Origin of the sequence: Leifsonia sp. NPDC014704 (assembly GCF_043083605.1) — a bacterium.
Taxonomy (GTDB): domain Bacteria; phylum Actinomycetota; class Actinomycetes; order Actinomycetales; family Microbacteriaceae; genus Leifsonia.
On sequence record NZ_JBIBYW010000001.1, the window covers coordinates 1634529 to 2088569 of the forward strand.

A 454041-nucleotide genomic window follows, 5' to 3' on the forward strand; every position below is an offset into this window, starting at 1 on the left:
GGAGCTCGGGATGGGCCTGCGTGCCGACGTAGAACGGGTGCACGTCCCGCGGCAGCTCGACATACTCGACCAGGTGGCCGTCCGGCGACGTGCCCGAGAACCAGAGGCCCGCGTCGGCGATCTGCTCGCGGTAGTTGTTGTTCACCTCGTAGCGGTGGCGGTGACGCTCCGACGCCTCGTTCGAGCCGTACAGCTCGGAGACCAGGGAGCCCTCGGCGAGGTTCGCCGGGTACAGGCCCAGGCGCATCGTGCCGCCGAGGTCGCCGCCGGCGATGATGTCCACCTGCTCGGCCATGGTGGCGATCACCGGGAACTCGGTGTCCGGGTCGAACTCCGACGACGACGCGCCTCCGAGACCGGCCTCGTGCCGGGCGTACTCGATGACCATGCACTGGAGGCCGAGGCACAGGCCGAGGGCGGGGATGCCGTTCTCACGCGCGAACCGGAGCGCGCCGACCTTGCCCTCGATGCCGCGGACGCCGAAGCCGCCGGGCACGCAGATGGCGTCGACGTCCGACAGCTGCGCCGCGGCGCCCTCGGGCGTCTGGCACTCGTCGGAGGCGATCCACTTGAGCTTCACCTTGGTGCGGTGGGCGAACCCGCCGGCCCGAAGGGCCTCGGTGACCGAGAGGTAGGCGTCGGGCAGGTCGATGTACTTGCCGACCAGGCCGATGGTGACCTCGTGCTTGGGGTCGTGGACCGACTCCAGCAGGCGCGCCCAGCCGTCCCAGTCGACGTCGGCGGCCTTGTCGAGGCCGAGCTGGTCGATGATGTACGCGTCGAGGCCCTGCTCGTGCAGCATGGTCGGGATGTCGTAGATGCTCGGGACGTCGACCGCGTTGACGACGGCCTGCTCATCCACGTCGCACATCAGCGCGATCTTGCGCTTGTTGCTGTCGGATACCGGGCGGTCGCTGCGCAGAACGAGCGCGTCCGGCTGGATGCCGATGGAGCGGAGGGCTGCGACCGAGTGCTGCGTCGGCTTGGTCTTCTGCTCGCCGGACGCGTTCATGAACGGGACGAGGGAGACGTGCACGAAGAAGCAGTTCTTGCGGCCGAGCTCGTGGCGCACCTGGCGGGCGGACTCGATGAACGGCTGCGACTCGATGTCGCCGACCGTTCCGCCGATCTCGGTGATGATGACGTCGGGCGCGGGCTCGCCGTCCGGCCCCGGCTGTGCCTGCAGACGCATCCGACGCTTGATCTCGTCGGTGATGTGCGGGATGACCTGGACGGTGTCGCCGAGGTACTCGCCGCGGCGCTCCTTCGCGATGACGTTGGAGTAGATCTGCCCGGTGGTGACGTTGGCCGACTGCCCGAGGTTGATGTCGAGGAAGCGCTCGTAGTGCCCGATGTCGAGGTCCGTCTCCGCACCGTCGTCGGTGACGAAGACCTCACCGTGCTGGAACGGGTTCATCGTGCCCGGGTCCACGTTGAGATAGGGGTCGAGCTTCTGCATGACCACGCGGAGACCGCGGGCCGTCAGAAGGTTGCCGAGGGAGGCTGCCGTAAGGCCCTTCCCCAACGAAGAAACGACACCACCTGTCACGAAGATGTGCTTGGTAGTGCCGTTCGATGTGCCCGCGTCTGAATAATCCACCACGGGCTTATAGCCTATCACCCGCCGCGGCTCCGGCTGACCGTCAACGCCGCGCGGCCGACGCCATGTCGACCAGCTCGCGGGCGTGGGCGAGGCCGCTCTCGGAGTCGGGAAGGCCGGAGAGCAGGCGGGCCATCTCGGCGATGCGCTCGTCGCCGTCGAGGCGCCGCACGGACGACTCCGTCACGGCGCCGTCGCTTCCCTTGACCACGGTGAGGTGGTTGGTGGCGAACGCGGCGACCTGGGCCAGGTGCGTGACGACGATGACCTGCGCGGTCTCCGCGAGTCGCGCGAGCCGGCGGCCGATCTCGATCGCGGAGGCGCCGCCGACGCCGGCGTCGACCTCGTCGAAGATGAAGGTGGGCACCGGATCGCTGCCCGCGATGACGACCTCGATCGCCAGCATCACGCGCGACAGCTCGCCGCCCGATGCACCTTTGCCGAGCGGGCGGGGCTCGGCGCCGGGATGCGGCTGAAGCAGGATGGCGACCTGGTCGCGGCCGCTCGCGGTGTAGGCCTGCGGGTCTGCGTCGTCGCGCTGCGTCACCTCGACGACGATGCGCGCGTCGGGCATGGCCAGCGCGGACAGCTCCTCCGTGACGGCTTCGGACAAGCGCGCGGCGGCGGCCGTGCGCTCGGCGCTCAGGCCGGCCGCGAGGTCCGCGACCAGCGCGGCGTCCGCCTCGACCTCCTGCGTCAGCTCTCCGATGCGGTCGGCGTCGCCGTCGAGCTCCAGCAGGCGCAGGCTGCCCGTCTCGAGCGTGCGGATGACGTCGTCGAGGGTCGGGCCGTACTTGCGGACCAGGATCGCGAGCTCCGAACGGCGATCCTGCACGGCCTCCAGCTCGTTCGCCCCGTCGGCGTCGAGCGTCGCGAGGTAGGTCGACAGCTGCGCCGCGATGTCGGAGATCAGGTAGTTCGCTTCTGCGACCGACTCGGCCAGCGGCTGAAGGGCGCTGTCGTGCGGTGCGACGCGTTCCAGCTGGCGGCGTGCGTTGTCGAGCAGGCCCAGGGCATCCGTGCCCTCGGACTCCTCGGCACTCAGCAGCTCCCGGGCGGCGCCCGCGGCGAGCCGGAGGTCTTCGAGGTTGGTGAGCCGCTCGGCGCGTTCGCCCAGCTCGTCGTCTTCGCCGGGCTGCGGCGCGACGGACTCGATCTCGGCCATCGCCACCCGTAGGTCCTCCGCCTCGCGCGCGCGGCGATCCTGGTCGGCGATCAGTTCGTCGAGTTCGGCACGGTTGTCGCGCCAGCGGTGGAAGACCTGCTCGTACGTGGCCAGCTGCTCCGCGAACTGCGGACCGGCGAACCGGTCGAGCGCGGCCCGCTGGGCGATCGCCGAACGCAACCGGATCTGGTCGGACTGCCCGTGGACGACAACGAGCTGCTCGCCGAGCTCGGTCAGCACCGAGACGGGCGCACTGCGCCCGCCGACGACGGCGCGCGAGCGGCCCTCGGCCGAGACGGAACGACTCAGGACGAGCTCCGCCTCCGCGGTGTCGATCGGGTCGACGTCGCCGCCGGCGTCGCGGACGCGCGCGACGACCTCACCAGACAACGGCACACGCCAACGGCCCTCCACCCAGGCCTGCGGGCTGCCGAGGCGGACCGCGCCGGTGTCGGCACGCTCGCCGAGCAGCAGGCCGAGCGCCGACACCACCATGGTCTTGCCTGCGCCGGTCTCGCCGGTGATGGCCGTGAATCCCGCGCCGAGCGGGAGGGAGGCGTCGGCGATGACGCCCAGGTCTTTGATCGAGATCTCCTCGATGCCTCCGCGCGCCTCAGTCACGACCGACCGGCCCCCTCCAACCCGTCACGGGAAGGTCGAACTTGTGCACCAGACGGTCGGTGAAGGGCCCGGGGTGGAGCCGCGCGAGCCGCACCGGGATGGGCGAGCGCCGCACGACGACACGAGCCCCCGGCGGAAGGTCGAACGGACGGCGGCCGTCGCACCAGAGGATTCCGGCGCCGCCGGCGCGGTCGAGCAGCTCGACCGCGAGGGAGGAGTCCGCATCCACCACCAGGGGGCGCGAGAACAGGGCGTGGGCGCTCAACGGCACGAGCAGCAGCGCGGCGACGCCGGGCCAGACCACCGGGCCGCCGGCCGAGAACGAATATGCCGTCGACCCGGTCGGCGTCGACATGACGACGCCGTCGCAGCCGAAGCTCGACATGGGCCGGCCGTCGACCTCGATCACGACCTCGAGCATCCGCTCGCGGCTGGCCTTCTCGACCGTTGCCTCGTTGAGGGCCCAGCTCTCGTAGACGACCTCGCGGCCGACCTTCACGCGGGCCGACAGCGTCATGCGCTCCTCGACCTCGTAGTCCTTCTCGAGACCGCGGGCGACCGCGGTCTCGAGGTCGTCGCGCTCGCTCTCGGCGAGGAAGCCGACGTGACCGAGATTCACGCCGAGAAGCGGAGCCGAGCAGCCGCGGACCAGTTCGGCCGCACGCAGGATGGTGCCGTCGCCCCCGAGGACGATGACCAGCTCCAGTTCGCTCGGCGCCACGTCGTCGCCGAGCACGGCGACCGCGTCGAGCGACGGATCGGCCTCCAGCAGATCTCGTCGCTCGTCGGCGCTCAGCACCGGGACGACGCCCGCGTCGAGCAGCTGCCGGGACACCCGGACACCCGCCTCGAGGGAGTCCTGACGACCGGTGTGCGCGACGACGAGGATGTACCGCGTCGCTGCACCCATCAGTGTCACGTTCCCTCCTGTCGAAAGCCGTCCTCCCATTCTGTCTGTTTTCACGCGGAGGGCGAGGCCACGCGGCCAGGTTTGTGGAGAACGTTCACCTAGCGCGAAAGCCGGACGACCTCGTCTCGCAGCCCGGACGGGTCCGGCGCCCCCGCGCGCAACCAGACCAGGAACTCGTGGTTGCCGTGCCCTCCGGCGATCGGCGACGGGATGAGGCCCGCGGTTCCGAGGCCCGCATCGTGGGCGGCCCACAGCACGTCCGAGATCGCGTCGGCCCGGAGGCCCGCGTCACGGACCACACCCTCGCGGATGCCCTGCCGCCCGACCTCGAACTGCGGCTTGACGAGCAGCAGGAAGTCGGCGCCGCGGACGGCGGTGGCCACGAGCGCGGGAAGCACCTGCGTCAGCGAGATGAACGACAGGTCGGCCACCACGAGGTCGGGGCGCACGTCGTCGCCGGTCAGGCCGGCGAGCACGTCGGGCGAGAGCGAGCGGACGTTGACGCCCTCGTACGATTCCAGCCGCCCCTCCCCCGCCAGCACGGGAGACAGCTGGCCGTGACCGACGTCGACGGCTATCACGCGTGCGGCACCGCGCTCCAGGAGCACTTGGGTGAAGCCGCCGGTGGATGCGCCGGCGTCCAGCGCGACCCGGCCCGCCGGGTCGACTCCGAAGCCGTCGAGCGCGGCGATCAGCTTGTGGGCGCCGCGGCTGACGTAGTGGTCGGCTCCGGCGATCCGCAGCTCCTGCCCGTCGCCGACCTTCGCCGACGCGCGGACCACCGCCTGCCCATCGACCGTGACCAGCCCCTCCGCGATCAGAGCGGCCGCGTGCGACCGCGAGCGGGCGAGGCCGCGCTCGGCCAGGGCGACGTCGAGACGCCGCTCAGTTCCGGCCATGGTCGTCGTCGCCCTCCAGGGTGTGACGGAGCTGCTCGTGGAGCTGCGCGTACGCGTCGGCCCGCGCCGCCAGCGGCTGCTCCTCGATCACATCCAGCCGGTCGACGAGGCCGCCCTCGTCGGCCGATCCCTGCGGTTCATCGGACATGGCTCAACCGTACGTCAGCGTCTCACGCGACGAAGACACCCGCGAGGGTCTTCTTTCCGCGTCGCAGCACGACCATGTCGCCCGGCAGCACCGAGGAGCCGACAGGCTGCTCCGCATCCTCGACCTTCGCGTTGTTGACGTAGACGCCGCCCTGGGCGACCGCGCGCCGCGCCTCCCCGAGGCTGGATGTCAGCCCCGTGTCGACGAGGGCCTGCGCGACCGTGGTGGACGGCTCGGTCGTGGTCGTGCTGGGAAGCTCGCGGAGGGCCGCCTCGAGCGTCGGCGCGTCGAGGTCGGCGAGGTCGCCCTGGCCGAAGAGGGCCTGGGAGGCCGCGATGGCCGCCTCGGTCGCCGCCACACCGTGCACGAGCGACGTCACCTCGAACGCCAGCCGACGCTGCGCCTCGCGCTTGAACGGCTCGTCGGCCACCTTCTGCGCCAGCTCGTCGATCTCGGCCCTGGTCAGGAAGGTGAAGATCTTGAGCCGGTCGATCACGTCGGCGTCGTCGGTGTTCAGCCAGAACTGGTACATCGCGTACGGCGTCGTCAGCGTCGGGTCGAGCCAGACGGCGTTGCCCTCGCTCTTGCCGAACTTGGTGCCGTCGCTGTTGGTGATCAGCGGTGTCCCGATGGCGTGCACATGCGCGCCCTCGACCTTGCGGATGAGCTCGGTGCCGCTGGTCAGGTTGCCCCACTGGTCGCTTCCGCCGGTCTGGAGCACGCAGCCGTACTGCCGGTAGAGCTCGAGGAAGTCCATCCCCTGCAGGATCTGGTAGCTGAACTCGGTGTACGAGATGCCCTCGTCGGAGTTGAGGCGCGCGGCCACAGCGTCCTTCTTGAGCATCGTGCCGACCCGGAAGTGCTTCCCGATCTCGCGCAGGAAGTCGATCGCCGACATCGGCGCCGTCCAGTCGAGGTTGTTCACGAGCCGGACGGCGTTGTCGCCCTCGTCGGACAGGAAGCGGGTGACCTGTGCCTGCAGGTAGCCGACCCACTCCGCGACGGTCTCCTTCGTGTTGAGGGTGCGCTCCGCCGTCGGACGGGGGTCGCCGATCAGCCCGGTGGATCCGCCGACCAGTCCGAGCGGCCGGTGGCCGGCGAGCTGGAGGCGCCGCATGGTGAGCAGCTGCACCAGGTTGCCGAGGTGCAGGCTCGGCGCGGTCGGGTCGAAGCCGCAGTAGTACGTGATCGGGCCGCCGGCCAGGAGCTCCTTGAGGGCGGTCTCATCCGTCGACACATGGATGAGACCGCGCCACTTCAGCTCGTCCCAGACGTCGTCGAACGACGCGTCGTTGGCCTGTGCGGCGAAGCCGTGCGCGCGGACGCTGTCTGCGCTGCTGCTCGGGTCGCGGGAGAGGGCGGTTTCTGACACGCGTTCAGGTTATCAGCGGGTGTTCGGGCGCACCTGGCGTGGTGGATGTCCCTCGATCAGGGCAGCAGACCTGATGCATTGGTCATCAGGCTCAGAGACCTGATACAATCATCATCAGGCTCATGGCCCTGATGAAGGAGGTACGGGATGTTCGTGATCACCGCCGACCAGGTCGACAGCCGACGGCGCCCCGACATCGTCGCCCCCACGCTCGAGACGATCCGCGAGCGCTTCGGCGAGCGCCTCGCCCTGCCGCCGGACCGCAATGCCGGAGACGAGCTGCAGGCGCTGACGGCGGATCCCGCCACGGCCCTCGATCTCGTCCTCCAGCTCACCCGTGACGACGCCTGGAGCGTGGGGCTCGGCCTGGGCGACGTGCGCCTCCCCCTGCCGGAGAACACCCGGGAGGCGACCGGGGATGCGTTCATCGCGGCGCGCGCGGCGGTCACCCGTGCGAAGCGGGCCCCCGCCCGCTTCGCCGTCGAGGCCGTCGCCGAGCAGGAGCCCGCAGCCGATGCGGAAGCGCTCCTCACCCTGCTGCTGACCCTCCGCGAAGGGCGCACCGCCGCCGGCTGGGAGCTCTACGACCTCGTCTCGTCCGGACTCACCCAGGCCGAGGCGGGCGCCCGCCTCGGAATCACGCCGCAGTCGGCGAGCGATCGCGCACGGGCCGGGGCGCTCCGTGTCGAACTGGCGGCCATCCCGGCGCTGACTAGGCTGTTGGCACGTGCCGACGCGGCCCAGGCCGATCGGCGGACACCCGAGGAGGACGCATGACCACGTGGCCGCCGGTGCCGGTGCTGCTGAACCAGGTGGCGCCCCATGCGCTCTGGGTGCTCGCCCTCCTCCTTCTGCTCGCCGCGCTCGGCTGCATCGTGGCCACGCTGCGGACACCGCGCCGGCCGCTGGTCTACTGCGCGACCGCTTTGCTGGCCGCTTCCCTCGTGATCGTGCTCATCCCGGCGCAGCACGCCCCCTTCGTGCTCCGGCTGCTGATCGGCGCGGCCGCCCTCGCCCTGGCGGTGCTCGGCGGCTGGCCCGTCTCGCAACTGGTCCTCGCGCTGGCCACACGGAGCACGACCGAGCCGAGCGCCCACGGCGGCATCCTGGTGAGAGCGGTCACGCCGGAGGGCGCGACGACGACGCGCGAGGTACTCCGCGGCGGCACCACCATCGGCCTGCTGGAGCGGCTGGCCGCGGCCGGTACGATCATGGCCGGCTTCCCCGAAGGGCTGGCCGTGCTGGTCGCCATCAAGGGCGTCGGCCGGTTCACGGAACTCGAGGAGGCCGAGGCGCGCGAGCGCTTCATCATCGGCACCCTGACCAGCATCATCTGGGCGTGCGTCTGCGCAGGGGTCTTCCGTATCGTGGCCGGCTGAACAGCGCCGCCACGGCATCCCGTCAGTCGTCGGACTTGGGATGCCGCTTGTACGGCGAAACGGTCGGGTCGCCGGTCAGCCAGTAGCGCCACGGGTACGCGAGGCCGCCGCCCGCCCCGGAGACTCCCGTCCGCGGCCCGGTCGAGTACTCGGCCTGCTCGGTCGGCAGCAGCAGCTCGAACGGCGGGACGAAGAGGTCGGCGCCGTCGTTGGCGAGACTCATCCCTGCGGCGACGACGAGCCGCGCGGGGCCTCGCGCGAGGTCGCGGTGCGGGATGCGGCGGCCGCTGCCGCCGACCCGCCGCGATTCGGCCAGATCCTCCCCCTCGATGACCTCCGCAGCCCGCAGCAGCACCGCAGACGCCTCGCCCTCCGGCGAGCACACGACGTTGGCGCAGACGTGCATCCCGTACGTGAAGTAGGCGTACAGGTGCCCGGGCGGCCCGTACATGACGGCGTTCCGGCGGGTGCGACCGCGGAACGCGTGCGACCCGGGGTCGAGGCCGTCGCCGATGTACGCCTCCACCTCGGTGATCCGCAGTCCCACCGTTCCCTCCGGCGTCTCGTGCCGCAGCACGGCGCCGAGCAGTTGCGGCGCGACCTCCAGCGACGACGCCAGGAAGACGTCGCGCTCGGGCCGGTACAACGTCACGTCAGAAGATCCGGCCGCCCGCGGCCACGGCGACGACCAGTCCGATCACGATGACCGCGACGGCCAGCACCACGACGGCGGGGATGATCCAGGGTCGCTTCCGTTCCGGTTCGAAGCGCGCCATCAGACCAGGTCCCTTCTGGATGCGCGGAGGGCCAGCGCGGCCTTCCTCACGTGCTCGGTGAGCGCGGCCAGCTGCTCCGCGACGCGGTCCGGCGCGGTGCCACCGACGCCGTCGCGGCTCGCCACCGATCCCTCCACCGAGAGCACCGTGCGGACCTCGGGGGTCAGCAGGGGCGAGATCGCCGCCAGCTGCTCGTCGTCCACCTCGTGCAGCTCCAGGCCGTTCTCTTCCGCGAAGCGCACCAGGCTGCCGCTCAGTTCGTGGGCCGTGCGGAACGGGACGTGCTGCTTGACCAGCCACTCGGCGACGTCGGTCGCGAGCGAGAAGCCCTGCGGCGCGAGCTCCGCCATCCGCTCGGTGTGGAAGCGCAGTGTCGCGACCATTCCGGTGAACGCCGGCAGCACCGTCTCGAGCGTCCGCACCGAGTCGAACACCGGCTCCTTGTCCTCCTGCAGGTCGCGGTTGTACGCGAGCGGCAGGCCCTTGAGGGTGGTGAGGAGGCCGGTGGCGTTGCCGATCAGACGACCGGCCTTGCCGCGGGCGAGCTCCGCGATGTCCGGGTTCTTCTTCTGCGGCATGATCGACGAGCCCGTCGAGTAGCCGTCGTCGAGGGTGACGAATCCGAACTCGCGCGTGTTCCAGAGGATGATCTCCTCGGCGAACCGCGACAGGTCGACGCCGATCTGGGCGGCGACGAACGCGAACTCGGCCACCACATCCCGTGCCGCCGTGCCGTCGATCGAGTTCTCGGAGCTGCGGGCGAAGCCCAGTTCGCGAGCGACGAGCAGGGGGTCGAGTCCGAGGGTCGAGCCGGCGAGCGCACCGGAGCCGTACGGCGAGACGTCGGCCCGGCGGTCCCAGTCGGCGAGACGCTCCAGGTCGCGCACCAGCGGCCAGCAGTGCGCGAGCAGGTGGTGGGCCAGCAGCACCGGCTGGGCGTGCTGGAGGTGCGTGCGCCCCGGCAGAATGGCGGCGGGATGCGCGTCCGCCTGCGAGGCGATGGCGTCGATCAGCGCGATGAGCTGCTCGGCGATGACGCCGGCGTGATCCCGCAGGTACATCCGGACGAGCGTGGCGATCTGGTCGTTGCGGCTGCGACCGGCACGCAGCTTGCCGCCGATCTCCGCCCCCGCCCGCTCGATCAGGCCGCGTTCGAGGGCGCCGTGCACGTCCTCGTCGCTCTCGGCCGCGACGAAGGCGCCGGATGCGACATCGCGGTCGAGCTTGTCGAGGGCGGCCAGCATGCCGTCGAGCTCCTCGGAGGTCAGGTATCCCGCCGCCGCGAGCGCGCGGGCGTGCGCGCGGGAGCCCGCGATGTCGTACGCGGCGAGCTGCCAGTCGAAGTGGGTCGACTTGCTCAGCGCCGCCAGCTCGGGCGACGGACCGCCGGCGAAGCGGCCGCCCCAGAGGGAGCCTTCGCCGGTGCGGCCGACGCCGCCCGTCTCGCCGGACTCGCCCGTGTCGGTCATGCTGCGGCCTCCTCGTTCTTGGCGAGCAACTCGTTCTTCGCGAGCAGCCAGGCGAGAAGCGCCTTCTGCGCGTGGAGGCGGTTCTCCGCCTCGTCCCAGATGACGGACTGCGGGCCGTCGAGCACCTCCGCGCTCACCTCGTAGCCGCGGTAGGCGGGCAGGCAGTGCAGGAAGACGGCGTCCGAGGCAGCGAGCCCCATCAGTCGCTCGTCGACGGTGTAGTCGCCGAAGACGGCGACGCGCTCGGCCTTCTCGCCCTCCTTGCCCATGGAAACCCACGTGTCGGTGACCATGACATCCGCACCGGCCGCGGCTTCGGCCGGATCGGTCAGCACCGTCACCGAGCCGCCCGTGCGCTCGGCGATGGCGCGCGCATCCGCGACGATCGCCGCGGCGGGCGCAAAGTCGGCCGGGGCAGCGATGCGGACATGCATGCCGGCGGTCGCACCGCCCAGCAGGTACGAGTGCGCCATGTTGTTCGCGCCGTCACCGAAGTAGCTCATGACGAGCCCTTCGGTGCGGCCCTTGTGCTCCCGAACCGTCAGCAGGTCGGCGAGGATCTGGCACGGGTGGAAGTCGTCCGACAGCGCGTTGATGACCGGGACGCGCGTCCCCTCGGCCATCTCCTCCAGCCCCGCCTGCGCGTAGGTGCGCCAGACGATCGCCGCGACCATGCGCTCCAGCACCCGGGCGGTGTCGGCCAGCGACTCCTTGCCGCCGAGCTGGCTCTCGCCGCTCTGGATGATCAGCGGGCTGCCGCCCAGGTCGGCGATGCCGACGGAGAACGAGACGCGGGTGCGTGTCGACGTCTTGTCGAAGATCACCGCGACGGTCTGCGGGCCGGCGAGCGGCTTCGCCGAGAAGCGGTCGCGCTTCAGTCCGGCCGCGAGGTCCAGGACCTCCGCCTGCTCGGCGGGCGTGAGGTCGTCGTCACGGAGGAAGTGGCGGGTCATGCTGGCCCTTTCGTGGATGGGGATGGTCGGCGAGGGATCACAGGGTGGCGAGCGCCCGCGAGAAGCGGTCGCGGAACTCCGCGAGCTCAGCATCGCCGACGATGAGCGGCGGAGCCAGGCGGATGCTCGACTCGTTGGGCGCGTTGATGATGAGGCCGTTGGCGAGGGCGGCGTCCGAGAGGCGGTGCGCCTCGCCGTCCGTCAGCCCGATGCCGATGAGCAGGCCGTGGCCGCGCACATCGCCGATCAGCGGCGACTCGAGCGACCGGATGATCGCCTTCAGCTCCTCGCCGCGCCGGGCGGCGTTGCCGACGAGGTCGGAGCGCTCGATCTCTGCGAGCACGGCGTTGCCCGCCGCCGTCGCGAGCGGGTTGCCGCCGAAAGTCGAGCCATGCTGGCCCTGCGTGAACAGGTCGGACGCCCAGCCGAACGTCACCAGGGCGCCGATCGGCACGCCGCCGGCCATGCCCTTCGCGACGGTGACGGCATCCGGCAGGATGCCCTCGTGCTGATAGGCGAACCAGGCGCCGGTGCGGCCTACCCCGGTCTGGATCTCGTCCATGATGAGCAGCGCGCCGTGCTGCTCCGTGAGCTCGCGTGCGCGCTTCAGGAAGCCGGTCGGCAGGTCGAGCACCCCGGCCTCACCCTTGATCGGCTCGACGAAGAGCGCGGCGACGTGATCATCGATGGCCGCTTCGAGCGCCGCGATCGTGGAGTCGATGTGCTGCACTCCGCCCGGCAGCGGCTCGAACGCCTCCCGCATGGGCGGCTTGCCGGTGAGCGCGAGCGAGCCCATGGTGCGGCCGTGGAACGCATTATGGAGGGCCAGCACCCGGGTCTTCCGACCGTGGGGGCCGCGGTTCAGTCGGGCCAGCTTGAATGCAGCCTCGTTGGCCTCCGCCCCGGAGTTGCCGAACAGCACCCGGCCGCGGTCACCGGCTCCCGTGATGGTCCGCAGGCGCCCGGCGAGCTCCAGCTGCGGAGCGGTCGAGAAGTAGTTGGACACATGCGCGAGCGTTGCGACCTGGCGGCTGACCGCATCCACCAGGGCGGGATGCGCGTGCCCCAGCGAGTTGACCGCGATCCCGGCGAGGAAGTCGAGGTACTCGTTGCCGTCGACGTCCCACACCCGGCAGCCCTGGCCGTGCGACAGCATCACCTTGGGCGTCGCCAGCGTGCGCATGATCGTCTCGCCGAACGGTGCGCGCCAGGCGCCGTCCCGCCACTGCGCTCCGGGCGCCGGGCTCTCGGGCTCTTCCGTCATGGTCCTGTTCCATTCCTGGTCCTCGCTCACGCGGGCACCACCTCCGTCCCGATGCCGGACTGCGTGAACACCTCGAGAAGGATCGAGTGCGGCACGCGCCCGTCGATGATCGCCGCCTTCTCCACTCCGCCGTCGACCGCGTCGAGACACGCAGCCATCTTCGGGATCATGCCCGACTCCAGCGACGGCAGCAGCTCACGCAGCTCGCCCGCGCCGATCTTCGACAGCAGCGAGTCGCGGTTCGGCCAGTCGCTGTACAGCCCGGCGACGTCCGTCAGGATCACCAGCTTGGCGGCCCCCAGCGCGACCGCGAGCGCCGCCGCCGCCGCATCCGCGTTGACGTTGAGCGCCTGGGCCGCGTCGTCGATGTCCGGCGCGATCGACGAAACGACGGGGATGCGTCCGGCGGCCAACTGCGCGAGCACGGCCTCGGGATCCACGGCGACGACGTCTCCGACGAGGCCGAGGTCGACCTCTTCGCCGTCGATGATCGCCGCGCGGCGCCGCCCCTGGAAGAGCCCGGCGTCTTCGCCCGACAGTCCCGCTGCGAGCGGACCGTGCTTGTTGATGTTGCCGACGATGTCGCGATTGATCTGCCCTGTCAGCACCATCCGGACGACATCCATGGCCTCCGGGGTCGTCACGCGGTAGCCGCCGCGGAACTCCGAGTCGATCCCGAGCCGGTCGAGCATGGCAGAGATCTGCGGGCCGCCGCCGTGCACGACGACCGGGCGGAGACCGGCGTAGCGCAGATAGACCATGTCCTCGGCGAAGGTGCGCTGCAGCTCCTCGTTCACCATGGCGTTGCCGCCGAACTTCACGACGATGATGCGGTCGTGGAAGGTCTTGAGCCACGGCAGCGACTCGATGAGGGTCTCGGCCTTCGCCGCCGCGGCCGCGTGGTCGCGTTCGGCGGCGTCCGCAGCCAGGTCTCTCGCGTTCCGATCGGTGTCCATGTCGTCCGTCGCGGTCATCAGCTGGCGTACGCGCTGTTCTCGTGCACGTAGTCGTGTGTGAGGTCGTTGGTCAGGATGGTCGCCGTCTCCTCGCCCGCGTGCAGGTCGATGAGGATGTGGACGGCGCGCGGCGTCAGGTCCACCAGCTCGCGGGGCTGGTCGGGCTCCCCCGCCGTGCACACCTGGACGCCGTTGATCGCGACGTCGATCCCGTACGGGTCGAAAGCGGCGTCGGTCGTGCCGACGGCGGCGAGCACCCGGCCCCAGTTGGGGTCGTTGCCGAAGATCGCGGCCTTGAACAGGTTGCTGCGCGAGACCGCCCGGCCGACGACGACCGCGTCGTCCTCGCTGGCGGCGTTCACGACCTCGATCGCGATGTCGTGGGACGCGCCCTCCGCATCGGCCTGCAGCTGCTCGGCGAGATCGCGGCAGACGTCCGTGAGCGCCCGCGCGAACTCGTCGTCGCCCGGCTCGACACCGCTCGCTCCGGAGGCGAGGAGCGCGACGGTGTCGTTGGTCGACATGCAGCCGTCCGAGTCGAGGCGGTCGAACGTGACGCGCGTCGCCCGGCGGAGGGCCGCATCCAGCTGCTCGGAGGTCCGCACGGCATCGGTGGTGATGACGACGAGCATGGTGGCGAGACCCGGCGCGAGCATCCCGGCGCCCTTCGCCATGCCGCCGACGGTCCAGCCGTTCGGCGAGCGGAACTGCGCCTCCTTGGCCCGGGTGTCGGTGGTCATGATGGCCTCCGCCGCGCCGAGGCCGGCATCGCGGGCGAGCGCGGTGGCGGCCGTCGAGACGCCGGCGACCAGCTTGTCCAGCGGCAGCTGCTCGCCGATCAGGCCGGTCGAGCAGACGAGGACGTCACCGGCCGAGACGCCCAGTTCGGTGGCGACGGCCTCGGCGGTCGCGTGCGTCACCTGGAACCCCTGCGAGCCGGTGTAGCAGTTGGCCCCGCCCGAGTTGAGGACGATGGCGGAGACCACGCCGTCCTGGATGACCTGCTCGCTCCAGAGCACCGGGTTCGCCTTGCACCGGTTGGTGGTGAAGACCGCCGCCGCGGCGTTCAGCGGGCCGAGGTTCTTCACGAGGGCGAGGTCGCGCCGCCCGCTGGCCTTGAGGCCGGAGACGACGCCCGACGCGGCGAACCCGGAGGCTGCGGTGACGCTCACGACCGTGCTCCCGTCGCCATCGGTGCAGGGGTGGTCGTTGGCGTCACGGTGCGACTCCGTTCACGGTCAGGCCCGCGGTCTCATCGAGTCCGAGGGCGATGTTGACGGATTGGATGGCCGCTCCGGCCGTCCCCTTGTACAGATTGTCGATCGCGAGCACCGTCACGACCCGTCCCGCCGCGGCATCCAGTGCCACTCCGATCAGCACGGTGTTCGCTCCGAGCACGTCGGCGGTGCGCGGGACCGCGCCCGCCGGCAGCACCTGCACGAACGGCTCCCCCGCGTACGCCGCCTCCCACGCGGCCTGGACCTGGGCGGCGGTCACGCCGGGCTTCACCCGCGCGGTCGAGGTCGCGAGGATGCCGCGTGACATCGGCACCAGCACCGGCGTGAACGACAGGGTCGGCGATCCCGCGCCCGCCTTCCGCAGGTTCTGCTGGATCTCGGGGATGTGCCGGTGGGTCCCCCCCACCGCGTACGGATTCGCCGAGCCCAGGATCTCGCTGGCCAGGTACATCGTCTTCAGCGACTTGCCCGCGCCGGACGGGCCGACCGCGAGCACCGCCACGATGTCCTCGTCGTCGATCAGCCCGGCCTGGATGCCGGGAGCGAGCGCGAGAGAGACCGCGCTCGCGTTGCAGCCGGGAGCGGCGATCCGCCGTGCGCCGACGAGGTGATCGCGCTGCTTGCCGAAGCCGCCGGCGGCATCGGCGACAGGCAGCTCCGGTACGCCGTACGCCCAGGCGCCGAAGTGCTCGCCGCCGTAGAACGCCGCCCAGTCGGCCGGGTCCTCCAGCCGGTGGTCGGCGCCGCAGTCGACGACGATCGTGTCGTCCGGCAGCTGTGCGGCGATCTCGCCGGACGTGCCGTGCGGGAGCGCGAGGAAGACGACGTCGTGCCCGCTCAGCGTCTCGACGCTGGTCTCCTGCAGGGTGAGGTGAGCGAGCGAGCGCAGGTGCGGCTGGTGGGCGATCAGCGGATGGCCCGCGTTCTGGTGCGCGGTGGCGGTGCGGACCTCGAAATCGGGGTGCCCGGCGAGGATGCGCAGCAGTTCACCGCCCGCGTAGCCGGAAGCGCCTGCGACGGCGACCGAGAAAGTCATGCTTGTTCCTTGTTCGAGTGGACGACGGTTGTCTCGGCGACGGCGGCGCCCACGTCGATCCACTGGTCAGGACCGCCCGGAACGCCGCCTAGCTTCGGCGGTCGCGCAGGCGTCGGCGCATGGCGCGGGCGGCGAGAGCCGCACGCGTCGAAGCGGTGCACCGGACGGAAAGCATGGGACAACCCTAGCGCTCCTGCCCCGGCGGTCACCAAATCCGGGCCGGGATGCACGCGACCGGTCCCGGTCCGCTGCGGGATGTGTCTCGCAGCGGTCCGAGACCGGTCGGGGGTGTCGCGTCGGGGTCGCGTGACGGCTACTCGCGGATCGTCGCGCCGAACAGCTCGCTGGCGCGCGCGGCTCCGGCCAGCTTGGCCTCGCTCGCCTCGGCGGCGGTGAGGGTGCGGTCGTCCGCGCGGAAGCGCAGCGCGAAGGTCAGGCTCTTGTGCGCCTCCGGGAGCCCCGGGCCGCGGTAGTCGTCGACCAGCCGGATGTCTTCGAGCAGCTCACCGGCGCCCTCACGGACGGCACGAAGCAGCTCTCCCGCCGGGACGTCCTCGCGCACGACGAGCGAGAGATCCTGCGTCGCGGCCGGGAAGCCCGCGATCACACCGGCGACGATGTCGACCGGTGCGACGGCGATCAGCGCGTCGAGGTCGAGTTCGAAGACGGCGACGACGCGGGGCAGGTCGAGGTCGTGGGCCAGAGCCGGAAGCAGTTCTCCGGCGTAGCCGACCGGGACCTCGGCGCCATCGGCGCCTCGGGCGACCAGGCGCGCCGTGCGTCCCGGGTGAAGCGCCCGGTGCGACGACTGCACGAGGTCGAGCGTCACGCCGGCGGCCGCGGCGGTCTGCCGCACCATGTCGAGCGCATCCACCAGCCCGGCCGGCACGGCGGCCAGGCCCGGCTGCTTCTCGACGGCGTTGCCGACCACGAGGCCCGCGAGGTGGCGCGGCTGCGCGGGGATGCCGGCGTTCAGCCCGGCGAGGATGTCGGCTCCGGGAAGCGCGGCGCCCGGCGGGAGCGTCTCGCTGCCGATCGACCCCTCCGAGGGGCGGAAGACAGTCCCCAGCTCGTAGACCTTCAGGTCGACGAGGCCACGCGCGAGGTTGCGCTTGGCGGCATCGAGCAGGCCGGGCAGCAGCGACGTGCGCAGGTACGGCGCGGTCGCGTCGAGGGCGTTCGCCAGGCGGACGGCGAGGACCCCGCCGGCCTCGGCCGACCCGAAGAGGTCGTTCTGCGCCTCGCTCACGAACGGGAAGGACAGCACCTCGGTCGCGCCGTTGTCGGCGAGCGTCTGCGCAACAGCGCGACGCAGGCGCTGCTCGCGGGTGAGCCCCCGGCCGGGAGGCGCGACCGGCAGCACCGACGGGATGCGGTCGTAGCCGACGATGCGCGCGACCTCCTCCGCCAGGTCCGACTTGTCGCGCAGGTCCGGTCGCCAGGTGGGCGGGGCGACCAGCAGGTCGTCGGACGACTCGGTGACGGTTCCGCCGATCTCGGCGAGCGCTCCGCGCACCTCGTCGTCGGTGAACTCGACGCCGATGAGCGAGGCGATGTAGCCCTTCGGGAGGCGGATGGCCTCGGCGGTCTCGGACGCATCCAGCAGCGAGCCCAGCTCATCCGCGCGGCCGCCGGCGAGCTGCTCGAGCAGCTGGACGACACGTGCAGCGGCCGCCACGGCGACCTGCGGGTCGACCCCGCGCTCGAAGCGCTTGGACGCCTCGCTGGGCAGCTTGTGACGGCGAGCCGTCCGCGCGATCGACACCGGGTCGAAGTTGGCTGCCTCGATGAGCACGTTGCGGGTGCCGTCGCCGATCTCGGTGGAGGCGCCGCCCATGACGCCCGCCAGGCCGATCGCGCCGGAGCCGTCGGAGATGACGAGGTCTTCCGGGTCGAGGGTGCGGGTCTGGTCGTCGAGGGTGACGAGCTTCTCCCCCGGCGTCGCGCGTCGCACGACGATGCCGCCGGACAGCTTGTCGAGGTCGTACCCGTGGATCGGCTGGCCGAGCTCGAGCATGACGTAGTTCGTGATGTCGACGATCAGCGAGATCGACCGGATGCCGGCGAGCTTGAGGCGCGCGATCATCCACGGCGGGGTCGGGCGTGACCCGTCGACGTCGCGGACGACGCGGGTCACGAAGACGCTCGCGCCGACACGGCCGCGGATGGGCGCGGTGTCGTCGACCGTCACGCTGAAGCCGCTCGGGTGGTCGGCCGCGGAGCCGACGGGCACCGCATCGGCCGGGTCGCGGAAGGCCGCGCCGGTCGCGTGCGAGTACTCGCGGGCGATGCCGCGGATCGAGAACGCGTACCCGCGGTCGGGCGTGACGTTGACCTCCACGGCGGCGTCGTCCAGCCCGAGGAGCGCGACCGCGTCGGTTCCGACCTCCGGGTCGAGACCGAGCGTCGCCAGGCGGAGGATGCCGTCGTGGTCCTCACCGAGGCCGAGCTCACGGGCCGACGCGATCATCCCGTCGGAGACGTGCCCGTAGGTCTTGCGGGCGGCGATCGGGAAGGGACCGGGCAGCACGGCGCCGGGCAGCGTCACGACGACCTTGTCGCCCTCGAAGAAGTTGCGGGCGCCGCAGACGATGCCGCGCACGTCGGCACCGCCGTCGGCGGCGCTCTGCCCCTCGGGGGCGACGCGCACCTGGCACCAGCGGATGGTCTTGCCGTTGCTCTGCGGCTCCTCGACGAACTCGAGCACCTGGCCGACGACGATCGGACCGCTCAGCTCGAAGGTGTGGATGTCCTCCTCCTCGAGTCCGACGGACACGAGGGCGGCATGCACCTCCTCCGGCGTGGTGCCGGGCTCCAGGTCGACGAACTCGCCGAGCCAACTCAGGGGGACGCGCATCAGACCACCATTCCGAACTGCTGGGAGAACCGGACATCGCCCTCGGCCATGTCGCGCATGTCCTTGACGTCGTTGCGGAACATCAGGGCGCGCTCCACGCCCATCCCGAACGCGAAGCCGGAGTAGACGTCCGGGTCGATGCCGGCGGAGCGCAGGACGTTGGGGTTGACCATGCCGCAGCCGCCCCATTCGATCCAGCGGGCACCGCCCTTGAAGGTGGGATGCCACAGGTCGAGCTCGGCGCTCGGCTCGGTGAACGGGAAGTAGTTGGGGCGCAGGCGCACGCGCGCCTCGTCGCCGAACAGCGTCTTGACGAAGTGGTCGAGAGTTCCGCGCAGGTGCGCCATGGTGAGGCCCTTGTCGACGGCGATGCCCTCGGTCTGGTGGAACACCGGGAGGTGTGTCGCGTCGAACTCGTCGGTGCGGAAGACCCGGCCGGGGGCGATCCGGTACACCGGCAGGTCGTCGCCGAGCAGGGCGCGCAGCTGCACCGGCGAGGTGTGCGTGCGCATCACGAGGTGGGCGTCCGTCGGCTCGACGAAGAAGGTGTCCTGCATCGCGCGCGCCGGGTGGTCGGCGTCGAAGTTGAGGGCGTCGAAGTTGTACCACTCGCTCTCGAGCTCCGGGCCCTCCGCGACCTCCCAGCCCATACCGACGAAGACGTCGGCGATGCGCTCCTGGAGCAGGCTCAGCGGGTGCCGGGCACCGGGCGTCCACCGCGACGGGAGCGCCGTGACGTCGACGGTCTCAGCGGTGAGCTGAGCCGCCTCCTCCGCCGCGGCGATCTCAGCCTCTTTGGCGGTGAAGGCCTGGTTGACGCGCGCGCGTGCGCCGCCGACGAGCTTGCCCGCCGCCGCCTTCTGGTCGCCCGGGAGCGAGCGGATGCTCGCGTTCAGCCGGGCGAGCGGCGAACCCTCGGCCGTGTGGTCGTGGCGCACCGTCTTCAGGGCCGCCGAGTCGTGTGCGGCGTCGATCGCGGCGAGCGCCGCACTGACCGCCGACTCGACCGCGGATTCGGTGATCTCCGTGGAATCTGACACGGTCACCCAGTCTAGTCGGCGCGAGCCCGGCCTCTCGGCGCGGCGACCGGCCTGTGGATGACGCCCGACTGTGGACGAAACGCGCTCAGGAGCGCTGGGCGAACGCCGACTCGTAGAGGCAGACGGAGGCGGCCGTCGCCAGGTTCATCGACTCGGCCTTGCCGTAGATCGGGACGGTGACGACCCGATCCACGAGGCCGAGAAGTTCGTCGGCGAGCCCGTGCGCCTCGTTGCCGAACACCCACGCGGTCGGCCGCGCGAGCTCGCCGTCGCGGCGCGCGGAGAGCAGGTCCTCCCCCTTGATGTCGGCGGCGAGCACCTGCAGGCCCGCGGTGTGAGCCCGTCCGACAACATCGCCCAGGTCGGCGCCCACAGCGACCGGAAGGTGGAACAGCGAACCGGTCGTCGAGCGCACCACCTTGGGGTTGTAGAGGTCGACCGTGCGGCCGCTCAGGACCACCGCATCCGCCCCGGCCGAGTCGGCGGCGCGGATGATCGTTCCCGCGTTTCCGGGATCCCTCACCTCCTCCAGCACCGCGACGAGCCGCGGCGAGCCGGCGAAGATGTCGCGGACCGAGGTCGGGAACTGCCTGGCCACGGCGACGAAACCCTGCGGCGTCACCGTGTCGGCCATCGCATCCAGCACGTGCTCGGAGACGAACTCGACCTCGACCCCGGCGTCGGACGCCGCGCGGGCGATCTCCGGATACCGCTCGAGCGCCGTCGGGGTCGCGAACAGGTCGACGACGAGCTCCGGACGGAAGGCGAGGGCCTCCTCGACGGCCTGCGGCCCTTCCAGGAGGAACAGCCCGGTCTCGGCACGGGCGGGGCGCTTGGCGAGCTTGGCGACGGCCCTGACGCGCGGCGAGCGCGGGTTGTCCAGCATGGCACCAGCTTAGGGGCCGACGCCCCCGCGTCTGTGGGTCGCAACACGCCGTTACGGCCGGCCCAGAACGGCGTGTTGCGACCCACCGGCGCGGAGGGCACGCAGAACGGCCCGGTCGACATGCGTCGACCGGGCCGTTCGTGGATGCGCGTGTTACGCCGCGGCGTCCGCCTTCGGGGCCGACGTGTCGGCCGGCAGAGCTTTCTTGGCGGTCTCGACGAGGGCCGCGAAGGTCGCGGGCTCGGTGACGGCCAGGTCGGCGAGGATGCGACGGTCCACCTCGACACCCGCCAGGCCCAGGCCCTGGATGAAGCGGTTGTAGGTGAGGCCGTTGGCGCGGCTCGCCGCGTTGATCCGCTGGATCCACAGACGACGGAAGTCGCCCTTGCGCTTGCGGCGGTCGTTGTAGGAGTAGACCAGGGAGTGGGTGACCTGCTCCTTGGCCTTGCGGTACAGGCGCGACCGCTGACCGCGATAGCCCTCGGCGCGCTCGAGGATGACCCGACGCTTCTTGTGGGCGTTGACCGCCCTCTTCACTCTTGCCATTAGTCGATTTCCTTAGTGCTGATAAAAGATCTGAGCGGGCGAGTCGTTACTTGCCGAGCATCCGGCGGATGACCTTGGCGTCCACCTCGGGGACGACCTGCTCCTGGTTCAGCCGGCGGGTGCGACGGCTGGACTTGAGCTCCAGGTTGTGGCGCATGCCGGACTGCTGCTTCATGACCTTGCCGCTGCCGGTGATCTTGAAGCGCTTCTTGGCGCCGGAGTGGGTCTTCTGCTTGGGCATTACTTCTCCTCGTTCGTCGCCTGGGCGGGCGAACTCTCGTCGGACTGAGCAGCGTCGGCTGTCTCAGCAACCGCGTCCTGGTCGCGCCCCTGGGCGCGCGCCTTGGTAGCGGCACGTACTGCGTTGGCCTCGGCCTTGGCCTCGGACTTGTTCTTCACCGGGCTGATGATCATCACCATGTTGCGCCCGTCGATCGTGGGGTTGGACTCCACCGTGCCGAGCTCGGCGACGTCCTCCGCGAAGCGCTGCAGCAGACGCACGCCCTGCTCCGGACGCGACTGCTCGCGGCCCCGGAAGAGGATCATGGCCTTCACCTTGTCGCCGGACTTCAGGAAGCCTTCGGCGCGCTTGCGCTTGGTCTCATAGTCGTGCTTGTCGATCTTGAGGCGGAAACGGACCTCTTTGAGGATCGTGTTCGCCTGGTTGCGCCGGGCCTCCTTGGCCTTCTGCGCAGCCTCGTACTTGAACTTGCCGTAGTCCATGATCTTGGCGACCGGCGGCTTGGAGTTGGGCGCGACTTCGACCAGGTCGAGGTCGGCCTCCTGCGCGAGTCGCAATGCGACCTCGATCTTGACGACACCGACCTGCTCTCCGCTGGGGCCGACAAGTCGTACTTCGGGGACGCGGATACGGTCATTCGTACGGGGTTCGCTGATGTCTGTCTCCTCTGATCAAGCGATTCTTCGCGAGCCACGGGCCGTCGGTGACGGTCCGGCGAAAGAGGAGGTTCCACGCACCAGCACGGCCTGCGATCTGACGATCACAGGCCTGGTACAGCACCCTGACTACCCTCGCGTTCGCACGCGATGGCGGAGTGCAACGACCCGGTAACCTATAAAACGGTCAAGCGCGGGTGGGAGGAATCTCCACTTTCGTACCGGGACAGAAGTCCCGGAGCCCGAACGATTCTAACAGAGGAATGCAGTGAGCGACACATCCTTCACCTTCGACGACTCCGGCCACGACGAGGACGGCGTGGCCGAGGCCACCCGCGACATCGCCGAGGTGCCCGCCGTCGAGGTGATCACCACCACCGCAGTGCACCTGATGAGCGCCGCCGCCGTCAAGTGCGGGCTGGCGGACGACCCGGAGCACCAGACGGATCTGGATGAGGCGCGCAAGCTGATCGACGCCCTCGCCGGCCTCGTCACGGCGAGCGCGCCGCATGTCGGCGACCAGCACGCCAGGAGCCTCCGCGACGGACTCCGGTCGCTGCAGCTGGCGTTCCGCGAGGCGTCCGCGATCCCCGACGAGATCGGCAAGGGTCCCGGCGAGAAGTACACCGGCCCGGTCAGCTGACCATGGCGTTCACGCCGCCTCCCGCGTTCACGACGCGCCCCACTCTGCAGGGGACGTTCGGCATGAGCGCCTCGACGCACTGGCTCGCCACGGCGTCGGCGCAGGCGGTGCTGGAGCGCGGCGGCAACGCGTTCGATGCGGCCGCGGCCGCCGCCTTCGTGCTGCACATCGTCGAACCGCACCTGAACGGTCCGGGCGGCGACCTCGTCGCGCTCTTCGCCACGGCGGAGGATCCCACACCGGTCGTCCTCTCCGGTCAGGGCCCCGCGCCCGCCGGGGCGACCCGTGAGCACTACCTCGCCGAGGGTCTGGAGCTGGTGCCCGGCTCCGGCGCGCTCGCTGCGGCCGTCCCCGGTGCCGTGGATGCCTGGCTCTTGTTGCTGAAGGAGCACGGCACCTGGGAGCTCGCGGACGTGCTCGCGTTCGCCATCGGCTACGCGGAGGGCGGGCATCCCGTGCTCGAGCGGGTGTGCGCAACGATCGAACGCGTCGCACCCCTGTTCGCCGAGCACTGGCCGACGTCGGCCGAGCGCTGGATGCCCGGCGGCCGCATCCCGGAACCCGGTGAGCTGATCGTCGACCCGGCGTACGCGCGGGTGCTGCGCGGCCTCGTCGCCGCGGGCGACGGTGCAGCGACCCGGGAGGAGCGCATCGAGGCGGCCCGCACGGAGTGGGCGACGGGATGGGTCGCGCAGGCCGTCGACGCGTTCGTGCGCACGCCGCACCGCCACTCCGACGGCGGGGATCATGCCGGCGTCATCGCCGCGTCCGACTTCGCCGGGTACCGGGCGTCGTACGAACCGGCGGTGACCCTCGAGTTCCGCGGCCACACCATCGCGAAGACAGCCGCGTGGAGCCAGGGACCGGCGCTTCTCGCGACCCTCGCCATCCTGGACGGCTTCGACGACGACCGCCTCGATCCCTCCACCGAGCTCGGTGCCCACACGGTGCTGGAGGCGCAGAAGCTCGCCTACGCCGACCGCGACGCCTACTTCGGCGACGACGACGTGCCCCTCGGGACGCTGCTCTCGCCCGCCTACGCGGCTGGGCGTCGCGCGCTGATCGGCGACCGGGCGTCCGCCGAGTTCCGTCCGGGGGTGCTCCCCGGCCGCGAGCCCTTCACGCCACCGCTGCGCACCGCTTACACCCCGCCGTCCGGCGTCGCGACGGAGGGCGTCGGCGAGCCGACCGTGTCGCGGACCGGCGAGACGCGCGGAGACACCTGCCACATCGACGTCGTGGACCGCTGGGGCAACATCGTCTCGGCGACGCCGTCCGGCGGCTGGCTGCAGTCGTCCCCGACCATCCCGGAGCTGGGCTTCTGCCTCGGCACCCGCCTGCAGATGACCTGGCTGGAGGAGGGCTCCGCGTCGACTCTCACTCCCGGCCGCCGGCCCCGCACGACGTTGACGCCGACCGTGGTGCTGCGCGACGGAGTGCCGGTGACCGCACTCGGCTCCCCCGGCGGCGACCAGCAGGACCAGTGGCAGCTGCTGTACCTGCTGCGCACGATCGTCGGCGGCTACTCTCCTCAGCAGGCCATCGATGCGCCGGCGCTGCACACCACCTCCATCGCGGAGTCGTTCTGGCCGCGCACCTGGGTTCCCGCCGGCGCGGTCGTCGAGAACCGCCTCGGCGACGACGTCATCGCAGGTCTGGAGGCGCGCGGCCACCGGGTCACCCGCGCCGGCGACTGGACGCTGGGCCGCTTGTCGTCCGTCGGTCGCGATCCGCGGACGGGCGTGCTGAGCGCCGCCGCCAACCCGCGCGGCCAGCAGGGCTACGCCGCCGGGCGCTGACGGCGCGTCAGGCCACGGCCTCGACCGCGCGACGGACGGCCGCGACCGTGCGGGCCGCCTCCTCCGCGTCGGTCAGCCAGTTGCTCACGGAGAAGCGCAGCACGGCCCGGCCCTGCCAGGTGGACGGGGACGCGAGCGCGGCACCATCGGCGAGGAGCGCCGCCCCGACCGCACGGGTGCGGTCATCGCTGCCGAAGGACGCGCAGACCTGGGTGTAGACGACCTCGTTGAGCACCTCCGCACCGGGTAGGCCGCGGATGCCGTCGGCGATCACCGTCGCCGCATCCGCCAGCTGCTGGACCAGGTCGGCCACGCCGGCGCGGCCGAGTTGCGCGAGCGTCGCGTACGTGGTCAGCCCGCGGGCGCGGCGGGAGAGCTCCGGGACGCGATCGCTCGGGTCGGCCACGTCGGCGGAGGAGGCGAGGTAGGCCGCGTGCTGCGCCATGGCGCCGTGCAGGGCGGCAGCGTCCGCGACGACGGCGATGCCGCAGTCGTAGGGGACGCTGAGCGTCTTGTGCGCATCCGTCGCCCACGAGTCGGCGCCTCCGATGCCGTTCGTCAGGGCACGCAGGCCGGGGGCGGCGGCTGCCCAGAGCCCGAAGGCGCCGTCCACGTGCACCCAGGCGCCGGCGTCGTGCGCGATCTCGATCAGCTCGCCGAACGGGTCGAACGCGCCCGAGTGGATGTTGCCCGCCTGCAGCACGACCAGCGCCGGGCCGTCGCCGTCCGCCAACGCCTCGCGCAGGGCGTCCGGCAGCATCCGCCCCTGAGCGTCCGCCGCCACGACCGTTCCACGCCCGAGGCCGGCGAGGTGAGCGGCGCTGTCGACCGACCCGTGCCGCTCGGCTCCGACCAGCACGCGGATGCGCGGTGACCCGGCCAGTCCGTCGCCGGGATCCCATCCCGCCCGTCGCAGCAGCTCGTCGCGGCCGCAGATCAACCCGACGACGTTCGCGACGGTCGCTCCCGTGACGAACCCCACTTCCGCGGTCTTGGGCAAGGCGAGCAGGTCGAGGAGCCACTCGGCCGCGAGCTCCTCGGCTCCGGCGACCCCGGGCGTGACGGAGCGGAGGCCGTTGTTCTGGTCCCACGCCGACGTCAGCCAGTCGGCGGCCAGCGCGACCGGTTGCGCCCCTCCCATGACCCAGCCATGGAACCGGGGCGAGTGGATGCGCATGAGCCCGGGCTCGATCGCCGCCGACATCCGGCGGATCACCTCGGCGGGCGCGGGGCCGCGGTCAGGCAGCGTCCGGCCCAGCGCATCCTTCACCTGCTCCACGTCGGTCTCAGGCGGGATGCGCCCGTCGCGGATGCCGTCGAGCCAGCGCTCCGCCGACGCCACCGCTTGGTCGAGCGGCTCGCGAAATCCCTCCGGATCTGTCACACGCGCATGCTAGTGCGCGCCGAGGCGCTCGTTGCTGCTCTTTTCGAAGGCGGAAGGCAGCACCCTCGAGCCTCTCGTCACCAGACGGGCGGCCGGCGGTCCGCCCAGCGAAGGCGGCGCTCCAGCTGCGCGGCGATCGAGAGCAGCGTCCGCTCGCCGCCGGGACGGCCGATGAGCTGGACGCCCATCGGCAGCCCGTCGGCCGTCTGCGACACCGGGAGGACGATCGCCGGGAGACCGGTGACGTTGAGCATCGACGTGAACGGCGTGTACTGCACCTGCTGCTCGAAGTTGCGCTCCCCGTCCTTCTGGTCGTACCAGCCGACCGGGCGCGGGGTGAGCGCCATCGCGGGCGTCAGCACGGCGTCGAAGGACGACAGCTGGCGGATGAAGGAGCGCTCGTACGCGGTGAGCGCCGAGAGCGCCTCGCTGAGCTCGCGGGCGCTGAGCGAACGCCCGCGCTCCACCAGCCACGCCGTCAGCGGCTCGAGCAGCGCGAGGGTCTCCCCTTCGGCTGGGATACGCGCCGCGCCTGCCTGCCAGATCGTGCGGAACGCCGGGGCGTACGTGTCGTCCGGCTCGAGCGCCGTCTCCTCGACCCCGTGCCCGAGCGACGACACGGCGTCGACGGCCACGGCGAGCGCCTCGCGCGCCTCCGGCGAGATGTGGATGTCGTAGGCGCCGTCCCAGGCGGAGGTCGTCATCACGCCGAGCTGGAATCTGCCCTCCCCGCGCACGGCGGCCCCCAGGAACGGACCATCGTCGTCGTACGGAGCGCGCAGCGTGTAATGGTGGTCGATCCGGCCGTTGCGCTTCGCGATGATCCCGTCGAGCAGCAGCGCCGCGTCCGCCGTGGTGCGTGCGATCGGCCCGTCGACGACGAGCCCCGCAAGCGAGTCGATCCCGCTGCCCGCGGGGACCAGCCCGCGCGAGGGCTTCAGTCCGACGAGTCCGCACGCGGCGGCGGGGATGCGGATGCTGCCACCTCCATCGGACCCCGGGGCGAAGGGCAGCATCCCGGCCGCCACGGCGACTGCGGCCCCTCCGCTCGACCCGCCGGCGCCGAGCTCCGGGTTCCAGGGGTTGCGCGCGGGCGGCGCGGCGAGCGATTCCGTGTAGGCGGGGAGCCCGAACTCGGGCGCGTTCGTCTTCCCGAGGCTCACGGCGCCCGCGGCATCGAGCGTCTCGACGATCTCGTCGCTGGCGTCGGGAACGAAGCCGGCCATCGCGCGGGAGCCGAACCCTGTCGGCACGCCGGCACGCATCCACAGGTCTTTGTCGCCGGAGGGCAGCCCCCACAGCGGCGCGGTCTTCGGCACCCGCTCGGCCACCTCGTCGGCCCGCTCGAGAGCCCGCTCCCGGGTGACGGTGACGAAGGCTCCCAGCTCGGGGTTCAGGCGTTCGATGCGGTCCAGATAGTGGGCGGCGAGCTCCCGGGGCGGCACCCGCCCGGACTGGAGTTCCTGCCAGAGTGCGAGCGCCGTCAGCTCGTGGAGGTCGGCCATGGGGCCAGGCTAGCCGACCGCGCCGTCCTCCCGGGCCGGCTGCAGGAACTCGATCACGGCGGCGTTGAACGCCGCGGGGTCGACGTTGTACTCCCACGTGTGCTCGGCCGGAGGGAGCTCCACGAGCCGGACCAGGCGGGGGTTGGCCATGGCGAACAGCAGGGACGACGACAGCGGCACCTCGCGGTCGCCGTCGGAGTGCAATACGAGCGTCGGGACGGTGAGCCTCCCCGGTCGCGACCAGTCGAGCAGGTCGAAGTCGATCGGTTCGGGCAGGCCCGCCTTCCCGGCCGTGACCGGATCGGCGAGCGCCCGGATCGCCAGCGCCCCCACCCACCCCGGAAGTCCGCGCTCGGCGGCCACGTTGCGGATCGCCGCGCGCCAGTCGGTGACCGGCGCGACGAGCACGAGCCGGTCGATGGCAGCCCGCTGCGCGCTCCGCTCGGAGAGCTGCAGCGCGAGCGCTCCCCCGAGCGACCAGCCGACGAGCACCACCCGCTCGGCGCCGTGCGCGAGCGCGAACGCGATCGCCGCATCCACGTCCTCCCATTCGCGCTGCCCGAGCTGGGAGGCACCGCCCGGCACGGACGGTCCCTCCCCGTCGCCGCGGAACGAGACCACCAGCGACGTCATGCCCAGGGCGTCCGTCGCCGGCACGGAGCGGAGGGCCGTCACGCGGGTGCTGTTATGCCCGTGGATGTGGATGGCCCACGTCACCGGATGCCCGGCCTCCTCCGGCACGACGACCCAGGCCGGTGCCGCGCCGCCCGGTACCGGGAGCCGCACCTCCCCATATCGCCGCCGGAGCGCGGCCGGGTCGGGATGGAGGTGCCCCGTCCACACGCCCTCGGCCGCCGCCGACAGATCGCCGGTGACTTCCAGCAGTTCGCGGGACACGGTGCCGGTTTCGCGGTCATACGCGATGGCGTGACCCACGACAGCGTGGCCGCCGTCGCCGAACCAGAGGCCGAACTGCCCGCGGTGAAGCGTCCGGCGGTCGGCCTCCAGCGTGACGGTCGTGTCGGTGCTCGCGTGGATGCGCGTCTGCGGCCGCGGGGCGGGCGCGACGATCGCGCGGGCGAGCGCGATCGCGGCGCGACGGACGCACCACAGCACGCCGGCCCACAACAGGCCGGCCGCTCCGATGGTCACGAGAATCCACCCCATACCCGGAGGACGAGCCGAGGTGGCGCTTCGTGACGCGAGAACCGGCTCTTGACAGCGGCGACAAAGCCTGGTTGGTTAGTTACATGAGTAATGAACCGGTGAAGCTCGCGTGATCGACGAAGGCAAGCCGATCTTCGTCCAGATCGCCGAACAGATCGAAGACGACATCATCGACGGGGTCTACCCCGCTGAGACCCAGGTGCCGTCCACGAACGAGTTCGCCGCCTTCTACCGGATCAACCCGGCGACGGCGGGCAAGGGCGTGAACCTCCTGGTCGACGACGGAATCCTCTACAAGAAACGAGGCATCGGAATGTTCGTCTCCGACGGCGCCCGCGAGCGGCTCGTCGCCAAGCGCCGCGACGCGTTCAGCGACGAGTACCTCCGCCCGCTCCTCGCCGAGGCCGCGAAGCTCGGCATCGGCGCAGAGCAGCTGACCCGCATGATCCAGACGGCCGCCGATGAGCGGCCGGCCACCCCGCACACCCAGACGACGCCCACGGCGTCCCCTTCGAAAGGAGTGAGCGCATGAGCGCCGCCCCCGCCCCGACCTCCATCGCTCCGGCGGTGCAGGTGTCGGGCCTGACCAAACGGTTCGGATCGTTCACCGCGATCGACGACGTGTCCGTCACCATCAAGCCGGGCCGCATCCACGGCCTCCTCGGCCGCAACGGCGCAGGGAAGACGACGCTGATGCAGCTCATCACCGGGCAGGACTTCGCCACGCAGGGCGACATCCACGTCTTCGGCGAGAAGCCGACCGAGAACCCGCGCGTGCTGCAGAACATCTGCTTCATCAAGGAGAGCCAGCGGTACCCCGAGGACTTCCAGCCGAAGCACGTCCTGCGCAGTGCGCCCTGGTTCTTCGAGAACTGGGACGCCGAGTACGCGGAGCAGCTCGTCGACGAATTCCGCCTCCCGCTCAATCGGCGCATCAAGAAGCTCTCCCGCGGACAGCTCTCGGCGATCGGGGTGATCGTCGGACTGGCGTCGCGCGCGCCGCTGACGTTCTTCGACGAGCCCTACCTGGGACTGGACGCCGTCGCACGCCAGCTCTTCTACGATCGCCTGCTCGAGGACTTCTCCGAGCATCCACGGACCGTGGTGCTCTCGACGCACCTGATCGACGAGGTGGCGAACCTCCTCGAGCACGTCATCGTCATCGACCAGGGCCGCATCCTGATGGATGAGGACGCCGAGACCCTGCGCACCTCCGCCACCACCGTGGTCGGCCCGCGCGGAGCCGTCGACGAGTTCGTCCGGGCTCGCGAGGTGCTGCATCGCGACGGTGTCGGCGGCCTCGCCTCCGTGACCGTCGCCGGCCTCAGCGCCTCCGAGCGTTCCCAGGCAGCGGCGGCGGGCCTGGAGCTCGCGCCGGTGTCGCTCCAGCAGTTGATCGTCCGCAGGACCGACGTCCGTGACACAGGAATCGAGCAGACCGCATGACCACCGCGAACCCGGCCCCCGCGCTGATCGCCGCACCCCCGCTGGGGCACCGCGTCTGGCGCGTCGTGCGCCTCAATCTCGTCAACAAGTGGACCGCGATCTGGATCCCGGTCATGATCATGTTCTTCATCTGGCTGGTGAACTGGCTGATCTGGTGGATCATCTGGGCGGCGACCGCTCCGGCCGACCGCGCCGACGCGATGGACGGGACGCAGTGGAGCGGCGGCGGGTTCTACATCTTCGTCTACATGCTGATCGTGGGCATCCAGGTCATCACGGCGACGTTCCCGTTCGCGCTCGGCTACAGCACCACCCGGCGCGACTTCGCCCTCGGCTCCGGGCTGACCTTCCTGATGCTCGCCGCCGGGTACGCCGTCGGGTTCACCCTGCTCTCGGCCATCGAGGAGTGGACGAACGGCTGGGGCCTCGGCGGCCACCTGTTCACGTCGGTCTACTTCGACGGGGAGCGCCTCGGCGGCCGCCTGTTCACCGTGTTCGCCGCCATGCTGTTCTTCTTCGCCGTCGGAGCGTTCTCCGCCGCGCTCTTCATGCGCTGGCGGATGAACGGCATCCTCGTGGCCGGCGCGGTCTTCGCCCTGCTGGTGGTCGGCGTCATCGCCCTGATCACCTTCACGGGGAGCTGGCCAGCTGTCGGCGACTGGTTCGTCGCGAACGGCCCGATCGGTATCACGGCGTGGCTGCTGCTGCCGACCGCGCTGGCGGCGGTCGCGGGGTACGCGGTGCTCGGCCGGGCGACCCCGCGCAGCTGAGCGATCGTGCGCGACCGGCACAGGCCGGGCATGGACGTGGCCGGGAGATCTCGCGCTCCCGGCCACGGTTTCATGCCATCGGCCTCACTCGGCCGGCGCGTTCTCACGCCGTCCGACGATGTCGGCGTCGTCAGGCTAAACCGCTGCGGCGACGCGCGACAGAACGTGCGGTGAACTCATAGCGGGATGCGAGGAGCGACCCACGGTTCGCTAGCGTGTCTTCCGTGCTGGGCTACCTGTTTCTCGCCGTCGCCATCGCGACCGAGGTCGTCGCGACGACCTTCCTGAAGTTCACCTCCGGTGACAACCCGAAGTGGTGGGCCTTCGTCATCGTCGTCGTCGGCTACGTCGCGTCGTTCTTCGCACTGTCGCTGGCGCTCGGCCGCGGCGTCCCCCTCGGAATCGCGTACGCGATCTGGTCGGCCGTCGGTGTCGCGGCGATCGCGATCATCTCCTGGGTGTTCTTCAAGGAGTCGCTCACCTGGGTGCAGATCGCCGGGCTCGTTCTCGTGATCGGCGGCGTCGGCCTGCTCGAACTGGGCGCGAAGCACCCCGCCGCCTAGCGGTCGGTCAGGCCGAGCCGACGAATGCTCCGAGCGCCTCGTCCAGCGTCCGTGCGGGAGCGATGTACTCGTAGCGGGCACCGTCGCCGGCCGGGACGTACTCCCCCTCGGGCGTGACGGTCACCGCACCGAGCAGACGGCCGCGGCCGAGCTCCGCATCCTCGTCCGGGAACGAGTGGTCGTAGACGTCGTAACGGTCACCGTCCTCGTAGACGGTCAGGTCTTCCAGCAGCGGCATCAGAACCTCCTCGTGAACGGCAGCGGTTTGCGCATCCGGATGAGCAGCAGCAACGGCACCAGTACGTACGGCCCGTTGTAGAGCAGGAAGACGACCGGGTTGGGCGTCCGCTGCCCCACCGGTCCGAAGAACTCGACGCCGAAGATCGGGATGGCCGTGAGGCTGATGATCATCGTCGCGTAGATCACGGCGAACAGCTGGATCCAGTTGAACCCCTTCACCAGGCAGACGATCAGCAGCACGTAGAACGGCAGGTAGACGAACGCGCTCGTGCCGGTGATGAACCGCAGCCACAGCGGCTCCTGCATGTAGAGCGGGTCGTACTGCGACGAGTACGTGTAGTTCCACTGCGCCAGGATGTTCGTCGTCGTCGCCGTCTGCGGGATCCCGAGCGTGGGGATCGCGTCGCTGATGATGCAGGTCACGATGAACAGCGAGAACATCACGATGAAGAAGATGTCGACGGGACGCTTGCGCAGGGGCAGGTTGGCGGGCGTCACCGGTGCGGTGGCGACTCCGCTCGTCGCGGTCCCAGGGGTCACGGTGCTCACGCGGTGAGCCTAGCGCTCGTCCGCCGCTGCCGCGTCGGCGAAGCGCTACTTCAGCGACTTCTGCATCAGCACCGTGCCGAGCCAGCGCTCGAACTTGTAGCCGACGCGGCCCATCCGGCCGATCTCGGTGAATCCGAAGTTCTCGTGCATCCGGATGGACGCCTCTGCGCCCTTGTCGGCGATCACCGCGATGATCTCCTTGAGGCCCGCCGCCTTCGATCGGTCGATCAGCTCCTGCATCAGCACCGGACCGAGGCCCTTGCCGGTGGATGCCGCACCCAGGTAGATCGAGTTCTCGACCGTGAACCGGTATGCGCGCTTCTGCTTCCACGGCTGCACCAAGGCGTAGCCGAGGATCTGGCCGTTCGGAGACTCGGCGACGATGAACGGCATCCCGAGCTTCTTGAGGTAGGCGTACTTGCTCTTCCACTCGCGCAGCGTCATCGCATCCTCGTCGAAGGTGACGGTGCTGTTGGCCACGTAGTGGTTGTAGATCTCACGGACGTGCGGGAGGTCCTCCGGGCGCGCCTCGCGGATCGAGTACTCGAACGGCGTCTCCGCGGGCGCAGGCTTGCGCAGGTGCCGCGGCAGCACCCGACGTTCCTGGTATTCCTCTTCCAGCACCCGTCAAGCCTACGTCGCCCGTATTGCGGGCGGGTTACGGTTCGAGCGACCAGTCGACCGGTTTCTCGCCCAGTTTCGTCAGCAGGGCGTTGGCGCGAGAGAAGGGTTTCGATCCGAAGAAGCCGCGTGACGCCGACAGCGGGCTGGGGTGCGCCGACTCGATCACCGGGTTGCCGTCGAGCAGCGGCCTGAGCGTTGCGGCATCCCTCCCCCACAGGATGGACACGAACGGCCGGCCGCGGGCCACGAGCGAGCGGATGGCGTGCTCGGTCACGGCCTCCCATCCCTTCCCGCGGTGCGAGGCCGGCTCCCCCGGCCGGACCGTCAGCACGCGGTTGAGCAGCATGATCCCGTGGTCGGACCAGGCGCCGAGGTCGCCGTGGGGCGGCGGCGTCACGCCCAGATCGTCGCGAAGCTCGCGGTAGATGTTCTGAAGGCTGCGCGGCAGCGGGCGCACGTGGCGCTCCACGGCGAACGAGAGCCCGATGGGGTGCCCCGGCGTGGGGTACGGGTCTTGGCCGACGATCAGCACGCGGACGTCGGCGAGCGGCGCCCGGAAGGCTCGGAGGACGGCGTCACCGGCGGGCAGGTAGTGCCGCCCGGCGGCCACCTCGGCGCGGAGGAACTCGCCCATCGCCGCGATGCGGTCGGCGACCGGCTCGAGGGCGGCCGCCCATCCCGGGTCCATCGAACCGTCGGCGGCCAGCTCCGCCAGCGTCTTCGGCATGGTCCCGCTCAGTGGGTCGCGGCCGTCACCGGCGGGAGGGCGGACCACGGGAAGGTGATCCAGCGGTCGGTGCGGCGCCAGACGAAGTCGGGTTCGAGCACCGTGCGCGGCTTGGAGTAGAGGCACACCGTACGGACGTCAGCGCCGGAGGCCGCGATCAGATCGACCACCATCGCGAGCGTCCGGCCGGAGTCGGACACGTCGTCGACGAGCAGGACCCGCTTCGACTGGAGGGCCGCGGAGTCGAGCATCGGCGGGAGGACGACGGGCTCGGGGAGGCGGGTGTCGACGCCCGTGTAGAACTCGACGTTCAGCGCGCCGCACGCCTTGATGCCGAGCGCATACGAGATGGCGCCGGCGAGAAGCAGGCCGCCGCGGGCGATCGCGACGACCATGTCCGGCTCGAATCCGGATTCCACGACCTCACCGGCCAGGTGACGCGACGCCTCGCCGAACTCCAACCAGCCGAGGACCTCCCGTTCCGCCTCCTGGAGGACGTCTGCACCGGAATCGTCGAGTTCGCTGGCCATTGCTCTACCGTACCGGGGCCGCCCGGGTGTTAGCATCCGCGCATGACCTCGGAGAAGACGTCAGCCCAGCGCCGGGCGGCGGTCGTGATCGGCACCACGGCGGGCCTCATCGGCTGGCTGGCACTGGTGGAGCTGACCAGCGGCATCCTGCAGGGGTACTACGTCCCGCTCATCTCCGACATCGTGAAGCACCTCGGCATCCACGACGCCGACTACAACTGGTTCGAGGCCGCCCAGCTGCTCGTCTCCGCCCTGGTCGTGCCCGTGCTGGCGAAGCTCGGCGACATGTTCGGGCACAAGCGCATCCTGCTGGTCGCCACCGCCGTGACCGCCCTCTCGTCCTGGTGGCTCGCCTTCGCCGGCGACTTCACGACCTACCTGCTGGCGTTCGCGCTGCAGGGCTTCTACGTCGTCTGGCTTCCGCTGGAGGTCGCGCTGATCTTCGACCGCGGACGCCGCACGGGGACGGCCGCATCGGGCACGCGACGCGCGGCCGGTCTGCTGGTCGTCGCGCTGGAGGCCGGGGCGATCGTCGGCGCGGTGGGCGCCGGCCTGCTCTTCGAGGCGCTCGGCGGGGATGTGATGCTCACCCTGCTGGTGCCGGCGGTGGCGGTCACGCTCGTGTTCTTCGCGATCCTCTTCGGCGTTCCGGAGTCGGAGCCCGTGCCCGGGCGCAGCCTCGACGCCGTCGGGTTCACCCTGCTGGCGCTGGGGCTCCTGCTCATCACGTCCGGGCTCACCTTCCTGCGCCTCAACGGCGTCGGCACATGGTGGGTGTGGGCGCTGATCGCGATCGGCGTGCTCGCGTTCCTGCCGTTCGGTCGCTGGGAGCTGCGCCAGGCCGATCCCGCCATCGACCTGCGCGTGCTCCGCCGCCCGACCATGTGGCCGGTGCAGCTCACCGCCGGACTGATCGGGATCAGCCTGCTCGGCGCGCAGGCGCCGCTCAGCACGTACGCGGGCACGGACCCCGCGAACGGCTACGGGCTCGGACTCTCGGCCGGCCAGCGCAGCATCCTGATCGGCGCTTACCTCATCTCGATGATCGTCGGCGCGGTGCTGTTCCCGCTCGTGTCGTCGTGGCTGACGCCGCGGGTGACACTGATCGGCGCGGCCTTCCTCGTCGCGATCGGGTACCTGATGTTCCTGCCGTTCCACCTCCAGACGTGGGAGGTGTTCACCAACATGGCGATCGCCGGGGTCGGCTCCGGTGCGCTCGTCGGCGCGCTGCCCGCAGCAGCGGCGGCCGCCGCACCGCGCGGGCAGACCGGGGTCGCCACAGCCCTCACCAACACGACCAAGACCATCGGCGGGTCGTTCGCGTCCGCCGTGTTCGGCGTCGTGCTGCTCGCCGGCGCAGCCACCGTCACGGCCACCGCCGCCAGCCTCGTCGGCTACATGCTCGTCTGGACCATCTGCGGTCTGGGCGCGCTCGTCGCCGCGGTGCTCCTCTTCTTCGTGCCGCGGCTCGCGTTCGCGGATTCCGAACCCGCCCTGGAGTGACCATGTCCGAGCAGCAGCTCCCGCCCACCGTCGCCGACGCCCTGACCGCGTTCCTCCTGGAACAGAGACGCGTCGCCCCCGGACTCGTCAGCCGTGCGATCGTCACCGGATCGGCGGTCGTCGGTGACTGGCATCCCGGCGTCAGCGACATCGACGTGGTGTTCGTCGTCACCCGCGACCCGGTCGACGATCTGCCCGCCCTCGCGGAGCTGCACGCCGCCTCCCAGCCCCACGTCGACGGCGTCTACCTGACCGAGTCGGAGATCGCCCGCGGACCGGACGTCGTGCAGACCGCCCCGCAGGTCGTCGAGGGCGTGCTGGTCTCGGCTCTCGCGGGTGCCCAGCTCAGCTGGATCACCTGGCGGGAGCTCGAATCCGGCGTGCAGGGCATTGTCGACGGCGGCGACGTCATCTGGTCGCCGGTCTCCGACCGCCACCCGCAGACCGCCGAAGGGGTCGTCGCGTTCTCGCGCGACAATCTGCTCGATTACTGGCAGCGGATCGGCGACGGACTGGAGGCGGAGCTCGCCGACCGACCGGACGACGGCCCCGTGCGCGCGGAGACCGTGCGCTGGGTGGCGCTCGGGCCCATCCGGCTGGTCGCCACGATCGAGACGGGCGACGTGCTCTCGAAGACCGCCGCCGCCGCGTTCGCCGCCGAGCGCTGGCCGGAGCACGCCGAGCTTCTGGAGCGCGCGGTGCGCGACCGGACAGGCGACCGCCAGGAGTTCACGGTGCGGGACGCGCGCCAGGCGCTCCGGCTGCTGCGGGCGTGTGTGGCCGTCGCCGACGGCTGACCCGGTCCGGCCGCAGCGTCAGGTCGGGGCGTCGTTCTCCTCTTCCGGAGCGGGATGCGCGTCTCGTGGCCTCGGCTCGTGGTGGCGCAGGTGCTGCGTCCGGTCGTTGAGGTAGCTGACGATCGTCGCGCTCGCTGTTCCGACGATCGCGACGCCGCCGATCATGAGGACGACCGCGAGGACCCGGCCCGGGATGGTGACCGGGTAATAGTCCCCGTAGCCGACCGTCGCCATGGTCACGCACGCCCACCACACGGCGTCGCCGAAGGAACGGATGTTCGACCCGGGCGCGTAGCGCTCGGCCTGGAACTCGGCGAGCGCGATGACGTAGATGAACATGACGATGAAGCTCGACGCGATGATGACGATGCGACGCCGCAGGTGCGACCCGCTGTTGCCCTGCAGCCCGTTCAGATGGCGGAGCCCCGTCAGCAGGCGGAAGGGTCGCGCCATCGGGATGAACACCGACAGCAGATCCACCGGATTCCGTCGGATGAATTCCCGCTTGTGCCGGGCGAGCAGCAGGCGCATCACGTAGTCGATGAAGAAGAACAGCCACACCGCCACGAGCACCACCAGCAGCGTCACGTGCACTGCGGTCGATTGGGACTCGTCCAGGATGTTCCACGAGTAGGCGACGAGGAAGAGCGCACTGGCGGCGATTCCGGGCCAGGCGGTCGCGCGCTCCCAGCGGAGCCGCTTCGCGTCGTCCTCGTCGACCATGTCAGCCGCGGACCGTCAGCTCGCCCTTGTGCAGCCGGTACGGCGCCGCCTGCGCGACCGGCTTGACCACGATCAGGTCGAGGTCGACGTGGCGGGGGCGGGTGAGCGCGTGGACGATCGTGTCGGCGACATCCTCGGCCGAGAGCGGCTCGGGCACATCCTCGTAGACGGCGTCCCTCCTGGCCTTGTCGCCGCCGAACCGGACGAGGGAGAACTCCTCCGTCGCGACCATCCCCGGAGCGATCTCGACGACGCGGATCGGCTCGCCGTTCAGCTCCAGCCGCAGCACCTCAGTGAGGGCGTGCTCGGCGAACTTCGCGGCGTTGTACCCGCCTCCGCCCACGTACGCGGTGAGACCGGCGATCGAGGTGACGACGGCGATGTCCGCGTGCCCCGTCTCGGTCGCGCCCACCCGCAGCAGCGGCAGGAGGGCGGAGATGACGCGCTTCGTTCCGATGACGTTGATCTCGTACATCCACACCCCGTCGTCGACGCTGGAGGCCTCAACGGAGTCGAGCCCGTGCGCGCCTCCCGCGTTGTTGACGAGCGCGTGGATGCCGCCGGTCGACGCCAGGTGGTCGTGGAGCGCCTCCACGTCATCCTGCTTCGTCAGGTCGGCGACGACGAACTCGGCGCCGGTCTCGTCGGCCAGCGCGCGCAGGCGGTCCTCCCGGCGGGCCACCGCCACCACGTCCCAGCCCTCGCCCCGGAAGGCGCGGACCGTCGCCGCACCGATGCCCGAACTCGCTCCCGTCACGACCACACGTCTGCTCATGCCCTCATTGTCGCGGGTTACGGCGTGTTTCGGATACGTTGCCCGCGTGCGGCGGCGCGTCTAGCCTGCTGACAACGGCGGTGGCCGACCGCTCGCAGACCCGCGCATCATGCGCTCACAGACCCGAAGGAGAGACGCCATGACCGACGCCGCTGACTGGCAGTTCGAAACCAAGCAGATCCACTCCGGCGCTGCTCCCGACCCGGTGACCAACGCCCGCGCGACCCCGATCTACCAGACCACGTCGTACGTGTTCAACAACGCGGAGCACGCGAAGAACCTGTTCGCCCTCGCCGAGTTCGGCAACATCTACACGCGCATCCAGAACCCGACCCAGGCGGTCGTCGAGGAGCGCGTCGCCGCGCTCGAAGGGGGCACCGGCGCCCTCCTCGTCGCCTCCGGTCAGGCGGCCGAGACCTTCGCCGTGCTGAACATCGCGCAGGCCGGCGACCACATCGTCTCCTCCAGCTCGATCTACGGCGGCACGTACAACCTGTTCAAGTACACGCTCGCGAAGCTCGGCATCGAGACCACCTTCGTCGAGAACCAGGACGACGCCGACGAGTGGCGCCGCGCGGTCCGCCCGAACACCAAGCTGTTCTTCGCGGAGACCATCGGCAACCCGAAGATCAACATCCTCGACATCGCCCTCGTCGCCGAGGTGGCGCACGAGGCGGGCGTCCCGCTCATCGTCGACAACACGATCGCGACGCCGTACCTCATCCGTCCGTTCGAGCACGGCGCCGACATCGTCGTCCACTCGGCCACCAAGTTCCTCGGCGGCCACGGCACGGTCATCGGCGGCATCATCGTCGACGGCGGCTCGTTCGAGTGGTCGAAGAACGTCGAGAAGTTCCCGGGCCTCACCGAGCCGGACCCGTCGTACCACGGCGCGAGCTACACCGCAGCGGTCGGAGACGCCCTCGCCTACATCATCAAGGCGCGTGTGCAGCTGCTCCGCGACCTCGGCTCGGCCATCGCCCCGGCGAGCGCCTGGCAGCTCATCCAGGGCATCGAGACCCTGTCGCTCCGCGTCGAGCGTCACACGCAGAACGCGCAGGAGATCGCCGAGTTCCTCGAGGCGCACCCCGACGTCGCGTCGGTCAACTACTCGGGTCTGCCGACCAGCCCGTGGTACGCGACCGCCAACAAGTACGCCCCGAAGGGCGTCGGCGCGGTGCTCTCGTTCGAGCTGAAGGGCGGTGTGGATGCGGGCGCGGCCCTCGTCGACAACCTCTCGCTGTTCAGCCACCTGGCGAACATCGGCGACGTCCGCAGCCTCGTCATCCACCCGGCGTCGACCACGCACTCGCAGCTCACGCCCGAGCAGCAGCTGACCGCCGGCGTCACGCCGGGCCTCGTCCGCCTCTCGGTGGGCCTCGAGAACATCGACGACCTGAAGGCGGACCTCTCCGCGGGCCTCGCCGCTGCGCGCTCCGTCGCCGAGGCCGCCCGCGCGTAACCCTCCGCCCCTCCGCTCCGCGCCCCGCCGTCGAGTACACGAAAACTGCACGCGAAGCTCCGGTTTCGCGTGCAGTTTTCGTGTACTCGACGGTGTGCGGGGGTGCGCGGCGTAACAGAGCGAGGGCGGGGCGCGGCGTCCGGGAGAATGAGCGATATGGAGTGGCAGACATCCGCCGACACGGCGCCGTCGAGTTTCATCACGGAGGCGCAGGCGAGGACGCTGCTCGGGAAGCCGCCGGCGAGCGGCGCCTGGAAGGAGTCCGATCCGGTCGGCGACCGGCAGTTCGCCGGGATCGGCGCGTTCTCCTTCGAGAGCGGCGAGACCCTCCCGTTCGTCCGGGTCGCCTACGAGACGTGGGGCACGTTGTCGCCGGAGCGTGACAACGCCGTCCTGGTGCTGCACGCGCTGACGGGTGACTCGCACGCGGTCGGACCTGCCGGCCGCGGCCACAGGACGCCCGGCTGGTGGCAGGGCATCATCGGTCCCGGCAAGGCGATCGACACCGACCGCTGGTTCGTCGTCGCGCCGAACATGCTGGGCGGATGCCAGGGCACGACGGGTCCCGCCTCTCTTGCGCCCGACGGCGCGGAGTGGGGCGCCCGCTTCCCGTTCACGACCATCCGCGACCAGGTCGCCGCGCAGGCCGCTCTCGCCGACGCCATCGGGCTCGACCGCTGGGCTGCCGTGATCGGCGGCTCGATGGGCGGGATGCAGGCGCTGGAGTGGGCGGTCATGTTCCCCGAGCGGGTCGAGCGGCTCGCGGTGATCGCCGCTCCCCCCTATTCGACCGCCGACCAGATCGCCCTCAACTCGGTCCAGATCGAGGCGGTCCGCACCGACCCGCTGTTCCGCGGCGGCCAGTACTACGACGCGGAGGACGGCGACGGCCCGCACCGCGGCCTCGCGCTCGCCCGGCGGATGGCCCTGCTGAACTACCGCAGCCCGTCCGAGCTGAACGAGCGCTTCCAGCGGGCGTGGCAGAGCGAGATCAGCCCGCTCGGCGGCGGCGGACGGTTCGCCGTCGAGTCGTACCTCGACTTCCACGGCAACAAGTTCACGCGCCGCTTCGACGCGAACAGCTACATCACGCTGGTGGAGGCGATGAACTCCCACGATGTCGGGCGCGGCCGTGGAGGTCTCGCCGCAGCACTGTCACGGGTGACGGCGCGCACCCTCGTCGTCGGCATCGACAGCGACCGCCTGTTCCCCGTCGAGGGACAGGAGCAGATCGCCTACCATGTTCCGGCCACGCTGGACGGTAGAGTTCCAGTGGTGATCCGGTCGGACTTCGGCCACGACGGGTTCCTGATCGAGGACGACGCCGTCAGCGCCCAGCTGAGGCGGCTGCTCGACGTGTGACGGAGGACGGAGGGGCATGTCGCGCATCCAGAAGGAGCGTGATCGACTCCTCGCTGCGACGGCCCGCACCGTCGGGCTGACGGCCACGGTCACGGCGCTCTTCTGCCTGAGCATCCCGGGCTCGCTCCCGCTCCCCCTGTACCTGGCGTCGCTCGTGCTCATCGTGTGCCTCGGCTACGCGCAGTGGCAGCTGGCGGGCTTACTGCGACTGACCCTCTGGATGTGGGTCATCGTGGTCGCGGGCGTCGCGCTCATCCTCATCCACCTGCTGCCGGGAACCGCCCTCGGGCCGTCCGCGATCAGCGCCGTCAGTGTGATCGGCGCCGCGTCGGTCGCGTGCGTGTGCGTCGTCGGCGTGAGTTCGCGCAGCAGGCTCGTGCTGCTGGTGGCCGCCGCCGCGGCGACGGTGACCGCGCAGGGCGTCACGCTCGGGATGACCCACTCCCGCATGGTCGAGGCCCTCGTCTTCACGATGACCGGCTGGATCGCCCTGACCGCCACCGGCGTCTGGCTGTCCCGCACGGTTCCCCGCACGCTGAAGCGCATCTCGACGATGAGCCGCGCCTACCGGGTGGAGCGCCAGGCGAGCGAGACGGAGGCCCGCCGCCGCCAGAGCGCGCGGCTGCTCCACGACACGGTGCTGGCGACCCTCACGCTGCTCGCCCACTCCGGGGTCGGCGTCAGTCACGGGGCGCTCCGCGAGCAGGCCGCCGAGGATGCAGCGCTCCTCCGGCAGCTGCGGCTCGGCTTCACTCCCGACCCGGCCCGCTCCGGCGACTACAAGCTCAAGCCGGTCGAGGAGTCCACGCTGGGTAACACGCTCGAGTCGGTGAAGCAGCGCTTCCGCCGCATGGGGCTCGAGGTGAACTGGCACGGCGCGGGTCAGGTGCTGCTCCCCAGCGACGTGCTCGACGCGTTCCTCCTCGCCCTCGGCGAATGCCTGGAGAACGTGCGCAGGCATTCGGGCGTTCTCGAGGCGCACGTGACGATCACGGACGACGAGACGAATGTTCGCGCCATGGTGACGGACGCCGGCAAGGGCTTCGATGTCGCCTCCATCGACACCGGGAGGCTGGGCTTCACCGAGTCGATCGTGGCACGCCTGCGCGATGTGGGCGGCAACGCCCGCCTGTTCTCGTCGCCCGGAAGCGGGACGACCGTCGTGCTGGAGGTGCCCAAGTGACCCGGGTCGACGAGCGGACCCTCCCGCGCAGCCCGTTGGCGCGCGGCGCCGCCGGGGACGAGCGGGATGCGCTGAGCCGCGCGCGGCTCGACCTCGGCTTCAACGTGGCCACGGTCGCCTTCGTCGCCTTCCTGCTCACGCTGTTCGGGCTGAACATCGCCGAGTACCCGCTGCTGGGGCTGACCGTTTCGGCGTGGGTGCTCGTCGCGGTGACCCTCGTGGCCGCTCTCGTGCTGCGTTTCCGGCTCCCCGACGAGTTGCCGTCGTGGCTCTTCCTCGGTGCTCTGGGAGTCTGGGCGGCCGCCGTCGCGCTCGACATCGCCGGCACGTGGCCGATCGACGGCGCCATCGTGCCGCTGACGGCGGCCGCCGCGGTCGGCCCGGCGCTGCTGCTCTGCGTCCCGGTGCGCCCGGCGCGCGACATCGTCCTCGCCACGGCGGTGCTGGGCGTCGTGCTCGCCGTCGTCGAGATCTGGCGGTCGCTACCGAACCTGCAGCTGCTCGGCCCCGGTCTCGTCACGGTCGCCATCGCCGTGGCCCCTCCGCTCGTCGGTGTTCAGATCGTGCGGTCGCTCCGTACACTCGTCCAGTTGGAGCTCGACCTCGTCCAGGTGCAGAGCACCGTGGTCTCCCCCGGCTACGCCATCGGGATGCTGGCCTCGGAGGAACTCGCCCGTCTCGACCTCGCCGCCGAACGGCTGCTGGACGGCGTGGCCACGGGCCGCACAGCGCTGCCGCTCGACGAGGACACCGCCGACGCCGCGGCCTCGATCGCGACGGAGCTGCGCCTCCATCTCATCCAGGGCCGCCGGGAGACGTGGCTGTACCACGCCGTGACCGAATCCGCCCTGCTCGGGCCGTCGGTGACGCTGACCGACCCGGACGGTCTCGCCGCCGGCCTCAACCGCGACCAGCGCGACGGACTGCTCACCGCGGTCTGGCTGCTCATCAGCGACCCGGTCCGCAGCGGCGCCGGACAGCCCCGCACGCTGACCCTCGATCTGACGCGGCCGGTGGGCACCTACCCGCGGACGGCGAATCCGGGGGCCACAATGGCTATCGTGATCGCCACCAGCGGTGTGCCGCGAAACGGGGTAGACCCCGCGGCATGGCAAGCTATCCGTAAAGTGGGCCGCTACGTCGAGTCGTTCTCGGGTTCGACCCTGCGCATCGAGATCACCACGGTGAGCGACACATCAGCCGAGCTGGCCTGATCCAGCTGGTTCGATACAGAGAGAGGCACCCCATGGGCGAGGAACCCCCGATCCGGATCGCGATCGTCGACGACCACAAGATGCTGCTGGGAGCACTGACCGAGTGGATCCGCAGCGCTGCGGACGACATCCGGATGGTCGCGGCCGTCGCGAGCTGGCCGGAGCTGCTGACGCATCCCGAGTTCCCGGTGGACGTCGTCCTCCTGGACCTCGATCTGAAGGACAACATCCCGATCTCACTGAAGCTGTCGACGCTCAAGACGACCGGCGTCGCCACGGTGCTGATGAGCACCTACTCGGAGCCCGCAGTGGTCCGCGAGGCGCTGGCCGCCGGAGCGATGGGCTACCTGGTGAAGAGCGAGGATGCGGAGATGATCGTCGAGGCGATCCGCGCCGCCCGCAAGGGCGAGTCGTTCATCTCGGCCGAGCTCGACCTGGCGCTCAACGCCGGCGAGGTCGGCGGCGCTCCCAAGTTGAGCGCGCAGGAGCGCCGGGTCATGGCGCTGTACGGCGCCGGCGAGCCGGTCAAGGCCGTCGCTTTCCAGCTGGGCATCTCGGACGAGACCGCCAAGAGCTACCTCAAGCGCATCCGCGAGAAGTACCGCGTCGCCGGCTATGACGTCGGCACGAAGGTGGCCCTGCGCAAGCGCGCCATCCAGGACGGCATCCTGCTGCAGAACGACTGACGGGTCCGCGTCCGTCAGTCGACGGGCGCGGAGACCGGGGTCCGCTCCGCAGGTCGCTGAGCCGCGACCGATCCGGTGGCGACGCCGCGGCGGATGCGCGATCGGTCGATGCCGAAGGAGATCAGGGCCAGGGCGATGCCGCCGAGCGCGAGCAGTCCGCCGACGACGACCGGCGAGAGGTAACCGAGGCCGGCGGCGATCGTCAGGCCGCCGAAGAACGCGCCGGCGGCGTTCGCGATGTTGAGCGCCGAGTGGTTGAGGGCCGCGGCGATCGACTGGCTGTCGCGCGCCACATCCATCAGCCGGGTCTGGATGGTCGGCGAGAGCGCCGAGCACGCTCCGGACACGACGAACACCGAGATCAGCAGGCCGGGGATGGTGGACGCGGTCAGCCAGAGGGCCGCGAGGCCGACCAGCAGGATCGCGAAGAACAGCAGCATGCTGCGCGGGACACTGTGGTCCGCCGCACGCCCGCCGAGGATGTTGCCGACCGTCATTCCGAGGCCCGCGAGCACGAGGACCAGCGGAACGGTCGACTCGGGCATCCCGGTGATCGTCGTCACGATGGGCGCGATGTACGTGTACACGGCGAAAAAGCCGCCGAAGCCGACGGCGCCGATGAGCAGCGCTAGCCACACCTGCAGCCGGGTGAACGCCCGCAGCTCGTTCTTCATGGTCGCCTTCGCGTCGCCCGCCTGCCACGGAACCAGCAGCGCGACCGCGACGAACGTCAGCGCGAAGATCGCGGCGACGACCAGGTAGGCGATACGCCAGCCGCTGTGCTGGCCGATCCAGGTGATGGTCGGAACGCCGATCACGTTGGCGATCGTCAGGCCCGACAGCACGAAGGCGACCCCGCGCCCGCGCTTGCCCGGCCCCATCAGCGAGGCCGCGACGAGGGAGGCGATGCCGAAGTACGCGCCGTGCGGCAGCGCGGAGACGAAGCGCGCGAGCATCACGAGCTGGAAGGTCGGGGCGACCGCCGAGGCGAGCGTGCCGACGGTGAACGCCACGAGGAGCCAGAGCAGCAGCTTCTTGCGCGGCCAACGAGCCGCGACCGCCGCGATCGTCGGGGCGCCGACGACCACGCCGAGCGCGTACGCCGAGATGATCCAGCCGGCCTGCGCGTTGGCGTCGGTCGGCGAGGCGGCGTACAGCTGCGGCAGCAGGTCGTGCGCGATGTTGGGCAGCAGGCCCATCGCGACGAATTCGGTCGATCCGATGCCGAATCCACCGAGGGCGAGCGCCAGCAGCGCAAGACGGATACGGGCCGACGACAGCTTCGTCGGCCCGTCGATAAGCGGGGTCACCGCACCAGCCTATATCGAATCGTTTCGACCCGCGGCGGCCGCCCTCGCACATTCGGCACGAAAGTGCGGAATGCGCGGCGCAAAGCGCACATTCGGCACGAATCTCGCGACCGCGGGAGAGGAGGAAGCGGAGGAGGCGGCGGAGGAGGGGCTAGGCGCGGCGGTCGCCGGCGGCGGCCGCGGCGGTCTGCTCCTCGAAGAACTGGGTGACGTCGACATCGCGGGTCTCGTCGGGCTTCGACATCCCGGTCCGCACGGCGCCGACGATGGCGACGACGACACAGCCGAGCAGGACGCCGCCCACCAGCACCGCGACGATGATCAGGAAGGGGCCGAACTGCACGAAGAGGCCGAAGAGCAGGAGCAGGAGGGTGTCGACATCCACGTCAGTCGCCCCGCTCCAGCGCGGCCTCGAGCCGCTGGACCTTGCCGTCGAGCTCGCCGGAGTACCCCGGGCGGATGTCCGCCTTCAGCACGAGGGAGACCCGCGACCCGTACTGCCCGACGGCCTCGGTGGCGCGGCGGACGACGTCGAAGACCTCGTCCCACTCTCCCTCGATCGTCGTGAACATCGCGTCCGTACGGTTCGGGAGGCCCGACTCGCGCACCACGCGCACCGCCGCGGCGACCGCGTCGTGCACCGAGGCATCCGCCCCTTCACCGCCGCTCGGCGCGACCGAGAATGCCACAAGCATGTCTTTCTCCTTCTCTCAGCGTGCGCTTCCACCGACCGGCTCCGGGTGGACACCCGGCGCCGACCGGAACGGCCACGCGTGGGCCGGGACCAGGTCGCCGGCCGCCTCCCGGCGGTGACGCCGGCGCCAGAGCGCCGCAACGGTCCACCCCAGTATCACGAAGTACATGACGTTGCGCACGGTGAGCACGGCGACCATGGCCGGTTCCGGCACGAGCAGCCAGTCGTACAGGAATGGGTAGAAGACCTGGGTGAGACCCGCGGTCACCAGCACCAGCAGCGCCGGGATGCGGAAACCCCGGCCCTGATAGACCAACCCGATGACGACCGGCGCGGCCAGCCACACGACGTACTGCGGCGAGCCGACCTTGTTGAATGCGATGAATGCGGTCACCAACGCGAGCGAGAGCTCCGGGAGGATCCGCGTGTACGGGGTGCCCCGCCGGTACGCCCGGACGCCGATCAGCAGCACGACGATCGCGGTCACCGCGAAGAGCGGGTTCATCAGCGCGCCGGCCGCCGCTGTTCCCTGGCCGCTGACCTGGAACGTGAGCAGCTGCCGGTCGTAATAGACCTCCGCACCCGGCACGTGGAACGCGGCCTGCCACATCCAGAACGTGCTCACCGGCGCCTCGATCTGCAGGCCACGATCGGTCTGCATGGTGATGAAGCTCAGGATGTGCCACCCTGCGCCGAAGATCAGCGGCACCGCCGCGATCACGAGTGAGGTGGTCACGGCGACGAGCACGATGTGCCAGCGGGAGCGCAGAGCGACGACGGCCGCGAGCAGGATGGCGGCCGGCCAGACCTTGATCCACGTCGCCGCCGTCAGCACCACGACCGCGGCGCGCTCGTGCAGCGTCAGCCAGAGCAGCCCGACGATCGCCAGCGACGCCGAGACCGAGTCCAGACGGCCGACCGCGATCGGCCCCAGTAGCAGCAGGAAGGCCAGCCACCACCAGGCCGCGATCAGCCGGCGCGGCTCACGGCCGACGATCAGCACCGCGAACGCGGCGGCGTTCAGCAGCAGCACCATGTTGAGCCAGGCCCAGACGTAGCCGTCCGCGCCGAACAGCAGCGGCAGCATGATCGGCACGATCGCGCCGAAGGGATACACCCAGTCGGAGTCGACGCCGACGATCTGCGTGCCCTGCGCGGCGAGCTGCGCCCACGGCTTGTAGACGAGGAAGACGTCGCCGAGGCCCTTGCCCTGGTCGAGCGCGAGACCGCTGATGATCAGGTGGACGGCGAGGAACGCGATCCACAGCGACAGCGGGCTGAAGGCCACCCGCTGCAGCAGTCCGGGCTGTGCCCGAGGGGTCGGCGCGGCGCTCAGCGGCACCGCATCCATCCCCATAGCGCCACATCCTAGGGGATGCGATGGGCGCCTTCCTGAACCGGGCTGCGCGGTCTCTCAGCCCGCCGCGCGCACCAGCTCGCGCACCACCCCCGGGAGCTCGCCGACGATGTCGAGGGCGACGATCGGCCCGCCGTCGGACGCCCGCTCCCCCGCCCGACCGTGCACCCAGGCGGCGGTGGCGGCGAGCGCGGCGAGCGCCGCGTGGCCGTCCTCGTCGATCTCGCGGGCATGCGTCGCCACGAGGGCGCCCAGCACCCCGCCCAGCACGTCGCCGCTCCCGGCCGTCGCCAGCCACGCAGGACCGGCGGTGACGGCGTAGCGCGGTCCGCCGGGCGCCGCGACGTACGTCGTGTGGCCCTTGAGCAGGACGGTCACGCCCAGACTCTCGGCGGCACGGACGGCCCAGCCGGCCGGGTCGGCCGCGATGTCGTCGGCGGTCACCGCGTCGGAGTCGTCGTCGGCACCTGCGGCGAGCACCGTCGCCAGCTCGCGGAAGTGCGGCGTGACGACGACCGGCGCGGAGGCGCGACCGACGAGGTCGAGGGCTCCTGCGTCGATCACGAGCGGCGTCCCGTCTCGCAGGGCAGAGCGCAGGCGCTGGGCGTCGTCGGCCGGGCGGCTGGCCGCATCCATGCCGGATCCGATCAGCCAGCCCTGCACGCGGCCGGGAGCCGTCACGACTTCCGGCCGCCGGCGCATCACCTGCTCGGCCGGGCGATCGGCGCCGAGGTAGCGGATCATCCCGACGCCGGTCCGCGACGCACCCTCCACCCCGAGCACGGCGGCGCCGGGGTAACGGTCGGATCCGGTCACCACCCCGAGGACTCCGCGCGAATACTTGTCGCTCGACTCCTGCGGCACGGCGATCCATGCCGCGGCATCCCGCTCGTCCCAGCTCTGCCAGTCGGTCACCGGCGCCTCCCGTCGTCGCCCCTGTCGTCCGCACACCGCGGCCCAGGCCCATCGAACCCCTACCGACCTCACGATAGGTTGTGAGCATGGCGATCAGCATCCCCGGAAAGGTGATCGTGTTCGACTACGGCGAGGTCATCTCGGTGACCCCGTCCGACGAGGACCGCGCCGCCCTGACCGAACTCGCGGGCGGCGACCCGCACGTGTTCTGGCCGGCCTACTGGCGTCATCGGGATGCGCTCGACCAGGGCACGCTGAGCATCCAGTCGTACTGGCGCGGCATCGAGCGAGAGCTCGGCGAGACCTGGGGCGACGCGAAGATCCACCGGCTGTGGCTCGCCGACTTCCGGAGCTGGCTGACGATCGACCACGACACCCTCCAGGTCCTCCTCGACCTCAAGGAGGGCGGCACGCGGATGGCGCTGCTCTCGAACGCGGGACGCGACTTCGGCTCCTACTTTCGTCACGGGACCCTCGGCGACCTGTTCGAGAAGGTGTTCGTCAGCGGCGAGCTGGGCACGATCAAGCCCAGCCCGGAGATCTTCGAGCACGTGCTGTCCGAGCTCGGTGTGACTCCGGAGCAGACGGTGTTCATCGACAACAAGGAGGCGAATGTCCGTGGTGCCGAAGCGCTCGGCATCGCCGGGCACGTCTTCGTCTCGCCGAGCGGGCTCCGGGCATATCTGGAAGGCCTCGGGTCTTAGATAGGGGTATGCCCTCTCTCTTCGATCCCCTGACCCTGCGCGGCGTCACCGCCCGCAACCGCATCTGGACCTCGCCTATGTGCCAGTACTCGGTGCTCGACCAGTCGGGCGTCCCCGGAACGTGGCACCTGATCCACCTCGGATCGTTCGCGACCGGCGGCAGCGGGATCGTGTTCAGCGAGGCGACAGCGGTCAGCCCGGAGGGGCGGATCAGTCCGCGCGACACCGGCATCTGGACGGACGAGCAGCGGGACGCCTGGAAGCCGATCACCGCGTTCATCGAGAGCCAGGGGGCCGTTCCCGGCATCCAGCTCGGGCACGCAGGCCGGAAGGCGTCGTCGTGGCCGGCCTGGGGATTCGACGGACGCACCGGCTCCGTCCCCGAAGCGGAGGGCGGCTGGCGGACGGTCGCCCCGTCGCCCATCGCGTTCGACGGCCTCGACACGCCCATCGAGCTGGATGCGGCCGGTCTCGACGCGATCGTGGACGACTTCCGCTCCGCCGCGCGTCGGTCGATCGAGGCGGGCTTCCGGGTGATCGAACTGCACGCGGCCCACGGCTACCTGCTGCACCAGTTCCTCTCCCCGATCTCGAACCGGCGGACCGACGAGTACGGCGGATCGCTGGAGAACCGGGCCCGGCTGCTGCTGCGCATCATCGCGGCCGTCCGCGAGGAGGCGCCCGACGCGCCCCTCTTCGTCCGCTTCTCCGCGAGCGACTGGACCGAGGGCGGCTGGGACGAGGACCAGACCGCGACCGTGGCCGCGTGGGCCGAAGAGGCGGGAGCCGACTTCTTCGACATCTCCAGCGGCGGCATCCAGGCCGGCATCCGCATCCCGCTCGGTCCCGGCTACCAGGTGCCCTTCGCGCATCACGTGCGCAGCACGTCCGAGGTGGATGTGAGCGCGGTCGGCCTCATCACCACGCCGCAGCAGGCGGCCGAGATCGTCGAGAGCGGCCAGGCGGACGCGGTCATGCTGGCGCGCGAGCTCCTGCGCGACCCGCACTTCCCCCTGCGGGCCGCGCACGAGCTCGGCGTCGAGATCGGCTACTGGCCGCCGCAGTACCTCCGCGCGCGCTGGCGCTGAGCTGCGCGCCCGGCGTCGGGCCGGTCGTCGGGCCGATCGTCCGGCCTGCGGTCAGGCCGGTTGAGTGAGGCAGAGGTAGTTGCCCTCGCTGTCCTGGAACCACGCCGACCGGCCCATCTCGTCCGTCGCGATCCCGTTCTCGGTGTGCAGACCGGGGAAGTCATAGTCCGCGAACGTGACTCCCCGCTCTCTCAGGTGGGCCATCGTCGCCTCGATGTCCGGCGTCAGCCAGCACATCGCCGTGTTCTGTGCTGTACCGGCGTTCCCGGTCTCATACACATAGATCTTCGCCGCGGATCCGGTGCCGTACAGCACACCGCCCTCGGTCGTCCGCTCCGGTTCGAGCTCCAGCTTGTCGCGGTACCACTCGGTGGCCCGCTGCAGGTCGGAAGCAGGAAGGACGGAGTACGTCACATACGACTCCAACATGGGGATCCTCCTTCATCCAGGCGGCACCATACGCGCGTGAGCGACGATCGGGGCCACTGGAATCGCGGGTCTACGCCGCCTGGGAATCCGCCCCGGAAACCCCGGCTCCAGCGCTCTGCGCCTCGATATACTGGCGGGCAAATGGACGACCCTCCCTCTGCCAGCCCGTTGCCCGTCTCGAGCCCGCTGGGATCCGAGCGAGGTGACCACCGTGCTCTATGAGTGGATCATGCTCGCCGTCGGCCTGCTGCTGACGGTCGGCACCGGGCTCTTCGTCGCCAGCGAGTTCGCCCTCGTGAACCTCGATCGTGGCGACCTCGAGGCACGTCGTGAGCGGGGCGAGTCGCGCCTCAGCATGACCATCGCTGCGCTGAAGATCACCTCGACGCACCTGTCGAGCGCGCAGCTCGGCATCACCCTGACCACGCTGCTCACCGGTTACACGATGGAGCCGGCCATCAGCTCGCTGCTGCGCGGACCGCTCACGGCGACCGGGCTGCCGGAGGGTGCCGTCACGCCGATCGCGTCGGTCGTGGCGATCGCCCTAGCGACCCTGCTATCGATGATCCTCGGCGAACTCGTCCCCAAAAACTTCGCCCTCGCTCTCCCGCTCGCGACGGCCAAGCTGGTGATCCCGTTCCAGACGGTGTTCACGACGGTGTTCCGGCCGTTCGTCGCTCTGTTGAACGGCACGGCGAACGGAATCCTTCGTCTGCTCGGCATCGAGCCGAAGGAGGAGCTGTCCGGTGCGCGCACCGCCGACGAGCTGTCGTCGCTGGTGCGCCGGTCGGCGAGCGCCGGAGTCCTGGAGGAGGACACCGCGACCCTGCTCAGCCGCACGCTCGCCTTCTCCAGCCGCACCGCCTCGGATGTGATGACACCCCGGCCGCGTATCGAAGCGGTGCAGCGCACCGACCCGGCCCAGGCCGTCAGTGAGCTGGCCAGGACGACCGGTTACTCGCGGTTCCCGGTGATCGGCGACGACATCGACGACGTGCTCGGCGTCGTCCACGTCAAGCAGGCCGTCGCCGTCCCCCGGCAGCGGCGCTCGCGTGTGCCCGCTTCCGCCCTGATGACCGACCCGTTGCGTGTTCCGGAGACGATGGGCCTCGACACCCTGCTCGGCGAGTTGCGCGCCCGCGGCTACCAGCTCGCGGTCGTCGTCGACGAGTACGGCGGCACCTCGGGCATCGCGACGCTCGAAGACCTCGTCGAGGAGATCGTCGGCGAGGTGGCGGACGAGCACGACCGCACGCGCGCCGGCGTCATCCGCGGGCGCGACTCGATCACCTTCCCCGGCATCCTGCGCCCCGACGAACTGGAGGAGCGCGCCGGCGTCACCGTCCCCGAGGAGGGTCCGTACGAGACCGTCGCCGGCTTCGTCATGAACGAGCTCGGCCGGCTGCCGAAGGTCGGCGACGAGGTCGTGATCGACGGCGGCACCCTGCGCGTCGAGCGCCTGGACGGCCGCCGGGTGGACCGCATCCGCTACACGCCCGATCCGGTGCCCGTCACAGAAGGCATCAACGGAGAGGGGGCCGCTCATGAGTGACTGGGCCGGAATCGCCTGGCTGGTCGTGCTGCTCGCGGTCAACGCCTTCTTCGTCGGCGCCGAGTTCGCCGTCATCTCGGCACGCCGCTCGCAGATCGAGCCCCTGGCGGAGCGCGGGAAGCGCAGCGCCAAGACCGCTCTGTACGCCATGGAGCACGCGACGCTGATGCTCGCCACGACGCAGCTGGGCATCACGGTGTGCTCGCTGCTGATCCTGAACGTCTCGGAGCCGGCGATCCACCACCTGATGGAGGTGCCGCTGCACGCGACCGGCTGGTCCGAGGAGGTCATCGGCACGATCGCCTTCATCGTCGCGCTGGTCGTCGTGTCGTTCCTGCACGTCGTCTTCGGCGAGATGGTACCGAAGAACATCTCGTTCTCGATGCCCGACAAGGCCGCGCTGCTGCTGGCTCCGCCGCTCGTCGGCATCGGCCGTGCCGTCCGCCCGATCATCGTCGCCCTGAACGCGACGGCGAACGCGGTGCTGCGCCTGTTCCGGGTGGAGCCGAAGGACGAGGCGGCCAGCACCTTCACCCTCGACGAGGTCGCGACGATCGTGTCGCAGTCGACCCGTGAGGGCGTGCTGACGGACCGCACCGGCGCCCTGACGGCGGCATTCGAGTTCACCGAGAAGAAGGTTCGGGATGTGGCTGTCGCGCTCGACGCACTCGTGACCCTTCCGTCCGCCCCGACTCCCGCCGACGTGGAGAAGGCCGTCGCCAAGCACGGCTTCTCGCGCTACGTCGTGCCGGACGCCGACGGCGAGCCGACCGGCTACCTGCACCTCAAGGACGTGCTCGACTTGGAGGAGACCGGCTTCGAGCTCCCCGTGCCGGCCAAGCGCATCCGTCGCCTGGTGACCGTCTTCGCCGGCAGCGACCTGGAGGACGCCCTGGCCACCATGCGCCGGTCCGGCAGCCACCTGGCCCGGGTCGTCGACGCGGAGGGCGCGACGGCCGGAGTGCTGTTCCTGGAGGACATCATCGAGGAGCTCGTCGGCGAGGTCCAGGACGCGACCCGGCGCACCTGAGCCGGCTCTCCCCCACAAACATCTTGACCTCTCTGCAAGAGTGAGTGTACAGTCACTCACATGGCACGAACACTCTCCACCGCAGATGACCGCCGCGAGGCGGTGCTCGACAGCGCCATCGCCGTCTTCGCCGTCGGCGGCTACCTCGGCACCCCCATCGCGGCGGTCGCCAAGGACGCGGACATCTCCCCGGCCTACGTCTTCAAGCTCTTCCCGAGCAAGGAGGGTCTGTTCGTGGCCGCGCTGGAGCGCTGCTTCGAGCGGATCGAGCAGGCGCTGGAATCCGGCGCGCGCAGCGCCGACGGCGAGACGCCGACGGTGATCCTCGACCGGATGGGCGACGCGTACGCGGAACTCATCGGAGACCGCTCGCTCCTGATGCTGCAGGTGCACGCCCAGTCCGCCTCGGACGTACCGGAGATCCGGGAGGCCCTCCGGCGCGGACTCGCCCGGATCACCCGCTTCGCCACGATCCGATCGGGCGCAGAGCCGGACGCCGTCCAGCGCTTCATCGCTTACGGGCAGCTGTGCCACCTGGTGGTCACGGCCGGCCTCGAGGACGTGCCCGAGGAATGGGCACGAACGCTCACGAACGGCATCCAGCACCCCTGATCCCCCTCCCGCCCCATCGCCATCACCCTGGCTCCCGAGAGTGATTGATCGATCACTCACAACGAAAGGACAGTCCCATGGAAACATCTCTCGCCACCGCAGCGGCACCTGCCGCCGCGACCACTCCCCGCAGCACGCACCGCTGGTGGGCGCTCAGCGTGCTCGCCCTCGCACAGTTCCTGGTGGTGCTGGACGCATCCATCGTCAACATCGCACTGCCGACCGTCGGCACCGCCCTCGGTCTCGACACCGCAGCGCTCGCCTGGGTGGTGACCGCCTACGTCCTGCCCTTCGGCGGTCTCCTCCTGCTCGGCGGACGGCTCGCCGACCGGTTCGGCCACCGCCGGGTCTTCCTCATCGGCGTCGCCGGCTTCGCACTGGCGTCGCTCGCGGCCGGTCTCGCGGTGAACGGCACCATGCTCCTGGGGGCACGAGCCGTTCAGGGCGCGTTCGCCGCCCTGCTGGCGCCCGCATCCCTCGCTCTCCTCACGCAGCTCTTCCCCGACGCCGAGGCGCGCGGGAAGGCCCTGGGCCTGTGGGGTGCGGTGGCCGGGATGGGCAGCGCGGCCGGCGTCCTGCTCGGCGGTGTGCTCACCGCCGCCTTCGGCTGGTCCGCCGTCTTCTTCGTGAACGTGCCCGTCGGCATCCTCGTGCTCGCGGTCATCCCGTTCCTCATCGGCCGCGACCCGGCCGGCGATGCCGAGCGGATGGATGCGGCGGGAGCCGCGACCGCGACCCTCGGACTCGCGGCGGCCGTCACCGCCCTCAGCGAGGGCGGCGAGCTCGGCTGGACGACCCCGATCGTCCTGGGGCCCGCTGCCGCCGCGGTGGTCCTTCTCACTGCGTTCGTACTGATCGAACGCCGCACCGCCCACCCCCTGCTGCCGTTCTCCTTCTTCCGCAATCGCGACGCCCTCGCCGGCGACATCGTGATGCTGCTGGTCGGCGGCGCTACGGTCGCGCTGTTCTTCGCGCTCTCGGTCTACCTGCAGGAGGTGCTCCACCTGGATGCGCTGTCGGCCGGACTCAGCCAGTTGCCCCTCGCCATCGCACTCGTCGCGATCGCCGGTGTGATCCCGGCCGTCGTCGCCCGGGCGGGCCTGCGCACGACGCTCGCCGGTGCGCTCGTCGTGCTCGCCGCCGGGGTCGTGTGGTTCGCCCTCGCCGGGAGCGCCGGATTCGTCGCCGGGTTCATCCTGCCGAGCATCGTGATCGGTCTCGGTCTGGGCGCTTCCTTCGTCACTGTCACCCAGCTCGCCGTCCGTGGTGTGCCGGAGTCGGAGTCCGGCCTCGCCAGCGGTCTGGTCAACACCGCGCAGCAGATCGGCGGCGCGCTCGGCCTCGCCGTCCTCGGCGGCATCGCCTCCGCCCGCACCTCCGCACTGCTGGACGCGGGAAGCAGCGGGGCCGACGCCGCCGCCGGCGGATTCCTCCTGCTGTTCCTCGGCGTCGCCGTACTCGCGGTCATCGGCGCGGCGATCACGGCACTGGTCCGCTCCCGCTCCAACTGACCCTCCGTCCCTCCGTCGACTACGCACAAACTGCACGCGGATCGCATGATCCGCGTGCAGTTTGTGCGTACTCGACGGGGGGGCTACCAGCTGACGGGGAGCGCCTTGCCCTCCTCGTAGCCTGCGGCGGACTGGATGCCGACCAGCGCGCGCTCGTGGAACTGCGCGAGGGTGCGTGCGCCTGCGTACGTGAACGAGCTGCGCACGCCGGTCGTGATCATGTCCAGCAGGTCCTCGACGGACGGCCGCAGCGGGTCCAGGTAGATGCGCGAGCTCGAGATGCCCTCGGCGAAGAGCTCCTTGCGGGCGAGCTCGTAGGCGTCGAGCCGCTCGAACCGGCCCTTCACCGCCTTCGTGGACGCCATGCCCCAGCTCTCCTTGTAGAGGCCGCCGTTCGCATCCCTGTCGAGCATGCCGGGCGCCTCGATCGTCCCGGCGAACCAGGAGCCGATCATGACGGATGCACCGCCCGCGGCGAGCGCGAGCGCGACGTCGCGCGGGTAGCGCACGCCGCCGTCCGCCCAGACGTGCGCACCGAGCTCCCGCGCGGCGGCGCTGGTCTCGAGCACCGCGGAGAACTGCGGGCGGCCGACGGCGGTCATCATGCGCGTCGTGCACATGGCTCCTGGGCCGACGCCGACTTTGAGGATGTCCGCGCCCGCCGCGACCAGGTCGCGTACGGCCTGCTCCGTGACGACGTTGCCCGCGACGGTCGGCAGCCCGAGGTTCAGCTCCTTGACGATGCGGATGGCGCGGATCATGCCGTCCTGGTCGCCGTGCGCCGTGTCGATGACGAGCACGTCGACGCCCGCGGCAGCGAGCGCCTTCGCCTTGCCCGCGACGTCGCCGTTGATGCCGACCGCCGCAGCGACGCGGAGACGGCCGTGCGCATCCAGCGCCGGCGTGTAGATCGTCGAGCGGAGGGCGCTGCGCTTCGACAGCGTTCCGACGACGCGGCCGTGGTCGAGGACCGGAGCGAAGTCGATGCCGGCCGCATCCATCACCTGGAACGCCGCGCGCCCGTCGGAGAGGTCCTCCGCTTCGAGCGAGGTCAGGGCGCCGTGCAGCAGGTCGCCGACCCGCGCGTCGGCGAGCGCCGACCCGAGCTGGACGGCCGCGAGGCAGCCGAGGTACGCGCCGTCCTCGCCGGTGACGACGATGCCGTGCCCCTCGACGGCCGGGATGCGGCGGAGCACGTCGGCGACGCTCTCATCCGGGTGCGCCTCGTACGGGGTGTCGAACATCACCGGCTGGGCCTTCACCCAGCGGATCGCCTCGTCGAGGTCCTGCAGGTGCATGTCCTGCGGGAGGACGCCGAGACCGCCGCGGCGCGCGAGGGTCGCGGCGAGCCGCTTCCCGGTGACCGAGTTCATGTTCGCGGACACGATCGGGATGGTCGCACCGGTGCCGTCGTTGGGGGCGAGGGACACGTCGAGACGGCTCGTGACGTTCGACCGCGACGGCACGAGGAACACATCCGAGTAGGTGAGATCGTGGCGCGGCGATGTTCCATAGAACTGCATGGGAATAACGCTATCCCGCTCGGCTGAGCGCCCGCACCGGAGTACCGATGGGATTAGGCTTGAGGATCGGATGGAAGCGGGCGGTGACAGGCCGCCCGGTCACGACGAATCGATGGAGAGAGTGGGCGATCGGCTGTGTCGAGCCAATTGACCGGAGTAGGGACCGAAGACGGCGCCGCAGGCGAATTCGGAGCCAACGAATGGCTGGTGGACGAGCTGTACGAGCAGTTCGTGCACGACAAGAACTCGGTCGACAGGTCGTGGTGGCCCATCCTCGAGAACTACCACCCGGCGGTGAAGGACGAATCGATCCCGTCGCCCGGTGAGACCCCGACGGAGACTCCGTCGGAGCCCACCATCCCGGCCCCCTCGGAGCCGACGGCCCCGAGCCCTGCAGAGCCCACCGTCCCGACCCCCTCGGAGCCGACAGCACCCGGCCCGTCCGAGCCGTCGACACCGGCTCCCCCGGCGGGCGGCGCCCCGGCGCCGCACCCCAACGAGCCGAAGCCCGTCACCACGCCCATCCCGGTGATCGGACAGCAGCCCGTCGCCCGCACGACGTCGGTGGCCCCCAAGCCGCAGCCCGTTCCCGCCGACGCCCCGGTGACCGCTCCGAACGCGACCGTCGAGGCCGCCGAGGAGGACAAGGTCACCCCGCTGCGCGGCATGTCCAAGACGCTCGCCACCAACATGGATGCGTCGCTCACGGTCCCGACCGCGACCAGCGTCCGCACCATCCCGGCGAAGCTGATGATCGACAACCGCATCGTCATCAACAACCACCTGAAGCGTGCCCGCGGCGGCAAGGTCTCCTTCACCCACCTCATCGGCTGGGCGCTCATCCAGGCGCTCAAGGAGTTCCCGAGCCAGAACGTCTACTACGACGAGGTCGACGGGAAGCCCTCCGTGGTGGCCCCGGCCCACATCAATCTCGGCATCGCGATCGACATCCCGAAGCCCGACGGCACGCGCGCCCTGCTCGTCCCGAGCATCAAGCGCGCCGACACCATGCGCTTCGGCGAGTACCTCGCCGCGTACGAGGAGCTCGTCAGCAAGGCCCGCAACAACAAGCTCGCCGCCGGCGACTTCGCAGGCACCACGCTCTCGCTCACCAACCCGGGCGGTATCGGCACCGTCCACTCCGTCCCGCGTCTCATGAAGGGCCAGGGCTGCATCATCGGCGCCGGCGCCCTCGAGTACCCGGCCGAGTTCCAGGGCTCCAGCGAGAAAACACTCGCCGGCCTCGCGATCGGCAAGACGATCACGCTGACCAGCACCTACGACCACCGCGTCATCCAGGGCGCCGGCTCTGGCGAGTTCCTCAAGATCGTGCACGAGATGCTGATCGGGAAGCGCAACTTCTACGAGGACATCTTCGCCGAGCTGCGCATCCCCTACATGCCGATCCACTGGAACCCGGACATCAGCGTCGACCTGGCCAGCGCCGTCGACAAGACGGCCCGCGTCCAGGAGCTGATCAACTCGTTCCGCGTGCGCGGCCACCTGATGGCCGACATCGACCCGCTCGAGTACAAGCAGCGGTCGCACCCCGACCTCGAGATCGAGAGCCACGGCCTCACGTTCTGGGACCTCGACCGCGAGTTCGTCACGGGCCAGTTCGGCGGCGACAAGCGCAAGATGAAGCTGCGCGACATCCTCGGCGTGCTGCGCGACTCCTACTGCCGCACCGTCGGCATCGAGTACATGCACATCCAGGACCCGGCTCAGCGCAAGTGGTTCCAGGACAAGCTGGAGCGGCCGTACGAGAAGCCGACCCACGACGAGCAGCTGCGCATCCTCGGCAAGCTCAACGAGGCCGAGGCGTTCGAGACCTTCCTGCAGACCAAGTACGTCGGCCAGAAGCGCTTCAGCCTCGAGGGCGGCGAGTCCACGATCGCGCTGCTCGACTCGATCCTGCAGGGCGCTGCGGAGGCCGGGATGGACGAGGTCGCCATCGGGATGGCGCACCGCGGCCGCCTCAACGTCCTCACCAACATCGCGGGCAAGACCTACGGTCAGATCTTCCGCGAGTTCGAGGGGACGCAAGACCCGCGGACCGTCCAGGGCTCCGGCGACGTCAAGTACCACCTGGGCACCGAGGGCACCTTCAAGGGCGCGGGCGGCGAGGAGATCCCGGTCTACCTGGCCGCGAACCCCTCGCACCTGGAGGCCGTCGACGGCGTCCTGGAGGGCATCGTCCGCGCCAAGCAGGACCGCCGCCCGGCGGGCACGTTCCTCACGCTGCCGATCCTCATCCACGGCGATGCGGCGATGGCCGGTCAGGGTGTCGTGGTCGAGACCATGCAGATGTCGCAACTGCGGGCGTACCGCACCGGCGGCACCATCCACGTCAACATCAACAACCAGGTCGGCTTCACGACCCCTCCCGGCGAGGCCCGCAGCTCGGTGTACTCGACGGATGTGGCCAAGACCATCCAGGCGCCCATCTTCCACGTGAACGGCGACGACCCCGAGGCCGTCGTCCGCGTCGCGGAGCTCGCGTTCGCCTACCGGCAGGAGTTCAAGCGCGATGTCGTCATCGACCTCGTCTGCTACCGCCGCCGTGGCCACAACGAGGGCGACGACCCCTCGATGACCCAGCCGCTGATGTACAGCCTCATCGAGGCGAAGCGCTCCGTCCGCCGCCTCTACACCGAGGCGCTCGTCGGCCGCGGCGACATCACCGAGGAGGAGTACGAGCAGGCTCACCGCGACTTCCAGGACCGCCTCGAGCGCGCGTTCATGGAGACGCACGCGGCTCAGACGAACTCCACGCCGGTGCTGAACGGCGACGAGTCCGCCGACCTGGAGAAGCCGGCACAGTCGGACGCCAACGACAACGTCGGCGAGCCGGAGACGACGGCGGTCAGCGAGCAGGTCATCCGCATGATCGGCGACGCGTTCAACAACCCGCCCGCCGGATTCACCGTCCACCCGAAGCTGCAGCAGCTGCTGAACAAGCGCAGCGAGATGAGCCGCAACGGCGGCATCGACTGGGGCTTCGGCGAGTTGCTGGCCCTGGGCTCGCTGCTGGTGGAGGGCACCCCGGTGCGCCTGGCCGGTCAGGATGCGCGCCGCGGCACCTTCGTGCAGCGCCACGCGGTGCTGCACGACCGGGTCAACGGCCAGGAGTGGCTGCCGCTCGCGAACCTCAGCGACAACCAGGCGAAGTTCTGGATCTACGACTCGCTCCTCAGCGAGTACGCCGCGATGGGCTTCGAGTACGGCTACTCGGTCGAGCGCGCGGACGCCCTCGTGCTCTGGGAAGCACAGTTCGGCGACTTCGCCAACGGCGCCCAGACGATCATCGACGAGTTCATCTCGTCCGCCGAGCAGAAGTGGGGCCAGCGCTCGTCGCTGGTGCTGCTCCTCCCCCACGGCTACGAGGGTCAGGGACCGGACCACTCCAGCGCCCGCATCGAGCGCTACCTCCAGATGTGCGCCGAGAACAACATGACCGTCGCGCGTCCGTCGACTCCGGCGTCGTACTTCCACCTGCTGCGCCGCCAGGCCTACGCCCGCCCGCGGCGTCCGCTCGTCGTCTTCACCCCGAAGGCCATGCTGCGGCTGCGCGGTGCGGCGAGCAACGTCGAGGACTTCACCAATGGCCGTTTCGAGCCGGTGATCGACGATGCCCGCATCAGCGACAAGGGCTCCGTGAAGCGGGTCCTGCTGATGGCCGGGAAGCTCTACTACGACCTCCTCAACGAGCTCGAGAAGAACCCCAACCCGGAGATCGCGCTGGTGCGCGTGGAGCAGTTCTACCCGCTCCCCGCCGCCGAGCTGAAGGCGGTCGTCGACTCGTACCCGAACGCCGAACTGGTGTGGGTGCAGGACGAGCCCGAGAACCAGGGCGCCTGGCCGTTCATGATCCTCGAGACGTCGAAGCTCGGGCCGCGCCCGCTCGGTGTGGTCTCGCGTCCGCCGTCGGCGTCGCCCGCCGCGGGATCGGCGAAGCGTCACGCACAGGAGCAGCAGGTGCTGATCCAGCGCGCGCTCACGCTGTAGTCCGCACACGCGTCGCGGGAGCCCCGGTCCGAGAAGGACCGGGGCTCCCGTCGTTTCGCTTCGGAGGTCAGAGATCGGCGGCGCAGCGGAACCCGATATGGGTGGTCGCCGTGTCCTCCGCCTGCGGCGACCGCGCCGCAGGACGGAACCGGAGGCAGTACTCCGGGCTGCACAGGTAGGAGCCGCCCTTCAGCACCCGACGAGGGATGTCCGAACCGGGTTCCGCGCTGCTCGCCCCGAGCAGGTTCAGCCGTCCGCCGGTGTCCGGCGCGCTCTGGCCGGGGACGACGTGCCGCGGCGTGTAGTAGTCGCTCGTCCACTCCCACACGTTCCCGATCAGGTCGTGCACCCCGTAGCCGTTCGCCGGGTACGACCCGACGGGTGCGGGGGTGGCCCCGAAACGGCCGCGGTTGTCGTAAGGGAAGCGCCCGATCCACGAGTTCGCCTGCGCCTGTCCGCCCGGGTAGGCATCGTCGCCCCACGCGAAGCGGGCTCCGTCCACGCCGCCCCGGGCGGCGTACTCGTACTCCGCTTCGGTCGGGAGCCGCTTACCCGTCCATCCGGCGTAGTTCACTGCGTCCTCGTAGGCGACCTGCACGACCGGCCGGTCCATCCGTTCGTCGATGCCGGACGCCGGACCCTCGGGATGCCGCCAGTCGGCTCCCGGCTCCCACCGCCACCACTGCCGCCAGTCGGAGAGGTCGACCGGTCCCTCCGTCGCCGTGAACACCAGGGCGCCGGGAACGAGGTCGTCGTCGGCCAGTTCCGGAAACTCCGCCGCGTCGAGGGGACGCTCGGCGACGGTGACGTAGCCCGTGTCCGCGACGAACGCGGAGAAGTCGGCGTTCGTCACCTCGAACCGGTCGATGCGGAAGGCCGCGACGGAGCGCTCGTGGACGGGCTGCTCATCCGGGTAGAACTCGGCGGAGCCCATCCGGAACCGTCCGCCCGGCAGGGGAACCATGTCGTCCATGGCGTCACGCTATCGACCCTGGGGGCTCGCGGACAGACCGCCGTCACCGCTGGCCGGTCCCGCGGGCCGCGGCGTATGGTGAGCGCATGACCGTCGTCACCACCCACCGCCTCGGCGAGCCCTGCTGGGTCGACTACACCAGCTCCGACGTCCCCCGCGCGACCGAGTTCTACACGAGCCTGTTCGGCTGGACCGCCGAGACCGCCGGCGAGGAGTACGGAGGCTACGTGACGTTCCTGCGCGACGGCCGCCGGGTCGCCGGCCTCGGCCCGACCATGGGTGACGCGCAGGCGAACACCTGGCTCACCTACCTGCTCGTGGAGGATGCGGATACGGCTGAGAGGGCGGCGCTGGACGCCGGAGCCCAGGTGATCGCTCCGACGATGACGGTCGGCGATCAGGGCAGGCTCGCGGTCATCGCCGACCCGGGTGGGGCGGTCGTCGGGCTGTGGGACCCCGATCAGCATCGTGGTTTCGAACTGGTCGCCGAGGTCGGCGGCCTCGCCTGGCACGAGCTGTACGCGCGCAACTACGCCGCGCAGGTCGATTTCTACACCCGGGTCTTCGGCTGGAGGACGCAGGTGCTCGGCGACACCGCCGACTTCCGGTACGTCACCTTCGGCGACCCGGATGCTCCCGCCGGCGGCGTCTACGACGCGGACGGCATGCTGCCGGAGGGAGTTCCCTCCCACTGGGTCGTCTACTTCGGCGTCGCCGACGCGGCGGCCGCCTCACAGCGTGTGATCGACCTGGGCGGCACGGTCATCCGCGACCCGTGGGACAGCGAGTTCGGCCGCTTCGCGCAGGTCACCGACCCGCTGGGCGGCTTGTTCTTCCTGCACGAGGTGGGGACGGGCGGCGCCGCCTGACCTCAACGCCTGTCGCTGCCGCACATCAACCCCGAAACGTCAGCCGACTCTGCTACGCTCGATTCATCACGACCGGTTCCGCCTATTCGTAGGTCCAGGGCCGGTCTTCACTGTTAAGGAGCACTCGTGGCCTCAGTGAAGCTGTTCCACACGTTCGACCAGCAGCTGGCTCTTCTCGCCTCTCGTGGCATGGACATCGGCGACCATGATCTCGCGATCGAGCACCTCTCGAACGTCAATTACTACCGGCTCAGCGGCTATTGGTACCCGTTCCGACGTCTCGTCGACGGTCGCCGTGGGGACGACTTCTATCCGGGAACCACGTTGAGTGATGTCATCAGGCTCTACCACTTTGACGCCGCCTTGAGGACGATGGCGTTCGCCTCACTCGCGACAATCGAGCTCACCGTCCGCGCGGCACTTGGTCATGCCTTGGGAGATGTCGGCCAGTGCATCCACCTCGAACCGGATCACCTCAACGCGCGCGCACGGGCAGGAGAGCAGTACGCTCGCTGGCGTCGACGGTACGAACGCGAACTCGACGAATCTCGCGAGGACTTCGTGGTGCACCATCGCGAAAAGTACTCAGGAGTGCTCCCGGTATGGGCGGCCGTCGAAGTTCTCGACTGGGGGTCGTTGACGAGGCTCTACGGGTTCGCACCCCGGGAGGTGCAAGAGGCGGTAGCCGCGGAATTCGGCTTGAGGGGTCCACAGCTGGAGTCGTGGATGAAGTCGCTCAATATCGTCCGGAACGTCTGCGCGCATCACGGGTGCCTCTTCAATCGGGTCTTCGCGCTCGTTCCGAAGCTTCCCCAGGCCGGCCGCTACCCCGAGTTGGATCGCGCCGCACCCTTCTCGCGGACCTTCGGCCAGCTCACGCTGATCCAATTCCTCTTGAAGCAGCGGAGCCTCAAGAGGTCCGGCCTTCCCGCGGTCCTCGGCACATTCCCGTCGATGCGGCTGCTACCGAGCCGCAGCATCGGTGCGCCGGACGACTGGGCCGCCTCGCCACTCTGGCACTGAGGCGCTACGGCTCAGTGCACGCTCGCCTGGAACGAGCGGATGCGCAGCAGCACCTCGGTGCGCAGCGTCTCGGGCGCGGTCTCCTTGCACGCCCGCTGCACCACTTCGGTGAGCACCACGTTCAGGTGCGCCTCGTCGGAGCACCCGGTGCAGTTCGCCAGGTGCTCGCGCACGTCGGCAGCATCCTCGCTGCACAGTTCGTTGCGCAGGTACTCTTCGAGTTCGGCCTTGGCCTTCTCACAACCGCAGTCGGTCATCTCTTGCTCCTGGGGGTCTGCACGGCCCGGTCCCCCTGGACGGCGGAGAGACCGCGCTCGTGCGCGTAGTCGGTCAGAAGCTCCCGGAGCATCCGGCGGCCGCGGTGGAGGCGGCTCATCACGGTGCCGATCGGGGTCTTCATGATGTCGGCGATCTCCTGGTAGGAGAATCCCTCGACATCGGCGAGGTACACGGCCAGCCGGAAGTCCTCCGGGATGGCCTGCAGCGCGTCCTTGACGGCGCTGTCCGGCAGGTGGTCGATCGCCTCGGCCTCGGCCGAGCGGCTGGACGACGAGGACATGGATTCCGCGCCGCCGAGCTGCCAGTCTTCGAGCTCGTCGATCGTCCCCTGGTAGGGCTCACGCTGCTTCTTGCGGTACGTGTTGATGAACGTGTTGGTGAGGATGCGGTACAGCCATGCCTTCAGGTTCGTGCCCTGCTGGAACTGGCCGAACGCCGCGTAGGCCTTCACGAACGTCTCCTGCACGAGGTCCTGCGCGTCGGACGGATTGCGTGTCATGCGCAGGGCAGCCGCGTACAGCTGGTCCATGAAAGGCAGGGCCTGATCCTCGAAGAGGTGGCCCAGATCCTCGGTCTCGGTGCTCATCACCGGCCAGTCTAGTTGCGACGCCAGGGATGCGCTGAGAAGGCCTTCGGGGTCGACGAGGTCGTGCGATGCGACGCGAGGGGCGTCGAGCACGGCGGTGGCGGCCACGGGCGGATCCTTCCTCATACCGGGAACACGGATAATCTGGACAACAATGCTGATCTCGAAATATTCCGCCCCCGACTTCGACCCGTACGGCGACAACCGCGTCGAGGAGCCGAACACGCTGTGGCCCGCGCCGGTGGCCGGCGGTCCGGTCACCGCGACCGTGTCCCTGCCCGGCTCGAAGTCGCTGACGGCGCGGGAGCTGGTGCTCGCTGCCCTCGCCGACGGACCGTCCCTGCTGCGGGCCCCGCTGCACTCGCGTGACAGCGCCAACATGGTGGAGGCCCTCCGCGCCCTGGGCGTGTCCATCGAGGAGAAGCCGGGCGACGGCGAGTTCGGAGCCGACCTGCTCGTCACGCCGGCGGAGGAGCTACTCGGCAGCACGACGATCGACTGCGGTCAGGCGGGCACCGTGATGCGGTTCGTCCCGCCGATCGCCGGGCTGGCTCTCGGCCCCACCATGTTCGATGCCGACGACTCGGCCCGTGGCCGTCCGATGGGCGCGATCATCGCGGCTCTGCGCGCTCTCGGCGTCGACGTCAACGACGACGGCCGCGGCTCCCTGCCGTTCACCGTGCACGGCACCGGCCGGGTCGCCGGCGGCGCGGTCGAGGTGGATGCGTCCAGCTCCAGCCAGTTCGTCAGCGCGCTCCTTCTGTCGGCCAGCCGCTTCGACGACGGTCTCGATCTGACGCACGCCGGGGAGCGGCTCCCCAGCCTGCCCCACATCGAGATGACGATCGCGGCCCTCGCCGCCCGCGGGGTGACCGTCGAGTCGCCCGAGGTCGGCCGCTGGGTCGTCTCCCACGGCACGATCGCCGCCCGCGACGTCGACATCGAACCGGACCTCTCCAACGCGGCGCCGTTCCTCGCCGCGGCCGTCGTGACGGGCGGGACGGTGACCATCACGGGATGGCCCGAGTCCACCACCCAGGTGGGTGCGGACCTCGCCGACCTGCTGCCGCTCTTCGGGGCGACGGTCACGCGCGAGGGCGACCGTCTCACCGTCAGCGGCCCCGAGCGTCCCACCGGCATCACGCTCGACCTGACGACGGGCGGCGAGCTCGCGCCCGCCCTCGTGGCGATCGCCGCACTCGCGGACGGCCCGAGCGAGATCACGGGCATCGGCCATATCCGCCACCACGAGACGGACCGCCTCGCGGCCCTCGCCGCCGAGATCAACGGCCTCGGCGGCGCCGTCACAGAGCTGGAGGACGGCCTGCGCATCGACCCCCGCCCGCTCCACGGGGGCGTCTGGCGCAGCTACGAGGACCACCGGATGGCGACGGCCGGCGCGATCGTCGGGCTCGTGGTTCCGGGCGTCGAGATCGAGAACGTCGCAACCACCGCCAAGACGCTGCCCCAGTTCACCCAGCTGTGGAGCCGGATGCTGCAGAAGGGCGTCGACGTCGCGTGACGGACAACAGCGGCTCCTGGTGGGCGGACGACGACGAGGATGAGGACGAGCTCGACCTCTACGACGAGTCCAGCATCCGAAGCCGTCCGAACCCGAAGGGCAACCGCCCTCGGACGAAGACGCGTCCCGAGCACGCCGACGCGCAGATCGCCCGGGTGCTGGGGGTCGACCGCGGCCGCTACACGGTGCTGCTCGACGAGGACACCCCGGAGGAGCGGCAGGTCACCGCGGCCCGCGCGAGCGAACTGCGGCGGAATCCGATCGTGACCGGCGACCGCGTCGCCGTCGTCGGAGACACCACCGGCGAGGAGGGCACTCTCGCCCGCATCGTCCGTGTGGAACCACGCGCCACCCTGCTCCGGCGAAGTGCGGACGACACCGACGAGGTGGAGCGCATCGTCGTCGCAAACGCCGATCAGATGCTCATCGTCGTCGCCGCAGCGAACCCGGAGCCGCGCACGCGGCTCGTCGACCGCTACCTCGTCGCCGCGTACGACGCCGGGATCGACCCCATGCTGTGCGTGACGAAGACCGACCTCGCCGACCCCGCGCCGTTCCTGTCGAACTTCGCCGGACTCGACCTGCCCGTCTTCACAAGCCGCCAGGACGACATCCCCCTGCACGACATCACCGCGGCGCTGATCGGCCACGACACGGTCGTCGTCGGACATTCCGGGGTGGGCAAGTCGACCCTGGTCAACGCGATCGTCCCGAGCGCGCACCGTGCCACCGGCCACGTCAACGTGGTCACCGGTCGCGGACGGCACACGTCCTCGTCGACCGTGTCCCTTCGCGTCGAGGACGACGAGGGACGCCACGGCTGGGTCATCGACACCCCGGGCGTCCGGTCCTTCGGGCTCGGGCACGTGAACACCGACAGTATCCTGAAGGCCTTCACCGACCTCGCGGAGCTGGCCGAGGACTGCCCGCGCGGCTGCACCCACCTTCCCGATGCGCCGGACTGCGCGATCATCGAGGCCGTCGAGGCGGGCAAGCTCGGCGAGGCCGGGCGCGCGCGCCTCGACTCGTTGCAGCGGCTGCTGGCGACGTTCGCGCGCTGAGACGCGGGCTCAGGGGGTCGAACCGGCCCGGGCGTCGGCCCGTGATCCGCGGAACGCCGCGCGGTGCACCCAGACGCCTCGGGCGAGGCCCGCCCAGAAGACCGCACCGAAGGGGATGACGTAGAGCAGGAACGACAGAACGGCTCGCCCCGCCGCCGCCCGTGCTGCCGCAACGAGCACCAGGGCGAGCACGCCGGAGACCGCGAGGGCCAGCACGACGATCACCAGCCACCAGAGGCCGAACGCGATCGCGAGCACGAGCAGGACGAGCGCGACGACCGGTGCGATCACCAGCGCGACGAGGACCAGGTTGCGCAGAAGGCTGGTGCCGGCGTAGCTGTCGACGAACAGGGTGCCGCGCACGAACGCGTGGCGGAGGAAGCCGCCCACCGTGATGCGCGGACGGTAGAGCGCGCGGAAGCCCGGGTCGATGCGGAGGGCGCCGTGGTCGGCGACGTACCGCAGCAGCCGCGTGTCGTCCGACACGAGGTCGGCGTTCTCCTCCGGCCAGGCGGCACGGCACGCGTCGGCGAAGGCCGCGCGGTCGATCACCAGGCACCCGGTGCCCTTCGGCACGCGGTCGAAGTTCTCCGACGTGATGTCGGTGGGCGCGGGATGTGCCAGGTAGCCGCCCCAGAAGACGTGGGTGGGCACCTCCCAGAACCGGCCGACCAGCGGGGCCGCGGGATCGGTCGGCACGTGCCCGACCCACGCGCGGGCGGCGGGGCGGAGCGCATCCACGCTCTCGAGGTAGGCGAATGCGTCCGGAGCCATCAGGAGCCGGGAGTCGAACAGCAGGATGCGCTCGGCGCGCGCCGCCTGGACACCCTCCCAGCGCGCGAGGAACCGCCCCTTGTTGGACTGCGAGATCACGCGGAGCGGGACAGCGGACGCCGCCGCGATCCCGGCGAGCACGGCGGCGGTGTCGTCGGTGGAGCCGTCGTCGACCACCACGATCTCCGCGTCGACCGAGCTGTTGCCGAGCGCGGTCGTCAGCGATCCGAGCGTGCTGGGGAGCCAGGGCGCCGAGTTGTACGACGCGATGACGATGCTGAGGGCGGGCGAGCTCATGGCGCGGGCTGCTCCTCGACGACGGCCGCCCGGCCGGTGCGCCTGCTGCGGAGAAGGAGCGCCCAGTGGATGCCGTACAGAGCCAGGAAGGTCACCAGCCCGATGAGCCCGTTGCCGACCAGCCAGGCATCGACGTCGGGCAGCGTCGCGGAGGCGACGAGCCACTGCGCGACGGCGGCGAGCAGGAAGACGGCGAGCGCCGCCTTCGACGCTGCAGCCGTGATGCGCACCAGCACACCCTGGGCGAGCGCCCACGGGATCCAGGCGAGGGAGAAGCCGACCACGATCTGCGCCGTCGCGGCGTAGTGCGAACCGAACAGCAATCCGACGATCCACGGCCCGAACAGCACGACCAGGAGGAACATCGCCACCCCGGTCAACAGCGTCACGCCGAGGATCACCGTCACGCCGAGGTTCGTGAGCGCCGCGTTGCCCTTGCTGCGGACGAACCGCGGGAGCAGGTACAGCGAGAAGGTGGCGGGGATGATGAGGGTCGTCTTCACCAGCACGGCGGCAGCGGCATAGGCGCCGGCGAGCTCCTCGGGCGTTCCGGCGCGGACCAGCACCACATCCGCATTGGTGAGCCACGCGAACCCGACGGTGAGCAGCAGCACGACGGTGCTCTGCATCGTGAACGGCGACCGGCCGACCGCCAGGGATCGGCGACGGGCCACGGCGCCTGCGCCGATCGCTCCGGTGAGTGCGGTCAGGACGAGGATGGCCAGGATGGCCGCGGAGCCCGCGTGCGCGAGCATGGCGATCAGGGCGAGCACCGCCTGGGCGACCTGGGCGCCCGTCGACCACCAGACCACGGAGCGCGAGTCGCCCGCCCCCTGCAGGCGTCCCTGGGCGAGCGCGAACAGGAAGTTCGGGATCATCGCGGCGGCCGTGAGAACGACGGTCAGGACACCGGTGGCGCCGGGAGCCGCGAGCGTCGACGAGAGGGCGAAGACCCCCAGCGTCCCGATCCCGCCCAGCACGAGCGCCTCGACGAGGGCCCCATCCACCCGTCGGACTCGGTCGCCGGGAACGCTGCGCGGCGCGTGGAGCGCCTCCGCCGTCGTGACCGCGACGGAGTTGCGGAGCGCGGAGCTGCCGATGGCCGCCACGTTGATGAGCGCGAGAGCCGCGGCGAGGAGGCTGTACGAGGCCGGCCCGAGGCCTCGGATCGTGATGAGCTGGAACGCCGTCGTCGCGACGATCCCCACGACGCTGACACCGGCGATCTCAGCGAGAGCGCGACCGTGGCGGCTGATCATCCCCGGTGCGCGACGCTGCGGCTGGTCGCCGCCCGCGCTAGTCGGCATACCCTCGGCTGATCAGGTCGTTGACGATGATGTCCGACGGCGACCGCTCCGGGCGGTCGGGCTCATGCCGGAGGGATTCGTAATCTCTCAGGAACGAACGCAACCGGCCGAGGTCCCACTCGGAGAGCACGATGTTGCGGCCGATGCCCTCGCCCTGCTCCGTCGTCTTGCGGTGGATGAGCGTGGGGACGCCGAGCAGCGCCGACTCGGCCTGGATCCCGCCGGAATCGGTGACGACGAAGGCGGCGTTCTCCAGCAGGGCGACGAACTCGTCGTGCCGCAGCTTCGGGAGGACGGTGATGCGGTTGCCGCCCTGGTTGGCGAGCAGCCGTTCCAGCGTCTCCCGGTTGTAGGCGTCGACGATGAGCCGCAACGGGACCTCGCTGGTGGCGAGCACCTCGAGCGTGTCGTCGACCAGCTGGCTGTTGGAGATGAACTCGAACCGGTGAAGCAGCACGACGCCGTAGGGAGCATCCGTGCCGGCGTCGCGCATCCCATGGTCGAGAACGGCGTCGAGGGCCGTGTTGCCGTGCGTGTAGACGACGTTCGAACGCTTCTTCAGGTTCTCGGTCGCCTCGATCGACGGCGTGTAGTGCACCGTCGCCATGGTGCCGACGATGCGCCGGTCCAGCTCCTCCGGGAAGGGATGCCGCCAGTTTCCGCTGCGCAGGCCCGCCTCGATGTGGGCGCAGTCGAAGCCCATCCGCTTGGCGATCCAGGCGCCGACGACGCTGGTGATGGTGTCGCCGTGCACGACGATGACCGTGTTCTTCGGCAGGGATGCCGCCACCCGCTTGCGGTTCTTCCGCAGCCAGCCCAGCACCGTCATGCCCCAGCGGACCACGTCGCCGGTGCCCCGGAGCGGTTTGCCTGCTGCACCGTGCGCGATGACCTGATCGGGAGTACCGAGCCCCAGCTGCTCCATTGCGGTCATCAGAGCCTCGGTGTGCTGCATCGTCACCCACTGCTGCGTGGCAACACCGCGCTCCCGGAGCCGGCGGATGACCGGGGCCAGTTTGATGGCCTCCGCCGTCGTTCCGTAGATGAACACGATCATGGTCGAGTGTTGCGCCTTCTGGGTCGGAGAGCTTCATGTCGCGAGCTGACCGCTCCACCGTTGGGATCGGCGCTGTGACACCTGGGCGATCCCACACCATCCGCCTGCGTCCGTCCGACCGCGCAGATGCTGTGGAGAGCCCGAGCCTCCAGCCGAACCGGAAGCCACTCGATGATACATTCTATTTGGTCTGCCCGACGTGGCCGGACGACGCGCGCCGAGACGGAAGACTCCCTCAGGGAGCCCGGGCGCAGGGGAGGAAGAAACTCGTTGTTTGTTGCCGAGAACGCCGATGTCGCCGCGTCCGCCGCGGTCGGTGACGGAACGAAGATCTGGGACCTCGCTCAGGTGCGCGAGAACGCCACGATCGGTGAGGACTGCATCGTCGGGCGCGGGGCGTACATCGGTTCCGGCGTGACCGTCGGCAGCAACTGCAAGATCCAGAACCAGGCGCTCGTGTACGAGCCGGCCGTGCTCGAGGACGGCGTCTTCATCGGCCCTGCCGTGGTCTTGACCAACGACACGTTCCCGCGCGCCGTGAACCCCGACGGCACGCTCAAGTCGGCCGCCGACTGGGAGCCCGTCGGGGTCGTGGTGCGTTCGGGAGCATCCATCGGCGCTCGCGCCGTCTGCGTCGCGCCCGTGGTGATCGGCTCCTGGGCGACCGTGGCCGCGGGAGCGGTCGTGACCCGGGATGTGCCAGACTTCGCCCTGGTCGCCGGCGTGCCGGCACGGAGGATCGGGTGGGTGGGCCGAGCGGGCATCCCGCTGGTCCAGGATGCCGAGGGGTGGGTCTGCCCGACGACCGGCGAGCGCTATCGCGAGAACGACGACAAGCTGGAGGTGGTCGCGTGACCGATCTGGACTTCATCCCGGCCGCCCGGCCGCTCATCGGCGACGAGGAGCGCGCGGCGGTCGACGCCGTGCTCCAGAGCGGGATGCTGGCGCAAGGTCCCGAGGTCGCCGCCTTCGAGCGCGAGTTCTCCGACGCGCTCGTCGCCGGCCGTCCGACGGCGGCGGTGAACTCCGGCACGTCCGGTCTGCACCTCGGCCTGCTCGCGGCGGGCATCGGCCCAGGCGACGAGGTCATCGTCCCCTCCTTCACCTTCGCCGCGACGGCCAACGCCGTCGTGCTCGCGGGCGCCGTTCCGGTCTTTGCCGATATCGAGCCGAACTCGTTCAACCTCGACCCCGATTCCGTAGCGGGAGCGATCGGTCCCAACACCGCTGCGATCATGCCGGTGCACCTCTACGGCCACCCTGCGGACATGGGCCGCCTGTCGGCCCTCGCTGCCGAACACTCCCTGGCCCTTTTCGAGGATGCAGCGCAGGCTCACGCCGCCACGCTCGACGGGCGACCGGTCGGCACCTTCGGCGACTGGGCGATGTTCAGCCTGTACCCGACCAAGAACATGACCTCGGGCGAGGGCGGGATGGTCGTCTCCGCCTCCCCCGCCACGGACGAGCGCATCCGCCTTCTCCGCAACCAGGGCATGGCCCGTCCGTACGAGAACGAGGTCGCCGGTTTCAACGCCCGCATGACCGACCTGCACGCGGCGATCGGCCGCGCCCAGCTCCGGAAACTGGCCGGCTGGACGGAGCAGCGGCGCAGGAACGCGGCCCGCTTCGACGCCGAGCTGACGGGAGTGGTGACACCTCCCGTCGCCGAGGGCGCCGAGCACGTCTACCACCAGTACACGATCCGCATCGCGGAGGACCGCGACGGGTTCGCGCGCGCCCTCCGCGAGGAGCACGGGATCGGCACCGGCGTCTACTACCCGACCCCGGTGCACCGGCTCCCCGTCTTCGGACTCGAGCTCGACCTGCCGGAGACCGAACGGGCCGCTCGCGAGGCGCTCTCGCTCCCCGTGCATCCCTCGCTCAGCGAGCAGGACCTCGACCGCATCGTGTCCGCCGTGAACACGCTCGCGAAGGCGGGAAGCTGATGGCCGCGCTGCGGGTCGGCGTCGTCGGCCTCGGGGTGATGGGATCGCACCACGCGCGCGTGGTCCGCGAGCTGGACGGCGTCGAGCTCGCCGGAGTCGTGGAGACGGCCCCCGAACGTGCCGCCTCCATCGACGCCCCGGTCTACCGGTCCGTCGCCGAGCTCATCGAGGCGGGCGTCGACGCCGCCGTCGTCGCCGTTCCCACGACCCTCCACGAGTCCACGGCCCTCGAGCTCGCCGACGCCGGCGTCCACGCCCTCGTCGAGAAGCCGATCGCCGCCGACCTCGACGAAGCCCGCCGGATGGCCGACGCCTTCCGCCGGAACGGCCTCGTCGGAGCGGTCGGACACATCGAGCGATTCAACCCGGCACTTCAGAATCTGAGGAGCCGCGTGGAGGCCGGCGAGCTGGGCTCGGTGTACCAGATCGCCACGCGGCGCCAGGGACCCTTCCCGATCCGCATCGCCGACGTCGGCGTTATCAAGGACCTCGCGACGCACGACATCGACCTCACCTCGTGGCTGGCGCAGAGCCCCTTCCGCGCCGTGCATGCGAACACCTCCCGCCGGAGCGGTCGACCGCATGAGGACATGGTGGCCTTCAACGGCCGCCTCGACGACGGGATCATCACCAACCACCTGGTGAACTGGCTGTCGCCGATGAAGGAGCGCATCACCGTCGTCACCGGCGAGCGCGGCGCGTTCGTCGCAGACACGCTCAGCGGCGACCTGACGTACTACGAGAACGGCACCGACGCGACGGAGTGGGATGCCGTCTCCAACTTCCGCGGGGTCGCCGAGGGATCCGTCATCCGGTTCGCGCTGAAGAAGCGCGAGCCGCTGCGCATCGAGCACGAAGCCTTCCGCGACGCCATCGTGGACGGCCGGCCCGGCATCGTGACGATGGACGAGGGTTTGACCACACTCGCGGTGGCCGAGGCCGTGATGCGGTCCGCCGACGAGCAGCGGGAGGTCGAGATCGACCCGGAGACTCTGCCCAGCGCTCTCGCGGGCCGCCTCGCCGGGAACGGCACGACCCGATGAGACCGGCGTGGAGGCCGTGGCGGATCGTCGTCGCAGCGCTCATCCCCGTCGCTCTCCTGATGAGTCTCGTCAGCTGGGCCTTCGCCTCGCCCGTCGGGGCGGCGCCCGACGACGACTATCACCTGGCGAGCATCTGGTGCGCTCAGGGTGACCGCCCGGGGCTGTGCGAGCCGGGGTCGGAGGCGGGCGAGCGCTCGGTGCCGCGCGGGACCGTCTTGGCGTCGCTGTGCTACGCGCACCATTCCGAAATCCCGGGCGACTGCCCCGTGGCGAAGTCCGATGAACTCGTCACCACCGATCGCGGCAACTTCAACGATCACGGCTACCCGCCGATCTACTACGCCGTCATGAGCGTCTTCGCCTCGACGCACGAGGCCACTGCTGTGCTGTCGATCCGCATCTTCAACGCCTTCCTGTACGTCGCGATGCTCACTGCGCTGTTCCTTCTGCTCCCGGCACGGCGGCGCGGTCTCCTCGTGTGGTCTGCCCTTGCGACGCTGATCCCCCTGGGGTTCTTCCTCATCGCCAGCACGAACCCGAGCGGATGGGCGATCACGTCGGCGACGACGCTCTGGCTCGCGCTCCTGGGCTACTACGAGGCGCGCGGGCTCGGCAGACGGATCGGGCTGGGTGTGCTCACCACGGTGAGCGTCCTGATGGGCGCAGGCGCCCGTGCGGACGCTGCGACCTACGGCGTCCTGGCGATGATCCTGGTCGTCATCCTGAAGGCGGAACGCACCCGCGTGTTCTGGCTGCGCACCATCCTGCCGGTCGCGCTGTCCCTCGTCAGCGTCCTGCTCTACTTCAGCGCATCGCAGGGCGGGATCGTCACGCGGGCAACGACCGCGCTCTCTCCCTACGACTTCGTCTGGCTGCTGTGGAAGGACCTGCTCGACCTCCCCTGGTTCTACGTCGGGGCCTTCGGGTACGCGCCGTTGGGGTGGCTGGACACCTTCATGCCCGTGACCGTCTGGGGCACCATCTCGCTGGTGGTCTGCGGTCTCATCTTCTGGGGAATCGGTCGGATGACGCGCCGGAAGCTCTGGGCTGTGGGGATCGCGGCGTTCGCCCTCGTGTTCGTGCCGATCTACATCCTGATGCACGACCAGATCTGGGTCGGGACCGGCGTGCAGCCGCGCTACCTCTATCCGCTGCTCATCCTGCTCGTCGGCCTCTGCCTGTACGGGCTCAATCGGTTCGACCTCGGCCTCGGCCGCACTCAGCTCGTCGTCATCGGCGGGCTGCTGGTCGCGGGCTTCACGATTGCGCTCTACGTCAACATCCACCGCTACACGACCGGCACCGATGTCAAAACCCTCAACCTGAACACCAACGTTGCCTGGTGGTGGGACATCCCCCTGCATCCGATGCAGTGGTGGGTTCTCGGGGCGTTCGCCTTCGCCGTGGCGGTCGCGGCGGCCGTGGTGCTCGGGCTCTCGACCGCGCGCCGAAACGCGTTGCGCGGCTTCCGCTACCGTGCGCTCGAGTCCACCGTGGCAGGAGAATAGACCCATGACTGACGCTCGACTCGAGGCCGGCACTCCGGCCCCCGCCTTCACACTCACCGACCAGGACGGCGCCGCCGTCTCGCTTTCCGACTTCGCCGGGAAGAACGCGATCGTGTACTTCTACCCCGCGGCGATGACCCCGGGGTGCACGACGGAGGCCTGCGACTTCCGCGACAACCTGAACTCGCTCAAGTCGGCCGGGTACCAAGTGATCGGCATCTCGAAGGATGCGCCGGCCAAGAACAAGGAGTTCCAGGAGCAGGAGGGCCTCAACTTCCCGCTGCTGTCAGACGAAGACCTCGCCGTCCACCGCGCGTACGGCGCCTACGGCGAGAAGAAGCTCTACGGCAAGACCGTCGAAGGGGTCATCCGGTCGACGTTCGTCGTCGACCCGGACGGCACGCTCCGCCTGCCGCTCTACAACGTCAAGGCGACCGGGCACGTCGCCTCGCTGCGCAAGAAGCTGGGGATCGACGCCTAAGCCGGGAGCCGAGGCACCGACGCCAGCAGGCGGCGGGTGTAGTCGTCTTTCGGCGTCCTGAGCACCTCGCTCGTGGCGCCCTGCTCGACGACGCGCCCGCCGCGCAGCACGACCGTCTGAGCGCAGAGCGCTGCGACCACGCTGAGATCGTGCGACACCATGACGACGGTCATGCCCTCGTTCGCCGCCAGCTCGCCGAGCAGATCGATGATCTGGATGCGCGTCGTCACGTCCAACGCGCTCACGGGCTCGTCGGCCAGCAGCACGCGCGGTCGTGACACGATCGCCCGGGCGATGGCGATGCGCTGCCGCTGGCCACCGGAGAACTCGTGCGGGTATCGGCGCGCCGCGTCGGCGGGGAGAGCGACGGAGTGCAGCGCCTGTGCAACGCGGTCGCGCGCCTGCTCGCCGCCCGCGAGGCCGAGGGAGGCGAGGGGTTCGCCGACGATCCTGCCGACGCTCTGCCGCGGGTCGAGGGAAGAGTACGGGTCCTGGAAGACCGGCTGGACGCTCCGCCGGAAGGCGCGCAGCTGCATCCGGTCGCGCGGGTTCAGGGCCTGCCCGTCGAAGAGAACGGTGCCGCTCGTGGGCGCGGTCAGGCCCAGGAGAAGTGAGAGTGCCGTCGTCTTGCCAGCGCCCGACTCGCCGACCAGGCCGAGGCTTCGTCCCGGTTCGACGGCGAACGTGACGTCGTCCAGCGCCGGGTTCGTCGCCCGGCGGTACCGGAAGCCCGCGTTGCGGAGTTCGAGGATGGGCGTCACGGCAGCTCCAGAGCGGAATCGAGCTCTCGGGCGCTCCGCACGAGTTCGGCGGTGTACGGGTCGCGCGGGTCGGACAGCAGGCGTTCGATCGCACCCTCCTCGACGACGCGCCCCTGACGCAGCACGAGCGCCCGCTGCGCCATGCGGGACACGACGGCGAGGTCGTGGCTGACGAACAGGAGCGCCATCCCGCGTTCTGCGACCAGCCGTTCGAGCAACGCCAGCACGTCGGCCTGGACGGTGACATCGAGCGCGGTCGTCGGCTCGTCGGCGATCAGCAGCTGCGGTCGACAGGCGAGGGCCGCCGCGATCGCGACGCGCTGCCGCTGACCGCCGGAGATCTCCCAGGAGTACGCGTGCGCGATGCGTTCCGGCTCGGGGAGGCCCACTTCGGCGAGTGCGTCGTGCACCGCCCGACGCAAGGTGTCGCCGCGCAGCCCGAGGTGCCGGCGGAGCGGCTCGGCAACCTGGCGCCCAAGGCGCATGAGCGGGTCGAGCGCAGTCATCGGCTCTTGGAAGACGGTCGACGCAACCCGGCCGCGCAGCGCAACCAGGTCGCGCTCGCGCGCGCCGATGACCGGTACGCCGTCGAGCAGGACGCTGCCGGTCGCCTGCAGTCCTTCGGGCAGCAGGCCCGTGACGGCGAACGACGTCAGCGACTTGCCGGAGCCGGACTCGCCGATCAGGCTGAGCCGCTCCCCCGCGGCGAGACGGAGCGATACGTCGCTCACCAGCACGTCGCCGTCCCGCGTCGCGATACTCAAGCCGTCGACCTCGAGGAGGGCGCCCGCCGCATTCCCGTCGGCAGTCATCGAGACCTCCTGCGGGTCGGGTCGCCTACATCCCTCAGGCCGTCGGCCACCAGGTTGACGCCGATCACCAGCACGACCAGGGCCACGCCAGGGGCGATCGCGCCGGCGGGAGCGGTGGACACGGTGCCCTGCGCCTCCTGCAGCAGGCGCCCCCAGGAGGCGTTGGGCGGTGGTGCCCCGAGCCCCAGGTACGACAGGCTCGCCTCGGCGAGCACGGCCACCCCGAACTGCAGCGCCAGGTTGACACTGAGCGTCGGCCAGATATTCGGCAGGATGTGCCGTGCGATGATCCCCGGCCACGAGGTGCCGGAGGTGCGCGCGGCGGTGACGTACTGCTGCGAGAGCACCCGCTTCGCGAGCACGCGCGTCAACCGCGCGACGACCGCCGACATCGCGAGCCCGATCGCGACGATCGCGGTGCCGAGCGATGCACCCTGAGCGGCCACGATCAGCATCGCCAGGAGCAGCGTGGGGAAGGCGATCAGGATGTCGAGCACGGCCGAGAGCGTGTCGTCCAGCCATTTCGTCGCGAACGCGGCGAGCAGGCCGAGAGCGCCGCCCACCACGGCGCCGATCGCGACGGAACCGAGGCCGACGGCCAGCGCGATGCGCGCGCCGATCATCAGCTGTGTCACGAGGTCGCGCCCGAACCGGTCCGTTCCGAGCCAGTGGGCCGCGCTCGGCTGCTCGAGCCGGGTACCGGACGTGTCGGACTGCGCGTACGGCAGCCAGAAGAACGACACGACCGCGACGATCACCACCAACCCGACCAGGACGAGACCGATGCCGAGCGTCAGCGAGCGTCGGGTGCGTCGCCGCCCCCGCGCTTCCGGTGCAGCCGCCTCGGCGGCCTGCTCCACGATCGCGCTCATGTGTTCCCCGAAATGCTACGACGGAGGCGGGGGTCGACGAGCCGCTGCGCGATGTCGGCGAGGAAGCCGACGATCAGCACCAGCAGCGTCGAGACGAACAGGATGCCCTGGATGTTCGGGTAGTCGTGCTGCTCGATGGCCTTCAGCAGCATGCTGCCGAGCCCGGGCAGGGTGAAGACGCTCTCGACGACCACCGCTCCGAGGAACGTCGTGGCGAGCTCGATCCCCAGCACGGAGATCACCGGCACAGCGCCGTTGCGCAGACCGTGGCGCCACATCGCACCCGCGAAGCCCGACCCCAGAGCACGGGCGTTGCGCAGGTAGTCGCTGCCGATCACATCCAGCGCCGCGCTCCGGACGTACCGCGAGATGGAGGCGCTCATCACGATCGCGATCGTCACCACCGGCAGGGCGAGAGAGGTCAGGGCGTCGGCCGGATCGGACCAGTCGTCACGCGGGAATCCACCGGACGGAAACCACCCGAGGGTAATCGCGAAGACGTCGACCAGCAGGATGCCGACCCAGAACACCGGCACCGCGATGCCCAGCTGCGAGAACGCGGACAGCAGGACGCCGTACCACCGGTCGGCTTTCCACGCCGCGACGAAGCCGATCGGCAGCGCGAGCACGAGCGCCAGGACGAACGACAGGAGCGTGAGCGGGATGGTGACCGACAGCCGCGCGGCGATCTCGGGGCCGACAGGCAACGAGCTGATGAACGACTCGCCGAGGTCGAGCGACAGCAGGCTGCCGAACCACGAGAAGAACTGCTGCAGCAGCGGCTGATCGCTGCCGACCTGGTGCTGCGCGGCTGCGATCTGCTCCTTCGTCGCCCCGACGGAGAGCAGCGCGTTCGACGGGTCGCCCGGCAGCACCCGCAGCAGGAAGAACAGCACGACCATGGCCAGCAGCAGCGACACCGCGAGGAACGCGGTGCGACGCAGGAGGTAAAGAGCCATGGTGATTTTCAGCGTAGATGCTCGGGGAGCCGGTCGGCTCCCCGAGCATCAGGGTTGTGGAAGAGCGGTCGTTGTGGAGAACCGGCCTACTTCTTGACGATGTCGTACGCGAAGAACTGCGAGTTCAGTCCGTTGACCGGGTAGCCGCTCACGTCGCTGTCAGCGACGACGATCTGCGGGTACAGGTACAGCCAGGCGCTGGCCGCATCCTTTGCGATCTGCTCGTTGACCAGCTTCAGCTTGGCGGTCTGCTCGGCCGTCGTGCTCGCCTGCTCGGCCTCGTTCACCCAGGCCGTGACCTGCGGGTTGTCGTAGCCCCAGTAGAAGTCCGGGTTTCCGTACCAGACCACATCGCGGTCGTTGACGTGCTCCTGCAGCGTCGCGGTGAAGTCGTGGTTCTTGAACACCTTCGTGTACCACTCGTCCGCCGAGATGGAGTTGATGTTCACGGTGATGCCGACCTTGGCCAGCTCGCTCTTCAGGAACTCGGCGACCGCGGGGTGCGGGTCGTAGGTGGGCGTGTCGAGCGTGAAGGTGAACCCGTTCGCGAATCCGGCCTCGGCCAGCTCCTTCTTGGCGAGGTTCACGTCGTACGGGTTCACCTTCGTGAGGTCCTCGTACCAGGGGTCGCTCGGCGGCACCATCGAGCCGATCAGCGTTCCGTAGTCGCCCCAGATGGAGTTGAGCAGCTTCTTGGTGTCGATCGCCGAGTAGACCGCCTTCCGGACCTCGACGTTGTTGAAGGGGGCGACCTTGTCGTTGAACGCCAGGAGCTCCTTGGTGGTCGACTTGCCGTCGGAGATCGTGTAGTCCTTGTTTCCCTTGAAGGTGCTGAGGGCGTCGGGGCTCTGGATGCTCGTCACGATGTCGACCTGCTTGGTCTGCAGCGCGTTCGAGAGGGCGGAGGCGTCGGTGAAGTAGTCGAACTCCACCTCCTTGTTCTTCGCCTTATCGCCCCAGTAGCCGCTCCAGCGCTCCAGGCTGAGCGAGCTGCCGCGCTTCCAGGTGCCCAGCGTGTACGGGCCGGTGCCGTCCTCCGCGGTCTTGTAGTTCGAGGTACCCGGGCCGTAGATCCACACGTAGCTGAGGTTGTACGGCAGCGAGATGGATCGCGACGAGAGGGTGATGGTGACCGTCTTGTCATCCGGGGTGTCGATGCTCTTGATGACCTCGAGCTGCGACTTGCGTGCCGACTGCGAGTCGTCGGACGTGACGCGCTCGATGCTGCGCTTCACGTCGGCGCTGGTGAGCGGCTTGCCGGAGTGGAACTTCACACCGTCGCGCAGGGTGAAGGTGTAGGTGAGGCCGTCGGCGCTCGTGGTGTACTTCGTCGCGAGCAGCGGCTCGACCTTGCCCTCGTCGGTGAGCTTGAACAGCCCCTCGTAGACGTTGCCGTTGAGCGCCTCGGTGACGCCCTGGCCGCCTCCCGCGGTGTTGTCGAGGTTGACCGGCTCGTAGAGCGAGCCGATCGCGATGGTCGCGCCGTCACCGCCGGCGGACGACGAGCCGCCCGCGCAGCCCGCGAGCGTCAGGGCCGACGCCAGGCCGATCGCGAGCGCAGCGAACAAGGGGGTCTTTCTCACGGTGGTTCTCCAGTGCTGTGGGGGTGGATGCGAAGGGTGTCTCGGGCGCTCGGCCCGCTCAGTGGCGTCCGCCGCCGCGGAAGGTGACGCGCTTCTCCCCCGCGGTGACCGCGACGGGGAAACGGTTGTTGCGCGGCGGCAGCGGACAGTTGTACTGGTCCGAGAATCCGCACGGCGGCACGAATGCGCGGTTGAAGTCGAGGACGACGTGGTCGTCGACGTGCTCGACGAAGAGGAAGCGGCCGGACGCGTAGGTCCCGTCCTCCCCCTCGGCGCCGTTGGTCGGGTCGCCGAACACGAGCAACAGCGTCCCGTCGTCGTCGAAGGCGCTCAGGGTGTACTCCACGCCCTCCCGCTCGAAAGTGATGTCGCCGGGGACGACGAGGTCACGGGTGAGCCCGTTGTCGCGGATGTGCTCGAAGGGGATGGTGCGGTCGTCGCTGACCGGGGTGAAGGTGGCTTCGATGACCCAGCTCGGGTCGAACGGGAAGACTTCGATGGTCTCGAAGTCGCGGATGGCGGGAGATGCCGCATCCCAGAGCCGCAGACCGCGCTCGACCTCGCCGGTCTCCAGACTGCGGCGCGTGAGCTCCGTCGCCGTGACCGTCGCCGGCTGCCCCGCGAGGGCCTCCTCCGGAGCCGTGGAGTCTCCAGCGGGAAGCCACCTCGTCTCGATGAGGGCGAGGTTGCCGGTCGGCGCTGTCACGCTGCTCAGGCGGTTCGCGCGCCAGGCGTCCCAGCCTGCGTGGGCGCGCTCGATGGTCGCGGTGGAAGCCGAGGTCTGTGTGGAGATATCAGTCACGATGCCGGACATAACCATCCGAGTCTCGGCGTTGTTCCCGCTCGGCGCTATTCGTGTTGCTCTGTGTTGCGGGCCGTTGCCCGGACCACCGCCGGGGAGACGGCCAGGATGCCGGCGACGACGGCGGGCACCAGGAGCGCCCAGCCGACGTCCGGGCGGGCGTAGAAGCCCTGGAAGCAGCCGACGGCGACCGCGAGCTGGAGGATCTGGATGGTGAGCGCCGACGCCCGGGCCCAGCTCCGCTTGCGGAGGATGCCGACGAGGGTCGCGATCAGCCAGGCCGCCGTGAGCAGGACGAGCACCACGATCGCGACCGCGGACGGGTAGGACTCCGGCTTCTGCGTGAGCAACTCGTAGACCAGCCAGCACGCCAGCGCGATCACCAGGAGTGTCTCGAGGGCGAGGATGACGATCAGCACCGTGAGGAGGGGTGGACGCGACGGGCGGTCCTGAGCGGCCGCCTTCGGGGCGTTCTGGGGGTCGGGCACTATAGCATCCTGACGTTTCCGGCTCGTGTTCTCAGCGTTATCCCATACAAAACTATTGATTCGCGATAACCGCTATGGGAGCATATTCAACGGTCGAGTTAACGCTCACAGGGTCGTGGGCAGGTCTGATTCCCCACGGATCTAAGCACCCTGCAACCCGACTGCTTATCTGCATTCTATGGCCCTCTCGGGTCTGGAACCCCAGTAAACAAGGAGCACATCTTCATGGATTGGCGCGACAAAGCCGCCTGCCTCACCGCGGACCCCGAGCTTTTCTTCCCGGTAGGCAACACCGGTCCTGCAGTCGACCAGATCGACAAGGCCAAGGCGGTCTGCGCGCGCTGCACCGTGACCGAGATCTGCCTGCAGTACGCCCTCGAGACCGGTCAGGACTCGGGTGTCTGGGGTGGACTCTCCGAGGACGAGCGCCGGGCTCTCAAGCGCCGCGCCGCACGCGCACGCCGCGCGTCCTGACGTTCCACCCGCCCACAACCGTCGGCGCGGACCTTACCCTCCCGCGCGTTCGACACAGCCGAGGCGGCGCTCACACACCTAGCACCGAGCGCCCCTCGGCATTTTCATGCCCAGGCCTCTGAGCGACCCGCCGGCGGTCAGATCTTGGTGAGATAGCGCAACGGGACCTCGATGGTCACCTCGGTGCCCTGTCCCATCATCGTGTGCCAGTCGATGGCGCCGCCGAGCTCGCCCTGGATGAGGGTGCGCACGATCTGCGTCCCGAGGCCGGTCCCGACCTTGCCCTCCGGGAGACCGGAGCCGTTGTCGACGACCTTCACGGTCAGCGACTCCTCAGACCGGTGGGCGACGATCTCGACCTCTCCTTCGCGCCCCGCCAGCCCGTGCTCGACCGCGTTGGTCACGAGCTCCGTGAGCGCCAGCGCGAGGGGCGTCGCGTACTCCGACGGCAGCTGACCGAAGGTGCCCGACTTCTTCGGGTGCACGGTCGTGGTGTGGCTCGCCGCGACCTCGGCCACCAGCAGCAGCACGCGGTCGAACACGTCGTCGAAGTCGACGATCTGCGCGAGCCCGGTCGACAGCGTGTCGTGAACGACGGCGATGGCGGCGACCCGGCGCATGGCCTGGCTGAGGGCCTCCCGCGCCTCCTCCGAGTGCGTCCGGCGCGCCTGGATGCGCAGCAGCGACGCCACCGTCTGGAGGTTGTTCTTCACCCGGTGATGGATCTCGCGGATGGTCGCATCCTTCGTGATCAGCTCGCGCTCCTGGTGGCGCTGCTCCGAGACGTCGCGGCAGAGCACGATGGCTCCGACGCGCTCGCCCCGGTTCCGGATGGGGATGGCGCGGAGCGACACCGTGACGCCGCGGGCCTCGATGTCGGTGCGCCAGGGGGCGCGACCGGTCACCACCAGCGGCAGGGACTCGTCGACGGTGATGGTGCCGGCGAGGAGTCCGGTCGTCACCGTGGCGAGCGACTCCCCCTCCAGCTCGCCGGTGAAACCCATCCGGTTGAAGGCGCTCAGCGCGTTGGGGCTGGCGAAGGTGGTGACACCGTCGACGTCGAGACGGATGAGGCCGTCCGCTGCGCGCGGAGCGCCGCGGCGGGGCGCGGCAGGGGCACCGAGGTCCGGGAAGTCGCCGGTCGCGATCATATTGAAGAGATCGTTGGCGCACTCGTTGAAGGTCAGCTCCTGGCGGCTCGGCGTACGCGCCTCGCTCAGGTTGGTGTGGCGCGTGATCACCGCCACCGGCTCCGGCGCGGTGTCCGGGGAGTGGACGGTGAGGCGACGGATGACGGGCACGGCGCGCACCCGGGTCGGCGTCTCTTCGTACCAATCCGGCGCCGATGTGTCGATGATCTGCTTCGACCGATAGGCGTCGGTCACCTGCTGGCGCCACTCGGGCTTGATGCGCTGACCGACGAAGTCGCGGTAGAAGAGCGTGGCCGCGGAAGACGGACGGGCATGGGCCACCGCGACGAAGTCGTCATCCGACGTCGGCACCCACAGGACGATGTCCGCGAAAGCGAGGTCGGCGAGGAGCTGCCAGTCGCCGACGAGGCCGTGCAGCCACTCGACGTCCTCTTCCGAGGAGCGGCCGTGAGCGTGGACGAGATCGCTGAGGGTGGACATCACCCCATCCTAAACGGCGCTCCGACAGGCATGACGAGAGTTATCCACAACGCGTTTATGCACTGGTCCGGCGCGCGCCGACCTGTTTGAGTGAGGCATCGTACATATCACGGGTCTATTTCACCACCGACCACCGACACACCCCCTCGGGAGAAAAAATGCACCACCTCGCCCTCGCACCCGCGACCCCGTCCATCGCCGGAATTCCCGGTGAACGGGCCGCGGAACCCGGCCGTTCCAGCACCCGGCCCGGAGACCGCTCGGGTGCCCACCCGGCTCCCCGTCCTGGCATGCCCGAGGCTTCCGTCGCGGTGCCGGACGAGCACCCTTCCGGGCGGATGAGGCCGGGCCGCGCTGACCGCCGCGCCTCAATTGCGGTCACTCGTTTCGGAGATGCGCGGGCAGGAGAAGGAACGCTCGTCGAGTTCCCGACGGGCGACGAGCCGAGTCCGGCGACACTGTGCTCCAACCTCGCGCGATCGGTCGTGGAGATCCTCGCGGGCGCGCGTCCCCTCGATCAGATCGGCCGCTGGGTGAGCGACTCGGTCTATGTCCATCTCCTGCGCCGCACCATACTCACCGTCCAGGCACGCACCACCGCGGCCGAGAACCCGCTCCGGCCCCGCATGACCATCGGCGACCCCCTTCTGGCGTTCCCTGTCGAGGGCGTCGTCGAAGCGGTCGTCATGGTCCATCAGCCCGGCCGCTCCCGGGCGGTGGCGATCAGGTTGGAGCGTCACCGTGCCCGGTGGCGGGCCAGCGCCATCAACGTCCTCTAGCCGCGAAGACGACGATGGCGGCCCCGCAGGGCCGCCATCGTCTGGTGATCAGAGGTGCGATCAGCGCTTCTTCGCCTGCGCGCGACGCTCCGCACGGTTCACGGGAGCCGCGTCGTCGGAGGACTCGACACGCTGGCCGAAGGCCCCGCGCTGGTTCGACGCCTGCGTGGGCGGAGCGGCCGGGGCGGCCGCCTGCTGCTGTGCGCGCTGAGCACGCGCGGTCGCGGCCTGCTCCAGCTGGCCGCGCTGGTTGCGCACCTCGACGCCGCCCTGCTCGGCCGGAGCCGAGTAGCTGAGCTTCGTGTCGCTCTCACCCCGCGCGAGACCCTTCGCGGCGACCGCAGGAGCCTCGACCTCGCCAGGAGCCTGATTGACTTCGACCTCCAGGTTGAACAGGAAGCCGATGGTCTCCTCGCGGATGGCGCCCATCATCTGCTGGAACATGGCGTAGCCCTCGCGCTGGTACTCGACCAGCGGGTCGCGCTGAGCCATCGCACGCAGGCCGATGCCGTCCTTCAGGTAGTCCATCTCGTAGAGGTGGTCGCGCCAGCGGCGGTCGATGACCGAGAGCACGACGCGCCGCTCCAGCTCGCGCATCGCGGGGGCGCCCAGCGACTCCTCGCGACGCTGGTAGGCGATCCGCGCGTCCGAGAGGATCTCGCGGCGCATGAACTCGCGGTTGATCCTGCCCTTGTTGCCGGCCTCCGAAATCACCTCGTCGATGCTGACACCGATCGGGTAGAGAGTCTTGAGCTCGGCCCACAGGGCGTCGAAGTCCCAATCGTCGCCGCTGCCCTCGCCGGTGTGCTGGTCGAGGATGTCGTCGATCACGTCGGTGAGGAACTGCTGCACGCGCTCGTGGAGGTCGTCGCCCTCGAGCACGTGACGGCGGTCGCTGTAGATCGCCTCGCGCTGGCGGTTCAGCACGTCGTCGTACTTGAGCACGTTCTTGCGGATCTCGGCGTTGCGGGCCTCGACCTGCGACTGCGCGCTGCGGATGGCACGGCTGACGACCTTCGACTCGATGGCCATGTCGTCCGGGACGCTGCTGCGGCCCATGAGGCTTTCCGCCGCGCCCGCGTTGAACAGACGCATCAGGTCGTCCGTGAGCGACAGGTAGAACCGGCTCTCGCCCGGGTCGCCCTGGCGGCCGGAACGACCGCGGAGCTGGTTGTCGATGCGCCGGGACTCATGACGCTCGGTGCCGAGCACGTAGAGACCGCCGGCCTCGATGACCTTCTCCGCCTCTTCGGCGACCTGCGCCTTGACGTTCTCGAAGACGCCCTCCCAGGCGGCCTCGTACTCGTCCGGCGTCTCGACCGGCGACAAGCCGCGGGCGTTCATCTCCGCGACGGCGAGGAACTCGGAGTTGCCGCCGAGCATGATGTCGGTACCGCGGCCGGCCATGTTGGTGGCGACGGTCACGGCGCCGAGACGCCCGGCCTGGGCGACGATCGCGGCCTCGCGAGCGTGGTTCTTCGCGTTCAGGACCTCGTGGCGGACGCCCCGCTTGGCGAGCAGACGCGAGAGGTACTCGCTCTTCTCGACCGACGTGGTGCCGACCAGCACCGGCTGGCCCTTCTCGTGACGCTTCACGATGTCCTCGACCACCTGGTCGAACTTCGCCTTCTCGTTCTTGTAGACGAGGTCGGACTGGTCGATGCGCTGCATCGGCTTGTTGGTCGGGATGGGCACGACGCCGAGCTTGTAGGTGCTCATGAACTCGGCGGCCTCGGTCTCGGCCGTACCGGTCATGCCGGAGAGCTTCTTGTAGAGACGGAAGTAGTTCTGCAGCGTGACGGTCGCGAGGGTCTGGTTCTCGGCCTTGACCTCCACGCCTTCCTTCGCCTCGATCGCCTGGTGGATCCCCTCGTTGTAGCGGCGCCCCACCAGGATGCGGCCGGTGTGCTCGTCGACGATCAGCACCTCGCCGTTCATCACCACGTAGTCCTTGTCGCGCTTGAACAGCGCGTTCGCCTTGATGGCGTTGTTGAGGAACGAGATGAGCGGGGTGTTGGCCGACTCGTACAGGTTGTCGATGCCGAGGTAGTCCTCGACCTTCTCGATGCCCGGCTCGAGCACACCGACGGTGCGCTTCTTCTCATCCACCTCGTAGTCCACGTCGGGCGTGAGGCGCTTCGCCAGGTTCGCGAACTCGTTGAACCAACGGTTCGCCTCGCCGGAGGACGGACCGGAGATGATGAGCGGCGTGCGCGCCTCGTCGATGAGGATCGAGTCGACCTCGTCCACGATCGCGAAGAAGTGGCCGCGCTGCACCATGTCGCTCGCCTGCCAGGCCATGTTGTCGCGCAAGTAGTCGAAGCCGAACTCGTTGTTGGTGCCGTAGGTGATGTCGGCCGCGTACTGCTCGCGGCGCTCCTCGGGGGTCTGGCCGGCGAGGATCACGCCGGTCGTCATCCCGAGGGCGCGGAACACGCGACCCATCAGCTCGGACTGGTAGCTCGCCAGGTAGTCGTTGACGGTGACGATGTGGACCCCGCGGCTGGCGATCGCGTTGAGGTAGGCCGCCGTGGTCGCGACGAGGGTCTTGCCCTCACCGGTCTTCATCTCGGCGATGTTGCCGAGGTGGAGCGCCGCGCCGCCCATGATCTGCACGTCGAAGTGACGCATCCCGAGGGTGCGCTTGGCCGCCTCGCGGACGGCCGCGAACGCCTCGGGGAGGAGGTCGTCGAGGGATTCGCCGTTGCCGTAGCGCTCGCGCAGCTCGACGGTCTCGTGCGCGAGTTCCTCATCGGTGAGTTCGCTGAAGTCGTCTTCGAGGGCGTTGACCGCCTTCGCATACGCCTCCAGCCGACGAAGGGTACGGCCCTCGCCAACACGGAGGACCTTTTCAAGAACTGAGGCCACTGATGCACTCCACTTACGCTCGGTCGGGCTGACAGCCCGGCGCCCCGGCGGACGCACGCCGGACGGCATACTCCGCCGACGCTAGAGACATGCTACTTGCTCCACCCCGACGTTCGACCTGCCCGGCCTGGGAGGACTCTGGATGCCGGCGGTGAACGCGGTCAGGAGGTTGGCTCCTTCGTCCCACCCACCGAGGCGGCTCGCCGAGTTGAGGTGTCCGCGTGCGCCGAGCGAGACGCTGGCGGCACCCCACTGAGCCGCGAACTGCTCCGCGCGCTCCGGCGAGCAGTACGGGTCGTCATCGCTGTTGATCATGAGGACAGGGACGGCGGGCGTGACATCGAGCCCTGCCGAGAACGACTCCGCCTCCCTGGGGAACCGCGGACCTGCCGGATCAGGGGCTGCCACCAGGAACAGGCCGGCGACGTTCTCAGGGTGGAGGTGCGACCAGCGCACAGCGAGCAGGCAGCCGAGGCTGTGCGCGACGAGGATGGCCCGTCCCCCGTCCACCGCACGATCGAGCGCTCCGGACCAGTCCTCCGCATCGGGTTCGTCCCAGGAGGACGGCTCGATGCGTCGCATCTCGGGATGACGGGACTCCCAGATCGATTGCCAATGCTCGCTATCCGAGCCTCCGATGCCCGGCACGATGACTGTTCGCATGCACGCCCTTCCGGTTGTCCGAGGGGACGACTCAGCCCAGGCGGCCAGGATATCCCTGGGGCCGGATGCCGACGAGCACCGCTCTCGAAAGGACTCGCAGACATGACTCTTCGCCCGATCCGCTCCCTCATCGGTGCCGCCATCGCTGTCGCGGCGCTCACCGGGTGTTCCACCACGGGTGTTGCGTCACCGTCGACGTCGCCCCACTCGCCAGCGACACGCACCGCCGATCCACGCTCCGAGTCGGCGGCGCGCGCACTGGCCGAACTGGAGTCGCAGTACGGGGCGACCCTCGGCGTCTCTGCCGTGGACACCGGCACGGGCCGGTCGGTCGGCTACCGCCAGGACGACCGCTTCGCGTACGCGTCGACCTCGAAGGTGTTCCTCGCCGGCGCGGTGCTCGCCCGGTCTTCGGACGAGCAGCTGGATGCCACGGTTCCGTACACCAGCGACGATCTCGTCTCCTACTCGCCTGTCACCGAGACCATGGCGGGCGTCGGGATGCCGCTGCGCGACATCATCGCGGCGGCGCTTCAGAAGAGCGACAACACTGCGGCCAATCTGCTCTTCCGTCACCTGGGCGGACCGGCCGAACTCGAGAAGTCACTCCGTGCGCTGGGCGACGAGACGACGGAGGTCGAGCGCACCGAGCCTGACCTGAACGAGGCGGCTCCGGGCGACCCGCGGGACACCAGCACTCCCCGCGCCCTCGCCACCGATCTGCGGGCGTACGCTCTCGGCGACGAACTCCCCGCAGACAGGCGGAAGCTCCTCGTGGACGGCATGACCGGGAACGCCACGGGCGATCTGCTCATCCGGGCTGGGGCCCCGAGCGGGTGGACGGTGTCCGACAAGTCGGGCGCCGCGTCGTATGGAACGCGAAACGACATCGCGGTGCTGACGGCACCGGGTCACGCTCCTGTGGTGATGGTCGTGCTCTCCCGAAAAGCGGACAAGGACGCCACTTACGACAACGCGCTGATCGCGGACACCGCGAAGGTCGTGTCGACGGCGCTGGGGCTCTGACGCCGCTGGGACTTTGGCGCCGCGGCCGTGACAGAGTCGATGGCGGCCGCCGCCTGGGCGGCCGCCATCGACGTTCCCGCGGGTGCTGCCGCGGTCAGCCCAGCTTGCGTGCCGCGGTCGCGACCTCCTGCAGCTCTTCGGCCTCCTCGTCGAGCGAGATCACGCCGTAATCCCAGCCTTTGCGCCGGTAGACGACACTGGGACGCATGGTCTCCTGGTCGACGAACAGATAGAAGTCATGGCCGACGAGCTCCATGTAATACAGAGCATCGTCCACGGTCATCGGTACGGAGGCGAAGACCTTCTTTCGGATGACGACGGGGCAGTACTCCTCCTCCGCCTCCGATTTCTCCTCCGTCTCATCGGACACGGCGGGCAGTGTGCCGGTTCTCACCTGGTCCAGCACCGCGACGGGAGCCGCCGCGAGGCCGACCGCGCTGAAACCGTCGGTGCTCGCCTCACGCAACGAGGTCGGTCTGTGCTGACCACGATGGACCTTCCGTCGGTCCTTCGCCCGCCGCACCCGTTCGAGGAGCTTGCCGAGCGCGATATCGAAGGCCGCGTACTTGTCCTGTCCGGTCGCCTCCGACCGCACGACCGCCTTCGGACCGACGAGCGTCAGCTCGACCCGGTCGTCGCCGTTCTGGCTTCCCAGCTTCTCGTTGTGCCTGCTGACCTTGATCTCGAACGAGATCGCCCTCTCGGCCAGGTGCGCCACTTTCTCGGATTTCTCGGTGGCGTACTCCCGGAAGCGATCAGTGATACCCAGGTTGCGTCCGATGATGTTGATGTCCATGGAGACCTCCCTGTTCCGGCGTGACGACCGCCCGGATCACGAAGGGCGGATCGACCACACCTTTTCGACTACCGTAGTGCCGCCGACCCCATTAAGAAACCGGAAAACATACGGCATCCCCCCTGGGTGTTCTGGGTGCTCCCTGAAGACGTCCTCCAGCGCGGAGCGGCGTCCGCGCGATCGCTGCCGCGCCCGCTACTCGGCCTCCCGCGGCCTGAATCGCTCGCGCCGCCTCGGCGATGGTCGCCCCCGACGTGACGATGTCGTCCACGATCAGGCAGGTGCGGCCCGCTAACCGCTTCGAGGCCACAAAGCTGCCGCGCCGGTTGCCGGACCTCTGCACCACGTTCAGCCCCGCCTGGTCAGCCGTCTGACGCGAAAGTCGGAGCGCCCGCCAGAGGGGTGGCACCAGGATGTGCGCGCGGGCGAGCACCGAGCGGCTCGGGTGATAGCCCCTGCGGCGCCACGCGGATCGGGTGGAGGGGATCAGCACCGGCAGCAATGCGGCGCCTCCCCCGCCGCCCGGTCCACCCCGCGCGGTCTGCCGTTGCGCCTCCACCACCGCGGAACGCAGGGCGCGCGCCAGCGCTCGCACCACATCCACTCGGCCGCCGTCTTTGTAGGCGAGCAGCACGCGTCGGGCGACGCCCTCATAGCTCAGCGCGGACCAGACCGGGATCTCGCCTACAGCGTCGAGGCGGGTGACCGGTCGTAACTCCGCTTCGCACTCGTCGCAGAGCGATCGATCGGGGCGACGGCACCCGGCGCATCGCACGGGGAGGACGATCGCGGCGGCGTCGAGGAGGGATTCGCGGACCAGGGCGTGAGCTGTCATGGTTCGAGCATCCGGGTGCGGCACCGAGGGGGGACCGTCGACCGCCGAATCTGTGGAGAACCGGCGGGGCGCCGGGGCTGTGAGCACGCGGCGTCTGCCCTAGGGCTGCCCCTGCTGCACCGCCACGGCGCCCACCTTGTCGGTCTGCGCCTGCCAGCCCGTGCCGGTCGGCGCCAGGAGCGTACCGTCCGCGCTGAGGACGACGTAGGGCGCCAGCCCCGACGCTCCGACGATCGTCCGGCCGCCGGCCGGACCGGACGTCGTCGTCTGCTCGCCGCCGACCGTCTGCTGCGCGATGCTGGTGGCTTCGCCGTTCGTCGAGCTGAGCACCGCGATGGTGAGATCGCTGGTCCATGCGGCCGATCGAGGCTCCGATGTCGGCACCGCGAGCTCGACCGGTTCGGTCAACGACGTGGGCGACGTGTTGCCGCCGCGCACGATGCCCGCGGCCATGAGCGAGTAGCCGGTCGCGGTCTTGAGGAGCGCTGCGACACGCGTCCCGTCCCGGGAGACCGCGAGCGAGAGGATGGCGGTCGCGTTCGGCCAGACGGCCGTGACGGCGTGCGGCTCGGCGCCGGTAGCCGTGGCGACCTGGATGGCGTTGGGGGTGGCAGCGGGCACCGACCAGACCCAGCCGTCGGCGTCGAGCGACGGTCCGATGAGGCCGGGCCGCGCATCCACCCGCACCGGATCGCCGTTCTTGCGCACCGAGTACACGCCGGCCTGCGACAGCACTGCGGCCTGATCACGGGAAGCGCTGAGAGTGATCGCCGACGGGTGCAACGACGCGACCTTGTCGCTGAGGCCGCTCAACGCGCTGACGGTGTCGCCGTTGAGCGGGCCGAACACGTCTCCGCGATCGACGAACGGATGCGAATCGACGGACGGATTCCGGATGGGCAGAGCAGCGGCGCTGAGCGACGGGACCTGCTGGACATTGCCCTCGATCGAGAGCTGGACGCTCTGCGCCAGGCTGCCGAGGGACTGCTCGAGCTGGAACTGCATGCGCTGCAACTGGGTCGGATCGGCCTGGGCCGCTTCGGAGCTGAGGTCGACCCGGGCCACGCCGCCCGCGGTCGTCACCGAGGGGACGGCGAGCTGGGTCCCCTTCGGGAACGCGGTCGCCACCGCCCCGGTCAGCCACGGCGCCGGACCGGCGAGCAGCGAGCTCGCGACCCGCGTCGCGGCCGATGCCACCCGTGCCGGGAACCAGCGCGCGTCCGGGACGAGGTAGGCGTAGCCGGGGCTGTAGAAGTACAGGGTCTGCTGCGTGTAGACGGCGCGGAACGTGGGATCGTCGATCACCACGCCGTCGGGCGCGACCGAGATGCGCCACTCCCCGTTCTCCCTGACCAGCTGGTAGTTCAGACCGACCGGGGCGGTGCTCCCGACGGGGTGGAACGCACCGACGGCGTCGATGTTGGCGACGGGGGTCACCTCCACTCGCCACAGCGTGCCCTGGTCGTCATAGCTGCGGTTGCGCCCGTCGTCGACGGTGACCGACTCGTCCGGGTTCCAGTTGGCCGCCATGGAGCGTGTCAGGTACTCGCGGGCGATGGCGAAGTTGTTCTTGGGGCTGGACGCGGCATCGATGAATCCCTGGACGATCCGCTGCTGGCTCGCGCCCTTCTCGGGCGGCGACGGGTTGAAGTCCAGGTCGAGCGGGTCGTTGACCTGCGCGACCGGCGCGCCCTGCCGCACGGGTCCGGAGTCCGGGATGCTCGCGCATGCGGCGAGCGCCACCAGCACCAGTGCGGTCGCCGAAGCCACCGCGGCACGCACTCGCCACGACCGCCTGCGCCCGCTCATGCGTGGGCCTCGCTCCCGGTCGGGGACGGGTTCGTCGCGGGCATGGTCGCCCCGGCGTCGGCCGGGGGGAGCGGCAGAGGGGATGCGGTGATCTCGCGTCCGACGACGCGTGGAAGGGTCAACCGGAAACACGAACCGGCTCCCGGCGCCGACCAGACCTGCAGCCAGCCGGAGTGCAGCGTCGCGTCCTCCAGCGAGATCGCGAGTCCGAGGCCCGTCCCGCCGAGCGTCCGTTTGCGCGACGGGTCGGCCCGCCAGAACCGGTCGAACACATGGCCCGTGTCCTGCGGGCTCATCCCGATGCCGTAGTCGCGCACGGTGAGGGCGACGGCGCTCTCGTTGCTGTCGATGGTGACGACGACCGGACGCCCCTCGCCGTGCTCGATCGCGTTGCCGATGAGATTGCGCACGACCCGGCGGATGCGCCGCGGGTCCATCGGCACGTCGAAGTAGCCGCCGGGGGCGTCGAGGATCAGCTCGGAACCGTTCTGCTCGGCCAGCGTCCTGAGCTCGTCGACGCAGTCCTCCGCGAGCCGGACGAGGTTGGTGGGCTCGGCGTCGAGCACGACCGACCCTGCGTCGTAGCGGCTGATCTCGAGCAGGTCGGAGAGCAGGCGGTCGAACCGCTCGATCTGGGTGTGCAGCAGCTCGGCCGTCCGGGCGGTGGCCGGCGCGAACCCCTCCCGCTGGTCGAAGATGACGTCACCGGCCAGCCGAATGGTGGTCAGCGGTGTGCGCAGCTCGTGCGACACGTCCGACACGAACCGCTGCTGAAGTTGCGACAGCGTCGCCAGCTGGTTGATCTGGCTCTGGAGGCTGTCCGCCATCCCGTTGAACGACCGGGCGAGGGTCGCGAACACGTCTTCACCCCGCTCCGGGATGCGGACGGCCAGGTCGCCGGCGGCGAGCCTCTCGCTGGTGCGCGCTGCGACGCGGATCGGCTCGACCACGAACCGCACGATCACCCAGGTGATGGCGCCGATGAGCAGGATGAGGGCGAGGCCGGCCAGCAGGAGCGTGTTCTGCACGAAGAGCAGCGTGTTCTCGGAGTCGCGCAGGTTGTAGCCGATGTAGAGCTCGTACTTGCCGTACGACGGCAACGTGAGCTGCGATCCGACCACGATGCCCGGGTCGGTATCGCCTCCGGCAGGCAGGGCGACCGACTGGTAGTACTGCTTCGATCCGCCGTTCTGCACCTTCTCGCGCAGTTCGGCCGAGATGACCGAGTTCATGGCCGGGCTGCCGCGGTCGGGCGGGGCGAGGATGCCGGTGTCCTGTCCCGGCACCCGGTACGCCGCGACGAGACGGCTCGACGTCGACGCCTGCACGCTCTGAAGGACGGTGTTGAGCAGGTTCTTGCCCGCATCCCCGGAGGACACGTCGGAGGCGTTGAGGGTCGACTGCGCGGTGGTGGTCGCGCGGCTGGAATCGCGGAGGGCCTGGTCGAGCCGCGACTGGTACAGGTCGTTGCTGATGCTCAGCGACATGTAGACGCCGGTGACGAGGATGGCGACACCGGTGAGCAGCAGCGTGATGGCGACGGTCCGCAACTGCAGCGAGCTGCGCCACAGGCGCGCGAGACGGGTGGGCGCCTGGCGCCACCAGTCCCGAGTCGGCCACCGCGCGCCCATCCGTGGCTCCGGTCGCTAGGCCGCGGCGCCGGCGCGGTAGCCGACGCCGCGCACGGTCATGACGATCTTCGGGTTGTCCGGGTCCTGCTCCACCTTGGCGCGAAGGCGCTGCACGTGCACGTTCACCAGACGCGTGTCCGCCTTGTAGTGGTAGCCCCAGACCTGCTCCAGCAGCATCTCGCGCGTGAAGACCTGCTGCGGCTTGGAGGCGAGTGCGAGCAGGAGGTCGAACTCCAGCGGGGTGAGCGCGATGCGGGTGTCTCCGCGGCGCACCTCGTGCCCGGCGACGTCGACGATGAGGTCGCCGACGGTCAGCTCGTCGGTCGGCGGCGCGGCGGGCGCCGGACGCAGCCGTGTGCGGATGCGCGCGACGAGCTCCTTCGGGTTGAAGGGCTTCACCATGTAGTCGTCGGCCCCGGACTCGAGGCCCTTCACGACGTCGGCGGTGTCGGACTTCGCGGTGAGCATGATGATCGGGGTGCCCGACTCGGCCCGGATGCGACCGCACACCTCGATCCCATCGAGGCCGGGGAGCATCAGGTCGAGCAGCACGAGGTCGGGCTTGGACGACCGGAAGGTGTCCACTGCGAGGGATCCGTCTTCACAGAACACGGGGTCGAATCCCTCGGTGCGGAGAACGATGCCGATCATCTCCGCAAGCGCGGTGTCGTCGTCGACAACCAGGATGCGACTAGTCATGTGCGAAGTTCCCCGAACCCCTCTCGAGCGGCCTCTGGCCGTGAAGTGACATGACCAGCGTAATGGAGCAGTCTGCTACCAGCTTGAATGAAACCATTACGTGCCCTGTGGATGGGACAGCGCGCGCGGGAGCACTGTGCCAGCATGGGAGCAACGCACGGGGGGAACGAAAGGTACGGCGTGAGCGACGAACATAACTGGCAGGCGCCCGGCTCGAACGGGTCCACGCCGCAGGGCGGGCAGCAGCAGCCGCCACAGTACGGGCAGCAGCCGCAGTACGGACAACAGCAGCCGCCACAGTACGGCCAGCCGCAATACGGGCAGTACGGTCAGCAGCCGCAATGGCAGCAGCCGCCTGCCGGGCAGCCGGGATGGCAGCAGGCCTACCCGCCGGGTGGCGCACAGCCCGCCTGGACTCCTCCGCCGAAGCCCGGCCTCATCCCCCTGCGGCCCTTGACGCTCGGCCCGCTCCTCGCCGCCCCGTTCCAGGCGCTCCGCCGCAACCCGCGGATCACCGTCGGCGCGGCGCTTCTGCTGCAGGGCATCCCGTCCATCGTGGTGAGTGTCGTGATCGCCGGGGGGATCGGCCTGCTGGCCGGTCGCGTCTTCTCCGCGGAAGCGCGGGATCAGCCGGCGCTCCAGGCCGGCTTCATCGGCGGCACGATCCTGCTCGGCGTGCTCTCGCTCGTCATCACGACGGTGTTCAGCGCCCTGCTCCAGGGCGTGATCGTCGGCGACGTCGCCCGGGAGTCCCTCGGCGACAAGCTGACCTTCCGGGCCCTGTGGCAGCTGGTCCGCGGGCGGATCGGTGCACTGATCGGATGGACCCTGCTCTTCGCTCTGGCCTGGATCGTCGTGATCGCCCTGGTCGTCGCCGTCGTCGTCGCGCTGGCCGCGCTCGGTGGGAGCGCCGGGGCCATCGGAGCAGTGCTCGTGGGCGTCGTCGGCGGTCTCGCTCTGATCCCGCTCGCGTTCTGGATCAACACCAAGCTGGCGATGGTGCCGAGCGTGATCGTGCTCGAGCGCCTGCCGCTGACGCAGGCTGTCGCCAGATCGTGGCGCCTCACCACCGGCTACTTCTGGCGGACGCTGGGCATCATCCTGCTGGTCGGTGTGATCGTCTACGCCATCACGCAGACGGTCGCGATCCCCTTCGGCATCATCGGCGGTCTCGCGGGCGGGGTGTTCGCGCCGACGTCGGCGACCTCGGCCGATCCCATGCAGGAAGTGCTGGTCACGCAGCTGAGCGTCAATGTGCTCTCCAGCATCGTGACCTCGATCATCGGTGCCATCGGCAGCGTCATCCAGACGGCAGCGGTCGCGCTGCTCTACATCGACCTCCGCATGCGAAAGGAAGGGCTCGACCTCCAGTTGGTGCGCTTCGTCGAAGGCCGCCAGACGGGGCAGGAGCTGCCCGACCCCTATCTCCCGCAGGCTCAGCAGTACCAGCCTCCGCAGCCGCCCGCCGGGTGGCCGAACGCCTGACCGTGATCCGCTTCGACGTCCCGGTCGACCCCAGCTCGCCGGAAGCGCAGGACTGGCTGCGCGGGGAACTGTCGCGCCCGGAGTACCAGGCGGCGAAGCCGACGTGGTTCGATCTCGCGTCCAAAGCCGTGCAGGACTGGATCGGCTCGCTGTTCCAGGGTCCGGGCGGCGACGCCGCACCCGTCCTGCTCCTCGTCGTCGTGCTGGTGATCGCCGGCCTGATCGTGGCCGCATTCTTCCTGTTCGGGCGGCCACGGGTCAATCGCCGCTCCACTCTGGACCGGCGCGCGTTGTTCGGAGCGGACGAGGCGCGCAGCGCCGCCGACCTGCGTGCTTCCGCCGAACAGGCAGCACGTCAGGGCGACTGGGTGACCGCTGTCGAGGAGCAGTTCCGCGCGATCGCCGTCTCGCTCGACGAGCGCACGCTCGTCCACGTGACTCCGGGAACGACGGCGAACGAGTTCGCCGCGCACGCCGCGCGGATCGCGACCGACGAGGGCGACGCGCTCCGGCAGGCCGCCCGCGCGTTCGATGAGGTCCGCTACCTCGACCGGCCCGGCACCGAGGCCGCGTACCAGCACCTCGTCGCGCTGGATCAGCGGCTCCAGCGCGTGCGGGCTGCACTGCCGGCGGTGAACGCATGAGCGCCCCGGCACCCGCGCGCGGCCCGGAGACGGTCCAGCGCGAGACGCGCGACCCACAGGCGACGACGGCTCAGGCTGCGACGGCTCAGACCCCGACGGTCCGCCAGACCGCCCGCCGCGCGCTCCCGTGGATCGTGCTCGCCGTGATCGCGGTCGTCATCGCGCTGGGCGGCGCGCTGCTCACCGGCGGACGCGTCGCGCCGGGCGAGACGCTCGATGCGACCAACCCCGCACCCGCCGGAGCAAAGGCGGTCGCGCAGGTGCTGCGCGGGCAGGGGGTGGATGTCCGGACGGTGTCGACGCTCGACCGTGCGACCGCGGCCGCCGAGGACGGCGCCACCGTGCTCGTCTACGATCCCCTCGGCAACCTGACCTCGGACGGCTATCGTGCCCTGACCGGGGAGGGACGGACGCTGGTCGTCGTCGAACCGGACTTCGAGGCCCTGCAGACCCTCGATCGCGATGTGACGGCGGCGGGGGAACCGCGTGGTCCGGCTCCCGCCGACTGCGACGTGCCCGCCGCCGAGCGCGCCGAGCGCATCGACCCGCGCACCACGTCCACGACGGAGGATGTGGTCGTCCCCGGGACCTTCCGGGTGGCCGACGACGCTGCAGCGTGCTTCTCGGACACCGGCGGGCGCTCCTCGCTCGTGCGCACCTCCTTCAACGCCTCACCCGTCTACCTGCTCGGATCGGCCGCCGTGCTGACCAATGACGGCGTCGACCGCCTCGGCAATGCGGCCCTCGCCCTCAACCTCCTCGGCGGCCACCGCACTCTGGTCTGGTACCTGCCCTCCCTCGACGACCGTCCGGTGAGTGGGCCGCCGGACATCGCGGAGCTCACACCCGGGTGGGTCACCCCGGTGATGCTGCTGCTCGTCGTGGTGTTCATCGCGGCTGCGATCTGGCGCGGGCGCCGGTTCGGCCCTCTCGTCGTCGAGAGCCTGCCGGTGGTGGTCCGCGCCGGCGAGACCCGCGAGGGCCGTGCGCGCCTCTATCAGCGGTCGTCCGCGCGGCTGCGCGCGGCCGACGCCCTGCGCGTCGGAACCATCGGCCGGCTCTCCGCTCTCGCGGGTCTGCCGACCACGGCAACCGTGTCGGAAGTCGCCGACGCCGTCGCTGCGATCACGCGCCGTGACCGACTGGCCGTCCGCGACCTGCTGGTCGAGCGCATCCCCCAGACCGACCGCGACCTGATCGCGTTGTCCGACGAACTCGCGGAGCTCGAGAGAGCCACCGCGTCCGCCGTTACGCCCTCCGCAGGGCCCGACCGGAAGAATGGATGAATGACAGACGTCACGACGGGGACGGCGTTCCCCTCCTCCCCCGGCGCACCCGCTGACGCGGCGCGCCTCCGCTCCGCCCTCTCCGCCGTGCGGACCGAGGTGGGCAAGGCGGTCGTCGGACAGGACGGCGCGGTCACGGGGCTCATGATCGCGCTGCTGGCGCGCGGCCACGTGCTGCTGGAGGGCGTGCCCGGTGTGGCGAAGACCCTGCTGGTCCGCTCGCTCAGCCAGGCCCTCAGTCTCGACACGAAGCGCGTGCAGTTCACCCCCGACCTCATGCCGGGAGACGTCACCGGCTCGCTGGTCTACGACGCCCAGACCGGCGGTTTCGTCTTCCGTGAGGGGCCGGTGTTCACGAACATCCTGCTCGCGGACGAGATCAACCGGACGCCCCCGAAGACGCAGTCGGCCCTTCTCGAGGCCATGGAGGAGCGTCAGGTCAGCGTAGACGGCGTCAGCCGCCGGCTGCCGGACCCGTTCATCGTGGCGGCGACGCAGAACCCGATCGAGTACGAGGGCACCTACTCCCTGCCGGAGGCGCAGCTCGACCGCTTCCTGCTCAAGCTCACACTCGATGTACCCGAGCGGGACACCGAGGTGGAGGTGCTCCGCCGTCACGCCGCCGGGTTCAACCCGCGCGATCTCGCAGCCGCCGGAGTGACGCCCGTGCTCAGCGCCGCCGAGCTCCAGGCGGCGCGGGAGTCCGCGGCCCTGGTCGGCGCGAACGCCGACGTTCTCGCCTACATCGTCGACCTCGCGCGCGCGACCCGCCGCAGCCCCTCCGTGCGCCTCGGCGTGAGTCCGCGCGGCACCACCGCGCTGCTTGCCGCCGCCAAGGCCTGGGCCTGGCTCTCGGGCTACGAGTCGATCACTCCGGACCACGTGCAGGCGATGCTCGTGCCGGTGTGGCGCCACCGCATCCAGCTCCGCCCGGAGGCCGAGCTCGAAGGGGTGGGCGCCGACGCGATCCTGCGGTCGATCCTGCAGCAGGTCCAGGTTCCGATCTAGGCCCCCGCTGTGACCGTATCCGGACGTTTCGTCGCCCTGCTCGCGCTCGGCGCGCTTCCCGTCGTGCTGCTCGGTGGTGCGACGGGGATGGCGTACGCCGTGCTCGGCGGCTGGCTGCTGCTCTGCGTCGCCCTCGGGCTGCTCGACCTCCTCCTGGCCGCGTCCCCGCGTGCGGTCGCGCTCGAGCGCACGCTGCCCGGCCGCGTGCGTCTCGGCGCCGAGGCCGTCTCCGAGCTGTACGTGACGAACACCGGCCGCCGGAGGCTGCACGGAACGGTCCGCGACGCCTGGGAGCCGTCGGCCGCCGCCGAACCGACCCGGACGAAGGTCGACATCCCCTCGGGGGAGCGGCGCCGGGTCGTGGCGTCCCTGCGACCGTGGCGGCGCGGCGAACGCCGCGTGAGGAACGTGACGGTGCGGTCGTGGGGGCCCCTGCACCTGTGGGCTCGTCAGGCGACCCTCGACGCTCCCGGTCGCATCCGCGTCCTCCCGCCGTTCACCGCCCGGAAGCACCTGCCGTCGCGCCTGGCGCGGCTGCGCGAGCTGGAGGGCAGCACGAGCGTCCTGCTCCGCGGCCAGGGGACGGAGTTCGACTCGTTGCGCGAGTATGTTCGTGGCGACGACGTGCGCTCCATCGACTGGCGGGCCACGGCACGACGGCACGATCCCAACGGCGGACACGGCGCACGCGTAATGGTGCGGACGTGGCGCCCCGAGCGGGACCGCCGGGTCATCGTCGTGATCGACTCCGGCCGGACCTCCGCGGCTCGCGTGTCCGACGAGCCGCGCATCGACACTGCGTTCGAGGCGGCGCTGCTCCTCGCCGCCCTCGCCACACGCGCCGGCGACCGCGTCGACATGGTCGCCTACGACCGCATGGTGCGCGGTCGGGTGCAGGGCGCGACGGGCCCGGAGCTGCTCTCACGGATGGTGGATGCGATGGCCGGCATCGAGCCGGCCCTCATCGAGATGGACTGGTCCGCCATCCCGGCCCAGGTCTCTGCCCTGACCTCGCAGCGCTCGCTGGTTGTGCTGCTCACCTCGATCGAGTCCCCCGGAGGCTCCCGGGGGTTGCTCTCCGTGCTTCCACAGCTCACGGCGAAGCATCTGGTCGTCGTGGCGAGCGTGACGGATCCGGACACACTTGCGGCCACCGGCGAGCGCCGTGATCGTGCCGAGGTGTACCGCGCCGCCGCGGCGGAGCGTTCTCTGCTCGACCTCAGCCGTGTCGCCGCGGCGGTGAAGCGCCTTGGCGGCGACGTCGTGACGGGGTCGCCGGCCGATCTGCCGCCCGCGCTGGCTGACCGCTATCTGGCCCTGAAGGCGGCCGGTCGGCTCTGAACCGCGGCCCGCGTCAGGCGGCGACGATGCGGCGAGCGCCCGCCTCGAACTCCTCGAGGTCGCCGGTCTCCCCCGCGCGCACGGCCCGTCGGCCGAGCACCAGCATGTAGGCGAGGAACGCCGCCAGCGCGAGAGCGCCGATGCTGATCTTCGCCCACACGGGCAGACCCGACGGCGTCACGAAGCCTTCGATCAGCCCCGAGATGAACAGCGAGATGGCGCAGCCGACGGCGACCGTGAAGAGAGCCCGGCCGTCCTCGGCGAGCGCCTGTCCGCGAGTCCGCGGCCCCGGGGCGATCCACGCCCAGAAGATGCGGAGCCCGGCCGCGGCCGCCACGAAGACGCTCGTGAGCTCGAGCATGCCGTGCGGCAGGATGTACGAGAACATCACGTCGCCGCGCCCGTAGGCGAACATCACGCCGGCCGCAGTGCCGACGCCGACGGCGTTCTGGATGAGCACGTAGGGCACGAACAGCCCGGTGATCCCGAAGGCGATGCACTGGGCGGCGATCCACGCGTTGTTCGTCCATACCTGCCCGGCGAACGACGCCGCCGGGTTGTTGGAGTAGTAGTCGATGAAGTCGTGCTCGACGTACTTCCGGAGGTTGGCGTCGTCGCCCAGGTTGCGGAGCACATCCGGGTTGCCCGTGATCCACAGGGCGTACAGCGTCGCGATCACGATCGTCGCGACCGTCACCCCGAGGACGATCCACCGCAGCCGGTACAGGGCGGCGGGTAGCTGGAGCACGAAGAAGCGGGGCAGCTGGGCGAACAGATTCGCTCCGGCGCCGGTGAATCGCAGCCGCGCTGACGACAGCGCGAGCGAGAGCCGGTCGCCCGCTGCCGTAGCGCCGGCGCTCGTCTGGATGGCCGACAGGTCGGCCGCTCCCGACTGGTAGAGGTCGATCAGGCGGTCGGCCTCCGGGCCGTCGAGGCGTCGCTTCGACGCCAACCGGGAGAGTTCTTCCCAGTCGGCGCTGCGCGCGGCGGTGTAGGCGTCGAGGTCCATCTGCTTAGATGATATCTATGATGCAGGCCGGGGCGGGGAACGTGTCTCAGGACGACCGCGAACTGGTCACGGGCGAGGCCGTCGCCCTCGACGTGAAGCCGGCCAGCTACATCCTGCGGGCCGCCGGCACCATCATCGACTGGCTGGCCTACCTGCTCGTCATGTTCGGCTGCATCGTGCTGCTCGCGTACACGGGCGCCGGGCTCGACGAGGCCCTCGCGCGGGCGCTGGTCATCCTGATCCTGGTGTTCGGGATGGTGATCCTCCCCACCACGGTCGAATTGCTTTCGCATGGCCGGTCCCTCGGCAAGCTGGCGGTCGGGGCCCGCATCGTCCGCGATGACGGCGGGGCCACCGGTTTCCGGCACGCGTTCATCCGCGCGCTGGTCGGCGTGCTCGAGATCTTCCTGACGTTCGGATCGATCGCGGCGCTCACCGGCCTCCTCAACAGCCGCTCCAAGCGCCTCGGCGACCTCCTCGCGGGCACGTACAGCCAGCTGGTCCGCGTGCCGCGGCCGACACCGCTCTCCCTCTACCTCGCGCCGCACCTGACCGCCTGGGCCTCGACGGCGGATGTCGCCCGTCTGCCCGACCGCCTCTCGCGCCGCATCGCCCAGTTCGTCCGCCAGGCGCCCGACCTGACCCCCGCGGCTCGTCACGGGCTCAGCACCGAGCTCGCCCGCGAGGCCGCCCCGTACGTCTCGCCGCTGCCACCGGTGGACGCTGAGACCTTCCTCGTCGCCGTCGCGGTGCTGCGCCGCGACCGCGACGCCCGTGGGCTGGCTCTCGAGAAGCAGCGCCTCGACCGGTTGGACCCGGTGCTCGGCGCTCTCCCGCACGGTTTCCCCGACCGCTGACCGCCCCTCCTGTCGCCGCCCGCCCCCCGACTGGAGACGCCATGACGCACCCCCGCCGCATCGTCGACCTCAGCCACCGCATCCGCGCGGGTCTCGTGACCTATCCCGGCCTCCCCGCGCCGACGATCGAGCCGCACCTGACGCGCGAGGCGTCCCGGTCCGTGTACGCCACGGGGACCGAGTTCGCGATGGATGTCATCACCATGATCGGCAACACCGGCACCTACCTGGACAGCCCCTTCCATCGCTATGCGGACGGTGCGGATCTCGCCGGTCTCGACCTCGACACGCTCGTCGGTCTGCCGGCGGAGGTCGTCCGCCTGACCGGGCGGGAGGAACGCGGCATCCCGGTGTCGGCGCTGGAGGGCCGCGCAGAGCGTGGCTCCGCGGTGCTGCTGCACACCGGCTGGGATGCGCACTTCGGGACGCCGTCATACGCCACAGGCGCCCCGTTCCTCACCGAGGACGGCGCGCGAATGCTCGCCGAGGCCGGTGTCGCGCTCGTCGGCATCGATTCGCTCAACATCGACGACGCCGAGTCGGGCGGCAGCAGGCCGGCGCACAGCATCCTGCTTGCCGCGGGCATCCACGTCGTCGAGCACCTCACCGGGCTGGGCGCGCTCCCGGAGCGCGGGGCCCTGTTCACGGCGGTGCCTCCGGCCATCGAGGGATTCGGCACGTTCCCGGTGCGCGCCTTCGCGGAAGTGCCGACCGCCGACTGACGCGTGAGCGCGCTCAGTCGTGCAGGATGCGCTGGAACAGGACGTGGTCCTGCCAGCGGCCCGCGATCTTGAGATAGTTCGGGGCGACACCGATCCGCTCGAATCCGGCTCGAGTCAGGACCGACTGGGAGGCATGGTTGGCAAGCAGCGTCGCCGCCTGGATGCGGTGCAGGCCGTACTCGTCGCGTGCCGCGTCGATGAGCGCACCGAGCGCCGCGGAGGCGAGCCCCCGGCCGACGTGGTCGCGGTCGAGCCAGTAGCCGACGCTCGCCGACTGGAACGCGCCGCGGACGAGCTGGCTGAGGGTGAACCCGCCCGCGATCTGGTCACCGTCGGCGATCACGAGCGGGAGGGCCGCATCCACGTCGCGCAGCGCCAGCAGTTCGCGCGTCTGAGCGAGCTGTCCGGCCTCCGTGAAGAAGTCCTCCGTGCGTGTCGGGTCCCACGGGGCCAGGTGCCCGCGATTGCGCTGGTAGGCGGCGGCGAGCGCCCCGGCGTCCTGCTCTCTCCGCACCCGGAGGATCAGGCCGTCGGGGAGTTCCCGGTCGGCGAAGTCGAGGACCATCAGTAGCGGTAGTGGTCGACCTTGTAGGGACCGTCGACCGGGACGCCGATGTAGGCGGCCTGCTCGTCGGTGAGCGTCGTCAGCTCGACACCCAGCGCATCAAGGTGCAGGCGCGCGACCTTCTCGTCGAGGTGCTTGGGGAGCACGTACACGCCGATCGGGTAGTTCTCCGTCGACACGTACAGCTCGAGCTGCGCGAGCACCTGGTTGGTGAACGAGTTGCTCATGACGAAGCTGGGGTGGCCGGTGGCGTTGCCGAGGTTCATCAGACGGCCCTCGGAGAGCACCAGGATGCTGCGGCCGGTCGGCAGGCGCCACTCGTGCACCTGGGGCTTGATCTCCACCTTCTCGGCACCGGGCAGTGCCTCGAGCGACGCCATGTCGATCTCGTTGTCGAAGTGGCCCACATTGGCGACGATGGCGAGGTGCTTGAGGCCGAGCAGGTGGTCGAGGGTGACCACGTTCACGTTGCCCGTTCCGGTGATGAGGATGTCGACCTGGTCGATCACCGACTCGAGCCGGGCGACCTGGTACCCGTCCATCGCCGCCTGCAGCGCGTTGATTGGATCGACCTCGCTGACGATGACGCGTGCGCCCTGGCCGCGGAGCGCCTCCGCCGCCCCCTTGCCCACGTCGCCGTAGCCGGCGACGAACGCGACCTTGCCGCCGATGAGGACGTCGGTCGCGCGGTTCAGGCCGTCCGGAAGGGAGTGGCGGATGCCGTACTTGTTGTCGAACTTGCTCTTGGTGACCGAGTCGTTGACGTTGATCGCCGGGAACAGAAGCTGGCCTTCCTTGGCCAGCTCGTACAGGCGGTGCACGCCCGTGGTGGTCTCCTCGGTGACGCCGAGGATGTCGGCGGCGATGCGGGTCCAGCGGTCGGTGGAAGCGGCGAGCGACTCGCGCAGAGCCGCCAGGATGACACGGTACTCGTGGCTGTCGGACGCGGCGTCCTCCGGTACGGCTCCCGCGAGCTCGAACTCGCGGCCCTTGTGGACGAGCAGGGTCGCGTCGCCGCCGTCGTCGAGGATGAGGTTCGGACCGAGGTAGTCGGCACCGTCGGCGGCGGCCTCCGTCGACCAGTCAAAGATCCGCTGGGTGCACCACCAGTACTCCTCCAGCGTCTCGCCCTTCCAGGCGAACACGGGGACGCCCGCAGGCGCCTCGGGGGTGCCGGTCGGGCCGACGGCGATCGCGGCGGCCGCCTCGTCCTGCGTGGAGAAGATGTTGCAGCTGGCCCATCGCACCCGGGCGCCGAGCGCGACCAGGGTCTCGATCAGCACGGCGGTCTGCACGGTCATGTGCAGGGAGCCGGCGATGCGGGCACCGGCGAGCGGCTTCGCGTCGCCGAACTCCGCGCGGAGGGCCATCAGCCCGGGCATCTCGTTCTCGGCGAGCCGGATCTGGTGCCGCCCGGCGGCGGCGAGGGAGAGGTCGGCGACCTTGAACGGCAGGGCGGTGGTGGCACTAGCAGGCATGGCCCCTATTGTGGCATGCCCTCCCCGCTGCGTCCCGGGGATGACGCTCAGGCGCGGATGAGCACGAGCACCTCGTCGCGGATGCGCGCCATCGTCGCCTGGTCGGCCGCCTCGACGTTCAGTCGCAGCAGCGGCTCGGTGTTGGACGGGCGCACCGAGAACCACCAGAACGGCTCGTCCTGGCCGACGCGGCCCGTCACGGTGAGGCCGTCGAGCTCGTCGAAGTCGGCGCGCGGCGTGAACGCCTCCACGATTCGGGTGAAGGCGGCCGGGACGTCCGCGACGGTCGAGTTGATCTCCCCCGACATCGCGTACGGCGTGTAGCGGGCGGACAGCTCGGACAGCGGGCGGTCCTGCGCGCCGAATTCGGCGAGGAGGTGCATCGCCGCGAGCATCCCGTTGTCGGCGCTCCAGAAGTCGCGGAAGTAGTAGTGGGCCGAGTGCTCGCCGCCGAACACGGCGCCGGAGCGGCGCATCGCATCCTTGATCAGGGTGTGGCCGACGCGGGTCCGCAACGGAACGGCCCCTGCGGCCTCGATCGTCTCGGGGACGATGTTCGACGTGATGAGGTTGTGGATGACGGTGATCTCGGCGTCCGGGTCCTCCGCCCGTGCCCGCGCGATCTCCCGCAGGGCGACGATCGCGGCCACGGCGGACGGCGTCACGGCCGAACCGCGCTCGTCCACGACGAAGCAGCGGTCGGCGTCGCCGTCGAAGGCGAGACCGATGTCGGCGCCGTGCTCGACGACCGCGCGCTGCAGGTCGACGATGTTCTTCGGCTCCAGCGGGTTGGCCTCGTGGTTGGGGAACGTGCCGTCGAGCTCGAAGTACAGCGGGATGACGGTGATGGGAAGCGCAGGAAGCCCGGCGGCCTTTTCGAGCACGGCCGGGACGGTCAGCCCGCCCATCCCGTTGCCCGCGTCGACCACGACCCTGATCGGCCGGATGCCGCTCAGGTCGACGAGCGAGCGCAGGTAGGCGGCGTAGCGCTCGAGCACATCCTCCTCGCGGAAGGTCCCCGGGCGGTCGACAGCGGGAATGCCGTCGCGCAGGTACTCGGCGGCGCGGTCGCGCACCGCACCGAGGCCGGTGTCCATGCTGAGGCCCTGGGCACCGGCCCGGGACAGCTTGATGCCGTTGTACGTCGCGGGGTTGTGACTCGCGGTGAACATCGCGGCGGGCGCCTGCAGGGAGCCGGAGGCGAAGTACGACTCATCGGTGGAGCACAGCCCGATGGACACGACGTCGGCACCGCGCGCCTGCGCTCCGCGGGCGAAGGCCGCGGCGAAAGCCGGAGACGAGTCGCGCATGTCGTGGCCGACGATGACGTCGGTCCCTGCGGCCTGCACCTCGTCGACGAACGCCGCGGCGATGGCCTCGACGACCTCCTCCGTGAGGTCCTTCCCGACCAGTCCACGGATGTCGTAGGTCTTGACGACGGACTGCAGACGCGGGTCGGTGATGCTCATGGCCCTAACCTATCGCGACGGCCGCCCCGGATGCCGGAGCCGGGCGCCGGAGTCAGGCGTCGGCGACGCTGATGTGCCGGACGATCTGCCAGCCCTGCGGTGCGGACAGCCGCTCGGCGTGAATGGCGCACAGGTCATACGAGTGCGGCTCGTGCTTCAGGCTCAGCGGTCCGAGCACGGCCATCGAGTCGGCGTAGACGTAGGTGAGCGTCTGCACGGCATCGCGAGGACACGCGACACGGGAACAGGGACGGCTCAACATCGGGCTCAGACTACCGGACGGCGGCCGACGTAGGATGGCGACATGCCCCGCAACCGCCGCACCAGCAGTCAGACCCCGGCGACCAGCCGCTGGCGGAGCAGGCACGGCCGTGGCGCGCGGGGTCCGGTGACCGGCCCGCACCTGCCGATGCTCCAGAACCGGATCGACTTCTTCGACATGACCGTCGCATCCACCGCCGACTACCTCAAGGGCGTCTGGCCGGAGGAGCTGGCGAACGTGCACTTCGAGGTCGCGGCGACTCCGATCGGCAACTCGGGCGCCGACGGCGTCGACCGCTGGCGCGTGGATGCGGCCCAGCGACGCATCGTGCTGTACCGAGTGCCCATCCAGCGCCTGACCAAGCTGCACCACGACGACGAGCTGCACCGCCGCATGTACATCGAGGGATGCGTCTTCCGCGCTGTCGCCGAGCTGCTCGGCAAGGACCCGTGGGACCTCGCCCCCGACCGCTACCGGCACTTCTGATCCGACACGCCTGATCCGCGAGGGAGGATCCGGCCCTCGCGTCAGTTCGGGTAGACCGTGATCGGTGCGGCGAGCGGACCGGGCGGAGTGAGCGCGAAGGTGCTCGCGCGACCGTCCGCGGCGAAGCTGATGCTGCCGCGCAGGCCGTCCGCGCCCGTGATGCGGTAGCTGTCCGGGGCGACGCGCAACAGAGCGCCTCCCTCCGCGGGGACCGTCAGCGTGGCGGGCTTGCTGCCGGGCGCGAGCCCCTGCACCGTCACCGTCTTATCGGCCTCGCCCGCGTTCGCGAAGTGGAAGGTGGCAGCGCCGTCCGTCGGGACGGTTGCGAGCAGATCCTTCTGGAGCGGCTGGGCCGACGAGAACCAGGTGAAGTCGCGCGTCCTGGTCCCGATGACCGAGGTGCGGACCGCGGCGACGACGGGGACGTTCGCGTTCACGGTGACCGTGTAGTTGCCGTCCTTGAGGTGGTCGAGCGGGACCTCGGCGACCGTTCCCGCCTTGACGGTGGTCGCGTACGAGTCGCCCGCTGCCGTGCCGGCCTCACCGACGGCGCCGATCGTGATCTGGGCGTCGGTGTCGCCGGGAACGAGGAGGCGGACGACCGGGTAGGTGAACCCGACGCCCTCCGCCGACTGCTCCGCCTGGACCGCCGCCATCGAGGCGATCGTGACCCCCGGGATGATCTGCTGGCGTGCCGGGGCACCGGTCGGCCCGGCGAGCTCGGCTCCGCGCGGCTGGATGCCCTGCTCGAAGCTCTGCTGGAGCGATGCGGCGACCTCGCCGCCAGTCGTCTGCACACGGACGACCGGTGCCGCGGCGGACGGCACGAGCCCGGCGAGCGGGACGACCTTCTGGGATCCGGCCGGGACCAGAATGCCGGCGGCGCCCGGTGCGCTGACGGGGCCGGTCTCGGTGTACAGCGTCAGGTCGACCGTCGCGTCGACCTCGCTCGCGTTCGAGAGCAGTACGAGGCTCGTCTGGCCGAGGGAGGTCGAGCCGGCCGCGAGCCAAGTGTCGGCGCTCGGCTCGGCGCACGCAGTGGCGGCCAGCCCGAAGAGGTCGTCCGCGGCGGCCGTCTGGGACTGGGCGGCGGCGAACAGCGGCGGCTTGGTGGCGCCCTGCGGAGTGGAGACGGTGGCCACCAGCGGCGACTCGTCCGACGAGGACGTGTCGGCGTCCGGCTTCAGGGTGCTCGTGCGTACCTCCGCGCCCTCGGCGCGGGAGGTGTAGGTCGGGGCGCCGACTGCGCTCGGACGGGTGGCCTCTCCCGCGTCGGCCGCCAGCTGGAGCAGCGGCCCGGGGCAGATGCGCTGCTGATCCGCCGGTACGGGGGTCACGACCTGAGCGGGTGCGCCGATCGCGAAGTCGGGCAGCGGGAGCAGGGTGGCTCCGGCGACGGCCACGACGGCGATGCCGACGCCCACCAGGCCGCCGACGGCGCGTGCACCGATGCGGGCGATGCCTCTGCGGTCAGCCACGGTCGCCCCCTTCGAAGCTGCGTCGTGGTCGGATGATGGTCTCCTCCAGTCCGTCTTCGAGCGTCGTCGGCGACGGAGGCGTCGTCACGCGCTCCGGCTCGCGCTCGAAGGGGCGATCGGTGTCGTCGAGGGCGGTGTCGACGGTCTCGTCCCGGCTCGATTCGCGCACGCCATCCGACGCGGACGACAGCTCCGGCTCGCTCTCCGCGACCGGCTCGCTCTCCGGGATCGGTTCGCTCTCCACAACCGGCTCACTCTCCACCGCCGGCTCACTCTCCACAGCCCGCTCACTCTCCACAGCCGGCTCGACGTCGGGAACGTCGTCCTCCTCGGCGGACTCCACGACGGCCTCGTCGTCCGGCTCCGCCTCGTACTCGTCGAGGCTCTCGTCCGCCACACCATCGGCGGCGGCCGGCGTCTCGGGCTCATCGTCGGGCTCCACCGCGGCCTCCTCACGGCGCCGGCGGTCGGGCCGGCGAGCCGACAGCTCGGAGATGCGGTCTGCGGATCGCGTGGTCGGAATGGCCATCAGCACGGTGAGACCGATGACGATGCCCTGTACGAGCAGCACGATGACGCGCCAGATGCCCCCGGCATTCGCGGGGATCTGGGCCGCGGCGGGGACATCGGATGTTCCGCGGTCGAAGGCCCAGAGCCGACCGGTGGAGGTGACGCCCACCGGCGCGAGCAGCGGGTTCGCATCCATGGCCACGGCCGCGCGCGTACGTGTGGCGTCGCCGGACGCGACATCCTGGCCCGGGAGGGCGGTCTGCGGGGGTGTCAGCAGCACGAAGTCGATGCCGAGGCGCTTCAGTTCCGCCGAAGCGTCGTATCCGCTGCGGGAGGAGAGGTTGCCCGCCAGCTGCGCCAGCGCGCGCTGGTCGGCCGTGAGCGTGCGCTGGGTGTCCGCGAGCGTCGACTGGTCGTCGAGCGTCTGACCGCTGCCCCGCACGATCTCGGCCCGGATGCCGCCCTCGCCCTGCGGGATGATGCGCAGCGTCCCGGTGCGCGGCTGCGTGGCCGCCTTGGCCGTGACGACGGCGGGCATCGTGCGGCCGTCGCTCTCGGCGACCTCGGCGTGGCCCGTGAGGCTGACGATCCCGACCGGCACGACGGCGATCGCCAGCGTCACGATGGCGACCCAGGCCGGATAGACGGCGGCCCGGCCGATGGCCGACAGAGCGAGGACGGCGGCGCCGATGAGCCCGAGCCAGTACAGGCTCACCGCGGTGCCCGGCCAGATCGGGACGACCGTGCCGCCGGAGACCGCGACCTGCACGTGGAGGGCGGCGACGGCCGTCAGGAAGCCCACGAGCGCGACCAGCAGGGCGACGATCGCCCGGACTGTGCCTCGGAGGAAGAGAGCGAGGATCGCCACCACGCCGAGCGGCGCCAGCAGGATCGGGACGATCAGGTTGGCCGACGCCGTCGGCAGCTGCAGAGCGGTGGCGAGCGCATGCCAGCCGCCGAGGGTGCCGTCCGGGAAGCCGAGCGCGAGCTGCCAGGCCGGCGTCTGCCGTGCGTCCAGCGGGACGCCCGGGTCCGCGAAGATCGAGAGCCAGGCTCCCCGCGCTCCCTGCTGCCAGACGAGCGGCGCGAACAGGACGAGGGCGGGCAGCGGGATGAACGCGATGCGCGCGGCGCGACGGCCGGCGAAGACGAGGGCGGCGATCCACGCGATGACGAGCGCCGGGATGAGGATCGGGGCGCACGCCGCCGTCGCTGCGGCGAGCAGGGCCGTGGTGGCGCTGGCCGCCCAGGACCGGCGGGCGGCGAGGCCGGCGAAGAACAGCCACGGCAGCAGGATGTGCGCGAGCACTGCCGACGGACGTCCGCCCTGCAGAGCCACCAGCAAGGTCGGTGCCAACGCATAGGCGAGCGCGGCGAACGCACGCAGCGTCGCACGGGTCGTCAGCCGCGCGGCCGCGAGCCAGGCGCCGAGCGCCGAGAGCGGCACGGCGAGGATCCAGAGCAGCACGAGCGACTGGGACGGCTGCCAGAACGTCAGCGTTCCCAGGACCGCGAGCACGGCGGAGAACGGGTCCGCGGCGCCGACGAAGCCGAGGCTCGTGTCGCGCCAGCCGTAGCCGAGGTCCGCCCAGAGCTGGCCGACCGACGAATCGAGCGGCAGGAGTCCGCCGCCGGAGAGCGCGCCGGAGCCGATGAGGGGGAAGAACAGGGCGACGCCGACGAGGAGCGCGGCGAGCACCGCCCAGCCGCCGCCGGTCCCGAAGAAGTCGAGGTCCTGCTTCTCTCCCTGCTGGCGGACCATCGCCGCTTCGCGTTTCAGCGCACGGGCGCGGCGCACCTCGGCGAACGGGATGCGCAACGGGGCGACTGCCGCCCAGCTCACCTCGCGGGCGGCCGCGAGCCGCCGCCGGGCGCTGCTCACGGCGAGGCCGGAGAACGCGACCCGGAACGCAGCGCCGAGCTCACCGCCGACCGAGCCCGGCTCCTTGCGCAGAAGCCGCAGGAGCCCGCGCAGGATGCCGAGCGGCACCAAGGTCAGCCAGTGCAGCGGGACGGCCCATCCGGGGGCGTACACCATCCGACGGTGCAGCTGCGCGCGGCGCCGCTCCCCCGACAGACGACGGCGCACCGTCCACTTCGACGAGAGGTTCGGCCCGGCGACGCCCTCCCCCGCGATGGCGACGCGCGCCTGAGCCACCAATGTGACGCGGAACCCGGCGAGGCGGGCCCGTGTGCAGAAGTCGAGACCGTCGTCGACAGTCGGCAGGGCGGGGTCGAAGCCCTCGAGCCGCTCCCAGAGCGCCTGACGGACGAGCATCCCCGCGCTCGAAACAGCCAAGACGTCGCTCAGGCCGTCGTGCTGAGCCTGGTCGAGCTCGTTCTCGACCAGGGGCACAGAGGCGCCGAACGGCGTCATCGCCTCACCGAACTCGCGGATCAGAGCGGGGTCGTCCCAATCCACCAGCTTCGGACCGACCACGGCGACCGAGGGAGACACCTCGAGCGCCGCGAGCAGCGCCTCCAGTGCCCCCGGTTCCGGCGCGGTGTCCTGCGCCAGCAGCCAGAGCAGCTGCTCCGGATCGGACGCGGGAGGCAGGACCCGCACGGCCGTCCCGACGGCAGCGCCGAACGCGAGCTTCTCGGGGACATTGAGCAGCTGGGTGGGCTGTGCTTCCGAGAGCAGACGAGCGGCGTCGTCGGAGGTCGCACAGTCGACGGCGATCACGGCGTCCGGTCGACGGGTCTGCTCCGCGAGGGCGTCGAGAGTGCGCTGCAGGCGGGGGCCGCCGCTGTGGGCGACGACGATGGCGGTGACTCTCGGATACATCGCCAGTCAGCCTAGGTCGGGCACGCGCCGATCCCGTCTTTGGGCCGGGCGCGGCGTGGTTTCAGCGAACGACTCAGCCGGCGCGCTTGCGGAGCTTGCGGCGCTCGCGCTCCGAGAGACCGCCCCAGATCCCGAACCGCTCGTCGTTGGCGAGAGCGTATTCCAGGCACTGCGACCGCACCTCGCACGAGGTGCAGATGCGCTTGGCGTCGCGGGTCGAGCCGCCCTTCTCGGGGAAGAACGCCTCCGGATCCGTTTGAGCGCACAGAGCGTCGGTCTGCCAGGCCAGCGGGTTGTCTTCTTCGACCTCCGCCGGTCGGACGCCCGGGACCCCGAGGCGGACCGGGTCGATGAACCAGTCGTCGGGTACCCCAGAACGATATTCAGGAACTGGCATATCGGTCTCCCCACCCATGAACTGCTGAAACACGAGATTCCCGCGTTGCCCTAATTACACCGTTGTCATTCGCTCACGTCAAGTCGCGAATCGTAAAGCCTTGACCGCAGGTCGAGAGTTCGCGACGCGCCGGAGAACGACAACAATCCCGACACGCCCGGTCGGCCGGGCCTGTCGGGAACGGTGTCAGGACGCCGCCTGGCGTGCTTCCCAGGCGCTGCGCACCATGTCCTCGAGCGAGTGACGCATCCTCCAGTCGAGATCGCGTGCTGCGAGCTCTCCCGATGCCACGATCCTCGCGGGATCCCCTGCGCGTCGAGGCCCCACTTCTGGGGTGAAGGCGATTCCGGTTACGTCGGCCACCGTCGACATGATCTGGCCGACGGAGACGCCGTCGCCGCTGCCCAGGTTGTAGACGGGCTCGATCGCCTCGCCGGCGTCGAGGCGCTTCGCGGCCGCGACGTGCGAGACCGCCAGGTCGGCGACATGGATGTAGTCGCGGACGCAGGTGCCGTCGGGGGTCGGGTAGTCGTTCCCGTTGATGCGGGGGGTGCGGCCGGCGACCAGGGCGTCGAAGACGAGCGGGAACAGGTTGTGCGGGCTGGTGTCGCGCAGCGCCGGATCGCCCGATCCGACCACATTGAAGTAGCGCAGTGAGGTGTGACGGAGGCCGGCGGCGACTCCCTGGTCGCGCAGCAGCCACTCGCCGATCAGCTTCGACTCGCCGTAGGGCGACTCGGGGTTCTTGAGCGTCGCCTCGGTGACGATGTCGACGTCCGGCGTGCCGTAGACCGCGGCGGACGAGCTGAACACGACGGCATCGACGCCCGCATCCTGCATCGCGGCGAGCAGCACCGCGGTGGCGGTCACGTTCTGCTCGTAGGTGTGCAGCGGCCGCTGAACGGACACACCGGCGTACTTGAAGCCGGCGACATGCACGACGCCGGAGACCGTGTTCTCGGCGAAGATGCGCGACAGCAGCTCGCCGTCGAGGATCGTGCCCCGGTAGAACGGCACATCCGCCGGCACGAACTCCTCGTGACCGCTCGACAGGTCGTCGACGACGACCACGTCCATCCCCTCATCGCGGAACGCCCGTACGACGTGCGCTCCGATGTAGCCTGCGCCTCCGGTCACCAACCACGCCACGTGCGGTCCTCCTTGTTCCTCATCCGGCCTTCGCCCACCCTATCGGCCGCGGAAACGGAGGCTTTCCCAGCCCGCCTCCCGCCGCTGTCCTCCCTTACCCGACCACCCCCCGGCGTGTCTAGCGCGACATCCTCCCTTTCAGCACGGCGGGAGATGCGAGTTCGCTCGTGCCGACTCGCGGAGAAATGGGAGGTGAATAGGGACGATAACCGCCTCAGCGTTTGGAAAGGGAGGAACTCGGCGCGATGGACGGGACGGAAGCCCTCCGTTTCGGACGGAGGCCGCCGAGGAGCTCAGACGAACGCCGCTTGGCCGGTGATCGCGCGGCCGACGATGAGCGTGTTCATCTCGCGCGTGCCCTCGTAGGAGTACAGGGCCTCCGCGTCGGCGAAGAAGCGGGCGACGTCGTAGTCGAGGACGATGCCGTTTCCGCCGAGGGCCTCGCGGCACCAGGCGACCGTCTCGCGCATCCGCGCCGTCGCGAAGGCCTTCGCCAGGGCCGAGTGCTCGTCGCGCTGCTCGCCGTCGTCGAGCATCTGCGAGACGCGGGTGCACAGGCCGATCGAGGCCGTGATGTTGCCGAGCGACTTGACCAGGAGGTCCTGGATGAGTTGGTGGGAGGCGATCGGCTTGCCGAACTGGACGCGCTCCTTCGTGTAGCGCAGGGCGGCCTCGTAGGCGCCGACCGCGACACCCACGGCCGCCCAGGCGACCTCGGCGCGGGTGAGGCGGAGTACGCGGGCGGTGTCCTTGAAGCTGTACGCGTTCTGCAGGCGGAGCGACTCGGGGACGACGACGTTCTCGAGGGTGATGTCGGCGTTCTGCACGATCCGGAGGGACTGCTTGCCCTCGATCTTCGTGGCCGTGTAGCCGGGGGTCGAGGTGGGGACGATGAAACCCTTGACCTGGCCGTCCTCCGCGCTCTTCGCCCAGATCACGGTGATGTCGCTGAACGTGGCATTCCCGATCCAGCGCTTGGAGCCGTTCAGCACCCAGTTGTCGCCGTCGCGGGTCGCAACGGTCTTGAGGCCCTGCGCCGAGTCCGAGCCCGAAGTCGGCTCGGTGAGACCGAAGGCGCCGAGCACCTCGCCGCTCGCCAGCTTCGGCAGCCACTCGGCGCGCTGCTCGTCCGAACCGCAGACGCCGATTGCCCCGAGGGCGAGACCGTTCTGCACGCCGACGTAGGTGCTCACCGAGGCGTCGACCCGAGCCAGCTCCAGTGCGACCCAGCCGCGGAACACGGCGGAGTTCTCGAACGGAGCGGTCTCCGGGAAGCCGAGTCCGATGGCGCCGTTCCTGTGCAGGACGTCGATGATCTGGTGCGGGAACTCCGCCTTCTCCCAGTACTCGTTGACGATCGGCTTCACCTCGGACTCCAGCTGCGAGCGCAGCGTGGTGATGAAGTCCTTCTCGCGATCGGAGAGGAGGTTCTCGAAGCCGTAGAAGTCGCCGGCGATGGTCTCGAAGGGCATGTCTGCTCCATTGCGTCCACAGGGATGGTCGGGCCGCCGTCAGCCTAAGGAACGCGCACGGCGCGGACAAAGCGATTGGTAGTTTGGTCCAACGGAACGAAAGGGATGGCGACGGATGTTTGTGCGCATCGGCAACACCCCGCGCGACTACGCGTGGGGCTCCACGACCGCGATCGCGGGCCTCCTCGGCACGGAGCCGAGCGGCGGACCGGAGGCGGAGCTGTGGCTCGGTGCGCATCCCGGCTCCCCCGCCCGCGTGCTCGACCCGGCCCTGGCCGGCGGCGCGGCCGACCTCGCCGCCTGGGAGCGCACGAGCGACCTCCCGTACCTGCTGAAGGTGCTGGCCGCTGCAGGGCCGCTGTCCCTGCAGGCGCATCCCTCCCCGGAGCAGGCCCGCGCCGGCTTCGAGCGCGAGAACGCGGCAGGGCTCGCACCCGACTCTCCTGAGCGCAACTACAAGGACCCGTTCCACAAGCCGGAGCTCATCTTCGCCCTCAGCGATCCCTTCGAGGCGCTGTGCGGGTTCCGCGACCCGGAGGAGTCGCGCCGGGCCTTGGAGCGTCTCGCGGCCGCCACCCCCGGCGGTGCCGTGCTCAGCGGATTCGCCCGCACCCTCGTCGGCGAGCCCGGCGCTGTGCTGCGGCGTGCGACAGAGTGGCTTCTCGGGGAGGACCCGGAGGTCGACCTGCTCGTCGCGGAGGTGGTCCGTGCGGCGCGCGCCCTGCCGGACGACCGCGACGCCGACACGGTCCGCATGCTCGACGAGGCCTTCCCCGGCGACCCCGGGATCGTCCTCGCCCTTCTACTGAACCGCGCCACTCTGCGCCCCGGCCAGGTGCTCTATCTGCCCGCGGGGAACATCCACGCGTACCTCCGCGGTCTCGGCATCGAGCTGATGGCGGCCTCCGACAACGTGCTCCGCGGCGGACTGACCCGCAAGCGCATCGATGTGCCCGAGCTGGTGAGCGTGCTCGACTTCACACCGATCGAGGCCACCCCGCTCGCCCCGGAGCACCCGGCCGCCGGCGTGGAGACCTTCCGGCCGGATGTGCCCGACTTCGCCCTGGAGCACATCGTGGTTGAGGACGGCGGACAGATCACGGTCCGCCTCCCCGGCACCGCCATCGCCCTCGTCACCGACGGAGAGGTGAAGCTGAGCGGCGCGAACGACACGGTGACGCTCACCCGAGGCGAGTCGGCTGTCGTCGTCGATGAGACCGAGCTCACGGTCAGCGGCCACGGCACGGTGTTCGTCGCGCACCCGAACTCCTGATCCGCCGACGGGATCGCGTAGCGCGGTCGGCTATCCTTCCCAGGTGACATCGCCCCGCGCCACGCTCCCCGCCCGCATCGCCGTCGCCCGCACCGCGACCGGCACGGCGGAGAACGCGTTCGCCGCGCTCGTGCTGTTCACCCTGTTCGCCGGCGACTTCTGGCGCAACACGATCAGCTGGCCGGGGTACTTCGTCCTCGCCGGAGTGCTCGCCATCGGCAGCGCGGTGCTCATCGTGCGGTCGCGGCCGCGCTTCCACTGGCGGACCACGCCGAAGACGCTCGTCCTGTTCCTGGTGCTGGCGATCGCATCCATCGCGTGGTCGGCGTATCCGGGGGCGAGCGCGCTCGGCGTCGTCTCGACGCTCGTCACGACGCTCGCCGGCGTCTTCCTCGGCGTGCGACTGGGCTGGCCGGGCCTGCTCAGCGCCCTCGGCAACGCGTTCCGCTGGATCCTGGGCCTCTCGCTGGTCTTCGAACTCGTCGTCGCCCTCTTCGTGCGGCAGCCGGTGCTCCCTCTGACACCGGTGTACGCGGTGCCGGAGGGGAAGCTCCCCCAGGCGTTCTACTGGAGCCGCGACCTGCTGTTCCACGGCGGCCCGATCCAGGGCATCGTCGGCAACAGCAACCTGCTGGCCATGATCGCGCTGCTGGCGATCGTGGTCTTCGCCGTCCAGGTGGCGGACCGGACCACGCGACACGGCTCGGCGCTGGGCTGGCTGATCGTGGCGGTGCTGACCCTCGCGCTCACCCGCTCTGCGACGGTCATCGCCGCCGCGCTCGTCACCGCCGTCGTGCTGGCGTTCGCGCTGTGGGCCCGCCGCGCCGGCGCTGAGCGGCGCGCTCCCGTCTACCTGGTGGCGATCGTCGTGGTGGCGGCCGTGATCGTGGGCGTCTCGCTGTTCTCCTCGCGCATCCCCGCTCTGTTCGGCAAGAGCGAGGACCTCACCGGGCGCCTCGACATCTGGGCGGCTGTCACGCACCTCGCGCAGGAACGCCCCGCCTTCGGCTGGGGATGGGTCAGCTACTGGGCACCGTGGGTGAAGCCCTTCGACGGCCTCGCCACCCGCAACGGCGTCGAATACCTGCAGGCGCACAACGCGTGGCTCGACGTGTGGTTGCAACTCGGGATCGTCGGCCTCGTCGTCTTCATCCTGCTCGTGCTCACGACGTTCGGCCGCGCCTGGTTCCTCGCCGTCGACCGCCCCCGCTCCACGATCGTCGACGACCAGCCGTACCGCGCGGTCACCCTGCTCCCGCTGCTGCTGCTCGGCGCCCTGATCGCTCAGAGCTTCGCCGAGAGCCGCATCCTGATCGAAGGCGGCTGGGCGCTCCTCGTGGCGCTGTCGGTGGCCACCAAGCGATCCGCGAACGCGACGGCCCCGTAGTCTGTGAGCATGGCAACGCCCCGTCGAACCCTGGTGCCGCCCGCGGTCATCGAGTTCCTCGGTTCCGCCCGTTTCACTTCGACGCTCGCCCTGCTGGCGGTCATCACCGGGTTCTCGACGCACGCCATCCGCGGGCTGATCGGCTGGCCGGGGCTGATCGGCGCCCTCGCCGTGCTGGTGGTCCTCGCGGCCCTCTCGTTCGCGGCGCAGTGGCGGCTGATCGAGTGGCACGGCCTGCTGCCCATCTCGGCGCTGCTGTTCGTCGGATGGTGTGCGGCCTCCATCCTGTGGAGCCAGTACCAATGGGCGACGCTCACCGGGGTGGTGTACCAGCTGATTTTCGCCTTCATCGCCGTGTACATCGCGCTGGTGCGCGACGCCATCCAGATCGTCCGCGTCGTCGGCGACGCCCTGCGGTTCCTGCTCACCCTGTCGCTGGCCCTGGAGGTGCTGAGCGGACTGCTGCTGGATGCGCCGATCCGCTTCCTCGGGATCCAGGGCAACATCGGCCTCGGCGGTCCGATCCAGGGGCTGTTCGGCACCCGCAACCAGCTCAGCATCGTCGCCCTGATCGCGTTCGTGACGTTCCTCGTCGAGCTCCGCACCCGATCGGTGCGGCCGCCCGTCGCGGCGTACTCCATCACGCTCGCCGGCCTCTGCATCCTGCTCGCCCACTCCCCCGTCATCGCGGCGGTCTCGGTGGTCGTCGGACTCGCCACCCTCGCCCTCTACCTGCTGCGGAAGGCCCCGGCGAACCAGCGCCCGTACTTCCAGTGGGGACTCGCCATCCTCACCGTCGCAGCGCTCGTGACCGCCTACATCTACCGCACGCGCGTGATCGACCTGCTCAACGCGCGCTCCGACTTCCAGGTGCGCTACCAACTGTGGATCCAGATCTGGCAGCTGATCCCGGTGCAGCAGACGGTCGGGTGGGGATGGATCGGCGCCTGGCCGACGGACCTCTACCCGTTCACGGCCATCCAGGCGAACACCGGGGTCTATCACTCGGACGGATTGAACGCGTACCTCGACGTGTACCTCCAGGTCGGCGTGATCGGCCTGCTGCTCTTCGTCGCCCTGATCGCGCTGGCGTTCAGCCGCTCCTGGCTGCTGGCCTCCAACCGCCGCAGCGTCGTCTACGCCTGGGCCCCGCTCGTGCTCGTCGCGCTGCTGGTCACGAGCGTGTTCGAGAGCTCGATCCTGGTGGAGTCCGGCTGGATGGTGCTCGTCATCTGCACCGTGAAGGCGTCGCAGGGCATGAGCTGGCGGCTCCGGCTGCCGCACCGCGACGCGAGCTGAGCCGGCAGGGCGTGCGCGACTTCGACTCGAGGGTTAGGCCGCGGGAGGCGCGCCCGCGTCCGAGGCGCGGCCGTCGTCGGCGCCGAGCCGGCGCTCGAGCTCTTTGACGCGCAACTGCAGCAGCACCGTCTGCTCGGCGAGCGACCGGGTCTTGTCCTCGAGGGTGGTGAGCTCGGCGCTCGCCTGGATGCAGACCAGGAACAGCACCGCGATGCTGACGAAGAACACGAGGTTGGTGCCGACGCCGACACCGAGGAGTTCGGCCGTCCAGTTCAAGATGCCCGGGAAGATGCCGATGATGAGCGCCAGCGTGCCGGCGAGCAGCCACCAGATGGCGTGCCGTTCGCGCATGCGCTTGCGGCGCATCATCTCGATGACGACACCCAGGGTGAGCAGTGCGGCGAGGATGCCGAGGATGTAGGCGGTGAGACTCACGACGCGTTCAGCTGCCTCTCGGCGGGGGCGATCGGGCGGAACAGGGCGAAACCGAGAGCGAGGAAGGCGCGGCCGAGGTAGGTCGCGGCCTTGACCGGGTTGTGCGACGGGACGCCCGCGGCACGCGGCCGCATGATCACCGGCACCTGCACGATGCGGCAGCCGGCGCGGGCCGCGATCACGAGCGCCTCGATGGTGTCGCCGAGGTACTCCGCGGGGTAGTTGCGGGCGAACAGGGCGACGGCGCGCGGACCGCTCGCCTTGAATCCGGAGGTGGTGTCACTGAGCGTGGTGCCGGCCGTGCGGCTCAGGGTACGCGACAGCATCCGCATCGCCCACTTGCGCGGACCGCGGACGGTGTAGTCGCCGGCTCCGGCGAAGCGGGCGCCGATCGCCAGGTCCGCGTTCTCGAGCGCCGCCAGCAGGGCGGGCACGTTGCCCGGGTCGTGCTGGCCGTCCGCGTCGATCTGGATGACGTTGCTGAAGCCGTGCTCCAGCGCGTACTTGAAGCCGAAGCGCATTGCGCCGCCGACGCCCATGTTGAAGGGAAGCCGGGCGACCTCGGCGCCCGCCTCGGCCGCGACGACGCTGGTGGTGTCCGCCGACCCGTCATCGACGACAAGCACGCTCACGCCGGGCAGCTTCTCGGCGATCTCGTGGACGACGGCGCCGACGGAGGCCTCCTCGTTGAAGGCGGGCACGACGATCAGCGTCTGTGCGAGCGAGGTGGGCATGATCAGGGATTCTAGCAGTCGGGGGTGTCCGGAAGCGCCGAAGGCGGCGCCGTCACCACCCGCGGAAGACGTGCGTGAGGAGCGAACGGATGCCGGCGCCGTCCCGTGTGGAGAGCGCCGCCGGGAGCCGGGTGGCGGCATTCAGCCGGCTGGAGACGTGCGCGGAAGCCACCCGCGCTGCGCTCCGCCAGCCGCGTGCGCGAAGCCGTCGCTTGACGTCGAGGAAGAAAGCGCGCTCCTCGTCGAACCGGGTGCCGTCCTGCGCCGTCCACGACGAGACGCTGCCCTCGTGCCGGCGGTAGCAGAAGGTGTGCTCGGGGAGAAGGACGAGGTCGCCGCCGTCGAGCACGATGTCGAGCTGCAGCGCGAGGTCGAGCACGACGTCGAAGGACGCGTCGAAACCGTACTCGCGCACGGTGTCGGTCCGCCAGCAGATCGACGGGAAGTACGTCCAGTTGCCGCGCAGGAGGCTCACGGCGAGCCGCTGCCCGGTCAGGACGGTCGCCTCGCGCCGACGCGGCCGGTACCAGGACTTGACGCGGTCGGCGAGCGGCATCGCGGGCGCTCCATCGTCGTCGATCACCGTCACGCCGGGCTGGAGGTAGGCGGCCCCGGGATGCGTTTCGATGGCCGCGAGCATCGAAGCCACGTACCCGGGCTCCATCAGGTCGTCGCACCCCATCAGCACGAAGTAGTCGGCGCTGACGAGCCGGACGCACTTGGAGAAGTTGCCGTTGACCCCGAGGTTCACCTCGTTCCGGACGTACTCCACGCGGGGATCGCCGAGCGACGCGACCCATTCGCCTGGCGCGGTGTCGGGATACACGTCGTCGACGACGACCAGGCGCCACCGCGGGTCGGTCTGCGCCAGGACGCTCTCCACGGCGGCACGGAACAGGCCCGGGTCACCGTAGAACGGCATCATGATGTCGATCGTCACTGCGTAATGGCTTTCGTCGTAGGGTAAGCGTGCCGCGCGCCGCGGTCGACCTCCATCCTTTCATGTGCTCAGGGGAGCCACCCATCACCGCTTTCGAACCGCTGAACGAACCCATTCCCGATCCCGAGGCGCCGGGGGCCCCTCGGTCTGCACGGTCGTCGGTCGCGCTGATCCTCGCCGCGACCGCGATCTCGGGGGTGGCGGGCTACGTGGTGACCTGGCGCGTCTACACCGGGGCGGGCGCCGCGGGCTACGGGGTCTTCTCGGTCTTCTGGTCCGCGCTCTTCCTCGTGGTGGGCGTGCTGTTCGGGCTCCAGCAGGAGGCGACGCGGGCGACGGCGCACACGGAGAGGGAGCGCGCCGCGAACACAGAGCGGCATGCCACCGCATCCACCGTTCACACGCCCTCGACGTCACTCTGGATCTTCGCCGCTGCGGCCGCGCTGCTGGTGGGTCTGCTGGTGCTCGCGACGAGCCCGCTCTGGGCGGTTCCGAGCCTGGGCGCCCAGAATGCCGGGCTGGCCTGGTTCGTGGCGGCAGGGGCTGCCCTGAACTGCGTCGTCGCGGCGGCGTCCGGCGTCATGGCGGGGAGCGGGATGTGGCGCCAGCTGGCTGCGACGGTCGCGCTGGACGGCATCCTCCGGGTGGTCGGCGTGACCGCGGTCCTGAGCGTGACGCACGACATCGTGCCGCTCGCGATCGCGGTGATCGCGCCCTTCCCGCTCTCCCTCGCGATCGTCTTCCTCAGCGCGCCGCGAGCCCTCGTCGCGAACGCCCGCGTGGCGATCACCGCTCGTGAGCTAGTCGTCAACACGGGCCGGACGATGCTCGCCGCGTCGGCGACGGCCGTCCTGATCAACGGCTTCCCGCTCGTCCTCTCGTTCTTCGCCGGGCCGGACAACCATGCGGAGCTCGGGTCGCTCGTGCTCGCCGTCACGCTCACGCGGGCGCCGATCCTGGTGCCGCTCACCGCGCTGTCGAGCTTCCTGGTGAGCCGCTTCTCGCACCACCCGGAGCGCACGGGCCGGACGGTGGCCTCCCTCCTGCTGCTGATCGCCGCTGTCATCGCCGTGCTGTGTGCGGCGGCGTGGCTGTGGGGCGAGCCCGTGATGCGCTTCGTCTTCGGCCCGCAGTTCGACCTCGATGCCGGCGTGCTGGCCGCCCTGATCGCCTCGTCGGGCCTCATCGGAGGACTTTTCGTGAGCGGCTCGGCGGTTCTCGCGCGCAACCTGCACGGGCTCTATGCCGGGGGCTGGGTGGCGGCGTCGCTCGTCACGCTGGCGCTGCTGTTCCTCCCGCTCCCTCTTCCGCAGCGCGCAGCACTGGCCTTGGCCGCCGGCCCGGCGGTGGGGCTCGTCACGCATCTCGTTGCGCTGCGGATGCTGGGCGGATCGCGGTCGACCGCGCTGGCCTGAGAACCGCGCGCGACCCACGTCGGCGTCACGCCGCCGCAAGACCGCTAGACGTGCATCCCGGCCGATCATGACGCGATCTCAGGTGTGAATCCCCTATGGTGTTGATGTGCAACCTGGGCGTACGGCGGTGACATGACGGTCCTCCAGCGACGAGCCGGAAGCACGGATGAGACGGATCCCGTGATCGACCGACAAGAACCCGCCGCCCGGACGCGCCTCCCCGCCCGCGCCTTCCTGGTGTCGTGGGCGCTGCTGAGCCTCCTGTGCCTCTGCTGGGGCTTCGCGACCCCGATCTCCGGCTCCCCCGACGAGCCCGCCCACATCGTGCGAGCGGCCAGCGTCGTGCGCGGCGAATGGGTCGGCACCCCGAGCCCGGTGGGCAACGTCGTCACGGTTCCCGCGTACATCGCCCGGTCGCAGGCCGTCACGTGCTTCGCCTTCCACCCCGCCGTCGACGCCGACTGCGGCATCCAGGAGTTCTCGGATCCGGACGCGGCCACGCGGTCGACCACCAGCGCCGGCCTCTACAACCCGCTCTACTATCTCGCCGTCGGATGGCCGACGCTCATCGTCCACGACACGGGCGGCATCTATGCGATGCGGGCGGTCAGCGCCCTGTTGACGGCCCTGTTCCTGGCTCTCGCCTTCGCGGTCACCACGACACTGCCGCATCGTCGGCTCGCCATGCTCTCGTATGCCCTGGCGATCACGCCGATGATGCTGTTCCTCGGGGGAACGGTCAACCCGAACAGTCTGGAGGCGGCCGCGACTCTCGCCGTCTTCGTGGCGATGCTCGCGATCGCGCTCGATCGAACCTCCGCCGGACTGCGCTCGAATCTCTGGGTCGTCGGCGCCGGCATCGCCTTGGCGGTGAACGCGCGCGGACTGTCACCCCTCTGGCTGGTCGTCGCCATCGGCGTCCCCCTCGTGCTCATCCCGGGGCAGCGACTGCTCGCGCTTCTGCGCCGCCCGGCCACGATCGTCACGATGGCTGTCTCCGCGGTCTTCGTCATCGGCGCGCTCGCCTGGACGCTCGGCTCCAACTCGCTCGCCAACGCGATCGTGAAGCCGGATGAGGCCCTCCAGTTCCCCGGCGTCGGCGCGTCGCCGCTGACCGGTTTCCTCCGCGTCCTCACCGGCACCGTGGGTTACGGCCAGGGCCTTGTGGGACTGTTCGGCTGGCTGGACACCCCCGCGCCCGACGTCGTCGTCTACCTCTACGGCGCCGGCATCGCCGCCCTGGTCGTCGCGGCTCTCCTCGTCCTCCGCGGACGGCGGCTCCTGGCCTTCGCCATCCTCCTCGCCGCCTTCCTGCTGCTGCCGGCGATCGTCCAGGCGGTCTATATCCACGGCGGAGGCCTCATCTGGCAGGGGCGCTACAACCTTCCGCTGTTCCTCTGTCTCATCGTGGGCGCCGCGGCGTTCCTCGGCCCGCGTGCCGAACTCATCGCCCCGACGACGATGCGACGGCTCGTCCTGCTCGTGTCCGTCCTCGCGGTCGGTGCGCAGTGGTGGGCGTTCGAGGCCACGCTTCGCCGCTACGCCGTGGGCGGCAACGGCACCCTCCGGCTGTTCCTGCTCGGAGACGCGCCGTGGTCACCGCCCGGCGGGAACCTGCTGTGGCTGCTCCTGAGCGCGGTGCTGATCGCCGCCTCCGGCGTGCTCCTCGCCGTGGCGACGTGGCCGCGCCGGGAGACGGACGTCGCCGTCGCGCCAGCCGTCCGGTGAACGCCGGCCGAGGGCGGCGGACAGGTAGACGGCGATCAGCGCGACGAACAGGGCCAGCAGCGAAAGCCCGTACCGCTCGCTGAGCGGGGTGTAGTAGCCCACCGTCACGCGGGTGAAGAACGCCAGCCCGGGGCCGAGGAGCAGGGTCACAGCCAGGAGGCTCGAAGCGAGCACGAGGTTGCGGCCGCCCCAGAACCGATAGCCGACGATCAGTCCGACCAGCGATCCGATGGTGAGCACGACGAGGACACTGGAGACGGCGAGCCCGAACGCCCCGGAGAAGCTGACCGGACCGCCGACCGTGGTGAGGAACCGGAACGCCTCCGTGACGAGGGCGCGCGGCGACAGCTCCTGCCGCACGGTGTCGACGCCGGGAGAGGTCGACGGCAGGGTGAGGGCCGCTCGCAGCGCCAGCCAGCCGACCTGCGCGCAGAGCGCGAGAACGACCGCCGCGATCGCCGAGAGCGAGCGCCCGTCGGTGAAGATCCGGGCCAGACGGTTGTTCCGCAACGGGCGGTCTGCGGTGGAGCGCTCGACGATCACTCCCACCAGCAGTGCCAGACCGACGGCGCCCACCGCCGCGAGGTTCTGGACCTTGAGCAGCACAGCGAGGGTGGCGGCGACCGGGAGCAGCACGATCGCCGGCCGATGGCGTCGCCACGCCCACACCCCCAGACAGCCGAGCCAGGCCCCGACGGCCAGGGAGGGCGCGTCCGTGCTGATGTACGTGGTCGACCAGTACGCCGCCGGGGTCGCGATCACCACGAGCCCGGCGACCAGCCCGTAGAGCGGGTCGACGCGGAGCAGCCGGATGAGGAGCCAGACGCCCACTGTTCCGAGCGCGAGCCAGAACGCCCCCACCAGGCGTCCGGCGTGCACCAGATCCATCCCGGTCCACACGAACGGCTGGGCCAGCGCCCACGTGACGGCGAAGTAGACGGGTGTGTAGATGTCGGCGCCGGTGTGACCGGCGTAGGGGTAGAGGGAGTCCTTGTCGAAGTCGGAGCCGCGGCACGACTGGACGACGATCGTGTACTCCTGAACGCCCAGGCAGGCCAGCGCCTGCCGTGCGACGTCGCCGGTCTCCTCACCGTTGCGGACGACGCCCTCGGTGGGCACCTTGGCGAGGTAGTCGACGTAGACGTACTCGTCGTAGGGCGAGAGGGCCCGCGCGTGGGAGTTCTGCCAGGCGACGAATCCCGCGCTCGCTACGATCAGGATCAGGATCGGCGCGATCACTCCCCTGAGGACACTCAACGCACGCGACACGACACTCCGTGAGCCAGGCACAGGCTCCGCCCTTCCCCTCCAGCTGGGCGCGGTGCGTTTCGACCTCCCGCGCCGGCGGCGATCGACCGCCCGGACATCGTATCAGCGCAGGTCTCTCGGACTCCGCGCGACGGGCTCAGGCGGGCTGCAGCAGGTCGCGCACGATGTCCGCGTTGCCGCGGCTCGCGAACCGCGCATAGTCGCCTCGTGCGGCCAGTCGCAGCACGGCGGGAGCCCGGAGGATGCGCGCGGCGGGCATTGCCGCCCGTGCGGTCTCGAACTCCCGCTTACGCCTGGCGAGGTCCAGAGCTTCCTGCGGGATGCGCTCCCCCAGCGCTTCGAGCCGGGTCACCAGCACCTGGGCGCGTCGCGCCAGCCCGCGGTTGCGGTCGCCGCGAGCCTGCAGGACGCGCGCCGCCTTGCCCCGGAGCGTCGGGTCGGCGACCCCGATCTGGTTCGAGCCGTGGCGACGGTAGTCGGTCAGCGGGTCTTCGAGCACGTCGGCGCCCGAGAGAGCCGCCGCGATGATTGCCAGCCATTCGTCGTGCACCCACTCGTCCGGGAACGGCAGCGCCGCGTCCAGAAGTGAACGTCGGAAGACGACCGTCGCGCCTGTCGCCAGGTTGCGGCGCAGGTAGACCCGGAAGGCGTCACCGGCATGGATGCCGTCGCGGTCGGCACGGGTCACCTCGAGCGACTCGAACAGGGTCGCCCCCGCCGGCCGTCCGACGCCGTCGATCAGCCGCGCATCGGTGTGGAGGAACAGGAGCGACGGATCGTCGGCGAACCGTGCGGCCATCCGCTCGAGCTTGTCGGGCATCCACGCGTCGTCCTGGTCGCTGAGCGCGATCAGGTCTCCGTGGGTGGCCGTGACCGCCTGCTCGAAGTTGCGGACCACCCCCAGAGCGACCTCGTTACGGAGGATGCGGGCGTCGGGGAACCCGGCGAGCGCGGTCTCCGCGACCGCCACTGTCGTGTCGGTCGAGCCGTCGTCCGAGACCACGATCTCCGCGGGCGGCCGCGTCTGCGCCCGGATGGACCGCAGCTGGGTGCCGAGGAAGGCCGCGCCGTTGTACGTGCACAGCGCGACCGAGACCGACGGACGGGTCACAGCGACCGCTTGACCCGGCTGGTGATCTTCTTGGCTACGACCTTCGGTCCGCCGTTGCTCAGATAGTGGAAGAACAGGCCGACATCGTGGCGGATGCCGTGCTTCTTGCGGCGCACGGCCCGCCCGGCGACCGGACGCGACGACCGCACGGCACCGCTCTCGACGAGGTCCGGCGCGTGCCGGGCGTCGGCGACGAACGCCGTGAGCGGCCGCAGCACGTTCTCCCAGAAGTACCGCTCACGCACGCGACGGATGTTGCGCTTCGCGGCCTTCACGAACGCCTCGTCGTAGAGGATCTTCTCCAGCGCATCGCGCAGGGCGGCGACGTCGCCGGACGGGACAACGATGCCGAGCTTCTCCTCGCGGACGAGGTCGGCGAAGTGGTCGCCCTCGGTGACCACCATGGGCAGCTCGGCCCACAGATAGTCGAGGATGCGGGTCCGGAACGAGAAGGTCGTCTCGATGTGGGCGAAGTGCGTGCTGACGCCCGCATCCGCCTCGGTGAGGTAGTTCTGCCGGTCGGCGTAGTCCACCCACGAGTCGTTGAAGAAGACGGCACTGTCGAGCACGCCGAGTTCGCGGGCGAGCGCTCGCGACTCCGCGACGATCCCCATCTCCGGGACACCGGGATGCGGGTGCTTCGTGCCCTGGAAGAACAGCCGGACGTCGGGGTGCGTCTCGTTCAGCGCGGCGACGGCCCGGATGAGGGATGTCGGATCGAACCAGTTGTAGAGCCCGCCGCTCCACAGCAGCACCTTGTCGTCGACGCCGATGCCCGGCCGGACGCCCTTGAGCACCTCGCGCTCGTGCCGCGGCGGGGTGCTGGAGAGCCCGAACGGCACGACGTCGATGAGGCGCTCGAGATCCGGGTCGGTCTCGTACACGGACGGGTTCACGCGGCCGAGGGCCGCCAGCTGACCGAGGTAGAAGTGACGCTGGCGCTCCGAAGCGCACAGGAAGAAGTCGCCGCGCTCCAGCTGCTCGTTGAGGACGTCCGTCGCGTCGCCGACCTGCTTCTTCCACTGCGCGGCACCGAGTTCGCGGCCCTGCTCCAGCTGCTCCAGATGCATCGGGTCGTAGATGTCGGCGACGATGATCTTGTCGGTGGTGCGGATGCTGTCGAACAGCGCCATCGCCAGCCCCTGGAAGACGATGACGTCGGCCTCGCGCTCGAACGGTTTCATCGCACGGTCGTCTCCGGGCCGCACATGCGCGACGCGGAACGGCGCGGAGACCGGCTCGACGCCCGCGAGCGAGACGAGGGTGACCTCATTGTCGGCGGCGAGCGCCTCGGCCATGTGCCAGGCGCGGATGGCGGGGCCGGCCATCTTCTCGCCGATGGGGTCGCCCGTGATGATCAGCACGCGGGTCACCTGCGGCGGCTCGGTGACGGCGAACGCGGTCGCCAGCTTGTCGTAGCCCTCGAGGTAGTGGTCGTTCTGGAACGAGGGCGCATCCGTCTCGCCGAACAGCGACCACAGCCGCGCGTCGGAGACGACCCGGGATGCCTGGATCTCGCGCCGTGACTCGGCCAGCGACGGCAGGTTCTCGACGAACTGGTCGATCGCGAAGACACCGGCCAGCGTCTCGCGCGATACCTCCTGCGTCGGCGCGTCGTCGCCGCCCTTGCGGAGGTCGAAGGAGGCGGAGTCGAGGTCGCCCTTGGCCACCGCGCGTCGGACGGCGAGCGCGAGGGTGGCGGGCAGCGCGTCGGCGAGCGCCTCGTCGCCGAGGTTCTTGTACTGCGTGTACAGCGCGTTGCGCTCCAGCAGGTAGGTCTCTTTGAACGCCCCGAACTTGCTCATCGAGGCGTGGTGCTTGTGGTACGCCAGCGAACGCGGCTCGTACACGTAGCGCCAGCCGCGGAGGTTGAGACGCCAGCCGAGGTCGACGTCCTCGAAGAACATGAAGTAGCGCTCGTCGAAACCGCCCAGTGCGTCGTAGACGTCGCGACGGACGAACATCGCGGACCCGGTGCCGAACAGTACGTCGGACGGCTCGTCGGCGCTGGAGGGCACGGGCTGGGCGGTGAGCGGCTTGTAGCCCTGGCCGAACCAGGTCAGCGCCGAGCCGATGTAGTCCACCAGCTCGCCGTCCCAGTCGAGCACTTTGCTGGCGACCGCACCGATGGCGCTGCTCTCGCCGAAGCGCTCGACGGCGGCGGCGATCCACCGCGCATCCGGACGGGCGTCGTTGTTGAGGAAGGCGACGATGTCGCCGGAGGACGACCGGACACCGAGGTTGCAGCCGCCGGCGAAGCCGAGATTCTTCTTCGAGACGATCAGCGTGATCCCCTCGATAGCGCGCAGCCGCTCGGCGCTGTCGTCCCCTGAACCGTTCTCGACGACGACGATCTCGAGACGCTCGGCGGGCCAGTCCTGCTCACGCAGATGGCGGATCGCCTGGAGGGTGTCGTCGGTCCCGCGGAAGTTCACGAGAACGACGGAGACGACGCCGGGACGGAGGTTCGGCATAGAGGCCTTCCTGTTCGCTTGCGGAAACCGATCTTAGCAATCGGCACCTCGGCGACGGCTGCGCCGCGACCGTCAGCGGACGGTCACGGAGCGGCAGCCCATCTGGGTGAACCCGGTGCTCGTCTGCACACAGACCGAGTACGTGCCCGCCGGCCGCGGGATCGTCACGTCGAACCCGTGGTAGGGCCCGGCCCCCGGATACAGGTTGTTGAACCAGCTCACCGGCAGGTTGGCCTTCGCGGCCGCCCCGGCACCGCTCACGTCGATCCAGACGTAGGACGGAACGCTGCGCTGCGTGAGGTCGACGGCCCAGCCGTGCACGCGAAGACCTCCCGGCACCGCTTCAACGCCGTCGAGCGAGCCCGAGTCGGACTGCGTCACCGTCACCGTCTTACAGCCGAGGAGTTGTGTGCCCCCGACACCGTAGACGCAGACCTGGTGCGTGCCCTTGGTCGCGGGCAGGAACAGGTCGAACCCGTTCGCCGTGCCGATCCCCGGGAGGAGGTTCGGCAGCCAGCTCAGGCTCTTGTTCGTCTTGTACGGACCGCCGGCACCGTCGACGTTGACCCACAGGTACGACTGGCTCGGCGACGTGTAGTCAGCGGACCATCCGCCGATCTGCACCCCTCCGGGCACGGCGGTCGCCGAGTCGAACGAGCCGGTCCCGCGAGGCACCGTGAGGGTGACACTGCGGATGAGCACGTTCTGCGTCCCGTAGACGCCGTAGACATCGAACTTGTGTGCACCCGGCGACGCAGGCACTGTCACGTCGAAGCCGTGGGCCGTACCCGAGCCCGGGTAGTAGGTGTTCAGCCAGTTCGTCGGGTTCCCCGCCTTGTACGGACCGCCCTGCCCGTCGACGTTCACCCAGATGTAGGCGGGCGCGGTTGTGGCGAAGTCGACCGCCCACCCGGTCATGCGCGCCCCGCCCCAGGTCGCCGTGGCCGTGTCCAGGCTGCCCGAGCCGTACGGCACGGTGACGTACTTGCAGCCGAGGAGCGAGTTGGCCGAACCGCGGACGTTGTAGACGCAGATCTGGTGATCGCCCGGCGCCGCCTGGATGAGCTCGGAGAACCCATGGTTCGGGCCGTATCCGGGGAACATGGCGTTGAACCAGCTCAGCGGCTTGTCGGCCTTCGAGGGACCGCCCTGTCCATCCACGTTCACCCAGATGTACGAGGAGGCCGTGGTCGACGGGTCGTAGGACCAGCCGCTGATCTGGATGCCCTTGTAGGTGCCGACCGCGCTGTCGAACGAGCCGTAGTGCGGCGCCGTGGTCGAGCCGAACCAGTCGGTGTACATGCGGAAGAAGTTGCGGTTCCCGTACGCCGAGCACCCATCGCCCGTTCCGTAGAGGTTCGCGAGGGCCGCCGGATTGGGCGTGTACGGCGTGTAGTAGTAGAGCGCGGCGGTGGCGGCGTTCTGGATCTGGACCGCCTTGGTGCCGCAGGCCGCGTTCGGGCTGTACTGGATGTTCGCGACGCCGCCGACCGGGATCCAGGTGAAGAAGTTACTGGTGCCCGCCGGGTTGCCGTAGCGCTTGAACTGCCACGCCGCCTTATAGACCTGGTTGTAGAAGCCGAAGTACTCCGAATCGCACGGCGCGGTGTCGGGACAGGCGTAGCCCATCGCGATCTGGTAGCGGGATGCGGTCGGGGCGGTCGAGGAGACGAGCCCCTGCTCCTTCTCGAGCGTGACCAGGATCGCCTTGGCGCTGATGCTGCACGCCTGCTGGACCTTGAAGATGATCTGAGCGGCCGACTCGTTCGACGCCCCGCTGTACGCGCGGCACATCGGGTCCGCGCCGCGGCTGTAGGTGCTCTGTGTGAAGCTCTTCAGACAGGTGTACCCCGACTGGCAGCTCGGCACGCGGGAGTTGAGGAACGACTGGATCTCGGCGGTCGTCATCGCGGCCGGATCGTAGAAGTTCTCGTCGCTGATGATGTAGCCCGGCTGGAAGTCGCTTCCGTTCGCCGCCTCTGCCGACGGAGCCGGCAGCAGCTGGGTCACCGGAACGAGCACGGCGACGGCGAGCAGCAGCGTCCCGAGGATGGAGAGGACTCGCTTCATGGTTGGGGGTTCCCTGGTCGGCGGGAGCACTCCCCAGCGCACTGTCGCGGCGCCGGGCGGCCCGGATGCACCGGGTCGGCGGGCGCATCCGCCATCAGAGTACGTCAGCTCTCGGCGCTTTCCCAGCATTTGAGCGGGCTGTCGCGCTCCTCTGACTGCCCCTCTTTGAGGGGCACGGAGGCGGCCCTCGTAAGATGGCAGGGGCATACGCACGGCAGAGAGAACGGTTCCGATGGCTTCCACCCCTTCCCGTCCATCCACGGACGACGAGCTGGCCGCCGCCCGGCGCGAGATCCGCGCGCTGCGCGCCGAGCTCGCGTCCAACGCGCCGACGATCGACGACCTCCGGCGTCAGGTGACGGCGGCCGAGGAGCAGGCGGAGCGCTATAGGAAGCAGGTCACCGCCATGCGCTCGTCGATGTCGTGGCGCATCACCAAGCCGCTCCGCATGCTCGCGCGCCGGGGCTGACGAGTGGCCCCGCACCGCGCCTCCGAGCGCGTCCTCGATCTCGTCCGCCGCGATGTCACCGTCGAGCGCGGACCGGCCCGGCCGCCCGCCGGCGACCGCATCGCCATCGTCGCCAGCTGGGGCGCCGACGGCCAGGTGAGCCGCTCGCTCGGCGAGCTGGTCGGCGCGCTCGATGTGGCCGGCTATCCGTCCATCGTGGTCCGCGCTTCGGACGACCGCTCCCCGCTGCGCTGGCCGACTCCCCTGCCCGAGTCGACGATCGTCGTGCGCAAGCCGAACATCGGCTACGACTTCGGCTCCTGGGCCGTCGGCCTCGACCGGTTCCGCTCGGTCGCGAAGCGCCGCAATGTGATCCTCGTCAACGACTCCATGCTCGGCCCGTTCGCACCGCTCGACGGGATGATCGACTCCTTCGAGGGGACCGCCGCCGACGTCTGGGGCGCCACGAACACGCGGCAGATCGTGCCGCACCTGCAGAGCTACCTGCTGGGCTTCCACGGGGGCGTGCTCGCCGACCCGGCGATCCGTCAGTTCTGGCGCAACATCAAGCACCTCGACGACAAGACCAGCATCATCGGCGACTACGAGCTCGGCTTCAGCCGCCTGCTGCGCGCGGAGGGTCTGACTTCGCGCGCGTGGTTCGACTCGGAGCGTGTCGTGTCGCCCACCGACAACCCGGTCATCACTGGATGGCGGCGATTGGTCGAGCTCGGCTTCCCGTTCCTCAAGCGGGAGCTCGTGCGCGACCCCTCCGTCACGCCGGACGCCCGTCTGGCCCCCGAGATCATCCGCGAGCGGTTCGGCGCCGACGTCGGCGAGTGGCTGTGAGCGGCCAGGAAGGAGCGCCCGTGGCATCCAGAGGACGGCAGATCCGCCGCAACATCAGCGCAGCGTTCCAGATCGCGGCGAGCGGCATCGCGCCGCGCGAGACGGTCATCCCGCCGCAGCCCCACCCGGCGGACCACGCGGCCTGGGTGGATCGTCGCACCGGGAAACTGCGGCCGACGCTGCCGGACGCGTGGGCGTCGCGGTACGAGTATCCGGCGGCACCCGCCCGGATCGGCGTGCTGATGCACGTCTTCTACACGGATCTGGTGCCCGAGCTGTGCGAGCAATTGCGGAACATCCCGGTGCCGTTCGACCTCATCGTCACCAACGCGAGCGGCGAGGAGCTGGACCTCCGTCTGGATGACGTTCCGCTGGCCGGACACGTCGCGGTGCTGCCCGTCGCGAATCACGGCCGCGACATCCTGCCGATGGTCGAGGTCGTCAACGCCGGGCTGCTCGACCCGTACGAGCTCGTCCTCAAGGTGCACACGAAGAAGAGCACCTGGCGGGAGGAGCACGCGGAACTGTCCGGCACGGGCGACGACTGGCGCTCCTCTCTCTACGGCACCGTGCTCGGCTCGACGGACAACGTCCAGACCGTGCTCGGCGCTTTCGCGGAAGACCCGAGCGTCGGGATCGTCACCGCGGACGAGGACATCGTCGGCACGGAGTTCTGGGGCGGCGACCTGGAGCGGACGCGAGCCCTCATGCGCCGTCTGCAGCTCTCGGTCAGCGAGCACGACCTCCGCTTCGCCTCGGGCTCCGTGTACTGGATCCGCGGCTTCCTGCTCCAGGGGCTCCGGGCGTTCGCCATGGACGCGGAGGACTTCGAGCCGGAGGCCGGTCAGGTCGACGGCACGACCGCGCACGCGGTCGAGCGCGCGCTCGGGCTGGTGACCCTCGAGGCGGGCTACCGGATCGCCGGCCGCAGGACCATCGAGGCCCCCGCCGACGACAGCTGGCGGCACTTCGAACTGGGCGCCGACCGCACACCGCGCGCCCGCGTCATCCCGTTCTACCTGCCGCAGTTCCACACCTTCCCCGAGAACGACCAGTGGTGGGGACCGGGGTTCACCGAGTGGTCGAACGTCACGGCGGCACGGCCCATCTTCGAAGGGCACAACCAGCCGCTGCTCCCCTCGGAACTCGGCTTCTACGACCTCTCGGTGGAGGGTGTGCGGGACCGGCAGTACGACCTCGCCCGGTCCGCCGGCATCGAGGGCTTCATGTACTACTACTACTGGTTCTCCGGCAAGAAGCTCATGGACCTCCCCGTGGAGCGCCTGCACGCCGCCGACGGGGACCAGCCGTTCTGTCTGATGTGGGCCAACGAGAACTGGTCGCGGCGGTGGGACGGCAGCGAGTCCAGCATCCTCATCGCCCAGGACTACGACCACGTGCCGGCGGAGCAGTTCATCGAGGACGTCATGCACCTGCTCCTCGATCCGCGGTACATCCGCGTCGAGGGCAAGCCGCTGGTCGCCGTGTACAAGATCGCGCAGCTGCCCGACTTCCCGAAGACGGTCCAGCGCTGGCGGGAGCGCGCCGTCGAGGAGGGCCTGCCGGGCCTCCACATCGCCACCGTCGACGTGGGGCGGGAGATGGACGGCATCGACGGCGCCCTCTCGGACTACGGGATCGACGCCTTCCTCGAGTTCGCTCCGCACAACCGCCGCTGGACCACCGTCGACCTCGAGAAGCTCGACCGTTTCGACCCGCGTTTCGAGGGGCACGTGCTCAGCTACCCCGAGATGGCGGTCACCTCGGAGCTCGTCCTCCGCGAGCCCGTGGAGGAGGAACGCTACCCCGGAGTGATGGTCAATTTCGACAACACGGCGCGCCGCCAATGGCGACCCGACCTCTGGTATGGTTCCAATCCGTACACGTTCCGGCGCTGGTTGAACTCGGCCATCTCCGCCGTCGCCGACCGTGAACCCGAACATCGCATCGTCTTCGTGAACGCGTGGAACGAGTGGGCGGAGTCTGCTGTGCTCGAACCGTCGCAGCGCTTCGGCCGGACGTTCCTTCTCGCCGTGAAGGATGCGCTCCTCAGGTAAGGAAACCCGTGAAACTCGCTATGACGGTGATGGTCCGCGATGAGGCGGACATCATCCGGCCGATGATCGAGCACCATCTCGATCAGGGGGTCGACGTCCTGATCGTGACGGACAACGGCTCCGTCGACGGCACCGCGGAGATCCTCGGCGAGTTCGCCGAGCGCGGCCTGATCGACCTGCGCCACGATCCCGTGCAGCGCAAGCAGCAGAGCTCTGTCGTCACGGGGATGGCGCGCGACGCCGCCACCCGGTACGGCGCGGGCTGGGTCGTCAACGCCGACGCCGACGAGTTCTGGGTCGCCCGCGACCCGGCGCTCACGCTCAAGCAGGCGTTCGAGCACATCGACCCGGCACTCCGTGCGTTCACCGTCCCGGTCGTGGACATGACGGGACCGGCCGCGCTGGCCGGCACCGGCCTCCAGCGACTGGTCTACCGCGACGAGCGGTCGGTCGAGCAGCTGAACGCGGTCGGACTGCACGCCCACTCCACGCCGGACGCCGTGCACGTCGGCGACCCTGAGATCGAAGTCGCGCAGGGCAACCACTTCGTCAACCTCGAGAGTGCGGGCGAGCCGGACCCCGCCTACGCGGTAGAGGTGCTCCACTTCCCGTGGCGCTCGTGGCGGCAATTCGCCCACAAGGTCGAGAACGCCGGCCGCGCCTACGAGAGCAACCCGGAGCTCACGCCGAGCCCCAACCATCACGGGATGCGCGACTACCGCCGACTCCGCGCGGGCACCCTGTTGGCGTCATACCTCGTGCGGAATCCGACCGCCGAGGAGCTCGAGCGCGGGCTCGCCGACGGCTCCTTCCGTCTGGAGCGGCGGATCGCCGACCGCTGGCCGTCGCCCGTCCCCGACGAGCTCGTGGACGAGCAGGAGTACGCGCAGGAGTACGCGTACGGCCGGGAGCTCGGCGCGATGGAGCTGCGCATCCGGGAGCTGGAGCGGCAGGGCGTGCGCGAGCGCGACATGATCTTCGACCTGAGCGATCAGGTCGGAGCCCTCAACGCGCACATCGCCGAGCTCTCCACGGCGGTGACGGAGGCCCGGCAGCGGGCCGACGAACGGCTCTCCGCCAAGGTCGCCCGGGTCGTCCGGCAGCGTTCCAGCCGCCGCGACCACGCCTGATTCAGCCTTCCCGGGCACTCAGGCGGCGCACGGCCGGGTCCGGGAGCGGCCGACTATACTTGCGAGGTCCCCCGCCCCCGACGAAAAGAAGTGCATGTCAGCCCAGGCGCGATTCGAGGCTCTCTCCCGCCAGAAACTGGCGCCGGTCGGAGCCGCCTCGCCCACCGGCCGACGGTCGATCGCCGCGTTGAAGGAGATCTTCTCGCACCGCGAGATGCTCTCGCTGCTCGTCCGCCGCGACCTGAAGTCCCGCTACAAGGACAGCGCCCTCGGCTTCGTCTGGACCCTGATCCGGCCGCTGACGCAGCTGTTCATCTACTACATCGTCATCGGCAAGTTCCTGTCCGCCGAGCGCGGCATCCCCGAGTTCGCGGTCTACGTCTTCACCGGCCTGACGGCCTACGGCCTCCTCAGCGAGATCATCGGAGGCGGCACCGCGTCGATCGTGGGCAACGCCGGACTGATCAAGAAGGTGTACCTCCCCCGCGAGGTGTTCCCGCTGGCGAGCGTCGGATCGGCACTGTTCAACTTCGCCATCCAGCTCGGGATCCTGCTGATCTTCACAGCGATCCTCGGGTCCTTCCCGTGGTCGCCGGACTTCCTGTACTTCTTCCCGGCACTGCTGGTGCTGCTGGTCTACGGCACGGCCTTCGCCCTGCTGCTCTCGGCGCTCAATGTCTACCTGCGCGACATCCAGTACCTGGTGGAGGTGCTGCTGCTCCTCCTGCTCTGGGCCTCCCCCATCGTGTACTCGTGGAGCATGGTCAAGGACATCCTCGGCCCCAGCCTCGCGCTCGAGATCTACACCGACAACCCGATCACCCTGGCGGTCCTCGGCTTCCAGAAGGCGTTCTGGATGGGCGGCCAGGCGACCGCGGAGTACCCCGCCGGCCTCGCTCTGCGCCTCGGCATCGCCTTCGTCATCGGTCTGGTGCTGCTGGTGTCCTTCCAGCGCGTCTTCCAGCGCCTCCAGGGCAACTTCGCGCAGGCTCTCTAGGAAGCACGGTATGACGGACAAACTCACCACCCGCCCGGAGACCCGCACCGCGGAGAGCTCGCCGGAGATCGTCGTCATCGACGACGTCTCGAAGCGCTTCGTGCTGCGCAAGGACAACTCCCTCAAGGAGCGCCTCGTCGCCTTCGGCCGCGGCCGGAAGCACCGCGAGGAGTTCTGGGCGCTGCGGAACGTCTCGGCGACCATCACCGCCGGTCACACCGTCGCCCTGATCGGTCACAACGGCTCCGGCAAGTCGACACTGCTCAAGGTCATCGGCGGCATCGTCGACCCGACGAGCGGCACCGTCAGCCGACGCGGCCGCATCGCGGCGCTGCTGGAGCTGGGGGCCGGGTTCCACCCCGACCTGACCGGCCGCGAGAACGTCTACCTCAACGCCTCGATCATGGGGCTGAGCCGCGCCGAGACCGAGGCTCGGTTCGACGACATCGTTGCGTTCTCGGGCATCGGCGACTTCATCGACACCCAGGTGAAGTTCTACTCCTCCGGCATGTACGTGCGTCTGGCCTTCGCCGTCGCCGTGCACACCGACCCCGACCTGCTGCTCGTCGACGAGGTCCTCGCTGTCGGCGACGAGGCGTTCCAGCGCAAGTGCCTCGACAAGATCCGCTCCTTCCAGGAGGAGGGGCGCACCATCATCCTGGTGACGCACACCCTCAGCCAGGTGATCGAGCTGTGCGACCGCGCCATCCTCCTCAACCAGGGCGAGATCGTGTTCGACGGGGAGCCGCGTGACGCGGTGTCGCAGTTCCGCGACATCCTCGAGGAGCGCCGCGTGACGGAGGTCGACGCCAACGGCCGTCTGACCGCTCCGGAGCGCGAGGCCCGCATCAACGTGGTCTCCGCGAAACCGGACGGCAAGACCGTCGGCTCCCCGCTGGAGCGCGACGACGACCTCCTCATCACCATGCAGATCGATCACTACGAGCCCGTCGAGGGCTGGACCTGCGGCGTCCAGATCGACAACGCCATGGGTCAGGTCGTTCTGGGCACCTCGACGCCGCGCGCCGGGACGGACCTGCCCGCGTCGACCGGGCCGCAGACCCTGCAGCTGCGGTTGCAGCGGCCGCAGTTCGGCCCGGGAAAGTACTTCGTCAACGTGTCCCTGATGGACCCGACCGGCCGTCACTTCGCCGACCTGCCCCAGGCGACCAGCTTCGATGTCGCCCAGGATCCGTCGACGGTGGGGATGCTGTACGCCAAGCCGACCTTCTCGATCGTCGACGACTGAGGCCCTGCGCTGAGATGCCCGGAGCCGACTCCCCCTCCGTCCTGATCGTCACCGTCACCCATAACACCGGCGAGGTGCTGCGCGCCTTCCTGCGCTCGGCGCGGACCGCGACGGCCCACGCCGCCGAGATCGTCGTCGTCGACAACGCCTCGGCCGACACGACCGTGGAGCGGGAGGCGTGCGCCGAGTTCGGCGCGGAGTTCCTCGCCCTCGACGAGAACCTGGGCTACGGCGGCGGGATCGAGGAGGGCGTCCGGCACGGATCGCCCGACGCCGAGTTCCTGGTCATCGCCAATCCGGACGTCGAGTTCTCGCCCGGATCGGTGGACGAGCTGGTGCGCGTGCTGCGCGAACGGCCGGCCGCGGGCTCTGCCGGGCCGCGCATCCTCAACGTCGACGGCACCGTGTACCCGTCCGCCCGGAGCCTCCCCTCGCTCCGCACGGGGGTGGGTCACGCGATCTTCGGCCGCATCTGGCCCGGCAACCCGTGGACGAGGCGCTACCGCGGGGTCGACTACGAGAGCGACGCCGTCCGTCCGGTCGGCTGGCTGTCCGGTGCCTGCCTGGTCGTGCGTCGCGACGCCTACGAGCAGATCGGCGGCTTCGACACCTCGTACTTCATGTACTTCGAGGACGTCGACCTCGGCGCCCGCCTCAGCAAGGCCGCCTGGGCCAACCTCTACGCGCCGACCGCGAGCGTTGTGCACACCGGAGCCCATTCGACGAGCACCGCCTCCCGGCGCATGGAGGCCGTCCACCACGAAAGCGCGTACCGCTATCTCTCGCGCAAATACACCGGCTGGTACCTGCTGCCCGTCCGCGTGGTCCTGTGGGTCGGCCTGCGCGTGCGGCAGTGGTGGGTCACCCGATGAGAGGAACGACCGACTGATGGAGAATCGCGCGAAACGCATCCTCATCGTGACACCCGACACGATCGGCGAGCGGATGGCCGGCCCCGCCATCCGGGCGTGGCACGTCGCCCAGGCGCTCAGCGCCGTCGGAGAGGTGCGGCTCGCCTCCACGGTCGGCGCGACCGTCACCTCGCCGGAGTTCACCATCGTCCACGCCGGCCAGGACGCCCTGAAGCCCCACGCGGAGTGGGCGGATGTCGTGATCATCCAGGGCCACATCCTCCGCACCCATACCTGGCTCAAGGCGATGGATGTGCTCATCGTCGCGGACATCTACGACCCCGTGCACCTCGAGTGGCTGGAGCAGGGCCGCGACCTCCCCGAGGCCGACTACTACGCGTCCTCCGTCGACTCCGTCGAGGTCATGAACGACCAGATCGAGCGCGCCGACTTCATGGTGTGCGCGTCGGAGAAGCAGCGCGACTTCTGGCTCGGTCAGCTCGCGGCCATGACCCGGGTGAACCCCGCCACCTACGCGGCCGACCCCACCCTCCGCAACCTGCTGGATGTGGCGCCGTTCGGCATCCAGGACGCCCCGCCCGTGCAGAAGGCCCACGGCATCCGCGGCGTCGTCGACGGCATCGGAGCGGACGACAAGGTCATCCTGTGGGGTGGCGGTGTCTACAACTGGTTCGACCCGCTCACGCTGATCTCGGCGGTCGGCCGGCTGGCGAAGGAGCACCCGGAGGTCCGGCTGTTCTTCCTCGGTGTGAAACACCCCAACCCGGACGTGCCGCAGATGGAGATGGAGCGCGCAGCGCGCCGCCTCTCCGACGAGCTGGGCCTGACCGACTCCGTGGTCTTCTTCAATGAGACCTGGGTTCCCTACGATCAGCGCGCCGACTTCCTGCTGGATGCCGACCTGGGCGTGAGCACCCACCTCGAGCACATCGAGACGGCCTACAGCTTCCGCACCCGGGTGCTCGACTACTGGTGGGCGGGCCTGCCGGTCGTCGCGACCGATGGCGACACCTTCGCACCCCTCATCCGCGACAACGGGCTGGGACGCGTCGTGCCGCCGCAGGACGTGGAGTCGCTGGAGGCCGCGCTGGGCGAGCTGTTGTTCGACGATGCGGAGCGTGAGCGGATCCGCGGGAACGTGCGGGCATTCGCCGGGCGGATGCACTGGTCGACCACCCTGGAACCGCTCGTGCGCTACGTGCGGGCGCCCTACCCGGCAGCGGACCGCGTCCGCGGGGTCATCTCCCAGCGCAACCAGATCACCGCCGACCTGCGGAAGCGCATCGCGGGCATGGAGTCGAGCTCGTCGTGGCGGGTCACCGCCCCACTGCGCCTGGCCGGCGAGTGGGTCGCCCGCCTCCGTGGGCGGACGCCCGAACGACCCGAATAGGCCGAGCTACCGAGTACGCCGGTCGGGCCGCTACGGTCTGAGCAGCCTCAGGACTCGGCCGCGAGCAGCGCCATGATGTACGTGCCGTAGCCGCTCTTCACGAGCGGCTTGGCCAGCTCGGCGAGCTGCTCGTCGTCGATCCACCCGGCGCGCCAGGCGATCTCCTCGATGCAGCCGACCTTGAAGCCCTGGCGGTCCTCGATCACGCGCACGTACTCGGACGCCTGCATCATCGACTCGAATGTGCCGGTGTCGAGCCACGCCGTGCCGCGGTCGAGCACCTGCACCTGCAGCTTCGAGGCGTTGAGGTAGCGCTCGTTGACGGTCGAGATCTCCAGCTCACCGCGCGCACTCGGGGTGATCGTCTTGGCGATCTCGACCACCGAGTTGTCGTAGAAGTAGAGGCCGGGGACGGCGTAGTTGCTCTTCGGGGTGGTCGGCTTCTCCTCGATGGAGAGCGCTGTGAAGCTGTCGTCGAACTCGACGACGCCGTACGCCGTCGGATTGCTGACGTGGTACGCGAAGATCAGCGCCCCGTCGATGTCGTTGTGGTTGCGCAGCGACGAGCCGAGGCCGGCGCCGTGGAAGATGTTGTCGCCGAGCACCAGCGCGACGGACTCGTCGCCGATGAACTCCTCGCCGATGATGAAGGCCTGTGCCAGGCCGTCGGGCGACGGCTGGACCGCGTACTCGAGCCGGATGCCGAGCGACGACCCGTCGCCGAGCAGCGCCTGGAACTGCTCGTTGTACTCCGGCGTGGTGATGATGAGGATCTCGCGGATGCCCGCCATCATCAGCGTCGACAGCGGGTAGTAGATCATCGGCTTGTCGTAGATCGGCATCAGCTGCTTCGAGATGCCCTTGGTGATCGGCCAGAGCCGCGTGCCGGATCCGCCGGCGAGGATGATTCCGCGCATGGGTTACTTGCCTCCCTGGTTCGCTGCCTGGTCGAGTGACGCGTAGAAGGCACGTGCGGCCTCCCACGTCGGGAGGAGCCCCGCCTCGGCGGCCTCGTGCAGGCCGGGGGCGTCGGTGTCCTTCGGGGAGAGCAGGGGCTCGCCCGCCTCGTCCGGGAAGCGCAGGGCGATGTCCGCGTCGAGCGGGTTGATGCCGTGCTCGCGGGTCGGGTTGTACGTGTCCGTGACGAGGTAGCTCACTGTCGCGCCCTCCGTGAGTGCGACGAAGCAGTGCCCGAGGCCCTCGGCCACGTAGATCGCGCGGCGGTCGACGTCGTCGAGCAGGACGCTGTCCCACTTCCCGAACGTCGGCGACCCGACGCGGATGTCGATGACGAAGTCGAGGACCGCTCCCTTGGGGGCCGTGACGTACTTGGCCTGGCTCGGCGGGATGTCCGCGAAGTGGATGCCGCGCACCGAACCGCGCTTGGAGACCGAGCTGTTGGCCTGGCGCAGATTCAGGGGGTGCCCGACCGCCTCCTCCAGTCGGTCGAAGCGGTACCACTCGAAGAAGACGCCGCGGTCGTCCGCATGCTGCTGCGGCGTCACTTCGTAGGCGTCAGGGATGGAGAGCTCGCGGATTTGCACCCGAGGAGTCTAGCAAGGGCCTCCTGAGCAGCCGCGCCGTCTCGCGTGCGGCCTCGATCAGGACATCCGCGCGGGCGCCGAACGAGTGCTGTTGCCGGATGCTCTCGACGATGGCCGCCATCGCCTCCCGGTCGGGCCAGCCGGTGTCCGAGCCGATCAGGTCGCGCAGCTCGTCCACGGAGGTGTAGGCGCGAGCCGCACCTCCGAAGATCTCGAGGCCGTCGATCGGGTCCGTCACGACGCGCGCCCCGCTGGCGACCGCGTCGAACAGCCGGTTGGAGAGGAATCCCTCCGCCGCCATGTCGTGCCAGTGGTCGTTGAGCACGATCCGTGCGCTGGCGTAGGCGGCGGACGCCCGGTCGTTGTCCAGGAACTCGGCCCGGATGTGCGACGGATCGATGAACCGCTCCCAGCCGTCGCCGTACACCGCCAGGTCGGCGCCCGCCTCGACGGCGTCGCGGACGATCGGGCGGAACACGTTGCGCGTCTTTCCGACGAAGAGCACGTCGGAGGCCAGGGCGGGGTCCGACCGCTCCGGGCCGAAGCGCGCAGGCGAAGTGGCCTGCAGCAGAGGACGCACGGGGACCGCCGACAGAGCATCCATCCGCTCCGCCCAGCGCGGCCCGGCGGCGAAGACCAGGTCGTAGCTCTCGATCTCGTCGAGCGTCACGAGTTCGGGGTGGCTGATGACCCAGAGGATGTTGACGGCCGCCGGGTTGGTCGGCAGCCGGTAGAGCCCGCGCAGCGCGATCGACACGTCGTCGAGGTGGTCGGAGTCCGGCCGCACCATCGATTCCCGGGTGTCGATGACGACCTGCTGGCCGCGCTCGCGCAGGGCCGCGGCGAGGTCCTCCGCGAAGTAGGTGTCGCCCCAGACCCGCCCTTCCGGACCGAGCGGGGCGCCGCTGCGGATCGACCAGCGCAGTGCGCGGGATGCGTCGGCCGGGCCCTGCTCGGCCTCGCGCACCAGGATCGGCCGGGCGCGGCGCGCCACGTCGTCGAAGTCGTTGCGCACGATGCGGCGCCGCAGGTCCGGCACCGGATCGCCCGCCAGTCCGACCAGGGCGAGCCCGGCGTGCCCGTACACCGCCGACGGGGTGGGCTCGACCAGGCTCTCGCTCGGCAGCCCGCTCCAGGCCGTGCGGCTGGAGGGCGAGGCGGCCAGCCGGCGGCTGTCGGCGTCGGCGACCTCGGCGCGTGCGCGTAAGGCGACGACGGCGCCGCTCCCGACGCTGGCCCGGGCGAGCGCGACGTCCGCCGCCTCTCCGGGCGCGAATCCGTCGAACACGGCGAGATCGACGAGGACCGCTGGGGAGACGACGACGCGAGCGGGGAGCGAGTCCCCCGCCGGCAGGTCGGCGGGGAGGTGCCCTTCGAACAGCCGGAGGGGCGGGGCGCCGCGGGAGGCGAAGACCGCCCCGGCGTCCACGACGGTCCCCGACTCCCGCACGATCACGGGCTGAACGAACGCGGCACCGGTCGAGGCGGCGACGCGGAGCAGTTCGGCGATCGCGTCGTCGTCCAGCCGAACGGCGGGGTCGAGGAGGAGCACGTGGCGCGTGGACACCGTGGAGAGCAGGCGGTTCGCCTCCGACGCCCACGAGTCGCCGACTCCCCGGCTCGGGTCGACGGTCAAGGTGGTCGAACCGTCGGTCCGATCGCCGGAATCGGCCGCGGGCTTGTACGGGACGGACTCGCGCGCGGGCACCGGCGCCGCGACATCGACGGGCCGGGCGCTTCGGCCGAGACGATCGCCGAGCGCCGCGGCGACGGCGTCGACGACCTCGGCGAACGGACGGCCGAGGGCGGCGGGTGCCGCCCACTCCCCCGGATCCTCGGTGAGCGCCTGCCGGGCGGCGGCGACGAGCGCCTCCCCGAGGACGTCCGGTCGCGCCTCGACCGCGCGCAGGCGCTCGTGGAGGCCGCCGCGAGCGCCGTCCACGTCGTTGGTCACCGAGACGGCCCCCGAGATCGCCAGGTCGAACGGCGGGTGGCTCGGGTGCGGGCTGGCCTGCAGGCTCAGCCCGACGTCCACTTCCGAGAGCAGGGCGAAATAGTCGTCGCGTGTCAGCACACCGCGGTTGACCAGCACAGCGCCGTCGAGGTCGACGTCGGGGCCGTCCTCACCGGCCATGACGAACGACGCCGGCATGCCCTCGGCGGCCAGCCGGCGGGAGGCGTACCGCAGGGCCGCGACTCCGAGCCCGTACATGTTGCGCGGACGCGCGGTGCGGCCGTAGAAGAAGATGCGCACGGTGTCCGCCCGGCGACGCGCCTCCGCGGTCTCCCGCAGAGCGTCGAGGTCGAAGGAGGGCGCGAACACGAAGTCCGGATCCACCTCGGGCGCTCCGCTGCGGGCCAGGTAGGCGGCGACCGGCGTCGAGTTCACCACGGGGGTGAAGCCGGCGCGGTACGTCGACTCGGCCACCGCGGAGTCCGTCGACCAGCCCACGAATCCCGGCTCGTAGTCCTGGATGAGGTACACGACGTCGGACGCGTCGATCCGCCCCGTGCGCGTGGCGACATCCAGAGCGTGCGCAGTCCACCAGTGCGTCGCGACCCAGAGATCGGACCGCGAGAACGTCGCGGCGTCGATCTCGTCACCGGAGACGATGGCGGCGTCGCCGATCCCGAACGCATCGAGGCGCGCGCGGATCGCGTCCGCCTGGTCCGTCGGCTTGAGCAGGACGATCCGGACCGGCAGGCCGAGACGCCGGGCGAGGCCCGCCGCGAACTCGAGCGCCGTCTTCACCCCGGCGAAGATGCCGTCCGGGTGCAGCTCGGGCAGCACCAGGTCGAGCGCGGCGTCGCCCTCGCCGATGGTGCAGTGCAGGAACGACTCCGAGAACGGCGTCAGCCCGCGATACGGCGACGACGGGCGGACGGGAGCGGCCGGCGCCTGCTCGACCACGTCGGCGGGCTCCGGCGCGTTCTGAGCGCCTCGCTGCGCGTCGTACGCGGCAGCCGCGGCACGCAGCGCCTGGCGCTTGGCGGGGTCGCGCAGGAAGTCGCGCGAGAGCGCCAGCATGTCCATCAGGTCGACGCGGCGGGTCATCGGTCTCCAAGTCGTCGTGGGGTGCGCTGCAGAGTCTCAGGTGGCCCGGGAACACTTTCGCTAGGATTGCTCGCGACCATCGTAGGAGAAGGCACCCAACATCCCCATGAAGATTCTCGTCACCGGCGGCGCCGGTTTCATCGGCTCCAACTTCGTCCGTCGCACCCTGCAGGATGCCTACCCGGGCCTGGAGGGCGCCGAGGTGGTCGTGCTCGACGCGCTCACATACTCCGGCAACCTCGCCAACCTGGCGCCGGTGGCCGACTCGCCCCGCTACACCTTCGTGAAGGGCGACATCCGCGACGGCGGCCTGCTCGACGAGCTGTTCCCCACGGTGGATGCGGTGGTCCACTTCGCGGCGGAGTCGCACGTCGACCGCTCCGTGCGCGACGCCTCCATCTTCGTCGAGACCAACGTCCTCGGCACGCAGCAGCTGCTCGACGCTGCGCTGCGCAACAACCTCAAGCGCTTCGTGCACGTCTCGACCGACGAGGTCTACGGCTCGATCGCCGAGGGCTCGTGGGCGGAGGACCGCCCGCTCGAGCCCAACTCGCCGTACTCGGCGTCGAAGGCCGGAAGCGACCTGCTCGCGCGCAGCTACTTCCGCACGCACGGGCTCAACCTCTCGATCACGCGCTGCTCGAACAACTACGGGCCGTATCACTTCCCCGAGAAGGTCATCCCGCTGTTCGTCACCAACCTGATCGACGACAAGCACGTCCCGCTGTACGGCGAGGGCAACAACATCCGCGACTGGCTGCACGTCGACGACCACACCCGCGGCATCGCGATGGTGCTCGTGAACGGCCGCGCGGGCGAGATCTACAACATCGGCGGCGGCACCGAGCTCACCAACAAGGAGCTCACCCAGCTGCTGCTCGACGCCACCGGCAAGGACTGGTCGTACGTCGACCGCGTCGCCGACCGGCTCGGCCACGACCTCCGCTACTCGGTCGACATCTCGAAGATCCAGTCAGAGCTGGGCTACGAGCCGCTGGTGCCGTTCCAGCAGGGCCTCGCCGACGTGGTGCAGTGGTACCGCGACAACCGCGCGTGGTGGGAGCCGCTGAAGGCCCGCGCCGCGCTCGACAACTGATGCGCATCCTCATCGCCGGCGCCGCCGGAATGCTCGGCCAGGACCTGCAGAAGGCGCTGGCCGGCCGTGAGATCACGGCGCTCTCCCGTGCCGACCTCGACGTCACCGACCGTGACGCCGTGCTCGCGGCCGCCGCCGGCCACGACGTGATCGTCAACGCCTCTGCCTACACCAAGGTGGACGACGCCGAGACGCACGAAGACGACGCCTACGCCATCAACGCACTCGGCACCGAGAACCTCGCGATCGCCGCCGCGCGCAACGGCGCACGGTTCGTGACGGTCTCGACCGACTACGTCTTCGACGGCCACGCGACGGAGCCGTACGCGGAAGACACCCCGCGCGACCCGATCAACGCCTACGGCCGCACGAAGGCCGCGGGCGAGGAGCTCGCGTTCGCGGCGCATCCCGACGGCACGTTCGTCGTGCGCACCGCCTGGCTCTACGGCGCGGGCGGCCCGAACTTCGCCAAGACGATGGTGAAGCTCGCGGGCAGTCACGAGACCGTCAGCGTGGTCGACGACCAGCTCGGCCAGCCGACGTGGACGGGCGACCTCGCCGCGCAGATCGTCGCGCTCCTCGACAGCGATGCCCCGGCCGGGGTGTACCACGGCACGAACTCGGGTCAGACGAGCTGGTACGGGTTCGCCCGTGCGGTCTTCGCCCAGGCCGGACTCGACCCGGAGCGCGTGAAGCCCACCGACAGCTCGACCTTCGTCCGGCCGGCTCCGCGCCCCTCGTACTCGGTGCTCGGCCACGACGGTTGGGCCCGTGCCGGACTCGCTCCCCTGCGTCCGTGGGAGGACGCCCTCGCCGCGGCGACGGCGGAAGGCCTCTTCGCGGAATGACCACTCTCCGTGTGATCGTCGACGAGCTCGTCGGAGACGAGCCCGGCGGCGCGCGCCGGTACACGGAGGAGCTCACCCGTCAGCTCATCGCCACGGCGCCGCGAGACTGCTACGTCGAGGCGATCGTCTCGAACGTGAGCGACGAGCAGGTGCAGGCGGTCCGCGACCGCCTTCCGGGTGTCGCTGGTGTGACCCGCCTGCCGCTCGCCCGGCGGGAACTGGCCCTGGCCTGGCAGTCGGGTCTGGCGGTCGGCGGCCCGCCCGGGATGCTGCACGCTCCGACCCTTCTCGCGCCGCTGAAGAAGCACGTGCAGCTGGACACCCCGCAGCAGATCGCGGTCACCATCCACGACACTCTCGCGTGGACGCATCCCGAATCGCTCGGGTCCGCGGCGACGATCTGGACGAAGACGATGGCGAAGCGTGCCAGGAAGCACGCCGACGCGATCGTCGTGCCGACCCACGCCGTCGCCGACCGGCTCGGCGAGTACCTCGACTTCGGCGACCGCATCCGCGTGATCGGCGGGGCGCCCGCCACCGCTCTGCGCATGCCGGCCGACGCCGACGAGCGCGCGGCGCGCCTGGACCTCCCCGAGCGGTACGCGTTCACGCTCGGCACGGTCGAGCCGCGGAAGGGCATCGCGCCCCTGATCCGCGCGATCGCACGCCCCGAGGCGCAGGGCATTCCCCTGCTGATCGCGGGACGAGACCGCGTCGGCGAACGCTCCGCGACGGGGGTCGCCGCGGCCGCCGGGCTTCCGGAGGATCGTGTGCGCCCGCTCGGCCGCCTCGACGACGGAGACCTGGCCGTCGCCCTCGACCGTGCGACGCTGTTCGTGTACCCGAGCGTCGCCGAAGGGTTCGGCCTCCCCATCGTGGAGGCGTTCAAGTTCGGTCTGCCCGTCATCCACTCGGATGACGCCGCCCTCGTCGAGGTCGCCGCGGGCGCGAGCGTGCTGGTCGAGCGTCCCGCTCCGGGTGAGGACGACGAACCGTATGCCGAGCGTCTCGCAGCCGCCATCGGCCGCGTGCTCTCCGATCCCGAGTTGAGCGCACGACTGCGCGTGCTAGCCTCGGATCGCGCTCGCGCGTTCAGCTGGCGGGATTCGGCAGAACGCGTCTGGCAGCTGCACGCCGACCTCTGAGCGACGACGTCGCTCCGACCACTCCGTCGCACCTCCCCTTCTCCTCATGCCAACTCCTTCCCTCCCCTCCGCGCGGATGACGTCGCTCGACGGCCTGCGCGGCATCGCCGCTCTGATCGTGCTCGCCCACCACGCCTCCCTGCTGAACCCGGCGATCTCCGGGGCGTACGTGCCGGTGCCCGGGTCCTCCGGGCCGGCCGCCGGAAGCCTGGCCTGGTGGTTCACGTACACGCCGCTCAAACTGTTCACCGCCGGCCCGGAGGCGGTGGTCGTGTTCTTCGTGCTCTCGGGATTCGTGTTGAGTCTCCCCGTGCTCTCGCCGCGGACCTTCGACTGGATGGCGTACTACCCGCGTCGAATCGTCCGGATCGGACTTCCTGTGGTGTGCTCCCTGGTTTTCGCCGCAGCCCTCGCCCTGCTCGTCCCGCAGGTCGTCGCCCATGCCATGAGCGGCTGGGTCGCCACGACCTCGGTGCCCGACCTGAGCGTCGAGACGTTCATCGGCCAGCTGGACCCCACCCGGACCTACCACCTGTTGAACAACCCGCTGTGGTCGATCTACTGGGAGGTCGCCTTCTCGGTCATGCTGCCGCTCTTCCTCGGGCTGGCCGTGTGGCTGCGGCGGGTGTGGCCGCTCATCCTGCTCGTCGCCGCCGTCACCGTCTTCCTGGGCGTGGACTCGGGCGCCGACGGCCTGCGCTACCTTCCGCCGTTCTTCCTCGGCGTCGTCGCGGCCGTGCTGCTCCCGCGGATCCGCCGCCTGGGCGCCACTGTCTCCGGCTGGCGTCTCGGCTGGGCCGTGTGGCTTCTGGGGCTGATCGGCTCCGCTCTGCTTCTGATCGCCCACTGGATGGTCGGGCCGGGGGTCGCGCCGCTCGCCCTCACGGCGCTCCAGCCGGTCGCCGCCCTCGGACTGCTGATCTGCTGCCTGGAATGGCGGCCGCTCGCGAGCCTGCTCTCGCACCAGCCGTTCCGCTGGGCGGGGAAGATCTCCTTCAGCCTCTACCTCGTGCACGTCCCGATCATCGTCACGCTCAGCTACGCGCTGAGGGACTGGGGCCCGACCAAGGTGGCCGCGCTCGCCATCCCGGTCGCGCTCATTGTCGGCACCCTGTTCTATCAGCTGGTCGAGAAGCGCTCGCACACCCTGTCGAAGCTGTTCGGCAGCACGGTCGCCCGCGCCTTCGAGCGTCGCTCCGGCGAGGCGGCGGCGACGGCAGAGCCGATGGAGCCCGCCGAGCTACCGTCGCGCGCTGCCCGCTGATCCGGCCTCGACCGACCGGCCGCTGTCGGTCGCTTCGCCCCGCCCGCCGGACCGGCGCTCCTCGGTCTCGTCGTCACGGCCGAACCAGGTGCGGTACCGGTCGGACGCCCAGTTGCCGACGGCCTTCGACCAGCCGTGGCTGCGCTTCTCGATCAGCCAGGTGAAGCCGACGGCCACCACGACAGCGACGGGGATGCCGAAGAGCAGAGGCACGTACCAGGGCTCGTCCGCGAAAAGGTAGGTGCTGAAGATCAGGATCGGCACGTGCACGAGGTAGAGGCTGAACGAGATCGTCCCGGTGAATTGCACCGGGCGCGTGTCGAGCACGGCGCGGAGGGGCTTCCAGCCGAGCGCAGCCACCACGAGTCCGGCCGCGGCGAGCGGCACCAGGCCCTTCAGCACCGGCTCGAGCTCGGGGATCTCGCCGACGTTCGGTCCGACCAGCCAGGGGGCGATCAGCAGCAGCAGGCTGGCCACGGTGAGCGCAGCCCACAGCGGGTGGCGGTACCAGTGCGTGTTGATGCGGTCGGCGACATTGCGCACCGCCTCCAAGCGGACCGCGATGACTGCGCCGACGAAGAACGCCGGCAGGTACTGCAGCGCACCGGAATCGGCGTGCACGCCCAGGTAGGTGAGGGCGCACGCGGCGGCCAGGCCGCCCATCCACCACCTCCGCACGGCGAGAGCGGCGACGGCGAAGATCGGCAGGGCGAGCGAGAACAGCAGCTCCCAACGGAGCGACCACAGCGGGTTGTTGATCTGCCCGTCGCCGCCCAGCAGGTCCCAGGCCTTGACGATGTACTCCCAGCTGAAGTTCGGCGTGGAGGAGCTGCTCAGCCACGTGCCCTTCGGCTGGGTGGACACCTGCGGGATGGCCATCACCCAGACGGCGGCCAGCAGGACGGACGCCATGACGGGGACCAGCAGTCGGACGGCGCGGCGCGGGAAGTAGGCGACCCAGTCGAAGCCGCGGTGGCGGATCACGGGAAGCGTGACCACCAGGCCGGAGAGCACGAAGAAGACGATGACCGACTCGACACCGGCGGTCGCGAGCTTCAGCGGCGTGTAGCTGATCCACCACATCGCAGACCCCGTCGGCGCGGACCCGGTGCCCGGAGCGCCCGGGAAGTCCGGGTTCGTGTACATGGCATGGTGCAGCAGGACGACCACCGCGGCGATGCCGCGCAGACCGTCCAGTGCGGCCAAACGGCCGCCCGTCGTCTGTTTCGTCTTCTCTGCCACCGTTACACCTGTACCCGTCATAGGCGGGCGACGGTACCCATCGGCCCTGGGCAGTTCCTGTGACCCGTTCAGGGGTCAGCTGGATGCGAGAGAGCGGCCATCCGCGTGGCGGCACGGCCACATGGCAGGCGGCACCTACCATGTTCGCTATGCCTGCATCCACGTCACCGCTGGTCTCCGTCGTCATGGGATCGGACTCCGACTGGACGGTCATGCAGGAGGCTTCGCGCCTGCTCACCGAGTTCAGCGTCGCGCACGAGGTCGAGGTCGTCTCGGCCCACCGCACCCCGGAGAAGATGATCGCCTTCGGCAAGGAGGCGGCCGGACGCGGCGTCCGGGTGATCATCGCCGGAGCGGGCGGCGCAGCGCACCTTCCCGGCATGCTCGCCGCGGTCACGACCCTCCCTGTCGTCGGCGTCCCGGTGCCGCTCGCCCGCCTCGACGGACTCGACTCCCTGCTCTCCATCGTCCAGATGCCCGCCGGAGTGCCGGTCGCCACGGTCTCCATCGGCGGCGCACGCAACGCGGGCCTCCTCGCCGTCAAGATCCTGGCCACCTCCGACGACGCTCTCGCCGAGGCTCTCGCGCGCTTCGCCGCCGACCTCGAGGCGAGCGTCGAGCAGAAGAACCAGGCCCTGCAAGCCCAGCTGTGAGAACCGCCCGATGACGATCGCCACGCCGCTGCGCCACCCCGACGCCTCCTCGTCCCAGACGATGACGAAGAGGGGCTGGTGGCTGGTCACCATGAACATCCTGCTGCCCGGCTCCGCCCAGGTCGTCGCGGGGAACCGTCTCCTCGGCCGGGTCGGCGTGCTGGCCACGCTCCTGCTCTGGCTGCTCGGCATCGTGACGCTGGTCGTCTACGTGGTCTCGCCGTCGTCCATCTACACGCTCTTCACGCAGGCGGGGAGCCTGACCCTCGTCCAGACCCTGCTGATCGTCTACACGGTGCTGTGGGTCGTGCTCACGCTCGACACCCTGCGACTGGTGCGCCTCATCCGAACCGCGCCGAACGCCCGTGGCTGGATCGCCGCGTTCTCGGTGCTCGTCCTCGTCGGGCTCGCCTGCACGGCCGGTTATGCTTCGGTCGTCGCCGGGTCCGCCAGGGGTGCGCTCGGCGACATCTTCTCGGCCGGGCCGTCACAGCCTCCCGTCGACGGCCGGTACAACATCATGCTGCTCGGCGGCGACGCCGGCCCCGACCGCGACGGGCTGCGCCCGGACAGCATGTCCATCGTCAGCATCGACGCGAACACCGGTCAGGCGGTCACCATCGGCCTGCCGCGCGACCTCGACCCCGTGCCGTTCCCGACCTCGTCGCCACTGCACGAGGAGTACCCGGACGGCTACGGCTACAACGACCGCTGCGACGTGGACGTCTGCCAGCTCAACTCCATCTACACCGAGGTGGAGCTGTACAAGCCGGACCTGTACCCGAACGCGAAGAAGAACAAGAGCGAGCCGGGCATCGAGGCCATGCGCGACGCCCTCGAAGGCGCGACCGGCCTGAAGATCCAGTACTACGTCCTCATCGACATGCAGGGTTTCGCCGACCTGATCGACGCCCTCGGCGGTGTCGACGTCACCGTCACGGACCGCGTGCCGATCGGCGGGGACGAGAACCTCAACGGCGTTGCCGAGTGGATCGAGCCGGGCAAGCGCCATCTCGACGGCTACCACGCCCAGTGGTACGCCCGCGCCCGACACGGCTCCAGCGACTACGACCGCATGGCCCGTCAGCGGCAACTGCAGGACGCCATCCTGAAGCAGGTCAACCCGGTCAACGTGGTGTCGAAGTTCCAGGGCATCGCGACGGCCGGCGCGCAGGTGATGAAGACCGACATCCCGCAGTCGATGCTCGGCTACTTCGTCGACCTGGGCATGAAGACCCGCAAGCTGCCCGTGCAGCAGCTGGAGCTGGTGCCGCCGACGATCGATCCGACGGACCCGGACTACGCGCAGATCCAGGAGCTGGTGCGGCAGGCGGTGAACCCCGCGACGGCGAAGCCGAAGGGGAGCTGACCGGCTGAAGACCGCACCCGCGGTTCGGTTCGGTTCAGACCTGCTCAGCCCTCGAAGAAGGCGGCCGCAGCGCGAGCGCGGTACACGACGTCCTCGACATCCTCCCCGCCCACGACGGTCACGTGACCGACCTTGCGGCCGGGCCGCGGCTCCTTGCCGTAGCCGTGGAACTTGGCCTCGGGATGCGCGGCGAGCGCGGCCGGATAACGGTCCTGGAGGCTGCCCTCCGACGGACCGCCGAGGATGTTCACCATGACCGACCACTCGGCGCGCGGCTCGGTCGACCCCAGCGGCAGGTCGAGGACGGCCCGCAGGTGCTGCTCGAACTGGCTCGTCACGGCGCCCTCGATCGACCAGTGACCGCTGTTGTGCGGGCGCATGGCCAGCTCGTTGATCAGCACCCGTCCATCCGTCGTCTCGAACAGCTCGACGGCGAGGACCCCAGTGACCCCGAGTCCCTCCGCCACGCTGCGCGCGATGTCGGCGGCCGCCTCCGCGACCCGGCCTGCCGCTCCCGGGGCCGGCGCGAGCACCTCCGCGCAGACGCCGTCGCGCTGCACGGTCTCGACGACCGGCCAGGCCGCCATCTCCCCGGACGGGCGACGAGCGACGAGCTGTGCGAGCTCCCGCCGGAACGGCACGAGCTCCTCGACCAGGAGCGCGCCTCCGCGGCCGTCCTCGGCGAGCGCCAGGAACCAGTCGTCGGCCCCGCTCGCGTCGGACACCACGCGGACGCCCTTGCCGTCGTAGCCCCCGCGCGCTGTTTTCACGACCGCCCGGCCGCCGTGGTCGGCGAGGAAGGCGCCCAGCTCGTCCGCGGACTCCACCGCCGCCCAGTCCGGCACCGGCAGCCCCAGCTCGCTGAGCTTGGCCCGCATCTGCAGCTTGTCCTGCGCGTACAGCAGCGCGTCGGGTCCCGGGTGCACGGGGATGCCGCGGGACACCAGCTCACGAAGGATCGCCTGCGGGACGTGCTCGTGGTCGAAGGTGATCACATCCACGGTCTCGGCGAACGCGAGCACCGTGTCGAGATCGCGGTAGTCGCCGACGCCCGACGCGGCGATGTCGGCGCTCATGCCCTCCGCCTCCTCCAGCACACGGATGTCGACCCCGAGCTCGATCGCCGGGGGGATCATCATCCGTGCCAGCTGACCTCCGCCGATCACTCCGACGATGTGACTAGCCATGGATCATCCGCTCCTCTGATACTTTTCATGCTGGCCGGGGGGAACTCACAGGAACGCGAAACCTGGTCCGCGTACTGTGACGAACGCACTGACCATCTTCCCGCATCTCAGGCAGGGGCATGACGACCGAGACCAGCACACCGGCGCGCCGAGCGCGGCTCCTCCCGCAACTGATCAAGTTCGGCGCGGTCGGAGCCGTCGGTTTCGTGGTCAATCTGCTCGTGTTCAACGTGCTGATGCTCTTCGTCCTCGTGAACGTGCCGCACAAGACCCTCTTCTCGACGGCGATCGCGACGCTGGTCGCCATCGGCACCAACTGGATCGGCAACCGGTACTGGGCGTTCTCCGGCAACCGCAACGAGAACGCAACGCGCGAGGGCATCGAGTTCTTCATCGTGAGCCTGGCGGGCATGGCGATCCCTCTCTTGTGCGTCTGGGTGTCGCATTACCTGCTCGGCTACCAGAGCCTGCTGGCCGACAACATCTCCAACAACGTGGTCGGGCTCGCGCTCGGCACGGTGTTCCGGTTCGCGTTTTACCGCTGGTGGGTGTTCTCGCCCGACCGCGCGGTCGCACGCGCCGGCCGTCGCGCACCGGCTTCGGCCCGGCCGCACGTGCCGTCACTCGGACGCGAGAAGGCGCCGATCACCGGCTCGACCCTAGCGAGCGCCCCAGACCGTGGTCTCGTCGGAGACTGACTGCGACTGCTGACGCCGCACGGCCACGACGGTCTGCGAGTGGTCCATGAGCTCGGACAACGCGCGCTGGACCTGGTCGGCCTTCGGCACATCCTTCAGCACGACGGGATGGTCGAGGCCCGAATTGATCAGCACGTCCCCGGACCGGAACAGGCTCTGCAGCCAGGTGCGCCGCACGCTCACGTCGTAGCCACGGCTGTGCAGCAGCTCTTGGCGCACGCGAACGAAGAACCCGTGCCGGATGATCAGACGGCGGTTGGTGATCGTGTAGCGGCGGCTCAGCCACGCCGCCAGCGGCAGGAGGAAGAGCAGGAGCACGACAGCGGCCGCGGCGGACCACAGCAGGACGATCTCCCAGACCTCACCGACCCGGCCCGCGAGGTATCCGACCGCGCCGGCGGTCGCGATCAGCACGAGGCTCGGGAAGAACAGCCGGCGGGCGTTCGAACGCAGCCGGGCCACCACGCGCTCGGGCGGCTGGGCGGGTATCCCGTCCGGGCTGCTGCTCATGCTCCATTAATACCGCAGGTGCGTCACGTCGCCCGCCGCCACTGCGGTGCGGCCCGCATCCGACTCGACGATCAGCCGACCGCTCTCGTCGATGCCGACAGCGGTGCCGAGAAGGTCGTCACCGGACGGCAGCTGCACACGGACCGGCCGGCCGATCGTGTGGCAGGCCTCCGCGACCTCGTCGCGCAGCGCGCTGCGGAGCGGATCGCCCCCGGCGGCCAGGAACTCGCGGTACAGCGTCGTCAGCTGGATGAGGTAGGCCGAGAGCACCGCATCCGCGTCCACATCGTGCGCGCCCGCGAGAGCCAACGAGGTCGACGTCTCGGTCGGGAGCTCGTCGCGCGTCTGAGTGAGGTTCACGCCCGCGCCGATGACCAGTCCCGACATCCCCGGCAGCAGCTCGGCGAGGATGCCGCACACCTTGTCGCCCTCGATGAGGACATCGTTGGGCCACTTCACCTGCACCCCGCCGGGGACGAACCGGCCGAGCGCGCGGCTCATCGCCAGTCCGCCGAGCAGCGGGAACCAGCCGAACGACTCGGGTGGCAGGCCGACCGGCTTGAGCAGCACGGAGATCGCCAGGGCCCTTCCCGGCGGCGTCACCCAGACCCGGCCGAGCCGGCCGCGACCACCGGTCTGATTGCCCGTGACGATCACCGCGAGGTCCGGGAGGTCGCCGGCCCGGGCGCTCAGGACGTCGTTGGTGGAACCGGCCTCGGGGAGCACCTCGAGCACGGGGACGATGGTTCGGCTGCGTCGGAAGTCCACGGGGTCAGTCTCTCGCACTGGGCCAGTCTGCCAGCGCAGGGCGGCGGATTTGTAGGGTTTCGTCAACGGCACGGCCATTCGGCTGGCCGGTAGAGTGAACGACGTGACCGACACCGAACCTCGTCAGACCGATCAGCTCCCCGACCTGACCACCACCGCCGGCAAGCTCGCCGACCTGAAGGAACGGTTCCACGAGGCCGTCACCGCGAGCGGTCAGGCGGCGATCGAGAAGCAGCACGCCAAGGGCAAGCTGACCGCCCGCGAGCGCATCGACCTCCTGCTCGACCAGGGCTCCTTCGTGGAGTTCGACGAGTTCGTCCGTCACCGCACCCACGCTTTCGGCATGGAGGCCAAGCGCCCGTACGGCGACGCGGTCGTCACCGGCGTCGGCACCATCCACGGCCGCAACGTCGCGGTGTTCAGCCAGGACTTCACCATCTTCGGCGGCTCGCTCGGCGAGGTCGCGGGCGAGAAGATCATCAAGGTCATGGATCACGCGCTCAAGACGGGCGTTCCGATGATCGGCATCCTCGACTCCGGCGGCGCCCGCATCCAGGAGGGCGTCGTCGCCCTCGGCAAGTACGGCGAGATCTTCCGCCGCAACACCGCGGCCTCCGGCGTCATCCCGCAGATCTCCATCGTGATGGGCCCGGCCGCCGGCGGCGCCGTGTACTCCCCCGCCCTCACCGACTTCGTCATCATGGTCGACAAGTCGAGCCACATGTTCGTCACCGGCCCGGACGTCATCAAGACGGTCACCGGCGAGGACGTCGGCTTCGAGGAGCTGGGCGGTGCGTTGACCCACAACAAGGTCTCCGGCGTCGCCCACTACCTCGCCAGCGACGAGGAGGACGCCCTCGACTACGCGCGGACCCTGCTCAGCTACCTGCCGCAGAACAACCTGGCCGAGCTCCCCACCTTCCAGTCGGAGCCGGAGCTCGAGATCACCGACGCCGACCGTCGGCTGAACACGATCATCCCGGACTCCCCGAACCAGCCCTACGACGTGAAGACGATCATCGAGGGCGTGGTCGACGACGGCGAGTTCCTCGAGATCCAGCCGCTGTTCGCGCCCAACATCGTCATCGGGTTCGCCCGCGTCGAGGGCCGGTCGGTGGGCATCGTCGCGAACCAGCCGAGCGCGATGGCGGGAACGCTGAACATCGACGCGGGCGAGAAGGCCTCCCGGTTCGTCCGCTTCTGCGACGCCTTCAGCATCCCGATCCTCACCCTGGTGGATGTGCCCGGCTACCTGCCCGGCACCGACCAGGAGTGGACGGGCGTGATCCGGCGCGGCGCGAAGCTGCTGTACGCATACGCCGAGGCGACCGTGCCGCTCGTGACCATCATCACCCGCAAGGCGTACGGCGGCGCGTACATCGTCATGGGCTCCAAGCAGCTCGGCGCCGACATGAACCTCGCGTGGCCCACCGCCGAGATCGCGGTGATGGGCGGCCAGGGTGCGGTGAACATCCTCTACCGCGGTGAGATCAAGCGGGCGGAGGAGGCCGGCGAGGATGTGGCGGCCGTCCGCACGAAGCTCGCCAACGAGTACACCTACAACGTCGCGAGCCCGTTCCTCGCGGCCGAGCGCGGAGAGCTCGACGGCGTGATCGAGCCGGCCGCGACACGCGTGTCGGTCATCAAGGCGCTGCGCGCGCTGCGCACCAAGCGGGCGACGCTGCCGCCGAAGAAGCACGGGAACATCCCGCTGTGAGCGGCAAAGACGCCCAGGGCGGCGTGCCGCTCGATCCGTCGCAGCTGCGGTTCGTCACCCGCGGTGTGACCGCGGAGGAGATCGCCGCCGTGACCGCCGTCCTGACGGCTGCTGCCGCCGAGCAGGCGGCCGCCGGTCGGGAGGGCAGGGCCGAGCGCGGCCCGGATGCCTGGGCACGCACGCAGCGCAGCCTGCGCGGCGAGCTCCGGCCCGGCGCGGGTGCCTGGCGGTCGTTCTCGGGCTGAGATGTACCCCGATCGGGGCATCCCCCAAGTAAGGGACACGCGTATTCTTCGGCGTGTGCCGCGAACGGGGGTCGTGAAATGTCCCCCAGGTGTCCTCCAAAATGACGACTATGTATTTTCTGAGAGCGAAGCCACTATAGATATTGCTAGGTGTCTCTCCTCGTGAGTCACACCGCCAATCACTCGCCGACTAGGGTAAGCGGGCGAGTGCTTTGGGGGCGAGTCAGGGCGATATTCGGGTTGTCGCCCTGACTCGGGGTTTGAAAAGGGGCCGACAATTCGGGTGTCGGCCCCTTTCTCCTCGTTAAGGGCTTGTTCCGCTCTCGGGAGGGTCAGCCGACCGGCCGGGGGATCTCCAGCCAGAGATCGACCTCGTCGTCCTCCGACTCCGCGCCCAGCGCGTTCGCCGCGCCGTCGTCCGACATCCGCAGGCCGACCACCGTCACAGCGGTCTTCGACGACCGGGGGACGGTCCGGATGATCAGCTTGTCCGTGGTCGTCCCGCGGATGGCGTCGGCCAGTCGCCGCAGCACGCTCTCGAGGCCGCGCTGGTCGAGGTCGTCGATACCGCCTTCGTCGAGCAGGCTGACGACGACACCGCGGCGACGGGCGTCCATCACCTCGCGCCTGACGTCGTCATTGAGCAGGCGGCGTCCGCGGATCTCGTCGCGGATCGCTCCCTCCAGGTAGCGGCACTCGCGGCGCTCCGCCTCGGTGAGGTCTCCCCCGCGACGCACGATCTCGGCGAGCATCGGGGCGGCGACGCGGTACGTCTGCCGGAGGCGCAGCTGGCGCTCCATGACGTGCGCCTCTTGCGCGGCCTGCCATTCGGTCGCCTCGCGTTCTGCTCGAGCGAACTGGAGGGCGTCCCGGCCGGCCTTCGCGAGCGAGCCGGAGATCACGACGGCCACACCGACCCACACGACCGATCCGATGACGCCCAACCCGGCGAGCGCGCCGAGACCGGCCCAGACGACCGTCTGCACAGCGAGGAAGGCGACACCGGCCCACGCGACGATCTGCTGCCGACGGACCGCGCAGATGGTCATCAGCGTTCCGACTGCGGCGACGTACCACGTGGCGTATCCGTTGTCCTTCGACGCGTCCAGCTGGCTCGTCACGAGGATCGGGATGACGACGCACACAGCGAGGTCGAACGCGGCGAGCCAGAGCGGCATCTTCGTCGGGCTGGTCGGCCACAGGCTCATCACCGTCGCGACGCCGTAGAGGACCATCGCGACGACGATCGGACCGGCAGAGCGCGGCATCCACAACGACGACAGCGCGAGGAACAGGTGATAGGCGGAGAAGAGCGCGCCGAGAATCAGGAAGAGGACGCGGTTGAGGGTGATCACTCCGCCGCCTCCGTCTCGCGGGGCTCACGCGGGGCGAAGGACCCCTGCTGGTCGGACCGCGCTGCTCCGGGCGCCTGGGCGCCGATGGGCTGCGGCTCGGCCGAGGGCCAGAGGATGGTAACGGTCGTTCCCTCACCCGGCTCCGAGCGGATGTTCGCACGGCCTCCGACCTTGGCCAGACGGTCGCGGATGCTGATCCGCAGGCCGAGCCGCTCGGCCGGGACCTCCGCCTCGGTGAACCCGCGTCCGTCGTCGCCGACGATAATCTCGACGGTGGCCGCGGGGCCGCCCCCGCGGATCGACAGGCTGCGGTGCACTTCCGGGCCGCCGGCGTGCTGCATGCTGTTCACCATCGCCTGGACGGCGGCCGAGTAGACCGCCTCCGCGACGTTCACGGGCAGCATGTGCACCTCGACGTCGCGCACCTCGACAGCGAACGGCGACGAGAAGGCGTTGGCGGAGGTCGCCAGCCGCTCGGCGAGCTGGCTGAGGCCGACGAGGGACTGGTCCTCCGGAGTCGACGCCTCGGCCGCGTGAAGGTGCCCGATCGCATCGGCGGCCATCGCGGCGGCGAGCTCCTTCTGCTCCGGCGTCCGGGCGGATGCGGCCGAGAGGAGGGTCGTCAGAACACTGTCGTGGACGATGGCGTCGACCTGTACGCGCTCCACCTCGGTGGCGTGCTGGCGGACAGCCGTGGCGTAGCGCGCGAGAGCCTGGCTCTGAGCCGCGTCCACGGCGCTGGACGCCTGCCGCATCATGGCGATGATCGCGAGGATGACACCGCCCAGGATGACGGCGTAGATGGTGTCGAGCGCCGCCAGCTCGAACCCGACGCCGCCGCCGGCGGGCAGGGCCCGGACGACGCCGTAGGCGATCGGGGCGACGAAGGTGTACACGATCGCGAGCCAGAGCGGGTAGGCGACCGCGGCGAAAGCTGTGAAGACCGAGCAGAGGAACCACAGCCACGGCTTGTCCGAACTGAACGCGCTCGGGTCGCGGACGAGCAGCGGCCACGTGACGATGGCGGCGAGGTACAGGATGGACAGGACGCCCATCGCGATCTTCACCCCGCGCTGCACGATCGCCAGGATCACGGTGAGAGCGAGGCCGCCGAACACGACGATCATCCAGACGGCACCCCACGGTTCGCGGAGGGCGCTGAGCTGACCGAGGGCCGTCGGCAGGGTCTGCAGCCCGAAGACCAGCCCGAAGGCCGACACGGTCCGGTCGGAGATGCGCTCGATCCGCGCCCGGCTGAGGGGGTTGCGGGGCTTGGCCGGTTCGAGCGGCGCCCCGGGGCGAACCCCGCTAGGAGCGCTCATTGCCCGTCTCGGGGTCGAGCCCGGGAAGGATGCCGTCCTCCACGGCGCGTCGGAGGAGGTCCACCTTCGTCGGCGCCGGCCGGCCGACCTCCACGTATTTCACGCGGATGCGGTCGAGGTATTCGCGGGCGGTGGAGTTCGCGATTCCCAGCTGGGCGGCGACCGCCTTCAGGGGGAGTCCTGAGGCGTACAGGTGCAGGACGTCGCGCTCGCGACGCCCGAGCTGCGCTTTGGCGAAGTCGCTGTCGGCGTCGATCGCCGTCGCCCACTCGAGGTTGTTGAGGACGTCGCCGCGGGCGACGGTGGCGATGGCGCTGATGACCGTGGTGGTGGGTGATGACTTCGGGATGACGCCGGCGGCTCCGGCGGCGAGCGCCTCGCGAACGCTCGCGACGCGGTCGGCGATGCTGTGCACCAGCACAGCGGCCCCGGTCGCCTGGGCCCGCTTGACGTTGTCGGTCACCTTCGAGCCGTCGCCCAGGGACAGGTCGAGGACGACCACATCGCATTCCTGCGAGCCGAGCTGGGCGACGAAGTCGTCCACCGTGGGCGCGGTGACGATCACGTCGTACCCGGCGTCCTGGCAGGCCGCCTTCAGCCCGAGACGCACGGACTCGTGATCATCGACGATTGCCACCCGCACCATGTTGACCATCGTAGGGGGTGAATGCATGCGGACGGTCGTCCGGGCGCCAGCGCGTCCGGGTGCGCGGGTTCGGCCGTCGATGCGCCCGCGCGTCAGCCCGTCAGCGCCTCAGCGCCTCAGCGCCTCAGCGCCTCAGCGCCTCAGCGCCTCAGCGCCTCTGCGGCTCAGCGCCTCAGCGCCTCTGCGGCTCAGCGCCTCAGCGGGTGAGGGTGGCGACGGCTTCGACGTGGTGGGTGTTCGGGAAGAGGTCGAAGGCGCGCATCCCGCGCAGGTCGTAGCCGTGCCCGGCGAAGAAGGCGAGGTCGCGGGCCAGCGCGACGGGGTCGCAGGCGACGTAGACCACCTGGGCGGGCGAGAGGGAGGCGATGGCGTCGACGACCTCGCGGCCGGCCCCGGAGCGGGGCGGGTCGAGCACGACCGTCGCGGCGCGGAGCCGGGCGCGCTCGGCAGCCGATGCCTCGCCCGCGAGCCGGGTGACGTAGCGCTCCACACGGTCGGTGATCGCCGAGGCGCCGACCCAGTCGGCGAGGTTCTCGGCCGCGTCGTCCGTTGCGGCCTCGTCGCTCTCGACGGAGGTGATGCGGAGCGTCGAGCCGAAGCGGTCGCCGAGAGCGGCGGCGAGGAGGCCGACGCCGCCGTACAGGTCGAGGTTCGCCGCCCGGGGGTCGAACAGCGCCTCGTCGACCGCGGACTGCACCGCGCTCGTCAGGGTCTGCGCCGCGCCGCGGTGCACCTGCCAGAAGCCGCGCGCGTCCAGACGGAACTCGCGGTCTCCGACGCGCTCGCGGATGGGGACGGGGCGGCGCCGCGGCCGGACGTTCCGGCGGCCGGAGCGCACGGGCTTGTCGTTGACGAGCACGTGGGAGGCACCGAGACCGGTGGCGACGACATCGACCGACTCGGCTCCGGGGAACAGCTGCCCGAACGGGGTGGCTTCCTGGACGGCGTCGGTCGCGAGGGGCAGGTCGGTGACGGGGATGACGGTGTGCGAGCGCTGAGCGTACGGACCGAGGCGGCCGGTGCCGTCGACCTGCAGGCGGACGCGGGTGCGCCATCCGGTGCCGTCGACCGTCTCGCCATCCACCGCCTCCACCCGGACCGGTCCTCCGTCCACCCCTGCCGCGGCGATGGCGTCGCCGGACAGCTTGGCGGTGCGTTGCAGCGCGTCTTCGATCACGCGGCGCTTCAGCTCACGCTGGTGCTCGAGTCGGATGTGCCCGAACTCGGCGCCGCCCGCACGATCGGCGGGACGGCGCTCGATGGCAGCGGCTCCCCAGACGTGCGGTTGCCGTTCCGGTGCGGGCTCGACGACCTCCACGACCTCTCCGCGCCAGAACCGCTCGTGGCTGGTGTCCGCGATGCGGACGCGCACCCGCTCGCCCGGCATCGTGTCGGGCACGAAGACGACCCGGCCTTCGTGGCGTGCGACGAACACCCCGCCGTGGGCCACGTTGGTAATGTCGAGCTCGACCTCGTCCTTCTGGGGCATCCTTCGAGCATCCCACAGGTGACCATGCGCCTCTACCTCGCCTCCACCTCGCCCGCCCGCCTCGCGTTGCTGCGCGCCGCCGGCGTCGAGCCGGTGGTCGTCCCTTCGCACGTCGACGAACCGGCGGCCGTCGCCGCGGCGGAGGCCGAGCACGGCCCGCTGAGCGCCGACGCAATGGTCCAGCTCCTCGCTCGGCTGAAGGCGGAGGCGGTGCGCGGCACCCTGGACGGCGAGCCGATCGACGGGCTGATCCTGGGCGGCGACTCGGCCTTCGCGATCGACGGCGCCATCCACGGCAAGCCCCACCTGCCCGAGGTCGCCCGCGAGCGGTGGCTGCAGCAGCGCGGACGCACGGGCACCCTCCATTCCGGTCACTGGCTCATCGACCACCGCGACGGGCGGGAGAACGCCGCGGTCGGGGCGACCGCCGTCGCCTCCGTCACGTTCGCGGACGTCACCGACGACGAGATCGACGCCTACGTGGCGAGCGGCGAGCCGCTCGAGGTGGCGGGATCGTTCACGATCGACAGCCTCGGCGGACCCTTCATCACGCGGGTGGACGGCGATCCGAGCACCGTGGTGGGGCTCTCCCTCTCGACGCTGCGGGAGCTCGTTCGCGAACTCGGCGTGTCGTGGACTTCGCTCTGGAACCGCGGCCACTGACGCAAGGCGTTGTAGGCTGCCGGAGTCTTCGGTCGCCCATTTTTGTCGGGATCGCCCAAATCGACTCCGATTTCGAGCAATAGGCTAGGGAACTGTGCCACGTATCACCAAGGTTTTGATCGCCAACCGCGGCGAGATCGCCGTCCGCGTCATCCGTGCGGCGAAGGACAGCGGGATCGCCTCCGTCGCCGTATACGCGGACCAGGACCGGGACGCCCTGCACGTCCGCCTCGCCGACGAGGCGTACGCGCTGGACGGGACCACGAGCGCCGAGACGTACCTCGTCATCGACAAGCTGCTGTCGGTCGCGCGCCGGTCGGGCGCGGACGCGGTGCACCCGGGCTATGGCTTCCTCGCCGAGAACGCGGACTTCGCGCGCGCGGTCACCGACGCCGGGCTGACCTGGATCGGCCCGTCTCCGGAGGCCATCGAGCGCCTGGGCGACAAGGTCTCGGCACGTCACGTCGCCGAGAAGGTGGGCGCGCCGCTTGCCCCCGGAACCCTCAATCCGGTCAAGGACGCCGCTGAGGTGCTCGACTTCGTCGACGTCTACGGCCTCCCCGTCGCCATCAAGGCGGCGTTCGGCGGCGGCGGCCGCGGCCTGAAGGTCGCCCGCGCCCGCGAGGAAGTGGCCGAGCTGTTCGAGTCGGCCACGCGTGAGGCGATCGCCGCCTTCGGCCGGGGCGAGTGCTTCGTCGAGAAGTACCTCGACCAGCCGCGTCACGTCGAGACCCAGTGCCTCGCGGACGCCTACGGCAACGTCGTCGTCGTCTCCACCCGCGACTGCTCGCTGCAGCGCCGCCACCAGAAGCTCGTCGAGGAGGCGCCCGCGCCGTTCCTGACCCCCGAGCAGACCGAGAAGCTCTACTCGTCGTCCAAGGCGATCCTCAAGGAGGTCGGCTACCAGGGTGCCGGGACGTGCGAGTTCCTGATCGGCAAGGACGGCACCGTCTCCTTCCTCGAGGTGAACACCCGCCTTCAGGTCGAGCACTGTGTCTCCGAAGAGGTCACCGGCATCGATCTCGTCCGCGAGCAGTTCCGTCTCGCCGAGGGCGGCGAGCTCGACTACGGCGACCCGGCCCCCCGTGGCCACTCGTTCGAGTTCCGCATCAACGGTGAGGACGCCGGCCGCGGCTTCATCCCCTCCCCTGGGCCCGTCCACGTGTTCAAGGCCCCCAGCGGCCCCGGCGTCCGCGTCGACAGCGGCATCCAGGCGGGCGACGTGATCAGTGGCTCGTTCGACTCGATGCTGGCCAAGCTCATCGTGACCGGCGCCAGCCGCGAGGAGGCGCTCGAGCGCTCCCGTCGCGCGCTGGACGAGTTCGAGGTGGCGGGCCTCCCGACCGTCCTCCCCTTCCACCGTGCGATCGTGCGCGACCCGGCCTTCGCACCTCAGGACGGCGAGCCGTTCTCCGTCTACACCCGCTGGATCGAGACCGAGTGGGTCAACGAGATCGAGCCGTGGTCGGGCGAGCTCGGCGACCAGCCCGCCGCTGAGCGACGCAGCAACGTCGTCGTCGAGGTCGAGGGCAAGCGCATCGAGGTCTCCCTTCCCGCTCGCCTCCTCAGTGGTGGTGCCGGCGAGCCGTCCGGAGCGCCCGCTCCGCGCCGCCGCGGCGCCGCGCACGCGGTCGACACGGCTACCGGCGACTCCGTCACCGCTCCTATGCAGGCGACCGTGGTGAAGGTCGCCGTCGCCGACGGCGACCCGGTCGTCAAGGGTGACCTGGTGCTGGTGCTCGAGGCCATGAAGATGGAGCAGCCGCTGACCGCCCACAAGGACGGCACCGTCTCCGGCATCAACGCGAGCGTCGGCGAGACGGTCTCGTCCGGCCACCTGCTGCTCAACATCGTCTGACACCACCGCATCGTCTGACACCACCGCATCACCTGACACCGGCGTCCGTCTCCCGAGCCGCGCCACCGCGCGCGCCCGGCGCGCCGCCAACCACCTTCCGAAAGGGAGGAGCACCGCCGACACTCGGCCTGAAGCTCCTCTCTTTCGCGCGTCACCCCGCCGCCGCACGACGGAACTCCTCCCTTTCCAGCGATCCGAGAAACTCTTCGACGGTCGCCACCGTCGCCTCCGGGCTCCGAAGCACCTGACGCGCCGTCAGCCGCAACCTCGGCAGACCCCTCAGCGTCATGGCCACATCGCGGCGGCGATCGCGCTCGAACGCTTCGCGATCGGCGTGGAACTCGAAGCCGTCGATCTCCAGATAGAGCACGCCATCCACGCGGGCGTCGACCCGTCCCACTCCGTCGACGGCCAGTTGCTGCTCGACGATGTGTCCGCGGGCGGTGAGACGCTGTCGCAGCACGGATTCGACACCCGAGTCGGAGCCTGGCCGTGCGCGTTCGGCGATACTCCGGGACTGCAGCGGTTCATCCGCGAAGATCCGTCGCAGCCGATGGCGGGTAATCTGGCCGCTCGAAATCGCCGTATCGAGCACGGCGACGGCGGTCTCTTCGTCCGCGCACCGCACGACGCTGCGGAGACAATCGGCCAGTGAGACCCGCCACACTTCGTGGTGCCGTTCGGCGGGACGCCAATGACGGACCGTCCGATCATCGACGGCCGCTGAGCGCCCCGCATGCGGAGGGATCAGCAGATGCGTCCGTTCGTCCCTCCCGCCCCACAGTCCGTATGTGCGCGCGGCGGTGACGCACGCCAGGCGGCCACCGGTCCGCAGCGCCGTGAGCGCGGCCTCACCGATTCCCGGAAGGGCATAGCGGCCGTTCCGCGGGCGCACTAGGCGACCTTCGCGGACGGCGGCGGACAGGACGTGCCCTCGTGCCCCGGCCTCCTTCAATTGGCCGAGCGACGCTGCGCCGCCGAGGCGAGTGAGTTCCGTCATCCAATTCATGTCCCCATCCTGCGGAAGGGTGCCTGCCGTCGGGACGGACAGGGGCGATCTGTGGAGAGATCCATCCGCGCGTCGACTGTGCACACCTCGTGTCCGGGGTACGGAAGGGAGGAGATCGGAGCCGACACGCCGCCGGAACGCCACGAACGGAGGAGATCGGAGCGGGAAGCCGCCGAAACACCTCCGTTTCGCCGGCGGGCCAGCGCAGGCGTCAGCCGGTGGCCTCCGTGGGGTCGCCCTTCAGATCGATGCTGATCTCGTCGGCGTCGAGGTTGCTCAGAGCGCCGGCGAGGACGTCGGCGCTGAAGGCGCCGTCGTCGCGCGCGTCGAGGAGGGCGTTGCGCTGGGCACGCAGCTGGGCGAGGCGCGCCTTCTTGTGCTCGGCGAACGCCTCCGGCGTGCGCTCGGTGGTCTTCGGCACCGGGACGGTCTTCGCCGCCTCGTAGAGGAGCTCCATCAGCTTGCGCCGTTCCTGCCGCTCGGCCTCCGGGTCAGCCGCCGCGGGCTTCACGGCCTTCAGCACGAGGCCGAGAGTGCCGCCCTGGAGGAGCAGGGAGCCGGCAGCCACGAGGAAGGCGATGAGCACGAGGACCGATCGCCCCGGGGTCTCGCCGGGCAGCGACTGGGCGGCCGCGACGGTTACCGCGCCGCGCATCCCCGCCCACACCACGATGGTGCCCTCGCGCCAGCCGAGCGGGGCCCCCGTGAAGTACTCGATGTCGGCGAGAAGCCGTCGGAGGCGTGTGCCGAAGCGCGTCAGGTTCTCGACCGTCGGGATGCCGCGACGCGCGAGCCGGCGACGCCGCCGTTCGGCCTGCTTGGGCGAGATCGGGCGGCGGCCCTCGGAGTCGCCGAAGGCGCGGTCCGGGAAGGCCGGGTCCGGAAACGCCGGATCGGGAACCACGCTCGCCGCGACCGCAGAGGACGCAACGGCGGCCGTGTCGGGCGCAACATCCGCCGGCACGTCGGCACCCGATCCCGCGCCGGACTCGTCTCCGACCTCGCCCGCATCCCCGTCGAGCGCCGACGGGCCGGCGGCGAGCGCCCGCTGCTCCCCGGGCTTGGCAAGACGCTCGGCGATACCGCGCCGCACCGCTTCCGGATCGGTCAGGTGCTCCTGCAACTGCTCAAGGCGTGGCCGGATCCGTTGCCCCCGTTTGCTGCGACGGGCGAGCAGAGCGAGCAGGGGCGCGACGAACGCCGCGCGCACCAGGATCGTGAGCACGAGCGCACCCGCGGCGACACCGATGGCGGGCGCCACGCCGGAGTGGTCCTCCTGCACGTCCTGCACGATGCCGAACAGCTCCAGGCCCATCGTCAGGAAGATGAGCCCCTCGAGGATGAGCTCGACCGTGCGCCAGTTCTGCGCGTCCGACAACCGGTGCTCCGGCGAGAGCACGCGCGGCGCGCGGCTGCCGGTCACGAGCCCGGCGACGACGGCGGCGACGAGGCCGGACGCGCCGAGCGCCTCGGCCGGGATCGAGGCGAGGAACGGCACGGTGAACGAGATGACCGTGTTGACCGTCGCGTCCTTCACCCGGGCGCGGACGATCAGGTTCAGCCAGCCGACGACCCCGCCGAAGACGACGGCGATGAGCACCGAGTACACGAACGAGAGCGTCACCGCGCCGAGGGTGAACGACGCACCGGCCGCGGCCACCGCGGCGCGCAGCAGCACCAGCGCGGTCGCGTCGTTCAGCAGGCTCTCGCCCTCGAGGATGGCGACGACGCGCGGCGAGACGCCCGCCCGTTTGACGATCCCGGTGGCGACGGCGTCGGTGGGGCTGACGATGGCACCCAGGGCGATACCCCAGCCGAGCCCCAGGCCCGGGATGACCCACGCGAAGAACAGCCCGAGCAGGACGGAACTCACGATCACCAGCAGAACGGAGAGCCCGCCGATCGCCCCGAACTCGCGCCGGAAGTTCATGGCCGGCATGGACACGGACGCGGAGTACAGCAGGGGTGGGAGCACCCCGGCGAGGATCCACTCGGGCTCGAGCTCGATCGCCGGGACGAACGGCAGCAGGCTCACGAGGATGCCGATGACCACCAGGATCAAAGGCGAAGCGACGCCGAACCGCGGCCCGAAGGTCGTCGCCGCCGCGATGGTGAGCACCGCGAGCACTCCGATGACGAGCCCGACCTCCATCCCCCGGCCTTCCCGTCAGAGCACGATGTGCATCGCGCGCGCTGCGTCGGTGATCGAGCCGGAGAGGGACGGGTACACCGTGAACGCCCGCGCCACTTGATCCACCGTCAGACGCTGCTCGACGGCGAGAGCGAGGGGGAAGATCAGCTCCGATGCCCGCGGGGCGACGATGACGCCGCCGATCACGGTGCCGGATCCGGTGCGGGCGAAGAGCTTCACGAAACCGTCTCGGATGCCGAGCATCTTCGCGCGCGGGTTGGACTTGAGGGGCAGCTTGTAGATGTCGCCCTGCGCGATGCCCTCCTCGATCTGCTTCTGGCTCCAGCCGACCGTCGCGATCTCGGGCTGGGTGAAGATGTTGGAGCTGACGTTGCGCAGTTCGATCGGGTTGACCGCGTCGCCCATCGCGTGGAACACGGCGGTGCGGCCCTGCATCGACGCGACCGAGGCGAGCGGCAGGGAGTCGGAGCAGTCGCCGGCGGCGTAGATGTTCGGGATGGAGGTGCGCGCGACCCGGTTGACCCGGATGTTCCCCGAGGTGGTCACCTGCACTCCGGCCTCCTCGAGCCCGATGCCCGAGGTGTTGGGAACGGACCCGACGGCCATGAGGCAGTGCGACCCCTCGATCGTGCGCCCGTCAGTGAGCGTGGCGACGACGCCGTCCTCGGTGCGGACGACGGACTCGGCACGCGACTTCGAGAGGACCTGCATGCCGTTGCGCTTGAAGACGTTCTCGATGACGTGCGCCGCATCCGCGTCCTCGCCCGGGAGCACCTGATCGCGCGACGAGATGAGCGTCACCTTGGACCCGAGCGCCGTGTACGCCGACGCGAACTCGGCGCCGGTGACACCGGAGCCCACGACGATGAGATGCGAGGGCACCGTCTGCAAGTCGTACAGCTGTGTCCAGGTGAGGATGCGCTCCCCGTCCGGCACCGCGGAGGGCAGCACCCGGGGACGGGCGCCGACGGCGACGACGATCGTGTCGGCCTCCACCCGGTCGAAGTCGGTGCCGGAATCCCTGGAGGTGGAGACGATGATCGCACTCGAGCCGTCGAGCCGGCCCTCTCCGGTCACGATGCGGACGCCCGCGCGCACGAGCTCGGCGCGCATGTCCTCCGACTGCTGGCGAGCAAGACCCATCAACCGCTTGTTGACCGCGGCGAGGTTGACGGCGATCTCGGGGCGCACCGGCTTGCCCGTCTCACCCCGGGAGAAGAACTGCACACCGAGGTCGGCCGCTTCGGCGAGCGAATTGGTCGCCTCGGCGGTGGCGATGAGGCTCTTCGAGGGAACCACGTCGGTGATGACGGCGGACCCGCCGACGCCCGAACGCTCGACCAGGGTCACGTCGGCGCCGAGTTGCGCGCCCGCGAGTGCTGCCTCGTAACCGCCGGGACCGCCGCCGAGGACCGCGATGCGCTGTTTCCGCTCGAATTCGTACGCCATGTGCTCCATTCTTCCGTATGGGGTGCACCGATGCGCATTCGGCTCCGAGCCTGTGGAAAGCCGGCCGCTCAGTAGAGTTGGCTCATGCTGGAATCCATCACGAACCCGCTCGACGACCCCTCTGCCGACCCGTTCGAGGTCGCCAAGGAGGCCGCGGGCCAGCTCGCCGAGAAGACGGGCGTCGAGCGCCACGACATCGCGCTCACGCTGGGCAGCGGCTGGGGCCGTGCCGCCGATCTGATCGGCGAGACCGTCGCCACCGTCCCCGCCACCGAGATCGTCGGCTTCAGCAAGCCGGCACTCGAAGGCCACGTCGGAACGCTGCGCTCCATCCGCCTGCCGAACGGCAAGCACGCGCTGGTCATCGGCGCGCGCACCCACTACTACGAGGGACACGGCGTCCGCCGGGTCGTCCACAGCGTCCGCACCGCAGCGGCCGCCGGAGCGACGACCATGGTGCTCACCAACGGCGCCGGCGGCATCAAGGAGCACTGGAAGCCGGGCACGCCCGTCCTCATCTCCGACCACATCAACCTGACCGCCGACTCTCCGCTCGAGGGCGCGACCTTCATCGACCTCACCGACCTCTACTCGCCGCGTCTGCGCGCGCTCGCCCGGAACATCGATCCCACCCTCGACGAGGGCGTGTACACGCAATTCCGCGGTCCGCACTACGAGACGCCGGCCGAGGTCCAGATGGCCAAGACCATCGGCGGTCACATCGTCGGGATGTCGACAGCCCTCGAGGCGATCGCCGCCCGGCAGGCGGGCATGGAGATCCTGGGCATGTCGCTCATCACCAACCTGGCGGCCGGCATCCAGAAGACGCCGCTCAGCCACCAGGAGGTCATCGACGCCGGTCGTGCCGCGGAGCCGGTGATCAGCGCCCTTCTCGCCCAGATCGTGGAGGCCCTGTGACCGACAACGCGACGTCCAGCCAGAAGGACACCCCGGAACTCCTCGCCGAGGCCCGTGCCTGGATGAGCCAGGACCCCGACCCGGAGACCCGTGACGAGCTGGACGCGCTCATCGTCGCCGCCGAGGCCGGCTCGGCCGAGGCGATCGCCGACCTGCACTCGCGGTTCGACGAGCGGCTCGCGTTCGGAACGGCCGGTCTGCGCGGCGCCATCGCCGCCGGCCCCAACCGGATGAACCGGGTGCTCGTGGCCCAGGCGGCCGCGGGCTTCGCACGCTGGCTGCTGGAGCACGCCGAGGGCGGAACGCCGTCGGTCGTGATCGGCTACGACGGACGCAAGAACTCGGATGTCTTCGCCCGCGACACCGCCGAGCTGATGGCCGGTGCGGGCATCCGCGCGGTGCTGCTCCCCCGCCTCCTGCCGACGCCGGTGCTCGCGTTCGCGGTCCGGCACCTGGATGTGAGCGCCGGCGTCATGGTGACCGCCAGCCACAACCCGCCGAACGACAACGGCTACAAGGTCTATCTCGGTGGCGAGGACAACGGCTCGCAGATCGTCTCGCCGGTCGACGCCGAGATCGCTGCCCACATCCTCGATGTCGCCCAGGGAAGCGTGGCGGACCTGCCGCGCTCCGACCGCTACGAGATCGCCTCCGACGAGGTGGAGCAGGCCTACATCGACGCGACCGTCGCGGTGGCCGTCACCGAGACCCCGCGCGATGCGGTGTCGTTCGTGTACACCGCGATGCACGGCGTCGGCTGGCGCACCGCGCGCGAGGTGTTCGCGCGTGCGGGGTTCGCCTCCCCCACCCCGGTCACCGCCCAGATCGACCCGGATCCCGCCTTCCCGACCGTGGCGTTCCCGAACCCGGAGGAGCCGGGCGCGATGGACCTGTCGTTCCAGACCGCTCGGGAGGACGGGGCCGACCTGGTGATCGCGAACGATCCGGATGCCGATCGCCTCGCCGTCGCGGTACCGGACCCGTCGAGCCCCGACGGCTACCGACGGCTCTCCGGCAACGAGGTCGGCGCACTGCTGGGCTGGCGTGCCGCCGAGATCGCGGTGGCGCGAGCGGATGAGCGCGGCGCCTTCGGGACGTTGGCCTGCTCGGTCGTCTCCTCGCCCGCCCTGGCCGCCGTCGCCCGTGCGTACCGGCTCGACTTCGCAGACACCCTCACCGGCTTCAAGTGGGTCTCCCGCGCGCCGGGCCTCGTCTACGGCTACGAGGAGGCACTGGGCTACCTGGTGAACCCGGACACCGTCCGCGACAAGGACGGCATCTCAGCCGCCGTCGCCCTGCTCGACCTGGCGAACGGGCTCGCCGCGGACGGCGTCACGGTCGCCGGACGCCTGGAGGCCTTCGCCGAGCGTTTCGGCTTCTTCGCGAGCGACCAGATCTCGCTCCGGGTGACGGATCTCTCACGGATCAGCGAGATCATGGCGGCGCTGCGGTCCACCCCGCCGAGTCATCTGGGCGAGGTGCGCGTGACGCAGATCGACGACCTGCGCGACGGCTTCGGCGGTCTGCCTCCGAGCGATGTGCTGCGCATCCTGCTGGAGGACGGCTCCCGCGTCATGGTCCGCCCGAGCGGCACGGAGCCCAAGCTGAAGATCTACATCGACGCCTCGAGCGACGAGGGCACGGTCGAGGAGCGCCGGCAGACGGCGACCGACCGGGTCGCCGCACTGGCCGAGGCGATGCGCCTGCTCGTGGCGTGATCCCGGATGTCTGACGCGGCCCCGCTTTCACGGGGCCGCGTCAGACGGCGGCTCGTGATGACGAGTTCGGCCCGCTTCAGGCAGCCACCGCGCGCGGAGCCCGTGCCAGATAACCGATGACGAAGACGCCGAGCGCTCCCAGAGTGACGAGGGCACCGGCCAGCGGGACGGCCACGGCCCCTCCCGCCGCCAAGGCGAACGCTCCGATCGGGGGCGCGATCGCGATCCCCACGTACATCGCCGTCGAGTACCACGACAGCGCGAGAGCCGAGCTCTCCGGGTCGACGTGGACGAGGCGGTGCTGCACCGGGATGGCGATGGCGAACGCCGCGATGCCCCAGAGGGCGAACACGATGACGGAGGCCACGAAGGACGCCTCCGCGAACGCGAGGACCACAAGCATCACGGCTTGACCGGCGAGGGCGACGATCGCGACGATCCTGCTGCCGAAGCGGTCCGTGAGCGGCCCCGCGACCGAGTTGCCTGCCACCCCGGCCACCCCGTAGGCGAGGAGCAGGATGGCGAGAAGCGCCCCCGAGCCGCCGGTGGAGGCGCGGGTCACGGCCGCCGAGAAGATGTAGACGACGTTGAAGCCGGCGACCATGAGCAGCGTGGTCCCGAGCGGTGCGACGATGCGGAGGTCGGCCAGCGGCGCGAGCCGTCGACGCAGGCTGACGGCCGCAGGGACGGGCACGCCGCGAACGACGAGCGGGATGGCCACGACGAGCACCACGGCGATCCCGACGATGCACCAGAGCGCGAAGCGCCAGCCCGCGACGCCGCCGAGGGCGGTGCCGAGCGGCGAGCCGACCGCCGTGGCCAGCGTGAAACCGGCTCCCACGATCGCGAGGGCCTGTCCACGCTTGCCCGGCCGGGCGAGCGAGGCCGCCGCGGCGGTGGCCGTCGGCACGAGGGCGGCACCGCCGAGGCCGGAGAAGGTGCGTCCGGCGATGAACAGGGGGAGGTCGGGAGCGAGCGCCGAGGCGGCCGTCCCGATGGCGAAGACCGCGAGTCCGGCGGCCATGAGGGTCGCGCGCGGCACGCGCGGAAGGAGGATGGAGACGGCCGGTGCGGCGACCGCCACGACCAGCGAGTAGGTGGTGATCGACCAGCTGACCTGGGTCGCCGTCGCGCCGATGCTCGCGCCGACGCGCGGCAGGAGGCCCGCGATCACGAACGCGTTCGTGCCGACGACGAACAGGGCGAGGGCGAGCACCAGCAGAGCCGGGAGGGTCCTGCGGTACGATTGTTCGATGAACGTCATACCGTTACGGTACGACTATTGTTCGATGATTGTCAAACAATTGTGGTGAGATGACCGACTACCCCGCGCCCGACATGGTGGATGTGCAGCTGGTGGATGTGCTGCGCGCCCTCGCCGACCCCATCCGGCTGCAGATCGTCCGGGTCCTCGCGGACGGCCGCCCGCATCCCAAGTCCATGACCGAATGGGGCGTCGACGTCCAGAAGTCGACCATGGCGCATCACTTCAAGACGCTGCGCGAAGCCGGCGTCACGCGCACCATCGTCTCCGGCCGCACGCACGAGATCCAGCTGCGCCGGGATGAGCTGGACGAGCGCTTCCCCGGGCTCGTCGAGGCCCTGCTGCAGGGCTGAGTCAGCCGAGCGCTTCGTCGAGCTTGCGCTCCAGCTCGTCCAGGTCGAAGTAGTTCTCCACCACGATCACGTCGGCGTTCGTGCGACCGATGCGGTCGACGAGCTCCGGCGACGTGAGCACGACCTGCGCGTCCGAGGCCGCCTCGGCGATGTTCGCCGCGTCGGACGCCGTGACGTCCGCGTCGATGCCCAGGCGGTCGAGCACGCGCTCGGCGTTGACCTTGAGGATGCCGGACGTGCCGACGCCGACGCCGCAGATGGCGACGATCTTCACCGCGACGCCTCCTCGCTGAGCGTGAGGATGCGCTGCACGTCGGCGACGTCGGTCGCGGCGGCCAGGGCCGGGATCGCTTCCGGGTCGTTGAACACGTTCGCCAGCTCCGCCACGCTCGTCACGTGCGCCTCCGGCGTCGAGACGGCCAGCCCGAGGACGACGGAGACCGGGTCGTTGTGGGGGTGCCCGAAGACCACCGGCTCGTCGAGTGTGACGACGGAGAGCCCGTCCGCGTTCACGTCCGGCCCGGGCCGCGCGTGCGCGAGAGCGAGGCCCGGGGCGATGACGATGTAGGCGCCGAACTCCTCGATGACCTGGATCATCCGCTGCGCGTAGCCCTGCTCCGTCGCACCGGAGCGCGCCAGCGCCTGCCCTGCCAGCTCGACCGCCTCACGCCAGTCGGCGGCGTGCGCGCCGACGGTGATGGCGGAATCAGGCAGCGGTGGCAGTGACATATCTTCAGCGTAACGCCCGAGGGGTTACGAACCCTCGAAACCCGCTGTGATGATCTCCGAGAGCTCTTCGCGCTCCTCCAGAGGGAGGAAGGATGCCGCCGCGGCGTTGAGCTGGAAGATCTCCAGGTCGGTGCGGTCGTAGGCGAACGCGTCGGCGAGGATGCTCAGCTCGCGGGTCAGCGTCGTGCCGCTCATCAGGCGGTTGTCGGTGTTGACGGTGACGCGGAAGCCCAGCTGGTAGAGCAGGTCGAACGGGTGATCCAGGATGTCGTCACCCCACGCGGCGATGGCGCCGGTCTGGAGGTTCGACGTCGGGCTCGTCTCGAGGGCGATCTCGCGGTCCTTGACCCACTGCGAGAGCGTGCCGAGGGTCACGTACGTGTTCTCGTCGTCCTGGCGCTCCACCGTGATGTCCTCGGCCAGGCGCACGCCGTGGCCGAGGCGCAGCGCGCGGCCGTCGAGGAGTGCGCTGCGGATGCTGTCGAGGCCGTCGGCCTCGCCCGCGTGGACGGTCGCCGGGAAGAACTGCGATGCCAGGTAGTCGAAGGCGGCGCGGTGGTTGGAGGCGGGGAAACCCGCCTCGGCGCCGGCGATGTCGAAGCCGACCACGCCGCGGTCGCGGTGGCGGACGGCGAGCTCGGCGATCTCGAGGCCGCGGTCGTTGTGGCGCATGGCGGTGACGAGCTGACCGATGCGGATGCGTCCCCCGGCACCGCGGACGTCGTCGATGCCCTGCTCGATGCCCTCCTGAACGGCCTCGACGGTCTCGTCCAGGCTGAGGCCGCCGGCGAGATGCTGCTCGGGAGCCCAGCGGAGCTCGCCGTACACGACGCCGTCGGCGCCCAGATCCTGCACCGACTCCCGAGCGACCCGGACCAGGCCCTCACGGGTCTGCATCACGGCGGTCGTCAGGTCGAAGGTCTTCAGGTATTCGACGAGCGAGCCCGAGTTCGACTTCTCGCCGAACCAGCGGCCCAGCTCGGTCGCGTCCTGCGCCGGCAGCTCCAGCCCGATCTCCTGGCCCAGCTCGATCACCGTGGCGGGCCGGAGTCCGCCGTCGAGGTGGTCGTGGAGGGAGACCTTCGGCAGCGGGCGGATCTCCGTGCCGTCGGCCAGCGTGTACTCGTTCCAGGCGTCGCTCATGAGTCCAACCCTAGGCGATGCGGTCGGCGATCAGCGGGCCGCGCTCGTACGCGGTGCCGAGGGCGGCGATCCGGTAGGCGCCCTCCAGAGCCTCGAGTGCGCGCTCGAACCGGGCGGGCTCGTCCGCCGACAGGGTGAACAGCGGCTGACCGGCCCTGACCTCGTCGCCGGGCTTCGCGTGCAGGTCGATCCCCGCCGCGTGCTGCACCGGGTCCTGCTTGCGTGCGCGTCCGGCGCCGAGCCGCCAGGCGGCGATGCCGAAGGGCAGCGCCTGCTGCTCGACCAGGATGCCGTCCTGCTCGGCGACGACGGTGTGCGTCTCCTTCGCGACCGGCAGCGCGGCATCCGGATCGCCGCCCTGAGCACGGATGACCTCGCGCCACTTGTCCATAGCGCGGCCATCCTTCAGTGCCGCCTCGACGTCCTCGTCCGGGCGTCCGGCGAGGGTCAGCATCTCGCGGGCGAGCGCGACGGTCAGCTCGACGATGTCGGCGGGGCCGCCGCCGGCCAGCACCTCCACCGACTCGCGGACCTCGTTCGCGTTGCCGATCGCGAGACCGAGCGGGACGTTCATGTCCGTGAGCAGAGCGGAGGTGGCGACGCCGGCATCCCGGCCGAGCTCGACCATCGTGCGGGCGAGTTCGCGCGAGCGCTCGATGTCCTTGAGGAACGCGCCGGAGCCGAACTTCACGTCGAGCACCAGGGCACCGGTGCCCTCGGCGATCTTCTTCGACATGATCGAGGAGGCGATCAGTGGGATGGCCTCGACCGTCCCGGTGATGTCGCGCAGCGCGTAGAGCTTGCCGTCCGCCGGAGCGAGTCCCGACCCGGCCGCGCAGATGACGCCGCCCTCGTTGCGCAGCTGCGCGAACATCTGCTCGTTGCTGAGGTTCGCCCGCCAGCCGGGGATGCTCTCGAGCTTGTCGAGGGTGCCGCCGGTGTGACCGAGACCACGCCCGGACAGCTGCGGCACGGCGACGCCGAACGTCGCGACGAGCGGCATGAGCGGCAGCGTGATCTTGTCGCCGACGCCGCCGGTGGAGTGCTTGTCGGCGGTCGGCTTGCCGAGGCCCGAGAAGTCCATCCGCTCGCCCGATGCGATCATCGCGAGCGTGAGGTCCTTGATCTCGCGGCGCGTCATCCCGTTGAGGAAGATCGCCATGGTCATCGCCGACATCTGCTCATCGCCGACATAGCCGCGGGTGTACGCGTCGACGAGCCAGTCGATCTCGGCGGTGCTCAGCTCGCCGCGGTCGCGCTTGGTCCTGATCAGGTCGACGGCGTCGAACGCCTCGACCTCTCCTGCACGGTCGGTCACGAAGGTGTTCCTCTGTTCAGTCGTTGTCGTGCTCGGCCGCGTAGGCGGCGAGCTGGCGCGGCCCGAAAGCGTCGGGCAGCACCTGATCGATGGTGCGGATGCCGGAGACCGTCTCGAGCAGCATCCCCTCTGCCGAGTGCTCGTAGAGCAACTGGCGGCAGCGTCCGCACGGCATCAGGATGTCGCCGTCGCCGTTCACGCACGTGAACGCGACGAGGTGGCCGCCGCCGGTCATCGCGAGCGACGAGACGAGCCCGCATTCGGCGCACAGCGTCACGCCGTAGCTGGCGTTCTCGACGTTGCAACCGCTCACGACCCGGCCGTCGTCGACGAGCGCGGCCGCACCGACCGGGAACTTCGAGTACGGGACGTACGCGTGCGACATGGCCTCCGTCGCGGCGGACCGCAAGGCATCCCAGTCGATCGAATCGGGGTTCTGATCCACGGTGCTCATGACTTGATGTACGGCTTTCCGTCCGCAGCGGGTGCCCGCGAGATGCCGACGAGGCCCGCCACGGCGAGGATCGTCACGACGTACGGCAGCATCAGCATGAACTCGCTCGGCACCGGCGAGCCGATGGTGCTCAGAACGCCCTGGAGATTCTTGGCGAAGCCGAAGAGCAGGGCGGCCAGAGTGGCCTTGATCGGGTCCCAGCGGCCGAAGATCACGGCCGCGAGGGCGATGAAGCCCTCGCCTCCTGTCATCTCCTTGGAGAAAGCTCCGACGGAGCCGAGCGTGTAGTACGCGCCACCCAGGCCCGCGATGGCGCCCGCGAGCGAGACGTTCCAGAACCGGGTGCTGTTGACCTTGATGCCGACCGTGTCCGCCGCCTCGGGGTGCTCACCGACCGAGCGGAGCCGGAGGCCCCAGCGGGTCTTGAACAGGCCGAACCAGACCAGGAACACGGCGATGTACATGAGGTACTCGATGATCGACTGGTCGAACAGCACCTTGCCGACGATCGGGATCTCGCTGAGCACGGGGATCGGCCAGTTCGGCAGGCGCGGCGGGTGGTTGAGCAGCTGCGGGTCACCCGCGAGCACCTTCGAGTAGAGGAAGCTCGTGATGCCGACGACGAGGACGTTGAGCACGACGCCGACGATCACCTGGTCGACGAGGTACTTGATCCCGAACGCACCGAGGAGGAACGACACCAGCACACCGGCGACCATCGCGGCGATGAGACCGACGACCCAGCTGCCGGTGAGCGTCGCCGTCATCGCGGAGACGAAAGCGCCGGCGAGCAGCTGGCCCTCGATGGCCACGTTCACCACGCCGCCGCGCTCGGAGACGACGCCGCCGAGCGCGCCGAACACCAGCGGGACCGCGAGGCTGATCGTGCCGAGCAGGAGGCCCGTCACCGGAACCGGGTACGGGCTGCCCGAGTCGGCCCAGGTCAGGAAGCCGAACATGAACAGCAGCGAGAAGACGATGACGACCCAGATCGGCGTCCTGCGTGCGCGATAGGAGAGGTACGCGCTCCACAGGGTGAGCGCGATCAGCAGGATGGTCACGACCGTCGTGGTGACGAAGCTGTCGACCGTCAGCGTGGGCAGCCGGACGGCATCCGACTTCTCCGAGAAGCGGAACGTGCTCTCGCCGTGCCGGGAGAACCCGAAGAACAGGATGAGGCTGACCAGCACGAAGATGCCGAACGCGATCGGCGCCTTCCAGGATCGGATCTCCGCCTTCTCCAGGACGATCGGCGAGGAATCGGGAACGACGGGGGCGGTGGTGCTCACTTGGCCGCCACCTCCTTCGTGACGATGGGGCGCTGTCTCCGGGGAGTGCTCCCCGGAGCGGGCAGGCGGAAGATCGCGCGCACGAGCGGCGGCGCGGCGACGAAGAGGACGATGAGGGACTGCAGGATCAGCACGATGTCGATCGGGATGTCGTTCGCCGCCTGGATGGTGTACCCACCCGCCTTGAGGGCTCCGAAGAGGAGGCCTGCGATGAACACACCCCACGGCCGCGACCGACCGAGCAGCGCGACCGTGATCGCGTCGAAGCCGATGCCCGCATCCACACCGGAGCTGATGCCCTGCGGGAAGACCCCGAGCGCCTGGCTGGCGCCGGTGATGCCGATCAGTCCACCGGCGATGAGCATGGCGTAGACGTACACGTTCTTGACGTTGATGCCCGCGACCCGTGCGGCATTCGGGTTCTCACCCACCGCGCGGAAGCGGAAGCCGAGGCTCGACCGGTTGATCAGCCACCAGACGAAGACCGTCGCGCCGATCACGAGCACGAAGGCCCAGGTGAGGTTGTACTGCGCTCCGAGCAGCGGCGGGAAGACCGCGTTGGCGTGCACCGCCGGCGCCTTCGGATTGTTCGACCCCGGCGCCTGCAGGAGCCCCTGCGTCCGCAGCATGTACGAGATGAGGTAGAACGCGATGTAGTTGAGCATGATCGTGACGATCACCTCGTGCGCGCCCGTCCGCGCTTTCAGCAGACCGACGATGCCCGCCCAGATCGCTCCGCCGACGATGCCGGCGACGATGGCAAGCACCAGGTGGATGACCGGCGGCAGGTCGAACGAGAAACCGACCCAGGCGGATGCGGCGGCGGCGATGAGGATCTGCCCCTGACCACCGATGTTGAACAGGCCGACGCGGAACGCCAGCGCGACGCCGAGACCGCTCACGATCAGCGGAGTGGCGAAGGTGAGCGTCTCGGTCAGCGGCCGGATCCCCGCGCTGAACGACGGTCGGCGGAAGTTGTAGATCGCACCCTGGAACATCGAGACATATGCGTCGGAGACCGACGTCCAGATGGCGGCGAACGTGTCGCCGGGCCGGGCGAAGAAGTAGCCCGCCGCGCGCTGCACCTCCGGGTCGGTGACCGCGATGAGGATGGCGCCGACGATCAGAGCGAGGACGACCGCGAGGATCGAGATGACCACGGGCCCGCTCATGATCTCGCGGACCGCCTGGTTCCAGCGCGAGGGCTCCTCGCCCGCCGGAGCCGGCTTCCCGGGCTCCACGGGCTGGGCCGGCGCCACGGGCTGGCCGGGCGTGGGGGTCCCCGTCATGCTGCTGCTCCTGCCTGCTCCGGCGACTCGCCGGCCATCATGAGGCCGAGCACGTCACGTGGTGTGTCGCCCGGCACGATTCCTACGATTCCTCCGCGGTACATCACCGCGATACGGTCGGCGAGGGCGGCGACCTCGTCGAGCTCGGTCGACACCACGATCACGGGGATGCCCGCATCCCGGGTCTCGACGATGCGCTTGTGCACGAACTCGATCGAGCCGACGTCCAGACCGCGCGTCGGCTGCGCCGCCACGAAGAGCCGCAGCTCGCGGCTGAGCTCGCGGGCCAGCACGACCTTCTGCGCGTTGCCGCCGGAGAGCCGGCCGACCTTCTCGTCGATCGACTGCGTGCGCACGTCGAACTCGCGCACCTTCTCCTCGGCGAACTGCTTGAGGTAGGAGAACTGGATGTTGCCGGCCTTCACGAACGGGTCGCTCGTCGAGCGGTCGAGCATGAGGTTCTCCTGGATCGAGAACTCCCCCACGAGGCCGTCCTCGTTGCGGTCCTCCGGCACGAAGCCGACACCCTCGTCGAGCACCTTGCGGACGCTGTGGCCCTGGATCGGCTTCCCGTCGAGCAGGATCTGGCCCTGCACGCGCTGCTGGAGGCCGATGATCGCCTCCGTCAACTCGGTCTGGCCGTTGCCCTGGACGCCGGCGATCGCGAGGATCTCGCCGGCGGCCACCTCGAAGCTCACATTGTTCACGACGATCTGGCCGATCGGGTCGATCACCGAGAGGTCTCTGACCACGAGCGCCGGGGCGCCGGGGGTCGCCGGCTTCTTGTCCACCGTGAGCGACACCGCGCGGCCGACCATCATCGACGCGAGCTCCACGTTGGTGGCGGTGGGCTGCGCCTCGCCGATCACCGTCCCGAGCCGGATGACCGTGATGCGGTCAGCAACCTCGCGGACCTCGCGCAGCTTGTGCGTGATGAAGACGATCGCGGTGCCCTGCTCCTTGAGCTGGCGCATGATCGCCATGAGCTCGTCGGTCTCCTGCGGCGTCAGCACGGCCGTCGGCTCGTCGAAGACCAGCACCTTGGCATCCTGCGACAGCGCCTTGATGATCTCCACGCGCTGCTGGACGCCAACCGGGAGGTCCTCGACCAGCGCGTCCGGGTCGACGTCGAAGCCGAAGCGGGCGGAGATCTCGCGAACCTTCGCCCGGGCGGCGTTGAGGTCGAGCCGGCCGCCGAACTTGGTCTGCTCGTGACCGAGCATGACGTTCTCCGCGACGGTGAACACGGGGATGAGCATGAAGTGCTGGTGCACCATGCCGATTCCGGCCTTCATGGCGTCGCCCGGGCCGGCGAAGTGCTGGACGACGTCGTCGAGCAGGATCTCGCCCTCGTCGGGCTGGTAGAACCCGTAGAGCACGTTCATGAGGGTGGACTTGCCTGCACCGTTCTCACCGAGCAGGCAGTGGATCTCACCGGGTTCGACGGTCAGATCGATGTGATTGTTCGCGACCAGGGGACCGAACCGTTTGGTGATCCCGCGGAGTTCGAGCTTCATTCGGGTGGGTTTCCTTCTCTACTCGCCCGGGGGGAGCGAAGAGCCTTTGTGAGGAGGGGGCACGCGGAACGGCTGGTGGCCTCGTCGCGCATCCTCAACCCTACCTTCCTGCGCAGATGTCAGTGTGTGCTCAGATGAGCAAGGAAGGCGGGGGTGGAACGGAACGGGGAGGCCAGCCGTGGCTGACCTCCCCGTCGAGCGTTCTCGTCGCTGTTACTGCTTGGGCGACGAGGGCGAGGTGACCTTGATCGAGCCGTCGATGATGCCGGCCTTGATCTTGTCGAGCTCGCCCTTCAGACCCGAGTCGACCTTCGACTCGAAGTCGTGGAACGGGGCGATGCCCACGCCGTCGTTCTTCAGCGTGCCCACGTACGGGCTGCTGTCGAACTTGTCCTTGGCCGCCTGGGTCACGACGTCGTCGGTCGCCGGCTTCATGCCCTTCATGACCGAGGTGAGGAGCAGGTCCTTCACGGTCGGGTCGGACTCGTAGACGTCGGCGTCGACACCGATCATCGCGATCGGCTTGCCGGAGTCCTTGATCGCCTGAGCGGCCGACTGGTAGATCGGGCCGCCGACCGGCATGATGACGTCGGCGTTCTGGTCGATGATGCCCTGAGCGGTGTTCTTCGCGGTCTCGTTGGCGTCGAAGCCACCCGTGAAGAGGCCGTTCTGCTTGTCGACGTCCCAGCCGACGACCTTGACCGACTTGCCCTTCTGGTCGTTGAAGTACTTCACGCCGTCGGCGAAGCCGTCCATGAAGATGGTGACCGTCGGGATCTGCATGCCGCCGAAGGTGCCGACGATGCCGGTCTTCGAGTAGCTGGCGGCTGCGTAGCCGGCCAGGAACGCGGCCTGGGCCGTGTCGAAGATGATGGGCTTGACGTTCTTCGCCTGGATCTCGTTGTCGTCGATGATCGCGAAGTCGACGTCCGGGTTCGCCTTCGCGGCCTTCTCGGTCGCGTCCTTGAGAAGGAAGCCGACCGTCACGACGAGGTTGCAGTTGGCGTCGACCATGCTCTGGATGTTCGGAGAGAAGTCGTTCTCGCTCTTCGACTCCGCCTGCTTGTACTTCACGTCGAGCGACTTCGCGGCCTGCTGCAGACCCTCGTAGCCGAGCTGGTTGAACGAGTGGTCGTCGAATCCACCGGAGTCGGAGACCATGCAGGGCAGGAAGTCGCTCTTCGCGGCGCCGCCGGACGAGCTGTCCGACGGGGCCGCCGAGCAGGCAGCGAGCAGCGACATGACGCCGACCGCCGCGAGGCCGAGGAGTCCGGCCTTTCGGGCTGTGATTGACAAGGTTGTTCCTCCAAGATGCGTAGCCGCGCGGGTAATCGCAGGCTTCTGCGGTTCACGTTACCGAATGTGACGAACCACTCCGTTCGAAAATCCGGGTTCTTCATGCAAGCGTTACAAACGCTCACGCGGTTGGCACGTGCTCATTCGAGCAGCCCGTCCCCCATTCGGGGACGGTGCTCAGAGCCAGCCGCGCCGCTTGAAGATGGAGTACAGCAGACCGCTCAGCCCGAGCATCGCCAGGACCGCGAGCGGGTACCCCAACGGCCAGGACAACTCCGGCATGTGCGTGAAGTTCATGCCGTAGATGCCGGCGATGAGCGACGGCGCGAACAGGATGGCCGCCCACGACGAGATCTTCTTGACCTCCTCGCCCTGCCGGTTGCTGGAGTGCGCCAACCGCGTCATCTCCTCGTTCTGCCGTTCGGAGACGAGGGTCGAGTTCACGGTGAGGATGTCGCGCAGCAGATAGCGGAAACCGTCCACCCGCTCATTGACCTGCGTGAGGTGGTCGGCGACGTCGCGCAGCCGGCGCTCGAGCTCCTGCGTCACGCCGTACTTGGCGGAGCCGCGCTCGAGCGCCAGCATGACCGCCGAGAGGGGATGCGTCGCCCGCTGGAAGTCGATGACCTCCCGCGACAGCTCGTAGATGCGGCGGGAGACCAGGGCGTCTCCGCCGAACACCTGCGTCTCGATCTCGTCGATGTCGTTGGCGAGACCCGCGACGACGGGGCTGTACGCATCCACCACGGCGTCGATGATCGCGTAGAGGATGGCCTGCGGCCCGAGCGCGAGCAGCTCCGGCTCGCCCTCCATCCTCTGCCGGACGTGCGAGAGGTCCGGCGACTCGCTGTGGCGGACCGTGATGACGAAGTTGCGTCCGACGAAGAGGTGCAGCTCGCCGAAGTCGACCTCCTCCGGCACGTCCAGGTAGTTCGCGGCCTTGAGCACGACGAAGAGGACGGTGTCGTAGCGCTCCAGCTTGGGGCGCTGGTGGGCGACGATGGCGTCCTCGATCGCCAGCGGGTGGAGGTTGAACTCCTCCGAGAGCGAGAGCAGCTCCTGCTCGCTCGGCCGGTAGAGGCCGATCCAGGCGACCCCGCCCGGGGTGCGGTCGAGTGCCGCGTAGGTCTCGGCGAGGGAGGTCGGGGAGGCGACGCGGACGCCGTCGGCGTAGATCGCGCTGTCGACCATGCTGCGCCGCCCCGGGTGGGTCTCGACGGGCGGCGCGGCCACGGCCGGAGAGGGAGGATCGACCCGGCGGGTGCGCGTCACGAAGGGCATCGGAATGCCGCGTCGGTTCTGGTTGGCCATAAGTCACCTCCGTGGTCCGGACGACGTCGAGTCGACACGAGTGCAGGGCGGCCCGAGGGGCCACCTAACTGTACGCTCGCGACCCCTCCGGACGCTGGACGCGGAGGTCGCCCGCGCCTGTGCGCACGCCCTTCACCTCCCTTTCGCGCCGATCCGCCGATCTCGTGACGGATACGCCTCCCTTTCGTGCGCGGGGCGGGCCGAGAGAGAAGGGAGGCGATCAGCACGCACTGCTCGGCGCGTCGCGAGGAACGGAGGACCGAGTCGGGACCCGATGGCCGGCCGACCTCCGTTGCGGCGAACGGGCGGGCAACCGGGAGATCGAGCGCTCCGCCGTCACCGGATCGCCGTCGCGGTCACCGCGCTCAGGATGACGCGCTCGTAGTAGCGCGTCAGCTCGCCGCATACGACATCCCAGCTGCGTCCGAGCACAGCACGGCGTCCGGCCTCCCCCATGCGGCGACGCAGGGCGCCGTCGTGGACGAGCATCGAGACGGCGGCGCGGAGGGCGCGGTCGTCGGACGGGCGGAACAGCAGCCCGTCCACGCCATGCTCGACGAGGTCGATCGGGCCACCCGCGCGCGGCGCGACCACCGGGAGTCCCGACGCGTGAGCCTCCTGCACCGTCTGCCCGAAGGTCTCCTCTGAGCCGGTGTGCGCGAAGACGTCGAAGGCGGCGTAGGCGGCAGCGAGGTCTTCACCGCCGAGCCGGCCCAGCCAGGTCACCGGGATGCCGCGGAGCTCGCGGGCGACGGCGTCGCGCGACGGCCCGTCCCCGACGATCGCGAGCGACACTCCCCCGATCCCGCGGAGTGCGCGCAGCCGTTCCACCTGCTTCTCCGGGGCAATGCGGCCGACGTAGCCGACGACCGTCTCGCCGTCCGGCGAGAGACGCTCGCGCAGGGCGACCGCCGCCGGCGTCCTCCTCTTATTGGGGTGGTACCGCACCAGGTCGACGCCGCGTCCCCAGCGGGCGACCCGGGTGACGCCGGCCGTGCGGAGGTCGTACTCGCTCGCCGCCGACGGCGCGAGCGTGAGGTCGGCGCCCTCGTGCACCCAGCGGACGTACTTCCAGGCGATGGCCGAGGTGACGCCCAGCCCGTTGCGGCGGGCGAAGCCGGCGACGTCCGTCTGGTAGATCGCGACAGAGGGGACGCCCATCCGGTTGGCCGCGGCGATCGCCTGCGCCCCCAGGAAGAACGGAGAGGCGGCGTGCAGCACGTCGGGGCCGAAGCCGGAGAGGATGCGCTGAACCTGCGGGCTCGGGAGTCCCACCGGGAACTGCCGGTACGCGACCGACGGCACCTGGTGGATGCGGAACCCGTTGTACTCCGCCGGCGCCCCCGCATCCGGGCAGACGACGATGGCCTCGTGCCCCTCGGCCGCCAGATGGTCGAGGACCCGCAGCACACTCGTCGTGACCCCGTTGACGGTGGGGAGGAAGCTCTCGCTGACCACTGCGACCCGCATGCCGCAACGCTAGGCGGCGCCGGTGTCGTCACCGTGAACAGCCGGTGTCCGGCGACGCTCGCTATCCTTTCGGCATGACTCAGAAGCGCAGGATCACACAGGGCCCGCCCATCGAGCGCTTCTACAGCGTGATCCCGGCCGGCGGCATCGGCTCGCGGCTGTGGCCCCTGTCACGCGCCGACGCCCCGAAGTTCCTGCACGATCTCACCGGCTCGGGCCAGACGCTCCTGCGCGACACCTGGGACCGCCTCGCCCCCCTGTCGGGCGAACAGCGCATCATGGTCGTCACCGGCCGCGCCCACCGCGCCGCCGTCGAGTCGCAGCTGCCGTCCCTCACCGACCCGAACGTCGTGCTGGAATCCGAGCCGCGCGACTCCACCGCGGCCATCGGCCTCGCCGCCGCCATCCTGGAGCGCCGCGAGCCCGGCGTGATCATCGGCTCGTTCGCCGCGGACCACGTGATCAACAACCTCCCGCTCTTCCAGTCGGCTGTGCGGGAGGCGGCCGCCTCTGCGCGCGCGGGCTACATCACGACCATCGGCATCCAGCCGACGGAGCCCGCCGTCGGCTTCGGCTACATCCACTACGGCGAGCGCCTCGAGATCGCCGGCGCCCCGAGCGCGCTGGCGGTCGACTCCTTCAAGGAGAAGCCCGACCTGCAGACCGCCGAGCGCTACCTGGCGAACGGCTCGTACCTGTGGAACGCGAGCATGTTCATCTCGCGCGCCGACAAGCTGCTGGAGGAGATCGGCCGCAACAAGCCGAAGCTGCTCGCCGGACTCCTGGAGCTCGCGGAGGCCTGGGACGACCCCGCGACCCGTGGCCCGGCCGTCGACCGGATCTGGCCGGAGCTCGAGAAGATCGCCATCGACTACACGGTCGCGGAGCCCGCGGCGGCTGCGGGCAGACTTGCCGTCATCCCCGGCTACTTCGACTGGGACGACGTGGGCGACTTCGCGTCGCTGGCCAAGCTCAACTCCGGCGGCCGCAAGTCGGACCTCGCCATCCTGGGCGAGAACGCCCGTGTTCTCTCCGATTCGTCGAGCGGCATCGTCGTGAGTCAGAGCAAGCGGGTGATCAGCCTGATCGGCGTCAAGGACATCGTCGTCGTCGACACCCCGGACGCACTGCTCGTCACCACCAGCGAGAACGCCCAGCGGGTGAAGTCGGTGGTGGACGCGCTGAAGATCACCGGTTCCACCGACGTGCTCTAGCCCGTCCGCCGGTCGGTCAGTCGACGACCGACGGGCCGTTCTGGATCTCGGCGACCAGCCGCGAGATCTCCTCCTGCGGAAGCTGGATGCCCGTCTCGTCGAGACGCTGCTTCAGCAGCCGCTCGCTGTCCTCGGAGCCCCGCAACTGCATGTCCGCGCGGACCTGCTCGACGATGCCGGCGACCTTGCCCTCGTCCGTCGCATCGGTGCTGCCCTGCATGATCGGTTCGTCCTGTGTCATGGGGTGGACGGTACGCCGGGCCGATCCTGACGTACAGGGCGGGTTATCTCGACATCGAGATAACTGAGGTCACCCTAAGAGGCGGCAGCACCCCACCCGGCATAGACTGGCGCTGCGCTCACCGCGCCGCATCAGCGATCAGCAACCAGGGAGGGTTGTCCGTGTCAGACCAAGCGACAGGGACCCTGCAGCCGGCCAAAACCCGGCCCGGCGGAACTCTGTACCGTGGCCGTGAGGGGATGTGGTCGTGGGTCCTCCACCGCATCACCGGCGTCGCCATCTTCTTCTTCCTTCTCGTCCACATCCTGGACACGTCGCTCATCCGCGTGAGCCCCGAGGCCTACAACGCGGTGATCGGCACCTACAAGAACCCGATCATGGGGCTCGGCGAGATCGCCCTCGTCGCAGCCATCGTGTTCCACGCCTTCAACGGCCTGCGCATCATCCTGATCGACTTCTGGAGCAAGGGCGTCAAGTACCAGAAGGTCATGTTCTGGATCGTCATCGCGCTCTGGGTGATCCTGATGGCCGGCTTCGTGCCCGTCCAGCTCGTCCACATCTTCTCGGAGGTGAACTGACGTGACGACCATCGAGGCGCCGCGCACCCCCGCTGCCCGATCCTCCCGCGGCAAGAACTGGGAGAAGTGGGGCTGGATCTACATGCGGTTCTCGGGCGTCCTGCTCGTGATCCTCATCTTCGGCCACCTGCTGATCAACCTCGTCCTCGGCGACGGCGTCAAGCAGATCGACTTCGCCTTCGTCGCCGGCAAGTACGCGACGCCGTTCTGGCAGGTCTGGGACCTCCTGATGCTGTGGCTCGCCATGATCCACGGCGGCAACGGGATGCGCACGCTCGTCAACGACTACGCGTACAACCGGGTCGTGAACCGCATCCTGAAGTGGGCCATCCTCGCCGCGGTCGTCGTGCTGATCGTGCTCGGAACGCTCGTGATCTTCACGTTCGACCCGTGCCCGGCCGGCGCCGCTGCCGCCGACCTGCCGTCCTTCTGCCCGGCTCGCTGACCCCGCCTCCCGACCAGCGACGAATCGACACGGAAACCCTGTGACAACAGAAGCTACTGAATCCACCGTCATCGACGGCGTCCACTACCACGAGTTCGACATCGTCATCGTCGGCGCCGGCGGCGCCGGGATGCGCGCGGCGATCGAGGCCGGGCCGCACGCCCGCACCGCCGTGATCTCGAAGCTCTACCCGACGCGCTCCCACACGGGTGCGGCGCAGGGCGGCATGGCCGCAGCCCTGGCGAACGTCGAGGAGGACAGCTGGGAGTGGCACACCTTCGACACCGTCAAGGGCGGCGACTACCTCGTCGACCAGGACGCGGCGGAGATCCTCGCCAAGGAGGCCATCGACGCGGTCATCGACCTCGAGAACATGGGCCTGCCGTTCAACCGGACGCCCGAGGGCAAGATCGACCAGCGCCGCTTCGGCGGCCACACCCGCGATCACGGAAAGGCGCCGGTCCGCCGCGCGTGCTACGCCGCCGACCGCACCGGACACATGATCCTGCAGACGCTGTTCCAGAACTGCGTCAAGCTCGGCATCAACTTCTTCAACGAGTTCTACGTGCTCGACGTGATCATGAACGAGGTCGACGGGGTGCCGCAGCCGGCCGGCGTCGTCGCGTACGAGCTGTCGACCGGTGAGCTGCACGTCTTCCATTCGAAGGCGATCATCTTCGCCACCGGCGGCTTCGGCAAGATCTTCAAGACCACCTCCAACGCCCACACCCTCACCGGTGACGGCGTCGGCATCATCTGGCGCAAGGGCCTGCCGCTGGAGGACATGGAGTTCTTCCAGTTCCATCCGACCGGCCTCGCCGGCCTCGGCATCCTCCTCACCGAGGGCGCCCGAGGCGAGGGCGCCATCCTCCGCAACGCCTCCGGCGAGCGGTTCATGGAGCGCTACGCCCCCACGATCAAGGACCTCGCGCCGCGCGACATCGTCGCCCGCTGCATGGTCCAGGAGGTCGCGGAGGGACGCGGCGCCGGCCCGCACAAGGACTACGTGCTGCTCGACTGCACACACCTGGGCGCCGAGGTGCTGGAGACGAAGCTCCCCGACATCACTGAGTTCGCCCGCACCTACCTCGGCGTCGACCCGGTGGTCGAGCCCGTTCCCGTGATGCCGACCGCGCACTACGCCATGGGCGGCATCCCGACGAACACCGCAGCAGAGGTGCTGCGCGACAACACCACCGTCGTCCCGGGCCTCTACGCCGCTGGCGAGTGCGCGTGCGTGTCCGTGCACGGCTCGAACCGTCTGGGCACCAACTCGCTGCTCGACATCAACGTCTTCGGCAAGCGCGCGGGCAACAACGCTGTGGAGTACGTCAAGACCGCCGAGGCCGTCCCGCTGCCGGAGGACCCGGCCGGCGCCGTCCGCCGCATGATCGACGAACTGCGCACCTCGACCGGTACGGAGCGCATCGCCGCCATCCGCAAGGAGCTGCAGGACGAGATGGACCGGAACGCCCAGGTGTTCCGCACCGACGAGTCCCTCGCCCAGGTCACCCAGACCATCCACGAGCTGCGCGACCGCTACCGCAACGTTCAGGTGCAGGACAAGGGCAAGCGCTACAACACCGACCTGCTGGAGGCCGTCGAGCTCGGCTTCCTGCTCGACCTCGCCGAGGTCGTCGTCTACTCCGCGCGCAACCGCAAGGAGTCGCGTGGAGGCCACATGCGCGACGACTTCCCGAAGCGCGACGACGAGAATTACATGAAGCACACCATGGCCTACCTCACCGGCGACCCGCACTCGTCGGATGCCGCAGACCACATCACGCTCGACTGGAAGCCCGTCGTGGTGACCCGCTACCAGCCGATGGAGAGGAAGTACTGATGTCGAACGCCGTGCTCGAGACTCCCCCGGCCCCCGAGGCCCCGGTCGAGTCGTTCACCGTCACGCTCATCATCCGCCGCTTCGACCCGGACGTGGACACGGAACCGCGCTGGCAGGACTTCGACGTCGAGCTGTACCCGACCGACCGCATCCTCGACGCCCTCCACAAGATCAAGTGGGAGCAGGACGGCTCACTGACCTTCCGCCGCTCGTGCGCGCACGGCATCTGCGGATCGGACGCCATGCGCATCAACGGCCGCAACCGCCTCGCCTGCAAGACGCTGATCAAGGACCTCGACATCTCGAAGCCGATCTACGTCGAGGCGATCAAGGGCCTGCCGCTCGAGAAGGACCTCATCGTCGACATGGAGCCCTTCTTCGAGTCGTACCGCGAGGTGCAGCCGTTCCTCGTCGCGAACTCCAAGCCGGAGAAGGGCAAGGAGCGCGTCCAGTCGGTCGCCGACCGCGCCCGCTTCGACGACACCACGAAGTGCATCCTCTGCGCCGCGTGCACGTCGTCCTGCCCGGTGTTCTGGACCGACGGCCAGTACTTCGGCCCGGCCGCCATCGTCAACGCGCACCGCTTCATCTTCGACTCGCGCGACGACAACTCGCAGGTGCGCCTCGACATCCTCAACGATAAGGAGGGCGTGTGGCGCTGCCGCACGACTTTCAACTGCACCGACGCCTGCCCGCGCGGCATCCAGGTCACGCAGGCGATCGCCGAGGTGAAGCAGGCGATCATGCGCGGAAAGCGCTGATCGAGCCCCGCACACGTCCACGACGGCCCGCTCCGCACCGGAGCGGGCCGTCGTGCATCTCCGAGCGGCACGGCCGCTCGCTATCCTGACGGCGTGGCCAAGAAGTCCCGAGGCGAGCCCTCCCCGCCGGACCCGGACCTCCAGCGCGCCGCGGGCAACGTGGAGCCGGAGGCCGACGAGTCGCTGCGCGAGCGCCTGGTGGAGCGTGCCGACCCCCTGGTGCGCCGGTTCGAGCGGCCCGTGGCGCGCGTCTCCGGCTGGGCGAAGTGGGTCAAGGCTTTGCGGCCGTACCGCGTGTACATCAACTACTCGTACTCGGACGGCAATCTGCGCGCCGCCGGGATGGGGTACCAGTCGCTGTTCGCCGTGTTCGCCGCCGTGTGGGTGGGGTTCTCCGTCGCGAGCTACTGGCTCTCCGGCAACGAGGCGGTGTTCGACGCGCTCGTGGCCCTGATCAACCGGACGGTTCCCGGGCTGATCGAGACGAGCGCAACGGTCGGGGTCATCCCGCAGGAGCAGCTGCGCAACGCCTCCTCCTTCGGCTGGACCGGCGTCATCGCCGCCATCGGCCTGATCTGGACCGCGATCGGCTGGCTCTACTACACGCGGCAGGCGGTCCGGGCGGTGTTCCGTCTCAGCCGCGACACCACGAGTTACGTGCTTCAGAAGGTGCGCGACCTGGGGCTGGCGCTCATCTTCGGCGTGCTGTTCGTGCTGTCGGCGCTGCTCACCATCATCAGCACCCAGGCGCTCACCCTCCTCCTGGACCTCGCCGGGCTGTCGTCCGACTCCTTCTGGACCAACGCCGTCGCGCGGTTCTCGGGTCTGGTGGTGTCCGTCGCGCTGAACATCGTGACCCTCGGCGCGATGTTCCGCGTCATGTCCCGGGTGGCGATCCCCTGGCGCAATCTCTTCTTCGGCGCGCTGCTGGGCGCACTCGTGCTCGCCGGCTTGAGCGCCCTGGGCGGTCTGCTGCTCCGCGGCGCGTACAAGAACCCGCTGCTGGCGACCTTCGCCGTCTTCATCGGTCTCCTCCTGTGGTTCAACCTCATCTCGCGCGTCATCCTGCTGTCGGCGTCGTGGATCGCGATCGGGATGTTCGACAGCGGGCTCTCGCCGCGCGCCGTCACACCGGAGGAGGCGGCCGCGGAGCGTGCGGCGGCCGAGCACGAGGCGCGCGTGCTCGTCGCCCGGTCGGAGCTGGCGCAGGCGCAGGACGATCTGGCGACGGCGCGTTGGTTCTCCCGGCTTCCCGCGCAGCGTCGCGTCGCCCGCGCGGAGCAGCGGCTGAACGACCTCCTCGACGGAGAACCGGTCGGCTGAACCGGTGTCGGCCGCCCCCGGTAGGCTGGAAGCATGCCCTCGAGTCGCTTGCGCATCGCCACGATCAACGCCAACGGCATCCGCGCCGCCTTCCGCAAGGGCATGGGCGCCTGGCTCGACGGGCGCGATGTCGACATCCTTGCCATCCAGGAGGTCCGGGCCTCGTCCGAAGACCTCCAGGGGCTGCTCGGTGAGGAGTGGGATATCGTCCACGACCCCGCCACCGCCAAGGGCCGCGCGGGCGTCGCGATCGCGAGCAGGCACCGCGCATCCATCCACCGCGTGGAGCTCGGCCCCAGCGAGTTCGACAGCGCGGGCCGGTGGCTGGAGGCCGACTACGAGGTCGGCGGCACGGTGATCACCGTGGTCAGCGCCTATGTCCACTCGGGCGAGGCGGGGACCGAGAAGCAGACCGAGAAGTACCGCTTCCTCGACGCGATGGAGGCGCGGCTCCCCGAGCTGCAGAAGCACAACGAGCTCGCCGTGGTGATGGGCGACCTCAACGTCGGTCACCGCACGCTCGACATCCGCAACTGGAAGGGCAACGTCAAGCGCGCCGGCTTCCTGCCGGAGGAGCGCGAGTACTTCGACCGCATCCTCGGTGCCGAAGGAGACCCGGCGTACAACGCCGGCGCCGGGCTCGGCTGGGTCGACATCGTCCGCAAGCACGCGGGCGAGGTCGACGGGCCCTACACATGGTGGTCGTGGCGCGGCAAGGCGTTCGACAACGACACCGGATGGCGCATCGACTACCAGCTGGCGACCCCCGCACTCGCGGAGCGGGTCACGGGCTGGTCGGTCGACCGTGCGGCCGCCTACGACGAGCGATGGTCGGACCACACGCCTGTGGTCGTCGACTACGCGCTCTGACGGCCCGAAGCCTCCGCATCCCTCCAGATTTCGAAAGCAGAACCATGACGACACTCCCCCGCCTCTACTCCGGCATGCAGCCATCGGCAGACTCGCTGCACCTCGGCAACTACATCGGCGCCCTCCTGCAGTGGAAGGAGCTGCAGAGCACGCACGACGCGTTCTTCTCCGTCGTCGACCTCCACGCCATCACGGTGGCGCAGGATCCCGCCGAACTGCGCGAGAAGACGCGCCGAACGGCGGCGCAGTACATCGCCGCCGGGATCGACCCGTCCGCCTCCACCCTCTACGTGCAGTCCCACGTGCCTGCTCACGCCCAGCTGGCCTGGGTGTTGAACACGATCACCGGCTTCGGCGAGGCGTCGCGGATGACGCAGTTCAAGGACAAGTCGCAGAAGCAGGGCGCCGACGCGACCTCGGTCGGGCTCTTCGCGTACCCGGTGCTGATGGCTGCCGACATCCTGCTCTACGACACCGAGATCGTGCCCGTCGGCGACGACCAGCGCCAGCATGTCGAGCTGACGCGCGACCTGGCCGAGCGCTTCAACAGCCGCTTCGGCCAGACGTTCGTCGTGCCGCAGGCGATGATCCTGAAGGACAGCGCGCGCATCTACGACCTCCAGAACCCGGAGTCGAAGATGTCGAAGTCCGCCGAGTCGGGCGCCGGCATCATCTGGATGCTCGACGAGCCGGATGTGACCCGCAAGAAGATCATGCGCGCGGTCACCGACACCGACGGCGTCGTGTCGTTCGACCGGGAGGGCAAGCCGGGTATCTCCAACCTGCTCTCGATCTTCTCCGCGCTCAGCGGCCGCTCGATCGGGTCCGTCGAGCTGGAGTACGAGGGCAAGGGCTACGGCGACTTCAAGAAGGGCCTCGTGGAGGTGGTGGTCGAGGAGTTCGCTCCCGTCCGCCAGCGCGCGCTCGAACTTCTCGCCGACCCTGCCGAGCTCGACCGCATCCTCGCGGTCAACGCCGAGCGTGCGAGTGAGGTCGCGGAGGGCACCCTCGAGAAGGCGTACGAGCGCATCGGCTTCCTCCGGCGAGCCCGCTGATGCCGGCGCCGGTCGTCCTGACGAGCGCGCGGGTGACGCTCTCGACGCCCGGGCACGCGGATGTCGACCGGATCGCCGAGGTCTGCGCCGACCCGGCGATCGCTCGCTGGACGACCGTGCCGTCGCCGTACACGCGCGAGAACGCCGTGGGATTCGTGACGAGCGTGGTTCCCGACGGCTGGGCGAGCGGCCGGGTCTGCACGTGGGCGGTCCGTGTCGACGATGCGCTCCTCGGCATGGTCAGCATCGGCGATATCCGCGAGCACCAGGGCGAGATCGGCTACTGGATGGCACGGGAAGCCCGCGGAAAGGGCATCATGTCCGAGGCCACCGCTCTGGTCGTCGACTACGGTTTCGCACCGGCTCCGAGCGGCTTGGCGCTGCGGAAGCTGGTGTGGCGCGCTCTCGCCGGAAACGCCGCCAGCGCCGCCGTCGCCCGACGCGCGGGCTTCCGGTGGGACGGCATCGTGCCCGGCGGCGCCGAGCAGCGCGGCGAGCGGTTCGACGAGTGGCGCGGCACCCTCCTGCCGGCGGACGCGGGGCGCCCCGCGGGCGACTGGCCGGACATCTCTTACGTGCAGGCGCCGGCGTGAGCGACCTCCGGGTCGTCCTGTTCGACCTCGACGACACCCTGTTCGCGCACCGGGCGGCCGTCGAGGCCGGCATACTGCGGTACGCAGAGACGCTCGGGCCGCCCTACGGCACCGCCGAGGCGGACGAGGTCGTGACGCTCTGGCACGACCTCGAGGAGGAGCACTACCACTCATACCTCGCCGGCCGCCTCGACTTCGAAGGTCAGCGACAGGCGCGCGCCCGCGACTTCGCCGCCCGGCATGGGGTCGAGCTCGACGACGCCCAGGCGAGCGCCTGGTTCGCCGACTACTTCGAGCACTACGTCGCCGCCTGGTCGCTGCACGACGACGCCCTGCCCGCGCTGGACGCCCTGGAAGCCGCGATTCCGGGGGTCCGCTTCGGCCTCATCACCAACGGCGACCTGGCGTTCCAGGGCCGGAAGGTGGAGGCAGTCGGACTCGACGCCCGCATGAAGCACCTGATCGCCTCCGGCGAGGTCGGCGTGGCCAAGCCCGACGCGGCGATCTTCCACGCCGCGTGCGACGTCTTCGGCGTCCACCCCGACCAGGCCGCCTATGTCGGCGATCGTCTCCGCACGGATGCGATCGGCAGCGCACGGGCGGGCCTCACCGGCGTCTGGCTCAACCGCCGGAACGCCATCCCCTCCCCCGAGGACGAACTCGACGCGGCCACCGCCGGCGTCCGCACCATCCCCTCCCTCGCAGCCCTCCCCCCGCTCCTCGCTGGTTGACACGACACGCCGCGCACCGCGCCGCCCGCACGGCGTGTTGCGTCAGGCGGTGTTGCGTCAGGCGAACGGCGAAGCGCCGCCCGGCGGATGCCGGACGGCGCTTCGTGGTGAGGGACGGGCTCAGGCGTTGCGCACGTCGTCGTCGACCCAGTCGAAGGTCTTCGTGACGGCCTTCTTCCAGAGCCGAAGCTGACGCTCGCGCTCCTCCGGCTCCATGTTCGGCGTCCAGCGGCTGTCCTCCTGCCAGTTCTTGCGCAGGTCGTCGAGGTCCGACCAGAACCCGACCGCGAGGCCCGCAGCGTACGCGGCACCGAGGGCGGTCGTCTCCGCGACGACCGGGCGGACCACCGGCACGCCGAGGATGTCGGCCTGGAACTGCATGAGCAGGTTGTTGGCGATCATGCCGCCATCGACCTTGAGTTCCGTGAGGTCGACGCCGGAGTCGGCGTTGACGGCATCCAGCACCTCGCGGGTCTGGAAGGCCGTGGCCTCCAGCACCGCACGGGCGATGTGGCCCTTGTTCACGTAGCGCGTGAGGCCGACGAGCGCACCGCGCGCATCCGCACGCCAGTACGGCGCGAACAGGCCCGAGAACGCCGGCACGAAGTACGCACCGCCGTTGTCGTCGACCGTCTTGGCGAGCTCCTCGATCTCCGGCGCGCTCGAGATGATCCCGAGGTTGTCGCGCAGCCACTGCACCAGCGAGCCGGTGACCGCGATCGAGCCCTCCAGCGCGTAGTGCGGCGCCGCGTCACCGAGCTTGTATCCGAGGGTCGTCAGCAGACCGTTCTTCGAGTGGACGATCTCCTCACCGGTGTTGAAGATGAGGAAGTTGCCGGTGCCGTACGTGTTCTTGGACTCGCCGGTGTCGAACGCGGCCTGGCCGAACGTCGCGGCCTGCTGGTCGCCCAGGATGCCCGCGACGGGCACCTCGCGCAGAAGGCTGGACGCCTCGACCTGACCGTAGACCTCGGACGAGCTCTTGATCGCGGGGAGCATCGACTTCGGAACGCCGAACACCTCGAGGATGTCGTCACGCCAGGTCAGCGTCTCGAGGTCCATGAACAGCGTGCGGGAGGCGTTGGTCACGTCGGTGGCGTGGACACCGCCGTCCGGGCCGCCCGTGAGGTTCCAGAGCACCCAGGTGTCGGTCGTGCCGAACAGCAGGTCTCCCGCTTCGGCACGCTCGCGGGCGCCCTCGACGTTCTCCAGGATCCACACGATCTTCGTGCCGGAGAAGTAGGTCGCCAGCGGGAGACCGACGATCTGCTTGAAGCGCTCGGTGCCGCCGTCGGCTGCCAGGCGGTCGACGATCGGCTGCGTGCGGGTGTCCTGCCAGACGATGGCGTTGTAGACCGGCTCGCCGGTGTTCTTGTCCCAGACCACCGCGGTCTCGCGCTGGTTGGTGATGCCGACCGCCGCGATGTCGTGGCGGGTCAGGTCGGCCTTGGAGAGCGCCTGGCCGATGACCTCGCGGGTGTTGTTCCAGATCTCGATCGGGTTGTGCTCGACCCAGCCGGCCTTCGGGAAGATCTGCTCGTGCTCCAGCTGCCCGGTCGAGACGATCGACCCGGACTTGTCGAAGATGATCGCCCGGGTGCTGGTCGTGCCCTGATCGATGGCGACGACGTAGTCGGCCATAGGTAACTCCTTTGTTCTTTGGGGGTGGAACGGGGAGGGGCCGGCGGGATCACTCCCGGCCGGCCCCCGATGTCACTTGAGGATGGGGAGGAGCAGCAGCGCGAGCCATCCGGCGGCCAGACCGCCGATGATCGGCCCGACGACCGGGACCCACGAGTACGCCCAGTCGCTCGAGCCCTTGCCCTTGATCGGGAGGAAGGCGTGGGCGATGCGCGGACCGAGGTCACGGGCAGGGTTGATGGCGTACCCGGTCGGACCACCGAGGCTGGCACCGATGCCGACCACGAGCAGGGCGACGGGCAGCGCGCCGAGGGCGGCGAGACCGGCCGCCTGACCGGGCTGGTGGCCGAAGGCGATCACCACGAAGACCAGGACGAAGGTGCCGATGATCTCAGTGACCAGGTTCCAGCCGTAGCTGCGGATGGCGGGGCCGGTCGAGAAGACGCCGAGCTTGTTCGCGGGGTCCGGCTCCTCGTCGAAGTGCCGCTTGTACGCCAGGTAGGTGAGGACGGCGCCGATGATGGCACCGATCAGCTGAGCCAGGATGTACAGCAGCACCGTGATGAAGTTCACCGGCACCAGCGTGTGTGCCGCCGCCGATCCGAACGTCTTGGCGCCGTTGGCGACGAGACCGAGCGTCACAGCCGGGTTCAGGTGCGCACCGGAGTTGTAGGCGACGATCACACCCGCGAACACCGCGAGGCCCCAACCGAAGTTGACCATCAGGAACCCGCCGTTGAAGCCCTTGTTCTTGATGAGGGCGACGTTCGCCACGACACCGGTACCGAGCAGGAGCAGCATCGCTGTGCCTACCAGCTCGGACAGGAAATCTACACCGATATTGTCCACGTTGACCTTCCAGTTGTTCAGTTGACCCGCACCCTGTTGTGCGTTCTGGTGAGGCTCTTGTCAGGGTGGGCATTTGAACGCTATTGCGGTCACGCCCACCGTGACAAGAACCGTGTCATGCACGTTCGTGCATTATCGAAGCGCCGCGGCTTCGCTCCCGTCCCCCGACTTCAACTGCACCCGGTGGGCGTCGGCGAGGTCCGCTACGAACGAATCTTCCTCCTCCGCGCGCCGATTTGGCGACCATCCGAGCGCGTTTGCCGTTATTTCGGCGATCTCGTGCACCAGCTCGAGACTGACCGCGCCGGTGAACGCGAGGCTCGTGCGTCGGAGGAAGACGTCGTCGAGGTGCACGACGTGCTCGCTGCGCACGACGTGGTCGATCTCGGCACGAGAGTACGAGGGTGCTGCGGCGAGCGGGGTGTCGTCCCCGTCCCAGCCGGCGATCGCGTCGAGGACATACGTGGCCTTGGTGCCGTAGCGGTGCAGCAGCGTGGCCGCCCGCTCATCCCCCACGTCCGCGCCGTAGCGGGCGATCCAGTCGCGCTCCGCCTGCGGGGTGGTCGGGAAGCCCGCGCCGCCGCCGATCGGCAGTCCGAGGGTCTGGACGGTGCGGGTCGCGCCGAGTGCCTTCAGCGTCTCGTTCGCGAGGTGCTCGCTGAGTGCGCGGAACGTCGTCCACTTGCCGCCGACCAGACTGAGCACCGTGGTGTCGCCGAGGCCCGCGACCGTGCCGGGCACGATCCGGTAGTCGCGCGAGACGAAGCCGGGAGCGGTGTCGTCGTGATGCGGCAGCGGGCGGACGCCGGAGAACGTGTAGACGATCTGGTCGCGGGTGACCGGGATGCGTGGGAAAACGTGCGAGACGAGTTCGATGAAGTAGTCGATCTCGTCCTCGGTGATGACCGCGCGCTCGGACATGTCCGCGTCGATGTCGGTCGTTCCGACCATGACGCGACCCTTGAGCGGGTAGATGAGGACGATGCGGCCGTCGTTGTTCTCGAAGAACATCTCACGGCCCTGGCACGCCTCCAGCAGCTCGGGGTTGTCGAGCACGATGTGCGACCCCTTGGTGCCGCCCATGTAGCTCGTCTCCTGTCCGAGCGCTTCGTTCGTCAGGTCGGTCCACGGGCCGGAGGCGTTGACCACGACGTCCGCCGTGATGGTGAACTCCTCGCCGGTCTCGCGGTCGCGCACCAGCACGCCGCCGTCGCGCGAACCGATCGCCTCGACGTAGTTGACGGCACGGGCGTGCGGACCGGCGGCGAGGCCGTCGGCCAGGACGTCGAGGGCCAGACGCTCCGGGTCGTGCACCGAGGCGTCGAAGTACGTGGCGGTGTACTTGAGGTCCGGGTTCAGGGCGGGAAGGGTCTGCAGCGACTTCTTGCGGCCGTGGAACGTGTGGCGCGGCACCGAGCCGCCGTCACGCGAGAAGGAGTCGTAGATCGTCAGGCCGGTCTTGATGAGGAACGCGCCGCGCTCCTTCGGCTTGCCCTGCTTGTGGGTGAGGAAGCGGAGCGGGGCCGCGAGGATGCCGGAGAAGGTGGAGAAGATCGGGATGGTGGTCTCGAGGGGCTTCACGTAGTGCGGCGCGATCTTCAGCAGGCCGTTGCGCTCCGTCACCGACTCCTTGACGAGGCGGAACTCCCCGTTCTCGAGGTAGCGGATGCCGCCGTGGATCATGTGGCTGGAGGCCGCCGATGCGCCGGAGACGAAGTCGTTGCGCTCGACGAGGATCACGTCGACGCCCTGCAGGGCGAGGTCGCGGAAGGTGCCGAGTCCGTTGATGCCGCCGCCGACGACGAGCACCTGTGCTCGGGGGCGTTCGCGGAGGCGCTGGACCTCGGTGCGGGTGGTCGACTTCGTCGTCACGGTCTTCTCCTGTATCGCTTCTCTTCTGGGGTGGTGCTGCAGCTATAGTTTTCGTGGCGGCACAACTTCGATCAAGCTGGATGCACATACGTGCACACCCCTCGATCCGCTTGAAGAGAACGTGCCGGAGGAGAAAGAGGCCCCGAATGCCCCAGCCCGACACCGAGCACCTGCCCGACAAGGTCCGCGACGCCCTCAAGGCGGGCCACCTGTACTACATGCAGGACCTCACGATGGAGGCGATCGCGCACGAGATGCACACGTCGCGCTCCAGCGTCTCCCGGCTGCTGAGCTACGCGCGCGCGTCCGGTCTCGTCACCATCCAGATCGCCGAACCGCACGAGGGTGCGAGCCGCATCCAGCAGACGATCCACGAGCGATACGGCATCGCCGCGCACATCGTCCCGATGCCGAGCGCGATCAGCGACGTCGATCGCCTGGAGCGCGTCGCCATCTCGGCTGCACGAATTCTCGACCGGTTCATCGACTCCAACCAGACGGTGGGGATCGCATGGGGCTCGACGATGAGCGCCCTGAGCCGGCACCTCATCCCGAAGGAGTTGCACAACGTCGAGTTCGTGCAGCTCAACGGCGCGGGCAACACCTATACGACCGGCGTGCTCTACGCGTCCGAGATCCTCCGGCGCTTCGGTGACACGTACTCGGGAACGATCCAGGAGTTCCCGGTGCCCGCCCTCTTCGACGACCCGCAGACCAAGATCGCCATGTGGCGCGAGCGGAGCACCCGGCGCATCCTCGACATCCAGGAGCGCATGGATGTGGCCCTGTTCGGTCTCGGATCCCCCTTCTCGGAGGTGCGTTCGCACGTCTATGCCGGCGGCTACCTCGATCAGGCCGACTACGCGTCGCTCGACGAGTCCGGCGTGGTCGGCGACGTCGCGACCGTCTTCTTCCGCGAGGACGGCAGCCACCACGGCATCCCTCTGAACGAACGCGCCAGCGGCCCGGACATCGACCTGATCAAGCGCGTGCCGCGCCGGGTCTGCATCGTCTCCGGTCCGTCCAAGGTCCACAGCCTGCGGGGCGCCCTCGCCGCCGGGCTGATCACCGATCTGATCGTCGACGAGGGGACGGCCCGGGCGCTCGTGCAGCTGACGCAGCCCACCTCGGTGGAGTCAGCCGCCGAGCCCGCGGCCGTCGCCGCCGCGTAACGCGACGTCGCACCCGACCGGGAATAGACGGCGCGACGGCGCGTTGATCTAGACTCGACAACGAAATACGTGCTCCGGGGTCGGTGAAAGTCCGAACCGGCGGTGACAGTCCGCGAGCGGGACGCCCAGGCGTCCTGCTGAGCCGGTGGAATTCCGGCACCGACGGTAATGCGTGCAGGCGAACGCCCGCTCGCTCAGTCCGGATGGGAGGAAGCACGGTGGGCAGCCTGTATGGGCTGGCGCCCACGCGACCCCGGCGACACGTCTCGACGAGAGACAGGATGGCAACGGGATGACGTGGGAAGCCCCTATGCGCACGGCTCTCGAGCTCGCCGCGAACGGTCCCGCCACGGGCGTGAACCCGCGGGTCGGCTGCGTGATCCTCGACGCGGAGGGCAACATCCTGGCCGAGGGATGGCACCGCGGCGTCGGCACGGCACACGCCGAGGTGGATGCGCTGAGCAAGCTTCCCGAGGGCGGCGCCCGCGGCGCGACGGCCGTCGTCACGCTGGAGCCGTGCAACCACTGGGGTCACACCGGGCCCTGCTCTGTCGCCTTGATCGAGGCCGGCGTCGCGCGCGTGGTCTACGGGACGGACGACCCGGGCCACCATTCGAGCGGCGGGGCGCTGCGACTGCGTGAAGCGGGCGTCGACGTGATCGGCGGCGTGCTCCGCGACGAGATCGAGGTCTTCCTCGGCGACTGGCTCACGGCCGCGCGCCTCGGCCGGCCGTACATCGTCGTCAAGTGGGCGAGCAGCCTGGATGGCCGGACGGCCGCGGCCGACGGCACGAGCAAGTGGATCACGGGAGCGGCCGCGCGCCAGCGCGTGCACGAGCAGCGGGAGGCGTCCGACGCGATCGTGGTCGGCACCGGCACCGTGCTCGCCGACGACCCCAGCCTGACCGCGCGCGGGGACGCGGGAGAGCTGATGGGCACCCAGCCGACGCCGGTCGTGGTGGGCACCCGCGCCATCCCCAAGGACGCTGCGGTGTTCCGTCACCCCAACCCGGTAATCTTCGAGGGAACGCACGACCTGGACGAGGTGGTCGCAGACCTCCACCAGCGCGGCTTCCGGCGGGTCTACGTCGAGGGCGGTCCGACGCTGGCGAGCGCCTTCGTCGCCGCCGGCCTCGTCGACGAGTATGCGATCTACCTCGCGCCCACGCTCCTCGGCGGCCCCCGGGTCGCCCTCGGCGACATCGGCGTCGAGACCATCGCCGATCAGCGCCGGCTTCGCGTGATCGACGTCGAGCGTCTCGGCGGCGACCTCCTCATCCGCGCCGTCCCCGTTCCCGACGGGGCGCCCCGAACCGCCACCAGCGCCGACGACCACGTCGACGTGGCCGGCGCCGACATCTTCCCCACACCCCCGATTCCCACCGGCCAGGAGGGCTGACGATCATGTTCACAGGAATCATCGAAGAGCTGGGCGAGATCACCGCCGTCGAGCACACCGACGACGCGGCCCGCGTCACCGTGCGCGGACCGCTGGCCGTCAGCGACGCCCGGCACGGCGACTCCATCTCGGTCAGCGGCGTCTGCCTGACCGTCATCGACAAGGACACCGAGACGTTCACGGCGGATGTGATGGCCGAGACACTCGCGATCAGCACCCTCGACGGCGTCCAGCCGGGCCGCCGGGTCAACCTGGAGCGCGCGGCGCAGGTGGGCGACCGCCTCGGCGGGCACATCGTCCAAGGCCACATCGACGGCACGGCGACCGTGCTGGCGGTCACCGACGGCAGCGCCTGGCGCGTCGTGCGGCTGAGCCTCGACCCCGAGCACGCGCCGCTGGTCGCATGCAAGGGTTCGATCGCGATCGACGGCGTCTCCCTCACGGTCAGCGCCGTGGGCGGCGGACGCGACGACGGCTGGTTCGAGGTCTCGCTGATCCCCGAGACGCTGGCCGCGACGACCCTCGGCGAGCGCGTAGTGGGCGACAGGGTCAACATCGAGACGGACATCCTGGCCCGCCATGTGGAGCGCATGCTGGCGCTCGAACCGGCACTGAGCGAACGGAGCGCATCATGAGCCTGGCCACCATCCCCGAGGCCCTCACGGAGCTGCGCGCCGGCCGGCCGGTCATCGTCGTCGACAATGAGAGCCGTGAGAACGAGGGCGACGTCCTGCTCGCCGCCGAGCTGGCGAGCCAGGAGTGGATCGCCTGGACGGTGAAGAACTCGTCCGGCTTCATCTGCGCGCCGATGACGAACGAGATCGCCGACCGTCTCGAGCTGCCCGTGATGGTCGCCCACAACGAGGACGACCGCGGGACCAACTACACGGTCAGCGTGGATGCGGCCAACCGCCTCTCCACCGGGATCAGCGCGGCCGACCGCGCGCACACCCTCCGCGTGCTCGCCGACCTGGACTCGGCGCCGTCGAGCCTGCACCGGCCGGGCCACATCCTGCCCCTCCGCGCGGTGGAGGGCGGCGTGCGCGAGCGCGACGGGCACACCGAGGCGGCGGTCGACCTGCTGAAGCTCGCCGGGATGACGCCTGTCGGCGCCATCGCCGAGATCGTCGCCGACGACGGCGAGATGATGCGCCTCCCCGGTCTCATCGAGCTGGGTCAGCGCGAGGGGGTGCTCGTCGTCACGATCGAGTCGCTCATCGCGTACCTGCAGGAGTTCCACTGCGACCAGCCGCTGGAGACGGTGACGCCCATCCCGGAGACCTCCCGGGTGATCTTCGAGGTCGAGACCACCGTTCCGACGACGCACGGGCCGTTCCGGATGCGCGCCTACCGCGACCGCATGACCGGCGCCGACCATGTCGCCATCGTCGCGGGCAACCCGCAGCGCGAGGGCACGCTGATCCGCGTCCACTCGGAGTGCCTGACCGGTGAGGCGTTCGGCTCGCTGAAGTGCGAGTGCGGGCCGCAGCTCGACGCCGCGCTCGACACCATCCAGCGGGAGGGCGGCGTCGTCGTCTACCTGCGTGGCCACGAGGGCCGCGGCATCGGCCTCATCAACAAGCTGCGCGCGTACAAGCTGCAGGAGGAGGGGCTCGACACGCTCGACGCCAACCTCGCCCTCGGCCTCCCGATCGACGCCCGCGACTACGGGGCGGCCACGGCCATCCTGCAGGATCTCGGCATCGAGTCGGTGCGTCTGCTGACCAACAACCCCGAGAAGGTGCGCCAGCTGGAGGAGCACGGCATCGAGGTGGAGGAGCGCGTTCCGCTCGTCGTCGGCGTCGGCGCCTTCAACGAGGGTTACCTGGAGACCAAGCGCGACCGCATGGGTCACGCGATCGGAGACATCGACCCGGTGTCCCCGACCACCGAGACGGCCGCGGGACTCGCGGCGGAGAGGACTGCACGATGAGCGGAGCGGGAGCCCCGAACGCCGAGGAGCGGATCGACGGGAGCGGCCTGAATATCGTCGTCGTCGCCGGCAGCTGGCACGAGACGATCAGCGAGGGCCTCATCGCCGGTGCGAAGCGGACCCTGGATGCGTCAGGCGCGACCCACACGCTCGTCCGCGTTCCCGGCAGCTTCGAGCTGCCTGTCGTCTCCAAGGCCGCGCTGGAGGCGGGGGCGGATGCGGTGGTCGCGCTCGGCGTGATCATCCGCGGCGGCACCCCGCACTTCGAGTACGTGTCGGCCGCAGCGACCGACGGCCTCACGCGGGTCGCGATCGACACCGGCAAGCCCGTCGGGTTCGGCGTGCTGACGCTCGACGACGAGGCCCAGGGCCTCGATCGCGCCGGCTTCGAGGACTCCAAGGAGGACAAGGGCGCCGAGGCCGCTCACGCAGCACTCGCGACGGCCGTCGCCCTCCGCTCGCTGCGCGCCTGAGGCGTACCGCGACGACGAGCGCCTGGGCGCTCCGGTCTATGCCCGCCAGGGCATGTGCTGGAGCGCCCACGTGTTTCCGTCGGGGTCCGCGAACCAGGCGTAGAACACGCCGCCCATGTCCTGGACCGGCGAGACGTCGACGCCGCGCTCGACGAGGGTCGCGCGTGCCGCCTCGATGTCGGCGACGACCAGATGCAGGCCGCGTACGGAGCCGGGCTCCGACGGCGCCTGCCCGATCCCGCTCGTCATCGTGACCGAGCAGTACGAACCCGGCGGCGTCAGTTGGACGACGCGGACGCCGTCGGCCGGGCGCACATCCACATCCAGTGTGAAGCCGACGTGATCCCGATAGAACTCGATGGAGCGGTCGATGTCCGTCACCGGCAGCATCACCAGTTCGAGCATCATCGCCCCGGCGGGAACGGGCGGGGTGGGATTGGGGGTCGGATCGGCGGTGGTCATGATGCCTCCTGGTCGGTGTTCGGCGACGCGGGTCCGCGGCGCACCGGGTAGCGCAGGTGCAGCACACGCTCCCCCTGGATCACGATGTCCGGATCGTCGAGCACGAGCGGTCCGCCCGGGAACGATCCGAAGTAGCGCCTGCCGCTTCCGAACACGGCGGGCACCAGATCCATCGCGACGTAGTCGATGAGACCGAGCGCGAGGGCCTGGCCGCCGATGTCGCCCGCGGTGACGCCGACCTCGCCGTCGCCGGCGAGCCTCTGGGCGAGCGCCACGGCGCCCTCCACCGAGTCGACGAAGTGGTACGACGCCTCCGGATGCCAGCCGTCCGGCTTCGGGCGATGCGAGACGACCACCACGTGATCACTCGCCGGAGGGTGCCCCTCCCATCCGTTCGTGAGATCGAAGAGCCGACGGCCGATGACGAGCGCGCCCTGCCGCGACCACATCCCGCTGACGTAGTCGACCGAGGCGGCGGAGACTCGGAACGGGCCGCTGTGAACCTCGGGATGGTCCTCCACGTCGAGCGGATGGTCGCCGTCGAAGTACCAGTCGTGCAGCGGTCCGACACCGTCGTGGTCGTCCGCGATGAAGCCGTCGAGCGACGTCACCGCGTGGAGATAGGTCGTGCTCATGTCGCGTCCCTTCTGCTGCTCCGCCGCTTACGCACCGCGCCGGAGCAGCAGTTCGTCGAGCTTCTCGTATCCCTCGCGGACGCCGTACTCCATCCCGTTCTCGATCATGCTCTCGAGCGCTTCGCGCGAGCTCATGACCGACCGTGCGGACAGGCGGGAGCGACCGTCCGGCAGCTCCTCGAAGCGCATGCGCTCGAGCGCCACCTCGTCCGGCATCCCGACGTACTCGAAGGTCTGGATGATCAGCTCGTTCTCGACGACGCTGTGGAACACACCGCGGAACGCGTAGACGGATCCGTCGGTGTCGCGCTGCTCGTAGGCGTACGCGCCGCCGGTGCGGAAGTCCCACTCGGTGATGGTGGTGCTGAGGCTGCGCGGGCCGATCCACTCGGCGAAGGACTCGCGATCGGCGTGGGCACGGAAGACGGCCTCCGCGGGAGCGTCGAACTCCCGGGTGAGGTCGGCGTACGACGTGCCCGGTACGGCTTCGATGACGACGGGGTTGCTCATGATCTCTTCTCCCTGTTCGGGGTGCTGCTGGTCTGCTGGTGGGTGAGGACGGCATCGAGGCGGCGGTAACGCGACTCCGCCTCGAGGCGATAGCGGTCGATCCAGGAGGTGAGGCGCTCCAGTGCTGCGGCGTCGAGGTGGACGGGGCGACGCTGGGCCTCGCGCGTTCGCGAGACCAGGCCGGCCGCCTCGAGCACGGCGATGTGCCGCGACACCGCCTGCAGGGTGATCTCGAACGGCTCGGCGAGCTCGTTCACCGTCGCCGGACCCCGGCTGAGGCGGGCGACGATCGCCCGGCGCACCGGATCCGCCAGGGCGGCGAACGCCCGGTCGAGACCGTCCTCATCCTGCATGATCAACCGTTTCGTTTATCAATGATTCTGTTGAATACGAGAATAGAAGAATGCGCGCCCCGCGTCAAGAGCGGAGCGCGCAGCGATGGGATGCGGCTACGGCTTCCAGACCATGAGCACGACCACCGCGAGAAGCAACAGGCTCGCGACCCCCGACCCTGCGGCGATCTGCGGGTACCGGGACGCGGTGCCGTCGCGCAGCGCCTCGGCGGCGCGGCGCATGGCCGGCACGACGACGAACAGGGTCAGCGCCAGGGCGACGACGTAGAGGATGATCGACCACAGGATCCACGGCGTCGTCACGCTGAGGTCGTACTTCTTGTCGGCCAGCCCCATGACGCCGAACCCGAACAGCACGACCAGCAGGGACAGCAGCGACAGGAGGTTGGTCGACTTCGCGAGCGTCTCGACCTGACGGGCGTCGCCCGCGCGGACGGCGCGCATCGCCGTCATGGGAAGGATGGCCATCGGGCCGACGATGAAGACGGCGGTCACGACGTGCAGCACGGCGAAGAGTGTTTCCATGCCCCCAGCGTAGCGAGCACACCGATTCGGCTACCCCGCGAAGGCCGCATAGGGTAGAAGGTGCGCCACAAGCGCTTTCCGACCTCCCGCCCACGCGCGCCTTCCGCCCGACCGACGCCGCGCACGCCATGCGGCCTCTCTCGCCTTCACCGGAAGCTCTCCAACGCATGTCTACGACGGCCCCCGTCACCACGCCGGCACCCGCGAACACCCGCGGGCGCGTCATCCTCGCCAGCCTCATCGGCACGTCGATCGAGTTCTACGACTTCTACGTCTACGCGACCGCCGCAGTCCTGGTGTTCCCCGCACTGTTCTTCACCAACGAGAACCCGACGACCGCCCTGTTATCGTCATTCGCCGTGTTCGGCGTCGCCTTCATCGCGCGGCCGGTCGGCTCCATCCTGTTCGGCCACTTCGGCGACAGGATCGGCCGCAAGGGCACCCTCGTCGGCTCGCTGCTCACCATGGGCATCGCCACCGTCCTCATCGGGTGCCTGCCGACCGCGCAGGTGCCGGGCTGGGAGTTCTGGGCGCCGTTCCTCCTCGTCGTGATGCGGTTCTGCCAGGGCCTCGGGCTCGGCGGTGAGTGGAGCGGCGCCGCGCTGCTCGCCACCGAGAACGCCCCGGCCGGCAAGCGCGCCATCTACGGGACGTTCCCGCAGCTCGGCGCTCCCATCGGTTTCATCGTCGCCAATGTGCTGTTCCTCATCCTCAGCCTGACGATCTCCCCCGACGCCTTCGCCGCCTGGGGCTGGCGCATCCCGTTCCTGCTGAGCGCCGTGCTCGTCATCGTCGGCCTCTACGTCCGGCTGAAGCTCGTCGAGACCCCGGCGTTCCAGAAGGTCGTCGACACCGGGGAGGTGGCCAAGCTTCCCCTCGCCCGCGTCTTCCGCACCAGCTGGTGGCAGATCGTGCTCGGCACCTTCATCATGCTGGCCACGTACGTGCTCTTCTACCTGATGACGGCGTTCACGCTGACGTACGGCACGACCGCCGCGACCGCCGAGCAGGCGCAGGCAGCAGCTGAGAAGGCGGGCAAGACGTTCTCGTCCGCCACGTTCGTCCCGGGTCTCGGCTACAGCCGCAACGACTTCCTCATCATGCTCATCATCGGCGTCGTGTTCTTCGGCATCTTCACGCTGGTGGCCGGCCCCCTGGCCGAGCGCTTCGGCCGTCGGAAGACGCTGATCTGGGTGACCATCGGCATCATCGTGTTCGGCCTGCTGTTCGTCCCGCTGTTCGCGGGCGGCACCGTCGGCACCATGGCGCTGCTCATTATCGGCTTCACGCTGATGGGGCTCACGTTCGGGCCGATGGGTGCGGAGCTGCCAGAGCTGTTCCCGACGAACGTCCGCTACACGGGCTCCGCGATCTCGTACAACCTGTCCAGCGTGCTCGGCGCCGCGGTCGCGCCCACCATCGCGGTGTGGCTGTGGACCCTCGCGGACGGCAGCACCGTCTGGGTCGGCGTCTACCTGTCGCTGGCGGCCGTTCTGACGCTCATCGCCCTCCTGCTGTCGAAGGAGACGCGCGACATCGACTTCGCCGACAACGTGAGCTGACGCACTCCGGCTCTCGCCGCTCAGTCGAGGAAGAGGGCGCGCAGGCGACGGGTGGTCAGGATCAGGCCGAGCACAATCATGACCAGGAAGTACAGGACGTGCCAGAGCATGCCCCAGTCGACCATCCCCGTCGTCAGGCCCCGGACCAGCTCGACGCCATGCCACAGCGGAAGCGCCTTGATGATCACCTGGATCGCTTCGGGGTACACGGTGATGGGGTAGAAGGTCGCCGACAGCAGGAACATGGGCAGCAGGATGAAGTTGATCCAGTCCATCTGCTGGAACGTCTTCATGTAGCTGGTGATGCCCATCCCGAAGCTCGCGAAGCCGAACGCGATGAGCAGCACCGCGGGCAGCGCGAGCAGGGCCCACCACGACAGGTTGAGCCCGAGGGCCTGCATCACCAGCATGAAGCCGAGCGCGTACAGCGCACCGCGCAGGAGGGCAAGCAGGATCTCGCCCAGCGCGACGTCGAGTGGCCCGAGCGAGGTGGCCAGCATCCCCTCGTACAGCTTCGCGAAGTGCATCTTGAAGAAGACGTTCCAGGTGGAGTCGTACACGGCGCCGTTCATCGCCGCGGTGGCGAGCAGCGCCGGAGCGATGAAGGCCGCGTACGGCACCGTCTGACCGGACGAGGTCTGCACGTCGCCGACGAGAGCCCCGAAACCGATTCCGAGCGACAGCAGGTAGAAGATCGGCTCGAAGAAGCCCGAGACGATCACCAGCCAGTTGGTGCTGCGCGTCGCCGACCAGCCGCGCTGCATCACCGAGCGCGCGTTGCCCGCGTAGAGCGCGCGCATCGCCCGCGGGCGCGCGGTGGAGGCGGCGAGACGCTGGTCGGTCGCGGTCACTTGTTCAACCTCCTCGCGGCGATGCGGCGGCTCCACAGCCAGAAGGCGACGAAGAGCGCGGCGAGATACACGACGTGGACGACCGACAGCCAGAGCGGCTCGCTCATGCCGTAGGTGAACACGCGGCTCAGCTCGGTGGAGTGCCAGAGCGGTGAGATCCAGCCGATCCACTGCAGGAAGGGCGGCATGGAGGACAGCGGGAAGAACGTCCCGGAGAACAGGCTCATCGGCAGCAGCACGAATCGCATCAGCATGGCGATCTGGCCGGTGTCCTGCTCCAGTGTCGCCACGTACGCCATGATCGGCGCGCCGAAGGCGAGGCCGCCCAAAGTGCCGACGAGGATGCTGACCCAGCCCCACGGACTCGGGACCGCGCCGAACAGCACCATGAACGCGAAGTAGATGGCGCTCGTGCCCAGGATGCGAGCGACGACGGCGATGACGGCGCCGTCGATGATCTGGCCGGGCGAGATCGGGGAGGCGTTGATGCCGTAGAAGGTCGGGTTCCACTTGAACCCGAGCATGATCGGGTAGGTGAACTCCTCGCTCGCCACCGTGACCGCCGCCGTGCAGAGGAGCGCAGGAGCGACGAACGCGAGATAGCTCACGCCGTCCACGGCGTTCGGGCCCATGTTGGCGCTGACCAGCGAGCCGAGCCCGAGGCCCATCGCGAGCAGATACAGCAGCGGGTTGCCGAACCCGGTCACCAGCACCGTCTGCAGGTACGAGCGCATCACCCGGAAGCGGTGCTCGGCCACGTACCAGGCGCCGAAGCGCCTCGGTCGTGCGGCCGCGGCGAGCGCCTCCCGCGCCTCGGCGCGGGCCTCGGGGCCGGGATCGCCCGCCGCTCCCCCGGCGGGGCCGACTGCCACGCTCATTCGATCAGGCTCCGTCCGGTGAGCCGGAGGAAGACGTCCTCCAGGCTCGACCGCCGCACCAGGCTCGTCAGCGGGTGCAGGCCGCGCTCGGCGATGCGGACCAGCTCGGCCTCGCCGTCGTCGCTGTAGACCAGGATGCGGTCGGGCAGCACCTCGATGCGGTCGCCGATGCCGTCGAGGCGCTCCGCGACCTCCGCATTGCGCTCCGAGCCGAAGCGGACCTCGAGCACCTCGCGGGTCGAGTACTCGCGGATCAGGGCCGCCGGAGAGCCCTCCGCCATGATGGTGCCCTTGTCGACGACGACCAGGCGGTCGCAGAGCTGCTCGGCCTCATCCATGTAGTGGGTGGTCAGCACCAACGTCGTGCCCTGCTCCTTGAGGCGGAAGAGGCGGTCCCAGAGGATGTGACGCGCCTGCGGGTCGAGACCGGTCGTCGGCTCGTCGAGAAGCAGGATGCGCGGGTCGTTGATGAGCGCGCGGGCGATGGTGAGCCGGCGCTTCATCCCGCCCGAGAGGTCGTCGACCTTCGCCTTGGCCTTGTCCTCAAGCTGGGCGAAGGCGAGGAGCTCGTCCGCTCGATCGCGCACGCGGGAGGACGGCAGGCCGAAGTAGCGGCCGTAGACGATGAGGTTGTCGCGCACGCGGAGCTCGGTGTCGAGGTTGTCCGCCTGCGGCACGACGCCGAGCTGCGATCGGATCTCCGGCCCGTAGGTGTCCGGGTCGAGACCGAGGATGCTCAGCGAGCCGGCGGTGCGGGTGGAGACCGCGCCGATCATCCGCATCGTGGTGGACTTGCCCGCACCGTTCGGTCCGAGGAGCCCGAACGACTCCCCCGGCTCCACCTCGAAGCTGATGCCGTCGACGGCCGGGAAGTCCTTGTACTTCTTGACCAGGTCTCGGGCGGCGATGACGGGCGTCGGCATAGTTCAGCACTGTAGCCGCGACCGGGGACATTCGGAGGGGTCGGTAAGTCAATCCAGGTTGACGTTGCGTGTGAGGTCAACTATGGTTGACGCCATGGACTCCGGAACACTGCAGACCCTCGCCGGCGACGCCGACTCCGCCGACCCGATCGTCGCCCTCCGCGCCATCGCGAAGATGCACCGCGAGCTCGACCGACTCGAGGCGGTCGCCGTGCGCCGCGCCCGCAACGCCAACGCGACCTGGCAGCTGATCGCGCTGGCCCTCGGTGTCAGCAAACAGGCAGTTCACAAGAAGTACGGTCGGAGTTAGCGCAAAGCAACGATCCCGACGCCCCTCCTCCTCCCCCGAACGGAGACACCGTCATGTCCACCACGTCAGCCCCCGCCCGCCGCCGTCGCGGCTTCGGGCGGCCCACCGACGACGCCGGCCCCCGCGCGCGGTTCTCGCAGCTGCTCCCCTACCTGCTGGAGCACAAGCGCGTCCTCGCGTTCGTCATCGTGCTCAGCATCCTCGGCGCCGCGGCGAGCCTCGCCCAGCCGCTCCTGGTCAGCCAGGTCATCGAGGTGGTCGGAAAGCAGGAGCCGTTCGGCGGCCTGGTCTGGGGGCTCATCGCCCTCGTGGTGATCTCCGGGATCATCTCGGGGTACCAGCACTACCTGCTGCAGCGCACCGGCGAAGGCGTCGTGCTGTCGTCGCGGCGCAAGCTCGTCGGGCGGCTGCTCCGGCTGCCGATCAGCGAGTTCGACACCCGGCGCACGGGCGACCTGGTCTCCCGGGTCGGATCGGACACCACGCTGCTGCGTGCCGTCCTGACGCAGGGCCTGGTCGAGGCCATCGGCGGTGCGCTCACCTTCATCGGCGCCCTGATCGCGATGCTCATCATCGACCCGGTGCTGCTCGGGCTGACCGTGCTCGTCGTGGCCGTCTCGATCGTCGTCGTGGTGCTGCTCTCCGGCCGCATCCGCGTCGCGAGCCAGAAGGCGCAGAACAAGGTGGGCGATCTGGCCGCCGCGGTCGAGCGGGCGATCAGCTCGGTGCGGACCATCCGCGCCTCCAACGCCACCGAGCGCGAGATCGCGGCGGTGGACGAGGACGCGACCGGAGCCTGGCGGATGGGCATCCGGGTCGCGAAGATCTCGGCGCTCGTCGTCCCCGTCGCGGGCATCGCCATGCAGGTGTCGTTCCTGGTCGTGCTCGGTGTGGGCGGCTTCCGCGTCGCGAGCGGTGCCATCACGGTCGCGAACCTGGTCGCGTTCATCCTGTTCCTGTTCATGATGATCCTGCCGCTCGGACAGGCATTCGGCGCCATCGCGGCGGTCAACTCGGCGCTCGGGGCGCTGGGCCGCATCCAGGAGATCCTCGATCTTCCGACCGAGGACCAGCACGACCGCGACATCGCGCCGCTGGCGCTGACCGTCGGCGCCGCGAATGAGGCACTCGCGCCGGAGGCACCCGCGATCGAGTTCGTGGAGGTGCGATTCGCGTATCCGGAGGGCACCGCGACGGAGGATGCGGCGGATGGGTCCCGCACGGCCAGCGGCGGCGGCCCGCAGCAGACGCCCGAGCAGCCGACGCCGGAGCGGCTCGCGTTCGAAGCCCTGACGGGAGCGGACGTCGTCGCCGAGGCGGAGGCCGCGGCCGGAGCCGGCTCGGACGAGGGAACGCACCGGCACGGCGGAGTGCTGCAGGGCGTCAGCTTCCGGGTTCCGCGCGGCAAGCGGACGGCGCTCGTCGGGCCGTCCGGTGCGGGCAAGTCGACCATCCTCGCGCTGGTCGAGCGGTTCTACGACCCGCAGGCGGGCGAGGTGCGCTTCGGCGGGATGGACGTGCGCACCCTCGACCGCGTCTCCCTGCGCTCCCAGATCGGCTATGTCGAGCAGGATGCGCCCGTGCTGGCCGGCTCGCTGCGCGACAACCTGACGCTGGCGGCGCCGGACGCGACCGACCAGGAGTGCATCGACGTCCTGCACGCCGTCAACCTGACCGAGGTGCTGGAGCGGAGCGAGCTCGGCCTTGGCGCACCTGTCGGCGAGGACGGCATCATGCTCTCCGGCGGCGAGCGGCAGCGTCTCGCGATCGCCCGTGCGCTGCTGGCCGCTCCGCCCGTCCTGCTTCTCGACGAGTCGACGTCGAGCCTCGACGGGCGCAACGAGCAGCTCATGCGGGAGGCGATCGACGCCGTGGCGGAGGACCGCACGCTGCTCGTGATCGCGCACCGACTGTCCACTGTGGTCGACTCCGATCAGATCGTGGTGCTCGACCACGGTCGCGTCATCGGCAGCGGCACGCACTCCGAGCTCGTCGAGACCACGCCGCTCTACCGCGACCTCGCCAAGCACCAACTCCTCGTCTAACCCCTCCCCGCCCCGACGCCAACAGCTCCTGAGTTTTTCCGCCCAGATCGACCGAAAAGGGCGAAAAACTCAGGAGCTGTTGGCTTGAGGGGGCGGTCAGGCGCGGAGGTGGTAACGGAGCGAGGCGAGCTCGGCGCGGAGGGCGGCCGGGACACGGGAGCCGAAACGGGCGAAGAACTCGTCCGTCAGGTCGCACTCGGCGAGCCAGCTCTGCGGGTCGACCTCGAAGAGGGCTTCCACATCCGTGTTCGGGAGGTCGAGTCCCTCCAGGTCCAGCTCATCCACCACCGGCAGCTGCCCGATCGGCGTCGCAACGCTTCCGGCGCTGCCCTCCACGCGCCGCGCGATCCACTCGATCACCCGGGCGTTCTCGCTGAATCCCGGCCACAGGAACCGGCCGTCGTCCCCGGTGCGGAACCAGTTCACCTGGAACACGGCCGGCGCGTGCTCGCCGAGCCGCTCTCCCATCTCCAGCCAGTGCGCCCAGTGGTCGGCCATGTTGTAGCCGCAGAACGGCAGCATCGCGAACGGGTCACGCCGCAGCTCGCCGACGGTCCCCTCGGCCGCCGCCGTGCGCTCCGACGAGATCGTGGCCCCGATGAACACGCCGTGACGCCAGTCGCGCGCCTGCGCCACGAGTGGGACGTTCGTCGCACGCCGTCCGCCGAACAGGATCGCGTCGATCGGCACCCCGTCGAAGGCATCCCAGTCGTCGGCGATGGACGGGCACTGCGCGGCGCTCACGGTGAAGCGGGAGTTCGGATGCGCGGCCGGGCGACCGCTGTCGGGCGTCCAGTCCTTCCCCTCCCAGTCGATCAGGTGGGCAGGCGGCTCGTCGGTCAGCCCCTCCCACCAGACGTCGCCGTCGTCGCGCAGTGCCACGTTGGTGAAGATCGTGTTGCCCCACAGCGTCTCGACCGCCGTGCGGTTCGTGCTCTCGCCGGTGCCGGGCGCGACGCCGAAGAAGCCCGCTTCCGGGTTGATCGCGCGCAGCCGGCCGTCCGGACCCGGACGCAGCCAGGCGATGTCGTCGCCGATCGTCTCGACCGTCCAGCCCGGGATGCTCGGCTGCAGCATCGCCAGGTTCGTCTTGCCGCACGCCGACGGGAACGCCGCAGCGAAGTGGAACACCCGCCCCTCCGGCGACGTCACCTTGATGATGAGCATGTGCTCGGCCAGCCAGCCCTCGTCCCGCGCCATCACCGACGCGATCCGCAGGGCGAAGCACTTCTTGGCGAGGATGGCGTTGCCGCCGTATCCCGAGCCGTACGACCACACCTCCCGGGTCTTCGGGAACTGGACGATGTACTTCGTCGTGTTGCACGGCCACGGCACATCGTCGCGACGGGTCCCGTCGGCATCGACGAGCGGGAAGCCGACACTGTGCACGGTCGGAACCCACGGCTGCCCCGCCGCGATCAGGTCGAGGACCGTCTCGGTCACGCGCGTCATCATCCCGAGGCTCACGGCCACGTACGCCGAGTCGGTGAGCTGGATGCCGACCTGCGAGATCGGACCGCCGACCGGTCCCATCGAGAACGGGACGACGTACATGGTCCGTCCGCGCATGCTGCCCGCGAACACGCCCCGGAGCTCGGAGCGCATCGCGTCGGGCTCCCGCCAGTTGTTGGTCGGGCCGGCGTCCGTCTCGTCCTCCGAGCAGATGAACGTGCGGTCCTCGACCCGGGCGACGTCGCCGGGGTCGGTGCGCGCGAGGAAGCTGTTCGGCCGCCATTCGGGGTTCAGCCGGATGAGCTTGCCCTCCGCTACGAGCTGCTTGGTCAGCCGGTCGGTCTCGGCGAGGGAGCCGTCGCACCAGACGACCTCGTCGGGCTGCGTGAGAGCGGCGATGTCGTCGACCCAGGCGCGCACGGCGTTCATCCCGTCGGGCGGGGCCGTGTCGGTGAGGGTCAGCTCGGCGATGCTCATGACGGAGTCCTTTTCGTCGTAAGAAGTGGAGTCATCTCCAGCATCCGCGAGGTTCCGGGGGTGGTGACCACGTTTTCCTCTGTAAGAATCACGAATCTTTCGCTATCGTGAAGCGATGAGCACTTCCGTGGACACGGGCGACATCGACGTCGCCACGCTCGGCCACCGCATCCGGCACTTCCGCACCCGGCGCGGCATGACCCTCGACGACCTGGGCGCGGCGGCCGGTGTCGCCGCAAGCCAGCTGTCACTGATCGAGAACGGCAAGCGCGAGCCCCGCATCTCGTTGCTGAGTTCGCTCGCCGCCGCGCTCGGCGTCCAGCCGGCCGACCTGCTGTCGGCCGAGCCGCCGGACGAGCGCTCCGCCCTCGAGATCGAGCTCGCCCGGGCGCAGCGCGGCCCGCTGTACGCCTCACTCGGCCTGCCGACGGTCAAGCCGACCAAGGGCACCCCGACCGAGACGCTCCGGGCCATCGTCGGCCTGCACCGCGAACTGAGCCGACGCGCGAGCGAGGCGATCGCGACACCCGAGGAGGCCCGGCGGGCGAACACCGAGTTGCGCGAGCGGATGCGCGCCCAGCACAACTACATGCCCGAGATCGAGGAGCTCGCGGAGCAGCGGGTCCGCGCGTCGGGTCATGTCCGCGGAGCCCTGACGCACCGCGAGGTCAGCGTCATGGCCGAGCAGCTGGGCTTCGAGCTCATCTACGTCAACGACCTCCCCCGGTCGGCGCGGTCGATCACGGATCTCGAGAACGGGCGGATCTACCTGCCGCCCGCGTCCATCCCCGGTGGCCACGGCCTCCGCTCGATGGCACTCCAGGCGATGGCGCACCGGCTGCTCGGGCACACCCGCCCCGCATCGTACGCGGACTTCCTCCGGCAGCGGCTGGAGATCAACTACTTCGCGGCCTGCTGCCTCATGCCCCGGGAGGCCGCCGTCGCCTTCCTGCAGCAGGCGAAGAAGGACAAAGACCTCGCCGTCGAGGACTTCCGCGACGCCTTCGGCGTCACCCACGAGGCGGCCGCGCTCCGGCTGACGAACCTGGCGACGAGCCACCTCGACATGACGATGCACTTCCTCCGCGTCGGCGACGACGGAGCGCTGTACAAGGGCTACGAGAACGACGGGCTCCCGCTGCCGACGGATGTGACCGGATCCATCGAGGGGCAGGTCGTCTGCCGGAAATGGGGTGCGCGGACGGCGTTCACCCACACCAACCGGACCACGGAGCTGTACCAGTACACCGACACCCCGGCCGGCACGTACTGGTGTGCGACGCAGACCGGGACGACCGCGGAGGGCGGCTTCTCGATCAGCATCGGCGTGCCGTTCGATGAAGCGAAGTGGTTCCGCGGCCGCGAGACGACCGTGCGCGCCGAGTCGCGCTGCCCCGACGAATCGTGCTGCAAGCGTCCGCCCGCGACGCTGTCGGGACGGTGGGCGGGCAAGGCGTGGCCGAGCGCGCGGCTGCACGCGCACATCCTGTCGCCGCTGCCGTCCGGGTCGTTCCCGGGCGTCGACGACTCGGACGTCTACGCGTTCCTGGAGGCGCACTCGGGCGCGTGACGCGCGTGCCGCCGACCCACGCCAACAGCTCCTGAGTTTTTCCGCGCGACACCCCGCCGTGGGGCCGAAAAACTCAGGAGCTGTTGGCGGGAGGTCGGGCGCTCGGACTACTTGGGCTGCATCCGGATCGCGCCGTCGAGGCGGATCGTCTCCCCGTTGAGCATCGGGTTCTCGACGATCGCGCGCACCAGCGCCGCGTACTCCGCCGGCCGGCCGAGCCGCGAGGGATGCGGCACCTGCGCGGCCAGCGAGTCCTGCGCCGCCTGCGGCAGCCCCGCCATCATGGGCGTCTCGAAGATCCCCGGCGCGATCGTCATCACGCGGATGAGGCTGCGCGCGAACTCCCGCGCCAACGGCAGCGTCATGGCCGCGACCCCGCCCTTCGACGCCGAGTACGCAGGCTGCCCGATCTGGCCGTCGAATGCGGCCACCGACGCCGTGTTGACGATCACACCGCGCTCCTCACCGACCGGCTCGGTCTGCGCGATCGCCGCCGCGGCGAGGCGCACGACGTTGAACGTGCCGATCAGGTTCACGCGGATGACGCGCTCGAAGTGCTCGAGCGGGATGAGGCCGTCGCGCCCCAGCACCTTCTCGGCGGTGGCTATACCCGCGCAGTTGACGACGACGCGCAGCGGGGCCAGACCTGATGCGGTGTCCACCGCCGCCTGCACCTGCGCCTCGTCGGTTACGTCCGCGGCGACGAACCGGGCACCGGGGCCGAGGGCGATGGCGGCCTTCTCGCCCTCCGAGCTGGGGAGGTCGAGGATGACGACACGGGCGCCCGCGTCGGTGAGAGCGCGCGCGGTGGCGTTTCCGAGTCCGCTGGCTCCGCCGGTGACGATGGCCGAGCATCCGTCGAGCAGCATGGTTCTCCTTCGTGTTGTTCCGTGGGCCGTTGCGTCGACGCGCGGTCAGCGCAACACTTCGATGAGGGTCGCGTTGGCGGTGCCGCCGCCCTCGCACATGGTCTGCAGGCCGTAGCGCCCACCGCGTGACTCGACCTCGTTGAGCAGCGTCGCCAGCAGGCGTGTTCCGGATGAGCCCAGCGCGTGCCCGAGCGCGATCGCCCCGCCGTGCGGGTTGAGCCGCGACGGGTCTGCCCCGAACTCCTCCCGCCAGAGCAGCGGGATGGGCGCGAACGCTTCGTTGACCTCGTATGCGTCTATCTCGTCCATCCGCACCCCGCTGCGGTCGAGCAGCTTGCGGGTGGCGGGAACGATGCCGGTCAGCATGAGCAGCGGGTCGCTCCCCGCGACGGCGAACGAGTGGAAACGGGCTCGCGGACGCAGACCCAGCCGCTTGGCCGCATCGGCGCTCATGATCAGGGCGGCGGAGGCGCCGTCGGTGAGGGGCGACGAGTTGCCCGCGGTGATGCGCCACTCGAGTTGCGGAAAGCGTTCCGCCAGGCGGTCGGTGCGGAACACCGGCTGCAGCTGCGCCAGCTTCTCGACGGTCGTCCCCGGACGGATGGTCTCGTCCGCGACGACGCTGCCGGAGTCGGGCGTGGGGACGCCGACAAGCTCCCCCTCGAACGCGCCGCTCGCCGCGGCCCACGCGGCGCGGCCGTGCGAGTCGGCGGCGTAGTCGTCCAGCTGCCCCCTGTTGAAGCCCCAGCGGTCGGCGATCAGTTCGGCGGCGACGCCCTGGTTGACCAGGCCGTCCGGATACCGCGTCTTCAGCAGTTCGCCGCCGAGGGATGCGCCCTGCACGTTCGACCCCATCGGCGCGCGGCTCATCGACTCGACGCCGCAGGCGATCACCACGTCGTACGCACCCGACATCACGCCCTGCGCCGCGAACGCCGCTGCCTGTTGGCTGGAGCCGCACTGCCGGTCGATCGTCACCGCGGGGACGCTCTCCGGGAACCCTGCGCTCAGCACCGCCGTGCGGGTGATGTTGCCGGCCTGCTCGCCCGACTGGGTGACGCATCCACCGATCACGTCGTCGATCACGGCCGGATCGATTCCGGTCCGTCCAACGAGTTCGAGCAGCACTCCTGCCAGGAGGTCGGCCGGATGGATGTCGGACAGCTCGCCGTCCGGCTTGCCGCGCCCGGAGGGGGTGCGGATGACGTCGACGATGACCGCTTCGGACAGCGCCATCTCAGGCTCCGAACGGGTTCGGGGTGAGCGTGTACTTCGTGTTCAGGTATTCGTGGATGCCCTCGAAGCCGCCCTCGCGTCCCAGTCCGGACTGCTTCACACCGCCGAACGGGGCCGCCGCGTTGGAGACGACGCCGACGTTGAGGCCCATCATGCCCGTCTCGAGGCGTTCGATCATCCGCTGCCCCCGCGCCAGATCCTTGGTGAAGACGTACGAGACGAGCCCATACTCGGTGTCGTTCGCGAGCCGCACCGCCTCGTCCTCGTCGGAGAAGCGGATGATCGACAGCACCGGCCCGAAGATCTCCTGGCGGAGGATCTCGCTGCCCGCGCGGACGCCGGTCACAACCGTCGGCTCGAAGAAGGTGCCCGTCCCGCCGACGCGCGAGCCGCCGGTGAGCACGGAGGCGCCGCGGCTGACCGCATCCTGGAGCAGCTCCGACGCCTTGTCGATCGCGTCCTCGTTGATGAGGGGGCCGATGGTGACGCCGTCGTCGGTTCCGCGGCCGACCTTCAGGCCGTTCACGCGCTCGGTCACGCGTCGGGCGAACTCGTCGGCGACGTCTTCGTGAACGATGAACCGGTTGGCCGCCGTGCAGGCCTCGCCGATGTTGCGGAACTTGGCCAGCATCGCGCCGTCGACCGCCTTGTCGAGGTCGGCGTCGTCGAATACGACGAACGGCGCGTTGCCGCCGAGCTCCATGGACGTACGGAGCACGTTCTCGGACGCCTGCTGCAGGAGTTTCCGGCCGACCTCCGTCGAGCCGGTGAACGACAGCTTCCGCAGCCGCGGGTCGGCGATGATCGGGGCGGAGACCTTGCCGGAGGTCGTCGTCGTGACGACGTTGAGCACGCCGCCGGGGAGCCCCGCATCCTCCAGCAGCTTAGCGAAGTAGAGGGTGGTCAACGGCGTCAGCTCCGCCGGCTTGATCACGACCGTGCAGCCCGCGGCGAGCGCCGGGGCGATCTTCCGGGTCGCCATCGCGAGGGGGAAGTTCCACGGGGTGATGAGGAAGCACGGGCCGACGGGATGCTGCGAGACGATCATGCGCCCGGTGCCCTCCGGGTTGCTCCCATAGCGGCCGGAGATGCGGACGGCCTCCTCCGAGAACCAACGGAGGAACTCGCCGCCGTAGGTGACCTCACCGCTCGCCTCCGCGAGGGGCTTGCCCATCTCGAGCGTCATCAGCAGCGCGAACTCCTCGCGCCGCTCCTGCAGCAGGTCGAAGGCGCGGCGGAGGATCTCGCCGCGCGTCCGGGCAGGCGTCGCGGCCCAGGCATCGGCTGCGGCGACGGCGGCGTCGAGCGCACGGATGCCGTCCTCCGGCGACGCGTCGGCGATGTCCATGAGCTTGTCGCCCGTCGCCGGGTCGTACACCGGGAAGGTGCCCGCGGATCCGGTGGTCCACTCCCCTCCGATGTAGAGTCCGTCCGGCACACGCTCCAGCAGAGCCTTCTCATCCATCAGCCGCGTTCCTCCTCGTTCTTCGCGTCGTTGTTGGTGTCGTCGTCGGGGGCCACCGCCGCCTGAACGAGCGGCACCGCTCGGTGGTCGATCTTGGTGGCGAGGGCGATGACCGTCGACGTCCGCATGATGCCCGGGGCGCTGACGATGCGGTCGATCACCCGCTGCAGATCGGTGTTGGAGCGGGCGACGGCGCGGATCATCAGGTCACCGGCACCCGTGATGGTGTGCACTTCGAGCACTTCGGGGATGGCCTGCAGGTGCTCGACGACGGTGACATCCCGGTCGCCCTGGGCGATCTCCGCGGTCACGAAAGCGGTCACCGGGTACCCGAGCCGGTCGGTGTCGATCGTCGGCGCGAAGTCGCGCACGACCCCGGACCGCTGGAGCCGATCCAGCCGCGCCTGCACGGTCCCCCGCGCCACCCCGAGACGCCGCGAGGCCTCGAACACGCCGAGCCGCGGCTCCTCGGTGAGCAGCGCGATCAGATCGGCGTCGAGCTTGTCGATCATGCGGCCTCCTTCGGTCCTCGCACATCGTACGACGCAGGGTACGCGCCTACGGCACGCTGACCGAAGCTCCCAGGAAGGGCAGAGCAGCCTGCGTGAAGCCGCGGGCGCTCAACGTGGTGGAGGCTGTGGTCCAAGGATCTCGGAAATAGCTGCAGCAGCCTCCTGAGCCCAGGCATACTCGGCGACGAGGAAGTGGCTCGAGGGATGGCGCACCCGGATCGGGAGTGTGACGTTGGTCCCTCGACTTCGCAGGAGAGGTACCAAGCGGTGTAAGCGCCGGGACCGGCCACACCTGCCCGGATGGACCGGAACTCGGCTGGATGGACAACCGTGAGCCCTTGGTCGCCCCGATGCCCGTGAAAGATCGACAGGCCTCCGCTCGACACAGCCACCACGAAGTGGGGGCTCACCCGAGGGCCTTCGGTCTCGCCGCGGAGCTTCGCGATCTTCCTGATCGCATGCAGTCGTGTCCACGCCCCAGACGGCATTGAACGTCTGCACCGGTCCCGCGAGGTTTCGGACATTCGACGTTCGTGCCGGCTCACCGTCGCGCCAGGGGCGCCGGGTCACCAGCGCGTGGGCGACAGCCCCCGAGAGCACGACGACGTGGACGCGGTCAAATGGAGCATTACAGGATTCATCGCTGCCCGGAAATGGCTCGCATCATCTCAGTCCCGCGGGCCGCAGCCCACTCCTTGTTCGCCGTCATCATCGAGCTGGGACGCGGACCCATCACTCGAAGTGGCAATTCGAACGTCGTGTTCGCAGCTCGAACGCCAAAGATCACGGTCGTGTAGTTGGCAAAAGCAACGGAGGTTCTTCCGATGCGAAAATCGACGAGCTCTGCAGCGCTGATGTCGACGATCTCGCGAGCTGATCGCGCTACATGCAAGCGAAGGTGGCCGGGAGAAGCCGAAACCGAATAGACCTTCCCAGTTCTGCCATATTCAACTCCGCGCGCTCGCGCTACTCGCCGCAGGGCCCGATCGGTCTCCATCCCCGCCTGAGCCGACACAACGACTGCCCCTGGGTATCGGCCGCCTATCGCCAAGCGTTGCGCGAGAATTAGCCTCTTCAAAACCAACAAATAGACGCCGAGACCAAGCCCGAGCAAGACCAAAAACGCAAACCCCGCTCCGATAATGACAGCATCGCTCATCGGGGCCTCTCGCCTTCCGTCGGAAAAGGGTCGCCGGCGCGGCGGATCGTGTGCCCGGTGCGAGCATCAATCTGAGCAAGATGACGGAATCGTCCCCCAAGGGTCGTATATCCGTAGCGAGCCTCTCTTCTGATTACCAACCCCCACATACCTGCAGCGACACCGGTGAGAAGCGCGGCGCCCAGCATGATTGGCGGACACCACAGCAATATGTCGTGAGGGGCGTGCACTACAACGGCTAACCCACCCACGATGAAGGTGCCCAGGCAAGCAAGTGCGCAAACCAAAACCACGGTTTGCAAGGCAGAAGCAGACGGTCCAGGGACGAGTGGAACATTCGAAAGACTACGGTCGTGCTTTGACATACAGGTCACCCCCACTCATGGCGAGTCCCAGAGCGTTACCCGATGCACCCAACGCATCGACTATGCCCTTGACAGCGTCCTTCACCCACCCCTTGACGGCCACCTTCGCCGCCGCGCCGATCCCGGGAATGAGCGCCAGCACGATTCCGATGATGCAACCGGACAGCTGACTTCCACCGAGTAGACATGAAATGACTGTGCTAGCCGAGGATGCGATACCCGCAACTGCGCCCAAGACTGACTGAATTGGGGATGGGATTAGGGCAGCCAATCCGGCGATGGAACCCACAATCCCCAAGATATCTGCCACCACTTCCCAGGTATGCCGATCCTGAATGTTGTTCTGCGAGTTGGGGCCTTCCGCCTTCGGCTTGTCTGCCTTCGGGTGCTCGCGTGGGGGTTGCGGTGCGACAGGTGGTTTGGAGCGGTCCACGACGTTGTCTCGTGCCTGCACCGGAGTCGCCCCACAACCCACCGGGAGGGCATCGGACTTCGGGTTGACGCGTGCGCAGAGGTTGCCGTCGACGTCACGATTGCTGGTCGGGTTGTTCCAGCCATAACCGTATCGGTGCTGCGACCGCGGCTCATCCGTGGTTCCGCGCCACGGGTCCTGGCTTGTCCAGGCGGCGGCCGACGGGTCGTAGGCGCGCGCGTAGTAGTGGTTCAGGCCCTGGGTGGGGTCCGTGGTTTCACCGGTGAAGTTCTCCGGGGCCGACCAGCCCGTCGTCTCGAACTGCTGGGCACCCCAGTCGTCGTACGACGACAACTGCGTGATCGACGCACCCGTCGCGCCGGCGACGGTGGAACCCAACCGGTCCAGCAGGTCCCAGGTCGGCTCCCCGTTCGCGGCGACATGCTCGGCCAAAGCACCCACGGCATCCCGGATCAACGTCGTCGTGCCGGCACCGGCCGTGGTCGACTGCACGGGATCCAGGCCGTCGAAGCTCGTGCGCGTGGTCGAGGTACCGTACCGGGACTCCTCCGTCGAAGCTCGTGCGCGTGGTCGAGGTACCGTACCGGGACTCCTCCGTCGCCGTGGTCCGGCGACCCAGACCGTCATACCCGTACGAAGTGGTCCGGCCCTCCCGGCTCACCTGCGTGGTCTGCCCAGCAGGGTTGTAGCCGAACCGGGTCGCGGTTCCACCCACCGACTGAGACACCCGGTTGCCGGCACGGTCGTAGGAGTAGGACGCGATCCCGGCCGCGACGCCCCGACCCCGGCCGGTCGTCTCGGATTGGGTCAGCTGGTTGGCGTCATTGAACGTCGCCCGCTGACGGAAATCGCCATCCTTCGCACCCGAGCGCGACCACCCGATGCGATTCCCGGCCGCATCGTACGCGTACGTGTTCTTCTCACCCGACGACGAGGTGGACGCGGTCAACCGGTCCAAAGCGTCATACGCATAGGTCACCGTCGACTTCTTCACCGAGGCCGGCTTCGAGGGTCTGTCAGAACCTGCCTCCGCCAACTCGTTCGGCGCCGACTGGATCGACCGCGATGCGGCGACCACGTTGCCGTTTCCGTCATAGGTGTACCCGTACGAGAGCGAGCCGCCGTCAGCCACCGGATTCGCGGGAGAAGGCACCGTCCGACCGTTCAGGTACGCGTCGGTGCTCTTACAGAGCGGGGCCGAGCTCGTCGACCGGGCGCGCGCACCCAGGTAGCCCGCGACGCCCGTGCACTTCGTTGCCGTCACGTCGCCCTTCGCGTAGGGCGCAGCTGTCGGAGTGGGCGACGGCGAGGACGTCGTCGCCGGCTGCGGTGCCGTGTGCGTGATCCCGGTCACCCGGTCGGCGGCGTCGTAGGCGTAACGGCTGGTCACGCCCGTCGAGCGAGCCTGCTCCGTCAGAAGCCCTGCCGCATCCCATCGGTAGGACAAGGAGCCCCACGGCGACGACTGCGACGTCGCGTTGCCCGCCTGGTCGTAGGTGTAGGAGAGCTTCTGTCCCGTGGGAAGCGTCACCTGAGTGGTCTGGCCCGCCTTGTCGTAGGCGGTCGACAGTCTGCCACCCTGCTGGTCCACCTGCATCGTCGTGCGCCCGTCCTCGTCATAGACGAAGCCGGTGATGCCGGCGGGGTCCTTCACGGCGATGAGGTTCTGCTCGGCGTCGTATTCGAAGGTCGCGATGACACCGGCCGCGTCCTGGCGCGTCACGCTTCCGCGACGGTCGTAGCTGTACGCCGTCGTCGCACCGGTCCCGGTGACGACCGAAGCCGTCCGGCCCCCTGCGGTGTAGGTGGTCCTGGTCGTGTTGCCGACGGCGTTGCGCTCACTCGTGACCCGTCCGGCGGCGTCCGCCGTGTACGTGGTGGCATGACCGTTCGGATCGGTGACGCGGATCAGATTGCCGTCGGGGTCATACGCATAGTTAGTTGCCACGTTCGCGGTCGGAGTGGCCTTCCCACCCTTCGAGTACGCCTCGACCACCGTGATCAGCTGGCCCGACGGGTCGTAGCTGTAGCGCGTTGTGCTGCCGTTCGGCGTCGACACCGAGGTCTGCTGGCCGGCCGCATCGTAGCCGTACGCGGTGACCGCGCCGGTCGGGTCGGTCACCGACGTCTGCCTGCCATCCGCATCGAATGCGAACTGCGTGGTGTGGCCGTTGGGATCCGTCACCGAGGTCCGTCTCCCCGCGGCGTCGTAGGCGTACGTCGTGACGTTGCCCGCAGGGTCGGTCGTCGACGCGACCTGGCCCGTCGGAGAGTAGGCGGTGCTCGTTGTCCGGCCCAGCGGGTCGGTCGTCGCGGTCAGGTTGCCGGCAGCGTCGTACGCGAAGGTCGTCGTCTCGCCCAGGGGTGACGTGGATGCGGTGACGCGACCGGCCGCGTCATATCTGAAGACTGTCGCATTGCCGTTGCGGTTCGTCACCGATATGAGGTTGCCGTCGACGTCGTACCCATAGTCCGCGTGCTTGCCCAAGCCGTCCGTGATCCGGGTGACCCTATCCATCACGTCGTACGTGTAACGGGTCCGGACCCCGTCCGGATCGATCTGCTGAACCATCCGGCCGACCGCGTCGTAGCCGTACCGTGTCGTCGCGCCGGTGGCGTCCTTCTGCTCGGTGAGGTTGCCCATGGCGTCGTACCGGTAGGTGGTCGTTGCGCCGCTCGGAGACGTGACGGACGTCACGTTCCCCACGCCGTCGTACGCCCGGGTAAAGGTCCCTCCGTTGGCATCGGTCGTCGCGGTCACCCGGTCCTGACCGTCTGTCGCGTACGTCGTGGCGGCACCGAGTGGATCCGTCTGGCTCAGCAGGGAGTCCTCGGAATCGTAGGCGTAGGCGCTCGATCCTCCGCTCGGGGTGGTCGCAGCCGTGAGATGGAAGAGCGCGTCCCACGTGAAGGTGCTCTTTCCGCCGAGTGGATCGGTCACCGCGGCGACATGGTCGTTCGGCTCGTACGCGTAGGCCGTCACTCCGCCGCCAGCGTCCGTCACCCGCGTCACCCGGTCGCCGTTATCCCACGCGTAAGCGGTCACGTGGCCGTTCGGGTCCGTCGCGGAGGTGATGCGCCCGGCGTCATCGTAGGCGTAGCGCGTGACGCCGCCCGCGGGGTCGGTGACCGTCGTGACGTTGCCCGACGCGTCATGGCCGTACGTCGTTGCGCCACCCGACGGCTGCGTGACCGACACGAGATTCCCACTCGCGTCGTACCGGTTCGTGACGGTGGTCCCATCGGGCTGATGGATCACCGTGAGGTGACCGGCCCCGTCGTATTCGTACGCCCACGCACGGGCTGCGCCCTTCACCCCGCCGGCGTCCGTCTTCGTCGCGACAAGACCTGAGGGTGTGTAGGTGTATTTGGTCACCCGGCCGTTGGGAGCCGTCTCGGTCAGGATGTTGCCGGAGCCGTCGTACGTGTACGTCGTGGTGTGCGCGTTCTCGTCCGTCGATTGCGTGACGTTGTTCTGGCTGTCGAAGCGGAACGACGCCGTCGTACCGTCCGGATGCTTCACCTTCGTCACCCGGAACGAGGCGTCGAAGTAGTAGATGCTGACACGTCCGAGGGTGTCGGTGTAAGTCGTCTGGCCCGGCGTGGAGTAGTCGAGGGTCCGGAGCTTGCCCGCCGCATCCCACTGTTTGGTGATCCTGCCGGCGGAGTCGTACTCGTTCTTCAGGTATTGCGTGCCCGTCGCATCGATCGCCGTCACCAGCTGGTGCGTGCCGTCGTAGCCGAAGCGATGCGTCCGCCCGTCCGGGAGGGTCACGGTGGTGAGGTCACCCGACGCGTCGTACGACATCGACCACCGGTCTCCGCCGGGTCGGACGAAGGCCGCCACGCGACCGACGGCATCCGATTCGACCTGGATCACCTGGCCTCCAGGGACGGTGATCGAGCTCAGCGGCGCGAACTGGTGCACCTCGGGATTCGCCGGGCCATAGCTCAGCGTGGTGATGTTCCCGCTCGCGTCCGTGTGAGAGATCAACTCGCCGATGCCCTCGATGTCGCCGGCATCGAAAACCCACGACTCGCCGGAGACATCCTTCAGCTGCAGGTGTCCCCCGGGTTGTTCGGAAAGTGTCTGATGCAACCCCGGTTCTGCGGAGTAGCCTCCGTGGCCGTCCGGCGCGAAGACGAAGCTCGCTCCGTCGCCCCGGACCACCATCACGCTGCCGTCGCTAAACCGTTGGGCTCGCGCGCTCAGACCGAACGACCATCCCGCCCCGACGCGGGAGAGCCGGCCGTCCTGCGAGTTGTAGAAGAGGGTCAGTTCGGTGGTGGATCCGCCAAGGCCGGGCAAGGAGAAGAGCTTTTCCTGCTCCACGAGGTTTCCGGTCGAGAAGGAGAACGGCTCGCCACCGTAGGTGAGGTAGTTCTGGAGTCCGAGCATCCGCCAGCGAGCGATTTCCGCTGCCGTCGGCGGTGAGGGCCAGCCGCCGGTAACCGGGTCGGTGCAGTCGAATCCCTGCGTCTCGAGCCACTTACCCAGGCCGGTGAGCACTCCGCTTGCGATGTAGGAGAAGCCGTCATCCGCCATCGCCCGGTCGAGGTTGTTGTCGAGAAACAACGCTTCGAGGTGCGTGAATGCTCCCGGTACGCCGTCGAACTCGCTGCCGGGAAAGTTCCCGTTGTTTCCCATGTTCTTCGCCGGGCGCGTCGTGTAGGTCGGCAGATTGCCGACCAGCGAGTTCGACAGAGCGTCGTCGGAAGCCCCTCCGCGCGAGTAGACCTGAGAACCGCCCAACGCAGGATCGACGCCGCCCCACGATTCGCCGTCCAGAGTGTTGAAGCCGACGCCCAATGTCGCGACCGGGTTCGACGCGCCGATCATGCCCGCTCGCGTCTCGCGGCTGATGAACGGGACGGACGGGTCCTCCCGGGTGATCACAACGGAGGCGCGGCAGTCTTGCCGCAAGAGCGCTGCGACCTGCTGGGCCAGCCGGATGTTGTATCCGAGTTCCGAGACAGGCGGAGCCGGCGTCGTCACATGACCCTCGTCGTTGTCCGGATCGAGGACGACGACCGGGCCCGGCGGTGGCACGAACTTGATGCCGATGACGACGAATTGCGAGAGATGCGTGGATTCCCCGCGCACGACGCCCTTCTTCTCGTCGTAGTACGAGGGCAGAGCCGCCCAAGGCTCGCCCGGCTTCTCGCGGGTGTAGATCTTCAAGGTCGAGGGGTCGACGCCCTGCGCCTCGATCACATCCTTGTCCGGGGCGATGGTCAAGGCGACCCCGGGGACGATGTCGGAGACGATCGGGCCCTTCTTCCCACCGCCGCGGGTGTGCACGCGCTTGGCCGGGAACGCGGTGTGGGGTTTGCCCGCCGCATCGACCGCGCTGATCTGCACGGGTTCCGACACCGGGATTCCGCCTCCAGGCTGCTCCGCCTGCGCGGACACGAGGGCGTCTCGTGCGGCCGCGCCGACGGAGATGGAGAGTTCCCCGGGCAGATCGTTGCCCGAGAACGTCGCCGAGACTCCGGCACCCTCGGCGGCGACGATCGTCCCCTTGTCCGGCCGGACGGTGCCTTCAGCCTCCGGCGCCGGGGGCTGCGTAGCGGCAGCGATACGCACCTGGGATTCGGTCGCCGCTGCGCGCACCTCGGCGAGCGTCGCGGCGGCAGTACGCCGAGCCTTCTCCCAGGGCGACGCCTCTGCGGGAGTCGCCGTACCGCTGACGGTCAGCGCGGTGATCGCCGTCGCGGCCACGAGGCCGCGCAGGATGGTTGCGCGCATCAGACGACCGCGTCCGTGCGAACGGCGGCGGCGAACAGGTGACGCTTGCGCGCCAGAACCAGCCCCGTGGTGATCAGTCCGGCGCCCAGTGCGACGATGAGCCAGATCGCGATGGTGGATCCAGTGCTTGCCAGCCCACCCCTGGGGACCACGCAGGCCGTTAGTTCGATCGCATCGGACACGCCGTCGGCGTCATAGTCCTCGTGTCCGGTTGCGCACGCGGTTGTCCCGCAGATGACGACCGAGGCCCACAAGGGGACGCCATTGCCGTTGACGTCGGCGTTGCCTGTGTAGCAGGTGGCGGACCCGCACACGATCTGGCGCGCAAAGTCCGGGATGCCGTCGCCGACAGAGTCCTTCGTGGAGGACGCGCACGTGTTCGAGTTGCACGCCACGACCTCGACCCAGTCGGGGACACCGTCTTGGTCGCGGTCCTCACGGCCGGACGCGCAGGTGGCAGAACGGCAGACGGTCCGCTCCACCGTGTCCGGGATCGTGTCCCGATCAGCGTCGCACGCGGAGACGTCAGCCGTGGCGGGACAGGGTGCTGCTGCAGATGTGGATGCCGTGGCCGCGAGCGGCGCAGCGGCTAAAGTCAGCCCAGCGCAGAGCAGCGCTGTGGCGATGAAGGAGAGAACCAGCCGGGAAGCTGCGAAGGAACTATGAGAAATGCGCCGCACGATTAGTACGACGCATCCCGTTCGCGTTCATGACGCGAATGTCAGATGGAAGATTACGGCACGCTGACCGAAGCTCCCAGGAAGGGCAGAGCAGCCTGCTTGAAGCCGCGGGCGCTCAGGGTGGTGACGTGGTTGCGGCGCGGCAGGACGACCCGCTCGGCGCCCAGCAGGCGCGCGGCCTCCTCGGCGCCGTCGGCCACCGGGTCGGCGTCGCCGACGACGAGCATCGTGGGGACGGAGCTCGCGAGCGGGAGCGGGTGGGCGGCCATCCCGGCGGCGCAGGCGGCGAGCGCCTCGCGGTCGACGCCCGGCGCCTGGCGCAGGGAGGCGAGGAGCGGCGCCAGCGGACTGGCGGGGTCGAGCGCGGAGGCGTCGTCGCGCAGGGCGGACTGCACCGCCGAGACCCCCCAATGTCCGAACTGCTCGACCGTGCCGACGCCGCCGATCACGAGCCGGCGGACGCGGTCGGGCGCCAGTGCGGCGAGCGCGAGCGACACCCAGCTGCCCATCGAGTAGCCCATCACATCCACGCGTTCGACATCCTGCTCGTCGAGGACGGCAAGGAGGTCGCCGGCGAGGATGTCGGGCGAGTACGCGTCGGCGTCGTGCGGCGCCTCGCTGGCGCCGTGACCGCGGAGGTCCGGGACGATCGCGCCGCGACCCGCCTCGGCGAGCGCGCGGATCCAGCCGGTCGCGTCCCAGGTGAGCGAGCCGGTCGACGCGAAGCCGTGGACCAGCAGCACGGGGTCCTCGCCCGGGTGCCTCTCGACGTGGATTCGCATCGCGGGTCAGTCCTCCGGCAGGGAGAGACGCACGCGGCGGCGCGGGGCCTCCTCCGTCGGGACGGTGCCGACGATGCCGGCCTGGTCGTCCTCGACGGTGAACGTCACGAGCGGGGCGCCCACCTCGAGCGCCTCGCCCTCGGCGACGTGGAACCGCGCGACCACGCCGGACTGCGGGGACGGCAGCTCGACGGCCGATTTGGTCGTCTCGACCTCGACGAGCGGAGCGTTGCGCTCGACATGGTCGCCCTCGGCGACCAGCCACTCCAGCACGGTTGCCTCCTGCAGGCCCTCACCCAGGTCGGGGAGGTCGAAGGTTCGTTCAGCCACGGCGGTACTCCAGGGTCTTCTGGACGGCGTCCAGGATGCGGTCGATGGACGGCAGGTACTCATCCTCCAGCACCGGCGACGGGTAGGGCACGTCCCACCCGGTGACGCGCTGGACGGGCGCCTTCAGGTCGTCGAAGCAGCGCTCGGTGATGAGGGTGCTCACCTCGGCGCCGAGCCCGGCGGTCAGCGGCGCCTCGTGGACGACGACGGCACGCCGCGTGCGGGCCACGGAGGCGGCGAGCCCGTCGGCGTCGATCGGCTTGAGCCAGCGCAGGTCGACGACCTCGATCTCCACGCCGTCCTCGGCGCCGAGCTCCGCCGCCTGGAGGCAACGGGCGACCATGGCGCCCCACGCGACCAGGGTGACGTGCTTGCCCGGGCGGACGACGCGGGAGGTCCCGACCGGCAGGCGCTCCTCCGGCTCGTCCAGCGAGACCGACTCCTTGTGCCAGTAGCGCGACTTCGGCTCCAGGAAGATGACCGGGTCCGGGTCTTCGATCGACTGCCGCAGCAGCGTGTAGGCCTCAGCAGGCGTCGAGGGTGCGGCGACCTTGAGCCCGGGCACGTGCGCGAACAGCGCCTCCAGGCTCTCGCCGTGGTGCTCGGGCGCGCGGATGCCGCCGAAGCTCGGCAGGCGCAGCGTGATCGGCATCCCGAACGCGCCGCGGCTGCGGTAATGCATGCGCGCGACCTGGTTGACGATCTGGTCGACGGCGGGATACGAGAAGCCGTCGAACTGGATCTCCGGCACCGGCCGCCAGCCGGCCATCGCGAGCCCGACCGCCATGCCCATGATCCCGGACTCGGCGAGCGTGGTGTCGAAGACGCGGTCGCCGCCGTACTTGGCCTTGAGACCGTCCGTGACGCGGAAGACGCCGCCGAGGGTTCCGACGTCTTCGCCGAAGACGAGGGTGCGGTCGTCGGCGGCGAGCGCGTCGTCGAGCGCGCGGTTCAGGGCCCGCTGCATCGTGGTGAGCTCAGCCAAGACGGGACTCCTCCCAGGCTCGGCGCTGTCCGAGCAGGGCGGCGGGCGGGTCGGAGAAGACGAAGTCGAACATCTCCTCAGCGGGGCGGCCCCCGAGGGCGGCCACGTCGTCGCGCACGCGGTCGGCGAGGGCGCCGGCGGTGTCGGCGACCTCGGCGAAGAACTCGTCGCCGACGGTGCCCGTCCGGCGCAGCTGCTCCTCGCAGAGGGCGAGCGGGTCGCGGGCGAGCCAGCTCTGCTCCTCGTCGAGGGTGCGGTAGCGGCCGGGGTCGTCGGAGGTGGAGTGCGGGCCCATACGGTAGGTCATCGCCTCGATGATGGTTGGGCCGCCGCCGGTGCGGGCACGCTCCAGCGCCTCGGTGGTGGCGTCGTAGACGGCGAGGACGTCGTTGCCGTCGATGCGCACGCCCGGCATCCCGTATCCGGCGCCGCGCGCCGCGACGGACCCGCCGGCGACTTGCTGCTCGGTGGGCACGGAGATCGCCCAGCCGTTGTTCTGGCAGAAGAACACGACGGGGAGTTGCGAGACAGCCGCGGTGTTCATGGCCTCGTGGATGTCGCCCTGCGAGCTGGCGCCGTCGCCGAAGTACGCGATCGCCACTCCCCCGGTGCGGTCGAGCTTCGCGCCCAGCGCCCAGCCGACGGCGTGCGTGACGGCCCCGCCGACCACGGCGTTGATGGGCGCGAGTCGCGCGGCTGCCGCATCCCAGAGTCCGCCGTGCCACGCGCCCTGGTGCGACGCCAGGTAGGCGACCGGGTCGACGCCCATGGCGACCGCGACGCCGAGCTCGCGGTAGGTCGGGAAGGCGAAGTCGCGGGTGAGGTCGAGGGCGGCGGCGCTGCCGACCTGGGCGGCCTCCTGACCGCGCATCGGGGCGTAGCCGGGGATGATGCCCTGGCGCTGCATCGCGACCCCGTCGAGGTCGAGGCGCCGGACGGTCGCCATCGTCCGGTACAGCCGCCGGAGCAGTGCTGCATCGTCGGGGCGCGCCGCGGCGGCGCGCTCGGTGGTGGTCATGGTCATGACGCCACTTTCGCGCACCCGCCGCGATCGAGCAAGACGCACAGTCCGGGCTGGTCAGACTGCCCGATCAGGACGAGACTTCCGCCCTCTCGCTATGCATCTTGCTACGTGACAGCTTCGACGGCCACCAGATGGCGCGGCCGATGTCGTAGGACACCGCCGGCACCAGCAGGGACCGCACTACCACGGTGTCGAGGAGGACACCGAAGGCGACGATGAACGCGATCTGCACGAGGAACAGGATCGGGATGACCGCAAGCGCTGCGAAGGTCGCCGCCAGCACGATCCCGGCCGACGTGATCACGCTGCCGGTCAGTCCCAGACCGCGCAGGATCCCGGGCCGGGTTCCGATGCGCAGCGACTCCTCCCTCACCCTTGTCATCAGGAAGATGTTGTAGTCCACGCCCAACGCCACTAAGAAGACGAACCCGAACAGCGGCACCGCCGCATCCGCCCCCGGGAAGCCGAAGACAAGGTTGAAGACGAGCGCCGAGACCCCGAGCGCGGCCGCGTACGACAGCACGACGCTGCCGATCAGGATCACCGGCGCGACGATGGAACGGAGCAGCAGCATCAGGATGAGGAGGATCACCGCGAGCACGATCGGGATGATCTTGATCAGGTCGCTCTGCGCCGTCTCGTTGGTGTCGAGCGCGATCGCCGTCACTCCGCCGACCGGCACCGAGCCGTCACTGGAGAGCGAGTCGCGGAGCCCCTTCACCACGTCTTCGGCCTCAGCGGAGTCGGGCTCGGAGGCGAGGGTCGCCTGGATGAGGACGTGGCCGTCTTTCACAACGGGATCGGCCGGCACTCCTGGCTGCGGCCGACCTCCCCCGGTGTAGAAGGCGGCGGAGGCGATGCCGTCCGTCTTCTCGGTCGCGGTGAGCACGGCCTCCGCTTCGCTCTCCGGCGCGACGATGAGCACCGGTGAGCCGGAACCCGCGTCGAAGTGCTTGGCGACCACGGCCTGCCCGTCGACGGCGTCGGACTGCGAGAGGATGACGTCGGTCTGCTGCACGCCGTTCGCCTTCAGCTGCGTGAGCCCCAACGCGCAGGCCACGAGCAGGACGAACGACACGATCCAGGTCACGCGCGGGCGTCGGGCGATCAGGCCGCCGACGCGCCGCCAGACCCCGCGAACGCCTTCGAGACCCGTCAGTGTGGTGCCTTCGACGTGCTTGTGCGCTTGCCCGCCGACGACCGGCCGGAACGGCCAGAACGACGCCCGCCCGAACACGGCCAGCAGGGCGGGGAGGAACGTGAGAGCCGAGAACAGGGAGAACACGATGCCGATCGCCGCGATCGGCCCCAGGCTCTTGTTCGAGTTCAGGTCGGAGAACAGCAGGCACAGCAGGGCCAGGATCACGGTCGCGCCGGAGGCGACGATCGGCTCGAACGACGCCTTCCAGGCGCGCACGATGGCCACCCACCGCGATTCCTCGACCTCGAGCGCCTCCCGGTAGCGCGAGACGAGCAGCAGAGAGTAGTCGGTCGCAGCCCCGATCACGAGGATCGACAAAATGCCCTGGCTCTGGCCGGACAGCTTGATCCATCCCCAGAGGGCGAACAGGTAGACGATCAGGATCGCCGCGCACAGGGCGAAGACCGAGGTCAGCAGCACCAGGAAGGGCAGGAGCAGGGCCCGGTAGACCAGCAGGAGGATGACGAAGACTGCCGCGACGGCGACAAGGAGCAGGATGCCATCGATGCCGCCGAACGCGTTCACCAGATCCGCGGTGAGGCCGGCCGGACCGGTGACCCACACCTGCGCACCCTCGGGCACGGCGTCATCGGCGACCGCGCGGAGGTCCGCGACGACCGACTTCAGCTCATCGGAGTCGGAGATCGGGACGATGTACTCGACGGCGAGCCCGTCCTCCGAGGGGATGGGCCCCGCGACGCTCGTGGGCTGCCCCTCGGGCGCAGGCTCCACTCCGTCGACCTCGCCGAGCTTCTCGCCGAGGTCGGCATACGTCGTGCCCAGCTCGCTCTTCGGGATGCTCTCGTCGGCCTCGACGACCACGATCGCGGGGATGGAGCCGGAGTCGGTGAACCGCTTCTGCCAGTCCTGCACCTCGGTCGACTCGGCACTGGCCGGGAGGAACGCCGCCTGGTCGTTGCTGGAGACACCGGACAACTTGCCGAAGGTGGGACCGCCGATACCGGCGAGGACCAGCCAGATGAGCACCAGCACGGTCGGTACGACGATGCGCAGCCAGCGGGCGGGCACGCGAGCCTCCGTGGTCCGCTCCGGAGCGTGCTTCGACACTTCGCCTCCTGATTACTAGATGAGCTAGCAATCACCCTACCGTGGATGCCGCCGAGCGTCCACGCGGAAGCTCGCGGGCGTCAGTCCACCAGTTCCGCCCCTGCGTGCGCCAGCTCCGCGAGCGCCGCCTGCGAGGACGTCTCCGCCACTCCAGCGACCAGTGAGGTCAGCACGCGGACGTGCTGACCGTGGGCGAGAGCATCCAGAGCCGACGCCCGAACGCAGTAGTCGGTCGCGATCCCCGCCACGTCGATGGTGTGGATGCCCCGCTCCTCGAGGATCTCGTGCACCGTGGCGCCCTCCTCCGTACGGCCCTCGAACAGCGAGTACGCCGGCACGCCCTGTCCTTTGCGGACGTGGAACGTCACGCGCGAGGTGTCGAACGCCGGGTGATACTCGGCACCGCGAGTGCCCGCGACGCAGTGCCGCGGCCAGCTCTCCACGAAATCCGGCTCGTCGTCCGTCGCGAAATGGCCGCCGTTGTCGTTGCCGGCGTCGTGCCAGTCGCGGCTGGCGACGATCACCTCGTACTCGTCGGCGTGTTCCTGGAGGAAGGCGGTGACGCCCGCCGCGACCGCGGCCCCTCCCTCGACACCGAGCGCGCCTCCCTCGGTGAAGTCCTTCTGGACGTCCACGATGAAGAGCGCCTTGCCCATTCCCGTCCTCCCGGTGATGGTCGTCGCTGCGCCGGCCGGCTCAGCCGTTGGAGAGGTTGTCACCGCACTTGTAGAAGCCGGTGACGAGCGTGTCGATCGCCTGTTTCGCGTTGTCGCTCACCGGTCCGAGCGCGAAGACGGCGAAGGTCAGGGGTGTGCCGTCGGCCGCGTTGATGATGCCGGAGAGGGTGTACCCGTTGTCGATCCAGCCGGTCTTGGCGAACACCGCGCCGCGCGCGACGGAGTTGGCTCCGGTGAACCGGTTGTAGCCGGGGCCGAGCGTTCCGGACTGCCCGGCGACGGGCAGTCCGTCGTAGACGACGCCGAGGCCGTTCTGGCGGTTGAGCACCTTGATGAACAGCTGCGTCAGGTACGACGGCGGAACGGCGTTGTCGCCGCTGAGGCCGGAGCCGTCGGCGATGTGGATCCCGGAGGTGTCGATCCCGTAGCCCTTCAGCCCGGCGAGCACGCCGGCGTTCAGAGCGTCGAAGGTGTTGCCCGCGCCGTTCTTGATAGCGACGAGGCGGGCGAGCTCCTCCATGATCGTGTTGTCGGAGACGCGCATCGCCTGATCGATCAGTGTCGTGACCGGCTGCGACTGCACGACGCCCAGCTGGCGGGCGCCGGCCGGCGCGACTCCGTGGCTCACGCCGACGTTGGTGCCGAGGAACTGCTGGAAGTACTGCACGGCACGACCCACCGGATCGGTGCTGCGCGGTGACTCGACGGCGGTCGGGTCGTCACGGTCACCGTCGACCATGAGCGCGGTCATGTACGGGGTCGAACCCTCGACGACCCGCTCCTCGCGCTCGTCCCAGCTCGGCTGCCAGAACGGGGCCCCGAAGAGGGACGCGTCCACCACGATCGAGGTGATCTGCTGGCCGCCCATGGCCTGCTTCACCTGGTTGGCGAGGTCCTGGATCTTCGGCGCTCCGGTGTAGAAGGACGCCTGACCGTCGGGCAGCCGCGAGAGGGTCACGTCTCCGCCGCCGACGATGACGACCTGGCCGGGCGTGCTGCCGGCCACGACCGTCGTGGAGACCCGGTAGTCCGGGCCCAGGGTCGCGAGTGCCGCAGCCGAGGTGAGCGTCTTCAGAACCGAGGCGGTCGGACCGGGCTTCACGCCGTTGCGGTCGAACAGGGTCTGACCCGTTTTGGCGTTGACGACCTGTGCCTCGAGGTTTCCGAGGCGGCCGTCGGCAGCGAGGCCGGCGACGGAACAGGTGCGGATGCGCGTCGCCGCCGCCTGGTTCGCCGGGACGGGACGCGCCGGGTCGACGGTCGGCGTGGGGGTCGGGGTGGCGGTCGCGGTCCGCGTCGGCGACGGGGTCGCGCTGTTGATCGCTCCCGCTGCCGCCGCCGGGGACCCGACGGTGGCCCCGAGGGCGACGCTCCCGGTCCCCAGCAGCAGGAAGACGACGGCGGCGGCTGCGGCCATCCACGTCTTCGGGTGCTTCCGGATCGTCGCGAGCACCCCGGCTGCAACACCCGCGAGGCCGGCGGACTGCGCGGGCCGCGCAGCGGCGCGACGGCCCGAGCCCGTGGTCGCGGGCGGCTCCGAGCCGGCAGAGGAGTCGGCGAGCGGAGTGGGAGTGGTCGGGAGGTTCGACGGGTCGGGTCCGGTGACCGGCTGGTCCGATTCGTGCATCCGGGTATGTTACCTGGGGTTTCTGAATGCTGCTACGCTCCCCCGGCCGGTGAACGCGGCGATTCCCTCAGCACGAAAAGGGAACGATCCGCGCGCCTGCAGACAGTAGAGGGTATGAGCACGGATGGTTTCGAGGCTGACGGGAGCCGTCCGTCACTTCTTCTTGTGCAGCGCGTCGGGCTTGTGCACGGCCTCCTTGCCGGTCTTGTCGCTCTTCACGAGGTACTGCGGGTCGTCTTTCGACGCCCGTACAGTCCGTCCGGCCGCTTCAGTGTCGTCGGTGAGCTTCTTCTCGACCTCGCCGGGCACATCCACGCCGTGCGAGGACCACTCGACATGGTCGCCATGCTTCAGTTCGTCCGCCATGACCGCAGCCAACCACCGACAGCGACCATGCGCGAGGGTCAGGGCACCGCGGTGACGAGGAAGTTGTCGAAACGCACCGTGACCGGCGTCGCCGTCGCGGAGGCCGAGAGGTACGCACGGAGGCCGACGCCCCCGGCCGACTGCAGACCCGCCGTGGAGTCGGTCGCCGTGACCTGCCACGCGGCCGGCTCGGCCTGCGTCGACGGCCAGACCTTCGCGCGCAACGTCGTGGGTGAGGAGCCGACAGCCTGGACCCGCAGCGAGAGCTGCTGCCCCGCAGTGTAGGTCAGCCCGCTGACGGGCACCGCCTGCAGGGTCGTCCCGTTGGCGAGCAGCTGCACCTGCACGGCCCCGCTGCCGCTGAGCCACGCACGACCCTCGTACACGTCCGAACCGAGCTGCCGCCCGATCGCCGAGACGAAGATCCCGCCGCCGGTCGGGGCGAAGTCCGTCGTGAACGTGACCGTCGTGTCCGACCTGCTCGACGCCACGCTGCCGAGCATCTCGGTGCGCGTCGAACCGGCCGGGACGTTCATCCGCGCGGTCCCGGACGAGACCGAGTAGAAGGATGTCGTGCCCGAGGCCGTCCACGCGCCGCCGACCTCCGCCGATCCCCATCCACTGGTCAGCGTCCGCTCGAAGCCGTCCTTCGCGACCGTGCTTCCGCTGGTCGCTGCGACGGTCACCTGGCGCGTCGTCGACGCCGTCGCGCCGACGTTGTCCGCCACGGTCAACGTGATCGTGTACGTACCGGCGTTCGCGTAGGTGTGTCCGGCGGTCGCCCCGGTGGCGGTGCCGCCGTCGCCGAAGTTCCAGTTCCACGAGGCGATCGCGCCGTCGGGGTCGCTCGAGGCGTTGCCGTCTACCGCGACCGCGAGACCGTTCGTTCCGGCGGTGAAGCTGGCCGTCGGCGGCTGGTTCGCTCCGCCGCCGAGGATCACGACGCGGTTGCCGGTTCTGGCGATCCGGTTTCCGTCGGGATCCGTGACCGTCAGCGTGTACGTGTGCGCGCTGCCGCCTGCGAGTCCCGTGTCGGTGAACGACATCCCGGGCCGGTTCCAGAAGGTGGAGGTGCGGGTGACCTGAGAGATGGGATGCGCCGTGTCGCCGTCCCGCGCGAGTGCGTAGGTCAGGGAGACGTTGTCCTGGTCGTACGTCGCCGTCCAGCTGATCTTCGCCTGCCCGGCCGTCGGCGAGGTGGCGTTCGGCGTCAGTGCCGTGTTGTTGTTCGGGCCGGTGGTACTGCGCACGACCGAGTCGGCCGCGAACCGGACGAGCCCGTACTGGGCCGTCCCGTTGACGGCCGGGAACTCACCGCCGACGACGAGGTAGCGGCTGTCCCCCGCGACGCTCCACGCCGCCTGGCCCTGACCGGTGTACGACCCCGTCACATAGTCCGGGAACCAGTTGAGGAGGGTCGGCGACGGCTGGCCGCGGAAATTCGCGTACGACGAGTTGCCGTCGTTGGTCAGCGTCCCGGTGCGGGCCTTCGAGAACGCGATCGTGTGGTGGAACGTACGCGGATTGGTCTCGGGGAAGCCGCCGACATTGCGGCAGTCATGCGGGTGGCCGGCCGCATACAGCGCATTGCCCAGCGGAACGATCGAGTAGGTGTCACCGTGGCAGTCCTCCAGCCAGATCAGGGAGCCCATCACGCCGTCCGCCGCGAAACTGCCCTCGAGGTTGCCCCCGCTGCCGAACACGTAACCGGAGCCGTAGACCCGGTCGCTGGTCGCCTGGAGGGAGGTGATGCTGGCGTTAGCTCCGGCATCCCGGACCACGCTGTTCGCGGGGAAGGGCAGAGCCGAACCGGTCGAACCGCTCAGCATCGCGAGGCCGTAGTGCGCGGATCCGTTGACGTTCTTGAAGCGGCCCCCGGCGTAGACGCGGTTCCCGTCCGGGCTCACCGCGAGCGCGTCGACCACGTTGTCGGCCGACGCCGACCACGAGGTGACGAGCGACCCGTTGGACGCGTCGATCTTGGCGATGTATCCGCGGGAGACGCCGTTGACGCTCGAGAACGTCCCGCCCGCGTAGACGGCCGTGTTCGTCACCGCGAGTGCCCGGACCTGGCTCTCCATGACCGGCCGGAAGGAGCCGATGGGTTGGCCGGTGGCCGTGCTGATCGCCACGATGCGGTAGTACGTGGCCCCGGCTGCCGACGTGAAGTCGCCGCCGATGTATACGCGGGCGCCGTCTGGGGATGCCGCAATCGCCAGCGCCTGCCCGTTCAGTGGCACGTTGATGCTCGTGACGAGCGCGCCCGTCGTGATGTTGTAGGCGAGGAAGTTGCTGCGCGGGGTGGTGTTCGATCCGGCGGGCGAACCAGCCGGCCGCGCCGTGCCGAACTTGCCGGCGACGTATACCGTGTCACCGACGACGGTCTGCGCCCAGGCGACACCGTCGATCTGGACGGTGGGAAGCGCGGTCGCCCCCACGGTGGGCGGAGAGGCGGGATCGTTCGGATCGGGTGGCATGGTGTCCGCCGTCGCCGGGCCCGCGACACCTCCTCCGATCAGCAGCAGCGCGCTCAGCACCGCGGTGAACAGCCCGAGCGCACGCGCCCGGCGGGACTTCGATGTTGCATCCATGACAGCCTCGGGCAGACTTGATTGATCCTCAGTTTGTGCCCTCAGGCTACTCCGAGGGGCGCGCATGTGCACGAGGAATCTGTCCGGATCTTCGGAAGAAGGAAGTGATGGAGCCGCCCAAGGGAATCGAACCCTTGACCTTCTCATTACGAGTGAGATGCTCTGCCGACTGAGCTAGGGCGGCGTGGGCCGGACATCCGTCCGGCGCACAGGAAGATAGCTTACCCGATCACGCGGGGTACTGCCGACCATGCCGGAACAGTCTCAGCGGACCTGCGCTCCGAGCGCCGAGAGCTGCTCGAACGAGCTGCGCAGGCGGTCGGAGAGCGGCTCGACACCGCCGTGGTCGGCCCAGCAGGACCACGCGTGCCGCATGCCCGCGAACGCGACGTAGGTCACCAACTGGGCGCGCTGGTGCAGGGCTTCCTCGTCGGCGGCGAGATCCGGGTCGTCGTGAGCGAGACGGCGCTGGACGACACCGCTCAGCGCATCCTCGAACTTGTGCATGCTGGCCATGCGCAGCGCGAAGAGCTCCGGGTTGTCCTTGAGAAGGGCCCGGCGGAGGGTGTGCAGACGGTGGACGCTCTCGGGCGCCTGCGGCGCTTCGGCTTCCCCGTCCCCGGTCTCGCCCAAGTCGATCGCGGCGACCAGCAGGGTGCTGATCCCGTCGAGGATCGGCTGGCTGGGCCCCGCGGAGACGAACTCCTCGATGGTCTCCTCGTCCGGGAGCTCCGGGAGCTCGCCGATGATGGCGGACTCCTTCGAGGGGAAGTAGTTGAAGAAGGTCCGCGGCGACACGTTCGCGACGTGACTGATCTCGTCGATCGTCACGCGGTCGAAGCCGCGCTCGCTGGCGAGCTCGACGGCGGCGAGCTGGATCGCGCGACGGGTCGCGATGCGCTTCCGCTCGCGAAGTCCGAGCTCGTTCAGCGTGGAATCGGGGGCCACTGACACGCCTTCGATTATTTCACTCCCTGCAAAATTGCACCACTCACCCGAACGGTGGACGCCTGCGGGTCAGCAGGTCTTCCCGTCGGTCGGAACGGTGCCCTTGACGAGGTAGTCGTCCACCGTGTCGTTCACGCAGGAGTTCGACTTGTTGTACGCGGTGTGCCCCTCGCCCTTGTAGGTGAGCAGGTGTCCATTCTGGAGCTCGGAGGCGAGGTTCTTCGCCCAGACATACGGCGTCGCGGGGTCGTTGGTGGTGCCGACGACGAGGATGGGCGCGGAGCCGTCCGCGGAGATCGGCCCGCGCTGGCCCGTCGACTGGTACGGCCAGTTGGCGCAGCCGATGTCGCCGTAGGCCATGTACGGCCCGATCACGGGGGCGGCCTTGGCCAGTTCCGCCGCCTGCTGGCGCATGAGTGCGGGATCGGCGTCGTAGCTGTAGTCCAGGCAGTTGATGGCCACGAACGCCTCGGTGGAGTTGTCCGAGTACGTGCCGTCGGCGTCGCGGTTGTTGTAGGTGTCCGCCAAGGAGAAGGCGACGGATGCGCTCCCCTTCATCACCGACTCGAAAAGCTTGTCGAGGTACGACCACGCGGTCGCGTCGTACAGCGGCGTGATGATCGCCGTGACGAGGGTGTTGGCGCCGAGCTCGCGGCCGTCGGAGTTGCGGATCGGGCTCTTCTCGACCGCTGCGAGCAGCTGCCCCACCGTGCTCATCGCGTCGTCCACCGAACCGGTGAACGGGCAATCCTTCCGAGTCAGGCAGTCGGTCAGGTAGGCGCGCAGCGCGCTCTCGAATCCCTTGGCCTGCACCTCGGTCACATCGAAATTGCTGGCGGCGGGATCGAGCGCGCCGTCCAGCACGAGCCGGCCGGTCTTGCCCGGGTACAACCCCGCGTAGACGGCGCCGAGGTAGGTGCCGTACGAGTAGCCGAGGTAGTTGAGCTTCTTGTCCCCGAGCGTCGCCCGGAGCAGATCGAGGTCGTGCGCAGCGCTGACGGTGTCCACCTTCGGGAGGGGAGCGCCGGTGTTCTTCTTGCACGCCTCGCCGAAGTCCTTGGCGATGGTGGTGTTCTCGGCGATCCACTGGTCGGAGCCGCGCTCACCGGGGGTGATGCCGTACAGGTACTGGTCCATCTGCTCGGCGTCGTAGCACTTGACCGCGGTGGACCGGCCGACGCCGCGGGGGTCGAAGCCGACGATGTCGAAGTGCTGCTGAAGGGTGTCGTCCGCGACGAAGTCGACCGAGTCCTTGACGAAGTCGAAGCCGGACGCGCCGGGTCCGCCCGGGTTGGTGAGCAGCGAGCCCTGCTTGGTCCCCTTCGCCGGCTGACGGATGAGCGCGAGCTCGACGTCGCCCTTGCCGGGGTGGTCCCAGTCGAGTGGGGCTTTGACGGTGGTGCACTGCTTGCCGCCGCTGCAGTTCGTCCAGTGAAGCACCTGGCTGTAGTACGGCTGCAGCTCGGCGGAGACGTCCTCGGGAGCCGGCGTGGACGTCGTCACCGTCTTCGCGGGCAGGAACCAGGTCACGCAGCCACTGAGGGTCAGCGCGACAACGGCCGCGAGGGCGACGAGAGCGGTGCGGCCGGTGCGCCGTCGCGCGGCCTGGTCGCGTACCGGGGCACGGCCGGGTCGGGTGATCACAGGTCGTTCCCCTTTCGGGCGGTCGTGCCGCGCAGGATGGTGGTCAGCATGGCCTCGAGGGCGAGGGCCGGGGCGACGTTGCCGTCGATGCGTTCGCGCGCAGTCGCGACGGCGTCCATCGCGGCGAGCGTAGCGGCCGGAGTCGTGTGGGTGCTGAGAGCGTCCAGTTCGGCGCGCAGCTCGCGGTTCACCAGTTCGCTGTCGCTGCCGAGCTGGATCATCATCACGTCGCGGTACAGCGAGAGCAGATCGACGAGGATGCGGTCGATGCCGTCGCGGAGGCTGCGGGTCGCACGCCGCTTCTGGTCCTCTTCGAGCTGGCGCAGTTGGCCGCGAAGCGCCGGCGGGATCGTGCCGCCCGGCTCGATACCGAGCGAGCGGAGGGCGTGCTCGCGCTCCTCCGCATCCCGCTCCTCGGTGATCGCCTTCGCGTCGGCGCCGGCGATCTCGAGCAGTGATGCCGCTGCCAGGACGGCGTCGGAGACCGAGCGGATGCCGAGCGCCAGCTCGAGCGTCTGCTCGCGTCGGCGGCGGGCCTCCTCGTGGGTGGCGAGGCGGTGCGCCATGCCGATGTGGCTCTGCGCGTGGCGGGCGGCGCGCTCGGCGGTCTCCGCATCCACCCCATCGCGTCGCTGGATGAGGCGGGCGACGTCGTCGACGCTGGGCACCCGCAGTCGCACGGTGCGGACACGGGAGCGGATGGTCGGGAGCAGGTCGGCGTCGCTCGGCGCGCAGAGGATCCAGACGGTCCGCTCCGGCGGTTCCTCGAGCGCCTTCAGCAGCACGTTGGAGGTGCGCTCCGTCATCCGGTCGGCGTCTTCGATCACCATCACGCGGTACCGGCCGACCGACGGCGCGAACTGCGAGCTGGCGACGAGGGCGCGGACCTCGTCGATGGAGATGATGACGCGCTCGGTACTCAGGACGGCGAGATCGGGGTGGGTGCGGGCGTCGACCTGACGGCGCGTCGCGAGATCGCCCTCGGGGGTGCCGGGGCTGAGCAGCGCGGTGGCGAAAGCGTAGGCGAGGTTCGACCGGCCGGATCCGGGCGGACCGGTGATGAGCCAGGAGTGCGTCATCCCGCGGCCGGGAGCGCCTGCTCCGGTGCCTGCGGCGGAGCCGATCGCGGCAGCGCGGACGACCTCGATCGCCTCGTCTTGCCCCGTGAGCTCGTCCCACACCGTCATGGTCTCCAGGCTAGCTGGCACGACGGACACCCTCGCTCGGTCTCCGCACGACGGCCCTCAGACGCGCGCGGCGAGGCGGTCGCGGATCTCTGCTGCGATCTCTTCGACGGGCCGGCTCGCATCTACGACGAGGAAGCGCTCGGGCTCCTGCGCGGCCAGCGCCAGGTAGCCGGCGCGGACGCGCGCGTGGAAGTCCGAGCGCTCCGCCTCCAGCCGGTCGTACCGAGTGCGCGCGGAGTCGAGTCGGGTGCGTGCGGTGTCCTCGTCGAGGTCGAGCAGGATGGTGAGGTCCGGCAGCAGCCCCTCGGCCGCCCACAGGGAGAGGTCGCGGATCTGCTGGGCGTCGAGGACGCGCCCGGCGCCCTGGTAGGCGACGGACGAGTCGATGTAGCGGTCCTGGACGACGATGTCGCCGCGGGACAGGGCCGGACGGACCACCGTGGCGATGTGGTGCGCACGGTCGGCCGCGTAGAGCAGAGCTTCTGCGCGCGGGGCGATGTCTCCCCGGTGGTGGAGGACGATCTCACGGATCTCAACGCCCGCGTCGGTGCCGCCCGGCTCGCGGGTGCGCACGACGGTGCGCCCGCGCCCGGTGAGCCACTCCTCGAGGAGGGCCGCCTGCGTGGACTTGCCGACCCCGTCTCCGCCCTCGAGCGTGATGAAGAGGCCCTCGCTCACTCGGCGGACTTCTTCGCCGCGGCGGTCGTGGACTTCTTGGCGGCCGGCTTCTTGGCGGCGGGCTTCTTGGCCGTCGTCGTCTTCGCGGTCGTCGTCTTAGCGGTCGTCTTGGCTGCTGCGGTCTTTCGCGCCGGCTTCTTGGCCGGTCCCTTCGCCCGCTTGTCGGCGAGCAGCTGGACCGCGCGGTCGAAGTCGACCTCGTCCACGGTCTCGCCACGCGGGATCGTGGCGTTGGTCTCACCGTCGGTGACGTACGGGCCAAAGCGCCCGTCCTTCACGCGGATCGGCTTGCCGCTGACCGGATCGGCGTCGAACTCCTTGAGGGCGCTGGATGCCCGGCGGTTGCCGTACTTGGGCTGCGCGAACAGCTCCAGAGCGCCCGGCAGGTCGATGTCGAAGATGTCGTCCTCGCTCGGGAGCGACCGGGTGTCGGCGCCCTTCTTGAGGTACGGGCCGTAGCGGCCGTTCTGCGCCTGGATCTCTTCGCCGCTCTCCGGGTCGGCTCCCACGACGCGCGGGAGGTCGAGCAGTTTCAGCGCGGTGTCGAGGTCGAGGGTCGCCAGATCCATCGACTTGAAGAGGGATGCCGTACGCGGCTTGGCGGCGGCGGCCTTCTTGGTGGTCTTCGCCGGCTCCTTCACCTCGCCCGTCTTGGGGTCGGCCGCAGCTTCCTCTTCGGGGTCCGCCTCGGTGACGTATGGTCCGAAACGGCCGTCCTTGGCGAGCACGAGCTTGCCGGTCTCGGGGTTCGTGCCGAGCACGCGGTCGGTCTGGACCGGCGCCTCGATCAGTTCGTGCGCCTTGGCGGGGGTGAGCTCGTCGGGGGCGAGCTCCGGCGGGATGTTGACGCGGCGCGGCTGGGCGTCGGGACCGGCCTCCGGCTCGGACACCTCGAGGTACGGCCCGTACTTGCCGATGCGGAGCGTCACTCCGTCGTCGATGGCGATGGAGTTGATGCTGCGGGCGTCGATGTCGCCGAGGTTGTCGATGACCCGTCGGAGACCCTTGTGCTTGTCGCTGCCGAAGTAGAAGCTGTTCAGCCAGTCGATGCGCTCGGCCTCGCCGTCGGCGATGCGGTCGAGGTCGTCCTCCATCTCGGCGGTGAAGTCGTACTGCACCAGGTCGCCGAAGTAGTCCTCGAGCAGCCGGACGACCGAGAAGGCGACCCAGCTGGGGACGAGGGACTGGCCGCGCTGGGTCACGTATCCGCGGTCGATGATGGTGGAGATGATGCTCGCGAAGGTGGACGGGCGCCCGATCCCGAGCTCTTCGAGCGTCTTTACGAGGCTCGCCTCCGTGTACCGCGGCGGCGGGGTGGTCTCGTGGCCGTCGGCGGCGATGTCGCGGACGGTCAGAGCCTGCTTCTCGGTGAGCGGCGGCAGCTTGGCCTCGGCCGAGTCGTTGCTGTTGCGCTCCTCGTCGCGGCTCTCCTCGTAGGCGTTCAGGAAGCCTCGGAAGGTGATCACGGTGCCGCTGGCCGTGAACTCGGCCACCGTCCCGTCGAGCGGTCCTTCCGAGACGCGCGCCTCGACGGTGACGGAGGCGGTCTGGCCCTTGGCGTCGGCCATTTGGGAGGCGACGGTCCGCTTCCAGATCAGCTCGTAGAGTCGCAGCTCGGGACCCCGAAGCGAGCGCTCCAGCTCGGCAGGGGTGCGGAAGGTCTCGCCCGACGGACGGATGGCCTCGTGCGCCTCCTGCGCGTTCTTGCTCTTGGACGCGTAGGTGCGCGGCTTGTCGGGAACCGTCTCCGGGCCGTACAGCTTCGCCGCCTGCGTCCGCGCAGCATTCGTCGCCTGCTGCGACAGCGACGCGGAGTCGGTGCGCATATAGGTGATGTACCCGTTCTCGTAGAGGGTCTGGGCGACGCTCATCGTCTGCCGCGCGGAGAAGCGGAGCTTGCGCGCCGCCTCCTGCTGGAGGGTCGAGGTGGTGAACGGGGCCGCGGGACGCCGCGAGTAGGGCTTGGAGTCGACCTTGGAGACCGCGACGGCCGTGGTCGGCTGCCGGATCGCCGCCGCGAGCGTGGTCGCGGAGGCCTCGTCGAGCGTCCGGGCTTTCGTCGTGAGGCGGCCGTGGTCGTCGAAGTCGCGGCCCGTGGCCACGCGGTCGCCGTCGATCCGGGCGAGACGCGCTTCGAAGGCGTTCGCGTCTTCCGGTGCCAGCTGTGCGGTCAGTCCCCAGTACGAGGCGGGGACGAACGCCAGGCGCTCGCGCTCGCGGTCGACGACGAGCCGGGTGGCCGCCGACTGCACGCGACCGGCTGAGAGGCCCGGTCCGACCTTGCGCCAGAGCACGGGCGACACCTCGTAGCCGTAGAGGCGGTCGAGGATACGGCGGGTCTCCTGGGCGTCGACGAGCGCGGTGTCGATCTCCCGCGTGTTGTTGCGAGCCTTCTCGATGGCCTCGCGGGTGATCTCGTGGAACACCATCCGCTTGACGGGCACCGTGGGCTTCAGCACCTCGACGAGGTGCCAGGCGATGGCCTCTCCTTCGCGGTCCTCATCCGTTGCGAGGAGGAGCTCATCGGCGTTCTTGAGGGCGCGCTTGAGGTCGGCGACCGTCTTCTTCTTCTGGTCGGACACCACGTAGTAGGGCTCGAACTCGTTCTCGACGTCGACGGAGAACTTGCCCAGCGAGCCCTTCTTGAGCTCGGGCGGCAGGTTCTTCGGCTCGATGAGGTCGCGGATGTGCCCGACCGAGGCCATGACCTCGTAGCCGTCGCCGAGATACTGGGCGATCGACTTCACCTTGTTCGGAGACTCGACGATGACGAGCTTCTTCGTGTCAGGCACCTGACTCCTCTTATATATGCACAGACTGTGTCGCCACAGCTCACGGTTGTCGTCACGACTGGACCGGCGTGGCGCGCTCCCCCTGCAGACGCCGGTCCACGCCTGGCATGGTCCGTGCGGCCGACAGGCAAACCATACACACCTTCGCCGCTTGTCCGCCTAATCGAGTGTTCGGCGTTCGCCGTCGGCGCAGCCGCGCGTACCGTCCGCCGACCCTATGCCGTCGATCCTCTGGGGAGGACAATGCGGGTATGGCAACGACGATGACGTACACCGCCAAATTGATCGACGGACCCCTGGAGGGCAAGACGATCTCGACCGGTTTCCTCGACTCCGGAGATGCCCGCCCCCGACTGGAGATCTCGGCACCAGCAGGCTCCAAGCACTACCTCTATGTGAGGGCGTCGGGAGCGGAGCTCGAGTACGCGTCCGATGACGGCCGCGGGCAGCGCCCCACTGCCGTCTCGTACCGCTATCTCGAGACCGTCTTCGACTGACCGGAACCGCACCGAGGCGCGCGGACACCTCCCGGCCCGGGTTATGACCCGCCGGGCGGTCCGGCGCGTGCCGAGGCGGTCGCCGCGAAGGCGAGGTAGGGAGCGGACGCGGTCACCGTGACGACCACCCCGTTCTGCTCGCAGCCCGTCAACGCAGCCCCGTTCAGCTGCGCGACGCCCTGCGCCACGTCGCAGGGCACCCCACCTGCGCGGCCGCTCGCCACGTCGGCGCCGGCCAGTGCCGCCAGGTCGGCTGCCATCGCCGCACGCGCGTGCGCCGCTCCGGCTCCGACCACCGCGATTCCGCTGGATGCCACCGTGACCACCGCGCAGACTGCTGCCAGCGCGAGCACAGAGCCGCTCCCCCGGTCGTGCGAAGCCAATGCCGCCACGAGCGTCGAGCGGCAGCACGGCGACTCGGGAACTCTCCGTCTCATCCCACGGCCGCCTCGTCGAGAGCGCACGCCCGCGCACTGAGCCGTATGCCGAGTCGACTCAGGACCGTATCGCCCTCCGCCGTCAGCCGCACGCACACCGTCCGCCCTTCCCTCTCGGTCACCGCCGCCGCTCCACCCGGGATCGAACCACCCGGGTCGTCGCCCCGGCCCTCCAATCGCGCCGCCGTCGCCGCCCCGCCCGCGAGTGCGCCATACTGCACTGCTCCGTAGAGAGCACCGACGCAGAGCGCGAGACAGGCGAGCACCGCCGGGAGAGCGACCGCGAACTCGGCCGTCACACTGCCCCGATCGTCGCGGATCTCGCGGCCGGACGCCGCTCTGGCGGTCATCCGCCCGACAGCGCACGGTGCACCAGGTCAGAGAGTATCGCCTTCACTTCATCGCCCTTCAGCAGGGCGACCAGGAGACCGGCGAATCCGACGGCGGCCACGATCGTGATGGCGTATTCGGCGGTCGCCGCGCCTCGATCGTCGGCGAGGCGTCGCCGAAACCGTCGGCCTAATCGTCGCCCGATCCGCCGCCGAAGTGGTCGCCTGCCGGTGCCACCCGCGCGCACGGCGACCTCGGCTGTTCGTTCTTCGCTCGTCATGTGGTTCATGACTCCATCCTTCGTTCCGAGGCTCGCGGCCGGGCGCCTGGGCGCCGATCTGTGGAAAGTCATCGGAGTCCCGCCGTTGTGGACGACAACAGCGACAGCACGAGCGGTACGACGGCCACCAGCAGGAAGCTGGGAAGGACGCAGACGCCCAAGGGCACCATCAGTCGGACCGCTAGGGTTGTCGCTCGCCGACGGCCGTCCGCCCGCGCCGCTCGGCGCTGTTGGCGCGCGGCGGCAACGAGGAGCTGGTTCGCGGGCGCTCCGGCCGCGGAGGCCAACCGGAGCACCTGCGCGACACCTCCCTCCTCCACCGAGCCCACTCCGGACTCCTCCGCAGCCTCTCTGGCGATCTCCTCGGCCGCGCGTGCCGACATGCCACCCGCTAGACCGACGGCGACGAGATCCTCCGCGAGCCCTGGCGGACGGGGGCGTGCGACCGCGCGCGTGACCAGCGCACGCATCCACCACCGGCCTGCCAGCATGAGGAGGATTCCGGTGCCGACCGCCGTCGCCCCGGGTATCGATCCCAGTGCGCCCACGAGGTCGGCCCCGAGCGCTCCCGCGAGCACGGCCCCGACAGCCGGCAACCACGAGACCAGCCTCGCCGTCGCGCGGGGACCGCTCAGGGCGACGTCGACCTCACGTTCGGTCTCCGCAGCGTCCCTGAGCGTCTCCGCCATCGCGCGCAATGCGTGGCCCAGCGGAGCGCCCGTCCGCTCGGCGACCCGCCACACCGCCGCCAGCATCCGCATGTCGCCGTCGTCCGCTGCCTGCAGAAGAGCAGACGCGCACGACGGCTGATCCTTGAGGGCGTTCGCGACCCGCTCCGCAAGCGGATGGGCGCCATATACGGCAGCGGCTTCCCAGGCGGACCGCGGGGGCAGCCCGGCGTCGAGCAGCACGGCGAGTGACTCGGCGAGCGCGGCAAGGCGATCCGGCCGCGTCCCCGCCGGCGCGGGCACTCGTCTCACGGGCGTGAACCGACGCGGCCAGCATCGCCGGCACCGACTGTCCCGACGCCATCCGTGCCGAGCTCCACGATGGCCAACCGGCCCGCGGCATCCAGCCGCAAGCGCCCGAAGCCCGACACCCCCCTGACGCCGTCGGCCCTCGAAAGATGCACCACCAGCCCGATCGCGCTCACGGCCTGTCTCGCCAACGCGTGGTCGTCCAACCCGGCCAATGCGCCGAGCGCTTCAAGACGCGCGGGAACGTCCTCCAGCGAGTTCGCATGCAGGGTGCCGGCGCCACCGTCGTGGCCCGTATTGAGGGCGGCCAGAAGGTCGCGCACCTCCTCACCCCGGCACTCTCCGAGCACAAGCCGGTCCGGGCGCATCCTCAAGGCCTCGCGCACGAGCCTGCGCAGGTCGACTCCACCGGCACCTTCCAGGTTCGGCTGCCGGGTCTCGAGACCGACGACGTGCGGATGAGGGATGCGCAGCTCCGCTACATCCTCGATCACGACGATCCGCTCATCCGGCGGGGCGTTGCCGAGGAGCGCCGCCAGGAGCGTCGTCTTGCCCGCGCCGCCTGCGCCGGTGATCAGGAGATTCGTCCTGGCCCGCACGGCTTCGAGCAGCCGATCCCGTTCGAGCGGGTCCATTCCTCCGCGGGCGACCAGCTCGTCGAGAGTCGGCTGCTCCCGCGCGGGCACGCGGATCGAGAGCAGGGCGCCTCCGGTGGACACAGGCGGGAGGACGGCATGGACCCGCACGCCCCCGGTCAGCCGGACATCCACGAAGGGCGTCGCCTCGTCGATGTGCCGACCGCCCGCGCCGATCAGTCGCACCGCCAGCTCCCGCGCGGTCTGCCTGTCGGCGCGCCAGCCGTCCTCCCGCCGCAAACCGTCCGGTGGCCCGTCGCTCCACAGCTCCCCCGATGCGGTCACGAAGAGATCGGTGACACCCGGCCGCAGAAGGTAGGGAGCGAGTGGTCCGAAGGTGCGCCAGAGTCCGGGAGACTCGTCGCCACGCTTGTGGTTCGTCATGCGACGACGCTAAAGATGCCCGACAGGCGTCCGGCGACTGCTCGCCATATCGGTGGAGAACTCGCCGCCGCATCCGACTGTGAACAACTGCCGCAGGAGCCGGCCTGCCGGTTAAAGAAGGGGGGCCGCACCTATTGGGGGGAACAGGTGCGGCCACTGCGGCGCAGGATTGGGGGGAATCGATTGCGCCGCACGCACGAATTTACATTCGGCCGGGGTCCAGTTTACGCAGAATCGATGCAAACGCAAGTCTCCTGGGGCGGCCGCTCGACCAGGTTGTAGAGTCAGGCATTGTCGCGCCACGACTCGTATCGACCGCATCGCAAAGGAGCGAAAAGACTCCCCATGAGCAACACAATCGACAACCTGCTGCACGAAGCCCGCCGGTTCCCGCCGAGCGACGAGTTCGCTGCGAACGCGATCGCCGACGCGGGCCTGTACGAGCGCGCGGCCGCCGACCGGCTGGGGTTCTGGGCCGACCAGGCTCGCGACCTGCTGCACTGGCACACGCCGTTCACGCGCACGCTGGACTGGAGCGAGCCTCCCTTCGCCAAGTGGTTCGACGACGGCGAGCTGAACGTCGCCTACAACTGCCTCGACCGGCACGTGCTCGCCGGCAACGGCGACCGCGTCGCGATCCACTGGGAGGGCGAGCCCGGCGACACCCGGACGATCACGTACGCCGAGCTCACGGCCGAGGTGAAGAAGGCGGCCAATCTCCTTACCAGCCTGGGCATCCGCGCCGGCGACCGCGTGGCGATCTACCTCCCGATGATCCCCGAGGCCGTCATCGCCATGCTCGCGGTCGCTCGAATCGGTGCCGTCCACTCCGTCGTCTTCGGCGGTTTCAGCGCCGAGAGCCTCCGCTCGCGCATCGACGACGCCGAGGCGAAGCTGGTGATCACCGCGGACGGCGGCTGGCGCAAGGGCCGCGTCTTCCCCCTCAAGGATGCGGTGGATGCGGCGCTCACCGGCGACGCCACCACGGTCGAGCACGTGCTCGTGGTCAAGCGCGGCGAGAACGAGGTCGCCTGGACCGAGGGTCGGGACCTGTGGTGGCACGACGAGATCGCGCTGGTCGACGCCGACCACGTGGCGAAGGCCTTCCCGGCCGAGCAGCCGCTCTTCATCCTCTACACGTCCGGGACGACGGGGAAGCCGAAGGGCATCCTGCACACCACCGGCGGATACCTGACGCAGGCCTCTTTCACCCATAAGTTCGTCTTCGACCTGCACCCGGAGTCGGACGTCTACTGGTGCAGCGCCGACGTCGGATGGATCACCGGCCACACCTACGTCGTCTACGGGCCGCTGGCGAACGGCGCCACGCAGGTGATGTATGAGGGCACCCCCGAGACGCCGCACCCCGGCCGGTGGTGGGAGCTGATCGAGAAGTACAAGGTCTCGACCTTCTACACGGCGCCGACCGCGATCCGCTCGTTCATGAAGCTGGGCCGGCAGCACCCGCAGAAGTTCGACCTGTCGAGCCTGCGGGTCCTCGGTTCGGTCGGTGAGCCGATCAACCCGGAGGCGTGGATGTGGTACCGCGAGGTCATCGGCGGCGACGTGACCCCGATCGTCGACACCTGGTGGCAGACCGAGACCGGCGCGATCATGGTCTCGGCCCTCCCGGGTGTCACGACGCTGAAACCGGGGAGCGCCCAGGTGCCCCTGCCGGGCATCTCGATCGACATCCTCGACGAGGCGGGCACGCCCGTCGGCAAGGACCAGGGCGGCCTGCTCGTCGTCACGGAGCCGTGGCCGAGCATGCTCCGCGGAATCTGGGGCGACCCGGAGCGCTTCAAGGAGACCTATTGGTCGAAGTTCGGCGACAAGTACTTCGCCGGCGACGGCGCTCGCTACGACAAGGACGGCGACATCTGGCTGCTCGGCCGGGTGGACGACGTCATGAACGTCTCCGGCCACCGCCTGTCGACAGCGGAGATCGAGTCCGCGCTGGTCGCGCATCCCTTCACGGCCGAGGCCGCGGTCGTCGGGGCGAACGACGAGACGACCGGACAGGCCGTCGTCGCGTTCGTGATCATCAAGCAGAACCAGCTGGAGCAGGCCGGTGCGATGGATGTCGCGGCCGAGCTGCGCAAGCACGTCGCCGAGCAGATCGGCGCGATCGCGCGGCCTCGTGACATCTTCATCGTCACGGAGCTGCCCAAGACGCGATCGGGCAAGATCATGCGGCGCCTGCTACGGGATGTGGCCGAGGGCCGGGAGGTCGGCGACACCACGACCCTGGCGGACACCGCGGTGATGAGTTCGATCCAGGCCAAGCTCTCGTAGCCGCAGACGACTAAAAGGGGCGGCACCGGTGGGTGCCGCCCCTTTGTCGTATCCGGGCTCAGTCCACGGCGAGGATCAGCTCCACCTCGACCGGCGCGTCGAGGGGCAGCACCGCGACGCCAACGGCGGAGCGGGCGTGGACGCCGGCGTCGCCGAAGATGTCGCCGAGCACCTCCGACGCCCCGTTGATGACCGCGGGCTGGCCGGTGAACGCGGGGTCGGAGGAGACGAAGCCGACGACCTTCACCACCCGGGTCACTCGATCGAGAGAGCCGAGGACGCTCTTCGCGGCGGCAAGCGCGTTCAGCGCGCAGATCCGTGCGTACTCCTTGGCATCGGCGGGCGGGACGAGACCGGCGCCCTCGCCGACCTTGCCGGTCGCGGGAAGGGCTCCGGCCACCATCGGCAGCTGCCCCGAGGTGTAGATGTGGTGCCCGTCGAGCACCGCCGGCGTGTATGCCGCGACCGGCGGGACCACGTCGGGCAGGTTGATACCGAGCTGCGCCAGACGCGCGTCGACGTCCGCCATCAGGCCTGCTCCCCGTCCGTCACGGGGCGCTTCAGATAGGCGACGAGTCCGCCCTCCGGACCGGTGACGATCTGCACCAGCTCCCAGCCCTCCGACCCCCAATTGTTCAGGATCGCTGCGGTGTTGTGAATCATCAGCGGGGTGGTCAGGTACTCCCAGCGCGGCATCGTGCTCCTCGGATCGGGGGATTTTGCAGGTTCATCACCTACTCTGATCCTATGTCTGCGCAAAAACCACAGGCTAGAGGTGTGCTCGGCGCCGCCGGTGCGTTCATCGGCATGAGTGTTGTGGCCGGTCTTCTGGTCACCGCCGCTGTCACGCCCGCGATCGCTGTGACGGGGATGGCGGCCAACAACAGCATCGGCGTGTTCGAGGGACTCCCGGAGTACCTGAACGTCGACCAGTTGGCCCAGCCGACCACCATCTATGCCAAGAACGGCGACCAGGACGTCCCGCTCGCCACGTTCTACTCCCAGAACCGCCTGCCGGTCGCTTTCGACCAGATCTCGCAGGCGGCGAAGGATGCCGCGATCGCGGGTGAAGATCCTCGCTTCTACACGCACGGCGGTGTCGACATCCAGGGCACGGTGCGCGGTGTGCTCTCCACCGTCGCCGGCGGTGGTGTGCAGGGCGGTTCCTCGATCACCCAGCAGTACGTGAAGAACGTGCTGCTGCAGAAGTGCGAGGCGCTCCCGGTGAAGACCAAGGAGCAGAAGGCCAAATACCAGCAGTGCGTGGATGACTCCACGGGTGTCTCCCCTGACCGCAAGGTCAAGGAGATGAAGTACGCGATCGGGATCGAGAAGAAGTACACCAAGGACCAGATCCTGGTCGGATACCTCAACATCGCCGGTTTCGGCGGCACCGTCTACGGCATCGAGGCCGCAGCGCATTACTACTACAACACCACCGCGGCAGCGCTCACCCCTGCGCAGGCGGCCAGCCTGATCGCGATCGTCAACGAACCGACCAGCCTGAAGATCGACAACCCGGAGTCGGAGACCAACGGCGCCGCGAACGGGTACGCGAAGAACAAGGACCGCCGGGACTACATCCTCCAGAAGATGTACCAGTACAAGCGCCTGACGAAGGCGCAGTACGAGGAGGCGGTCAAGACCCCCATCCAGCCGGCGATCACGCCGTCCGAACGGGGATGCCAGACCGCGGGCGGGTCGGCGTACTTCTGCGACTATGTCCAGAAGATCATCCTCAACGACCCCACCTTCGGCGCTGACAAAGACACCCGCGCCTCCAACTTCAACCGCGGCGGCTACAAGATCTACACCAGCCTCGACCTCCAGCTGCAGCAGGTCGCCGAGGAGACCATCAACTCCTATGTGCCGAAGGTCTACAAGGAGATCGATCTCGGCGGTGTGCTCGTGGGCGTGCAGCCCGGCACGGGCCGCGTCCTGTACATGGCGCAGAACAAGACCTACAGCCAAGACCCCGAGGTCCTGAACCAGAGCAAGGAGTACACCTCCGTCAATTACGCGACGGATCAGGAGTACGGCGGTTCGAACGGCTTCCAGGTGGGGTCCACGTACAAGGTGTTCACGCTCGCCGAGTGGCTCAAGCAGGGCCACTCGCTCAACGAGACGGTGAACGCCAACGTCCGCACCTACAACCAGGCGAACTTCAAGGACAGCTGCCCCGGTGCCGCATGGGGCGGCCCCTGGAAGCCGACCAATGACTCCCCTGGCGAGGAAGGGATGCGAAGCGCTCAGAACGCGACGACCAACTCGATCAACACCGCGTTCGTGGCGATGGCCTATCAGCTCGACCTGTGCGAGATCAAAAAGGATGCTGAGGCCTTCGGCGTGCACACTGCCACGGGAAGCCCCCTCGACTCGAACCCCGCCTCCGTTCTCGGGACGAACAACATCGCTCCGCTGACCATGGCGACCGCTTTCGCCGGCATCGCCAACAACGGCCTCACCTGCTCGCCGATCGCGATCGACAAGATCGTCGACGGCAACGGCAAGGAGGTTCCTCCGCCTGCAACGAAGTGCACCCAGTCGGTCGACCCTGCGATCGCCAACACGATGGCCAAGGCGCTTCAGGGGCCCATCCAGAACGGCACCGCGGCGAACATGAACCGCACCGGCAAGGACATGCTCGGCAAGACCGGAACCACCGACGGCAACGAGCAGCTCTGGCTTGTCGCGTCCACGACGAAGGTCGCGGGCGCCTACTGGGTCGGCAACATCTCGGGCCACCAGGACATGCGACGTATCTACCCGACCCATGGCACCACCCCGGCCATCGCCCGTACGGCGGTCATGCGCACCATGATGACGGCCGCTGTCGGCAAGTACGGCGGCGACGACTTCCCGGCTGCTCCCGACAAGCTGACGCGCGGTGTCCAGGTCGCTGTTCCGGATCTGACCGGTAAGACGCCCGACGAGGCGAAGTCGATCCTGACCGGACTCGGACTCGACTCGGCCGACGGCGGCCCGCAGGACTCGGTCGCCCCCGCAGGAACGATCTCGGCAACCGATCCGGCCCCGGGAACCCAGGTCACTAAGGGAACCGCCATCACCCTGTTCACCAGCAACGGCTCCCTCGTGGCCGTGCCGAATGTGGTGGGCCAGAAGTACGGTGACGCGCTCGCAACGCTGACCGCTGCCGGATTCAAGGTGAAGACCGCCGGCGGCAATAGTCCCACCGCGGTCGTCCAGGCACAGGATCCGGCGGGCAATGCCCCCGCCAAGCCGGGAACCCAAGTCACCCTGACGTTGGCCGCCGTCCAGCCGACACCGGGCACGGGCGGATAGTGGCGCGCGGAGTCCTTCGACCGGCGGCGTCCGCCCTGGCGTTTGTCGCCGGGGCGGGCGCTGCCGCGTTCGCCTATGGTTCGCTGGTGGAGCGTCGCGCGTACACGCTGCGCGAGGTGAGCGCGCCGGTGCTTCCGGCCGGGGCGCAGCCGATCCGCGTGCTCCACCTCTCCGACCTGCACATGGCGCCCTGGCAGCGGGACAAGCAGGAGTGGATCCGGTCCCTCGCCCGGCTGAAGCCGGACCTGATCGTCGAGACCGGGGACGTGCTCGGCCATGCCCGGGGCCTCGAGGGCGTCCGTGCCGCCTACGACGGCTTCCGCGGCATACCGGGCGTCTTCGTGCACGGATCCAACGACTACTTCGGCCCGCAGGCGAAGAACCCGCTGAAGTACTTCCTCGGCCCGTCGAAGAAGCGCCCGTCGACCGCCCCGCGGCTCGACACGGCCGCCCTGACGGCGTACTTCCGCGATCTGGGCTGGACCGACCTGGACAACCGCGCAGCCGGCCTGGAGGTCCGGGGAACGCACCTCGAGTTCTTCGGTGTCGACGACCCGCACATCCGTTTCGACCGGGTGGAGGCCATCCCCGGCGCTCTGGACCAGCTGCGCGAGGACGACCCGTTCTCGGACGACAACGCCTGGCCGGATGAGGGCCCGAGCGAGCAGCGGCAGGCGGTCACCATCGGTGTCACGCATTCGCCGTACCGTCGCATCCTCGACGCCTTCGTCACCTACGGTGCGTCGATGATCTTCGCGGGCCACACGCACGGCGGTCAGGTCTGCGTTCCGGGGTTCGGCGCGCTGGTCACGAACTGCGACATCCCACGCGCACAGGTGAAGGGGTTGAGCGTCTGGCGCCATGCCTTCCGCTCTGCGTACCTCAATGTGTCGGCGGGCCTCGGCACGTCGATCTTCGCGCCGGTGCGCTTCGCCTGCCGCCCGGAGGCGTCGCTGGTCACGCTGACGCCCGCGCCGTGAAGCGAGGTGCCGAGCAGGGTGCTGTGGTCATGACCACTCCCCCGCTCGTGTATCCTGGATGAGGCCTTCGGGGTGTGGCGCAGCTTGGTAGCGCGCTTCGTTCGGGACGAAGAGGCCGCAGGTTCAAATCCTGTCACCCCGACGTAATGAAGAAAGAGGAAGTCCCCCGGCTCGCATCGAGCCGGGGGGCTTCCTCTTTCTCCATTACTCGCTGATGTCTATTGGGGTCCCCGCCCGCGAGGGGCCCCGGGCGCCGCTCCGAGCGCCAGCGAGGACGGCGTTCGGGGTAGCGGGTGGGGCGCACCGCGCGACATCCGTGGAGAAGCGGTAGACCTAAAACGCGTCCGGCCGAGCGAACTCCGGCTCCGCGAGCCGCGACACGGAGTCGTCAGAGCGCACCAGAGGCAGCGTCCGCGCCACAGCCGTGTCGATGCGATCCCGCAGGTCCTGAGACCGGATCGCGTAATCCTCGAAGTCGCTCTCCGCAGCGTAGATGCCCAGGGGCAGCGTCAGCGACTGGAAGAACCCGAACAGCGGACGCATCTGGTGCTCGACCAGCAGCGCGTGCCGGTCGCTGCCTCCTGTCGCCGTCAGGACGACCGGCTTGTCGACCAGGGCGTACTGGCCGACATGGTCGAAGAAGAGCTTGAACAGGCCCGTGTACGTGGCGCGGTAGGCGGGCGACCCGACCACGAGGATGTCGGCGTTCTCGACCGCTTCGAGGGCCTCCGTGACCGTCGGGCTGAGACTGTTCCGGAAGGGACCGGCGCCGAGCTCCGGAAGAAGGGGCGCAAGCCGGATGGTGCGGGCGATGCCCCCGGACGCCTCGGCATAGGCGCGCGTGACCTCGTCCACGAGCACGGTGGTGCGCGACGGGTGGGTCGGGCTTCCGCTCACTCCGACCACGTTGAGTGGATGCGACATGTGGGAACCGCCTTCTGGCTGGGGACCGGGATTTCGCCCAACGGTACCCGGAGCCGCCCCGCATCGCTCGGGGCGGCGTCACGGTCCGTCATGCTGCGGGGTACAGCTCCCGGACGATCTCGAGTGAGCGGATGCGCCCCTCCAACGTTGCGGCGCCGGACGAGATCATCAGCTCGTCCACCTGGGTGGACGCCAGCAGGGCCTCCAGCCGCCCCTTCACCTCGTCGGGCGTTCCGATCGCCTGACGGGCGTTGCGGGCGGCGATGAACTCCTCCTCCAGCGGCGTGAACTCGTGGGCGAGCGCCTCCTCCACACTGACCGGCTCGGGCTTCAGTCCCTGACGCATCCGCAGGAAGGACAGCTGCCCGGGAAGCGACAGCGCGCGCACGGTCTGCGGGTCCTCATCCGCAATGACGTTCACCGCGATCATCGTGTGCGGCTCGGCCAGCGTGTCGCTCGGCTCGAATCGCGAACGGTACAGGTTCAGCGCGGCCTCGGTGTTCTCACCGGCGAAGTGATGGGCGAACGCGAACGGGATGCCGAGGGCGGCGGCCACCTGGGCGCTGTAGCCGCTCGAGCCCAGCAGCCAGATCTGCGGTGCGTCGCCGAGGCCGGGGATGGCGGTGATGCCGTGCAGGGGGTTGGCGTCGCTCATGCCACCGTAGAAGAAGCCGAAGAGGTCGAGGAGCTGCTGCGGGAAGTCTTCGACGCCGAGTCCCTCCGGGCTCCGGCGCAGGGCCATCGCGGTGGCCCCGTCGGTGCCCGGCGCGCGGCCGATGCCGAGGTCGATGCGGTCGCCGTACAGGGCGCGCAGGGTGCCGAACTGCTCGGCCACCACCAGCGGCGCGTGGTTGGGCAGCATCACTCCTCCGCTGCCGACGCGGATGCGCTCGGTCGCCGCAGCGACTCCGGCGATGAGGACGGCCGGAGCGCTCGACGCGATGGCGGGCATGCCGTGGTGCTCGGCGACCCAGAACCTCTCGTAGCCGAGCCGTTCGGCCGCTTGCGCCAGCTGTATGGTGCCGGCGACGGCATCGGCGTTGGTGCCCCCGGCGGGGCGGCTGGCGAGGTCGAGGACGTTGAGGGGGATGCTGCTCACCCCAGGTGCAACGCAGCCCCGGACACAGCGATTCCCGGCCGGCTCGAGGCCGACCGGGAATCACCGGGTTTGGATCGTCAGGACGCCTTGAGCTTGCGCACCCAGCCCACGATCGCCAGGGCGATCAGTCCGAGGACGACGAGCGAGCCGCCCATCCATGCCGCCCAGGTGGCGACGACGGAGCCGGTGTGGGCCAGTCCGTCGCTGCTGCCCGGGTCGAGGACGGTGCTCGCCTGGTCGGCCGGCAGTACGGTCAGGGAGGCGGGGCACTCGTGGCCGCTGCTCTGTCCGTGTCCGACGACGCTGTAGGTGCCCGAGGCGCTCGCGGGGAGTGTCACGGTGAGCACATCGCTGCCGTCCGCGTTCGCGTGCTTCACGAACGAAAGACTGCTGTCGGCGGTGCGGAGCGAGGCGAGCTTAAAGCCGGCGCCGTCCTGCCCTGTCACGGTCCAATTGATCGCCTCACCGGGCGACCACGTGCCCGGGATGCAGATGAGGGTGGCCGTGCCGCCCGCCTCTGCGACGCTGACGTCGAACTTGCACTGGGCGCCGTCGGTGTAGTTGACGGCGTTCGCCGCGGCCGGAGCCGCAAGCAGCAGCCCCGCGGTCACGGCGATAGCCGCCAGAATCTTCTTGAACATCGGCCGCCTTTCTGTTGGGGCCCGGCTCGCGGTCCGGTTAATGAGTAATTCTCACTTTACGACGGACGAGCACTGGACGACAATGGGGGCGACGGCGTTGCGTGCCCCCACATCGGGGGTCGTGCCGTCCCCCGGAAGCGTCGGCGTGGTCACGACGCTGAGGTCCGACGACGTCTGCTGGTCGTTCAGGAACTGCACGGTGACGGTCTTCGACTCGCCCGGAGCCAGCTCGACCGTGTAGAGGCTGACCGGCCGGGAGCGATCGACGCCGGCGACGGTGGTGTAGTTCTCTCCCCCGCTCAGCGTCGCGGCGAGGAGACCTCCCGTTGGTCCGTAGACGGCGACCCGCGTGCGGATGTTGCCCGGTGTCACGCCGTATGTCCCGCCACCGGTCACGTAGCGCGGAAGAGAGGTCCCGGCGTCTGCAGGCGCCCTGTTGGTCAGCGTCACGGTGACGACGGTCGATGGCTTGCCGTCGGCGCGGCAGACGGCGGATCCGGCGGCGACCGAGGTGCGGAGGTAGTAGTCCATCTTGGCGCCGGTCGCGTCGTTGAAGTACACGCCGATGCCCGCGGTCGACAGATCGGATGCGGGAAGGCCGCCAGCGAGCGTCGTGCCTGCGAGCACCTTCTGGTCCTCGGAGTGGGCGGTCCAGATCAGCACCCGGCGCGACTCGCCGGCATCCGCCAGCGCCGTCAGCAGCTTCTTCGCATCCACGTCGCCGGACGACATCCGATCGAACACGGCACTCGCGGCGGACGCGAAGAAGGCGTCCTGCTGCGCCGGATCCTCGTAGCGCTGATAGACGTCGCTCAGGAGCAGCTTCACGGCATTGGCGGAGGTGAGCCGATCACCGGTCTGCAAGGTCACCGGGCCCGTCGCCTTGAGAAGACCGCTGAGCACGACCGGGTCGACGGCGACCACGCCGTCGACGGTGCCGCCGTAGGTCGTGGTCCACATCCGCGAGGCGGTCGCTGCGGCGAGCGGGAAGTCGGGAGTGAGGTTGGCATCCTGCAGGTATCGCCCGACGAGGGGTCCATAGAGGCCCTCGGTGTTCAGCGGGACGTCGGCGACCGGGGTCTTCCACGGACCGATGGAGGTGCCCGCCTCCTGGCGTTGCAGCGTCACGGCGCCGTTGTCGGCGTGCACGAGGGCGACGGCGCCGATCAGGCCGCCCGTCGCACGGAGCTCTGCCGGGTTCTGCGCGGCCAGGAGGTAGTCGCGCGGGCCATCGGCGCCGAGCATCGAGGGAAGAAGCCGAACGGCATTGCCCAGAGCGTCCATCTCCGGGGCCGCCTTGTCGAGCACATCGTGCAGGCGATCCACACCGGACGCGACGGGACTCACGAGAGCGCCGGTCTCGATCGTCGCGACGCTCGCGCGGGCGGCGATGAACGCGGTCCGCGCCTTCGCGACAGCAGGTTGCGCTGCCGTGATGGGCGCGAGGTCGATCCGGCCGTCCGTGATGGCCAGCGCCCGGAGGTCCACGCCGGTGCCCGCGGCGACCAACGGACGCACAACGCGCGAGGCCACATCGTCGGAGGCGGCTGCGGCCGTACGGACCGCCGCGAGGTTCGGCCCGAGCCACGGGACGGCTTCGACGGTGACCCAGACCGGGTCAGAGGTGAGCGCCGCGGCCTCGTGCGTCTTCCGGCTCAGCGAGTCGGCGGCGCGGCCCGCGGCGGGGAGGTCTCCCGTCGCGATCGCGGACTTCACCTGCTCGGCCGCCGGGATGGCGTCCGTGAGGGCGCGCTGGGCCAGGAAGCCGCGGACACCGATCCACACGATGGTGAAAAGCAGGATGGCGCCCAACCCCACGAGGATGCCGACGAGCACGGGATGACGCAGCCTTCGACGTCGTCGCGGCGCGACCGACGGCCCGACCGCGGGACGCGGCGGCGCGTCCGGCTCCGTGAGACCTGTCGCCATGCGACAAATCTAACAAATCCTCACTTTTTTGGCGGCCCCCAAATGGGGCGAGTTATGAGGAGGCTGTTCAGCGGCCCAAACCGCGGTACGTCCACCCGGCTCCGCGCCACGCCGTCGGGTCGAGTGCATTGCGCCCATCGATCACCGTGCGATGTGCCACGAGTTCGCCGACCGCTGCCGGATCGAGGCCTGTGAACTCCGGCCATTCCGTGATCAGGACGACGACGTCCGCATCCCAAACGGCCTCCTCCGCCGTGTCGGCGAACCGCAGCTGTGGCGCACGACGTCGCGCGTTGTCGACGGCCTGAGGATCTGTCGCGGTGACGATGGCCCCCGCGTCGGCGAGTCGCATGGCGATGTCCAGCGCCGGGGAGTCGCGGATGTCGTCCGAGTGCGGCTTGAACGCGAGTCCCAGCACACCGACGCGCACGCCGGCCAGCCCACCGGCCTCCTCGCGCACCAGCTCGACGACGCGCGTCCGGCGGCGCAGGTTGATCTGGTCCACCTCGTCGAGGAAGCGGACGGCGTCGCCCTTGCCGAGCTCGCGGGCCCTGGCGCTGAACGCGCGGATGTCCTTGGGCAGGCAGCCGCCGCCGAATCCGACGCCCGCGTTGAGGAAGCGGCGGCCGATGCGTGCGTCGTGGCCGATCGCATCGGCGAGCTTGGTCACATCCGCGCCGGTCACCTCGGCGATCTCGGCCATCGCGTTGATGAAGGAGATCTTCGTGGCGAGGAAGGCGTTGGCCGAGACCTTCACGAGTTCGGAGGTGGCGTAGTCGGTCACGATGACCGGAGTCCCCGCGGCGACCGCGGACGCGTAGACCTCGTCGAGCAGCCGGGCGGCCCGCTCCCCCGCCTCGCCCTCGGGCACGCCGTACACGAGCCGGTCCGGGCTCACGGTGTCGCTCACCGCGAATCCCTCACGGAGGAACTCGGGATTCCAGGCGAGGGTAACCTCCGGCTGCGCCTGTGCGACCAGCTCCGCCAGACGTGCGGCGGTCCCGACCGGGACCGTGCTCTTGCCGACGATGAGGTCGCCGGGCTTCACGTGCTCCAGGAGGGAGGCGAACGCGGCGTCGACGAAGCGCATGTCCGCCGCATCCCCGTCCGCGACCTGCGGTGTGCCCACGGCGACGAAGTGGACGTCGGCCTCGGACACGGCCGAGAAGTCCGTCGTGAAGCGCAGACGCCCCGACGGAGCCGCCGACTCGAGGACCTCCGGCAAGCCGGGCTCGAAGAACGGCGGACGACCGGCGGAGAGGAGGGCGATCTTGGCCGCGTCGACATCGATGCCGACGACGTCGTGGCCCAGATGGGCCATCGACGCGGCGTGAACCGCTCCGAGGTAGCCGCAGCCGATCACGGAGATTCTCATGGTGTGCAGTTCCTTCGGGTGAAGTCGCCTTCGGGCGTGGTGAGGATCAGGTGAAGTCGGGGTCGGGCTCGTCGACGTAGGCGGGAGCCGCCTCGACCGGCCAGTGCCGGCGACCGTTGTTGAGCACCCCTCGACTTTCCTGAAGGTAGCAGTTTCCGCAGAGAGACTCGTACGAGACCGACGCACCGTCGATCGCGACCTGGTCCCCGTCGAAGACGAACACCCCGTCGATCTTGCGCGCGTTGAAGATCGCCTTGCGGCCGCAGCGGCAGATCGTCTTCAGCTCCTCCAGGCTGTGCGCGACCTCCAGCAGTCGACGGCTGCCGGGGAACGCGACCGTCTGGAAGTCGGTACGGATGCCGTAGGCGAGCACCGGGACGTTGTCGAGCAGCGCGATGCGCAGCAGATCGTCGACCTGCGCCTCGGTGAGGAACTGCGCCTCATCCACCAGAAGGGCGCTGATGTCGGTGTCGAAGCGCTTGATGGTGCGTTCGCGGTGCCGCTGGAAGGCTCCATAAGCATCGGTCTCGGGCGCGATGAGGAAATCGACTTCGCGAGTGACACCCAGTCGGGACAGGATGCCCAGGTCACCCTTCGTGTCGATCGACGGCTTCGTGAGCAGGACGCGGTGGCCGCGCTCCTCGTAGTTGTAGGCGGCCTGAAGCATGGCCGTGCTCTTGCCGCTGTTCATCGCTCCGTAGCGGAAATACAGTTTTGCCACGCACCGATCCTATGTGGCGGGGATGCCGGAAGCCCGATGGCGCGTCAGGTGAGGTACCCGTCCTCCGCGGCCCGGCGGATCAGGTCCGCGCGGGAGCTCGTCGGACGACCGGCCTTCCCGTACTTCTCGCGCACCCGCCGCAGGTACGTCTTGGCCGTCTCGTACTGCACGTTCATGGCGCGTGCCACCTCGGACGTGGTCCGCCCATCGGCGTAGAGGATGAGCGCCTGCCGCTCACCATCGCTCAACCGCGGACGGGCGGACTCGGGGATGAGAGGCTTCGGCCGCCACGCGGTCGGTGCGGCGGCGGCCCTGCCGACTCCGCGACCCGATGCCGACAGGGCTGCGGCGACGAGCTCCGTCATCGGCTGCGACTTGGTGACGTACGCGACGGCACCGGCGGCGAGCGCCGCATCCCGGTCCTCCGGGGTGTCGACGGCGCTGAGGACGACGACCTTCGCGCCGGCGGCGCGGCAGGTGCGGACGCGGGCTCCGATGGACACGGATTCCTTCAGCTGCAGGTCCATAATGACGAGGTCGGTCGGGAAGGCGTCGCTGTGCACCAGCTCCAGCCAGCTCCCGGCCCGGACGACCAAGTCGAATTCGGGTGCGTTCTTCTCGATCCACGACGCCAGGCTGTCGAGGAGGATCTCGTGGTCGTCGAGGATCGCCAGACGGATCGGCAGCTCCGCCGATCGTCCGGCGGCCGACGTCGCCGTCGCTCCCGGTTCGTCCGGACGCAATAGTCTCATCGTCTTCTGCCTTCGCTGTCGGGGAATCCGCCTTCGGGGTAGGCGAATCGGATCGTGACGCCGTCACCGCGCAGCCGCATCGTGGCGCGCATGGCGACGGAGTTGAGGGAGCTGACGAACGGCAGGAGCTCGCGACGCAGCTCGGCGCGGGGCTCGGCGATCTTCGCATGCAGCGCGAACGACGGCCGCTCGGGTTCGGTCGCTTCGAGGAGGACGGAGCGGGGGTCGAGGCCTGGCCGGGCGGCCACCGTCGCGATGAGGGCGCCGACGATGGCTCGCTGGTCGGCGGTCAGCACCCGCTCGAGGCGGTCCGGGTCGTCGACCCGCGGCCCCGTCTCCTCGTCGATGGATGCGGCGGGCACCTCCACCAGCCGAGGTGCGAGCGCGAGTTCGAGGGTGTCCTCCAGCCAGGTTCGCGAGACGGCGCGCACCGACATCCCTCTGAGACGCTCGGCGATGCCTCGTGCGCGCACGATGTCGTCTTCGGTCACAGCGCCCCGATGAGCGATCGCCGTGAGGAACGGCACCGCCTCGGCGTTGAGCGCGGTCATGCGCTCCTGCGCGATCATCCTCTCGGCGGCCTGGCGGAGTTCGCCCTCCAACCGGAGCTGGCCTTCGCGCGCGACCTCGCGCCAGCGCAGCGTCTCGCCCGTCAGCGTCCAGGCGTATCCGGCGCCACCGGCGGCCAGGGCGAGGATGGGCGTCGCCGCCACCGTGGCGTACACCAGAGGGACGTTCGCGATGACGAGCGAGTGCTGGGCTCCGGCCAGCCCGCCGAGGACGACCGCGGCGACGACGGCCGAGCCGGCGACCTCGCCGATCGGGCGGTACAGCGGCATGGCGATGAGCAGGAGCGCGACGGCGATCTGACCCCAGTCGTCTTGGATGCGTTCGTTGCGGCCCCACACGGAGGAGTCGAACAGTGCTGCGGCAGTGACGGCGAACCCGACCACCGAGAAGTGGGACCAGCGACCGAACGGGGCGAGCCCGGGATGGGTGCGGAGGGTGGCGATCACGACGGAGAGGAGGAGGACGCCGATGGCGACGATCGCGAGGGAGACGCTGCGCAACTGGTCGGCATGGATGATCGTCGAGTACACCGCGTACGCCAGCGCGACGCCTCCGAGGAGGGGCACCAGCGGCCAGGCCGATTGGGCTCCGAGCGGATCCAGCCGCTGGGGCGTCCGCTCGAGCGTCACGGAGCGCGCTCCGACGATCGTGCGCGGGTTCAGGGCGGTCATCCGGCGCGCCCCTCGGAGACGGCGGCTTCCGGGCCGATCGGAACGGTCAGGATGACGGTGGTCCCCACATCGGCGCTGGAGTAGATGTCGACCGTGCCGCCCACCCGGGCGATGCGGTCGCCGACGGACTGCCGGAGACCCAGCCGATCGGCGGCAGGAGCCGACGTCGGGAAGCCGCTGCCGCCATCCACCACCATGACGGAGAGGGAGCCGCTGCCGGCCGACAGCGCCACCTCGGCGCTCGGGCTCCCGGAATGCCGCACGACGTTGACGAGGCACTGCCGGACGGCCAGCCCGAGGGCGCGACGGGCGTCGTCACCGAGGGTCGTGTACGCCGTGCGGTCGCCCGAGATGTCGACCGTGAGCCCCTCGTCGCGCGCCGCCTCGATGGCGCGGTGGAGCTCGCTGTCGTACCAGGGGTCCGCTTCTCGTATCCCTGCGAGCCTGGCGACCTGTGGAACCCTGGCGACCCCAGCGGCCCCGGGGACCCCGGCAACGCCGACGCCATCCGCTGTCGGTACGGCCGCGAGCCCACTGAGGTCGGCGTCGATACGGCGGGCGAGTCGCTCGTCCAGCGGCCCGGGCTGCGCACCGGCGACAGCCACCAGCTCGCTAAGGACCGTGTCGTGGAGATCGGCGGTGGATGCGGCCAGCAGCTCTCGGCGGAGATCGACCAGCCGGGCGTCGCGCACCGCGCGATGCAGGGCCGCCTGCGCACGGGACCGCGTTCCCCGGGTCAGTCCGTCGTAGGTGAGCACGCCGACCAGCAGGAGGTACGCCCCGAGTGAGATGGCGTCGGGGATGTACGCACGCCCGGTCGTCGCAGCACCGAGGATCACGGCCGCCTCGGCGAGGGCGAAGCCGAGAGTCGCCCAGAGGATTCCCGCGAGCGCCCCCGTGCCGGTCCCACCGACGAGCGTCATCGCGACCACCGGCAGAGCGACCACGAAGAGATTGGTGTCGGTGTATGCCGGCGTGCTGGTGAACAGGGCGACGACGTAGAAGTACGTGCAGACGGTACCGACGAGGAGATACGCGATCGTGAGACCGGCCGTTCGGCCGCGCGCTAGCGCCAGCAGCAGGGCGACCATCGGCATCAGCACGAGCAGTGTCACCCAGGAGGTCACGTTGCCATCGACCAGGCTCGCGGTGCCGACGTTCACGACGGCGGCGGCGAGGCAGATCAGGCCGGCCCAGCGGGCTGCCGTGGCGAGGGCGCGCGAGTTCGCAGGTCGTGCCAGATGGCTGGGCAGACCGAGCGACACGTCGTCGTCCCTTCCGGACCCGAGCACTCCTCGGTCCCTCCCGGATTATGGCATCCGACGCGGACTCTGTGTACCCCGGCCGCTCGTACCCCGATCGGTGCGCGTCCGGACATCGCGACCGCACGATGTCGCTGTGGAGTTGACTCGGAGAGGACCACTCTCAGAACAGGGTCGGCTGAACCCCCAATCCGGTCAGGGATGCACTCACGATCGACGCCGCGTCCGGCGCCTCTCCCTGCGACGCGGCCGATCCGGCAGAGCGCGGAGCGGATCCCGCCGAGGCGGACCCCGTCGCACGCACAGCAGAGCCCACCAGCTGCCGCTCTCCCTCGTCGTCGCGCAGCATCCCGAGCGCGCTGGAGCGGACGCCGCCGGTCATCGGATCTTCGCGACCGCGCTCCAGACCATGCGCTCGGATCAGAGGCTTGATACGCCCGGCGAGCCATCGACGATACTCCTGCGGCGCATAAGTTCCTCGCCCGTACATGCGCCGGTACTGCGGAAGCAGCTCGGGATGCTCGCGCCCGAGCCACAGGTAGAACCACTCCTTGACGCCCGGCTTCAAGTGAAGCGCCGAATAGAGCACGGAAGTTGCGCCCGCCTCCTTCGCCTGCCGCAGCGCCTCGTCGAGGTGCGCGCGTGTATCGGTGAGGTACGGGATGATCGGCATCAGGAAGACAGCGCAGTCCAGGCCGTGCTCGCGCACCGCGGTGACCGTCGCGAGTCGGGCCTTGGTGGTCGGAGTGCCGGGCTCGACCGACTGCTGCAGGTCGTCGTCGTAGACCGCGATCGACATGGCGAGATCGACGGGCACACGCTTGTTCGCCTCAACGAGTCGGTCGAGATCGCGCCGCAGCAGCGACCCCTTCGTGAGGATGCTGAACGGCGTGCCCGAGTCGGCGAGCGCGTCGATGATCCCGGGCATCAGCCCGTATCGCCCCTCCGCCCGCTGGTACGGGTCGGTGTTGGTGCCGAGAGCCACCGGATGATGACCCCAGCTGGGCTTGGCGAGCTCTTTGCGCAGCACATCGGCCACGTTCACCTTGACGATGATCTCGTTGTCGAAGTCTTTGCCGGAGTCGAGGTCGAGGTACGTGTGAGTCGGCCGCGCGAAGCAGTACACGCAGGCGTGCGAGCACCCCCGGTACGGATTGATCGTCCATCCGAACGGCATCGGCCCTCCGCCACCCGGGATGCGGTTGAGCGCCGACTTCGCCAGCACCTCGTGGAACGTGATGCCGGCGAAGTCGGGGGTGCGCACGGAGCGCACCAGATTGTTCAGCCGCGCAAGCCCGGGCAGGGCGGACGGCTCATCGACCGACAACTCCTGACCACTCCAGCGCATGCCTCCATTCGAACATATGTTCGAATCTTAAGCAAGGTGCACCGTCTCCCCTTTCCAGCCGGAGCGGAGCCAGCGGTCGTGGCTCGCGACCACGACCGCGCCCGGATAGGCGCCCAGCGCATCCTCCAGCTCCGTCGCGAGCGCCAGGGAGAGGTGGTTGGTCGGCTCGTCGAGCAGGAACACATGCGGCGGGCGGGCGAGGATCAGAGCCAGCGCGAGCCGGCGCTGCTGACCGATGGACAGCGCGCCGACCGGCCGCTCGGCATCGCGCGGGGCGACGAGCCCGAGCGAGGTGAGCGGCACCGCCTCCGCCCTCCGCTCCCCGACCGTCGCCTCGTAGATCCGGCGCGGCGAGAGCGCCAGGTCGGTGAACCGCACATCCTGCTCCAGCAGTCCGACGCGGAGCCCGCGCCGACGCTGAACGGCCCCACTCGCGGGTTCGAGGCGACCGGCGAGCACGGACAGCAGCGTCGACTTGCCCGCCCCGTTCGCGCCCGTGACCAGGATGCGGCTGGACGCCCCCACGGCGAACTCGTCGACCTGGAGACGCCCGGGGATGCGCACCTGGCGCGCCTGGACCAGCAGCCCCGATCCGTCGCCGAGCACCTGGAACCCCGACGGGATGCCCGCGAACTCCAGGCGAGCCGGCGGCTTGCGCACCTGACCGGCGCGCAGTTCCTCCAGCCGTCCGTCCGCGTTGCGGATGCGCCGGCTGATCTGGCGATCGAGAGCGTTGCCCTTGAACGCCTTCGCGAACTTGTCGTTGTCGCGCACTTTCCCGGACCAGGCGATGGATCGCGCGGTCACGTCAACGGCGCGCTCGAGTTCCTTGAGCTCGTGCTGCTCGTCTGCGTACTGCTTCTCCCATCGCGCGCGCTCCGCCTCCTTCTCTGCCAGGTACGCGCTGTATCCGCCGCCGAACACCGTGGTGCCCGAGCGCGCGGGGTCGAGGTCGAGCAGGCTGGTGGCCGCCGCGTCGAGGAACGCGCGGTCGTGGCTGGCGAACACGACGGGTCCCGTCCATCCCCGCAGCTGTCGCTCCAGGAAGGACGCCGCCTCGTCGTCCAGGTGATTCGTCGGCTCGTCGAGCAGCAGGGCCTCCGGGCGGGCGAGGAGCAGAGCGGCGAGCGCGAACCGGCTGCGCTGACCGCCGGACACCTCGCCCAGCGTCCGCGACAGCGGAATACCACCGACACCGAGTCCGTCGAGCAACTCGTCACGGCGGACGGTCCAGATCTCGGCGCGCTCGGCCGCCGCGAGGGCGGCGTCATAACGTGCGTCTGAGGCCGGGTCGCCGGAGCCGAGCGCGGAGGCCGCCTCCTCGAGTTCACGCTCGATCGCACGAACGTCGGTGAGCGCGTGCTCGATCAGCGCCGCGAGGGTGTCACCGGGCTCGAACTGCACCTCCTGCCAGAGGAAGCCGGTCCGTTCCGGCCGCGTGAGCAAGCCCGCGTCGGGCGCCTCGGCGCCGGCCAGGACCCGCAGCAGAGTGGACTTGCCCGCGCCGTTCTCGCCGATGAGGCCGAGCCGGGTGCCGGGTCCGACCGTGAGGGAGACGTCGGTGAGCACGCGACGATCGCCGTAGGCGACCGAGACGCCCTCAGCGCGAAGCGGGGTGAGAGTGATCGTTGGCATGGGGAACCGCCTTTCCGGGCGCTCCACGAGGAGCGGTTTCCCGCCGGGCGATCTCCGTCGTGAGTGGCGCCGGAGCGCCCAGGTGCCTGACCGGGCAGCGCAGCGACCGAAGGGTCCTCACTCACATCGACGGCGCCTCAGGCGCGGGACGTCAGGAGGTTCTCACTTCATAGCGTGGACGACCATAACAGGTCGTCCACGCTATTGTCCAGAGGACGCGTCCAGAGGACTACTGCTGCAGCTGCAGGGTCTCCGCCGTGGTGTCGAGCACCCGCTTGGCCTCGTCCGGGCGGTCGTTCAGCGTCGTGCCGACCGTCGGGATGAGCTCCTTCAGCGTCGGAAGCCAGTCGCCGAAACGGTCGGGGAAGCAGTGCTTCAGCAGGTCGACCATGATGGGGACCGCGGTGGACGCGCCCGGCGAGGCTCCGAGGAGACCGGCGATCGAGCCGTCCTCCGCCGCGACCACCTCGGTGCCGAACTGGAGGACCCCGCCCTTCTTGGCATCCTTCTTCATCACCTGTACGCGCTGGCCCGCGGTGATGAGCTCCCAGTCCTCCATCTTCGCGGTCGGCATGAACTCCTGCAGAGCCTTCAGCTTTTTCGCGCGGTTGGCGAGCAGCTCGCCGACGAGGTACTTGATGAGGTCGAAGTTGTCGCGGGCGACGGCCAGCATCGGGCCGATGTTGCCGGGGCGGACGGAGCCGGGAAGGTCGAACCACGAGCCCGTCTTCAGGAACTTCGGGCTGAATCCGGCGTACGGGCCGAAGAGCAGGGATGCCTGGCCGTCGACGACACGGGTGTCGAGGTGCGGCACCGACATCGGCGGGGCGCCGACGGCGGCCTTGCCGTAGACCTTCGCCTGGTGCTGGGCGACCAGCTTCGGGTTCGTGGTCCGCAGGAACTGACCAGAGATCGGGAACCCCCCGAAGCCCTTGATCTCGGGGATGCCGGACTTCTGCAGCAGGTGCAGCGCGCCGCCGCCTGCGCCGACGAAGACGAACCGTGCGGTCGCAACGTGAGGGGTGTTGCCGACCTCGTGCTTGACGTTGAGCCGCCAGAGGCCGTCCTTGGTGCGCTTGATGCTGCGGACGGTGTGATTGAGAGCGAGCTCTGCACCGTTCTCGATCAAGTTGTCGATGAGTGCACGCGTCAGAGCACCGAAGTCGACGTCCGTGCCGGAGGACTGCCGGGTCGCTGCGATGCGCTGCTTCGCGTTGCGCTTCTTGGTCAGCAGCGGGGTCCACTCGCCGATGACCGCGGGGTCTTCGGAGTACTCCATCCCCGCGAACAGCGGCTGGTCCTTCAGCGCCTCGTAGCGCTTCCGGAGGTAGCGCACGTTGTCACGGCCGCGCACGAAGGTCATGTGCGGCGTGGAGTTGATGAAGGTGTGCGGCTCGGGGAGGTCGCCGGCGGCCACGAGGCTCGCCCAGAACTGCCGGCTGAGCTGGAACTGCTCGTTGATGCTGATCGCCTTGGCGGGGTCGACGGTGCCGTCGGAGGCCTCGGGCATGTAGTTGAGCTCGCACAGGGCGGCGTGGCCGGTGCCGGCGTTGTTCCACGGGTTCGACGACTCCTGGGCCACTTCGCCCAGGCGCTCGTAGATGCGGATGCTCCAGTCGGGCTGGACACGCTGGATCATGGCCCCCAGCGTCGCACTCATGATGCCGCCGCCGATCAGGACGACGTCGATGGGAGAATTGCTCACCCGACAATCCTATGATGCGGCGACGACCAGACCGCCCGCGCGAGCAGACGCGGTCCGCCGCCGCGCGGTTATCTCGATATCGAGATAACTGCGCTCGGCCGGCGAATGGCCCGAGTCGATCAGGCGGTGACAGGATTCGTCAGGCGCTCGGCCACCAGCTCGGCGATCTGCACCGCGTTGAGCGCCGCGCCCTTCCGCAGGTTGTCGTTGCTGATGAACAGCGCGATGCCGCGGCCCTCCGGCGCACCCTCGTCCGCGCGGATGCGTCCGACGAAGCTGGGGTCGCTCCCTGCGGCCTGCAGCGGGGTCGGGACGTCCGTCAGCTGCACGCCGGGGGCGTCGGCCAGCAATTCGGCGACCCGCTCGGGGCTGATCGGCTTCTCGAACTCGGCGTTGATGGAGAGCGAGTGACCGGTGAACACGGGGACGCGCACGCAGGTGCCGCTCACGAGGAGACCCGGCAGGTCGAGGATCTTGCGCGACTCATTGCGCAGCTTCTTCTCCTCGTCGGTCTCATTGAACCCGTCGTCGACGATGGAGCCGGCCAGCGGGATGACGTCGAAGGCGATGGGGCGGACGTACTTGACCGGCTCGGGCAGCGTCACCGCCGAGCCGTCGTGCACCAGGTCGAGCAGGTGCTCGTCGGCGATCGCGGCACGCGCCTGCTCGGCGAGCTCCTCGGCACCGGCGAGACCGGAGCCCGAGACCGCCTGGTAGGTGCTGACCACGAGACGCGACAGGCCGGCCTCGTCGTGCAGCGGCTTCAGAACCGGCATTGCCGCCATGGTCGTGCAGTTCGGGTTCGCGATGATGCCCTTGCGCGCGTCGGCGATGGCGTCGGGGTTGACCTCCGAGACCACGAGCGGGACGTCCGGGTCCATGCGCCAGCCGCTCGAGTTGTCGATCACGATGGCGCCCGCCTCGGCGAACCGGGGGGCGTGCGCCTTGGAGCCCGTGGCACCCGCCGAGAACAGCGCGATGTCGATGCCGGAGACGTCGGCGGTCGCCACATCCTCGACCGTGATCTCCTGGCCCTTGAACGGCAGCGTCGTGCCGGCCGAGCGCGAGGAGGCGAAGAAGCGGATGCTCTTCACCGGGAACGCGCGCTCCTCCAGCAGCCGGCGCATCACGCCGCCCACCTGGCCGGTCGCGCCGACGACGGCCAGACGGACGCCGTTGCTGTCGAAATCGGTGAACTCGGTCATGTCAGCCCCTTGGGTCGTTTCGTGTGGTCAACCGCGCCGGTCGCGCGGCCATTCCCGTTCGGCGTGCGAACTACCGGCCGGTGCCGGCGTAGACGACGGCCTTCTCATCCCCGTCGAGCCCGAAGGCCGTGTGGACGACGCGTGCGGCCTCAGCCACCGTGTCGGCGCGGGTGACGACCGAGATGCGGATCTCGCTGGTGGAGATCATCTCGATGTTGATGCCCGCGTCGTAGAGCGCCTCGAAGAGCTTCGCCGAGACCCCCGAGTTGGTGCGCATCCCGGCGCCGACCAGGGCCAGCTTGCCGATCTGGTCGTCGTACTGGAGGGACTGATAGCCGACCTCGTCGCGCTCGGCGGTGAGGGCGGTGAGCACGCGCTGGCCCTCCGACTTCGGCAGGGTGAAGGAGATGTCGGTGAGGCTGGTGGCCGCAGCGGACACGTTCTGGACGATCATGTCGACGTTCGCGTTCGCCTTCGCGACGATCTTGAAGATCTGCGCGGCCTTGCCGGGCACGTCGGGCACGCCGACGACGGTGATCTTGGCCTCGCTCAGGTCGGTGGCCACGCCGGAGATGATGGGCTCTTCCACGGTTCCATCCTTCTTGGCGGCCTCGGCGGCCGCTGCTTCATTGAGGACATACGTGCCCTCCTTGTTGGAGAACGACGAGCGCACGTGCAGCGTCACGTTGTGTCGCCGTGCGTACTCGACGGCGCGGATGTGCAGCACCTTCGCGCCGGCGGCCGCGAGCTCCAGCATCTCCTCGCTGGTGATGCGGTCGATCTTGCGGGCGAGCGGGACCTGCCGGGGGTCGGAGGTGAAGACGCCGTCGACGTCGGTGTAGATCTCGCAGACCTCCGCGCCGAGGGCCGCGGCGAGGGCGACGGCCGTCGTGTCGGACCCGCCCCGGCCGAGGGTGGTGATGTCGCGCGACTCCCGGCTGAACCCCTGGAATCCGGCGACGATCGCGATGGCGCCCTCGGTCAGCGCATCCTGGATGCGGCCGGGCGTGACGTCGACGATGCGTGCGGAGCCATGCTGCGCATCGGTGATCATGCCGGCCTGGCTGCCGGTGAACGAACGGGCGTCGTATCCCATGCTCTTGATCGCCATCGCGAGCAGCGCCATCGAGATGCGCTCGCCCGCGGTGAGAAGCATGTCGAGCTCGCGGGGCGCGGGGATCGGGGTGACCTCGTGCGCCAGGTCGATGAGCTCGTCCGTCGTGTCGCCCATCGCAGAGACGGCGACGACGACCTCGTTGCCGGCCTTGCGCGTCTCGACGATGCGCTTCGCGACGCGCTTGATGCTCTCAGCTGTCGCGACGGACGAACCGCCGAACTTCTGGACGATGAGGGCCACAGACTCTCCTGAACTCACGGGCTTCCCATCCTACCGATCGGGATATGACCGTTCCTTCATGTGACGACACCTGTTGACAGGGGAGGTCATCGGAGGAGGTGTGCGTGCGGTGTGCCCGAACGGAAGAGTTCGCGGGGCGTTCCGGAGCCGTCTTCCTCCTTTGAGAAGCGGCACACGGCGTGGCGGGTGGGGACTCCTCCGTTCCGGACGTGGCACGACGTGATGCGGAAGGGAGGAGTCTGCGCGCGAGATGGACGGGATCCACGTAGAACGGAGGTCCATGCCCGGCCGCGGAGGTGTGAACTCCTCCGTTCTGCACCGCGGGAGTGGGGACTGGCCGGAGGTGGGCAGCGGGCGGAGGTGGGGGCCGGGCGGAGGTGGTCAGGCCGGGCGAGGTCAGGAGACCTGGCGACGGCCCTCGAACGCGCGGCCCAGGGTGACCTCGTCGGCGTACTCGAGGTCTCCGCCGACCGGCAGACCGGAGGCGAGCCGCGTCACGCGGATCTCGAGCGTGGTGAGCAGGCGGCTGAGGTAGGTGGCCGTCGCCTCACCCTCCAGGTTCGGGTCGGTGGCGATGATCACCTCCTGGACCGTGCCGTCCGCCAGCCGCTGCATCAGCTGGCGGATGCGCAGGTCGTCGGGTCCGACACCGTCGATGGGGCTGATCGCCCCGCCGAGCACGTGGTACAGCCCGCGGAACTCGCGGGTGCGCTCGATCGCCACGACGTCCTTCGCCTCTTCGACCACGCAGATGAGGGTCGGCGTGCGGCGCGGGTCGCGGCAGATGGAGCAGGTCGACTCCTCCGTCACGTTGCCGCAGATCTCGCAGAAGCGCACCTTGTCGCGCACCTCGAGCAGCACCTCCGCGAGGCGGGTGACGTCGAACGTCTCGGTCTGCAGGATGTGGAACGCGATGCGCTGAGCGGACTTCGGGCCGATGCCCGGCAGCCGCCCGAGCTCGTCGATCAGCTCCTGGACGATGCCTTCGTACACCGGCTACCTCATCCCCGGGGTCGGAGGTGCGGGCTGCTCCTCGATGAAGGTGGCACCCAGGATCTCCCGGACAACCGCCTCGCCGTAGCGCTGCGGCTGCTGGAAGGTCGGCGTGCGGGAACCCGCGGCCGGGGCGGAGGACGGACGCGCGCCGCGTGCGGCGTCGCCGGACGACGCGCTCTGGGCACTGCGTGCGGCCTGCGCCGACGGTGTCGTCGGCGGAGCAGCGACGACCGTAGCGGACGGGGCGGCGGCCCAGTCGCCCGCGGGCTCCTCCGGGACGGGCGGCTCGAACGGCGGCTCGATCTCGGGCGGCGGGACGTCGTCGAACGGCGGCTCCTCCGGCGCTGGGGCGCTCGGCGGAGCGGCGGCAGGCGCGGGTGCCTGAGGTGCTGCGGACGGCGCGACCGGACGCTCCATGGTGACCACGGCGGAGGTCACCGTCGCGGCCGCCTCAGCGGTCTCGCTCGACGAGGGGATGGTGACGGTCGCCCACTCGGTGACGACAGCAGCCGGAGTGGCGGCGGTCGGAGCGGCCGAGCCCGAGGACCCGGCGTCGGGCTCGGTCGACCGCGGAGAGCCGGTGCCGGCCTGGGCGGAGACGCCCGGAGCGGATGCAGTGGGGCCGGCCGGCGCCGCCTCTCGGGCGCCACCCGGCCACGTCTCGGCCGCAGGCGCGGCGGGCGCGCCGGCGGAGGGGCGGGGCGATCCACCGGACCCGGGAGCCGAGTCGGCCTTCGCGATGAACTTCACGCGGATGCCGAGGACATCGACGATCGCCTGACGCAGGTACTCACTGACGCCCGGGGCGCCGCCTGCGTCGGGCTGCCGGAAACTCTGGACATCGTTGTCGCTGGGGAACGACAGAGACAAGACGTCGCCGCTCAGCGAACGCACCTGCGCGGTGAACACGACCATCCAGGCGCTGCGCTTGGCACGCTGCACGGCGTCGAGGATCTGCGGCCAGGCGTCCTTGACCTGCTGGGTGGTGACGGGACCGACGGGTGCCGCCGGAGCCTGCGACGCGGCGGTCGCGGAGGGCTGCTCTGTCGGGGCCGGAGCCGCTACGGGCTTCTCGTCGGCCGACGGCGTGGCCGTGGCGGCCTGCGTGGCGGCCTCCGCCTCGGCGACCGGCTCTGCCGGGGCAGCATCGGGAGCCGCAACGGATGCGACGGGCGCAGGAGCAGAAGGCGTCGCCGGCGCAGCCGAAGAAGCCGCGGGGGCCGCGGCACGGGCCGGCTCACGAGACGGAGCCGAGCTCGCTACGGCCGGTGCATCGCGCTCGGCGGCCACACGTTCCGTCCGACCGGACTCGGCACGACCGGGCTCGGAGCCGATGGCGTCGCTCACGCCGACGCGGCGCTCCAGCCGCTCGACACGGGCCAGCGCACCGCGCTCACTCTCGTCGCTCGACGGCACCAGTACGCGGGCGATCATGAGTTCGAGGTGGAGCCGCGGCGATGTCGCGCCGGTCATCTCGGTGAGCGCGGCGTTCACGATATCGGCGGCACGACTCAGCTCTGCGGCGCCGAACTTCATGGCCTGCACGCCCATCCGGTCGAGCTCGTCCTGCGGGACGCCGCGCAGCACGGCCGCCGCCCCCTCGACGCTCGTGGCGGCGACCACGATCAGGTCGCGCAGCCGCTCCAGCAGGTCTTCGACGAACCGCCGCGGGTCCTGACCGGTCTGGATGACGCGGTCAACCGCCGCGAAGGCGCCCGCCGCATCCCGAGCCGAGATCGCGTCGATCACGTCGTCGAGCAGCGCGGCATGCGTGTAGCCGAGGAGGGCGACCGCCCGCTCGTAGTCGATGGCGCTTCCCTCGGACCCGGCCATCAGCTGGTCGAGCAGGGAGAGCGTGTCGCGCGGCGAACCGCCGCCCGCACGCACCACCAGCGGGAGGACTCCCGGTGCGACCGTCATGCCCTCGCTGTCGCACAGGCTCTGCACGTACTCCAGCATCTGCGCGGGAGGGACGAGCCGGAACGGGTAGTGGTGGGTTCGGGAGCGGATCGTCCCGATCACCTTCTCGGGCTCGGTCGTCGCGAAGATGAACTTCACGTGCTCCGGCGGCTCCTCCACGATCTTCAGCAGGGCGTTGAAGCCCTGCGGCGTGACCATGTGCGCCTCGTCGAGGATGAAGATCTTGTAGCGGTCGCGGGCGGGGGCGAAGATCGCACGCTCGCGGATGTCGCGCGCGTCGTCGACGCCGTTGTGGCTGGCCGCGTCGATCTCGACCACGTCGAGGGAGCCGCCGCCGTCGCGGCTCAGTTCGATGCAGCTGGCGCACTTCCCGCACGGGGTGTCGGTGGGCCCCTCCGCGCAGTTCAGGCAGCGCGCCAGGATGCGGGCCGAGGTGGTCTTGCCGCAACCGCGGGGACCCGAGAACAGGTAGGCGTGATTCACCCGGTTGGTGCGCAGTGCCGTCATCAGCGGCTCCGTCACCTGAGACTGGCCGATCATCTCGGCGAAGGTGTCGGGCCGATAGCGGCGATACAGGGCGGTTACCACTCACACATGCTACTCACCGCCGCCGACATTCGGCTGGGTCGCGGGCGATCACGGGCCGCGGACGTTGAGGGCGCGGCCGATCGCCGACCACAGCGCTACCCGGGCGTCCTCGGTCGGCTGCGCCTGCGGCGCGGCGGGCAGGTCGAGCGGCGTGTACGGCGGGAGGTAGAAGGTGTGCGTCGCCTTCGGCGCCCGGAGGTACGCGTCTCCCCCGCGCGCCGGCCGCACCTCGGCGGCGACGTCGAGCCACCGGCAGCCGTTCCCGAGCTGCTCGTCCTCGCCCGCGCATCCCAGGACCACCGGACCGGGGATGCGGTCCAGATCGAGCACGGCCGCCCGCGTCACCACATGAGTGCCGCTGAGACAGGGCACCCACGAGCCTCCGACGGTGATCGCCGGACCGGGCACGGGCGACGGGCAGACCAGCCCGGTAGTCCCGGCGGGCGCGATGGCGCCGTAGACCAGCTCGGGATGCGCGACCGCGGTCCAAAGGGCGAGCTGCGCGCCGCGCGAGGTCCCGAAGACGAACACGCGCCGCGCATCCACACCCGGCTGCGCGCGCAGCCAGTTCAGGGCGGCGACGACGCGCTCGGCCGGGAGGACGCGGACCGGTCCGAGCTGGCCCGCCGATCCGTAGGTCGACAGAGCGAGCGCCGGGTACCCCATCGCGGAGAGCGTGGCCGCCGAAAGCACGCCGGTCTGCACATCCGGCTCTGTCCCGTCGAAGACGAGCACCGCCGGGCGGGGCGCCGCCGAGGCGGACGCCGGCTGGAAGTAGTCGCCCGTGATGCCGTCGTCGAACACGGCGCGCGACGGCGCCACCGACGTCAGCCCGACCCGATGCAGGCGGCGGGCGGCGACACGACGTCCGTCGATGACCGCCTCCAGGTCGACGGTCATCGTCGATCCGCCCCACACCTGAGGGGAGTTCGCCTCGCGACCCGACTCGCTCTGCAGCGTCCAGAACAGGCCCATCCCGTCCGCTCCGCCGAACGGGGCCTCCGCGGGCACGTCGTGGTCGAGGTCGACGACACCGGAGGACGGGACGCTGTAGACGGCCTGCGAGGTCCACCGCTCGCCGACCGCAGAGCCGGATCGCGCCGTCGCGCGAACCGTCACTCGTCCACCGGGCGGCAGCGAGACGACACGGATGTGGACCGGCTTCCAGACGCCGCTCGGCTCCTCGCTGACCTCGACGCGCGGTCCGCCGGCACCCGGTACCCCGACGCAGCCGGCGAGGGATGCGACCAGCAGCGCGAGGACCACGCCCACCACCGCTCGCCTCATGGCCGCCTCATGGCCGCATCGCCCCCGCCAGCTTCGCGATCACGACCTGCCAGAACTGCGCGCGCGCCTGCTCCGTCGCCTGCGCCGTCGCGGGATCCAGGTCGCTCAGTCCGATGGGCAGCAGGGGCGGGGTGGTGATGTCGTGGCCGGCGCCGTCGGCGTAGAGGAAGGCGTCCCCCGGTTCGTCGCCGCGCGCCTGCTCCCCCGCGCGCGTCCAGTCGCACGCCGTGGGCAGCAGCCGGTCGTCGGTGCCGCAGGCGAGCACGAGCGGTCCGCTGATGCGCTGCAGTGCAAGGATGTCGGTGCCCGCGATCGTGCGCTCCGGGTTGGCGCACGGCAGCGCCCTCCCGTGCTGGATGAGCAGCGGGCTGCCGGCGGACGACGTGCACTGGAGCGCCGTCGCCCCGCTCGCGGCGAACGCGCCGTGGACCCGATCCGGGTCGTTCGCGGCGAACCAGAGGGCCAGCGACGAGGCACGACCGGTGCCGTACACGAAGATGCGTCCCTCGTCCACGACGGGAAGGGAGGAGAACCAGGTCAGCACGGCGTCGAACGTCTCGACCGAGAGCGCGGCGGATCCGGGGATACGTCCGGCAGGGACGAACGCCGGAAGCACGACGACCGGGAAACCGGCCGACGCGATCCGGCGCGAGACGAACGCCCCCGACGCTCCCCCGTCGTCTCCGTCGATGACGATGACGCCGGGGCGCAGGTCGACCGGCGTGGGCACGGAGTCGACCAGTGTTCCGACCGACGCGGTCGGCGCGAGGCCGCTGGCCTCCGGGTCGCCGGTGCCGATCAGGTCGCTTCCCAGCAGGTCTCGGCTGATCGTCCCCGCCGAGAGCGGCGCGCGGTGGAGTTCGCCGGAGGCCACCTGGTGTCCCGCCTGCTCCGCCGAGAACCGCACATCGAGGGGGCTGTACACCCACTGCGCCTCCAGCTGCTGCTGGCTGAGCGACGGTCCGGTCAGGCTCCAGAGCAGACCGGAGCTGTCCGGGCGCGGGTAGGGCGCGGCCGTCGGCTCCTGCGACCACAGGCGGACGGTCCCCGTGGGCGGAACCGCGTAGACCGCCCGCGACGACCACGCTCCGGCGTTGGAGCGCGCCCGCGCGGTGAGCACGACCGGCTCGCCCGGCTGCAGCCCGACGACCTGGATGCCGACGGGCTCTGTGATCCCGTCACCGAAGCGGCTGAAGACGAACCGCGCGCCCGCTCCCGGGCCCGTCGCGCAGGCCGAGAGCACGAGGGCCGCGACCGCTGCGACGACCGCGACCCGCAGCAGCCGTCTCACGGGTATGCGCGCGGTCATCCCAGCACCGCCCGGAGCAGGTCGCGGCCGACCGCGTTCCAGAACGCGATGCGAGCCTTCTCGGTCGGCTGGCCACCGACCGCCGGGAGGTCGATCGGCAGACCCGGCGGCACGCTGACGGGATGCGTCGCCCCGTCGGCGTAGATCGTCCTGTCACCGGGGCGCGGCTCTCGGGTGGCCGCCAGGGCGCGCTGCCAGGCGCACGCTGAGGGCAGAGTGATGTCCTGCGTCCCGCACGCCAGGACGACCGGTCCGTCGACGCCGGCGATGGACGGCACCGCGGTGGGGACGACCGTTCCCGCGTCCGAGAGGCAGGGAAGGCCGGACGAGTCCTCGAACACCGGGGCCACCCGTGCCGCCGGCAGGCACAGCAGTGCAGGCGAACCGCCGGCCACGAACAAGCCGTGGATGCGGGAGGGGAAACGGGTCGCCGCCCAGACGGCCAGCTGTTCGGCCGCCCCTGTTCCGTAGAGGTAGACGCGGTCCTGCTCGATATCGGGGCGCTCCGCGAGCCAGTCGAACACGGCCTCTACTGTGGTGTCCGCGACGATGCCGGTCGAGCGGACGCCGTCCGCCGCCGCGGCGACCGGGATGCGCAGCACCGAGGCGCCGAACTGCGCGATCACCGGGGCGACGTAGTCTCCGGACGCGCCCGGCCGCGCGTCGTCGAACATCAGGACCACCGGCGTCTGCGGGTGCTCCAGGCTCGCGGCGCTGTAGAAGGTGGCGAGTGCGACGTCCTCGTGTGTCTGCCGCGGCAGGCGCGGATCGATCGCCGGCCGCAGATCGCGCGTGTAGATCGTGCGCGCCGCCAGGGACGATGCCAGCCCGTCGAGCTCGAACGAACGGGAGGCGACGACCCGGCCCGCGTCGGAGGCCGCGACGGTGACGCGGATGGTGTCCCGCATCCACTGCCGGGCAGCAGCCTCGCCCGACAGCTGCGGTCCGCGCAGCGTCCAGAACAGCCCCGCCGAGTCCGGCTCGGTGAACGGCGCAAGCTGGGGCCGGGCGGACGCGAGATCGAGCGTCCCCGACGCCGGGACCGTGTAGGTCGCCGCGGAGGTCCACGTTCCGTGCGCCGTGGCGAGGCGCGCGGTCAGGCGCAGCCGCGCCCCCGGCTCGGCGCCCACCAGTTCCAGGGGGAAGGGCCACAGCACCGCGCTGTAGCGGACGAGCGGAGAGGTCACGAACCGCGCGCCGGCACCCGCATCCCCTGCGCCGCATCCGACGAGCACGGTGATCGCGACCAGCGCGGAGGCGACAGCGGCCGCGATCCGCGGCAGCAGTCGTGGGCGGCGCGCGGTGGACACGTGTCGCGGCATCCCGTGCCGTTCGCCGTCGCCGCGCCGTCGCCGCATGGCCTCTGCTCCTGTCAGCCCCCGGTGGCTTCCCGGACCGCCGCGAGCGACTGCCGGGAGATCTCGAGTTCTTCGTTCGTGGGCACCACCAGCACGGTCACGGCGGAGTCGTCGGCCGAGATGACCCGCGCGTCGCGCGACGGGCTCGCGTTGCGCTCCGGGTCGAGCCGGATGCCGAGCACCTCCAGCCCGGAGAGCACCTCCGCGCGGAGCGCCGCGTCGTTCTCGCCGACTCCGGCTGTGAAGGTCAGCACGTCGAGGCGTCCGAGCAGCGCGGTGTACGCACCGATGTAGTGCTTGAGGCGGTGAACCGTCACATCCAGCGCGAGCCGCGCAGCCTCATCCCCGCGGCCCGCCGCCTGCCGGACGTCGCGCATGTCGCCTGTGCCGGAGAGGCCGAGGAGCCCGCTCCGGCGGTTCAGCAGCTCGTCGAGGTCGTCCGTCGACAGTTGCGCGCGCCGCGCCAAGTGGATGAGGACGGCGGGGTCGAGGTCGCCCGACCGCGTGCCCATGACGAGGCCCTCCAGCGGGGTCATCCCCATCGACGTCTCCACCGAGCGCCCGCCATCGACCGCGCACGCGGACGCGCCGTTGCCCAGGTGCAGGACGATCTGGCGCAGCTCGCCGAGCGGGCGGTCGAGGATGGCCGCCGCCGTCTCGGAGACGTACTTGTGCGATGTGCCGTGGAAGCCGTACCGCCGCACGCGGTGGCGCTCCGCCAGTTCAGCGTCGATCGCGTACGTGTATGCCTCCGGCGCGAGCGTCTGGTGGAACGCGGTGTCGAACACGGCGACGTGCGGGACGTCCGGGAACGCCTTCTTCGCGGCACGGATGCCCTCGAGATTCGCCGGGTTGTGCAGCGGAGCGAGGTCGGAGAGGTCCTCGATGTTGATCTCGACGAGCGGCGTGACGATCGTCGGCTCGAAGAACCGCTTGCCGCCGTGGACCACGCGATGGCCGACCGCATCCAACGGGTTCTCGTCGAGGCTGGGGCCGTCCGCCGCGAACGCGTCGAGCATGGCGCGGAACCCCGCCGTGTGGTCCGGGATCTCGAGCGTGCGCTCGCTCGTGCCGTTCGGCCCGCGGTGCGTGGTGTGCCCGCTCGACTCGCCGATGCGCTCCACCAGGCCCGAGGCCAGCGACTCTTCGGTCTCGCTGTCGATCAGCTGGTACTTGAACGACGACGAGCCGCTGTTGACGACCAGGACGGCGCTCATGACAGGGCCGCCTGGATCGCGGTGATCGCCACGGTGTTGACGATGTCGTCGACGGTCGCCCCGCGGGACAGGTCGTTGATCGGCTTCCGGAGACCCTGCAGCACCGGGCCGATCGCGACGGCGCCCGCGCTCCGCTGCACCGCCTTGTAGGTATTGTTGCCGGTGTTGAGGTCCGGGAAGATGAACACGGTCGCCCGCCCGGCCACCTCCGATCCGGGCATCTTCGCGGCGCCGACCGCCGCATCCGCCGCCGCGTCGTACTGGATGGGCCCCGCCACCGCGAGCTGCGGCGCGCGCTCCCGTACCAGCTCGGTCGCCGTCCGGACCTTCTCGACATCCGCCCCGGCGCCCGAGTCGCCGGTCGAGTACGACAGCATCGCGACGCGCGGTTCGATCCCGAACTGCTCGGCCGTCCGCGCGGACGAGACAGCGATGTCGGCCAGCTGCTCGGAGGTCGGGTCCGGGATCACGGCGCAGTCCCCGTAGACGAGCACGCGGTCGGCGAGGGCCATCAGGAAGACACTGGACACGACCGAGACGCCCGGGGTCGTCTTGATGATCTCGAAAGCCGGCCGGATGGTGTGCGCCGTCGTGTGCGCGGCGCCGGACACCATCCCGTCGGCGAGCCCCAGGTGCACCATCATCGTGCCGAAGTACGACGTGTCGGTGATCGTGTCGGACGCCTGCTCGATCGTGATGCCCTTGTGCGCGCGCAGCCGGGCGTACTCGGTCGCGAACCGCAGCCGCATCACATCGTCGAACGGGCTGAGCACCTCGGCTCCGGAGAGGTCGAGGCCGAGCTCGATCGCCCGCGACCGCACCTCGAACGGCTCACCGAGGATGGTCAGCTGCGCGACCCCGCGCGCCAGCAGGGTGTGGGCGGCGCGCAGGATGCGGTCGTCCTCCCCCTCGGGCAGCACGATGTGCTTCTTCGCGGCCCTCGCGCGCTCGATCAGGTCGTACTCGAACATCAGCGGCGTGACCACGTCGTGCCGGGAGACGTTGAGGCGCGCGAGAAGTGCGCCCGCATCCACATGCCGTTCGAACAGGGCGAGCGCGGTGTCGTACTTGCGCTGCGAGTCGGCGGCGAGCCGGCCACGCGCGTGCGTGATCCGCACGACCGTGTCGTACGTGTCGAGCCCGGTCCGCACGATCGGCAGCGGCGAGCGCAGACCGGCGAGCAGCCGCTGGATGGGCTCCGGCAGGTCGAACCCGCCGTTGAGGACGATGCCCGCGATCGACGGGAAGGTGCCGGACGCGTTCGCCATCAGCACCGCCAGCAGCACCTCGGTGCGGTCACCCGGCACGACGACGACGGCGCCGTCGACCAGGCGCGGGAGGACGTTGTTCATCGACATCCCGGCGACGACCACTCCCAGCGCCTCGCGGGCCAGCAGCGCCTCCTCGCCGGCGATCAGGGTCGCGCCGGTCTCCTCCATGATGGAGCGGATGCTCGGCGCCACCAGGAACGGGTCCTCCGGGATCGCCCACACCGGCGGGCGGTCCGCACTGCCGGCCGCGACCGCCGCCGCACCGACGACCGATCCGACGGCGGAGACGATCTGCTCCAGCATCCCGTCGTCCGCCCGGTTCGCGATGACGGCGAGCAGGCCGGCGTGCTCGGTGCGCAGCTCGGCGACGGCGATCTCGGCCAGCTGGCGGAGCTCCTCCGGCGAGCGCGGGTCGGCCTGACCGAGGCGCTCCCCGAAGCCCTGGCCGATGCGGCCGCCCAGAACGAGCAGCACCGGCGCGCCGAGGTTCGCCGCGATCCGGGCGTTGTACCCGAGCTCGGTGGGGCTGCCCACGTCCGTGTAGTCGGAGCCGAGGATGACCACGGTGTCGCAGCGCGCCTCCACAGCGCGGAAGCGCTGCACGATCTCGGCGAGGGCCGCGTCTGCGTCGGTGTGGACGTCCTCATACGTCACACCGAGCGCGTCCTCGTAGGAGATGTCCGCCGTGATCCGCTGGAGGAGCAGCTCGAGAACGTAGTCGCGTTCGTCCGTCGACCGCGCGATCGGGCGGAAGACACCCACCCGCTCGACGGAGTGACGCAGGGACTCGAGCACGCCGAGGGCGACGGTCGACTTGCCGGTGTGACCCTCGGCCGAGGTGATGTAGATGGAGCGCGCCACGTCAGCCGATCCGCTCGATCGCCGGGATGCCGTAGCGCTCGTCCAGCACCTCGTCGCCCGGCAGATACAGGCGGAGGATGGGGCGGAAGCGCCCGCTGGGCGCCGGCAGCCAGTTGGCAGCCGCCTTCTCGTCGGTCGGTCGGGTGGCGCTCATCGTGATGGTCAATCCTCCGTCGTCGTCGTACACGAGCCCGCGGGTCCTGTCGCCGACCGAGTAGCGGTCGATCGGGTTGGCGACGAGGTAGTAGTGCGGGAGGTCGTACATGGTCAGCGACCAGAAGGCGCCCACCGGCGGCGTAGGGCTCAGCCGCAGGCGGTAGACGTGCTCGCCGCTGAGCGGTTCGCCGTCGGCATCCTCGTAGGTCATGATGTAGGCCGCTTCGTAGGCGTGGTTGCCCCACAGCCCGCCGAGCGCCGCCGCGGCGCGGTGCGCGTACCGGGTGCGCGGGTCGTGCAGCTTCCACTCGGGCGCGTCGATGGCGCCGAGCTCGAAGAAGTCGAGGTTGTAGTCGAAGACGTGGAGGTTGACCGCCCAATGGTCGGTCAGGGTTCCGGAGGTGCGCAGGGCGGACTCCAGTGCGTCCTTGCCGAGGGCGTACCCGGCGGCGAGCGCCTGGCGCACACCCTCCGGCTGTTCAGCGATCGTGTACGGGCTCACCAGCCCGAGCGGTGCGTACGACTCGAGCGCGGGCCGATCGCGCAGCGCCGGCGGGAACTCCTGCGACCACACGCGCAGCTTCTCGAAGAAGTCGAGTGCCTCGCCCTGTCCGCCGTCCACCGCGGGGACGCCCTGGGGCGGAACGAGCGTCTGGTGGAGTGGCGTCAGCGTGAGTGCGTCCTGCAACGCGTGGACGGCGGGCAGGTCGTCGGCGCCGTCGACCGCCCAGCGTCCGACGATCGTCGCGACGCGTGTGGGGAAGCGGATGGCCGGGAGGCCGGAGGTGTCGGGCGCGACCTCATCGTCGGGCGGAAGCAGCAGGAACTCGCCACCGCCTCCCCCGGTCGCCCGGGTGCCGATGTAGGCGAAGTTGTTGGTCCAGGCGTCCACGAACTGCAGGACGAAATAACGGTCACCGGCAGGCGGAACGCTGAGCCTCACCGGCCCGACCCCCAGATCGACCTGGGCGATCGAGTAGACGGTGTCGTTGTTGATCGAGACGAAGGTGTCATCGGGTCCCGCCAGCTCGCGAGCGTGCCCGAACGAGTTGTACGGCGTCGGAGGAACCGACCCGATGCCCTCCTCCGTGAACCGCACGACCTGCTCCAGGTCGAACACGAGCGGGAAGCCCACCACGTACGCTTCGGTCGCCAGCTCGGTCAGCTGTTCGGTCACTGCGGCACCCCGTCCATCCATCGCTCCACGGGAGACACGAATCATTCTACGGGGTGTAGAAGATCCGGGACTGCTGGCCACAATATACGCGGCGGCGGTGACACACGGCTGGACATGAAAAGACTCCCCACGCACCCGCCAGAGCCCGGTTACCCTTGCTGCGTTTCCGCCCTGGGGGAGTTGGCCTGGATGGCGCCACGTGGGGAGCCAACAACGATTGTAGCGGCTGCGGATGAAGGCCGCGTGCACGAAGCCCTCCGGCGTTCGGGTAAGATACTGGGAGCCGCCGGCCGCGACAGCGAAAGGCGACGACCAGGAGAATTCGCCTAGTGGCCTATGGCGCACGCTTGGAAAGCGTGTTGGGTGCAAGCCCTCGGGGGTTCGAATCCCCCATTCTCCGCCACATGCAAGGATGCGCCGCCCGGTGCGCGCGCAGCGTCCATCCGGGGTTCGAATCCCCCATTCTCCGCCACATGCAAGGATGCGCCGCCGGGTGCGCGCGCAGCGTCCATCCGGGGTTCGAATCCCCCATTCTCCGCCCCATTCAAGGATGCGCCGCCGGGTGCGCGCGCAGGGTCCATCCGGGGTTCGAATCCCCCATTCTCCGCCATTCGGGATGCGCCGCCCGGTGCGCGCGCAGCGTCCATCCGGGGTTCGAATCCCCCATTCTCCGCCACATTCAAGGATGCGCCGCCCGGTGCGCGCGCAGCGTCCATCCGGGGTTCGAATCCCCCATTCTCCGCCGATTTCCCCAGACTACAAAGGGCCCCGACTTCCGCGTGATTACACGGAAGTCGGGGCCTTTGCTGTTTGTTACGGATGCCGAGTCAGCCCTCCGTGCCCACACTTTGCCCAAATTTTTCTGATGCCCACCCTCATTGAGACGCATCGCGACCCTTGTCAAGGTCGTCGTCGAAGAGATCGGCGTAGGTGTCCAGGGTCATCGCAGCGGACTTGTGGCCGAGCATCCTGTGGACGGCTTTGACATTCGCGCCAGAGCTGACGGCCAGGCTCGCAGCGGTGTGCCGGAGGTCGTGAGGAGTGAGGCGTTCGAGCCCGGCTCCGTCGAGCACGGTCAAGCCGGTTTGCGATTCAATCGTGGGCAAAAAATGTGCACACCTGGGAACGGCGATGGTGGATCCGGGCGATCGTTACGCGGCAGGCCCGCTCGCCAGGGTGATGTCGGCCGTGTGAGAGGCGCCGGCGGCGTCGGTCCACGTCAGGCTGATCAACTGGCCCGGGGTGAGCGAGCTCAGCGCTTGGGTCAACGCCTGCGCCGAGGCGATTGGTGCGCCGTTCAGGGCGATGATCGTGTCCCCGCCCGTGAGCCCGGTGCGGCCGCAGGGGCGCCGTCGATCACCCCGGCGATGGGGGACGGTGTGAGCACGATGCGACCGCGAACCTCTCTGTTCTCCAACCGTCGGTGCGCGTCCGCGGCGGCATGCAGCGGAACGGCCTCGACGGGGACGAGAACCTCGCCCGACCGGACGAGCTCCACGGCCCGGGCGGCGAGGGCTTGAACGCGCTCCGGCTCGGCCTCGATCAAGGCGGCGATGTTGAGCCCGACGACTCCGACGTTGTTGAGCCAGATATCGGTGGTCCCCACCATCAACTGATCGGCGTCGGAGGCGTTCCCCACCGCCATCAGCCGCCCGAGCGGTCGTAGCAGGCTCAGGGCCGTCGCCCGGAGCGGGCCGCCGATCGGATCGACGACGACATCGAACCAAGCCTGCGACCCACTCAGGTTCTCGATGAGAACGACGTCGTCGTATCCCAGGGCCCGGGCGTCCTGGATGGACGCGGCGCGTGAGACCGCGCCGACGACCTCTCCGGCGCCCAGCATGTGCGCGACTGCCGGGAAAACGCCAGCCAGACCTCCGGTCGCTCCGAGCACGAGCACCCGTTCGCCCGCACGCAGTCGAGCCGCTTCGCCCAGAGCTGCGAGTGCCGTGACCGTGTTCGGGACGGTCGCCACAGCGGTCTCGGCCTGGATGCCGTCCTCAGGGCCGAGCGGGAGGACGACGTTGACGGGGACGACCACGACCTCGGCATAGCCCGCGGTTCCTGGCCGGCTCATGGTGACGACCCGTTGGCCCGGCACCCATCCGCCGACGCCCAGCCCCACCTCGGCGATACGACCCGCCACCTCGATCCCCGGAATGAACGGGACGCCGACCAGCCCGTTCAAGCCGTCACGGCGGAACAGCACATCGATCAGACCGACGGCGGCGGCTTCGACCCGGACGGTGACCTCCCCGGGCCCTGGCCTCGGCTCCGTCACCTCCGTCAGATGCAGGACCTCCGGCCCGCCATACTGCTCCGCCATGACTGCTCGCATGTGCGATCCCCCCTCTCCGCCGGCTCGATCCTAACGACCGCCGGCCCCTCGACCCGTTGTGCATCCAGTTAGTTCGGAACATACTGAACTTACTGGACTACGGAGGCGGGATGAAGAACGACGAGCGCGTGCTCGAGTGGGTCGAGCGGATGGCGATGTTCTGCGCCGCCGAATACGGGGTCCCTCCGATCGCGGGCCGCATCCTGGGATGGCTGATGATCTGCGACCCCCCGGAGCAGTCCGCCGGGCAGATCGCGGCAGCGATCGGCGCGAGCAAAGCGTCGCTGGCGACCAACATGCGAGTGCTGATGGACGCGCAGTTCGTGCGCCGGCGTACGCGTCCACGCGAGCGGACGAGTTACTACCGCGTGGACGACGACGCCTGGGAGATGGTGATCCGCCGTCGGGTCGCCAGCCTGACGGAGTTCCGTGACATCGCCGCGGACGGTATGACACTGGCCGGAGCCGACGGCGGTCGCGCTGAGCGTCTCCGCGTGGCGCACGACGTCTACGACTGGATGGTCGACCGGTTCACCGATGCTCCGCGACCCACCGAAGGCAGGCCAACGGAGAGGACGAGCAGATGACCCGGAAGGCGATCATCGTCGGTGCCGGAATCGGCGGTCTCGCGGTAGCGGTCGGACTCCGGCGCGCGGGATGGTCGGTGACCGTGCTCGAGCAGGCGCCCGAACTGCAGGAGCTCGGCGCCGGCTGGTCCTTCGCTCCGAACGCTGTGCGGGCGGCGGACGCACTGGGCGTGGGCGAACGGTTCCGAGAGGTCTCGGTGCCGACAGCGGCAGGGTCCACGCTGCGCATCCCGAACGGCGACTACCTGATGCGCTTCCAGCCCGGGCGGGATACGCCCCTTCTGGCCAACCACCGAGCCGACCTGCAACGCGTACTCGCCGACCAGCTCCCCGCGGACGTCGTGCGCACGGGCGCGCGGGTTACCGCCGTCGATCAGTCCGGGCAGACGGCGAGCGTCACCTACGAGACCTCCGCGGGGACGCGAACGGCCGAGGGCGATCTGCTGGTCGGAGCGGACGGCATCCGCAGCGCGGTGCGTCGCGCGGTCTGGCCGGACGCGCCCGGCCCGGTCTTCCAGCGCATCCTGTGCTGGCGGGGCGTGACCGAACCGGGTTTCGCGTGGCCGGACGGCGGTCCAGGAGGCTTCCAGACCTGGGGCCGGGGCGCCCGATTCGGCGCGCATCCGCTCACCGGTGGGCGCGTGTTCTGGTTCCTCACTGTGCGCCAGGAGCAACCCGGGGTGCGGTACGGCGACAATCTCGCCGAGGTACGCCGCCGCGTCGGTGCGTGGCACGACCCGATCCCGGCGCTCCTCACCGCCACGCCGCCGACCGCCGTGCTCTGCCACGACATCTTCGACCTCGACCCCCTGCAGACATTCGTGAACGGGCGCGTCGCTCTGCTCGGTGACGCAGCTCACGCGATGACACCCTTCCTCGCGCAAGGCGCATGCCAGGCGCTGGAGGATGCGACCAGCCTCTCCGCCGAGCTGGACCGCGCCTCCGACCTCCCAGCGGCCTTGGTGCGCTACGACGGCGATCGGCGCGCGCGGACCCAGATGGTTGCGCGGATGGCGAGGCAGGACCCGAAGGTGAGCCTGTCCACCAGCCCGCTGACGTACGGGCTGATGACCCGGCTCACGCGTCTCGTCGGCGGTGGGATCGCGAACCGGAAGGCCGCACGCCTCTGGGAATGGTCTCCACCCATCACGAGCGCATCGTGACTCGATCGAGAGGAGAATGATGCCCTCCAAAGTGCTACCGACGATCATGAGAACCGAAGAGGCGTTTGATACGACAGCGAGGAACCGCATCGCCTTTTGAGATCTGGGCGAATTACTGAGATAACGGGAGATGCGACTTTCGCGGGATTACGCGGACGTAGCCCTCTTTCCAAGTCGCTCTGGGGCCTTGATGGGGGTTCGAATCCCCCATTCTCCGCCATTTGGGATGCGCCACCGTGTGCTCGCAGCGTTCATCCGCGGTTCGGATTCCCGTTCGAGACCAACGCTCAGAGCAGCGCCGAGATACCCGTCGCCACACTGTAGATCGCGAGCCCCGCGAGCGCGCCGACGACCGTGCCGTTGATCCGTATGAACTGCAGGTCGCGGCCGACCTGGGTCTCGATCTTGTCGGTGGTCTCGGCCGCATCCCACGATTGCACCGTCTCGGTGATGACGTGCGAGATGTCGCTGCGGTAGGTCGTCACCAGGTGCAGCGCGGCATCGGTCAGCCGGGTGTTGAGGGATGCCCGCATGTCGTCGTCGGCCAGGACGCGGCGGGCGACGTCGGCGACGAAGGCCTCCGCGCGGCGGCGCAGGTCGCTGTCCTCCTCCGAGAGCGCATCCAGGGCGGCCGTGCGTGCGGCTGACCAGGTGGATGCGGCGAGTTCGCGGATCCGGGGGTCATCGAACGCGCGACCCTTCGCCGCCTCCAGGCGCTCGATGGTCGCCTCGTCGTGCTGCAGCCGGTCGGTCAGCTGGGCGAGGTAGTCGTCGAGCGAGCGGCGGAGGCGGTGGTCGGGGTCGTCGCGCATCTCACGGACGAACCGCCGCGCCTCCGCGTGGAGACGCTCATCGATGACGCGATCCACGAACGACGGCAGCCACGACGGGAGACGCCGCGAGACCACCGGTCCAAACGCTTCCGGATTCGCGGCGAGCCACTCGTCCAGCCGGTCCAGCAGGAGGTCGACCGCCTCATGGTGGCCGCCCGAACTGAGCACACGCTCCCCGAGCCGTCCGAGCGGCGGGCCCCACTCCGGCGCGACGACGTGCGTGCGCACGACCGACTCGATCGCCTCCCGCATCCGGTCGTCGTCGAGCAGCGCGGCGAGCCCGGTCATGCCGCGGAAGGACTCCGCCACCACGCGGCGCGAGTTCTGCGGCTCGGAGAGCCAGTCGGCGACCGCGCCGGCGAGGTCGATGCTCCGCAGCTTGCCGGCGACGACCTCGTCCGAGAGGAAGTTGGTCTCCACGAAATCGCCGAGGGTCGCCCCGATCTCGTCCTTTCGGGTCGGGATGATCGCCGTGTGCGGGATGCGGAGCCCGAGCGGATGCCGGAACAGGGCGGTCACAGCGAACCAGTCCGCCAGCGCTCCCACCATCGCCCCCTCGGCGGCGGCGCGCACGAAGCCGAGCCAGGGGTAACGGTCCTGCAGTGCGAAGGCGACGGCGAACACGACGGCGGCCACAGCGAGCAAGCTTGTCGCGAGCGCCTTCATCCGCCGCAGGGCGAGGCGGCGTTCGGCGTCGGTCGGGAGCATGGCGGTCACGTGAACTCGGCGTCCTGGATGTGCACCTCGAACCTCCCGGGCATGTGGAGTGTGGACGAACTCCACCGTACTCACGCTCCGGCCGACGACACTCCGAGCGGGCCATCGCCGTCTTTCTAGGAGATGCCGTCGTCCTCCGCCACCAATACGCCGTCGCAGAACGCCCGGGTCGGCTGGGGGCGAGCGAAGGATGCGAAGAGCGGGCGCGACTTCTCGATCCGGATGGCGTGGCGCTCCACATTCCCGACCGTGAATTCGAAGGTCCGGCGGAGATGAAGGCTGAAGGTGATGAACTTCTTGATGATCACCGCGCGGTCGACGGCGATCGTCAGCCAGCCCCACATCTGGTCGAACGCGAAGTCCACGACATGCTTCTCGTCCTGGCCGACGGTGAACGAAAGCGTGTGCGTAGTCACGACTTTCCCCGGACGACGCCGCACAGACCGTCGAGAAGGATCGCGGCTCAGTGCGATGAACAGGAAGACCGCCCACGCGATCAAGACGAACGCGACCAGCAACAGCAACCACGCACTCCGGGCACCGTCGGAGTTCAGGAGGAGCCACCCGCCTAGGGCAGCGGCGGCCAGCACCACGAAGGCCCAGGCGCATGCGACCACCGCCGGGCGAGAATCGCTCATGTCGTGATCATAATGACCGTCCGGTTGCGTAGGAGAAAGTGGCCGAAATCTCCGACGGGCCGCGGCGGGGACGGAGATTCGGGGCGTGAGCCGCAGGATCTCCGCTGGGTTCCGGATCTCCGACGGAGGGCCGCGGTCAGGGCGTCTGCACGGACCGGCGGACCAGGAAGACCGTCGCGGCGACGGCGGCCAGAGCGATGGAGACGGTGGTGACCACGCCGAGCGGGAGGATGCTCAACGACCCGGCGACCCCGACGAGCGGAGCGGCCACTCCCCCGAACGCGAACCGCGCGGCTCCGAGCAGGGAAGACGCCGTGCCCGCGATCTGCGGATAGTCCGCGAGCGCCAGCGTCGTCGAGGGCGGGCTCGTGATCGCGGTGCCCGCCGCGAGCAGGAAGAGCGACACGACCACCACCCCCAGCGGCACGGCCGTGAGGCCGGCGAACAGGAGTCCCGCCGCGCCGACACCCGCGACCACGAGGCCGACGATCAGCGTGCCGGTGACGCTCCAGCGCTCGCTGAGCCGTCCGGCCAGGTAGCCGAACACCATGAATCCGGCCGAGTTGAGGCCGAACGCGAGGGCGTAGCCCTGCGGGGAGAGACCGTAGACGCCCTGCAGCACGTAGGTCGCGCCGCTCAGGTACGCGAAGAGCGCGGCGTAGACGAAGCCCTGCGCGACCACCGCACCGACGAACCGGCGGTCGGAGAGCAGCAGCCGGATGTCGCGGCCGATCACCGCGAAGCCGGCCGCCGTGCGAGCGTCCCGGCCGAGGGTCTCCGGGAAGCCGACCGCCACCCACAGGAGGATGACCGCACCGATGACGGCGAGGACCACGAACAGGCCGCGCCAGTCGAGAACGGCGGTCAGAGCCCCACCGAGGAGCGGGCCGACGATCGCGGCGAACCCGCCGATGACGGTCAGCCGTCCGTAGAAGCGGATCAGACGGCCGCCCTCGTAGACGTCCCGGCCGGCGGCCTGGGCGATCACGATGCCGACCCCGCCCGCGAGACCCTGCACCAGCCGGGCGGCGACGAGTATCTCGATGGTCGGACTCACCGCGCACAGCGCCGAGACGACAATGTACGCCGCCACCCCGATCAGCGCCGGTCCGCGCCGTCCGAACCGGTCCGAGAGCGGACCGGCGATCAGCTGCCCCGCGGCCAGGCCGATCAGGCACGCGGTCACGGTCAGCTGCGCCAGCGAGGTCGCCGCGCCGAGCTCGCTCGTCAGTGCGGGCAGCGCAGGAAGGTAGAGGTCCATCGAGATGGGCCCAAACACCGTGAGCACCAGGAGCAGGGTCGCCAGCGGGCGGCCGACGCGCACGCGGGAGACGGAGGGGGAAGTGAGGGAGGCTGTCACGCACTCAAGCACACCGTGATCGGCGCCATCGAGGGAGTCCCTGACGAGAGGTGTACTGGCAGGGCATCCCATGCCCGGTCGCAGCGACCTAGGTTCGAGAGAATGGACGAGCGAACCTGGACACCCGACGAGCTGCACGCCATCGCGGCGACCGACGACTTCCACATCGCGCCCTTCCGGTCCGACGGCGTCACGCTCGGCACCCTCACCTGGATCTGGTCGGTGGTCGTCGATGACGGCGTCTACGTGCGCGCCTACAACGGGACGGGTTCGCGCTGGTACCAGTCGGCGCTGGCGCAGCGCGCGGGGCGCATCACCGCGGACGGCATCCAGAAGGACGTCGCGTTCACGCCGATCGACGACACGGCCCTCAACGACCGGATCGACAGCGCCTACGAGGCGAAGTACGGTTCGAGCCCCTACTACCCGCCGATGGTGACCGCGAAGACCCGGGCGGCCACTGTCCGGGTCGACCCGCGCTGATCGGTCCCTGACCGCGGCCCCGGGAGGGTCGATCAGTGCGCGAGCGCCCGGCGCCGTCAGCCGACGGCGCGCACGATCCGCAGGTCGTCGAGCGAGAAACGGCCATCGGGCATTGCTGCGCGGATGCTGTCGTCGCTGAACGGTCGTGATGGCCGCAGCTCGGGCGGCAGCTCGGGGGCGTGCGGTGCCGACTCGGCGACACCCTCCGCGAGCATCCGCGCCTGCGCCTTCGCCACCAGCGGCACCACCATGGTCCACTCGGTCAGCTGCGCCAGCGCGCGGATCGTCCAGACCGGCGCCGGGAAGAAGATCGGACGGCGGCCGGCGACGCGCGCGATGCGGCGAACGGCCTCGCCGAGGGTGAACTCCTCCGCCCCCATCACGGCGACGGTCGGTTCCGCGACCCGGCCCTCCAGTGCCGCCACCAGTACGTCGACGGCGTCGGCGACCGGGACCGGGCGCACGGTCCGCTCGCGGAAGCCGACGGTGGCGAAGGCGGGAAGCGTCCGCACCGCCCGGGTCACGTGGTCCACCATGTGGTCGCCCGGGCCGTAGACCATGCTCAGTTTCAGGATGGTGTGGTCGGTCCCCGAGGCGCGGATCAGCTCCTCGGCCGCCCACTTCGACTCGTGGTATCCCGAACCGCAGTCGGGCCGTGCCCGCAGGAAGCTGACCATCACGATGCGGCGCACGCCGGCCCGCCGCGCTGCCTCGATCACCGCTCGGGTGCCGTCGATGTGGATGCGCTGGAACGTCTGGTCGCCGATCTCGCGGTTGATCCCGGCGCAGTGCGCGACCGTGTCGCAGCCCGCGAAGGCCTCGGCGAGCGCATCCACGTCGTCGATCTGGACTCCGGTGCGTCGCGAGACCACGATGGCCTCATCGCCGAGACGCTCGGCGAGGTGGCGGCCGATGAAACCGGTGCCGCCGGTGATGGCTGTCCGCATCTCTCACTCCTTCGCTTATTAGCAATGTAGCTAAACTGTATATAGCAATGGTGCTATAGTGCAAACATGACAGACTCAGCGAGCGACATCTTCGCAGCGCTGGCCCACCCGACCCGGCGGCAGATCCTGCAGGACCTGAAAGACGGGGAGCTCGCGGCCGGCGAGATCGCGGCCCGCTTCAACGCGACAGGGCCGACCATCTCCCGGCACCTCAGCGTGCTGCGTCAGGCGGGTCTCGTCACCGAACGACGGGATGCGAACCGCATCCTCTACTCGCTGGCCGGGGAACGGCTGGCGCTCTCGGTCGGCGACTTCCTATCGACCGTCTGCCCGGAGCAGATCGTGCTGCGCGAGGTCCGCAAGCGGGGCACCGCACGGACCGACGGGAAGAAGTCGGCAGCGACCGCATAGCGGTCAGCTGAGCAGTTTCGGAGAAGCGCCGCAGACCCTGTCCGCTCTACGGTCGGACTATGACGAAGACAACCGAGACCTCATCCGCGGCTCCCGCCTTCACTGACGAGGAGCGCGCCGCCATGAAGGAGCGGTCGAAGGAGGTGAAGACCGCGCGCAAGGGCAAGACCACGCGCGAGGACGATACCCGCGACCTGCTCGCCAAGATCGCCGAGCTCCCGGAGCACGACCGATCACTTGCGGAGCGCATCCACACGATCGTCACCGAGACGGTGCCGGACGTCTGGCCGAAGCTCTGGTACGGGCAGCCCGCCTACGCCATCGGCGGCAAGACGTTCTGCTTCTTCCAGCCCGCGTCGAAGTTCAAGACGCGGTACTCCACACTCGGCTTCAACGACCCGGCGAAGCTGGACGACGGGCCCATGTGGGCGACGGCGTTCGCCATCCTCGACCTCGGGCCGGAGGAGGAGCAGCGCGTCCGCGAACTGGTGGGCAGGGCCGCCGGCTGATCCTGCGGGCGGCGGTGCCGCCCGTCCCACGAATGGGTGTCCCCCAAAATGCCGCTACCGGACGTGTGCGGTTTGGGCGAGGCTCGTCTGGTGAGTGAACCAGCCGAGGTGGGGACGGATGTGGCAGTAACCCCTGAGACCGTCCTCCGCCCGCACCGGCACCTGTTCACACGCGGCATCGTCGCGGTGCTGGCCCTCACGACACCGGTGTTCGCCGTCCTCTACTGGCTGACCATCCCCTCCGGCGCCTGGGTGTTCGTCCTCATCGCGCACCTCGTCGTGATCGCGGCGACGGTCGTCGGCGTGGCCTCGTTCCTCAACACGACCATCAGCTATGGGCCGGACGGCGTGCGCGAGCGCGGATTCTTCGGGCGGACGGTGCACGTCGGTCACGGCGAGGCGGGCGCGGTGATCCTGGTTCAGGTCTACGAGCGCAGCACCCTCGACGTCCTCCCCCAGCTCTTCGTGGCGTCACCCGAAGGTCGGCTGCTCATCCGCATGCGTGGCCAGTTCTGGTCGGCGGACGACATGGAGCGCATCGCGGAAGAGCTGGATGTGCCGGTCACCCGGCCGGAGGAGCCCATGACGCACGGACAGCTGCGTCGGGCGTGGCCGCGCCTCCTGTACTGGTTCGAACGCATCCCGGTCGGTCGCTGAGCCACCCGAGCGCTGCCCGCCGGAGCCCACGTCATGCGCCGAGCCGGCGTGCCAGGATGACAGGGTGACGCCGCGCACCGAGGTCGAACCGCGCAGCAAGGGCCTGCTCACTCCGAGCCGTGTCGCCCCGGCCGCGCCCGTATCCATCGCGCGGCATGCCGCCGAGGGACGTGCAGCCGCGTTCGTGCGGCACTACTGGCTCCCCCGCTGGCAGCTCCCGGACGGGACGAGCATCCGACAGGACGTGCTCGAGTACCCGACGGCGAACCTCGTCGTCGAGGAGCGGTCCGCCGCGCTGTACCGGGCGCACCGCGGGATGAGCTCCCGCACCTTGGAGGGCTCGGGATGGGCGCTCGGCGTGCTCCTTCATCCCGGCGTCTCGCAAGGTTGGACCGGCGCATCCCTGCGCGGTCTGCCGCCCGTCGTCCCGCTCGACCGGCTGCCGATCGGGAAGGGCGCAGCGGGGATGGTCGCCGCTGTCCGCGAGCGCATGGCCGGCGACGACGACGCGGGCGCGATCGCGGCCTTCGAGGCGTGGCTGGACGGCATCCCGGAGCCCGACGGGGACGCCCGCCTTGTGGACCGCATCGTCGCAGCGGTCGAGGGCGACCGCACCCTGCTCCGCGTCGAACAGCTCGCCGACCGCTTCGGGCTCGGCGTCCGGCACCTGCAGCGCCTGGTCGCGGGCCACATCGGCTTCGGGCCGAAATGGCTCATCCAGCGCTACCGGTTGCAGGAGGCGGCGGCCGCGCTGCGCTCGAGCGCCCCTCCCTCCCTCGCAGATCTCGCCGCCGAGCTGGGCTATGCCGACCAGGCGCACTTCAGCCGGGATTTCACGTCGGTCATCGGCGCGACCCCCGGCGCCTACGCCGCGGCCGAGGGGCAGGAGTGACCGACCTCGACGCCGCGCTGTCGCCGTGGCGCGAACGTTGGCGACTCGACCCCGACGGGGCGGCGTTCGCGACACCGTCGAGCGTTCTGCAGCCCGTCCGGCACCGTGGGGAGCCCCTCTTCCTCAAGGTCGCGACCGCTGAGGAGGAACGGGCGGGCGGAGCCGTGATCGCCTGGTGGAGCGGCGAGGGAGCCGCGGCCGTCGTCGAAGCCGACGCGGATGCTGTGCTCCTCGAGCGTGCGACCGGGGCCCGCAACCTCGGGCAGCTCTCGCGCTCGGGCGCCGCGGGCGACGACGAGGCGACGCGCATCCTCTGCCGGGCCGGTCGCCGGCTTCACGCAGCGGGAGCCGGGCAGCGGCCGGACGGCCTCTTCGACCTCCGCCGCTGGTTCCGCGACCTCCTGCGCCGAGGGAATGCGGCCGGCGGCGAGCTGTTCGACGTCGCCGCGCAGGTCGCCGAGGAGCTGTTGCGGCATCCCGTCGGGGACGTCGTGCTGCACGGCGATCTGCACCACGGCAACGTACTCGACTTCGGGCCGCGCGGGTGGCTCGCGATCGATCCGAAGCCCCTGCACGGCGACCCCGGTTTCGACGTGGCCAACATCCTCTGCAACCCCGACCCCGCGACGGCGCTCGCGCCAGGACGTCTGGAGCGCGCGGTCACGGTGATCGCTGCGGAGACGGGCTGGAGCGAGGACAGGGTGCTGCGCTGGGCGCTCGCCTGGGGTGCATTGTCCACGGTCTGGGCGGAGCAGGACGGCGCCGCGCACGCCTCGGCGGCCGGGGTGGCGCAACGGGCGCGAACGCTCCTCGGGCTCTGAGCCCGGCTCCACGTTCCGGCCGCGGCTCAGCGGCGACGGCGGGTGCCGAAGATGCCCTCGACCACGCTGCCCAGGATGTCGCGGGTCGCCTTCGAGCCGAGCACCTGCTCCAAGACGGTCTTCGACGAGCCGGATGAGGTGCGCCGCGTCGTGCTGCGCGGCGAGGTCTGGCGCAGGATCCGGTCGTACTCCTTCTGCGCGGCGCGCTCGGCCGCCTCGCGCGCCTTCGCATCGGCCTTCGCCTGCGCTTCGGCTGCCTTCTGCGCCTCGGCGGCCGCCTTGACCGCGGCCTCGTCAGCGTCCGCTTTCGCCGCGGCGGCCGCGGCAGCGTCCAGCTTGCGGCCGAGCATCTCGCGGGCGGAGTCGCGGTCGAGCGGGGTGCCGTACTTCGCTTGCAGCGGGGAGGCGGCGATCGTCGCATCCACCTGCTGCTCGGGAGCCGGAGACATGGAGCCCTGCGGTGCGCGGAGGCGCGTCCAGGCGACCGGCGTCGGTGCGCCCTTCTCGTTCATGACCGTGATGACGGCCTCACCGGTGCCGAGCGATTGCAGCACCTGGGCGAGGTCGTAGCCGGAGGTCGGATACGTCGACACCGTGGCCTTCAGCGCTTTCGCGTCGTCCGGTGTGAACGCGCGCAGCTGGTGCTGGACCCGCGAGCCCAGCTGCGCGAGCACATCGGACGGGACATCCTTCGGCGTCTGGGTGACGAAGAAGATGCCGACGCCCTTCGAGCGGATGAGGCGGACGGTCTGGGTGATCGCCGCAAGGAAGTCCTTCGAGGCGTCCCGGAACAGCAGGTGCGCCTCGTCGAAGAAGAACACCAGCTTCGGCTTGTCGAGGTCGCCGACCTCGGGGAGGTCGTTGAACAGGTCGGCGAGCAGCCACATCAGGAACGTGGAGAAGACGGCCGGTTTGTCCTGCACGCCGGGCACCTCCAGCAGGCTCACGACGCCCGTGCCGTCAGGTGCCGTGCGGAGGAACTCGGCCGTGTCGATCTCCGGCTCGCCGAAGAAGGCCTCGGCGCCCTGGTCGGCGAAGGCGATCAGCTCGCGCAGGATGACGCCGACGGTCGCGCCGGAGAGCCCGCCCAGCCCCGTCAACTCCTCCTTGCCGTCGTCGCTCGCCAGATAGGTCAGCACGGCGCGCAGATCGGCGAGGTCGAGAAGCGGCAGCCCCGCCTGCTCCGCGTAGTGGAAGACCAGCCCGAGGCTCGACTCCTGCGTCGCGTTGAGGCCGAGCACCTTCGACAGCAGCAGCGGTCCGAACCCGGCGACCGTCGCCCGGATCGGCACCCCGCGGCCGACGCCGCCGAGTGAGAAGAACTCGGTCGTCGCCGCGTGCGGTGCCCAGTCCTGGCCGATGCCGCGGGTGCGTTCGAGCAGCTTGTCGTTCGCCTCGCCTGGTGCCGCGATGCCGGAGAGGTCGCCCTTGATGTCGGCCGCGAACACGGGGACACCCGCCGCCGACAGCTGCTCGGCGAGCACCTGGAGCGTCTTGGTCTTGCCGGTGCCGGTCGCTCCGGCGACGAGGCCGTGACGGTTGGTCATGGCGATCGGGATGCGGATCGGCACATCCGGCAGCGGGTCGCCGTTGACGAGGGCGCCGAACTCCAGCACGTCGCCCTCGAACGCGTAGCCGGCACGGATCGTCTCGACGGCTGCGGCATCCAGGGGGCCGGAGGTCGGCGGCGGGGCGGTCGTGGGCGCCGCGGATCCGGGTGTCGAGGTCGACGCTGCTGATGCGGTCGCCGCGGCCGCCGCGGTCGAAGCGGCCTCCCGCAGCGACGCGGCCTGAGCCTCCGCCGCGGCCGACGCCTCCTGCGCCCTCCGGACGGCCTCGGCCGCCTCCGCCTGCAGCCGCTCGGCCTCCTCGGCCGCCGCCAGTGCTTCCGCCTGCGCCTTCGCCAGCGCGTCCGCGTCGCTCATGCGGCTCACTCTACTGGCGCGTGACGGTGTGCGAGCCAGAAGGGATGCGGCTCCGCGGCCTCTCTCGCGAGGCGGTGCGCGAGCGGTGTCCAGACGATCACGGCGACCCCGGCGCCGAGCAGCAGCCCGCCGATCGTGTCACTGATCCAGTGCGCGCCGAGATAGGTACGACTGACCGCCATGAGGACCGCCCACACCACCCCGAGAATCCACACCCACACCCTCGGGAACAGGATGCCGAGCACGACCACCATCGTCGCCGCATTCGCCGTATGCCCGGATGGGAATGAACCGGTGTCGGCGTTCACGAGGATCTCCGTCGGCCGCGCCCGACCAACGGTGTGCTTGATCAGCTGGACGCAGACGACCGACAGCACGCTCGCAATGGCGAAGAACGCGGCGCCCCACGGCCTTCGGAACGCGAGCAGCATCAGGAAGATCAGGACGGGGATGACCACCGATCCGAGGATGCTGCCGCCGACGTAGTTGAAGAACAGCGCCGGTCCGAGCCAGAGCGGGGAGCGGTGCTCGACGATCTCGCCCATCCATTCGGCGTCGATCGCGAACGGCTCCCGGGGGCGGAGCGCGATGATCAGCCCGAGTCCGACCACGACGACCACCGCGACCGACCCGGCGACGACGGGCCACCTCCGCGTCACCCGGGCCGCTTTGACGACGTCGTGTCCTTCGGCGTCCTCGGGCGGCGGAACGGGATGCGGTTCTGTCATGCGCCCAAACGTACCCGCGCCGGCATGTCCGCCCCACCGTCGAGTACACGAAAACTGCACACGAATCGCCGCGCGCGCGTGCAGTTTTCGTGTACTCGACGGTGGGGCGGTGGGCGGTCGGCGCTAGTGGGCCAGTTGCGGGACGCTGCGCGGACGGACGACGATCCACAGTGAGGCGATCGAGACGAGCGCGCAGACGGCCATGACCGCGCCCATCGGTGCTGCGCTGCCGACGCCGAGGATGCCGACGACCGGCGACACGATCCCGGCGATGCCGAAGTTGGCCGCACCGAGCAGGCTCGCGGCCGTCCCGGCCTCGTGACCGTGGCCGTTGAGCGCGAGCACCTGGACGCACGGGAAGCCGAAACCGCAGGCGGCGATGAAGAACCACAGGGGGATGACGGTGCCCCACAGTCCGACGTGCGACTGGTCGAGCACCACGATGGTCACGGACGCCACGAACATGACAACGGTGGAGCACGCCAGGATCCACTGCGGGCCCACGTACTTGGTGAGGCGCGCGGACGACTGGACGCCGATGATAATGCCGATGGAGTTGATCGCGAACAGCAGCCCGTACTCCTGCGCGTTGAACTGGTAGATCTCCTGGAAGATGAACGAGCTCGACGAGAGGTAGGAGAACAGGCCGGTGAAGTTGGCGGCCCCGACGATCGCGATGCCGACGAACACGCGGTCGCTCAGCACGGCCTTGTACCGCTGGCCGACCGTCGAATGCCCGGCGTCCTGGCGCCGTGCCTTGGGCAGTGTCTCCACGATCCAGAGGGCGACGCAGATGATGACGAACAGGCCGTAGCCGGCGAGCACGACGAAGATCCCGCGCCACGGCATGACGAGCAGCAGCCAGGAACCGAGCACGGGCGCCAGCACCGGCGCGAGGCCGTTGACGAGCGCGAGGCGGCTCAGCATCCGGACCAGCGGACGCCCGCCGAAGAGGTCGCGGACCATGGCCATCGCGACGACGCCGCCCGCCGCGGCGCCGATGCCCTGCAGGGCGCGCGCGACACCGAGCAGTTCGACGTTCGGGGCGATCGCGGCGGCCAGGCACGCGATGATGTGCACCCCGGTTGCGACCATGAGCGGCGTGCGCCGGCCGATCTTGTCCGACCACGGGCCCACCAGCAGCTGGCCGACGCCGAAGCCGATCGTCGTGGCCGTGAGGGTCAGCTGGATGGCGGCGGTGGAGACGTTGAAGTCGTTCTGCAGCGTCGGCAGCGCGGGCAGGTAGGTGTCGATCGTGAACGGGCCCAGTGCGGTGAGCGCGCCGAGGATCAGGATGTAGGCGAGGCGCTGGCGACCGGAGAGCGAGTCTCCGGGATGCACGACGGTGGTCACGAAAGGGTCCTTGGCAGGTCGAGGTGGATGAGGCCGCGCCCGCCGTCGGACGCAATGAGAACAGCACCGCGGGGAAGCGGTGCTGTCGGGAGTGGTGGTTCGAATCGATTCGATTGATCGACTACAAGGAATCCTATACCGTGCAGGCCCCGAATGTGAACGTGCGCATTGACTTTCCGTTCGCCCAGATTCGTGCCGAATGTGCGTTATGGCGGCGACAAAGCGCACATTCGGCACGAATGTCCGCCCTGCCTGCCCGCTTGAAGCGCAGATTTGCGCCAAATCTCGGTTGTGGAGGCGCCAAAACGTAGATTTGCGCCAAATCTTGCGGAAGAGGGGCGGAGGGATGCGGTCAGGTCAGGTCAGGTCAGGATGCGGGCGCGGCCAGCAGCGGACGGAACGCGAGTTCGGCCGCGCCGATCATGAGGATGTCCGCGCCGAGCCCCGCACGCACGATCGAGAGCCGCTCGGCGCTGGCGGCGAGCGCCTGCTCCCCCACGAGGCGCGGCAGCCGCTCGGGGTCGAGCGCGTGGAGCGCACCGAGGAACCCGCCCAGCACGATCAGCTGCGGGTCGAAGACGTTGGTGGCATTGCGCAGCGCCGTCGCGAGGAAGCCGACCTGGCGGTCGACCTCCGCCGTCACGGCCGGATCCCCCGCCGCGATCGCCGCCGATAGCGCCCGGTCGAGCTCCTCGGGGTCGGCCGCATCCATCCCGAGCACGCGCAGCAGCGCACCCTGGCTCACCTCGGTCTCGAGGCAGCCGATGGCGCCGCAGTGGCAGCGCACGCCTGCCGAGTTGACGAGCGTATGCCCGAGCTCACCCGCATACCCGCTGATCCCGGTGAGCGGCGCGCCGCTGACGATCACCCCGGCCCCGATGCCCGACGCGCCGCCGTTGAGGTACACCAGGTCGCTCGCGCCGCGTCCTGCGCCGAAGAGGCGCTCGGCGTCGGCGCCGAGGCTCGCATCGTTGGCGGCGAGCACGCGGTACCCGGTCGCGGCGGCGAGTTCTGCGGCGAACGGCTCCTCGGCCCATTCGAGGTGGGGAGCGAGCCGCACGACGCCGTCCTCCTCCCGCACGAGCCCGGGAACCGCGACGCCGATCCCGACGACGCGCGAGGCCTTGGCGAGGTCGGCGCGCAGTCCATCGACGACCGCCGCGGCGATCGCCACCGCCTCCGCGGCCGAGGGGATATGCCCGGTCGGGTACCGCACGCGCCGATGCACGGTCGCATCCAGACCGACCACGCCCACGGTCACCGCGTCGATCTCAGGGTTGATGGCCAGCGCGACGACGCGGCCGTCCGGCGCGACGACCGGAGACGGCCGCCCGACCCGGTTGCTGAGCTCCGGCTCGCGCTCCTGCACGAGGCCCAGCTCCGCCAGCTCGGCGACGAGGGCACCGACGGTCGACCGATTCAGCCCGGTCGCCTGCGTGAGCGCCGAGCGGGCCAGCGGGCCCTCGCGGTGGACGAGCCCGAGCACGGTCGCAAGATTGTGCCGCCGCACCGTGTCGAGGTTCGTCCCCGTCGCCCTGCCGTTCATTCTCCGCGTAACTGTACCGTCGGGGCGGGGCTCCGGTGACGCGGGCGCCAGGCGCGCGCCCACGTCACCGGTCCGCCGGGCCGGATGCTCCGGCTCAGTCGAGGGTCGCCGTCCCCGACTCCGAGGCCGCAGTGCGGCCGGTGACCGCATCCCGCAGCGTGAAGGGATTCCCGCTCGGCCCGGTCGCGGTCAGCGCCTCGCCGCGACGGGTCACCGTGTAGTCGGCGACCTCGCCGTCGGGGGTCGTCACCGTCACGGTGCGCTCCCCGTCCGGTCCGGGATAGACCGCCAGCGTGAGGTCGGTGCGGTAGTCGTAGTCCGGGCGGTCGTCGCGGCCGCCGAGCGGCAGGACGGCCCCTTCGCGCACGAACAGTGGGATGCTGTCGAAGCCGTGGGTCTCGCGCAGCCAGCGTCCGCCCTCCACCGTGCGGCCCGAGAAGTACTCGGTCCAGGTGCCGTCGGGCAGGTAGAACTCGACCTCGGACGGCGAGAACACGGGCGCGACCAGCAGGTCGGCTCCCAGCATGTACTGGCGGTCGAGGTAGTCGACGGCCGGGTCGCCCGGGAACTCCAGCTGCATCGGCCGCATGACCGGCGTCCCGGCGACGTGCGCCTCCTGGCCCGCGGCGAACAGATACGGCATCAACCGCAGCTTCAGCTTCGTGAACAGGCGGGTGACCTCGACGGCCTCCTCGTCGAATGCCCACGGCACCCGGTACGAGTCGCTGCCGTGCAGGCGCGAGTGGCTCGACAGCAGCCCGAACGCGGTCCAACGCTTGAAGACGCCCGGGTCGGGGGTGCCCTCGAAGCCGCCGATGTCGTGACTCCAGAAGCCGAAGCCGCTCAGCGCCAGCGAGAGACCGCCGCGCAGGGTCTCGGCCATCGACTCGTAGCTGGAGGTGTTGTCCCCGCCCCAGTGGACCGGCAGCTGCTGCCCGCCTGCCGTGGCCGACCGCGAGAACAGCACCGCCTCGCCGACACCTTTCGCCTCCTGCAGCACCTCGAACACGGCTTCGTTGTAGAGCTGCGTGTAGAGGTTGTGCATGCGCTCGGGCGACGAGCCGTCGAAGTAGTCCACCTCGAGCGGGATGCGCTCCCCGAAGTCGGTCTTGAAACAGTCGACGCCCTGGGCCACCAACCCTCGCAGCTTGTCCTGGTACCAGCGGGTCGCATCCGGGTTCGTGAAGTCGACGAGGCCCATGCCGGCCTGCCAGAGATCCCACTGCCAGACATCACCGTTCGGTCGCTTCACCAGGAAGCCCGCCTCGGCCGCCTCCGCGAACAGCGGCGAGCGCTGCCCGATGTAGGGATTGAGCCATACGCAGACCCGGAGGTCTTTGTCGTGCAGGCGCGCGAGCATCCCCTGGGGGTCCGGGAACGTGCGCGGGTCCCACTCGAAGTCGCACCAGTTGAACTCGCGCATCCAGAAGCAGTCGAAGTGGAACACCGACAGCGGCAGGTCGCGCTCGGCCATGCCGTCGATGAAGGAGGTGACGGTCGCCTCGTCGTAGTCGGTCGTGAAGCTGGTGGACAGCCAGAGGCCGTACGACCAGGCAGGAACCGACGCCGGCCGGCCCGTCAGTGCGGTGTACCGCTCCAGGATCTCCTTCGGCGTCGGGCCGTACACGAGGTAGTACTCGAGGGTCTCGCCGGGCACCGAGAACTGGACGCGCTCCACCGACTCCGACCCGATCTCGTACGAGACGTGGCCGGGGTGGTTGACGAGCACGCCGTAGCCGCGGTTGGTCAGATAGAACGGGATGTTCTTGTACGCCTGCTCGCTGGAGGTGCCGCCGTCGGCGTTCCAGATGTCGACCACCTGGCCGTTCTTCACCAGCGGTCCGAAGCGCTCACCCAGGCCGTAGACCAGCTCGCCGACGCCGAGCGCCAGCTGCTCGTGAACGAACGTGCCCTCGCCGTCCACGGTCATGTAGCCGAGCGATTTGTGCCCGCTCGAGGTGAGCACGCGATCCCCCGCTGAGAAGGTGAGCGACCACGGCGCGCCGCGCTTCACCGTCGCCGTCAGGCCGCCGGTGGTGAGCACGCCCGCCGCGTCGTCGACGGACACGTGCGCGTGCCCCTCCTCGACGTTGAGATCGAAGCCGCGCTCCGGCCGCGTGCCCTGCCAGTGGTCGACGCGGACGCCGACCACGCCGGGCAGCGGCGAGGTGAGCGTGACGGTCAGGGTCGGGCGGTTGAGGGTGTCGCCCCGGCGCTCGATGACCTTGGCGGGTGCGGTGATCGTGATGCTGCCGCCGCCGGCGACCACGTCGTACGCCTCCTGAGCGTAGACGGGCGTGACGCCGTCGCGCAGCATCCAGAAACCATCGGTGAACTTCATGCGGTGACTGCTCCGGTTACTTGACCGCGCCGGCAGTGATGCCGCGGGTCAGGGTGCGCTGGAAGATGAGGAAGAAGACGAGCGTGGGGATGAGGCCGAGCAGCGCCGACGCGGATGTGGTGGTCACATCCATCAGCCGGTCGCCTTGCAGGGCGCTGATCGCGACCGGGACCGTCTGGTTGTCGTTGGACACAAGGAAGGTCAGCGGGATCAGGAACTCGTTCCACGTCCAGATGAAGAAGAAGATGAGCAGGACGCTCAGCGTCGGGCGCGAGATCGGGACGACGACCCGCCACAGGATGCGCCAGCGGCCTGCGCCGTCGAGCGACGCGGCCTCCAGCACCTCCTTCGGGAAGGTGCCGTACACGCTCGACAGCAGATAGGTGCCGAATGCGCTCTGGATCACCGTGAAGATGATGATGACCGCCCACGGATTGTCGTACAGGCCGACCTGCTTGAACATGAAGTACAGCGGGTAGAGCAGAGCCTCCTGCGGCAGCATGTTGGCCAGCAGGAACAGCACGATGATCCAGGTGCGCGCCTTCACCCGGCCGATGCCGAGCGCGTAGGCGTTGAGGACCGACAGCACGACCGACAGCAGGGCGACCATCCCGGAGATGAAGATGGAGTTCCACAGCTTCTCGGGGAAGTTGACGCGGTTCCAGAAGTTGACGATGCCGTCCGTGTAGAACGACGTCGGCAGCTGCAGCGGACCGCCCGAGTTGTAGTCGGCCGGGCTCTTGAACGAGTTGATGAGGATCAGCAGGAACGGGAACGCGATGCCGATCCCGATGAGGATCGCGACGACGAGGATGACCCAGTCGGTCACGGTCTTGCGCGGCTTCTGCCGCTTCAGCCAACGGGGCTGGGCCGTCGCCGCATCCGTGCGGGGGCGCTCGATGGTGGTCGACATCAGATCTGGTTCTCCCTGCGCTCCGCGCGGTTCTGGGCGATCATGAAGAGGACGGAGACGGCGATGATGACCACCGTCAGCGCGGTCGCGATCGTGGCGCCGTATCCCACCTGCTGGCTCTGGAAGAACTCGCTGTAGGAGTAGTAGCTGGGCACCATGGTCGCCGTGCCGGGGCCTCCGCGGGTCAGCGTGTAGACCGGGCCGAAGACCTTGAGGGCCGCGATGGTGCAGGTCAGGGTGACGACGAAGATCTCGGGCCGGATGATGGACACGGTGATCGAGCGGAACCGCTGGAACCAGTTGGCGCCATCGAGCTCGGCCGCCTCGTACAGCTCGGGGTCGACCCGCTGGAGCGCCGCCATGAAGATGACGACCGGGTAGCCGATCTGCACCCAGACCATCACGGCCATGATGGAGGCGAGCGCCGTGTCCGGGCTGCCCAGCCAGTTGTGGGCGAACTGCCCCAGACCGACGGCCTGCAGCATGGTGTTGAGCGCGCCGTTGTCTGGCCGCAGGATCCAGCCGATCACGATCGCCGCGATGACGACGGGCAGGATCTGCGGAAGGTAGTAGGTGGCCCGCAGGAAGCTGGCGAGCTTGCCGCCGAACTTCTTGCCGACGAGATCGAACAGCATGGCGGCGAGGATGAGGCCCACGAGGGTCGGGATGACGACCATCGCGATGATCATCGCGATCGAGTTGCCGAACGATGTCCAGAACTTGTCGTCGCCCATCAGCCGGACCCAGTTGTTCAGCCCGATGAACTTCGGCGGGCGGATGCCGCGGTAGCTCGTGAAGCTGAGGTAGACGTTCCACACCAGCGGGACCAGGACGATCACCGTCAGCAGGACGAATCCCGGCAGCAGATACAGCCAGAACCGGCCGTGCCCTCGGCCGGGCACCAGCGCTTCGCTCTGCGCCCTCCGCTTGCGCCCTTCCGGCGCGCGCACGCTCACGTCGACCATGCGTTCTCTCCTTTGCGTTCCCTCGTGGCCATCCGCTCCGGAGTTTTTCGCCTCAACACGCCGATTGGGGGCGGAAAAACTCAGGAGCGGATGGCCTGGGAGTGTTACTGGTTGACGATCTGGTCGACGCCGTCCTGGTACTCGGAGCCGAGCTCCTTGTTGACCGCGGACGGGTCCTTCGTGCCGTTGATGAGCTCCTGCAGACCGGCGTTCAGCTGGTCGTAGAAGGTCGGCGTGGGCCAGTCGGGGTAGAACGCGATGCCGTCCTCACCGGTGAGGGCGTTGAAGTTCGCGATGAGCTCCTTCGACTTCTCGTCGGTGATGTCGCTCAGCTTCGCCGCCACCGGGATGCCGCCGTTGTTGCCGAGGATCGCCTGGATCTTAGGCCGCATGGTGATGTCGATGAACTTCTCGGCGAGGCCCTTGTTCTTGGCCTTCTCCGGGACGACCCACATGTTGCCGGCCGAGCCGGGCGAGAGCTTCGCGCCGGGGAAGAGGAACGTGCCCCACTGGTAGTCCTTGATCTCCGTCTGGAAGCGGCCGTACCACCAGCTGCCCGAGAAGAAGATCGGGTACTTGCCCGAGATGAACGCAGTGCCGGCGTCCTCGGCCTTCAGGCCGGAGGCGTCCTTGGAGATGTAGCCCTTCTGCACCCACTCGTCGACCGTCTTGGTGGCGGAGAGGAGCTCGCTGCCCTGCCAGTTCAGCTTGCCCTTGTAGAGCTGGTAGTCGTCGACGAAGGAGCGGTCGGCCTTGGTCAGTGCGAGCTGGTACCAGAGCTGTCCGAGCGGGTACTCGGCCGCCGACTCGGCGAGCGGGGTGACCCCGTTGTCCTTGAACTTCTGCAGCGCGGCGACGAACTCGTCCTGCGTCTTCGGCACCTCGATGCCGTACTTCGCGAACATGTCCTTGTTGTAGTAGACCTCGACGTACTCGCCGTAGTTCGGGATGCCGTACCAGGAACCTGCGCCCATGATTCCCTTGTCGTCGTAGCGCGACGTGGTCTGCAGGCTCGGCGCGAGCTTCTTGTCCCAGCCGTACTTCTTGACGGCGTCGTCGAGGTTGCTGAGCAGGCCCTGGCTGGCGAGGAGGCCGGCGGTGGCGTTGCCCTTGTTGTACTCGAGGATGTCGGGGGCCTGGTCCGAGTTCAGGACCTGGGACGCGGTGGAGCGGATCTGCTCGAAGGCCTTCGCCTCGAACTTGACCTTGGCTCCGGTCTCCGACTCGAACTCCTTGATGGCCTCGTTCCAGGCCTTGCCCATCGCCGAGTCTTCGCTCTCGAAGTGCCACAGGGTGAGGGTCTTGCCCTTCCCGTCGGTGCTGTCGGACGACGAACCGGACGTGCCGGAGCATCCGGCGAGCAGCAGGGCACCGGCGGCCAGAACGGCGCCGATTGCGAGGTGCCTCTTGCGCATCTGTTACCTCCTTGTAGTGGAGTGGACGCGCGTCTGCAGGCCTCGCAGCCACTCCGATGCATTTTGTTGGTGAACACAACATAAGCGACGAGAGAAGTGAACGCAAGTCTGCGTTTGGATGCTAACCCGCATAATTCCTGGGTAGAACAGTTAGTTTCCGGCAACAACATACGGGCCGTTACGGGCGCATTCTCGCCCGGCGGCACCCGCGGGCTCAGGCAGCGGCGAGAGCTCGGGCGGGATCCGCGATCAGGTCCGCCAGCACCAGTTCGGCCGCGCCGATGAGCAGCTGGTCCGTCCCGAGTTCCGCCTCGACCACGGTGACGCCCTCTCTCGCCGAGTGCACGACATCGTCGAGGAGGTCGGGTGCTCCGTGCGCGCGCGCGCCACGATAGAGCGCCGCGAGGAAACCGCCGAGCACGAGCAGCGAGGGGTTGAACACGTTGACGGCATTGCGCGCCGCGATCGACAGCAGTGCGTAGTCGCGCTCGATCACGGCGAGCGCCGTCGGGTCCTTCGTGGCGACCAGCCGGTCGGCGAGGGATGCGGCCTCCGCCGACGCGAGGCCCACCGCCGCCAGCAGCTCCGCCTGGGTGACCTCGGCCTCCAGGCACCCGCGCGATCCGCAGGAGCAGTGCCGGCCGTCCGACCGGACGAACGTGTGCCCGAACTCCCCCGCGTACCCGGCGGCACCCGTCAGCAGACGGCCGCCGCCGATCGCGCCGCCGCCGATCCCTGACGCTCCGCCGATCATGTACACGAGGTCGTCGACGCCGCGCCCGGCGCCGAACGCGCTCTCGGCCCGCAAGCCCAGGACGGCGGCGTTCGCCGCCCAGACCCGGTACCCGGTAGCGGCGGAGAGCATCCCGGCCAGCGGTTCGTCCACCCAGCCGAAGTGCGTCGCCTCCCGGACCATGCCGTCCGATAGCCGCACCTGGCCGGGAACGGCGACGCCGATCCCGGCGATGCGGATGCCCGACTCCCCCGCCAGCATCCCGGCGATGCCGGCAGAGGCCAGGGTGACGGTCTCCGCGGCCGACCGGGCCGACGCGGTCTCGATGCGGACCCGCTTGAGCACACGGCCGCCGAGACCGACGAGGCCGACGATCACCGCATCCACTTCGGGGTTCACGGCGACGGCGGCGACGCTGCCCGAGACCCGGACGACCGGGCTCGGCCGGCCGGCCCGCCCGCCGCCGGGTGTCTCGTCCACCTCGACCAGGTCGAGGGCGGCCAGCTCGGCCACCAGGTCTCCGACCGTCGATCGGTTCAGCCCGGTCAGGCGCGTCAGGTCGCTGCGCGACAGGGCGCCGTCGCGGTGCACCAGACCGAGCACGGTCGCCAGGTTGCTGCGGCGCAGTGCGTCCGTGGCGCCGCCCGAGGACGGGCGCACGGTGCTCAGCTCGGATGCGGACATGGAATGACCATAACGCGCGGCGAACGGCCGCCCGGTCACCGGGTTCGCTCGTTCACCAGCTCTCGGGACGCGCACCCAGCGGCACCGGGGCCGGCCGCTCGACGGTCGACGAGAGCTCCACCACGGTGTGCGTCGACCCGGCCCGGATCACCGACTCCATGATCTCGAGCACGTGGAAGGCGAGCTCGCCGGAGGCCCGGTGGGGGCGGTCCGTCTCGATCGCCCGCGCCATGTCGGCGAGACCGTAGCCGCGACCGGCGTCCGCGTAGCCTGCGGCCACCGGCACCTCGTGGAACTCCCGATCGTCCGCCGTCGCCAGCTCCACCGGGTCCGAGAACATGTTCGGGTCGGGGACGGCGATGGTCCCTGCGGTCCCGTACACCTCGAACTTCGGCGTGCGCGTCGCCCACACCTCGAACGAGACGGTCACGGTCGAGATGACGCCGGACGCGTGCTCGAGGAGGGCGGTGACGTGGGTGTCCACCTCCACCGGGATGGTCGAGCCGGCGAGCGGGCCGGTCGCGACCGTGCGCTCGCGCGTCGACCGGCCGGTCGCTCCCGACACCCGCACAACCGGACCGAAGAAGCTGACCAGGCTGGTCAGGTAGTACGGCCCCATGTCGAACAGCGGGCCGCCGCCCGGCTGGTAGTAGAACGCCGGGGCGGGATGCCACAGCTCGTGACCGGGGGCGCTCCAGGCGACGGCCGCGGCGACCGGGTCGCCGATCCGCCCGTCGTCGAGCAGCGCGAGCGCGGTCTGGATGCCGGTTCCCAGCACGGTGTCCGGAGCACTGCCGATCCGCAGGCCCTGCGCAGCAGCCCGCTCGAGGACAGGCGCCGCCTCCGCGGTCGAGAGGGCCAGCGGCTTCTCGCCGTAGACGTGCTTGCCCGCTGCGAGCGCGCGAAGGGCGACCTCGGCGTGCGCCTGCGGGATGGTCAGGTTGAGCACCGCGTGCACGTCGGGATGTGCGAGCAGCTCGTCGACCGAAAGCCCGAGCACGCCCTGCTCGGCGGCGACCGCGGAGGCGCGCTCCACATCCAGGTCGGCGACGGCGGTCAGACGCAGGTTCGGCAGCTGCGGGAAGTGCTCGAAGTACTGCCGGCTGATGTTGCCGACGCCGATGACGCCGATGTTCAACGGGACGCCCACAGCATCCCCCTCTCGATGATGGTGCGGACGGGCTGGCTCTCGACGATCTCCAGGCGGTGGCCCGGCGCGGAGACGAAGATGCGGCCCTTGCCCCACTGCCGGGTCCAGATCGCCGGCGCGGTGACCGGCCGATTCCACGCATCCCAGGGGCGGACGCTCTGGGTCGTCGTCGCGAGGACGTCGTTGTACTCGTCGCTGAGCACCCAGTACTGCTCGGTGACCAGGTCGAAGTCGTCGATCCCCTGCGTGATGGGATGCGTCCGGCCGTAGTCCGTGATGTGCACGGTGTACGGGATGTAGTTGTCCGACTGCTCGCCGACGCGCTCGGCCGGATCCTTGCCCGCGTGATGGGCGAACTGCCCGCCGATCATGTGCAGGTAGTCGGCGTTGTTGCGGTATGAGTCGGCGATCCCGCCGTGCCAGCCGGCCATCCCGGTCCCGTTGAGCACGGCCCGCTGGAGGCCGCGGAACTCAGGCTCCTCGATCGTGTTCATGGTGTTGACCTGCACGACGAGGTCGACGGTGTCCATGAAGGCGTCGTCCGCGTAGACGGCCGTGCCCTCCTCGACCCGGGTGTCGAAGCCGTTCTCGCGCAGGAAGGGGAGGAACAGCTCCGTGGTCTCGACGGGCATGTGCCCATCCCATCCTCCGCGGACGATCAGTGCCTGCTTGCTCATGCTTCCTTCCGGTGGTCGCCGCCGGCTCCTGAGTTTCTCTGCTTTTCGCACGCCATTCGGCCGAAAAACTCAGGAGCTGCGGGCGTGGTTCAGGGGATCGGGGTCCAGGCGCTGCCGTCGGCGGCGCTGCGCTCGACGGCGTCGAGTACACGCTGGATGTGGAGGCCGTCGGCGAACGACGGCTCGGGGTCGGTGCCGGACGCGATGGCGGTCACCAAGTCGACGACCTCGTGGCTGAATGCGTGCTCGTAGCCGATGGCGTGACCGGTCGGCCACCAGTTGGCCATGTAGGGATGCTCGGGCTCGGTGACGATGATCCGCGTGAAGCCCTGCTCCCCGGCCGGAGCGGTCGCATCGTAGAACTGCAGTTCGTTCATCTCCTCGAGGTCGAACGCGATGGCGCCGCGCGATCCGCTGAGTTCGATGCGGAGCGCGTTCTTGCGGCCGGTCGCGTACCGGGTGGCCTCGAAGGCTCCGATGGCGCCGTCCGCCTCCCCGCCTTCGAGCCGGGCGGTGAACCAGGCGGCGTCATCGACGGTGACCTTCCCGCGCTCGGTGGATGCGGTGCCCGAGAGTCCGACGCCCTCGCCGAGCAGCGGGCGCTCCTCCACGAAGGTGGTCAGGGTCCCGGAGACCGCGCCGAGGTGGGAGCCGGTGAGGTGCTCGATGAGGTCGACGGCGTGCGCCCCGATGTCGCCGAGCGAGCCGGAACCGGCGAGCGCCTTGTCGAGGCGCCACGTCATCGGGCCGTCCTCGTCGCGCAGCCAGTCCTGCAGGTAGAGCGCGCGCACCTGGCGGATGGCGCCGAGGCGGCCCTCCTGAACCAGGGAGCGGGCGAAGCCGATGGCCGGCACCCGGCGATAGCTGAACCCGACCATGGAGCGGATGCCGCGGGCGGCGGCGCGCTCGGCGGCGGCGGTCATCGCCTCCGCCTCCGCGACGGTGTTGGCGAGCGGCTTCTCGCAGAGCACGTGCTTGCCGACGTCGAGGGCGGCGATCGCGATCTCGGCGTGGCTGTCGCCGGGCGTGCAGATGTCGACGACGTCGATGTCGGGGTCGTCGATCACGGCGCGCCAGTCGGTCTCGGCGCGCTGCCAACCGAACCGGCGGCGCGCATCCTCGACCCGCGCCGCGTCGCGTCCGACGATCACGGACATGACCGGCTCGGCGGGGAGGTCGAAGAAGCGGGGTGCGGTGCGCCAGCCCTGCGAGTGCGCTGCGCCCATGAACCCGTATCCGATCATGGCGACCCGGAGCTGCGGCTTGTCGTCGGTCATCGTCGGCCCTTCGTCTGGCGGTACCCGTGCGACGGTAGTTCGCGCTCGACGAGCGAGGCAAGTTTCCCGACGGTGTTGGAAAACTTTCGTCAGGTGGTGGGCGCTGCCGTCGACCCACGCTCGACCAGGGCGGTCGCGAGCTCCAGCCGGGTATTGTCCACATCGCCGGCGCGGAGGCGCAGCGCGAGGCGCGTCGCCTCCTCCGCCATCTCCTGCAGCGGTTGCCGCACGGTCGTCAGCGGCGGACGCGCCCACGCCGCGGACGGTGCATCGTCGAAGCCGACGACCGACACATCCCGGGGAATGTCGAGGCCGAGCGCGAAGGCGGCGTCGTACACGCCGAGCGCCTGCATGTCGTTGCCGCAGACGATCGCGGTCGGGCGGTCCGGCGACGCGAGCAAGCTGCGGCCCTCCCGTTCGCCGTCCTCGCGCGAGAACCCTCCGCCGCCGATCTCCGACGGCACCGGGAGACCCGCCTCCTGCATCGCGGACTGGTAACCGGCGATTCGAGCGCGCGAGCACATCAGGTCGGCCGGCCCGGCGATGGCGGCGATGCGCCGGTGGCCGAGCGCGAGGAGGTGGCGGGTCGCCGCGACGCCTCCCGCCCAGTTCGTCGCTCCGATCGCGGGAACGTCGGCCGGAGGATCGCCCGCCGGATCCACGACGACGAACGGGATGTTGCGGGTGCGCAGCTGGCGCCGATGGTCGGCCGTCAGATTGGAGAACTGCAGCACGATCGCGATCGGCTTGCGGCGGAGCACCCCGGTGATCAGCTCGTCTCCGACGGCGTGGTAGTCGCCGATTGTCGACAGCGTCATCGCCAAACCGTTCTCACGCGTGACGCGCTCCACGCCGCGGATGACCTCGACGGACCACTCGCTGCCCAGGTCCTCGATGACGAGTTCGACGGTCTCTCCGCGTTCCGCATCCACACCGCGGCGGGCGTACCCGGAGTCGTGCAGCAGCTCCTCGACGCGTCGGCGGGTGTCGGCGGACACGCCGGGGCGGCCGTTGAGCACCTTCGACACCGTCGAGAGCGACACGGACGCCTCACGTGCGATGGCCTCCAGGGTGGGGCGTGTCGGAGCGGGCATGCAGCCACTGTCGCACACGCGGCGACTCGTCCGGCCGCTGCGACGCTCGGCCCTGGCTGTGTCACAATGACGCCCAGCCTGCTGCCGTTCGTGCGAAAACCGTTCAGAAAGCGAGACCGATGCCGCTCACCGACCTGACCCACTCCGAACTGCTCGCCTTCCGCCCGGAGGTCGAGGAGCCCGCCGACTTCGACGCGTTCTGGGAGCGCACGATCGCCGAGGCGCGGGCCGCGGGCGGCGTGCCGGAGCTGACCCCGGCCGACTCGCCGGTGACCCAGCTGCGCATCGACGACCTGGTCTTCCCCGGGTTCGGAGGGGAGCCGGTGCGCGCCTGGGTGTCGCGGCCGCTGCACGACGACGGGCCGCTCCCCGCGGTCGTGCAGTACCAGGGGTACGGCGGCGGCCGGGGGCTGCCGGGCGAGAACGTGGCGTGGGCGCTGGCCGGTTACGTGCACGTCTTCGTCGACACCCGCGGACAGGGCAGTGGATGGGGCAGCGGCGGAGACACGCCCGACCCGCACGGCTCGGGTCCGGCCACTCCGGGCGTGATGACCCGGGGCATCCACTCGCCGGAGACGTACTACTACCGCCGCGTGTTCACGGACGCCGTGCGGGCCGTGGACGCCACGCGGTCGCTGCCGTTCGTCGACCCTGACCGCATCGCTGTGACGGGCGGCAGTCAGGGCGGCGGCATCGCGCTCGCGGCGGGTGCGCTTGCGGGCGGTGTCCGTGCGGTGATGCCGGACGTCGCCTTCCTGTGCGCGTTCCGGCGCGGCGCGGAGGTCGCGGCGGGTGGACCCTTCCTGGAGCTCGCCACCTACCTGTCGGTGCATCGCGACGAGGTCGCTGACGTGTTCCGGACCCTGTCGTACTTCGACGGGGTCAACTTCGCCCGCCGCATCCACGCGCCCTCGCTGTTCTCGGTGGCGCTGATGGACACGGTGGTGCCGCCATCGACCACCTTCGCCGCGTACAACCACCTCGCGGCGTCCGACCGCGCGATCGAGGTGTACCCGTTCAACGACCACGAGGGCGGCGGCGGCGCCCACTGGCGCACGCAGGCCGCCTGGCTGGCCCCGCGCCTCCGCTGACCCGCGGCGCGCCCCCTGCCTCTCTCTCTCCCCCCCGGACGATTTGCGCCAAATCGCGGTTATCACGCCGCGTAAGCCACGATTTGCGCCAGATCGCGGCGGGACCGGTGCCGGACCATCCCGTCGAGAATGCGCTGATTCGTGCCGAATGTGCGCTTTCGGGGCCGGAAAACGCACATTCGGCACGAATGTGCGTCAGGAGGGCGGAGCGGTGGTCGCGCGGCGCACCAGGCGGGTGGGGAGGCGGACGTGGATGCGCTCCGGCGTCTCCCCGCTCATCAGCCGGATCAGGAGGTCGGCGGCTGTCGCGCCCAGGCCCTGCATCGGCTGCCGCACGGTCGTCAGGGGCGGGCTGAATTGCGACGCCTCAGGGATGTCGTCGAAGCCGACCACCGAGAGGTCGCGCGGCACGTCCAGGCCGAGCTCGGCCGCGACCTCGATGACCGCGATCGCCGAGATGTCGTTCGCCGCGAACACGGCCGTCGGGCGGTCGGCCCGCCGCAGCAGCGGTAGTGCCACTTCGCGCACGGTGTCGTGCTCGTAGCGGCCCACGGCCACCAGCGACGGATCGAACGGGATGCCCGCCTCACCCAGCGCGCGGCGGTATCCCGCGTCGCGCAGGCTCGACGAGCGCAGGTCCGGACGACCGGCGACGAAGGCGATCCGGCGGTGGCCCAGCCCGATCAGGAAGGCGGTCGCGTTGCGCGCGCCGCCGAAGCTGTCCGACTCGACGGTGGGCAGATCGGCGCGACCGGCGTGCGGGTCGATGGCCACCATCGGGACGTCGGCGTTCGCGTTCACGACCGTCGGAGTGACCATGATCACGCCGTCGATGAGCGTGCCGCTGAGCCGGCTCAGCGACCGCCGCTCCCATCCCTCGCTCGACGGCTGGCGTGACCCGCTGTAGGCGAGCAGGTCGTAGCGGGAGTCGTGGAGCGCCGCGCCGACGCCCTTCAGGATCTCCGCGGAGAACGGCTCGAAGTCGGCGACGAGCACTCCGATGACGCCGGTGCGGCGAGAGCGCATGCTGCTCGCGACGAGGCTCGACTCGTAGCCGAGCTCCTGCACCACCTGCAGCACGCGCTCCACCGTCTCGACGGCGACACCGTAGCGGCCGTTCACGGCCTTCGACACGGTGGCGACCGAGACGCCTGCAGCGGCAGCCACATCGCTGATCGTCGGACGTCGTCCCATGGCGACCGAGCATAGCGTAGAAAAGGTTTTCGAAAACGTTTGACACCGCCCCCACCGCTTGCGACACTTCCGTCGTCCCCACCTCAACGAAGAGAACAGGTTGGAATCACATGAAAGGCACCAAGCTCCTCACCGGGGCCGCCGTCGTGATGGCCGGCGCACTCGCACTCACCGGGTGCAGCGGCGGCTCCGACAGCTCCGGCGACGGCAAGGTCAACATGACCCTCTGGCAGAACTCCACCACCGGCCCCGGCCAGGAGTTCTGGAAGAACGCCGTCGCAGCATTCGAGAAGGCGAACCCGAAGGTCACCATCAAGGTCCAGTCCATCCAGAACGAGGACCTCGACGGCAAACTGCAGACCGCGCTCAACAGCGGCGACGCACCCGACATCTTCCTGCAGCGAGGCGGCGGGAAGATGGCGGCGATGGTCAACGCGGGTCAGCTGATGGACATCACCGACAAGGTGTCGTCCGAGACCAAGAAGAACATCTCCGAAGGCTCGTTCAAGGCCGAGACCTACCAGGACAAGGTGTGGGCCATGCCCATCGCCGTGCTCCCGGGCGGTCTCTTCTACAGCCAGGACCTGTTCAAAGCGGCAGGAATCACCGACGCACCCAAGACCATCGACGACCTCAACGCCGATGTCACCGCACTGAAGGGCACCGGGGTCTCCCCGATCGCCCTCGGCGCCAAGGACGCCTGGCCGGCCGCGCACTGGTTCTACTGGTTCGCGCTGCGCGAGTGCGCAGGGTCGACGATGGAGAAGTCGGCCGACTCGAAGTCGTTCAACGACCCCTGCTGGCTGAAGGCCGCTGAAGACCTCAACGACTTCGCCAAGACCAAGCCGTTCAACGAGGGCTTCCTCACGACGACCGCACAGCAGGGCGCCGGAAGCTCGGCGGGTCTCGTCGCCAACCACAAGGCGGCCATGGAGCTGATGGGCGCGTGGGACCCGGGCGTGATCGCGTCCCTGACCCCCGACCAGAAGCCCCTCCCCGACCTCGGCTTCTACCCGTTCCCGGAGGTTCCGGGCGGTAAGGGCGAGCCCGGCTCGATCATGGGCGGCGTCGACGGCTACTCGTGCTCGGTCAAGGCTCCGAAGGAGTGCGCGGACTTCCTCAACTTTGTCGCGTCGACGGAGCAGCAGGAGGCCTACTACAAGGCCTTCAACGCCCCGCCGGTCAACGCCGAGGCGCAGAAGGTCGTCACCGAGCCGTACCTGAAGGATGTGCTGGCCGCCTACAACGCAGCCCCGTACGTCTCGCAGTGGCTCGACACCGTTCTCGGACAGAACGTCGGCAACGCCCTCAACGTGGCGGTCGTCGACATGCTGGCCGGCAAGAGCGACCCGAAGCAGCTCATCCAGGCGGCCAACGACGCCGCCAAGAAGGGCTGAGGACTCTCCTCGTGACACACATCCGCGAGAACACGTCCCCCGGCCTCGTGCCGAACGCGGGTCTCGCGCAGCACGGCGGGGGCGGCGCAGTCGCGTCGCCCCCGTCGCAGCCGCGCCGCCGCAAGCGCACCGGCTGGGCCATGCGCCTGGAGATCGCGCTGCTGGCCGGTCCCGCAGCCATCATCTTCCTGGCCTTCGTGATCTTCCCGGTCGCGATCGCCGCCTACTACGGCTTCTTCCGCTGGCAGGGATACGGGCCGGCCACCGACTTCATCGGCCTGCAGAACTACATCACGATCCTCCAGGACTCCGCGTTCCAGCAGGCCCTGCTGCACAACGGGATCATCGTGATCGGCTCCCTGGTCCTCCAGGGGCCGGCGGCCATCCTGCTGGCGCTCCTGCTCAATCGCAAGATGCGCGGGCAGTCGCTGATCCGCGTCCTGATCTTCGTGCCGTACGTGATCGCCGAGGTCGTCGTCGGCACCGGGTGGAGCCTGATGCTCTCCACGAAGGGCGCCCTCAACGGGCTCCTGGAGAACCTCGGGCTCGGGTTCCTCACCCAGGACTGGCTGTCGAATCCGAGCCTGGCCATCTGGACGCTGCTGGCCATCCTGACCTGGAAGTACGTCGGCTTCGCCGTCATCCTCTTCCTCGCCGGCCTCCAGGGCATCCCGGAGGAGCTGTACGAAGCGGCCGCCCTCGACGGCGCGTCGTATTGGCAGATCCAGCGACGGATCTCCCTTCCGCTGCTCGGCCCGACGCTGCGCATCTGGGCGTTCCTCTCCATCATCGGAGCGCTCCAGCTGTTCGACCTCGTCTACATCATCTGGGGCCAGTACGTCGCCTCCACCGCCGGCACCTCGACTATGGCGACCTACATGGTCGCCAACGGCCGCAACGCCGGCAACTTCGGCTACGGAAACGCCGTCGCCGTCGTCATCTTCCTGATCTCCCTGATCGTCGCCCTGTTCTACCAGCGGTTCGTGCTGCGGCGCGACACCGAGGGCGCGCTCACGGGTGACAGGCGCACCGGAAGGAAGAAGCGATGAGCGCCTTCACCGTCATCCCCGACGCGCCGGACGCGCCGGGCGTCCTGAATGCGCCCGATCGCAAGAAGGCCAAGGGGCTGCCCTGGGGCTCCCCCACCGTCTACTTCGTCGCCCTCGTCGTCATCGCGCTGATGCTGGCGCCGATCGCGTACATCGTGATCGGCGGGTTCCGGACGAACTCCCAGATCACCGTCGACCCGGCCGGATTCCCCAACCCGTGGAACGCCGCGAACTACATCGGCGTGCTCACCGGCGGGGTGTTCTGGCAGGAGGTGCTCAACTCGACCATCGTCGCCGTCGTGACGACGGTCGGCGTGATCATCCTCGGACTGATGGCCAGCTATGTGCTCGCCCGCTACCAGTTCCGCGGCCGCGGCGCCCTCTACGCGCTGTTCGCCGCCGGCCTGATGTTCCCGATCACCGTCGCGATCACCCCGCTGTACATCGTGGTCCGCAACCTGGGCCTGATGAACTCGCTCGGCGGCGTGATCCTCCCGCAGATCGCCTTCGCCCTGCCGACGACGATCATCATCCTGGTGCCGTTCCTCCGCGCCATCCCTGACGAGATCCAGGAGGCGGCCTTCATCGACGGCTGCAGCCGTCTGGGCTTCTTCTGGCGGATGGTGCTGCGGCTGTCGCTTCCCGGCGTCATCACCGTCGGCATCCTGGCCTTCATCGCCAGCTGGAACAGCTACCTGCTGCCGCTCTTCCTCCTGAACAACGAGGCGACGTTCACGCTGCCGCTCGGAGTGCAGGCGTTCTCGTCGCAGTACTCCGTCGACACCGCCAAGGTGCTGGCGTTCACGTCCCTGTCCATGATCCCGGCGCTGATCTTCTTCAGCCTGTTCGAGCGCCGCATCGTCGGCGGCCTGACCGGCGCCGTCAAGGGCTGACGCCCGCACGTCAAGAAGTGTGAGATCGACATGACCGAATCCCTTCCGCGCTCCACTGCGCCCTCCGAGCGCGTGAGCGCCCTCCTCGCCTCCATGACGCTGGAGGAGAAGCTCGCACAGCTCGTGGGCTTCTGGGTCGACAAGGGCGACGAGCTCGTGGCGCCGATGGCCGGCGAGATGGGCAACCCGGGCGCGTACGCGGATGCCACCGCGCACGGCCTCGGGCAGCTCACCCGCGTCTACGGCACGCGACCGGTCGAGCCGGTCGAGCGCGCCGCCTGGCTGTGGGCGGAGCAGCGCCGGCTGAAGGCGGAGACCCGGCTGGGCATCCCCGCGCTGGTGCACGAGGAGTGCCTGACCGGACTCGCGGCCTGGAAGGCGGCCACGTTCCCGACGCCGCTGGCGTGGGGCGCCTCGTTCGACCCGGAGCTGGTGGAGGAGATGGCCGGCCTGATCGGCATGTCGATGCGCGAGCTGGGCATCCACCAGGGGCTCGCTCCTGTGCTGGATGTCATCCGCGACCCGCGCTGGGGCCGCGTCGACGAGTGCATCGCCGAGGACCCGTACGTCGTCGGCACGCTCGGCACCGCGTACGTGCGCGGACTGCAGGGCGCCGGTGTCCACGCGACGCTGAAGCACTTCGTCGGGTACTCCGCCTCGCAGGCGGGCCGCAACCACGCGCCGGTGCACGCCGGCCCGCGCGAGGTGCGCGACACCCTGCTGCCTCCGTTCGAGATGGCGCTGCGGGACGGCGGCGTCCGATCGGTCATGAACTCGTACGCCGAGATCGACGGCGTCCCCGTCGCGGCGAGCGCCGAGTACCTGACGGGCGTGCTGCGCGACGAGTGGGGCTTCGACGGGACGGTGGTCTCCGACTACTTCTCGGTCGCGTTCCTCCACACCATGCACGGCGTCGCCTCCGACCTCGGCGAGGCGGCGGCGATCGCGCTCGCGGCCGGAATCGACGTCGAGCTGCCGACGGGCGACGCGTTCCTCGAGCCGCTGGCCTCCCGCATCCGGTCGGGCGAGGTCGACGAGGCGCTGGTCGACCGCGCCGTCCTCCGTGTGCTGGCGCAGAAGGAGGAGCTTGGCCTGCTGGACGAGACCTTCGACGAGCCTCCTGCATCCATCGATCTGGACACGCCCGCCCACCGGGATGTCGCCCTGCGGCTGGCCGAGGAGTCGCTCGTGCTGCTGACCAACGACGGCACGCTGCCGCTCGCGTCGGCTCCGGCGAGCATCGCGGTGCTCGGCCCGAACTCGGACGCCCCCGAGGCGCTCATGGGCTGCTACTCGTTCGCGAACCACGTGCTCGCGCACCACCCGGAGGTGCCGCTCGGCTTCGAGCTGCCCTCGGTGCTGGAGGCGGTGCGCGCCGAGTTCCCGTCCGCGTCGGTCGCGTACGAGCGCGGCTGCGACGTGGAGGGCGACGACCGCTCGGGCATCCCCGCCGCGGTCGCCGCGGCGAGCGCGGCGGACGTCGCGGTGGTCGTGGTCGGAGACCGCGCCGGTCTGTTCGGCCGCGGGACCGTCGGCGAGGGAAACGACGTGGAGAGCCTCGAGCTCCCCGGCATCCAGCGGGAGCTGGTGGAGCGGGTCGTCGCGACGGGGACCCCCGTGGTGCTCGTCGTGCTCTCCGGGCGTCCGTACGCGATCGCGTGGGCCGTCGAGGGCGTCACGGCGCCGGGGGCCGTGCTGCAGGCGTTCTTCCCCGGCGAGGAGGGCGGCCGAGCGTTGGCCGCTGTGCTCTCCGGGCGGATCTCGCCCTCCGGCCACCTCCCGGTCTCGCTCCCCCGCTCGGCCGGCGCGCAGCCGTACTCGTACCTGCACCCCGTCTTGGGCGGCCCGAACGAGATCACGAGCGCCGACAGCACCCCCGTGCTGCCGTTCGGCCACGGGCTCTCATACACGACGTTCGAGCGCAGCGACCTGGTGGTCGACGGGGAGGTCGCGGCCGGAGGGACGTTCACCGCGAGCGTCCGCATCCGCAACACCGGTGAGCGCGTCGGAACCGACCTGGTCCAGCTGTACGCGCGGGATGTGCACGCGAGCGTCACTCGTCCGGTGGCGCAGCTGCTCGGCTACCGCCGGGTGGAGCTGCAGCCGGGCGAGGAGGCCGTCGTGCGTTTCGCCGTGCCGACGACACGCCTCGCCTTCTCGGACCGGTCGCTGACGCGCATCGTCGAACCCGGCACGGTGGAACTGTGGGTCGCGCCGTCCTGCGACCTGCGTGAGACCACGGCGTCGCTGGCCATCACCGGGCCGGTGCACCAGGTCGTCCCGGCGGACCCGCGCCTGGTGACGTCGGACGTCGAGACGGCTACCGTGGGTGCCGTCTTCACGGACGCCCGCTGACCGACGGTGCGGTGCGAGTTCGCTCCACGGACTCGCGCTCGCACCGCCCGTGCTGTATAAGTTTATTGAAACAACAAATCACCGACGACGCTGAAGGAACATCATGAGCCTCACCCCCACCCGCGCCGACAAGTTCTCGTTCGGACTGTGGACCATCGGCTACAACGGCACCGACCCGTTCGGCGGCCCCACCCGCCCCCAGCTCGACGTGGTGGAGGCGGTGCACAAGCTCGACGAGCTCGGCGCCTACGGCCTCACCTTCCACGACGACGACCTGTTCGCGTTCGGCTCGACCGACGCCGAGCGCCAGAAGCAGATCGACCGCCTCAAGCAGGCCCTCGCCGACACCGGCATCATCGTGCCGATGGTGACCACCAACCTGTTCAGCGCGCCGGTCTTCAAGGACGGCGGATTCACCTCCAACGACCGCGCCGTCCGCCGCTTCGCCCTCCGCAAGGTTCTCCGCAACATCGACCTCGCCGCCGAGCTCGGCGCCAAGACGTTCGTGATGTGGGGCGGCCGCGAGGGCGCGGAGTACGACGCGGCGAAGGACATCCGCGCCGCACTCGAGCGCTACCGCGAGGCCGTCAACCTGCTCGGCGACTACGTCACCGACAAGGGCTACGACATCCGCTTCGCCATCGAGCCGAAGCCGAACGAGCCGCGCGGCGACATCCTGCTGCCGACCGTGGGCCACGCGCTGGCGTTCATCAACTCGCTGGAGCGCCCGGAGCTCGTCGGCCTCAACCCCGAGGTCGGACACGAGCAGATGGCGGGCCTCAACTTCGCCGCCGGCATCGCCCAGGCGCTGTACCACGGCAAGCTGTACCACATCGACCTCAACGGCCAGCGCGGCATCAAGTACGACCAGGACCTCGTCTTCGGCCACGGCGACCTGCAGAACGCGTTCGCCCTCGTCGACCTGCTCGAGAACGGCGGCCCCGACGGCGGCCCGGCCTACGGGGGCCCGCGCCACTTCGACTACAAGCCGTCCCGCACCGAGGACATCACCGGCGTCTGGGACTCGGCCGCGGCGAACATGCGCACCTACCTCCTGCTCAAGGAGCGTGCGCAGGCCTTCCGCGCCGACCCGGAGGTGCAGGAGCAGCTGGAGGCGTCCCGCGTCATCGAGCTCTCCCGCCCGACCCTCGGCGAGGGCGAGTCGTACGACGACCTGCTCGCCGACCGCAGTGCGTACGAGGACTTCGACCCGAACGCGTACTTCGGCGCGAAGGGCTTCGGATTCGTCCGCCTGCAGCAGCTCGCCCTCGAGCACCTGCTCGGCGCGCGCTGACCCGCATCCACCCCATCCCTCCCGCTCCCACCCCCGTCGAGTCCGCACTTTTTGCACGTTCCTCACTCTGAAAACGTGCAAAGTTCGCGGACTCGACGGCGGGTGGGATCGCCCGTGAAAGGACACCCGTGACTCTCGTCGCCGGCGTCGACTCCTCGACGCAGAGCTGCAAAGTGGTCGTGCGCGACCTCGAGACCGGTGCGCTGGTGCGGTCGGGCCGCGCCGCGCACCCCGACGGCACCGAGGTGGACCCCGCGGCCTGGTGGAGCGCGCTGCAGGAGGCCATCGCGTCCGCAGCCGGGCTCGATGACGTCGACGCGATCTCCGTCGCCGGGCAGCAGCACGGGATGGTGGTGCTGGATGCACAGGGCCGGGTCATCCGCGACGCCCTGCTCTGGAACGACACCCGGTCGGCGCAGGCCGCCCGCGACCTGATCGACGAGGTCGGGGCCGAGGAGTACGCGAACCGCGTCGGCGTGGTGCCCGTCGCCTCCTTCACCGCGACCAAGTTGCGCTGGCTGCGGGACGCCGAGCCCGAGAACGCCGCCCGCGTCGCCGCGGTCGCGCTCCCCCACGACTGGCTGACCTGGCGCCTCCGCGGCTACGGACCGGAGGGCGAGAGCGAGCTCGGACCAGACCTCGAGGCGCTGACCACCGACCGCTCCGACGCCAGCGGCACCGCCTATTGGGCCGCGGCCTCTGGCGCGTACGACCTCGACCTGTTCGAGCGGGCGCTCGGCCGGCCGGGCCGCGAGGCGGGCTCGTCGGCCGGTGCGGGGAGCGACGCCGTCGTGCTCCCGCGTGTCCTTGGACCGTCGGAGTCGGCCGGACGGACGCCATCCGGTGTGCTCGTCGGACCGGGCGCGGGCGACAACGCCGGTGCGGCCCTCGGACTCGGCGCCGCGGAAGGCGACGTCGTCGTCTCGATCGGCACCTCCGGAACGGTCTTCGCCGTGACCGATGCGCCCATCGCGGATGCATCGGGCACCGTCGCGGGCTTCGCGGACGCCTCCGGCCTGTCCCTGCCGCTCATCGCGACGCTCAACGCCGCGCGCGTGCTCGGCTCCATCGCCGATCTCCTATCGGTCGACCACGACGGACTGTCCGCCCTGGCGCTCTCTGCTGAACCCGGATCCGGCGGTGTGGTGCTCGTCCCGTACTTCGAGGGCGAGCGCACCCCCAACCTGCCCGACGCGAAGGCCAGCATCCACGGACTCACCCTCGCCTCGACGACCCCGGCGAACCTGGCGCGTGCCGCGATCGAGGGGATGCTGTGCGGGCTGGCCGACGGACTCGACGCCGTGCGGGCGGCCGGCGTGCGCGAGCGCCGCATCCTGCTCATCGGCGGAGCGGCGCAGAACCCGGCCGTGGCGCAGGTCGCCGCGCAGGTGTTCGACGCGCCGGTCGAGGTGCCGGCGCCCGGCGAGTACGTCGCGGACGGTGGCGCGGTGCAGGCGGCGTGGGCGCTGACCGGTACGCGTCCGTCCTGGACCGTCGAGACGTCCGCCGCGCTCCCCGTCGACACGCGCTCCGTCATCCGCACCCAGTACGCCGCCGCCCGCGCCTGACCCTCGCACCGTCGAGTACGCAAACTTTGCACGCTCAGACGGCGATTCGCGTGCAAAGTTTGCGTACTCGACGGTGGAGGGTCAGGGGGTGAGGGCGGATGCGGCTCGGGCGGCGAGAGCGGACGGCGGCTCGGCGATGTCGAGCGTGAGGTGGCGTTCGTCGCCGGCGGGCGGCTCGAGCGTCGCGAGCTGACTCTGCAGCATCCCCGACTTCATGAAGTGATGCGCGCGCGACGCGAGGCGGGCCTCGAGGAGCTCCGGCGAGCCGGTCAGGTGCACGAAGAGCACATCGTCCCGGCGCAGCACATCGCGGTACCTCCGCGCGAGAGCGGAGCAGGCGACGACCACGGGGCGTCCGGCGTCGAGCCGCTCGCGCATCCACTCGGCGATCGCGGCGAGCCAGGGCGCGCGGTCCTCATCAGTGAGCGGAATCCCCGCGCTCATCCGCTCGACGTTCGTCGCAGGATGCAGTCCGTCGCCCTCCAACAGCTCCCACCCCAGACGCTCGGCGAGGAGCGCAGCGACGGTCGACTTGCCGCATCCGGCGACGCCCATGACGACGACCGCGCGCACCGGCGTCACCCGAGGCCGCCGACGAACAGGCTCAGGATCAGGACACCCGCCAGCCCGACGATCGAGACCAGGCACTCCAGCACGGTCCAGCTCTTCAGGGTCTGCGGGATGCTCAGGCCCAGGTACTCCTTCACCAGCCAGAAGCCGGCGTCGTTGACGTGCGACAGGAACACCGATCCGGCGCCAATGGCAAGCACCATCAGCGACACCATCGGGGTCGACAGGTGCTCGGTGAGCGGGAGCAGGATGCCCGCGGCGGTCACGGTCGCGACCGTCGCGGAGCCTGTGGCGATGCGGATCAGCGCCGCGACGGTCCAGGCGAGGAGGAGCACGAGTATTCCGCTCGCACCGGTCGCCCAGTCCGCGATCACCTGACCGATGCCGGTGTCGACGAGGACCTGCTTGAACCCGCCGCCGGCGCCGACGATGAGGAGGATGCCCGCGATCGGCGGCAGGGAGGCGCCGAGGCTGGTCTGCATGGCCTTGCGGTCCATCCCGCCGCCGACACCGAGCAGCAGCAGGCCGGCGAGCACGGCGACCGTCAGGGCGATGACCGGGGTGCCGAGGAAGTCGAGGACGACCTTCCACACCGGGGCCGCGTCGGGGGCGGCGATGTCGGCGACGGCCTTGCCGAGCATGAGGATGACGGGCAGCAGGATGCTGATCAGCGCGGCACCGAACGACGGCCGGCGGCGTGCGGGGCCGTCGCCCTCCTCCGGGACGAACAGGTCGGGGACGCCGACCGGAACCCAGCGCGCGGCCAGACGGCTGAACAGAGGGCCCGCGACCGCGATCGTCGGAATGGCGACGAGCACGCCGAAGGCCAGCGTGAGGCCGAGGTTGGCGCCGAGCGCGCTGATCGCGACCAGGGGTCCGGGGTGCGGCGGCACCAGTCCGTGCATGGCGGAGAGGCCGGCGATGGTCGGCAGGGCGATGCGCATCAGCGGGAGACCGGACCGGCGGGTCACCAGGATGATCACCGGCATCAGGAGCACGAGGCCGACCTCGAAGAACATCGGCAGACCGATGATCGCGCCGACGGCGCCCATCGTCCACGGCAGCAGACGCGCGCTGGTGCGCGAGACGAGGGTGTCGACGATGCGGTCGGCGCCGCCGGAGTCGGCGAGCAGCTTGCCGTACATCGCGCCGAGGCCGATGAGCACGCCGACGCTGCCCATCGTGTTTCCGAAGCCGGTGATGAAGCTGGCGATCGCCGCATCCGCGGCCAGTCCCGCGGCGAGGCCCGCGACGAGGGAGCCGAGCAGGAGCGAGAGGAACGGGTGCAGCTTGAGCCAGGTGATCAGCACGACGATGACCGCGATGCCGGCCAGGGCGGCGAAGATGAGCTGTCCCTCGGGGCCGCTGGGAGTCGGAGCGGGGGCTGGAGCCGCGGCGCGGGCGGCAGCCGCCAGGTGAGCGAGCAGGGTGGGGGTCATGAACGTCCTTGGTCGTGAATCCGGATAGGGCACGAACACTCTAGGAATAAACCTGATTTGTGTCTAATCAAGGAGGGTAATGACGGGTTTATGCGTAATGCGTGTCGCTTTGACCCGATCACTTCCGTGCGCAGATAATGAAGCGTGACTCAGGCAGCGCAGGCCTCCCAGCACGAGCAGGCGATCGCCTCCCTCGGCGCCCGCATCGTCGCGGGCGACATCCCGGTCGGGGCGGTGCTCACGCCCGAGGGACTCGGGATCTCGCGGACTGTGCTGCGCGAATGCATCCGGGTGCTCGAGTCGCTCGGGCTGGTGCAGGCCAGGCGGCGTCGAGGGACGGTCGTGCTGCCGGAGTCGTCGTGGCAGGCGCTCGATCCGCGCATCCTGAGCTGGCGTCTCGCCGGTCCCGACCGCCTGACCGCGCTCGCGGAGCTCGGCGAGCTGCGGATGGCGATCGAACCGGTCGCCGCGCGGCTGGCGAGCGCCCGGGCGACGCCGGCTCAATGCGGCGAGCTCACCGCCGCGATCGTCGGGATGTCGGCGACCCAGCGGTCGGCGGACCGCGAGGAGTATCTGGCGCACGATCGCGACTTCCATCGGGTGCTGCTGGAGGCATCCGGCAACCCGGTGTTCGCGGCGCTCAGCGACGCCGTCGCGGAGGCGCTGAACGGGCGGACCGTGCACGCGCTGATGCCCGACACGGCGAACCCGGAGGCGATCCGGCTGCACGAAGAGGTCGCCGCGGCGGTTCGTCGGGGCGACGCCGCAGCCGCCGAGGCCGCGATGCGCGCGATCGTCGAAGAGGCGAGCGCCGCCCTCACCCGCTGACCCCGCAGCCAACAGCTCCTGAGTTTTTCGCCCGACACACCGCGCCAGGGGCCGAAAAACTCAGGAGCTGGCGGTTGGGGACGGGACTTTTCGGGAGGGGGCGAGGGTCAGGGGCGGAAGCGGCGGGCCAGGGCGGCGCCGGCGGCGCGCGCCCAGCGCGTGGGGTCGGCGATCGCGGCGGCGGACGTGCCCGCGAGGTCGGCCAGCGCGACGGCGTCGGCGAAGCCGGCGGTGGGCGCTTGGATGCTGCCGGCAGCGAGAAGGACGCGCGCGCCCGCGTCGCGCGCCAGCGCCGCGACATAGGTCGGCACCTTCCCCGAGGCCGACTGGCTGTCGAAGCGTCCCTCCCCCGTGATGACCGCATCCGCCGCGCCGATCGTCGACGGCAGGCCCAGCGCCTCCCCGACCGCGGCCGCGCCCGGCGCCATCCGCGCACCCCAGACGAGCAGCCCGAAGCCGGTCCCTCCGGCGGCTCCGGCGCCGGGCTCGTCCGGGTCGGTCGCAGCGCCGGCCGCCCGCAGTGTCTCGGCGAGGCGGCGCAGTCCCGCCTCCAGCACCGGCACATCCTGCTCGTCCGCGCCCTTCTGGGGTCCGAACACGGCGGCCGCGCCGAGCGACCCGAGCAAGGGACTCGTGACATCGCTGAGGATGCGGGCGCCACCGGCCGGGAGCGCCGCGAGGCCCGAAAGGTCGGCCTGCGCGAGCGACGCCAGGCCCCGGTTGCCGCGCGGGATGTCGCGCCCGGCCGCATCCACGAACCGCGCGCCGAGCGCGGTGAGCGCTCCCGCCCCGCCGTCCGTGGATGCGCTGCCGCCGATCGCCAGGAGCAGCGAGCCGGCCCCCGCGTGCAGGGCGTCCGCGATCGCCTGACCGAACCCCACCGTGTGCGCGGCGAACGGCGCCAGCCGCGGCATCCTGCCCAGCCCACTCGTCTCGGCGAGCTCGACGACCGCCGTGCCGTCCGGGAGCATCAACCAGGACGCATCCACCTGCGTGTCGTCGGGGCCGACCACACGGACGGGATGCCGGACGGCGCCGGGCACCGCCGCCTCGAACGCGTCGAGGGTTCCCTCGCCGCCGTCCGCCATGGGCGCGGGCACGACGCGGTCACCCGGGCGCTCCGAGGCCCAGCCCTCCGCGAGAGCAGCGGCGACCTCGGCGGCGGACGCCGAGCCCTTGAACGAGTCCGGCGCGACGACGATGACGCTCATTCCCCCACCTTCGCATGGATGCGGTGGCCGCGCTTCGACACCGGCCGGCGGATCACGCCCGCTCGGCCGACCGCAGTCCGACCGCGCGGTCGAACGCCTCCACCGTGCGGGCGACGACCGCTGCGGGGTCCGCCGCCCAGATCGCCTCGTTGAAGATCTCGACCTCGACATCGCCTGCGTACCCGGCCTGTCCGACCGCCGCGCTGATAGGCGCGAAGTCGATGTGGCCGTCGCCCATCATCCCGCGCGCCAGCAGCACGTCGGCGGGGAGCGGCGTCACCCAGTCGCACACCTGGTAGCTCGCGATGCGACCGCCACGACCGGCGCGGGCGATCTGGGCGAACAGGTCGGGGTCCCACCACAGGTGGAAGGTGTCGATGACGACGCCGACGGACTCGGCCGGGAAGGGTTCCGCGATGTCGAGTGCCTGCCCGAGCGTCGACACGACGGCGCGGTCGGCCGCGTACATCGGGTGCAGCGCCTCGATGGCGAGGGTGACGCCGGCGGCGCGGGCCTCCGGTTCCAGCTCCGCGATCGCGTCCGCGACCCGGGCGCGGGCGCCGGGGAGGTCGCGCGAGCCCTCGGGCAGCCCGCCGGCGACCAGGACCAGGACGGCCGCCGAGCCGGGGGCGCCGGCCGCGGCGAGCGCCGCCGTCTCCTCGATGGCGCGCCGGTTCTCGTCCAGGGCCGCGCGCCGCTTGGCGCCCTCCGGCGCGGTGAAGAAGCCGCCACGGCACAGGCTCGAGACGCGCAGACCGGAGTCGGCGACCATCCGCGTCGCCACATGCAGCCCGACGTCGGCCACGGGCTCGCGCCAGAGGCCGATCGCCTCGACTCCGGCCGAGCCGACGACGCGCAGCGCTTCGGCGAGGTTCGCGTACTTGATGGTCGCCTGGTTGATCGACAGGCGCGGATCGGCCGTCATGTGTCGACCCCGTTCAGCCGGAGCAGCGACGTCCAGCGCTCGGCGGCGAGGTCCGGTCGCTCCAGTGCACCGCACTCCCCCGCGAGCCGGACGATCTCCGACAGGTGGGGCAGGCTGCGCGCGGAGTGCAGTCCGCCGACCATGGAGAACGACTGCTGGTGCCCGTTCAGCCAGGAGAGGAAGGCGACGCCGGTCTTGTAGTAGAAGGTCGGCGCCGCGAAGACCTGGCGCGAGAGCTGCTGCGTCGGCGCGAGGACGCTCCGGTACTGTGCGGAGTCGCCGCGGTCGAGCGCCTGGATCGCCGCGGATGCCGCCGGCGCGAGCGCCGCGAACGCGCCGAGGAGGGCGTCCGAGTGGCCGGAACCGTCGTCCTCGATCAGCTCGACGTAGTTGAAGTCGTCGCCGGTGAACATGCGCACGCCCTCAGGCAGGCGCGCCCGCAGCGAGCGCTCCGCGGCAGCGTCCAGGAGGCTCATCTTGATCCCGGAGACCCGGCCGTCGGCGGCCTCGATGATCCGCAGCACTGTCTCCCCGGCCGTCGCGACGTCGGCGGAGCCGAAGTACCCGTCGAGCGCGGGGTCGAACGCCGGGCCGAGCCAGTGCAGCACGACCGGCGTGGAGGCCGCGGCGAGCACCTCGCCGTAGACGCGCTCGTAGTCGGCCGGCGACTCCGCCGCTCGGGCCAGGTGCCGGCTGGCCATGAGGACGACCCCCGCACCGGCATCCTCGGTGAAGTGCAGCTGCGTCTTGTAGGCGTCGATGACGGCATCCAGCGGAATGATCGGCTCGTCGACGTGGTCCGTGTTGACGCCGGCGACGACCGAGCCGCCCACCTCCCGGGCGTCGGCGGCGCTCCGCGAGATCAGCTCACGCGTCGCCGCCGCGTCCAGACCCATGTTGCGCTGGGCCGTGTCCATCGCGTCGGCGACACCGAGCCCCCAGGAGTACACGTGCCGGCGGAACGCGAGCGTCGCCTCCCAGTCGATGTCGGCGGTTGCTCCGGGCACGTTCTCCGCCCAGGGCTTCGGGATGACGTGAGCCGCCGCGTAGGCGACCCGCGACCGCAGCGGCGCGGCCGGTCGCGTGAACACCGGGGCGGAGCCGAGGTCGACGGACGACGTGGCGCCGTCGGCACCGATCAGGGTGACGGCGGTCGCGGTGGAGAGCGCAGCGGCCGTCATCGTGCCGCCGCCTCCAGGTCTGCCGCGCCCGCGGTCGGTGCCGGAGTGGTGTCGAACGTCACCTCGGGCAGCTCGATCCGCCGCCCCTCCCGCGACGAGCGCAGCCCGAGCTCGGCCAGCTGGACGCCTCGGGCACCCGCGAGGAAGTCGAACCGGTTGGGGCCGTCCTCGAGCACGTGCCGCAAGAATTCCTCCCACTGCGTCTTGAACCCGTTCTCGAACACCTCGTTGGCCGGCGACTCGATCCAGTCGGTCGCGTAGTCGTGCGCGTCGGCGAGGTCCGGGTTCCACACCGGCTTCGGCGTCGCGTTGCGGGGCTGGATCTTGCAGCCGAACAGACCGACGACCGCGCTCCCGAGCGTGCCGTCGACCTGGAACTCGACAAGCTCGTCGCGGTTGACGCGCGTGGTCCAGCTGGAGTTGAGCTGCGCGGTGATTCCGCCCGCCAGCTGGAAGATCGCGTAGGCCGCGTCGTCCGCGGTGGCCGCGTACGCCTCCCCGCGCTCGTCGACGCGCTGCGGGATCTCGGTGACCGCCTGCGCGTACACCGACTCCACACGGCCGAAGAGGTTCTCGAGCACGTAGCTCCAGTGCGGAAACATGTCGACGACGATGCCGCCGCCGTCCTCCGCGCGGTAGTTCCAGCTCGGCCGCTGCGCCGCCTGCCAGTCGCCCTCGAACACCCAGTACCCGAACTCGCCGCGGACTGACAGGATTCGGCCGAAGAAGCCGGAGTCGATCAGCCGCTTGAGCTTGCGCATGCCGGGCAGGTAGAGCTTGTCGTGGACGACGCCGTTCTTGATGCCCGCGTCGTCGGCGAGGCGCGCGAGCTCCAGCGCCTCCTCGAAGCTCTCGGCCGTCGGCTTCTCGGTGTAGATCGCCTTGCCCGCGGCGATGGCCTTGCGGATGGCGGCCGAGCGCGCCTTCGTGACGAGGAAGTCGGCGTAGATCTGCCAGCGGTCGTCGGCGAGGGCTGCGTCGAGGTCGGTCGTGTAGTCGGCGATGTCGTGGCGCTTCGCGAGCTCGGCCAGCTTCTCCTCGTTGCGTCCGACCAGCAGGGGCACCACCTGCACGCGGCGGCCGTCGGACAGCTCGACGCCGCCCTGGTCGCGGATCGCGAGGATCGAGCGGACCAGGTGCTGGCGGTATCCCATGCGCCCGGAGACGCCGTTCATGATGATGCCGATCGACGACACGTGTACTCCTTCGTAGTGGTGCTGTTCTGGGCCGCGGAAAGCGCTTACCCGATGCTAGTCCGGCTTCCCCCGCGGTGTCAACGTAGGTGGAAAGCGCATACATCTCCGACGGACCGTGGTGCGGATGGAGATCGGGCCCGACACGGGCCGAATCTCCGACGCAAGCGGGGCCGGAACGGGAGGGGACGCGCGGGACGGGACGGTCAGCGGCGCAGCCGTGGGGCCTGCTCGGCAGCCGGAGTCGCGGCGTCGGCGGCAGTGAAGTCGATAGCGTGCGCCTGCTTGCCGAAGGCGGTCAGCAGGATGACGGCGATCGCCGCGATGCCGACCGTCGACGCCATCGCCCAGCCGTAGCCGAGCTGCGGCGCGAGCGCCTGCTGGATGGGCAGGTTGAAGGCCGCGATCACGTTGCCCAGCTGGTAGGTCACGCCCGGATAGAACCCGCGGATCGCGTTCGGCGACATCTCGTTCAGGTGCGCCGGAATGGCGCCCCACGCCCCCTGCGTCGTGAACTGGATGAGCGCGGAGCCGAGGCACAGCAGCCCTGCCGTCTGCGAAAACGCGAAGATCGGGATGATCGGGATGGTCAGGGCCGCCCCGAGGATGATCGTCGCCTTCCGGCCCCAGCGGTCCGACAGCGAGCCGAGCACGACGCAGCCGACGATCGCGCCGATGTTGTAGACGACGGCGATCCAGCCGGCCGTCGCCGCATCCAGTCCGGCTCCCCCGTTCTCGGTCGACTTCAGGAACGTCGGGTAGATGTCCTGCGTGCCGTGGCTCATCCAGTTGAACGCAGCCATCAGCAGCACCAGGTACACGAAGCGGCGCAGCACCTTGCCGTCGAAGAACACGCGGCGGATGGACGTGTCGGCCTTCCGCATCTTCTCGCGGGTGTTCTCCCACACCTCCGACTCCTTGACGCGGGAGCGGATGATGAGCGTGATCAGCGCGGGCAGGATGCTCAGCGCGAACATCCACCGCCAGTTCAGCCCGAGGACCGAGTGCACCAGCAGGAAGGCGAGCGACGCCAGCAGGTAGCCGGCGGAGTAGCCGGCCTGCAGGATGCCCGAGTAGAAGCCGCGACGGGTGCGCGGCACCTTCTCCATCGTGAGCGCGGCGCCGAGGCCCCACTCGCCGCCCATCCCGATGCCGTAGAGCAGCCGCAGGATGAAGAGCACGGTGAAGTTGGGGGCGAAGGCGCAGAGGAATCCCACCACCGAGTAGAAGCACACGTCGACCATGAGCGGGATGCGCCGGCCGATCCGGTCGGCCCACAGACCGAACAGGTACGCGCCGACGGGGCGCATGATCAGCGTGATGGTCGTGAGGTACGCCATCTGCTCGAGCGGGACGTGGAACTCGGCCCCGATCTCGGCGTAGACGAGCACGATGATGAAGTAGTCGAAGGCGTCCATCATCCAGCCGAGGAGCGACGCGATGAACGCGTTGCGCTGGTCGGGGTTCAGGCGAGTGGAGGCGATAGCAGTGTCGGACACAGGTTCCCTTCCGATCGACGGTGATCGGCACGCGCGCGAGAAAGCGCTTACCATCGCGTTACGATAGACCCCGTTTCGCGGGTGTCAACCCGAACCGACGGAGGTTGTGATGCGAGCACTGATCCTGAGCGGCGCCGGGCGGTACGCCGATCCCTGGCACCCGTTCGCCGAGACGTCGGAGCGACTGGCGGGCATCCTCCGCGAAGTGGGACTCGAGGTCGAGATCTCCGAAGAGGTGGATGCGCGCATGGCCGCGCTGACGACCGACGCGCCCGACCTGCTGGTGCTCAACATCGGCGACCCGGCGCTCACCGGCACCCCGGACCCGGAGGCCGAACGCCGCGGCCGGGACGGCCTGCTCGCGCATCTCGCCTCCGGGCGGCCGCTGCTCGCGTCGCACGTGACGTCGACCTCGCTGCGCGGCATCCCCGAGTGGGAGAGCATCCTCGGCGGCGTCTGGGTGCGCGGCACGACGTTCCACCCCGACTACGGGCCGGCCCGCATCCATGTTCACGCCGATCGCAGCCCCATCGTGGCGGGGCTCGACGACTTCTCGGTGACGGACGAGCGGTACACCGACCTGCGGGTGCAGCCGGACGTGGTGGCGCTCGCCTCGCACGAGCACGAGGGCGCCGAGCATCCGCTGATGTGGGAGCGCGAGTACGGCCCGGCGACGATCTTCTACGACGCGCTCGGCCATGACGCCGCTTCCTACGACGCCGAGGCCCACCGCGAGATCCTCCGCCGGGCGGTGCGCCGCCTCGTCTCCTGAGCCGCCGGCAGGCTCTCCGAAATTCGTGCTTGACGTGGCGACCCGGGATGCGCATTATTGGGAATGCGCATTCTGGGAATGCGCAATCCGGACCACCGCCCCACCCGAGGAGTCGACGATGACCGCAGCGAGCACGCCCGTCGCCGCCTTCGCCATGCGACCGGATCTGCCGGCTCTGCTGTTCTCGTCCGACGACCTCGCCGCCCTCCGGTCGATCGTCGCGCTGGACGCCACCGTCACCATCACCGACTTCGCCACCGCGCCCGCCGGGCTGCTCGACAGCGTGGAGATCCTCGTCACCGGATGGGGCGCCCCGCACATCGGGCCGGCGGAGCTCGACCGCATGCCCCGGCTGCGCGCTATCGTCCACGCCGCCGGCACGGTGAAGGGCCACATCGACGACGCCGCATGGGATCGCGGAGTGCTCGTCACCAGCGCGGCCAACGCCAACGCCTATCCCGTCGCCGAGTACACGCTCGCCATGATCCTGCTCGCCGGGAAGGGCGTGCCGGACTACATCCGCGGATACGCGACCGACCCGGCCCTCTACGAGCGCGAGGCCGACCCGGCGATCGGCAACTTCCGCCGGACGGTCGGCATCATCGGCGCCTCCCGCGTCGGCCGCCGTGTGATCGAGCTGCTCGAGCCGTTCGACATCGACGTGCTGCTGTACGACCCGCAGGTGCGCCAGGGCGACCCCGTCCTCGAGCGAGCACGGGCTGTGACCCTCGACGACCTCTTCGCCGGATCGAGCATCGTCAGCGTGCACGCGCCGCTGCTGCCCGAGACGGTCGGGATGGTCGGGGCCGCGCAGCTCGCTCTGCTGCCCGACGGCGCCACCCTGATCAACACCGCCCGCGCCCCGATCGTCGACCAGGAGGCACTCACCGCCGCGGTCCGCGACCGCGGCCTACGCGTCGTCCTCGACGTGACCGAGCCCGAACCCCTCCCCGCGGAACACCCGCTGCGGTCTCTGCCGGGAGTGGTGCTCACACCCCACGTCGCGGGTGCGCTCGGCACCGAGGTCCGTCGTCTGGGCGAGTGCGCCCGGCACGAGATCGAACGATTCGTCGCCGGGGAGCCGGCCGAACATCCCGTCACGAAGGAAGCTCTGATCGCCGTTGCCTGAGACTGTCACCGTACCCACCACCCCTTCGATCCAGGAGGCATCCCCCATGCGCGAGCTCCGCGACTACGACGTCCAGGTGTTCATCGACGGCCGATTCGAGCGACCGGAGGCCGGCGACGGCATCCCCGTGCTCGACAAAGCGGCCGGCGTGCCGTTCGGCAGCTACGGCAACGCCTCCCCCGCACAGGTCGACCGCGCGTTGGCCGCGGCCCGCCACGCGCAGCCCGCCTGGGCGCGGGTGGACGCGAACACGCGTTCCGCGATCATCCGCCGGTTCGCCGCGGAGCTCGAGAACCGGCGCGACGAGCTCCTGACCCTGCTCATCCGCGAGACCGGCGGAACGCTCGAGAAGGCGGAGGAGGAGCTCGGGCAGGCGATCACGCAGCTCGAGAACTCCGCCACCCAGCTCACCGAGAACGCGGGGAGCATCCTCCCTCCGTACAAGTCGGGAAAGCTCTCGCTCTCGCGCGCCGTCCCCCTCGGCGTCATCGGCCTGATCGTCCCCTGGAACTACCCGATGAGCCTCGCCATGCGCGCGCTCGCCCCCGGGCTGGCGTACGGCAACGCCGTCGTGCTCAAGCCCGCCGAGCTGACCCCGATCGCCGGAGGCCAGATCCTCGCGGAGGCGGCGCTCGCGGCCGGCGTCCCGGCCGGCGTGTTCGCGGTCGTCCCGGGCGACGGGCCGACCACGGGCCGCACGCTCAGCGAGCACCCGGACCTCGACCTCATCCACTTCACCGGATCGTTCGAGGTCGGCCACCAGATCGCCAACTTCGCCGCGCGATCCTTCCGGCCCGTCGCCACCGAGCTCGGCGGCGACAACGCCTTCGTCGTGCTCGACGACGCCGACATCGACCAGGCCGCCAGCTGCGCCGTGTGGTCGTCGCTCTGGTACCAGGGTCAGACCTGCATCACCGCCGGGCGCCACATCGTCCACCGGGATGTCGCGGCGGCATACTCCGACGCCGTCGTCGAGCGCGTGCGCGCCCTCCGCGTGGGCGACCCGCTGCGCGACGACGTCGACCTCGGCCCGATCATCAGCGAGACCCAGCTGCGCCGCTTCGCCGATGGCCTGGTCCGGCCGTCCATCGCGGCCGGCGCCACCGTGGCCGTCGGCGGCGATCACGACGGCCTCTTCTACCAGCCCACCGTCCTCACCGGCGTCACCCCCGACATGCCGGTGTTCACGGAGGAGATCTTCGGCCCGGTGATGCCGATCACCGTCGTCGACAGTGAGGCGGAGGCACTCGCCCTCGTCAACAGGCACCGCACGCTCATGAACTCCGTCTTCACCGGCGACCCGATGCGCGGACTCGCGTTCGCAGAACAGGTGAAGAGCAACGAGGTCCATGTCAACGACGGGTACGCCCGCCATGGCGGCGAGGGACAGCTCGCCGGCTTCACCCATCGGCAGTGGATCGGCATCCAGACCACCCCCGTGCGCTACCCCGCATGGGCCGAGGGCTGAACCCACCTGACGCACCACGAGAACGCACCACGAATCATCGAAGGAGATGCACACAGTGAGGAAGTCAACGCTGAGGACCATCGGAGCGGTGGTCGGCGTGGCCGCCGCCGCGGCCACGGTCCTGACCGGCTGCTCGAGCTCGGGCGGCGGGACCTCGTCGTCACCGGGCGGCAAGGTCACCCTGTCCTACGTCAACTGGGACGGCGGCATGCAGGCCGTCGTCGATGAGTGGAACAAGGCCAACCCGGACATCCAGGTCAAGCTGACCAAGCCGTCCGGCACCGGCTACACGCTGTACAACAAGCTGATCACCAACAACAAGGCCGGCACGAACCCGGACGTCACCGAGGTGGAGTACCAGGCGCTCCCCGCCCTGATCGCCAACAAGGTCGTCGTCCCGATCGACAAGTACGTCGGGGACCTCTCCGGCGACTTCTCGAAGTCGACGCTCGCGCAGGTCCAGTTCGAGGGCAAGACCTACGGAGTGCCGCAGAACGTCTGCCCGATGGTGTTCTTCTACCGCAAGGACATCTGGGACTCGCTCGGCCTCACGGCGCCCAAGACCTGGGACGAGTACGCCGCGGATGCCGCGAAGATCCACGCCGCCGACCCGTCCAAGTACATCGGCAACTTCACCGCCGCCGACCCCGGCTGGTTCGCCGGACTCGCCCAGCAGGCGGGAGCCGACTGGTGGAAGGCCTCCGGCGACACGTGGACGGTCGGCATCAACGACGCCGCCTCCAAGAAGGTCGCCGACTACTGGAGCGGGCTCGTCAACCAGGGCGTCGTCAGCCCGGAGCCGAACTGGTCCGCCCAGTGGAACACCGACATGAACAACGGCACCCTCGTGGGCTGGGTCAGCGCGCAGTGGGCGCCCAACCAGCTGCCGTCGATCGCCAAGGACACCGCGGGCAAGTGGGTCGCGGCTCCTCTCCCCGCCTGGACGGCCGGGGACGACACCGTCGGCATCTGGGGCGGCGAGACCGAGGCCGTGACGGCCAACTCGAAGCACACGGCAGAGGCCGCGAAGTTCGTGAAGTGGATGAACTCCTCCAAGGAGGGCGTCGCCTCGCTGATCAAGAACGTGCAGGTCTTCCCCGCCAGCCTCTCGAACCAGACGGCTCCGGAGCTTCAGACGCCGCCGCCGTTCATGTCGAACCAGCCGGACTACTACACCCTCATGGGCACGCTGGCGAAGGGCGTCCGCACCTTCGACATCTGGGGACCGAACGCGAACGTCACGTTCGACTCCTACTCGAACGCCTTCGGCGACGCACTGCAGAACAAGACGCCGCTCGCCGCGGCTCTCGACAAGATGCAGTCGAGCACGGTGTCCGACATGAAGAAGATCGGGTTCAAGGTCACGGGCTGACCGTGCTTCCCCCGGCGGGGGCGGCGACCCCCACGTCGTCCCCGCTGAAACCCCACCGCATCCACCGCCCGTTTCCACCGCCCGCACCCACCGAACTGGAGACCCGCCCATGGCCGTCATCGGAGCCGGCACCGCACGGAGACCCCGCCGCAGACGCACGCTTCTGCCCGTATTGCTCGTCGCGCCCGCCGTCATCCTGCTGCTGCTGTTCACCGTCGCGCCCGGCGTGTACGCGGTGATCCTCAGCTTCCTGCAGCTGAAGGTGGGCGGCGGACTCCTCGGCGGCGGCGATCCGACCGAGGTCTTCGCGGGCTTCGCCAACTACGTGACGACCCTCACCGACCCGGAGTTCTGGGCCAGCCTCGGACGGATGCTGCTGATCGCCCTCATCGGCGTGCCGCTCACCATCGTGCTGGCCACCCTCTTCGCGCTCTGCCTCGATGCCAAGCGCGCCCGGCTGGTCGGCGTCACCCGACTGGCGATCTTCCTCCCCTATGCGGTTCCCGGCGTCGTCGCGTCGCTGCTCTGGGGCTTCATGTACCTCCCGGCGACCAGCCCGATCGGCGGCCGCTTCATCGACTACTTCGGCAGCACCGGGATCTTCTTCTCGGTCGCGAACGTCGCGGTGTGGGGCGTCGTGGGCTTCAACATGGTGATCATCTACACCGCGGTGCGCAGCCTCCCCAAGGAGCTGTTCGAAGCGGCGGAGCTCGACGGCGCCAGCGAGCTGCAGGTCGCTCTGCGCATCAAGCTGCCGCTGATCGCCCCGGCCATCACCATGGTCGCCCTGTTCTCCGTCATCGGCGCCCTGCAGCTGTTCAACGAGCCGACGACCCTGAAGCCGCTGGCGAACGCCATCTCGTCCACCTGGGTGCCGCTCATGCGCGTCTACACCGACGCGTTCGTCAACAACAGCATCTACGAGGGCGCTGCCACCTCGTTCATCCTCATCCTCATGACCGTCGCCGCAACGGTGATCGTCAACGTGATCGGCCGGCGCTTCGCCCGGAGGGAGACCCGATGACCACCGCGACCGTACGCACCCCCGACGGGCCGCCGACGACGGCGGCGCGGCGATCCGACCCGCGACCGCCGCTGCGGACGCGCTCTGGTCTGCGGATCGTCCCCACCCTCATCCTCATCGTCGGCGCGCTGTACTGCGTCCTGCCGGTGCTGTGGATCCTCATCGCCTCCACGAAGACCAACGACGAGCTGTTCTCGACCCCGTCGTTCGTGCCGTCCTTCACCGGCGGCTTCTGGACCAACATGCAGGCGCTGTTCACCTACAACAACGGCATCTTCGGACGCTGGGCGCTCAACTCGGTGATCTACGCGATCGGCGGCGGCGTGCTGTCCACCGTCATCGCGGGGGCGGCCGGGTACGCCCTCGGCAAGTACACGTTCACCGGGTCGAAGTGGATCTTCCGGCTCATCGTCGCGGCCGTGCTGCTCCCCCAGATCATGCTCGCCATCCCGCAGTTCCTGCTGCTGGCGAAGTTCGGGATGACGAACACCTACGCGTCCGTCATCCTCCCCCAGCTGGTGTCGCCGTTCGCGATCTACCTGTGCAAGATCTACGCAGAGGCGTCGGTTCCCGACGAGATCATGGAGGCCGCCAGGATCGATGGCGGCAGCGAGTGGCGCATCTTCTGGTCGGTCGGATCGCGGCTGATGATGCCCGCACTCGTGACGGTCTTCCTGCTGCAGTTCATCGGGATCTGGAACAACTTCCTCCTGCCCTTCGTGATGATCAACAACGACCAGCTCTACCCGCTGACTCTCGGGCTGTACGGCCTCATGATCATCACCGGCGGCCAGGCGGCGCAGTACTCGATCGTGATCGCGGGCGTGCTCGTGTCCATCGTGCCGCTGGCCATCCTGTTCCTGTCGCTGCAGCGCTACTGGAAGATCGACCTCATCTCCGGCGGCGTCAAGCTCTGAGGCCCGTCCTCGTCAGCGCCGAGGGGTGGATGCGCGCACGCGCACCTCGGCGCTGACCGGCGCACGCTCTCCGTCCGGCCCGCCCGGTTCGTCCGCGAGCGCGAGCTCGAGCGCACGGGCTCCGATCTCGGCCAGCGGAAGCGACACCGAGGTGAGGGCGGGAGTGACATCGGCGACGAGCGGGATGTCATCGAATCCCGCCACCGCGACCTCCTCGCCGGGTGCGATGCCGGCTTCACGCAGAGCCGCCATCACGCCGATCGCCATGACATCGCTCACTGCGAAGACGCATTCGGGGAGCGCACCCGAGCGGAGCAGTTCGGCCATCGCCTCCCGCCCTCCCGCGCGCGAGAACTCGGCGTGGGCGATGGACGCCGACGGCACGACCGACCGGAAACCGTCGACACGGTCGCGCACCGTGACGAGTTCTTCGGGGCCGGCGATGACGGCGAAGTCGCTGTAGCCGAGCGCCAGCAGCTCGCGAGCGAGCGCCGCCGCCCCGCCGTGGTTGTCGACGGCGACGGTGCGATGCTCCGGCGCTCCCCCGCCGACGACGGCCACGTTCGCACGGGCGCCTGCGAGCGGGTCGTCCGGCGCTGCGGCGGTGTCCTGATCGTCCGGCCGCACGACGCGGCTGCCGGCGAGCACCACCGCGCGCGGGCGCTGCCCGCGGAGAGCCGCCAGCGCTGCCTGCTCGCGCGCGACCGACGCGTGGCCAGCGTACGGTCCGGTCGCGGTGATCGTGACGATGAGGCCGCGCTCGTCCGCCACCCGTACGACACCGGAGGCGATGGAGGCGAAGTAGGGGTCCGCGATGTCGCCCACCACGAGCGCGACGACGTTGCTCGTGCCCCGGGCGACCGCCTGCGCCTGGACGTTGGGGCTGTACCCGAGCTCGCGCGCCGAAGCGAGCACACGCTCCTGCAGCGTCGCGTTGACCTTGCGCGTGCTGCCGTTCAGCGCGCGGGACGCGGTCGCCAGCGAGACGCCGGCATGCGCGGCGACGTCGGACAGGGTGGGGGCGTTCTCGCTCACAGCCCCAACCTACCGGCCGCCACCGCCGGGCCTACCGCCGCACGGGCGGGGTCGATGCCCGGATCACGGGGTGCGCCGGGACCGTGCGGCCCCCCGCATCCCCGTCGAGGGCGCGGCGGACCGTCTCGTCGGCGACCTGGTCGAGCGGCACGTGGACGGTGGTGAGGGCGGGCACGACGTCGCGGAGCGTAGTGATGTCGTCGAACCCGGCGACCGCGACGTCCTGCGGGATGCGCCGCCCGCGGTCGCGCAACCCGGCGATCGCCCCGAGCGCCATGTCGTCGGTGATCGCGAAGACGAGCTGGATGCGCGCGAGCTCGTCATCCGGCAGCGACCGGATGTGCTCGCGGGCTCCCTCCCACGAGAACTCCGGATAGGCGACGGCCGCGTCCCCGTCGAACCCTTCGACGAATCCGTCGACGCGCTGCTGCATGGAGAGAAGCGGGGTGGCGCTTCCGAGCACGAGGGCGCGCCGGTAGCCGAGCGTCGTGAGCTCCGCGGCGAGCTCGCGTGCGCCCTCGCGGTTGTCGAACGTGACGGTCTCGAAGGGCAGGTCGGTCCGGCTGATCAGCACGACCCGGCCGCCGGTCTCCTCGAAGCGGCGCAGCTCGGCGACCAGCTCGTCCCCGTTGGGCGGATCGACGTACCCGGTGCCCGCCAGCACGATCGCCTGCGGCTGCTGTCCGCGCAATTCGCGCACCAGCTCCAGCTCGCGGTCCACCCGGCGGTCGGTCACGGCGATCGAGACGCGCATCCCGAACTCCGCCGCCTGCTTCATGAGCTCGGAGGCCATGGCCGAGAAGTACGGGTCCGAGATCCCGCTGATCACCAGGGCGATCGTCCGGGAGGTGCCGCGCGCGATCACCTGTGCGGCCAGGTTGGGCGTGTAACCCAGCTCTCGGGCGGCATCGAGCACCCGCCGCCGGTAGCTGTCTGCGACGGTCCGCGCGCTACCGTTGAGCACCCGGGACGCGGTCGGCTGCGAGACGCCGGCCCGCCGCGCGACGTCGGTCAGAGTGACGGGACGTCGGGGGGCCGCCTCGCTCTTCGCCTCACCCACACGGCAACAGTACCGGCTCCGCCACCGCCTGGGAATGCGCATACCGGGCGCGGCGAAATGTCCGCCCTCGAGACTGCCGCGTCAGCGACGCACGAGTCGCGAGCCGACGACCCACGCGAGGCCGCAGAGCACCGCCGTCACCGCGAACGCCCCGACGAACGGAACGCCGCCGCCGAGGCCGCGGAGGGCCGCGAAGACGACCGCCGTCGCGGCCAGCGCGACCGCGGAGCCGGTGGAGTCGGCGATCGTCAAGGCCGAGCTGTTGAAGCCCTGGTCGGCGGGCGTCGAATAGTGCAGAGTGAGGACGCCGAGGCGCGGGTAGACGAAGCCCATGCCTGCGCCGGCGAATGCCCAGCCGATGACCACGACCCAGGGATCCAAATGCCAGACCGCCGTGGCGATGAGGGACGCGAGGGCGAAAGTCAGCCCGGTGGCGCCGAGGCGTGCGGCCAGACGGTTGCCGATGCCGGGGAAGCGGCCCTGCGCCCACGAGGCCGCCGACCAGCTGAGGCCGGCCGCGGTCAGGGCGAGACCCGCGATCGCGGCGGAGAGCCCGTACTCGGTCACCATGATGAGCGGTACGTACACCTCGGAGGCGAAGAAGGTCGCTGCGACGATGGCGCGCATCAGGATCACGCTCGGCAGACCGCGGAGTGCGACGAGCGTGCCCCGCGGAACCAGCGGACGGATCGCGACGGCCGCGACCGCGGCGGCGAGCACCGGCACGATCCACTGCACAGGGCCCGACGCCTCGGCGGCGAGGGTGAGGGCGAGCACCGCCGCGGCGAGCAGCAGCGACCACAGGATGCGTCCGACCGGGAATGGCCCCGGCTCGTCGGGGGCGCGGCGCACGCCGCGCATCACCGGCACCACCATCAGCATGGCCAGGGCGGTCAGCGCGACCACGCCGAGGAACACCCAGCGCCAGCCGACGGTCTCGCTCAGCACGCCCGCGATGAAGGGACCGATCAGCGACGGGATGACCCACGCGGCGGCGAACCCCGCGAAGATCCGGGGATGCAGCCGTGGCGGATACACCCGCGCCACGATGACGTAGAGAACGACCGTGAGCGCTCCGCCGCCCAGACCGTGGATGAGCCGGCCGGTGACGAACACCCCCATCGTCGGAGCCAGCCCGGCGGTGAGGAGACCCGCCGCGAAGAGGACGACGGAGGCGATCAGCGCGGACCGCGGGTTGCCGCGGTCCGTCCACGCGCCCGCAGCCACCATCCCGACGACGCCGACGGCGAGAGGACCCGCGAAGGCGAACGCGTAGAGCGAGGCGCCGTCGAGCTCGCGGCTGACGGTCGGCATGATCGTGGTCACGGCGAGGGCTTCGAAGGCCGCGAGCGTGATCAGGAGGCACATCCCGATGCTCGTCCAGCGGAACGGCGAGCTCAGCACACCCCCGGCCTGCGCGACATCGGACGTTGCGGGGGCCGCGGTCTCCGAATCCAGGTCGCGCGAGCTCATGGGCTCCAGCCTAGGCCGAGCCACCGACTCCCGCTCTGGGCCGGCCCGGCCGACCGGCCACTCCGGTGGCGTCAGCCGGCCGACACAGGAGGAGCGGTGGATGCGCGGACCACGAGGTCGGGCTGCAGGGTCACCGGCGTCGGCTCCGTTCCCCCCTCGATCTCGGTCACCAGGCTCTCGACGCTGCGCCGGCCGAGCTGGGTGAAGTCCTGCAGCACGGTCGTGAGCGGAGGCCAGTAGTGGGCGGCCTCGGCGATGTCGTCGAAGCCGACGACGCTCATGTCTTCGGGGATCCGGCGACCGAGCTCGTGCGCCGCGTGATAGACGCCGAGCGCCATCTGGTCATTGGAGGTGAACACGGCCGTCACATCCGCGTCGCCGAGCACCTCGCGGCCGAGGCGGTAGCCGGATTCCGCGGTCCAGTCGCCTTCTGGCGACGGCATCGGAGTGAGGCCGGCGGCGGCGAGCTCCGACCGGTAGCCGTGGACGCGTGCCTGCGCCTCGAACCATTCGAGCGGCCCCGACAGGTGGACGATCCGCCGGTGGCCGAGGTCGATCAGATGCCGGGTCGCGGCCCGGGCGCCGGCCACCTGGTCGACAGTGAGCTCTCGCTGCACCGACGCCGGACCGCCCAGCAGCGTGACGTAGGGCACATCGAGATTCGCCGTCTCGAGCTGCTGGAGCACGACCTCCTGCGGCGCGATGACGATGAGTCCTTCGACCGACTGCGCGAGGAGGTGGTCGAGGCCGGCGGCGATCGACTCCGGCCGGAGATCGGCGAGCTGGGCGACAGCGATGAAGTAGCCGGCTGCGCGTCCGGCGTCCTGAATCGCGTTGATGCTCGACACGGGTCCGTAGAGGGCCGCGGCGGACGTCGAGAGGATGCCGATCGTGCGCGATCGGGCGGTGACCAGCGCGCGGGCGGCGCGGTTCGGCCGGTAGTGCAGCTCGTCCATGGCGGCCAGCACTCTCTGCCGCGTCGACTCGCGGATACTGGGATGACCGTTGATCACGCGCGAGACCGTCTGGTGCGACACACCGGCGAGTGCGGCCACATCGCGCATACTCGAGGCCCGCTGATGCTCCGTCACCGCACCCCCTCCCGGCGTCGCCACGCACACGGCGGCGCCGTGGCTGCCCCTATTATGCGGGATCGGCTCCAGCGGGCCGCCCGGAACGCCGACGGCGCGAGCGCGAGACGGCACCGACCCCCAGCGCGACGACGGCCGCGACCGCGGGGAAGACCAGATGCCATCCGGCGAGCACGAGCAGCCCGGCCGCGAGCACGCACGAGATCAGCGCCATCCACCAGCCGAGCGAGCGCGCTGGGAGCAGCCGCAACGCCGACGCCACTCCCAGCCCGTAGACCGCGGCCGCGATGCTCGTGTGGACGAGGATGAACGGCTGGAGGTCGCCGCTCGTCAGCACGACGACCGAGTACGCGGCCATGACGACGGCCGACAGCAGCAATCCGCGCCGGGCGACCGCGCCGTTCTCGACGCCCTGGCCGAACCAGGCGGGGAGGTCGCCGTCGCGGCCCATGGCGGCGCCGAGCTTGCTGAAGGCGGCGAGGTAGGCGTTGAACACGCCGGTCACGACGATGGCGGCGATCACGGCGACCACCACGCCCCCTCCGTCGCCGGTGGCGACCCGGACGAGGTCGAGCAGCGGGACATCGCTCGTCGCCGCCTTCCCGCCCAGCACCACGACCGTGACGGCCTGGATGGCGAGGTACGCGACCGAGACGATGACCAGGGCGAGCGCGGTCGCCCGCGGGATGTCGCGCCGCGGGTTCCGGAACTCGCCGCCGATCCCGGCGACGGCCTCCCACCCGGCGAAGGCCCAGATGTAGAGGCTCATCGCCAGCCCCACGCCCGCCCAGCCGTGCGGGAGCAGAGGCTCGAGGTTCTCCGCCCGGGCGTGCGGCGCGGCCGCCGCCAGCACGAAGATCAGCACGGCGACGAGCGCGCCGGACAACACGAGCTGCACCGAGGCCGCGAACCGCACGCCGAAGGCCGTCACGATGACCGGGATCACCATCAATCCGACGGCGATCAGCGTTGTGCTGAGTGCGTCGCCGCCGATCACCGCGACCACGTACCGGGCGGTCATCAGCGCCGCGATCGGCGCCCCGATGGGCGTGCCGAAGAAGAACCAGTACCCGATCACGCGAGCAGCGTCCGGGCCGAACGCGCGCCGCGCGAAGGTGGCGACACCGCCCGCGTCGGGGTGCCGTCGCGCGAGAGCGGCGAAGGTGCTCGCCAGCGGCACCGAGATCAGGGCGAGCGCCGCGACCGCCAGGATCGCTCCAGGGCCGGCCGCTGCCGCGGCGAGCGCCGGAAGCACCAGGATGCCGGTGCCGAGCACCGCCGCGATGTACAGCGCGGTGCCGCCGGCCACTCCGAGCCGCCCGTGCGGCGGCGCGGGCACTCGCGGATCGGGCAGCTCGGGCTCCGGACCGCCGGCGTGCGTCGTGCTGCCGTTCGTCGCCGAGGGCCCGCGTTCCGTCATGTGCCCATGATGGCGCGGACCCCCGACATGCGAGCAGGTGCGTCACTCCGTGAGGTCGTACACCGTCACTCCGTCGACGGTCTGCGCGGTGAACGTGTCGGCCACCCAGGCCGCGATCCGGCTGGACGCGCTGCTCCCGCCGTTGGACTGACCGCCCACGCCGCCCGCGATGAAGTAGTGGATGCGCCCCTCGGCAACGTACTTCTGGAACTGCGCGAGCGTGGGCGACGGGTCGGAGCCGTTGAAGCCTCCGATCGGCATGACCGCCTCCTGAGTCGCCAGCTGGTAGCCGGCGGCCGAGTTGGAGCCGACGGCCGCGGCGGCCCAGGTATAGGACGACGCGTCCGCCTTCAGGAGCGCCGCGAGCTGGGAGCCGACGGTCCCCGAGCCCAGGAGCGAGCCCATTCCTCCCCCGCCGCCGGTCGCAGTTCCGGTGCCGCCGGTCGCTCCCGTCCCGCCCGGCGCTGTGCCGGTCGCGCCCGGAGGAGTCCCCTGGCCGCCGAAGCGGCCGGGACCGCCGTTCGCCCCACCGGGGGCACCCCCGAAGCCCCGGGTACCGCCCGGACCGCCCATCCCTCCGGTCACGGCCGGTCCGGCGGTGACGATGGAGCCGGTGTGGGCCGTCGTCACCGTCTGGATCGTGTACGCAAGCGGCGCGAGAAGGGCTGCTACCAGGGTCACCGCGATGGTCGCGGCCGCGAGCGCCCGCCGCGGCGGGAGCACGAGCAGCACGGCCGCGACGAGCGAGGCGACGAGCACGACGACCTTGAGCCACGGCAGCCAGTCCGTTGCGCGGTCGAGCAGCGCCCAGGCCCAGATCCCCGTCCCGAGGACGACGACCGCGGAGACGATGCGGATCCACAGCCGCTCGCGCGCCTGCCAGAGCGCGGAGGCGCCCACCGCCGCCGTCACAGCGAGCGCCGGAGCGAGCGCGACCGTGTAGTACGCGTGGAAGATGCCCGCCATGAAGCTGAACGCCACGGCGGTCACGAGCAGCCAGCCGCCGAAGACGAGCAACGTCGCCCGACGCGCGTCGGTCCGGGCCATCCGGCGCCCGAGCACGAGGGCCACGGCGAACAGCACGAGCGCGGCGGGAAGGAGCCAGGCGATCTGACCGCCGACCTCGTCCTCGAACAGCCGGAGGATGCCGGTCTGGCCCCACATCCCGCCACCGGTCCCTCCCCCGCCGCCTCCGGTGACCGATCCCGTCTCGTCGCCCGTGAGCCGCCCGAGGCCGTTGTAGCCGAACGTGAGCTCCAGGAAGCTGTTGGTCTGCGATCCGCCGATGTAGGGTCGCAGCGAGGCGGGTACGAGTTCGACGATGGCGACCCACCAGCCGGCGGAGACGACCACGGCGCCGAGGGCGGCGAAGAGGTGCCCGAACCGCTTGCGCCACGACAGCGGCGCTGCGGCCAGATAGACCCCGGCGAGGACCGGGAGGATGAGGAACGCCTGCAGCTGCTTCGTCAGGAACGCGAACCCGACCGCGATGCCGGCCCACACCACCCAGCGCACCCGTCCGCTCTCGATGCCGCGCAACGTGAGGTACGCCGAGAAGGTCAGCAGGAGCACCAGCAGTGCATCCGGGTTGTTGAAGCGGAACATGAGCGCGGCGACCGGAGTGATGGCCAGCACGCCGCCCGCGAGGAGGGCGGTCCGCGCGCTGAACCGCCGGCGCACGGTCGCATAGACGAGACCGACCGTGGCGACGCCCATCAGCGCCTCCGGAACAAGGATGCTCCAGGAGCTGAGCCCGAACAGACGGACCGACAGCGCCATGATCCAGAGGCTCGCGGGCGGTTTGTCCACCGTGATCGAGTTCGCCGCATCACTCGACCCGTAGAAGAAGGCCTCCCAGTTCACGCTCCCGGCCTGCACGGCCGCGGAGTAGAAGGAGTTCGCGTAACCGCTCGCCGCGAGGTCCCAGAGGTAGAGCAGCGCGGTCACAGCAAGGAGACCGAGCAGAGCGGGGCGCTCCCAGCGAGCGGCGCCCTCCCGCCCGCGGACGATCCGGCGGAGGGCAGCGCGGACACGCCCCGGGGAATGCGCCGGGGCGGCTCCCGACGGCGATGCTCCGGAACCCGGGACGACGGACGGCGTGGCAGTGGTGGCAGTGGTGGCAGTGGTGGCAGTGGTGGACATGGCGTTCACTCGCTTTCGGTGGAGGTGAGGGAGAGCGTGGGAGTGGAAGTGGTGGACGGCACGGGAGCCGCACCCACCCGCGGTCGCCGGAACACCCACAGCCGCAGCAGTACGAAGCGCAGCAGCGTGGCCACGAGGTTCGCCGCCGTCAGCACGAGCAGCTGGAGCTGCGCTGAGGCATGCGGGACCGCGGCGTGGAGCACGGCGAGCGAACCGCTGGTGAGCGCCCACGCGATGCCGAACACGACGAGCCCTTGGAACTGGTGCTTCACCATCCCGGGCCCGTCGACGCCGAACGTGAAACGCCGGTTGGCCCAGGTGTTCGCGATCGCGGTGAGGAGCAGCGCAGCCAGATTGGCGACCTGCGCAGACAACGCACTCTGCAGCACGAGGTACAGCAGGGCGTAGGCCGCGGTCGACAGGACCCCGACGATCCCGAAGCGCAGCACCTGTCCGAAGAAGCCGGGCGGATGCGGGGGCGCGAACGGGCGTCGGCCGAGCTCGGCGTACACCGATTCGATCGGGATACGACCGCGGGCCAGGTTCGTGCCCACCCGCAGCATCCCCTTCAGGTCATCCGTCGCCGTCCGGACGATGTCGACCGAGCTGTCCGGGTCGTCGACCCAGTCGACCGGGATCTCGTGGATGCGCAGCCCGGCGCGCTCCGCGAGGATGAGCAGCTCGGTGTCGAAGAACCAGCCGTCGTCCTCCACGAGGGGCAGCAGCCGCTGGGCCACATCCCGCCGGATCGCCTTGAACCCGCACTGGGCGTCGCTGAAACCGACGGACATGGCCCGCCTCAGCAGCAGGTTGTAGCTCCGCGAGATGAACTCCCGCTTCCCGCCTCTCGCCACCCGGGAGGAACGCCCGAGCCGGGTGCCGATCGCGAGATCCGAATGACCGGACAGCAGCGGCGCGACGAGCGGCGGCAGCGCGGCGAGGTCGGTGGAGAGGTCCTCGTCGAGGTACACGAGCACCTCGGCGGGCGACGTGCCCCACACCGCTTTGAGGGCGCGACCCCGTCCCTTCAGCGGCAGATGCACGGCGACGACGTGCGGGAGGTCGGCCGCCAGCGCATCGGCGAGCGCCGGCGTGGCGTCCGTGCTCGCGTTGTCCGCGATGGTGATGCGCCAGCTGTAGCGCACGTCAGCGCTCAGGTAGGCATGCAACCGGCGGATGGACGTGTCGAGCGTCGCCTGCTCGTTGTAGACCGGCACGACGACGTCGAGCGCCAGGAGGGGCGCCGGGTGAGGAGAGGATTCGTGCGTCATCCCGACACCCTCGCGTCGTTACATTCTTGTGACCTTTCGCACTCCTATGAGCCGTGAATGCCTTCTCTGCGGAGTTCCTATGCCCTGCACATCCGCCCGCCGAGGGTTACGGCGCGACGCCCGCCGCGGGAGGATGTGCGGCAGAAGGAGGTCCAGTGCTCGGACTCGAACTGGTCGTCGTCATCGGCGTCACCACCCTGCTGACCAAGGTGATCGCGCGGAAGACGGGGATCGCCCAGCCGCTCCTTCTTGTCGGCATCGGCGTGCTGATCGGGTTCATCCCCCTGTTCCGCGATGTCGAGCTCGCGCCGGAGGTGGTGCTGTTCCTGTTCCTCCCCGCGATCCTCTACTGGGAGAGCCTGACCACCTCGCTGCGAGAGATCCGCTCCAACCTGCGCGGCATCATCCTGATGAGCACGGGCCTCGTCGTCGTCACCGCCGCCGCGGTCGCGGTGCTGGCGCATGCGATGGGCCTGCCCTGGGGTGCGGCGTGGACGCTCGGCGCCGCGATCGCCCCGACCGACGCGACGGCGATGACCTCGTTCACGCGCTCGCTCCCCCGCCGCAACGTCACGATCCTGCGCGCGGAGAGCCTCGTCAACGACGGGACGGCCCTCGTGCTGTGGTCCCTCGCGGTCGGGTTCACCGTCGGCGACACCGATGTCAGCGTCGGCGCCGTCTCGCTGACCCTGCTCGTCGCCTACGTCGGCGCAGGCATCATCGGCGCCCTGGTCGCCTGGATCGCCATCCTCGCGCGGCGCCGGCTGCGGGATGCGGTCACGCAGAACATCGCCATGCTGCTGACCCCGTTCGTGGCGTACCTGCTGGCCGAGCTCGTGCACGCCTCCGGTGTGCTCGCCGTGGTGGTGGCAGGGCTGATCATCAGCCAGGCCGGTCCGCGCATCGGCGTGGCCGAGGGGCGGAGGCAGTCGGACGCCTTCTGGACCTTCACGACCTTCCTGCTCAACGCGAGCCTCTTCGTCCTCGTCGGCATCGAGTTGCCGCGGTCGACCATGGAACTGGCGGCGGTCGACGTCGGGATGGGTCTGGTCGCGATCGCCGCCGTGACTGCCGTCATCGTGGCCGTCCGCTTCGCCTACCTTTTCGGGACGGTGTACCTGATCCGGCTCCTCGATCGGCGCCCGCAGCAGAAGAAGCGGCGGATGAGCGACCGCGCCCGCGTCGTGAGCGGGCTCTCCGGCTTCCGCGGCGCCGTCTCCCTCGCCGCAGCCCTCGCGGTGCCGACGGCTCTGGAGAACGGCTCCCCCTTCCCCGGCCGCGACTTCATCGTGTTCGTCACCACCGGCGTGATCGTCGTGACGCTCGTCGGGCAGGGGCTCGTGCTCCCGGCCGTCGTCCGCTGGGCCCGCCTCCCCTCCGACGAGTCGGTCGGGCACGAGTTGCGGCTCGCCGAGACCAGCGCGACCCGCGCGGCCCTCGACGAGCTCCCGCAGCTCGCTCAGAGACTCGGCGTCGACCCGGAGATCAGCGAGCGCATCCAGGGCGAATTCGAAGAGCACCTCGAACTGCTGGAGGTGGAGGACGAGTCGCGCGACGGCGAGGAAGCTGCCGAGAGGAGCCGGCAGGACACCGAGCTCCGGCTGGCGCTGCTGCACTGCAAGCGGGAGGAAGTGGTCCGGCTGCGGGACGAGGGCGAGATCGACGACATCGTGTTGCGCGACATTCAGCGGCGGCTGGATGTGGAGGAGGTCCGGCTCACCGGCCGCGAACCCGGCGAGTGACCGACGGCCCTCCCTGCGGCCCTACCCGGGAGCCCGAGAGCCGTCTACCATCGCGCTCAGAGCATCCACGCGACAGCGATCCGGGAGGGACGCCATGAGCGACGCCAAGGAGAACTGGCCGGAGACGCCGTCGGGCGAACCGGTCGACACGGACGCCATCGCCGAAGGCGGCGGTGAAGGACCATACGACGCCGACGGTTTCGTCGAGCCGGAGCACGACGAGTTCGATCCGCTCGAGGACGACAGCGGCAGCTGATCCACCCGCACCTCTTGTCCCCCGGTCGTGTACCCCGCTAGGGTCGTGGTCAGACAGGCCGCCCGAGGGGAGGGGTGCAGCGTGACGACATTCGAATCACCGATCGGGAACGTTCCGAAGCCCGGTCAGGACGTGCATCTGGTGCGCTGGGTGCGCTCGGCGGACGGGTGGTCCAGCGAGACCCTGCTCTGCACATACCTGGGATGCACATCCGACTCCTGGATCGTCGACTCGCGCGGTGAGCAGGTTTCCCTCGCGCGCGACGAGTGGTCGCAGTTCGCGTTCTGACGCGGCGAACCACAGCGCACAGCGCAGGGCGCTAGAGCCCCGCCTGCCCGGCCAGGACCTCGACGGCGACCCGCCAGTCACGGGCGGGGATGCCCTCGCCGTCCTCCTCCTCGCCGGGGAGGCGGGCGACGAACGCCGGCCACAGTTCGCCGGTGTCGTGGACCTCCTCGATCAGGCCGAGGTACTCGCCGCCGTAGTACACCTCCCACGCCGCGGTCGCGGTGGGGCTGTACATGAGCGTCAGCGGCAGCGAGCCGTAGGTGTAGACGGCGTGCTGGTGGGCGAGCTCCTTCTCCGTCATGACCGCAGAATAGGCGCGATCCCCCACGGGCGGAAGGGCGCGTGACAGCGCGTGAACGACCGCACCGCCGCCGTGGGCGGTGTGGGGCTCGGAAGGTCAGGCGACGACCTGGTCGTCGTCCTCCGACTGCTCGTGGGTCGCCGAGACGGCGAGCGCGACGACATCCCGCATCCGCCCTCGCCGCTCGAACGCCGTTCGCTGACGACCGGCGCCTCCGCCGGTGGTGAGGATGCGGGCGAGCCCGCGCCGTACGAGCACCAGATCGCCGTTCGCCTCGAGCGCGGCCGAGGTGTGCGACAGCAGGGCGTCGATGGCTTCGACCGCCGGCACCTCGCGCCAGGTGACGGGATGCGGCAGAGAGCCGCGAACGCCGGTGAGTGCCGCCTGCCACTCGGCGAGGCGCAGTGCCGCCGACGGGACGGCTGCCGGTGGCACCCCGGCCTGCCAGTCCGCCGCCGCCGTGTCGACCAGGGCGCGGACGAGGGCCGCGATGACGGCGGCGTCGCGGGCGTCGAGGCAGACATCGGCGACGCGGACCTCGACCGTCGGCTGCTTGTGCGAGACGCGCGCGTCGAGGTACAGCATCCCGGTGTCGAGGATGACGCCGGTGTCGACCAGGAAGCGCTCGAACCGGTCGTAGGCCTCCACCGAGCCGAACACGTCGGTCGGTCCCGCGCTCTGCCACTGGTGCCACGCGGCGAAACGATAGCTGGCGTGACCCGTGTCCGCTCCGCCGAAGAACGGCGAGTTCGCGCTCAGAGCGAGCAGGGTCGGAAGCCAGGTGCGGATGCGGTCGAGCACCGCCACACCCTCTTCCCGCGAGTCGATCCCCACGTGCACGTGGAAGCCGCAGACCAGGGTGCCCCGGGCCGTGAGCCCGTATCGCTCGATCATCTTCGCGTAGCGCGGATCATCGGTGACGTGCGGGCGGAGCCGCATCGGCGACATGGCGACGGCGATGGCGCGGGCGCCGTGACGTTGGGCGAGCCCGTCGGCGAGCTCGCGGCCGCCGATGATGTCGAGCAGCAGCTCGCTGGTCTGGAGTTGCGGACGCGTCTGCGTCTCGATCATCTCCTGCTGGAACTCCGCGCTCACCGACGGCCCGTCGACGACCGGCGGAGCGTCCGCTAGGACGGACGGAGCCACCGGCGTGGCCATCCCGCGCTCGTCGACCAGGAGGAGTTCCTCCTCCACCCCGAAAGTCCTCACGAGACCACTATCGGCGAGTGCGGGCGACCGGACAATACCCGATCCGCCGTGAATGTCCCGTGCGTCGGTTGGTGTCGGCGGCCGGGCCATCTCTCGCGGCTGTTGCACATCCGTTGCGGTGTATTTGCTCCATTCGGCGAATCGTGGCGTGCATGGATTGCGGGGATGCCGACCTTGCCCTATAACTGACCCTGCGGCGCAAGGAATCGCCGGCGCAGTGATGCGAGATCGAGGAGCCTCCATGTGGGACACGGCGACACGGATCCCTTTCGATCCGGTCCTGCTGACCGAGCGCAGCGACGCCGCCGCACGGATGCGGCTGATGGCCCTCCTCCTGGAACGTCCGGGCATGAGCATGGACGAGCTGCACGGGATGCGCCTGCCGGGGCTCTTCGCCGACCTGCGGTCCTTCCACCGGGCCGGCCTCATCCGCACGTCGACGACGCCCCCGCGGTTCTTCGAACGGGACACCCGCGTGTACCCGGTGTGCGACGGGACCGGCGACGGGACCGCCCCCGCTTGAGGCCGCCCCTCTAGACTCCGGGCATGCCCCGGACCCCTGACGTGACCGCTTCTGCGGATTCCGAACCGGCCGCCTCCTGGCAGCGCGCACTCGACGGCGATACGGATGCGCTGGAGCGCCACCTCGCGGAGGGCAGCCGCCTACCCGGACCGCGTGCCAACCTCGAGCTCGCCCACCGCGTCGCGGACCTCGCGCACGCGACGCCGCCCGAGCGCCGGGCAGATGCCCTCCGCGTGCTCCGCCGGTGGCTGAGCGACGACCCCGGCGCCGCCCCCGACCTTCCCGAGGCGCATCGCGAATACCTCGCCGCGGTGGCCGCTCTCTCGGCCGGCGCGATCCTCGCCACCGGTCCGGATCCGGATGCGCTGACGCTCCTCGACGCCGCGACCGCCGATCCCCGCTGGCGCGTGCGCGAACTCGCCGCAACGGGCCTGCAACGCGTGCTCGCTGCGGACTGGGATCGGGGCCTCGCGGCAGCGCGCGCGTGGCTGCCGCTCGACCCGCTCCCTGCGCGAGCGGCCGTCGCCGCGGTCGCCGAGCCGTCGCTGCTGCAGGATCCACGCCACGCCGCGGACGCTGCCTCCGTTATCGAGCGTGCGGTCGACGAGCTGCTCGCCGTCCCGGCCTCCGGGCGCCGCGACCCGGACGTCCGGGTGCTCCGGAAGGCCCTCGGCTATGCCGTCAGCGTGGTCGCTGCGGCCGACCCCGATGCCGGGGTGGCGCTCCTGCAACGCCTCGCCACCTCCACGGACGGCGACGCCCGCTGGATCGCCCGCGAGAACCTCACGAAAGCGCGGCTGGCGCCCCTGTCCGATCGGCTGGCGGTCGCACGCGAGGCCCTCAACCGACCGTGAGCGTGCCGTCCTCCGCCAGCGTCCATCCCGGGTTGTACGCGACCTCCCAGACGTGGCCGTCCGGATCAGCGAAGTACCCCGAGTAGCCGCCCCAGAACGCACGCTCGGCGGGTTTCAGGATGCGGGCACCGGCCGCCTCGGCCTGCGCGAAGACGCGGTCGACGTCCTCCTCCGACCGCTGGTTGCACGCGAGCGTGATGCCGCTGAACGTCCCGTCGACCGGACGCCGGGCGTCCTCGGCCAGCTCATCCCGGCCGAACAGCGCGAACGCCATCCCGGGGAGCTGATAGAAGACGACGCCCTCGGGAGCATCGGCCGGCGTCCAGCCGAGCCCTCCCTCGTAGAAGGCCCGGCTCCTCGCCAGGTCGGCCACCCCGAGCGTCACGAGACTGATGCGTTGATCCATGCGCCCGAGGTTAGCCGCGACCGCTGACGCCGGGCCTAGCGACCGAGCGCCTGCTCCACGTCCGCTAGCAGGTCGTCGACGTCCTCGATGCCCACGGAGAGGCGCACGATGTTGTCGGGCACCTCGAGCGCGGTCCCGCGCACCGAGGCATGCGTCATCTCGGACGGGTACCCGATCAGCGACTCCACGCCGCCGAGGGACTCCGCCAGCTGGAACACCTGCGTCGACTCCGCGAACCGGCGCGCTGCCGCTGCTCCGCCGGCCAGCGCGACAGACAGCATGCCGCCGAATCCGCTCATCTGGCGTGCCGCGAGCTCGTGGCCGGGGTGCGTCGGCAGGCCCGGGTAGTAGACCGCCTCGACGCCCCCGTGGCCGACGAGCGACTCCGCGATCGCCTGCGCGTTGGCACTGTGCTGCCGCACGCGTACCTGCAGCGTCTTGATGCCGCGCGTGGTGAGCCACGCATCCATCGGCGACGACACGGCCCCCGCGGCGAACTGGATGAACTGCGCCTTCTGCGCGAGCTCCTCGTCGGCGAAGATCAGGGCGCCCCCGATGACGTCGGAGTGGCCGCCCAGATACTTGGTGGTCGAGTGGACGACGACATCGGCGCCGAACGACAGCGGCTGCTGCAGGGCGGGCGACGCGAAGGTGTTGTCGACGACGACGACCGCGCCGACGGCGTGACCGAGCTCAACGAGCGCCGCGATGTCGCTGATCTTCATCAGCGGGTTGCTCGGCGTCTCAATCCAGAGCATGCGCGTGCTGTCCGTCCCGAGCGCGGTGCGGACGGCATCCAGATCGGCGAGGTCGACGGTCGTGTTGCGGATGCCCCACTCGCTGTGGATGCGGTCGATCAGCCGGTGGGTGCCGCCGTATGCGTCGTTGCCGAGCACCACGTGGTCGCCCGGGCGGAGCGCAGCACGGAGCAGCGCGTCCTCTGCGGCCAGCCCGGAGGCGAACGACAGGGCGCGGACGCCGCCCTCCAGCGAGGCGAGCAGCGTCTCGAGGGAGGTGCGCGTCGGGTTGCCGGCGCGACCGTACTCGTAGCCGTTGCGGAGCCCGCCGATGCCGTCCTGCACGAACGTCGAGGTCTGGTAGATCGGCGGGATGATCGCGCCGGTGGTCGGGTCGAACTCCTGACCCTCGTGGATGGCGCGCGTGGCGAAGCCGTGTGTCATTGTCTCGATTCCTGTGTGAGTCGGCCCGGTGCGGGTCAGTCGCTGAAGTAGTTGAGCAGGTCCTGCCGGGTCAGCACCGCGACGGGCTTGCCGCCGTCGGTCACCAGCAGGGCGTTCGTCGTGGCCAGCGCCGCGCGAGCGGCCGAGACCGGCTCGTTGACGCCGATGAGCTCGAGCGGCTCCCCGAGGTGGGTGCCGACGGAGTCGCTCATCTCGGCGTGCCCGCTGAAGACCGCGTCCACCAGCGAACGCTCGTCGAGCGCGCCGGCGACCTCGCCCATGACGACGGGCGGTTCGGCGGTGAGGACCACGAGCTGCGAGACGCCGTAGGTGTTCATCGTCTGGATGGCGTCTCGCACCGTCTCAGACGGGTGCGTGTGCACCAGGTCCGGCAGGGCGCCGCTCTTCGTCTTGATGATGTCGTGCACCGTGGACTCGTCGGGCACCTCGCTGAAACCGTAGGACTGCATCCACCGATCGTTGAAGATCTTGGCGAGATAGCCTCGGCCCCCGTCGGGCAGGATGACGACGACCACGTCGTCCGGGCCGAGGTCCTTCGCCGCGCGCAGGGCCGCCTCGACGGCCATTCCGCTCGACCCGCCCACGAGGATGCCCTCCTCACGAGCGAGGCGCCGGGTCATGCGGAACGCCTCGGCATCGCTGACCGCGATCACCTCATCGACCACACTGGGGTCGTAGGCGCCCGGCCAGAAGTCCTCGCCGACGCCCTCGACGAGGTAGGGCCGCCCGGTGCCGCCGGAGTAGACGGACCCTTCCGGGTCGGCGCCGACGATGCGGACGCGCCCCTCGGAAACCTCCTTGAGGTACCGCCCGGTGCCGCTGATCGTGCCACCGGTGCCCACACCGGCGACGAGATGCGTGATGCGGCCGTCGGTGTCGCGCCAGATCTCCGGACCGGTGGTCTCGTAGTGGCTGCGCGGACCGTTCGGGTTGAAGTACTGGTTGGGCTTGAACGCGCCCGGGATCTCGGCCGTCAGGCGGTCGGAGACGGAGTAATAGGAGTCGGGATGGTCCGGCGGCACGGATGTCGGCGTCACCACCACCTCCGCTCCATAGGCGGTGAGGACGTTGATCTTGTCCTCGCCCACCTTGTCGGGGAGCACGAACACGCACCGGTAGCCGCGCTGCTGCGCGACCAGGGCGAGCCCGACTCCGGTGTTGCCGCTCGTCGGTTCCACGATGGTGCCGCCGGGCTTCAACAGCCCGTCGCGCTCCGCAGCGTCGATGATGCGGGAGGCGATGCGGTCCTTCGACGAACCTCCGGGGTTCAGGTACTCGAGTTTGACGAGCACCGTCGCCGCGATCCCCTCGGTCAGCCTGTTGAGCTTCACGAGCGGGGTGTCGCCGACCAAGTCGATGATGGTCTCTGCGTACTTCACCCGACCCACCTTAACAGCGCGGATGCACCGCTGGCAGAGTGTGACGCCCGCCCTAGAATCGGCTCATGCCCGTGTCCGACCTGTCGTCCGTCGCACAGGACTACCTGAAGATCATCTGGTCGGCGACCGAATGGTCGGATGACCCGGTGACGGTCAAGCAGCTCTCCGAGCGGATGGGCGTGCGCGCAGCGACCGTGTCGGACGGCGTCCGCCGGCTCGCCGAGCAGGGGCTTGTCGCCCACGAGCGGTACGGCGGCGTCGAGCTGACGGACGCCGGGCGCCGGCACGCGGTCGCCATGGTGCGGAGGCACCGGCTGATCGAGACGTTCCTCGTGGAGGAGCTCGGCTACGGCTGGGACGAGGTGCACGACGAGGCCGAGGTGCTGGAGCATGCCGTCTCGGACGAACTGGTCGAGCGCCTGGATCGGCGCCTCGGCTTCCCGGCCCGCGATCCGCACGGAGACCCGATCCCGACCGCGGACGGCACACCGCGCCGCCCGGACGCCGTCCCCCTGCTGGACGCGGAGACCGGAACGCCCCTGAGTGTCGCACGCATTTCGGACGCCGACCCGGCGGTGCTCCGCTACCTCGGAGAGCGGGGCATCGGACTCGACACCGTGCTCAGCGTGGAGGAGCACCGCGCCTTCGCGGGCGATGTCGCGGTGACGGTCGACGAGCAGCACATCGTGCTCGGGGCGACGGCCGCGGCGGCCGTCTGGGTGGCCGCGCAGGGCTGAGCGCCTGCCGACGCGGCTACGCTCCCGCGATGGTGAGCACCACCAGGGCGAGGTTCAGGAGCACGACGAGGCCCGCGACGACACCGCCCAGGAGGCGCACCCACAGCCGGTCGGCCGACACGCCCATCACGGCCCGCGAGCCGGTCAACCGCAGCAGCGGGATCATGGCGAACGGGATGCCGAGGCTGAGGAACACCTGCGACAGCACCAGGGCCCAGGTGGGGTCGACGCCCACGGCGAGGATGATCACCGCGGGGATCAGCGTCACGATCCGGCGGACGAGGAGCGGCACGCGCAGCTTCAGCAGTCCGCCCATGATCGTCGCGCCGGCGTAACTTCCGACTGAGGTGGAGGCGAGGCCGGAGGCGAGCAGGCCGACGGCGAAGATCACGCCGATCGCCGGGCCGAGGGCGGAGGAGATCGCGTCGTAGGCGCCCTCGATGGTGTCCGTCCCGTCGACGCCGCGCAGGGCGGACGCCGCGACGAGCAGCATGGCGATGTTGACGGCGCCGGCGAGCACGAGCGCGAGCACCACATCCACTCGGGTGGCGTGCAGCAGCCGACGGATGCGGCCGGGGTCGGCGGTGGTGCCGTGCCGGTCGCGGGCCAGGGCCGAGTGCAGGTAGATCGCGTGCGGCATGACCGTCGCGCCCAGCATGCTCGCCGCCAGCAAGACGGTCTGAGCGCCGTCGAAGCGCGGGACGAGCCCGCCGACCGCCGCCTGCCAGTCGACCGGGCTCACGAACAAGCCGGCCAGGAAGCCGATGGCGATCACGGCGAGCAGCCCGAGGATGACGGCCTCGAAGGGTCGCTGACCGCGGCGCGACTGGATGGCGAGAATGCCGATGGCGACGATCCCGACGATGACGCCGCCGAGCGGGAGAGGCAGTCCGAACAGGAGGTTCAGGGCGATGGCGCCGCCGATGACCTCGGCGATGTCGGTGGCGGCGGCCACCAGCTCTGCCTGCACCCAGTAGGCGCGGCGCGTGCCGGTGCCGAGCCGCTCGCCCAGGAGTTCGGGAAGGCTGCGGCCCGTGACGATGCCGAGCTTCGCCGACTGGTACTGCACGAACACGGCGATCGCGTTCGCCGCGACGAGCACCCAGACGAGCAGGTAGCCGTACCGCGCCCCGGCCGTCAGGTTCGCGGCGACGTTGCCCGGGTCGACGTAGGCGATGGCTGCGACGAAGGCCGGCCCGAGCAGCAGCAACAGCCGCGCCGGCGCGGCGCGCGGCGCCCGCTCCTCGACCCGAACGCTCATCCCTCACCCCGCCTACCCGAAAAGTTAGCCCAGTCTAACTCTCACAATCCCTCCACCGTCGAGTCCGCACTTTTTGCACGCCGAACGGCCCCAGAACGTGCAAAGTTCGTGGACTCGACGGTGGGGCGGAGGGGCGGATTGCGGTCAGGCGAGGAGGGTGCGGAGCGTGGCGATGCGCCCGTCGCGCACCTCGATCACGTCGACGCCGCGGGCGACGGGTGCGCCTTCCGGGCCGAACGTCCAGGCGAGCGCTCCCGTGTCCCGTCCGAGGTAGACCGGGCCGGCGTCGGCGAACGCGAACGAGGCCGGGGCGCCCTCGAGCAGGCCTGCTGCCTTCGCCTCGAGCGCATCCCATCCGGTCACCTCGCCCTCGGGGTCGGCGAACACGACGTCCTCGGTGTACGTGCGCTCGATCGCGGCGCGGCGGGAGACGGCGTCCCGGTTGCCGAAGACCTCGCGCAGGTTGGCGGACAGCAGTTCGGTGATCGTCGGCACGGGAGACCCTTTCGTCGGATGGATGGGACGCTAGTCCTCGAGGACGGCGCTTTCGGTCTGTTCGCGGTACAGGCGCGAGTACACCCCGCCGAGTTCCAGCAGCTCGCGGTGCGTCCCGCGCTCGACGACCTGCCCGTGGTCGATCACGAAGATGACGTCCGCCGAGACGATGGTCGACAGCCGGTGCGCGATGGCGATGGTGGTGCGCCCGCTGGATGCGGTGTCGAGCGCCTGCTGCACCACCCGCTCCGAGATGGTGTCGAGCGCACTCGTCGCCTCGTCGAGGATGAGCACCTCCGGGTCCTTCAGCAGCACGCGCGCGATCGCGATGCGCTGCTTCTCGCCGCCCGAGAGCCGGTAGCCGCGCTCCCCCACGATCGTCGCGTAGCCGTCGGGGAATCGGGCGATCGTGTCGTGGATGTTCGCGCGCTTCGCCGCATCCTCCAGCTGCTCCTGCGTCGCATCCGGCCGGGCGTAGCGCAGGTTCTCGGCGATGGTCGCGTGGAACAGGTAGGTCTCCTGGCTCACCACGCCGATGTGCGAGACCAGCGAGTCCTGCTGCAGGTCACGCACATCCGTTTCGCCGAAGCGGATGGTGCCGCTGGTCGCGTCGTAGAACCGCGGGATCAGGTACGAGACCGTGGTCTTGCCCGCGCCGCTCGGGCCGACGAACGCCGCGAACTCACCGGGCTCGATGACGAACGACACATCGTCGAGGGTGTTGCTCTCGCCCTCGCGCGCATCCGGGTAGCGGAACACCACGTGGTCGAACTCGATCCTCCCGAGGTCGTCGGCCGGGTCGACGGGCACGGCGTCCGGACGGTCGGCGATCGCCGGCTTCAGGTCGAGGTACTCGAAGATGCGGGCGAACAGCGCGCCCGACGTCTGCAGGTCGAGCGCCACGCGCATCAGCGCCAGCAGCGGGAACAGCAGGCGCGCCTGCACGGTGGTGAACGCGACGATCGTGCCGGCCGAGATGTCCGTCGCCCCGCCCACGATCAGCCACCCGGACACCAGGTAGACGATGGCGGGGATCGACGACAGGAAGATGTTGACCATCGCGAAGAACCACTGGCCGCTCATCGCCTGCGACACCTGGAGGCGGATCTGGTTCTCGTTCTCGGCGGAATAGCGACCGACCTCGGTGCTCTGCCGGTTGAAGCTCTTCGACAGCAGGATGCCCGAGACGCTCAGCGTCTCCTGCGTGATCGCCGTCATGTCCGACAGCGACTCCTGCGTCTTCGTCGCGATGCGCGCACGGACCTGGCCGACCCGGCGCTGCGCGATCACCAGGATCGGCATGAGCACCACCGCGACGATGGTCAGCTGCCAGTTCAGCAGGAGCATCGCGACGAGGGCCGCGATGACCGTCACAGTGTTGCCGAGGATGCTCGAGATCGTGTTGGTGAGGACGCTGGCGACGCCGCCGACATCGTTCTGCAGCCGCGACTGGATGATGCCGGTCTTCGTGTGCGTGAAGAAGCTGAGCTCCATCGACTGCAGATGAGCGAACAGCCGGACGCGCAGTGCACCCATCACCTTGTTGCCGACGGATGCCGTCAGATACGTCTGCCAGACGCCCAGCAGCGCCGACGCGACGTACACGATCAGCATGAAGACGACGATCTCCACGAGCACCGGGATGTTCGGCCCGCCGGGCGGGAACAGCCCGTCGTCGAACGCCCGCTCGGTGAGCAGCGGGGGAACCACCGACAGCGCGGCGCCGATCAGCACGAGCACCATCGTGAAGACGATGGCCATGCGGTGCGAGGCGAACAGCGAGAGGATGCGCCGGAACAGATGCGGGATCTTCGGAGCCTCGGCGTTAATCGCCCGCTGCGCCTCCGCATCCCCGCCGCTGACACGCCCGCGACCGCCGCCGCCACCGGCCGCAGCCATGCCGCGCATCCCGCTCATAGTCTCAGCGTAACCCTCGCCGGAGACCCGCCCGGCGTGACGCAACCGTGATGCAAGCGCTTGACGTAAACGCTTGCATCACGCGAGAGCGTAGGGGTACGGTGATCGGCGGGCGCACACCTGTGCCCGCACCAAGAGCTCAACGAGGAGTGAAATGAAAGCAGCACGTCTCTCCGTGATCGCCGGGGTGGCCCTCGCAGGCCTCGCGCTGGCGGGATGCACCGGTGGCGGTGGGTCGGGAAGCGGTGGCGGCGACGCCAACTCGAATCTCGACAGCAAGGGTCCGATCACCTACGTGCAGGGCAAGGACAACTCCAATGTGGTCCGCCCGCTGATCGAGAAGTGGAACAAGGCCCACCCGGACGAGAAGGTCACCTTCAAGGAGCAGACCGACCAGGCGGACCAGCAGCACGACGACCTCGTGCAGCACTTCCAGGCCAAGGACACCAACTACGACGTCGTGGACGTGGACGTGGTGTGGACGGGCGAGTTCGCGGCGAAGGGCTGGCTCCAGCCGCTGACCGGCAAGTTCAAGATGGACAACTCGGCCCTCCTGGAGCCGACGGTGAAGTCGGGAACCTACAACGGCACCCAGTACGCGGCGCCGCAGACCTCTGACGGCGGCATCCTGTACTACCGCAAGGACCTGGTCCCGGAGCCCCCGAAGACGTGGGACGACATGCTCAAGGACTGCGACATCGCCAAGGCGAAGGGCATCGGCTGCTACGCCGGTCAGTTCGCCCAGTACGAGGGCCTCACGGTGAACGTCGCCGAGGCGATCAACACCAACGGCGGAACGATCGTCGGTGAGGACGGCAAGAAGGTCACCGTCGACAGCGACGAGGCCAAGGCGGGTCTGACCCGACTGGTGGACGGCTTCAAGAACGGGCAGATCCCCGCCGAGGCCATCACCTACCAGGAGGAGCAGGGCCGGCAGGCGTTCGAGGCCGGCAAGCTGATGTTCCTGCGCAACTGGCCGTACGTGTACAACCTGGCCAAGACCGACGGCTCCTCGACGGTGAAGGACACCTTCGGCGTCGCGCCGCTCCCGGGCATCAGCGCGGACAAGCCGGGCGTCTCCAGCCTCGGTGGTCACAACGCCGCGATCAGCGTGTACTCCAAGCACAAGGCGACCGCCTTCGAGTTCCTGAAGTTCCTGCAGAGCGAAGAGACGCAGAAGTTCTTCGTGACCCAGGGCTCGCTGGCACCGGTGGTGGCTTCGCTGTACGACGACGCGGCGCTGAACAGCCAGCTGCCGTACCTGTCGACGCTGAAGACCTCGATCGCGAACGCGGTCCCGCGTCCGGTGTCGCCGTTCTACCCGGCCATCACCAAGGCCGTGCAGGACAACGCGTACGCCGCCCTCAAGGGTGACAAGACGGTCGACGAAGCCCTGAAGGACATGGCTTCGGCGATCAACACCGCCAGCGCCGGCTGACCCCGGCCTGAAACGGTTGCCGGGCGGCGGGACTTCTCCCGCCGCCCGGCCCCTCTCCTTCCGACAAGCATCCGGAGGCACACATGTCAACGTCGAACGTCGTCGCCCCCTCATCCACCACGACCGGCAAGAACGGCAAACCGCCGATCCGTGCCGGCGCGAAGCGGCAGCGCGCCCAGCAGAGTCGCTGGGCCTTCTACCTGATCATCCCCACCCTGGTCCTGCTGGCCGTCGTGATCGGCTACCCGGTGGTCTCGGCGATCGTGATGTCCTTCCAGAAGGACGCCGGACTCGACCCGGCGACCGGCCTGTTCGTCCAGGGCGGGTTCGCCGGTTTCCAGAACTACGCGCACTGGCTGCTCCAGCAGTGCCAAGGCCCCAACGGCACCACGATCTCCTGCCCACCCGGCAACCTCGGCTCCAGCTTCTGGAGCGCGGTGTTCGTCACCTTCTTCTTCACGGTGACGACCGTCATTCTCGAGACCGGCCTCGGCCTCTGGTTCGCGCTGATCATGAACCGCGCATTCCGCGGCCGCGGCCTCGTCCGCGCGGCCATCCTGATCCCGTGGGCGATCCCCACCGCGGTCACCGCGAAGCTGTGGTTCTTCATCTTCTCGGTCGCCGGCGTCGCCAACGCGGTCCTCGGCGCCCACATCCTGTGGACGTCGGATGAGTGGGCGTCCCGGTTCGCGGTCATCATCGCCGACACCTGGAAGACCACGCCGTTCATGGCGCTGCTGATCCTCGCCGGTCTGCAGATCATCCCGGAGGAGGTCTACGAGGCCGCGAAGGTCGACGGCGCGACCACCTGGCAGCGCTTCTGGCGCGTGACCATGCCGCTGCTGAAGCCGGCGCTCATGGTCGCGATCCTGTTCCGTGTACTCGACGCCCTCCGCATCTACGACCTGCCGCAGATCCTCACCGGCGGTGGAGGTGGTACAGGCCATGCCACGACCACGTTGTCCATCCTCGTGGTCGATCAGATCAGGCAGGGCTTCAACAGCGCGGCCGCCCTGTCCACCATCACGTTCATCATCATCTTCCTGATCGCCTTCATCTTCGTCCGGCTCCTCGGAACGAACGTCGTGCGAACGCAGGAGGACCAGCAGAAGGGGGCGAAGCGATGACCGCCGTCGCCGGCCAGGCAGCAGCGACCGCCGAGGCGGGAGCTCTCCCTCGTACCCAGACCAAGAACCGCAGCAAGCAGCGCCGCCGCAACGCCGGTCTCCGCACCGGCATCCAGGCGATCGTGATCGTGCTGTGGTGCTTGCTGCCCTTCTACTGGATGGTCGTGACCTCGTTCCGGGATGTCGGCTTCACCAACGACAACACCCCGTGGATCACGCACTTCACCTGGGACAACTACGTCACCGCCCTCTCGACCAACCTGGGCAACCACCTCGGCCAGGCGCTGCTGAACTCGCTGTTCATCGGCATCTGCGTCACCGTGATCTCCCTGGTCGTCGGCATCTTCGCCTCGTACGCCCTCGCCCGCCTCGACTTCAAGTTCAAGGGCATCGTGCTGGGGATCATCCTCGCTGCCTCGATGTTCCCGGGCGTCGCGCTGATCACCCCGCTGTTCCAGCTGTTCACAAACATCGGCTGGATGGGCACCTACCAGGCGCTGATCATCCCGGAGATCTCCTTCGCCCTCCCCCTGACCGTCTACACGCTCAACTCGTTCTTCCGCGAGATGCCGTGGGACCTGGAGGAGGCCGCGCGGATCGACGGGTGCACCCAGGCGCAGGCGTTCCGGAAGATCATCCTTCCGCTGGCGGCTCCTGCCGTGTTCACGACGGCGATCCTGGCGTTCATCTCGTCGTGGAACGAGTTCCTGATCTCCAGCCAGCTGTCGAGCGACGCGACGCAGCCGGTCACCGTGGCCATCGCCTCCTTCACCGGCAGCCAGCCGCACCAGGAGCCGTACACGGCGGTCATGGCGGCCGGTACGATCGTGACCGTGCCGCTGATCATCCTGGTGCTGATCTTCCAGCGGCGCATCGTGGCCGGACTCACGGCCGGTGGCGTGAAGGGCTGATCACATGCGCTGGAGCGACTCTCGCGAGGTCGTCGACGTCGGCCTCGGCTTCGTCGGGTTCTTCGCGGTCGCGTTCCTCGGGATCACGGTCTTCTGCGAACTGACCGGCGAGCCGGCCCTCGGCTGGGCGCTCACCCTCCTCGTGCTCGTCCTCGCCTTCATCGGCCTCCTGCAGCTGCGCCGCCGCATCATCGCGCGGCGGCAGGAGGCCGAGGAGGCGCGGCTCGAGCACCAGGACTCCTGAGCGGGGCCGGGCGATGCCAGGGATCGAGGAGGTCGCGCGCGCGACCGGGGTCTCCACCGCCACCGTCTCCCGGGCGCTGCGCGGTCTCCCCAACGTGTCCGACAAGACGCGAGCGGCCGTCCGCCGCGCGGCGGATGAGCTCGGCTACGTCGCGTCGTCGAGCGCTTCGGGCCTCGCCAGCGGCCGCACCCTCGCGATGGGGGTCGTGGTCCCGTCGGTGAGCCGGTGGTTCTACACGCAGGTGCTGGAGGGGGTGGATGCAGAGCTGCGGTCGGCGAGCTACGACATGATCCTCTTCAATCTCGGGGGTCACCGCGGCGATCGGGAGCGCGTCTTCCACCGCAGCATCCTGCGCAAGCGCACCGACGCCCTGCTCGCGCTGTGCCTCGACTTCACGACGGAGGAGAGGGAGCAACTGGCGACGCTCGGGCATCCGACCATCGTCGTCGGCGGACCGGTCAAGGGCCTCCGCAGCGTCGGCATCGACGAGACCTCGACCGCCTACACGGCGACCTCCCACCTCATCTCCCTCGGTCACACCGCGATCGCGCACCTGGGCGGTGAGGACGAGGAGGGCCTCAACAGCCAGGTGCCGATCGGCCGCCTGCACGGGTTCAAGGATGCGATGCGCGACGCCGGCCTCCCGGTACGTCCCGAGTGGGTCATCCCCGGCGGGTTCTCGCTGCCCGAGAGCCGCGCGGCGATGAACCGGCTGCTGGATGCGCCCGGGCCCCGGCCGACCGCGGTGTTCGCGGGCTCGGACGAGATGGCGTTCGGCGCCATCCTCGCGGCGGGTGACCACGGCCTGCGGGTGCCGGACGACCTGTCCGTGATCGGCATCGACGACCACGACTACGCCGCTGGCTTCGGGCTCACGACGATGGCCCAGGACCCGTTCGAGCAGGGTGCGACCGCTGCGCGGATCCTGCTGGACGAGCTCGCCGGCGCTGAACCGCGCACCGGTTCGGTGAGCTCGCCGGTGAGCCTGGTGGTCCGGTCGTCCACCGCACCGCCGCGCTGATGTCCCGTGCGGCCCCCGCTGTCTGAAAGAATGGTGAGGCGGCCATCCGGCTGAGCGCGCCTTTCGGGTAGGCACGGTCAGCTGACGGGGTCGCCCGTCGGGCTATCGGGGCCCACATGGCGGGAAGAGCCGCCCTGACTAGGACAGGGCGGCTCTTCGCATTCTGTGGGAACGTTCCCGCCCCCGGCCGATCGTTAGTCGGCGTCGGCGAAAGACAGCACCTCGGCCTCCTGCTGCAGCGTCTCGGCGGGCGCATCCACGCGCTTCAGGTGCTTGTGCCCGATCATGATCAGCGCCGCCGCGATCAGCACGGAGATGGCTCCCGCGTAGAACGGCATGGCCGGGCCGACCGTGTCGGCGAGGAGCGTCGCAGCCGGCGGGGCGACAGCGCCGCCGAGGAAGCGGACACCCGAGTAGGCGCTCGAGGCCACGGATCGCGGCAGGTCGGTCGCCTCCATGACGCACTCGGTGAGCACGGTGTTGAGGATGCCGAGCAGCAGTCCGCCGACGACGACGCAGACGATGAGCGCGACCAGCGAACCGACGAAGAGTCCCGCGGCCAGGAGATCGAGGGCCAGCAGGGGCATGACCAGCCAGAGCACGCGGGTGCGCGGCAGGCGGGCGGTCAGCAGCGGGGCGACCCAGACCGACGTGACGGCAAGAGCGACGCCCCAGCCGAAGAAGATCAGGCCCAGGGTGATGGCATCCTCGACGCCCAGCGGCACGAGCGCGAACGGCGTGTACGCGAGCAGCACGAAGAAGCCGATGTTGTAGAACAGGGCGGCGCCGGCGAGGAAGCCGAGCGCGGGACGGCCGAGCGCGCGGAACGGCGCGGACAGCTTCGTGGGCTGCGGCTTCTCGGGGTTCTTCTTGAGGAGCGCGACGATCGCGATGAAACCGATCGCCATCAGGGTCGCGGTGCCGAAGAACGGTCCGCGCCAGCTCCAGCTGCCGAGCAGGCCGCCGAGCAGCGGTCCGATCGCGATGCCGAGTCCCAGGGCGGCTTCGTACAGGATGATCGCCGCGGACGTACCGCCGGACGCGGCTCCGACGATGGTCGCGAGCGCGGTGGAGATGAAAAGCGCATTGCCGAGTCCCCAGCCGGCGCGGAAGCCGATGATCGACTCGACGTTCTGCGACAGTCCGGCGGCGAGCGCGAAGACGACGATCAGGGCGAGGCCGATGAGCAGTGTCCTCTTCGCCCCGATGCGGCTGGAGATCCAGCTGGTGAAGAACATGGCGGCGCCGGTGATGAGCAGGTAGCTGGTGAACAGCATCTCCGTCTCGGTCGGTGTCGCCTCCAGGCTCTTCGCGATCGCGGGCAGGATCGGGTCGACGAGACCGATGCCCATGAAGGCGATGACGGAGGCGAATGCGACGGCCCAGACGGCGGTCGGCTGCTTCAGGATGCTGGTGGGGCGTTCGTGGGACATGAAGGGGAGACGGCTCCTTGCCGGTCGGTGGTGCGGAGAGAGGGGAGGTGGCGACGGGATGCGTCGGCTCAGCCGCGGCCGGCGAGAGCGGCCGACGTCGCGGTGGAGAGGTCGGCACGTGACCCGATGATCTCGACGGTGGCGCGCATGGCGGCGAGCTCGTCGTCGCTGAGGTCGGAGAACATCGGGACGAGCGCGGTGGACAACTCGTCACGCCAGGTCTGGAGCGCGTCGGCGCCCTTCGCCGTGATGGCGATCTGCCAGGCTCGCGCGTCCGTCGTGTCGGCGATTCGTTTGACCCACTCGGCCTCGACGAGGTTGCGCACGATCTTGGTCATCGTCGGCTGCGACACCCGGCTGTGCTCGGCGAGCTCGCCGAGGCGCATCGGGCCGACGGTCTGCAGCACGCTGAGGGTTCGCCAGGTGGCGGGCGACTCGGTGCTGCCGGTCACTCGTGCGGCGAGCCGGGCGAGGCGGTGCGCGGCGACGACGAGGTCGCCGAGGATCTGGTGGAGTTCGGGGGTCTCGGGCATGTGACCAATTATATATAGCTTGCCTATGTTTATCAAACGGCGCGTTGCGCGAGCACGTAACCCTGCGGCGACTTCTCCGGCGGCACCGCCTGCCGGATGAGCTCGGCGGTCGGCGTGAGCCCTGCCTCGACCAGCCGCTCCCTGACCCGGTCGGGATGCTGTCGCCGGGTGTGCAGGTCGAGGTCGTGCCCGTAGGCGTGCGTGAGATGCACGACGTCCTCCCCCACTTGGAAGGCGAGGAGGAGGATCCCGCCCGGCCGGACGACACGCGCGAACTCGGCGTACAGCTCGCCCTGGCGCTCATCGGGCGTGTGGATGACGGAGTACCAGGCGAGCGCTCCGGCGAGAGCGCCGTCCGCGAACGGAAGGGCCGCCATCGTCCCGACTTCGAACCGAACAGCAGGATGCTCGCGCCGGGCCACCTCGATCATCCCGGGCGACAGGTCGACGCCGACGACCTCCAGTCCGAGTCCCGCCAGGTGGCCGGCGATGCGCCCTGGACCGCATCCCAGGTCCCCCACCGGGCCGCCCCCGCCGCGCGCCACCTGCTCCGCGAAGACGCCGAGCATGGCGCGGTCGAACTCGCTTCCCGCGAGGTGGTCGCGGAGCAGGTCGGCGTAGTCCTGGGCGACGGTGTCGTAGGCGAGACGGGTGGCGGTGACATCGGCGGGCTCGTCGGTCATCCCGCGAGTCTAGGGGCAGTGATTCGTGCCGAATGTGCGGTATCGCGGACCCTGAACGCACATTCGGCACGAATCTGGAGGGGGTGGGATGCCGTGACGGCGAAGCGCCCCCGGCCGGGTGGTCGGGGGCGCTTCGTGGTGGGTGTTACCGCAGGTACCTGTCGTAGAGGAGGGTCCTGCGGCACAGATCCGGTGGGTGGCAGCCGCTGTCGCGGTCCTCACCGTGGAGCATCGCGTGACCGAAGTCACGCAGTCGCGAGGCGTAGGCACGCCAAGAACTGGTATTCATCGTGGTTCTTCTTCCGGTTGTGCGTCCTTGCACACCGATGCCCGCTGGCGGGCGCGATCGGACGCGTGGATGGGTGAGCATCCGCGCCCGCGCGTCGCTTAACGCACGGAGGGCGTCGCCCCGTTACGGGGGCGACGCCCTCCGCAACGCGGACACTCTCTGAAAGGAGGAGTCCGCGTCGCGCCTGTGTCTACGACACAGCGGCTGTCAGCCGTCGGTAAGAAGAGCCCCGATGGGGCCCTGATTACTTCAGGGTGACGGTGGCGCCAGCCTCTTCGAGCTGGGCCTTCGCCTTGTCTGCGGTCTCCTTGTTGGCACCCTCGAGCACGGTGCTCGGAGCGCCGTCAACGAGGGCCTTCGCCTCACCGAGGCCGAGGCTGGTGAGGGCGCGCACCTCCTTGATGACCTGGATCTTCTTGTCACCGGCGGCCTCGAGGACGACGTCGAAGGAGTCCTTCTCCTCGACCTCTTCGGCAGCGGCGCCCGCACCACCGGCGGCCGGAGCGGCCACGGCGACGGGGGCGGCGGCGGTGACCTCGAAGGTCTCCTCGAACTTCTTCACGAACTCGCTGAGCTCAATGAGCGTGAGCTCCTTGAACGCGTCGAGCAGCTCCTCAGTCGAAAGCTTTGCCATTGTTCTCTCCTTAGTGTGTGTGGTTACTCACCGCTGGCCCGGTCCGCGAGGACTCAGGCAGCGGACTCCTGCTTCTCACGCAGCGCGTCGACCGTGCGAACGGCCTGCGACAGCGGTGCGTTGAACAGATATGCGGCTCCGAACAGCGAGGCCTTGAAGGCGCCGGCCAGCTTGGCCAGTAGAACCTCACGGGACTCGAGGTCGGCGAGCTTGCCTACCTCTTCTGCGGTCAGCGGGTTACCGTCGAAGTAACCGCCCTTGACCACAAGCAGAGGGTTTGCCTTGGCGAAGTCACGCAGCGACTTCGCGACGGCGACAGGGTCACCGTGCACGAAGGCGATCGCGGACGGCCCAGCGAGCTCCTCGTCGAACGACGAGATGCCCGTGTTGTTGGCCGCGATCTTGGTCAGCGTGTTCTTCACCACGGCGTAGGTCGCGTGCTCACTGATCGACGTGCGCAGCTGCTTGAGCTGAGCGACAGTGAGACCGCGGTACTCGGTCAGCAGAACGGCGGTCGAGCTCTCGAACAGGTTCGTGAGCTCGGCGACCGTGGCTTCCTTGTTCGCCATGGCCTACTCCTCAATCTTCTTCGTCGCACACCGCGGAAGCGGTGTGCCCGCCAAAGTCGCTGGACGACACCGTCACCGGACAAAGAAAAAAGCTCCGGCGCAGAGGCACGGAGCTGGCGACGCAGAGAATGCGGAACTTGCTTCATACACCTGCGCGGGCCCCCACCTGAGTGGATCTTCGGTCGTGCGAGCACGACAACCAGCGGTCTTTGGCTTCGTACAGGGTACGGGATGCGCACCCCGGTCTGCAAATCGGGTTCAGACGGCGGCCGGCACGAGCGGCAGCGACACCGTGAACACGGTCCGGCCCGGCTCACTCGTGACCGTCACGTCTCCCTCGTGCGCCTGCACGACCGCCTGCACGATGGCGAGGCCCAGCCCGGTGGATCCGGTGGCGCGGTTGCGGGAGCTGTCGCCGCGGGCGAAGCGCTCGAACAGCGTCGCCTGCATGTCCTGCGGGATGCCCGGTCCGTCGTCCGCGACCGTGATGACGGCGCGGTGCGCGTCCTCATCCACTCGCAGGCCGGCTGTCACCTTCGTGCCTTCCGGCGTGTGCACGCGTGCGTTCGCGAGCAGGTTCATGAGCACCTGGTGCAGTCTCGGGGCGTCGCCGACGACCTCGACGGGCTCGTCGGGCAGGTCGAGCGCCCACTCGTGGTCGGGTCCGGCCGCGTGGGCGTCGCTCAGCGCATCCACCAGCAGCAGGGAGAGGTCCACGGGATCGCGGTCGAGCTCGCGGCCCTCGTCGAGCCGGGCGAGCAGCAGCAGATCCTCCACGAGGGACGTCATCCGGGTCGCCTCCGACTCGATGCGGCCGAGCGAGTGCGTGACGTCCGGCGGCAGTTCGTGCGGGGCTCGCCGGGTCAGCTCGGCGTAGCCGCGGATGGAGGCGAGCGGTGTGCGCAGCTCATGGCTGGCGTCGGCGACGAACTGCCGCACCTTCTGCTCGCTCGCCTGGCGTGCGGTCAGGGCGGAGGCGACGTGGCCGAGCATCCGGTTCAGTGCTGAGCCGACTTTTCCGACCTCGGTGTGCTGGTCGGTGTCGGCTTCCGGGACACGGACCGAGAGCGCGACGTCTCCTCGATCGAGCGGGAGGGACGAGACCTGTTCCGCGGTGTCCGCGACCCGCTCCAGCGGACGCATCGCCAGCCTGACCACGACGCTCGCGAGAAGGAACGCGAACACCAGCCCGGCGAGGGTGACCAGCACGATGACGAGCGTGAGCCGGGCGACAGTCGCGTTCACGTCGCTGAGCGGGAGGCCGATGATGACGCTGTCGCCGTTCGTCAGCTGGACCGCCGCCACGCGGTACTCCCCCAGGGACGCGCCGAGGTCGATGGTGCGCGGGTGGCCGTCCGACGGCAGGCTGAGAAGGGCGGTGGTCGAGATGAGCACGCGCTTCGGCGCCACCGGCTGATCAGGCGTGCTTCCGGGCGGCCTCTCGGAGAGGATGACCGGGTACAGCAGCATGTCGCCGCTGCGGATGACGCCGAACGTGCCGGTCTGCTGACCCGGCGTCTGGACGATGCCGATGACGTCCGGTCCCGTCGGCTGGTCGCCGTAGATGCGATCCGCCGCCCGTTGGCCGCGGTCGAGCGCCGAGGTGAGCTGCCCATCCAGCCGCTGCATCAGGTAGTTCTGGAGCGCGAATACGCTGACCGTCCCGATCACGGCACCCAGCACCGCGAGCATCGCCACGACGACGAGCACGACGCGGCTCCGCAGCGTCCACGAGCGGAAGGGCCGGACGCGCCAGGATCGGCCGCCCGCGCGAGCGGTTCCGCCCGGCTCGGTGGTCGGGGAGCCCGCGACGCGGGCGGAGGTCATTGCGCGGCCTTCACCATGTACCCGGCGCCGCGGACCGTGTGGATCATCGGGGCGCGACCGGCGTCGATCTTCTTGCGCAGGTAGGAGATGTAGAGCTCGACGACGCTGGACGAGCCGCCGAAGTCGTAGCTCCAGACCCGGTCGAGGATCTGGGCCTTGCTGAGCACGCGGCGCGGGTTGCGCATCAGGAAGCGCAGCAGCTCGAACTCGGTGGCGGTCAGCTGGATGGGCTCGCCGTCGCGGTGGACCTCGTAGCTGTCCTCGTCGAGCACGAGGTCGCCGACGATCAGCACGGGGTCGTCATGGTCGGCGACCGCCGCGCGCGACCGCCGCAGCAGACCGCGCAGGCGCGCGACGAGCTCCTCCAGGCTGAACGGCTTGGTCACGTAGTCGTCGCCGCCCGCGGTGAGGCCGACGATGCGGTCGTCGAGGGAGTCCTTCGCGGTGAGGAAGAGAACGGGCGCCTCATTGCCGTCGGCGCGCATCCGCGACAGCACCTGGAGGCCGTCGATGTCGGGGAGCATGATGTCGAGCACGACGACGTCCGGCTTGAACTCGCGCGACAGCTGCAGAGCCTGCTGGCCGTTCGACGCCGTCTTGACCTCCCAGTCCTCGTAGTGGAGGGCCATCGCGAGGAGGTCCGTCAGCGTCGCCTCATCGTCGACGACGAGCACGCGGATGGCGCTGCCGTCCGCGCGGCGCAGGAGGGTACGGGGCTGGCTGGAGGGGCCGGAGGCGGCGCGCGCGTTGATGGTCACCTTTCTCATTATGAGGAGCGCGTTGGATGCTGTCTTTGCACAACCTATGAACTCTCTGAGCACCCCTTCCGCGGCTTTCCTTCCTTCCGTCCCGCGTTCAAGGCCGGAAAGGGAGGCGGCGGTGGGCGACACTCCGGCCGGAGGCAGGAACGGAGGACGGTCAGCGCAGCGACAGGGTGAGCTCCTCCCCCAGCCACGACAGCTTCTGCGGGTTGCGGACGATGTACATCCCCGTGATGCGCCCGTCCTGCGTGTGCGCGGCCAGCACACCGTCGAATTCGCCCGCCACGAAGAGCGCCAGCGCCGGGCTTCCGTTGACGACCGTCGGCTCGATCGCGAAGTCCGGAGCCTTCCGCAACCCGCCGGCGATGAAGCGTGTCACCTTATCGGCGCCGAGGATCGGCCGGAGGGCGGCCTGCTTCACTCCACCTGCATCGCTGATGAGCACGACGTCGGGGGCGAGCACGTTCAGCATCGCCTGCACGTCGCCCGTCTCGACCGCGATGCGGAAGGCGTCCAGCGCGGCGCGCGCCTCACCGGGGCTGACACTGACACGCGGTCGCCGCGCCTCCACGTGCTGCCGGGCCCGGTGCGCGATCTGCCGAACGGTCGCGGGCGTCTTCTCCACGGCCGCCGCGATCTCGTCGAACTCGAAGCCGAAGATCTCGCGCAGCACGAACACCGCGCGCTCGGTGGGCCCCAGGGTCTCCAGCACCACCATCAACGCCATGGAGATGCTGTCGGCGAGCTCGGCGTCGTCGGCGACATCGGGCGAGGTCAGCAGGGGCTCGGGAAGCCACGGTCCGACGTACGCCTCACGGCGGTGCTGGGCGCTGCGGAGGCGGTTGAGCGCGAGCCGTGTCGCGATCCGCACCAGGTAAGCGCGGGGCTCCCGCAACTCCGCCTGGTCGACGGTGCTCCAGCGCAGCCAGGTCTCTTGCAGAACGTCCTCGGCATCCGCCGCCGAGCCGAGCATCTCGTACGCCACCGTGAAGAGGAGGTTGCGGTGTGCCACAAAGAGCGACGTCGCCGCATCCGTCCGGTTCGAGCTCATGCGCCCTCCCGTCCCGGGGTCGCGCCCGCCACCAGTGCGGCCGACCCGTTCACAGCGAGCATACGGCGGCGCTCGCGGTCGCCGAATGCGGCGGGGAGCCGCGTCGCGCCGGGATGCCGTGCCTCGAGCGTCAGCTGCTGCACGGTACCCCGGCAGACGATCTCCTTCACGACCGCGCCCGCGCGGCCGCCGATGTGCGCCCGCGTCGCCGTGTCGTTCTTGTGCTCGAACTGGAAGATGCCGTGACGCCGTCCCAGGCTGATGCAGAGACCGACGAAGCCCATCACGAACGGTTCGGCCTCGCGGCCGTCGATCCGGCGGAGGACGGTGTCGGCCGCGTGGCCACCGAGCGGTTCCGCCGCCTGGCAGCTCATCCGGAGCGGCTGCCCGGAGGGGGCGGCCGAGTCGCCCGCCGCGACGATGCGGTCGTCGTCGACGCTGGTCAGCGTCTCGTCGGTCAGGAGCCGGCCGGCGGCGTCCACGGTCAGTCCGCTGCAGCGCGCGAGGTCGGCTGCGGCGAAACCCGCCGCCCAGATGGTGAGCGTGCTGGCGCGCATGCTGCCGTCCGCCAGCACCACCGCATCCTGCTTCACCGCCGCGACGCGGGAGCCGGGGCCGTCCTCGACCGCGACGCCGAGTGCCGCGAGCCGCCGAGCGACGGACCGGCGTCCGCGTGGATGGAGCGACGGCCCGAGGATCCCGCCGCAGTACAGCGTGACGGTACGACCTTGCTCGGCGAGCTCCGACGCCACCTCGATGCCGAGCGGACCGCCCCCGACGACGGCGATGGGGTCCGTCGAGCCCAGTGCCGCGAGCTCCTCGCGCAGCCGGTCCGCGTCTCCGAGCTGCGCGATCGGCAGGGCGTGCTCGGCAGCGCCGGGGACATCGGCGAAGGCGCGGACGCTGCCCGCTGCGTACACGAGGTAGTCGTAACCGAGCTGCTCGCCGGAGGCGAGCTCCAACCGCCGGGCCGACGCGTCGATTCGCTCGACGGCGTCGACGACGAGGTGGACGGACGGTGCCAGGACCTTCGGGAACTCGACGATCGCGTCGTCCGTGCCCGCCGCCAGCTGGTGGAGCCGGATGCGCTCGACGAACACCGGCCGCGGGTTCACCAGGGTCACGGACACGCCGTCCCGACCGCTCAGCCGGTTGGCCGCCGCGACTCCGGCGTATCCGCCTCCGATCACCACGACATCGGCCTGCTGCTGCATGGGATTCCTCCTTCTGATTGCCTTCACCCGTACGACACGGCAGGGGCTCCGGATGTGACAATCCGCAGGAAACCGGTCACTCGGCGGATGCATAGCTTCGCCATAGCGACCCGAAAACGGCCGTTCCTAACCTCGCGCCAGACGTTCATCCGACAGCACAGTTTGGGAGCCCATGTTCGGAACCTATCTGCGGCGCGAGTTGCTCAACCGCCGCAAGCAGACGATCATCATCGCGATCGGGATGGCCCTGGCGATCGCGCTGGTCATCATCGTGGACGCCGTCTCGGCGGGGGTGCGCCAGGCGCAGGAGAGCGTGCTCCAGTCGGTCTACGGGGTGGGGACGGACATCACGGTGAGCCAGCCCGCGACCGCGCAGAACGCGACCGGGCTGCAGGGCACGGGAGGCGGCCCGCGCTTCGATTTCGGCGCCAACGCCGGGACGGACACCGGCGGCGCACGGCAGGTCGACACCTCCCGCCTCGAACCGACGCGCGGCGCGACGGTCATGGACGCATCCACCCTCACCACGGTGAAGAAGGTGCAGAACGTCGAGTCGGCCGCCGCCGTGCTCTCTCTCACCAACACCAGCTTCAGCGGCACGCTGCCGAACTTCCAGCAGCTCCGCCAGGAGCGCGAGAGCGGCCAGGCGGCGCAGCCGACCGCGCCCCCGACGGGCGGCTCCGACGGCGCGGGCGGCAGCTCCTTCACGGTCGACTCGTTCTCGGTGCTCGGCCTCGACCCCGCCGGCAAGTCGGTCGGCCCCCTCGCGTCGGTGACCCTCACCGGTGGCCGGAGCTTCACGGCGGCGGACGCGGGCAAGGATGTGGTGGTGCTCGACGCCAGCTACGCCAAGACGGCGAGCAAGGCGGTCGGCGACACCATCACGATCGGCGGCACGGACTTCTCGGTGATCGGGATCGTCGCGGCGACCGGATCCGACGCGACCACCGCGGCGAACGCGTACATCCCGCTCGGTGTCGCCCAGACGCTCTCCGGGCAGAGCGGCAAGATCTCGTCCGTGTATGTGAAGGCGGCCTCCTCCGGCGACATCGACCAGATCAAGACCGACCTGACGAAGGCCGTGTCCGGGGCGACGGTCAGCACGCAGGCCGACCTCGCCTCGACCGTCTCCGGGTCGCTCGGCAGCGCCGGCCAGCTCATCGCCAACCTCGGTACCTGGCTATCGGTGATCGTGCTCGCGGCGGCCTTCCTCATCGCCATTCTGTTCACCATCTCCGGCGTCACCCGGCGCACCCGCGAGTTCGGCACCCTCAAAGCGATCGGCTGGTCCAACCGGCGCATCGTCGGGCAGGTCGCCGGCGAGTCCGTTGTGCAGGGCGTCATCGGCGGCGTGATCGGCGTCGCGGTCGGCCTCCTCGGGGTGCTCGTCGTCAACCTGATCTCGCCGACGCTGACCGGCAGCATCAGCCACGGCACCACCGGTGCCGCCGCCGAGCGCTCCGGTGCGGCGACGGGGGCGACCGGCGAAGGCGCGGCGCGCGGTTTCGGCGGCGCCTTCGGAGCGGCCAGGGAGGCCGCGACGACCTCCGCGAACATCGCCCTGCACGCCCCGGTGACCCTGTGGATCATCGTCGGCGCGGTCGGCCTCGCCATTCTCGGCGGTCTGATCGCCGGGGCCATCGGCGGATGGCGTGCCTCGCGACTCCGCCCGGCCGCGGCTCTCCGCTCGGTCGCCTGAACCCGGTCATCCCGCCCTCGAAGGAGCTCACATGTACACCCTGACCGACGTCACCAAGACCTACAGCCAGTCCAAGCGCCAGGTCGTCGCCCTCAACGACGTGACCCTGGACATCCCGGACGGCCAGCTGGTCGCCATCCAGGGCCCGACCGGAGGAGGCAAGTCGACCCTGCTGCAGATGCTCGGGGCCCTCGACCGGCCGACCTCCGGCTCGGTCGAGCTCGGGGCCGACAGCCTCTCGAAGCAGCACGACGGGCGGCTCGCGAAGATCCGGGCGAAGGAGATCGGGTTCGTCTTCCAGGGGTTCAACCTCATCCCGACCCTCACGGCTCAGGAGAACGTGGAGACGGCTCTCGCGCCGCTCAAGGTCAGCGCCGCCGACCGCAAGCGCCGCGCGGCGGAAGCCCTCGCGTCGGTCGGGCTCGCCGACCGCGGCAACCACCTGCCGTCGGAGCTCTCCGGCGGCCAGCAGCAGCGTGTCGCGATCGCGCGGGCGCTGGTCAAGGATCCGGAGGTGCTGCTGGCGGACGAGCCGACGGGCAACCTGGACGAGGAGACGCGGGACGAGATCATGGACCTGCTCGAAGGACTGTGGCGCGACCGCGGTCTCACGGTCGTGATCGTGACGCATGACACCGCGGTCGCGAAGCGCGCCCAGCGCCGCCTGCACATCAAGCACGGACAGGTGCGCGAGGTCGACTGACCAGGACTAGGAGCGGGCGCGTGCGGCGAGCGAGCGGATGAAGCCGGCCACGTCATCCGGCTTCTCCTCGGCCATGAAGTGGCCGGCGTCGATCGGTTCGTAGACCAGGTCGTCCGACCAGGCGCCCCAGATCGCGCGCGGGTCGAAGCCGAGCTGCGATCCCCAGTCCTGCGAGAGGACTCCGACCGGCATGGCCAGCCGCCGGCCAGTGGCGCGATCGGCGCGGTCCAGGTCGAGGTCGATCCCGGCGCTCGCCCGATAGTCGGCGACGATCGACGGCACCGCGGCCACCGAGCTGTCGATGTAGTGCCTGCGCACCTCCGGGGTGAACGTGGTGCCGTCGGTGTCCCACGCGTCGAGGAACGAGGCGAAGAAGTCGTCGGCGACCGCGGCGATCATGCGCTCGGGCAGTCCCACCGGCTGGGCCATCAGGTAGAGGTGCCAGGCGATCTTCGCATCCACTCCATGGAGCACATCCCAGGTGTCGAGGGTGGGGAGCACGTCCAGGATGCCGAGGTACGGGACGCGCTCCGGGTGGTCGAGTGCGGCGCGGACGCCGACGAGCGCCCCGCGGTCATGGCCGATGAGACCGAAACGTTCGTGTCCGAGGGCGGACGCTACGGCCACCACGTCGTCGCCCATCGTGCGCTTGGAATAGGTGTCCGGGCCGGCCTCCGCCGGCTTGCCGCTCTCGCCATAGCCGCGCAGGTCGGGGACGATCACGGTGTGATCGTCGGCGAGCCGCCGGGCGACCTCGCGCCACATGTAGTGGGTCTGCGGGAAGCCGTGAAGCAGCACCACCGCCGGGCCGGTCCCGCCGACCGCGACGTGGAGCGGAGTCCCGTCGCTGCCGGGGATGGTCTGGTAGCCGAAGCCGTCGATCGTGGCCATGGTGGATCTGCCTCCTGGGTGGTGGGGGTGCTGAGGATGGTGGGTGGGACGTCAGTCGTCGGCGGTCGCCGGGTGACCGGAGAAGATCCCCGCGGGAAGAGCGCGTGTGCCGGCTGCCGTTGCCCGCAGCGCGGGGATGAGGATCATGTCGACCAGCGCCTCCAGATACCCGTCGGTGACCGCAAGGCCGTTGAGCCGGCGGAGCAGGAGCACGGAGCCGGTGACCTCCTCGAACGGGAAGGGGTCGACCCCCTCGGGGAGCTCGCCTCGGCGGACGGCCGCGGAGACGACGTCCGCCGGGAGGCGCGCGCCGGTCGGGCCGACCGTCTGCTCGATCGTCTCGCCGAGCTCCGCGTCCTCGAACCCGGCCTGCAGGAGCGCGAGCGCGGTCTGGCCGTCGGCCGAGCGGAGGGTGGTGAGCAGACGCCGGCACAACGCCAGCAGGTCGCCACGCAGCGACCCCGTGTCGATCGCGTCGGCGTCGTCCCGCCGGGCCGGACCGACCTTCAGTGCGGCGACGACCATCTCGCGCTTGTTCGCCCAGCGGCGGTACAGCGTCGGCTTGGAGGCACCGGCTCGGCGGGCGACCTCCTCGAACGAGACGCCGTCGTAACCGCGCTCCGCGAGGAGCGCGTTGACGACGGCGAGGATGTGGGACTCGCGGCTGTCGTCGCGCGGGCGGCCCGCTCGGCGGGAGGCGTTCTCCGAATACGACACGTACCGTATCGTAACGCGAACGGAGCGGCTCGGCAAGCCGCCGAGGGAGGCGTCAGCGGAGGACGGGGTCGCGGTCCGAAGCGGCGGTGAACTGTTCGATGTCTCGCAGCGTGGGGCTCGACTCCCAGTCGCCGGGCGTCATGCAGAGCATCGCTCCGCACACGTTGGCGCGATGCAGGCGCGCCAGGACGTCGGAGCCGTCCAGAACGCCGCTGAGGTACCCGGCGACGAACGCGTCGCCGGCCCCGACCGTGTCGACGACCTCGATGACGAGACCCGGGGCCTCGACCACCCGCGTCGCGAGCACGGTCGTCGCGCCGTCAGCGCCGCGCTTGAGCACGACCTCGGCGGGCCGATGCTCGAGGAGGCGCTCGCACGCGGCCGGGGCATCCGTGCCCGGGTAGAGCAGGTCGAACTCCTCCGGCCCGCCGAACACGATGTCCGCGCGTTCGGCCAGCTCCCGGAGCCACGGCCCGGCGACGGCCGGCGACGCGAGAGAGGATCGGTAGTTGATGTCGAAGGTGACGGCCACACCGGCCGCGTGGGCGCGGTCGATCGCGACCGAGAGGGTCTCGCGGGCCGACTCGGAGATGAGAGCCGTGATCCCGGTGAGGTGCAACAGGGCGGCTTGTTCGATCCAGCCGTCGGGCAGGTCGGAGGGAACCAGCCGCGACCCGGCGGAACCGGATCGGTAGTACAGGACTCGGGTCGACGTCGGGCGGGGGCGCTCCTTGAGCATGAGCCCCGTCGGCGCGCCCGCATCGATGACGGCGCGCGCGTCGACCCCCTCGGCGCGGATCTCGCGCACCACGCGCTCCCCCAGCGAATCGTCGCCGACGCGACCGAGCCAGGTGACGTCGAGGCCGAGCCGGCTCAGGGCGATCGCGACGTTGCTCTCGGCACCGCCGATGCCGAGAGCGAGGTCGGACGCATGCCGGAGGCTGCCGATGTCACGGCTGCGCACGAGAGCCATCGTCTCGCCGAGCGTCGCGACCCGTCGGCGGCCGGAGACGGTGGTCATGGCCTGCCGCCCGCGGCGACAGCGACGAACGCGCCGGCCCGCTCGCGCAGGGCGCCGAGGTCGCCGCCCTGGAACGCGTCGCCCAGCAGCGGGCCGCCCACGCTCACGGCCGCGGCACCGGCCGCGAGCCAGTCCTCGGCGCTCTCCAGGCCGATGCCTCCGGAGGGCACCACCTCGATGTCGGGGAACGGTCCCCGCAGATCCTTGACGTATCCCGCGCCGAGTCGTGCGGCGGGAAACACCTTGACGGCTGACGCCCCGGCCGACCACGAGGCGAACAGCTCCGTCGGGGTGAACCCGCCTGGAACGAGCGGCACACCGGCCTCCACCGCCGCGGAGACGAGCTCCGACCGGGTGATCGGTGTGACGAGGTAGCGTGCGCCCGCATCCACCGCGCGCCGGAGCTGGTCGGTGTCGGTCACGGTGCCGATCCCGATGTCGGCGTCGTCACCGAATCGCTCGACCAGCCGCGGCAGGTGCTCGATCGTCCCCGGGGTCGTGAGGGTCAGCTCCACGCTCCGGATGCCTGCATCGATGAGCGCCTCGAGCACGGGGTCGTAGTCTTCGGCGCGCCGTGCTCTCGCGACGACGATGAGCCGCGACCGCGCGGTCTTCTGCGGGAGTGGAAGCCGCGTGCCGTCACCAGTCATGGACGGTCCCGTCCGTGAGCCGGTTCACCGGGAGGTAGGCCTTCGCGTAGTCGAAGGCGGCTGCCGCATCCTCGTCGAGCTCGACACCGAGCCCGGGCTGCTCCCCCGGGTGAAGGAAGCCGCGGTCGAACGTGAAGGAGGTCTGGAACACCTCCAGCGTCTGCTCGTTGTGCGGCATGTACTCCTGGATGCCGAAGTTGTGGATCGCGAGGTCGAGGTGGAGCGCTGCCGCCATCCCGACGGGCGAGATGTCGGTCGGGCCGTGGATGCCGGACTTGATGCCGTAGATCGCAGCGAAATCGAGGAGCTTCTTCATCGCGGTGATGCCGCCGGTGTGCGTGACGGCGGAGCGGACGTAATCGATGAGGCGCTCGGTGATGAGCGTCTGATAGTCGAAGACGGAGTTGAAGACCTCGCCGATCGCGAGTGGCGTCGTCGAGTGCTGGCGCACCAGGCGGAGCGCCGTCTGGTCCTCGCCCGGGGTGCAGTCTTCGAGCCAGAACAGGTCGTACGGCTCGATCTCCTTCGCGAAGCGCGCGGCCTCGATCGGCGTCATCCGATGATGACCGTCGTGAAGGATCCGCAGGTCGGTGCCGAAGTCCTCGCGGATCCTGGCGAAGATCCCCGGCATGTGGTTGAGGTAGTTGCGGGTGTCCCACGTCTCTTCGCTCGGACGGCCGTTCTCGGCCCGCTTGGCCGGCTCGTAGTCGTAGCGGACGCCCGGTCCAGCCGCCGAGACGCCGTAGATCTGGCCGAGCCCCGGCACGCCAGTCTGCACGCGCACAGCGGTGAAGCCGAGCTCCTGATACCCGGTGATCGCGTTCGCGAGCGCCTCATAGTCGGTGCCGGAAGCGTGGGCGTAGACGCGGACGCCCGAGCGGCTCGCACCGCCGAGCAGCTGGTAGAGCGGCATCCCGGCCTTCTTGGCCTTGATGTCCCACAGGGCCATGTCGACCGCGGCGATGGCCGCCATGGTGACCGGTCCGCGCCGCCAGTAGGGGCCGCGGTAGAGGTACTGCCAGGTGTCCTCGATGCGGTCCTCGTCGCGGCCGATGAGAGTGGAGGCGACATGGTCCTCCAGGTAGGAGGCGACCGACAGCTCGCGCCCGTTCAGCGTGGCGTCCCCCCAGCCGACGATGCCGTCCGAGGTCGTGATCTTGAGGGTGACGAAGTTGCGTCCGGGGCTGGTGATGATGGTATCGACGCGGTCGATGGTCATTGATCGTCCTTCCTTGTCACATCGCGGCGCGCGGGTCGGTGAGGTCGCGCCCCGTCCACTCGGGCGCAACGATCGCGGCGACCAGTGCGCACACGGTGTAGATGCCGAGCAGCACCATCACCGGGATGATGCTCCCGGTCGTCGCGGCGACCCACGCCGCGGCGATGATCGGGCCGATGCCGGTGGCGATGATGGCGGCGATCTCGCGGACGATCGCCGTCAGCGTGTAGCGGTTCCGCGCCCCGAAGATCTCGGGGAGCGAGATGTTCTCCATGGAGGCGAGGCCGAGCACCGAGACGTTGTGGATCACGGCGTAGCCGACGAAGATCCAGCCGACCTCCTTCGTGTTGATCGCGAGCATCGTCGGGACGATCAGCACGAGCGAGAGCGACGTCATGATGATGTACATCCGCCGGCGGCCGAACAGGTCGCCGAGCCAGCCGACGAGCGGGATGGTGCCGAAGCCGATCAGCGAGGAGACGATCACGATCTCGGGTCCGACGCCCTTCTGGACGGCGAGGGTGATCGTGATGAAGGAGATCATGTAGGTCTGGATGAGGCCCGAGTTGCCGGCCTGGCCGAAGCGGAGGAAGAACGAGACGAGCGTCGCCTTGACCGGCTTCTTCCGCAGCGCCTCGAGCGAGCGGAGGTCGTTGCTCTTCGTCGCGAGGTCAACCATCTCGTCGCGCGACAGCGCCTTGCCGTCGACGACGTCGGTGCGCTCCTCGAAGACGGGGCTCTCCTTGAGGCGGAAGCGCACCCAGACCGCGAACACCATGACGATGGAGCTCGCGATGAAGGGGATCCGCCATCCCCAGGCGATGACGTCGTCCTCCATCATCACGGCGAGGAGGAGAGCCCAGATCGCCGAGGCGAAGAGCGTTCCGCAGTTGGTGCCGAGCGCGACGAGGGAGGCGATGATGCCGCGGCGACGGGCGGGAGCGTACTCGGCGAGCATGACGCCGGCACCCGAGATCTCCGCGCCGGCGCCGAAGCCCTGCGCGAGACGCAGCACGACGAGCATGATCGGCGCGAGGATGCCGGCCTGTGCGTACGTGGGCAGGAAGCCGATGAGCGTCGTCGCGAGGCCCATGAGCAGGATCGTGTAGAACAGGACCTTGCGGCGACCGACCTTGTCGCCCATCCGGCCGAAGTACCAGGCGCCGAGCGGGCGGGCGATGTAGCCGACGCCGTAGGTCGCCATGGCGAGGACGACGGCCATGCCCGGCTCCTCCCCGGCGAAGAAGAGCTGACTGAAGACGAGTGCTGCGGCCAGGGAGTAGAGCTGGAAGTCCATGAACTCCAGCGCTGTGCCCAGCCAGCCCGAGACCGCGGCGCGGACGAGGTCGCCCGTCGACCTCTGGACGGTCTGGGGCGGCGCGGAGGCGTCCACACCGGGGACGTTGGAAGTGCTCATCGTTACTCCTTCGTAAATGAGTGGGGGGGAGGGATGGTGGAGGGTCAGAGCCGCAGGAGGACCTTGGCCGACGCGGACGAGTCGCGAGCGATCCGGAAGGCGTCGACGGCCTCGGCGGCGTCGATAGTGTGGGAGATGACGGAGTCGAGGGCGTCCGACTCGGCGAGCATCGCGACGGCGTCGTCGATCTCGGTCGAGAAGCGGAATGCACCGTGGAGGGTCAGCTCCTTGGCGAGCATCGGCGCGAGGTTGACGCCGATCTCGGCGTCGGCGAGCATCCCGACCTGCACGACGCTTCCCGCCCGGCGCGCCGCCCGGACGGCCTGGGTGACCGAGACGGGGACGCCGGAGCACTCGAAGACGACGTCGTACGACTCGTCCTCGATGGAGTCGCGGCCGACGAGCACGAGCTCGCTCGCGCCCAGCGCCGCCGCGCGATCGAGCGGCTCGGTGCGCACGTCGCTCGCTCCGACGGTGGCGGCCCCGGCGTGCGCGGCCGCCGAGACGACGAGAAGCCCGATGGGGCCCGCGCCGATGACGAGCACGCGCTTGCCCGTGATGTCGCCCGCCAGGTGCACGGCGTGGAGGGCGACGGCGAGCGGCTCGGCCAGGGCTGCGCGCTCCAGCGGGAGGCCGTCCGGGAGCACACGGATCATCTGCTCTTCGACGATCAGGTACTCCGCGGCGCCGCCCTGGCGATGCGGCATGGTGGCGGCGCTGCCGAAGTAGTCGCCGCCGGGCCGCAGGTGCGGCCTGTCCTCGAGGCCGGGCACGTCGGCACCGTAACGCGCCGGGTGAACCGTCACGGGCGTCCCTTCGGCGAGGCGTCCCGACGGGTCGAGGTCGACGACGGCCGAGAGCTCGTGGCCGGGGGTCAGCGGCTCCCGGATGGTGTACTCGCCGTTCGCGCCGTGGAAGTAGTAGTGCAGGTCGGAACCGCAGATGCCGACGTAGTGGACGCGCAGCCGCACCTCGCCCGACGCGGGCTGCGGCACCTCCCGGTCCTCCCAGCGGATGTCTTCCCTGCCGTGGATTGCGAGCGTCTTCATCGTCGCGCCCTCCTCGTGATCGTGGGCCGGGTTCACGGTGCTCATGCCGGGACCTCCAATGCTCGTGACCTGATGTCGGTCTCTGCCGCCGTGGTGCTCTCCGTGATCGCCGCCGCGACGCCGTCGCGTGCGATGGTGTCGACGAGGTCGCCGACCCGGGCGATGAACGCCGGACGGTCGGCGAGGTCGGCACCGAAGAGCTGGAGCTCGGTGATCGACGCCTCGGCGAGGTCGGCACCGGTGCGGGCCGACCCCGCGAGGGGGACCAGCCGCTCGCGGGCGCCATCCTTCATCGCGGCCGCGAAGGGACCGGGATCGAATCCGGGCCGGGGCGCGATGCAGGAGAGGTAGGCCGCGACGGTGAGGGCGATCATGTGCGGCATCTCGCCGCGATCGAGCAGGCGGAGCGCCGGCGCGGGGATGCGCTGCCGCAGCTTGACGGAGCCGTCCGTGCCCACCTGGCTCGTCTTGTGGCCGAGCGCCGTATTGCCCCAGCGGAGGAACAGCTGGCGCTCGTACTCGGCGATGTCGACACCCGACGGAACCTGGATGGACGGCGTGTACTCGTGGGAGAGCACGGCGCGCGCCGCGCGCCCGATCGCCGGCCGGCCGACGGCATCCGGGATCGTCTCGACGTTCTGCAGTGCGCCCAGGTACGCGATGAGGGAGTGCGTTCCGTTGAGGAGCCGCACCTTCATGTCCTCGTAGCGGCCGACCTCCGAACTGAAGACCGCTCCCCCGGCCTCCCACGCGGGCCGGCCCGCGGCGAAGTCGTCCTCGATCGCCCACATCGTGAAGGGCTCGGCGGGGACGGGGATCTCGTCCCACGCTCCGAGCAGCGACGACACCTGGCCGCGGAGCGCCGGCGTCGTCGACGGGACGATGCGGTCGACCATGCTCGAGGGGAACGACACCGACGACTCGAGGAACGCGAGCGCTTCGGCGCCCTCGGCGACGGGCAGCGCCTCCAGGAACTCGCGGACGAGAGCCTTCGTGCGGGCGCCGTTGGCGGCGAGGTTGTCGCAGCTGAGCACCGTGAGAGGTGCTCCGGATGCCGCGGCCCGCCGCTGGATGCCGCGCGCGAGCTGTCCGATGGTCGAGCGAGGGTGGCCCCCTCGCAGGTCGGCGACGATCGCGGGGTCAGAGGTGTCGAGGCGGCCCGTGGCCGGCGAGAAGCTGTAGCCGTTCTCGGTGACGGTGAGCGTGACGATCCGGGTGCCGGGCTCCGCGATGCTCTCGACGACGCGCTGGGGATCATCCGCGGCGACGAAGACATCGGTGTGCACGCCCGGGATGCTCAGCGACATCCCTTCGGGCGAGATCGTCGCGACGGAGGAGAGCAGGTCCTGTGCGCGCATCGCGTCGACGACGGTCCGCGATCGCGACGCGACCCCGACGATGCCCCAGTCGCCGCCATCGGCGGCGATGGCGGCAGCCGTGTAGACCGCCTGGTGTGCGCGATGGAAGTTGCCGAGTCCGAGATGGACGATCCCGGCGCGAGCAGGCGCCGCGGGCACCGAGACGGTGCCGTGGTGCGACCGCGACAGACGCTGCGGGGTGGCGTTCACGAGCACCTCCCCGTTCGAGCTGCCCGTCGACGGGTCCTGGGATCTTCGATGATCGGCATGGAAAAGAGTGTGAATGATTTGTACAAAATTGTCAAGACGCATTCCATGTTGCAGGATGAGCCATGATGGAACAACTGTTCCCGCAACACCGGAGAGGCGGCAATGGGTGCGACGCTGACTGACGTGGCGCGACGCGCGGGCGTCTCGATCGCGACGGCATCCCGGGCCTTCGGAGAACCCGATCGCCTCGCGGCCGCAACCCGGGATCGCGTGCTCCAGGCCGCCAACGCCCTCGGTTACGACAGCCCGCAGGCCGCGACAGCGACCCGCTCGTTCGGCGTCGTCGTGCCGGATGTCGCCAACCCGGTCTACGCGACGCTTCTCAAGGCCATCCACTCCCAGGCGTGGCACGGACGCCATCGCACCGTCCTGTTCGACACCGACGAGGATCGCTGGCGCGAGCGCGAGCAGATCGAACAGGCGCGCAAGCTCGACGGGATGCTGCTGTGCTCCCCCCGCCTGCCGGACGACGACGTGCTCACCCTCGCCGGCGACACGCCCTTCGTCATCGTCAACCGGTACATCGAGGGCGCCCCCTGCGTGCTCATGGACATGGAGAACGGGCCGCAGCAGGCAGTGGAGCACCTCGCCGCGCTCGGACACACACACATCGCGTATGCCGCAGGACCGCTGGGATCCTGGGCCGACGGCCGGCGCGCCGCCACGATCACGAAGGCGTGCGAGCGGTTCGGCATCCGCCTCACGCACTTGAGCCACCAGGCGGCGTCGATCGAAGGCGGCCGCGCCGCGGCCGCGCCCGTGATCGCGAGCGGGGCGACCGCCGTCGTCGCCTACAACGACCTCGTCGCGCTCGGCCTGGAGGCCGGCATGTCGGAGATGGGCAGGTCGTGCCCGGCCGACATCAGCATCATCGGCATCGACGACATCGACATGGCGAGCGCGGTGAACCCGGGATTGACGACGGTCAAGATGCCGATCGAGCGGTGCGGAGCGCTCGCCGTCGAGCTCCTGCTGCAGGTCATGGCGGGAGCGACGGTCGCGGAAGCCGCGACGCTCGGCTCGCAGCTCATCGTCCGGGGGACGACGGCCGCTCCCTCACGCTAGGCGCGAGCGGTCGGCACGACGACCATCCCGAGCGCCTCGGCCAGGACGACCGCCTGGCGCTCGTCGATGACCGTGCCGCGCAGCACGACCTCCGACGGGTCGACGCCGGTCAGGTCACTGCCCGCGATGCTCGCCGCGGTGAGATCGGCTCCGGTCAGCGTCGCGGCACTGAGGTCGCATCCCTCGAACCGGGCCTCCTGGCATCGCGCCCCGGAGAGGTCGGCCTCCCGCAGCCGGACGCCCTCGAACGACGCTCCGCGCAGCTCCGCGCGCCGGAGGCTTACGAACGACCAATTGCCGCGGTCGACCTTCAGGAGAGAGAACTCGCAGCCGGAGAACGAGCTGCCGGTCACCTTGCACCGCCGGAAGCTCGCGTCGAAGAAGTTGCAGAACTCGAACCGGCAGTTCACGAAGGCGGAATCGTCGTGCTCGCTCACGTTGAAGCGGACCGTGCGGAACACGCACTCGATGAAGGTCGCCCCCGAGCTGCGCAGCTCGGTGAAGTCGACGTGGTCGAACACGACCCCGGTGTACTCGACCGAGTCGAGCTCGCGCCCGTACCAGTCCTCGCCCGCGATGGTGTCCTCGGCGCCCGTCATGAGGCGAGCCTAGTGGGGCGCTGAACGGCGCGCGGCGGGCCGCCCACCGCGCAGAATGTGACTTTCGTTGTATCCCTCCGAGCGCCTGAAATGGTGAGGAGCACTCGACAATGAGCGCATGAGCAGCGCGGTCCACCCGAGCCGGGCCGCCCTCGCGTCGTGCGCGTCCCGGGTGGGACTGGCGTTCCTCGAGGGCCGGCCGGTGGTGCTGGGCGTCTTCGCCCTCCGCTTCATCGTCGGCACGCTGCTGGTCGGCGGCGCCGACTGGTCGTCTCCGACGCTCTCGCTCGCCGCCGCCTCGTGGCTCCTCGCGGTCTGGGCCGTCTACCTGATCAACGGGATCAGCGACCTCGAGGGCGACCGGCTCAACGGCTCGTCCCGTCCCCTCGCCGTCGGCCGCCTGGATGTGCGCTCGGCGTCCGCGATCGCGGCAACCCTCCTCGCGCTGTCGCTGCTGTGCGCATCCCTCCTCCCCCGCGCGTTCCTGGGCGCGGTGGTGGCGTTCGTGTGCCTCGGGCTGGCGTACTCGGTCGGCCCGTGGGCGGCCAAGAAGGCGGCGATCGCAGCCCTCCTGGTCGCGGCTGCAGGAGTGTTCCTGACGTATCTCTCCGCGGCGCTCGTCGCGGCCGAAACGGTGCCGGCATCCGCGCTGGTCTTCGCAACGGTCGCGTCCTGCTGGATCGCGGTAGCCGGGCACACCAAGGACTTCGGCGACATCGCTGGTGACGCGGCAGAAGGGCGACGGACCCTGCCGGTGATGCTCGGCGTCGAGCGCGCCCGGATCGTGGTCGCCGCGGGAACGGGCATCGTGTCGGCGGCGGCGATGGTGCTCGGCGCGGTGGTCCACCAGCTGCGGGCCCTGCTCGTACTCGGCGTCGCCGGCCCCGTCGTGATCGCCCTCACCCTGCTGGTCGATGGCACGGACCGGCGCCGCGCCAAGCGGCCGTACCGCTCCTTCATGGCGGGTCAGTACGCTCTGAACGTCGCAGCGCTACTGAGCGCGCTCGAGAGCTGAGGGTCGGACGTGGTGATCGGTAACGACGGAGTCGCGCTGCGCGACCGCATCGTGGAGGCCCTGTTCGAGCGGCTCCGGGCCTCGGAGAGCACCCTGATCACCGACCCCGACGTGAGCGACCAGCTCGTCGCCCAGGTCGACTGGATCCTCGACCGCACCTTCGACCGGCTCGGCCGGCCGGCCGACGCGGAACGGCTCGCGACCCCGGCCCAGCACGGGTCCGGTGTGGGCGAAGCTCGGGCGCGGCAGAACATCCACCCGGTCGACAGCCTGAGCGCTGCGACCGATCTCTTCGACGTCGCATTCTCGATCATCAGCGCCGATCAGGACTCGGACGTCAGCCTCGCCGACCTCGCGCGGGCGCTGAACGCATCCATCATGGACGCCGTCGTCCCGGCCTCCGTCGGCTACGTCAACGTGCTGCTGGAGCGCCTGGCCGTCGCCCACAGCGAGGAACGCCTCGGCATCTCCCGCGAGCTGCACGACCGCGTGGCGCACAGCATCGCCGCGGGCCTCCAGCGATTCCAGCTCGGCGGTGTCGACGACGCGTCGGATCCACGGCTGCGGGAAGGTCTGCAACTGTTCGGCGCCGCGCTCGACGAGACCCGCGCGATCGCCCTCGACCTCCGCCATGCGGTCGGCGACAAGCGGCTCGACGAAGCCTTGCGGGACTACGTCGGCGACCTCGACGACTCCGGCCCGCCGGTCGAGACCACGGTCGAGGGGACGCCGTACCGCTTCCCGACCGGAGTTCAGGAGGAGGCGTTCATCATCGTCCGCGAAGCCGTCCACAACGCGCGGCGGCACTCCGGCGCCGCGCTCATCCGGGTCCACTCGCACTGGGACCGCCGCGGTCTCACCATCGTGGTGAGCGACAACGGACACGGGTTCGCCCATGAGTCGGTCCGGTCGGGAGCGCTCGGCCTCATCGCGGCGCAGGAGCGCGCCGAGCTGATCGGCGCCGACCTGCACATCGCTCCGGGCCTCGGCACAGGCACCACGCTCACGCTCACCATTCCGAGAGGACGGGAATCCGAATGACCGACGAAACGCGCACCGTCGTCCTCATCGACGACCACGGTATGTTCCGCCAGGGCATCCGGGCGCTCATCGAGGACCGGTTCCGGATCGTCGGGGAGGGCGGGTCCAGCGAGGAGGCGTGGGCGCTCGTCGGCGAGCACTCCCCCGACGTGCTGCTCCTCGACGTCGAGATCCCGGGGGTGCCGGCGGAGCAGACGATCGCGCGCATCCGGCGGCATCATCCGGAGACGGCGGTCGTCATCCTCACGATGCACAGCGACGCGGTGCTCGAACGGCAGTTGCTGCGTGCCGGAGCCGCGGCCTTCGTCACCAAGACCGTGGGCAGCGAGCAGCTGATCGCGGTGATCGCCCGCGCGACCCCGCCGGCAGGAGAACAGGCGGAGGCGGCCGCGGAAGCGGAAGCCGCCGACGCCATCCTCACGGTGCGCGAGCAGGAGGTGCTCCGGATGATCGCTCAGGCGTACTCGAACCGCGACATCGCCATGTCTCTGTCGATCGCCGAGGGGACGGTCAAGCGGCACACCACGAACATGTACGAGAAGCTGGGAGCCACGTCCCGGATCGACGCCGTCCGGAAGGCAGCGCGCCTCGGGCTGCTCGACTGACGCTGTCCGCTCAAGAGTTTGGGGCGGTGGCAGGCCCCCGCTCCCGCCACCACCAGCGCCGTTCCCCCGAAGGCGCACATTGAAAGTAATCGCTTCGCCGCCCCAACTGAATACACCTTTCGTCACATCCCTCCGCCCCCTTCCCGTCCCCTTCCCGCTCACCGTCGAGTCCGCACACTTTGCACGCCGCCGCGGCGCTCCGTGTGCAAAGTTCGCGGACTCGACGGCGGGGCGGAGGGGCGCAGGCGGGTCCGATACGCTCGGGGGATGGCCCACGATCTCGCTGACTTCCTCGGCGATGTCGGGCCGCTCGTGTTCTACCTGGCGGTGTGGGGGCTCGTGTTCGCCGGGACCGCCCTGTTCGTCGGTGTCTTCATCCCGTTCATCACGGGCGACTCCCTGCTGTTCGGCGCCGGCATCCTCACGGGCACCAACCCGGAGCTGAACATCTGGGTGCTCGCCATCGGCGTGGGGATCGCCGCCGTCCTGGGCGACCAGGTCGGGTTCTTGCTCGGCCGCAGGCTCGGCAGGCCGTATCTGACACGCCGCGGCGGCCGCTGGGTGCAGGCCGGGGTCAAGCGGGCCGAACGGTTCTACGAACTCTTCGGCTGGTGGTCCGTGGTCATCAGCCGGTACATCCCCTGGGGTCGCGTCTTCATCCCGCCGATCGCCGGGATCAGCGCGATGAGCTACTGGCGGTTCCTCAGCGCCAACATCGTCGGAGCCCTCAGCTGGGGCGTGCTGATCACCGTGATCGGCTACTTCGCGGCCGTCAACCCGAGCGTGCGACCGGTCGCCTACATCGTGGCAGGGGTCGTCATCCTCGCCTCCCTCGTCGCGGGTGTCCGCGCCTGGGTTCTCGACCGGCGCGCGCGACGCACCCTCGCGGACTGACCTGTACCCGCCCCGGGGTTCGCGCGGCCCGGGGCGGGCGATTCGGCGTCAGCCGCGGACGAACCGCAGCGTGACGAGCTCGAAGGGACGCAGCTGCAGGTCGAGCGTGCCGTCGCCGGTCTCCCGCTCGAGCAGATCCGTCCTCTGGATGCGCTGGTACGGGAACGCCGCCGCCAACGTGGTCGCGGCTCGCGACCCGAGCGATTCGTACACCCGGACGACGACGTCGCCCGAGCCGTCCTCGGCCAGCTTGACGGTCTCCACGACGACGGCAGGATCGCTCGACACGATCAGCGGATCGACCGCCGCGGGCGCGGGACGCAGGGGCAGATTGAGCCGGTAACCCGCCTCGATCGCCGCGTCCACTCCTCCCACCACGAGGGAGGTGCGCAGCGTGTGCTCGCCCTGGTCGGCCTCAGGGTCGGGGAAGAGCGGGGCGCGCAGCAGCGTCTGCCGCACCAGAGAGTAGGTCCCGCCGCCGTCCCGCGGGTGGCGAGTCACATCATGTCCGTACGTGGAGTCGTTGGCCACACCGACGCCGAACCCCGGCTCGCCCACGTGGACCCAGCGGTGCGCGCTCGTCTCGAACCGGGCGACATCCCAGCTCGTGTTCGTGTGCGTCGGGCGCTCGATGTGGCCGAACTGGATCTCGGACCGCGCGGAGGCGGTGTGCACGTCCACGGGGAAGGCGAGCTTCAGCATGTGCTGGCGCTCGTGCCAGTCGACGTTCGTCTCGATGTCGAGGGCCGGGGACCCGGCGGCGAGCGCGAGCGTCTGCGTGACGGTGGACGCCCCGAACCGGCGGACCACCCGCAGCGCGACCCGCTCCGGCGACTCGGATACGACCTCCACGGAGTCGACACCGCTCAGGTTCTCGCCGGAGAGCCGGTACTCGATGTCGACGTCCCAGGCGTCCCACTGGGCGGGGGTGTCGCGGAAGAGCTGGAGCACATTGGCGCGCGTGCCCGGGGGCACCGCCTCGCGGCCCGTGGCCGCATCCACCAGAGACGCGATCAGACCGTCGGCATCGACGAGGACGCTGACGCGGTCGTTCGACAGCCGGATGCCGTCGCCGTCGCGTTCGATGCGCGCGTCGCCGGTCCGCTGGGGGACCGCCACTCCGCCGGCCGGTACGCCGTCGACCGCGAACGGGGAGGCGTTGGCGACGAGACCGGCGCTCGTCGCATCCGCAACTCCGTCCGCAACTCCGTCACCCAGAGCCGCCAGCGACCGCGCGATGACCGCCTCCAGCGACTCCGCCACCCGCGCGTAGTTCTCGACCGCCTGGTCGTGCACCCAGCCGATCGACGAACCGGGGAGGATGTCGTGGAACTGCTGCAGCAGCACCATCTGCCACGCCTCGCGCAGCTCGCGCTCCGGGTATTCCGCTCCGGCTCGGACGGCGGCGGTCGCCGCCCAGAGCTCGGCCTCGTGCAGCAGCGCCTCGCTGCGGCGGTTGCCGCGCTTGGTCCGCGCCTGCGAGGTGTACGTGCCGCGGTGGAACTCGAGGTAGAGCTCTCCCACCCACACCGGTGCGGGGTCGAACTCGGCACGCGCCGCCTCGAAGAAGCTGGCGGGCGATGCGACGCGCACCGTCGGCGACCCCTCGAGGTCAGCGGTACGCTCCGCCGCCGCGAGCATCTCGCGGGTCGGCCCGCCGCCGCCGTCGCCGAAGCCGAAGGGCACGAGGGAGGTGTTCGCCCGGCCCTTGTCGGCGAAGTTCCGCTCGGCGCGTGCCAGCTCCTGGCCCGAGAGGATCGAGTTGTACGTGTCGACCGGCGGGAAGTGCGTGAAGATGCGCGACCCATCGATGCCCTCCCACTGGAACGTGTGGTGCGGGAACAGGTTCACCTCGTTCCACGAGATCTTCTGGGTCAGGAAGTTGTCCATCCCCGCCTCGCGCGCGATCTGCGGCAGCGCGCCCGAGTAGCCGAAGGAGTCGGGGAGCCACACCTCGCGCGGCTCGTATCCGAACTCCTCCAGGAAGAACCGCTTGCCCTCGACGAACTGCCGGGCCATCGCCTCCGATCCCGGCATGTTGGTGTCCGATTCGACCCACATGCCGCCTACCGGGACGAACCGGCCCTCGGCGACGCGTGCCCGGATGCGCTCGAACAGCTCCGGATAGAACTGCTTCATCCAGGCGAACTGCTGGGCGGACGAGCAGGCGAACACGAAGTCCGGGTCCTGGTCCATCAGGTCGAGCACGTTGGAGAAGGTGCGGGCGCACTTGCGGATGGTCTCGCGCACCGGCCACAGCCAGGCCGAGTCGATGTGCGCGTGCCCGACCGCGAAGACCCGGTGCGCCGTCGCGGACGCGGGTGACGCGAGCACCCCGGCGAGCGCCTCCCGCCCCCGCGACACCGTCCCGGCGACGTCGAAAGGATCGACCGCGGTGACCGCCGCCTCCAGCGCGGCGAACAGAGCCGCCCGGCGCGGCGACGTCTCGGGGAGCACGAGCGCGAGCCCCTTCGCGGTGAAGATGTCCTGCACCAGCTCCCACACCGCGCGGTCGCGATGCACGATGTCCACGCGCCGCAGCGTATAGATCGGGGTCTGCGGCGCGGTCGACACCCGGCCCATCCCGGTCGGCGCGAAGGTCCAGTTCGAGCCGACATCGGGGTTGGCCGCGGCCTCCACGTACAGTTCGAACGACTCGCCCGGCCGGGCCCGGAGGCGCACGTAGGCGTTGTACGGCTCGAGCGCCTTCAGGATGGTGCCCTCGGGCGTCCACACCAGCCCCTCCGCCTGGAACCCCACCTGGCTCAGCGTGAACCCGAGGTCGACGAGGAGCTCGACATCCTCGGCCGCCGCATCCCACTCCGCCGGAACGGTGCCCGTCACGCGGAACCACACGGTCCCCCATGGACGGCCCCACGCCTCCCCCACCGCGAACGGCCGGAAGTCATTCGCGACGGCGTCGGCGAAGGGCACCGGCTCGCCTGGCGCCTCCCACGCCTCGATCGACGCGGGTGCGGCCGCACGCTCGAGGGCGGGCGTGAGGCGTTCGCGGACGAAGCGGTCGATGCGCATCTCGGCGAGCTGGTTCTGCTGGTACAACGGTTCTCCTTGGGTGGGGATCGGGCGGAGCGGAGGGACGGGCTATCCCTTGACGGCGCCGGCGAGCGCGGACGAACCGCCGAGCGCGCGCGACACGATGACGTAGAGGGCGATCACGGGAACGGAGTAGATGAGCGAGTACGCGGCGAGCTGGCCGTAGGCGACCGCACCGTACTGGCCGAAGAACGTGAAGATGCTCACGGCCGCCGGCTGGTTCTCCGGGCTCAGCAGCAGCACGAAGGGGACGAAGAAGTTGCCCCACGCTGCCACGAACACGTAGATGAACACCACCGCGATTCCGGGGCGGACGAGCGGGACGACGACCGTCCACAGCGTCTTCATGCTGGATGCGCCATCCACCCAGGCCGCCTCCTCCAGCTGCACGGGCACCGAGTCGACGAAGTTCTTCGTCATCCAGATCGCCATCGGGAGCGACGAAGCGGCGAGGAACAGGATGGTCCCGCCGATCGAGTCGATCAGGTTCAGCGACACGAACAGACTGTAGACCGGCACCATCATCGCGGTGATCGGCAGGCACGTGCCGAACAGGATCGCATACAGGAACGGCCGGTTGAACCGGTTGCGGTAGCGCGACAGCGGGTAGGCGGCGAGGATGGCGACGATCACCGTGACGATCGCGCATCCCGCCGACAGCAGCAGGCTGTTCCACAGCGGCAGGAACGACAGCTCGGGCGTGAGCACCTTGCGGAAGTTCTCCAGCGACCACTGCTTCGGCCACGCGACCGAGAGCGTGGCCCCGCCGTCGAACGACGCGAGCACCACCCACACCAGCGGGAGCACGAAGACCGCGCCGATGAGGAGCAGGACGACGTTCGACGTCCAGCGCAGGGCGACCCCGTTGGGTGACGACAGCTTCATCAGTCCACCTCCGTCTTGAGCGCCCGCACGTAGATCACGGCGAACACCGCCCCGACGAGCAGCAGGATGGTCGCGATCGCCGTGCCGTAGCCGAGCTCCGAGAACTTGAACGCCTCCTGGTATGCCAGCACGGGGAGCGTCATGCTCTTGTTGCCCGGGCCGCCTCCGGTCATCACGTAGATGAGGGTGAAGACGGACAGCGTCTGAAGCGTGATGAGCATCAGGTTGGTGGAGATGCTGCGCCGGATCATCGGCAGCGTCACGAGGAAGAACCGCTTGACGCCGTTGGCGCCGTCGACCTCCGCCGCCTCGGTGATCTCCGGCGGCACCTCCTGCAGCGCCGCCGAGTAGACGAGCATCGAGAAGGCCGTGCCGCGCCACGTGTTGGCCAGGATGACCGACAGCATCGGGAAGGCGAACAGCCAGGACGGACCCGTCACGCCGAACATCGCGAGGATGGCGTTCAGCGTCCCGTGCTGGCTGAAGAACGCGTACGACGCGAACGCCGCGACGATCTCCGGGAGGACCCACGCGCCGACGACGAAGGTCGAGACGATCGCGCCGACCCAGCGGCTCCCGCTCCGCATCAGCAGGGCCAGCACCATCCCGGCGACGTTCTGGCCGATGACGGCGGACCCGAGCAGGAAGACCAGGGTCAGCCACACCGAGACCGGGAAGTCCGGGCTCTTGAACAGGTCGATGTAATTCTGCAGGCCGACCCACTGGCTGGACGCGGCGGCGGAGCCCGTCAGCGACATGTCGGTGAACGAGCCGTAGAACGACGACAGGATCGGCCCGAGCAGGAACACGACGAGCAGACCGATGGCTGGGAGGAGGGGGACCGAGCGGGCAAGGGCCCGCCGGGTGTGTGCGCGCGAACGTGCCGTGTCCCGCTGGCGCGGCGGCCGGGCCGACGAGGCCCGGCCGCGCGCGTCCGAGACGGCGGGGACGGTGGAGGTCACTACTTCGACTCCGTCTTGCCCTCACCGACGATCCCCACGACGGTGTCGTCGTAGGTCTTGGCGGCCTCCGCGGGCGTCGCCTGCCCGGTCATCACCGACTCCATCGCGACCTGGATGCCGTTCGAGATCTTCGGATAGTCGGGCGTGGCCGGCCGGAACTTGGTCACCGCGACGAGCGACGAGAAGAACTCCGAGGTGGGGTTCGACGTCTTGTACTTCTCGTCGTCGGCGACGTCCTTGCGCACCGGGATGCCGGCGGTGTTGATGTTGTACTCGAGCGAACGCTGCTTGTCCGTCAGGAAGGTGATGAACTTCCACGCCAGGTCCTTGGACTTGCTCTTGGCGCCCATCGAGAACGTCCAGCCGCCGGAGAGGCTGATCTTCCCGGGGTCCTGCCCCTCCTTCGTCGGCATCGCCGCAGTGCCCATGACTTTCGACCAGTCCGCCCACGGCGTCGCGCCGGTCGGAAGCCAGGCGTTCGAGGCCCAGGAGCCGTCGAGGTTGATCGCGAGCTTGCCCTGGGGCATCAGCTGGTTGTTGATCGTGTTCTGGTAGTTGGTGTCGCTGGTGACCTCCTGACTCGGGCCGAGGTCGCCCTGGTAGACCTCTTTGATCACGTCGAGCGCGTCCGTGAACGCCTTCGAGCCGACGATCCACTTGCCCTTCGAGTCGTCGTAGAGGCCCTTCTGGTCGGCTCCGTACAGCAGCATCTCGAAGCCTTGCATCGAGCTCGCCTCGCCAGCGGCCTTTCCCGAGAAGATGTTGAGCGGGATGACGCCGGGCACGGCCGCCTTGATCTTCTTCGCGGCGCCGATCACGTCGTCCCAGGTCTTCGGCTGCCACGGGGTCGGGATGCCGGCCTTCGCGAAGATGTCCTTGTTGTACCAGAGTCCTCGGGTGTCGGTGCCGGTCGGGATGCCGTAGACCTTGCCGTCGTCTCCCTTGCCCGCGTCCTTGGCGTTGTCGAAGAAGTTCGACCAGTCGGACCATTTGTCGACGTACGAGTCGAGCGGTGCCAGGTAGCCGGCCTGCGCGTCGGCGCGGATGAGGAAGGTGTCCTCCGACATCACGTCGGGCGCGGTGGTGGCCGCGCGGTTCATGAGGGAGAGCTTCGTGTAGTAATCGTTCTCGGCCGCCTTGATCGGGACGAGCGTGATCTTCTTGCCGGGGTTCGCTTTCTCGAAATCGGCCTTCGCCTTGGTCATGAAGTTGGCCATGATGTCGGACCCGAAGTCCTGGAAGGCGACCTTGATGGTCGTGCCGTCGCTGCCGCCGGACGAGGACGAACATCCCGCCAGTGCGACGAGGGCCGCAGTGGCCACGGTGGCGGCCAGGATCCTGCTTCGCTTCATCGATGCTCCTTTGCATTGACGTCCGTGGCGCGACGCCGCCGGACCTGCGTAATTTATAAATCAATTTGATTTACGAGCGCAAGGGCAGCGGCGATATTGTCCCCCGCCGGCTCCGTGAGCGCGGCGGACCGTCAGCGGACGACGGCGCGTGGCGAGAACGTGCCGTCCAGGACGAGCGCGGCAGCCCCGACGGCGGCTACGTCCTCGCCGATGGCGCTGGAGGCGATCGCGATGCCGTGCGTGAGGATGCCGGTGTCGAATTCGGCCAGCCGCGTCGGCAGCTGGTCCAGGTAGCGGCGCTCGACGCGCGACCACGACGGGCCGCCGTACACGACGCGATCGAGATCGAGGAGGGACGTCAGATTGGACAGGTAGAAGGCCGAGTTGCGGATGCTCCGGTCAACGATCTCCTGCGCCCCGGCATCCCCCGCCTCCGCCGCGGATGTCAGCCGTGTGAAGAGCTCGTCGATGGTCTCCACGTCCAGATGCAGGTCCTTCTCCGGAACGACCTTCATGCCGGCCGGCGGCGTCAGCACGCCCGACCACAGGCCCTGCATGACCAGCCGGTACGGGCGCACGGACTCCCCGTAGCAGCCGCGCCGGCCGCAGGCGCACAGCGTTCCGCCGGGGTCGACGAGCACGTGGCCGACATCTCCGGCGTTATCGGTGGATCCCGTGTACACCTCTCCGCCCAGCACCAGACCCACCCCGACACCGGTGCCGTAGTAGACGAAGGCGTAGTCCCGGGAGGCTCCGACCGGGTCGCTCCACCGCTCGGCGACGGCCGCGCACGTCACATCCTTCGCGACCAGAGAGGGCAGGCCGGTCGCGGCCGTCAGCTCGTCGCGGAGGTGGAAGTCGTTCCAGCTCGGGATCAGCGGGGGCCGGACCACCACGCCCCGCTCCGCGTCGATGGGGCCGGGCGCGGCGACGCCGACGCCGATCACGCGCTCGGCGTCGACGCCCGGCGTCGCGAGCACCTCGTGGATGGCGTCGACGGCGGCCGCGAGCGTCGAGACCGCGTCGCCGTCCGGCGGGGACGGACGGTGCACGTGGGCGACCACGGATCCCTCGAGATCGAGCAGGACGCAGGCGATCACGGTGGGGTCGAGGTGGACACCCACGGCGTAGGCGCCCGCCGGGTTCAGGCGCAGAATGGTGCGCGGTTTGCCGGGGCTGCCCTCACTTTGTTTTCCGGCCTCACGGATCAGCCCCTGCTGGAGGAGCCGGCGTGTCACGTTGGTGACGGTCTGCGCCGAGAGGTCCGTGCGGGCGGCGAGCTCCACCCGGCTGAGGCCGTCCGGGGATCGCCGGACGGCGTCCAGCACGACCGTCTCGTTGAACGCCGCGATGGCGGGGAGGTTGGCTCCTCTGGCCACAGCTCCTCCGTTCGCCCAGGTGTCCCCAGTGAGTACTGAGGATACCTACTGCCTACCGGCTGGATGCCTCCCTGGGCGGCCTCGCGACCCTCCCCCGTTCGGGCGGTCCCGACGGTCCGGACGATGCGCGCGCCGCGGCCAGACGGTCGGCGAGCGTCGCCGCGGCCTCTGCCAGTGCGGGCGGGCCGACGATCTCGAACGCCACGTCGAACCGCGTGAGAGACGCCAGCACGCCGATCCACGACCACGAGCCGAGGGTGAGACGACTCCGGGTGTCGCCCACGGGCTCCACGTGCCCGTCGGTCACCCACGGGATCACGTCGCGCGGTGGCAGGTCGATGACGACCTCGCCTACACACGGCCAGCGGTCCTCATCGTCGTTGCCTTTGAAGCGCGCCGCCACATACGACGTCGCGTCTCCGGTGGGGATCTGCCGCGGACGGAACCCCGGACCGGCCGGGAACCTCGGCGCCAGCCGATCGAGCCGGAACACCCGCCAGTCGTCCCGGTCCAGGTCCCACGCCACCAGATACCAGCGCGCATCCCGAGCCACGAGGCCGTGCGGCTCGGTGCGTCGCGGCGGTCCGTCCGCGCCGGCGTAGTCGAACCGGAGCACCTTCCTCTCCCGAACGGCGTCGCTCACCGCGCCCAGCACGGCCGGCTCGACCCCCGGCCCCGCGCTCGGCCGGTCGAAGCGGATGCCGTCGATGCGGTGCCGCAGGCGAGACGGCATGACCTGGCGGACAGTCGCGAGCGCGCGGGCAGCGGCCTCCTCGATCCCGGCCCCGGACGCGCCGGCGTTCTGAAGCGCGACGGAGAGGGCGACGGCCTGCTCTTCGTCGAAGAGGAGCGGAGGCAGCTCCGAGCCCGCGGCGAGTCGGTACCCGCCGTCAGGGCCTTTCAGCGCGTCGATGCGGTAGCCGAGCTCGCGGAGGCGGTCCACATCCCGCCGGACCGTCCGGGTGCTCACGTCGAGCCGATCCGCGAGCGCCTGCCCGGGCCAGTCCCGTCGCGCCTGCAACAGCGAGAGCATCGTGAGCATGCGCGAGGAGGGTGCGTTCATGCCTCGATTCTCGCGGGAGTAGCGGACCGAAACTGTCCGCTACCGCTGCGATTCTGGCGTCGTCGGGAGACCCCGGCGATCTCACTGAGAGGAACCAGCCATGAGCATCACCGTCACCACGCACCTGAACTTCCGCGCCGGAGAGGCGCGCGCTGCCCTCGAGTTCTACGCCGGAGCGTTCGGCGGAGAGGTCACTGCTGCGACGTATGCCGACTTCGGCATGCCCGCCGAACTGCCCGACGCGCAACACATCGTCTTCGGGCAGGTCGTCTCGCCCGAAGGGTTCCGCGTGATGGCCTACGACGTTCCGGCCCCGGGCGTTGAGGTCGGAGCGCGGGCGGAAGCGTCGACACGACGGGAGAACGGGATGACCATCACCGGGCAGCCGTTCTTCGTCTCCGTTCGGGCCGGGTCACTGGACGAACTGACCGGCTACGGGGATCGCCTCGCGGAGGGCGCTAGCGTCGTCGAGCCGCTGGCGGCCTCCGCCTGGTCGGCGGGATTCGGGATGTTGACGGACCGGTTCGGCGTCACCTGGGTGCTCGACGTCGCCTGACGACCGCCGACGCGGCGCTAGTCCTGGTTGCTGAACGCCGCGTCGAAGGAGGCGGTCGGCTGCTTCCAGAGCAGCGAGCGGATGTAGCCGACGGCCTCCTTGGCCCCGTGGAGGCGATCCATTCCGGCGTCCTCCCACTCGATCGAGATCGGGCCGGTGTAGCCGATGGACTCGAGCGCGCGGAAGGCGTCCTCCCACGGCACGTCACCGTGGCCGGTGGAGACGAAGTCCCAGCCGCGACGCGGGTCGCCCCACGACAGGTGCGAGCCGAGAACGCCGGCGCGGCCGTTCTTCGGGCGGAGACGCGTGTCCTTGCAGTCGACGTGGTAGATGCGGTCCTGGAAGTCGATGATGAACCCGACGGGGTCGATGTCCTGCCACATCATGTGGGACGGATCCCAGTTGAAGCCGAAGGCCTCGCGGTGGTCGATCGCCTCGAGGGACCGCACGCTCGTCCAGTAGTCGTACGCGATCTCCGACGGGTGCACCTCGTGCGCGAACCGGACGCCCTCACCGTCGAAGACGTCGAGGATGGGGTTCCAGCGGTCGGCGAAGTCCTGGTAGCCGCGGTCGAACACCTCGGCCGGGACCGGCGGGAACTGCGCGACGTAGGGCCAGATGCTCGAGCCGGTGAACCCGACGACCGTGTCGACGCCGAGCTTGCGGGCGACCTTCGCGGTGAGCTTGAGCTCTTCGGCGGCGCGCTGGCGCACGCCCTCCGGGTCGCCGTCGCCCCACACCTTCGATCCGACGATCGCCTGGTGGCGGAAGTCGATCGGGTCGTCGCAGACCGCCTGGCCCTTGAGGTGGTTCGAGATGGCCCAGACCTTCAGGCCGTAGCGGTCGAGGATGTCGAGGCGCCCCTGCAGGTACGCGTCGTCTTCGGCAGCGCGCCAGACGTCGAGGTGCTCGCCGGAGCACGCGATCTCGAGGCCGTCGTAGCCCCACTCGCTCGCGTACTTCGCGACCTCTTCGAGCGTGAGGTCGGCCCACTGGCCGGTGAAGAGGGTGACCGGGTGCGTCCGGCCCGACTCGGTGGTCTCCGAGCCGCCCGCGCTGGTGGCGTCAGTCATTGTTCGTTCCCATCTCGATCCAGGTGCCCGACTCGGCCGAGTCGATCACCGCATCCGTGACCCGCACGGCGCGAAGGCCGTCGGTGAAGCGCGGCAGGCCGTCGGGGTTCTCCCCCGCGACTGCCGCGTAGCTGTCGGCGACGAACGCGTTGAACGCGTCCTGATAGCCCTGCGGGTGCCCGGAGGGCACGACGCACAGGCGGGCGGCGTCTTCGCTGAGCTGATCGGCGTCGCGTGGGATGATCAGGCTGCCCTTGCGGCGGCCCACCCACAGCGTCTCGGGCTGCTCCTGGTCGAAGCCGATGCTCTCAGTGCTGCCGGAGATCTCGAGCCAGAGCCGGTTCTTGCGGCCCGGCGCGACCTGCGACACCAGCAGGGTGCCCAGCGCTCCGGAACGCGTCTCGATGACCACGGCGACGGCGTCCTCCGTCGTGATCGCCGCGTGGGACGCGCGCTCGGCGAACACCGTTCGCTTCGTGGCAGAGACGCGGCTCACGCGGTCGCCGCTGACGAACTCGACGAGGTCGACGAGGTGCGACCCGATGTCCGCGAAGGCACGCGAGCGGCCGCCCTGCGCCGCATCCACCCGCCAGTTGTCGTCGTCGGAGCCCAGGAGCCAGTCCTGCAGGTAGGAGGCGTTGATGCTCAGGACGCGCCCGGCCTCGCCCGAGGCGAAGCGGGCGCGGGCCTCACGCACGAGCGGGTGGAAGCGGTAGACGAACGGAACGGTCGCGGTGCGGCCCTCCGCCGCCGCCACCAGGCTCTCGGCATCGGCGACCGACGTGGCGAGCGGCTTCTCGCAGATGACGTCCTTGCCGGCGGCCAGCACGGCCGCCGCCTGCTCTGCGTGGAGAGCGTTCGGCGTCGTGACATGGACGACGTCGACCGTGTCGTCGGCAAGCAGTTCGTCGAGCGATCCGTACGAACGGCCGATGCCGAGCCGCTCGGCCGCCGCTGCCGAGCGCTCCGGCGTCGAGGAGACGATCCCGGCGAGCTCGGCGCGTGCTGAACGAGCCGCTCGCGAGTGAACCTCGGCCATGAACCCGCCGCCGACGATCGCGACGCGGAGCCGGGCTCCGGCGGAACCGCCGTCGCGCCGGGTGAGCCCGCCGTTGGTCGCAGCACTGGCGCCCGATGCTCCGGCCTGGTTTCCGTCCGTCATCGCTCCGCTCCCGTCACGCCAGGGTCGCCGCTCGCGGGTCCCAGTCCTCCGGGAGAGCCGGCGCCACCTCCACCGTGCTCTCGACCTCGACCGGAGTGCGGGACTCCCCCGCCTCGATGGTCGAGACCATGATGTCGAGCACGTGGTAGGCCTGCTCGCCGGAGGCGCGTTCGGGGACGTCGGCGCGGATGGCTCGGGCGAGCTCCACCACACCGATGCCCCGGGTGTCGGTCGTTCCGGTTGACGGGAACGTCTCGATGCCGTCGCTTCCGTGAACCAGGAGTTCACCCTCGAAGGTATTGGGGTCGGGCACGACGAGCGTGCCGTCGACACCGGCCACCTCGAACTGGGTGCGGCCGAGCTTGGAGTCGAAGCTGAACACGGCCTGCGCCGTCTGGCCGCTCTCGAACTCGTAGAGCGCACTGACGTGGGTCGGCACGGTCACGGCGAACTCCTCGCCTGCGCGAGGTCCGGAGCCGATGACGCGGGTCTCCTTGGCGCGGGATGCGCTTGCGCTCACCCGGGCGACCGGACCGAACATCTGCACCAGGGCGGTCAGGTAGTACGGGCCGATGTCGAACAGCGGACCCGCGCCCTCCTGGAACAGGAAGTCCGGGTTGGGGTGCCACGACTCCGGGCCCGGGCTCTGCATCAGCGTGAGCGCGGTCAGCGGTGCGCCGATGTCGCCGTTCTCGATCAGGCGACGGGCCGACTGGATGCCGGAGCCGAGGAACGTGTCGGGCGCCGTGGCGACCCGCAGTCCGGCCGCGTGCGCGGCCTCGAGCAGCTCGCGACCGCTGGCGCGGTCGAGAGCGAAGGGCTTCTCGCTCCACACGTTCTTGCCGGCGGCGAGCGCCTGCAGCGCCACCTCGACGTGCACCTTGGGGATCGTCAGGTTCACCACGATCTCGATGGCGTCGTCGGCGAGCAGCTCCTCCACCGTGCCGGAACCCGGCACGCCGTACTTGTCGGCCTGCGCCTTCGCCCGCTCAAGATCGATGTCGGCGACGAAGCGCACGTCGAGGTCGGGGAACGAGGTGAGGTTCTCGAGGTACTGGTTGCTGATGACGCCGGCGCCGATGACACCGAGTCCCACGCGCCCGCCGCTCATGCGAGACCCTTCGAGGTCAGGAAGGCGAAGCTGTCGGCGACCGCCTGGAAGCGGTCACCGCGCGAGTCGTCGAGCTCGATGACACGAAGCGCGTCGGGCGCTGCGGCGATGATCTGCTCGATCGGGAGGGAACCCTGACCGACGGCGACCTGGTCCTTGGTCTCGGTGGTGCCGGGGCCGTCCTTGATGTGGAGGGCGACGACGCGGTCGCCGAGCTTGGGGAGAAGCGCGACGGGGTCGATTCCGCCGACGGCGACCCAGTAGGTGTCGACCTCGAGCACGACCTCCGGAGCGAGCTTGCCCGCGAAGAACTCGAGCGCGGTCACGCCTTCGATCGTGCTCTCGAGCTCGTGCGCGTGGTTGTGATAGCCGACGCGCACGCCGTGGCGGGCCGCGACCTCGGCCGCCGCGTTGAGCTGGTCGGCGATCTGCGCGACGTCGTCCGCGCTCTGCCAGCGCTCAGGCGCCACGAACGGGTCGATGACGGTCTGGACGCCCAGCTCCTTCGCGGCTCCGAACACCTCGTCCAGGTCTCCACCGATGAAGCCCTGGTGGGTCGTGGGCGCGGAGAGGCCGGCCTCGGCCAGGCCCTCTCGAAGCGCGTCACCGAAGGTGAGGAAGGCGAAGGGCTCGACCTGGGTGAACCCGATCTCGGCGATCCGCTTGAGGGTACCGACCGTGTCCTCGGTCAGGAGCTCCCGGACCGTGTACAGCTGCACGGAGACTTTTGACGTCGACACTGTTCTCCTCGTCGAGTTCATGGAGTGGAAGGGCGCCGGATGGCGTGGGTCTATTCAAGTGCCACTTCTGCCGGATGTCAATCAAAAGTCGATCGAATGCAGACCATCTTTGAGCAGTCCACCGGCACTGTGGTTCAATACCCTCTATGACCGACAGCGCGCGAGACTCGGTGCTCGTCGCCGCAGACGCCGCGGAGCTGCTGGCGATCCTGCGCGACGGCATCCCGCGCACCCGCGCGCAGCTCGCCGAGCTGACCGGCATGGCGCGCTCGACCATCGCCTCGCGGATCGACACGCTCACGGCAGCGGGACTCGTCGCGCCCGCGGGCGACGACGTGTCGTCCGGTGGGCGCCCTCCGTCGCGCATCCGCTTCAACCCGGAATCGCGCGTCGTCGTCGCGATCGACCTCGGCGCGACGCACGGCGTCGTCGCCCTCACCGACCTCGCCGGCAACATCACGGCGAGCGTGTCGCGTCGGCTCGACATCGCCGACGGCCCGCAGCCGGTGCTCGACTGGGCGCTCGAGACGGCGTCCGAGCTCTACATCGCGAGCGGGCGGCAGCCGGAGGAACTGATCGGCGTCGGTGTCGGCGTGCCCGGCCCCGTCGAGCACTCCACCGGGCTGCCGGTGAACCCGCCGATCATGCCCGGCTGGGACCGCTTCGACATCCCGGCCTACATCCGTCGCGTCTTCGACGTGCCCGTCCTCGTCGACAACGACGTCAACCTGCTCGCCCTCGGCGAGCAGGCACTGATGTGGCCGGATGAGACGGACCTGCTGTTCATCAAGGTCGCGACCGGCGTCGGCGCGGGGATCATCAGCGGAGGCCGCCTGCAGCGCGGCGCGCTCGGATCGGCCGGCGATCTAGGGCACGTGCGCGTCCCCTTCGGAAGCGACACCCCGAGCCACGGCGAGCAGGATGCGGACCTCGAGTCGCTGGTGAGCGGTCCCGCCATCGCCCGGTCCCTGTCCGAGGCGGGACTCTCCGCCGAGACCAGCGACGACGTCGTCGCGCTCGCGCGCACGGGCAACCCGGCCGTCCAGAACGCGATCCGGCAGGCCGGACGCGACCTCGGTGCCGTCGTCGCCACCTGCGTCAACCTCCTCAACCCGTCGATGATCGTCGTCGGCGGCAGCCTCTCCCGCGTCGGCGAGCAGCTCCTCGCCGGGATGCGCGAGGTCGTCTACCAGCGGTCGACGCCGCTGGCGACGCAGCATCTGACCATCACGCAGTCGCGCTCCGGCGAGACCGGCGGCGCGATCGGGGCGGCCATCATGGTCATCCAGCGCGCGCTCGATCCCGACGCGGGCACGCCGCGCTCCCTCTTCCGCTGACGCCGCCGGCGGAGCATCCACCCCGATCCCACATCCTCGAATCGATTCGAATCCCCCGAAGGTCACATTGAAAGGAGTGCCGTGAGCACCCAGAGCGAACCCCTCGACCGCCCTCTCCGCGCCGGAGTGGTCGGCCTCGGCTGGGCCGGACAGCAGCACATGGCGGCCTACTCCGCCCTGCCCGGCGTCGAGCTCGTCGCCATCGCCGGCATGGAGGACGGCCCGCGTGCCGAGCTCGGAGAGACATACGGCGTCAAGCGCCTGCACCGCGATTGGAAGGACCTCGTCGCCGAGGGCGACCTCGACGTGGTCAGCGTCGCCGTGCCGACCTTCCTTCACGCGCCGATCGCCGTCGGAGCCCTCGACGCCGGAATCCACGTGCTCAGCGAGAAGCCGATCGCCCGCACCGCGGCGGAGGCGCAGACGATGGTGGATGCGGCCCATCGCGCCGGCCGCGTGCTGGAGGTCGCCTTCAACCACCGCCGTCGCGGAGACATCGAGGCGCTGAAGGCCGCGATCGACGGCGGGCAGATCGGCCGGCCGTATCACGCGCGCGCCGTCTGGCTGCGCCGGGCCGGCATCCCCGCGCTCGGAAGCTGGTTCACGAACCGCGAGATGGCCGGCGGCGGCCCGCTGATCGACATCGGCGTGCATGTCCTCGACTACGCCCTTCACCTGTTCGGCGAGCCGCGTGTCGAGGCGGTCTCGGCCGTCACGCATTCCGAACTGGGTGTCCGCGGTCGCGGCGGCGCCGCCGCCTCCAAGCAGCACGTCGGGTCGGAGTACGAGGTCGAAGACCTCGCGAGCCTCCTGCTCCGGCTCGAGGGCGGCGGCTCGATCGTCATCGAGACCAGCTGGGCCGCGTACCGCCCCGCCGGCGACGAGTTCGGCATCACCCTCTACGGCACCGAGGGCGGCGCAGATCTGCGCGTCGTCGACTACGCCCCGTCCGGCGAGCTGACGATCTTCACGGGCGACGGCGAGCAGAGCGAGGACATCACGGTCACGGCCGACCCCGGCCGCGGTCACCTCGCGGTGGTCGAGACCTTCCTGGAGCACGTCGCCGACCAGGCGAACTGGTCGAACTGGGACGGCTCGCTCGCCCTCGACCGCGCACGGGTCATCGACGCCGCCTACGAATCCGCTCGCATCGGTGCCGAGGTCCGGCTGTCCCCGGCCACCAATGCGGCAACCACCGATACCGCGGACACCGCGGACACCACCGACACCGCGGGAACCACCGATACCGCCCTGAAGGGAGCATGACCATGACACTGCGCGTCACCGTCTGGAATGAGGGCGTCCACGAGGCGACCCAGCCCGAGATCGCCGCGATCTACCCGCACGGCATCCACGGAGCCATCGCCGAGGGACTGTCCGACCTGCTCGGCGACGAGGTCGCCGTCCGCACAGCGACCCTCGACGACCCCGAGCACGGGCTCAGCGAGCAGGCCCTCGGCGAGACCGACGTCCTGCTCTGGTGGGGCCACATCGCGCACGACCGCGTCTCGGACGAGGTGGTGGAGCGCGTCCGCCGTCACGTCCTCGGCGGGATGGGGCTGATCGTCCTCCACTCCGGCCACTTCTCGAAGATCTTCATCCGGATGCTCGGCACGACCTGCTCGCTGCGCTGGCGCAACCCGGAGGGCGGCGAGCGGGAGCTGGTCTGGAACGTGAACCCGACCCATCCCATCGCCGCGGGCGTCGAGCAGCCCATCGTCATCGACGCCCAGGAGATGTACGGCGAGTTCTTCGACATCCCGACGCCCGACGATCTGGTCTTCATCAGCTCCTTCACCGGCGGCGAGGTGTTCCGCTCCGGCGTCACCTTCACCCGGGGGCGCGGGAAGATCTTTTACTTCAGCCCCGGCGACCAGGAGTACCCGGTGTACTTCCACCCCCAGGTGCGCCGCGTGCTCGCCAACGGCGTGAAGTGGGCCGCCCCGGTGGAAGGCGCCCGCCAGTCGCCCGAGGTGTCGAACCCGCAGCCGGTCTAAGCCGAGCCCGGCAACGGTCGGGGATCCGCAGCCTTCCGTCGGAGAATCAGCCGGGTCCGCTTCGGATCTCCATCCAGGCCGCGGTCCGTCGGAGATCCGGAGCCTTTTCTCCTACGGAAGCACCGGATCCCACGGCCTGGCGCCGAGCACATCGAGACCGCAGCATCGAAGTACGAACACGAGGAGCCCTCCATGACCGATGTGCTGTCCACGCTTCCCCAGCCGCGCCATCCCGACCCCGCAGACGCCCCGCCGCTGCGGTGGGGCGTGCTCGGTCCCGGCGTGATCGCCGCCGATTTCACCGATGCGCTCCACCGGCACACCCGCCAGCGGGTGGTGGCGGCGGGGTCGCGCTCGGCGGAGCGGGCGCAGGCGTTCGCCGACGCCCACGGGGTGGACCGCGCGTACGGCTCCTACGAGCAGCTCGTCGGCGACCCGGACGTCGACGTCGTGTATGTCGCGACCCCGCACAGCGAACATCTCGAGCACTCCCTGCTCGCGATCGCCGCGGGCAAGAACGTCCTCATCGAGAAGCCGATGGCCGTCACCGCCGACCAGGCGAGACGCATCGTCGCGGCGGCACGGGATGCCGGCGTCTTCGCGATGGAGGCGATGTGGACGCGCTACCTGCCGCAGACGGACATCGTGCGCCAGCTGCTGGAGGACGGTTCACTCGGGGACATCCGGGTCGTCACGGCGGATTTCGGAGGCCGGGCGCCGTTCGATCCGTCGAGCCGGCTGTGGAACCCCGCGCTCGCGGGCGGAGCGCTGCTCGACCTCGGCGTCTACACGGTGTCGTGGGCCTCGTTCGCGCTCGGCGCCCCGGCCGGGATCATCGCCTCGGGAACGCTTTCCGAAACCGGCGTCGACGAGCAGGCGGCGCTGGTGCTGTCGTCCGCGAGCGGCGGTCAGGCGCTGCTGAGCACCACGTTGCTGGCGGGCACACCGTCGCTCGCGACCATCAGCGGCAGTGAAGGCCGCGTCGAGACGGACAGCCCGTTCTGGGGGCCGAGCGGTCTGCGGGTGTTCCGCGGCGACGGCACCCTCGCCGCGCACTGGCGCGACCCGTACGGCCGGCCGCACCGCGACGGGATGTCGTACGAGGCCGCGGCGCTCGCCCGCTTCGTCGCCGAGGGCCGGACGGAGTCGCCGCTCCACCCGCTCGCTGAGGCGGTCGACTCCCTGGCCACGATCGACGAAGCGCGGAGGCAACTCGGGGCGACGCGCGTGGAGTGACGGCGAGCGTCGGCGTGACGCGGCACAATGGAGAGGTGCTCGACTCCGCTCCGTACCGCACCGCCGACCTGTACCGGCCGGGCGTCCTCGCGGACCTGAGCCCCGCTCGGCCTGCTCCCGTGCCGGTGGTGCCGGCCGTCCCCGGTCAGACCGGGCATCTCGCACGCGTGGTGGCGCGTTCCAGCGACCGCGTGAGTTGGCTGCGGGCGCGCAGCCGCGGCATCACGGCCACCGACGTCGCCAAACTGTCGAGCCCGCGATCCATCCGTGCCGCAGCGTACGACAAGTTGCACGGCACCGGCTTCAGCGGCAATGTCTTCACGCAGCACGGCCGCTCGCGCGAGCCGGAGATCGCCGCCTGGGTGGCCGCGACGCACGGAATCGAGCCCTCCGATCTGCTCTTTCACGCGGAGCGCGACCGCCGGCATCTGGCGACCCCCGACGGTCTGATCGCCCGGTCGGGCGGCAAACTCGAGCTCGCTGAGATCAAGACCACGAACAAGCCCTTCCGCAGCATCCCCCGCCCGTACCTCCGCCAGATCTGGTGGCAGCAGTACGTGCTCGGCGCAGAGCGCACGCTCTTCGTCTGGGAACAGCACGACGGCTTCGTCCCGCTCCGCGACGAGCCGGAGTGCCGCTGGGTCGACCGCGACGAGGCCGAGATCGCGAAGCTGGTCGCCCTCGCTGCGGACCTCATCGAGGTTCTGCGTCAGGCGACTTCGGCCGGAGCGCCCGCGCCGGTGTCGGTGGCCGCCGCGACCGCCGTGTCCGGCGCGGCCTCCGCATCCACTCCGACCGGTATGCGGGTCAGCGCCACCGCGTAGACGGCGATCCACCCGACGGCGACGGTGGTGCCGATCAATTCGAGCCACGCGCCGACATCGGCGCCGACGCGCACGATGGCGAGCAACCCGCCGACGATCGTGATCACGGCGACCGCCCCGCAGCTCAACCGCGACAGCCGGGAGAGGCGCGGGAGCCTCCGGCTGAACCCCACCTGCAGCATGGCGAAGCACGCCGCGGCGAAGCCGATGACGGCGGACACCGTGTGCACCAGGTCCTGCACGGTCGACTTCGGGTCGACGATCGGCACCGGGCAATAGGCCGTGCACGTGACCTGCGACGCCAGGACGAAGCACACCGCCGCGAACCCGAGCGTCACCGCAGGCGCCCAACGGTCGAGCATTCGTGCGGACGAGCGGATGTGGCCGCTCGCCACGGCGATCGCGAAGCCGCCACCCGCGATGAGGAGCAGTGCGACGGCGAAGGCGCCGGACGTCGCCGCACCCTTCGCGCCCAGCTCGCTCACGTAGACCGGATACGGCACCGTCAGCCTGGCAGCCCAAATGACGACGAGCCCGCCGAGCACGCAGATGGTGCCGATGGCGAGCAGGATGGGGACGGCGCGCTGCCACCCCCGCGCGAGCACAGGGACGGCGAAGGGCTCGCGAGCGATCCGCAGCAGTTGTCGCACCTGTCGCTCCTCGGGTCTGGCCGTCGTCGTTCCGCACCCGCCGGCGACGCACGCCCCGGGTCGCAGCATCCTAACCGGCGCGACGCTGGGAAACGGCCTGGGGGTATCCGAAACAGACTGTTCACATCTGGTGACCCGACCGTAACACCGGTGAAGCACGCGCAGGATTGACTGAGGGGACGCCGCGCCGACGCAGCGGCAGACCGACGAGGGGATGACGAATGCCGAAGACCATGCGGGCCGCACTTCTGGACGCCGCGGGAGCCCCGGAGGCACTCCGCATCGGAGAGACCGCCTACCCGGATCGCGTGAACGCCGAGTTCCTGGTCAAGGTGGTCGCCTCGAGCGTGAACCCGATCGACGCGAAGACGCGGGCCGGTCGCGGGATCTACGACGCCATCCACGCGTTTCCCGCCGTGCTCGGCCACGACTTCAGCGGTGTCGTCGTGGAGTCGCCGTACAGCGCGCATCCCATCCGTCCGGGCGATGAGGTCTTCGGCATGGTCATGGTGCCGCGCCTCGGTGGCAGCTTCGCCGAGTACATCTCGGTGCCGTCGCTGAGCGTCGTGCGGAAGCCCGCGACGCTCAGCCACATCGAGGCCGCCGGCGCTCCCCTGGCCGCTCTGACGGCGTGGGGCTTGGTCGTCGAGGTCGCCAAGGCGCACGAGGGCCAGCGGATGCTCATCCACGCGGGCAGCGGAGGCGTTGGTCACTTCGCGGTGCAGTTCGCCTCGTATTTCGGCGCGCACGTCATCGCCACCGCCTCCGGGTCGAACGCGTCATGGATGCGGTCCCTGGGCGCGGCCGAAGTGATCGACTACTCGACGACCCGCTTCGAGGACGTCGTGCACGACGCCGACGTGGTGATCGATCTGGTCGGCAATGTTCACGACGACACCGGCACCCGCTCCCTCTCCGTTCTGCGCCCCGGGGGCCTCATCGTCAACGTGCCGACCGGGAGCTGGCCCACCTTCGCGGAGGACGCCGCCGCCGCCGGAGTCCGCGGCACCGACTACAAGGTCGCGCCGGACGGCAGCACGCTCGCGGTCATCGCCCGGCTGCTGGAGTCGGGGAACGTGCGCGTGCACGTCGACCAGATCTTCGCCCTCGAGCAGATCGCCGAGGCGCACCGAGCCGTCGAGAGCGGCCACACGCGCGGCAAGGTCGTGCTGAAGATCGCGGAGGGCTGAGCTAGCCGACCGGGGTCAGCGCCCGCTCCATCACCCAGTCGTCCTCGTACCGGTCACCGACCAGGAACCGCTTCGCCCCGACCCGTTCGAAGCCGTGCTTGCCGTAGAAGCGCTGGGCGCGGGCGTTCTCCTCGTTGACGCCCAGCCACATCCCCTCGGCTCCCGCGTCGCCGCCGGCACGCAGGCTCTCGGTCATCAGCCGGCTCGCGACGCCCTCGCCGTGGTGGCCGGGAAGGACGTAGCACTTGCTCAGCTCGGCGGTGGGATGGATGCGCAGGGAGCCGCGCACATCGGCGTCGGCCGGTTCACCCAGGTTGATCATCGTGTATCCGACCGCGAATCCCTCGTCGTCCTCCGCGATGAGCAGGCGGCGGGATGTGTCGGCGAGGTACTCGACGAACCGCTCCTCCGAGAGCACCGTCTCGATGAACGCCGCCTTCGCCTCCTCGGTCGTGTGCGGCGGGCAGGCGAGCGGGAAGGTCGCGGCGGCGACCGCGGCGAGGGCGGCGGCGTCTCCGGCGACAGCGGGGCGGATGGTGACAGTCACCCCGTCAGCCTAGCCAGTGAACGGCCCCCGACACGTAGCGGACCGGCCGCCTCCGATCGGGAGACAGCCGGTCCGTGGTGTGGTGCGGCCGGAGCCGCAGGGACGCTAGTGCCGCCCCTGCGCCACCCAGCTGAGCAGGTCGAAGGAGACACCGCCGAGGCCGGTCACCGGGTCATAGCCCTTGGCCGTCTTCAGCGACGTGTCCTGATCCATCGACACCAGGTAGGTGTTGCCGCTGATCGCACTCGTGTAGACCAGCGCCTGCGTCGGGTTCTGCGGCAGCACGTCGCGGAACGCGTTCGGCAGGATGCGCTTCACGCCGTACAGCGTCGGGTTCGCGAACCCGATCGTGGAGCGCGTCGCCTGCTGCACGATCGCGATCTGCGCCGCGACGATCGGCGAGGCCAGCGACGTTCCGCCGTAGGTCTCGTTGACGTAGTCGCCGGTCTCCAGCGTCGTGTCGTCGATGATCGGACGGATGCCGATCAGGAACCCCGTGTACGGGTCGGCGAGGGCCGCGACGTCCGGCGAGACGCGCTTGCCGTTCGCGAGAGCCGCCGGCACGATCCCGCGCTGGTAGTCCGGCTGTGCGAAGACCGCGCTCGTGCCGCCTCCGGCGCCGCCGACGAACCGCGTGCCCGGGAGGGGCTGAGCGTAGCTGAGCGTGCCGTCGGCGTTCTTGACGATCTGGTCGAACTGGTCGCCCCAGCCCGTCTCCCAGGCGATCTTGCCGTTCTTGTCGATGCCGGTGCTGGTTCCGCCGACCGAGGTCACCCACGGGGAGGACGCCGGGAAGTCCGGCGACGGGTAGCCGAGGTTCGCGACCTCGTCGCCGTTGTCACCGCTCGAGAAGTACAGGCCGATGCCCTCGCCCGCAGCCTGGAGCTGCAGGTTCACCTCGCCCTGGATCACGTCGGCCGGGACGGCCTCGCCCACGTTGCCGTAGCTGTTGCTGACGATGTTCGCGAGCTTGTTGTCGAGGATCTTCGACATGGCCACGTCCAGACCGCCGCCGCAGTTGAAACCGCCGACGTAGAGGATGCGAGCTCCGGGTGCGATGGCGTGCACGGACTCGACGTCGAGCGTCTGCTCGCCCTGCCATCCACTCGGGTACTGGCACAGCTCCTGGTCGACGAACTCGCTCGGGCTCGGTACCAGCTGCTGGTAGCTGCTGTTGGTCAGGCCGGGCTCGCCGTTCTGCTGCGAGTAGCTGTTGACGTCCTTGACGATCGTCGGGCTGGCGTACGCATCGATGATCGCGACCGTCTGGCCGGAGCCGTTGATGCCGCGCTTGCCGAGGTCGTTGAGGCCGTACGCGCTGCGCAGCTGCTGCGGGGTGTAGCCGCAGTTGTAGGTGCTGTACTGCGTGTTGCCGTTGTATGCGGGCGGGACCGTGACCGTGTGCTCGCCGTAGTAGTGCGAGCACGGCGTCTGGATCACGGGCGCTGCTGCCGCCTTGCGAGCGACCTGCGGGGCGCCGGACGGACCGAGATCGCCCTGCTTGATCGAGTCGGGGCGCGTCAGCGTGCGCGACTGCTCGATGCTCACGCCGGACACCTTGCCGCCGATGGAGGTCGGAAGCGACGGCGCCGAAGCCGGGGCCACGAGCTGGCGCCCCGCGTAGTTGAACGCGTGGAGCGACGTGCCGAAGATCGAGCCGAGCTGGTCCGGAGTGCCGCGGAAGACCACGTACTGGCGGCTGGCAGGAACGGCCGAAATGGTCAGGCCGGCGGCCTTCAGGAAGCTGACCACGGCGTCGGAGTCAGCCTGCGACGGCGCGAAGCGGTCGATCCACTGCTTGGGGTTGAGGGCCTTGCGGTATCCGCGATCAAGCGGGTTCGAGACGGCCTTGGCGAGAGCCTCCGCGCCCGCCTGGTCGCGGAGCGGAAGGTAGATCTCACCCTCCACCGTCTCATCGGCCGGTGCGGCACCGGCGTCGTTCGCCGCGGTCGCCCAGGAGGGGACGGAGCCGGCGTAGGTCACCCGGTCGGCTGCGTTCGCCGCCGATGCCCCCGCCAATGACAAAGCCACCACGGCAGACGTGGTGGCGATGATTCCGAGCGCCCTCTTGTGGAGGGATCCCGTGGTGCGATGTGCCATGAATGTCATCCTTAGCTCGGACGGACTCAACTTCGAGCCGTCGCGCACGGCGCGCGACAGGAGCGACACTAGACCTGATCGTTCTACCACCGCAACGAGGGGTAGACAGTTCTGTCGTGATCGTTGCTAGAGGTGAAGCATCCTCACGCGACGGCCGCATCCACCCGTCCCGGAAACGACGAAGGGGCCGGGACCGGCAAGCGGCCCCGACCCCGTCGGAGGATGTTCGCGGAACGAACTCAGATGGCGTTGACGTCCAGCGGAATGCCCGGGCCGAACGTGGTCGACACGGCGCCCTTCTGGATGTAACGGCCCTTCGCGGCGGACGGCTTGAGACGCACGACCTCCTCGAGAGCGGTCCGGATGTTGTCGTCCAGCTGCTCGGCGGTGAAGCCCGCCTTGCCCACGACGAAGTGCACGTTGGCGTGCTTGTCGACGCGGAACTCGATCTTTCCGCCCTTGATGTCGGAGACGGCCTTCGCCACGTCCGGCGTGACCGTGCCGGTCTTCGGGTTCGGCATGAGGCCGCGCGGGCCGAGCACCTTACCGAGACGGCCGACCTGGCCCATGAGCTCCGGGGTGGAGACGGCCGAGTCGAAGTCGGTGTAGCCGCCGGCCACCTTCTCGATCAGCTCCGCGCCGCCGACCTCGTCCGCACCGGCGGCGATGGCCGCCTCGGCGGCCGGACCGGTCGCGAACACGATGACGCGGGCGGTCTTGCCCGTACCGTGAGGAAGAATGACGGTACCGCGGACCATCTGGTCCGCCTTGCGCGGGTCGACGCCCAGCTTCAGCGCGACCTCGACGGTCGAGTTGAACTTGGCGGAGCCGGTCTCCTTCGCCAGGGCGACGGCCTCAGCGGGGGTGTAGAACTTTCCGGCCTCGATCTTCTCGGCCGCGGCCCGGTAGGCCTTGGACTTCTGTGCCATGTGATTTCTCCTTACGAGAATGTGGTGCGAGCCTGGCCGGCTCTTCCACGAGATGTCTTGAGGGGGTGGGGCTTACGCCTCGACCGTGATGCCCATCGAGCGGGCGGTGCCTGCGATGATCTTCGACGCCGCGTCGATGTCGTTGGCGTTGAGGTCGACCATCTTCTGCTCGGCGATCTGGCGCACCTGCTCCTGGGTCAGCTTGCCGACCTTGTTGGTGTGCGGGACGCCCGAGCCCTTGGCGACGCCGGCCGCCTTCTTGATGAGCTCTGCTGCCGGCGGCGTCTTCAGGACGAACGTGAACGAACGGTCCTCGTAGACGGTGATCTCGACGGGGATGACGTTGCCGCGCTGCGACTCGGTCGCCGCGTTGTACGCCTTGCAGAACTCCATGATGTTCACGCCGTGCTGACCGAGCGCCGGGCCGATAGGCGGGGCGGGGTTGGCGGCGCCGGCGTTGATCTGAAGCTTGATCAGACCGGTGACCTTCTTCTTCGGTGCCATGTCTCTTCCTTCTTTGTGTATTCGAGCGAGCCGGACCGCAGTCCGCATCGCTCTCCCGGTTTCTCGGCCCTTCCGAGACCCGGTGTTCTGAAAAACAGTGGGGAGGCTCTGGATGTTCCCTAGAGCTTCGTGACCTGGTCGAAGCTGAGCTCGACCGGGGTCTCGCGCTCGAACAGGGAGACGAGGACGGTGAGCTTGCCGCTCTCCGGCTTGATCTCGCTGATGGAGCCGGGGAGGCCCGCGAACGAGCCCTCCTTGATGGTGATGGTCTCGCCGATCTCGAAGTCGACCTCGGCGGGGATCACGCGCGCGGCGGCCTTCTGGCCCTTCGCGGCGCCCTTGGCCGGCGCGGCCTCGACCTGGACGAGGCTCTTCAGCATCGAGAAGGCCTCTTCGAAGCGCAGCGGCGTCGGGTTGTGGGCATTGCCGACGAAGCCGGTGACGCCCGGAGTGTGGCGGACGACCGACCAGCTGTCCTCGTTGAGGTCCATGCGCACCAGGACGTAACCGGGGATGCGCACGCGGTTGACCATCTTGCGCTGGCCGTTCTTGATCTCGACCACGTCCTCCATGGGAACCTGCACCTCGTAGATGTAGTCCTCCATGTTCATCGAGACCATGCGGTTCTCGATGTTGGACTTCACGCGACGCTCAAAGCCGGCGTACGAGTGGATGACGTACCACTTGCCGAGCTTGGAGCGGAGCTCTGCGCGGAACTCCTCGTACGGGTCGGCGGAGGTCTCCTCCTCCTCGTCCTCGACGGCCTCGAGGGCGGCCTCGGCCTCGTCCTCGCTGTCGACCTCGAGCGCCTCGTCGACGGCGCGGTCGGCCTCAGGGTCGACCGCCTCCGCCATGGCGTCGAGCACGGCGTCGAGGTCGATCTCGGTGCCGTCGTCGGCGACGACGTGCAGCGCCTCGTGCTCGGCGGAGTCGGACGCCTCGTCCTCGCTGGCGAGAACGTTGCCGGTCTGCGCCTCGTCGTCCTCGGAGGACTGCTCCGCAGCGGGCGCCCAGTCCACGTCGTCGCGATTCGTCTCAGACACTGAATTCATTCCATTTCTTGTCGGGAGGGCCGGTGCGGCCCGATCGACGTCGTCTACTTCGGATTTCCGAAGACCCAGACGACACCCATGCCGAACACCCAGTCAAGGAGTGACACGAGAGCCATCATGATCACCACGAACACGAGCACGACGCCGGTGTAGCTGAAGAGCTCCTTGCGGGTCGGCGTGACGACCTTCTTCAGCTCGCCGATGACCTGCCGGATGAACAGGGCGATCCGCGCGAAGGGGTTGCGCCGTGCGGCGCGATCCTTCTTCGCGTTGGCGACGATCTCCTCGCTCGGCTCGTCGATTACCTTTCGGGCCACCTCGTTACACCTTTCGTGGATCGGCACCAGAGTGCCGACTTGCAGGGCGGACAGGAATCGAACCTGCAACCTGCGGTTTTGGAGACCGCTGCTCTGCCAATTGAGCTACCGCCCTAGGGAACCGAATCGCCGACTTCCTGCGCTGGCTGTTCCAGGCTAACCGATCGAACATCCGAACGTGCTGCGGATGCCCGGCCGGAGCGGGGCAGTACTGCCGTCGCTACACCAGAAAAAGGGCGCAAAAAAGCTTGGCAGATTCAACCACCGCGTCAAGTGTACGGGACGCGACACGTCGGCCGCAAAGCGGTCACCCGACTACAGGAGTTTGCGCTCCAGCGCCCACGCGGTGAGCTCGTGCCGGGACGACAGCTGCAGCTTCCGAAGCACGGCGGAGACGTGCGTCTCGACCGTCTTGATCGAGATGAACAGCTCCGCCGCCACCTCTTTGTAGGCGTAGCCCCGGGCGATCAACCGCATCACCTCGCGCTCCCGGGCCGACAGGCGGTCGAGTTCGTCAGTCGACTCCGCCTGCTCGCCGGACGCGGCTCCGAAGGCGTCGAGCACGAAGCCGGCGAGGCGGGGCGAGAAGACGGCGTCGCCGCCCGCCACCGCGACGACCGCGTCGCTCACCTGGCCACCCGAGCTGCCCTTGGTGAGGTAGCCGCGGGCTCCGGCGCGGATGACGCCCACCACATCCTCGGCAGCGTCCGACACGCTGAGAGCCAGGAATCGCGTGGACGGCGTCTCGGCCGCGGTCCTGCGGACCACCTCGGCTCCCCCGCCGCCCCCGCCGCCGGGCAGATGCACGTCGAGCAGCACGACGTCGGGCCGGGTCTCCAGGACCACGGCGACCGCCGCATCCACATCGGCCGCCTCTCCGACGACATGTAGACGATCATCGAGGTCGGCGCGGAGGCCCGAGCGGAAGATGGAGTGGTCATCCACGATCACCACGGTGACGGGCCGGCCGGCGGCGGTGCTCTCGGTCATAGGGTCTCGCTCGCGATGTCGATGGTCAGCTGGATCTCGGTGCCGGTCTCGCGCACCACCACGGTCGCCTGACCGCCGGCACGGCGCATGCGGCCGATGATCGATTCTCTGACACCGAGGCGCCCTTCGGGAAGCGCCCCGAGATCGAAGCCCGGTCCGCGGTCGCGGATGAACACATCCACTCGTCCGGACGCGTGCTCGACGTAGACGGAGACGTCGCCGCCTGCGTGCCGCGCGGCGTTCAGCATCGCCTCGCGCGCGGCCGCTCCCAGCTCGGAGGGAGCATGCGTCACCGGCTCGCCGACCGACACCACGTCGAACGTGACGGGGTGCTCCACCTCCAGAGCGGCAGCGACATCGCGGAGCTCGGCGGCGAGGTCCCGCTCCTCCGCGCCGGACGCCGCCGCGCCCTCGGTGAACAGCCACTCGCGCAGCTCCCGCTCCTGCGCACGGGCGATGCGCCCGACCTCGCTCGACGCCCCTGCGCGGTTCTGGATGAGCGCGAGCGTCTGCAGCACGGAGTCGTGCAGGTGCGCTGCCATCTCCGCCCGCTGCTCCTCCTTGATTCGCGCGGTCCGCTCCGTGATCAGCTCCCGCCACAGCCGCAGCCCCCACGGAGCGACCAGCACGGCCGCGCCGGCGAAGGTGGCGATCAGGATGCCGAGCCACAGCATCCCGGAGCCCGAGACGTTCTGCGTGAGAGCGATCGCCAATGCGACCAGCACGAGAAAAGCACCGCAGACGATGCGGAAAGCGGCAGGAGAGAGTGGTGCGAAGGCGACCGGCTCCTCGTCCGCCAGCTGCTCCCAGGCCACGGCGAGCACCAGCAGGGCGGCGCAGGCGACCAGCGCCCCGAAGCCGGGTCCGAGTGCTCCACCCGCAGCGAGGACCACGGCCGTGATGCCCGCCGCCGCACCGGCGCCGGCGAGCAGCCACGGGAGATTGACCCGGCGGCGCACGCCATCCGCGGGGTCGGGACCTGACGGGGCGCGCAACGGCGTGAACGCCCACAGCCAGAGGTACAGCAGGATGCCGGCGCCGCCCAGGAACGTGGCGCCAACGAACGCCCAGCGCACGGCCGCGACCGGCCAGCCGAGGTGATCGGCGAGCGCGACGCTCACCCCGCTCACGGCGCACGTGCGCGGCCGGGCCAACGGAGGCCGTGGCAGGCCGGCGCGTGAACCGGCGGGCGCTGTGGACGACATAGTCAGAATCCAAGCAGACCCCGAAGGGACCCGCACCCGATGGCCGCCTCAATCAGGGTCCGCTCAGGGGTTCACCCGATACCCGGGCGACGAGCCCGACGCCAGGATGGGGAACATGTCACAGAACGACTCGACTCCCCCGGTGGGGACGCCCGCGAACCCCTACGGCGGTCCGCAGACCGGATTCTCCGGCCGCGGAACGCGCTTCTTCGATTGGATGCGCGGTCTCGGCATCGTCCGCGCCGACGGCTGGCTCGGCGGAGTGAGCGCCGGCGTTGCGTACCGCCTGGGCATCGACCCTCTCATCGTGCGCGGTATCATCGTGGTGGCCGGCATCCTCGGCGCACCCGTGCTGCTGCTGTACGCGGCGGCGTGGGCGCTCCTGCCGGACCGCGATGGCCGCATCCACCTCCAGCAGCTCTTCGAGGGCGACTTCCAGCCGCCGATCGTCGCGATCGGCGTCATGGCGCTGCTCTCACTGCTGCCGTGGACGAGCGGCGTCTGGTGGGCCGACGGGCCGTTCTGGAACGTTCCCGACTGGGGCGATGTGATCGGCCGCGTCATCTGGACGCTGGTGGTCATCGGCGCGGTGGTCGCGCTCATCGTCATCGCCGTGCGGAACTCGGATGCGCGGTCGGCGACGCGGGCGGCGCCCGCTGCCGGTTCCGGTGCGTTCGGGACGACCGGCCCTACCGGTGCCGACACGGCGGCGGCGAGCGCCTTCACGGCGGACACGAGTGCCGCCGGCTCGACCAACGAGCCGGCGGACGGCGGTACCGCTCCCGCGGCAAGCGATTCCGCAGGGGCGTCGTCGTCGACCGTGCCGGCGGCGAGCGCCGCATCCATCTCCGCACCGCAGCTGGACACCGCTGCCGAGCCGACGGCCCCACCCGCACCGCGACTGGGCGCCTCCGCCGACGAGGTCGCCGACTGGCAGCAGCGTCAGGCGCAGTGGCGCGCGGAGCATGCGGCGTGGAAGCAGCGTCTCGCCGCGGACATGCGCGCAGTGAAGGCGCAACGCGCGGCCGAGCTCCGGACCCAGGTCGCCACCGCGACGGCCGAGGCGGCCGCGCGCCGAGAGGCCTACCGGGCGGCGAATCCGCGCGTCGGCGCGGCGATCGGTTGGCTGACCGTCGGGCTCGCTCTGGTCGCCGGATCCCTGGTGGCCATCGTGTGGCCGCAACTGGCCGACGTCACGCGCTTCACGACGGCCGCCGGGCTCGCCGCCGCCACGCTCGTCGTCGGTGTCGTCGTGCTCATCGCCGGGCTGGCGCGACGTCGCAGCGGATTCCTGATCTTCCTCGGGATCCTTCTGGCCGTGCTCACGACGGCCGCACTGTTCCTCGCGGGCGACAACGTCGCCGGCATCCACCTGACGAGCGTCGGGCTGCCCGCGCTCCTCCAGCACTGACCCCGTGCTGGCCGAGAATCGACCGGGAGAGGCGACCATGACCGACCAGAAGCCGCAGAACGCACCGCACGAGTGCTCGATCTCAGAGACGGCGCCCCTCACGGGAGCACCGTTCACCGCGCCGACCGGCGAAGCACCGGTGCGCTGGGGCGGCGTGATCTGGGGACTGCTGCTGACGCTGTTCGCCGGCGCCACCCTCTACGTGCTGGCGTCGTCGGAACGCGTCCGCGAGGTCGGCGACTGGCTCGCGGCGCTCACCCCCGGTTCCGCCTGGGCGCTCGGCGCCGCCGTCATCGGACTCGTCATCGTCGTCTCCGCCTTGCTCGGCGGCATCCGAGCCTCCCAGCGCAGACGCGAGCACGTGCGGATCTGACCGGTTCCGTCCACAGAACAGCTTCGACGCCCGTTCTCCACCGATGTCCTCGGAGGGGAGCGGGCGTCAGGCGTCCCTGACACGATGGCTTCATGACCACCGCAACAGATGCCCTCTCCAGCCTCCGGGCCCTCGTCGGGCGACCGGAAGCCGAGTTCCACGACGGGCAGTTCGAGGCCATCAGGGCTCTGGTCGACGATCATCGACGCGCCCTGGTCGTGCAGCGCACGGGATGGGGCAAGTCCGCCGTCTACTTCGTGGCGACCATGCTGCTGCGCGCCCGGGGCGCGGGGCCGACCATCCTGGTCTCGCCGCTGCTGGCGCTCATGCGCGACCAGGTGGCGGCAGCTGAGCGGGCGGGCGTGCGCGCCGTGACCATCAACTCGTCCAATCGGCACGAATGGGACGATGTGGCGGCGAGGCTTCGGGAGGACTCGGTCGACGTGCTGCTCGTCTCACCGGAGCGGCTGAACAACCCGGACTTCCGCGACACGCAGCTGCCGGCCCTGGTCGAGCGCAGCGGACTGCTGGTGGTAGATGAAGCCCACTGCATCTCCGACTGGGGCCACGACTTCCGGCCCGACTATCGCCGGCTCCGCGACCTGATCGGGCAGCTTCCCGACGGCGTGCCCGTGCTCGCGACCACGGCGACGGCCAACGAGCGCGTCGTGGCCGACGTGGTGGAGCAGCTCGGCGTGGGCCGGGAAGCCGACGTCGTGACGATCCGCGGGCCACTCGCCCGGCGATCGTTGCGACTGGGAGTGCTCCCTCTGCCCGACGCCACCGCCCGGCTCGCGTGGCTCGCCGGCCACCTCGGCGACCTGCCTGGCAGCGGCATCGTGTACACCCTGACGGTGTCGGCGGCGGAGGACACCGCGCGGGTGCTCCGCCGTGCCGGCCACGAAGCGCACGCGTACACCGGGCAGACGGACACCGCCGAGCGGGAAGACCTGGAGGGCCGGCTCAAGCGCAACGAGGTCAAGGTGCTCGTGGCGACGAGTGCTCTGGGGATGGGCTTCGACAAGCCGGACCTCGGATTCGTCGTTCACCTGGGGGCGCCGTCGTCTCCCGTCGCCTACTACCAGCAGGTGGGTCGCGCCGGCCGGGCGACGGAGAACGCCGATGTGCTGCTGCTTCCCGGCCCGGAGGACCGCGCCATCTGGCAGTACTTCGCGACCGCCTCGATGCCGTCGCGCGAGAAGGCCGCCGCGGTGCTCGACACGCTTGGGTCGGAGCCCCTGTCGACGCGCGTGCTGGAGAGCCGCGTCGACCTCCGCGCGTCCACGCTGGAGCTGCTGTTGAAGGTACTGGATGTCGACGGCGCCGTCCGGCGGGTGAGCGGCGGCTGGGTCTCGACCGGCGCACCCTGGGAGTACGACGAGGAGCGGTACGCCCGCATCGCGGCCGCGCGCGAGGCGGAGCAGCAGTCCATGCTCGACTACGAGTCCACGTCCGGGTGCCGGATGGAGTTCCTGCAGCGTGCGCTCGACGATCCGGATGCCGGCCCCTGCGGCCGCTGCGACAACTGTGCGGGCGTCTGGTACCCGACGGAGGTGGACAGCAGCGCGTCCGGCGAAGTGGGCACGATCCTCGACCGGGTCGGGGTCGAGGTCGAGCCGCGCAAACTCTGGCCGACAGGCGCAGACCGCCTCGGGGTGCCGGTGAAGGGCAAGCTGGCGCCGGACCAGCAGCTCCGGCCGGGTCGGGCGCTCGCCCGACTGACGGACCTCGGCTGGGGCGGGCGACTGCGCGAGCTGCTGGCGGACGATGCGGCCGACCAGCCGGTGCCGCCTGCGGTCCTCGACGCGTGTGTGCGAGTCCTCGCCGACTGGGATTGGGATGCGCGTCCGGGAGCCGTCGTCGCAATGCCCTCACGTCGGCGACCGGTGCTCATCGAGTCCCTCGCCCGCGGCCTCGCAGGAATCGGGCGTCTCCCCTTCGCCGGGACGCTCGGGTGGCGCGGCGGACCGCCGGCCGGGTCACCTGGTGGCAACAGTGCTTTCCGGCTGGCGTCGGTGTGGAATCACTTCTCCGCCGACGGGCTCGACTTGCCGCCCGGCATCCCGGTGCTCCTTGTGGACGATCTGGTCGACAGTCGCTGGACGATCACGGTCGCCGGTCAGGAGCTCCTGCGCGCGGGAGCAGGGGCGGTTCTCCCGTTCGCGGCCGCTGTGCGCAGCTGAGCTCCGCCATGCCGCCCGTGATGCTGCGAACGCGGCGGAGGGAGACGAGCGCCGAATAGGCGCTCCCCTCCCCCAGCCGGTCAGATGAAGTCGCCGCCACCGCCAAAGTCGCCGCCACCGAAGTCGCCTCCGCCGAAGCCACCCCAGTCGCCGCCACCGCCCCAGTCGCCACCGGCACCGAAGTCGCCACCACCGGAGGCATCGCCGCCCCCGTCCCAGCCGGCCGCGTCGACCGAACCGGCGTCGCCGGCGCCCCCGTCGCCGCCCTGGTCGCCGCCGTTCTGGTCGCCGCTCTGGTCGTTTCCGTCCTGGTTGTCGCCGTTCTGGTTGTCGCCGTTCTGGTCGCCTCCGCCGCCGTCCGCCTGGTCGGCGCCCGGGGCCGGGAGGAAGGCGCTGACCAGCGCAGAGCCGATCACGTAACCGGCCACGCTTCCGAGCAGAGAGCTGGCGAACATGCTGCCGAAGCCCGCTCCGCCGAAACCGGGGCGTCCAGCGCCGCCGGCGCCATTGCCGCCCAGAGCACGCTCGAGAGTGCCCGGCTGACGGAGCTCAGAGCGGGTCGCCGCCTGGGCGAGCGACCGGGGGTCGTCGCCACGCGGCTGCTCCCCCGCCGGAGCGTTCTCGCTCAGCTGCTGAAACAGCAGGCGCCGCTGGTCGGGCGTCAGCTTTGCGAACGCCTCCTCGTGCACCTGCTCGATCGTCTCCGGCGGAGCGGTGCGGAGCAGATACCGGTAGCGCTCCACGGCGATCTCGTCCTCACTGCGGCCCTGCGGCTGACCGGCAGCCTGGCCCTGCGGCTGGCCCTGGCCTCCGCCGTACGGCTGGTAGGCGGTGTTCTGCGTCTGCTGGCCGTTCGGGCGCGGTTCCTCGCGTCCGAGCAGGCGGTCCAGGAATCCCATGTCGTCCCCTCCGGTCCTTCCCGACGCGAACGCGCCGTGTGGGGTTCAGCCTACGGAGCGCGGCGTGAGAAAACTCTCAGAGTTGGATGGGTGTCAGCACTGCGCCGGATGCGAGGCCGCCGAATGCGAGGCCGCCGGACTCACGAACGCCGTCAGAGGCTGACGCCGACCATGACCGGCTCCGGCTGCAACACCACGCCGAACTCGGACTGCACCCGCGACTGGATGAACGACGCCAGCTGGGCGACGTCCGCCGCCGTCGCACCCCCGCGGTTGACGATCGCGAGCGTGTGCTTGGACGAGATGGCGGCACGCGAGCCGGGCAACGCGAATCCCCGACGGATGCCCGCGTTCTCGATCAGCCACGCCGCACTGAGCTTCATCGTGTACTCGGCTGTCGCGAGAGGCGGGACATCGAGCGGGTGCACGCCGCCGAGCGGGATGTCCATCACCGTGTCGGCTTCCAGCGGCGCCTGCGGCCAGCGGGGGGCGTTGGCGGGAAGGGTGCGGGCGAACCCCTCGGACACGATCGGGTTGGTGAAGAACGATCCGGAGCTGACCGAGTCGGGGTCGGCCGGGTCCAGCACCATGCCCTTCGACGACCGCAGGGCGAGCACCGCGCGACGCAGTTCCGCCACGGGAACCCGGGCGCCGAGAGGCACGCCCAGGGCGTCCGCGAGCTGGGCGTACGCCACGGGTGCGCTCAGCGGCGCGCCGACGGCACCAGGAACGGCGCCGTCCGCAAGCTCCAGGTCGACCGAGAGCACGACACCGATTCGTCCGCGCTTGAGCACGGAGGTGCGATATCCGAGACCCAACTCGTGCCGAGCGAGGTACACGACCTCGTCCGAGGCGTCGTCGAAGAACTCCACGCCGACGAGCGCGGACTCGAGCTCCTGGCCATACGCGCCGATGTTCTGCACGGGCGCGGCGCCCGTCGACCCGGGGATTCCGCTCAGCGCCTCGATCCCGGACCAGCCGTTGCGCACCGTGAGCGCGACGAGCTCGTCCCACGGCTCGCCGGCCTGCACGCGGAGCCGGATCCGGCCCTCGGGCGCGGGCAGACGCTCGACACCGCGGCTGCGGATGTGGATGACCGTCCCGTCGAAGCCCTCGTCGCTCGCCACCGTGTTCGAGCCGCCACCGATCAGCAGCCAGTCCTCGGCGGTGTCACGGGCTTCCCGGACCGCGTCCACGATGGCGTCGCGGTCGTCGGCCGCCACAAGGCGGTGGGGCACACCGCCGACGCGGATCGTGGTGAGCGCGGCGAGCGGCGGCGTCGAGTCGGTCATGGTCGAGTCGGTCATGCCAACCGGACGCGGACCTGCGCCTTGCCGAGCACGGTCTCGCCGCCGAACGTCGTGGTCAGGTCGATGCGCGCGATCCGCGCTTCCGCATCCAGCTGGCCGACCTTGGCGGTCACGGTCACAGTGGTCCCATCCGCCGGGTCGACCACGACCGGGCGGGTGAACCGCACCTGGTAGTCCGCGACGAGGGCGGGGTCGCCGACCCAGTCGACCACCGGCTGCACGGAGAGTCCCATGGTAAGCATGCCGTGCGCGATGACGCCGGGCAGACCGACCGAGGTGGCGATGTCGTCGCGATAGTGGATGGGGTTGAAGTCGCCGGAGGCGCCCGCGTACCGCACGAGGGAGTCGCGGGTCAGTTCGACCGTGCGCTCGGCGACCACGTCGCCGACGGTGAGGGTGCCGAAGTCGGGGGTGGCCATCACTCGTCTCCTCGCACGACCAGGGTGGATGTGGCGGTCACCACGTGCGCGCCGTCGGCGTCGACGATGGTCGACTCGGCCGTCACCATCGAGTGCGCGCCGAGCGACTTCACGGAGGTCACCCGGAGAGTCGCGGTCAGCTCGTCGCCGGCGAACACCGGGCGGGAGAACGAGAAGCGCTGGTCGCCGTGAACCACACGGCTGAAGTCGATTCCGGCATCGGGCTCGGAGAGCAGCTGCGCGAGCGTCGCCTCCTGAACCACGACCGGGAACGTCGGCGGGGCCACGAGGTCGCGGTGTCCCTGCGCGCGCGCCGCGTCGACGTCGAAACAGACCGGCGAGGTGGCGAAGACGGCGCGGGCGAACTCGCGCACCTTCTCTCGCCCGACGAGGTACGGCCGGGTGGGCGGGAACTCACGCCCCTGCAGCTCTGGGTTCACTGGCACCCGACGATTCTACCGGCGCGTTCCTCGCCGGTCCCTGGCAGCCGCAAACGACAGAAGACCCCGGAGGCCGTGGGCCTCCGGGGTCTTCGTGCTCGGTGCTAGCGCCTTACTGGCAGCTATCGCACTGCAGCAGGTCCATGGGGTCGACGGGAACCGAGTAGCCGCCAACGCTGTCGTTTTCGTAGTCCATGATGGCCTCCCCTAGAAGTCTTGGTGATCCGCGTTCCCGCGGTGTTCACCCACTATATAACCCGAATGACACGATTGTCATTCCACTACATGTTGTGTTTTGGGGATTTTTTCTCGCTGCCCCCAGAGTAGGGACTACCACCGACATTCGAAGGCCGAACCTCATCGAGGGCCGCCCTGCGTCGAGAGGGATTTTTCCGCAGATCCACGCGAGTTTTGTCGCGCGCGGGCGGCGACCGACCTCCGATCCGAGCGCCGCCGCGACACCGCCCGGGCGCATCCACTCGGTCGAGCGCGTCGGCGTGTCGGCGTGTCGACACATCCACACCGTGGAAATCGAAACCGAATCGCGCGACGCTGTCGAAATGGGTGAAGGCCCTTCGTTGCAGGGGTGAGAGAGAGGAACACACACCATGAAGCTCACGATCAGTCTCCAGGTCACCCTCGACGGCGTCGCCCAGGCGAACGGCGGCAACAACGAGGAGATGGACCCCGGATTCACCCGCGGCGGCTGGGCGCTTCCGCTGAACGACGGCGAGGCCGTGCAGTACATCCTCGACACCTGGCGGCGTCCCGACGCCTTCCTGCTCGGCCGCAAGACGTACGGGCTGTTCGAGACCTACTGGGGTGCGCGCAGCGATGACGGCGGTTTCGGTGAGGCGATCAGCTCCCGGCCGAAGTACGTCGTCTCGCGCACTCTGACCGACCCGACCTGGCAGGGCACGACGGTCATCTCCGGGGATGTCGCGGCTCGTGTCCGCGAACTGAAGTCCGAGCGCGACGGCGAGCTGCTGGTGGTGGGAAGCGCGGCGCTCGCACGATGGCTTCTCGAGAACGAGCTGGTCGACGAGCTGAACCTCGTCCAGTTCCCGGTGATCGTGGGCGAGGGCGAGCGCTGGCTGCCCGAACGCGGCCTCGACTTCGCCCTCGACCTCACCGACACGCGCGTGTTCCCGACCGGCATCGTCGGCCTGACGTACCGCGTCGGCGGCCGGCCCGAATACGCCTGACCGGCAGCGGCCGCGGCGGGTCAGGAAGACGGCATCGTCCGCCGGTCGCGCTTCTTCGCGACCGGCGGCTTGTTGGGCCAGGACCAGCGGTACGGAGTGTTCTCGAGCGCTCCGGGCATCACGGTGGGGAACACGGACCGGCGCTGCCAGATCATCCACAGCAGGACGCCCGCGAGCGCCGCGCTGACGACGCCGCACACGATGAGACCGACGCCGGTGGCGGGCCACAGGATCCATCCGACAGTGAAGATGTAGAGGGCTCCCCACACCGATCCGATGCTGAACATCGGGCCGTTGACGACCCACCCGTTGAACTGGACCATCATCACGAGCTTGGTCCAGCGGGTGAGGCGCATCGGGAGAAGGGAGAGCGAGACCCCCGTCACGGCGGTGGTCGCGGGTCCGACGGCCTCACCGCCGGCCGCGCGGATGCTGGCCGAGAGCCGCTCGTGCCGGAACGACGGCCGCAAGCTCCGGGCGAACAGGGTGAGGGCGGCCAGCATGTTCCCGAGCGACGCCAGGATCAGGAGGTACCCGACGCAGCCCAGGACCGCCATGACGACCGGAATCACGATGAACGCCATCCACGTGTCGGAGCGATGGAATGCCGGCGATGCCCCCAGCCCGGCGTCGCCCACGGTGCCCGACAGTGCGGCCGGAAGGGCGACGACAGCGGTGGCGACGGCCGCGAGGAACAGCACCACCCAGACGATGGATACCAGCAGATAGCCGAACGGGCGAAGCAGCACCGCCGCGACGCGCGGCTCGATGTCGCGGCCGAGCATGATCGGACGGGTCAGCGGGTCGATCGTTCTCCGGGCCGTCGCGCTTCTCGCCATCTTCGCCTCCCCCTCAGCCGGTCGAGCGAGAGCAAGCTATCACAGCGCTTCAGACGGGGATGCGGCACTGTGCGCGGTCGAGGTGGCCAACCGGTCGCGGAGGTCCGCGAGGAGGTGCGCGTCGAGACCGTCCGGAGTTGCGCGCGTCGTGGCGACGAGCTCGCGGGTCCAGGTCGGAGAGAACGGGAGCACCGCGCCGGGGAGTCCCGCCGGCACCGCGCTCGCGGGGCAGACCGCGACGCCCAGACCGGCGGCCGCGAGCTGCGGGGCGGCGGCGGTCACCGCGGTCCGCATGATGACCACCGGACGCACCCCCGATCGCGCGAACGCCTGATCCAGCCAGCCGCTCAAGCTGTTCTCGGGGGCGTAGTGCACCAGCGAGGCGCCGTCGAGCGCCTGCCGTTCGACGGCGCCCGTCCCCGCCAGGGGATGGTCGGCGGAGGTGACGAGCACGATCTCCTCGTTCCCGAGGGCGGTGCCCACGAAGCGGGCCGGTGCCGGTCCGGGCATCACGACGACGTCGACTTCGTCACCATCCAGGTGCGCGGTCACCTCCTCCACCGTGGTGAACTCGCGCACCGTGAGAAGGACGTCGGGCCTCCGCCGGTGCCAGTCCACGAGCACGGGTGCGAGGACCGTCACGAGGCTCTGGGCGCATCCGATCCGGATGGCGCCACCCGTCGCCCTCGCCGCCGCAGCTGCCGCCGGCAGCGCTGCGTCAGCGGCGTCGACGGCACGCCGGGCCTCCGCAAGCGCGGCGCGGCCCGCCGGAGTGAGCCGCACGCCCCGTGTCTCCCGCACGATCAGCGCGACGCCGGCCTCCTGCTCGAGCTGGAGCAGATGATGCGAGACGGCCGGCTGCGACAGGTAGAGCGAACGCGCCGCTACGGTGATGGACCCGGCATCGGCCACGGCGACGAGGCAAGCGAGGGCGCGAAGAGACGGCATAGAAGAAATCTATGCCCGAACCTCAATACCTCGATGTATCCGAGGGAACACATCCCCGCTCCAGACTGCTGGACCCAGCGAGAGAAGGAGTTGCCATGAGGGTATTCGTGACAGGTGGATCGGGTTTCATCGGACGCCGGCTGATCGGCCGGCTCGTCGACGAGGGTCATGAGGTGACGGCCCTCGCTCGCAGCGAGCGGTCGGCCGAGGCGGTGACCCGCCTCGGTGCCCGCGCCGTGCTGGCCGAACTGGACGACACGGCCGGCCTGACGCGCGCCCTGGCCGGCATGGATGTCGTGTTCCACCTCGCCGCGGAGACCGACATCCTCGCCCCCTGGGAACGACACGAGCACGTGACCGTCGAAGGGACGCGCTCGATCGTCGAGGCCGCGCGAGCGGCCGGAGTCCCCCGCTTTGTGCACTGCGGGACCGAAGCGGCGCTGATGGCCGGCGACCCGCTGCTGGATGCGGACGAGAGCGCACCGCTGCGACCCGACTCGCCCGCCGCATACAGCGCGTCGAAGGCGATGGCAGAGCTGATCGTGCTCGACGCCGACGGCCCCGATTTCACCCCGGTCGTCGTCCGCCCCCGCTTCGTCTGGGGACCGGAAAGCAGCCTGATCACGAGTTTCGCCGATGCGGCACGCGCCGGGCAGCTGCCCTGGATCGAGGGCGGCCACCACCTCACCGATGTGACGCATGTCGACAACGCCGTCGAGGGGCTCCTGCTCGGCTGGACGCGCGGCCGAGGCGGCCAGGCCTACTTCGTGACCGATCAGGAGCGGGTCGACCTGCGCGATTTCGTCAGTCTCCAGCTGGAGCTCGCCGGCGCGCCGGTTCCCGACCAGGAGATCGACGCGGCCACCGCCGAGCAGGTCGTGCCCGTCCCCGTGCTCTGGTTCCTCGGGCAGCCCTGCACGCTGAGCACGGCGAAGGCGGTCGAGGAGCTGGGATATGCGCCAGTCATCTCGCACGAGGTCGCGATCGCCGCGCTCCGGGCGACGCACCGGTGACCGTCGGCACGGGACGCCCGGTCGCCCGACGCCGGACGCAGAGTCAGGTGCTGACGGCTGCGATCCGGCAGAGTCGAAGGGTGACGACAGACACTTCGCCCATCCGGGCCACCTCCCCCGCCGCCCAGCCGCTCACGCACACGCGTTGGGCCGGCCTCATCGTCATGTTCCTGACCAGCTTCGTACTGGTGACCGCCGAGTTCCTGCCGTCCGGTGTGCTGACCGCGATGGCCGCCGAACTCGGGGTGACACCAGGACAGGCCGGACAGACGGTGACCGTGACCGCTTTCGTCGGGTTCCTCGCGGCGCCGACCATCGGCATCCTGATCCCGCGGATGGATCGCCGGACTCTGCTGGTGCTGGTCGCGGCACTCGCGGCCGTCTCCAATCTCGCCGTGGCGCTGGCGCCCTCACTGTGGGTCCTGCTGATCGCGCGGCTGCTCATCGGGGTCGCGATCAGCGGCTTCTGGTCGATGTCACTGACCGTGGCCGCGTCGCTCGCGACCCCCGACCGGCTCGGCCGCGCGCTGACCACCGTGAGCGCCGGCATGACGCTCGCCGTCGTCGCCGGCGTCCCGGTCGGCGTGTATCTCACCGCGCTCGTGGATTGGCGCGGCGTCTTCATCGGAGCGGCGATCCTCACGGCCCTGGTCGCGGTCGCGCTGCGTCTGGCGCTGCCTCCGGTCGCCCCGGCCGAGGCATCGAGCCTGCGCATCCTCGGCGACACGCTGCGGCGGCCGGGCGTGCGCCAGGGGCTGGCCGGTCACATCCTGATCGTCCTCGGCCACTTCATGGCGTACACGTTCATCCGGCTCGCCCTCGACCAGGTGCCCGGGCTGGACACGGCGTTCGCGGCCGCGCTGCTCGTGGCCTTCGGTGTCGGCGGAGTGATCGGCAACCTGGTCGTCGGGGCGCTCGCTGATCGGCACCTGGCGCTGCTGCGCTACCTGCAGCCGTCGCTGATCGCCGGCGCCATCCTGCTCGCGATCGTCGGGCAAGGGTCGGTCATCGTTGTGGCGGCGGCGGTCGTGGTGTGGGGCTTCGGCTTCGGCGCCTGGCCCGCGGTCATCAACACGTGGGCGGGCCGCTACATCCCGGATCGGCTGGAGGCGGCGGGCGGCCTGGTCGTCGCCGGGTTCCAGCTGGCGATCACCGTCGGCGCGGGGGTCGGCGGCCTCCTGGTCGACACGGTCGACGTGCGGTTCACCTACTTCGTCGCCGTGGCCGTCGTCGCGGTCGGGGTCGTGCTGTTCGGCAGCGCCGGGCGACGCAGCGCGGTTCTGCGCTGAGCGAGTCGAGTGGCTGCGGGCCGCATTCACTCGGCCCACGCCCGATCAGCGCACGTATGACCGCCTGATCGCGACGACCGCGGCCGCCAGGAGCACTGCGATACCCACCACGGCGATCAGCAAGCCGGTCCAGAGACCCGAGGTGTCGATCGCGGTCAGGTGCTGGGTGTACTGCGCGTAGACGTGCACCGGCAGAGTCGGCAGGGAATTCGACCGCTGCACACTGCTCGCGACCGTATCTTTCGCGGTCAGGAACCACCCTTCGCCCGCGACCGTCACGAGCACGCCGACGATGAGGAGGACGACGAGCGGAACGTGGAGGCGCCGAGGTGCACCCGATCGGGGCGTCTGCATGAGGCGACACTAGCGCGGCAGCGGGAACCGCACCATCGCGAGCCTCAGCTCGCGCGCTGCCGCCACACGGACGGGACCGCTCCGGTGTGGCGGCGGAACGCGCGGCTGAAGCCCGCATCCGACTCGTAGCCGAGGAGGCGGGCGGTCTCGCTCACAGTGAGGCCGTCCTGCGAGAGGTAGGTCATGGCCGCCTCCATCCGCACCTGCGCGAGGTAGCTCGCCGGTGACTGACCGACCTGATCGCGGAAGCGCTCGGCGAATGTGGTCCGCGACATCGCGCCGACGGCGGCGAGGTCGCGCAGCGTCCACGGGTGGCCGGGGTTCGTGTGCATGGCGTCGAGCACACGGCTGAGGAAGGGGTCCTCGACGGCGGCCGGCCAGTTGTCGGGCGCGCACTCCCCCTCGGCCCAGGCGCGGATCGCGACGGAGATGATCGTGGTCGCCATCCGTCCGCAGATCACGCGGTCGCCTGCACGGCGGACCGCGGTCTGGCAGCCCATCCGGGAGGCGAGCAGCGCGACACCGGGGTCGAGGTCGGCGAGCCGATGGACGCCGAGATGGTCGGGCAGCAGGTCGATGGCGTGGAATCCGGCTGTCGGCCGAAGTGCGGTGACGACGACCTCGCCGGGGCCGTCGGCAGTCAATTCGGCGTCATGCCGGCCGGGCAGGAAGACCACGTCGCCCGCACCGTAGGCGAACGACATCGCCTGCGGTCCGGTGGAGCGCACGCGCACGGATCCCGCGACGACATAGACGAAGGTCGGGCCCTCCAACCGAATCCGGATCCCGCGGTCGAACGCTTCGCGGCGCGACGCATCCACATGCCACTCGAGCGTGGAGAGCAGCTCGTCCAGTGTGGCGGGGGTGCGCATCCCGGTGATCGTCACGTTCGGCGAAACCGTGGGGCGGGGCGGGCTATTCCGCCTGCGTCCATGCCGCGGCGAGAGCCACACCCCACGAGCCGTCGCTCGACGCCGCGCGGCGTAGGTCTCCGAGCGAACCGTTCGCGGCAAGAACGCAGTCGTGCGCGATCGAGTCGCCTGCCCGGTCGACGAAGGCCATGGATATGGCTTCTGGCCTCGCATCGGCAGCAGAATCCGCGGCTTCGATTGCTTGCCAGAGGGCCCACACCACCTGCTGAGGGTCGTCGAGCTGCCACGTCTGGGCCGCGTAGGCGACCGCCGCCGCGGCGTTCTGCGCGAAGGCGGATTCGACGATCCAGTCGGGTTGTTCGACCGAGGGAACGACGGAGAGCGCGATCGCATAGTTGTCGGATCGCGGGGCGGTGTCGGTCTCCGCCGCTGTCCAGAGTTCGTCCAGGGCACGTCGAAGGAGCGCCGATCGGTCGTCGTCGCCATCCCGCGCAGCCGCGAACACGCGATAAAGAGGGAAGAGTCGCTCGGCGCTGGCGGCTGCCAGCGCTGTCTTCGACGGCTTGGGCAGGCGAGACGCAAGTCGATACCACTCGGCTTCACGGTCACTCCACGATTCCACGAACCGGTCTCCTTCCCCTGCCCCGCGTCCATCCATTCGATCCCGGCCGTTCTCGAACGCTAATGAACGGGCGGCGAGCCCAACAAGGCTGTAAGCCTGCGAAATGTCATAGACGGGGTCACGAGGACAGCGGGTGCGGTCGTGTACCCGTCAGCCGCCGTCGCGCGGCCCCGTCAGCTCGTGCAGGAGGCGCGAGAGCGTGCGGAGGTCGGCGACCGACCAGTCGGCGGTGCGCTCGAAGAAGGCGGTTCCGCGCAGGTCGAGCGCCTCGCGCACGCGCTCGGCGCCGGCAGATGTCAGCGAGACCCGGACCGCGCGGCCGTCGGCCGGGTCGGGCGCGCTCTCGACGAGGCCGGCGGCCTTCAGCTGGCGGATGAGGGCGCTGGTAGAGCTGCGGTCCATCGCGACCGCGTCGGCCACGGCGCTCGGGTTCGCCGGGCCGTAGGCATACAGCCAGCGGGCCACATGAAAGGCGGCCGGCTGGACGCCCGGGTGGAAGACGGCGGCGCTGCGCTCGGTGAGGGCGCGGGATGCGCTGAGCAGGGCGTTGAGCTCGACACCGAGGGCGAGTTCGGCTGCGCGGCGGTCCGCGTCCGCTCCGGAGTTAGTGGACATTTCCCCATCAATTCTTTATGGTGTGGAAATGCCCACTTTATCCGGCTCGTCCGCGCATCCACCGACCATCGTCATCACCGGCGCCACCAGCGGCCTCGGCAGGCTCGCCGCCATCGAGCTGGCCCGCCAGGGCGCCCGGCTGGCGATCACCGCTCGGGATGCCGGCCGGGCCGACGCCACGCGCGCCGCGATCGACGAGGTCCACCCCGGCGCGGAGGTCCGCGTGTTCTCGGCCGACCTCACCCGCCTGGACGATGTCCGCCGGGTAGGACAGGAGATCGCCGCCGCCTACGAGCACGTCGATGTCCTCGTCAACAACGCAGGCATCCACGCGTTCGAGCAGCGGGTGACCGCCGACGGCTTCCCCGAGATGGTCGCCGTGAACTACCTGGCTCCATGGCTGCTCACGCGAGAGCTGCTCCCCGCGCTCACACGGACGCCGGGAGCGCGGATCGTGAACGTCGCCTCAGAAGCCTCCCGTCGGCACGGCACGCTCGCGCTGCCCGAGGATCTGACCGACACGACCCCGTTCACCGCCCGCGGGTCGTCCATCGTCTACGGAAAGACGAAACTGCTCGACATCATGTTCACGCGGGAGCTCGCCCGGCGGATCGAAAACACCGGCGTCACTGCGAACTGCCTGGACCCGGGATTCAACGTGACGGGACTGGGCCGGGAGCTGCGCTTCGCCGCACCGCTCGAGCGCGTGTTGCGGCTGCTGCGCATCGGCGACCCCGCCAGAGGCGCGGGATTGATCGTCCGGCTGGCCACCGATCCCGCGTTCGCAGGGAGGACCGGCGAGTACTACTCGGTGGGCAGCGCGAAGCCGCTGACGCCGGCGCATCCGAGTGGAGACGTGGAGTGGCAGCAGCGGCTGTGGGCCGAGACGGAACGTCTTCTCGGCGCATGATGGACGCCGGCGGGGAGGTCCCCGCCGGCGTCCGCGGCACTACTTCTTCGACGCGTCGTACGCCTTCTGCAGCGTGCTGAGGTAGTCCTTCAGCCCGAGCCCGTCGAAGCCCTTCACGTAGGAGTCCCAGTCGCTGTCGAGGCTCTTGGAACCCGTGATGAAGGCGAGGGCGTTCTGCGTGACGTAGTTGTCGATGTTCGTCTGCTGCGTGGCCACCTGCGTCGCCTTCGCGGGATCCGGCCACACCTTCCAGCTCGGGTAGATCTGGCTCTTGTCCTCGTGGCCCTGGTAGAGCTGCGTCGCCTGGAACAGCCGGCGCTCGTACCCGGACGTGTCGTAGATGTCCGTCGGCACGGCCTGCGACTCACGGAACGCAGCGTTCTGGTTGTAGGTGGACAGCGCGCCCCACTGGACGGCGTTGGCCTCATCCTGAGAGAGCTGCAGGTTGACGAACTGCGCCTTCACGTCGGGGTTGAGCGCTTCGGAGCCCGCGGGCGCCTTGTCCCATCCCTTGCCCTCCGGGCCGAAGTTGCCGTCGAGCTGGCCCTTCTCGGTGAACAGGTAGTTCACCAGCTTGATCGCGGCCACCTGGTCGTTCTTGGACGCCTTGTTCGTGAGCATGAACGTCGCGCCGGGCGTGCTGCCGAAGGCGTACGTGGCATAGTCCGCTCCGTCCGGACCGGTGAGCGGCGGGACGGCGTCGTACTGCTTGTCGCGGCCGTCCTTCGCGCCGGGGCTGACGAAGATGTACGGGTGCAGCCCGCTCGCGCTCCCGAGCAGCACCGGACCCGCGTTATTGCCTTCCTGGGCGAGCGCCGCAGGGTTCTGCGTGAAGGCGCCCTTGTCGATGAGGCCGGCATCCCACAGCGACTTGATGTACTTCAGACCCTCGCGCCAGCCGTCCTTGTTCGCCTGGATGTCGACCTTGCCCTTGTTGAGGACCGTCGTCGACTGGATGCCCTTGTCCGGGTTCTGCGGGTCGTAGATGAACGCGTTCATGAAGAACGGGATCAGAGTGTCGTGCGAGTCTCCGCTGAGCGGGATCTCGTCCTTCTGACCGTTGCCGTTCGGGTCGCCGTTCTTGAACGCCTCGAGGACCTTCGTCATCTCGTCGGTGGTCTTCGGCATCTGGAGGCCGAGCTTCTTCAGCCACTCCGTGTTCATCCAGAGCTTCGACGGGTACTGGATGTGCAGGGTCTCGGCGAGCTGCGGCAGGCCGTAGATCTTGCCGTCGGGCGACGTCGCCATCGCCTTGTAGTCGGGGTTGCTGTCGAGCGCCTTCTGGATGTCGGGCGCGTACTGCTTGATGAGGTCGTTGAGGGGCAGCGCGACGCCCTGCTTCGCGAGCTTCTCGATGTCGACCTGGTTGAACTGGTCCACCCAGGGGATGAGGAGGAACGCGTCGGGATAATCGCCGCTCGCCATCAGGATCTGCCGCTTCTCCGGCGCGACCGACGAGTCCTGCGTCGTCGTCTGCCAGGAGAACTTGATGTTGAACTTCTTCTCCACCTCCTTGGTGAAGGCGTTGGTGGCGAGATCCTGCCCGGTGCCCTGCTGGGCGAAGACGCTCAGCGTGGCCGTTCCGCCGATCTTGTCGTCCGCGCCCGACCCGCTCGCGGGGGTACAGGCGGAGAGGGCCAGCAGCGCGGCGGTGCCGCCCACTGCGGCGACGAGCGCCCGAGACCGGAGCCGTCGGGGTCGTCGATCAGTCTTCGAGAACATGGTGCGTTCCTCCTTTGGAACTTCGGGTGTGTCAGGGATGTGGATGGTGCCGTGTGTGGTGGGAGATGATGCTCGATCGGCCGGCTCAGCCTTTGACCGAGCCGATGAGCACGCCTTTGTTGAAGTAGCGGGCGACGAACGGATAGATGACGAGCACCGGGACGCTCGTGATCACGATGAGCGCGTACTTCAAGAGGTTCACGAGCTCCTGGTTCTGCGCCTGGGCCGCCAGGTCGCTCACGCCTCCGTTGGTCGCGTTGAGGACCAGGATGTTGCGCAGGACGAGTTGGAGCGGGAACAGGTCCGAGCTCTTCAGATAGAGGAGCGCGTCGAAGTAGCCGTTCCACTGACCGATCGCGTACATGAGAGCGATCACGGCGATCAGCGGCTTCGAGAGCGGGAGCACGACGGTCCACAGGAACCGGAAGTCGCTCGCACCGTCGAGGGACGCGGCCTCGACGAGCTCTTCGGGGATCGCCGAGCGGAAGAACGTCCGGGCGATGATGACCTGCCACACCGCGACCGCCTGCGGCAGCAGGAGTGCCCAGCGCGTGTCGAGGAGGCCGAGGTTCTGCACGACCATGTAGGTCGGGATGAGTCCACCGCTGAACAGCATGGTGAAGAGCAGCAGCGACATGATCACGTTGCGGCCCATGAACGACGGGCGCGACAGCGGCCACGCGATGCAGACCGTCAGGGTGGTGCTGATCAGGGTGCCCGCGATCATGTAGAACAGCGAGTTGGCGTAGCCCATCAGCACCTGCGGGTCGGCCAGGACCGTCTGGTAGCCCTTGAGTGTGAAATCCACCGGCCAAAGAAAGACCTGGCCCGCCGTCACCGCATGCGGCGAGGAGAAGGAGCTGGCGAGGATGAACAGCAGGGGCACGAGGACGACGAGGACCGCCAGGGTGAGCCCGAGATAGATGACGACCAGGAGCGCGCGGTCGCCCGGAGACTCCTTGATACGCCGGGGCTTCTTGATGCGCTTCGCACGCGCCTTCTGCCGCGCGCGCTCGGCCGGAAGATCGATGGTCACCACAGTCCGCTCCCACTCACTCGACGTGCCACCCAGTTGACGACCAGCAGGAGCACGAGGTTCACGACGGAATTGAAGAGGCCGACGGCGGTCGCCGTCCCGAAGTCGGCGTTGAGGATGCCCAGCTTGTAGACGTAGGTGGCGATGATCTCGGACTGCCCCAGGTTCAGTGGATTCTGCAGCAGGTAGACCTTCTCGAAACCGATCGCCATGATGTTGCCGACGCTCAGGATGAGCACGATCATCGCCGTCGGCATGATGCCGGGGATGTCGACGTGCCAGATCTTCCGGAGCCGGGAGGCGCCGTCCATCCGCGCCGCCTCATACAGCGACGGGTCGATTCCGGACAGCGCCGCCATGTAGATGACGGCGGAGTAGCCCGCGGTCTGCCACACGTCCGACCAGACGTAGATGTTGCGGAAGTAGTCGGGGTCGCCCAGAAGGTCGGGCGACGGGACGCCGAAGAACCCGAAGACCTGGCTGATGACGCCCAGACGCGGGGCCATGATCAGGATGAGCATCGACACGACGACCACCGTGGAAATGAAGTACGGGGCGTACGTGACCATCTGGACGGTCTTCTGGAACCACCGGTGACGCACCTCGTTGAGCGCGAGGGCCAGGATGATCGGGATGGGGAAGCTCGCCAGCACCGCATATCCGGAGAGGATCAGGGTGTTCGAGACGAGCGTGGGGAACTGCGGGTTCTGCAGCATCGCCTGGAAGTTCGCGAAGTCGTTCCACGGGCTCCCCCACACGCCCAGCACCGGGCTGTAGTCCTTGAACGCGATGATCGCGTTGGAGATCGGCACGTACTTGAAGATCGCGAAGTAGGCGAGCGGCAGGATCGTCAGCAGGTACAGCTGCCAGTGCCGTCGGAGCGCGATGCGCCAGCGCTGACCGAGGGTCCTGCGCCGGGTCGTCACGCGGGCCTTCGGCGGCGGAGTGGTCCGAGCCGGTTGCCGGGTGGTGGTGGTCGTCATGGGCGGGGCGCTGGTCATCCGCGCACCGCCACGTGCCAACGGTGTTGCCGCTTCGTCATCGAAGACTCCTGAACAGATCGAGCCGGATGGACGCTCGGTCCGCCCGGACTGGATACAGCAAAACCTATTTCCTTACCGTTGTCAATAATCTATCCTGACAGCAGGCGTACTCCGCCGCGCGAACCTGCGATCGCCCCGTATTCGCGCGAATAGTGGACGTTGCGCATTCGAACACGAAAGAAAGAAAGCGACACGATGGGGTACTCTCTCGACATGCCACTCGATGACGTGGGCACCCGTCGGCGGCCGGAGCTGGGGACTCCCCGGTCGGCCGAGATCTTCACGCGCATCATCACGCACGGACCGGTCAGCCGCCTCGACATCGGCCGCCTCACCGGCCTGTCGCAGGCGAAGGTGACGAAGACGGTCAATCCGCTCATCGAGGGCGGCTACGTGACCGTGGGCGAGCACGCCGAGCACTCCTTCCCCGGCCGTCCCGTCCGTCCCCTCAGCGTCGTCTCGCGGTCGATGATCGCGATCGGGGTCAAGGTGAACGCGGACGAGATCTTCGCCGTGACCGTCAGCCTGGGCAACGAGGTGCTCGGCTCCACCCGTCGGCGGCTCAAGAGCCACGACCCCGAGAGCACGGTCGCCGCCATCGTGACGTCGGTGACGTCGCTCATCGCGCAGCTCGGCGACACGGCCGCGAACCTCACCGGCGTCGGCGTCTCGGTGTCGGGCGACATCGACAGCACGACCGGGCTCGTCCGCGACTCCCCCCTGCTCGGCTGGAGCCATTTCCCGCTGGGCAGCCGCCTCGCGGAGCAGCTCCCGCTGCCCATAACCGTCGAGAACGACGTGAGAGCCCTCGCGAAGTCCGAGCAGTGGTTCGGAGCGGGCAGGGACGCGGAGTCGTTCGCCATCATCACGATCGGTGCGGGCATCGGATGCGGCATCTACGTGAACGACGACGTGGTCGTCGGCGCTCACGGCGTCGCGGGCGAGATCGGGCACCTCCCGCTCGCGTCGTCCGACGCCCTGTGCGTGTGCGGCCGCCGCGGGTGCGTCGAGGCCGTCGCCTCCTCCCGGGCCATCCGCGACGCGGTGAGCCTGGAAAGAGGGGAACCGGACCTCACCCTGACGGACGTCATCCGTCTCGCACATGAGGGCGACCCCGCGGCGGTCGACGCCTTCGAGCGGGCGGGTACGGCTATCGGCGCCGCGGTGGCCGCCACCGTCAACCTGTTCGGGCCCGAGGTGGTGGTGATCGCGGGCGAGGGCGTCATGGACTACGACCTCTACGAGCGCCGGTTCCGCGAGGAGTTCCTCGCGCATGCGTTCGGCGCCGCGGCCAACTGCCGCCTGGTCGTCCGCCGCCACACCTTCACCGATTGGGCCCGCGGCGCCGCGGTGGCCGCACTCCGCGAATCCATCACGGTCTCGCCCCAGCAAACCGCGGACTGAGGCGCATCAGAGGACGAGGGAGCGGATGGCCGAGGCGGCCGCGCCGCGCGCCCAGTCCTCGAAGGTGTGCGGTCGCACGACGATGCGGCAGAGGCCGGCGGACCCGAACACGTGCTCGGCATAGGCGACGCGAAGACGCTCCTCGAAAAGGTCGAACTCGACGACGCCCTCGCCGCCGATGATGACGAGCTCCGGTCCGACCATGTCGACCAGGCTGGCGATCGCCAGTCCGATGACAGCACCCGCCTCGCCGAAGGCGTCCACCGCCGCGGCGTCGCCCGCGTGCGCCAGCGCGACGGCCTCCTCCGCCGTGACGGTCCGGCCGTGGGCAGCGGAGATCGCCGCGACGATCGCGCTGGTCGCGGCGACCGCCTCGACGCAGCCGCGGCGCCCGCACGCGCAGATGCGGTCGGGCGACGTCAGCGGCAGGTGGCCGATCTCGCCCGCGACCCCGTAAGCGCCCTCCACGACCTCGCCGTTCAGGTGGAGCCCGCTGCCGATGCCGCGGCCGATCGTGACGATGGCGAACGAGCGCGTGCCGAGCCCCACGCCGAACCAGTGCTCGCCGATTGTCAGCGCTCGCACATCGTTATCGACCACGATCTCGGCGTCGAGGTGCTCACGCAGCGCGGCGGCGAGCTCCACACCGTGCCAGCCCATGATGGCCGAGTCGCGGACGACGCCGGTCGCGGCGTCCACGTCGCCCGAGACCGAGACGCCGATGGAGGCGACGCTCGACCGCAGGTCGCCGAGCGGCTCCTGCAGGCGAGCGCACATCCCGACGATGGCGTCCACCACCGCGACCGGGTCGTGAGACGCCAGCTCCACGCGATCGGAGGCGATGATCCGCGTGGTCAGATCGGTGGCCACGCCGATCAGCTCGTCGACGTTGACCTTGATCCCGAGCGCGATCACCGCGTCCGGGACCACCGCGACCGGATTCGCGGGCCGGCCGGGCAAGCCGGTGGGCGTGACACCGAGCGAATCGTCGACGAGGCCGGCGGCGACCAGCGGCGTCACGGCCTTGGTGACGGCGGCCTGCGACAGCCCGGTGAGCCGGGCCACCTCGATGCGGCTGATCGGGCTCCGGGTGAGGATGGTGGTGAAGACCCGGGTCGCCGCCTCCGATGACGACCCGAGCAGCGTGGTCCGTGCTCGCAGCTCGTCGTTCATGCGGTGCTCTCTCCGGTCGGGGTGCTACCACCTTACGGAGTGGAGACGGGGAGCCGGGGCTCGCCTTGGAGGACGTGCTCGCCTCCGGCCTCCAGCCGGACGACGACGTCGGTGCCGTCATACCGGAGACGGACGGTGCGCGGCGCGCCGTGGGGGTTTCGGATGACGGCCGTCGTCAGCCGTCCTCCCGCCCACTCCAGGTCGACGCTGAGCGCGCCGCGGGCCCTGAGCCCGTGGACTCGACCGTCGGGCCAGGCGGCGGGCAGCGCGGGCAGCAGCTGGATGACTCCCCCGTGGCTCTGCAAGAGCAGCTCGGCGATGCCCGCCGGGAAGCCGAGGTTGCCGTCGATCTGGAACGGGGGATGCGTGCTGAACAGGTTGGGCAGGAGGCCGCCCCACTCCGAGCCGTCGACCGGCCCGTGCCGGCGGGCGTCGCCGTCGTACGGCGTGAGGGCCTGCTGCAGCAGGTCGTGCGCCGCCTCGCCGTCTCCGAGCCGCGCACGGAGCGCGATCTTCCACGCCCAGGACCACCCCATCGCGCCCGGCCCCCTCGCGTCGAGGAACCGGCGAGCCGCGTCCGCCAGCTCCGGGGTGCCCTCCGGCGTGATGAGGTCGAGGGGGTAGAGGCCGACCAGCGCGGACAGGTGCCGGTGGGCCGGCTCGTGCTCGGTCACCTCCTCCGACCATTCCTGCAGCCGTCCGTCGCGGCCGATCGGCGGGTCCGGGATGACGGCGAGCGCCGCCTCCAGCTCGCGCCGGACGGGGTCGCCTCCCCCGAGCACGTCGAGTGCGTCCAGACAGCGCTCGAAGAGCGAGCGGATGAGCTCGAGGTCCATCGTCGCCGTGAGGCCCAGGGAGCGCGGATCGCCGTCCGCGTCCCGATAGGAGTTCTCCGGCGACGTCGACGGAGCGAGGTAGGCACGGCCGTCCGGCCCGACCTGCAGCCAGTCGAGGCAGAACTCCGCCGCGCCACGGAGCAGCGGCCAGATCCGATCGCGCAGGAGGGCCTCGTCGGCGCTGAACTCGTAGTGGTCCCAGAGCGAGTGGGTCAGCCACACGCCGCCCATCATCCAGATCGCCCAGCTCGGCGCTCCGTGCCCCATGCCGACGGGAAGGGCCCAGCCCCAGAGGTCGCTGTTGTGGTGGGCGACCCAGCCGCGGCAGCCGTAGAGCTCCCGCGCGACGTCACGACCATTAGCAGCCAGACGCTCGACGAGCGAGATCAGGGGCTCGGCGTGATCGATCACGCCGAGCGGTCCGGCCGCCCAGTAGTTCATCTCCGTGTTGATGTTGATCGTGTAGTTCGACGACCACGCCGGGCGGAGCTCGCCGTTCCAGATGCCTTGGAGGTTCGCCGCAGGGCCGTCCGGGCGCGACGACGACGTGAGGAGGTAGCGTCCGTACTCGGCCGCAACCGTCGCCCGCAGTCCATCGTCGGTGCCCCGCAGGATGTCGGTCTCGACATCCCACCGGCCCTCGCGCCGCCCGCCGATCGCGAACCGCGCCGGCGCAGGGCGACGCACGGCGTCATCCTGCGCACCCGTGCCCTCGGCGATGGCGCCGAGGGCACGGGAAGCGGCGCGGTCCCGGATCGTCTCACGAGAGACGGTCCGCCACTCGTCGTCAGCGCCGGCCCACCACGACTCAGCGCGGGTCGACGACGAGAGGGCGATCGACAGCCGACGGGCATGACGCACGACGAGGTCGCCATCGGCGGTCTCCGTCGTGCCGTCGCTCCGCACGGCGAGAGCCGCGGTAGCGAAGCCGTCGTAGGGTGCGTCGTCCCGTTCCGCGTAACGCAGCGGCGGGACGACGGACTGTTCGTGCAGAGGCGCCCCGTCGATCGGAACGGCGAGGTCGAGGGTCAGCATCCCGTCCGCCGAGGTGCGCGCGAGCTCGCGGAGCGGCGTGCGAAGCGAGATGCGCACCTCAGGGAGGGGCTCGGAGGAACGGAGGGAGACCAGGAGGGTTCGGGACGCAATGCGCGACACCCGCTCGACGTGCGCTCCCCCGACCTGCAGCGCCTCTTCGACGATCCGGCGGTCGAGATCGAGGACGCGCGCGGGCTCGCCGTCGACCGGCGTTGCGCCCGGGAGGCCGACCGAGAGGTCCACGAACGGGAGGAACTCCTGGCTGTACCGCCCCTCGAAAGTGAGCAGCAGTTCCTCCGCGCGATCGAGGTCCCCGGCGGCGAGCGCCTCACGCACCTCATGCAGGCGCTCCGGGCCCGCGCCTCCAGCGATCACGCGACGCAGCTCGTCCGCGGCGGTCTCCGGAGTACCGGACCACACGGTCGCATCGTTGACCTGATAGCGGCCCTCAGAACCGCCGAAGACCATCGCACCGAGAGAGCCGTCACCGATCGGGACGGCCTCCTCCCACTGGGTCGCGGGCCGGCTCCAGGCGAGCTGCAGAGTATCGGTGGAGATCGTCATCGGTCTTCCTTCTCGGGGTTGCACTCGACACACTAAGCATGGTTAATTGACACTGTCAAGTAACCGGAAACCCCGAGGAGTCCTTCATGCTCGACGGCTACGGCGCCGTTCTGAGCCTGCGAGCCGCAGGCACCTCACTCGTCATCGATACGGCGGGTCTAGTGCCTCGCGTGCTGCATTGGGGCGCGGATCTCGGGCCCATCGACGAGGCCGCCGCCGAGACGCTGCGGACGACCGCCGGACCGGCGCTGCTCAACAATTCACCCGATGTGCCACGCACCTTCAGCCTGTGGCCGACCGAGTTCGAGGGATGGGCGGGGACGCCGGCGCAAGAGGGCCACGCCTCCGGCACCGCTACGACCCCGCGGCCACGGACGGAGGCCGTCCGGCACCGCATCGACGGCGACCAGGGCGGAAGGATCGAGATCGAGCTGGTCGACGAGATCACCGCCCTGCGGACGACGATGACCCTGTCACTCGACCGCTTCGGCGTGCTCTCGGTGGACACGACCCTGGTCCGGGAGGGCGCCCTCGGCGATGCGGGCATCCCGTACACCCTCGACGCCCTGCGCGTGATGCTGCCCGTCCCGGAGCGCGCGGTCGACATCCTCGACTTCACCGGCAAGTGGTGCCGCGAGCGTGCTCCGCAGCGGGGTCCCCTCTTCTACGGGAGCCACGTGCGCCGTGCGCGCCGCGGCAAGCCCGGCCACGATGCCCCGTTCCTGGTCGTCGCCGGCACGGAGGATCTCGGCTTCGGCCGCGGTGAGGCCTGGGCTGCGCATCTCGCATGGAGTGGCGACGGCGAGTACGTCGTCGAGCGGCTGACGGAGGGCGCCGGGGCGTTCTCGTCGGTCCTGGGTGTCGGGGAGGGGCTGCGGCCCGGCGAGATCGTGCTCGCCGACGGCGACAGGTACACCGCCCCCACCGCTCTCTTCGTGTGGTCGGCGAACGGCTTGGACGGGCTGGCCGACCGCCTTCACCGACGGCTGCGCGCGCGGCCGTCGCATCCACGGTCCCCGCGTCCGCTCACCCTCAACTCGTGGGAGGCCGTCTACTTCGACCACGACCTCGCCCACCTGACCTCTCTGGTGGAGCGCGCGGCCCGGGTCGGGGTCGAGCGCGTCGTCCTCGACGACGGCTGGTTCCACGGGCGCCGCGCCGCCGACGCCGGTCTCGGTGACTGGTTCGTCGACCGCACCGTGTGGCCGGACGGCCTCGGGCCGCTCGTCGACCTGGTCCGGTCGCACGGGATGCAGTTCGGGATCTGGTTCGAGCCCGAGATGGTCAACCTCGACTCCGACCTCGCCCGGGAGCACCCCGACTGGGTGCTCGGCCCGCGTCAGGGGCTCGGCGCGACTTCCCGCGCGCAGTACGTGCTCGATCTGACCCGCCCCGACGCGTACTCCCACGTGCTCGAGCAGATCAGCGCGATCGTCGAGGAGTACGCCGTCGACTACATCAAGTGGGACCACAACCGCGATCTGTCCGAAGCCGTCAGCGGTTCCCTCGGCGTGGACCGGCCGGCCGTCCACGAGCAGACGCTCGCGCTCTACCGGATGCTCGACACCCTCCGGGCCCGCCACCCGCACTTGGAGATCGAGACCTGCTCGGGCGGCGGCGGCCGGGTCGACCTCGGCATCCTGGAACGGACCGATCGCGTCTGGGCCTCCGACTGCAACGACCCGGTCGAGCGCCTGCAGATCGAGCGCTGGACGCGCATGCTCCTCCCGCCGGAGCTCATCGGCTCGCACCTCGGTGCCGAGCGGTCGCACACCACCTCCCGCCGGACGGACCTGTCGTTCCGGCTGATCGTCGCCCTCACCGCCCACGCGGGAATCGAATGGGACCTCCAGGAGGCCGACGACGACGAGCTGGAGCGGATCGCCCGCTGGGCGGACGTCTACCGCGAACTCCGGGGGCTGATCCACTCCGGCCGGATCGTCAACGCCGATCTGGCGGACGACGCGACCGCACTCACGGGAATCGTCGCCCAAGACGGCTCGCGTGCCGTCTTCACCTGGGCGCGGCTCGTGACCTCAGCCCCCGGGCAGTCCGGCCGGGTCCGGTTCCCCGGGCTCGACCCCGATGCCCGGTACACCGTGCGCGTCCGCGACGAGTTCGGTCCGGCCAGCCGGCACCAGGGCGCCGATCCGTCCTGGATCACCGCTGCCCTCGAGCCGAGCGGGGTCGACCTCCCCGGCTCGGTGCTCGGCGTCGCCGGTGTCCCCCTGCCCACCCTCAATCCGCAACAGGCGATGCTCTTCGACCTCGTCCGGCTGGCCTGAGCCACCGGACGCCGGTCGGAGCCCGAGACGGCCCACCGCACCGAACACCCCTCGCGCACCGACGCGCCCGGGGCTCTTCAGAGAGGAAGAACGCATGACACGCACGACGCGTGCACGACGGAGCCTGCGGGCTCTGGTCGTGACGGTCGCGGCCCTGGGGATCGTGGCCGCCGCCGCCGTCCCTGCCGGCGCAACGCCGACGCCCGAACCGACGGCCACATCCACACCATCCGCGACCCCGACCGGGACACCGACGCCCACCGCGTCGCCGACCGCGACGGGCACGCCGACAGCGGCGCCCAGCGCGACTCCGAAGGGCGAGTCGAAGCCGGCCGCGGTGCCGACGCCCATCCCGCCCGCGGCCCCGGCCGTGGACCCGTGGGCCGTCACGCCCTACATGGGGTGGAGCAGCTACAGCATGCAGGTCTACTCGGGCAACGGGAAGTGGATCACCGCCGACCAGCTCATCGCCCAGTCGGACGCCATGCACGCCAAGCTGCAGAAGGCCGGCTACGACCACATCAACGTCGACGCCGGCTGGAGCGATGGCGTCGATGCCAACGGGCGCCCCACTCCGAGCGCGACGCTCTACCCGCAGGGGTTGAAGAAGGTCATCGACCACGTGCATGCCAACGGCCAGAAGTTCGGCGTCTACCTCATCCCGGGCATCGGACCCGACGTCTACAACAAGGCCTACCCGATCGCCGGCGCACCCGGATGCACCACGCACGACATCGCGAAGCAGCCGCTGACGCAGGCGGACTACTGGAAGATCGGCTACGCCATCGACTTCTCGAACCCGTGCTCGCAGAAGTACGTCGACTCCATCGCGGACCAGCTCGCCGCGTGGGGCGTGAACTTCGTCAAGTTCGACAGCGTCACCCCCGGCTCCGGCATCAGCGACGGCTCGGTGGACGCGCGCGACGACGTCGCCGCCTGGTCGAAGGCCCTCAAGAAGCACAGCATCTGGTTCGAGCTGTCCTGGGCGCTCGACATCAACTACGCCGACTACTGGAAGCAGTACGCGAACGGCTGGCGAGTGGAGTGGGACGTCGAGTGCTACTGCGGCAACGAGGCGCTCACCCAGTGGGACAACATTGCACGGCTCTTCCCCGCGCCGCGGACTGGTGGCGTCACGCCGGACCGGGCGGCTGGAACGACTTCGACTCCCTTGACGTCGGCAACGGGAAGATGGACGGCCTGACGCCGGACGAGCGCCGCACCGCCACCACGCTCTGGGCGGTCTCCGCCGCACCGATGTACACCGGCAACGACCTGACGAAGCTCGACCAGCTGGGCGTGGATCTGCTCACCAACCCGGAGGTCGTCGGCGTCGACCAGATGGGCGTGCCGGCACGTCCGGTCTCGACGACCACCAAGCAGCAGGTCTGGTACGCACTGAACAAGGACGGCAGCTACACGGTCGCGTTGTTCAACCTGGGCCGGGCGGAGTCCGACATCACGGCGAAGTGGTCCGACATCGGGCTGACCGGGTCGGCGACGGTCCGCGACCTGTGGGCACGCAAGAACATCGGTCGCGCGGACGGCTCGTTCACGGCCTCGGATGTGCCGATCCACGGCGTCCGGCTGCTCAAGGTCACGCCGGACAAGGGCGCGACGGTCACGGTCAACGACGACGCCCAGGGCTTCTCGTACGGAGGCACCTGGACGCGCAACGGCGGTGCCGAAGTCGCCGCGACCTCGCAGCCGCTGACCGTGAACGTCACCGACACCGGCACGCCGGCGCCGCCGACGTCGACCGGGCCGACCCGCACCACGAGCATCAACGACACCGACCCGGGCATCGCGTACTCCGGTCAGTGGGGATACAGCAACGGGCGCAACTTCGGCGACCACCAGGACGACGTGCACTACGCGGAGCATCCCGGCAGCGACTCGTTCTCGTACACCTTCACCGGTACCGGAATCTCGTACCTCACGGAGCTGGACTCCTCGGAGGGCGAAGCGGACGTGTACATCGACGGGCAGTTCGTGAAGACGATCAGCGCCAACATCCCGAGCGCCTCCCACACGGCGCAGCAGACGGTGTTCACGACGAACGACCTCACCGACGGGAAGCACACGCTCCGGGTCGTCATGAAGTCGGGGCAGTTCATGCTGCTCGACCGGCTCGACGTGATCCAGCCGAGCCTGATCGACCCGTCCAGCGTGTCGTTCGACACGAAGGCGCCGGCCCCGGCGACCTTCTCGGTGCTGCGCGACCCGGACGAGTTCACCGGGATCACCGCCAACGGCACGGCGCTGAAGAAGGGGTCCGACTACACGGTCTCCGGGTCGACCGTCGCGCTGCAGCCGTCGTACCTCGCGGCGCTGCCCGTCGGGGCGACGACCCTCAACGTGGCCTTCCGGGGCGACTACCTCGATGACGTCCACGCCACGACGGCGACCGGCGCTTCGGTGTCGTACACGTTCACCGGCACCGGAGTCGACTGGCTCGCGCCGACGGGTCCCGACCAGGGCATCGTCGACGTCTACCTGGACGGCAAGCTGGTGAAGCAGGTCGACACCCACAGCGACACCCGCCGCACCCAGCAGAAGGTGTTCAGCGTGTCGGGCCTCCGCAACGGGAAGCACACCATCATGGCGGTGAAGGAGTCGGGTGCGGTGATGCGCGCCGACGCCCTCCGCTACTCCGTCCGCTGATCCGTCGGGTGGGCCGGGAGCACCTCCCGGCCCACCCCCTCCGAAAGGCCCTCCGCATGTCCGGCTCCGACTCCGACGCCCTCCTGGGGACCGCCCCGCTCCCCACCCCCGACGACTACGACGCCTACTGGGCGAGCGCTCTCGACGACGCCGCGCGGCATCCGCTCGCCGTCCAGTTGGAGCCGGTGGACACGGGCCTCACCGCGATCGACGTGTTCGACATCTCGTTCGCAGGCGCGGACGGTCGACGGGTGAGCGGATGGCTCCGGTTGCCGCGGCACCGCGAGGGCCGGCTCCCGGGCGTCGTGCACTTCAACGGCTACGGCGCCGGACGGCTCGACCCGATCGACGACCTCACGTGGCCGGTCGCGGGCTTCGCCCAGCTGGTCATGAACACCCACGGCCAGGGCGGCGGCAGCACCGGGCACCTGCTCGACGGGATCGAGGATCCGCACCGCTTCTATTACCGCGGGGTGTTCGTGGATGCGGCTCGCGCCGTGGACGCGCTGCGCTCGCTGGACGAGGTGGACGGCGACCGGATTGCGGCGATCGGGAACAGCCAGGGCGGCGGGATCGCCCTGGGCGTCGGAGCCCTCCGGCCCGAGCTCTCCGCCGTGCTGGCGCAGGCGCCCTTTCTCACGGACGCACCGCAGGGCATCCGGCTGGCCCGAAACGGGCCCTGGCTGGAGCTGCGCGCGTACCTGAGCGAGCATCCGGACCGCTCCGACGCGGTGGCGCGCACGCTGGCGTACGTCGACGGGGTCACCTCCGCCCGGCACGCGTCGGCGCCGGGATGGATCAGCGACGGGCTCGAGGACGACATCTGTCCGCCGGAGACCGCCCGCGCTGCGGCGGAGGCCTACGCCGCCCCGGTGACGCTGCGGGAGTGGCCGGGCGCCGGGCACGAGGCGGGGGCGACGGCCGACCGGCGCGGGGCGCTCGCTGTGCTTCGCGAGCATCTGGGGCTCGCGGGTGTCTGACGGCGGACCGTCTCAGGCGCCGTCGCGCTGCGCCGCGAGGCTCCAGACCTGCGGCAGCACCATCCCCTCGGCGCCGGGGCCCGACGTGGCGAAGTGGTCGACATGGCGGTTGATCGACTCCTGCCACCGTTGGTTGGCGGGGTCGTCGTCCAGCGCCCGCATCGCCGCGGCGAAGTCGTCGCAGTCGACCAGGTGGAACAGGTCGCGCCCGCTGCGCCAGATCTGCCAGTCGTGGATGCCGACGCGTTCGAACGACGCGACCAGGTCGTCCGGGATGGCGGAGTGCGCGGCGTCGTAGGCGGCCTCATGGCCGTCGCGGATGATGGAGTGAAGCGCGACGCGCATCCCGGGCTCCTCTGCGTCTGTGGTTTGAATTCCTATAGGAAATAGTAATAGTCTCGATGCCGGAAGGCGAGCGAAAGGACCCTCGATGCGATTCATGCGACTCGGCGAGCCGGGAGCGGAGATCCCCGTCGTCACTGACGGAACCACCACGTGGGACCTGCGCCCCCTCACCGCCGACATCGACGGCGCCTTCCTCTCCGACGACGGCCTCGCGCGCGCTGAGGCTGCCGCAGCTGCCGGCGACCTCCCCGAGCTCGACCCGGCCGGACTCCGCATCGGCGCCCCCATCGCCCGCCCGCAAGCGGTCGTCTGCATCGGGATGAACTACGCGGCGCACGCCCGCGAGTCCGGATCCGAGCCGCCCACCGACATCGTCGTCTTCTACAAGCACCCCAACACCGTCGTCGGGCCGAACGACGACATCCTCCTTCCGCCCGGATCCACGACCACCGACTGGGAGGTCGAGCTCGCCGTCGTCATCGGCAAGCGCGCCCGCTACCTCGACTCCGCCGAGCAGGCGCTCGACCACATCGCCGGCTTCGCGGTCGCCAACGACGTCTCCGAGCGCGAGTACCAGCTGCAGCGCTCCCTCGGCCAGTGGAGCAAGGGCAAGAGCTTCGAGACCTTCAATCCGCTCG

General features: G+C 69.9%; 410 protein-coding genes, 4 tRNA genes, 1 other RNA gene, 1 pseudogene and 1 riboswitch (2 of these 417 running past the window's edge). Of the genes and pseudogenes, 154 read left to right on the forward strand and 262 right to left on the reverse strand.

Going from position 1 to position 454041, the window contains the following annotated elements:
• From ACF1AJ_RS08040 to tyrS, 6 genes are all read right to left on the reverse strand, one after another.
• Nucleotides 1-1603, reverse strand: partial view of a CTP synthase gene (locus ACF1AJ_RS08040; RefSeq protein WP_081626597.1) — the 5' portion only. It extends 125 nt beyond the left edge of the window; 1603 of the gene's 1728 nt are visible here — the first part of the coding sequence; it begins with the start codon at nt 1601-1603; its stop codon lies off the left edge, out of view.
• Nucleotides 1604-1643: 40 nt separating this feature from the next.
• Nucleotides 1644-3386, reverse strand: a complete 1743-nt coding sequence (gene recN, locus ACF1AJ_RS08045) for a DNA repair protein RecN (RefSeq protein ID WP_391506860.1) — start codon at nt 3384-3386, stop codon at nt 1644-1646.
• The gene (locus tag ACF1AJ_RS08050) at nt 3379-4296 is read right to left on the reverse strand and encodes an NAD kinase (RefSeq protein ID WP_018190182.1); all 918 of its coding nucleotides are present in this window, start codon (nt 4294-4296) and stop codon (nt 3379-3381) included. Before ACF1AJ_RS08050 ends, recN begins: the two co-directional genes overlap by 8 nt.
• Nucleotides 4297-4394: 98 nt before the next feature.
• Complete coding sequence (locus tag ACF1AJ_RS08055) at nt 4395-5195, reverse strand: TlyA family RNA methyltransferase (protein WP_391506861.1); 801 nt, start codon at nt 5193-5195, stop codon at nt 4395-4397.
• Nucleotides 5182-5343 carry a hypothetical protein gene (locus ACF1AJ_RS08060; protein ID WP_391506862.1) on the reverse strand — a complete coding sequence of 54 codons (162 nt, stop codon included), beginning with the start codon at nt 5341-5343 and terminating at the stop codon, nt 5182-5184. Before ACF1AJ_RS08060 ends, ACF1AJ_RS08055 begins: the two co-directional genes overlap by 14 nt.
• A 22-nt stretch (nt 5344-5365) precedes the next feature.
• A complete protein-coding gene (gene tyrS, locus ACF1AJ_RS08065; RefSeq protein ID WP_391507454.1) occupies nt 5366-6604 on the reverse strand; it encodes a tyrosine--tRNA ligase in 1239 nt (412 codons plus the stop codon).
• A gap of 258 nt (nt 6605-6862) precedes the next feature.
• Here tyrS and ACF1AJ_RS08070 point away from each other — a divergent pair, with 258 nt between their 5' ends.
• Together ACF1AJ_RS08070 and ACF1AJ_RS08075 are read left to right on the forward strand one after the other, a co-directional pair.
• Entirely contained in the window at nt 6863-7492 is a 630-nt protein-coding gene (locus ACF1AJ_RS08070; protein WP_391506863.1) for a DNA-binding protein, read from the forward strand.
• Entirely contained in the window at nt 7489-8094 is a 606-nt protein-coding gene (locus ACF1AJ_RS08075; RefSeq protein ID WP_391506864.1) for a hypothetical protein, read from the forward strand. The genes ACF1AJ_RS08070 and ACF1AJ_RS08075 overlap by 4 nt, the downstream gene beginning before the upstream one ends.
• 22 nt (nt 8095-8116) lie before the next feature.
• On the opposite strand, the gene ACF1AJ_RS08080 is transcribed toward ACF1AJ_RS08075, so the two are convergent.
• The 14 genes from ACF1AJ_RS08080 to infC form a co-directional block, all read right to left on the reverse strand.
• Complete coding sequence (locus ACF1AJ_RS08080) at nt 8117-8746, reverse strand: DNA-3-methyladenine glycosylase (RefSeq protein WP_391506865.1); 630 nt, start codon at nt 8744-8746, stop codon at nt 8117-8119.
• A gap of 1 nt (nt 8747) precedes the next feature.
• Complete coding sequence (locus ACF1AJ_RS08085) at nt 8748-8870, reverse strand: hypothetical protein (RefSeq protein ID WP_018190175.1); 123 nt, start codon at nt 8868-8870, stop codon at nt 8748-8750.
• Complete coding sequence (gene argH, locus ACF1AJ_RS08090; RefSeq protein WP_391506866.1) at nt 8870-10339, reverse strand: argininosuccinate lyase; 1470 nt, start codon at nt 10337-10339, stop codon at nt 8870-8872. The genes ACF1AJ_RS08085 and argH overlap by 1 nt, the downstream gene beginning before the upstream one ends.
• Nucleotides 10336-11292 carry an ornithine carbamoyltransferase gene (gene argF, locus ACF1AJ_RS08095; protein ID WP_391506867.1) on the reverse strand — a complete coding sequence of 319 codons (957 nt, stop codon included), beginning with the start codon at nt 11290-11292 and terminating at the stop codon, nt 10336-10338. Before argF ends, argH begins: the two co-directional genes overlap by 4 nt.
• A gap of 37 nt (nt 11293-11329) precedes the next feature.
• Complete coding sequence (locus ACF1AJ_RS08100; RefSeq protein ID WP_391506868.1) at nt 11330-12556, reverse strand: acetylornithine transaminase; 1227 nt, start codon at nt 12554-12556, stop codon at nt 11330-11332.
• A 26-nt stretch (nt 12557-12582) separates the two neighbouring features.
• Nucleotides 12583-13530, reverse strand: coding sequence for an acetylglutamate kinase (gene argB, locus ACF1AJ_RS08105; RefSeq protein WP_391506869.1), 948 nt, complete (start codon nt 13528-13530; stop codon nt 12583-12585).
• Nucleotides 13530-14684 (reverse strand): bifunctional glutamate N-acetyltransferase/amino-acid acetyltransferase ArgJ, encoded by a 1155-nt coding sequence (gene argJ / locus ACF1AJ_RS08110; protein WP_391506870.1) that lies wholly within the window; start codon nt 14682-14684, stop codon nt 13530-13532. Before argJ ends, argB begins: the two co-directional genes overlap by 1 nt.
• 43 nt (nt 14685-14727) lie before the next feature.
• A complete protein-coding gene (argC, locus tag ACF1AJ_RS08115; protein ID WP_391506871.1) occupies nt 14728-15786 on the reverse strand; it encodes an N-acetyl-gamma-glutamyl-phosphate reductase in 1059 nt (352 codons plus the stop codon).
• Nucleotides 15787-16099: 313 nt separating this feature from the next.
• On the reverse strand, nt 16100-18643 hold the full coding sequence (pheT, locus tag ACF1AJ_RS08120; RefSeq protein WP_391506872.1) for a phenylalanine--tRNA ligase subunit beta: 2544 nt from the start codon (nt 18641-18643) through the stop codon (nt 16100-16102).
• A complete protein-coding gene (pheS, locus tag ACF1AJ_RS08125; protein ID WP_391506873.1) occupies nt 18643-19683 on the reverse strand; it encodes a phenylalanine--tRNA ligase subunit alpha in 1041 nt (346 codons plus the stop codon). The genes pheT and pheS overlap by 1 nt, the downstream gene beginning before the upstream one ends.
• An 85-nt stretch (nt 19684-19768) precedes the next feature.
• A complete protein-coding gene (locus ACF1AJ_RS08130) occupies nt 19769-20569 on the reverse strand; it encodes a TrmH family RNA methyltransferase (RefSeq protein ID WP_391506874.1) in 801 nt (266 codons plus the stop codon).
• Between the two features lie 153 nt (nt 20570-20722).
• On the reverse strand, nt 20723-21115 hold the full coding sequence (rplT, locus tag ACF1AJ_RS08135; RefSeq protein ID WP_309857432.1) for a 50S ribosomal protein L20: 393 nt from the start codon (nt 21113-21115) through the stop codon (nt 20723-20725).
• Nucleotides 21116-21161: 46 nt separating this feature from the next.
• Nucleotides 21162-21356: a 50S ribosomal protein L35 gene (gene rpmI / locus ACF1AJ_RS08140; RefSeq protein ID WP_018190164.1), complete on the reverse strand. Its 195-nt coding sequence runs from the start codon at nt 21354-21356 to the stop codon at nt 21162-21164.
• Nucleotides 21356-22012, reverse strand: a complete 657-nt coding sequence (gene infC, locus ACF1AJ_RS08145; protein WP_081626596.1) for a translation initiation factor IF-3 — start codon at nt 22010-22012, stop codon at nt 21356-21358. The genes rpmI and infC overlap by 1 nt, the downstream gene beginning before the upstream one ends.
• Nucleotides 22013-22280: 268 nt before the next feature.
• On the opposite strand from infC, the gene ACF1AJ_RS08150 reads away from it, so the two are divergent.
• The gene (locus ACF1AJ_RS08150) at nt 22281-22655 is read left to right on the forward strand and encodes a DUF1844 domain-containing protein (RefSeq protein ID WP_018190162.1); all 375 of its coding nucleotides are present in this window, start codon (nt 22281-22283) and stop codon (nt 22653-22655) included.
• A 2-nt stretch (nt 22656-22657) separates the two neighbouring features.
• A complete protein-coding gene (locus ACF1AJ_RS08155; RefSeq protein WP_391506875.1) occupies nt 22658-24454 on the forward strand; it encodes a gamma-glutamyltransferase family protein in 1797 nt (598 codons plus the stop codon).
• A 7-nt stretch (nt 24455-24461) separates the two neighbouring features.
• Here ACF1AJ_RS08155 and ACF1AJ_RS08160 read toward each other — a convergent pair whose 3' ends face one another.
• The 3 genes from ACF1AJ_RS08160 to ACF1AJ_RS08170 all read right to left on the reverse strand — a co-directional run bounded on the left by ACF1AJ_RS08160 (nt 24462) and on the right by ACF1AJ_RS08170 (nt 28495).
• Nucleotides 24462-25838, reverse strand: a complete 1377-nt coding sequence (locus tag ACF1AJ_RS08160) for a pyridoxal phosphate-dependent decarboxylase family protein (RefSeq protein WP_391506876.1) — start codon at nt 25836-25838, stop codon at nt 24462-24464.
• Nucleotides 25839-25915: 77 nt separating this feature from the next.
• Complete coding sequence (locus tag ACF1AJ_RS08165; RefSeq protein WP_391506877.1) at nt 25916-27343, reverse strand: amidase; 1428 nt, start codon at nt 27341-27343, stop codon at nt 25916-25918.
• Nucleotides 27344-27352: 9 nt separating this feature from the next.
• Entirely contained in the window at nt 27353-28495 is a 1143-nt protein-coding gene (locus ACF1AJ_RS08170) for an alpha/beta hydrolase family protein (protein WP_391506878.1), read from the reverse strand.
• Between the two features lie 124 nt (nt 28496-28619).
• Between ACF1AJ_RS08170 and ACF1AJ_RS08175 the strand changes: the two genes are divergently transcribed.
• The 4 genes from ACF1AJ_RS08175 (at nt 28620) to ACF1AJ_RS08190 (ending at nt 31289) form a co-directional block, all read left to right on the forward strand.
• Entirely contained in the window at nt 28620-29042 is a 423-nt protein-coding gene (locus ACF1AJ_RS08175; protein WP_391506879.1) for a GntR family transcriptional regulator, read from the forward strand.
• Nucleotides 29039-29956 (forward strand): ABC transporter ATP-binding protein, encoded by a 918-nt coding sequence (locus ACF1AJ_RS08180; RefSeq protein ID WP_391506880.1) that lies wholly within the window; start codon nt 29039-29041, stop codon nt 29954-29956. Before ACF1AJ_RS08175 ends, ACF1AJ_RS08180 begins: the two co-directional genes overlap by 4 nt.
• A complete protein-coding gene (locus ACF1AJ_RS08185; protein WP_391506881.1) occupies nt 29953-30726 on the forward strand; it encodes a hypothetical protein in 774 nt (257 codons plus the stop codon). Before ACF1AJ_RS08180 ends, ACF1AJ_RS08185 begins: the two co-directional genes overlap by 4 nt.
• A 215-nt stretch (nt 30727-30941) precedes the next feature.
• Nucleotides 30942-31289 carry a DMT family transporter gene (locus ACF1AJ_RS08190; RefSeq protein ID WP_391506882.1) on the forward strand — a complete coding sequence of 116 codons (348 nt, stop codon included), beginning with the start codon at nt 30942-30944 and terminating at the stop codon, nt 31287-31289.
• A gap of 7 nt (nt 31290-31296) precedes the next feature.
• Here ACF1AJ_RS08190 and ACF1AJ_RS08195 read toward each other — a convergent pair whose 3' ends face one another.
• Genes ACF1AJ_RS08195 through ACF1AJ_RS08215 form a run of 5 tightly spaced genes read right to left on the reverse strand, consistent with a single transcriptional unit; the run spans nt 31297 to nt 33959 of the window.
• Nucleotides 31297-31527, reverse strand: coding sequence for a hypothetical protein (locus ACF1AJ_RS08195; RefSeq protein ID WP_391506883.1), 231 nt, complete (start codon nt 31525-31527; stop codon nt 31297-31299).
• Nucleotides 31527-32078: a DUF2781 domain-containing protein gene (locus tag ACF1AJ_RS08200; protein WP_391506884.1), complete on the reverse strand. Its 552-nt coding sequence runs from the start codon at nt 32076-32078 to the stop codon at nt 31527-31529. Before ACF1AJ_RS08200 ends, ACF1AJ_RS08195 begins: the two co-directional genes overlap by 1 nt.
• 45 nt (nt 32079-32123) lie before the next feature.
• Nucleotides 32124-32702 carry a GNAT family N-acetyltransferase gene (locus tag ACF1AJ_RS08205; protein ID WP_391506885.1) on the reverse strand — a complete coding sequence of 193 codons (579 nt, stop codon included), beginning with the start codon at nt 32700-32702 and terminating at the stop codon, nt 32124-32126.
• Between the two features lie 34 nt (nt 32703-32736).
• Complete coding sequence (locus ACF1AJ_RS08210) at nt 32737-33429, reverse strand: uracil-DNA glycosylase (RefSeq protein WP_391506886.1); 693 nt, start codon at nt 33427-33429, stop codon at nt 32737-32739.
• 8 nt (nt 33430-33437) lie between these two features.
• The gene (locus tag ACF1AJ_RS08215) at nt 33438-33959 is read right to left on the reverse strand and encodes a phosphoribosyltransferase (RefSeq protein WP_018190148.1); all 522 of its coding nucleotides are present in this window, start codon (nt 33957-33959) and stop codon (nt 33438-33440) included.
• Between the two features lie 42 nt (nt 33960-34001).
• Between ACF1AJ_RS08215 and ACF1AJ_RS08220 the strand changes: the two genes are divergently transcribed.
• Together ACF1AJ_RS08220 and ACF1AJ_RS08225 are read left to right on the forward strand one after the other, a co-directional pair.
• Entirely contained in the window at nt 34002-35462 is a 1461-nt protein-coding gene (locus ACF1AJ_RS08220; RefSeq protein ID WP_391506887.1) for an MFS transporter, read from the forward strand.
• A 2-nt stretch (nt 35463-35464) separates the two neighbouring features.
• Complete coding sequence (locus tag ACF1AJ_RS08225) at nt 35465-36259, forward strand: aminoglycoside adenylyltransferase domain-containing protein (protein WP_391506888.1); 795 nt, start codon at nt 35465-35467, stop codon at nt 36257-36259.
• 18 nt (nt 36260-36277) lie between these two features.
• Here ACF1AJ_RS08225 and ACF1AJ_RS08230 read toward each other — a convergent pair whose 3' ends face one another.
• Together ACF1AJ_RS08230 and ACF1AJ_RS08235 are read right to left on the reverse strand one after the other, a co-directional pair.
• On the reverse strand, nt 36278-36982 hold the full coding sequence (locus tag ACF1AJ_RS08230; RefSeq protein WP_391506889.1) for a potassium channel family protein: 705 nt from the start codon (nt 36980-36982) through the stop codon (nt 36278-36280).
• 1 nt (nt 36983) lies between these two features.
• Nucleotides 36984-37757: an SDR family oxidoreductase gene (locus ACF1AJ_RS08235; RefSeq protein ID WP_391506890.1), complete on the reverse strand. Its 774-nt coding sequence runs from the start codon at nt 37755-37757 to the stop codon at nt 36984-36986.
• A gap of 139 nt (nt 37758-37896) precedes the next feature.
• Between ACF1AJ_RS08235 and ACF1AJ_RS08240 the strand changes: the two genes are divergently transcribed.
• From ACF1AJ_RS08240 to ACF1AJ_RS08260, 5 genes are all read left to right on the forward strand, one after another.
• Nucleotides 37897-39219, forward strand: coding sequence for a bifunctional o-acetylhomoserine/o-acetylserine sulfhydrylase (locus tag ACF1AJ_RS08240; RefSeq protein ID WP_391506891.1), 1323 nt, complete (start codon nt 37897-37899; stop codon nt 39217-39219).
• Nucleotides 39220-39375: 156 nt separating this feature from the next.
• Entirely contained in the window at nt 39376-40581 is a 1206-nt protein-coding gene (locus tag ACF1AJ_RS08245) for a homoserine O-acetyltransferase (RefSeq protein WP_309857373.1), read from the forward strand.
• 16 nt (nt 40582-40597) lie between these two features.
• On the forward strand, nt 40598-41764 hold the full coding sequence (locus ACF1AJ_RS08250) for a sensor histidine kinase (protein ID WP_391506892.1): 1167 nt from the start codon (nt 40598-40600) through the stop codon (nt 41762-41764).
• Nucleotides 41761-42978 (forward strand): hypothetical protein, encoded by a 1218-nt coding sequence (locus ACF1AJ_RS08255; protein WP_391506893.1) that lies wholly within the window; start codon nt 41761-41763, stop codon nt 42976-42978. The genes ACF1AJ_RS08250 and ACF1AJ_RS08255 overlap by 4 nt, the downstream gene beginning before the upstream one ends.
• 32 nt (nt 42979-43010) lie before the next feature.
• On the forward strand, nt 43011-43664 hold the full coding sequence (locus tag ACF1AJ_RS08260; RefSeq protein WP_121259696.1) for a response regulator transcription factor: 654 nt from the start codon (nt 43011-43013) through the stop codon (nt 43662-43664).
• A 14-nt stretch (nt 43665-43678) separates the two neighbouring features.
• Here the strand turns inward: ACF1AJ_RS08260 and ACF1AJ_RS08265 are convergent, their stop codons facing one another.
• The 5 genes from ACF1AJ_RS08265 to ACF1AJ_RS08285 form a co-directional block, all read right to left on the reverse strand.
• A complete protein-coding gene (locus ACF1AJ_RS08265) occupies nt 43679-44974 on the reverse strand; it encodes an MFS transporter (RefSeq protein ID WP_391506894.1) in 1296 nt (431 codons plus the stop codon).
• A gap of 151 nt (nt 44975-45125) precedes the next feature.
• The gene (locus ACF1AJ_RS08270) at nt 45126-45359 is read right to left on the reverse strand and encodes a hypothetical protein (RefSeq protein ID WP_391506895.1); all 234 of its coding nucleotides are present in this window, start codon (nt 45357-45359) and stop codon (nt 45126-45128) included.
• Nucleotide 45360: 1 nt separating this feature from the next.
• On the reverse strand, nt 45361-45669 hold the full coding sequence (locus ACF1AJ_RS08275) for an MTH1187 family thiamine-binding protein (protein ID WP_391506896.1): 309 nt from the start codon (nt 45667-45669) through the stop codon (nt 45361-45363).
• 15 nt (nt 45670-45684) lie between these two features.
• The gene (locus ACF1AJ_RS08280) at nt 45685-47025 is read right to left on the reverse strand and encodes a hypothetical protein (protein ID WP_391506897.1); all 1341 of its coding nucleotides are present in this window, start codon (nt 47023-47025) and stop codon (nt 45685-45687) included.
• A 57-nt stretch (nt 47026-47082) separates the two neighbouring features.
• Nucleotides 47083-47940 carry an ADP/ATP-dependent (S)-NAD(P)H-hydrate dehydratase gene (locus tag ACF1AJ_RS08285; RefSeq protein WP_309857351.1) on the reverse strand — a complete coding sequence of 286 codons (858 nt, stop codon included), beginning with the start codon at nt 47938-47940 and terminating at the stop codon, nt 47083-47085.
• 86 nt (nt 47941-48026) lie between these two features.
• Here ACF1AJ_RS08285 and ACF1AJ_RS08290 point away from each other — a divergent pair, with 86 nt between their 5' ends.
• Nucleotides 48027-48644, forward strand: coding sequence for an HAD family hydrolase (locus ACF1AJ_RS08290; RefSeq protein ID WP_391506898.1), 618 nt, complete (start codon nt 48027-48029; stop codon nt 48642-48644).
• 8 nt (nt 48645-48652) lie between these two features.
• Nucleotides 48653-49732, forward strand: coding sequence for an NADH:flavin oxidoreductase/NADH oxidase (locus tag ACF1AJ_RS08295; RefSeq protein WP_391506899.1), 1080 nt, complete (start codon nt 48653-48655; stop codon nt 49730-49732).
• Nucleotides 49733-49783: 51 nt separating this feature from the next.
• Here ACF1AJ_RS08295 and ACF1AJ_RS08300 read toward each other — a convergent pair whose 3' ends face one another.
• Nucleotides 49784-50161 (reverse strand): VOC family protein, encoded by a 378-nt coding sequence (locus ACF1AJ_RS08300; RefSeq protein WP_309857342.1) that lies wholly within the window; start codon nt 50159-50161, stop codon nt 49784-49786.
• Between the two features lie 229 nt (nt 50162-50390).
• On the opposite strand from ACF1AJ_RS08300, the gene ACF1AJ_RS08305 reads away from it, so the two are divergent.
• The 4 genes from ACF1AJ_RS08305 to ACF1AJ_RS08320 all read left to right on the forward strand — a co-directional run bounded on the left by ACF1AJ_RS08305 (nt 50391) and on the right by ACF1AJ_RS08320 (nt 54866).
• Nucleotides 50391-51713: a hemolysin family protein gene (locus ACF1AJ_RS08305; RefSeq protein WP_391507455.1), complete on the forward strand. Its 1323-nt coding sequence runs from the start codon at nt 50391-50393 to the stop codon at nt 51711-51713.
• A complete protein-coding gene (locus ACF1AJ_RS08310) occupies nt 51706-52743 on the forward strand; it encodes a hemolysin family protein (RefSeq protein ID WP_391506900.1) in 1038 nt (345 codons plus the stop codon). Before ACF1AJ_RS08305 ends, ACF1AJ_RS08310 begins: the two co-directional genes overlap by 8 nt.
• Nucleotides 52744-52803: 60 nt before the next feature.
• The gene (locus ACF1AJ_RS08315) at nt 52804-53355 is read left to right on the forward strand and encodes a TetR/AcrR family transcriptional regulator (protein WP_391506901.1); all 552 of its coding nucleotides are present in this window, start codon (nt 52804-52806) and stop codon (nt 53353-53355) included.
• A gap of 77 nt (nt 53356-53432) precedes the next feature.
• Entirely contained in the window at nt 53433-54866 is a 1434-nt protein-coding gene (locus tag ACF1AJ_RS08320; RefSeq protein ID WP_391506902.1) for a DHA2 family efflux MFS transporter permease subunit, read from the forward strand.
• A gap of 83 nt (nt 54867-54949) precedes the next feature.
• Here ACF1AJ_RS08320 and ACF1AJ_RS08325 read toward each other — a convergent pair whose 3' ends face one another.
• Nucleotides 54950-56389 carry a GuaB1 family IMP dehydrogenase-related protein gene (locus ACF1AJ_RS08325; protein ID WP_391506903.1) on the reverse strand — a complete coding sequence of 480 codons (1440 nt, stop codon included), beginning with the start codon at nt 56387-56389 and terminating at the stop codon, nt 54950-54952.
• Nucleotides 56390-56524: 135 nt separating this feature from the next.
• Between ACF1AJ_RS08325 and ACF1AJ_RS08330 the strand changes: the two genes are divergently transcribed.
• Complete coding sequence (locus ACF1AJ_RS08330; RefSeq protein WP_391506904.1) at nt 56525-60397, forward strand: multifunctional oxoglutarate decarboxylase/oxoglutarate dehydrogenase thiamine pyrophosphate-binding subunit/dihydrolipoyllysine-residue succinyltransferase subunit; 3873 nt, start codon at nt 56525-56527, stop codon at nt 60395-60397.
• Nucleotides 60398-60464: 67 nt separating this feature from the next.
• Here the strand turns inward: ACF1AJ_RS08330 and ACF1AJ_RS08335 are convergent, their stop codons facing one another.
• Nucleotides 60465-61370 (reverse strand): formylglycine-generating enzyme family protein, encoded by a 906-nt coding sequence (locus ACF1AJ_RS08335; protein WP_391506905.1) that lies wholly within the window; start codon nt 61368-61370, stop codon nt 60465-60467.
• 86 nt (nt 61371-61456) lie between these two features.
• Here ACF1AJ_RS08335 and ACF1AJ_RS08340 point away from each other — a divergent pair, with 86 nt between their 5' ends.
• Nucleotides 61457-62239 (forward strand): VOC family protein, encoded by a 783-nt coding sequence (locus ACF1AJ_RS08340; protein ID WP_391506906.1) that lies wholly within the window; start codon nt 61457-61459, stop codon nt 62237-62239.
• Between the two features lie 126 nt (nt 62240-62365).
• On the forward strand, nt 62366-63262 hold the full coding sequence (locus tag ACF1AJ_RS08345) for an Abi family protein (RefSeq protein WP_391506907.1): 897 nt from the start codon (nt 62366-62368) through the stop codon (nt 63260-63262).
• Between the two features lie 11 nt (nt 63263-63273).
• Here ACF1AJ_RS08345 and ACF1AJ_RS08350 read toward each other — a convergent pair whose 3' ends face one another.
• Both ACF1AJ_RS08350 and ACF1AJ_RS08355 read right to left on the reverse strand, forming a co-directional pair.
• Nucleotides 63274-63519: a zf-HC2 domain-containing protein gene (locus ACF1AJ_RS08350; protein ID WP_018190122.1), complete on the reverse strand. Its 246-nt coding sequence runs from the start codon at nt 63517-63519 to the stop codon at nt 63274-63276.
• The gene (locus tag ACF1AJ_RS08355) at nt 63516-64127 is read right to left on the reverse strand and encodes a sigma-70 family RNA polymerase sigma factor (RefSeq protein WP_172823274.1); all 612 of its coding nucleotides are present in this window, start codon (nt 64125-64127) and stop codon (nt 63516-63518) included. Before ACF1AJ_RS08355 ends, ACF1AJ_RS08350 begins: the two co-directional genes overlap by 4 nt.
• A 154-nt stretch (nt 64128-64281) precedes the next feature.
• On the opposite strand from ACF1AJ_RS08355, the gene aroA reads away from it, so the two are divergent.
• Together aroA and rsgA are read left to right on the forward strand one after the other, a co-directional pair.
• Complete coding sequence (gene aroA, locus ACF1AJ_RS08360; protein ID WP_391506908.1) at nt 64282-65649, forward strand: 3-phosphoshikimate 1-carboxyvinyltransferase; 1368 nt, start codon at nt 64282-64284, stop codon at nt 65647-65649.
• Complete coding sequence (gene rsgA / locus ACF1AJ_RS08365; protein WP_391506909.1) at nt 65646-66710, forward strand: ribosome small subunit-dependent GTPase A; 1065 nt, start codon at nt 65646-65648, stop codon at nt 66708-66710. Before aroA ends, rsgA begins: the two co-directional genes overlap by 4 nt.
• 9 nt (nt 66711-66719) lie before the next feature.
• On the opposite strand, the gene ACF1AJ_RS08370 is transcribed toward rsgA, so the two are convergent.
• From ACF1AJ_RS08370 to ACF1AJ_RS08380, 3 genes are read right to left on the reverse strand one after another with little or no spacing between them, the layout of a single operon-like run.
• Nucleotides 66720-67781: a glycosyltransferase family A protein gene (locus ACF1AJ_RS08370; protein WP_391506910.1), complete on the reverse strand. Its 1062-nt coding sequence runs from the start codon at nt 67779-67781 to the stop codon at nt 66720-66722.
• On the reverse strand, nt 67778-69088 hold the full coding sequence (locus ACF1AJ_RS08375; protein WP_391506911.1) for a hypothetical protein: 1311 nt from the start codon (nt 69086-69088) through the stop codon (nt 67778-67780). The genes ACF1AJ_RS08370 and ACF1AJ_RS08375 overlap by 4 nt, the downstream gene beginning before the upstream one ends.
• Nucleotides 69078-70145 (reverse strand): UDP-N-acetylglucosamine 2-epimerase, encoded by a 1068-nt coding sequence (locus ACF1AJ_RS08380; RefSeq protein WP_391506912.1) that lies wholly within the window; start codon nt 70143-70145, stop codon nt 69078-69080. The genes ACF1AJ_RS08375 and ACF1AJ_RS08380 overlap by 11 nt, the downstream gene beginning before the upstream one ends.
• A gap of 270 nt (nt 70146-70415) precedes the next feature.
• Between ACF1AJ_RS08380 and ACF1AJ_RS08385 the strand changes: the two genes are divergently transcribed.
• From ACF1AJ_RS08385 to bcp, 5 genes are read left to right on the forward strand one after another with little or no spacing between them, the layout of a single operon-like run.
• Nucleotides 70416-71000 (forward strand): acyltransferase, encoded by a 585-nt coding sequence (locus tag ACF1AJ_RS08385; RefSeq protein WP_391506913.1) that lies wholly within the window; start codon nt 70416-70418, stop codon nt 70998-71000.
• Nucleotides 70997-72091: a DegT/DnrJ/EryC1/StrS family aminotransferase gene (locus tag ACF1AJ_RS08390; RefSeq protein ID WP_391506914.1), complete on the forward strand. Its 1095-nt coding sequence runs from the start codon at nt 70997-70999 to the stop codon at nt 72089-72091. Before ACF1AJ_RS08385 ends, ACF1AJ_RS08390 begins: the two co-directional genes overlap by 4 nt.
• The gene (locus tag ACF1AJ_RS08395; protein WP_391506915.1) at nt 72091-73134 is read left to right on the forward strand and encodes a Gfo/Idh/MocA family oxidoreductase; all 1044 of its coding nucleotides are present in this window, start codon (nt 72091-72093) and stop codon (nt 73132-73134) included. Before ACF1AJ_RS08390 ends, ACF1AJ_RS08395 begins: the two co-directional genes overlap by 1 nt.
• On the forward strand, nt 73131-74642 hold the full coding sequence (locus tag ACF1AJ_RS08400) for a DUF2142 domain-containing protein (protein WP_391506916.1): 1512 nt from the start codon (nt 73131-73133) through the stop codon (nt 74640-74642). Before ACF1AJ_RS08395 ends, ACF1AJ_RS08400 begins: the two co-directional genes overlap by 4 nt.
• Nucleotides 74643-74646: 4 nt before the next feature.
• On the forward strand, nt 74647-75123 hold the full coding sequence (gene bcp, locus ACF1AJ_RS08405; RefSeq protein ID WP_391506917.1) for a thioredoxin-dependent thiol peroxidase: 477 nt from the start codon (nt 74647-74649) through the stop codon (nt 75121-75123).
• Here bcp and ACF1AJ_RS08410 read toward each other — a convergent pair.
• From ACF1AJ_RS08410 to ACF1AJ_RS08440, 7 genes are all read right to left on the reverse strand, one after another.
• Complete coding sequence (locus ACF1AJ_RS08410) at nt 75120-75884, reverse strand: ABC transporter ATP-binding protein (protein WP_391506918.1); 765 nt, start codon at nt 75882-75884, stop codon at nt 75120-75122. The genes bcp and ACF1AJ_RS08410 overlap by 4 nt on opposite strands.
• Entirely contained in the window at nt 75881-76696 is an 816-nt protein-coding gene (locus ACF1AJ_RS08415) for an ATP-binding cassette domain-containing protein (protein WP_391506919.1), read from the reverse strand. Before ACF1AJ_RS08415 ends, ACF1AJ_RS08410 begins: the two co-directional genes overlap by 4 nt.
• Complete coding sequence (locus ACF1AJ_RS08420) at nt 76693-77568, reverse strand: ABC transporter permease (RefSeq protein WP_391506920.1); 876 nt, start codon at nt 77566-77568, stop codon at nt 76693-76695. Before ACF1AJ_RS08420 ends, ACF1AJ_RS08415 begins: the two co-directional genes overlap by 4 nt.
• Entirely contained in the window at nt 77565-78527 is a 963-nt protein-coding gene (locus tag ACF1AJ_RS08425) for an ABC transporter permease (RefSeq protein WP_391506921.1), read from the reverse strand. The genes ACF1AJ_RS08420 and ACF1AJ_RS08425 overlap by 4 nt, the downstream gene beginning before the upstream one ends.
• An 86-nt stretch (nt 78528-78613) precedes the next feature.
• On the reverse strand, nt 78614-80110 hold the full coding sequence (locus ACF1AJ_RS08430; protein WP_391506922.1) for an ABC transporter substrate-binding protein: 1497 nt from the start codon (nt 80108-80110) through the stop codon (nt 78614-78616).
• 58 nt (nt 80111-80168) lie between these two features.
• On the reverse strand, nt 80169-80924 hold the full coding sequence (locus tag ACF1AJ_RS08435) for a DUF1684 domain-containing protein (protein WP_391506923.1): 756 nt from the start codon (nt 80922-80924) through the stop codon (nt 80169-80171).
• Between the two features lie 35 nt (nt 80925-80959).
• Nucleotides 80960-81400 carry a hypothetical protein gene (locus tag ACF1AJ_RS08440; protein ID WP_391506924.1) on the reverse strand — a complete coding sequence of 147 codons (441 nt, stop codon included), beginning with the start codon at nt 81398-81400 and terminating at the stop codon, nt 80960-80962.
• A 225-nt stretch (nt 81401-81625) separates the two neighbouring features.
• Between ACF1AJ_RS08440 and ACF1AJ_RS08445 the strand changes: the two genes are divergently transcribed.
• Complete coding sequence (locus tag ACF1AJ_RS08445; protein ID WP_018190103.1) at nt 81626-81874, forward strand: WhiB family transcriptional regulator; 249 nt, start codon at nt 81626-81628, stop codon at nt 81872-81874.
• 137 nt (nt 81875-82011) lie between these two features.
• On the opposite strand, the gene ACF1AJ_RS08450 is transcribed toward ACF1AJ_RS08445, so the two are convergent.
• Nucleotides 82012-83505, reverse strand: a complete 1494-nt coding sequence (locus tag ACF1AJ_RS08450) for a sensor histidine kinase (RefSeq protein WP_391506925.1) — start codon at nt 83503-83505, stop codon at nt 82012-82014.
• 290 nt (nt 83506-83795) lie between these two features.
• Between ACF1AJ_RS08450 and ACF1AJ_RS08455 the strand changes: the two genes are divergently transcribed.
• The gene (locus tag ACF1AJ_RS08455; protein WP_391506926.1) at nt 83796-84284 is read left to right on the forward strand and encodes an Rv3235 family protein; all 489 of its coding nucleotides are present in this window, start codon (nt 83796-83798) and stop codon (nt 84282-84284) included.
• A gap of 60 nt (nt 84285-84344) precedes the next feature.
• On the opposite strand, the gene secA is transcribed toward ACF1AJ_RS08455, so the two are convergent.
• On the reverse strand, nt 84345-87152 hold the full coding sequence (gene secA / locus ACF1AJ_RS08460) for a preprotein translocase subunit SecA (protein ID WP_391506927.1): 2808 nt from the start codon (nt 87150-87152) through the stop codon (nt 84345-84347).
• Nucleotides 87153-87233: 81 nt separating this feature from the next.
• The gene (locus ACF1AJ_RS08465; RefSeq protein WP_391506928.1) at nt 87234-87815 is read right to left on the reverse strand and encodes an RBBP9/YdeN family alpha/beta hydrolase; all 582 of its coding nucleotides are present in this window, start codon (nt 87813-87815) and stop codon (nt 87234-87236) included.
• Nucleotides 87816-87917: 102 nt separating this feature from the next.
• Between ACF1AJ_RS08465 and bla the strand changes: the two genes are divergently transcribed.
• Nucleotides 87918-88841: a class A beta-lactamase gene (bla, locus tag ACF1AJ_RS08470; RefSeq protein ID WP_391506929.1), complete on the forward strand. Its 924-nt coding sequence runs from the start codon at nt 87918-87920 to the stop codon at nt 88839-88841.
• 94 nt (nt 88842-88935) lie between these two features.
• Here bla and hpf read toward each other — a convergent pair whose 3' ends face one another.
• From hpf to mtrA, 5 genes are all read right to left on the reverse strand, one after another.
• Nucleotides 88936-89637: a ribosome hibernation-promoting factor, HPF/YfiA family gene (gene hpf, locus ACF1AJ_RS08475; RefSeq protein ID WP_391506930.1), complete on the reverse strand. Its 702-nt coding sequence runs from the start codon at nt 89635-89637 to the stop codon at nt 88936-88938.
• A 91-nt stretch (nt 89638-89728) separates the two neighbouring features.
• Nucleotides 89729-90472 (reverse strand): ComF family protein, encoded by a 744-nt coding sequence (locus ACF1AJ_RS08480; protein ID WP_391506931.1) that lies wholly within the window; start codon nt 90470-90472, stop codon nt 89729-89731.
• A gap of 99 nt (nt 90473-90571) precedes the next feature.
• Nucleotides 90572-92242, reverse strand: coding sequence for an LpqB family beta-propeller domain-containing protein (locus ACF1AJ_RS08485; RefSeq protein ID WP_391506932.1), 1671 nt, complete (start codon nt 92240-92242; stop codon nt 90572-90574).
• A gap of 35 nt (nt 92243-92277) precedes the next feature.
• Nucleotides 92278-93912 (reverse strand): MtrAB system histidine kinase MtrB, encoded by a 1635-nt coding sequence (mtrB, locus tag ACF1AJ_RS08490; protein WP_391506933.1) that lies wholly within the window; start codon nt 93910-93912, stop codon nt 92278-92280.
• A 15-nt stretch (nt 93913-93927) separates the two neighbouring features.
• Complete coding sequence (gene mtrA, locus ACF1AJ_RS08495; RefSeq protein WP_309857241.1) at nt 93928-94611, reverse strand: MtrAB system response regulator MtrA; 684 nt, start codon at nt 94609-94611, stop codon at nt 93928-93930.
• Between the two features lie 180 nt (nt 94612-94791).
• On the opposite strand from mtrA, the gene ACF1AJ_RS08500 reads away from it, so the two are divergent.
• From ACF1AJ_RS08500 to ACF1AJ_RS08520, 5 genes are read left to right on the forward strand one after another with little or no spacing between them, the layout of a single operon-like run.
• Complete coding sequence (locus ACF1AJ_RS08500; protein ID WP_391506934.1) at nt 94792-96096, forward strand: hypothetical protein; 1305 nt, start codon at nt 94792-94794, stop codon at nt 96094-96096.
• Entirely contained in the window at nt 96081-96740 is a 660-nt protein-coding gene (locus tag ACF1AJ_RS08505) for a DUF4129 domain-containing protein (protein WP_391506935.1), read from the forward strand. Before ACF1AJ_RS08500 ends, ACF1AJ_RS08505 begins: the two co-directional genes overlap by 16 nt.
• On the forward strand, nt 96737-98026 hold the full coding sequence (locus ACF1AJ_RS08510) for a DUF4350 domain-containing protein (RefSeq protein ID WP_391506936.1): 1290 nt from the start codon (nt 96737-96739) through the stop codon (nt 98024-98026). Before ACF1AJ_RS08505 ends, ACF1AJ_RS08510 begins: the two co-directional genes overlap by 4 nt.
• Entirely contained in the window at nt 98027-99034 is a 1008-nt protein-coding gene (locus tag ACF1AJ_RS08515) for an AAA family ATPase (protein ID WP_391506937.1), read from the forward strand.
• Between the two features lie 9 nt (nt 99035-99043).
• Nucleotides 99044-100375: a DUF58 domain-containing protein gene (locus ACF1AJ_RS08520; RefSeq protein WP_391506938.1), complete on the forward strand. Its 1332-nt coding sequence runs from the start codon at nt 99044-99046 to the stop codon at nt 100373-100375.
• Between the two features lie 13 nt (nt 100376-100388).
• On the opposite strand, the gene ACF1AJ_RS08525 is transcribed toward ACF1AJ_RS08520, so the two are convergent.
• Entirely contained in the window at nt 100389-101384 is a 996-nt protein-coding gene (locus ACF1AJ_RS08525; RefSeq protein ID WP_391506939.1) for a stage II sporulation protein M, read from the reverse strand.
• 17 nt (nt 101385-101401) lie between these two features.
• Between ACF1AJ_RS08525 and ACF1AJ_RS08530 the strand changes: the two genes are divergently transcribed.
• Nucleotides 101402-102241: an RDD family protein gene (locus ACF1AJ_RS08530; protein ID WP_391506940.1), complete on the forward strand. Its 840-nt coding sequence runs from the start codon at nt 101402-101404 to the stop codon at nt 102239-102241.
• A 41-nt stretch (nt 102242-102282) separates the two neighbouring features.
• Nucleotides 102283-102963, forward strand: a complete 681-nt coding sequence (locus tag ACF1AJ_RS08535; protein WP_391506941.1) for a cyclase family protein — start codon at nt 102283-102285, stop codon at nt 102961-102963.
• 13 nt (nt 102964-102976) lie between these two features.
• On the opposite strand, the gene ACF1AJ_RS08540 is transcribed toward ACF1AJ_RS08535, so the two are convergent.
• From ACF1AJ_RS08540 to ACF1AJ_RS08555, 4 genes are read right to left on the reverse strand one after another with little or no spacing between them, the layout of a single operon-like run.
• Nucleotides 102977-103528, reverse strand: a complete 552-nt coding sequence (locus ACF1AJ_RS08540) for a GNAT family N-acetyltransferase (RefSeq protein WP_309857220.1) — start codon at nt 103526-103528, stop codon at nt 102977-102979.
• The gene (ahcY, locus tag ACF1AJ_RS08545; protein ID WP_391506942.1) at nt 103528-105006 is read right to left on the reverse strand and encodes an adenosylhomocysteinase; all 1479 of its coding nucleotides are present in this window, start codon (nt 105004-105006) and stop codon (nt 103528-103530) included. The genes ACF1AJ_RS08540 and ahcY overlap by 1 nt, the downstream gene beginning before the upstream one ends.
• A 47-nt stretch (nt 105007-105053) precedes the next feature.
• Entirely contained in the window at nt 105054-106475 is a 1422-nt protein-coding gene (locus ACF1AJ_RS08550) for a phosphomannomutase/phosphoglucomutase (protein WP_391506943.1), read from the reverse strand.
• A 52-nt stretch (nt 106476-106527) separates the two neighbouring features.
• On the reverse strand, nt 106528-106737 hold the full coding sequence (locus ACF1AJ_RS08555; protein ID WP_391506944.1) for a DUF3499 family protein: 210 nt from the start codon (nt 106735-106737) through the stop codon (nt 106528-106530).
• Between the two features lie 42 nt (nt 106738-106779).
• Between ACF1AJ_RS08555 and ACF1AJ_RS08560 the strand changes: the two genes are divergently transcribed.
• Nucleotides 106780-107223 (forward strand): metallopeptidase family protein, encoded by a 444-nt coding sequence (locus ACF1AJ_RS08560; RefSeq protein WP_391506945.1) that lies wholly within the window; start codon nt 106780-106782, stop codon nt 107221-107223.
• A 41-nt stretch (nt 107224-107264) separates the two neighbouring features.
• Here ACF1AJ_RS08560 and ACF1AJ_RS08565 read toward each other — a convergent pair whose 3' ends face one another.
• The 5 genes from ACF1AJ_RS08565 to ACF1AJ_RS08585 all read right to left on the reverse strand — a co-directional run bounded on the left by ACF1AJ_RS08565 (nt 107265) and on the right by ACF1AJ_RS08585 (nt 115017).
• Nucleotides 107265-108701, reverse strand: coding sequence for a DUF5719 family protein (locus ACF1AJ_RS08565; protein ID WP_391506946.1), 1437 nt, complete (start codon nt 108699-108701; stop codon nt 107265-107267).
• Complete coding sequence (locus ACF1AJ_RS08570; RefSeq protein WP_391506947.1) at nt 108694-111999, reverse strand: glycosyltransferase; 3306 nt, start codon at nt 111997-111999, stop codon at nt 108694-108696. Before ACF1AJ_RS08570 ends, ACF1AJ_RS08565 begins: the two co-directional genes overlap by 8 nt.
• Nucleotides 112000-112072: 73 nt before the next feature.
• Nucleotides 112073-112396, reverse strand: a complete 324-nt coding sequence (locus tag ACF1AJ_RS08575; protein WP_018190075.1) for a WhiB family transcriptional regulator — start codon at nt 112394-112396, stop codon at nt 112073-112075.
• Nucleotides 112397-112582: 186 nt separating this feature from the next.
• Complete coding sequence (gene galE, locus ACF1AJ_RS08580; RefSeq protein WP_391506948.1) at nt 112583-113545, reverse strand: UDP-glucose 4-epimerase GalE; 963 nt, start codon at nt 113543-113545, stop codon at nt 112583-112585.
• A 293-nt stretch (nt 113546-113838) separates the two neighbouring features.
• Entirely contained in the window at nt 113839-115017 is a 1179-nt protein-coding gene (locus tag ACF1AJ_RS08585; protein WP_391506949.1) for an acyl-CoA dehydrogenase family protein, read from the reverse strand.
• Nucleotides 115018-115132: 115 nt separating this feature from the next.
• Between ACF1AJ_RS08585 and manA the strand changes: the two genes are divergently transcribed.
• The 3 genes from manA to ACF1AJ_RS08600 are packed head-to-tail and all read left to right on the forward strand — an operon-like array spanning nt 115133 to nt 118976.
• Complete coding sequence (manA, locus tag ACF1AJ_RS08590) at nt 115133-116290, forward strand: mannose-6-phosphate isomerase, class I (protein WP_391506950.1); 1158 nt, start codon at nt 115133-115135, stop codon at nt 116288-116290.
• Between the two features lie 43 nt (nt 116291-116333).
• On the forward strand, nt 116334-117677 hold the full coding sequence (locus ACF1AJ_RS08595) for an O-antigen ligase family protein (RefSeq protein WP_391506951.1): 1344 nt from the start codon (nt 116334-116336) through the stop codon (nt 117675-117677).
• A 9-nt stretch (nt 117678-117686) separates the two neighbouring features.
• A complete protein-coding gene (locus ACF1AJ_RS08600; RefSeq protein WP_309857193.1) occupies nt 117687-118976 on the forward strand; it encodes an exopolysaccharide production protein in 1290 nt (429 codons plus the stop codon).
• A gap of 33 nt (nt 118977-119009) precedes the next feature.
• Here ACF1AJ_RS08600 and ACF1AJ_RS08605 read toward each other — a convergent pair whose 3' ends face one another.
• From ACF1AJ_RS08605 to ACF1AJ_RS08615, 3 genes are read right to left on the reverse strand one after another with little or no spacing between them, the layout of a single operon-like run.
• Nucleotides 119010-119411 (reverse strand): DUF2304 domain-containing protein, encoded by a 402-nt coding sequence (locus ACF1AJ_RS08605; protein ID WP_391506952.1) that lies wholly within the window; start codon nt 119409-119411, stop codon nt 119010-119012.
• Nucleotides 119408-120145: a glycosyltransferase family 2 protein gene (locus tag ACF1AJ_RS08610; protein ID WP_391506953.1), complete on the reverse strand. Its 738-nt coding sequence runs from the start codon at nt 120143-120145 to the stop codon at nt 119408-119410. Before ACF1AJ_RS08610 ends, ACF1AJ_RS08605 begins: the two co-directional genes overlap by 4 nt.
• A gap of 52 nt (nt 120146-120197) precedes the next feature.
• Nucleotides 120198-121085 carry a glycosyltransferase family 2 protein gene (locus ACF1AJ_RS08615; RefSeq protein ID WP_391506954.1) on the reverse strand — a complete coding sequence of 296 codons (888 nt, stop codon included), beginning with the start codon at nt 121083-121085 and terminating at the stop codon, nt 120198-120200.
• A gap of 29 nt (nt 121086-121114) precedes the next feature.
• On the opposite strand from ACF1AJ_RS08615, the gene ACF1AJ_RS08620 reads away from it, so the two are divergent.
• Both ACF1AJ_RS08620 and ACF1AJ_RS08625 read left to right on the forward strand, forming a co-directional pair.
• Entirely contained in the window at nt 121115-122500 is a 1386-nt protein-coding gene (locus ACF1AJ_RS08620; RefSeq protein WP_391506955.1) for a lipopolysaccharide biosynthesis protein, read from the forward strand.
• A 132-nt stretch (nt 122501-122632) separates the two neighbouring features.
• A complete protein-coding gene (locus ACF1AJ_RS08625) occupies nt 122633-124228 on the forward strand; it encodes a DUF2142 domain-containing protein (protein WP_391506956.1) in 1596 nt (531 codons plus the stop codon).
• Nucleotides 124229-125633: 1405 nt separating this feature from the next.
• On the opposite strand, the gene ACF1AJ_RS08630 is transcribed toward ACF1AJ_RS08625, so the two are convergent.
• From ACF1AJ_RS08630 to ACF1AJ_RS08640, 3 genes are all read right to left on the reverse strand, one after another.
• Nucleotides 125634-126608 carry a glycosyltransferase family 2 protein gene (locus tag ACF1AJ_RS08630; protein ID WP_391506957.1) on the reverse strand — a complete coding sequence of 325 codons (975 nt, stop codon included), beginning with the start codon at nt 126606-126608 and terminating at the stop codon, nt 125634-125636.
• Entirely contained in the window at nt 126605-129082 is a 2478-nt protein-coding gene (locus ACF1AJ_RS08635; protein WP_391506958.1) for a glycosyltransferase, read from the reverse strand. The genes ACF1AJ_RS08630 and ACF1AJ_RS08635 overlap by 4 nt, the downstream gene beginning before the upstream one ends.
• Nucleotides 129083-129154: 72 nt before the next feature.
• Complete coding sequence (locus ACF1AJ_RS08640) at nt 129155-131152, reverse strand: hypothetical protein (RefSeq protein ID WP_391506959.1); 1998 nt, start codon at nt 131150-131152, stop codon at nt 129155-129157.
• 232 nt (nt 131153-131384) lie between these two features.
• Between ACF1AJ_RS08640 and ACF1AJ_RS08645 the strand changes: the two genes are divergently transcribed.
• From ACF1AJ_RS08645 to ACF1AJ_RS08680, 8 genes are all read left to right on the forward strand, one after another.
• A complete protein-coding gene (locus ACF1AJ_RS08645) occupies nt 131385-131621 on the forward strand; it encodes a hypothetical protein (protein WP_309857165.1) in 237 nt (78 codons plus the stop codon).
• A gap of 3 nt (nt 131622-131624) precedes the next feature.
• Complete coding sequence (locus ACF1AJ_RS08650; protein WP_391506960.1) at nt 131625-132449, forward strand: rhamnan synthesis F family protein; 825 nt, start codon at nt 131625-131627, stop codon at nt 132447-132449.
• Between the two features lie 20 nt (nt 132450-132469).
• The gene (locus tag ACF1AJ_RS08655; RefSeq protein ID WP_391506961.1) at nt 132470-134506 is read left to right on the forward strand and encodes a glycoside hydrolase family 99-like domain-containing protein; all 2037 of its coding nucleotides are present in this window, start codon (nt 132470-132472) and stop codon (nt 134504-134506) included.
• An 8-nt stretch (nt 134507-134514) separates the two neighbouring features.
• Nucleotides 134515-135636: a glycosyltransferase family 2 protein gene (locus ACF1AJ_RS08660; protein ID WP_391506962.1), complete on the forward strand. Its 1122-nt coding sequence runs from the start codon at nt 134515-134517 to the stop codon at nt 135634-135636.
• A gap of 94 nt (nt 135637-135730) precedes the next feature.
• Nucleotides 135731-136633: an ABC transporter permease gene (locus ACF1AJ_RS08665; protein WP_391506963.1), complete on the forward strand. Its 903-nt coding sequence runs from the start codon at nt 135731-135733 to the stop codon at nt 136631-136633.
• A gap of 10 nt (nt 136634-136643) precedes the next feature.
• Nucleotides 136644-137882 carry an ABC transporter ATP-binding protein gene (locus ACF1AJ_RS08670; protein ID WP_391506964.1) on the forward strand — a complete coding sequence of 413 codons (1239 nt, stop codon included), beginning with the start codon at nt 136644-136646 and terminating at the stop codon, nt 137880-137882.
• 14 nt (nt 137883-137896) lie between these two features.
• Nucleotides 137897-138754, forward strand: a complete 858-nt coding sequence (locus ACF1AJ_RS08675) for a glycosyltransferase family 2 protein (RefSeq protein WP_391506965.1) — start codon at nt 137897-137899, stop codon at nt 138752-138754.
• Nucleotides 138755-138770: 16 nt separating this feature from the next.
• A complete protein-coding gene (locus ACF1AJ_RS08680) occupies nt 138771-140144 on the forward strand; it encodes a glycosyltransferase family 4 protein (RefSeq protein WP_391506966.1) in 1374 nt (457 codons plus the stop codon).
• 47 nt (nt 140145-140191) lie between these two features.
• On the opposite strand, the gene rfbA is transcribed toward ACF1AJ_RS08680, so the two are convergent.
• Genes rfbA through ACF1AJ_RS08695 form a run of 3 tightly spaced genes read right to left on the reverse strand, consistent with a single transcriptional unit; the run spans nt 140192 to nt 144743 of the window.
• Nucleotides 140192-141061 carry a glucose-1-phosphate thymidylyltransferase RfbA gene (gene rfbA / locus ACF1AJ_RS08685; protein ID WP_309857142.1) on the reverse strand — a complete coding sequence of 290 codons (870 nt, stop codon included), beginning with the start codon at nt 141059-141061 and terminating at the stop codon, nt 140192-140194.
• Between the two features lie 3 nt (nt 141062-141064).
• A complete protein-coding gene (locus tag ACF1AJ_RS08690) occupies nt 141065-141688 on the reverse strand; it encodes a dTDP-4-dehydrorhamnose 3,5-epimerase family protein (RefSeq protein ID WP_089874802.1) in 624 nt (207 codons plus the stop codon).
• Entirely contained in the window at nt 141660-144743 is a 3084-nt protein-coding gene (locus tag ACF1AJ_RS08695) for a hypothetical protein (RefSeq protein ID WP_391506967.1), read from the reverse strand. The genes ACF1AJ_RS08690 and ACF1AJ_RS08695 overlap by 29 nt, the downstream gene beginning before the upstream one ends.
• A 106-nt stretch (nt 144744-144849) precedes the next feature.
• On the opposite strand from ACF1AJ_RS08695, the gene rfbB reads away from it, so the two are divergent.
• The 4 genes from rfbB to ACF1AJ_RS08715 are packed head-to-tail and all read left to right on the forward strand — an operon-like array spanning nt 144850 to nt 149096.
• Nucleotides 144850-145839, forward strand: coding sequence for a dTDP-glucose 4,6-dehydratase (gene rfbB / locus ACF1AJ_RS08700; protein WP_018190037.1), 990 nt, complete (start codon nt 144850-144852; stop codon nt 145837-145839).
• Nucleotides 145839-146687 carry a dTDP-4-dehydrorhamnose reductase gene (gene rfbD / locus ACF1AJ_RS08705; protein WP_391506968.1) on the forward strand — a complete coding sequence of 283 codons (849 nt, stop codon included), beginning with the start codon at nt 145839-145841 and terminating at the stop codon, nt 146685-146687. The genes rfbB and rfbD overlap by 1 nt, the downstream gene beginning before the upstream one ends.
• Nucleotides 146684-147832, forward strand: a complete 1149-nt coding sequence (locus tag ACF1AJ_RS08710; protein ID WP_391506969.1) for a glycosyltransferase family 4 protein — start codon at nt 146684-146686, stop codon at nt 147830-147832. Before rfbD ends, ACF1AJ_RS08710 begins: the two co-directional genes overlap by 4 nt.
• A gap of 46 nt (nt 147833-147878) precedes the next feature.
• On the forward strand, nt 147879-149096 hold the full coding sequence (locus tag ACF1AJ_RS08715; RefSeq protein ID WP_391506970.1) for an acyltransferase family protein: 1218 nt from the start codon (nt 147879-147881) through the stop codon (nt 149094-149096).
• On the opposite strand, the gene ACF1AJ_RS08720 is transcribed toward ACF1AJ_RS08715, so the two are convergent.
• Nucleotides 149073-150338: an acyltransferase family protein gene (locus ACF1AJ_RS08720; protein WP_391506971.1), complete on the reverse strand. Its 1266-nt coding sequence runs from the start codon at nt 150336-150338 to the stop codon at nt 149073-149075. The two genes, ACF1AJ_RS08715 and ACF1AJ_RS08720, sit on opposite strands and share 24 nt — an antisense overlap.
• 149 nt (nt 150339-150487) lie before the next feature.
• Between ACF1AJ_RS08720 and purE the strand changes: the two genes are divergently transcribed.
• Both purE and ACF1AJ_RS08730 read left to right on the forward strand, forming a co-directional pair.
• On the forward strand, nt 150488-150991 hold the full coding sequence (gene purE / locus ACF1AJ_RS08725; protein WP_391506972.1) for a 5-(carboxyamino)imidazole ribonucleotide mutase: 504 nt from the start codon (nt 150488-150490) through the stop codon (nt 150989-150991).
• Nucleotides 150992-151001: 10 nt separating this feature from the next.
• Entirely contained in the window at nt 151002-152360 is a 1359-nt protein-coding gene (locus ACF1AJ_RS08730) for an LCP family protein (protein ID WP_391506973.1), read from the forward strand.
• A gap of 44 nt (nt 152361-152404) precedes the next feature.
• Here ACF1AJ_RS08730 and ACF1AJ_RS08735 read toward each other — a convergent pair whose 3' ends face one another.
• On the reverse strand, nt 152405-153547 hold the full coding sequence (locus tag ACF1AJ_RS08735; RefSeq protein ID WP_391506974.1) for a 5-(carboxyamino)imidazole ribonucleotide synthase: 1143 nt from the start codon (nt 153545-153547) through the stop codon (nt 152405-152407).
• 119 nt (nt 153548-153666) lie between these two features.
• Here ACF1AJ_RS08735 and ACF1AJ_RS08740 point away from each other — a divergent pair, with 119 nt between their 5' ends.
• On the forward strand, nt 153667-154245 hold the full coding sequence (locus tag ACF1AJ_RS08740; protein WP_391506975.1) for a GtrA family protein: 579 nt from the start codon (nt 153667-153669) through the stop codon (nt 154243-154245).
• Here the strand turns inward: ACF1AJ_RS08740 and ACF1AJ_RS08745 are convergent.
• Both ACF1AJ_RS08745 and ACF1AJ_RS08750 read right to left on the reverse strand, forming a co-directional pair.
• Nucleotides 154207-154755 (reverse strand): PH domain-containing protein, encoded by a 549-nt coding sequence (locus ACF1AJ_RS08745; protein WP_309857110.1) that lies wholly within the window; start codon nt 154753-154755, stop codon nt 154207-154209. The genes ACF1AJ_RS08740 and ACF1AJ_RS08745 overlap by 39 nt on opposite strands.
• A gap of 6 nt (nt 154756-154761) precedes the next feature.
• Nucleotides 154762-155523 carry a biotin--[acetyl-CoA-carboxylase] ligase gene (locus ACF1AJ_RS08750; RefSeq protein WP_391506976.1) on the reverse strand — a complete coding sequence of 254 codons (762 nt, stop codon included), beginning with the start codon at nt 155521-155523 and terminating at the stop codon, nt 154762-154764.
• Between the two features lie 94 nt (nt 155524-155617).
• Between ACF1AJ_RS08750 and ACF1AJ_RS08755 the strand changes: the two genes are divergently transcribed.
• Complete coding sequence (locus ACF1AJ_RS08755) at nt 155618-157240, forward strand: acyl-CoA carboxylase subunit beta (protein WP_309857105.1); 1623 nt, start codon at nt 155618-155620, stop codon at nt 157238-157240.
• Entirely contained in the window at nt 157237-157485 is a 249-nt protein-coding gene (locus ACF1AJ_RS08760; protein WP_391506977.1) for an acyl-CoA carboxylase epsilon subunit, read from the forward strand. The genes ACF1AJ_RS08755 and ACF1AJ_RS08760 overlap by 4 nt, the downstream gene beginning before the upstream one ends.
• Before the next feature lie 332 nt (nt 157486-157817).
• Here the strand turns inward: ACF1AJ_RS08760 and ACF1AJ_RS08765 are convergent, their stop codons facing one another.
• The 4 genes from ACF1AJ_RS08765 to ACF1AJ_RS08780 form a co-directional block, all read right to left on the reverse strand.
• Nucleotides 157818-158840, reverse strand: a complete 1023-nt coding sequence (locus tag ACF1AJ_RS08765) for a hypothetical protein (RefSeq protein ID WP_391506978.1) — start codon at nt 158838-158840, stop codon at nt 157818-157820.
• Nucleotides 158837-160162, reverse strand: coding sequence for an ATP-binding protein (locus tag ACF1AJ_RS08770; protein WP_391506979.1), 1326 nt, complete (start codon nt 160160-160162; stop codon nt 158837-158839). Before ACF1AJ_RS08770 ends, ACF1AJ_RS08765 begins: the two co-directional genes overlap by 4 nt.
• Nucleotides 160149-160808 (reverse strand): response regulator transcription factor, encoded by a 660-nt coding sequence (locus tag ACF1AJ_RS08775; RefSeq protein ID WP_309857094.1) that lies wholly within the window; start codon nt 160806-160808, stop codon nt 160149-160151. The genes ACF1AJ_RS08770 and ACF1AJ_RS08775 overlap by 14 nt, the downstream gene beginning before the upstream one ends.
• A gap of 196 nt (nt 160809-161004) precedes the next feature.
• Nucleotides 161005-162297: a class I SAM-dependent RNA methyltransferase gene (locus ACF1AJ_RS08780; RefSeq protein WP_391506980.1), complete on the reverse strand. Its 1293-nt coding sequence runs from the start codon at nt 162295-162297 to the stop codon at nt 161005-161007.
• Nucleotides 162298-162321: 24 nt separating this feature from the next.
• Here ACF1AJ_RS08780 and ACF1AJ_RS08785 point away from each other — a divergent pair, with 24 nt between their 5' ends.
• Nucleotides 162322-162960 carry a Maf family protein gene (locus ACF1AJ_RS08785; RefSeq protein WP_391507456.1) on the forward strand — a complete coding sequence of 213 codons (639 nt, stop codon included), beginning with the start codon at nt 162322-162324 and terminating at the stop codon, nt 162958-162960.
• Between the two features lie 94 nt (nt 162961-163054).
• Nucleotides 163055-164818 carry an acetyl/propionyl/methylcrotonyl-CoA carboxylase subunit alpha gene (locus tag ACF1AJ_RS08790; protein WP_391506981.1) on the forward strand — a complete coding sequence of 588 codons (1764 nt, stop codon included), beginning with the start codon at nt 163055-163057 and terminating at the stop codon, nt 164816-164818.
• A 151-nt stretch (nt 164819-164969) separates the two neighbouring features.
• Here the strand turns inward: ACF1AJ_RS08790 and ACF1AJ_RS08795 are convergent, their stop codons facing one another.
• From ACF1AJ_RS08795 to ACF1AJ_RS08805, 3 genes are all read right to left on the reverse strand, one after another.
• Entirely contained in the window at nt 164970-165413 is a 444-nt protein-coding gene (locus ACF1AJ_RS08795; RefSeq protein ID WP_391506982.1) for an endonuclease domain-containing protein, read from the reverse strand.
• Between the two features lie 625 nt (nt 165414-166038).
• Complete coding sequence (locus tag ACF1AJ_RS08800) at nt 166039-167979, reverse strand: cation:proton antiporter (RefSeq protein WP_391506983.1); 1941 nt, start codon at nt 167977-167979, stop codon at nt 166039-166041.
• Between the two features lie 15 nt (nt 167980-167994).
• Nucleotides 167995-169428, reverse strand: coding sequence for an NAD(P)H-quinone dehydrogenase (locus ACF1AJ_RS08805; RefSeq protein WP_391506984.1), 1434 nt, complete (start codon nt 169426-169428; stop codon nt 167995-167997).
• An 84-nt stretch (nt 169429-169512) separates the two neighbouring features.
• On the opposite strand from ACF1AJ_RS08805, the gene ACF1AJ_RS08810 reads away from it, so the two are divergent.
• Together ACF1AJ_RS08810 and ACF1AJ_RS08815 are read left to right on the forward strand one after the other, a co-directional pair.
• Nucleotides 169513-170346 carry a purine-nucleoside phosphorylase gene (locus ACF1AJ_RS08810; protein ID WP_391506985.1) on the forward strand — a complete coding sequence of 278 codons (834 nt, stop codon included), beginning with the start codon at nt 169513-169515 and terminating at the stop codon, nt 170344-170346.
• Complete coding sequence (locus ACF1AJ_RS08815) at nt 170343-172064, forward strand: phospho-sugar mutase (protein WP_391506986.1); 1722 nt, start codon at nt 170343-170345, stop codon at nt 172062-172064. The genes ACF1AJ_RS08810 and ACF1AJ_RS08815 overlap by 4 nt, the downstream gene beginning before the upstream one ends.
• A gap of 76 nt (nt 172065-172140) precedes the next feature.
• On the opposite strand, the gene ACF1AJ_RS08820 is transcribed toward ACF1AJ_RS08815, so the two are convergent.
• A complete protein-coding gene (locus ACF1AJ_RS08820; protein WP_391506987.1) occupies nt 172141-173328 on the reverse strand; it encodes an MFS transporter in 1188 nt (395 codons plus the stop codon).
• A gap of 50 nt (nt 173329-173378) precedes the next feature.
• On the opposite strand from ACF1AJ_RS08820, the gene ACF1AJ_RS08825 reads away from it, so the two are divergent.
• Nucleotides 173379-173681 (forward strand): ArsR/SmtB family transcription factor, encoded by a 303-nt coding sequence (locus ACF1AJ_RS08825; RefSeq protein ID WP_391506988.1) that lies wholly within the window; start codon nt 173379-173381, stop codon nt 173679-173681.
• A gap of 1 nt (nt 173682) precedes the next feature.
• On the opposite strand, the gene ACF1AJ_RS08830 is transcribed toward ACF1AJ_RS08825, so the two are convergent.
• The 11 genes from ACF1AJ_RS08830 to ACF1AJ_RS08880 all read right to left on the reverse strand — a co-directional run bounded on the left by ACF1AJ_RS08830 (nt 173683) and on the right by ACF1AJ_RS08880 (nt 185497).
• Nucleotides 173683-173955, reverse strand: a complete 273-nt coding sequence (locus tag ACF1AJ_RS08830) for a PTS sugar transporter subunit IIB (protein ID WP_018190012.1) — start codon at nt 173953-173955, stop codon at nt 173683-173685.
• Complete coding sequence (locus tag ACF1AJ_RS08835) at nt 173952-174410, reverse strand: PTS sugar transporter subunit IIA (RefSeq protein ID WP_018190011.1); 459 nt, start codon at nt 174408-174410, stop codon at nt 173952-173954. The genes ACF1AJ_RS08830 and ACF1AJ_RS08835 overlap by 4 nt, the downstream gene beginning before the upstream one ends.
• Before the next feature lie 24 nt (nt 174411-174434).
• The gene (locus tag ACF1AJ_RS08840) at nt 174435-175553 is read right to left on the reverse strand and encodes an adenosine deaminase (protein ID WP_309857066.1); all 1119 of its coding nucleotides are present in this window, start codon (nt 175551-175553) and stop codon (nt 174435-174437) included.
• Between the two features lie 10 nt (nt 175554-175563).
• Nucleotides 175564-176871 carry a thymidine phosphorylase gene (locus ACF1AJ_RS08845; protein WP_391506989.1) on the reverse strand — a complete coding sequence of 436 codons (1308 nt, stop codon included), beginning with the start codon at nt 176869-176871 and terminating at the stop codon, nt 175564-175566.
• 16 nt (nt 176872-176887) lie between these two features.
• A complete protein-coding gene (locus tag ACF1AJ_RS08850) occupies nt 176888-177325 on the reverse strand; it encodes a cytidine deaminase (RefSeq protein ID WP_391506990.1) in 438 nt (145 codons plus the stop codon).
• Complete coding sequence (locus ACF1AJ_RS08855) at nt 177322-178614, reverse strand: ABC transporter permease (protein WP_391506991.1); 1293 nt, start codon at nt 178612-178614, stop codon at nt 177322-177324. The genes ACF1AJ_RS08850 and ACF1AJ_RS08855 overlap by 4 nt, the downstream gene beginning before the upstream one ends.
• Nucleotides 178611-179903: an ABC transporter permease gene (locus tag ACF1AJ_RS08860; protein WP_391506992.1), complete on the reverse strand. Its 1293-nt coding sequence runs from the start codon at nt 179901-179903 to the stop codon at nt 178611-178613. Before ACF1AJ_RS08860 ends, ACF1AJ_RS08855 begins: the two co-directional genes overlap by 4 nt.
• Nucleotides 179900-181420 carry an ABC transporter ATP-binding protein gene (locus tag ACF1AJ_RS08865; RefSeq protein WP_391506993.1) on the reverse strand — a complete coding sequence of 507 codons (1521 nt, stop codon included), beginning with the start codon at nt 181418-181420 and terminating at the stop codon, nt 179900-179902. Before ACF1AJ_RS08865 ends, ACF1AJ_RS08860 begins: the two co-directional genes overlap by 4 nt.
• Nucleotides 181421-181633: 213 nt before the next feature.
• Complete coding sequence (locus ACF1AJ_RS08870; RefSeq protein WP_391506994.1) at nt 181634-182716, reverse strand: BMP family protein; 1083 nt, start codon at nt 182714-182716, stop codon at nt 181634-181636.
• Nucleotides 182717-182893: 177 nt separating this feature from the next.
• Nucleotides 182894-184027 carry a magnesium and cobalt transport protein CorA gene (locus ACF1AJ_RS08875; protein ID WP_309857051.1) on the reverse strand — a complete coding sequence of 378 codons (1134 nt, stop codon included), beginning with the start codon at nt 184025-184027 and terminating at the stop codon, nt 182894-182896.
• 336 nt (nt 184028-184363) lie between these two features.
• A complete protein-coding gene (locus ACF1AJ_RS08880; RefSeq protein WP_391506995.1) occupies nt 184364-185497 on the reverse strand; it encodes a glycosyltransferase family 4 protein in 1134 nt (377 codons plus the stop codon).
• Nucleotides 185498-185571: 74 nt separating this feature from the next.
• Here ACF1AJ_RS08880 and ACF1AJ_RS08885 point away from each other — a divergent pair, with 74 nt between their 5' ends.
• Nucleotides 185572-186711 carry a mannose-1-phosphate guanylyltransferase gene (locus ACF1AJ_RS08885; RefSeq protein WP_391506996.1) on the forward strand — a complete coding sequence of 380 codons (1140 nt, stop codon included), beginning with the start codon at nt 185572-185574 and terminating at the stop codon, nt 186709-186711.
• 16 nt (nt 186712-186727) lie between these two features.
• Here the strand turns inward: ACF1AJ_RS08885 and ACF1AJ_RS08890 are convergent, their stop codons facing one another.
• Nucleotides 186728-186952, reverse strand: coding sequence for a hypothetical protein (locus ACF1AJ_RS08890; RefSeq protein WP_391506997.1), 225 nt, complete (start codon nt 186950-186952; stop codon nt 186728-186730).
• A gap of 239 nt (nt 186953-187191) precedes the next feature.
• On the opposite strand from ACF1AJ_RS08890, the gene sdhC reads away from it, so the two are divergent.
• From sdhC to ACF1AJ_RS08935, 9 genes are all read left to right on the forward strand, one after another.
• Nucleotides 187192-187530 carry a succinate dehydrogenase, cytochrome b556 subunit gene (sdhC, locus tag ACF1AJ_RS08895; protein ID WP_249776421.1) on the forward strand — a complete coding sequence of 113 codons (339 nt, stop codon included), beginning with the start codon at nt 187192-187194 and terminating at the stop codon, nt 187528-187530.
• Between the two features lies 1 nt (nt 187531).
• A complete protein-coding gene (locus tag ACF1AJ_RS08900) occupies nt 187532-187975 on the forward strand; it encodes a succinate dehydrogenase hydrophobic membrane anchor subunit (RefSeq protein ID WP_391506998.1) in 444 nt (147 codons plus the stop codon).
• 40 nt (nt 187976-188015) lie between these two features.
• Complete coding sequence (gene sdhA, locus ACF1AJ_RS08905; RefSeq protein WP_391506999.1) at nt 188016-189818, forward strand: succinate dehydrogenase flavoprotein subunit; 1803 nt, start codon at nt 188016-188018, stop codon at nt 189816-189818.
• A complete protein-coding gene (locus tag ACF1AJ_RS08910) occupies nt 189818-190579 on the forward strand; it encodes a succinate dehydrogenase iron-sulfur subunit (RefSeq protein ID WP_391507000.1) in 762 nt (253 codons plus the stop codon). The genes sdhA and ACF1AJ_RS08910 overlap by 1 nt, the downstream gene beginning before the upstream one ends.
• A gap of 93 nt (nt 190580-190672) precedes the next feature.
• Nucleotides 190673-191902 (forward strand): YihY/virulence factor BrkB family protein, encoded by a 1230-nt coding sequence (locus ACF1AJ_RS08915; RefSeq protein ID WP_391507001.1) that lies wholly within the window; start codon nt 190673-190675, stop codon nt 191900-191902.
• Between the two features lie 33 nt (nt 191903-191935).
• Nucleotides 191936-192772: an exodeoxyribonuclease III gene (locus ACF1AJ_RS08920; protein WP_391507002.1), complete on the forward strand. Its 837-nt coding sequence runs from the start codon at nt 191936-191938 to the stop codon at nt 192770-192772.
• A 44-nt stretch (nt 192773-192816) separates the two neighbouring features.
• Nucleotides 192817-193827 (forward strand): tryptophan--tRNA ligase, encoded by a 1011-nt coding sequence (trpS, locus tag ACF1AJ_RS08925; protein ID WP_391507003.1) that lies wholly within the window; start codon nt 192817-192819, stop codon nt 193825-193827.
• On the forward strand, nt 193827-194420 hold the full coding sequence (locus ACF1AJ_RS08930; protein WP_391507004.1) for a GNAT family N-acetyltransferase: 594 nt from the start codon (nt 193827-193829) through the stop codon (nt 194418-194420). The genes trpS and ACF1AJ_RS08930 overlap by 1 nt, the downstream gene beginning before the upstream one ends.
• Entirely contained in the window at nt 194417-195151 is a 735-nt protein-coding gene (locus ACF1AJ_RS08935) for an HAD family hydrolase (protein ID WP_391507005.1), read from the forward strand. Before ACF1AJ_RS08930 ends, ACF1AJ_RS08935 begins: the two co-directional genes overlap by 4 nt.
• A 120-nt stretch (nt 195152-195271) precedes the next feature.
• Here the strand turns inward: ACF1AJ_RS08935 and glpK are convergent, their stop codons facing one another.
• From glpK to ACF1AJ_RS08950, 3 genes are all read right to left on the reverse strand, one after another.
• A complete protein-coding gene (glpK, locus tag ACF1AJ_RS08940; protein ID WP_309857014.1) occupies nt 195272-196792 on the reverse strand; it encodes a glycerol kinase GlpK in 1521 nt (506 codons plus the stop codon).
• A 72-nt stretch (nt 196793-196864) separates the two neighbouring features.
• Complete coding sequence (locus tag ACF1AJ_RS08945) at nt 196865-197593, reverse strand: MIP/aquaporin family protein (RefSeq protein WP_391507457.1); 729 nt, start codon at nt 197591-197593, stop codon at nt 196865-196867.
• A gap of 180 nt (nt 197594-197773) precedes the next feature.
• On the reverse strand, nt 197774-199513 hold the full coding sequence (locus ACF1AJ_RS08950; RefSeq protein ID WP_391507006.1) for an FAD-dependent oxidoreductase: 1740 nt from the start codon (nt 199511-199513) through the stop codon (nt 197774-197776).
• Between the two features lie 146 nt (nt 199514-199659).
• Between ACF1AJ_RS08950 and ACF1AJ_RS08955 the strand changes: the two genes are divergently transcribed.
• From ACF1AJ_RS08955 to ribH, 5 genes are all read left to right on the forward strand, one after another.
• A complete protein-coding gene (locus ACF1AJ_RS08955; protein WP_391507007.1) occupies nt 199660-200685 on the forward strand; it encodes a sugar-binding transcriptional regulator in 1026 nt (341 codons plus the stop codon).
• A gap of 65 nt (nt 200686-200750) precedes the next feature.
• Nucleotides 200751-200906: riboswitch (FMN riboswitch) on the forward strand.
• 71 nt (nt 200907-200977) lie between these two features.
• On the forward strand, nt 200978-202084 hold the full coding sequence (gene ribD, locus ACF1AJ_RS08960) for a bifunctional diaminohydroxyphosphoribosylaminopyrimidine deaminase/5-amino-6-(5-phosphoribosylamino)uracil reductase RibD (protein WP_391507008.1): 1107 nt from the start codon (nt 200978-200980) through the stop codon (nt 202082-202084).
• Between the two features lie 5 nt (nt 202085-202089).
• A complete protein-coding gene (locus ACF1AJ_RS08965) occupies nt 202090-202719 on the forward strand; it encodes a riboflavin synthase (RefSeq protein WP_391507009.1) in 630 nt (209 codons plus the stop codon).
• Nucleotides 202716-204017 carry a GTP cyclohydrolase II gene (ribA, locus tag ACF1AJ_RS08970; protein ID WP_391507010.1) on the forward strand — a complete coding sequence of 434 codons (1302 nt, stop codon included), beginning with the start codon at nt 202716-202718 and terminating at the stop codon, nt 204015-204017. The genes ACF1AJ_RS08965 and ribA overlap by 4 nt, the downstream gene beginning before the upstream one ends.
• A complete protein-coding gene (gene ribH / locus ACF1AJ_RS08975; protein ID WP_391507011.1) occupies nt 204014-204490 on the forward strand; it encodes a 6,7-dimethyl-8-ribityllumazine synthase in 477 nt (158 codons plus the stop codon). The genes ribA and ribH overlap by 4 nt, the downstream gene beginning before the upstream one ends.
• A 36-nt stretch (nt 204491-204526) precedes the next feature.
• Here ribH and ACF1AJ_RS08980 read toward each other — a convergent pair whose 3' ends face one another.
• The 5 genes from ACF1AJ_RS08980 to ACF1AJ_RS09000 all read right to left on the reverse strand — a co-directional run bounded on the left by ACF1AJ_RS08980 (nt 204527) and on the right by ACF1AJ_RS09000 (nt 206975).
• The gene (locus ACF1AJ_RS08980) at nt 204527-204952 is read right to left on the reverse strand and encodes a VOC family protein (protein WP_391507012.1); all 426 of its coding nucleotides are present in this window, start codon (nt 204950-204952) and stop codon (nt 204527-204529) included.
• Entirely contained in the window at nt 204949-205587 is a 639-nt protein-coding gene (locus tag ACF1AJ_RS08985; protein ID WP_391507013.1) for a dihydrofolate reductase family protein, read from the reverse strand. The genes ACF1AJ_RS08980 and ACF1AJ_RS08985 overlap by 4 nt, the downstream gene beginning before the upstream one ends.
• Before the next feature lie 27 nt (nt 205588-205614).
• Complete coding sequence (locus ACF1AJ_RS08990) at nt 205615-206097, reverse strand: SRPBCC family protein (protein WP_354479524.1); 483 nt, start codon at nt 206095-206097, stop codon at nt 205615-205617.
• A complete protein-coding gene (locus tag ACF1AJ_RS08995; RefSeq protein ID WP_391507014.1) occupies nt 206094-206450 on the reverse strand; it encodes an ArsR/SmtB family transcription factor in 357 nt (118 codons plus the stop codon). Before ACF1AJ_RS08995 ends, ACF1AJ_RS08990 begins: the two co-directional genes overlap by 4 nt.
• 96 nt (nt 206451-206546) lie before the next feature.
• A complete protein-coding gene (locus tag ACF1AJ_RS09000; protein WP_309856982.1) occupies nt 206547-206975 on the reverse strand; it encodes a DUF2269 family protein in 429 nt (142 codons plus the stop codon).
• 167 nt (nt 206976-207142) lie between these two features.
• Here ACF1AJ_RS09000 and ACF1AJ_RS09005 point away from each other — a divergent pair, with 167 nt between their 5' ends.
• A complete protein-coding gene (locus ACF1AJ_RS09005; RefSeq protein WP_391507015.1) occupies nt 207143-208537 on the forward strand; it encodes an MFS transporter in 1395 nt (464 codons plus the stop codon).
• Between the two features lie 20 nt (nt 208538-208557).
• Here the strand turns inward: ACF1AJ_RS09005 and ACF1AJ_RS09010 are convergent, their stop codons facing one another.
• Genes ACF1AJ_RS09010 through ACF1AJ_RS09020 form a run of 3 tightly spaced genes read right to left on the reverse strand, consistent with a single transcriptional unit; the run spans nt 208558 to nt 211189 of the window.
• Nucleotides 208558-209337, reverse strand: coding sequence for an ABC transporter permease (locus tag ACF1AJ_RS09010; protein WP_391507458.1), 780 nt, complete (start codon nt 209335-209337; stop codon nt 208558-208560).
• 47 nt (nt 209338-209384) lie between these two features.
• A complete protein-coding gene (locus tag ACF1AJ_RS09015; RefSeq protein WP_391507016.1) occupies nt 209385-210266 on the reverse strand; it encodes an ABC transporter permease in 882 nt (293 codons plus the stop codon).
• Nucleotides 210263-211189, reverse strand: coding sequence for an ABC transporter ATP-binding protein (locus ACF1AJ_RS09020; RefSeq protein ID WP_391507017.1), 927 nt, complete (start codon nt 211187-211189; stop codon nt 210263-210265). The genes ACF1AJ_RS09015 and ACF1AJ_RS09020 overlap by 4 nt, the downstream gene beginning before the upstream one ends.
• A gap of 94 nt (nt 211190-211283) precedes the next feature.
• Between ACF1AJ_RS09020 and ACF1AJ_RS09025 the strand changes: the two genes are divergently transcribed.
• On the forward strand, nt 211284-211499 hold the full coding sequence (locus ACF1AJ_RS09025; RefSeq protein ID WP_309856974.1) for a hypothetical protein: 216 nt from the start codon (nt 211284-211286) through the stop codon (nt 211497-211499).
• Nucleotides 211500-211552: 53 nt separating this feature from the next.
• Nucleotides 211553-213544, forward strand: a complete 1992-nt coding sequence (locus ACF1AJ_RS09030; protein ID WP_391507018.1) for an ABC transporter ATP-binding protein — start codon at nt 211553-211555, stop codon at nt 213542-213544.
• A gap of 96 nt (nt 213545-213640) precedes the next feature.
• Here ACF1AJ_RS09030 and ACF1AJ_RS09035 read toward each other — a convergent pair whose 3' ends face one another.
• Nucleotides 213641-215473, reverse strand: coding sequence for a phosphoenolpyruvate carboxykinase (GTP) (locus ACF1AJ_RS09035; RefSeq protein ID WP_391507019.1), 1833 nt, complete (start codon nt 215471-215473; stop codon nt 213641-213643).
• 115 nt (nt 215474-215588) lie between these two features.
• Between ACF1AJ_RS09035 and ACF1AJ_RS09040 the strand changes: the two genes are divergently transcribed.
• A complete protein-coding gene (locus ACF1AJ_RS09040) occupies nt 215589-217043 on the forward strand; it encodes a helix-turn-helix domain-containing protein (RefSeq protein WP_391507020.1) in 1455 nt (484 codons plus the stop codon).
• Between the two features lie 107 nt (nt 217044-217150).
• On the opposite strand, the gene ACF1AJ_RS09045 is transcribed toward ACF1AJ_RS09040, so the two are convergent.
• The 23 genes from ACF1AJ_RS09045 to topA all read right to left on the reverse strand — a co-directional run bounded on the left by ACF1AJ_RS09045 (nt 217151) and on the right by topA (nt 247411).
• Nucleotides 217151-217912 carry a 3-hydroxyacyl-CoA dehydrogenase gene (locus tag ACF1AJ_RS09045; protein WP_391507021.1) on the reverse strand — a complete coding sequence of 254 codons (762 nt, stop codon included), beginning with the start codon at nt 217910-217912 and terminating at the stop codon, nt 217151-217153.
• 45 nt (nt 217913-217957) lie between these two features.
• The gene (locus tag ACF1AJ_RS09050; protein WP_391507022.1) at nt 217958-219148 is read right to left on the reverse strand and encodes a thiolase family protein; all 1191 of its coding nucleotides are present in this window, start codon (nt 219146-219148) and stop codon (nt 217958-217960) included.
• A 1-nt stretch (nt 219149) separates the two neighbouring features.
• Nucleotides 219150-220613 (reverse strand): NAD-dependent succinate-semialdehyde dehydrogenase, encoded by a 1464-nt coding sequence (locus ACF1AJ_RS09055; protein WP_391507023.1) that lies wholly within the window; start codon nt 220611-220613, stop codon nt 219150-219152.
• Nucleotides 220613-221125, reverse strand: a complete 513-nt coding sequence (locus ACF1AJ_RS09060; protein WP_391507024.1) for an Lrp/AsnC family transcriptional regulator — start codon at nt 221123-221125, stop codon at nt 220613-220615. Before ACF1AJ_RS09060 ends, ACF1AJ_RS09055 begins: the two co-directional genes overlap by 1 nt.
• 637 nt (nt 221126-221762) lie before the next feature.
• Nucleotides 221763-222284, reverse strand: coding sequence for a hypothetical protein (locus ACF1AJ_RS09065; protein ID WP_391507025.1), 522 nt, complete (start codon nt 222282-222284; stop codon nt 221763-221765).
• Nucleotides 222285-222629: 345 nt separating this feature from the next.
• Nucleotides 222630-223415: an RHS repeat-associated core domain-containing protein gene (locus ACF1AJ_RS09070; protein ID WP_391507026.1), complete on the reverse strand. Its 786-nt coding sequence runs from the start codon at nt 223413-223415 to the stop codon at nt 222630-222632.
• Entirely contained in the window at nt 223339-228831 is a 5493-nt protein-coding gene (locus ACF1AJ_RS09075) for a DUF6531 domain-containing protein (protein ID WP_391507027.1), read from the reverse strand. The genes ACF1AJ_RS09070 and ACF1AJ_RS09075 overlap by 77 nt, the downstream gene beginning before the upstream one ends.
• Nucleotides 228831-229313, reverse strand: a complete 483-nt coding sequence (locus ACF1AJ_RS09080; RefSeq protein ID WP_391507028.1) for an LPXTG cell wall anchor domain-containing protein — start codon at nt 229311-229313, stop codon at nt 228831-228833. Before ACF1AJ_RS09080 ends, ACF1AJ_RS09075 begins: the two co-directional genes overlap by 1 nt.
• Nucleotides 229314-229564: 251 nt before the next feature.
• Nucleotides 229565-230293 carry an alpha/beta fold hydrolase gene (locus ACF1AJ_RS09085; RefSeq protein ID WP_391507029.1) on the reverse strand — a complete coding sequence of 243 codons (729 nt, stop codon included), beginning with the start codon at nt 230291-230293 and terminating at the stop codon, nt 229565-229567.
• Between the two features lie 6 nt (nt 230294-230299).
• On the reverse strand, nt 230300-230623 hold the full coding sequence (locus ACF1AJ_RS09090) for a biotin/lipoyl-containing protein (RefSeq protein WP_018189959.1): 324 nt from the start codon (nt 230621-230623) through the stop codon (nt 230300-230302).
• Nucleotides 230616-231590 (reverse strand): alpha-ketoacid dehydrogenase subunit beta, encoded by a 975-nt coding sequence (locus ACF1AJ_RS09095; RefSeq protein ID WP_391507459.1) that lies wholly within the window; start codon nt 231588-231590, stop codon nt 230616-230618. The genes ACF1AJ_RS09090 and ACF1AJ_RS09095 overlap by 8 nt, the downstream gene beginning before the upstream one ends.
• 10 nt (nt 231591-231600) lie before the next feature.
• Nucleotides 231601-232632: a thiamine pyrophosphate-dependent enzyme gene (locus ACF1AJ_RS09100; RefSeq protein WP_391507030.1), complete on the reverse strand. Its 1032-nt coding sequence runs from the start codon at nt 232630-232632 to the stop codon at nt 231601-231603.
• A gap of 67 nt (nt 232633-232699) precedes the next feature.
• Nucleotides 232700-234901, reverse strand: a complete 2202-nt coding sequence (locus ACF1AJ_RS09105; protein ID WP_391507031.1) for an MMPL family transporter — start codon at nt 234899-234901, stop codon at nt 232700-232702.
• An 80-nt stretch (nt 234902-234981) separates the two neighbouring features.
• Nucleotides 234982-235557, reverse strand: coding sequence for an isochorismatase family protein (locus ACF1AJ_RS09110; RefSeq protein ID WP_391507460.1), 576 nt, complete (start codon nt 235555-235557; stop codon nt 234982-234984).
• Between the two features lie 40 nt (nt 235558-235597).
• The gene (locus ACF1AJ_RS09115; protein WP_391507032.1) at nt 235598-237205 is read right to left on the reverse strand and encodes a D-alanyl-D-alanine carboxypeptidase/D-alanyl-D-alanine-endopeptidase; all 1608 of its coding nucleotides are present in this window, start codon (nt 237203-237205) and stop codon (nt 235598-235600) included.
• 153 nt (nt 237206-237358) lie between these two features.
• Entirely contained in the window at nt 237359-237571 is a 213-nt protein-coding gene (locus ACF1AJ_RS09120) for a DUF2945 domain-containing protein (RefSeq protein ID WP_020075491.1), read from the reverse strand.
• A gap of 38 nt (nt 237572-237609) precedes the next feature.
• Nucleotides 237610-240162 (reverse strand): PKD domain-containing protein, encoded by a 2553-nt coding sequence (locus ACF1AJ_RS09125; RefSeq protein ID WP_391507033.1) that lies wholly within the window; start codon nt 240160-240162, stop codon nt 237610-237612.
• Between the two features lie 108 nt (nt 240163-240270).
• A tRNA-Thr gene (locus ACF1AJ_RS09130) sits at nt 240271-240346 on the reverse strand.
• A gap of 80 nt (nt 240347-240426) precedes the next feature.
• Nucleotides 240427-241110: a TetR family transcriptional regulator gene (locus tag ACF1AJ_RS09135; protein ID WP_391507034.1), complete on the reverse strand. Its 684-nt coding sequence runs from the start codon at nt 241108-241110 to the stop codon at nt 240427-240429.
• Nucleotides 241111-241179: 69 nt separating this feature from the next.
• On the reverse strand, nt 241180-242754 hold the full coding sequence (locus tag ACF1AJ_RS09140) for an alpha/beta hydrolase (protein ID WP_391507035.1): 1575 nt from the start codon (nt 242752-242754) through the stop codon (nt 241180-241182).
• Nucleotides 242751-243941, reverse strand: a complete 1191-nt coding sequence (locus ACF1AJ_RS09145; protein WP_309858081.1) for a DNA polymerase III subunit delta' — start codon at nt 243939-243941, stop codon at nt 242751-242753. The genes ACF1AJ_RS09140 and ACF1AJ_RS09145 overlap by 4 nt, the downstream gene beginning before the upstream one ends.
• 57 nt (nt 243942-243998) lie before the next feature.
• Nucleotides 243999-244619 carry a dTMP kinase gene (gene tmk, locus ACF1AJ_RS09150; RefSeq protein ID WP_391507036.1) on the reverse strand — a complete coding sequence of 207 codons (621 nt, stop codon included), beginning with the start codon at nt 244617-244619 and terminating at the stop codon, nt 243999-244001.
• Nucleotides 244616-247411 (reverse strand): type I DNA topoisomerase, encoded by a 2796-nt coding sequence (gene topA / locus ACF1AJ_RS09155; RefSeq protein ID WP_391507037.1) that lies wholly within the window; start codon nt 247409-247411, stop codon nt 244616-244618. The genes tmk and topA overlap by 4 nt, the downstream gene beginning before the upstream one ends.
• 251 nt (nt 247412-247662) lie before the next feature.
• Between topA and ACF1AJ_RS09160 the strand changes: the two genes are divergently transcribed.
• Nucleotides 247663-247908: a hypothetical protein gene (locus tag ACF1AJ_RS09160; protein ID WP_179453764.1), complete on the forward strand. Its 246-nt coding sequence runs from the start codon at nt 247663-247665 to the stop codon at nt 247906-247908.
• Between the two features lie 41 nt (nt 247909-247949).
• Here the strand turns inward: ACF1AJ_RS09160 and ACF1AJ_RS09165 are convergent, their stop codons facing one another.
• The 5 genes from ACF1AJ_RS09165 to ACF1AJ_RS09185 are packed head-to-tail and all read right to left on the reverse strand — an operon-like array spanning nt 247950 to nt 250951.
• Nucleotides 247950-248345 (reverse strand): Rv3654c family TadE-like protein, encoded by a 396-nt coding sequence (locus ACF1AJ_RS09165; protein ID WP_391507038.1) that lies wholly within the window; start codon nt 248343-248345, stop codon nt 247950-247952.
• Nucleotides 248342-248695: a hypothetical protein gene (locus ACF1AJ_RS09170; protein WP_391507039.1), complete on the reverse strand. Its 354-nt coding sequence runs from the start codon at nt 248693-248695 to the stop codon at nt 248342-248344. Before ACF1AJ_RS09170 ends, ACF1AJ_RS09165 begins: the two co-directional genes overlap by 4 nt.
• Nucleotides 248692-248964 carry a DUF4244 domain-containing protein gene (locus tag ACF1AJ_RS09175; protein WP_391507040.1) on the reverse strand — a complete coding sequence of 91 codons (273 nt, stop codon included), beginning with the start codon at nt 248962-248964 and terminating at the stop codon, nt 248692-248694. Before ACF1AJ_RS09175 ends, ACF1AJ_RS09170 begins: the two co-directional genes overlap by 4 nt.
• 59 nt (nt 248965-249023) lie before the next feature.
• On the reverse strand, nt 249024-249935 hold the full coding sequence (locus ACF1AJ_RS09180) for a type II secretion system F family protein (RefSeq protein WP_391507041.1): 912 nt from the start codon (nt 249933-249935) through the stop codon (nt 249024-249026).
• Nucleotides 249932-250951 carry a TadA family conjugal transfer-associated ATPase gene (locus ACF1AJ_RS09185; protein WP_391507042.1) on the reverse strand — a complete coding sequence of 340 codons (1020 nt, stop codon included), beginning with the start codon at nt 250949-250951 and terminating at the stop codon, nt 249932-249934. Before ACF1AJ_RS09185 ends, ACF1AJ_RS09180 begins: the two co-directional genes overlap by 4 nt.
• A gap of 345 nt (nt 250952-251296) precedes the next feature.
• Here ACF1AJ_RS09185 and acs point away from each other — a divergent pair, with 345 nt between their 5' ends.
• The gene (gene acs / locus ACF1AJ_RS09190; RefSeq protein ID WP_391507043.1) at nt 251297-253246 is read left to right on the forward strand and encodes an acetate--CoA ligase; all 1950 of its coding nucleotides are present in this window, start codon (nt 251297-251299) and stop codon (nt 253244-253246) included.
• 58 nt (nt 253247-253304) lie between these two features.
• On the opposite strand, the gene ACF1AJ_RS09195 is transcribed toward acs, so the two are convergent.
• Both ACF1AJ_RS09195 and ACF1AJ_RS09200 read right to left on the reverse strand, forming a co-directional pair.
• Nucleotides 253305-253775 (reverse strand): RidA family protein, encoded by a 471-nt coding sequence (locus tag ACF1AJ_RS09195; protein ID WP_391507044.1) that lies wholly within the window; start codon nt 253773-253775, stop codon nt 253305-253307.
• Entirely contained in the window at nt 253775-253942 is a 168-nt protein-coding gene (locus ACF1AJ_RS09200) for a DUF4177 domain-containing protein (protein ID WP_157694628.1), read from the reverse strand. Before ACF1AJ_RS09200 ends, ACF1AJ_RS09195 begins: the two co-directional genes overlap by 1 nt.
• Before the next feature lie 81 nt (nt 253943-254023).
• Here ACF1AJ_RS09200 and ACF1AJ_RS09205 point away from each other — a divergent pair, with 81 nt between their 5' ends.
• From ACF1AJ_RS09205 to ACF1AJ_RS09215, 3 genes are all read left to right on the forward strand, one after another.
• On the forward strand, nt 254024-256549 hold the full coding sequence (locus tag ACF1AJ_RS09205; protein WP_391507045.1) for a transglycosylase domain-containing protein: 2526 nt from the start codon (nt 254024-254026) through the stop codon (nt 256547-256549).
• Entirely contained in the window at nt 256549-257529 is a 981-nt protein-coding gene (locus tag ACF1AJ_RS09210) for a metallophosphoesterase (RefSeq protein WP_391507046.1), read from the forward strand. Before ACF1AJ_RS09205 ends, ACF1AJ_RS09210 begins: the two co-directional genes overlap by 1 nt.
• 68 nt (nt 257530-257597) lie before the next feature.
• Nucleotides 257598-257671, forward strand: a tRNA-Pro gene (locus tag ACF1AJ_RS09215).
• Between the two features lie 191 nt (nt 257672-257862).
• On the opposite strand, the gene msuE is transcribed toward ACF1AJ_RS09215, so the two are convergent.
• From msuE to ffs, 23 genes are all read right to left on the reverse strand, one after another.
• Nucleotides 257863-258453, reverse strand: a complete 591-nt coding sequence (gene msuE / locus ACF1AJ_RS09220; protein ID WP_391507047.1) for an FMN reductase — start codon at nt 258451-258453, stop codon at nt 257863-257865.
• An 88-nt stretch (nt 258454-258541) separates the two neighbouring features.
• Complete coding sequence (locus ACF1AJ_RS09225) at nt 258542-259552, reverse strand: LLM class flavin-dependent oxidoreductase (protein ID WP_391507048.1); 1011 nt, start codon at nt 259550-259552, stop codon at nt 258542-258544.
• 77 nt (nt 259553-259629) lie between these two features.
• The gene (locus ACF1AJ_RS09230) at nt 259630-260193 is read right to left on the reverse strand and encodes a hypothetical protein (protein WP_309856910.1); all 564 of its coding nucleotides are present in this window, start codon (nt 260191-260193) and stop codon (nt 259630-259632) included.
• Nucleotides 260194-260244: 51 nt separating this feature from the next.
• The gene (locus tag ACF1AJ_RS09235) at nt 260245-262122 is read right to left on the reverse strand and encodes a DUF4012 domain-containing protein (protein ID WP_391507049.1); all 1878 of its coding nucleotides are present in this window, start codon (nt 262120-262122) and stop codon (nt 260245-260247) included.
• Nucleotides 262123-262189: 67 nt separating this feature from the next.
• A complete protein-coding gene (locus ACF1AJ_RS09240; RefSeq protein WP_391507050.1) occupies nt 262190-263497 on the reverse strand; it encodes a UDP-glucose dehydrogenase family protein in 1308 nt (435 codons plus the stop codon).
• A gap of 46 nt (nt 263498-263543) precedes the next feature.
• Nucleotides 263544-264218 (reverse strand): thymidine kinase, encoded by a 675-nt coding sequence (locus tag ACF1AJ_RS09245; protein ID WP_309856903.1) that lies wholly within the window; start codon nt 264216-264218, stop codon nt 263544-263546.
• Nucleotides 264219-264262: 44 nt separating this feature from the next.
• Complete coding sequence (locus ACF1AJ_RS09250) at nt 264263-264970, reverse strand: response regulator transcription factor (RefSeq protein ID WP_391507051.1); 708 nt, start codon at nt 264968-264970, stop codon at nt 264263-264265.
• Nucleotides 264967-266211: a hypothetical protein gene (locus tag ACF1AJ_RS09255; RefSeq protein WP_391507052.1), complete on the reverse strand. Its 1245-nt coding sequence runs from the start codon at nt 266209-266211 to the stop codon at nt 264967-264969. The genes ACF1AJ_RS09250 and ACF1AJ_RS09255 overlap by 4 nt, the downstream gene beginning before the upstream one ends.
• A complete protein-coding gene (locus ACF1AJ_RS09260) occupies nt 266208-267476 on the reverse strand; it encodes a sensor histidine kinase (RefSeq protein ID WP_391507053.1) in 1269 nt (422 codons plus the stop codon). Before ACF1AJ_RS09260 ends, ACF1AJ_RS09255 begins: the two co-directional genes overlap by 4 nt.
• A 160-nt stretch (nt 267477-267636) precedes the next feature.
• Complete coding sequence (locus ACF1AJ_RS09265; protein ID WP_391507054.1) at nt 267637-268821, reverse strand: Rv2578c family radical SAM protein; 1185 nt, start codon at nt 268819-268821, stop codon at nt 267637-267639.
• A gap of 27 nt (nt 268822-268848) precedes the next feature.
• A complete protein-coding gene (locus ACF1AJ_RS09270) occupies nt 268849-270456 on the reverse strand; it encodes an ABC-F family ATP-binding cassette domain-containing protein (protein ID WP_391507055.1) in 1608 nt (535 codons plus the stop codon).
• Between the two features lie 229 nt (nt 270457-270685).
• Nucleotides 270686-272161, reverse strand: coding sequence for a malate:quinone oxidoreductase (locus tag ACF1AJ_RS09275; RefSeq protein ID WP_391507056.1), 1476 nt, complete (start codon nt 272159-272161; stop codon nt 270686-270688).
• Nucleotides 272162-272280: 119 nt separating this feature from the next.
• A complete protein-coding gene (locus ACF1AJ_RS09280; RefSeq protein WP_309856885.1) occupies nt 272281-273366 on the reverse strand; it encodes an aspartate-semialdehyde dehydrogenase in 1086 nt (361 codons plus the stop codon).
• Between the two features lie 70 nt (nt 273367-273436).
• A complete protein-coding gene (locus ACF1AJ_RS09285; protein WP_018189922.1) occupies nt 273437-274723 on the reverse strand; it encodes an aspartate kinase in 1287 nt (428 codons plus the stop codon).
• 396 nt (nt 274724-275119) lie between these two features.
• Nucleotides 275120-275716, reverse strand: a complete 597-nt coding sequence (recR, locus tag ACF1AJ_RS09290) for a recombination mediator RecR (protein ID WP_391507057.1) — start codon at nt 275714-275716, stop codon at nt 275120-275122.
• Between the two features lie 3 nt (nt 275717-275719).
• The gene (locus ACF1AJ_RS09295) at nt 275720-278227 is read right to left on the reverse strand and encodes a DNA polymerase III subunit gamma and tau (RefSeq protein ID WP_391507058.1); all 2508 of its coding nucleotides are present in this window, start codon (nt 278225-278227) and stop codon (nt 275720-275722) included.
• A gap of 48 nt (nt 278228-278275) precedes the next feature.
• The gene (locus ACF1AJ_RS09300; RefSeq protein WP_391507059.1) at nt 278276-279514 is read right to left on the reverse strand and encodes an acyl-CoA thioesterase/BAAT N-terminal domain-containing protein; all 1239 of its coding nucleotides are present in this window, start codon (nt 279512-279514) and stop codon (nt 278276-278278) included.
• Nucleotides 279515-279521: 7 nt separating this feature from the next.
• The gene (locus tag ACF1AJ_RS09305) at nt 279522-280823 is read right to left on the reverse strand and encodes an acyl-CoA thioesterase/BAAT N-terminal domain-containing protein (protein ID WP_391507060.1); all 1302 of its coding nucleotides are present in this window, start codon (nt 280821-280823) and stop codon (nt 279522-279524) included.
• On the reverse strand, nt 280820-282181 hold the full coding sequence (locus ACF1AJ_RS09310; RefSeq protein ID WP_391507061.1) for an acyl-CoA thioesterase/BAAT N-terminal domain-containing protein: 1362 nt from the start codon (nt 282179-282181) through the stop codon (nt 280820-280822). The genes ACF1AJ_RS09305 and ACF1AJ_RS09310 overlap by 4 nt, the downstream gene beginning before the upstream one ends.
• Nucleotides 282182-282195: 14 nt before the next feature.
• Nucleotides 282196-283398 carry an acetate/propionate family kinase gene (locus ACF1AJ_RS09315; RefSeq protein WP_391507062.1) on the reverse strand — a complete coding sequence of 401 codons (1203 nt, stop codon included), beginning with the start codon at nt 283396-283398 and terminating at the stop codon, nt 282196-282198.
• Nucleotides 283395-285530 carry a phosphate acetyltransferase gene (gene pta, locus ACF1AJ_RS09320; RefSeq protein WP_391507063.1) on the reverse strand — a complete coding sequence of 712 codons (2136 nt, stop codon included), beginning with the start codon at nt 285528-285530 and terminating at the stop codon, nt 283395-283397. The genes ACF1AJ_RS09315 and pta overlap by 4 nt, the downstream gene beginning before the upstream one ends.
• Nucleotide 285531: 1 nt before the next feature.
• Nucleotides 285532-286863 carry a DUF1254 domain-containing protein gene (locus ACF1AJ_RS09325; RefSeq protein WP_391507064.1) on the reverse strand — a complete coding sequence of 444 codons (1332 nt, stop codon included), beginning with the start codon at nt 286861-286863 and terminating at the stop codon, nt 285532-285534.
• Between the two features lie 115 nt (nt 286864-286978).
• Nucleotides 286979-287075: signal recognition particle sRNA small type (gene ffs, locus ACF1AJ_RS09330), an RNA gene on the reverse strand.
• Nucleotides 287076-287178: 103 nt separating this feature from the next.
• Between ffs and ACF1AJ_RS09335 the strand changes: the two genes are divergently transcribed.
• Nucleotides 287179-287266: transfer RNA gene (locus ACF1AJ_RS09335), tRNA-Ser, on the forward strand.
• Nucleotides 287267-287762: 496 nt separating this feature from the next.
• Here the strand turns inward: ACF1AJ_RS09335 and ACF1AJ_RS09340 are convergent.
• Both ACF1AJ_RS09340 and ACF1AJ_RS09345 read right to left on the reverse strand, forming a co-directional pair.
• Nucleotides 287763-287918, reverse strand: a pseudogene (locus ACF1AJ_RS09340) (tyrosine-type recombinase/integrase); the annotation flags it as partial.
• A gap of 242 nt (nt 287919-288160) precedes the next feature.
• On the reverse strand, nt 288161-289201 hold the full coding sequence (locus tag ACF1AJ_RS09345; protein WP_391507065.1) for a zinc-binding alcohol dehydrogenase family protein: 1041 nt from the start codon (nt 289199-289201) through the stop codon (nt 288161-288163).
• A gap of 110 nt (nt 289202-289311) precedes the next feature.
• Between ACF1AJ_RS09345 and ACF1AJ_RS09350 the strand changes: the two genes are divergently transcribed.
• Both ACF1AJ_RS09350 and ACF1AJ_RS09355 read left to right on the forward strand, forming a co-directional pair.
• A complete protein-coding gene (locus tag ACF1AJ_RS09350) occupies nt 289312-289788 on the forward strand; it encodes a hypothetical protein (protein ID WP_391507066.1) in 477 nt (158 codons plus the stop codon).
• Nucleotides 289785-290951: an FAD-dependent monooxygenase gene (locus ACF1AJ_RS09355; protein WP_391507067.1), complete on the forward strand. Its 1167-nt coding sequence runs from the start codon at nt 289785-289787 to the stop codon at nt 290949-290951. The genes ACF1AJ_RS09350 and ACF1AJ_RS09355 overlap by 4 nt, the downstream gene beginning before the upstream one ends.
• Before the next feature lie 287 nt (nt 290952-291238).
• Here ACF1AJ_RS09355 and ACF1AJ_RS09360 read toward each other — a convergent pair whose 3' ends face one another.
• The 3 genes from ACF1AJ_RS09360 to ACF1AJ_RS09370 form a co-directional block, all read right to left on the reverse strand.
• A complete protein-coding gene (locus tag ACF1AJ_RS09360; protein ID WP_391507461.1) occupies nt 291239-292492 on the reverse strand; it encodes a DUF445 domain-containing protein in 1254 nt (417 codons plus the stop codon).
• Between the two features lie 125 nt (nt 292493-292617).
• Entirely contained in the window at nt 292618-293139 is a 522-nt protein-coding gene (locus ACF1AJ_RS09365; protein ID WP_391507068.1) for a hypothetical protein, read from the reverse strand.
• Between the two features lie 136 nt (nt 293140-293275).
• Nucleotides 293276-294499, reverse strand: coding sequence for a multidrug effflux MFS transporter (locus ACF1AJ_RS09370; RefSeq protein WP_391507069.1), 1224 nt, complete (start codon nt 294497-294499; stop codon nt 293276-293278).
• 102 nt (nt 294500-294601) lie between these two features.
• Between ACF1AJ_RS09370 and ACF1AJ_RS09375 the strand changes: the two genes are divergently transcribed.
• Complete coding sequence (locus ACF1AJ_RS09375) at nt 294602-294982, forward strand: DUF2255 family protein (RefSeq protein WP_391507070.1); 381 nt, start codon at nt 294602-294604, stop codon at nt 294980-294982.
• A 56-nt stretch (nt 294983-295038) separates the two neighbouring features.
• Here the strand turns inward: ACF1AJ_RS09375 and ACF1AJ_RS09380 are convergent, their stop codons facing one another.
• Nucleotides 295039-295929 (reverse strand): NAD-dependent epimerase/dehydratase family protein, encoded by an 891-nt coding sequence (locus ACF1AJ_RS09380; protein WP_391507071.1) that lies wholly within the window; start codon nt 295927-295929, stop codon nt 295039-295041.
• Between the two features lie 66 nt (nt 295930-295995).
• On the opposite strand from ACF1AJ_RS09380, the gene ACF1AJ_RS09385 reads away from it, so the two are divergent.
• The 5 genes from ACF1AJ_RS09385 (at nt 295996) to ACF1AJ_RS09405 (ending at nt 299219) form a co-directional block, all read left to right on the forward strand.
• Nucleotides 295996-296340, forward strand: a complete 345-nt coding sequence (locus ACF1AJ_RS09385; protein WP_309856844.1) for a metalloregulator ArsR/SmtB family transcription factor — start codon at nt 295996-295998, stop codon at nt 296338-296340.
• A gap of 59 nt (nt 296341-296399) precedes the next feature.
• Nucleotides 296400-296849 (forward strand): iron chaperone, encoded by a 450-nt coding sequence (locus ACF1AJ_RS09390; protein ID WP_391507072.1) that lies wholly within the window; start codon nt 296400-296402, stop codon nt 296847-296849.
• Nucleotides 296850-296939: 90 nt separating this feature from the next.
• Complete coding sequence (locus ACF1AJ_RS09395; protein WP_391507073.1) at nt 296940-297506, forward strand: hypothetical protein; 567 nt, start codon at nt 296940-296942, stop codon at nt 297504-297506.
• 64 nt (nt 297507-297570) lie between these two features.
• Complete coding sequence (locus ACF1AJ_RS09400; protein WP_391507074.1) at nt 297571-298398, forward strand: helix-turn-helix domain-containing protein; 828 nt, start codon at nt 297571-297573, stop codon at nt 298396-298398.
• Nucleotides 298395-299219, forward strand: coding sequence for an aminoglycoside phosphotransferase family protein (locus tag ACF1AJ_RS09405; RefSeq protein WP_391507075.1), 825 nt, complete (start codon nt 298395-298397; stop codon nt 299217-299219). Before ACF1AJ_RS09400 ends, ACF1AJ_RS09405 begins: the two co-directional genes overlap by 4 nt.
• Nucleotides 299220-299245: 26 nt before the next feature.
• Here ACF1AJ_RS09405 and ACF1AJ_RS09410 read toward each other — a convergent pair whose 3' ends face one another.
• From ACF1AJ_RS09410 to ACF1AJ_RS09470, 13 genes are all read right to left on the reverse strand, one after another.
• The gene (locus ACF1AJ_RS09410; RefSeq protein WP_391507076.1) at nt 299246-301144 is read right to left on the reverse strand and encodes a helicase HerA-like domain-containing protein; all 1899 of its coding nucleotides are present in this window, start codon (nt 301142-301144) and stop codon (nt 299246-299248) included.
• A gap of 5 nt (nt 301145-301149) precedes the next feature.
• Entirely contained in the window at nt 301150-301872 is a 723-nt protein-coding gene (locus ACF1AJ_RS09415) for a phosphatase PAP2 family protein (protein WP_391507077.1), read from the reverse strand.
• Between the two features lie 123 nt (nt 301873-301995).
• Entirely contained in the window at nt 301996-303225 is a 1230-nt protein-coding gene (locus tag ACF1AJ_RS09420; RefSeq protein WP_391507078.1) for a multidrug effflux MFS transporter, read from the reverse strand.
• Nucleotides 303226-303592: 367 nt separating this feature from the next.
• Entirely contained in the window at nt 303593-304771 is a 1179-nt protein-coding gene (locus tag ACF1AJ_RS09425) for an ROK family protein (RefSeq protein WP_391507079.1), read from the reverse strand.
• Between the two features lie 94 nt (nt 304772-304865).
• Nucleotides 304866-307112: an alpha-xylosidase gene (gene yicI / locus ACF1AJ_RS09430; RefSeq protein ID WP_391507080.1), complete on the reverse strand. Its 2247-nt coding sequence runs from the start codon at nt 307110-307112 to the stop codon at nt 304866-304868.
• A 16-nt stretch (nt 307113-307128) separates the two neighbouring features.
• Entirely contained in the window at nt 307129-308025 is an 897-nt protein-coding gene (locus ACF1AJ_RS09435; protein WP_391507081.1) for a carbohydrate ABC transporter permease, read from the reverse strand.
• On the reverse strand, nt 308025-308990 hold the full coding sequence (locus ACF1AJ_RS09440) for a carbohydrate ABC transporter permease (RefSeq protein ID WP_391507082.1): 966 nt from the start codon (nt 308988-308990) through the stop codon (nt 308025-308027). Before ACF1AJ_RS09440 ends, ACF1AJ_RS09435 begins: the two co-directional genes overlap by 1 nt.
• A gap of 104 nt (nt 308991-309094) precedes the next feature.
• Nucleotides 309095-310405, reverse strand: a complete 1311-nt coding sequence (locus tag ACF1AJ_RS09445; protein WP_391507083.1) for an ABC transporter substrate-binding protein — start codon at nt 310403-310405, stop codon at nt 309095-309097.
• Between the two features lie 214 nt (nt 310406-310619).
• Nucleotides 310620-311822: an ROK family protein gene (locus ACF1AJ_RS09450; protein WP_391507084.1), complete on the reverse strand. Its 1203-nt coding sequence runs from the start codon at nt 311820-311822 to the stop codon at nt 310620-310622.
• A 52-nt stretch (nt 311823-311874) separates the two neighbouring features.
• Nucleotides 311875-312972: a Gfo/Idh/MocA family protein gene (locus ACF1AJ_RS09455; RefSeq protein ID WP_391507085.1), complete on the reverse strand. Its 1098-nt coding sequence runs from the start codon at nt 312970-312972 to the stop codon at nt 311875-311877.
• Nucleotides 312957-313649 carry a ThuA domain-containing protein gene (locus ACF1AJ_RS09460; RefSeq protein WP_026307058.1) on the reverse strand — a complete coding sequence of 231 codons (693 nt, stop codon included), beginning with the start codon at nt 313647-313649 and terminating at the stop codon, nt 312957-312959. The genes ACF1AJ_RS09455 and ACF1AJ_RS09460 overlap by 16 nt, the downstream gene beginning before the upstream one ends.
• Nucleotides 313650-313738: 89 nt before the next feature.
• Complete coding sequence (locus ACF1AJ_RS09465; protein WP_391507086.1) at nt 313739-314926, reverse strand: Gfo/Idh/MocA family protein; 1188 nt, start codon at nt 314924-314926, stop codon at nt 313739-313741.
• Between the two features lie 89 nt (nt 314927-315015).
• Complete coding sequence (locus ACF1AJ_RS09470; protein WP_391507087.1) at nt 315016-316020, reverse strand: LacI family DNA-binding transcriptional regulator; 1005 nt, start codon at nt 316018-316020, stop codon at nt 315016-315018.
• A gap of 119 nt (nt 316021-316139) precedes the next feature.
• On the opposite strand from ACF1AJ_RS09470, the gene ACF1AJ_RS09475 reads away from it, so the two are divergent.
• Nucleotides 316140-317111 (forward strand): acetylxylan esterase, encoded by a 972-nt coding sequence (locus tag ACF1AJ_RS09475; RefSeq protein WP_391507088.1) that lies wholly within the window; start codon nt 316140-316142, stop codon nt 317109-317111.
• A 195-nt stretch (nt 317112-317306) separates the two neighbouring features.
• Here the strand turns inward: ACF1AJ_RS09475 and ACF1AJ_RS09480 are convergent, their stop codons facing one another.
• The gene (locus tag ACF1AJ_RS09480; protein WP_391507089.1) at nt 317307-318305 is read right to left on the reverse strand and encodes a LacI family DNA-binding transcriptional regulator; all 999 of its coding nucleotides are present in this window, start codon (nt 318303-318305) and stop codon (nt 317307-317309) included.
• A gap of 110 nt (nt 318306-318415) precedes the next feature.
• Between ACF1AJ_RS09480 and ACF1AJ_RS09485 the strand changes: the two genes are divergently transcribed.
• From ACF1AJ_RS09485 to xylB, 6 genes are all read left to right on the forward strand, one after another.
• Nucleotides 318416-319702 (forward strand): extracellular solute-binding protein, encoded by a 1287-nt coding sequence (locus ACF1AJ_RS09485; protein ID WP_309856792.1) that lies wholly within the window; start codon nt 318416-318418, stop codon nt 319700-319702.
• 11 nt (nt 319703-319713) lie between these two features.
• Complete coding sequence (locus ACF1AJ_RS09490; RefSeq protein WP_309856790.1) at nt 319714-320751, forward strand: sugar ABC transporter permease; 1038 nt, start codon at nt 319714-319716, stop codon at nt 320749-320751.
• Nucleotides 320748-321644 (forward strand): carbohydrate ABC transporter permease, encoded by an 897-nt coding sequence (locus ACF1AJ_RS09495; RefSeq protein ID WP_391507090.1) that lies wholly within the window; start codon nt 320748-320750, stop codon nt 321642-321644. Before ACF1AJ_RS09490 ends, ACF1AJ_RS09495 begins: the two co-directional genes overlap by 4 nt.
• A 30-nt stretch (nt 321645-321674) precedes the next feature.
• The gene (locus ACF1AJ_RS09500; protein WP_391507091.1) at nt 321675-323999 is read left to right on the forward strand and encodes a beta-glucosidase; all 2325 of its coding nucleotides are present in this window, start codon (nt 321675-321677) and stop codon (nt 323997-323999) included.
• A 103-nt stretch (nt 324000-324102) separates the two neighbouring features.
• Nucleotides 324103-325293, forward strand: coding sequence for a xylose isomerase (xylA, locus tag ACF1AJ_RS09505; protein ID WP_391507092.1), 1191 nt, complete (start codon nt 324103-324105; stop codon nt 325291-325293).
• A gap of 128 nt (nt 325294-325421) precedes the next feature.
• A complete protein-coding gene (gene xylB, locus ACF1AJ_RS09510) occupies nt 325422-326861 on the forward strand; it encodes a xylulokinase (protein WP_391507093.1) in 1440 nt (479 codons plus the stop codon).
• A gap of 81 nt (nt 326862-326942) precedes the next feature.
• On the opposite strand, the gene ACF1AJ_RS09515 is transcribed toward xylB, so the two are convergent.
• Both ACF1AJ_RS09515 and ACF1AJ_RS09520 read right to left on the reverse strand, forming a co-directional pair.
• Nucleotides 326943-327443, reverse strand: coding sequence for a gluconokinase (locus tag ACF1AJ_RS09515; RefSeq protein WP_391507094.1), 501 nt, complete (start codon nt 327441-327443; stop codon nt 326943-326945).
• Nucleotides 327440-328870 (reverse strand): GntP family permease, encoded by a 1431-nt coding sequence (locus ACF1AJ_RS09520; RefSeq protein ID WP_391507095.1) that lies wholly within the window; start codon nt 328868-328870, stop codon nt 327440-327442. Before ACF1AJ_RS09520 ends, ACF1AJ_RS09515 begins: the two co-directional genes overlap by 4 nt.
• Before the next feature lie 144 nt (nt 328871-329014).
• Between ACF1AJ_RS09520 and ACF1AJ_RS09525 the strand changes: the two genes are divergently transcribed.
• Entirely contained in the window at nt 329015-329698 is a 684-nt protein-coding gene (locus ACF1AJ_RS09525; protein WP_391507096.1) for a FadR/GntR family transcriptional regulator, read from the forward strand.
• Nucleotides 329699-329805: 107 nt separating this feature from the next.
• Here ACF1AJ_RS09525 and ACF1AJ_RS09530 read toward each other — a convergent pair whose 3' ends face one another.
• The 5 genes from ACF1AJ_RS09530 to ACF1AJ_RS09550 all read right to left on the reverse strand — a co-directional run bounded on the left by ACF1AJ_RS09530 (nt 329806) and on the right by ACF1AJ_RS09550 (nt 335707).
• Nucleotides 329806-330909 carry a glycerate kinase gene (locus ACF1AJ_RS09530; RefSeq protein WP_391507097.1) on the reverse strand — a complete coding sequence of 368 codons (1104 nt, stop codon included), beginning with the start codon at nt 330907-330909 and terminating at the stop codon, nt 329806-329808.
• 52 nt (nt 330910-330961) lie between these two features.
• A complete protein-coding gene (locus ACF1AJ_RS09535; RefSeq protein ID WP_391507098.1) occupies nt 330962-331834 on the reverse strand; it encodes a sugar phosphate isomerase/epimerase family protein in 873 nt (290 codons plus the stop codon).
• Nucleotides 331831-333015, reverse strand: a complete 1185-nt coding sequence (locus ACF1AJ_RS09540; RefSeq protein WP_391507099.1) for a dihydrodipicolinate synthase family protein — start codon at nt 333013-333015, stop codon at nt 331831-331833. Before ACF1AJ_RS09540 ends, ACF1AJ_RS09535 begins: the two co-directional genes overlap by 4 nt.
• The gene (locus tag ACF1AJ_RS09545; protein WP_391507100.1) at nt 333012-334211 is read right to left on the reverse strand and encodes a Gfo/Idh/MocA family protein; all 1200 of its coding nucleotides are present in this window, start codon (nt 334209-334211) and stop codon (nt 333012-333014) included. The genes ACF1AJ_RS09540 and ACF1AJ_RS09545 overlap by 4 nt, the downstream gene beginning before the upstream one ends.
• 203 nt (nt 334212-334414) lie before the next feature.
• The gene (locus ACF1AJ_RS09550) at nt 334415-335707 is read right to left on the reverse strand and encodes an MFS transporter (protein WP_391507101.1); all 1293 of its coding nucleotides are present in this window, start codon (nt 335705-335707) and stop codon (nt 334415-334417) included.
• A 109-nt stretch (nt 335708-335816) separates the two neighbouring features.
• On the opposite strand from ACF1AJ_RS09550, the gene ACF1AJ_RS09555 reads away from it, so the two are divergent.
• The 6 genes from ACF1AJ_RS09555 (at nt 335817) to ACF1AJ_RS09580 (ending at nt 342389) form a co-directional block, all read left to right on the forward strand.
• Entirely contained in the window at nt 335817-336479 is a 663-nt protein-coding gene (locus tag ACF1AJ_RS09555; RefSeq protein WP_391507102.1) for a ThuA domain-containing protein, read from the forward strand.
• Between the two features lie 118 nt (nt 336480-336597).
• A complete protein-coding gene (locus ACF1AJ_RS09560; protein WP_391507103.1) occupies nt 336598-337608 on the forward strand; it encodes a hydroxyacid dehydrogenase in 1011 nt (336 codons plus the stop codon).
• A gap of 46 nt (nt 337609-337654) precedes the next feature.
• Complete coding sequence (locus ACF1AJ_RS09565; protein ID WP_391507104.1) at nt 337655-339076, forward strand: aldehyde dehydrogenase family protein; 1422 nt, start codon at nt 337655-337657, stop codon at nt 339074-339076.
• A 55-nt stretch (nt 339077-339131) separates the two neighbouring features.
• Nucleotides 339132-340448 carry an extracellular solute-binding protein gene (locus ACF1AJ_RS09570; RefSeq protein ID WP_391507105.1) on the forward strand — a complete coding sequence of 439 codons (1317 nt, stop codon included), beginning with the start codon at nt 339132-339134 and terminating at the stop codon, nt 340446-340448.
• A gap of 109 nt (nt 340449-340557) precedes the next feature.
• Nucleotides 340558-341472, forward strand: a complete 915-nt coding sequence (locus ACF1AJ_RS09575; RefSeq protein ID WP_391507106.1) for a carbohydrate ABC transporter permease — start codon at nt 340558-340560, stop codon at nt 341470-341472.
• Nucleotides 341469-342389, forward strand: a complete 921-nt coding sequence (locus tag ACF1AJ_RS09580) for a carbohydrate ABC transporter permease (protein ID WP_018189862.1) — start codon at nt 341469-341471, stop codon at nt 342387-342389. Before ACF1AJ_RS09575 ends, ACF1AJ_RS09580 begins: the two co-directional genes overlap by 4 nt.
• Nucleotides 342390-342401: 12 nt before the next feature.
• Here the strand turns inward: ACF1AJ_RS09580 and ACF1AJ_RS09585 are convergent, their stop codons facing one another.
• The 7 genes from ACF1AJ_RS09585 to ACF1AJ_RS09615 all read right to left on the reverse strand — a co-directional run bounded on the left by ACF1AJ_RS09585 (nt 342402) and on the right by ACF1AJ_RS09615 (nt 351881).
• Entirely contained in the window at nt 342402-343424 is a 1023-nt protein-coding gene (locus tag ACF1AJ_RS09585; protein ID WP_391507107.1) for a LacI family DNA-binding transcriptional regulator, read from the reverse strand.
• 31 nt (nt 343425-343455) lie between these two features.
• Nucleotides 343456-344484, reverse strand: coding sequence for a LacI family DNA-binding transcriptional regulator (locus ACF1AJ_RS09590; RefSeq protein WP_391507108.1), 1029 nt, complete (start codon nt 344482-344484; stop codon nt 343456-343458).
• 81 nt (nt 344485-344565) lie between these two features.
• Complete coding sequence (locus tag ACF1AJ_RS09595; RefSeq protein WP_391507109.1) at nt 344566-345957, reverse strand: MFS transporter; 1392 nt, start codon at nt 345955-345957, stop codon at nt 344566-344568.
• A 71-nt stretch (nt 345958-346028) separates the two neighbouring features.
• Nucleotides 346029-347048, reverse strand: coding sequence for a LacI family DNA-binding transcriptional regulator (locus ACF1AJ_RS09600; protein ID WP_391507110.1), 1020 nt, complete (start codon nt 347046-347048; stop codon nt 346029-346031).
• A gap of 52 nt (nt 347049-347100) precedes the next feature.
• On the reverse strand, nt 347101-348468 hold the full coding sequence (locus ACF1AJ_RS09605; RefSeq protein WP_391507111.1) for an APC family permease: 1368 nt from the start codon (nt 348466-348468) through the stop codon (nt 347101-347103).
• Between the two features lie 42 nt (nt 348469-348510).
• Nucleotides 348511-350610, reverse strand: a complete 2100-nt coding sequence (locus ACF1AJ_RS09610; RefSeq protein WP_391507112.1) for an ArnT family glycosyltransferase — start codon at nt 350608-350610, stop codon at nt 348511-348513.
• A gap of 5 nt (nt 350611-350615) precedes the next feature.
• Nucleotides 350616-351881: a glycosyltransferase gene (locus tag ACF1AJ_RS09615; RefSeq protein WP_391507113.1), complete on the reverse strand. Its 1266-nt coding sequence runs from the start codon at nt 351879-351881 to the stop codon at nt 350616-350618.
• Nucleotides 351882-352036: 155 nt separating this feature from the next.
• On the opposite strand from ACF1AJ_RS09615, the gene ACF1AJ_RS09620 reads away from it, so the two are divergent.
• The 3 genes from ACF1AJ_RS09620 (at nt 352037) to ACF1AJ_RS09630 (ending at nt 354167) form a co-directional block, all read left to right on the forward strand.
• On the forward strand, nt 352037-353623 hold the full coding sequence (locus ACF1AJ_RS09620) for a Na+/H+ antiporter (RefSeq protein WP_391507114.1): 1587 nt from the start codon (nt 352037-352039) through the stop codon (nt 353621-353623).
• Nucleotides 353624-353717: 94 nt separating this feature from the next.
• Nucleotides 353718-353879: a hypothetical protein gene (locus ACF1AJ_RS09625; protein ID WP_391507115.1), complete on the forward strand. Its 162-nt coding sequence runs from the start codon at nt 353718-353720 to the stop codon at nt 353877-353879.
• Nucleotides 353880-353960: 81 nt separating this feature from the next.
• The gene (locus ACF1AJ_RS09630; RefSeq protein ID WP_018189822.1) at nt 353961-354167 is read left to right on the forward strand and encodes a hypothetical protein; all 207 of its coding nucleotides are present in this window, start codon (nt 353961-353963) and stop codon (nt 354165-354167) included.
• A 31-nt stretch (nt 354168-354198) separates the two neighbouring features.
• Here ACF1AJ_RS09630 and ACF1AJ_RS09635 read toward each other — a convergent pair whose 3' ends face one another.
• Nucleotides 354199-354468 (reverse strand): hypothetical protein, encoded by a 270-nt coding sequence (locus ACF1AJ_RS09635; protein ID WP_018189821.1) that lies wholly within the window; start codon nt 354466-354468, stop codon nt 354199-354201.
• 96 nt (nt 354469-354564) lie between these two features.
• On the reverse strand, nt 354565-355677 hold the full coding sequence (locus ACF1AJ_RS09640; RefSeq protein WP_391507116.1) for a glutamate--cysteine ligase: 1113 nt from the start codon (nt 355675-355677) through the stop codon (nt 354565-354567).
• Between the two features lie 241 nt (nt 355678-355918).
• Between ACF1AJ_RS09640 and ACF1AJ_RS09645 the strand changes: the two genes are divergently transcribed.
• Together ACF1AJ_RS09645 and ACF1AJ_RS09650 are read left to right on the forward strand one after the other, a co-directional pair.
• Nucleotides 355919-356200 carry a hypothetical protein gene (locus ACF1AJ_RS09645; RefSeq protein WP_391507117.1) on the forward strand — a complete coding sequence of 94 codons (282 nt, stop codon included), beginning with the start codon at nt 355919-355921 and terminating at the stop codon, nt 356198-356200.
• A gap of 23 nt (nt 356201-356223) precedes the next feature.
• Complete coding sequence (locus tag ACF1AJ_RS09650) at nt 356224-357054, forward strand: hypothetical protein (protein WP_391507118.1); 831 nt, start codon at nt 356224-356226, stop codon at nt 357052-357054.
• Here ACF1AJ_RS09650 and ACF1AJ_RS09655 read toward each other — a convergent pair.
• Genes ACF1AJ_RS09655 through ACF1AJ_RS09665 form a run of 3 tightly spaced genes read right to left on the reverse strand, consistent with a single transcriptional unit; the run spans nt 357041 to nt 360041 of the window.
• A complete protein-coding gene (locus ACF1AJ_RS09655; RefSeq protein ID WP_391507119.1) occupies nt 357041-357460 on the reverse strand; it encodes a VOC family protein in 420 nt (139 codons plus the stop codon). The two genes, ACF1AJ_RS09650 and ACF1AJ_RS09655, sit on opposite strands and share 14 nt — an antisense overlap.
• Nucleotides 357461-357495: 35 nt before the next feature.
• Nucleotides 357496-358641: a cystathionine gamma-synthase gene (locus ACF1AJ_RS09660; protein ID WP_391507120.1), complete on the reverse strand. Its 1146-nt coding sequence runs from the start codon at nt 358639-358641 to the stop codon at nt 357496-357498.
• Between the two features lie 35 nt (nt 358642-358676).
• Nucleotides 358677-360041, reverse strand: coding sequence for a cystathionine beta-synthase (locus ACF1AJ_RS09665; protein ID WP_391507121.1), 1365 nt, complete (start codon nt 360039-360041; stop codon nt 358677-358679).
• A 65-nt stretch (nt 360042-360106) separates the two neighbouring features.
• Here ACF1AJ_RS09665 and ACF1AJ_RS09670 point away from each other — a divergent pair, with 65 nt between their 5' ends.
• Entirely contained in the window at nt 360107-360778 is a 672-nt protein-coding gene (locus tag ACF1AJ_RS09670; RefSeq protein WP_391507122.1) for a metal-dependent transcriptional regulator, read from the forward strand.
• A 16-nt stretch (nt 360779-360794) separates the two neighbouring features.
• On the opposite strand, the gene ACF1AJ_RS09675 is transcribed toward ACF1AJ_RS09670, so the two are convergent.
• The 3 genes from ACF1AJ_RS09675 to ACF1AJ_RS09685 all read right to left on the reverse strand — a co-directional run bounded on the left by ACF1AJ_RS09675 (nt 360795) and on the right by ACF1AJ_RS09685 (nt 364451).
• Nucleotides 360795-362039: an Nramp family divalent metal transporter gene (locus ACF1AJ_RS09675; protein ID WP_391507123.1), complete on the reverse strand. Its 1245-nt coding sequence runs from the start codon at nt 362037-362039 to the stop codon at nt 360795-360797.
• 144 nt (nt 362040-362183) lie between these two features.
• Nucleotides 362184-362534 (reverse strand): nuclear transport factor 2 family protein, encoded by a 351-nt coding sequence (locus ACF1AJ_RS09680; protein WP_391507124.1) that lies wholly within the window; start codon nt 362532-362534, stop codon nt 362184-362186.
• A 30-nt stretch (nt 362535-362564) separates the two neighbouring features.
• The gene (locus ACF1AJ_RS09685; protein WP_391507125.1) at nt 362565-364451 is read right to left on the reverse strand and encodes an ABC transporter ATP-binding protein; all 1887 of its coding nucleotides are present in this window, start codon (nt 364449-364451) and stop codon (nt 362565-362567) included.
• Nucleotides 364452-364605: 154 nt separating this feature from the next.
• Here ACF1AJ_RS09685 and ACF1AJ_RS09690 point away from each other — a divergent pair, with 154 nt between their 5' ends.
• The 5 genes from ACF1AJ_RS09690 (at nt 364606) to ACF1AJ_RS09710 (ending at nt 369192) form a co-directional block, all read left to right on the forward strand.
• Entirely contained in the window at nt 364606-365889 is a 1284-nt protein-coding gene (locus ACF1AJ_RS09690; RefSeq protein ID WP_391507126.1) for an ABC transporter substrate-binding protein, read from the forward strand.
• 83 nt (nt 365890-365972) lie between these two features.
• The gene (locus ACF1AJ_RS09695) at nt 365973-367016 is read left to right on the forward strand and encodes a carbohydrate ABC transporter permease (protein ID WP_391507127.1); all 1044 of its coding nucleotides are present in this window, start codon (nt 365973-365975) and stop codon (nt 367014-367016) included.
• Entirely contained in the window at nt 367013-367927 is a 915-nt protein-coding gene (locus ACF1AJ_RS09700; RefSeq protein ID WP_391507128.1) for a carbohydrate ABC transporter permease, read from the forward strand. The genes ACF1AJ_RS09695 and ACF1AJ_RS09700 overlap by 4 nt, the downstream gene beginning before the upstream one ends.
• A gap of 4 nt (nt 367928-367931) precedes the next feature.
• Nucleotides 367932-368171 carry a hypothetical protein gene (locus ACF1AJ_RS09705; RefSeq protein WP_018189807.1) on the forward strand — a complete coding sequence of 80 codons (240 nt, stop codon included), beginning with the start codon at nt 367932-367934 and terminating at the stop codon, nt 368169-368171.
• Between the two features lie 13 nt (nt 368172-368184).
• Entirely contained in the window at nt 368185-369192 is a 1008-nt protein-coding gene (locus tag ACF1AJ_RS09710) for a LacI family DNA-binding transcriptional regulator (RefSeq protein WP_391507129.1), read from the forward strand.
• A 194-nt stretch (nt 369193-369386) separates the two neighbouring features.
• Here the strand turns inward: ACF1AJ_RS09710 and ACF1AJ_RS09715 are convergent, their stop codons facing one another.
• The 9 genes from ACF1AJ_RS09715 to ACF1AJ_RS09755 all read right to left on the reverse strand — a co-directional run bounded on the left by ACF1AJ_RS09715 (nt 369387) and on the right by ACF1AJ_RS09755 (nt 378186).
• A complete protein-coding gene (locus ACF1AJ_RS09715) occupies nt 369387-370625 on the reverse strand; it encodes an MFS transporter (RefSeq protein ID WP_391507130.1) in 1239 nt (412 codons plus the stop codon).
• A 68-nt stretch (nt 370626-370693) separates the two neighbouring features.
• On the reverse strand, nt 370694-371158 hold the full coding sequence (locus ACF1AJ_RS09720; protein ID WP_309856709.1) for a MarR family transcriptional regulator: 465 nt from the start codon (nt 371156-371158) through the stop codon (nt 370694-370696).
• A gap of 32 nt (nt 371159-371190) precedes the next feature.
• Nucleotides 371191-371841, reverse strand: a complete 651-nt coding sequence (locus tag ACF1AJ_RS09725) for a class I SAM-dependent methyltransferase (RefSeq protein ID WP_391507131.1) — start codon at nt 371839-371841, stop codon at nt 371191-371193.
• Between the two features lie 533 nt (nt 371842-372374).
• Nucleotides 372375-372764, reverse strand: a complete 390-nt coding sequence (gene rplL, locus ACF1AJ_RS09730) for a 50S ribosomal protein L7/L12 (RefSeq protein ID WP_018189800.1) — start codon at nt 372762-372764, stop codon at nt 372375-372377.
• Between the two features lie 53 nt (nt 372765-372817).
• Nucleotides 372818-373333, reverse strand: coding sequence for a 50S ribosomal protein L10 (gene rplJ, locus ACF1AJ_RS09735; protein ID WP_018189799.1), 516 nt, complete (start codon nt 373331-373333; stop codon nt 372818-372820).
• A 258-nt stretch (nt 373334-373591) separates the two neighbouring features.
• Nucleotides 373592-375160 carry a sensor histidine kinase gene (locus tag ACF1AJ_RS09740; protein ID WP_391507132.1) on the reverse strand — a complete coding sequence of 523 codons (1569 nt, stop codon included), beginning with the start codon at nt 375158-375160 and terminating at the stop codon, nt 373592-373594.
• Complete coding sequence (locus ACF1AJ_RS09745) at nt 375157-375927, reverse strand: response regulator transcription factor (protein WP_391507133.1); 771 nt, start codon at nt 375925-375927, stop codon at nt 375157-375159. Before ACF1AJ_RS09745 ends, ACF1AJ_RS09740 begins: the two co-directional genes overlap by 4 nt.
• Before the next feature lie 151 nt (nt 375928-376078).
• Nucleotides 376079-376972 carry an RNA polymerase sigma-70 factor gene (locus ACF1AJ_RS09750; protein WP_391507134.1) on the reverse strand — a complete coding sequence of 298 codons (894 nt, stop codon included), beginning with the start codon at nt 376970-376972 and terminating at the stop codon, nt 376079-376081.
• Nucleotides 376969-378186: an NAD(P)/FAD-dependent oxidoreductase gene (locus ACF1AJ_RS09755; protein ID WP_391507135.1), complete on the reverse strand. Its 1218-nt coding sequence runs from the start codon at nt 378184-378186 to the stop codon at nt 376969-376971. The genes ACF1AJ_RS09750 and ACF1AJ_RS09755 overlap by 4 nt, the downstream gene beginning before the upstream one ends.
• A gap of 172 nt (nt 378187-378358) precedes the next feature.
• Between ACF1AJ_RS09755 and ACF1AJ_RS09760 the strand changes: the two genes are divergently transcribed.
• Together ACF1AJ_RS09760 and ACF1AJ_RS09765 are read left to right on the forward strand one after the other, a co-directional pair.
• Complete coding sequence (locus ACF1AJ_RS09760) at nt 378359-379885, forward strand: ABC transporter permease (protein WP_391507136.1); 1527 nt, start codon at nt 378359-378361, stop codon at nt 379883-379885.
• 31 nt (nt 379886-379916) lie between these two features.
• Complete coding sequence (locus tag ACF1AJ_RS09765) at nt 379917-380588, forward strand: ABC transporter ATP-binding protein (protein WP_391507137.1); 672 nt, start codon at nt 379917-379919, stop codon at nt 380586-380588.
• A gap of 6 nt (nt 380589-380594) precedes the next feature.
• Here the strand turns inward: ACF1AJ_RS09765 and ACF1AJ_RS09770 are convergent, their stop codons facing one another.
• Genes ACF1AJ_RS09770 through ACF1AJ_RS09805 form a run of 8 tightly spaced genes read right to left on the reverse strand, consistent with a single transcriptional unit; the run spans nt 380595 to nt 389120 of the window.
• Nucleotides 380595-381479, reverse strand: a complete 885-nt coding sequence (locus ACF1AJ_RS09770) for an alpha/beta fold hydrolase (RefSeq protein WP_391507138.1) — start codon at nt 381477-381479, stop codon at nt 380595-380597.
• Between the two features lie 51 nt (nt 381480-381530).
• Nucleotides 381531-382196 (reverse strand): TetR/AcrR family transcriptional regulator, encoded by a 666-nt coding sequence (locus tag ACF1AJ_RS09775; RefSeq protein ID WP_391507139.1) that lies wholly within the window; start codon nt 382194-382196, stop codon nt 381531-381533.
• A 52-nt stretch (nt 382197-382248) separates the two neighbouring features.
• Nucleotides 382249-383217 carry a sugar kinase gene (locus ACF1AJ_RS09780; RefSeq protein ID WP_391507140.1) on the reverse strand — a complete coding sequence of 323 codons (969 nt, stop codon included), beginning with the start codon at nt 383215-383217 and terminating at the stop codon, nt 382249-382251.
• Nucleotides 383214-383867 carry a bifunctional 4-hydroxy-2-oxoglutarate aldolase/2-dehydro-3-deoxy-phosphogluconate aldolase gene (locus ACF1AJ_RS09785; protein ID WP_391507141.1) on the reverse strand — a complete coding sequence of 218 codons (654 nt, stop codon included), beginning with the start codon at nt 383865-383867 and terminating at the stop codon, nt 383214-383216. Before ACF1AJ_RS09785 ends, ACF1AJ_RS09780 begins: the two co-directional genes overlap by 4 nt.
• Entirely contained in the window at nt 383857-385086 is a 1230-nt protein-coding gene (manD, locus tag ACF1AJ_RS09790; RefSeq protein WP_391507142.1) for a D-mannonate dehydratase ManD, read from the reverse strand. Before manD ends, ACF1AJ_RS09785 begins: the two co-directional genes overlap by 11 nt.
• Before the next feature lie 16 nt (nt 385087-385102).
• Nucleotides 385103-386503, reverse strand: a complete 1401-nt coding sequence (locus ACF1AJ_RS09795; RefSeq protein ID WP_391507143.1) for an MFS transporter — start codon at nt 386501-386503, stop codon at nt 385103-385105.
• Between the two features lie 44 nt (nt 386504-386547).
• Nucleotides 386548-387597 carry an L-idonate 5-dehydrogenase gene (locus ACF1AJ_RS09800; protein WP_391507144.1) on the reverse strand — a complete coding sequence of 350 codons (1050 nt, stop codon included), beginning with the start codon at nt 387595-387597 and terminating at the stop codon, nt 386548-386550.
• A complete protein-coding gene (locus ACF1AJ_RS09805; protein WP_391507145.1) occupies nt 387594-389120 on the reverse strand; it encodes a mannitol dehydrogenase family protein in 1527 nt (508 codons plus the stop codon). The genes ACF1AJ_RS09800 and ACF1AJ_RS09805 overlap by 4 nt, the downstream gene beginning before the upstream one ends.
• 183 nt (nt 389121-389303) lie before the next feature.
• On the opposite strand from ACF1AJ_RS09805, the gene ACF1AJ_RS09810 reads away from it, so the two are divergent.
• Nucleotides 389304-390245, forward strand: coding sequence for a LacI family DNA-binding transcriptional regulator (locus ACF1AJ_RS09810; protein WP_391507146.1), 942 nt, complete (start codon nt 389304-389306; stop codon nt 390243-390245).
• Here the strand turns inward: ACF1AJ_RS09810 and ACF1AJ_RS09815 are convergent.
• Nucleotides 390242-390844 carry a pentapeptide repeat-containing protein gene (locus tag ACF1AJ_RS09815; RefSeq protein ID WP_391507147.1) on the reverse strand — a complete coding sequence of 201 codons (603 nt, stop codon included), beginning with the start codon at nt 390842-390844 and terminating at the stop codon, nt 390242-390244. The two genes, ACF1AJ_RS09810 and ACF1AJ_RS09815, sit on opposite strands and share 4 nt — an antisense overlap.
• 118 nt (nt 390845-390962) lie before the next feature.
• Between ACF1AJ_RS09815 and ACF1AJ_RS09820 the strand changes: the two genes are divergently transcribed.
• The 4 genes from ACF1AJ_RS09820 (at nt 390963) to ACF1AJ_RS09835 (ending at nt 394399) form a co-directional block, all read left to right on the forward strand.
• Nucleotides 390963-391859 (forward strand): UbiA family prenyltransferase, encoded by an 897-nt coding sequence (locus ACF1AJ_RS09820; RefSeq protein ID WP_391507148.1) that lies wholly within the window; start codon nt 390963-390965, stop codon nt 391857-391859.
• A gap of 9 nt (nt 391860-391868) precedes the next feature.
• On the forward strand, nt 391869-392900 hold the full coding sequence (locus ACF1AJ_RS09825) for a sensor histidine kinase (protein WP_391507149.1): 1032 nt from the start codon (nt 391869-391871) through the stop codon (nt 392898-392900).
• Nucleotides 392897-393505, forward strand: coding sequence for a response regulator (locus ACF1AJ_RS09830; RefSeq protein ID WP_391507150.1), 609 nt, complete (start codon nt 392897-392899; stop codon nt 393503-393505). Before ACF1AJ_RS09825 ends, ACF1AJ_RS09830 begins: the two co-directional genes overlap by 4 nt.
• A 267-nt stretch (nt 393506-393772) precedes the next feature.
• Nucleotides 393773-394399, forward strand: coding sequence for a DedA family protein (locus tag ACF1AJ_RS09835; RefSeq protein ID WP_309856650.1), 627 nt, complete (start codon nt 393773-393775; stop codon nt 394397-394399).
• A gap of 48 nt (nt 394400-394447) precedes the next feature.
• Here ACF1AJ_RS09835 and ACF1AJ_RS09840 read toward each other — a convergent pair whose 3' ends face one another.
• From ACF1AJ_RS09840 to ACF1AJ_RS09865, 6 genes are all read right to left on the reverse strand, one after another.
• The gene (locus ACF1AJ_RS09840; protein ID WP_391507151.1) at nt 394448-397459 is read right to left on the reverse strand and encodes an alpha-mannosidase; all 3012 of its coding nucleotides are present in this window, start codon (nt 397457-397459) and stop codon (nt 394448-394450) included.
• Between the two features lie 42 nt (nt 397460-397501).
• Complete coding sequence (locus ACF1AJ_RS09845) at nt 397502-398338, reverse strand: carbohydrate ABC transporter permease (protein ID WP_391507152.1); 837 nt, start codon at nt 398336-398338, stop codon at nt 397502-397504.
• Nucleotides 398338-399300 carry a carbohydrate ABC transporter permease gene (locus ACF1AJ_RS09850; protein WP_391507153.1) on the reverse strand — a complete coding sequence of 321 codons (963 nt, stop codon included), beginning with the start codon at nt 399298-399300 and terminating at the stop codon, nt 398338-398340. Before ACF1AJ_RS09850 ends, ACF1AJ_RS09845 begins: the two co-directional genes overlap by 1 nt.
• Nucleotides 399300-400652, reverse strand: coding sequence for an extracellular solute-binding protein (locus tag ACF1AJ_RS09855; RefSeq protein WP_391507154.1), 1353 nt, complete (start codon nt 400650-400652; stop codon nt 399300-399302). The genes ACF1AJ_RS09850 and ACF1AJ_RS09855 overlap by 1 nt, the downstream gene beginning before the upstream one ends.
• A gap of 131 nt (nt 400653-400783) precedes the next feature.
• Complete coding sequence (locus tag ACF1AJ_RS09860; protein ID WP_391507155.1) at nt 400784-402031, reverse strand: ROK family transcriptional regulator; 1248 nt, start codon at nt 402029-402031, stop codon at nt 400784-400786.
• 52 nt (nt 402032-402083) lie between these two features.
• Nucleotides 402084-403094: a helix-turn-helix transcriptional regulator gene (locus ACF1AJ_RS09865; RefSeq protein ID WP_391507157.1), complete on the reverse strand. Its 1011-nt coding sequence runs from the start codon at nt 403092-403094 to the stop codon at nt 402084-402086.
• A gap of 100 nt (nt 403095-403194) precedes the next feature.
• Between ACF1AJ_RS09865 and ACF1AJ_RS09870 the strand changes: the two genes are divergently transcribed.
• On the forward strand, nt 403195-403650 hold the full coding sequence (locus ACF1AJ_RS09870) for a VOC family protein (protein WP_391507158.1): 456 nt from the start codon (nt 403195-403197) through the stop codon (nt 403648-403650).
• 17 nt (nt 403651-403667) lie between these two features.
• Here the strand turns inward: ACF1AJ_RS09870 and ACF1AJ_RS09875 are convergent, their stop codons facing one another.
• Genes ACF1AJ_RS09875 through ACF1AJ_RS09890 form a run of 4 tightly spaced genes read right to left on the reverse strand, consistent with a single transcriptional unit; the run spans nt 403668 to nt 407715 of the window.
• A complete protein-coding gene (locus ACF1AJ_RS09875; protein ID WP_018189765.1) occupies nt 403668-404723 on the reverse strand; it encodes a sugar phosphate isomerase/epimerase in 1056 nt (351 codons plus the stop codon).
• Entirely contained in the window at nt 404716-405885 is a 1170-nt protein-coding gene (locus ACF1AJ_RS09880; RefSeq protein ID WP_391507159.1) for a Gfo/Idh/MocA family protein, read from the reverse strand. Before ACF1AJ_RS09880 ends, ACF1AJ_RS09875 begins: the two co-directional genes overlap by 8 nt.
• Before the next feature lie 13 nt (nt 405886-405898).
• The gene (locus ACF1AJ_RS09885; RefSeq protein ID WP_391507160.1) at nt 405899-406996 is read right to left on the reverse strand and encodes a Gfo/Idh/MocA family protein; all 1098 of its coding nucleotides are present in this window, start codon (nt 406994-406996) and stop codon (nt 405899-405901) included.
• Nucleotides 406993-407715: a sugar phosphate isomerase/epimerase family protein gene (locus ACF1AJ_RS09890; RefSeq protein ID WP_391507462.1), complete on the reverse strand. Its 723-nt coding sequence runs from the start codon at nt 407713-407715 to the stop codon at nt 406993-406995. Before ACF1AJ_RS09890 ends, ACF1AJ_RS09885 begins: the two co-directional genes overlap by 4 nt.
• 167 nt (nt 407716-407882) lie before the next feature.
• On the opposite strand from ACF1AJ_RS09890, the gene ACF1AJ_RS09895 reads away from it, so the two are divergent.
• The 5 genes from ACF1AJ_RS09895 (at nt 407883) to ACF1AJ_RS09915 (ending at nt 413130) form a co-directional block, all read left to right on the forward strand.
• Complete coding sequence (locus ACF1AJ_RS09895) at nt 407883-409073, forward strand: ROK family protein (protein WP_391507161.1); 1191 nt, start codon at nt 407883-407885, stop codon at nt 409071-409073.
• An 81-nt stretch (nt 409074-409154) separates the two neighbouring features.
• Nucleotides 409155-410339 carry a Gfo/Idh/MocA family protein gene (locus tag ACF1AJ_RS09900; protein WP_391507162.1) on the forward strand — a complete coding sequence of 395 codons (1185 nt, stop codon included), beginning with the start codon at nt 409155-409157 and terminating at the stop codon, nt 410337-410339.
• Complete coding sequence (locus ACF1AJ_RS09905; RefSeq protein WP_309856615.1) at nt 410336-411070, forward strand: ThuA domain-containing protein; 735 nt, start codon at nt 410336-410338, stop codon at nt 411068-411070. Before ACF1AJ_RS09900 ends, ACF1AJ_RS09905 begins: the two co-directional genes overlap by 4 nt.
• A 192-nt stretch (nt 411071-411262) precedes the next feature.
• The gene (locus ACF1AJ_RS09910) at nt 411263-412306 is read left to right on the forward strand and encodes a Gfo/Idh/MocA family protein (protein WP_391507163.1); all 1044 of its coding nucleotides are present in this window, start codon (nt 411263-411265) and stop codon (nt 412304-412306) included.
• Nucleotides 412303-413130 carry a YqaJ viral recombinase family protein gene (locus ACF1AJ_RS09915; protein ID WP_391507164.1) on the forward strand — a complete coding sequence of 276 codons (828 nt, stop codon included), beginning with the start codon at nt 412303-412305 and terminating at the stop codon, nt 413128-413130. Before ACF1AJ_RS09910 ends, ACF1AJ_RS09915 begins: the two co-directional genes overlap by 4 nt.
• Here ACF1AJ_RS09915 and ACF1AJ_RS09920 read toward each other — a convergent pair.
• Nucleotides 413016-413780 (reverse strand): DUF998 domain-containing protein, encoded by a 765-nt coding sequence (locus ACF1AJ_RS09920; RefSeq protein WP_391507165.1) that lies wholly within the window; start codon nt 413778-413780, stop codon nt 413016-413018. The genes ACF1AJ_RS09915 and ACF1AJ_RS09920 overlap by 115 nt on opposite strands.
• Before the next feature lie 221 nt (nt 413781-414001).
• Here ACF1AJ_RS09920 and ACF1AJ_RS09925 point away from each other — a divergent pair, with 221 nt between their 5' ends.
• A complete protein-coding gene (locus ACF1AJ_RS09925) occupies nt 414002-414970 on the forward strand; it encodes an NADP-dependent oxidoreductase (RefSeq protein ID WP_391507166.1) in 969 nt (322 codons plus the stop codon).
• A 1-nt stretch (nt 414971) separates the two neighbouring features.
• Here ACF1AJ_RS09925 and ACF1AJ_RS09930 read toward each other — a convergent pair whose 3' ends face one another.
• The 9 genes from ACF1AJ_RS09930 to ACF1AJ_RS09970 form a co-directional block, all read right to left on the reverse strand.
• Nucleotides 414972-415517: a GNAT family N-acetyltransferase gene (locus tag ACF1AJ_RS09930; RefSeq protein WP_391507167.1), complete on the reverse strand. Its 546-nt coding sequence runs from the start codon at nt 415515-415517 to the stop codon at nt 414972-414974.
• A 105-nt stretch (nt 415518-415622) separates the two neighbouring features.
• A complete protein-coding gene (locus ACF1AJ_RS09935) occupies nt 415623-417617 on the reverse strand; it encodes a protease pro-enzyme activation domain-containing protein (RefSeq protein WP_391507168.1) in 1995 nt (664 codons plus the stop codon).
• Between the two features lie 239 nt (nt 417618-417856).
• The gene (rplA, locus tag ACF1AJ_RS09940) at nt 417857-418546 is read right to left on the reverse strand and encodes a 50S ribosomal protein L1 (RefSeq protein ID WP_391507169.1); all 690 of its coding nucleotides are present in this window, start codon (nt 418544-418546) and stop codon (nt 417857-417859) included.
• A gap of 72 nt (nt 418547-418618) precedes the next feature.
• Nucleotides 418619-419050 (reverse strand): 50S ribosomal protein L11, encoded by a 432-nt coding sequence (rplK, locus tag ACF1AJ_RS09945; RefSeq protein WP_018189751.1) that lies wholly within the window; start codon nt 419048-419050, stop codon nt 418619-418621.
• Between the two features lie 119 nt (nt 419051-419169).
• On the reverse strand, nt 419170-420093 hold the full coding sequence (gene nusG / locus ACF1AJ_RS09950; RefSeq protein ID WP_309856593.1) for a transcription termination/antitermination protein NusG: 924 nt from the start codon (nt 420091-420093) through the stop codon (nt 419170-419172).
• Between the two features lie 53 nt (nt 420094-420146).
• Nucleotides 420147-420419, reverse strand: coding sequence for a preprotein translocase subunit SecE (secE, locus tag ACF1AJ_RS09955; protein WP_018189749.1), 273 nt, complete (start codon nt 420417-420419; stop codon nt 420147-420149).
• A gap of 42 nt (nt 420420-420461) precedes the next feature.
• Nucleotides 420462-420534 (reverse strand) — tRNA-Trp (locus ACF1AJ_RS09960).
• Nucleotides 420535-420734: 200 nt separating this feature from the next.
• Nucleotides 420735-421409 carry a LuxR C-terminal-related transcriptional regulator gene (locus ACF1AJ_RS09965; protein ID WP_391507170.1) on the reverse strand — a complete coding sequence of 225 codons (675 nt, stop codon included), beginning with the start codon at nt 421407-421409 and terminating at the stop codon, nt 420735-420737.
• On the reverse strand, nt 421406-422614 hold the full coding sequence (locus ACF1AJ_RS09970) for a PspC domain-containing protein (protein WP_391507171.1): 1209 nt from the start codon (nt 422612-422614) through the stop codon (nt 421406-421408). The genes ACF1AJ_RS09965 and ACF1AJ_RS09970 overlap by 4 nt, the downstream gene beginning before the upstream one ends.
• Nucleotides 422615-422729: 115 nt before the next feature.
• Between ACF1AJ_RS09970 and ACF1AJ_RS09975 the strand changes: the two genes are divergently transcribed.
• From ACF1AJ_RS09975 to ACF1AJ_RS09985, 3 genes are all read left to right on the forward strand, one after another.
• Nucleotides 422730-424025, forward strand: a complete 1296-nt coding sequence (locus ACF1AJ_RS09975; protein ID WP_391507172.1) for a PspC domain-containing protein — start codon at nt 422730-422732, stop codon at nt 424023-424025.
• A 37-nt stretch (nt 424026-424062) separates the two neighbouring features.
• On the forward strand, nt 424063-424398 hold the full coding sequence (locus ACF1AJ_RS09980; RefSeq protein ID WP_391507173.1) for a hypothetical protein: 336 nt from the start codon (nt 424063-424065) through the stop codon (nt 424396-424398).
• A 92-nt stretch (nt 424399-424490) separates the two neighbouring features.
• Complete coding sequence (locus tag ACF1AJ_RS09985) at nt 424491-426581, forward strand: RecQ family ATP-dependent DNA helicase (RefSeq protein WP_391507174.1); 2091 nt, start codon at nt 424491-424493, stop codon at nt 426579-426581.
• Nucleotides 426582-426661: 80 nt separating this feature from the next.
• Here ACF1AJ_RS09985 and ACF1AJ_RS09990 read toward each other — a convergent pair whose 3' ends face one another.
• From ACF1AJ_RS09990 to ACF1AJ_RS10005, 4 genes are all read right to left on the reverse strand, one after another.
• Nucleotides 426662-427480, reverse strand: a complete 819-nt coding sequence (locus tag ACF1AJ_RS09990) for a hypothetical protein (protein WP_391507175.1) — start codon at nt 427478-427480, stop codon at nt 426662-426664.
• 152 nt (nt 427481-427632) lie between these two features.
• Nucleotides 427633-428772 carry a UDP-N-acetylmuramate dehydrogenase gene (locus tag ACF1AJ_RS09995; protein WP_391507463.1) on the reverse strand — a complete coding sequence of 380 codons (1140 nt, stop codon included), beginning with the start codon at nt 428770-428772 and terminating at the stop codon, nt 427633-427635.
• An 11-nt stretch (nt 428773-428783) separates the two neighbouring features.
• Nucleotides 428784-429209 carry a MaoC family dehydratase gene (locus ACF1AJ_RS10000; RefSeq protein ID WP_391507176.1) on the reverse strand — a complete coding sequence of 142 codons (426 nt, stop codon included), beginning with the start codon at nt 429207-429209 and terminating at the stop codon, nt 428784-428786.
• On the reverse strand, nt 429209-429655 hold the full coding sequence (locus ACF1AJ_RS10005) for a MaoC family dehydratase N-terminal domain-containing protein (protein ID WP_026307047.1): 447 nt from the start codon (nt 429653-429655) through the stop codon (nt 429209-429211). The genes ACF1AJ_RS10000 and ACF1AJ_RS10005 overlap by 1 nt, the downstream gene beginning before the upstream one ends.
• A 602-nt stretch (nt 429656-430257) precedes the next feature.
• On the opposite strand from ACF1AJ_RS10005, the gene ACF1AJ_RS10010 reads away from it, so the two are divergent.
• Nucleotides 430258-430854: a dihydrofolate reductase family protein gene (locus ACF1AJ_RS10010; protein WP_391507177.1), complete on the forward strand. Its 597-nt coding sequence runs from the start codon at nt 430258-430260 to the stop codon at nt 430852-430854.
• Nucleotides 430855-430874: 20 nt separating this feature from the next.
• Here ACF1AJ_RS10010 and ACF1AJ_RS10015 read toward each other — a convergent pair whose 3' ends face one another.
• Both ACF1AJ_RS10015 and ACF1AJ_RS10020 read right to left on the reverse strand, forming a co-directional pair.
• A complete protein-coding gene (locus tag ACF1AJ_RS10015; protein ID WP_391507178.1) occupies nt 430875-431693 on the reverse strand; it encodes a hypothetical protein in 819 nt (272 codons plus the stop codon).
• Between the two features lie 39 nt (nt 431694-431732).
• Nucleotides 431733-432641 (reverse strand): LysR substrate-binding domain-containing protein, encoded by a 909-nt coding sequence (locus tag ACF1AJ_RS10020; protein WP_391507179.1) that lies wholly within the window; start codon nt 432639-432641, stop codon nt 431733-431735.
• 95 nt (nt 432642-432736) lie between these two features.
• Between ACF1AJ_RS10020 and ACF1AJ_RS10025 the strand changes: the two genes are divergently transcribed.
• Nucleotides 432737-433654, forward strand: a complete 918-nt coding sequence (locus ACF1AJ_RS10025) for an NAD-dependent epimerase/dehydratase family protein (protein ID WP_391507180.1) — start codon at nt 432737-432739, stop codon at nt 433652-433654.
• A gap of 80 nt (nt 433655-433734) precedes the next feature.
• Nucleotides 433735-434943 (forward strand): MFS transporter, encoded by a 1209-nt coding sequence (locus tag ACF1AJ_RS10030; protein ID WP_391507181.1) that lies wholly within the window; start codon nt 433735-433737, stop codon nt 434941-434943.
• Nucleotides 434944-434988: 45 nt separating this feature from the next.
• On the opposite strand, the gene ACF1AJ_RS10035 is transcribed toward ACF1AJ_RS10030, so the two are convergent.
• From ACF1AJ_RS10035 to ACF1AJ_RS10050, 4 genes are all read right to left on the reverse strand, one after another.
• Nucleotides 434989-435297 (reverse strand): hypothetical protein, encoded by a 309-nt coding sequence (locus ACF1AJ_RS10035; protein WP_391507182.1) that lies wholly within the window; start codon nt 435295-435297, stop codon nt 434989-434991.
• Nucleotides 435298-435341: 44 nt separating this feature from the next.
• Nucleotides 435342-436169 (reverse strand): helix-turn-helix domain-containing protein, encoded by an 828-nt coding sequence (locus ACF1AJ_RS10040; protein ID WP_391507183.1) that lies wholly within the window; start codon nt 436167-436169, stop codon nt 435342-435344.
• Nucleotides 436170-436212: 43 nt separating this feature from the next.
• The gene (locus ACF1AJ_RS10045; RefSeq protein ID WP_391507184.1) at nt 436213-436791 is read right to left on the reverse strand and encodes a hypothetical protein; all 579 of its coding nucleotides are present in this window, start codon (nt 436789-436791) and stop codon (nt 436213-436215) included.
• Nucleotides 436792-436941: 150 nt separating this feature from the next.
• Nucleotides 436942-437406, reverse strand: a complete 465-nt coding sequence (locus ACF1AJ_RS10050; RefSeq protein ID WP_391507185.1) for a MarR family winged helix-turn-helix transcriptional regulator — start codon at nt 437404-437406, stop codon at nt 436942-436944.
• 28 nt (nt 437407-437434) lie between these two features.
• Between ACF1AJ_RS10050 and ACF1AJ_RS10055 the strand changes: the two genes are divergently transcribed.
• Nucleotides 437435-438316: an SDR family NAD(P)-dependent oxidoreductase gene (locus ACF1AJ_RS10055; RefSeq protein ID WP_391507186.1), complete on the forward strand. Its 882-nt coding sequence runs from the start codon at nt 437435-437437 to the stop codon at nt 438314-438316.
• A 39-nt stretch (nt 438317-438355) separates the two neighbouring features.
• Here ACF1AJ_RS10055 and ACF1AJ_RS10060 read toward each other — a convergent pair whose 3' ends face one another.
• The 3 genes from ACF1AJ_RS10060 to ACF1AJ_RS10070 form a co-directional block, all read right to left on the reverse strand.
• Nucleotides 438356-440038, reverse strand: coding sequence for an ABC transporter substrate-binding protein (locus tag ACF1AJ_RS10060; RefSeq protein WP_391507187.1), 1683 nt, complete (start codon nt 440036-440038; stop codon nt 438356-438358).
• 85 nt (nt 440039-440123) lie between these two features.
• Nucleotides 440124-441077 carry a carbohydrate ABC transporter permease gene (locus ACF1AJ_RS10065; RefSeq protein WP_391507188.1) on the reverse strand — a complete coding sequence of 318 codons (954 nt, stop codon included), beginning with the start codon at nt 441075-441077 and terminating at the stop codon, nt 440124-440126.
• Nucleotides 441071-442057: an ABC transporter permease subunit gene (locus tag ACF1AJ_RS10070; RefSeq protein WP_309856535.1), complete on the reverse strand. Its 987-nt coding sequence runs from the start codon at nt 442055-442057 to the stop codon at nt 441071-441073. The genes ACF1AJ_RS10065 and ACF1AJ_RS10070 overlap by 7 nt, the downstream gene beginning before the upstream one ends.
• A 273-nt stretch (nt 442058-442330) precedes the next feature.
• Here ACF1AJ_RS10070 and ACF1AJ_RS10075 point away from each other — a divergent pair, with 273 nt between their 5' ends.
• Complete coding sequence (locus tag ACF1AJ_RS10075; RefSeq protein WP_391507189.1) at nt 442331-443521, forward strand: ROK family protein; 1191 nt, start codon at nt 442331-442333, stop codon at nt 443519-443521.
• Nucleotides 443522-443527: 6 nt separating this feature from the next.
• Here the strand turns inward: ACF1AJ_RS10075 and ACF1AJ_RS10080 are convergent, their stop codons facing one another.
• The gene (locus ACF1AJ_RS10080; protein WP_391507190.1) at nt 443528-444694 is read right to left on the reverse strand and encodes an ROK family protein; all 1167 of its coding nucleotides are present in this window, start codon (nt 444692-444694) and stop codon (nt 443528-443530) included.
• Nucleotides 444695-444726: 32 nt separating this feature from the next.
• Nucleotides 444727-447129: a glycoside hydrolase N-terminal domain-containing protein gene (locus tag ACF1AJ_RS10085; RefSeq protein WP_391507191.1), complete on the reverse strand. Its 2403-nt coding sequence runs from the start codon at nt 447127-447129 to the stop codon at nt 444727-444729.
• Between the two features lie 86 nt (nt 447130-447215).
• Between ACF1AJ_RS10085 and ACF1AJ_RS10090 the strand changes: the two genes are divergently transcribed.
• The 4 genes from ACF1AJ_RS10090 (at nt 447216) to ACF1AJ_RS10105 (ending at nt 453058) form a co-directional block, all read left to right on the forward strand.
• The gene (locus tag ACF1AJ_RS10090; RefSeq protein ID WP_391507192.1) at nt 447216-449414 is read left to right on the forward strand and encodes an alpha-galactosidase; all 2199 of its coding nucleotides are present in this window, start codon (nt 447216-447218) and stop codon (nt 449412-449414) included.
• Between the two features lie 94 nt (nt 449415-449508).
• A complete protein-coding gene (locus ACF1AJ_RS10095; protein ID WP_391507193.1) occupies nt 449509-450618 on the forward strand; it encodes a glycoside hydrolase family 27 protein in 1110 nt (369 codons plus the stop codon).
• Nucleotides 450501-452078 carry a X2-like carbohydrate binding domain-containing protein gene (locus ACF1AJ_RS10100; RefSeq protein WP_391507194.1) on the forward strand — a complete coding sequence of 526 codons (1578 nt, stop codon included), beginning with the start codon at nt 450501-450503 and terminating at the stop codon, nt 452076-452078. The genes ACF1AJ_RS10095 and ACF1AJ_RS10100 overlap by 118 nt, the downstream gene beginning before the upstream one ends.
• Nucleotides 452079-452134: 56 nt before the next feature.
• A complete protein-coding gene (locus ACF1AJ_RS10105) occupies nt 452135-453058 on the forward strand; it encodes an acetylxylan esterase (RefSeq protein WP_391507195.1) in 924 nt (307 codons plus the stop codon).
• Between the two features lie 12 nt (nt 453059-453070).
• Here ACF1AJ_RS10105 and ACF1AJ_RS10110 read toward each other — a convergent pair whose 3' ends face one another.
• Nucleotides 453071-453403 (reverse strand): L-rhamnose mutarotase, encoded by a 333-nt coding sequence (locus ACF1AJ_RS10110; protein WP_391507196.1) that lies wholly within the window; start codon nt 453401-453403, stop codon nt 453071-453073.
• 85 nt (nt 453404-453488) lie between these two features.
• Between ACF1AJ_RS10110 and ACF1AJ_RS10115 the strand changes: the two genes are divergently transcribed.
• Nucleotides 453489-454041 carry the 5' portion of a fumarylacetoacetate hydrolase family protein gene (locus ACF1AJ_RS10115; RefSeq protein ID WP_391507197.1) on the forward strand. The gene runs 299 nt beyond the window's last position, so only the first 553 of its 852 coding nucleotides appear in the window; it begins with the start codon at nt 453489-453491; the stop codon falls past the right edge of the window.

Coding starts and splice junctions, on each gene's coding strand:
- bcp (WP_391506917.1), top strand. CDS start 74,647: ATGACTGACGCTCGACTCGAGGCCGGCACTCCGGCCCCCGCCTTCACA.
- ACF1AJ_RS10025 (WP_391507180.1), top strand. CDS start 432,737: ATGAGGGTATTCGTGACAGGTGGATCGGGTTTCATCGGACGCCGGCTG.
- ACF1AJ_RS08310 (WP_391506900.1), top strand. CDS start 51,706: ATGAGTGACTGGGCCGGAATCGCCTGGCTGGTCGTGCTGCTCGCGGTC.
- ACF1AJ_RS10050 (WP_391507185.1), bottom strand. CDS start 437,406: ATGTCCACTAACTCCGGAGCGGACGCGGACCGCCGCGCAGCCGAACTC.
- ACF1AJ_RS08295 (WP_391506899.1), top strand. CDS start 48,653: ATGCCCTCTCTCTTCGATCCCCTGACCCTGCGCGGCGTCACCGCCCGC.
- ACF1AJ_RS09500 (WP_391507091.1), top strand. CDS start 321,675: ATGACCGAATCCCTTCCGCGCTCCACTGCGCCCTCCGAGCGCGTGAGC.
- ACF1AJ_RS09815 (WP_391507147.1), bottom strand. CDS start 390,844: ATGACGGGCGCCGAGGACACCATCGCGGGCGAGGACTGGTACGGGCGC.
- ACF1AJ_RS09305 (WP_391507060.1), bottom strand. CDS start 280,823: ATGACCGCGCGCATACCCGTGAGACGGCTGCTGCGGGTCGCGGTCGTC.
- ACF1AJ_RS09755 (WP_391507135.1), bottom strand. CDS start 378,186: ATGCAGCAGCAGGCCGATGTCGTGGTGATCGGAGGCGGATACGCCGGA.
- ACF1AJ_RS09230 (WP_309856910.1), bottom strand. CDS start 260,193: ATGTTCAAGAAGATTCTGGCGGCTATCGCCGTGACCGCGGGGCTGCTG.
- ACF1AJ_RS08250 (WP_391506892.1), top strand. CDS start 40,598: ATGTCGCGCATCCAGAAGGAGCGTGATCGACTCCTCGCTGCGACGGCC.
- ACF1AJ_RS09615 (WP_391507113.1), bottom strand. CDS start 351,881: ATGACGCACGAATCCTCTCCTCACCCGGCGCCCCTCCTGGCGCTCGAC.
- ACF1AJ_RS09760 (WP_391507136.1), top strand. CDS start 378,359: ATGTTCGGAACCTATCTGCGGCGCGAGTTGCTCAACCGCCGCAAGCAG.
- ACF1AJ_RS09695 (WP_391507127.1), top strand. CDS start 365,973: ATGTCAACGTCGAACGTCGTCGCCCCCTCATCCACCACGACCGGCAAG.
- ACF1AJ_RS08395 (WP_391506915.1), top strand. CDS start 72,091: ATGGCCGCGCTGCGGGTCGGCGTCGTCGGCCTCGGGGTGATGGGATCG.
- ACF1AJ_RS09980 (WP_391507173.1), top strand. CDS start 424,063: ATGACCGACCAGAAGCCGCAGAACGCACCGCACGAGTGCTCGATCTCA.
- ACF1AJ_RS09110 (WP_391507460.1), bottom strand. CDS start 235,557: ATGGGCAAGGCGCTCTTCATCGTGGACGTCCAGAAGGACTTCACCGAG.
- ACF1AJ_RS08320 (WP_391506902.1), top strand. CDS start 53,433: ATGGAAACATCTCTCGCCACCGCAGCGGCACCTGCCGCCGCGACCACT.
- ACF1AJ_RS08625 (WP_391506956.1), top strand. CDS start 122,633: ATGACGGTCCTCCAGCGACGAGCCGGAAGCACGGATGAGACGGATCCC.
- ACF1AJ_RS09010 (WP_391507458.1), bottom strand. CDS start 209,337: ATGCGCGCGCTCTACGCGGGCAACGCGCGCTCGGTGATGCAGCGCGGC.
- rplA (WP_391507169.1), bottom strand. CDS start 418,546: ATGGCACAGAAGTCCAAGGCCTACCGGGCCGCGGCCGAGAAGATCGAG.
- ACF1AJ_RS08290 (WP_391506898.1), top strand. CDS start 48,027: ATGGCGATCAGCATCCCCGGAAAGGTGATCGTGTTCGACTACGGCGAG.
- aroA (WP_391506908.1), top strand. CDS start 64,282: ATGCTGATCTCGAAATATTCCGCCCCCGACTTCGACCCGTACGGCGAC.
- ACF1AJ_RS10040 (WP_391507183.1), bottom strand. CDS start 436,169: ATGCGCACCCCCGCCACACTGGACGAGCTGCTCTCCACGCTCGAGTGG.
- ACF1AJ_RS09780 (WP_391507140.1), bottom strand. CDS start 383,217: ATGACCACCGTCTCCGGCCGCCGACGGGTCGCGACGCTCGGCGAGACG.
- ACF1AJ_RS08230 (WP_391506889.1), bottom strand. CDS start 36,982: ATGGTCGACGAGGACGACGCGAAGCGGCTCCGCTGGGAGCGCGCGACC.
- trpS (WP_391507003.1), top strand. CDS start 192,817: ATGACGACACTCCCCCGCCTCTACTCCGGCATGCAGCCATCGGCAGAC.
- ACF1AJ_RS08525 (WP_391506939.1), bottom strand. CDS start 101,384: ATGGACCTCGACGCCTACACCGCCGCGCGCAGCGCCGACTGGGAAGAA.
- ACF1AJ_RS08445 (WP_018190103.1), top strand. CDS start 81,626: ATGGATTGGCGCGACAAAGCCGCCTGCCTCACCGCGGACCCCGAGCTT.
- ACF1AJ_RS08835 (WP_018190011.1), bottom strand. CDS start 174,410: ATGTCACTGCCACCGCTGCCTGATTCCGCCATCACCGTCGGCGCGCAC.
- ACF1AJ_RS08695 (WP_391506967.1), bottom strand. CDS start 144,743: ATGACCCGCCGCGTCGACCTGATGGACATGCTGGCGCTCTCGCGCGAC.
- ACF1AJ_RS08055 (WP_391506861.1), bottom strand. CDS start 5,195: ATGGCCGGAACTGAGCGGCGTCTCGACGTCGCCCTGGCCGAGCGCGGC.
- ACF1AJ_RS08840 (WP_309857066.1), bottom strand. CDS start 175,553: ATGAGCGACGCCTGGAACGAGTACACGCTGGCCGACGGCACGGAGATC.
- ribH (WP_391507011.1), top strand. CDS start 204,014: ATGAGCGGAGCGGGAGCCCCGAACGCCGAGGAGCGGATCGACGGGAGC.
- ACF1AJ_RS09990 (WP_391507175.1), bottom strand. CDS start 427,480: ATGGGATTCCTGGACCGCCTGCTCGGACGCGAGGAACCGCGCCCGAAC.
- ACF1AJ_RS09925 (WP_391507166.1), top strand. CDS start 414,002: ATGCCGAAGACCATGCGGGCCGCACTTCTGGACGCCGCGGGAGCCCCG.
- ACF1AJ_RS08425 (WP_391506921.1), bottom strand. CDS start 78,527: ATGGCTCTTTACCTCCTGCGTCGCACCGCGTTCCTCGCGGTGTCGCTG.
- argH (WP_391506866.1), bottom strand. CDS start 10,339: ATGACCGACACGGGCGAGTCCGGCGAGACGGGCGGCGTCGGCCGCACC.
- ACF1AJ_RS08450 (WP_391506925.1), bottom strand. CDS start 83,505: ATGTCCACCCTCAGCGATCTCGTCCACGCTCACGGCCGCTCCTCGGAA.
- ACF1AJ_RS09350 (WP_391507066.1), top strand. CDS start 289,312: ATGAAGAACGACGAGCGCGTGCTCGAGTGGGTCGAGCGGATGGCGATG.
- ACF1AJ_RS09800 (WP_391507144.1), bottom strand. CDS start 387,597: ATGAGCACCGTGAACCCGGCCCACGATCACGAGGAGGGCGCGACGATG.
- ACF1AJ_RS09360 (WP_391507461.1), bottom strand. CDS start 292,492: ATGCTCCCGACCGACGCCGAACGCCGCCTCGCCCTGCGGCGGATGAAG.
- ACF1AJ_RS09670 (WP_391507122.1), top strand. CDS start 360,107: ATGCCCGTGTCCGACCTGTCGTCCGTCGCACAGGACTACCTGAAGATC.
- ACF1AJ_RS08865 (WP_391506993.1), bottom strand. CDS start 181,420: ATGAAGCTCGAACTCCGCGGGATCACCAAACGGTTCGGTCCCCTGGTC.
- ACF1AJ_RS08770 (WP_391506979.1), bottom strand. CDS start 160,162: ATGAGCGCTCCTAGCGGGGTTCGCCCCGGGGCGCCGCTCGAACCGGCC.
- ACF1AJ_RS08890 (WP_391506997.1), bottom strand. CDS start 186,952: ATGACACAGGACGAACCGATCATGCAGGGCAGCACCGATGCGACGGAC.
- ACF1AJ_RS08300 (WP_309857342.1), bottom strand. CDS start 50,161: ATGTTGGAGTCGTATGTGACGTACTCCGTCCTTCCTGCTTCCGACCTG.
- ACF1AJ_RS08375 (WP_391506911.1), bottom strand. CDS start 69,088: ATGCCGACTAGCGCGGGCGGCGACCAGCCGCAGCGTCGCGCACCGGGG.
- ACF1AJ_RS09100 (WP_391507030.1), bottom strand. CDS start 232,632: ATGACCATGACCACCACCGAGCGCGCCGCCGCGGCGCGCCCCGACGAT.
- ACF1AJ_RS08165 (WP_391506877.1), bottom strand. CDS start 27,343: ATGGCCGACCTCCACGAGCTGACGGCGCTCGCACTCTGGCAGGAACTC.
- ACF1AJ_RS09195 (WP_391507044.1), bottom strand. CDS start 253,775: ATGGCGGACGTCGACGCGCGTCTGGCGCAGCTCGGTATCAACCTGCCC.
- ACF1AJ_RS10015 (WP_391507178.1), bottom strand. CDS start 431,693: ATGGCGAGAAGCGCGACGGCCCGGAGAACGATCGACCCGCTGACCCGT.
- ACF1AJ_RS08805 (WP_391506984.1), bottom strand. CDS start 169,428: ATGGCGTACGAATTCGAGCGGAAACAGCGCATCGCGGTCCTCGGCGGC.
- ACF1AJ_RS09935 (WP_391507168.1), bottom strand. CDS start 417,617: ATGGCACATCGCACCACGGGATCCCTCCACAAGAGGGCGCTCGGAATC.
- ACF1AJ_RS09470 (WP_391507087.1), bottom strand. CDS start 316,020: ATGCCCGCTCCGACACGCCCCACCCTGGAGGCCATCGCACGTGAGGCG.
- ACF1AJ_RS09115 (WP_391507032.1), bottom strand. CDS start 237,205: ATGCACGAATCGGACCAGCCGGTCACCGGACCCGACCCGTCGAACCTC.
- ACF1AJ_RS09520 (WP_391507095.1), bottom strand. CDS start 328,870: ATGACCCCCACCCTGCTCGCTCACCTGGCGGCTGCCGCCCGCGCCGCG.
- rfbB (WP_018190037.1), top strand. CDS start 144,850: ATGAAGATTCTCGTCACCGGCGGCGCCGGTTTCATCGGCTCCAACTTC.
- ACF1AJ_RS09540 (WP_391507099.1), bottom strand. CDS start 333,015: ATGACGGCCGCTGCGCTCTCCACCGCGACCGCCGTCACCCTGATCGGT.
- ACF1AJ_RS08860 (WP_391506992.1), bottom strand. CDS start 179,903: ATGACGGGGACCCCCACGCCCGGCCAGCCCGTGGCGCCGGCCCAGCCC.
- ACF1AJ_RS08075 (WP_391506864.1), top strand. CDS start 7,489: ATGACCACGTGGCCGCCGGTGCCGGTGCTGCTGAACCAGGTGGCGCCC.
- ACF1AJ_RS08585 (WP_391506949.1), bottom strand. CDS start 115,017: ATGCCCTTCGAGACCATCGCCGGCGACTTCTACGGCTTCGAGAACCTC.
- ACF1AJ_RS09625 (WP_391507115.1), top strand. CDS start 353,718: ATGAGCGACGCCAAGGAGAACTGGCCGGAGACGCCGTCGGGCGAACCG.
- ACF1AJ_RS09845 (WP_391507152.1), bottom strand. CDS start 398,338: ATGAAGCTGTCGTCACCCAACGGGGTCGCCCTGCGCTGGACGTCGAAC.
- ACF1AJ_RS08335 (WP_391506905.1), bottom strand. CDS start 61,370: ATGGACGACATGGTTCCCCTGCCGGGCGGACGGTTCCGGATGGGCTCC.
- ACF1AJ_RS09650 (WP_391507118.1), top strand. CDS start 356,224: ATGCCCCGGACCCCTGACGTGACCGCTTCTGCGGATTCCGAACCGGCC.
- ACF1AJ_RS10110 (WP_391507196.1), bottom strand. CDS start 453,403: ATGCGCGTCGCGCTTCACTCCATCATCCGCGACGGCCATGAGGCCGCC.
- ACF1AJ_RS08085 (WP_018190175.1), bottom strand. CDS start 8,870: ATGGCGCGCTTCGAACCGGAACGGAAGCGACCCTGGATCATCCCCGCC.
- ACF1AJ_RS09020 (WP_391507017.1), bottom strand. CDS start 211,189: ATGCCGACGCCCGTCATCGCCGCCCGAGACCTGGTCAAGAAGTACAAG.
- ACF1AJ_RS09895 (WP_391507161.1), top strand. CDS start 407,883: ATGACCGACAGCGCGCGAGACTCGGTGCTCGTCGCCGCAGACGCCGCG.
- ACF1AJ_RS09995 (WP_391507463.1), bottom strand. CDS start 428,772: ATGACCGACTCGACGCCGCCGCTCGCCGCGCTCACCACGATCCGCGTC.
- rpmI (WP_018190164.1), bottom strand. CDS start 21,356: ATGCCCAAGCAGAAGACCCACTCCGGCGCCAAGAAGCGCTTCAAGATC.
- ACF1AJ_RS10075 (WP_391507189.1), top strand. CDS start 442,331: ATGCCACTCGATGACGTGGGCACCCGTCGGCGGCCGGAGCTGGGGACT.
- ACF1AJ_RS08920 (WP_391507002.1), top strand. CDS start 191,936: ATGCCCTCGAGTCGCTTGCGCATCGCCACGATCAACGCCAACGGCATC.
- ACF1AJ_RS08530 (WP_391506940.1), top strand. CDS start 101,402: ATGATGCAGGCCGGGGCGGGGAACGTGTCTCAGGACGACCGCGAACTG.
- ACF1AJ_RS09655 (WP_391507119.1), bottom strand. CDS start 357,460: ATGGATCAACGCATCAGTCTCGTGACGCTCGGGGTGGCCGACCTGGCG.
- ACF1AJ_RS09855 (WP_391507154.1), bottom strand. CDS start 400,652: ATGAAGCGAAGCAGGATCCTGGCCGCCACCGTGGCCACTGCGGCCCTC.
- ACF1AJ_RS08995 (WP_391507014.1), bottom strand. CDS start 206,450: ATGCAGGATGAGGACGGTCTCGACCGGGCGTTCGCCGCCCTGGCGGAT.
- ACF1AJ_RS09580 (WP_018189862.1), top strand. CDS start 341,469: ATGACCACCGCGACCGTACGCACCCCCGACGGGCCGCCGACGACGGCG.
- ACF1AJ_RS08635 (WP_391506958.1), bottom strand. CDS start 129,082: ATGCCGAACCTCCGTCCCGGCGTCGTCTCCGTCGTTCTCGTGAACTTC.
- ACF1AJ_RS08355 (WP_172823274.1), bottom strand. CDS start 64,127: ATGAGCACCGAGACCGAGGATCTGGGCCACCTCTTCGAGGATCAGGCC.
- ACF1AJ_RS09375 (WP_391507070.1), top strand. CDS start 294,602: ATGGACGAGCGAACCTGGACACCCGACGAGCTGCACGCCATCGCGGCG.
- ACF1AJ_RS08745 (WP_309857110.1), bottom strand. CDS start 154,755: ATGAGCAGCAGCCCGGACGGGATACCCGCCCAGCCGCCCGAGCGCGTG.
- ACF1AJ_RS09120 (WP_020075491.1), bottom strand. CDS start 237,571: ATGGCGGACGAACTGAAGCATGGCGACCATGTCGAGTGGTCCTCGCAC.
- ACF1AJ_RS10070 (WP_309856535.1), bottom strand. CDS start 442,057: ATGACGACCACCACCACCCGGCAACCGGCTCGGACCACTCCGCCGCCG.
- mtrB (WP_391506933.1), bottom strand. CDS start 93,912: ATGGGCGCGCGGTGGCCGACTCGGGACTGGTGGCGCCAGGCGCCCACC.
- ACF1AJ_RS08640 (WP_391506959.1), bottom strand. CDS start 131,152: ATGAAGCGAGTCCTCTCCATCCTCGGGACGCTGCTGCTCGCCGTCGCC.
- ACF1AJ_RS09575 (WP_391507106.1), top strand. CDS start 340,558: ATGGCCGTCATCGGAGCCGGCACCGCACGGAGACCCCGCCGCAGACGC.
- ACF1AJ_RS08350 (WP_018190122.1), bottom strand. CDS start 63,519: ATGACCGACTGCGGTTGTGAGAAGGCCAAGGCCGAACTCGAAGAGTAC.
- ACF1AJ_RS09040 (WP_391507020.1), top strand. CDS start 215,589: ATGAGCACTTCCGTGGACACGGGCGACATCGACGTCGCCACGCTCGGC.
- ACF1AJ_RS08740 (WP_391506975.1), top strand. CDS start 153,667: ATGACGACCGAGACCAGCACACCGGCGCGCCGAGCGCGGCTCCTCCCG.
- ACF1AJ_RS08780 (WP_391506980.1), bottom strand. CDS start 162,297: ATGCCCCAGAAGGACGAGGTCGAGCTCGACATTACCAACGTGGCCCAC.
- ACF1AJ_RS08710 (WP_391506969.1), top strand. CDS start 146,684: ATGACCACTCTCCGTGTGATCGTCGACGAGCTCGTCGGAGACGAGCCC.
- yicI (WP_391507080.1), bottom strand. CDS start 307,112: ATGAAGTTCACCGATGGTTTCTGGATGCTGCGCGACGGCGTCACGCCC.
- ACF1AJ_RS09160 (WP_179453764.1), top strand. CDS start 247,663: ATGGCAACGACGATGACGTACACCGCCAAATTGATCGACGGACCCCTG.
- ACF1AJ_RS09495 (WP_391507090.1), top strand. CDS start 320,748: ATGAGCGCCTTCACCGTCATCCCCGACGCGCCGGACGCGCCGGGCGTC.
- ACF1AJ_RS09660 (WP_391507120.1), bottom strand. CDS start 358,641: ATGACACACGGCTTCGCCACGCGCGCCATCCACGAGGGTCAGGAGTTC.
- ACF1AJ_RS09835 (WP_309856650.1), top strand. CDS start 393,773: ATGGCCCACGATCTCGCTGACTTCCTCGGCGATGTCGGGCCGCTCGTG.
- msuE (WP_391507047.1), bottom strand. CDS start 258,453: ATGTCGCATCCACTCAACGTGGTCGGAGTGAGCGGAAGCCCGACCCAC.
- ACF1AJ_RS09270 (WP_391507055.1), bottom strand. CDS start 270,456: ATGCCAACGATCACTCTCACCCCGCTTCGCGCTGAGGGCGTCTCGGTC.
- ACF1AJ_RS08675 (WP_391506965.1), top strand. CDS start 137,897: ATGCCCGGAGCCGACTCCCCCTCCGTCCTGATCGTCACCGTCACCCAT.
- pheT (WP_391506872.1), bottom strand. CDS start 18,643: ATGCGCGTCCCCCTGAGTTGGCTCGGCGAGTTCGTCGACCTGGAGCCC.
- ACF1AJ_RS09750 (WP_391507134.1), bottom strand. CDS start 376,972: ATGAGCTCGAACCGGACGGATGCGGCGACGTCGCTCTTTGTGGCACAC.
- rplK (WP_018189751.1), bottom strand. CDS start 419,050: ATGGCACCGAAGAAGAAGGTCACCGGTCTGATCAAGCTTCAGATCAAC.
- ACF1AJ_RS09530 (WP_391507097.1), bottom strand. CDS start 330,909: ATGAGCGTCATCGTCGTCGCGCCGGACTCGTTCAAGGGCTCGGCGTCC.
- ACF1AJ_RS09830 (WP_391507150.1), top strand. CDS start 392,897: ATGACCGACGAAACGCGCACCGTCGTCCTCATCGACGACCACGGTATG.
- rplT (WP_309857432.1), bottom strand. CDS start 21,115: ATGGCAAGAGTGAAGAGGGCGGTCAACGCCCACAAGAAGCGTCGGGTC.
- ACF1AJ_RS09685 (WP_391507125.1), bottom strand. CDS start 364,451: ATGAGCGGGATGCGCGGCATGGCTGCGGCCGGTGGCGGCGGCGGTCGC.
- ACF1AJ_RS08550 (WP_391506943.1), bottom strand. CDS start 106,475: ATGAGCATCACCGACCCGCGTCTGCAGTCCGTCGTCAAGACCTACGAC.
- mtrA (WP_309857241.1), bottom strand. CDS start 94,611: ATGACTAGTCGCATCCTGGTTGTCGACGACGACACCGCGCTTGCGGAG.
- ACF1AJ_RS08315 (WP_391506901.1), top strand. CDS start 52,804: ATGGCACGAACACTCTCCACCGCAGATGACCGCCGCGAGGCGGTGCTC.
- ACF1AJ_RS09905 (WP_309856615.1), top strand. CDS start 410,336: ATGACCATGACACTGCGCGTCACCGTCTGGAATGAGGGCGTCCACGAG.
- ACF1AJ_RS09165 (WP_391507038.1), bottom strand. CDS start 248,345: ATGAGACGGAGAGTTCCCGAGTCGCCGTGCTGCCGCTCGACGCTCGTG.
- ACF1AJ_RS08235 (WP_391506890.1), bottom strand. CDS start 37,757: ATGAGCAGACGTGTGGTCGTGACGGGAGCGAGTTCGGGCATCGGTGCG.
- ACF1AJ_RS10010 (WP_391507177.1), top strand. CDS start 430,258: ATGAAGCTCACGATCAGTCTCCAGGTCACCCTCGACGGCGTCGCCCAG.
- ACF1AJ_RS08965 (WP_391507009.1), top strand. CDS start 202,090: ATGTTCACAGGAATCATCGAAGAGCTGGGCGAGATCACCGCCGTCGAG.
- ACF1AJ_RS08070 (WP_391506863.1), top strand. CDS start 6,863: ATGTTCGTGATCACCGCCGACCAGGTCGACAGCCGACGGCGCCCCGAC.
- ACF1AJ_RS08945 (WP_391507457.1), bottom strand. CDS start 197,593: ATGCTGCTCCTGCTCGGTACCGGTGTCGTGGCGAACGTCGCCCTCATC.
- ACF1AJ_RS10000 (WP_391507176.1), bottom strand. CDS start 429,209: ATGGCCACCCCCGACTTCGGCACCCTCACCGTCGGCGACGTGGTCGCC.
- ACF1AJ_RS09595 (WP_391507109.1), bottom strand. CDS start 345,957: ATGAGCTCGCGCGACCTGGATTCGGAGACCGCGGCCCCCGCAACGTCC.
- ACF1AJ_RS08730 (WP_391506973.1), top strand. CDS start 151,002: ATGACGATCGCCACGCCGCTGCGCCACCCCGACGCCTCCTCGTCCCAG.
- ACF1AJ_RS08610 (WP_391506953.1), bottom strand. CDS start 120,145: ATGCCCACCTCGCTCGCACAGACGCTGATCGTCGTGCCCGCCTTCAAC.
- ACF1AJ_RS09725 (WP_391507131.1), bottom strand. CDS start 371,841: ATGACCGACGAGCCCGCCGATGTCACCGCCACCCGTCTCGCCTACGAC.
- ACF1AJ_RS08980 (WP_391507012.1), bottom strand. CDS start 204,952: ATGACCACCGCCGATCCGACCCCCAATCCCACCCCGCCCGTTCCCGCC.
- purE (WP_391506972.1), top strand. CDS start 150,488: ATGCCTGCATCCACGTCACCGCTGGTCTCCGTCGTCATGGGATCGGAC.
- ACF1AJ_RS09740 (WP_391507132.1), bottom strand. CDS start 375,160: ATGACCTCCGCCCGCGTCGCGGGCTCCCCGACCACCGAGCCGGGCGGA.
- ribD (WP_391507008.1), top strand. CDS start 200,978: ATGACGTGGGAAGCCCCTATGCGCACGGCTCTCGAGCTCGCCGCGAAC.
- ACF1AJ_RS09645 (WP_391507117.1), top strand. CDS start 355,919: ATGTGGGACACGGCGACACGGATCCCTTTCGATCCGGTCCTGCTGACC.
- ACF1AJ_RS09300 (WP_391507059.1), bottom strand. CDS start 279,514: ATGAGGCGAGCGGTGGTGGGCGTGGTCCTCGCGCTGCTGGTCGCATCC.
- ACF1AJ_RS10060 (WP_391507187.1), bottom strand. CDS start 440,038: ATGTTCTCGAAGACTGATCGACGACCCCGACGGCTCCGGTCTCGGGCG.
- ACF1AJ_RS09005 (WP_391507015.1), top strand. CDS start 207,143: ATGTCTACGACGGCCCCCGTCACCACGCCGGCACCCGCGAACACCCGC.
- ACF1AJ_RS09390 (WP_391507072.1), top strand. CDS start 296,400: ATGACGAAGACAACCGAGACCTCATCCGCGGCTCCCGCCTTCACTGAC.
- ACF1AJ_RS08670 (WP_391506964.1), top strand. CDS start 136,644: ATGACGGACAAACTCACCACCCGCCCGGAGACCCGCACCGCGGAGAGC.
- ACF1AJ_RS08735 (WP_391506974.1), bottom strand. CDS start 153,547: ATGGCTAGTCACATCGTCGGAGTGATCGGCGGAGGTCAGCTGGCACGG.
- ACF1AJ_RS10020 (WP_391507179.1), bottom strand. CDS start 432,641: ATGCCGTCTCTTCGCGCCCTCGCTTGCCTCGTCGCCGTGGCCGATGCC.
- ACF1AJ_RS09465 (WP_391507086.1), bottom strand. CDS start 314,926: ATGACCGACGACAAGCCGCAGCTCCGGGTCGCCATGATCGGATACGGG.
- ACF1AJ_RS09715 (WP_391507130.1), bottom strand. CDS start 370,625: ATGTCCCACGAACGCCCCACCAGCATCCTGAAGCAGCCGACCGCCGTC.
- hpf (WP_391506930.1), bottom strand. CDS start 89,637: ATGGACATCAACATCATCGGACGCAACCTGGGTATCACTGATCGCTTC.
- ACF1AJ_RS09240 (WP_391507050.1), bottom strand. CDS start 263,497: ATGAGAATCTCCGTGATCGGCTGCGGCTACCTCGGAGCGGTTCACGCC.
- ACF1AJ_RS09435 (WP_391507081.1), bottom strand. CDS start 308,025: ATGTCGACCACCATCGAGCGCCCCCGCACGGATGCGGCGACGGCCCAG.
- glpK (WP_309857014.1), bottom strand. CDS start 196,792: ATGGCCGACTACGTCGTCGCCATCGATCAGGGCACGACCAGCACCCGG.
- ACF1AJ_RS08665 (WP_391506963.1), top strand. CDS start 135,731: ATGTCAGCCCAGGCGCGATTCGAGGCTCTCTCCCGCCAGAAACTGGCG.
- ACF1AJ_RS08415 (WP_391506919.1), bottom strand. CDS start 76,696: ATGACTGCCGACGGGAATGCGGCGGGCGCCCTCCTCGAGGTCGACGGC.
- ribA (WP_391507010.1), top strand. CDS start 202,716: ATGAGCCTGGCCACCATCCCCGAGGCCCTCACGGAGCTGCGCGCCGGC.
- ACF1AJ_RS08100 (WP_391506868.1), bottom strand. CDS start 12,556: ATGACGGAAGAGCCCGAGAGCCCGGCGCCCGGAGCGCAGTGGCGGGAC.
- ACF1AJ_RS09075 (WP_391507027.1), bottom strand. CDS start 228,831: ATGCGCGCAACCATCCTGCGCGGCCTCGTGGCCGCGACGGCGATCACC.
- ACF1AJ_RS09065 (WP_391507025.1), bottom strand. CDS start 222,284: ATGAGCGATGCTGTCATTATCGGAGCGGGGTTTGCGTTTTTGGTCTTG.
- ACF1AJ_RS09015 (WP_391507016.1), bottom strand. CDS start 210,266: ATGAGCGTGGCAGTCGGCCCCGCCGGGGGAGCGGCGGGCGATCCCGGC.
- ACF1AJ_RS09965 (WP_391507170.1), bottom strand. CDS start 421,409: ATGACCGAGAGCACCGCCGCCGGCCGGCCCGTCACCGTGGTGATCGTG.
- ACF1AJ_RS08850 (WP_391506990.1), bottom strand. CDS start 177,325: ATGAGCACCGTGGATCAGAACCCCGATTCGATCGACTGGGATGCCTTG.
- sdhC (WP_249776421.1), top strand. CDS start 187,192: ATGTGGTCGTGGGTCCTCCACCGCATCACCGGCGTCGCCATCTTCTTC.
- ACF1AJ_RS08260 (WP_121259696.1), top strand. CDS start 43,011: ATGGGCGAGGAACCCCCGATCCGGATCGCGATCGTCGACGACCACAAG.
- ACF1AJ_RS09415 (WP_391507077.1), bottom strand. CDS start 301,872: ATGACAGAACCGCATCCCGTTCCGCCGCCCGAGGACGCCGAAGGACAC.
- ACF1AJ_RS09885 (WP_391507160.1), bottom strand. CDS start 406,996: ATGAGCGGCGGGCGCGTGGGACTCGGTGTCATCGGCGCCGGCGTCATC.
- ACF1AJ_RS08560 (WP_391506945.1), top strand. CDS start 106,780: ATGCCCCGCAACCGCCGCACCAGCAGTCAGACCCCGGCGACCAGCCGC.
- ACF1AJ_RS09475 (WP_391507088.1), top strand. CDS start 316,140: ATGCCGCTCACCGACCTGACCCACTCCGAACTGCTCGCCTTCCGCCCG.
- ACF1AJ_RS08305 (WP_391507455.1), top strand. CDS start 50,391: ATGCTCGCCGTCGGCCTGCTGCTGACGGTCGGCACCGGGCTCTTCGTC.
- ACF1AJ_RS10055 (WP_391507186.1), top strand. CDS start 437,435: ATGCCCACTTTATCCGGCTCGTCCGCGCATCCACCGACCATCGTCATC.
- ACF1AJ_RS09675 (WP_391507123.1), bottom strand. CDS start 362,039: ATGAGCGTTCGGGTCGAGGAGCGGGCGCCGCGCGCCGCGCCGGCGCGG.
- ACF1AJ_RS09705 (WP_018189807.1), top strand. CDS start 367,932: ATGCGCTGGAGCGACTCTCGCGAGGTCGTCGACGTCGGCCTCGGCTTC.
- ACF1AJ_RS09480 (WP_391507089.1), bottom strand. CDS start 318,305: ATGGGACGACGTCCGACGATCAGCGATGTGGCTGCCGCTGCAGGCGTC.
- ACF1AJ_RS08555 (WP_391506944.1), bottom strand. CDS start 106,737: ATGTTGAGCCGTCCCTGTTCCCGTGTCGCGTGTCCTCGCGATGCCGTG.
- ACF1AJ_RS09170 (WP_391507039.1), bottom strand. CDS start 248,695: ATGACCGCCAGAGCGGCGTCCGGCCGCGAGATCCGCGACGATCGGGGC.
- ACF1AJ_RS09175 (WP_391507040.1), bottom strand. CDS start 248,964: ATGAACCACATGACGAGCGAAGAACGAACAGCCGAGGTCGCCGTGCGC.
- ACF1AJ_RS08215 (WP_018190148.1), bottom strand. CDS start 33,959: ATGGCCAGCGAACTCGACGATTCCGGTGCAGACGTCCTCCAGGAGGCG.
- ACF1AJ_RS09605 (WP_391507111.1), bottom strand. CDS start 348,468: ATGACGGAACGCGGGCCCTCGGCGACGAACGGCAGCACGACGCACGCC.
- bla (WP_391506929.1), top strand. CDS start 87,918: ATGACTCTTCGCCCGATCCGCTCCCTCATCGGTGCCGCCATCGCTGTC.
- ACF1AJ_RS09880 (WP_391507159.1), bottom strand. CDS start 405,885: ATGACGGACGGAAACCAGGCCGGAGCATCGGGCGCCAGTGCTGCGACC.
- ACF1AJ_RS08575 (WP_018190075.1), bottom strand. CDS start 112,396: ATGCCAGTTCCTGAATATCGTTCTGGGGTACCCGACGACTGGTTCATC.
- ACF1AJ_RS09250 (WP_391507051.1), bottom strand. CDS start 264,970: ATGAGACTATTGCGTCCGGACGAACCGGGAGCGACGGCGACGTCGGCC.
- ACF1AJ_RS09765 (WP_391507137.1), top strand. CDS start 379,917: ATGTACACCCTGACCGACGTCACCAAGACCTACAGCCAGTCCAAGCGC.
- manA (WP_391506950.1), top strand. CDS start 115,133: ATGTTTGTGCGCATCGGCAACACCCCGCGCGACTACGCGTGGGGCTCC.
- rfbD (WP_391506968.1), top strand. CDS start 145,839: ATGCGCATCCTCATCGCCGGCGCCGCCGGAATGCTCGGCCAGGACCTG.
- ACF1AJ_RS10035 (WP_391507182.1), bottom strand. CDS start 435,297: ATGCAGACGCCCCGATCGGGTGCACCTCGGCGCCTCCACGTTCCGCTC.
- ACF1AJ_RS08220 (WP_391506887.1), top strand. CDS start 34,002: ATGACCTCGGAGAAGACGTCAGCCCAGCGCCGGGCGGCGGTCGTGATC.
- ahcY (WP_391506942.1), bottom strand. CDS start 105,006: ATGCCTGCTAGTGCCACCACCGCCCTGCCGTTCAAGGTCGCCGACCTC.
- ACF1AJ_RS09000 (WP_309856982.1), bottom strand. CDS start 206,975: ATGGAAACACTCTTCGCCGTGCTGCACGTCGTGACCGCCGTCTTCATC.
- ACF1AJ_RS09045 (WP_391507021.1), bottom strand. CDS start 217,912: ATGCTGCTCGACGGATGCTCGGCCATCGTCACCGGCGGAGCCAGCGGA.
- ACF1AJ_RS09975 (WP_391507172.1), top strand. CDS start 422,730: ATGTCACAGAACGACTCGACTCCCCCGGTGGGGACGCCCGCGAACCCC.
- ACF1AJ_RS09535 (WP_391507098.1), bottom strand. CDS start 331,834: ATGACGGCCGATCCGCGCCTGTCGATCAACCAGGCGACCATCAAGTAC.
- ACF1AJ_RS08435 (WP_391506923.1), bottom strand. CDS start 80,924: ATGTCCGGCATCGTGACTGATATCTCCACACAGACCTCGGCTTCCACC.
- ACF1AJ_RS09985 (WP_391507174.1), top strand. CDS start 424,491: ATGACCACCGCAACAGATGCCCTCTCCAGCCTCCGGGCCCTCGTCGGG.
- ACF1AJ_RS09440 (WP_391507082.1), bottom strand. CDS start 308,990: ATGGTCGACGTGAGCGTGCGCGCGCCGGAAGGGCGCAAGCGGAGGGCG.
- ACF1AJ_RS09445 (WP_391507083.1), bottom strand. CDS start 310,405: ATGCGCAAGAGGCACCTCGCAATCGGCGCCGTTCTGGCCGCCGGTGCC.
- ACF1AJ_RS08800 (WP_391506983.1), bottom strand. CDS start 167,979: ATGGAGGTCGGGCTCGTCATCGGAGTGCTCGCGGTGCTCACCATCGCG.
- ACF1AJ_RS09055 (WP_391507023.1), bottom strand. CDS start 220,613: ATGGATGAGAAGGCTCTGCTGGAGCGTGTGCCGGACGGACTCTACATC.
- xylA (WP_391507092.1), top strand. CDS start 324,103: ATGAGCCTCACCCCCACCCGCGCCGACAAGTTCTCGTTCGGACTGTGG.
- rplL (WP_018189800.1), bottom strand. CDS start 372,764: ATGGCAAAGCTTTCGACTGAGGAGCTGCTCGACGCGTTCAAGGAGCTC.
- ACF1AJ_RS09450 (WP_391507084.1), bottom strand. CDS start 311,822: ATGTCCGCATCCGAGCTGAGCACCGTGCGCCCGTCCTCGGGCGGCGCC.
- ACF1AJ_RS08680 (WP_391506966.1), top strand. CDS start 138,771: ATGGAGAATCGCGCGAAACGCATCCTCATCGTGACACCCGACACGATC.
- ACF1AJ_RS08340 (WP_391506906.1), top strand. CDS start 61,457: ATGACCGTCGTCACCACCCACCGCCTCGGCGAGCCCTGCTGGGTCGAC.
- ACF1AJ_RS09690 (WP_391507126.1), top strand. CDS start 364,606: ATGAAAGCAGCACGTCTCTCCGTGATCGCCGGGGTGGCCCTCGCAGGC.
- ACF1AJ_RS09485 (WP_309856792.1), top strand. CDS start 318,416: ATGAAAGGCACCAAGCTCCTCACCGGGGCCGCCGTCGTGATGGCCGGC.
- ACF1AJ_RS09085 (WP_391507029.1), bottom strand. CDS start 230,293: ATGCGAATCCACGTCGAGAGGCACCCGGGCGAGGACCCCGTGCTGCTG.
- ACF1AJ_RS08050 (WP_018190182.1), bottom strand. CDS start 4,296: ATGGGTGCAGCGACGCGGTACATCCTCGTCGTCGCGCACACCGGTCGT.
- ACF1AJ_RS10085 (WP_391507191.1), bottom strand. CDS start 447,129: ATGACGATCTCCACCGATACTCTGCAGCTCGCCTGGAGCCGGCCCGCG.
- ACF1AJ_RS09745 (WP_391507133.1), bottom strand. CDS start 375,927: ATGAGAAAGGTGACCATCAACGCGCGCGCCGCCTCCGGCCCCTCCAGC.
- ACF1AJ_RS09700 (WP_391507128.1), top strand. CDS start 367,013: ATGACCGCCGTCGCCGGCCAGGCAGCAGCGACCGCCGAGGCGGGAGCT.
- ACF1AJ_RS08455 (WP_391506926.1), top strand. CDS start 83,796: ATGCCCGAGGCTTCCGTCGCGGTGCCGGACGAGCACCCTTCCGGGCGG.
- ACF1AJ_RS09710 (WP_391507129.1), top strand. CDS start 368,185: ATGCCAGGGATCGAGGAGGTCGCGCGCGCGACCGGGGTCTCCACCGCC.
- ACF1AJ_RS08810 (WP_391506985.1), top strand. CDS start 169,513: ATGCTGGAATCCATCACGAACCCGCTCGACGACCCCTCTGCCGACCCG.
- ACF1AJ_RS10090 (WP_391507192.1), top strand. CDS start 447,216: ATGCTCGACGGCTACGGCGCCGTTCTGAGCCTGCGAGCCGCAGGCACC.
- argF (WP_391506867.1), bottom strand. CDS start 11,292: ATGACCCGCCACTTCCTCCGTGACGACGACCTCACGCCCGCCGAGCAG.
- ACF1AJ_RS09565 (WP_391507104.1), top strand. CDS start 337,655: ATGCGCGAGCTCCGCGACTACGACGTCCAGGTGTTCATCGACGGCCGA.
- ACF1AJ_RS08240 (WP_391506891.1), top strand. CDS start 37,897: ATGACCGACGCCGCTGACTGGCAGTTCGAAACCAAGCAGATCCACTCC.
- ACF1AJ_RS09355 (WP_391507067.1), top strand. CDS start 289,785: ATGACCCGGAAGGCGATCATCGTCGGTGCCGGAATCGGCGGTCTCGCG.
- ACF1AJ_RS08715 (WP_391506970.1), top strand. CDS start 147,879: ATGCCAACTCCTTCCCTCCCCTCCGCGCGGATGACGTCGCTCGACGGC.
- ACF1AJ_RS08400 (WP_391506916.1), top strand. CDS start 73,131: ATGAGACCGGCGTGGAGGCCGTGGCGGATCGTCGTCGCAGCGCTCATC.
- ACF1AJ_RS09345 (WP_391507065.1), bottom strand. CDS start 289,201: ATGCGAGCAGTCATGGCGGAGCAGTATGGCGGGCCGGAGGTCCTGCAT.
- ACF1AJ_RS09255 (WP_391507052.1), bottom strand. CDS start 266,211: ATGACCGCCCTGAACCCGCGCACGATCGTCGGAGCGCGCTCCGTGACG.
- ACF1AJ_RS08540 (WP_309857220.1), bottom strand. CDS start 103,528: ATGGTCCTCGACTTCGCCGACCGGGAACTCCCCGACGGCCTGATCCTC.
- ACF1AJ_RS08910 (WP_391507000.1), top strand. CDS start 189,818: ATGTCGAACGCCGTGCTCGAGACTCCCCCGGCCCCCGAGGCCCCGGTC.
- ACF1AJ_RS08600 (WP_309857193.1), top strand. CDS start 117,687: ATGGCAACGCCCCGTCGAACCCTGGTGCCGCCCGCGGTCATCGAGTTC.
- ACF1AJ_RS09460 (WP_026307058.1), bottom strand. CDS start 313,649: ATGAGCAAGCAGGCACTGATCGTCCGCGGAGGATGGGATGGGCACATG.
- ACF1AJ_RS08820 (WP_391506987.1), bottom strand. CDS start 173,328: ATGACGTTCATCGAACAATCGTACCGCAGGACCCTCCCGGCTCTGCTG.
- ACF1AJ_RS09185 (WP_391507042.1), bottom strand. CDS start 250,951: ATGACGAACCACAAGCGTGGCGACGAGTCTCCCGGACTCTGGCGCACC.
- ACF1AJ_RS08380 (WP_391506912.1), bottom strand. CDS start 70,145: ATGATCGTGTTCATCTACGGAACGACGGCGGAGGCCATCAAACTGGCC.
- ACF1AJ_RS08130 (WP_391506874.1), bottom strand. CDS start 20,569: ATGCTGGACAACCCGCGCTCGCCGCGCGTCAGGGCCGTCGCCAAGCTC.
- ACF1AJ_RS09030 (WP_391507018.1), top strand. CDS start 211,553: ATGTCCACCACGTCAGCCCCCGCCCGCCGCCGTCGCGGCTTCGGGCGG.
- ACF1AJ_RS10095 (WP_391507193.1), top strand. CDS start 449,509: ATGACACGCACGACGCGTGCACGACGGAGCCTGCGGGCTCTGGTCGTG.
- ACF1AJ_RS09865 (WP_391507157.1), bottom strand. CDS start 403,094: ATGAACGCACCCTCCTCGCGCATGCTCACGATGCTCTCGCTGTTGCAG.
- ACF1AJ_RS09035 (WP_391507019.1), bottom strand. CDS start 215,473: ATGAGCATCGCCGAGCTGACCCTCACCGACACGGCCCCGCCCGACGGG.
- ACF1AJ_RS08225 (WP_391506888.1), top strand. CDS start 35,465: ATGTCCGAGCAGCAGCTCCCGCCCACCGTCGCCGACGCCCTGACCGCG.
- ACF1AJ_RS09785 (WP_391507141.1), bottom strand. CDS start 383,867: ATGACTGGTGACGGCACGCGGCTTCCACTCCCGCAGAAGACCGCGCGG.
- acs (WP_391507043.1), top strand. CDS start 251,297: ATGAGCAACACAATCGACAACCTGCTGCACGAAGCCCGCCGGTTCCCG.
- ACF1AJ_RS08480 (WP_391506931.1), bottom strand. CDS start 90,472: ATGACAGCTCACGCCCTGGTCCGCGAATCCCTCCTCGACGCCGCCGCG.
- ACF1AJ_RS09280 (WP_309856885.1), bottom strand. CDS start 273,366: ATGACCGAGTTCACCGATTTCGACAGCAACGGCGTCCGTCTGGCCGTC.
- ACF1AJ_RS08535 (WP_391506941.1), top strand. CDS start 102,283: ATGACGCACCCCCGCCGCATCGTCGACCTCAGCCACCGCATCCGCGCG.
- ACF1AJ_RS09795 (WP_391507143.1), bottom strand. CDS start 386,503: ATGAGCACTTCCAACGTCCCCGGTGTGGACGCCTCCGCGCCGCCCCAG.
- ACF1AJ_RS08875 (WP_309857051.1), bottom strand. CDS start 184,027: ATGGCCAACCAGAACCGACGCGGCATTCCGATGCCCTTCGTGACGCGC.
- ACF1AJ_RS09820 (WP_391507148.1), top strand. CDS start 390,963: ATGAGCAGCGCGGTCCACCCGAGCCGGGCCGCCCTCGCGTCGTGCGCG.
- ACF1AJ_RS09635 (WP_018189821.1), bottom strand. CDS start 354,468: ATGACGGAGAAGGAGCTCGCCCACCAGCACGCCGTCTACACCTACGGC.
- ACF1AJ_RS08990 (WP_354479524.1), bottom strand. CDS start 206,097: ATGAGCAACCCCGTCGTCATCGAAGCCGTACCGGGCACGTCGTACGCC.
- ACF1AJ_RS10105 (WP_391507195.1), top strand. CDS start 452,135: ATGTCCGGCTCCGACTCCGACGCCCTCCTGGGGACCGCCCCGCTCCCC.
- ACF1AJ_RS08785 (WP_391507456.1), top strand. CDS start 162,322: ATGCGCCTCTACCTCGCCTCCACCTCGCCCGCCCGCCTCGCGTTGCTG.
- ACF1AJ_RS08510 (WP_391506936.1), top strand. CDS start 96,737: ATGAGCGCCCCGGCACCCGCGCGCGGCCCGGAGACGGTCCAGCGCGAG.
- ACF1AJ_RS08180 (WP_391506880.1), top strand. CDS start 29,039: ATGAGCGCCGCCCCCGCCCCGACCTCCATCGCTCCGGCGGTGCAGGTG.
- ACF1AJ_RS08930 (WP_391507004.1), top strand. CDS start 193,827: ATGCCGGCGCCGGTCGTCCTGACGAGCGCGCGGGTGACGCTCTCGACG.
- ACF1AJ_RS09610 (WP_391507112.1), bottom strand. CDS start 350,610: ATGTCCACCACTGCCACCACTGCCACCACTGCCACCACTGCCACGCCG.
- ACF1AJ_RS09385 (WP_309856844.1), top strand. CDS start 295,996: ATGACAGACTCAGCGAGCGACATCTTCGCAGCGCTGGCCCACCCGACC.
- manD (WP_391507142.1), bottom strand. CDS start 385,086: ATGACCATCGACCGCGTCGATACCATCATCACCAGCCCCGGACGCAAC.
- ACF1AJ_RS09265 (WP_391507054.1), bottom strand. CDS start 268,821: ATGCGCTGGAGTGGTCAGGAGTTGTCGGTCGATGAGCCGTCCGCCCTG.
- ACF1AJ_RS09410 (WP_391507076.1), bottom strand. CDS start 301,144: ATGAGCGACGCGGACGCGCTGGCGAAGGCGCAGGCGGAAGCACTGGCG.
- ACF1AJ_RS08060 (WP_391506862.1), bottom strand. CDS start 5,343: ATGTCCGATGAACCGCAGGGATCGGCCGACGAGGGCGGCCTCGTCGAC.
- argC (WP_391506871.1), bottom strand. CDS start 15,786: ATGACTTTCTCGGTCGCCGTCGCAGGCGCTTCCGGCTACGCGGGCGGT.
- rfbA (WP_309857142.1), bottom strand. CDS start 141,061: ATGCGCGGAATCATCCTCGCCGGCGGATCCGGCACGCGGCTCTGGCCG.
- ACF1AJ_RS08885 (WP_391506996.1), top strand. CDS start 185,572: ATGACTCAGAAGCGCAGGATCACACAGGGCCCGCCCATCGAGCGCTTC.
- ACF1AJ_RS08245 (WP_309857373.1), top strand. CDS start 39,376: ATGGAGTGGCAGACATCCGCCGACACGGCGCCGTCGAGTTTCATCACG.
- ACF1AJ_RS09095 (WP_391507459.1), bottom strand. CDS start 231,590: ATGCAGCGGGCCCTGAACCGCGCGCTCGACGACGCGCTCGCCGCCGAC.
- ACF1AJ_RS09125 (WP_391507033.1), bottom strand. CDS start 240,162: ATGGATGCAACATCGAAGTCCCGCCGGGCGCGTGCGCTCGGGCTGTTC.
- ACF1AJ_RS09315 (WP_391507062.1), bottom strand. CDS start 283,398: ATGAGCGCCGTCCTGGTCGTCAACAGCGGCTCGTCGTCGTTCAAGTAC.
- ACF1AJ_RS09060 (WP_391507024.1), bottom strand. CDS start 221,125: ATGATCGACAAGCTCGACGCCGATCTGATCGCGCTGCTCACCGAGGAG.
- ACF1AJ_RS09425 (WP_391507079.1), bottom strand. CDS start 304,771: ATGAACGGCAGGGCGACGGGGACGAACCTCGACACGGTGCGGCGGCAC.
- ACF1AJ_RS09770 (WP_391507138.1), bottom strand. CDS start 381,479: ATGGCCACGATCGACGGCTTCGGCTACCAGACCATCCCCGGCAGCGAC.
- ACF1AJ_RS09380 (WP_391507071.1), bottom strand. CDS start 295,929: ATGCGGACAGCCATCACCGGCGGCACCGGTTTCATCGGCCGCCACCTC.
- ACF1AJ_RS08195 (WP_391506883.1), bottom strand. CDS start 31,527: ATGCCGCTGCTGGAAGACCTGACCGTCTACGAGGACGGTGACCGTTAC.
- ACF1AJ_RS08985 (WP_391507013.1), bottom strand. CDS start 205,587: ATGAGCACGACCTATCTCCACGCGGTGACGTCGCTCGACGGCTTCATC.
- ACF1AJ_RS08465 (WP_391506928.1), bottom strand. CDS start 87,815: ATGCGAACAGTCATCGTGCCGGGCATCGGAGGCTCGGATAGCGAGCAT.
- ACF1AJ_RS09310 (WP_391507061.1), bottom strand. CDS start 282,181: ATGCGGCGACGGCGCGGCGACGGCGAACGGCACGGGATGCCGCGACAC.
- ACF1AJ_RS08275 (WP_391506896.1), bottom strand. CDS start 45,669: ATGCTTGTGGCATTCTCGGTCGCGCCGAGCGGCGGTGAAGGGGCGGAT.
- ACF1AJ_RS09365 (WP_391507068.1), bottom strand. CDS start 293,139: ATGAGCGATTCTCGCCCGGCGGTGGTCGCATGCGCCTGGGCCTTCGTG.
- rplJ (WP_018189799.1), bottom strand. CDS start 373,333: ATGGCGAACAAGGAAGCCACGGTCGCCGAGCTCACGAACCTGTTCGAG.
- ACF1AJ_RS09200 (WP_157694628.1), bottom strand. CDS start 253,942: ATGCCGCGCTGGGAGTACCTGACCACCCCGCTGATGATTCACAACACC.
- ACF1AJ_RS08825 (WP_391506988.1), top strand. CDS start 173,379: ATGACCGACTACCCCGCGCCCGACATGGTGGATGTGCAGCTGGTGGAT.
- ACF1AJ_RS09235 (WP_391507049.1), bottom strand. CDS start 262,122: ATGGCGACAGGTCTCACGGAGCCGGACGCGCCGCCGCGTCCCGCGGTC.
- ACF1AJ_RS08955 (WP_391507007.1), top strand. CDS start 199,660: ATGCCCCAGCCCGACACCGAGCACCTGCCCGACAAGGTCCGCGACGCC.
- ACF1AJ_RS09910 (WP_391507163.1), top strand. CDS start 411,263: ATGACCGATGTGCTGTCCACGCTTCCCCAGCCGCGCCATCCCGACCCC.
- ACF1AJ_RS08880 (WP_391506995.1), bottom strand. CDS start 185,497: ATGCGGGTCGCAGTGGTCAGCGAGAGCTTCCTCCCCACCGTCAACGGG.
- ACF1AJ_RS09145 (WP_309858081.1), bottom strand. CDS start 243,941: ATGACGGTGTGGGACGAGCTCACGGGGCAAGACGAGGCGATCGAGGTC.
- ACF1AJ_RS09870 (WP_391507158.1), top strand. CDS start 403,195: ATGAGCATCACCGTCACCACGCACCTGAACTTCCGCGCCGGAGAGGCG.
- ACF1AJ_RS09560 (WP_391507103.1), top strand. CDS start 336,598: ATGACCGCAGCGAGCACGCCCGTCGCCGCCTTCGCCATGCGACCGGAT.
- ACF1AJ_RS08325 (WP_391506903.1), bottom strand. CDS start 56,389: ATGCAGTTCTATGGAACATCGCCGCGCCACGATCTCACCTACTCGGAT.
- ACF1AJ_RS08370 (WP_391506910.1), bottom strand. CDS start 67,781: ATGAGCTCGCCCGCCCTCAGCATCGTCATCGCGTCGTACAACTCGGCG.
- ACF1AJ_RS09875 (WP_018189765.1), bottom strand. CDS start 404,723: ATGACTGACGCCACCAGCGCGGGCGGCTCGGAGACCACCGAGTCGGGC.
- ACF1AJ_RS08775 (WP_309857094.1), bottom strand. CDS start 160,808: ATGGTGCGGGTGGCAATCGTCGATGATCACGAGTCCGTGCGTCTCGGG.
- ACF1AJ_RS08645 (WP_309857165.1), top strand. CDS start 131,385: ATGGCTTCCACCCCTTCCCGTCCATCCACGGACGACGAGCTGGCCGCC.
- ACF1AJ_RS08185 (WP_391506881.1), top strand. CDS start 29,953: ATGACCACCGCGAACCCGGCCCCCGCGCTGATCGCCGCACCCCCGCTG.
- ACF1AJ_RS09555 (WP_391507102.1), top strand. CDS start 335,817: ATGCGAGCACTGATCCTGAGCGGCGCCGGGCGGTACGCCGATCCCTGG.
- ACF1AJ_RS08420 (WP_391506920.1), bottom strand. CDS start 77,568: ATGAGCGCGATCGTGGAGCAGGCCGCCGAGGCGGCTGCACCGGAAGCG.
- ACF1AJ_RS09970 (WP_391507171.1), bottom strand. CDS start 422,614: ATGTCGTCCACAGCGCCCGCCGGTTCACGCGCCGGCCTGCCACGGCCT.
- ACF1AJ_RS08155 (WP_391506875.1), top strand. CDS start 22,658: ATGGCGTTCACGCCGCCTCCCGCGTTCACGACGCGCCCCACTCTGCAG.
- ACF1AJ_RS09025 (WP_309856974.1), top strand. CDS start 211,284: ATGGACTCCGGAACACTGCAGACCCTCGCCGGCGACGCCGACTCCGCC.
- argB (WP_391506869.1), bottom strand. CDS start 13,530: ATGACCGCGACGGACGACATGGACACCGATCGGAACGCGAGAGACCTG.
- ACF1AJ_RS08570 (WP_391506947.1), bottom strand. CDS start 111,999: ATGTATCCGAGAGTCACCGCCATCGTCGTCGCCCACAGCGGCGGCCCC.
- ACF1AJ_RS09050 (WP_391507022.1), bottom strand. CDS start 219,148: ATGGCGCTGTCCGAAGCGGTCATCGTCGACGTCATCCGCACCCCCTCC.
- ACF1AJ_RS08280 (WP_391506897.1), bottom strand. CDS start 47,025: ATGGGGATGGATGCGGTGCCGCTGAGCGCCGCGCCGACCCCTCGGGCA.
- ACF1AJ_RS10080 (WP_391507190.1), bottom strand. CDS start 444,694: ATGAACGACGAGCTGCGAGCACGGACCACGCTGCTCGGGTCGTCATCG.
- ACF1AJ_RS08210 (WP_391506886.1), bottom strand. CDS start 33,429: ATGCCGAAGACGCTGGCGGAGCTGGCCGCCGACGGTTCGATGGACCCG.
- ACF1AJ_RS08515 (WP_391506937.1), top strand. CDS start 98,027: ATGACAGACGTCACGACGGGGACGGCGTTCCCCTCCTCCCCCGGCGCA.
- ACF1AJ_RS09720 (WP_309856709.1), bottom strand. CDS start 371,158: ATGCCCGAGACCCCCGAACTCCACCAGATCCTCGGCGACCTCGTCGTC.